Source organism: Flavipsychrobacter stenotrophus, assembly GCF_002954265.1.
GTDB lineage: Bacteria > Bacteroidota > Bacteroidia > Chitinophagales > Chitinophagaceae > Flavipsychrobacter > Flavipsychrobacter stenotrophus.
On record NZ_PPSL01000005.1, the window covers coordinates 1 to 408012 of the forward strand.

At 42.7% G+C, this 408012-nt stretch carries 345 protein-coding genes, 11 tRNA genes, 1 rRNA gene, 2 pseudogenes and 1 CRISPR repeat array; of the genes and pseudogenes, 169 read left to right on the forward strand and 190 right to left on the reverse strand.

Features of this window, described 5'->3' with window-relative positions; genetic code table 11:
• Nucleotides 1-452 precede the first annotated feature (452 nt).
• The 6 genes from CJD36_RS16635 to CJD36_RS23045 all read left to right on the forward strand — a co-directional run bounded on the left by CJD36_RS16635 (nucleotide 453) and on the right by CJD36_RS23045 (nucleotide 5708).
• Nucleotides 453-2354 (forward strand): GDSL-type esterase/lipase family protein, encoded by a 1902-nt coding sequence (locus tag CJD36_RS16635; RefSeq protein ID WP_105040338.1) that lies wholly within the window; start codon nucleotides 453-455, stop codon nucleotides 2352-2354.
• A gap of 56 nt (nucleotides 2355-2410) precedes the next feature.
• Complete coding sequence (locus tag CJD36_RS16640; RefSeq protein ID WP_240609374.1) at nucleotides 2411-3871, forward strand: MBOAT family O-acyltransferase; 1461 nt, start codon at nucleotides 2411-2413, stop codon at nucleotides 3869-3871.
• 13 nt (nucleotides 3872-3884) lie between these two features.
• On the forward strand, nucleotides 3885-4169 hold the full coding sequence (locus CJD36_RS16645; protein ID WP_105040339.1) for a hypothetical protein: 285 nt from the start codon (nucleotides 3885-3887) through the stop codon (nucleotides 4167-4169).
• A 78-nt stretch (nucleotides 4170-4247) separates the two neighbouring features.
• Nucleotides 4248-4994 carry a hypothetical protein gene (locus CJD36_RS16650; RefSeq protein ID WP_105040340.1) on the forward strand — a complete coding sequence of 249 codons (747 nt, stop codon included), beginning with the start codon at nucleotides 4248-4250 and terminating at the stop codon, nucleotides 4992-4994.
• Nucleotides 4995-5049: 55 nt separating this feature from the next.
• Entirely contained in the window at nucleotides 5050-5463 is a 414-nt protein-coding gene (locus tag CJD36_RS16655; protein WP_105040341.1) for a DUF6157 family protein, read from the forward strand.
• Between the two features lie 11 nt (nucleotides 5464-5474).
• Nucleotides 5475-5708 carry a hypothetical protein gene (locus CJD36_RS23045; RefSeq protein ID WP_133162680.1) on the forward strand — a complete coding sequence of 78 codons (234 nt, stop codon included), beginning with the start codon at nucleotides 5475-5477 and terminating at the stop codon, nucleotides 5706-5708.
• A gap of 66 nt (nucleotides 5709-5774) precedes the next feature.
• On the opposite strand, the gene CJD36_RS16660 is transcribed toward CJD36_RS23045, so the two are convergent.
• A complete protein-coding gene (locus CJD36_RS16660) occupies nucleotides 5775-8360 on the reverse strand; it encodes a calcium-translocating P-type ATPase, PMCA-type (protein ID WP_105040342.1) in 2586 nt (861 codons plus the stop codon).
• Between the two features lie 213 nt (nucleotides 8361-8573).
• Entirely contained in the window at nucleotides 8574-9776 is a 1203-nt protein-coding gene (locus tag CJD36_RS16665) for an NAD(P)-dependent oxidoreductase (RefSeq protein WP_105040343.1), read from the reverse strand.
• A gap of 91 nt (nucleotides 9777-9867) precedes the next feature.
• Between CJD36_RS16665 and CJD36_RS16670 the strand changes: the two genes are divergently transcribed.
• The 3 genes from CJD36_RS16670 to CJD36_RS16680 all read left to right on the forward strand — a co-directional run bounded on the left by CJD36_RS16670 (nucleotide 9868) and on the right by CJD36_RS16680 (nucleotide 11343).
• Complete coding sequence (locus CJD36_RS16670; protein ID WP_105040344.1) at nucleotides 9868-10425, forward strand: iron-sulfur cluster co-chaperone HscB C-terminal domain-containing protein; 558 nt, start codon at nucleotides 9868-9870, stop codon at nucleotides 10423-10425.
• 18 nt (nucleotides 10426-10443) lie between these two features.
• Nucleotides 10444-10527, forward strand: a tRNA-Leu gene (locus CJD36_RS16675).
• Nucleotides 10528-10863: 336 nt separating this feature from the next.
• Nucleotides 10864-11343: a hypothetical protein gene (locus tag CJD36_RS16680; RefSeq protein WP_105040345.1), complete on the forward strand. Its 480-nt coding sequence runs from the start codon at nucleotides 10864-10866 to the stop codon at nucleotides 11341-11343.
• A 498-nt stretch (nucleotides 11344-11841) separates the two neighbouring features.
• On the opposite strand, the gene CJD36_RS16685 is transcribed toward CJD36_RS16680, so the two are convergent.
• The 4 genes from CJD36_RS16685 to CJD36_RS16700 all read right to left on the reverse strand — a co-directional run bounded on the left by CJD36_RS16685 (nucleotide 11842) and on the right by CJD36_RS16700 (nucleotide 15199).
• Nucleotides 11842-12417 carry a hypothetical protein gene (locus CJD36_RS16685; RefSeq protein WP_105040346.1) on the reverse strand — a complete coding sequence of 192 codons (576 nt, stop codon included), beginning with the start codon at nucleotides 12415-12417 and terminating at the stop codon, nucleotides 11842-11844.
• Nucleotides 12407-13393 carry an ImmA/IrrE family metallo-endopeptidase gene (locus tag CJD36_RS16690; protein ID WP_161499350.1) on the reverse strand — a complete coding sequence of 329 codons (987 nt, stop codon included), beginning with the start codon at nucleotides 13391-13393 and terminating at the stop codon, nucleotides 12407-12409. The genes CJD36_RS16685 and CJD36_RS16690 overlap by 11 nt, the downstream gene beginning before the upstream one ends.
• 210 nt (nucleotides 13394-13603) lie before the next feature.
• Entirely contained in the window at nucleotides 13604-14425 is an 822-nt protein-coding gene (locus CJD36_RS16695; protein WP_105040348.1) for an AbiJ-NTD4 domain-containing protein, read from the reverse strand.
• An 84-nt stretch (nucleotides 14426-14509) separates the two neighbouring features.
• The gene (locus CJD36_RS16700) at nucleotides 14510-15199 is read right to left on the reverse strand and encodes a DUF559 domain-containing protein (RefSeq protein WP_105040349.1); all 690 of its coding nucleotides are present in this window, start codon (nucleotides 15197-15199) and stop codon (nucleotides 14510-14512) included.
• Between the two features lie 89 nt (nucleotides 15200-15288).
• Here CJD36_RS16700 and CJD36_RS16705 point away from each other — a divergent pair, with 89 nt between their 5' ends.
• Nucleotides 15289-15621 carry a hypothetical protein gene (locus tag CJD36_RS16705; RefSeq protein WP_105040350.1) on the forward strand — a complete coding sequence of 111 codons (333 nt, stop codon included), beginning with the start codon at nucleotides 15289-15291 and terminating at the stop codon, nucleotides 15619-15621.
• Here CJD36_RS16705 and CJD36_RS16710 read toward each other — a convergent pair.
• From CJD36_RS16710 to CJD36_RS16720, 3 genes are all read right to left on the reverse strand, one after another.
• Nucleotides 15618-15989: a hypothetical protein gene (locus CJD36_RS16710; protein WP_105040351.1), complete on the reverse strand. Its 372-nt coding sequence runs from the start codon at nucleotides 15987-15989 to the stop codon at nucleotides 15618-15620. The two genes, CJD36_RS16705 and CJD36_RS16710, sit on opposite strands and share 4 nt — an antisense overlap.
• A gap of 248 nt (nucleotides 15990-16237) precedes the next feature.
• On the reverse strand, nucleotides 16238-16603 hold the full coding sequence (locus CJD36_RS16715; protein WP_105040352.1) for a hypothetical protein: 366 nt from the start codon (nucleotides 16601-16603) through the stop codon (nucleotides 16238-16240).
• A gap of 70 nt (nucleotides 16604-16673) precedes the next feature.
• Complete coding sequence (locus CJD36_RS16720) at nucleotides 16674-17219, reverse strand: GIY-YIG nuclease family protein (protein ID WP_105040353.1); 546 nt, start codon at nucleotides 17217-17219, stop codon at nucleotides 16674-16676.
• Between the two features lie 510 nt (nucleotides 17220-17729).
• On the opposite strand from CJD36_RS16720, the gene CJD36_RS16725 reads away from it, so the two are divergent.
• From CJD36_RS16725 to CJD36_RS16745, 4 genes are all read left to right on the forward strand, one after another.
• On the forward strand, nucleotides 17730-18155 hold the full coding sequence (locus CJD36_RS16725; protein WP_133162681.1) for a hypothetical protein: 426 nt from the start codon (nucleotides 17730-17732) through the stop codon (nucleotides 18153-18155).
• Between the two features lie 203 nt (nucleotides 18156-18358).
• A complete protein-coding gene (locus CJD36_RS16730) occupies nucleotides 18359-19897 on the forward strand; it encodes an SIR2 family protein (RefSeq protein ID WP_161499351.1) in 1539 nt (512 codons plus the stop codon).
• Nucleotides 19898-20238: 341 nt separating this feature from the next.
• Nucleotides 20239-21018, forward strand: a complete 780-nt coding sequence (locus CJD36_RS16740) for a hypothetical protein (RefSeq protein ID WP_105040357.1) — start codon at nucleotides 20239-20241, stop codon at nucleotides 21016-21018.
• Between the two features lie 68 nt (nucleotides 21019-21086).
• Nucleotides 21087-21857 carry a hypothetical protein gene (locus CJD36_RS16745; protein ID WP_105040358.1) on the forward strand — a complete coding sequence of 257 codons (771 nt, stop codon included), beginning with the start codon at nucleotides 21087-21089 and terminating at the stop codon, nucleotides 21855-21857.
• Nucleotides 21858-21963: 106 nt separating this feature from the next.
• Here CJD36_RS16745 and CJD36_RS16750 read toward each other — a convergent pair whose 3' ends face one another.
• Nucleotides 21964-23586 carry an ATP-dependent nuclease gene (locus CJD36_RS16750; RefSeq protein ID WP_105040359.1) on the reverse strand — a complete coding sequence of 541 codons (1623 nt, stop codon included), beginning with the start codon at nucleotides 23584-23586 and terminating at the stop codon, nucleotides 21964-21966.
• A gap of 81 nt (nucleotides 23587-23667) precedes the next feature.
• The gene (locus CJD36_RS16755) at nucleotides 23668-25173 is read right to left on the reverse strand and encodes a BT4734/BF3469 family protein (RefSeq protein ID WP_105040360.1); all 1506 of its coding nucleotides are present in this window, start codon (nucleotides 25171-25173) and stop codon (nucleotides 23668-23670) included.
• A gap of 283 nt (nucleotides 25174-25456) precedes the next feature.
• Between CJD36_RS16755 and CJD36_RS16760 the strand changes: the two genes are divergently transcribed.
• On the forward strand, nucleotides 25457-27190 hold the full coding sequence (locus CJD36_RS16760; RefSeq protein WP_105040361.1) for a DNA translocase FtsK: 1734 nt from the start codon (nucleotides 25457-25459) through the stop codon (nucleotides 27188-27190).
• A 218-nt stretch (nucleotides 27191-27408) separates the two neighbouring features.
• On the opposite strand, the gene CJD36_RS16765 is transcribed toward CJD36_RS16760, so the two are convergent.
• Nucleotides 27409-28476, reverse strand: a complete 1068-nt coding sequence (locus CJD36_RS16765) for a hypothetical protein (RefSeq protein ID WP_105040362.1) — start codon at nucleotides 28474-28476, stop codon at nucleotides 27409-27411.
• Between the two features lie 146 nt (nucleotides 28477-28622).
• Between CJD36_RS16765 and CJD36_RS16770 the strand changes: the two genes are divergently transcribed.
• The gene (locus CJD36_RS16770; protein WP_105040363.1) at nucleotides 28623-29306 is read left to right on the forward strand and encodes a hypothetical protein; all 684 of its coding nucleotides are present in this window, start codon (nucleotides 28623-28625) and stop codon (nucleotides 29304-29306) included.
• Nucleotides 29307-29489: 183 nt separating this feature from the next.
• On the opposite strand, the gene CJD36_RS16775 is transcribed toward CJD36_RS16770, so the two are convergent.
• Nucleotides 29490-29744 (reverse strand): helix-turn-helix domain-containing protein, encoded by a 255-nt coding sequence (locus CJD36_RS16775; protein ID WP_105040364.1) that lies wholly within the window; start codon nucleotides 29742-29744, stop codon nucleotides 29490-29492.
• A gap of 87 nt (nucleotides 29745-29831) precedes the next feature.
• Between CJD36_RS16775 and CJD36_RS16780 the strand changes: the two genes are divergently transcribed.
• The gene (locus CJD36_RS16780) at nucleotides 29832-30671 is read left to right on the forward strand and encodes a hypothetical protein (RefSeq protein ID WP_105040365.1); all 840 of its coding nucleotides are present in this window, start codon (nucleotides 29832-29834) and stop codon (nucleotides 30669-30671) included.
• Nucleotides 30672-30706: 35 nt separating this feature from the next.
• Entirely contained in the window at nucleotides 30707-30991 is a 285-nt protein-coding gene (locus CJD36_RS16785; RefSeq protein ID WP_105040366.1) for a hypothetical protein, read from the forward strand.
• 197 nt (nucleotides 30992-31188) lie between these two features.
• On the opposite strand, the gene CJD36_RS16790 is transcribed toward CJD36_RS16785, so the two are convergent.
• On the reverse strand, nucleotides 31189-31425 hold the full coding sequence (locus CJD36_RS16790) for a hypothetical protein (protein ID WP_105040367.1): 237 nt from the start codon (nucleotides 31423-31425) through the stop codon (nucleotides 31189-31191).
• A 134-nt stretch (nucleotides 31426-31559) separates the two neighbouring features.
• Here CJD36_RS16790 and CJD36_RS16795 point away from each other — a divergent pair, with 134 nt between their 5' ends.
• Nucleotides 31560-31895, forward strand: a complete 336-nt coding sequence (locus CJD36_RS16795) for a DUF6876 family protein (RefSeq protein ID WP_105040368.1) — start codon at nucleotides 31560-31562, stop codon at nucleotides 31893-31895.
• Nucleotides 31896-31917: 22 nt separating this feature from the next.
• The gene (locus CJD36_RS16800) at nucleotides 31918-32157 is read left to right on the forward strand and encodes a hypothetical protein (protein ID WP_105040369.1); all 240 of its coding nucleotides are present in this window, start codon (nucleotides 31918-31920) and stop codon (nucleotides 32155-32157) included.
• A gap of 423 nt (nucleotides 32158-32580) precedes the next feature.
• Here the strand turns inward: CJD36_RS16800 and CJD36_RS16805 are convergent, their stop codons facing one another.
• From CJD36_RS16805 to CJD36_RS16820, 4 genes are all read right to left on the reverse strand, one after another.
• A complete protein-coding gene (locus tag CJD36_RS16805) occupies nucleotides 32581-33057 on the reverse strand; it encodes a hypothetical protein (protein WP_105040370.1) in 477 nt (158 codons plus the stop codon).
• A gap of 123 nt (nucleotides 33058-33180) precedes the next feature.
• Complete coding sequence (locus tag CJD36_RS16810; protein WP_105040371.1) at nucleotides 33181-34119, reverse strand: DNA cytosine methyltransferase; 939 nt, start codon at nucleotides 34117-34119, stop codon at nucleotides 33181-33183.
• Nucleotides 34120-34182: 63 nt separating this feature from the next.
• The gene (locus CJD36_RS16815) at nucleotides 34183-35073 is read right to left on the reverse strand and encodes a hypothetical protein (protein ID WP_105040372.1); all 891 of its coding nucleotides are present in this window, start codon (nucleotides 35071-35073) and stop codon (nucleotides 34183-34185) included.
• Nucleotides 35074-35213: 140 nt separating this feature from the next.
• Nucleotides 35214-35675 carry a hypothetical protein gene (locus tag CJD36_RS16820; protein WP_133162682.1) on the reverse strand — a complete coding sequence of 154 codons (462 nt, stop codon included), beginning with the start codon at nucleotides 35673-35675 and terminating at the stop codon, nucleotides 35214-35216.
• A gap of 189 nt (nucleotides 35676-35864) precedes the next feature.
• On the opposite strand from CJD36_RS16820, the gene CJD36_RS16825 reads away from it, so the two are divergent.
• From CJD36_RS16825 to CJD36_RS24000, 5 genes are all read left to right on the forward strand, one after another.
• The gene (locus tag CJD36_RS16825) at nucleotides 35865-36656 is read left to right on the forward strand and encodes a hypothetical protein (protein WP_105040374.1); all 792 of its coding nucleotides are present in this window, start codon (nucleotides 35865-35867) and stop codon (nucleotides 36654-36656) included.
• Between the two features lie 113 nt (nucleotides 36657-36769).
• Nucleotides 36770-38014, forward strand: a complete 1245-nt coding sequence (locus CJD36_RS16830; RefSeq protein ID WP_105040375.1) for a tyrosine-type recombinase/integrase — start codon at nucleotides 36770-36772, stop codon at nucleotides 38012-38014.
• A gap of 91 nt (nucleotides 38015-38105) precedes the next feature.
• On the forward strand, nucleotides 38106-38378 hold the full coding sequence (locus tag CJD36_RS16835; RefSeq protein WP_133162683.1) for a hypothetical protein: 273 nt from the start codon (nucleotides 38106-38108) through the stop codon (nucleotides 38376-38378).
• Between the two features lie 69 nt (nucleotides 38379-38447).
• Nucleotides 38448-38969 carry a DUF4238 domain-containing protein gene (locus CJD36_RS16840; protein ID WP_105040377.1) on the forward strand — a complete coding sequence of 174 codons (522 nt, stop codon included), beginning with the start codon at nucleotides 38448-38450 and terminating at the stop codon, nucleotides 38967-38969.
• Entirely contained in the window at nucleotides 38912-39304 is a 393-nt protein-coding gene (locus CJD36_RS24000) for a DUF4238 domain-containing protein (RefSeq protein ID WP_117601804.1), read from the forward strand. Before CJD36_RS16840 ends, CJD36_RS24000 begins: the two co-directional genes overlap by 58 nt.
• An 8-nt stretch (nucleotides 39305-39312) precedes the next feature.
• Here CJD36_RS24000 and CJD36_RS16850 read toward each other — a convergent pair whose 3' ends face one another.
• The gene (locus tag CJD36_RS16850; RefSeq protein WP_105040379.1) at nucleotides 39313-39567 is read right to left on the reverse strand and encodes a hypothetical protein; all 255 of its coding nucleotides are present in this window, start codon (nucleotides 39565-39567) and stop codon (nucleotides 39313-39315) included.
• Nucleotides 39568-40250: 683 nt separating this feature from the next.
• Between CJD36_RS16850 and CJD36_RS16855 the strand changes: the two genes are divergently transcribed.
• The 3 genes from CJD36_RS16855 (at nucleotide 40251) to CJD36_RS16865 (ending at nucleotide 42328) form a co-directional block, all read left to right on the forward strand.
• Nucleotides 40251-41135, forward strand: coding sequence for a DUF3883 domain-containing protein (locus CJD36_RS16855; RefSeq protein ID WP_161499352.1), 885 nt, complete (start codon nucleotides 40251-40253; stop codon nucleotides 41133-41135).
• A 109-nt stretch (nucleotides 41136-41244) separates the two neighbouring features.
• Nucleotides 41245-42093: a hypothetical protein gene (locus CJD36_RS16860; RefSeq protein ID WP_105040381.1), complete on the forward strand. Its 849-nt coding sequence runs from the start codon at nucleotides 41245-41247 to the stop codon at nucleotides 42091-42093.
• 13 nt (nucleotides 42094-42106) lie between these two features.
• Nucleotides 42107-42328, forward strand: coding sequence for a hypothetical protein (locus CJD36_RS16865; protein WP_105040382.1), 222 nt, complete (start codon nucleotides 42107-42109; stop codon nucleotides 42326-42328).
• A 124-nt stretch (nucleotides 42329-42452) separates the two neighbouring features.
• Here CJD36_RS16865 and CJD36_RS16870 read toward each other — a convergent pair whose 3' ends face one another.
• Nucleotides 42453-43694: a tyrosine-type recombinase/integrase gene (locus CJD36_RS16870; RefSeq protein ID WP_105040383.1), complete on the reverse strand. Its 1242-nt coding sequence runs from the start codon at nucleotides 43692-43694 to the stop codon at nucleotides 42453-42455.
• Between the two features lie 166 nt (nucleotides 43695-43860).
• Between CJD36_RS16870 and CJD36_RS16875 the strand changes: the two genes are divergently transcribed.
• Entirely contained in the window at nucleotides 43861-45375 is a 1515-nt protein-coding gene (locus tag CJD36_RS16875) for a hypothetical protein (RefSeq protein ID WP_105040384.1), read from the forward strand.
• 711 nt (nucleotides 45376-46086) lie between these two features.
• Nucleotides 46087-47438: a CRISPR direct-repeat array (repeat unit 47 nt; unit sequence GTTGTGATTTGCTTTCAACATTTAGTACTTTCAAGGTCTTAGACATC).
• 53 nt (nucleotides 47439-47491) lie between these two features.
• On the opposite strand, the pseudogene CJD36_RS24005 reads toward CJD36_RS16875, so the two are convergent.
• From CJD36_RS24005 to CJD36_RS16890, 3 genes and pseudogenes are all read right to left on the reverse strand, one after another.
• A pseudogene (locus tag CJD36_RS24005) lies at nucleotides 47492-48346 on the reverse strand (DUF3987 domain-containing protein); the annotation flags it as partial.
• 40 nt (nucleotides 48347-48386) lie between these two features.
• Nucleotides 48387-48668, reverse strand: coding sequence for a helix-turn-helix domain-containing protein (locus CJD36_RS24010; protein WP_105040385.1), 282 nt, complete (start codon nucleotides 48666-48668; stop codon nucleotides 48387-48389).
• Nucleotides 48669-48701: 33 nt separating this feature from the next.
• The gene (locus CJD36_RS16890; RefSeq protein WP_105040386.1) at nucleotides 48702-49760 is read right to left on the reverse strand and encodes a tyrosine-type recombinase/integrase; all 1059 of its coding nucleotides are present in this window, start codon (nucleotides 49758-49760) and stop codon (nucleotides 48702-48704) included.
• A 394-nt stretch (nucleotides 49761-50154) separates the two neighbouring features.
• Here CJD36_RS16890 and CJD36_RS16895 point away from each other — a divergent pair, with 394 nt between their 5' ends.
• Both CJD36_RS16895 and CJD36_RS16900 read left to right on the forward strand, forming a co-directional pair.
• Nucleotides 50155-50409 (forward strand): hypothetical protein, encoded by a 255-nt coding sequence (locus CJD36_RS16895; protein WP_105040387.1) that lies wholly within the window; start codon nucleotides 50155-50157, stop codon nucleotides 50407-50409.
• A 931-nt stretch (nucleotides 50410-51340) separates the two neighbouring features.
• Nucleotides 51341-51853, forward strand: a complete 513-nt coding sequence (locus CJD36_RS16900; protein ID WP_105040388.1) for a hypothetical protein — start codon at nucleotides 51341-51343, stop codon at nucleotides 51851-51853.
• A gap of 711 nt (nucleotides 51854-52564) precedes the next feature.
• Here the strand turns inward: CJD36_RS16900 and CJD36_RS16910 are convergent.
• The gene (locus tag CJD36_RS16910) at nucleotides 52565-53854 is read right to left on the reverse strand and encodes a hypothetical protein (RefSeq protein WP_105040390.1); all 1290 of its coding nucleotides are present in this window, start codon (nucleotides 53852-53854) and stop codon (nucleotides 52565-52567) included.
• 174 nt (nucleotides 53855-54028) lie between these two features.
• Between CJD36_RS16910 and CJD36_RS16915 the strand changes: the two genes are divergently transcribed.
• Nucleotides 54029-55273: a LamG-like jellyroll fold domain-containing protein gene (locus CJD36_RS16915; RefSeq protein WP_105040391.1), complete on the forward strand. Its 1245-nt coding sequence runs from the start codon at nucleotides 54029-54031 to the stop codon at nucleotides 55271-55273.
• Between the two features lie 80 nt (nucleotides 55274-55353).
• Here the strand turns inward: CJD36_RS16915 and CJD36_RS16920 are convergent, their stop codons facing one another.
• The 6 genes from CJD36_RS16920 to CJD36_RS16945 all read right to left on the reverse strand — a co-directional run bounded on the left by CJD36_RS16920 (nucleotide 55354) and on the right by CJD36_RS16945 (nucleotide 64319).
• Entirely contained in the window at nucleotides 55354-55836 is a 483-nt protein-coding gene (locus CJD36_RS16920; protein ID WP_105040392.1) for a GNAT family N-acetyltransferase, read from the reverse strand.
• A gap of 56 nt (nucleotides 55837-55892) precedes the next feature.
• Complete coding sequence (locus tag CJD36_RS16925; protein ID WP_105040393.1) at nucleotides 55893-56843, reverse strand: YihY/virulence factor BrkB family protein; 951 nt, start codon at nucleotides 56841-56843, stop codon at nucleotides 55893-55895.
• A 119-nt stretch (nucleotides 56844-56962) separates the two neighbouring features.
• Nucleotides 56963-57634, reverse strand: coding sequence for a YceI family protein (locus CJD36_RS16930; RefSeq protein ID WP_105040394.1), 672 nt, complete (start codon nucleotides 57632-57634; stop codon nucleotides 56963-56965).
• Nucleotides 57635-57719: 85 nt separating this feature from the next.
• Entirely contained in the window at nucleotides 57720-58079 is a 360-nt protein-coding gene (locus CJD36_RS16935; RefSeq protein ID WP_105040395.1) for a hypothetical protein, read from the reverse strand.
• Between the two features lie 5 nt (nucleotides 58080-58084).
• Complete coding sequence (locus CJD36_RS16940) at nucleotides 58085-60007, reverse strand: cytochrome-c peroxidase (protein WP_105040396.1); 1923 nt, start codon at nucleotides 60005-60007, stop codon at nucleotides 58085-58087.
• 181 nt (nucleotides 60008-60188) lie between these two features.
• Nucleotides 60189-64319: a choice-of-anchor D domain-containing protein gene (locus CJD36_RS16945; RefSeq protein WP_161499353.1), complete on the reverse strand. Its 4131-nt coding sequence runs from the start codon at nucleotides 64317-64319 to the stop codon at nucleotides 60189-60191.
• A gap of 214 nt (nucleotides 64320-64533) precedes the next feature.
• Here CJD36_RS16945 and CJD36_RS16950 point away from each other — a divergent pair, with 214 nt between their 5' ends.
• The 3 genes from CJD36_RS16950 (at nucleotide 64534) to CJD36_RS16960 (ending at nucleotide 67243) form a co-directional block, all read left to right on the forward strand.
• A complete protein-coding gene (locus CJD36_RS16950; protein ID WP_105040398.1) occupies nucleotides 64534-65538 on the forward strand; it encodes a ligand-gated ion channel in 1005 nt (334 codons plus the stop codon).
• A 42-nt stretch (nucleotides 65539-65580) separates the two neighbouring features.
• On the forward strand, nucleotides 65581-66129 hold the full coding sequence (locus CJD36_RS16955; RefSeq protein WP_133162685.1) for a tetratricopeptide repeat protein: 549 nt from the start codon (nucleotides 65581-65583) through the stop codon (nucleotides 66127-66129).
• An 82-nt stretch (nucleotides 66130-66211) separates the two neighbouring features.
• Complete coding sequence (locus CJD36_RS16960) at nucleotides 66212-67243, forward strand: LLM class flavin-dependent oxidoreductase (RefSeq protein WP_105040400.1); 1032 nt, start codon at nucleotides 66212-66214, stop codon at nucleotides 67241-67243.
• A 78-nt stretch (nucleotides 67244-67321) separates the two neighbouring features.
• On the opposite strand, the gene CJD36_RS16965 is transcribed toward CJD36_RS16960, so the two are convergent.
• Both CJD36_RS16965 and CJD36_RS16970 read right to left on the reverse strand, forming a co-directional pair.
• Nucleotides 67322-67852: a glycine zipper family protein gene (locus CJD36_RS16965; protein ID WP_105040401.1), complete on the reverse strand. Its 531-nt coding sequence runs from the start codon at nucleotides 67850-67852 to the stop codon at nucleotides 67322-67324.
• Between the two features lie 118 nt (nucleotides 67853-67970).
• Nucleotides 67971-70109, reverse strand: coding sequence for a catalase (locus CJD36_RS16970; RefSeq protein ID WP_105040670.1), 2139 nt, complete (start codon nucleotides 70107-70109; stop codon nucleotides 67971-67973).
• A 207-nt stretch (nucleotides 70110-70316) separates the two neighbouring features.
• On the opposite strand from CJD36_RS16970, the gene CJD36_RS16975 reads away from it, so the two are divergent.
• From CJD36_RS16975 to CJD36_RS16985, 3 genes are read left to right on the forward strand one after another with little or no spacing between them, the layout of a single operon-like run.
• Nucleotides 70317-70535, forward strand: a complete 219-nt coding sequence (locus CJD36_RS16975; protein ID WP_105040402.1) for a DUF2158 domain-containing protein — start codon at nucleotides 70317-70319, stop codon at nucleotides 70533-70535.
• Nucleotides 70532-71284 (forward strand): LOG family protein, encoded by a 753-nt coding sequence (locus tag CJD36_RS16980; protein ID WP_105040403.1) that lies wholly within the window; start codon nucleotides 70532-70534, stop codon nucleotides 71282-71284. Before CJD36_RS16975 ends, CJD36_RS16980 begins: the two co-directional genes overlap by 4 nt.
• 5 nt (nucleotides 71285-71289) lie before the next feature.
• Nucleotides 71290-71814, forward strand: coding sequence for a hypothetical protein (locus CJD36_RS16985; RefSeq protein WP_105040404.1), 525 nt, complete (start codon nucleotides 71290-71292; stop codon nucleotides 71812-71814).
• A 9-nt stretch (nucleotides 71815-71823) separates the two neighbouring features.
• Here the strand turns inward: CJD36_RS16985 and CJD36_RS16990 are convergent, their stop codons facing one another.
• From CJD36_RS16990 to CJD36_RS17025, 9 genes are all read right to left on the reverse strand, one after another.
• Nucleotides 71824-73116 (reverse strand): acetyl-CoA hydrolase/transferase family protein, encoded by a 1293-nt coding sequence (locus tag CJD36_RS16990; protein WP_105040405.1) that lies wholly within the window; start codon nucleotides 73114-73116, stop codon nucleotides 71824-71826.
• A 41-nt stretch (nucleotides 73117-73157) separates the two neighbouring features.
• On the reverse strand, nucleotides 73158-74570 hold the full coding sequence (locus CJD36_RS16995; protein ID WP_105040406.1) for an MBL fold metallo-hydrolase RNA specificity domain-containing protein: 1413 nt from the start codon (nucleotides 74568-74570) through the stop codon (nucleotides 73158-73160).
• A 137-nt stretch (nucleotides 74571-74707) separates the two neighbouring features.
• Nucleotides 74708-77431 (reverse strand): glycoside hydrolase family 3 N-terminal domain-containing protein, encoded by a 2724-nt coding sequence (locus CJD36_RS17000; RefSeq protein ID WP_240609375.1) that lies wholly within the window; start codon nucleotides 77429-77431, stop codon nucleotides 74708-74710.
• A gap of 38 nt (nucleotides 77432-77469) precedes the next feature.
• Nucleotides 77470-78927, reverse strand: coding sequence for an alpha-L-fucosidase (locus CJD36_RS17005; RefSeq protein ID WP_105040407.1), 1458 nt, complete (start codon nucleotides 78925-78927; stop codon nucleotides 77470-77472).
• Nucleotides 78928-79127: 200 nt separating this feature from the next.
• Nucleotides 79128-81701 carry a T9SS type A sorting domain-containing protein gene (locus tag CJD36_RS17010; RefSeq protein ID WP_105040408.1) on the reverse strand — a complete coding sequence of 858 codons (2574 nt, stop codon included), beginning with the start codon at nucleotides 81699-81701 and terminating at the stop codon, nucleotides 79128-79130.
• A gap of 318 nt (nucleotides 81702-82019) precedes the next feature.
• Nucleotides 82020-82193: a hypothetical protein gene (locus CJD36_RS23295; RefSeq protein WP_161499354.1), complete on the reverse strand. Its 174-nt coding sequence runs from the start codon at nucleotides 82191-82193 to the stop codon at nucleotides 82020-82022.
• Nucleotides 82194-82696: 503 nt separating this feature from the next.
• A tRNA-Lys gene (locus tag CJD36_RS17015) sits at nucleotides 82697-82769 on the reverse strand.
• 85 nt (nucleotides 82770-82854) lie between these two features.
• Nucleotides 82855-84165 carry a carbohydrate porin gene (locus CJD36_RS17020; protein ID WP_105040409.1) on the reverse strand — a complete coding sequence of 437 codons (1311 nt, stop codon included), beginning with the start codon at nucleotides 84163-84165 and terminating at the stop codon, nucleotides 82855-82857.
• A gap of 106 nt (nucleotides 84166-84271) precedes the next feature.
• Nucleotides 84272-84601 (reverse strand): hypothetical protein, encoded by a 330-nt coding sequence (locus tag CJD36_RS17025; protein ID WP_161499355.1) that lies wholly within the window; start codon nucleotides 84599-84601, stop codon nucleotides 84272-84274.
• Between the two features lie 191 nt (nucleotides 84602-84792).
• On the opposite strand from CJD36_RS17025, the gene CJD36_RS17030 reads away from it, so the two are divergent.
• The 4 genes from CJD36_RS17030 to CJD36_RS17045 all read left to right on the forward strand — a co-directional run bounded on the left by CJD36_RS17030 (nucleotide 84793) and on the right by CJD36_RS17045 (nucleotide 88785).
• Entirely contained in the window at nucleotides 84793-86160 is a 1368-nt protein-coding gene (locus CJD36_RS17030; protein ID WP_105040411.1) for a M20/M25/M40 family metallo-hydrolase, read from the forward strand.
• Nucleotides 86161-86175: 15 nt separating this feature from the next.
• The gene (locus CJD36_RS17035) at nucleotides 86176-86958 is read left to right on the forward strand and encodes a tetratricopeptide repeat protein (protein ID WP_105040412.1); all 783 of its coding nucleotides are present in this window, start codon (nucleotides 86176-86178) and stop codon (nucleotides 86956-86958) included.
• A gap of 122 nt (nucleotides 86959-87080) precedes the next feature.
• The gene (locus CJD36_RS17040; RefSeq protein ID WP_205685633.1) at nucleotides 87081-88115 is read left to right on the forward strand and encodes a TolB family protein; all 1035 of its coding nucleotides are present in this window, start codon (nucleotides 87081-87083) and stop codon (nucleotides 88113-88115) included.
• Between the two features lie 190 nt (nucleotides 88116-88305).
• Nucleotides 88306-88785, forward strand: a complete 480-nt coding sequence (locus tag CJD36_RS17045) for a cytidine deaminase (protein ID WP_105040413.1) — start codon at nucleotides 88306-88308, stop codon at nucleotides 88783-88785.
• Between the two features lie 29 nt (nucleotides 88786-88814).
• Here CJD36_RS17045 and CJD36_RS17050 read toward each other — a convergent pair whose 3' ends face one another.
• The 7 genes from CJD36_RS17050 to CJD36_RS17085 all read right to left on the reverse strand — a co-directional run bounded on the left by CJD36_RS17050 (nucleotide 88815) and on the right by CJD36_RS17085 (nucleotide 94348).
• The gene (locus CJD36_RS17050; RefSeq protein WP_105040414.1) at nucleotides 88815-89021 is read right to left on the reverse strand and encodes a hypothetical protein; all 207 of its coding nucleotides are present in this window, start codon (nucleotides 89019-89021) and stop codon (nucleotides 88815-88817) included.
• 102 nt (nucleotides 89022-89123) lie between these two features.
• Nucleotides 89124-90407, reverse strand: coding sequence for a T9SS type A sorting domain-containing protein (locus CJD36_RS17055; RefSeq protein ID WP_105040415.1), 1284 nt, complete (start codon nucleotides 90405-90407; stop codon nucleotides 89124-89126).
• 269 nt (nucleotides 90408-90676) lie between these two features.
• Complete coding sequence (gene trxB, locus CJD36_RS17060; protein WP_105040416.1) at nucleotides 90677-91615, reverse strand: thioredoxin-disulfide reductase; 939 nt, start codon at nucleotides 91613-91615, stop codon at nucleotides 90677-90679.
• Nucleotides 91616-91859: 244 nt separating this feature from the next.
• Complete coding sequence (locus CJD36_RS17065; RefSeq protein ID WP_105040417.1) at nucleotides 91860-92783, reverse strand: DUF4249 family protein; 924 nt, start codon at nucleotides 92781-92783, stop codon at nucleotides 91860-91862.
• A gap of 23 nt (nucleotides 92784-92806) precedes the next feature.
• Complete coding sequence (locus CJD36_RS17070; protein ID WP_105040418.1) at nucleotides 92807-93151, reverse strand: HesB/IscA family protein; 345 nt, start codon at nucleotides 93149-93151, stop codon at nucleotides 92807-92809.
• Nucleotides 93152-93424: 273 nt separating this feature from the next.
• The gene (locus tag CJD36_RS17080; RefSeq protein ID WP_105040420.1) at nucleotides 93425-94024 is read right to left on the reverse strand and encodes a hypothetical protein; all 600 of its coding nucleotides are present in this window, start codon (nucleotides 94022-94024) and stop codon (nucleotides 93425-93427) included.
• Between the two features lie 117 nt (nucleotides 94025-94141).
• Nucleotides 94142-94348: a hypothetical protein gene (locus CJD36_RS17085; protein ID WP_105040421.1), complete on the reverse strand. Its 207-nt coding sequence runs from the start codon at nucleotides 94346-94348 to the stop codon at nucleotides 94142-94144.
• 462 nt (nucleotides 94349-94810) lie between these two features.
• On the opposite strand from CJD36_RS17085, the gene CJD36_RS17090 reads away from it, so the two are divergent.
• From CJD36_RS17090 to CJD36_RS17110, 5 genes are all read left to right on the forward strand, one after another.
• Entirely contained in the window at nucleotides 94811-96862 is a 2052-nt protein-coding gene (locus tag CJD36_RS17090) for a M13 family metallopeptidase (protein WP_105040422.1), read from the forward strand.
• 573 nt (nucleotides 96863-97435) lie between these two features.
• Nucleotides 97436-99787 carry a TonB-dependent receptor gene (locus CJD36_RS17095; RefSeq protein ID WP_105040423.1) on the forward strand — a complete coding sequence of 784 codons (2352 nt, stop codon included), beginning with the start codon at nucleotides 97436-97438 and terminating at the stop codon, nucleotides 99785-99787.
• Nucleotides 99788-99804: 17 nt separating this feature from the next.
• A complete protein-coding gene (locus CJD36_RS17100; RefSeq protein ID WP_105040424.1) occupies nucleotides 99805-102891 on the forward strand; it encodes a tetratricopeptide repeat protein in 3087 nt (1028 codons plus the stop codon).
• Between the two features lie 46 nt (nucleotides 102892-102937).
• On the forward strand, nucleotides 102938-104584 hold the full coding sequence (locus CJD36_RS17105; protein ID WP_105040425.1) for a TonB-dependent receptor: 1647 nt from the start codon (nucleotides 102938-102940) through the stop codon (nucleotides 104582-104584).
• A 40-nt stretch (nucleotides 104585-104624) separates the two neighbouring features.
• Nucleotides 104625-105521, forward strand: a complete 897-nt coding sequence (locus CJD36_RS17110) for a hypothetical protein (protein ID WP_105040426.1) — start codon at nucleotides 104625-104627, stop codon at nucleotides 105519-105521.
• A 112-nt stretch (nucleotides 105522-105633) separates the two neighbouring features.
• Here the strand turns inward: CJD36_RS17110 and CJD36_RS17115 are convergent, their stop codons facing one another.
• On the reverse strand, nucleotides 105634-106242 hold the full coding sequence (locus tag CJD36_RS17115; protein WP_105040427.1) for a GNAT family N-acetyltransferase: 609 nt from the start codon (nucleotides 106240-106242) through the stop codon (nucleotides 105634-105636).
• A gap of 36 nt (nucleotides 106243-106278) precedes the next feature.
• Between CJD36_RS17115 and CJD36_RS17120 the strand changes: the two genes are divergently transcribed.
• Nucleotides 106279-106902, forward strand: coding sequence for a hypothetical protein (locus CJD36_RS17120; protein ID WP_105040428.1), 624 nt, complete (start codon nucleotides 106279-106281; stop codon nucleotides 106900-106902).
• 68 nt (nucleotides 106903-106970) lie between these two features.
• On the opposite strand, the gene CJD36_RS17125 is transcribed toward CJD36_RS17120, so the two are convergent.
• A complete protein-coding gene (locus CJD36_RS17125) occupies nucleotides 106971-107273 on the reverse strand; it encodes a nuclear transport factor 2 family protein (protein ID WP_205685634.1) in 303 nt (100 codons plus the stop codon).
• Between the two features lie 190 nt (nucleotides 107274-107463).
• Between CJD36_RS17125 and CJD36_RS17130 the strand changes: the two genes are divergently transcribed.
• The 5 genes from CJD36_RS17130 to CJD36_RS17150 all read left to right on the forward strand — a co-directional run bounded on the left by CJD36_RS17130 (nucleotide 107464) and on the right by CJD36_RS17150 (nucleotide 111113).
• On the forward strand, nucleotides 107464-108282 hold the full coding sequence (locus tag CJD36_RS17130; RefSeq protein WP_105040429.1) for a methyltransferase domain-containing protein: 819 nt from the start codon (nucleotides 107464-107466) through the stop codon (nucleotides 108280-108282).
• Nucleotides 108283-108331: 49 nt separating this feature from the next.
• Nucleotides 108332-109039, forward strand: a complete 708-nt coding sequence (locus CJD36_RS17135; protein ID WP_105040430.1) for a hypothetical protein — start codon at nucleotides 108332-108334, stop codon at nucleotides 109037-109039.
• 112 nt (nucleotides 109040-109151) lie between these two features.
• Nucleotides 109152-109703, forward strand: coding sequence for a carboxymuconolactone decarboxylase family protein (locus CJD36_RS17140; RefSeq protein ID WP_105040431.1), 552 nt, complete (start codon nucleotides 109152-109154; stop codon nucleotides 109701-109703).
• A gap of 104 nt (nucleotides 109704-109807) precedes the next feature.
• The gene (locus tag CJD36_RS17145) at nucleotides 109808-110224 is read left to right on the forward strand and encodes a nuclear transport factor 2 family protein (RefSeq protein ID WP_105040432.1); all 417 of its coding nucleotides are present in this window, start codon (nucleotides 109808-109810) and stop codon (nucleotides 110222-110224) included.
• A gap of 4 nt (nucleotides 110225-110228) precedes the next feature.
• Entirely contained in the window at nucleotides 110229-111113 is an 885-nt protein-coding gene (locus tag CJD36_RS17150) for a helix-turn-helix domain-containing protein (protein ID WP_105040433.1), read from the forward strand.
• A gap of 10 nt (nucleotides 111114-111123) precedes the next feature.
• Here CJD36_RS17150 and CJD36_RS17155 read toward each other — a convergent pair whose 3' ends face one another.
• The 10 genes from CJD36_RS17155 to CJD36_RS17200 all read right to left on the reverse strand — a co-directional run bounded on the left by CJD36_RS17155 (nucleotide 111124) and on the right by CJD36_RS17200 (nucleotide 119166).
• The gene (locus CJD36_RS17155) at nucleotides 111124-111789 is read right to left on the reverse strand and encodes a hypothetical protein (protein ID WP_105040434.1); all 666 of its coding nucleotides are present in this window, start codon (nucleotides 111787-111789) and stop codon (nucleotides 111124-111126) included.
• 319 nt (nucleotides 111790-112108) lie between these two features.
• Nucleotides 112109-112564 carry a DUF6843 domain-containing protein gene (locus tag CJD36_RS17160; protein WP_105040435.1) on the reverse strand — a complete coding sequence of 152 codons (456 nt, stop codon included), beginning with the start codon at nucleotides 112562-112564 and terminating at the stop codon, nucleotides 112109-112111.
• A 642-nt stretch (nucleotides 112565-113206) separates the two neighbouring features.
• Nucleotides 113207-113599, reverse strand: coding sequence for a hypothetical protein (locus CJD36_RS17165; RefSeq protein WP_105040436.1), 393 nt, complete (start codon nucleotides 113597-113599; stop codon nucleotides 113207-113209).
• Nucleotides 113600-114077: 478 nt separating this feature from the next.
• The gene (tuf, locus tag CJD36_RS17170) at nucleotides 114078-115265 is read right to left on the reverse strand and encodes an elongation factor Tu (protein WP_105040437.1); all 1188 of its coding nucleotides are present in this window, start codon (nucleotides 115263-115265) and stop codon (nucleotides 114078-114080) included.
• A gap of 135 nt (nucleotides 115266-115400) precedes the next feature.
• Nucleotides 115401-115472, reverse strand: a tRNA-Thr gene (locus CJD36_RS17175).
• 128 nt (nucleotides 115473-115600) lie between these two features.
• A tRNA-Gly gene (locus CJD36_RS17180) sits at nucleotides 115601-115673 on the reverse strand.
• 76 nt (nucleotides 115674-115749) lie between these two features.
• Nucleotides 115750-115832, reverse strand: a tRNA-Tyr gene (locus tag CJD36_RS17185).
• A 94-nt stretch (nucleotides 115833-115926) separates the two neighbouring features.
• A tRNA-Thr gene (locus CJD36_RS17190) sits at nucleotides 115927-115999 on the reverse strand.
• A gap of 323 nt (nucleotides 116000-116322) precedes the next feature.
• Complete coding sequence (gene hutU / locus CJD36_RS17195) at nucleotides 116323-117978, reverse strand: urocanate hydratase (RefSeq protein ID WP_105040438.1); 1656 nt, start codon at nucleotides 117976-117978, stop codon at nucleotides 116323-116325.
• A 129-nt stretch (nucleotides 117979-118107) separates the two neighbouring features.
• Complete coding sequence (locus CJD36_RS17200) at nucleotides 118108-119166, reverse strand: hypothetical protein (protein ID WP_105040439.1); 1059 nt, start codon at nucleotides 119164-119166, stop codon at nucleotides 118108-118110.
• Nucleotides 119167-119673: 507 nt separating this feature from the next.
• Here CJD36_RS17200 and CJD36_RS17205 point away from each other — a divergent pair.
• The 5 genes from CJD36_RS17205 (at nucleotide 119674) to CJD36_RS17225 (ending at nucleotide 126155) form a co-directional block, all read left to right on the forward strand.
• Nucleotides 119674-121224 carry a hypothetical protein gene (locus tag CJD36_RS17205; RefSeq protein WP_105040440.1) on the forward strand — a complete coding sequence of 517 codons (1551 nt, stop codon included), beginning with the start codon at nucleotides 119674-119676 and terminating at the stop codon, nucleotides 121222-121224.
• A gap of 233 nt (nucleotides 121225-121457) precedes the next feature.
• Nucleotides 121458-122222: an isoprenyl transferase gene (locus CJD36_RS17210; RefSeq protein ID WP_105040441.1), complete on the forward strand. Its 765-nt coding sequence runs from the start codon at nucleotides 121458-121460 to the stop codon at nucleotides 122220-122222.
• Entirely contained in the window at nucleotides 122215-124887 is a 2673-nt protein-coding gene (locus CJD36_RS17215) for a BamA/OMP85 family outer membrane protein (protein WP_105040442.1), read from the forward strand. The genes CJD36_RS17210 and CJD36_RS17215 overlap by 8 nt, the downstream gene beginning before the upstream one ends.
• 60 nt (nucleotides 124888-124947) lie before the next feature.
• Nucleotides 124948-125469 (forward strand): OmpH family outer membrane protein, encoded by a 522-nt coding sequence (locus CJD36_RS17220; RefSeq protein ID WP_105040443.1) that lies wholly within the window; start codon nucleotides 124948-124950, stop codon nucleotides 125467-125469.
• Nucleotides 125470-125591: 122 nt separating this feature from the next.
• Entirely contained in the window at nucleotides 125592-126155 is a 564-nt protein-coding gene (locus CJD36_RS17225; protein ID WP_105040444.1) for an OmpH family outer membrane protein, read from the forward strand.
• A gap of 137 nt (nucleotides 126156-126292) precedes the next feature.
• Here the strand turns inward: CJD36_RS17225 and CJD36_RS17230 are convergent, their stop codons facing one another.
• The 3 genes from CJD36_RS17230 to CJD36_RS17240 all read right to left on the reverse strand — a co-directional run bounded on the left by CJD36_RS17230 (nucleotide 126293) and on the right by CJD36_RS17240 (nucleotide 128052).
• Nucleotides 126293-126673, reverse strand: a complete 381-nt coding sequence (locus tag CJD36_RS17230) for a LytR/AlgR family response regulator transcription factor (RefSeq protein ID WP_133162686.1) — start codon at nucleotides 126671-126673, stop codon at nucleotides 126293-126295.
• A 105-nt stretch (nucleotides 126674-126778) separates the two neighbouring features.
• A complete protein-coding gene (locus CJD36_RS17235) occupies nucleotides 126779-127051 on the reverse strand; it encodes a LytR/AlgR family response regulator transcription factor (protein ID WP_105040446.1) in 273 nt (90 codons plus the stop codon).
• Nucleotides 127048-128052 carry a sensor histidine kinase gene (locus CJD36_RS17240; RefSeq protein WP_105040447.1) on the reverse strand — a complete coding sequence of 335 codons (1005 nt, stop codon included), beginning with the start codon at nucleotides 128050-128052 and terminating at the stop codon, nucleotides 127048-127050. The genes CJD36_RS17235 and CJD36_RS17240 overlap by 4 nt, the downstream gene beginning before the upstream one ends.
• 219 nt (nucleotides 128053-128271) lie before the next feature.
• Here CJD36_RS17240 and CJD36_RS17245 point away from each other — a divergent pair, with 219 nt between their 5' ends.
• The 4 genes from CJD36_RS17245 (at nucleotide 128272) to CJD36_RS17260 (ending at nucleotide 132571) form a co-directional block, all read left to right on the forward strand.
• Nucleotides 128272-128766, forward strand: a complete 495-nt coding sequence (locus CJD36_RS17245; RefSeq protein WP_105040448.1) for a gliding motility lipoprotein GldH — start codon at nucleotides 128272-128274, stop codon at nucleotides 128764-128766.
• A 94-nt stretch (nucleotides 128767-128860) separates the two neighbouring features.
• A complete protein-coding gene (locus tag CJD36_RS17250) occupies nucleotides 128861-129835 on the forward strand; it encodes a sensor histidine kinase (protein ID WP_105040449.1) in 975 nt (324 codons plus the stop codon).
• A 141-nt stretch (nucleotides 129836-129976) separates the two neighbouring features.
• A complete protein-coding gene (gene gpmI / locus CJD36_RS17255; protein WP_105040450.1) occupies nucleotides 129977-131500 on the forward strand; it encodes a 2,3-bisphosphoglycerate-independent phosphoglycerate mutase in 1524 nt (507 codons plus the stop codon).
• A gap of 132 nt (nucleotides 131501-131632) precedes the next feature.
• Nucleotides 131633-132571, forward strand: a complete 939-nt coding sequence (locus CJD36_RS17260) for an IS1595 family transposase (protein WP_105040451.1) — start codon at nucleotides 131633-131635, stop codon at nucleotides 132569-132571.
• A 306-nt stretch (nucleotides 132572-132877) separates the two neighbouring features.
• Here CJD36_RS17260 and CJD36_RS17265 read toward each other — a convergent pair whose 3' ends face one another.
• Complete coding sequence (locus CJD36_RS17265; protein ID WP_161499356.1) at nucleotides 132878-133726, reverse strand: S1 family peptidase; 849 nt, start codon at nucleotides 133724-133726, stop codon at nucleotides 132878-132880.
• Between the two features lie 54 nt (nucleotides 133727-133780).
• On the opposite strand from CJD36_RS17265, the gene CJD36_RS23300 reads away from it, so the two are divergent.
• From CJD36_RS23300 to CJD36_RS17280, 4 genes are all read left to right on the forward strand, one after another.
• Nucleotides 133781-133945: a hypothetical protein gene (locus CJD36_RS23300; protein ID WP_161499357.1), complete on the forward strand. Its 165-nt coding sequence runs from the start codon at nucleotides 133781-133783 to the stop codon at nucleotides 133943-133945.
• 458 nt (nucleotides 133946-134403) lie between these two features.
• Nucleotides 134404-135405, forward strand: coding sequence for a UDP-N-acetylmuramate dehydrogenase (murB, locus tag CJD36_RS17270; RefSeq protein WP_105040453.1), 1002 nt, complete (start codon nucleotides 134404-134406; stop codon nucleotides 135403-135405).
• Nucleotides 135406-135534: 129 nt separating this feature from the next.
• A complete protein-coding gene (locus tag CJD36_RS17275; RefSeq protein WP_105040454.1) occupies nucleotides 135535-136167 on the forward strand; it encodes a hypothetical protein in 633 nt (210 codons plus the stop codon).
• A 69-nt stretch (nucleotides 136168-136236) separates the two neighbouring features.
• Nucleotides 136237-138630, forward strand: a complete 2394-nt coding sequence (locus tag CJD36_RS17280) for an NHL domain-containing protein (RefSeq protein ID WP_161499358.1) — start codon at nucleotides 136237-136239, stop codon at nucleotides 138628-138630.
• A 116-nt stretch (nucleotides 138631-138746) separates the two neighbouring features.
• Here CJD36_RS17280 and CJD36_RS17285 read toward each other — a convergent pair whose 3' ends face one another.
• The gene (locus tag CJD36_RS17285; RefSeq protein ID WP_105040456.1) at nucleotides 138747-139889 is read right to left on the reverse strand and encodes an acyl-CoA dehydrogenase family protein; all 1143 of its coding nucleotides are present in this window, start codon (nucleotides 139887-139889) and stop codon (nucleotides 138747-138749) included.
• A gap of 241 nt (nucleotides 139890-140130) precedes the next feature.
• Here CJD36_RS17285 and CJD36_RS17290 point away from each other — a divergent pair, with 241 nt between their 5' ends.
• Nucleotides 140131-140688, forward strand: coding sequence for a fatty acid desaturase CarF family protein (locus CJD36_RS17290; RefSeq protein ID WP_105040457.1), 558 nt, complete (start codon nucleotides 140131-140133; stop codon nucleotides 140686-140688).
• A 96-nt stretch (nucleotides 140689-140784) separates the two neighbouring features.
• Here the strand turns inward: CJD36_RS17290 and xseB are convergent, their stop codons facing one another.
• Together xseB and xseA are read right to left on the reverse strand one after the other, a co-directional pair.
• Complete coding sequence (gene xseB, locus CJD36_RS17295; protein WP_105040458.1) at nucleotides 140785-140964, reverse strand: exodeoxyribonuclease VII small subunit; 180 nt, start codon at nucleotides 140962-140964, stop codon at nucleotides 140785-140787.
• The gene (xseA, locus tag CJD36_RS17300) at nucleotides 140945-142099 is read right to left on the reverse strand and encodes an exodeoxyribonuclease VII large subunit (protein WP_105040459.1); all 1155 of its coding nucleotides are present in this window, start codon (nucleotides 142097-142099) and stop codon (nucleotides 140945-140947) included. The genes xseB and xseA overlap by 20 nt, the downstream gene beginning before the upstream one ends.
• Nucleotides 142100-142534: 435 nt before the next feature.
• Between xseA and dxs the strand changes: the two genes are divergently transcribed.
• From dxs to bla, 3 genes are all read left to right on the forward strand, one after another.
• Complete coding sequence (gene dxs / locus CJD36_RS17305) at nucleotides 142535-144454, forward strand: 1-deoxy-D-xylulose-5-phosphate synthase (protein ID WP_105040460.1); 1920 nt, start codon at nucleotides 142535-142537, stop codon at nucleotides 144452-144454.
• Nucleotides 144455-144719: 265 nt separating this feature from the next.
• Nucleotides 144720-145499: an alpha/beta fold hydrolase gene (locus CJD36_RS17310; protein WP_105040673.1), complete on the forward strand. Its 780-nt coding sequence runs from the start codon at nucleotides 144720-144722 to the stop codon at nucleotides 145497-145499.
• Nucleotides 145499-146389 (forward strand): class A beta-lactamase, subclass A2, encoded by an 891-nt coding sequence (gene bla / locus CJD36_RS17315; protein ID WP_105040461.1) that lies wholly within the window; start codon nucleotides 145499-145501, stop codon nucleotides 146387-146389. Before CJD36_RS17310 ends, bla begins: the two co-directional genes overlap by 1 nt.
• 202 nt (nucleotides 146390-146591) lie before the next feature.
• On the opposite strand, the gene gcvP is transcribed toward bla, so the two are convergent.
• Nucleotides 146592-149471, reverse strand: a complete 2880-nt coding sequence (gene gcvP / locus CJD36_RS17320) for an aminomethyl-transferring glycine dehydrogenase (protein ID WP_105040462.1) — start codon at nucleotides 149469-149471, stop codon at nucleotides 146592-146594.
• Nucleotides 149472-149820: 349 nt separating this feature from the next.
• On the opposite strand from gcvP, the gene CJD36_RS17325 reads away from it, so the two are divergent.
• Entirely contained in the window at nucleotides 149821-150066 is a 246-nt protein-coding gene (locus CJD36_RS17325; RefSeq protein WP_133162687.1) for a hypothetical protein, read from the forward strand.
• 6 nt (nucleotides 150067-150072) lie between these two features.
• Nucleotides 150073-150360, forward strand: a complete 288-nt coding sequence (locus tag CJD36_RS24015) for a type II toxin-antitoxin system RelE/ParE family toxin (protein ID WP_105040464.1) — start codon at nucleotides 150073-150075, stop codon at nucleotides 150358-150360.
• A gap of 300 nt (nucleotides 150361-150660) precedes the next feature.
• Here CJD36_RS24015 and CJD36_RS17335 read toward each other — a convergent pair whose 3' ends face one another.
• Nucleotides 150661-151269, reverse strand: coding sequence for a terminase gpP N-terminus-related DNA-binding protein (locus tag CJD36_RS17335; RefSeq protein ID WP_105040465.1), 609 nt, complete (start codon nucleotides 151267-151269; stop codon nucleotides 150661-150663).
• Nucleotides 151270-151759: 490 nt separating this feature from the next.
• Here CJD36_RS17335 and CJD36_RS17340 point away from each other — a divergent pair, with 490 nt between their 5' ends.
• The 3 genes from CJD36_RS17340 to CJD36_RS17350 all read left to right on the forward strand — a co-directional run bounded on the left by CJD36_RS17340 (nucleotide 151760) and on the right by CJD36_RS17350 (nucleotide 153461).
• The gene (locus CJD36_RS17340; RefSeq protein WP_105040466.1) at nucleotides 151760-152221 is read left to right on the forward strand and encodes a helix-turn-helix transcriptional regulator; all 462 of its coding nucleotides are present in this window, start codon (nucleotides 151760-151762) and stop codon (nucleotides 152219-152221) included.
• 2 nt (nucleotides 152222-152223) lie between these two features.
• Entirely contained in the window at nucleotides 152224-152868 is a 645-nt protein-coding gene (locus CJD36_RS17345) for a nucleotidyl transferase AbiEii/AbiGii toxin family protein (RefSeq protein WP_105040467.1), read from the forward strand.
• Nucleotides 152869-152990: 122 nt separating this feature from the next.
• Nucleotides 152991-153461, forward strand: a complete 471-nt coding sequence (locus CJD36_RS17350) for a sporulation protein (protein WP_105040468.1) — start codon at nucleotides 152991-152993, stop codon at nucleotides 153459-153461.
• Nucleotides 153462-154091: 630 nt separating this feature from the next.
• Here the strand turns inward: CJD36_RS17350 and CJD36_RS17355 are convergent.
• On the reverse strand, nucleotides 154092-154841 hold the full coding sequence (locus CJD36_RS17355) for a hypothetical protein (protein ID WP_133162688.1): 750 nt from the start codon (nucleotides 154839-154841) through the stop codon (nucleotides 154092-154094).
• A gap of 140 nt (nucleotides 154842-154981) precedes the next feature.
• Between CJD36_RS17355 and CJD36_RS17360 the strand changes: the two genes are divergently transcribed.
• Entirely contained in the window at nucleotides 154982-156412 is a 1431-nt protein-coding gene (locus tag CJD36_RS17360; protein ID WP_105040470.1) for an ArnT family glycosyltransferase, read from the forward strand.
• 49 nt (nucleotides 156413-156461) lie between these two features.
• Nucleotides 156462-157061: a hypothetical protein gene (locus CJD36_RS17365; protein ID WP_133162689.1), complete on the forward strand. Its 600-nt coding sequence runs from the start codon at nucleotides 156462-156464 to the stop codon at nucleotides 157059-157061.
• Between the two features lie 85 nt (nucleotides 157062-157146).
• Here CJD36_RS17365 and CJD36_RS17370 read toward each other — a convergent pair whose 3' ends face one another.
• A complete protein-coding gene (locus CJD36_RS17370) occupies nucleotides 157147-158670 on the reverse strand; it encodes a sigma 54-interacting transcriptional regulator (protein WP_105040472.1) in 1524 nt (507 codons plus the stop codon).
• 249 nt (nucleotides 158671-158919) lie between these two features.
• Here CJD36_RS17370 and CJD36_RS17375 point away from each other — a divergent pair, with 249 nt between their 5' ends.
• The 4 genes from CJD36_RS17375 (at nucleotide 158920) to CJD36_RS17390 (ending at nucleotide 163440) form a co-directional block, all read left to right on the forward strand.
• Nucleotides 158920-159327 (forward strand): hypothetical protein, encoded by a 408-nt coding sequence (locus CJD36_RS17375; protein ID WP_105040473.1) that lies wholly within the window; start codon nucleotides 158920-158922, stop codon nucleotides 159325-159327.
• A gap of 97 nt (nucleotides 159328-159424) precedes the next feature.
• Nucleotides 159425-159832, forward strand: a complete 408-nt coding sequence (locus tag CJD36_RS17380) for a hypothetical protein (RefSeq protein ID WP_105040474.1) — start codon at nucleotides 159425-159427, stop codon at nucleotides 159830-159832.
• Nucleotides 159833-159934: 102 nt separating this feature from the next.
• The gene (gene map, locus CJD36_RS17385) at nucleotides 159935-160699 is read left to right on the forward strand and encodes a type I methionyl aminopeptidase (RefSeq protein WP_105040475.1); all 765 of its coding nucleotides are present in this window, start codon (nucleotides 159935-159937) and stop codon (nucleotides 160697-160699) included.
• A gap of 140 nt (nucleotides 160700-160839) precedes the next feature.
• The gene (locus CJD36_RS17390) at nucleotides 160840-163440 is read left to right on the forward strand and encodes a DUF5686 and carboxypeptidase-like regulatory domain-containing protein (RefSeq protein WP_105040476.1); all 2601 of its coding nucleotides are present in this window, start codon (nucleotides 160840-160842) and stop codon (nucleotides 163438-163440) included.
• Nucleotides 163441-163663: 223 nt separating this feature from the next.
• Here CJD36_RS17390 and CJD36_RS17395 read toward each other — a convergent pair whose 3' ends face one another.
• Complete coding sequence (locus tag CJD36_RS17395) at nucleotides 163664-165112, reverse strand: TlpA family protein disulfide reductase (protein WP_161499359.1); 1449 nt, start codon at nucleotides 165110-165112, stop codon at nucleotides 163664-163666.
• A gap of 146 nt (nucleotides 165113-165258) precedes the next feature.
• On the opposite strand from CJD36_RS17395, the gene CJD36_RS17400 reads away from it, so the two are divergent.
• From CJD36_RS17400 to CJD36_RS17410, 3 genes are all read left to right on the forward strand, one after another.
• Complete coding sequence (locus CJD36_RS17400; RefSeq protein WP_133162690.1) at nucleotides 165259-165504, forward strand: hypothetical protein; 246 nt, start codon at nucleotides 165259-165261, stop codon at nucleotides 165502-165504.
• A 309-nt stretch (nucleotides 165505-165813) separates the two neighbouring features.
• Nucleotides 165814-166041, forward strand: coding sequence for a hypothetical protein (locus CJD36_RS23050; RefSeq protein WP_133162691.1), 228 nt, complete (start codon nucleotides 165814-165816; stop codon nucleotides 166039-166041).
• Nucleotides 166042-166205: 164 nt separating this feature from the next.
• A complete protein-coding gene (locus tag CJD36_RS17410; RefSeq protein ID WP_133162692.1) occupies nucleotides 166206-166439 on the forward strand; it encodes a hypothetical protein in 234 nt (77 codons plus the stop codon).
• 797 nt (nucleotides 166440-167236) lie between these two features.
• On the opposite strand, the gene CJD36_RS17420 is transcribed toward CJD36_RS17410, so the two are convergent.
• Nucleotides 167237-170497, reverse strand: coding sequence for a M1 family metallopeptidase (locus CJD36_RS17420; protein ID WP_105040482.1), 3261 nt, complete (start codon nucleotides 170495-170497; stop codon nucleotides 167237-167239).
• 109 nt (nucleotides 170498-170606) lie between these two features.
• Here CJD36_RS17420 and CJD36_RS17425 point away from each other — a divergent pair, with 109 nt between their 5' ends.
• Complete coding sequence (locus tag CJD36_RS17425; protein ID WP_105040483.1) at nucleotides 170607-170939, forward strand: YbjQ family protein; 333 nt, start codon at nucleotides 170607-170609, stop codon at nucleotides 170937-170939.
• A gap of 78 nt (nucleotides 170940-171017) precedes the next feature.
• Here CJD36_RS17425 and CJD36_RS17430 read toward each other — a convergent pair whose 3' ends face one another.
• Entirely contained in the window at nucleotides 171018-171500 is a 483-nt protein-coding gene (locus tag CJD36_RS17430) for a helix-hairpin-helix domain-containing protein (protein ID WP_105040484.1), read from the reverse strand.
• A 197-nt stretch (nucleotides 171501-171697) separates the two neighbouring features.
• Here CJD36_RS17430 and CJD36_RS17435 point away from each other — a divergent pair, with 197 nt between their 5' ends.
• From CJD36_RS17435 to CJD36_RS17450, 4 genes are all read left to right on the forward strand, one after another.
• Complete coding sequence (locus CJD36_RS17435; RefSeq protein WP_105040485.1) at nucleotides 171698-173011, forward strand: dihydrolipoamide acetyltransferase family protein; 1314 nt, start codon at nucleotides 171698-171700, stop codon at nucleotides 173009-173011.
• 757 nt (nucleotides 173012-173768) lie between these two features.
• Nucleotides 173769-175250: a chromosomal replication initiator protein DnaA gene (dnaA, locus tag CJD36_RS17440; RefSeq protein ID WP_105040486.1), complete on the forward strand. Its 1482-nt coding sequence runs from the start codon at nucleotides 173769-173771 to the stop codon at nucleotides 175248-175250.
• 147 nt (nucleotides 175251-175397) lie between these two features.
• Nucleotides 175398-175487: transfer RNA gene (locus CJD36_RS17445), tRNA-Ser, on the forward strand.
• A 50-nt stretch (nucleotides 175488-175537) separates the two neighbouring features.
• A tRNA-Pro gene (locus CJD36_RS17450) sits at nucleotides 175538-175611 on the forward strand.
• Nucleotides 175612-175669: 58 nt separating this feature from the next.
• On the opposite strand, the gene CJD36_RS17455 is transcribed toward CJD36_RS17450, so the two are convergent.
• The gene (locus CJD36_RS17455) at nucleotides 175670-176101 is read right to left on the reverse strand and encodes a MarR family transcriptional regulator (RefSeq protein WP_105040487.1); all 432 of its coding nucleotides are present in this window, start codon (nucleotides 176099-176101) and stop codon (nucleotides 175670-175672) included.
• A gap of 83 nt (nucleotides 176102-176184) precedes the next feature.
• On the opposite strand from CJD36_RS17455, the gene CJD36_RS17460 reads away from it, so the two are divergent.
• Together CJD36_RS17460 and CJD36_RS17465 are read left to right on the forward strand one after the other, a co-directional pair.
• Nucleotides 176185-176598 carry a GlcG/HbpS family heme-binding protein gene (locus CJD36_RS17460; RefSeq protein WP_105040488.1) on the forward strand — a complete coding sequence of 138 codons (414 nt, stop codon included), beginning with the start codon at nucleotides 176185-176187 and terminating at the stop codon, nucleotides 176596-176598.
• Between the two features lie 293 nt (nucleotides 176599-176891).
• Nucleotides 176892-177251: a nuclear transport factor 2 family protein gene (locus tag CJD36_RS17465; protein ID WP_105040489.1), complete on the forward strand. Its 360-nt coding sequence runs from the start codon at nucleotides 176892-176894 to the stop codon at nucleotides 177249-177251.
• Nucleotides 177252-177346: 95 nt separating this feature from the next.
• Here the strand turns inward: CJD36_RS17465 and CJD36_RS17470 are convergent, their stop codons facing one another.
• Nucleotides 177347-177931: a Crp/Fnr family transcriptional regulator gene (locus CJD36_RS17470; protein ID WP_105040490.1), complete on the reverse strand. Its 585-nt coding sequence runs from the start codon at nucleotides 177929-177931 to the stop codon at nucleotides 177347-177349.
• A gap of 273 nt (nucleotides 177932-178204) precedes the next feature.
• Here CJD36_RS17470 and CJD36_RS17475 point away from each other — a divergent pair, with 273 nt between their 5' ends.
• The 6 genes from CJD36_RS17475 (at nucleotide 178205) to CJD36_RS17500 (ending at nucleotide 184085) form a co-directional block, all read left to right on the forward strand.
• The gene (locus CJD36_RS17475) at nucleotides 178205-178774 is read left to right on the forward strand and encodes a Crp/Fnr family transcriptional regulator (RefSeq protein WP_105040491.1); all 570 of its coding nucleotides are present in this window, start codon (nucleotides 178205-178207) and stop codon (nucleotides 178772-178774) included.
• On the forward strand, nucleotides 178774-179172 hold the full coding sequence (locus CJD36_RS24020; protein ID WP_105040492.1) for a DUF5655 domain-containing protein: 399 nt from the start codon (nucleotides 178774-178776) through the stop codon (nucleotides 179170-179172). The genes CJD36_RS17475 and CJD36_RS24020 overlap by 1 nt, the downstream gene beginning before the upstream one ends.
• An 86-nt stretch (nucleotides 179173-179258) precedes the next feature.
• Nucleotides 179259-179648, forward strand: a complete 390-nt coding sequence (locus tag CJD36_RS17485) for a VOC family protein (RefSeq protein ID WP_105040493.1) — start codon at nucleotides 179259-179261, stop codon at nucleotides 179646-179648.
• Between the two features lie 282 nt (nucleotides 179649-179930).
• Nucleotides 179931-180962, forward strand: coding sequence for a thioredoxin domain-containing protein (locus CJD36_RS17490; RefSeq protein ID WP_117601805.1), 1032 nt, complete (start codon nucleotides 179931-179933; stop codon nucleotides 180960-180962).
• 228 nt (nucleotides 180963-181190) lie between these two features.
• On the forward strand, nucleotides 181191-183545 hold the full coding sequence (locus CJD36_RS17495) for an NHL domain-containing protein (protein WP_105040495.1): 2355 nt from the start codon (nucleotides 181191-181193) through the stop codon (nucleotides 183543-183545).
• 240 nt (nucleotides 183546-183785) lie between these two features.
• On the forward strand, nucleotides 183786-184085 hold the full coding sequence (locus CJD36_RS17500) for a hypothetical protein (RefSeq protein WP_105040496.1): 300 nt from the start codon (nucleotides 183786-183788) through the stop codon (nucleotides 184083-184085).
• Nucleotides 184086-184088: 3 nt separating this feature from the next.
• On the opposite strand, the gene CJD36_RS17505 is transcribed toward CJD36_RS17500, so the two are convergent.
• The 3 genes from CJD36_RS17505 to CJD36_RS17515 form a co-directional block, all read right to left on the reverse strand.
• Complete coding sequence (locus CJD36_RS17505) at nucleotides 184089-184874, reverse strand: carboxypeptidase-like regulatory domain-containing protein (RefSeq protein WP_105040497.1); 786 nt, start codon at nucleotides 184872-184874, stop codon at nucleotides 184089-184091.
• A gap of 12 nt (nucleotides 184875-184886) precedes the next feature.
• Nucleotides 184887-186425 (reverse strand): ArnT family glycosyltransferase, encoded by a 1539-nt coding sequence (locus CJD36_RS17510; protein ID WP_105040498.1) that lies wholly within the window; start codon nucleotides 186423-186425, stop codon nucleotides 184887-184889.
• A 121-nt stretch (nucleotides 186426-186546) separates the two neighbouring features.
• Nucleotides 186547-188238, reverse strand: coding sequence for an SBBP repeat-containing protein (locus tag CJD36_RS17515; protein ID WP_105040499.1), 1692 nt, complete (start codon nucleotides 188236-188238; stop codon nucleotides 186547-186549).
• A gap of 170 nt (nucleotides 188239-188408) precedes the next feature.
• Here CJD36_RS17515 and CJD36_RS17520 point away from each other — a divergent pair, with 170 nt between their 5' ends.
• Nucleotides 188409-190316, forward strand: coding sequence for an AAA domain-containing protein (locus CJD36_RS17520; RefSeq protein ID WP_105040500.1), 1908 nt, complete (start codon nucleotides 188409-188411; stop codon nucleotides 190314-190316).
• 21 nt (nucleotides 190317-190337) lie between these two features.
• Here the strand turns inward: CJD36_RS17520 and CJD36_RS23305 are convergent, their stop codons facing one another.
• Nucleotides 190338-190484, reverse strand: coding sequence for a hypothetical protein (locus tag CJD36_RS23305; protein ID WP_161499360.1), 147 nt, complete (start codon nucleotides 190482-190484; stop codon nucleotides 190338-190340).
• Nucleotides 190485-190512: 28 nt separating this feature from the next.
• Here CJD36_RS23305 and CJD36_RS17525 point away from each other — a divergent pair, with 28 nt between their 5' ends.
• The 5 genes from CJD36_RS17525 (at nucleotide 190513) to CJD36_RS17545 (ending at nucleotide 194634) form a co-directional block, all read left to right on the forward strand.
• A complete protein-coding gene (locus CJD36_RS17525; protein ID WP_105040501.1) occupies nucleotides 190513-190875 on the forward strand; it encodes a methionine-R-sulfoxide reductase in 363 nt (120 codons plus the stop codon).
• A 51-nt stretch (nucleotides 190876-190926) separates the two neighbouring features.
• Nucleotides 190927-191511, forward strand: a complete 585-nt coding sequence (locus CJD36_RS17530) for a Crp/Fnr family transcriptional regulator (protein ID WP_105040502.1) — start codon at nucleotides 190927-190929, stop codon at nucleotides 191509-191511.
• Nucleotides 191512-191704: 193 nt separating this feature from the next.
• Nucleotides 191705-192577, forward strand: a complete 873-nt coding sequence (locus tag CJD36_RS17535) for a pirin family protein (RefSeq protein WP_105040674.1) — start codon at nucleotides 191705-191707, stop codon at nucleotides 192575-192577.
• Between the two features lie 62 nt (nucleotides 192578-192639).
• Complete coding sequence (locus tag CJD36_RS17540; protein ID WP_105040503.1) at nucleotides 192640-193173, forward strand: YceI family protein; 534 nt, start codon at nucleotides 192640-192642, stop codon at nucleotides 193171-193173.
• Nucleotides 193174-193551: 378 nt separating this feature from the next.
• On the forward strand, nucleotides 193552-194634 hold the full coding sequence (locus CJD36_RS17545; RefSeq protein ID WP_240609376.1) for an ABC transporter permease: 1083 nt from the start codon (nucleotides 193552-193554) through the stop codon (nucleotides 194632-194634).
• Nucleotides 194635-194717: 83 nt separating this feature from the next.
• On the opposite strand, the gene moaA is transcribed toward CJD36_RS17545, so the two are convergent.
• The gene (gene moaA / locus CJD36_RS17550; RefSeq protein ID WP_205685635.1) at nucleotides 194718-195731 is read right to left on the reverse strand and encodes a GTP 3',8-cyclase MoaA; all 1014 of its coding nucleotides are present in this window, start codon (nucleotides 195729-195731) and stop codon (nucleotides 194718-194720) included.
• Between the two features lie 132 nt (nucleotides 195732-195863).
• Here moaA and CJD36_RS17555 point away from each other — a divergent pair, with 132 nt between their 5' ends.
• Entirely contained in the window at nucleotides 195864-196487 is a 624-nt protein-coding gene (locus CJD36_RS17555; RefSeq protein ID WP_161499361.1) for a hypothetical protein, read from the forward strand.
• A gap of 107 nt (nucleotides 196488-196594) precedes the next feature.
• Entirely contained in the window at nucleotides 196595-197914 is a 1320-nt protein-coding gene (locus tag CJD36_RS17560; RefSeq protein ID WP_105040507.1) for a (Fe-S)-binding protein, read from the forward strand.
• A gap of 214 nt (nucleotides 197915-198128) precedes the next feature.
• Here the strand turns inward: CJD36_RS17560 and CJD36_RS17565 are convergent, their stop codons facing one another.
• Nucleotides 198129-198959: a DUF695 domain-containing protein gene (locus CJD36_RS17565; protein ID WP_161499362.1), complete on the reverse strand. Its 831-nt coding sequence runs from the start codon at nucleotides 198957-198959 to the stop codon at nucleotides 198129-198131.
• 187 nt (nucleotides 198960-199146) lie between these two features.
• Between CJD36_RS17565 and CJD36_RS17570 the strand changes: the two genes are divergently transcribed.
• The 3 genes from CJD36_RS17570 (at nucleotide 199147) to CJD36_RS17585 (ending at nucleotide 203656) form a co-directional block, all read left to right on the forward strand.
• Complete coding sequence (locus tag CJD36_RS17570) at nucleotides 199147-199452, forward strand: hypothetical protein (protein WP_105040509.1); 306 nt, start codon at nucleotides 199147-199149, stop codon at nucleotides 199450-199452.
• Nucleotides 199453-199554: 102 nt separating this feature from the next.
• The gene (locus CJD36_RS17575) at nucleotides 199555-200097 is read left to right on the forward strand and encodes a hypothetical protein (protein ID WP_133162693.1); all 543 of its coding nucleotides are present in this window, start codon (nucleotides 199555-199557) and stop codon (nucleotides 200095-200097) included.
• 1174 nt (nucleotides 200098-201271) lie between these two features.
• The gene (locus CJD36_RS17585; RefSeq protein WP_105040512.1) at nucleotides 201272-203656 is read left to right on the forward strand and encodes a WG repeat-containing protein; all 2385 of its coding nucleotides are present in this window, start codon (nucleotides 201272-201274) and stop codon (nucleotides 203654-203656) included.
• A gap of 365 nt (nucleotides 203657-204021) precedes the next feature.
• Here CJD36_RS17585 and CJD36_RS17590 read toward each other — a convergent pair whose 3' ends face one another.
• The 13 genes from CJD36_RS17590 to CJD36_RS17650 form a co-directional block, all read right to left on the reverse strand.
• Entirely contained in the window at nucleotides 204022-205662 is a 1641-nt protein-coding gene (locus tag CJD36_RS17590) for a tetratricopeptide repeat protein (RefSeq protein WP_105040513.1), read from the reverse strand.
• A gap of 32 nt (nucleotides 205663-205694) precedes the next feature.
• Nucleotides 205695-206621 (reverse strand): PstS family phosphate ABC transporter substrate-binding protein, encoded by a 927-nt coding sequence (locus CJD36_RS17595; RefSeq protein ID WP_105040514.1) that lies wholly within the window; start codon nucleotides 206619-206621, stop codon nucleotides 205695-205697.
• Nucleotides 206622-206782: 161 nt separating this feature from the next.
• Nucleotides 206783-207016, reverse strand: a complete 234-nt coding sequence (locus tag CJD36_RS17600) for a hypothetical protein (protein ID WP_105040515.1) — start codon at nucleotides 207014-207016, stop codon at nucleotides 206783-206785.
• A gap of 270 nt (nucleotides 207017-207286) precedes the next feature.
• The gene (locus tag CJD36_RS17605; RefSeq protein WP_105040516.1) at nucleotides 207287-207745 is read right to left on the reverse strand and encodes an SRPBCC domain-containing protein; all 459 of its coding nucleotides are present in this window, start codon (nucleotides 207743-207745) and stop codon (nucleotides 207287-207289) included.
• Between the two features lie 53 nt (nucleotides 207746-207798).
• Nucleotides 207799-208638: an MBL fold metallo-hydrolase gene (locus tag CJD36_RS17610; protein WP_105040517.1), complete on the reverse strand. Its 840-nt coding sequence runs from the start codon at nucleotides 208636-208638 to the stop codon at nucleotides 207799-207801.
• Between the two features lie 120 nt (nucleotides 208639-208758).
• Nucleotides 208759-209100, reverse strand: coding sequence for a nuclear transport factor 2 family protein (locus CJD36_RS17615; protein ID WP_105040518.1), 342 nt, complete (start codon nucleotides 209098-209100; stop codon nucleotides 208759-208761).
• A 45-nt stretch (nucleotides 209101-209145) separates the two neighbouring features.
• Nucleotides 209146-209433 (reverse strand): GNAT family N-acetyltransferase, encoded by a 288-nt coding sequence (locus tag CJD36_RS17620; RefSeq protein ID WP_105040519.1) that lies wholly within the window; start codon nucleotides 209431-209433, stop codon nucleotides 209146-209148.
• A gap of 7 nt (nucleotides 209434-209440) precedes the next feature.
• Nucleotides 209441-210040, reverse strand: a complete 600-nt coding sequence (locus CJD36_RS17625) for an NADPH-dependent F420 reductase (protein WP_105040520.1) — start codon at nucleotides 210038-210040, stop codon at nucleotides 209441-209443.
• Nucleotides 210041-210133: 93 nt separating this feature from the next.
• Nucleotides 210134-211054: a 1-aminocyclopropane-1-carboxylate deaminase/D-cysteine desulfhydrase gene (locus CJD36_RS17630; protein ID WP_105040521.1), complete on the reverse strand. Its 921-nt coding sequence runs from the start codon at nucleotides 211052-211054 to the stop codon at nucleotides 210134-210136.
• Entirely contained in the window at nucleotides 211017-211904 is an 888-nt protein-coding gene (gene era / locus CJD36_RS17635) for a GTPase Era (protein WP_105040522.1), read from the reverse strand. The genes CJD36_RS17630 and era overlap by 38 nt, the downstream gene beginning before the upstream one ends.
• 125 nt (nucleotides 211905-212029) lie before the next feature.
• On the reverse strand, nucleotides 212030-212701 hold the full coding sequence (locus tag CJD36_RS17640) for a hypothetical protein (RefSeq protein ID WP_105040523.1): 672 nt from the start codon (nucleotides 212699-212701) through the stop codon (nucleotides 212030-212032).
• 143 nt (nucleotides 212702-212844) lie between these two features.
• The gene (locus tag CJD36_RS17645) at nucleotides 212845-213441 is read right to left on the reverse strand and encodes a phosphatase PAP2 family protein (RefSeq protein ID WP_105040524.1); all 597 of its coding nucleotides are present in this window, start codon (nucleotides 213439-213441) and stop codon (nucleotides 212845-212847) included.
• Nucleotides 213441-214169, reverse strand: coding sequence for a class I SAM-dependent methyltransferase (locus CJD36_RS17650; RefSeq protein ID WP_105040525.1), 729 nt, complete (start codon nucleotides 214167-214169; stop codon nucleotides 213441-213443). Before CJD36_RS17650 ends, CJD36_RS17645 begins: the two co-directional genes overlap by 1 nt.
• Nucleotides 214170-214361: 192 nt before the next feature.
• Between CJD36_RS17650 and CJD36_RS17655 the strand changes: the two genes are divergently transcribed.
• Both CJD36_RS17655 and CJD36_RS17660 read left to right on the forward strand, forming a co-directional pair.
• Nucleotides 214362-215012, forward strand: a complete 651-nt coding sequence (locus CJD36_RS17655) for a tetratricopeptide repeat protein (RefSeq protein WP_105040526.1) — start codon at nucleotides 214362-214364, stop codon at nucleotides 215010-215012.
• A gap of 138 nt (nucleotides 215013-215150) precedes the next feature.
• Nucleotides 215151-215235, forward strand: a tRNA-Leu gene (locus CJD36_RS17660).
• A 745-nt stretch (nucleotides 215236-215980) separates the two neighbouring features.
• Here the strand turns inward: CJD36_RS17660 and CJD36_RS24025 are convergent.
• The 5 genes and pseudogenes from CJD36_RS24025 to CJD36_RS17685 all read right to left on the reverse strand — a co-directional run.
• A pseudogene (locus CJD36_RS24025) lies at nucleotides 215981-216808 on the reverse strand (recombinase family protein); the annotation flags it as partial.
• Entirely contained in the window at nucleotides 216805-217017 is a 213-nt protein-coding gene (locus CJD36_RS17670; protein ID WP_105040527.1) for a hypothetical protein, read from the reverse strand. The pseudogene CJD36_RS24025 and the gene CJD36_RS17670, both read right to left, overlap by 4 nt.
• 90 nt (nucleotides 217018-217107) lie before the next feature.
• Nucleotides 217108-217365, reverse strand: a complete 258-nt coding sequence (locus tag CJD36_RS17675) for a hypothetical protein (RefSeq protein ID WP_105040528.1) — start codon at nucleotides 217363-217365, stop codon at nucleotides 217108-217110.
• Between the two features lie 88 nt (nucleotides 217366-217453).
• Nucleotides 217454-218308, reverse strand: a complete 855-nt coding sequence (locus tag CJD36_RS17680) for a hypothetical protein (RefSeq protein ID WP_105040529.1) — start codon at nucleotides 218306-218308, stop codon at nucleotides 217454-217456.
• A gap of 14 nt (nucleotides 218309-218322) precedes the next feature.
• Nucleotides 218323-218604: a hypothetical protein gene (locus CJD36_RS17685; RefSeq protein ID WP_105040530.1), complete on the reverse strand. Its 282-nt coding sequence runs from the start codon at nucleotides 218602-218604 to the stop codon at nucleotides 218323-218325.
• A 481-nt stretch (nucleotides 218605-219085) separates the two neighbouring features.
• Here CJD36_RS17685 and CJD36_RS23055 point away from each other — a divergent pair, with 481 nt between their 5' ends.
• Nucleotides 219086-219265 (forward strand): hypothetical protein, encoded by a 180-nt coding sequence (locus CJD36_RS23055; protein WP_133162694.1) that lies wholly within the window; start codon nucleotides 219086-219088, stop codon nucleotides 219263-219265.
• A gap of 66 nt (nucleotides 219266-219331) precedes the next feature.
• Here the strand turns inward: CJD36_RS23055 and CJD36_RS17690 are convergent, their stop codons facing one another.
• Both CJD36_RS17690 and CJD36_RS17695 read right to left on the reverse strand, forming a co-directional pair.
• A complete protein-coding gene (locus tag CJD36_RS17690) occupies nucleotides 219332-220126 on the reverse strand; it encodes a hypothetical protein (RefSeq protein ID WP_133162695.1) in 795 nt (264 codons plus the stop codon).
• A 338-nt stretch (nucleotides 220127-220464) separates the two neighbouring features.
• Nucleotides 220465-220809, reverse strand: coding sequence for a helix-turn-helix transcriptional regulator (locus CJD36_RS17695; protein ID WP_105040532.1), 345 nt, complete (start codon nucleotides 220807-220809; stop codon nucleotides 220465-220467).
• 304 nt (nucleotides 220810-221113) lie between these two features.
• Here CJD36_RS17695 and CJD36_RS17700 point away from each other — a divergent pair, with 304 nt between their 5' ends.
• The 6 genes from CJD36_RS17700 to CJD36_RS17725 all read left to right on the forward strand — a co-directional run bounded on the left by CJD36_RS17700 (nucleotide 221114) and on the right by CJD36_RS17725 (nucleotide 240950).
• Nucleotides 221114-230461 (forward strand): PKD domain-containing protein, encoded by a 9348-nt coding sequence (locus CJD36_RS17700; protein ID WP_133162696.1) that lies wholly within the window; start codon nucleotides 221114-221116, stop codon nucleotides 230459-230461.
• Between the two features lie 72 nt (nucleotides 230462-230533).
• Entirely contained in the window at nucleotides 230534-232438 is a 1905-nt protein-coding gene (locus CJD36_RS17705) for a T9SS type A sorting domain-containing protein (RefSeq protein ID WP_105040534.1), read from the forward strand.
• Nucleotides 232439-232441: 3 nt separating this feature from the next.
• Nucleotides 232442-234358, forward strand: a complete 1917-nt coding sequence (locus CJD36_RS17710) for a T9SS type A sorting domain-containing protein (protein ID WP_133162697.1) — start codon at nucleotides 232442-232444, stop codon at nucleotides 234356-234358.
• A 3-nt stretch (nucleotides 234359-234361) separates the two neighbouring features.
• Entirely contained in the window at nucleotides 234362-235321 is a 960-nt protein-coding gene (locus tag CJD36_RS17715; protein ID WP_105040536.1) for a response regulator transcription factor, read from the forward strand.
• A gap of 372 nt (nucleotides 235322-235693) precedes the next feature.
• On the forward strand, nucleotides 235694-240151 hold the full coding sequence (locus CJD36_RS17720; RefSeq protein WP_105040537.1) for a DUF7619 domain-containing protein: 4458 nt from the start codon (nucleotides 235694-235696) through the stop codon (nucleotides 240149-240151).
• Between the two features lie 553 nt (nucleotides 240152-240704).
• Entirely contained in the window at nucleotides 240705-240950 is a 246-nt protein-coding gene (locus CJD36_RS17725) for a hypothetical protein (protein WP_105040538.1), read from the forward strand.
• Nucleotides 240951-241347: 397 nt separating this feature from the next.
• On the opposite strand, the gene CJD36_RS17730 is transcribed toward CJD36_RS17725, so the two are convergent.
• From CJD36_RS17730 to CJD36_RS17775, 10 genes are all read right to left on the reverse strand, one after another.
• Nucleotides 241348-242157 (reverse strand): T9SS type A sorting domain-containing protein, encoded by an 810-nt coding sequence (locus tag CJD36_RS17730; RefSeq protein WP_105040539.1) that lies wholly within the window; start codon nucleotides 242155-242157, stop codon nucleotides 241348-241350.
• Nucleotides 242158-242734: 577 nt separating this feature from the next.
• A complete protein-coding gene (locus tag CJD36_RS17735; protein ID WP_105040540.1) occupies nucleotides 242735-244549 on the reverse strand; it encodes a PAS domain-containing sensor histidine kinase in 1815 nt (604 codons plus the stop codon).
• Between the two features lie 964 nt (nucleotides 244550-245513).
• The gene (locus CJD36_RS17740; RefSeq protein ID WP_105040541.1) at nucleotides 245514-247151 is read right to left on the reverse strand and encodes a sensor histidine kinase; all 1638 of its coding nucleotides are present in this window, start codon (nucleotides 247149-247151) and stop codon (nucleotides 245514-245516) included.
• A gap of 14 nt (nucleotides 247152-247165) precedes the next feature.
• Nucleotides 247166-249427, reverse strand: a complete 2262-nt coding sequence (locus tag CJD36_RS17745; protein WP_105040542.1) for a TonB-dependent receptor plug domain-containing protein — start codon at nucleotides 249425-249427, stop codon at nucleotides 247166-247168.
• A 13-nt stretch (nucleotides 249428-249440) separates the two neighbouring features.
• The gene (locus CJD36_RS17750; protein WP_133162698.1) at nucleotides 249441-249965 is read right to left on the reverse strand and encodes a YfiR family protein; all 525 of its coding nucleotides are present in this window, start codon (nucleotides 249963-249965) and stop codon (nucleotides 249441-249443) included.
• 103 nt (nucleotides 249966-250068) lie between these two features.
• A complete protein-coding gene (locus tag CJD36_RS23310) occupies nucleotides 250069-250215 on the reverse strand; it encodes a hypothetical protein (protein ID WP_161499363.1) in 147 nt (48 codons plus the stop codon).
• Nucleotides 250216-250783: 568 nt separating this feature from the next.
• Nucleotides 250784-251422 (reverse strand): competence protein CoiA family protein, encoded by a 639-nt coding sequence (locus CJD36_RS17755; protein ID WP_105040544.1) that lies wholly within the window; start codon nucleotides 251420-251422, stop codon nucleotides 250784-250786.
• A gap of 25 nt (nucleotides 251423-251447) precedes the next feature.
• Complete coding sequence (locus tag CJD36_RS17760; protein WP_161499364.1) at nucleotides 251448-252137, reverse strand: DUF559 domain-containing protein; 690 nt, start codon at nucleotides 252135-252137, stop codon at nucleotides 251448-251450.
• Between the two features lie 303 nt (nucleotides 252138-252440).
• A complete protein-coding gene (locus CJD36_RS17765; protein ID WP_105040546.1) occupies nucleotides 252441-252722 on the reverse strand; it encodes a hypothetical protein in 282 nt (93 codons plus the stop codon).
• A gap of 2328 nt (nucleotides 252723-255050) precedes the next feature.
• Nucleotides 255051-255542: a DinB family protein gene (locus CJD36_RS17775; RefSeq protein WP_105040548.1), complete on the reverse strand. Its 492-nt coding sequence runs from the start codon at nucleotides 255540-255542 to the stop codon at nucleotides 255051-255053.
• Nucleotides 255543-255735: 193 nt separating this feature from the next.
• Between CJD36_RS17775 and CJD36_RS17780 the strand changes: the two genes are divergently transcribed.
• A complete protein-coding gene (locus tag CJD36_RS17780) occupies nucleotides 255736-256386 on the forward strand; it encodes a hypothetical protein (RefSeq protein WP_105040549.1) in 651 nt (216 codons plus the stop codon).
• A 415-nt stretch (nucleotides 256387-256801) separates the two neighbouring features.
• Here the strand turns inward: CJD36_RS17780 and CJD36_RS17785 are convergent, their stop codons facing one another.
• Nucleotides 256802-259141, reverse strand: coding sequence for a zinc-dependent metalloprotease (locus CJD36_RS17785; RefSeq protein WP_105040550.1), 2340 nt, complete (start codon nucleotides 259139-259141; stop codon nucleotides 256802-256804).
• A 167-nt stretch (nucleotides 259142-259308) separates the two neighbouring features.
• On the opposite strand from CJD36_RS17785, the gene tsaE reads away from it, so the two are divergent.
• The 3 genes from tsaE (at nucleotide 259309) to CJD36_RS17800 (ending at nucleotide 260944) form a co-directional block, all read left to right on the forward strand.
• Nucleotides 259309-259776: a tRNA (adenosine(37)-N6)-threonylcarbamoyltransferase complex ATPase subunit type 1 TsaE gene (tsaE, locus tag CJD36_RS17790; RefSeq protein WP_105040551.1), complete on the forward strand. Its 468-nt coding sequence runs from the start codon at nucleotides 259309-259311 to the stop codon at nucleotides 259774-259776.
• A 182-nt stretch (nucleotides 259777-259958) separates the two neighbouring features.
• Nucleotides 259959-260663, forward strand: coding sequence for a lipoprotein signal peptidase (locus tag CJD36_RS17795; RefSeq protein WP_105040552.1), 705 nt, complete (start codon nucleotides 259959-259961; stop codon nucleotides 260661-260663).
• Nucleotides 260660-260944, forward strand: a complete 285-nt coding sequence (locus tag CJD36_RS17800; RefSeq protein WP_105040553.1) for a cell division protein ZapA — start codon at nucleotides 260660-260662, stop codon at nucleotides 260942-260944. Before CJD36_RS17795 ends, CJD36_RS17800 begins: the two co-directional genes overlap by 4 nt.
• 204 nt (nucleotides 260945-261148) lie before the next feature.
• Here the strand turns inward: CJD36_RS17800 and CJD36_RS17805 are convergent, their stop codons facing one another.
• A complete protein-coding gene (locus CJD36_RS17805) occupies nucleotides 261149-261721 on the reverse strand; it encodes an L-threonylcarbamoyladenylate synthase (protein WP_105040554.1) in 573 nt (190 codons plus the stop codon).
• Nucleotides 261697-262707: a glycosyltransferase family 9 protein gene (locus CJD36_RS17810; protein WP_105040555.1), complete on the reverse strand. Its 1011-nt coding sequence runs from the start codon at nucleotides 262705-262707 to the stop codon at nucleotides 261697-261699. The genes CJD36_RS17805 and CJD36_RS17810 overlap by 25 nt, the downstream gene beginning before the upstream one ends.
• A gap of 120 nt (nucleotides 262708-262827) precedes the next feature.
• On the opposite strand from CJD36_RS17810, the gene CJD36_RS17815 reads away from it, so the two are divergent.
• From CJD36_RS17815 to CJD36_RS17825, 3 genes are read left to right on the forward strand one after another with little or no spacing between them, the layout of a single operon-like run.
• Nucleotides 262828-263373, forward strand: coding sequence for a DUF1573 domain-containing protein (locus CJD36_RS17815; protein WP_205685636.1), 546 nt, complete (start codon nucleotides 262828-262830; stop codon nucleotides 263371-263373).
• 32 nt (nucleotides 263374-263405) lie between these two features.
• Nucleotides 263406-263888: a DUF1573 domain-containing protein gene (locus tag CJD36_RS17820; protein WP_105040556.1), complete on the forward strand. Its 483-nt coding sequence runs from the start codon at nucleotides 263406-263408 to the stop codon at nucleotides 263886-263888.
• Between the two features lie 54 nt (nucleotides 263889-263942).
• Nucleotides 263943-264410, forward strand: coding sequence for a DUF1573 domain-containing protein (locus CJD36_RS17825; protein ID WP_105040557.1), 468 nt, complete (start codon nucleotides 263943-263945; stop codon nucleotides 264408-264410).
• A gap of 138 nt (nucleotides 264411-264548) precedes the next feature.
• On the opposite strand, the gene CJD36_RS17830 is transcribed toward CJD36_RS17825, so the two are convergent.
• Nucleotides 264549-265154, reverse strand: coding sequence for a ribonuclease HII (locus tag CJD36_RS17830; RefSeq protein WP_105040558.1), 606 nt, complete (start codon nucleotides 265152-265154; stop codon nucleotides 264549-264551).
• A 224-nt stretch (nucleotides 265155-265378) separates the two neighbouring features.
• On the opposite strand from CJD36_RS17830, the gene CJD36_RS17835 reads away from it, so the two are divergent.
• Nucleotides 265379-266497 (forward strand): AI-2E family transporter, encoded by a 1119-nt coding sequence (locus CJD36_RS17835; protein WP_105040559.1) that lies wholly within the window; start codon nucleotides 265379-265381, stop codon nucleotides 266495-266497.
• 53 nt (nucleotides 266498-266550) lie between these two features.
• Here the strand turns inward: CJD36_RS17835 and CJD36_RS17840 are convergent, their stop codons facing one another.
• The 8 genes from CJD36_RS17840 to CJD36_RS17875 form a co-directional block, all read right to left on the reverse strand.
• Nucleotides 266551-267513 carry a transglutaminase family protein gene (locus tag CJD36_RS17840; protein ID WP_105040560.1) on the reverse strand — a complete coding sequence of 321 codons (963 nt, stop codon included), beginning with the start codon at nucleotides 267511-267513 and terminating at the stop codon, nucleotides 266551-266553.
• 176 nt (nucleotides 267514-267689) lie between these two features.
• Nucleotides 267690-270050, reverse strand: a complete 2361-nt coding sequence (gene topA, locus CJD36_RS17845) for a type I DNA topoisomerase (protein WP_105040676.1) — start codon at nucleotides 270048-270050, stop codon at nucleotides 267690-267692.
• 124 nt (nucleotides 270051-270174) lie between these two features.
• Nucleotides 270175-271608, reverse strand: coding sequence for a T9SS type A sorting domain-containing protein (locus tag CJD36_RS17850; protein ID WP_105040561.1), 1434 nt, complete (start codon nucleotides 271606-271608; stop codon nucleotides 270175-270177).
• A gap of 537 nt (nucleotides 271609-272145) precedes the next feature.
• Nucleotides 272146-274080: a T9SS type A sorting domain-containing protein gene (locus CJD36_RS17855; RefSeq protein ID WP_105040562.1), complete on the reverse strand. Its 1935-nt coding sequence runs from the start codon at nucleotides 274078-274080 to the stop codon at nucleotides 272146-272148.
• Nucleotides 274081-274192: 112 nt separating this feature from the next.
• Nucleotides 274193-276133: a M1 family aminopeptidase gene (locus CJD36_RS17860; RefSeq protein WP_105040563.1), complete on the reverse strand. Its 1941-nt coding sequence runs from the start codon at nucleotides 276131-276133 to the stop codon at nucleotides 274193-274195.
• Between the two features lie 90 nt (nucleotides 276134-276223).
• Nucleotides 276224-276463, reverse strand: coding sequence for a HigA family addiction module antitoxin (locus CJD36_RS17865; RefSeq protein WP_105040564.1), 240 nt, complete (start codon nucleotides 276461-276463; stop codon nucleotides 276224-276226).
• A gap of 15 nt (nucleotides 276464-276478) precedes the next feature.
• Complete coding sequence (gene miaA / locus CJD36_RS17870; RefSeq protein ID WP_240609377.1) at nucleotides 276479-277378, reverse strand: tRNA (adenosine(37)-N6)-dimethylallyltransferase MiaA; 900 nt, start codon at nucleotides 277376-277378, stop codon at nucleotides 276479-276481.
• A gap of 100 nt (nucleotides 277379-277478) precedes the next feature.
• Nucleotides 277479-278054 carry an IS1096 element passenger TnpR family protein gene (locus tag CJD36_RS17875; protein WP_105040565.1) on the reverse strand — a complete coding sequence of 192 codons (576 nt, stop codon included), beginning with the start codon at nucleotides 278052-278054 and terminating at the stop codon, nucleotides 277479-277481.
• 206 nt (nucleotides 278055-278260) lie between these two features.
• Here CJD36_RS17875 and rpmI point away from each other — a divergent pair, with 206 nt between their 5' ends.
• The 3 genes from rpmI (at nucleotide 278261) to CJD36_RS17890 (ending at nucleotide 279473) form a co-directional block, all read left to right on the forward strand.
• Nucleotides 278261-278458, forward strand: coding sequence for a 50S ribosomal protein L35 (gene rpmI / locus CJD36_RS17880; protein WP_105040566.1), 198 nt, complete (start codon nucleotides 278261-278263; stop codon nucleotides 278456-278458).
• A gap of 75 nt (nucleotides 278459-278533) precedes the next feature.
• Nucleotides 278534-278878: a 50S ribosomal protein L20 gene (gene rplT, locus CJD36_RS17885; RefSeq protein WP_105040567.1), complete on the forward strand. Its 345-nt coding sequence runs from the start codon at nucleotides 278534-278536 to the stop codon at nucleotides 278876-278878.
• A 235-nt stretch (nucleotides 278879-279113) separates the two neighbouring features.
• Nucleotides 279114-279473 carry a hypothetical protein gene (locus tag CJD36_RS17890; RefSeq protein WP_133162699.1) on the forward strand — a complete coding sequence of 120 codons (360 nt, stop codon included), beginning with the start codon at nucleotides 279114-279116 and terminating at the stop codon, nucleotides 279471-279473.
• A gap of 73 nt (nucleotides 279474-279546) precedes the next feature.
• Here CJD36_RS17890 and CJD36_RS17895 read toward each other — a convergent pair whose 3' ends face one another.
• The 3 genes from CJD36_RS17895 to CJD36_RS17905 form a co-directional block, all read right to left on the reverse strand.
• On the reverse strand, nucleotides 279547-281193 hold the full coding sequence (locus CJD36_RS17895) for a CTP synthase (protein WP_105040569.1): 1647 nt from the start codon (nucleotides 281191-281193) through the stop codon (nucleotides 279547-279549).
• A 112-nt stretch (nucleotides 281194-281305) separates the two neighbouring features.
• Entirely contained in the window at nucleotides 281306-281719 is a 414-nt protein-coding gene (locus CJD36_RS17900) for a RidA family protein (RefSeq protein ID WP_105040570.1), read from the reverse strand.
• Nucleotides 281720-281825: 106 nt separating this feature from the next.
• Complete coding sequence (locus CJD36_RS17905; RefSeq protein ID WP_105040571.1) at nucleotides 281826-282209, reverse strand: VOC family protein; 384 nt, start codon at nucleotides 282207-282209, stop codon at nucleotides 281826-281828.
• A 124-nt stretch (nucleotides 282210-282333) separates the two neighbouring features.
• Here CJD36_RS17905 and CJD36_RS17910 point away from each other — a divergent pair, with 124 nt between their 5' ends.
• Nucleotides 282334-282525, forward strand: coding sequence for a hypothetical protein (locus CJD36_RS17910; protein ID WP_105040572.1), 192 nt, complete (start codon nucleotides 282334-282336; stop codon nucleotides 282523-282525).
• 155 nt (nucleotides 282526-282680) lie between these two features.
• Here the strand turns inward: CJD36_RS17910 and CJD36_RS17915 are convergent, their stop codons facing one another.
• The 3 genes from CJD36_RS17915 to CJD36_RS17925 form a co-directional block, all read right to left on the reverse strand.
• Nucleotides 282681-283118 carry a response regulator gene (locus tag CJD36_RS17915; protein WP_105040573.1) on the reverse strand — a complete coding sequence of 146 codons (438 nt, stop codon included), beginning with the start codon at nucleotides 283116-283118 and terminating at the stop codon, nucleotides 282681-282683.
• Nucleotides 283119-283189: 71 nt separating this feature from the next.
• Nucleotides 283190-283561, reverse strand: a complete 372-nt coding sequence (locus CJD36_RS17920; protein ID WP_105040574.1) for a hypothetical protein — start codon at nucleotides 283559-283561, stop codon at nucleotides 283190-283192.
• 168 nt (nucleotides 283562-283729) lie between these two features.
• Nucleotides 283730-285772 carry a hypothetical protein gene (locus CJD36_RS17925; RefSeq protein WP_105040575.1) on the reverse strand — a complete coding sequence of 681 codons (2043 nt, stop codon included), beginning with the start codon at nucleotides 285770-285772 and terminating at the stop codon, nucleotides 283730-283732.
• A 102-nt stretch (nucleotides 285773-285874) separates the two neighbouring features.
• Between CJD36_RS17925 and CJD36_RS17930 the strand changes: the two genes are divergently transcribed.
• Complete coding sequence (locus CJD36_RS17930) at nucleotides 285875-286495, forward strand: hypothetical protein (protein WP_105040576.1); 621 nt, start codon at nucleotides 285875-285877, stop codon at nucleotides 286493-286495.
• A 134-nt stretch (nucleotides 286496-286629) separates the two neighbouring features.
• Nucleotides 286630-289032, forward strand: a complete 2403-nt coding sequence (locus CJD36_RS17935; protein ID WP_161499365.1) for a TonB-dependent receptor — start codon at nucleotides 286630-286632, stop codon at nucleotides 289030-289032.
• 9 nt (nucleotides 289033-289041) lie between these two features.
• Here the strand turns inward: CJD36_RS17935 and CJD36_RS17940 are convergent, their stop codons facing one another.
• From CJD36_RS17940 to CJD36_RS17960, 5 genes are all read right to left on the reverse strand, one after another.
• Entirely contained in the window at nucleotides 289042-289308 is a 267-nt protein-coding gene (locus CJD36_RS17940; RefSeq protein ID WP_105040578.1) for a hypothetical protein, read from the reverse strand.
• 207 nt (nucleotides 289309-289515) lie between these two features.
• Nucleotides 289516-289989: a hypothetical protein gene (locus CJD36_RS17945; protein WP_133162700.1), complete on the reverse strand. Its 474-nt coding sequence runs from the start codon at nucleotides 289987-289989 to the stop codon at nucleotides 289516-289518.
• Between the two features lie 37 nt (nucleotides 289990-290026).
• Nucleotides 290027-291667: an adenine deaminase gene (gene ade, locus CJD36_RS17950; protein WP_105040580.1), complete on the reverse strand. Its 1641-nt coding sequence runs from the start codon at nucleotides 291665-291667 to the stop codon at nucleotides 290027-290029.
• A 51-nt stretch (nucleotides 291668-291718) separates the two neighbouring features.
• On the reverse strand, nucleotides 291719-292237 hold the full coding sequence (locus tag CJD36_RS17955; RefSeq protein ID WP_133162701.1) for a hypothetical protein: 519 nt from the start codon (nucleotides 292235-292237) through the stop codon (nucleotides 291719-291721).
• A gap of 151 nt (nucleotides 292238-292388) precedes the next feature.
• Nucleotides 292389-293906 (reverse strand): WG repeat-containing protein, encoded by a 1518-nt coding sequence (locus tag CJD36_RS17960; protein WP_161499366.1) that lies wholly within the window; start codon nucleotides 293904-293906, stop codon nucleotides 292389-292391.
• Nucleotides 293907-294047: 141 nt separating this feature from the next.
• Here CJD36_RS17960 and ispF point away from each other — a divergent pair, with 141 nt between their 5' ends.
• A complete protein-coding gene (gene ispF / locus CJD36_RS17965) occupies nucleotides 294048-294527 on the forward strand; it encodes a 2-C-methyl-D-erythritol 2,4-cyclodiphosphate synthase (RefSeq protein ID WP_105040583.1) in 480 nt (159 codons plus the stop codon).
• A gap of 24 nt (nucleotides 294528-294551) precedes the next feature.
• Complete coding sequence (locus CJD36_RS17970; protein WP_205685637.1) at nucleotides 294552-295262, forward strand: SAM-dependent methyltransferase; 711 nt, start codon at nucleotides 294552-294554, stop codon at nucleotides 295260-295262.
• A gap of 90 nt (nucleotides 295263-295352) precedes the next feature.
• On the opposite strand, the gene CJD36_RS17975 is transcribed toward CJD36_RS17970, so the two are convergent.
• Both CJD36_RS17975 and CJD36_RS17980 read right to left on the reverse strand, forming a co-directional pair.
• Nucleotides 295353-297539 (reverse strand): carboxy terminal-processing peptidase, encoded by a 2187-nt coding sequence (locus CJD36_RS17975; RefSeq protein WP_161499367.1) that lies wholly within the window; start codon nucleotides 297537-297539, stop codon nucleotides 295353-295355.
• A 160-nt stretch (nucleotides 297540-297699) separates the two neighbouring features.
• Nucleotides 297700-298338 carry a LysE family translocator gene (locus CJD36_RS17980; protein ID WP_105040585.1) on the reverse strand — a complete coding sequence of 213 codons (639 nt, stop codon included), beginning with the start codon at nucleotides 298336-298338 and terminating at the stop codon, nucleotides 297700-297702.
• 137 nt (nucleotides 298339-298475) lie between these two features.
• Between CJD36_RS17980 and CJD36_RS17985 the strand changes: the two genes are divergently transcribed.
• The gene (locus tag CJD36_RS17985; protein ID WP_262497524.1) at nucleotides 298476-299477 is read left to right on the forward strand and encodes a phosphoribosylaminoimidazolesuccinocarboxamide synthase; all 1002 of its coding nucleotides are present in this window, start codon (nucleotides 298476-298478) and stop codon (nucleotides 299475-299477) included.
• A gap of 84 nt (nucleotides 299478-299561) precedes the next feature.
• Here the strand turns inward: CJD36_RS17985 and CJD36_RS23725 are convergent, their stop codons facing one another.
• The 18 genes from CJD36_RS23725 to CJD36_RS18075 all read right to left on the reverse strand — a co-directional run bounded on the left by CJD36_RS23725 (nucleotide 299562) and on the right by CJD36_RS18075 (nucleotide 321844).
• Nucleotides 299562-299786: a hypothetical protein gene (locus CJD36_RS23725; protein ID WP_240609378.1), complete on the reverse strand. Its 225-nt coding sequence runs from the start codon at nucleotides 299784-299786 to the stop codon at nucleotides 299562-299564.
• A complete protein-coding gene (locus tag CJD36_RS17990; protein WP_240609379.1) occupies nucleotides 299740-300744 on the reverse strand; it encodes an AI-2E family transporter in 1005 nt (334 codons plus the stop codon). Before CJD36_RS17990 ends, CJD36_RS23725 begins: the two co-directional genes overlap by 47 nt.
• Nucleotides 300745-300935: 191 nt before the next feature.
• The gene (locus tag CJD36_RS17995; protein ID WP_105040587.1) at nucleotides 300936-301346 is read right to left on the reverse strand and encodes a response regulator; all 411 of its coding nucleotides are present in this window, start codon (nucleotides 301344-301346) and stop codon (nucleotides 300936-300938) included.
• Between the two features lie 72 nt (nucleotides 301347-301418).
• Nucleotides 301419-304049: a PAS domain S-box protein gene (locus tag CJD36_RS18000; RefSeq protein ID WP_105040588.1), complete on the reverse strand. Its 2631-nt coding sequence runs from the start codon at nucleotides 304047-304049 to the stop codon at nucleotides 301419-301421.
• 137 nt (nucleotides 304050-304186) lie between these two features.
• Complete coding sequence (locus CJD36_RS18005; protein WP_105040589.1) at nucleotides 304187-307513, reverse strand: PAS domain S-box protein; 3327 nt, start codon at nucleotides 307511-307513, stop codon at nucleotides 304187-304189.
• A gap of 140 nt (nucleotides 307514-307653) precedes the next feature.
• A complete protein-coding gene (locus tag CJD36_RS18010; protein ID WP_105040590.1) occupies nucleotides 307654-309420 on the reverse strand; it encodes an ABC transporter ATP-binding protein in 1767 nt (588 codons plus the stop codon).
• A 180-nt stretch (nucleotides 309421-309600) separates the two neighbouring features.
• On the reverse strand, nucleotides 309601-310686 hold the full coding sequence (gene prfB, locus CJD36_RS18015) for a peptide chain release factor 2 (protein WP_105040591.1): 1086 nt from the start codon (nucleotides 310684-310686) through the stop codon (nucleotides 309601-309603).
• A 194-nt stretch (nucleotides 310687-310880) separates the two neighbouring features.
• The gene (locus tag CJD36_RS18020) at nucleotides 310881-311435 is read right to left on the reverse strand and encodes a DUF6580 family putative transport protein (protein WP_105040592.1); all 555 of its coding nucleotides are present in this window, start codon (nucleotides 311433-311435) and stop codon (nucleotides 310881-310883) included.
• 207 nt (nucleotides 311436-311642) lie between these two features.
• Nucleotides 311643-312611, reverse strand: a complete 969-nt coding sequence (locus CJD36_RS18025) for a WD40/YVTN/BNR-like repeat-containing protein (RefSeq protein ID WP_105040593.1) — start codon at nucleotides 312609-312611, stop codon at nucleotides 311643-311645.
• Nucleotides 312612-312698: 87 nt separating this feature from the next.
• Nucleotides 312699-313787: a S1 family peptidase gene (locus CJD36_RS18030; protein ID WP_105040594.1), complete on the reverse strand. Its 1089-nt coding sequence runs from the start codon at nucleotides 313785-313787 to the stop codon at nucleotides 312699-312701.
• 6 nt (nucleotides 313788-313793) lie between these two features.
• Complete coding sequence (locus CJD36_RS18035; protein WP_105040595.1) at nucleotides 313794-314375, reverse strand: RNA polymerase sigma factor; 582 nt, start codon at nucleotides 314373-314375, stop codon at nucleotides 313794-313796.
• Nucleotides 314376-314606: 231 nt separating this feature from the next.
• Complete coding sequence (locus tag CJD36_RS18040; protein ID WP_105040596.1) at nucleotides 314607-315953, reverse strand: DUF58 domain-containing protein; 1347 nt, start codon at nucleotides 315951-315953, stop codon at nucleotides 314607-314609.
• Nucleotides 315954-316258: 305 nt separating this feature from the next.
• Nucleotides 316259-317242 (reverse strand): AAA family ATPase, encoded by a 984-nt coding sequence (locus CJD36_RS18050; RefSeq protein WP_105040598.1) that lies wholly within the window; start codon nucleotides 317240-317242, stop codon nucleotides 316259-316261.
• A gap of 12 nt (nucleotides 317243-317254) precedes the next feature.
• Nucleotides 317255-318658, reverse strand: coding sequence for a DUF4350 domain-containing protein (locus tag CJD36_RS18055; protein ID WP_105040599.1), 1404 nt, complete (start codon nucleotides 318656-318658; stop codon nucleotides 317255-317257).
• Entirely contained in the window at nucleotides 318655-319305 is a 651-nt protein-coding gene (locus CJD36_RS18060; protein ID WP_161499368.1) for a DUF4129 domain-containing protein, read from the reverse strand. Before CJD36_RS18060 ends, CJD36_RS18055 begins: the two co-directional genes overlap by 4 nt.
• Before the next feature lie 25 nt (nucleotides 319306-319330).
• Nucleotides 319331-320281 (reverse strand): stage II sporulation protein M, encoded by a 951-nt coding sequence (locus tag CJD36_RS18065; RefSeq protein ID WP_105040601.1) that lies wholly within the window; start codon nucleotides 320279-320281, stop codon nucleotides 319331-319333.
• Between the two features lie 119 nt (nucleotides 320282-320400).
• Complete coding sequence (locus CJD36_RS18070) at nucleotides 320401-321309, reverse strand: DUF72 domain-containing protein (protein ID WP_105040602.1); 909 nt, start codon at nucleotides 321307-321309, stop codon at nucleotides 320401-320403.
• 25 nt (nucleotides 321310-321334) lie between these two features.
• Entirely contained in the window at nucleotides 321335-321844 is a 510-nt protein-coding gene (locus CJD36_RS18075) for a hypothetical protein (RefSeq protein ID WP_105040603.1), read from the reverse strand.
• A 63-nt stretch (nucleotides 321845-321907) separates the two neighbouring features.
• Between CJD36_RS18075 and CJD36_RS18080 the strand changes: the two genes are divergently transcribed.
• Nucleotides 321908-322927: a threonine aldolase family protein gene (locus CJD36_RS18080; RefSeq protein ID WP_105040604.1), complete on the forward strand. Its 1020-nt coding sequence runs from the start codon at nucleotides 321908-321910 to the stop codon at nucleotides 322925-322927.
• Between the two features lie 248 nt (nucleotides 322928-323175).
• Here CJD36_RS18080 and CJD36_RS18085 read toward each other — a convergent pair whose 3' ends face one another.
• Together CJD36_RS18085 and CJD36_RS18090 are read right to left on the reverse strand one after the other, a co-directional pair.
• Complete coding sequence (locus tag CJD36_RS18085) at nucleotides 323176-324477, reverse strand: T9SS type A sorting domain-containing protein (protein WP_105040605.1); 1302 nt, start codon at nucleotides 324475-324477, stop codon at nucleotides 323176-323178.
• A 400-nt stretch (nucleotides 324478-324877) separates the two neighbouring features.
• Nucleotides 324878-326626: a nucleotidyltransferase family protein gene (locus CJD36_RS18090; RefSeq protein WP_161499369.1), complete on the reverse strand. Its 1749-nt coding sequence runs from the start codon at nucleotides 326624-326626 to the stop codon at nucleotides 324878-324880.
• Between the two features lie 691 nt (nucleotides 326627-327317).
• Between CJD36_RS18090 and CJD36_RS18095 the strand changes: the two genes are divergently transcribed.
• Nucleotides 327318-329687, forward strand: coding sequence for an efflux RND transporter permease subunit (locus tag CJD36_RS18095; RefSeq protein WP_105040607.1), 2370 nt, complete (start codon nucleotides 327318-327320; stop codon nucleotides 329685-329687).
• 186 nt (nucleotides 329688-329873) lie between these two features.
• Here the strand turns inward: CJD36_RS18095 and CJD36_RS18100 are convergent, their stop codons facing one another.
• The 4 genes from CJD36_RS18100 to CJD36_RS18115 form a co-directional block, all read right to left on the reverse strand.
• Nucleotides 329874-330398, reverse strand: a complete 525-nt coding sequence (locus CJD36_RS18100; protein WP_105040608.1) for an STM3941 family protein — start codon at nucleotides 330396-330398, stop codon at nucleotides 329874-329876.
• A gap of 14 nt (nucleotides 330399-330412) precedes the next feature.
• Nucleotides 330413-331309 carry a UbiA-like polyprenyltransferase gene (locus CJD36_RS18105; protein ID WP_105040609.1) on the reverse strand — a complete coding sequence of 299 codons (897 nt, stop codon included), beginning with the start codon at nucleotides 331307-331309 and terminating at the stop codon, nucleotides 330413-330415.
• A 3-nt stretch (nucleotides 331310-331312) separates the two neighbouring features.
• Nucleotides 331313-331840: a DUF1573 domain-containing protein gene (locus tag CJD36_RS18110; RefSeq protein ID WP_105040610.1), complete on the reverse strand. Its 528-nt coding sequence runs from the start codon at nucleotides 331838-331840 to the stop codon at nucleotides 331313-331315.
• An 88-nt stretch (nucleotides 331841-331928) separates the two neighbouring features.
• On the reverse strand, nucleotides 331929-332351 hold the full coding sequence (locus tag CJD36_RS18115; protein WP_105040611.1) for a copper resistance protein NlpE N-terminal domain-containing protein: 423 nt from the start codon (nucleotides 332349-332351) through the stop codon (nucleotides 331929-331931).
• Between the two features lie 215 nt (nucleotides 332352-332566).
• On the opposite strand from CJD36_RS18115, the gene trhO reads away from it, so the two are divergent.
• Both trhO and CJD36_RS18125 read left to right on the forward strand, forming a co-directional pair.
• Nucleotides 332567-333649, forward strand: a complete 1083-nt coding sequence (gene trhO, locus CJD36_RS18120; protein ID WP_105040612.1) for an oxygen-dependent tRNA uridine(34) hydroxylase TrhO — start codon at nucleotides 332567-332569, stop codon at nucleotides 333647-333649.
• Nucleotides 333650-333844: 195 nt separating this feature from the next.
• A complete protein-coding gene (locus tag CJD36_RS18125) occupies nucleotides 333845-337315 on the forward strand; it encodes a TraB/GumN family protein (RefSeq protein ID WP_105040613.1) in 3471 nt (1156 codons plus the stop codon).
• Nucleotides 337316-337621: 306 nt separating this feature from the next.
• On the opposite strand, the gene CJD36_RS18130 is transcribed toward CJD36_RS18125, so the two are convergent.
• On the reverse strand, nucleotides 337622-337819 hold the full coding sequence (locus tag CJD36_RS18130; RefSeq protein ID WP_105040614.1) for a hypothetical protein: 198 nt from the start codon (nucleotides 337817-337819) through the stop codon (nucleotides 337622-337624).
• Between the two features lie 336 nt (nucleotides 337820-338155).
• Between CJD36_RS18130 and CJD36_RS18135 the strand changes: the two genes are divergently transcribed.
• Nucleotides 338156-339070: a TIGR01777 family oxidoreductase gene (locus CJD36_RS18135; protein WP_105040615.1), complete on the forward strand. Its 915-nt coding sequence runs from the start codon at nucleotides 338156-338158 to the stop codon at nucleotides 339068-339070.
• A gap of 48 nt (nucleotides 339071-339118) precedes the next feature.
• Here CJD36_RS18135 and CJD36_RS18140 read toward each other — a convergent pair whose 3' ends face one another.
• The 3 genes from CJD36_RS18140 to CJD36_RS18150 form a co-directional block, all read right to left on the reverse strand.
• Nucleotides 339119-340189 carry a sensor histidine kinase gene (locus CJD36_RS18140; RefSeq protein WP_105040616.1) on the reverse strand — a complete coding sequence of 357 codons (1071 nt, stop codon included), beginning with the start codon at nucleotides 340187-340189 and terminating at the stop codon, nucleotides 339119-339121.
• Nucleotides 340190-340198: 9 nt separating this feature from the next.
• Nucleotides 340199-340885 carry a response regulator transcription factor gene (locus CJD36_RS18145; RefSeq protein WP_105040617.1) on the reverse strand — a complete coding sequence of 229 codons (687 nt, stop codon included), beginning with the start codon at nucleotides 340883-340885 and terminating at the stop codon, nucleotides 340199-340201.
• 135 nt (nucleotides 340886-341020) lie between these two features.
• Entirely contained in the window at nucleotides 341021-341956 is a 936-nt protein-coding gene (locus tag CJD36_RS18150; RefSeq protein ID WP_105040618.1) for a hypothetical protein, read from the reverse strand.
• Nucleotides 341957-342019: 63 nt separating this feature from the next.
• On the opposite strand from CJD36_RS18150, the gene CJD36_RS18155 reads away from it, so the two are divergent.
• The 5 genes from CJD36_RS18155 (at nucleotide 342020) to rpiB (ending at nucleotide 347832) form a co-directional block, all read left to right on the forward strand.
• Nucleotides 342020-342745 (forward strand): ribonuclease H-like domain-containing protein, encoded by a 726-nt coding sequence (locus tag CJD36_RS18155; RefSeq protein WP_105040619.1) that lies wholly within the window; start codon nucleotides 342020-342022, stop codon nucleotides 342743-342745.
• A gap of 3 nt (nucleotides 342746-342748) precedes the next feature.
• Complete coding sequence (gene holA / locus CJD36_RS18160) at nucleotides 342749-343744, forward strand: DNA polymerase III subunit delta (protein ID WP_105040620.1); 996 nt, start codon at nucleotides 342749-342751, stop codon at nucleotides 343742-343744.
• A 1667-nt stretch (nucleotides 343745-345411) separates the two neighbouring features.
• Nucleotides 345412-346194, forward strand: a complete 783-nt coding sequence (locus tag CJD36_RS18165) for an RDD family protein (protein WP_105040621.1) — start codon at nucleotides 345412-345414, stop codon at nucleotides 346192-346194.
• A 338-nt stretch (nucleotides 346195-346532) separates the two neighbouring features.
• Nucleotides 346533-347384 (forward strand): twin-arginine translocase subunit TatC, encoded by an 852-nt coding sequence (tatC, locus tag CJD36_RS18170; RefSeq protein WP_105040622.1) that lies wholly within the window; start codon nucleotides 346533-346535, stop codon nucleotides 347382-347384.
• 1 nt (nucleotide 347385) lies between these two features.
• Complete coding sequence (rpiB, locus tag CJD36_RS18175) at nucleotides 347386-347832, forward strand: ribose 5-phosphate isomerase B (protein ID WP_105040623.1); 447 nt, start codon at nucleotides 347386-347388, stop codon at nucleotides 347830-347832.
• 12 nt (nucleotides 347833-347844) lie between these two features.
• On the opposite strand, the gene CJD36_RS18180 is transcribed toward rpiB, so the two are convergent.
• The gene (locus tag CJD36_RS18180; protein ID WP_133162703.1) at nucleotides 347845-349896 is read right to left on the reverse strand and encodes an NHL domain-containing protein; all 2052 of its coding nucleotides are present in this window, start codon (nucleotides 349894-349896) and stop codon (nucleotides 347845-347847) included.
• 356 nt (nucleotides 349897-350252) lie between these two features.
• Nucleotides 350253-351086, reverse strand: coding sequence for a hypothetical protein (locus tag CJD36_RS18185; RefSeq protein ID WP_105040625.1), 834 nt, complete (start codon nucleotides 351084-351086; stop codon nucleotides 350253-350255).
• A gap of 370 nt (nucleotides 351087-351456) precedes the next feature.
• On the opposite strand from CJD36_RS18185, the gene CJD36_RS18190 reads away from it, so the two are divergent.
• The 5 genes from CJD36_RS18190 (at nucleotide 351457) to CJD36_RS18210 (ending at nucleotide 359338) form a co-directional block, all read left to right on the forward strand.
• Entirely contained in the window at nucleotides 351457-352821 is a 1365-nt protein-coding gene (locus CJD36_RS18190) for a TolC family protein (protein ID WP_105040626.1), read from the forward strand.
• 125 nt (nucleotides 352822-352946) lie between these two features.
• Nucleotides 352947-354128 carry an efflux RND transporter periplasmic adaptor subunit gene (locus CJD36_RS18195; RefSeq protein WP_161499370.1) on the forward strand — a complete coding sequence of 394 codons (1182 nt, stop codon included), beginning with the start codon at nucleotides 352947-352949 and terminating at the stop codon, nucleotides 354126-354128.
• Nucleotides 354129-354294: 166 nt separating this feature from the next.
• Nucleotides 354295-357480 (forward strand): efflux RND transporter permease subunit, encoded by a 3186-nt coding sequence (locus tag CJD36_RS18200; RefSeq protein WP_105040628.1) that lies wholly within the window; start codon nucleotides 354295-354297, stop codon nucleotides 357478-357480.
• A gap of 159 nt (nucleotides 357481-357639) precedes the next feature.
• A complete protein-coding gene (locus tag CJD36_RS18205) occupies nucleotides 357640-358662 on the forward strand; it encodes a DUF3667 domain-containing protein (RefSeq protein ID WP_105040629.1) in 1023 nt (340 codons plus the stop codon).
• A 70-nt stretch (nucleotides 358663-358732) separates the two neighbouring features.
• Nucleotides 358733-359338 carry a DNA-3-methyladenine glycosylase gene (locus CJD36_RS18210; protein ID WP_105040630.1) on the forward strand — a complete coding sequence of 202 codons (606 nt, stop codon included), beginning with the start codon at nucleotides 358733-358735 and terminating at the stop codon, nucleotides 359336-359338.
• Nucleotides 359339-359492: 154 nt separating this feature from the next.
• Here the strand turns inward: CJD36_RS18210 and pcaF are convergent, their stop codons facing one another.
• On the reverse strand, nucleotides 359493-360698 hold the full coding sequence (pcaF, locus tag CJD36_RS18215; protein WP_105040631.1) for a 3-oxoadipyl-CoA thiolase: 1206 nt from the start codon (nucleotides 360696-360698) through the stop codon (nucleotides 359493-359495).
• Between the two features lie 214 nt (nucleotides 360699-360912).
• Between pcaF and CJD36_RS18220 the strand changes: the two genes are divergently transcribed.
• Complete coding sequence (locus CJD36_RS18220; RefSeq protein WP_105040632.1) at nucleotides 360913-361902, forward strand: PAS domain-containing protein; 990 nt, start codon at nucleotides 360913-360915, stop codon at nucleotides 361900-361902.
• A gap of 52 nt (nucleotides 361903-361954) precedes the next feature.
• Here CJD36_RS18220 and porT read toward each other — a convergent pair whose 3' ends face one another.
• Entirely contained in the window at nucleotides 361955-362656 is a 702-nt protein-coding gene (porT, locus tag CJD36_RS18225) for a type IX secretion/gliding motility protein PorT/SprT (RefSeq protein WP_105040633.1), read from the reverse strand.
• A gap of 322 nt (nucleotides 362657-362978) precedes the next feature.
• Between porT and CJD36_RS18230 the strand changes: the two genes are divergently transcribed.
• Nucleotides 362979-364061 carry an acyltransferase family protein gene (locus CJD36_RS18230; RefSeq protein ID WP_105040634.1) on the forward strand — a complete coding sequence of 361 codons (1083 nt, stop codon included), beginning with the start codon at nucleotides 362979-362981 and terminating at the stop codon, nucleotides 364059-364061.
• Between the two features lie 87 nt (nucleotides 364062-364148).
• Here CJD36_RS18230 and CJD36_RS18235 read toward each other — a convergent pair whose 3' ends face one another.
• From CJD36_RS18235 to CJD36_RS18255, 4 genes are all read right to left on the reverse strand, one after another.
• Complete coding sequence (locus CJD36_RS18235) at nucleotides 364149-367883, reverse strand: DEAD/DEAH box helicase (RefSeq protein WP_105040635.1); 3735 nt, start codon at nucleotides 367881-367883, stop codon at nucleotides 364149-364151.
• 275 nt (nucleotides 367884-368158) lie between these two features.
• Nucleotides 368159-369199, reverse strand: coding sequence for a PorP/SprF family type IX secretion system membrane protein (locus CJD36_RS18245; protein ID WP_105040637.1), 1041 nt, complete (start codon nucleotides 369197-369199; stop codon nucleotides 368159-368161).
• Between the two features lie 93 nt (nucleotides 369200-369292).
• Entirely contained in the window at nucleotides 369293-369943 is a 651-nt protein-coding gene (upp, locus tag CJD36_RS18250; RefSeq protein WP_105040638.1) for a uracil phosphoribosyltransferase, read from the reverse strand.
• A gap of 135 nt (nucleotides 369944-370078) precedes the next feature.
• A complete protein-coding gene (locus tag CJD36_RS18255) occupies nucleotides 370079-371167 on the reverse strand; it encodes an NAD(P)-dependent alcohol dehydrogenase (protein ID WP_105040639.1) in 1089 nt (362 codons plus the stop codon).
• Nucleotides 371168-371409: 242 nt separating this feature from the next.
• Here CJD36_RS18255 and CJD36_RS18260 point away from each other — a divergent pair, with 242 nt between their 5' ends.
• Nucleotides 371410-372387 carry a pirin family protein gene (locus tag CJD36_RS18260; protein ID WP_105040640.1) on the forward strand — a complete coding sequence of 326 codons (978 nt, stop codon included), beginning with the start codon at nucleotides 371410-371412 and terminating at the stop codon, nucleotides 372385-372387.
• On the opposite strand, the gene CJD36_RS18265 is transcribed toward CJD36_RS18260, so the two are convergent.
• A complete protein-coding gene (locus CJD36_RS18265; RefSeq protein WP_105040641.1) occupies nucleotides 372388-373056 on the reverse strand; it encodes a response regulator in 669 nt (222 codons plus the stop codon). It abuts the gene before it with no gap.
• A gap of 12 nt (nucleotides 373057-373068) precedes the next feature.
• Nucleotides 373069-375024 (reverse strand): ATP-binding protein, encoded by a 1956-nt coding sequence (locus tag CJD36_RS18270; RefSeq protein ID WP_105040642.1) that lies wholly within the window; start codon nucleotides 375022-375024, stop codon nucleotides 373069-373071.
• 143 nt (nucleotides 375025-375167) lie between these two features.
• Here CJD36_RS18270 and CJD36_RS18275 point away from each other — a divergent pair, with 143 nt between their 5' ends.
• Complete coding sequence (locus CJD36_RS18275) at nucleotides 375168-376796, forward strand: T9SS type A sorting domain-containing protein (protein ID WP_105040643.1); 1629 nt, start codon at nucleotides 375168-375170, stop codon at nucleotides 376794-376796.
• A 158-nt stretch (nucleotides 376797-376954) separates the two neighbouring features.
• Complete coding sequence (locus CJD36_RS18280) at nucleotides 376955-378055, forward strand: transglutaminase domain-containing protein (protein ID WP_161499371.1); 1101 nt, start codon at nucleotides 376955-376957, stop codon at nucleotides 378053-378055.
• A gap of 8 nt (nucleotides 378056-378063) precedes the next feature.
• Here CJD36_RS18280 and CJD36_RS18285 read toward each other — a convergent pair whose 3' ends face one another.
• From CJD36_RS18285 to CJD36_RS18330, 10 genes are all read right to left on the reverse strand, one after another.
• A complete protein-coding gene (locus tag CJD36_RS18285; RefSeq protein ID WP_105040645.1) occupies nucleotides 378064-378576 on the reverse strand; it encodes a hypothetical protein in 513 nt (170 codons plus the stop codon).
• Between the two features lie 427 nt (nucleotides 378577-379003).
• Entirely contained in the window at nucleotides 379004-379282 is a 279-nt protein-coding gene (locus CJD36_RS18290) for a GIY-YIG nuclease family protein (protein WP_105040646.1), read from the reverse strand.
• Nucleotides 379283-379319: 37 nt separating this feature from the next.
• Nucleotides 379320-379394: transfer RNA gene (locus tag CJD36_RS18295), tRNA-Val, on the reverse strand.
• Nucleotides 379395-379432: 38 nt separating this feature from the next.
• Nucleotides 379433-379507 (reverse strand) — tRNA-Val (locus CJD36_RS18300).
• A 270-nt stretch (nucleotides 379508-379777) separates the two neighbouring features.
• Nucleotides 379778-381766: a 30S ribosomal protein S1 gene (gene rpsA / locus CJD36_RS18305; protein WP_105040679.1), complete on the reverse strand. Its 1989-nt coding sequence runs from the start codon at nucleotides 381764-381766 to the stop codon at nucleotides 379778-379780.
• A 122-nt stretch (nucleotides 381767-381888) separates the two neighbouring features.
• Nucleotides 381889-382944, reverse strand: coding sequence for a hypothetical protein (locus CJD36_RS18310; RefSeq protein ID WP_105040647.1), 1056 nt, complete (start codon nucleotides 382942-382944; stop codon nucleotides 381889-381891).
• An 89-nt stretch (nucleotides 382945-383033) separates the two neighbouring features.
• The gene (locus CJD36_RS18315) at nucleotides 383034-383891 is read right to left on the reverse strand and encodes an ATP-binding protein (RefSeq protein WP_105040648.1); all 858 of its coding nucleotides are present in this window, start codon (nucleotides 383889-383891) and stop codon (nucleotides 383034-383036) included.
• Nucleotides 383892-383993: 102 nt separating this feature from the next.
• Nucleotides 383994-384488 (reverse strand): isoprenylcysteine carboxyl methyltransferase family protein, encoded by a 495-nt coding sequence (locus tag CJD36_RS18320; protein WP_105040649.1) that lies wholly within the window; start codon nucleotides 384486-384488, stop codon nucleotides 383994-383996.
• Between the two features lie 3 nt (nucleotides 384489-384491).
• Nucleotides 384492-385556, reverse strand: coding sequence for a type III polyketide synthase (locus CJD36_RS18325; protein ID WP_105040650.1), 1065 nt, complete (start codon nucleotides 385554-385556; stop codon nucleotides 384492-384494).
• A gap of 127 nt (nucleotides 385557-385683) precedes the next feature.
• A complete protein-coding gene (locus tag CJD36_RS18330) occupies nucleotides 385684-386598 on the reverse strand; it encodes an energy transducer TonB (RefSeq protein WP_161499372.1) in 915 nt (304 codons plus the stop codon).
• A 92-nt stretch (nucleotides 386599-386690) separates the two neighbouring features.
• Here CJD36_RS18330 and CJD36_RS18335 point away from each other — a divergent pair, with 92 nt between their 5' ends.
• The 5 genes from CJD36_RS18335 (at nucleotide 386691) to CJD36_RS18355 (ending at nucleotide 390709) form a co-directional block, all read left to right on the forward strand.
• Complete coding sequence (locus CJD36_RS18335; protein WP_105040652.1) at nucleotides 386691-387914, forward strand: ABC transporter permease; 1224 nt, start codon at nucleotides 386691-386693, stop codon at nucleotides 387912-387914.
• Nucleotides 387915-388037: 123 nt separating this feature from the next.
• Nucleotides 388038-388976 carry a GNAT family N-acetyltransferase gene (locus tag CJD36_RS18340; protein ID WP_105040653.1) on the forward strand — a complete coding sequence of 313 codons (939 nt, stop codon included), beginning with the start codon at nucleotides 388038-388040 and terminating at the stop codon, nucleotides 388974-388976.
• A 100-nt stretch (nucleotides 388977-389076) separates the two neighbouring features.
• On the forward strand, nucleotides 389077-389505 hold the full coding sequence (gene ybeY / locus CJD36_RS18345) for an rRNA maturation RNase YbeY (protein ID WP_105040654.1): 429 nt from the start codon (nucleotides 389077-389079) through the stop codon (nucleotides 389503-389505).
• A gap of 12 nt (nucleotides 389506-389517) precedes the next feature.
• On the forward strand, nucleotides 389518-390240 hold the full coding sequence (locus CJD36_RS18350) for an RluA family pseudouridine synthase (protein WP_105040655.1): 723 nt from the start codon (nucleotides 389518-389520) through the stop codon (nucleotides 390238-390240).
• 136 nt (nucleotides 390241-390376) lie between these two features.
• Nucleotides 390377-390709, forward strand: coding sequence for a dihydroneopterin aldolase (locus CJD36_RS18355; RefSeq protein ID WP_105040656.1), 333 nt, complete (start codon nucleotides 390377-390379; stop codon nucleotides 390707-390709).
• Nucleotides 390710-390729: 20 nt separating this feature from the next.
• Here the strand turns inward: CJD36_RS18355 and CJD36_RS18360 are convergent, their stop codons facing one another.
• Nucleotides 390730-391290, reverse strand: a complete 561-nt coding sequence (locus tag CJD36_RS18360; RefSeq protein ID WP_105040657.1) for a hypothetical protein — start codon at nucleotides 391288-391290, stop codon at nucleotides 390730-390732.
• Between the two features lie 123 nt (nucleotides 391291-391413).
• Nucleotides 391414-392484 carry an NADPH dehydrogenase NamA gene (namA, locus tag CJD36_RS18365; RefSeq protein ID WP_105040680.1) on the reverse strand — a complete coding sequence of 357 codons (1071 nt, stop codon included), beginning with the start codon at nucleotides 392482-392484 and terminating at the stop codon, nucleotides 391414-391416.
• 225 nt (nucleotides 392485-392709) lie between these two features.
• Here namA and CJD36_RS18370 point away from each other — a divergent pair, with 225 nt between their 5' ends.
• A complete protein-coding gene (locus CJD36_RS18370) occupies nucleotides 392710-393300 on the forward strand; it encodes a nitroreductase family protein (protein WP_105040658.1) in 591 nt (196 codons plus the stop codon).
• 74 nt (nucleotides 393301-393374) lie between these two features.
• Here the strand turns inward: CJD36_RS18370 and CJD36_RS18375 are convergent, their stop codons facing one another.
• Nucleotides 393375-394148, reverse strand: a complete 774-nt coding sequence (locus tag CJD36_RS18375; RefSeq protein WP_105040659.1) for a hypothetical protein — start codon at nucleotides 394146-394148, stop codon at nucleotides 393375-393377.
• Between the two features lie 179 nt (nucleotides 394149-394327).
• Between CJD36_RS18375 and CJD36_RS18380 the strand changes: the two genes are divergently transcribed.
• The 7 genes from CJD36_RS18380 to CJD36_RS18410 all read left to right on the forward strand — a co-directional run bounded on the left by CJD36_RS18380 (nucleotide 394328) and on the right by CJD36_RS18410 (nucleotide 405565).
• A complete protein-coding gene (locus tag CJD36_RS18380; RefSeq protein ID WP_105040660.1) occupies nucleotides 394328-395311 on the forward strand; it encodes an NAD-dependent epimerase/dehydratase family protein in 984 nt (327 codons plus the stop codon).
• A gap of 189 nt (nucleotides 395312-395500) precedes the next feature.
• A complete protein-coding gene (rho, locus tag CJD36_RS18385; RefSeq protein WP_105040661.1) occupies nucleotides 395501-397432 on the forward strand; it encodes a transcription termination factor Rho in 1932 nt (643 codons plus the stop codon).
• Between the two features lie 171 nt (nucleotides 397433-397603).
• Nucleotides 397604-402151 carry a T9SS type B sorting domain-containing protein gene (locus CJD36_RS18390; RefSeq protein ID WP_105040662.1) on the forward strand — a complete coding sequence of 1516 codons (4548 nt, stop codon included), beginning with the start codon at nucleotides 397604-397606 and terminating at the stop codon, nucleotides 402149-402151.
• 209 nt (nucleotides 402152-402360) lie between these two features.
• Complete coding sequence (locus tag CJD36_RS18395) at nucleotides 402361-402693, forward strand: PadR family transcriptional regulator (protein ID WP_105040663.1); 333 nt, start codon at nucleotides 402361-402363, stop codon at nucleotides 402691-402693.
• Between the two features lie 13 nt (nucleotides 402694-402706).
• Nucleotides 402707-403375, forward strand: coding sequence for a PspC domain-containing protein (locus tag CJD36_RS18400; protein WP_105040664.1), 669 nt, complete (start codon nucleotides 402707-402709; stop codon nucleotides 403373-403375).
• 118 nt (nucleotides 403376-403493) lie between these two features.
• Entirely contained in the window at nucleotides 403494-404393 is a 900-nt protein-coding gene (locus CJD36_RS23505; RefSeq protein WP_205685639.1) for an energy transducer TonB, read from the forward strand.
• Nucleotides 404394-404473: 80 nt separating this feature from the next.
• Nucleotides 404474-405565 (forward strand): alkaline phosphatase family protein, encoded by a 1092-nt coding sequence (locus CJD36_RS18410; RefSeq protein WP_105040665.1) that lies wholly within the window; start codon nucleotides 404474-404476, stop codon nucleotides 405563-405565.
• Nucleotides 405566-405580: 15 nt separating this feature from the next.
• On the opposite strand, the gene CJD36_RS18415 is transcribed toward CJD36_RS18410, so the two are convergent.
• Nucleotides 405581-406792 carry a DUF922 domain-containing protein gene (locus CJD36_RS18415; protein WP_161499373.1) on the reverse strand — a complete coding sequence of 404 codons (1212 nt, stop codon included), beginning with the start codon at nucleotides 406790-406792 and terminating at the stop codon, nucleotides 405581-405583.
• Between the two features lie 204 nt (nucleotides 406793-406996).
• Between CJD36_RS18415 and CJD36_RS18420 the strand changes: the two genes are divergently transcribed.
• Entirely contained in the window at nucleotides 406997-407389 is a 393-nt protein-coding gene (locus tag CJD36_RS18420) for a DoxX family protein (protein ID WP_105040667.1), read from the forward strand.
• 188 nt (nucleotides 407390-407577) lie between these two features.
• On the forward strand, nucleotides 407578-407718 hold the full coding sequence (locus tag CJD36_RS23315; RefSeq protein ID WP_161499374.1) for a hypothetical protein: 141 nt from the start codon (nucleotides 407578-407580) through the stop codon (nucleotides 407716-407718).
• 205 nt (nucleotides 407719-407923) lie between these two features.
• Here CJD36_RS23315 and rrf read toward each other — a convergent pair.
• Nucleotides 407924-408012, reverse strand: a 5S ribosomal RNA gene (gene rrf, locus CJD36_RS18430); the annotation flags it as partial.

Genomic DNA, 408012 nt, shown 5'->3' on the forward strand with positions numbered 1-408012 from the left:
CATTGCGAACAGGCTTAATGCCCAATGACAAACCTCAGTCTTGTTCTTTACCCCTTTTCTTCTGCAATGATTCAATACCTAAATTATCTCTATTTACTTGCTATTGCAAACATAGGATGACCCAACTCTTTTACTTTTTGTCATTGATGATGATTGCTGGCCTACCCGAATAACCCCTCGCAACGATCCGCTTCTTTTACTTCCTGTCATTGGATGATGATTGCTGGGCAACCGGAATAACTCCTCCCAATGACGGCTTAGGGAGTATAAACGAATATGTCCGCGCGGATGTCACGGGTTCAAGAGCCTCACCCTGACATTCGGGAGAGAACTGCAAGATGCCGGCAAATCTATGAAGAGGCAAAAGAAATAGTAAATAGATGTAGTTTTTTTTGCGGTGGATTTTAATTATCCTAAGTTTGGTGTCGGAATAAGTTTCCACAACATTTTTTATGAATTATAATAAGAATGTAGTCGTATTCACGCTGGTGTTTACGATCATTCTCCTGGGGTACTCTGTACTGATCTCTATCTACCCTGCGTATTCTTTCGGCCTGGATAACTTAAGCATTGTAGCGGATGTAGTTAGGGTAAAAAGTGTTGATTCTAGTGCCATACAACAGAAACAGGATTCGGTAAACAAGATAGCTACAACGGCTGTTGCTGATGCTCCAACAGGGCCTAAAGACATTAAAAAGTACCTGCTGTCTAAGACCATTACCTCTTTTTCTACCGACAATACCGTTGCTGCCCTACCGCAAACCATGCGCAAGCTATATGCCCTGAAACAAAGTAAAAAAGGCAAGGTGCGCATAGCGTGGTTTGGGGATAGCTTTATAGAAGGCGACCAGCTCACCAAGACCTTCCGCAAGCAGATGCAGCAGTTTTTTGGTGGATATGGCGTGGGGTTTGTGCCGGTTACATCGGTAACTGTTGATGGATTCAGAACCACCGTATCACAAAAGTGGACAGGTGACTGGATAGAAGAGAATTTTAAGAATAAAGAACTGACCAGGCCACTATTCTTGTCCGGCCGCCTTTACTACACGGGCAATGGCTCAGTGACCATCAAAGATCATACGCTAGATAAGGATAGTACACAAAGGCTTGAAAAAAGCCTTATTTGCGGTGCAGGCAGTGCGGCTATAACAGTGAACGGACAAGGCAGGCAATTTGCAGCACCTAAACGACTAAACAGGCTAATGCTGGATAGCTCTACTAACCATAGCATAACTCTTGGTGTACAAAATAATCAATTGCCCGTGTATGGTATATCACTGGAGCCGCAGAATGGTGTGGTGGTAGATAACTTTTCATTCAGGGGTATATCGGGAGAAGAACTTGGTAAGCTGGACACCAGCTTTATAAGGGCAGTACAGGAACAAAATCCTTATGACCTTGTGGTACTTGAGTATGGCGTGAATGTTTTGTACAGGCCCGATAATACCGACTTTGCCTGGCACAAAAGGAACATGATGAAGGTGCTGCAGAAGTTGCGCGCGGCATTCCCGAATACAGAGTTTCTTATAGTGAGTACCTCAGACAGAGGGTTCAGGTATGGTGAGGAGGCAAGATCGGCAGTGGGTATTGATAACCTGGTGAGAACACAGGCAGAGATGGCTTTTGATAATGGGATGGCCTTCTACAATATGTTTGCCAGTATGGGTGGAGCAGGCACCATTGTAAGGTGGGCTGACAGCGTTCCTACCTTGGCGGGGCATGACTATGTGCATCCTAATGGCAGAGGCGCAGAGATATTAGGCAACCTGTTCTTTACATCGTTCATGAACGATTATGAGAAAGCTAATAACCCGGCGGCACCTAAGGCGCAGCCTCAACCGGCCACAACACCAACCGTGGCACCTGTGGCGCAACCGACGGTTGGGACAGTTGCAGAAAAGGCAATAGCTAAACCAGCATTGAACCATTACACCAAAACCAACTATGGCAGTATAATTGACAAGCGTACCGGCATAGAGTGGATGGTAGCTGAGGATAAAGACTATACGTGGGATGAAGCACGCCAGTGGGCAGCGAACCTTACCAGCGGGGGTGGCCACTGGGCACTACCGACGATTAATCAGATCATCACCCTATACGATACTACATCGACGGCAGGACAAGGATTTGTATACACCGATGGCAAAAACTATCCGGCTAAAATAAACAGCGTCTTTAGTAAAATAGGCCACGGCTCGTGGGTATGGTCGGCACAGGAAGTAGACTCGGTGAAGGCATACACAGTAAACCTGAACCTGAACAGGAGAATAAAATCATTAAAGAATAAGGCGAGTTACCCGATAAGGGTATTTGCAGTAAAGAAGACCGACCCATTAAAGACCGACCCTCAATAATAACCATGTTTGAACTTGGAAAGGCACATATGCCAACATTAGACACACAGGCTTTTTTGCATCAATTCTTATATGATGCCAAGAACCCATTGCTGTTCAATAATGGCTTCTTTGTCTATTTCTTTGCTGTATTCATCAGCCTTTACTTTATGTTCAGGAACTATAATACTGCCCGCAGTTTTATAGTAAGTATATTTTCATTGTACTTCTTTTACAAGGCCAGTGGCTGGTTTGTGGGGCTTGTGCTGCTATCGGCAGTGATAGACTACGCGCTTTCCAACCTTATCTATACCCGACAAAAGATAAGTAGCAAGAAGGCGCTGCTTGCGCTCAGTATTATCGGCAACCTGGGCATGTTGTTCTACTTTAAGTATACCAACTTCTTCCTGGCGTTCAGTAATCAGTTCTTTGCTACAGGTATCAGTCCGCTAAATATATTGCTACCTGTAGGTATCTCTTTTTATACGTTTGAGAATATCAGTTATACTATTGATGTGTATAGAGGAGAGTTTGCGCCGGAGAAGAAATTTATCAATTACCTGTTGTTCCTGTCTTTCTTCCCTAAGCTGATGATGGGGCCAATAGTAAGGGCTAAGGATTTTATACCACAACTGCACAAGCCGTATGAGATCACCCAGTTTGATTTTGCCAAAGGGTTCTATCTAATAGTTTCAGGGTTGTTTAAGAAGTTGGTAATATCTGACTACCTGACGCTGAACCTGGTCAACTACATTTTTGATGACCCTGCGAGACATACGGGATTAGAGTGCCTTGTAGCCCTCTTTGCCTATGCCATAGTGATCTACTGCGACTTTAGTGGTTACAGCGATGTGGCCATAGGTATAGCGCGGTGGCTGGGCATTACAATACCTCCTAACTTCCTGTCTCCCTACCAGAGTAAGTCGATTACAGAGTTCTGGCGGAGGTGGCATATATCATTATCGAGCTGGCTGAAGGATTACCTGTACATCTTCTGGCTGGGGGGTAACCGCAAGGGCAAGTTCCGTACCTATATTCACCTGTTCATTACCATGCTGCTGGGCGGCTTCTGGCATGGGGCCAACTGGACATTTATTGTATGGGGAGCCATGCATGGCACTGCACTGGTCATACACAAGATATGGATGGAAATAGCGGACGGCTTTATCAAACGGTTTGATACGAACTTCATTTACAACTTCTTTGCCCAACTGCTTACCTTCCTGTTCGTATGCTTTTGCTGGATCTTCTTTAAGGCTATTAATTTTAATATAGCCAAGGACATGATCCACCAGATCGTCTATAATTTTGACATTAATGTATGGAGGGAGTTCTTTGAGAACTACCACAATGTCATTTACTTGATGCTGCTGGGTTATGTGATCCACATGATACCCGACAACTTACCTGAGCGGATCATTCCGAGATTACAGAAAGCGCCGCTTGTGGCGTATATTGCAGTGTTTGTGGTATTTCTGTTTGTGTATGCGCAGTTCAAATCGAGCACACCGGTGATGCCTATTTATCTGCAGTTTTAAAACGCATTGTGCAATGGACAAGCTAATACGCTTCTGTTTTGATAATTGGTTGAGGCCGATATTGTTTTGTGCCATTGCGTTTCTATTGTACCTGAGAACGATATATCTGGGTTACAATACTGTTGCTACATTTTGCTTTATTCTTTTTGCTATAGGGTTTGCAGGTGCTTTCGGATCGGCTATCTACCAGTTTTTTAATGGCAGGTGGAAGGAAGGATTACTCACATTGCTGATACTAGTGGGTACTATTATAGGCGGGGTAATGGGGGTGTTGATATTTTTTATTGATAAGAGATAAGAACCTGTCCTGATGTTTTCACCGATTCAATAATTTTATACTTACGACTATTAAAACATAAGTACTCCGAGATACGCTATGAAAAGGTTTTTCAATTACTTCTTTTACACCTGGAAGCGGCCGGCTAATTTCTTTGCGATTTCATTTATTTTTTATGTAGTCGGAGCTTTTTTTGAATCGCATGTTATTCAAAACATAGCAGGCACCACGTTTCTCGCAGGGTGCCTGGAGCTGGTTATATCAATTATCCATTACTTTTCCAAAGGGGATCGGAGATATGCAGTTTACAATATAGCAGTGGCGGGCGCAGGGTTTATTGCTTTTATCATTTTTTCTGTTTTTCTGTTTTTCTTCGATTTCATGGTGCCTACCGATTCCTTTGCTGATAAGCTGACCATACCCACAAATATCAAAATAGAAGATCCGGTTTCTATAGAATATGGTGACGGCCACCCGGACAGCATTACTACGAGAAAGATAACAAAAACAGATCTTCAACTCTACAATGCATTTCAACCTGGACTTTTTGAATACGATGTATGGATAAGTAATATTGGTGACGGCACGGTCTATCTAAAAGCGTACGAAGTAACAGAGAATACGCCGTTGTCTGAATACAAACTGTTTAACCAAACTGTGATAGACGTGCACAACATGGCCGATACTTTTGTGAGATTCGGCACGAGCAGCACATTCACTATTTATGAAGGTGACTGGGGGAAACCCTATGCGGCAAGATTTGAGGTGTGGTTTATACCCGCAAACGGTGGGAACGAGCGAAAATTGATAGAAAAGAATTACAAGATAGAAGGATGGGAGCGATGATATGCAGTCATATTCGCTATAATAATTTGCAGTTTTTTTACTAAAATTGTAAAGCATGAAAACACATACTACCAACTGCATTAATACCTTTATTGCGATAGCCGATGACTGCCCTATTGACTTTGGTGAGGTGCCGCCGGTAAAGGGAGATAAAAAATCGGCGGCCAATATACAGTATGATATGATCAGTAAGCATCCGTATGAGTTTACTTCTGATGATGTACTGTTCGGGGTATATGCAGAGAAGAATGATCTGCATGAAGATGAGCTAAAGACAGCCAGAGCAGCCTTTTTCTCTAAAGGCCAGCCATGTATGCGCGCATCGGCTCTTACAAAAAGATATGGATGGGGCGTACATAGTAATGAAGAAGGTAATATAGCATTAGTAGGAAGCGAGACACCGGAGTATAAGCGACTGAAAAACGACACCACACTGGGAGTAGTTAAGGCAATGAAATCGGCGAGGTAAACTACCGGGCCATGAAAAAAAATCCTTTTATTTGGTTTATTGTCTCGTTGCTCATATCGTGCATAGTTACAGTAGGGTTTTGGATCCTAGCGTTTCAGCTTGTTTGTTACATTGACCCTCCTTATCATGATGGACATATGGGCATGCCTATAGGCCAAGCTATATACAGCATGGCAATAACAGCTGTAGCATCGGTAGTTGTTCTTGTGGTAGTTTTCAAGAAAATGAAAAAGAAATACAGCTAAACAGTTCCCTATAAAGATACCGTAAGTAAGACAGTGAGCACAGGGCATTTCAGTATGTTATGCGAGTTACTTTCTGTGTGTTTTAGCCCAGAGTTTCTTTAGCATTTTTTCGAACTCCACTGCGAAGAAAATAATGGTAGATATGGCAATGCAAACCAACAGTTCCTTTATTGTCAGTGGTTGTGTGCGGAATATCTTGTTGGCGAATGGCAGGTAGATGATGCCTAACTGGAGGATGAATGTGAGCAATATAGCACCTATTATTGGGAGGTTGGTAAAGAACCCTTTCCGGAAAATATATTCTTTGTCACTCCTTATGGCGAATACATGCCCCAACTGTGATAGCAGAATAACAGTGAATACCTCTGTTTGCCAGTGACCCGATTTTAGATGAATAGAATAGGCCTGCGTAGCTAGAACGACCGCTGCCATGAGAATACCAACCCATATGATGTGATAGCCTATACCATCTGAAAACATACTCTCGCTTGTTGGGCGTGGCGGGCGTTGCATAATATTCTTTTCCGCCTTTTCACCGGCCAGCGCCAGGCCGGGCAATCCATCTGTGACGAGATTTATCCAAAGAATATGAATGGGTAGTAAAGGCATGGGCAAACCTATCAAAGGGGCCGTAAAAATGATCAGTATCTCGGCGCTGTTACAAGCCATAATGTACTTGACAAACTTCCTGATGTTATCATAAATGCGGCGACCTTCTTTTATGGCATTGACTATGGTGGCAAAATTATCATCGAGCAATATCATTGAAGCCGCCTCCTTGCTTACATCTGTGCCTGTAATGCCCATTGCTATGCCTATGTTGGCCGACTTGAGTGACGGGGCATCATTTGATCCATCGCCCGTCATTGCCACAAAGTGATTCTCTCGCTGCAATGCCTTTACAATAGTGAGCTTCTGCTCGGGCGATACCCTGCCGTAAACCCTTATGTGCTCCACTTTTGCATCCAACTCTTCTTCACTCATAGCTGCAAGTTCCTTACCGGTCACGGCAAGATCATCAGTGGCAAGTATTCCGAGCTCCCGTGCAATGGCAGAGGCTGTTTCAATATGATCACCGGTGATCATAACCGGCTTTATGCCGGCCTCCAGACATTCCTTTATTGCTTGCTTTGCTTCGGGGCGGGGCGGGTCTACCATGCCTACGAAACCTGAGAACACCATTTGCTGTTCTACATCGTCCCATTTATCGGAGGATGGAACTTCTGTGAGTTTTCTCCAGGCATAGGCTAACACACGGATACCTTTCCCTGCCATTTCAGCAGCCTGGTCGTTGAGCTTTTTTTGTTCTGCTTCAGGAAGGTCTAGAATGGACGTAACAGCACCAGCACCACCCTTGGTGATGGCGATAAAGCCATCTTCAAACTTATGAATGGTTGTCATCCGTTTGCGGTCGGCATCGAAGGGAAACTCCCGCTCGCGAGGGTATTCCTTTTGTATCTCTTCCAGTTTTCCGCCGGGGTGTTTTTCATCTATATAGCTGGTCATGGCAATCTCGGTAGGATCACCGAGCCACTCCCCTTTTTCATTTTTTACTACATCCTGATTAAGCGCCATGGACCACTCCAGAAACGATACATCGGCAGCAGGAGATGCTGGCAAACCCTCTGCTGGCTTTACCTCTACCACGTTCATTTTATTCTGGGTCAATGTTCCTGTTTTATCTGAACAAATAAAAGTTACTGACCCAAGGGTTTCTACCGCATGTAGGTTTCTTACCACTACCTGCTTCTTCACCAATCTCTTGGCACCCACTGCAAGCGCAATAGTAACAAGCGCAGGCAGCGCCTCGGGAATGGCAGCTACCGCAAGTGAAATAGCGATCAGCAAGATATTCAAAGGAGCTTCCCCTCTTAACAACCCTACACCAAAAAGAACTATACACAGCGCTATGATGATGTATGATAGCTTCCTGCTGAAGTCGGTCATTTTGAGCTGTAGCGGTGTACTCACATTTTCCTCTTGCAGTAGCACCGCTATCTTACCCACCTCGGTATTCATACCCGTTTCCACCACCACGCCGGTACCCCTTCCGTTAGTGATCTTTGTGCCCTTGTAGGCAATGTTCAGTCGCTCTGCTACAGGAATTCCTTCATCGGCAATAGGCTCTGTGGTTTTATCTACCGGAACAGACTCGCCAGTTAGCGACGACTCCTCTATACGCAGCGAGTGGAGCTCTATTAGCCGAATGTCGGCAGGCACTATCTGACCCGTCTCGAGCAAGACCAGATCACCGGGCACCAAATCCTGAGACGGAATTCTTTTGGTTTGTCCATCGCGGGTAACATTTACCTCTGATACCGCTAATCTCTTAAGGGCTTCCATTGTTTGCTGCGCCCTGTACTCCTCTACGAAACCGATGATGGCATTGAGCAATACGATGACCAGAATAATTACGGTATCAACAAGATCGCCGGCAATGCCTGAAATAATAGCTGCCGCAACGAGTACGACAATCATGAAATTTTTGAACTGCTCGAAGAATATCTTCCAGGCGGACTTTTTCTTTTTCCCTTTTAACTTGTTGGGGCCATTTTTAGTAAGCGCAGCCGCAGCATTAGCAGAAGTAAGTCCGGCATCTGACGACGACAATTTTGAAAAAACGGATGCAATGTCTAATGTGTGCCAGTTCATTGAGTTATGTTGTGCAACACATGAAATATACCTGTAGCGTCAATGATATCTAAGCCCGTTTGGACGCGAACTAGAGATGACATTAAGATCAGTGGTGTGTTGGTGTTGAATTGCCGCAAAATCGTGCCACTGACAAGGCTTTATAAATTATAACGGGGCAAACAGCTTACCGCTATTTACCCCGTTATCGATTTAGATCATTCCTTGAATTAATTAATAAGCGTAGTCGCTCAGGTACTCGTACTTTTTGGTGAGCTTACCATTTTCGCAGATGGTAGCACGACGAAGGATATCACTATCTCCCTTTAGTATCTCTGGAAGGATGTACTTTTCGAAGTGGGTACCGAAGTATTGCGATGCATCGCAAGGCAATTCATTAGGCAGGTTATCTACAGCCATTACATCAATAATATCATTGTTGTTGAGGAATGGTACGGTCTGTGAAAAATCAGTACGATCGATACCATAAACAGGATCGGCAATGGTAGAAGAACCGACGTTGATAGGTACAGAACCATCCACATCGCAGGTGATATCTGAAATCACTTTTATGCGCCAGTCGTTGCGTTTGATCTCTTCTTTCTCAAACAGGCGGGCAATGCGCTGTTCCCAATAGATACCATTCATGAGAATATCTGTCTGGTTGATGTAAGAAGAGAACAGGCACTTGTAAGCCTCAGGGTACGCGTGGAAATCATCGCGCAGGAAGATGTCGTTATCCTTACGGGCATATAGACCGGCACCCTTAAGGTGCGTAAATACAGGATACTCATACTGATGGGTGAGGAAGTCCAATGGTTCTACTGACTCAATATCGAGCTGAGTGAATACTTCCAACACACCTGCCGCCACCTTGCCGGAGCCCGTTACAACTATCTTCATATTCGGCAGCTTTATGTGTTCATAAGCTGCTATCAATTCTTTAAAGCTTCTTACTTCATGGGCAGCAGGCAATTGGTACAAGCCAGTCTTCTTACCATAGGTAAGTAAGCCATTGTGCGCACCTACTATGCCTGCATAAAAACCAAAGCCCAGTATACGCTGGTTATCGGCATGAGTGAGGCATTCGTAATCGATCATGCGGATGTTCTTTTCTATAAGCGCATGCATGAGTTTTTTGTTGTGTGGCTGCTTCTTCTTAGTATGGCTGAAGAAGAAGTAAGTCTTACCTGGGAGCAGGCTATCTACCGGCACTTCTTTAATTCCAAGTAGTATATCGCAGTCATTGAGGTTGTCATTCAGTTCTATTCCTTCGGCAGCATATTCGGCATCGGCAAAGCAACGGCGGGGAGATGGTTCTACAACAATTTGCACATCGGGGTAGTGAGCCAGTATATACGCGCATTGCTTGGGGGTAAAGGCAACGCGATCATCGGGTAAAGTCTTTCTTTCTCTTATTAGTCCTATACGGAGCATCTTTAGTAATTTTGGGCGCAAAGATAACGAATCCCTTACCCACAACCTTGACAAAGGTCATAAACATGCAGACAGGGGCAATAAAATAACAATGGATAACTACTTCGAATTATATCAATTACCCGTTAGTTTTCACCCGGATGCAGCCAAAGTAAAAGCGAGGTTCTATGAGCTGAGCAGGCAGTATCACCCGGACAGGTTTACACAGGCCGGCAATACCCAAATGCTGGAAGCACTGACCATGGCGGCACTGAATAATAAGGCCTACAAAACGCTATCTAACGCCGATGCTACAATGGCTTATGTGCTGAAAATGCACGACGTGCTGAAGGATGAGGAGAAATATAACCTGCCACCGGCCTTCCTGATGGAGATGATGGATATAAATGAGGCGGTGACAGAGTATGAGGAACTGCCCACGAACACTACCCTGCGCGAACAGCTGGAAAGCACGCTGGCAGAGCAGTTTGCCGACTGGAAGGCAGCTGCAGACAAGCTGACAACAACCTACAATAATGATACTCCTAACCAGGCCGAACTCTTGCAAATAAAAGATATGTATTTTCGGAAGAAATATTTATTGCGGATTCAGGAAAGAATTAATAAATTTGCATCCCGCAACGACGCAGATAGTACGATAGGTACTTAGCCCACTGCATCAAAGATTGCCCAGATGGCGGAATTGGTAGACGCGCTAGACTCAAAATCTGGTTATCGCAAGGTAGTGCAGGTTCGATTCCTGTTCTGGGCACACAGTCTAACTGACTGAAATACAAAGAGTTGCATTCAATTGCAGCTCTTTTTTTATGCCTATATTTTTTAGTGTTCAAACGTCTTGCACTATAATTTGCACTATGACGCTTTGAAAGCCGCTACAGTAGCGATTCTTAATGTTTACCGATAATATGTTTAATGCCTGGCACAACAATGATTTGCGAACATGCGCGTCTACCAATTCCGCCATTCTGCTTAAGAATTCATTTTCTTTATCGTTATAACAAATATATTAGAAAGCATTCAACCTTTCTGTTTATTTTACCGCCTATTATAGAGAAACCACATTGTAGAAAACATAAAAATTAGAATTATGATTGTTCGAGTTGACCCAGCAGGACTATATCCGATTGGAGGCACTATAGGTAAAGGAACGTGGAAGGACTATATTCATGGCAAGTGTACTCCGATAGCTATAGCGTTCGAGTATTATATGGAACACCTTAGGGTTAAACACTCACCTACTTCCGTGAGCAGGTTGGATTGCGTATTTGCGTTTGATAATGATGCAATTTCAACCGGTTATTCACTTGGTAACCCTACAAAGAGTGTATATGTTCTCGATGCTACCGGTCACACCTTAATAAGCCGACACAACTATGAAGTTATATCTTACTTGAGTACATCGTTTGCCGGTAATTACTTTGGGGCAATTTTAGAGGAAGAGCCATTGCTAATAAACTACTGGAACGGTACAGCCTCAACAGAATATATTACTTCGATGGGCAAGAAGCTCGATTACTCTAATGAGATATTAATCGACTCGGATGTGACGGTTGTAGAAATTAAGTAACAATTTCCTTTGTGTCTTGAATTATGAAACGAATCTATTTTGTCATCGGTGAAGGCGGGGGTAGTAATCCACTTTGGTGAGATGTTTAACGGGCATTCGACAAGCCGGAAGACCAAATATTCGGTTGACTACCGGATTGGACGTTCCATTGTGGGCATGGATGCTTTCAATGCAGGAGATGAATCCACCAATGAGTCCTAACGCTGTCCTTGCCAATATTACCTCACCAAGAGAAGCTGCGTTTGAATATTATTTGATACCTCTTTGAATGAATGCGATGTACGGATACCAGTCTACCTAAGATTACATTGACTTATTGGGTCTTCACTGTACTATTATGGGAGTTGTTGTTTTAAGCCGCGGTGCAATGATCCCAGCACTGACATTGCCGGTACCGCAATTAGATATTGTTCATTCACATACAATACCCGCTAACGGGAATGCTCACAGAGTCCGAACCGCTTGCGGATGGATGTAGTAACTATATCAATATTGACATCAGTTCACCATCAATTTAATCCTCAGACATTCTTGATGGACCTCGCTGATATAAGGCGCCAACGGTCTGTTATTAGAAATGTGTTCTTGGAGAATCTGACTTAAGTCACTCTCATTTAAATGTTGATTAAACAGTAGCCATCCATATAAATGTGGTGTAGTTTGTACTCTACTGTTTCCTAAAATTTTCTTTGCAAATTTTCTTGCTTTTTGATCATCTGTAAGAAAAACCTGGTTGGTTCTTTTTGCAAATGCTATTGAAGAAAGCTCCCCCAATCCTAATTTTTTTCTATTCTGCATCAACTCGACTTCTTGTAAATCTGCTATACTTAAGTTAAAACTACTAACAGTTTGCTTAGTTAGAAGTGACTGCAGCTTATTAATAAGTACTTGCTCTTTTTCGTCAATACCTCTCCTCCTTTTAAATAAGCACTCATATTCGACAAACTTAGTTATCGAAAAAAAACACTTACTATTTAAAGTTGCCGCTAATAGAAGTGCTGAAGATATTACATTCCATAGTGAGCAACTATCTATGATATTTATTTTCTCAAATTCCCTTACGTCAATTTCCATAGTCCAGTTTTAAAGAAAACATTTCAAGAATTAATGGCAATTCAAATTCATTTGTAAGTAGCATCTCTGCAAATCTTCTTTCTGATATGTATCCTTTTGTATAACCTTCAAAGCACTTATTTATATAAAAAGAAGACAATCCTCTTTCCATTAATTTTCTTTTTGCTTCTTTAAGTTTACCATCTGATAAAGCTAATTCCGGGTCTTCTTTTTGGTTTGAAGGGATTCTTATTTTTGAATAAGCTGTGTACTGAGTTTGATTAATAAATTTCGCTTCTTTTAGAGAAATCAAGAGTGGAAGAATATTAGTTTTAAATTGGAGTGCAAGCGTAGTAACAATTTCTTCCGTCCAAATAGAAACATTCAAATTCTTAATTGCTTCCTTGGGAATTAAAAAATTCGATGCAAAAGTATTTGCCCTGATTTCAATTAGATTATTATCCTTGCCGTCATTTAAAAAAGATATGTTGATTTCATTATCAGAGTCAAATACTGAATGCCCTATTTCATGAGCAATTGTGAAGTTCTGGCGAAAAACATCTTCATTATAATTTACAAGTACACATTTTCCCGCTGTAGGATGGTTGATAAATAATCCTGAAATATCCGAATTAGAAAGCCGTCTTCTGAATATGTGGATTCCAAGATTTCTCAGATCATAGTAAAGGTCTTTTATTATCGTATTTGGCCTATATCCTAAGTGCGTTCTAAGTGCATTAGCACCTTGTTCTCCGTGTGCCTTGAAAAAAGTGCCGCTTGTGGTGAAATTGAACCTGTTAGGTTTAAAGCTAAGCTCGTCCCATAAAAATTGCTCGCTTTCACAGAGAAAAAGAAACTCTTGTATTGTCCACCTATCTTCTTTGGAGAAAGACTCTCCATGTTTGCGATATAAAATATCAATTTGTTCTGATGCTGAAAGCTTTTGATTACTGATGAAGAAAACATAATCCTGCTTGTAATAATCTGAAAATATCAATATTTCATCTCCTGATGGTTCACTTTCACCTTTCTAATAATTTTCAATCCTTGACATGGATATCCCAGTGCCTTTTTCAACCTCATTTAGAGACAACTGCAGCTGTTCTCTACATCGATTTAGTTTTGCTCCGAGGGACTTAAGATCAAGAGACATATTATAATATTAAACTAAAATTCGGAAAAATAAAATACATACCAAGAGATATACTTAGAATGGCAAATCATCTTTAGTCGATGTCACAGTCAAATCCTTATTCTTTCTTATTAGATACATTGCTATTGACGTAGAGAGGCCTACCATTAATTCAGCTTCTTCAAAACTGGGCTCACCGTTTTCTTTTAGATGTCTTCCTTTTTCAGAAGAAAAGCCCCATATTTTTTCAATAATAATATCTATAGTTACAGGCACTATGTTTCTATTTTGTTTAATCAACGCCCCCAAGGTTTCATTCCTATTACCAACTATTTCTCGTGCTACTACTTCAAGACATGCAACACCATGTTGTATGGCACCTGTTATGTCGGGTATTGGTCTGCGGGACAAATCATTTATCGCTTCCTGAATTTCATTTTTCGCCGTATTCAATCCCGCGGTAACCATTATATCTTCTGCTTTTCGCAAATCAGCTTCAAAAAATTCTTCGCCGCGATATGTAATTTGACCGTCTTCCAATTTCCACCCAATTCCATTTACTTTGAAATATTCATTTATCTCGTCTGTAAATCGGCTTTGATGGCGTCGTTCAATTTGATGATATAATGCTTCAATAATATCATAAATTTTAAACCAATCGCAATTATCAATTAAATCTTGTATTTCATATCGTACATTATCATCACCCCAATTATTTTGTGTATCCGGTGCAACTCTTAATGTTTGGCAGATATAAAGTCGCACGGCTTTAGGAGTGTAACCATAAGCGTAGAGACTTTGAATAAGAAAACTTCGTAGCCCAGTAGGGGCATCCTCTCTCAAAATAATTTCTTTTTGTACAGAATTATATCCGTGTCTTTTCGAAAAGCTTTCCATAATGATTTTTTTCAATTTAAATTTGATCTAAACCTATTTTCTTGACTCAAGAAACCTATTAAGATTTGATAAAAGCCCCATTATTTAATTTTTTGCTTCAACCATTTTCCTGATGTCGCCAACCACTTTATCAATCGACTCTCTAACGTCTTTACCTGTGAAACGCATTACTACGAAACCCAGTTCCTGTAGCTTCCTATCTATTCCCCGATCTCTCTTAGCTTGTTCCTCGGTTCGCTCATGATAGCTATGTCCATCGGTATAAACGCATATCGGCCTTCTTCCATTGGGAAGATAGAAGTCAGGCTGGGTAAGCAGATCGGCATATTTTAAACGTAAATCTTTCTCTTCCGAATTATTGATGTGAGCTTTCTTGCCGAACCTATTTAATGGAAACTGTACTTCGAAATAAATATTACTTTCCAATAGTTTAGGGTATAATTTCCGTTCGAGTGGACTTTGTAATACCGTCAGGCAGGTCACACAGTTTTTCGATTGTTTAAAGTTACAACTGGAACATATTTCATCGGCTGTATTAGCCTTCTCGATGTGTGCCGCAGTAGCGGCTTCGATTCCCAACTTCTGATACCAGCTTATCGAATCGATAATTACAGATAGCTCTGTGCGAAATTTTATAAGGTCGTCCAATCCGCACTCGAAACACCTATCCCAGTTCTGGCCCTTTTCTCGAACTACAACTTGGAATCGTACAGCATCACCACGATACTGGTTTTCGTTAACCACCTTTATTATCTCTATAGGGACTTTACTCATAATCTTCTCATTATTGAACTTGCGATACGTCTATTGGACTCAAATATAATACACAGAGTTAATATTTATTCCGAAGTTTTGCATTTGCTTTGCGGGAATGCATACACTACGATACTCCGCGTCTGTTATCTTCGGTTATAACCGAAAAGAATATGACCACTCACAAGATACCTACGAAGCAAGGACAGATTTGTAAGATAGTAAACCGACTTCCAGATGAAAACCTGGCAGAGACCTACCTTATCCTTGAAGACTTGGCTTCTTATTCGGACGATGCGACCATCTATGTCGTGAGTATTACCGACCTTCAAAGAAATATATCTAATCCTACTGCCGCACCACGTAAAGCTGTTATGAAATCTAAACTGACCGTTGTTGCCGAAGACTTGACGAGCTATGTTGAATCCTGGAACAGGTCTTAGTTGGTAGTTGTACCTAAGAACAAAATATTATACACAGTATATCCTTGTGAATTCTCACTCCCACTTATTTGAACTCCCTTTAACTTCTTGACTTGTAGAGGACGTAAATTCTTATCCTTGTAGTTAACAACAATGTCGAAGTCCAAGTCCAATACATCCCGAGATGATGTATTTACAACCTCCTTATCAAAGTCATTAGACCCGTTGTTATCCAGTGCTATCCTACCATAGTAAGATATATTTCCATCCTTCATGACTTGGTATATCAGTTGTTTGATACTGGCAAACTTCTTACCCCCATTGAGTGCTTCGATATTCACCCATTCATAATTACTGGTATCAAACGTTTCAATTATAGTTCTTCCCATATAGTCCCTTTACGGTAAATATAAACACACAATCCTATATATTCCAAGACTACAACATAAATAATCGAACCAACCATGTTCACTCCACGGATGTCAGTATTGACATGGAACCGCCTTGCTCTGTGCTCTTACATGATTTGCATTCCGACTGAATTTCGAGTACCAGAAGCTCCGTTGTGTGAGTTCTGACACCAGTGCTGCTTGTTACTGTTCGACCATAAAGCCGTAAGCGAACAACGCACAACACTCTAATTTAAACTGGAAAGATCGTGATGCTCAAAATACAATATCAGATTGCCCGTTTTGTCGCTCACGATGTCTTGCACCCGAAGGAACCTTGTACCGTGCGTCACATAGAACGGCTTGTTTTTAGTGAGAAAATCAGCAATTGGTGAAATTGAACGTGTGTCAGACTCTTTCAAATACGTCCATGCTCCAATATAGAGATCGTACGCCGAGGAATGTCTATACATTAGTTTACCTATTACTTGCATCCCTCTTTCATTAATTACATCGATCTTCAAATAGTCGAGTACAGAGCGAGGCTGGTATGGTCTTGGGCTTTTCAGATATTCTGCATATTCTTCGGCAGTGACAAATTCCGTCTTATACATGACCTTTTTTTACCAAACTTACGAATTTGTAGTTTTCCTTTACAATTTCTAATATAAAGATCTTCACAAATTATATCTTATAGAACAATGCGACTACATTAGTGTCTCCTGTAACAGCTAACGGTAGATTTGTAACGATGCCTCCCCTGCTGTTAGCGAGATTCTTTTTGCCTATTGACATAATGCATGCCTTTTCTGCTGCCTTTAGGTTTATCGTACTATCCACCGTGGCGGTCGAGAACATTAAGCTGTCAAGCATGAAATCAATGTGCGGTCGAAGTAATTCCCGGTCTCGTATAAATGTAACCAGGCTATCTGGCAACATTGGTTGGTAAACCTTTCCAGTTAAGTAACCCCCTAACACCTTTTTATCTTTATGAGATACGAAATCGGAAAGTGAGTCTTTGTGATAGATAGTATAAGCCCCACTCAAAATTGCTGAAATGTGTTGCCCTAACCTATGCCGCATGTTTTCGGCGATTCCAACATAATAAGGGACGAAGCCATCATTTATTTGAAAGCCCCATAAGTACACGCCTCGATGCCTACAAACTGATTTCCCTATTTGATCGTAAGGAGCCAAATCAGACCAATTTAACACCAGTTGTGTACTCATGTTTAAATTATTTATGCGCTTTACATGGAAATAAAAGTATGGATTATTATATAGAGCTTCTATAGCTCGAAATGGGAAAATTCATATAGAAATTCCAATATGTTTTTCAGATGCTCTCGTTAACCTCCATAATTAGACTTTATAGTGCCGCACTCCTCCTATAACCGGAGTCAATATTGAACCCGAAGAATAGCATAGAATGGCACAAAGTAAGAGTTGTTAGTAAAAAGACATGCTGCATCAACCCAGCTGAGCATGGCCTGGAGTGATCCAGGCATCGGACCTGTCGGCTTGAGGGTTAATCATCATTTTCGACGTCAACAATGAGTGAAAATTTCTTTTTCAAATATTTTTATTTAGATGTCTTGCTAAAAGTCTACCTTGTAATTTTATAGTTGTTGAGTGTCAACGGATTAGAATTATTTAATAAAAATTATGAATCATTATCTACATTTTGATTAATTATGAAGCAATTATGAATAATTATTTGTATATTATATACTCTTACTTTTGTCAAAAAAAACGATGAACGAACAGTATATTAGTCAAGAAATCATTCGAGTATTGGGTCGCTACAATAGGACTAAACATTTTCCCGGCTTTGCAAATGCACATCAGCTTTCTACATGGTACGGAAATCAATTGCGTCTTCAGGAATGCAAGTGCCATTATTGTGAGACATCAATTATAGACATAAAAAGATTGATTCAAAATGGATTATTAGCGACTCGTGCTGTCGGAGGTGGTGGTGCAAGAGGACCAGTACTTGAAATAGATAAGAAGAGTAATCATTTGGGTTACAATGAAGACAACTGTGTCCTGGCTTGCTATTACTGTAACAATGATAAAAGCTACATCTTTGGTACTGATGACTACAAACGTTTTTATGGTCCAGCGAGAAATGCACATTTCAGAGAATTGATCGGGCAACTATAGTGATATAGCGAGTTCTTTTATCTGCATTCGATAATGTATTACGGTAGCTGATCTTCAAATACACAGTATGTAAAATTTGCGCTGTTTATGTCAATATTGACAATTTCCGAGTTGGTAAATCGAAATACACTTCAAAGTAAGAAACTGTCATATTTGAGCTTAACTTTACTATGATAAATAATAACTATTTACATAAAGACCCTATGAACAAAATTGACATTATAGAGAAAATTGTTTCTGGTATTTCTGAATTCAAAATCATTCCTTTTTTTGGTGCAGGGATGAGTAAACCGTGTGGGGCACTTGACTGGCGAGGATTAGTTGAAACATTAAAATCGGAATTGTCAAATTGCGAAAATATTGATGATAATTTACTAATTGCGGAGCAGTATCAAATACAGTTTGGGAGAGATAAATTGATAGAGAAATTAAGAGATTTGTGTGCGTTGAAAATACGCACTTCAGATACGTATCAAAACCACCTTAAGATTCTGGCGATGAATCCCCCAATAATTTATACAACTAACTATGATAATGCTTTAGAAGAAGCTGCCGACTTAATATCAAAAAAATACCTAAAAATCGTTGGATTGAACGACATTGTCGCATCTCCTCATGGTTCAAATCAAATCATTAAATTTCACGGCGATTTTCAGGATGACCAAAGTATTGTTTTTACACGAAGTGATTATGACGAACGTTTAAAAATTGAAAGACATCCATTAGATGTACTCTTCCGTAGCCATATTTTGGGAAAAAGTGTTTTGTTCTTAGGATATGGTTTTGGTGATGAAAACATTCAGTACATTTTTGAAAAACATAGTGAATTTTACGGAACAGACAATCTACCGCCTTCCTACATTATCTCCTTTAGCCACAACAAAGTAAAGGAAGAAGAGTTAAAAAAGAAGAATGTGACAACTCTCGTATTATCATCGCCAGATGAACTAACATCATTAATAACTGAAATCAATTCTAAAGTTTTTGATAAAGGCAATGATTTTGATTTGACGTTTCTCAATCAAGATATTCACCGTGAAGTACTTTTGAATTTCGAGCTCGATAACTTGAAAAATTACATTAGCTCTACCAATCATACAGGCAAAGAAAAACATGACAAAATACGTCGAACATTAGAAATGAAGATTTTGCCTAACGATGTAGAGCCCAATGTTGCAAAATTATTTATGGAATTCTTATCTGCTGATTATGAAACAGAAATAGTTGACGCCCTTGTCTTGGCATTTGAACATGTATCATTTAGAAATTTCGAAAATATTATTTCTATTTCTTTCAAACTAATAGAATTGACAGAAAACCCACGATATGTTTTTAGTATGTCTAACCCATTTTCATGGTTACTTGCGTTGATGAAAATAGAGATGAAATTATGTAAGGTTTTAGATGATGCAGCGGAGATAAGCAAATGGTATTGTTGTATTATTCTGGGTTACCTTGAAGGCCAAATTGCAGAAAAGAAAAGACTTGAATTTAATCAAGTTGATAGCCTTTTTATTGCTTTACAGACACATAATTATAACCAACTTGATTTAGAAGACCGAGGCTTTACGAAAGAACAAATAGACGAGACAATTCAATTTTATATTGGACAGCACGGACAGATTTTACGCAACAGGCAACAGATGGGTTCAGTGTCAAACGGCCCCAATATGTTCAGACGAAATTTAAAGAACATACAGAATCAATTAACTAATGGACTACCTAAAAATGTGATCGATTAGAATGCCTTTGATAACAAATTTTCCTTCAGTTAGATCCCTCATAATATATAAATAAGCACATGGTATATTTAGTGAACTCGCTCTACATATATTTAATTGGGGTGGTAATTGCATATTTTCTTTTGAAACTGCGATTGAATAAAAATCCCGAAAAATTTAAAGACGCACCATTTGGTGCAAATATCGAGCAAGTCAGTTCTGCGGGGGCACTCATGAGTTGGTTTATTATCTTTATTATCATTGGAATGCGGGTACGTATTTTTTTACTGAAAAATTTCAGATAATAGAAATTGAATTATGCAAGGTTTAAGATTGTAGTTTTATGTCATAATGAGTCCTACATGTTTGAAAATGATAAAGCAGACCTTCAGCAAAAAATATCACAAGTAAAAGAGCATAAGAAAAAGCTTGAAGTTATAATTAGACCATTTCTTTCAGATAACCTTGGAAAGAAGCAAGTTACAGAGCTTTGCCATGTTGGTAAGTTCATAATGTCCTTAAGCGAGAATGCGCATATTGTAAAACATGCTGATAGCCCTGATTTTGTTATTTCCCACAACGGCGAATTGATAGGATTAGAGCACGAACAAGTATTGATTGCAGATAAAGTAGAGAAGTATCGATCACTTAGGAAGCTGTTTGATGACGCTGCTAATGACTTTGAAGTGCAGTATCCTGAATACAAGCTATTGGCTAATTGCCGGTTGGTTGATGAAAACTACTCTTTCGCCAAAAAAGATAGTATTCAATTGAGAAGGTCAATTTGTGAATATATCTATGGGTTAGTAACAGAACAACCAATAGACAAGCCTTCATTTATTGAAGAGGTGAGAATAATGAAACACTCTCAAGTTGCATTTTGTTATAATGGCGGCGCTCACTACGTAAGTGAATTAGATAGCCCAACTTTAAATCGCGCAATCGCGAAGAAAGACGCTTTAATAGAATCATATAAAATGAATTCGGACCTTAAAGAACAATGGCTTTTAATTGTCACGGGCGGAGCTTCAAAAGATTCATTTGAGGTTAACGAAAACAAACTTGAAAATAATATAAGATCGAAATTTCATCGCGTTTATCTTCTTGATGACTTTAGTGCAAAAATTCTACGGATTGTTTAGTTCAAATTATTCAAGTTGGACGTGGCTATTACTACCATAATAATTAAGACGTAAATACATTTGATAAATTGAAAAGCTTAAAAGTAACTTTTGATAAAAATGTTTATGAGTTTGTTGTTGCCCCTGAAAAACAAGCGCTCATTTCCGACAATAAGAGAAATGTCTTTAGGAAAATAAATCAGCTTATCCATTCAGGCATGATTGAGCCGTTTATTTCTGAAACTATCCTAACTTATGAAGTTCTAACTAAAAAAATAAGACAGGAAATCCTGTCAAATAACAACCCTATAATCGCGACAAGCAATGGGCCTTTCATAACAATTGGATCAAATCCTCAAATACACCCGGGCAATTCGATTCAGGATGATGTATTTTTACCCATGGCGATCGACTCAGGTTTTAAAATTTTGCCTGATAGACGATTTGGGAAGCTTACTAATCCTGCCATAAAACCAGAATGGTATTATTTGCCGGATGAAGACTTTTTTGCTGGTACGGAAAGATTTTCCAAAGTAATTAATGAGATAGATAAATTGGATGTGGGTTATAAAGCATTTCAAATCGAATTAGGACTTTTAGAAAATTCTAATTTAAAACCGCACGAAGCAATTCAACAATATAAAGGAAGTCCAAAAAAATTAAGCGCTTTAATTAGTGAAAGAAGCGACGGAGATTCGCTGGCACTCCACATTTCAAATCAGTTAGATTTTTTCTGCACATACGACAAAGGAATAAGCGCGAAAAAATCCGTTTTCAATGAAAAAATTATAGTTCAGCTCAAGGACAAATTTTCCTTTTTAAAAGGCACACCGGAAGAATTGATAGATTTGTTTGGATAGATTTGCTTAGCTTAAGATTGAGTCTATCTTGACAATTTTTAAATCGCTTTTCTGAGCAGCAATAGCAGTTCCTTGTTTATTTTGTCGTTACGATAAGAGGGTATGATTATTTAATACTCTTATTCAGTTTTGTATTAATAGACTTCAATACCTTGATAACTTCTGCTGCCGACTGCTTAAATTCAGCTAATGCATCCTCTCGATTACTTAGTGCCCACAACATGACTTCTTTAACAAGTACTCCTTTTGCATCCTGTTTTTTTAATCCATGGGGCATTTTGAGTACGGCTTGAACTTTTTCTTGAAATCGTTCTGGGTAATATTCTTCAAAATTATCCTTTACAAAGGTGGAGAAGTGTTCTGTCGGCCAAGTTTTAAAGGCGCTCTGCAATTTGCTAATACACTCCTTGCCAGCACTATCTCCATCAGCAATCACCCAAGCCTTTTTATAGTACATTGGACTGGTGTGAATGAATACAAATAGTCTATTGAAATCATGAACTCTGACTTCAAGATCTTGTACCCCTTTTGCAGCTATTGTTTTTATTTTTCCGTAAAGTTCTGGTACAAAATTGGGAATCAGGAAATCACGAATAACATATTCTGCGGATGATTCTTCTAATATTAAGTAGGACTGGTGCAACTCAAAATCAAAAAAATCGTAGCCCAATTTACTAAGAATATCCAATCTGGTTTCCGGCTTATTATCGACCTCTTTTACTGTGGTAGTTGGTACATTTTCATTGATTCCATCAATCTTCGTTTCTGCTTTCCAATCGAAAAAGAAAATTTTGCTCTTTGGAGCTGCGCCTAAATATTTTAAAACGATGCTGGAATGTGTGGAAATGACAAACTGATTACTGCTTGCCTTTTCAATAATTAAATCAAGCAATTTTTTTAGTGCCTTTGGGTGTATATCGTTCTCTAATTCTTCAACTAAAAAAAGCTTGTTGTTTTCCGTAAGTAGAATAACAATGAAGCCTACTATATTAGCTACCCCATCGCCCATTGAACGAATTGGAATCATTGACGAATTGACAGAATACATTCCAGGCTCATTTCCATTCGCGCTCTCTGTTGGAATCACACCGACTCTGAAACCAAGAATATCTTCGCATAGCTTGTTGTACCTATCACTATTTCTACTTGAAATAATTTTGATGATTTTTGCAGACAAATTTCTTAGAGTGTCAGAGACTTTAAATGTCTGATCTCTACCGGTATTAGTATCATAGTACTCTGTTTTTCTTTTTGAAAGAAACGGATAAATAAAATTGTTTAAATTTTCATTATCTGAAAATCGGGGAAAATCAGAAATATTCTCCTTAAAATCAGACTCCTTCTGAAACTCCACACGATCGCCCTTAACTCTTTTGACTTTATCTTGGGAATTGTAAAATAGATTTTCCTCAACTCCATTAACGCTATATATACCCCACATTATTGTAAAACTGGTACCAGTTCTATTCAACTTATCGCTTTTTGAATAAAGTACTGTCTTTTCAATTTCCGACACATCAACAATACTAATGTAAGTTTTCGCATAAGTGGCAGATGTTCTAATATCATACTTATCGAAGGATCGATTTTGAAGATTATATAACGCCTTTATAACTGTTGATTTCCCAGAGTTATTAGCCCCTGTTATAAGGTTTATGTTCTCCGACAGTTCAAGAAGGGTATTTTCGTGACTTTTTACATTTATCAATTCAAGCGATTTTATTTTCATAGCCAATTCTTATTTCAGCTAAATGTACATAACAACATCTTGAAATACTAACTGTTGCAGTGCATATCAATATTGACAATTCTAATCTGCCTCGTTTGATGCTAAGCAATAGTGTATACTGTCAACTTTGTCAAGAATTTGAGTATCCAAAACTCTACCGTTAGCTATTTCTACATCGTCATCAATGTCGCATTCAAATTCAATGTCGTTGGAACCAACTATAGGAATGTAAGTTATCTCCATCGTTTTATTTTTGTATTTAACAATCGCATCAAGATCTATTTGTTCTTCTTTCCAGTATTTCTTTATCGTCCTTATGCCAATTTTCTTACAGCCTTTCCTTGCAGCAACAATCTCTATCAAATCATGAACCTCTTGCTGTGTAGGTTTCTTAGAAAGTGCAAAGCGTAAACAATCGGAGAAAGGATTAATAATATTATGCTTTGCACTTTTCGATTTAAATATTTCTAATAGTTCCTTAGCAATAGTTATAGCCTCTATAGTCTTATTCCTTTTATACAAACTTGCCATTTCAATTGCCAATGATCTTCTTTGAGAAGGTGAAATTGTCTTTTCTTTGCAATGAAAGATTTTAGTTCTTGTAACAGGATAGATTTCGCCAGTATTTTTAATGCCATTATAAATGAAATTGAAATGTCCTTGTAGGTCTCTGAAAGTTGCTTCTGTTACAGTTTTATTTTTATTCAACCATTTTATGTAGTTAAAGATATATGCCGGATCAACATCTGGATTCATATAATAGAGATTGTGAATTATTTGAGCAAAAACTGCGTGTTTCTTTCCATCGGGTATCTTATAAGCAGGTGGCAAAAAAACATGACAGTAGTCAACAGGTCTCATGTCGAATATCCTATTCTTCACTTCAACTTCTGTTTTGAACTTTAGTTTTTTTATCACTTCTGTGATAGGAATACGTTCATACTGAGAAAGTGCATTCTGTAAACAATCGGAAGAAGAAGTAATAATATTATGCTTTGCACTTTTTTCAAGATTCTTTTCTTTTGTAAGAATATACTGTTCCGGTATTTCTATTATGGCAGAAGGATTATAATAACAATCAGGATCGTATGATATGTACCAGGCATTGGACTTACTTTTCGTTTGAGGATCTAAATTTAAATCAGTGAAAATATATTCGCAGATATATCGCCTTATACTATCGAAATTGTCAGCAGTAATCTCATTTTCAACTTTTGTAAAGAAAGACAAACCTTGTCCTGAGCAAGACAAACATATCATTGATATGAAATCCCTATACTTCTCTATGATTTTGCTTTTCAAATTCAATGCATCGCCCTCTTTATCTATGTCGAAGTACATGTAACCGCTGAACTCTTTTATACTGGCATCATCACGATAGGTTACAGTGCAGCATGGTGTGATATTTGGCAGAAATCTCTTTAGCTTGACTTTGTTTGCTGTATATTTAGGATGTGTTGCATCAAGTGCTCTTATGGCCTTTATTGCTGGTGTGTCATTGACCTTGATAAGTTTTACAAGTCTTTCAATACTTATCTTCCTGTTTGGATTGCAGTCTCTAATCCCTTTTTCAAAATAACTGTACATTATAAAATAAAAAAACCGGACGAAGGCTGGAAGACACTTGTCCGGTTTGGTTTTGAAACCAATATCGTTAAAATAGACTGACACCTTCCAGAGCAATCAGCTATCATACTTTACATACTGTTGTTTCAAACAATTGTAAACTATAAAGCGATATTACAGGCAACCTTCAACTCCGAGAAGTGATTTGAGATAAATACTTTCGTTCCCCAATAAGCGATACATAGTACGTATTGACATTTACCATTCAGTTATATTTGTGAATAAATATTAAACTATAAAAAGCATGTTTAGTTGGTTAAAGAGAAAACCAAAGCAAGTCGACGAATTAAAAAAGGACAAACAACCTAATTTGAATTCATCCGAGAAATCAAATGATCTATCGGTTTATATCGAAGATGGCAAAGCAATAGCTGAACGGATAACCGAAACCATAAATGCACCAACAATTATTGGGAGTGATATTTCGGGCATAATGAATGATACATTACAGCATATAGATGTCCAAATACAACTGGCAGTAAGCACCATAATTCAGACCACTGTGTTAGAAGATTATGTCTACCCTGCTGTAACTCTTCTTAATGAGCAGCCTGAAACAGTTAGAGATATTGATCTGGCGGCACTTGAAGAAAATAAATCGAATCTCGTTACAGCTTTAAACAGTTTTGGTGTAAACATTCAGAGTATCGCGGCTACGGTAGGACCAACAGAAACGTTATTTGAAATTGTCCCAGCAGTTGGAGTAAGAATTGCTAAGATTGTTAACTTAAAAGAAGACATTTCTCTAACATTAAATGCTCCTGGTATCAGCATCATAGCTCCCATCCCAGGCAAGGGAACAATTGGTATTAGCATACCAAACAAAGTAAGACAAACGGTTTACATCCGCTCATTGATAGAAACAGAATTGTCAAGTTCAGACAATATGGAGCTACCCATTTCTTTGGGTAAGAGGTCTGACAATACTGATTATATAGCTGATCTTACTGCATTGCCTCATCTGTTGGTTGCAGGTGCAACAGGACAAGGTAAGTCGGTCGGAATAAACGCAATTATTGTATCTCTGCTTTACAGGAAGCATCCGTCAGAGCTAAAGTTTGTAATGATAGATACGAAACAAGTAGAACTTGTCGCTTATGAACCCATTGCCAACTACTTCCTTGCCAAGTTGCCAACAGGCAAATCTGCGATAGTAACTGACGCAACAAAAGCTATCGATACGCTTGGTGCACTTTGCCTTGAAATGGATAACCGGTATGAGTTACTCAAAGATGCGAGTGTGCGTAATATCAAGGATTATCATAGGAAGGCCGAGAACGATAGTCGTGATTATAGACACAAGGACCTACCTTACATTGTCCTTATCATAGAAGAGTTTGCAGATTTAATGATTAGGTCAGGTAGAGAGGTTGAAATGCCGTTGACAAGATTAGCACAAACTGGACGTGTTGTAGGTATTCATTTAATTATTTCTACACAACATCCGTCATCAGATGTTATAACAGCCAATTTAAAGGCTAATTTCCTGGGTCGTATATCTTTCAAGGTGACTTCTAAAATCAATTCACGAACAATTCTTGATGTTAACGGTGCTGAAACACTTCTGGGAAATGGCGATATGCTGATTGCAATAAATAATGAGGTACAACGTATTCAATGTGCTTATATAAGCAATGCAGAAGTGGACAAGGTGGTCGAATCCATTGCAAATCAACAAGGGTATCCTACCGCATATTTGCTTCCCGAAACTGACACTTCAGGTTGGAACGATGCAACCATTAATTTACGTTATCGAGATAAGATGTTCAATGACTGTGCACGTCTGGTTGTACAAATGCAATCAGGTTCTACTTCCAATATACAACGACGCTTTAACCTTGGCTATAACAAAGCGGGACGAATTATGGACCAACTTGAAGCAGCTGGCATCGTTGGACCAGCCTACGGTAGCAACCCTCGTGAAGTATACTATAAAACCGAACTTGAAATAGAAAGCTTTCTACAGTCATTGAAATGAAATCAATATGCTATATCAAAGAAGAAAGTTTGATAAAGCAATATCAATATTGACATCACGGAATGACTATTAGGTATCAAAGTGAAACTCTATCATTAAGGTGGCGAACATTTATATTAAGAATGAATCGGCAAGCTTAGCAAGTCTCAGAATATGTATTGATACAGTCAGCGCAGTTCGTTAGACCAATTGAAATTGTGGAAAGGAATGCTGAAATGTTAGTTAGGCCAATATCCTAAAATGGAAGCCATAACAAGTTCTGTAAGACCATATTCTCTACGGTTCTGCCAATCACATATAAGGGATATATCCTCAAAAGGCTCATTAAAATCGATGGTCAATTGAATAAGAGCTGCGATTTGATTGTACAATATCACCTTCGCTAATAGCACATCTTTTCTCTTTGTAATAAAAACCAAGTGAGCGTCCTTCGGAAAGTTTATATCGCTTGATTCAAACGGCTTTGCCCCTTCAAAATCATAATTCGCAAATCCAGACGTACTATTATTGACAATCCAATTTCTCAGAGGGTCAAATCGGTCGTTCATTACAAAGTCTCGTCCCATCTTTAATGCAAGAAAATTAAAGGCAATCTTCGCAAAAATTCTTAAATGGGATAGGTCTATGAAACTTTTCTGTTGAAAGCTTAATTCTCCTGTGTTTGAATGCACTGGATTATCAGAAGGTATTGTTTGCCCAATTTTTTTGATAATTTCAGAATTCAAAACGAAGTTGCTATGGGTATTTAACGCAAGAAAAGCATTGAAATTCTCTTCAACTTTGTCTTGAATGGCAAAGATGATAGTATCTGCATCGAGTTCATTTGTTTTAATGATTTTTATTCTTAGTCCTTCGGGTATGCTGCATAGGATGCGATATTTTTCCGCTTCTAATAAAAAATCACCATAAACTTGAGGCGTAAATGAAAAGCTGCATGAACCACTTCTAAGATTTATCCGAGCCTGAGGAATTTCTACTGTCAATTTTTGCTGAATATATCCTAATAACACATCCGAGTTATGTTCAACTCTCTTAATAACATAAATCCTTGACTTAGTAGCTTTGCTATTGGAAAGGCTTCCCTTTTTGCCTGGTCCGTAAAATTGGCGAATTGTCCCAATGAATGAGTCCCTTATAAACTCTTGCTCTAACTTAGATATTTCATTATTGAATCTGTCACTAACATACCCTATAGACAAAGCAACTCTACCTCCTAACGCTTGTGGAAACACATGTTCTTCACTGTTATACACCAAGTCAACAACACCTTTTAAATATATGCACATAGGATAAAGGTAAAGTATAAACGTAAAGCATTACTGTAATGTGATTAACTATAGGAGAAAGCTAAAGTCATGCTAAGACCCATTAACTTGTTTTCCGTTGTCGTAGTTACCTGTTACCCTTGCTACATAAAAACAAACGAAATTTTATGGAAGCAAACGAACAAGTACTCGCGTTCATCAAGAACAACCCAAACACAAACAAGGTAGCCATCAGTGACGCAACTGGAATCAAAGGGTTACCTCTCTTCAACATTTTAAAGAAGTTGCAAACCGAGCAGCAGATAACCTCTCAGGGTGAAGGACCAGATATGACCTTCTCTGCTGTTGTCGAAGAAACACCTGCGGGTGACAATGAAACTCCTGTGGTAATCGAACCAATAGTTCCTATCGTAACTCCTTCTACAGAAGAAACTGCCGACAAGCAGAATGTTACTGAAGACAAGGCTCCACTTGAAGAAAAGAAGGAAGAACCGGTAGCCAAGGTAACGTCAACAAGAAACAAGGACAAGTATATCTTCAATGCCGAAGAGTATGGCAAGGGTCCTTTAGTAAGAACCGTTGTTGCACAATACATGATTGACCACCCATCAACAACATTCAAGCAACTCAAGGAAAAATTTCCTGATACCCTCATGAAGCGCTTCGGGGTGTTTGAAGAAATGGCAAAGGCTAAGGAACTGAGTGGAACAAGAGATCGGTATTTCTTCAAAAGTGAACATTTGATAAAGACAGCCGATAAGAAGACGCTCTCGGTATGCTCGCAGTGGACAGCGGGTCTAATCGGTCCGTTTCTGGATGTCGCTCGCAAGCTTGGCTACGACATTTCGTAAGTACAATCCTCATTTGTAAATTGAATGGACATCAGAAATGGTGTCCATTTTTATTTTGCGCTGAAGTCAAAAAACGTCTTGCTATTCTTGACCAAATCATTTGCCTTAAGCGTTTATATCTACTTGCTGCTTAGAGTCAAAAAACAAACTCAGAATTGCGCCAGATGAACATTGGTAAACTTGTTACTTCTGCACGCTTTCTTTTTTAAAATCAAAGAAATCTTTCGGCTCAACTCCCAACGTTGATGCAAACAGAAATACGAAACTAATACTTGCTCCTATTTCACCTCTTTCAATCCTTCCTATTTGTGATAATGCCAAGTCAGTTGAATATGCAAGTGATTCCTGTGTGACACCCTTTTCAAGACGTAGTTCCCTCAGCCTTTTACCAAAAGCTTTCAGTCCTTCTTCGTCCTTATAATTCGGCTTACGTCCCACATGTCAAAGTGATACATAACAGCCCGAATAAATTAACGCACATTTGCTCTATTTGTGATTTTATCGGCTATCTTGCTTAAAAAAATCATGAAGACTAAATCAATTAAGCTATCACTGGCGATTATGGGAATGGCAATTTTATCGTCCCAAGCAGTAAGTGCTCAGAGTGTGGAAGAGCAAATGAACAGGATGTATGGCACAACTGTTACCGCACGAACAAACAATAGCTCAACTCCAAAAGCTACCGGACCAAAAAATGCGCCAGGCAATATGATTTCTGAAAAGCAGATTTATTGGTTTTACCTCAAAAACCAGCATAGGGATATTGCTACCAAGAAATTTGTAAAGTTCAGTACTAATGATACCAATGAAGTAGTATCAGATTACCTCAAGAACATTTACCGCATAGATTTAGCTACCTATAACGAATTTGAAAGGAGAAGGATCCTTGCTAAAACTAAAGACGAGATAAACGCAGGAATTGCTACGCTTAACTATCTAACTGAATATACAAAGTCTGTACTTGTTGAAAGCATTGGAGAATACAGCTTTACTAACCATACCCTCAAGTTTGAATTACGTAACAATAGGTCATTCCTTCACAAATTCAACGGCCTTGATTTTATCGCTGTCAACATTCCTGCTGTAATATCCCACATGTATGTTAACCTCAATGAAGCAGATGCAGAAAAAGTGGTAACAAGACTTAGAGGTCAAGACATCGGAAGGAATGTTGCAGGAGTAAAATACATTAAGATATTGCCTATTGCCATAGAAGGTAAAAAGACCAAATATCTACTGGCAACCGAATCAAAAACAGCCTTCTATTACATGGAGTGGGAAGACGGAAGCTGGAATTATGGCGATAAGATCGGCGAGAGCGAATGGAGTTCGGAAGACGAATTCCCACACCCAGAAATGCAGTAAACAAAATCAATTTAGAAACTATTAAAACTAACAAAATGAAAAAACTATTAATTGTAGTGGCAGTATTATTGGCGTCTTGTCATTCAGGAGCGTCAAGTGATAAGATAGAAAAGTCTTTAAAAGTAGGATTTAAGGAAAGGACAGGTTTTGAAGCTGAAGAGGTACATCTTGTAAAGACATCAGAATATAAATTTGAAGGTTACGTTGTTTACAACTTGTATGGAAACCATCTTCGAAAGAACGTCTATGTTCAAGTCGACATGGATCATCCCGACCAATTTATGTGGAATTATAATGGTGACCTATTTCACGGCAACTAAAATTCCATCTATCTGAATAAATAAGTAAGGACATCAAAGCGATGTCCTTTTCTTTTCATCAATTTCTTATCAGTGGTTTTTAGATTATAGAGATATAAACCCTCTCCCAAGAAACTCAGCATGAACCAATGTATCGTGCACATACAATTGCCCTTTACAGCCTAAAAGAAAATATAGCATAAATCTCTGCCAGCTTATCACAACATTGGCCGGCTTATTGTTTCATCTGCAAATAATTCCATCAATTGGATCAAAGTATCAACATCTTCAATGACTGTGTCAAAATCGGTACTCAATCCTGCATTCTGAAAGCGTAGATAATCGAAGAACACTTTCCTCAGGCTTCTGCTTATCCTCAATGAATCATGGTCTTTATTGAAACTGTTCAGCTTCTCCATCAACTTGTCAGACAGTACCATTTCTTGATTGGGCATTGAATAAACATTTGTCTGAAATTATGCGCGCAATGCAACATGGGCGCCATGTTTGCTTAAGTTTAGCACCCATCATAACAGCGGGGAAAGGAAACGCTGCTATACTGCATCATAATTCAGAACACGGATAAATTATGAATGCAAACGATTCACTCAGGGAGCATACCTGCTCAGACGAATACTACAAATACAACTTCGGCCTTGTAATAACTTCTGGCTCTAAGGCACTCGCGGACAAGTTCAGTTGTTATTGGTTCTTAGACATCATTGCTTCTTATCAAGGACAGTTGAAGAATGACGAGTTCCAAGTATGGACATTGAAAAGGACTGGTGCAAAAGCAATTGTTACGTGCACCGATGGCAATGACAATGTCCTCAAGAAGCAGCGCATACCTTGGACAGACTTCGAAGCAGATGAAGCGACAGTATGGGTTGAATTCGGAACAGCTCTTTTACCGAGCGAACATTGATTAACTCTAAAACAGAAAGACAATGTCAACGAAAGATTATAACGACTATCAGGCAGTGGCAGCACTTGGGCTACTGCCAGACAACGAGAATCCACTCTTTTTATTCAACTCAACATCAAAAGAATTGTTGCTTGATATTGTCAATGGTAGATTAGATCCTGTTCAAATGGCAAGACTTGAACTAATGAACAGAGGACTTGATACTGAAACTGGAAACTGGATTGGCTGGCCTAAAAAATCAATGGAAGATGTGTTCAAGTGAAAACGATAAATCGAAGATGCATCCCTTGATGCAGATTGCCTTGATTCTTGTAGCGATATACTACTTCTTCAAACTGATGGAAATGGCATACCATTGGTATAAGAATGCAAGCAAACTACAGAAGAGAATTGTCTGGTTGACGATTGTAGTTCTATTCATCATGTCGCGCTTTTAGAAAGTGGTCGGGGGATTGGATGACTATAGCAATATCTCTCACTCGTGGGCTGCAATGATAAATATATATTGACAACAAGACCACAACAGCCATTCATAGCGATTAGGTCTTCAACATCACAACGAAACCAATTCAGAGTATAAACGGCAAGCAATCACTAATAAGGTCGAAATTTGAAAAGTATGTGAACGGCCATAAATAGAAAATCCTGCCAATTACAGCAGGACATCTATTCAACGGAACACACCTCATTTTGCTCTTACGCAATTCTCTTTTAGAAAATCCCTTTCAACAATGAATGTTGCAATGAATTGACGACCGTTTTCTATTAGACGGATGCTGCGTTTATAATTGCCTTCCTTTAAAAGTTGATTTACCAAAGAAGATTTCAGATAAGACGTATCCTTTTCATTTGGTAAAATAATCCTGAAATAGTCTGCATTGTTAGCAGTTGCTGGAAAAGGATATGTTACTCCAACAACTTGCCTCAGAAATTCAACTTCAAACATTGATGTGTAAGCTGGTTCTAATTTCTTAGATGCTGATTTCAGTTCATGTACACCATGATCTGACTTAGCCTCAAATCTTAGTGGCTTCTTTGAATCTAAAGAGTATGGGTCAAACCGTCTTTCTTGTTCTTCAAATTCTGTATCCCTGATTAGTTTATTAATGAGGTCTTTTATGACTTCGTCTTTGATATGCTGAGGTGTGTATTCCTGTTCCATTACCTTTTAATTTTAAATAGTCCACAATAGGAAACATAAAAAGTGCAAAGCATAAACAATCGGAAAGAGATATAATTATATTACGGTTTGCACTTTTTCAATTATCAATATTGACATTAATTGCTAACAGTTATACAAAGCAGATTTCATTAGAATCTCATAATGTATATGTTTCATAATGGCTTCAGCAAATTGCGGCATCACCATATTGCCGAGTGCATCTCTTGTACGTGCACTACCCCAAGTAGAGAAGTCATAATTTGTCATGTCCGTCAATATAAGACGTTCTTGAATTGTTAGCTTTTGCCAACGATCGTTCTTATATATTTCTTCACTGTCACCGCCAGTCATGGTACCGAATACTTTCGTAATACCATCTTGCGGCCGCTGCTTAAATTGTCCGGATCGGTAAAATTCGGCACCAACTGTAGCAAAAGCTGATTGCTTAGAGAAATCAACCGGTTGAAGTAGAGGAAAAGAAGGCTTTACTTTTAGATCTTTTCTAACACCAATAATTGTCACTCGGTCTCTGGATTGAAAAGCACCAAAGTTTTCAGCATTTAACACTCTGATGTCCCAATCATAGCCTGTCATTTTATTCATTTTGCTATACACCATGTCTCGGAATGGACGCATCTCGTCACTCATAAATCTTGGGACTTGCTCGATAAAAACAGTTTTTGGTTGCGCTTCTTCGACAATTCGAAGCATTTCAAACATGAGCATGTTAAGAGGATGAAATACGCTTCGATTGCTGCTAAGTGAAGTCATACCAAAACATGGTGGTCCACCAACAAGACAATCAATGTCCCCTTTGTTTATAGTAATGCCGATATTTCTCAACTCTCTTTGAATGTCAGCAAATACAAGGTCGCACACATCTGCTGTGTAGAATGTTTCCATGTCTGCGGCTGTCATATTCTTATGGTTTGCTTCAAATAATTCACGAACATCTTTTTCAATGTCTGTAGAGAATGGCGTGTAGAAATCGGCGCGTTGTGCGCCGATCTCTATACCACGTAAGTTTGAAAATAGTCCGATTGCTATTGGCTTTTTGTTCATAATATGTTTTTTGATTTTGGTTGTTTTAAAAATGATTGAGAATAAACGATTTTTTGGCAGTTATTAAGCGGCTTTTCTAATTACCAATTCGATGTTATATAGATTACCTGCAGCATCCAACCTATGAAATTCTGCACCGCCTTCAAATGCTTCTTTCCTGGAAGTATATGCCACTTCGATTTCTTTACCGAACAACTGACAAAGAGCAGCTGATCCCTCTATGATTACATCTACAGTTTTACCGCTGGCGTATCTAATTTGTATAGACTCCATTGCCTCACATTCAACCATATTACGCTCGCCGGCATAATTATTCTTCGGAGCTTTGCTGGCGGTTGGAGCTGGAGGGACATCGTTGCCGGGAGTTTCGCAAGGAAGTGATGGTGGGTTATTCTCCTCCTTGATGGCTTTTAGCGCTTCTGTATAAGACATTTCATCTTTGTCGATCATACCAAGAAACTCTGGATGATACTTATAGATTTTCTGGTAACCATTCACCATGCCATAACTGTAACCTATGAGCTTTCCGATCTTTGCATCAGTACTATCACCAGGAACATCACAAGCCCAAGTTATGCCAGTTTCATTTTTTGTCAAGTAATCACGGTAATCGATAATCAAATTAGCCAGCGCTTTTTTAGTCAACCTTTTTCTGACGTTCATCAATGAAACAACCTGTGGTATCTCATCGTCCAAAAGATTTTCAATTGTAGTTACTTCAATCTCCTTGATCTTAGCAGCTTTGGCTACCTGAACGAACTCCCAATTGCAGAGTACAACTCCAGTTGCGGTTATTACAACACCTTTGAGGTGTTCTGTCAGTCCGAATCTTCCTAACTGGTCGATTTCAAATTCAGACGGCTTGTCGATTCCGTACCTCTTAAGCATTGCGGCTTGTTTCAATTGATTAACTGGCATCATCTTTACGTTGATCGTGTAGTTTGTCTTTTTCATTTTTTTTGGTTTTAAATTGTTTATGGATTTGGTTAATTGATGACTTTTTTAAGTTTTAGAAATGGCTACGCCTAATCGGTTCGCATTCTCTTTTTGGAACCGTGAGTTTTATTGAATAAATCGCTTATGATAATTACTTACTAAGCAGCAATCGGAGTATAATATGATTGCAGTGCAGGGAAGATGTTGGACAACGTGGTCACTAAATGAGTATTGTTAGCAACAGATAATCTCTTAAGGATTTCCTTAGCTTTTTGCGCAGCTTCTGTAATTGTTATTGAAACAACTGCTTTAATTGTAGTCAATATTCTCTTAGCAGCATTTTGTTTTGACTGTATTGGCAGCGCAACAAAATTTTCAGACACCTTATAGTATATAACTACCATGAACTGACCAACAACAGGCTTTCCAATCGCTCTTACCTTTGATTTGAACCATGTATTTTTATTACACAATACACAAGCTTCAACAACATCAATATTGACAATGTCCAGTCCCTGCTCGATAGCAAGTACTTCTTGGGTAGACTTGATTCTGTTGGCAATCTTCTCATTGAAGAAACCCTTAATAATTTTGATCGTGGTCATTTTCTCGTTCATCATTTTTGTTTTTTTTCAAAGTTATTTTCAGTTGTTCCCTACTTGCTTATTTTAACCTCCCGGTGCTTTTCACCTTCAGAAAAGATTGGTAATTGCTTTCGGCGAAGATAATTTCAGTTGTTGCCCACTTGCTTAGTTTAACCTCCTGCGCCTTTCCAGGCATTTAACTTACTTTGTGAACAAATAGCCACTATGGAAAACACCCGGGAGTATATAATGCTTAAAAATTTAGATAGCTATAAATGGGATGAACAGTTTAGATGTTTAAAGTGCGGTAACAAGACTTATATAAAAGGAGATGAGCCCTTTTCAAGAAGATGCAGTAACAGCAAATGCAAAAGGGACGTAAGCTTGAAAAAATATACGGCTTTTGAAGGTGTGCGTTTTCCAATAGAGAAAGCTATTGGTATATTAGAGTACATTATTGACCACTCCTATTTTGATCCAGACGAGAAGATGATTCCATTCGGCGAAAGACGGCGGTTTGGTTACGAGCTTGTATCTATGTACGACCTTATTAAAATAAGTAAACAAAATAACTGGACACCAGGAAGAATAGACGAGGAACTGCAAGCAGTCTTGAATCAAAATAGACCTTCAATTGGTAAGCTGGCTAAAGAATTCGAAGTAGAAGAAAACACCGTCCTCAAATTCCTTGAAAAAGTCAGCAATAGAATACCAAATAGAATAATGAATCAAACGATAGATCCACTTTACAAGTTGATTGAGTGCGTGAATTATAAAGAAATCACTGAATTAGATTTGTTACTACGTATTGTAATGGTTCCTTTGGTTGGAGAATGGAAGTTTGGATTGAGAGAGATTGATGGTAAATGGTATACCGTTGATGGTGACAGTAAGTCTGCAGAACCATGGTCTGTATTTGAAGCGAAATATTCAGAACGCGAAAAAGACTATTTTTCAATCGGTGAGGAAATCAAATATGGTAGTGACGAATGGTATGAGCTATTTAAAGAGAACTAAAGCTTATAATGGAGTGAGAATATCAATATTGATATTCTGTCTTAGCAACTCTAACATAGCTTTAGCGCGGTAATACAGACGTTGGATTCCCTTATGGTGCATCTTCGATAGGTATGAAAGCGAAGAGCTACAGCATCAATATTCATTTCGATAAACGCTATCCGAAAGCAGGCACAGACCTTTGTCCAATACAGTTAGCAGTAAACATATCTGGATTGCAGTTTAAGGTGGGTCTAAAGCTCTATGCTAATAAAGCGGACTACGACAAGGCATGTAATAGTAAAGGTGGCAGTGAAGAAATAAAAGAACTCAGGAGACAAATAACTGAGTACACGACCAAGGCGGAAACTATATTGGATAGATTACCGAAACCAACAAGGGAAGTTTTTCAAAGATTGTTCAAAAGTGAAACTGATTTATTTGCATCGCAGAAGAATGAGATTACTTTCTTGTTTGAAGAATACATTGCCCATGTAAAAAGCGAGGACAGGATAAAGACGGCACAGAATTTGGCGGGGTCTCTGAAGTCGTTCAAAAAGTATAAAAGCAAAATCTATTTTGAAGACATCAACGAACAGTGGCTTAAAGGTTACAAAGCTTTCATGACTAAAGCGGGCAACTCTGCCACTACTGCTCAAATATATTTACGCAACCTTAGAACGATATTCAACATCGCTATCAAGCAGGGATACATTTCAGAGAAGCACTACCCGTTCAAAACATTTACAATTGGAACATCTGCAAAGAGCAAGTCAGTATTGTATGCAGAGGATTTAAAGAAGCTATGGGACTATGAAGGAACAACGTTAAGGGAGCGCCGGTCGTTAGATTATTTTTGGATGTGCTTTTTTTCTAACGGCTTTAATTATAAAGATTGTTGTTACCTAAAGTTCAAAAACATCAAAGGCGATACGCTGTCATTCGTTAGAGAGAAGACCAAGAACACCAACACTGTAGCCGACAAGCAAATCAACGTCTATATCAACGACAAAATGAGGAGCATCATTGATACATGGGGCAACCAACCTGGTAATCCTGAAGACTATATCTTCCCTATACTCAATGGTAAGACAACGGCAGCAGACAAAGAAGTAAGACGAAATAAAATGCAGAAGCAGATAAATGCAAACCTGAAAGCGATAGGTAAAAAATTGGGTATCCAAGAAAAAGTAATCCTCAATGTAGCGCGCCATTCTTTTGCCACGACACTTAAGGTAAATGGCACACCAATAGCATTTATCTCTGAGGCGATGGGCCACTCAAATGTCACCACAACAAATTTCTATTTAAAGAGCCTACCTACTGAGAAGGCAAGAGAAATGTCTGATTCGCTTTTAAGTTTCAACGACCCTAAGTAGCAATTAATAATATAGAGGATAGCAAGCCTTTAGCATGGTGTAATAGCCGTGCTATTTTCATTTGATGCATCTTCGGATAAAGGAAAAGAAAATGATACAACAAATCAATACAGTAGATGACGTAAAGATATTCTTCAATGAGCTATTGGCTGAAGGTGTAAACTTTCATCCAGACGATCCGATGGAGACATATCAGCATAGAGATACTGGCAAATCGTTTTATAACGACCAGGAGACGTTCGTTCGCAACAATTTACTGGCTCAAGCCTTTGATGTTTGTGAAACTGAAGACGCAGACATCTATGAATTATGTATTGACATTTTTATGAAGGACTTTTATATCGCGTTTCAGCTCGAATTGTAAAAATTTTGCCTCAAAATGTTTGGTTAAGTTACATTTGACTGAATACTGTCTCTTCCAAAAATTAAAAACATGAAGCAACACTTTGTGCCTAAAACCTACCTAAAACATTTTTCTAAGAAAGGTAATGGATTGGGGCTGCATGTACTTTACAATCACCAACACGATAACAAGATTCGAAAAAAGGATTTCGGAGACTCAATGTTTACGGGAGATAACTTCTATGATAGTTCCGAATATTTGAATCCTAAAGAGTTAGAGTTAATTTTCGGGAAGGTGTATGAGCCTAAATACAATGGCATTATAGATGCTATATGTAAAGAAGAAGATATTACTGACAGACAAACAAAAGCCGATATTTTGGAGTGGGTTTTCTTTCTGAAAGCCAGAAGCGTTTCATGGCGAGACAAAGCGAGATTAGAGTTGAAAGCGAGTGGCGTCGAATTGGACTTTGATTGTGAAGCCGTAAGAGAAGAACACTTAAGTGTTTTTACCGACAGCAGTAGACTTAAAAAAAAATCAGTCATTACGTTGAAATGTATACATCTAAAAGATGGACAATCCTTAAGAGTCCTAAGGATTTGTTTTGGTTAACCTCTGACAACCCTGGGTTCAGTATTAATTTAGATGGCTACGATAATAGGGTCGAAGAAGTAATACCCAATCCCTATTGTACAGATCTCGGACATGACACAATCCTATACTTCCCTTTAACTAAAAATTACTGTTTAGAGATCGGTCCCTTTTTAAAAGAGGATGACGTAAACTTAAACAGCTTTAATATTCCTGTCACATTTATGTCTGCCCCCGAATTAGAGTTTAGATTTATTAATCTCTGGACGTATTTAGCTCAACAAAAATTTGTTGTATCGTGCGATGCTGAAGGCCTGAAGTTGTTTGCGAAATTGATGACCAATCCATCAAAATAATACGACCATCATTTTTTGTTTAAAAACGACGAGTATTTCTTCAGTGCAGTTCTATATTTTATTAAAGTATTTTCTGGTCTTCCTGGAATGACTTTAGAGTTGATCTTTTCTAAGGCACTTTCTAAACCCGGTTTAAGAAGGTTATCAATAGAAGCACCCAATGCCTTTTCAAGAGATTTCAAATACGAAGCATAACTTCCTATGCTTTTTCCATGTACTCTATTATGAGGCAACCATTCTTTAAACGATTCTTCGTGGTTCATACCTTTTATTTGAGAATAAATGTATAGACTATGTACAGGAAATCCTAATCAGCGGGAGGTTAGTTTATTTATTCTGATAGGGCGTATAGATGCTCGTCTGTTTCAGGTTGGCTTTTTCATTTCGTATAACTTGGTTATATTCGTCAGAGCTCGTTAAACATACAAAATAAATTTACAATACTTCTTAATCAGGAAGAGCAAAAAAGAGCATTTACTGCAACATTCAATGCAATGTCAATATTGACACCAACTGACAAAAGTCGAAAGCCTTGCCCACCTTGCTTAGCGTCCTCCCTTTAAAGTAGGTAGGGTACCTGATTATAAATCAAGTGCCCCAGCTTGGATGCTATATTTATAAGTGTTTTCTTTATGTCTCAAACTTAACCTATGGACATAAATATACTTAGGCAAATCATCGGAGCCTACAAAAATGATTTCGCTCGGATCAGTAATGAAGAAATTTATAAGTGGCAAGCCGCACACACATATAAAAAAAATGGGACATTAACAGCCGTGATTTTTCTAACATGCTTCACGATGCTTTAGATGGAACCCTAAACCTGATGTCCTCAACTAACTACTACCCTCGAAGAATGATAAACACATACGCAGGACTTGAGCCGATTCTTGTGAGGGATGCTTTCATCCGGTTGTTCGATGAGGACAGAGATTTAATATCTCGAATGAAAATATTTCAACAGGATATTAGGGTTATACATGATTTACACATCACTGATGATCGCGTGCCATACCAAGACGATCGTGCGGTGATGGTTTATTTGGCTTTGGAATACCCCGAGCGATACTACTTTTACAAATTCACAATGTTCAAGGATTTTGTAGAGCAGGTAGCATACCCATACCGTCCCAAGCCTGGTAGCTCTGAAAATATACTTCACTTTTTGAATGTATGTAACATAGTCCTTGGCGAAATCGAAAACGATGATGAATTGATAAACATGCATCTCAATCGCCTGGGCTCTACTGAATATCCAGATAATCATTTGCATATCTTGGCGCAGGATGTTATCTATGCCGCAGTACAACATCTTTTGGTACCCAACAGGGGCGTGACATTACCAGTAAATGTTACTGTTAATGCTGGGGAGTATGTCGCCACCAATATCGAACCATCCTTACAGGGGGCGTTTATAAATCATATACAGAATGCGGAGAGAAACAAACGTATCGGTGACTTGGGTGAACTGTTTGTTATGGAATGGGAAGAGAAAAGACTTCGTGGTGTCGGTGTAATGAATCCTCGAGTAACACACGACTCGAAAAATATCGGGGATGGTTTAGGTTATGATATTTCGTCTTATTCTGACGATAGGCTTGTTCGATACATTGAGGTGAAGACAACAACAGGTAATATAACTCAACCCTTTTTCATTACAGCAAGTGAGTTAAAAAAGAGTCAAGAAGATACGAGGCGGTTCTATCTTTATCGTGTATACAACTACAACCCCGAAACAAAGGCAGGTGAAGTCTGGATTATACAGGGAGAGCTCACCCAATATTGTGTTAGCCCAAGCGTATATGAGGTTAAACTTAAGCAGGTTGTATAATTACCCAGTAGGCATTCTACCCATTATGTATATTTGCTTGATCCAATTCATATGTTATTATAAAATCCCTTAAGCTGTATCTTTGTAGCAAATTAAAATCGATATTGTAATGAGACAACCGACGGACCTGTGCTTATTGTGTAAAATACGACCAGCAACTAAAACAAATTCCCATATTTTATCAAGGTTTATTTCCACGGCCTTTTTAGAAGGGGCTGGAGCACGGAAGGGTTTTTCATTAGACAGTGATACTATATTAAAACAAGAAGGGGATCAAGTAGTTTTAGGCAGGACTAAAACGATACAAGACTCACCTAAGGAAAATTATATACTCTGTCCGGAGTGCGAAACATACCTGGGCGTTGTGGAGAGCTTATCAAGAGATACGTTTATTACATGGAGGGACAAGGTTGCTTTAAATGAATTCTCCCTAATTACCGTTATTCCTGGAGAACTTAAAGTGTTAGAGTGCACAAGTTCAAATCCCCGCATTATAAGGTTATTTGCTTACTCACTATTTTGGAGAGCCAGCATTTCATCCTTAGATTTATTTGCCGAATATTCTTTGCCTTGTGATATAGAAGAAGAACTTCGGAGTACTTTACATAAATATGAAGGTGATAGGCTTGGGTTCTTAGCTAAGATCGCCGCTGATCCTAACTTTTCAGATTATCCTTACGGAGTAGTAACTTCCGAAGTTTTCAATAATGGGGATGCGAACTTTCTCATGGCAATCCCTCACAATGCGTTGGGTTTTAGCACACTCCTTATAGATCGGTTTGCCTTTATGTTATACCAAAGTCTCCAGGTAAACGATGCGGCGATGCAAGGTCCATTTAATAACAGGACATTGGGTGATTGTAAAATGATGGTCGTGCCGGAAACGGTTTGGAAAATGCTCTTTAATGAGGCACCTGCAAGAGTTCTGCTTGATATTTCTAAGAATAATATAAAATAACATCACATCAACTATGACTATTTACGCAGACTTGGATTATGAAACACCTCCCGCTTCACGCGCTTTTGGTACATTCACTGTTATTGGTCTAAAGGAAGACGATCCCATTGATGGGTTGGACGTAACCCACCGTGTGGTTATAGGTAGTTTTTATCAGAGTTTGGAAGCTTTAAGGCGAGAGCTGGATTTATCTTATGGAATGCCTATTCCTCCCATTGCGGTGGAAGAAGTGTGAGTAAACACCCCCAATGCGGTCTGTTAGATATTATTCAGTTGAAATTTGTTTATCAAGTTACACTGAAACAAGGTCTTGCGTAACTCAAAGTAAAATCGAAATGTCAATATTGACATAGGGAATACTATTCGAAGGTCAGCAATGACTCAGAAATCCTCTTGTACTGGGCATCCGGCAGGGTCTTCATATAGTGGGCTGTAACGGCACTACTACTATGTCCAAGAGCATCACTTATAAAAGAAGTCGGTGTTCCATCAATTTTTAACCTGGTTGCGAATGAATGCCTCGCAAGGTTCAAAGTCAAATTCATTTGAAGACCGATTGCTTTTCCTATCGGCCTCATATCTCTATTAAGATTGCGCGCAAGTATATCTTTAGCCTTCTTGCGTTCTATGTCGCTGTTGGTGCCTCTAAACGCAGGAAAGATATAATCCTTCGTTGTTAGACTACCCCATTTCTCAATGATACGCTTTGCTTCAGGATGTAGATAGACCATGATTTCTTTTGTTTCAGAATTGGTCTTTGAAGTCTTTGATCTCACAAATGTTATCATATCTCCTTTGATCTGAGTGCCCTTTATGCTCAACGCATCTTTTATATTCATTCCATTACAGAGATATAGAAATATGAAGTAGTCTCTCGACCTGGTTTCACCATAAGATTTTGGTTCATATTCCATTAGTGCCTTCAATTGTTCAGGATAAAGAACATCTTTTGACTTCGATGACGTACCGATTGAATAGTCTTTAAAAGGATACAGACCTTGTGAGATATAACCTTCCTTTATTGCTCTATTGTAGATGTGCCTTAGGCTTCTCATATGAATTTGAGCAGTTGCGTTTGAATTGCCTTTATTGATCCACCACGCACGAAATGCTTTAAGATACTCAACTGTTATATCTTCTAAATAGAAGTTCTTTTTGAAGCGTTTAAACACTGATAAGGCCTGTTCATAGAAGCTTATGCTGCCTGCCCTATCTTCTTCAGTCAATTCGTCAATTTTCTGCTGAAACAATATCCCTAAATCAGTCTTACCTGAAACCTTTAATGCAGTTTCCGACTTGAATAAATTGGTGAACATCTTCTTATCAGTATTAGGAAATTGATTAAGAATTTCCTTTGCCTTTTTAAGATAACCATCAATACTATCTTTTAATAATTTGGCTTCTTTGGGAATAGTTCCTTTGCCTGTCATTGCTTTATTAAAGAGATCAGGTGTTGCGTACAGCTTTAATCCAATCCTGAATTGAGAACCTTTTAAAACAATTGAAATCTTGACCGGCAGCAGGTCACTATCTGCCATCGGAGTTCTTGCGTCAAGAAAAGGATAGACGCTACCTGTCTTTGTATTTTTTGAATTTGCCATTGCGATAATTGTATATCGCAAGTGTAGCAGACTATGGCGAAAATAGTAGTCTGGTTCTCAATTTTTGCAGAACTCCAGCAATTTAATCATAGTAACGATCTATATTTTCAGGATTTATCGCATATCGATTAAGCAACCAAACATCTATATTTGACAAAAATAAAACATGGAACTTTTTACTGGGAAAATATCAGGCAAACAACTTGAAGACTTCTTTACTAACGCTATAGAACATCAAAAGCAAAATATCAATAATGCAATTCAGGAATTTGAAATGCCTCAACTGTTTAATAATTGGCGTATTTTGATTCGATCAATAGACGAAATAATCAATATCCCCTATGAATTAAAAAGTGCTGAAGAAACAGGCCATTTTTTAGAACTTGATTTTGATCTTCTGGAAACTGATAACATTAATAGGTTAAATTCCGAATTAGGAATAATTAGAGAACGATTTGGTATTCAAGTAGCAGAGCGATTAGAAAAATTGTGTATGATGAGCTTCTTAATTCATGAGGAATATCAACATAATGGTTTTTACAAGTTTCTCGGCAATGTTAACCTATCAAATGCTATAAATGCAATTCTTTTTTTTCAATCGAGACGATTGTATTACGTGGCAATTCAATCGCTTATTCCAAAAATATCGCAGGGAAAAAAAAGAATACAATACAGTGAACTTTTAAATCATTTTCAACCAATTATTGACAGTAATATGGTAGGAATAACATCCTCCTACCAATATTTACTTCAAAACGAATCGTTAACTGATTTCGAAATGACTTCTGACGGACTGATGGCAGGAGGGAATTTCGCATACACACACTTAGAAGGCTTTTTTACTGAACCAGAACGACTCTCATTATTGGACCAATTAGAACTTAGACCTGATATTGTTGTAATAAAAAAGCAACTTCCAAAATCTGATAAATTGATTTTTTCCTTTAGTGAGGTGGCTAATACAATGTTATTATTTGAAGGAGCATTCGACAAGTATCAGATTGATCAAAGAAAAGAGTTTATCGAATTAAACTCTTTTTTCCTCGAAGTCGGAGTGTATATTATCGATGATTTCGATATTGTTATTCCAAGAGATGATTTTAATATCATTGCAACAAAGTATCCCAAATTTGAGCTATCTGTTAACTCTTCAGATTATTTTGCAGTCTTAAATAGCTTTGCACCTTTTCAAGAAGCTGCTGATAATTACCATTCAACTATTGTATTTCTTGCAAGATTTGCCTACAGAACTCTATCATTATGTTTATTAAAAAACAAAACATTTCAGATCAATTCAGGGTTTATTTTCGAACATAAAATATCTGAAATTCTTACAAAAAATGGATTTAATGTCCTGCCTATCAAAAGAATAAAGCGAAAGGAATTTGATTTGATAACCACCAAAAACGGGAAAGTTTATAATTTTCAATGCAAGAATAATTTTTTAGATATTACAAAAGTGGGAATGAATTATAAAAAGATTGGACGGCTTATTAAACTCCTCTGCACATCCTATGAAAAAGCATTGGTAAAGGAGGCTGGAAGAGAAACGCTAATCAAAGAAGCAACAGGAATAAATGACATAGAACATTTCGTCGTTTCAAGATTCCCTGTTATTACTCGAAATCAGAAAATAATTAATTTCAATGATCTGGAAAATAGATTGATAATCGGACTATAATAATCTGGCGCCAAAAAATTGCATTGTATTTTGCATTGAACTACTGTATCACTTAAGGCTCAAAAACATACATTTTATACTGTTGCTCAATACAATAGTTGCTTTTAAAGGTCAATAGGATGACTTCCAAGCGCGACTCAAAATCTGGTTATCGCAAGGTAGTGCAGGTTCGATTCCTGTTCTGGGCACCTAAATCACAAGTAAGAACCTCATACCTGACAAGGGTTTGAGGTTTTTCTTTTTGTATTTGGGACGGATATGGGACGCCTTTCAAGCAAATAAAAGAAAACAACTTAAGGGTTGATGATAATACGGAGGAAAAATTTGGGTTTCCTTTTGGAAACGGAAACCCAAATAAAATAAATTTCTTTTCAGGGGACTTTTACCTTTGGAGAGTGACCGTCTCAAAAGAAACCGGCATAAAAAGCAGTATTGTGCACATACTACAAATCTTGAATAGCCGGAAAGAAAATACAACATAACTCTCTTTTCCAATGACCTCTATTGCAAATAAGAGCAACGAGCAGAAGGCAGGAATATATCATTGATTTCACCTTAAGAACTGTCCTAATTAGGTATTCTTCGAACTAGAAATCTACCTATTAGAACCCAGCATTTAGGATTTCTTAAAGCTAATATCCAATGAAAACCAATGTGGAGTTATTTTTATTTTAGCAGGATAGATTAAAGAAGAAACACTTTTAATCTCTTTCACTGATTTGCTTTCAACATTTAGTACTTTCAAGGTCTTAGACATCCATCAACAATAAGAACCCCGTTAGGATTGGTTGTGATTTGCTTTCAACATTTAGTACTTTCAAGGTCTTAGACATCTAGTGGTGATCACTTATGTAGGTCTTACCTCTTGTGATTTGCTTTCAACATTTAGTACTTTCAAGGTCTTAGACATCTCAACCGTGAAGACGTAGACAACGATAACTGTTGTGATTTGCTTTCAACATTTAGTACTTTCAAGGTCTTAGACATCTAATTAAAAATTGATGCATTAGCGAACTATGTTGTGATTTGCTTTCAACATTTAGTACTTTCAAGGTCTTAGACATCATAGATATTGCCAGGCACTAATAAACATTGGTTGTGATTTGCTTTCAACATTTAGTACTTTCAAGGTCTTAGACATCCCTGAACGCCAGCACCCCTATCGAAAAGCTGTTGTGATTTGCTTTCAACATTTAGTACTTTCAAGGTCTTAGACATCCTTAACGACGCTATAGAGGCAACAGAATCTGTTGTGATTTGCTTTCAACATTTAGTACTTTCAAGGTCTTAGACATCGAAGATAAGAACGCTCTGGCCCATGTAGCGTTGTGATTTGCTTTCAACATTTAGTACTTTCAAGGTCTTAGACATCCCTGAACGCCAGCACCCCTATCGAAAAGCTGTTGTGATTTGCTTTCAACATTTAGTACTTTCAAGGTCTTAGACATCTTTGTGCTCAATCTGGCACTTAATGCAGCCGGTTGTGATTTGCTTTCAACATTTAGTACTTTCAAGGTCTTAGACATCGCATACCCTATGTTTATAAGGTCGCAATCTGTTGTGATTTGCTTTCAACATTTAGTACTTTCAAGGTCTTAGACATCAGATAATGACTACCTCAAAGCGCCGGCACGTTGTGATTTGCTTTCAACATTTAGTACTTTCAAGGTCTTAGACATCATAGAACTGCTGCCCAGTCATTGCCACATGTTGTGATTTGCTTTCAACATTTAGTACTTTCAAGGTCTTAGACATCTTTTTCGACTAAGCCCGGCACAACTCCGGGGTTGTGATTTGCTTTCAACATTTAGTACTTTCAAGGTCTTAGACATCTCATGATCGCTTTATTTTATCTGTGAACCTGTTGTGATTTGCTTTCAACATTTAGTACTTTCAAGGTCTTAGACATCATGGTTCGGCTATTACATCAGCACACCAGTGTTGTGATTTGCTTTCAACATTTAGTACTTTCAAGGTCTTAGACATCCTTAATGAGCAGGTAGCGAACGGTAAACTGTTGTGATTTGCTTTCAACATTTAGTACTTTCAAGGTCTTAGACATCCTTAATGTAGATTCATCGTCAAGATTTGATAACTCTTCGTATAGCCAAACAAGTAGTTCTCCTCGCAATGTCATCATTTCTTGATGCTTGCTTCTATTGGGGTCAAAGACGTCTTTGAAAGTCCTATCAGACTGGATTCTGAAGAACAGAAACTGGCTAAATAGTCCATTTTCGATATCGGGAATTAATTTCTTGAGTTGATTTTCCGTGCTACTAAGTAAAATTGTTAAGCAGGGTCTTTGGATTACAATTGTTCCACTCGTTTTTCTGCTCATGCTAAGGGTTTCATGCTCGAATGCAACTCTAAGGAGGTCGGAAAAGTTTCCATGTTCTGATTTATTCGCGGCTGATACAGTATCAGTCTCAGTTTCAACTATTATTCCTCTGGAGTGATTTTCTAACAGTATTTTGTAAAAATTGCTCTTGGTATTGTTTGCGGGTATGATCAACATTGCCTCAGTCTTGTCAACGTCGTTTATTTCTTGTTTGACTCTGTTTCTTTCAGTCATTTCCCTTTGAATTGGCATTATCAATTCCTTGCACGCTGTTAGGCCTCCCTTTCCGGAGCCGAATGGCCCTATAATGTATCCATAAAGGTTTGCTTCGTACCTCTTACCTGCGTATTTGGTATAGTAGCCGGGCAAAACTCCGCTGATTAGGACAATCGAACTGAATAGAGCCATTGCTTTTTCCTGCTCCGTCTCATGTTCATCAGGAATGGGTTTAAGAATGTCGGGCAATATCTTGTATATCACCGTCGGAAATTTTGAGCCTTCTTCCATCAGTAAGTCCTCTACTGCGAAATCGTTCATCGATTTCATTTTACCTATATTTACTTGATCTTTATTCGACTTTACTTTGTTTCTTGTTGTCATTTCAATTGATTCTGTTGTTAAGAATATTACCATAGTGGTCGTATAGCAGCCACTATGGCAGTCGTTTGGTTGATTACCTATGTTTTAAAGTGATTAGCGCTTTCTCGAGTATTTTGTCTCTAGTTGGCACCTGATTTTGCATAGCCCATCGAGTCACCTGATGGCGTTCGAAGAAAAGGGTCTTCCCCTGAATCTTGCTGTGAGGGATGATACGTTGATGTGTCCATTTGTAGATGCAGCTTTTGCTGACACCTAGGTAACATGCTACTTCATCGACTGACAGTAGTCGCTTTGAAGTCCTCATCTGAAAGAGCATCTCTTGAATTGTTGCTGTTAAGTTTTCAATTTTTGTCATGTTGCTTTGTTTTTTTGGTTTTGAAAGAAAATTTTAAAATGTGAATGATGGCAGTTTTTGAATTGCCTGTTGTTTTAATGAATCGCTGATTCTGACATAGCGCTGACTCGTTGAAATATTAGTGTGACCTAACAGCTTGCTGGCGATAGAAATGTCAATACCCTGTGCAATCATTTCTGTTCCATAGGAATGACGAGCACAGTGGAATGTTATGTGTTTTTCTATTCCTGCATCACGTGTCCAGTTCCTGATAATTTTCAAAGCACCGGTATGTGAAGGGAGTTTGAAAATCAAACTTTCTGAGTTGCCTTTTTCTCCTAACAAACACAGAGCATCATTATTTAGAGGTATCGTGACCCGGCTCTGCGTTTTGGATTGTATTATGCTGACAGATTTTGATTGAATGTTTTTCCAAAGCAATTGCTTAATGTCTACCCACCTGAGGCCAGTGGTTAAGGCAAATAAGAACGCTCGTCGTACATTGTCATTTCCGCAAAATGTGTCATATAGTCTTCTTATCTCTTCAGTTGTCAAAACCTCCTTTACGATGTATGAATACTGTTTCACACGAATCCTCCTAGTTGGATTATTCCTAAATAACAGTTCTTCTGTTGCTGCATCAATAATTTGCTTTAGCTTACTGAAATAATTATGAGCACTTTCTCCTTTAAGTTCGTTTTCGAGTGATTTGGCAAACCTTTGCATTGCAATCTCTGTCATTTCAAATGCTGGTATTTTATCCTTGCCAAAGAATGTCTTGAGTCTATTTAACACACCCCAGTATTTTCTCTTGTCTTTTACAGCATGTTGGTTGATGAAGTTGACTGCGTATGCAATGAAGTCTTCGGTAATACGGTAATCTTCCTGGAGCATGTACTCCCCATTCAGCATCCTTTTAGTTTCCTCATTGGCAATCTTCCTTGCGATTATCATTTTCTCCTTCTTTTCTTCTCGCTCCTCAAATGTTGACGGATTGGTTTTGAATTGAAGTTTCAATGATGTTTTTATTCTGACGCCGTCAATTGTGCGAATCAGGATTAAGCTTGTTTTGCCTGTCGCCTTGCTCTTTTCTTCATAAATTTTCGCTGTCATTTTATGTCATTTTATTTTTTAATGTATTTTTACCCTTCCTGTATTTGTACGTCCGTCGATTTTTAACCAGTTTGCTGATAACTTCTGTTTTCGTCCTTGTTGATTTCCATTTTTGAATACTTTGGTCTCGTGTTATCCAAGTGCATAATGCTCTCCCTATAGTAAACTTCGCTGTAGTAACGCAGTTTGCATAAAAAAGAGCTACTTATTAAATAAATTTCTAAAGCTAAGTTCCAAATAATTTTATAAAATATTACCTTTCAATTACTTAAATATATTATACATAGTTATTTGATTGGTCGAAAGAAAAATCGGGAGTTTTAAAAAGGCATCAATTCATTTCAGCCTTCCCCAAAAACCGATACGTTCATTTTACTTTTTGTATATTTGACATATGAAACAAGAGCTAACTCCTGAAGCTATTTTTGAAATTATTTCAAAACAGGACTTTGATCAATCTACTGGGATTGAGAAAACTCAGTACTATGAATTGATTAATACTTATAGAGGTATGAAACTCAGTCAACTTCGTACAATGAGAGATTTGGAGACTGAGAATGAGAAACTTAAACAGAAAAACAAGGAATTGTCAAGAGTGGAAACCGCAATCGAAGACCTAAAAAAAAATTCCAACTCTAAGAAGAAATGATACTTCATGGTTTAAAATAGCACTTATAGATTTCCTTAAAAATGACTGCAAAGTTAGTTTAAGGTTGGCCTGTAGAATTGTTGGTTTCAGCACTTCATCTTATTACTACGAACGGGGCACAAGGTCTGGGGAGGTTATTGATAAATTAGATGAGTTGATTCAATTGCATCCAAATTGGGGAATTGATAGCTGCTATGAAGAAATTCGGAAGCAGGGACTAAAATGGAACAGGAAAAAAGTTCTAAATAATTACAGATACTTTAGATTAAATGTGAACAATCGAAATGATAGGTGAAAATGCCGGACGTTTTTCGGACGTTTTTCAGAAGTGAAAGGAAAAATGAACATGGTATGAGTGGGTTGAAAACCATGTAAATATTGACTTCTATCATTTTTTATAGTTAGATTATCTCGGTTAATATTCCTGTTCTGGGCACATTCCGCTGATTATCAGCATATTACATGGGAGATTGACTAAGTGATTAGACCTTCTTCAAACAACTAAAGTACCAAGTATTTGCAAGCAACTTGCAAGCTTGGTACTTTCTTTTTTATGGCAATGTTACCTCTATCAACCATTGACAGGTTGTAAGTCATTTCGTTTTCAGGGGACTTTAAGATTTTTGAGAGGTAGTCCGTCTCAAAAGAAATCTGTTAGTCAGTCGCTTCTTTGCCATACATTTTAAGCGTCCGACTGACAGCATGTAAATATAACAAATATTTCAATTACCCTAAACAACTCAGGGCATTCCACCCGGCAATGAGTGCAAGTGCTTAGTACAAAGCACACCCACTATATCAGCAAACTGGCATACCCCTTCGGCGATAGGCCTGTTTGCTGGTTTAAATATTGGGAAGAGGGTATGGGTTAAGCCATGGTAAAGTTCTTACATTAGTTTTCACTTATCTTTGTTACCTAAAAACTATAGCTATGAATAGATATATTCTGCTGGCCACGGGCCTTATGATTACTGTATTTTCCATATGCTCTTGCTCAAAAAAGAACGACGCCCCCACTTCTCTAACAGGCGATACTATTTATTCCAGTGAATATCTTAACCTTCAACTCGGGAGTGTTTATTATTCTCTGAAAGACTATAAAACATCAAAACATCCAGGCATTAGCATGTACTGTCAGGACCATGCATTGTTCACCCCTGCGACCTTTCAAATTTCCGAATCGGATGGGGAAAAGGTTTCTGGTGTTGATATGGTTTCTATCAGGTTTTTTGAGATGCCCTCGACGGTTTATAGAGTGGATTCAACTTCTAATTTGTGTATAATAACTGGCTCCCTCGGGTACGCACATCCCACCGGTATTGTTAACCTTACTCACAACGACAGTAGCTATATCGAAGGTAGCATAGATGGTATCATTACCAAACAAAGCCATTTTGATTCTGTGATAACATTTAGAGCTACTTTTAAATTATATAAGTATTAGGGATTTAGTAAACACAAATCATAAAAAGAAATAAAAGGTGGAAGGCAATTGATTTTGAAAAAAGATGGTGATTTCTATGTTATGAGTTTCCTTACCACTCATGAATATTCAATCAAATAAATTAACTATTTAATTGTGAACGTGCACGTTTTGTTGTTCTCGTCCAAGTTGTTCTTGCGAAATAGTTTTACCCATTTTTGCCTACTAATGGCATAGCCATTTGTGTTATTGCAATATTCATCTAAAGAATCTGCATTAATAGCAAAGGCCTTTTCATAATTAAATAATTTTGTAGTCATTGTAATGCTTTCACCTGGTAGAATTATTTGGGGGAAAAGATGCTGATCGTGTGTTCCAGAACAATAATATCTCACCGCAAAATCAATTTCACAAGGATCACAGTCATACGATTCACCAACAAAATATTTGTTACTAGAATTATTAACAAATGTAACGTTTAGATCACCCACTGGATGAAATACACAAGATGATGCCCAAATACTAAAAAAAGTAATCAAAACACTATTTACAAAAAATTTGCTAACGCTTTTTGGGCGGCTCAAATGCAATATCATAGTACTACTTTAATAACATCACGTCCCCTCTCTGTCAAATACGCATGATTACTTACCAACAGATTATCATGCCGTTTCCCAAGCTCATGCACCCTGCTTTACCCTCATGCCTACTGTAGATTTCTAATCGGCGTCCCTACTTCCCCTCCTCCTTCTTCTCGGGCAATGGGCCTTTCTGTACTTTGCCTTCTGTCCATTTGCCTTTGGCTTTTTCTTCGTAGTTGCCCATGCGGGTCTTACTTTTCAGAAGGGTATCTTTGGTTAGCTTAAAGTACATTTCACAGCGGCTGCAATAGAGGAGCACATAGGTGCCTGTCTCTTCTATGGTAGTCAACGTATATCGCGGATAGCCGCCATACACATTGTATTCAAACCAAAAGCCGTCGTTGAACCGGATAAAGTAGCCGTCTCTTTCGTCAGACTGGTAGGCAAATACGTTTATGTCTGCCGCCATTACTTCCATCAGGCTCAGGCCATCTTCGCAGCTTATCCAGTTGCCGTTGTATATCTTGTTGTTAATGTCGTTGCGGCTATTGCCCCAGTAAGATTCATCTTCTGTAAGCCTTACATATACCGTTCGGGTAGGATCAAAAAGTACCACTTCATCGGGCGATTCCTGCACCAGCTGATACTTAAACCTTACCACGCGGTCTTTTATCCTTACCTCCTCCCAATCGTTACCACCCGCAGGACGGTAGATAGAATGATAGTTCTCGTCGGTAGGCTTCAGATAAAAGGCGAACGCCATGTTCTTATGTATGTCTTTACCCGTCTTTACTACCTTTTCAGACACATTGTGTTTTACCCAGTGGCCGGTATAATTCTCTATAAATCCTTTAGGGCTGTTGGCGGCATTGTAGTAAACACCTGCGGCAGATACCTGCATGTAATACCCACCTCTGTTGTTAGACAGCAACAAGTAATCCTCTTTCTTCTCCGCTACAGAATAGGTATTCAGCAGTATGCCATCGTCATAAGTATACTCCAGCCACTTGTTATCTTTACCCGTAGTAAAAAAGCCACGGCACTCCTTCTTCTCATAAAAAAACACCTGCTGTTTGGCTTTTATATAGTGTTCTGCAGGCTTGCCATTGCAGTCTTCGCTCCAGTAGCCATCATGCACCTTTTGGGTTATATTGTCTTTGCTCTCCCCGCTAAAATATTGCGTTGCTGTAAGGCGCACATACTGCTTTCTTTCTTCGTCATACAGTGTTACCTCATTTCCTTGCTCGCTCACCATTTTATAGTGGTAGCGCGGCCGGTTCTTTAGGGCATACATCTCTTCCCACTTACCATCTCCCTTAGTGATCAGGTAGTCGTAAAGGCCATTTTTCTGATCATAATAAAAGATAAACGCACGCTTTCCTTTGGCGGAGGCGGCCAGTGAGATCATGCATAGTAACAGGCAGGCGAGTATATTCTTCATTGCAAGTGGTTTGGAAGTGTGTAAGATAATGAAAAGACGCAATTTAAGATATATGTAATTGTATGTGCGCCAAAATATGCGTTTGTTGATGCTCCGATCTAAAACATATATTTGCAAAAAATTCTGACATAAAAACAATCAGACAGACTTAAAAAATTACAAACCATTACTATAATGAAAAAACTGATCACTACTACCCTATCTGTACTAGCTATTGCTATGAGCGCCCGCGCACAAGTTGCGGCTTACGTACCAACCAACGGTTTAAAAGCCTGGTATCCATTCAATGCTACTACCAACGACCAGAGCGGCATGGGTAACCACCTAGCAGGATCTGTAAACTATGTGTCCGACAGATTCAGCGTTGCCGGCACCGCAATAAGTGAGTTTACACCATCAGCACCACTTAGCTGTAGGGCACCTAATTTCATCTTCGGTTATGACTCGGCCTTTACCACGGCTGTATGGGTCAATTTTTATGGCGCAAGTGGAACGGGTGGACTGGTCATGAAGCATGGCATCACTACAGCACTGGCATCTGACTTTGTGTGGCAGATGGCCGGCACAGCGGGCGGCAATCCAACTTTTGCAGCCAGCGTTACAACTCCGTGGATATTTGATACCTATTCATCTGCTTTACCAATGAATAGCTGGCAACATTTAGTTGCAGTATATAACATTGGAGCGATGAAGCTTTATCTAAACGGCGTATTGGTTGCAACACAAACCCTGGCGGCATCGCCTTCGGCCACCAGTAACCAGCAACCTTTCTGGATAGGTTATGACCAGTGGAATAATACTGTGATGGATAGCACAACTCTTGACGACATTGGGGTGTGGAATCGTGCATTGGCAGATTGCGAAATAGCAAAATTGTACTTCTCGACTACAACCCTTATCACAAGCGCGTCGGCAAACGACACAGTGCTTGCCGGCGGAACTGCACATTACAGCATAGCCGACACCGGTGGATCTGCTACGTACCAATGGCAGCAAGATGCAGGCACAGGCTTTGCCAACCTCACTAACAGCGGACCGTACAGCGGGGTGACAACAAAAAATCTGTCCATAAGCCCTGTAACACCGGCTATGCATAACTACCAATACAGGTGTTTAAGAAATGGCGCTCCTTGCTCCGATACATCTGCCGCTGCAAGGCTTGTTGTGAACACAGTGGGGATCAGCAACATTGACGGGAAAAATAGGGTTGAAATATATCCAAACCCTGCGCAAAATCAAATCACTGTAAGCACTGCTACGCCAATTACTTCTTTGATAATATTTGATATTGTAGGTCAAACAGTACTTGAGCAACATGACCTATCAAAAACTATAGACATTGATATTTCAAGATTTACTACCGGAGTGTATTTCATAAAAGTGGATGGCATCTATGCCGGGAAATTTCTGAAAGAGTAGTACAAGAGTAAATGAGTATGTAAAGATTAACAAAAGCGGTGCAACAGAGCGAAGAGCGGTTGCACCGCTCTTCTAATTGATCACGTATCTAACCTATAAATAAACTCCTCAATCTCCATTTGCCGGGCGTTGGCAAAACCATGGTCTGTGCCGATTTTTACAAATCCGCACTTTTCGAGCAACTTCTGTGAACCATAATTATCAAAGGCTACACGGCCATGTATGGGTCGGGCATTTTCGATTTTCAGAAACTCCTGAAGCGCGGTTGTTGCAATGCCCTGTCCCCAATATTTTTTATCGATCCAGTAGGTGATCTCTGTATCGCCAAACATTATGAACTTAGCAATGCTACCTACTATTTCATTATCAACTTTTATCGTCTGTGTATTATTGGTAGGATCAAGCAAGAACTTACTGTATTTTTCAATGTAGGCCTCTTTGGCATGTGAGTCTTTGGCAGTAAAGGCAGCCAGGTAATTCGCTTCATTATCCAACTGAAATTGAAATAGAGTATACAGGTCGTCTTTAACTGTTTTCGTTAGTTTCAGTGCTTTGTTTGTCATGGCCAATGTGCTTTTAAATAGTATGGAGATACCCCAATAAAAATACTACATTCTATTTAAACCGATTGGCTATAAACCGGTGTATCCGGCATTTTATCGTGCTGAACAGGAAGGTCATTTTTGGTGATGTGAAATCCGGAAGCATGTGGCAGAGGAATGATGCCGCCACTGTAATGTTCTGCCCACACCCTGGTGAATGCAGCACCATAATAGAGAATGAGTGCAGTATAGAATACAAAAAGCAAAATCAACACAAGCGAGCCCGAACCGCCATAGATCTCTTTAATATTGCCCGACAGTCCCCAGGAAAGAATGTACTTACCTACACTGAAGAGTACACCGGCAACAATTGCCCCAACTACGCTACTACGCAATTTAGGTCTGCCATCGGGTAAAAACCGCAGCAGCACAAAAAACCATGTACTCACCACTACCAATGCTACAACAGGATTAAGTAAACCATGAGCATACATACCCAACCTTGGAGACAGCTCTGAAAGATAAGGTCCAAAGTAGGCCTGCACCAGTTCTATAGCCATAACAGCAAGGAACAATACCCCGGTAAACAGAATGAACCCTATTGCCTTAAGCCGAGACAAAAGAATGGAGAGTATGTGCCGCTTTTTATTGACCCGTATACGCCATAGTTGATTAACAGAGTCTTTGATGACCATGAATAGTGTAGTGGCAACAAAAAGAAGGAAAATAAAAACAAGCACAGTTGCAAAGGGTTGGAGATGAAAACTACGTACTGCCTTGATCACCGAGAGGATCTGCTCACGACCATCGTTGCCCAACACGTTACCCACCTTGCCCAGTATCTGCCGGCCTACTGCGCGCCTGTCAAAGAACAAACCTAATGCCCTTACAATGATCATGAGCATGGGCGGCAATGCGAACGTGGTAAAGAAGGCTGTAGCACCCGCCATACGCAACGGATCATTGGCCGCCAGCAACTTGCCGGACTCTTTAAAGACAGAAAATAAATTCAATAGTTTTTCGCGCATGGTGTTCAGTCGAAGTACTGGTATTATCTCAACAATAAGAGGAGCCTTTATGTATCGATTAAGGCAAATATCCCGCAGCGGGAAAACCGGTGCGGGATACTACAGGGAAGCTTTATCGATTATTTCTTTGCTTCAAGATCTAACTTGATGTTCACTGTTTCAGAAATGAACTTATCACCCAACGTTTTGTCATTACCATAAGCCATTTGCCACTGACGGCGATCAATATTAAAATTGCCCTTGGCTTTGAGCGTGTTCTCGTCGAGATCTATTTTGGCAGGGAAGGTTACGTTCTTGGTATCCCCCTTTAAAGTAAGATTGCCGCTGACACTAAAATTGGCACCCGCAACTATCGACGTATCTTTTCCATCACCGGCGTAGGCCTCAACTTTTGTGATCACGAATTTTGCAGTGCCAAACTTTGCTGCATCAAAGAAATCACCGCTCAGCAGGTGTGGCCTCAGCTTAGACTGAAACATTGCTTCCTTTTGCTCCATTTCCATAGAGTTGATATTGATAACGAACTCACCACCTGAAACCCGATTACCGTCTACGGCTACAATGCCCGAAGACAGATGAAAATTACCGGGGTGATTTTTCCCTATACCATAACCAATAAATTTCACACGAGAACTGCCGGTATCTACAACAAAAGACTGGCCAGTGGCGGTAGAACCGGGCTTTTGCGCGTCTGTTATAGCTGCATTATCGCCCTTAGGCGCATTTGAACAGGCTGTGAATGAAAGCGTTGCCGCTAAAACAGCCGGCAATAAGAAGATGTGTTTGTGCATAACCAAGCGTTTTTAATGTAGTGCATATAAAAACCGTGCACATAACCGAAGAAGACTGAGATTTTGTTCAACCAAACAGCAAAAACTACTCATTCTTTTTCTTGTAGGTCAAAAAAGTCATGATCAAGCCCAGTTCTTCTGCTGTCACCGTAGTCTCAGGGATACTGCTTTCGTGTTTGGGATTCTTAACCCGTAGCTCATAACCGATCAATTGGTCCTGAGAAAAATCGGGAATGACAGATCGCTTACCTGCTGGCGTGTTGTGGCATCCCGAGCAGTTGATGTCATACAAGGCAAGCCCCTTATCGCATTGCTTAATGTACTCTTGTTTTACCGCATCGGGCATGTTAGCCGGAAACTCATACCTTACCTTACTTCTCTGCCCAGCATAAGCAATGCACGTGATCATTGCCATAAGGAATAAAATAATTTTCTTGCTCATCATAATTGCTAGTATATGCCCCCAACTTTCCTGCTGTTCAATGCTTTGACCCTGGATTTAGGCAATGATACCGGGGCGATCTCCGTTGGTATTTCTTCATTGAGTGAATTGATAAATGCGATAAGGTCTTTTTTCTCCACGGGAGTAAGCTTTAGCGAATCTGCAGAAAGGGTTTGATTAGCCACATTCAATCCATGCCCGTTACCACCGCCGCCATCATAAAAATCAATAACCTGTTCCATTGTCGTAAAGACACCATTGTGCATGTAAGGCATTGTATGGGCAGAATTCCTGACAGTACCGGTCCTGAATGCATTCATTGTTTCCTTGGCTGGATTCATTACATATCTACCTTTGTCCTTGCTCAAACTGAGATAGGATATGGTCTCAGGGACACCTATCACTTCAAATTCAGAACCAACATAAGGTGGTTTAACGCCATTGAATTGCGGCACGAAATGACAAGTAGCACACTGAGCTTTACCCATGAAGAGATTGAAACCCGATTGTATGGACTGAGATACATTTCGGGCTTTATTCATCGCTCCATCAAAAGGGGCAGACTGCCTGCTAAACTGACTATAATACCAGGTTATTGCTGACACAATATGATCGTAAGTGATCTCTTTTTCAGCCGGTGTGTACGTTAGCAATTTGCAGAAAATATGGCTGTATTGTTTGCAACTCAGCACCTTCCTCAACACTTCTTTTTCACTACATCCCATTTCGTCAGGATTACTAATAACAGCTTTTGTCTGGTCCTGCAGATTACTATGTTTTCCATCAAGCATTACGAGGTGATTGTAGCTGGAATTGAGCAACGTAGGAGAATTGCGTGCAAGGCGATCTACCCTATTGTAATGAAGCGAAGTAGCAAAGGCAGTATCGGTAAAAAACTGACCAGGTTTATGACAGGATGCGCAAGTACGCATGTTATTGCCAGAGAGTATAGGGTCGTGGAAAAGCAATTTGCCAACCTGCTCAATCTCCGCCAGCACACTGTCATTGGTCACCCGTATAAAAACCCCTTTTGAATTTTGTCCGGGGTACAAATTTTTGTCGAATACCGAAACCGCATTTTTGTTCAATGAATAGTCGACGAGACTATGACTTACTACATGATACCTGGCTATCAGCTGCTGGTTGATGATAAAGAGCGGGTTGACGTAATCCCTGATAAACTTGAAATGATCGAAGTGGTTGATATCATGGGGCTGAGTATTTACAAATTCATTCATCCGGCCATATAGGCTCAAGTAATCTGCCGTTATCGGTGTAGCAGGAAAGCTTGCATTGAATGCTGTATATATATTCCTGTTTGCCGACAGCATGATCCGCAATTCGGGGATGACAAGTGTCGGATCCGGACATTCAAAACCTGTGGTGTATATAGCGGCCAGATTCAGCAGCCACAACCTGTTACACAAATAAAAATGATGATAAGTCTGTAATTCCCCTGTTATAGAATTTGCTGAATAAACTGAAGTTGCTGACAGAGATGATTGTATCAATGAAAGCAAAGAATCCTTTACCGGCTTTTCTTCATCAAGATATAATGTCGCCAGCGTAAGCCCTGTACCCTCCCGTTTATACGGCTTCTCAAATTTCTCAAATACTTCAGTTTCCCACTCTACAGGCAATGGTCCGTTAATTCTTCTATACGCTTGCGGTTCAAGGTAGCGAAGCCATATATCCGCAGCCTTCATAGCATTCCTGGCATCTTCTATTTTGTTTCTTACTTCCCTTTTGCCATTTTCTGAGTTGATGTCTGATGCGCCAATGCCGGCAATTAATTGTTTTTGTGTAACCTGCACCTGAGCAATAGCAGAATTGTAGGCAGACAAATAATCTGCGCTCCCATTATCCTTAAATGAGATCAGCAAACTAGCCGCCAGAGCCAGGCATATGGTAACAAGATAACATTTTATCATGACGATCGATTCCGCCTAACGGCGTAGCAGAGCAAATGTATTTGTGGTACTTTGCTTTAACCTTAAGCCGGCATTAAGCCAGTGTTAAGTAATATCATACGTCACAAAAATAAAGACCCAATGAACTTTGTTCATTGGGTCTTCGCAATATTTTGAAACAGTTTGTTTCGCAGGAATTGAATTAGTGCATTACAACCATTTTAAGATTGGTTGTATTAACACCATCAGACACTCTGACAAAGTAAATGCCATTCTGGAGAGCAGATGTGTTAACTGTAACTATCTGCTCACCCGCACTTAGGCGATTATTGATAGCAGGCAGAACTTCTTTACCCTGCACATCCACAACAGTTATAGTTACCTCAGTTTCATCCTTAAGCGCTACTGCTATCGCTGCTTCATCTCTTGCAGGGTTAGGATAAACTCTAAGTGAAGTACCTCCATTTACAGACGTTATACCAGCAGGTGTTAAACCATTTCCTCCCAACGCAAAATCATAAGTTGCTTCATCAGCATCGGTATTGGCAATGCTGATTATAGCATTGCGCGTAGCCGTAGCCATTGGCTGGAATTGTACAACAATTGGTTGATTGCCATTGGCAGGAATGGTGACAGGGAATACAGGAGCACCATACAAAGTAAACTCACTTGCATTAATACCGGCAAAGGTAATAGCTGAAATAGAAAGTGGCCCCGCACCGGTATTCTGTATCACAAAATTTTGTGTTCTTGTAGTGCCTACCTGCACATTACCAAAGTCGGTATTGTTAGCCACACCCGGGGTTACGTCACCTGCAAAAATGGTAGTTGAGTTACCCTGTACATTGATCTCCGGCGTGCCGGTACCTGCACCCTGTATTGCAAACGAGTAGTTAGTTTCATCAGCATCATTGGTATTAATTCCTATTGCCGCGGATCTGATACCGGTAGCAGAAGGTGTAAACCTTACAGTCACTGTAAATGAATCGGCCATTGCTACAGCAATGGGGAAAGATGGCGCACCTACCACAGTAAAGTCGGTTGCTGACACCCCTGTGAAGTTAATGCCGGCTACTGAAAGTGTACCATAACCAAGGTTTTGTATTACAAATGTCCTTGTATTATTGCTACCCAGTGCTACAGCACCGAAGTCGGTATTATTGGCTGTTCCCGGTGTAAGATCACCATTGATGATATTGACACTATTACCTGTAACGTTTACTTCCGGCGAATCAATACCATTACCTGCTACTGCAAAATCATAATGACTCTCATCTATATCGCTGTTTACAATATTGATGGTTGCAGTTCTGCTACCACCCGCAAGCGGAGCAAAACGTATGTTGATACTCTGTGAGTCATTAGCGGCCAATGTGAGCGGGAATGTTGGCGCACCAATCAATGTGTATTCACTAGCATTAACACCTGTAATGTTGATACCTGATACCGATAAAGCCCCTGCACCTGTGTTCTTTATTACAAAGGTCTTGTTCTGTGTGCTACCTGTGTATACGCTACCAAAGTTGGTATTGTTAGATGCTGCGGTCACAATACTACCATCAGCAATGTTCACTCCATTACCTTTCACAGCCACTTCAGGTGCTGCATTAAAGGTAGCAGGGTTATAGTACGCCAGCAATTGGCCGCCTTCTACTACTTCTCCTGAAATTGCATAGTGTGCCTGGTCAACAGTAAGGAACATACCAGGACCCAGTATGCGTTCTGCATCTATTATACCGGATGCTTCTTCATCTATAGTCAGGAAGTTAGCACCACCTGTCTGGAAACGTGTTGTATCATGTGCACCAACCTGCACCAAAGCATCAGTAGCAATTGTATACTGCCACACCTTACCCACATGTGCATTAGATCCTACGTCTTCAACCAACAGTATATGTCCGTAGTTGTCTATGGTAAGATTATCCAGCATCTTCTGGCCTTCTGTACCATCAAGTACAGCTGTTATAGTACCACCCAGTGCAGGCTTTGTAGCATCTGTAAAACGTAATCTCCACAAGCGACTTGGACTTGTGAATGAGTTGGTTGTTGCAAAGTAAAAATCATTAGGGCTACTTGGATCCCATGCGCCATCTTCAGGACGAAGGAAGGTTGTAACACCTGCAGTATTACTCGCATTGTTCAATGCAGTACCTGTCATGTTGTGTACATCGCCCATATCCGTCAAAGTAAACGCAGTGTTTGGCGCAGGAACGCTGCTACTTGTTTCTGAGAGAAGACCAGACACTGTAACACCAAACAACTTACCATTGTTCAAACCTGCTTTATCAATGTCAGTTCCGGCATTAGTTTTGTTACCAACATAAACATATACTTGTCCGGGCGTTGCATCATCCATACCTATTACCACAGTTGTGTCACTAGCTATAGCGCTGGCTACAGAATTCTCCCATGAGAACTTGCCCAGATAAGGCAGTTCATAACTTTTACCTGCATCAGCACCAGTTGCAATATGACCAAACGCACGACCTTCATTGCCCGCTTCTTCGCCATTCATAAATATGCGCTGCTGAGTACCCTTACCCGTAGCCGCATTGTAGAAAGCGGTTACCGCTGGCAGGTCTCCGGAGCAGAACCTATTCAATGCCGCAGAGGTAGATGGGAATGAAGAATTATAGGCTACATAACTTGAGGTAGCGGTATTCCACAAATTGATGTTCTGAATGAGATCGGCACCACTTACAACAGCTAATGTAGACTTATTGATCACCCATTTAGAAACGAAAGAACCAATAGAACCGTGTGCACGCGCTACACCTGCTGTATTACCAAATTCATGGTTCATCAACAGGGTAAACGTACCATCATTATTATCGAACAAACCTGAACCATCAGGCGTACCGCACATCTTGTAACCACCTACCACATCGGTCGCAGTAAGTATGGATGTAAAGCGTGCATCGGCTACTGTAGGAACAAGGTAAGGTGTTTGTGAAGAACTTGGCCCTGTAACACCTACAGACAACAGAATTGTTGAAGGCTGAAAATTAACCAGCTTATTCGCACCCTGCAGACTATATTTAACTACATGACTAAGGTTGGTAGTCGCCGTAGCAATGCCATTTTCAGGCAATGAAACCTGCCCGTAGTCATTGTCGTTAGCAACAGCTATTGTACTGTCATTAATGATTGACAGGCCTTCTGCCTTTTCCAGCAATGGATTCCAGCCGTTAGCAAGAAGGTCTATAAATAAAGTCTTCTTTACCGGGATGATACCGTTAGCCGCAAGTCCTGCAGAATCTAGGAGCGCCTCAAGTGTAAGACCGCCATATAAACCTGACGTAACTGTTGATGCAGTGCTGATATTGATCTTGTATATTCTTTTGATATCAGTAGTGCCCCTCAACGCTGCTTCCATTACCAGGAAGGTAGTATCGTTGATAGCAGCCATATCGCCAATCTTCCAATCTCTGAGGCGGATCTGGTTAGCACCTGACGCACCGATGATACCATCATTTAGATAAGCAAACATTCTCGTGGCATTAGTTGCCGGATCTATTTCCAGTACCCTGTGCACTCGTGAATTTTCACCTACTGTCTTTGTTGGATAAAGTATCGGGCTTTGAATGATCGCATAGATCTTTCCATTGGGCGCTATAGAAATACCCTCAAAACCACGGTTGTTTTTTCTGTATTTATATACAGTATCTATTGCCACATCAATTGGCTGAGGACCTGCAAGAGCAGCATAAGGCGTAAACCTTTTCAACACAACACCATTAGGACTCATCTTCCAGATTGTAGGACCACCTTCCTCACATACCCAGAAGTTGCCATCCCTATCTACAACAATACCCTCCGCATCAATACCCCACACATCCTTTGCTGCGATCTTAGCAGCATAGTTGGTACAGTCCAACACAGTATCTGTTGACGCCTGCTCTGTTGCAGTACTACCAAACCCTGTAGGATTAAGCAAACCGGTTGCGGTTGTGCCGTCGGGGCGCTTCATAGTTATGGTCTGCAAGATCTGCACAGAGTCTCCATTCACACGTATCCTGTGTATCTTAGGTGCATAACCAGGGAACCCATAGATCTTATCATAGGTAGGTGTGCAGCCTGTTGGGTTGGCATTAGCCGCGTCTACATTTACGCCTCTGTCTGAACATACCCAAAACTCCCTTCCGTTTGTACCCGGTACTGCGAACATGCCTGAAAATCCGGCCTCCCTGAAATTAATTCCCTGGAAAGTACCAATGGCAGATGAGTTATAATTCTTGTAATCCTGCGACAGTGTGACCTGCGCCATACCTTGTATTTGAGGTAGCGTAACTGCCCCGATACAAAGCAACAATTTAGTAAGGTGTTTTTTCATGATCATGCTGATTTGAGGACGAAAGTAGAGTCAGCATGTTACCGAAATGTTACAGCAGAGTGATGGAATTATCAAGACAAAATGAAAGAAACTTCTAACCATTATTTTAAAATACGCACAACATTGATAATCAATTTCCAGGAAAGCGAAATCGCCAAAATGGGCAGCGGATTTAAAGGCATGATCTTTAAGATAAGATAAAGTATATTTGAAGATGTCACCTCACAACTACTACAAACACATGATCAATAGGGCACTCAGGCAATATTTTATTTCCATTAGTATATTGCTTACTCTGCTTACAACAACAGGCGCAAACGCCCAGCAAGCACCACCAGACACCGTAAAAAGTGGCATTTACATTACCAGTATACACGACATTAATTTTAAAGAGAAGGAATATAGTATTAGTCTGTGGCTATGGTTAAAATATAAAAACCGGAAATTCGACTTTCTACAAAACCTGGAAATACCACAGGCCAAAAGCGTCAACAAATCATTTTCCACCATTGACACTTCGGGTGAGGTTGTATACATTTTGATGAAGCTGCAGTGTGTTATGAAAGATAATTGGAAGATCAACAATTTCCCATTCGACCGGCAGAAATTGAGATTTGCAATTGAGAATTCACAATTCGACTCAAGATCGCTCGTGTTCGTTCCGGACACTTTTGGCAAACATTTCGATCCAAGATTCACACTTAACGGCTGGCGCATAGACAGTCTGAATATATCGGCTGGCACCAGGATCTATGAAACGGCCTTCGGCGATTCTTCAATAAAAATACCTCATACAGAATATAGTACGTACAAAATAAAGCTACAGGTAGACCGCGATGCAATGGGCCTGTTCTGGAAAATGTTCCTGGGTATGTATATCTCTTTCTTTATCGCCTTTATGTGCTTTTACATACATACCGATAGCATAGACTCCAGGTTCGGGCTGAGCGTGGGATCTCTATTCGCCGTTGTGGGTAATAAGTACATCATCGATTCTTCTTTACCCGAGTCTACATCCTTTACCCTGGTAGATACATTACATGGCATTACACTTGTAGCAATACTTATGATAATGGTGGCTACATCTTATACCTTAAGATTGGTGAAGCTGGATAAAATATACCAGGCTAAAAAATTCGACCGTATGTGCTCCATTATCATGCTGGCAGTTTATATCCTGTTTAATGGCTACTTTATCTTTGTAGCCAGCAGGGCATAGCTGCAATAAATAAGCACACTTATAGCTTAGATCTACACGGTTATGCACTCAAATTTATCGGGTGTTGCCGACAGGTTATCTTTATCCGAAACAATAATTATGAATGGATTTGGAATTGCCCTGTTTGTTGGATTGGTAATATTTCTGTTTCTAAAAAACAAAAAGAAACATGATCTGTCTCAGCAAAATGGTAATAGCGCAACGAATAGTGACACTACTATGGATGCTAGCGAAGAGGACCTGATGAGAATAATCAACAAAACCGGCCGCTATTTTATGACACGCAAATATGACGACGCTATAAAGCTCATTAACGGCAATATAGAAAGGTACGAAGGCGAACAAAAAGCGCAGCTGCTCAACCAGCGTGGTGGCCTGTTTTCAATAAAAGGGAATAATGAGCTGGCATACGATGATTTCAAACTGGCCTACGAACTTGACCCCAACGTCACTAACCTTAATAATTTTGTTGAGGTACTTATAAAGCTTAAGAAATTTGACGAAGCACGTCCCGTGGCTGAGCAAGGACTCAAAAACCCCAACGTCAGAGGTGCTGAAAGAAAGATGCTGGAGGATGCGCTCAACGGATAGTATTTTAAAATTAATGTGCTAAAGATGCGCCAATAAAATATACCATTGCACGCTGTGAATAGAAATGTCGCAACTTTGCACCATGGAATTAGGTATCAGCACATTCGGGGAAATACCCATTGAACATATATCAGGCGGAGCCGTCAACTCGCAGAAACGCATCGACGAATTACTGCAGGAAGCTAAACTTGCCGATGAAATTGGGATCGATGTATATGCCCTCGGTGAGCACCATAGGCCCGACTATGTAATATCGTCACCTGAAATGGTTCTCGCCGCGGCAGCAGCTATTACCAAACGAATAAAACTAACCAGTGCGGTTACGGTACTCAGCTCGGCCGACCCTGTACGGGTTTACCAGAATTTTGCAACGCTTGATCTCATATCCAAAGGCCGCGCAGAGATCATGGCAGGCAGGGGCTCTTTTATAGAGTCTTTTCCGTTGTTCGGTTACGACCTTGATGACTATGATGAATTATTCACTGAAAAATTGGAGCTCTTATTAAATATCAACGCCAATGAGGTCGTTTCATCAAAAGGAAATCATAGAGCATCTATTGGTGGCCGTGGTGTGTATCCCAGGCCCTACCAACAACAATTACCTATCTGGCTGGCTGTAGGCGGCACACCACAATCGGTAGTCCGTGCAGGAACTTTAAATATACCGCTTACCATTGCCATTCTCGGCGGGCAACCTGTACAATACGTGCAGCTTACAGATCTATACCGAAAAGCCGCAGCAAAGGCGGGGCATGATGCTGATCATCTGCAACTGGCCATCAACCAGCATATGTATATTGCCGATGACTCTCAGCAAGCCGCTGATGAATTCTGGCCGATTTATAGCGGCGTAATGAACAGGGTGGGTAAGGAACGCGGATGGTCGCCTATGAGCCGTGAGCAATTTGAATACCTGCGTATGCCGGGTGGACCACTGCTTGTTGGCACCGCACAAGAAGTAGCCGACAAGATAATTGCAGAACATAAATTGTTTAATAATACCCGCTTCCTTGCACAGACCATATCAGGCGATATAGCTCACGAAAAACTGTTGCACTCAATTGAGCTGTTTGGCACCAAGGTAGCGCCAATGGTGAGGGCAGCAATTAAATAGCTTAGTCGCAATACTCAAATAGAAAAAGGTTCGCCTCATCTACTGGAGCGAACCTTTTTTCTATTAAATATGATTGTGCTATTTGTTCTCTGCTTCCTTCTTGTCTTTTTGCTTCTTATCGATAATAGCACCTACACCTACACCCGCACCGGCACCAAGTATACCGCCAATTATTGCGCCTTCTCCTTTCTTTTTATCTACCATAGCACCGGTTATTGCACCCGCACCGGCACCAATTATAGCACCCTTCGTCTTGGCATTCCAACCTTTCTTTTGCTTAGTTGTAGTAGTTGTGGTTGTAGTCGCCGTTGAATTGCCACCACCAGAGGATGAACCCGCCGAAGAAGATCCGCTGTTACCCGATGAATGGTGAGCCTTGCGAGGAGCTGCTGCTGTAGTGCTGCCTCTCATCTCGACACTATTGGGATCCACTGACTGTGCCTGTTGTAATTGTATTGCCTGATTAATAGAGTCAGCCATTTGTTTCTTCGCCATTTCCATTTTCATCGAGTCAATTGTTGCCTGTTGACGAGCCTGCTCTTCTGCCTTATTGTTACTGCAAGATGCCATTGCTGACGCGATCATTGCTACTATTATTATCCTTTTCATATCTGTGTATTTATGTTCTCATATAACTTATAGTATAACCGTGCCACCAGACATATCAATAGTTAAAAGGCGGGGGTAACTGACATAGTTCCCCCGCCGTAATAAGACAATATCGACCTTATGCAGGAACTTTAGAAGATGGTTCACGCTCCCAGGACCTATGCATAGATACTGCATTAACAAAGTGGTGTATGTTCCCATCTATAATGATCCCGCCTTCTGCTTCATCTTGCCCAGTACCTACATAGGTGGCGTCAAGCAATAGTCCGCCATCTTTATCTGCTCCTATTGCTTTGCAATGCCTGTAAGCCTGGTTTATGAAATGAATAGCATCCGGCTCATTCACCAGAGCATTGATACTCTTTTGTCCGCCGGGAATGTATACGGCATCAAATAAAACCGATGATGTGTTGAATAGTGCTTTATTCACCATTATATCATTTCCTTTGTCTCCCTTTATTTGCCCCATACGCGGCGCTACTATCATTCCACTGGCACCATCTGCTGTCAGCTTAGTTACTATAGCTTTTATCGAAGCTTCGTTAACACCATCGGCAGCAAGAATAGCTACCTTACGAGATTTTATGCCTTTCACAGAATTGGCCATACTCAAGGCCGCAGAACTCTTAAGTGCCGGATCAACTTTAACAGGCTGATAATCAGCTACTTTGCCATCAGCCGGTATGCTATGATTGATGGGTTGATTCGGCTTCTTCGGCACCTGCATACCCAACTTGTCCGCAACACGCTGTGCGAGTGTTTTGTCTACCATAGAAAGAATACCCAGCATACGTTCCCGGATAGCTGGGATCGTTACATTACTCAACTCAAAACGCAAGGCATCGATGATATGGTTTTGCTCAGGCGCACTCTGACTATTAAAGAACAGTGTTGCCTGACTGAAATGATCAAAGAAACTCTTGCTTCGACCGCGTATTTTCTTAGCATCAATTCGCTCCATGTGGCTGGTAAAGCCACCGTCGGCAGCCTTGGCCTGGTATGGGCATCCGCCGCCAATCGTGTTAGGGTGGTAACTGGTGACATCTTTATTGATCTGCTGGCGCATGTGACCATCGCGCTGATTATTATGAACTGTATTCAGAGAACGGTTAATGGGTATCTCATGAAAGTTGGGGCTGCCCAGGCGCGACAGCTGCGTGTCGGTATAAGAGAACAACCTGCCTTGCAGCAATGGGTCATTAGTAAAATCTATGCCCGGCACCAGATGACCAGGATGGAATGCCACCTGCTCTGTTTCTGCAAAGAAGTTATCGGGGTTCCTGTTCAAGGTCATTTTTCCTATGCGCATTACCGGCACCAGTTCTTCAGGCACCAGCTTGGTTGGATCCAAGAGGTCGAAGTCAAATTTATGTTCATCTGCCTCAGGTATTATCTGCACACCAAATTCCCATTCAGGAAATGCACCTGCCTCAATGGCATCCCAAAGATCACGACGATGAAAATCAGCGTCCTTACCCGATATCTGTTGTGCTTCATCCCACGCCACGGAATGAACGCCCAATAATGGCTTCCAGTGAAACTTTACGAAAAACGATTCATTCTTATCATTGATAAATCGGAAAGTATGTACCCCAAATCCTTCCATCATACGGAAGCTGCGCGGCAATGCCCTATCACTCATTGCCCACATGATCATATGCGTTGCTTCCGGCATCAGCGATATAAAATCCCAGAAGGTATCATGTGCACTTGCTGCCTGTGGTATCTCATTATGCGGTTCAGGTTTTACCGCGTGAATCAGGTCGGGAAATTTCATGGCATCCTGTATAAAGAAGACCGGGATATTGTTACCTACGAGGTCATAATTACCTTCCTCTGTATAAAATTTAACAGCGAAACCTCTTACATCCCTCGCCAGATCGGTAGAACCACGTGACCCTGCCACTGTAGAAAAGCGAACGAAGACCGGTGTTTGCCTTGATGTATCATTCAGAAATTTGGCTTTGGTATACTTTCCCATTGGCTGGTACAGCTCAAATATGCCATGAGCTGCAGCTCCCCTTGCATGTACAATACGCTCAGGAATGCGCTCATGGTCAAAATGGGTAATTTTCTCACGTAAAATAAAATCCTCGAGTAATGTGGCCCCACGTTCACCGGCCTTCAATGAATTCTGATCGTCGTTGATCAACAAACCCTGGTCGGTGGTCATCAACTCATTCAACCCGCTTTCAGTATTTTGAACAAGGTCATTGATTTTTCCGCTCTGTTTTGGAGCAGGTACTTTTTTTGCCATGACATACAAGATTTTACCCATTCAGCAGCTGAACAGGGACTTAGCTCTATAATAAAGTCATGCCACTGCACAGCTTCCGATAGCAGTCATAAGGAGATTTACAGAATGATAATGTGCCCATGCAAAAGGTGACCAAATTCATTTATTCTCTTGACCGCAATTAGTTCACCACGCCGCAAAAAGATTGACTTTTAGCAAAAAAGAACCATGGAACTTTTATTTGCAACCGGCGACAGGGTCCGTCTAATTTCCGGAGGGCCTGAGATGACCATAAGAGGGCTGCACTTTGATGTACTCGCCAACGAGTACAGAGATGACATGTATGACTGTATCTGGTTCGACAAGAACAGTCATGGCAAAGAGGAAGTGCATTATTGCCCATTCTATGATCATGAGTTGGTAAAAACAAAGCCGGAATCTAAATGAACGCAAACGATCAGAATTTCACACCTGTAAGCTCTAAAGAAGAAACAACCTTTCTTGAGGGACCTCATTCCCGGTGGAGAGAGCTGAAATTTGTTTATGGTGTACTTAAGGAGTTCGTCTACGGCTTCCGCAAACTACATTTTCTCGGGCCTTGTGTTACTGTATTCGGATCAGCACGATTTAATGAGCATCACCCTTACTACGAACTTGCCAGAGAGCTGGGGCGCGAAGTAGTAAAGCTCGGTTTTACCGTGATCACCGGCGGAGGCCCCGGCATAATGGAAGCTGCCAACAGAGGTGCTAAAGAGGGCGGAGGAAGATCTATTGGCTGCAACATTATATTACCTGCCGAGCAAAAACATAATAACTACCTGGATAGCTGGGTGAGCATCAACTACTTTTTTATCAGGAAGGTATTACTCACCAAGTACTCTTATGCCTTTGTAGTGCTACCCGGAGGATACGGCACGATGGATGAATTCTTCGAAGCCATAACATTGATACAAACAGGTAAAACACTGCGCTTCCCGGTAATACTAATGGGAAAATCTTATCACAGCGAGCTATACGGTTACATTCAGAAAATGGTTCAGGAAAAAACGATCAGCCCTGAAGACGCACAACTGTTCCTGTTTACCGATTCTGTTGCAGACGCAATTGACCATATCAACCTCTATGCTATTGAGGGTTTCGGACTAAAGAAAAAGAAGAAAATAAAACCTTCATTCCTCCTTTGGGAATCAAAATAGAAATCATGAAAACAACTACATTATTTTTTTACGTCGTTCTTTTTTCGCTATGTTTTCTCGGCACAACCGGCCAGGCAAGAACCCTCCATAACAAACGGCTCAAATTCAGCATTACTATACCCGACCGCATGGCAAGGATAGATGACAGCACCGATGGCCTGTATCAGCAAATCTACTACGATACAACCATCGGACTTATATTCATCATATCCGCTCGTGAAAGCACGTTCAAGTCTGTAACAGATTATATAGACTGCAGCAGACAGGGCCTCGAGCAAGCAATGAAAACAAATTATGGCGACTCTCTTTTAACTATGAAAAGCTGTAACTGGTCACACTACTACCCCGACCAAACTACTGTGTTGAATTTCGAAGTATCCGTTCTCCCCTTTGGCTTCGACAGGTATGTAGTATACTTCATCCATCACCATCATAAAGACCTGCAACTGTCTTTCACCTATAAGAAAGAAAATGAGCAACTCAGCCTGGCTGCAATAGATAAAATAATGAGCACATTAAAACTGAGATAATACTCCTGCCTATAGATTTGTCAACATCCTGCCAAATCTTTGATGATAGGCCCTTTCAAGTGATTCTTTATGTGCCGGGTGTGCAATGCTAATCAACAGTCTTGCACGCTGCTCCAGGTTCTTCCCATATAAGTTCACAATGCCGTATTCAGTAGCCACATAGTGAATATGCCCTCGGGTAGTAACCACTCCTGCACCCTCATTAAGGTGAGGCACAATGCGTGATATTCCTTTACTGGTTACCGACGGAATGGCGATGATAGGCTTACCGCCCTCAGAAAGCGCTGCACCCCGCATAAAATCCATCTGCCCACCAATACCTGAATACTGGTAAGTACCTACCGAATCGGCACATACCTGACCGGTAAGATCTATCTCTATGGCACTGTTTATGGCTACTACTTTAGGGTTCTTGCGAATGATACTGACATCATTAACGTAGGCAACATCCATACAGTTAACATAAGGGTTGTTGTCTACAAAATCATACACCCTTTGTGTACCAAGCACAAAAGAACTGATGATCTTACCCCGCGCTACTTTCTTCAATGAATTGGTAATAGCACCTTTCTCTACAAGAGACACAACACCATCTGAAAACATTTCGGTATGCACTCCAAGATTTTTATGATCGCCAAGGTAGCCTAATATAGCATTGGGAATTGTACCTATTCCCATCTGCAAGGTCGACCCGTCTTCAATAATAGCAGCTACCTGCCGCCCTATCAGCTCTGCTACAGGATCTGCTTTACTCCTGTAGTTTACCTCAGGCAACGCAACATCTTCCCACACCATAGCATCAAACCGGGATATGTGAATGAATCCATCGCCTAGTACCCGCGGCATGCGCGGATTTACCTGGGCAATTATCTTCTTTGCATTTCTTGCTGCACTTATGGCCACATCAGCCGATGTACCTAACGTGCAATACCCATGCGCATCGGGCGGAGAAACCTGTAGCATAGCTACATCTATAGGCAGATAGCCTTCATTGAATAACTTAGGTATCTCACTCAGAAAAACCGGTATGTACCCACCATGATCGGAGTTCACCCACCCCCTGGTATTATCCGATACAAACAATGAGTTAAGGTAGAAGGTCTTCATTATTTCAGGGTGATTCCAGTCTATTGCACCGTAAGTAGTGATAGCTGTCAATTCAATATTACTTAACTCACCCGCTCTGGCAAGTAGCGCTTCTATAAGTTTGACTGGAGTAGCCGCACTGCCATGTATAAATACCCTGCTCCCGCTCTCTACTATCTTTACTGCGTCTTCTGCTCTTATATAACCGGTCCTCATTTATTCTATAGTATTTTAAATATCTACCGCTGCAAGGTAGGTTATTCAATTTCGCCTAAATCCACAGTTTCATGCTGCCTGGGAATGAACACATCCCTGAAACCTTTCTTCATCAATCGTTCACGAAATTTTTCTTGTGCTTCATAGTCCCCGTGAACAAGAAATAATTTGCTCACCAGTGATGGATCCTGGCAAGCAAGCCACTGGCACATGTCATCGTAGTCCCCATGAGCGCTCAGGCTCGTGATCTCTTCTATCCGTGCCTTTACGCTGAATTCTTTGCCAAATATTCTCACCACATCAGGCTTCAGTTTTAGCCTGCCGCCTAATGATAGCGGCTCACAATAACCTGTGAGCAATATCGTGTTTTTTGCACCACCTATATTATTGGCAATATGATGCTTTACCCTGCCCGCTTCTGCCATGCCTGATGCCGAGATAATGACACATGGCTCATCCGTGTCATTCAACGCTATGGAATCTTGTACCTTCTCAATGTACTTCAACCCCTTGAACGCGAATATATCTGTATCGTCTTTCAATATCTTCCGCACATGGGCATTATAGCTATCCGGATACCTTTTAACGGTCTCTGTAATTTTAATTGATAGCGGACTATCCACATAGTAGTTGAGTGGAGGCAGGCGCCCCTCCAGCTCCAGTTGATTGAGCATGAAAAGAATTTCCTGGGTGCGCGCCATGCTGAATGCCGGAACTATAAGTTTACCATGGTTCTTTAAACAGGTATCTACTATCACCTTTAGCAGTGCTTCGTTTGATACTTTCGACTCGTCATGTAGTCTGTCCCCGTAGGTGGACTCCATAATAATGTAGTCGGCCTGCGGGAAGACTTCCGGAGATTTTAATATCATATCTCTGTACCTGCCTATATCGCCACTAAAGGTTAAATGGATATCCTTTCCGTTCTCGTTGATCTTAAGGTTTACCGCTGCACTACCCAATATGTGTCCGCAGTCGGTAAACAGCAACTCTACACCATTCTCTATAATAAAATGTTCGTGGTAGGAGATCGTTTCCAAAAGAGGAAAGACCATGTTGGCGTCTTCTTCTGTGTAGAGCGCGTCAACCGCTGGCTTATGGTCGCGGATTCGCACCTTATTCACATACCTTATGTCTTCTTCCTGTATTCTTGCCGAATCGATCAGTAGTATTTTAATAAGGCTGGCGGTTGCCGGTGTGCAGTATATCTTTCCCTTATAGCCCTCCTTCACCAGCTTGGGCAAGAGGCCTATATGATCTATATGCGCATGAGAAATGATCACATGATCGATCTCAGCAGGAATAAACCCCCATTCACTATTCAGTTCGGTCGTCTGCTTACCCATCCCCTGGAATAAGCCACAATCAAGCAGTATCTTCTTCCCCGACTGCAGTTGAAACACATGCTTCGATCCGGTTACTGTACGGGCGGCGCCATGAAATGTTATTTTCATTGATAATAGTTGTGATTGTAGTCACAAAAGTAATCACGCCACCCCGCAAGCTCAGTTAACCACAACAGTTCGAAAGATGATCTTCGTCATGATACTTTAATTGCAAAGTGCTTATACATACCAGGACACGGATATTCCTACAATTTACCTTTCATAACTACTACACGTTCTACCAACCTTATGTCCTTACTTGAACTCCCTATCATTATCCTGAAAGTGCCCGGCTCTACTACCCGTTGCATTTTCGCATTAAGCATTTGTAACATTGCTGGCGTGATGGTAAAAGATAGTGCCTTTTGTTCCCTCGGTTCTAAATGAACACGCTGAAAGGCTTTCAACTCTTTCAATGGACGAACCACCGAAGAAAGTTCATCCCTCATGTAGAGTTGCACAACTTCCTCACCTGCAAATGAACCAACATTACTCACTACAAAATTTACCCTTACGGAATCACCTGCTTTGATCTTCTGGCTCGACACCGACACTAGCCTGTATTCAAATTGCGTATAGCTCAACCCATACCCAAATGGGAACAGTGGCTGCCCCGTACCGTCTGCATAATCATCACCCCTACCCGTTGGCTTATGATTATAGGTCAACGGCAACTGCCCTTCATTCATAGGAAACGTTATAGGCAATTTGCCCGATGGATTTACCTTACCCAGCAACACATCTGCAATAGCTTCACCACCCGACTCACCGGGATACCATACATCCACAACTGCATTCACTTTATCCAACCAACTACTCATGGTCACAGCGCTCCCGCCAAACAACACTACAACAATAGGCTTACCGGTCGCAGCCAACCGCTGTATCATTTCTTCCTGCCTGCCGGGCAAGTTTAAGTGGCTTCTGTCCTGAAATTCACCTTCATTTGTGCCAACTGTTACTACAACTACATCGCTCTCTTCCGCCAGCTGCACAGCCTCCGCAATGGCTCTTTTTGTCTCATCCACAACATCTATATTCCACACCAATTTAAATCTGGCGTTACCGGCTGGCTCCTTATATTCTACCCTAATTTTATATTCTTTACTTTCCTCAACATAGTACTCAGCAACCAATGTTCCGTAGGCTTGGTTAGTCCATGTATCTAATAACAGCCGGTCATCTATGTATAGCCGATAACCTTCATTACCTTCTATCCCAATTTTGTATGTACCCGTCTTGGGCCCTGTAAGATAACCTGTCCATCTGCACGAATAAAAATCATAATTGATCTTCGGGTCAGGCGAAAATAGGGTCCACTGAAAATCTATCTTTGGGTCATTACGAGACACTACAGGATTACCCTCAAGACTCGTATTGTTATAGTATTCCGCTTCCAATCCGGCTATTCTTTTACCACCTACTTTTGAAGACAAAAACTCTGGAGCAACCACATTGTACAGCTTATGTTCACGGCCACAACCGGGGGCAAACTGAACAGTTTTATCCGCACCCACAGTCTTCTTTAAAGCATCCAACAAATTCACCTTATCATTACCCGGACCGCTATACCCACCCAGCCTGGCCTCGATAGCATCGGGACCTATTACTGCTATTGTCTTTGCGACGGCCGCCAATGGCAATACTTTTCTTTCATCATTCTTTAACAGCACTATCGACTTCAGTGAAGCTTCTTTTGCCAATTGATGATGACCCCGCAAATAGGCCGTATCATTAACACTCACCTGCGGCACATAAGGATGCTCAAACAGCCCCAGTTCAAACTTCACACGCAGTACCCTGGCCACCGCACTATCCAACTTTGCCCTGTTTACTTTACTATTAATGAACGGTGCTTTAAATAGATCAGCATGCGCTATATCGGTCTGAAAGATGACATCCAATCCATTTTCTATAGCCTGCTTTCCGGCATCTTCATACCCCGATGCAGTAAAGTGCAATACATTAGCACCACCCACTGCACCCGCATCAGAAATTACAAAGCCTTTAAAGCCCCAGTCCTGCTTAAGCTTCTTATTCAGCAACCAGTCATTTGCGGTACAAGGACTACCATTAAGCGAGTTATAGGCTGTCATGATACTTCTCGCTCCGCCGTCCTTTATACAGGCCTTAAATGGCACAAAATAGCTTTCCTCCAGCTCGCGTTCAGTTGCCTCTACCGGGTAGCTATCCCTCCCTCCCGCTCCATGATTCACCACAAAATGTTTCGGGGTAGTTATGATACCCATTTGCTCAAATGCGCGTACATACGCCACACCCATTGCCGCACTTAACATAGGGTCTTCGCCATAGGTTTCCTCTACTCTGCCCCACCTTACATCTGTGGCCAGGTTCACCACCGGAGAGAGTATCTGTCTTATTCCCCTTTGCTTACATTCATATGCTATTGCATTGGCCACACGCCCCATCAATGCCTTATCCCAGGTAGCCGCCAGTGCTATCGACTGCGGGAACGACGTAGCCCCTGTCCTCACCAATCCATGCAGTGCTTCATCAAATATAATTACAGGTATACCTAACCGCGACTGTTCTACAAAGTACCGCTGAATACTATTTACCTTTTCTATCGTCTGGCGTGTATCCCTGCCGGGGTTATACGTCATCATCTGCCCGGCCGCATTGTTGCTTACCGTAGTAGTATTTACCTGGAAACCGAACAACCCGCTTTTAAACTGCTCGGGGTGTTCCCCAAGATCTCCCGGCACCATAAACAACTGCCTGAATTTCTCTTCAGGTGTCATTCGCCCCAGCAGATCTTTTACTCTCTGCTCTACAGGTAGCTTAGCATTCTTGTATGGAAGCTGTTTTTGCGCATATGCAGAGTAGGAACAAACGAAGCAAACCACCAACCCCGATAATAAGAATACCCTTTTCATAACTGTGCTTGCATAGTATTTTATGGGAGTCATAACTATATAAACTTTTACCTGCTGCCATCGTCAACATCCTATTCAGTGACTTTTATCACCCATACATGATCCGTTACCTTCTTAAGATCGGCAGGGATATGTATATTCATTCTCCCTTCCTTTGCGTTCCACTTTAATTGCCGTTGACTACCTAACATATGTAACCTGGTATTTTTAGAAAACGACATTTCAGAAAGTGTAACTATTTCTTTAGGAAACTCAAAAAAGAAAATGAATTTAGTCTTACCATCTTTAGACTGTGTATATCTTATACTGTCGCCTTCTTTAAACACCTTATACATTCTTGTCCCATAAATAGCCTCCCCATTTACCTTCATCCATGCCCCTATTTCCTTAAGTCGGACATAGGCGTCGGCATCCAGTTCGCCGTTAGGTCCGGGTCCAATGTTCAGCAGGTAATTACCACCCTTACTTACTATGTCCACCAATTTTTCTATCAGCTCATTGCTTGGCTTATACTTATCATTGGGCATATAGCTCCAGGAGGTAGCCATGGTCATACATGTCTCCCACGGATAAGGCAGCCCCTCATTGGGTATCTCCTGCTCCGGCGTAAGATAGTTTTGTTGTGGTCCCGGCACGGCTCTGTCTACTACCAGTAGCTTTGGCTGCTTCGCCCTCACCTCTTTCACCAGTCGCGGCATATCTATATCCTGGCTCTGCGGATTGCGCGCCCACCTGCTGCCATCTTCCTCTGCCAGTAATGTTTCCTTTACTTCATCATCTGTCTTGGGGCGCACCCAGCCACCATCCAGCCACAGTGTATCCAGCTTACCATAATCCGTTACCAGCTCATTGATCTGGTTATGCGTATAGTCTGTAAATTGCTTCCATTGCTCAGGATACTTCTTCACAGAATAATTGGCATTACGGTCGCTCACCGGAAATTTCTTCCACCAGAAATAATCACTGTTCCAGTCAGGCTTAGAGAAGTACGCTCCTATCCAGAAGTTCTGTTTTCTGAACGCCCCAAAAATCTCCTTGGTCACATTGGCACGGCTATTAGTAGAAAAGGGAGTCTTTTTATCGGTGATCTTATAATCTGTGTACTTGCTGTCAAACATGCAGAACCCATCATGGTGCTTGGTAGTGAATACTATGTACTTCATACCCGCCTCTTTAGCAGCCGCGGCCCATTTATCCGAATCGAACTGCACAGGATTAAAAGTAGTCTGCAGGTTATGATATGCTTTTACGTAACCATTGTAATCATCGGCAATATCCTTCTTTCTGCCACCCGTAGCCCATCCCAGATCTTCGGGACAAATGCTCCAACTTTCCACCACTCCCCACTGACTATAAGTCCCCCAGTGCATCAGCAATCCAAACTTTAGGTCCTTCCATTCCTCCAGTCTATGTTGTATCGCCGTATCCGGGTCGGGGAAATATTGATTGTGTTGCGCAGACAGATTGCCAGGCAACAAAAAAAAGCCAATAACTGCTACAAAAAAAACCTTTATTTGATTACTTCCCATTACAACAGATTTTAGAAATGCCCGAAGCGCTCCTATTAGAAATCTAAAGTAACAACTTATCTGAATCGGGGTACTATTCTACATTAAGATTGTAGTCCCAATTACCCTCTCGCATAAAATTTGTAGAACTAATTTGCATGCATCTGCATTAGTTGCAAGTTCTGTGAATCTCCATCGCCTAATTCGTCATGCATTTATATCTACTTAATGATTACTATCTTCACTATTTGTGCATTATTACCATTACTAATACTTACCTGGTAGTTCCCTGCCGGCAATGACAACGGCATCCAATGTTCCGTCTGCACTTCTTTTACAACTATGATTTCACCATTGTTATTGAAAACCGTCACGCTTACTCGCTCCTCTCCTACTCCCTTTATACCCTTAATGAACACTTTGTCAGAAGCAGGATTGGGAAACAACTTGTAATCAGCAGAACTATTATTTTGCACACTTTGCCCGGCAAGGTTGGCATGAGTAATCTCCACTACATTGAGACCCGATGGAATGGCAACCGTAGCCGTAATTACACCATTTGTATCTGTTGTGGCTGATGCCACCACTATCCCATTTATCTTAACATTGTAAAGAGTTGACCTCATCAGGTCACAACCAACTACCGACACTGTTCTATTACCGGGTACTGCATTCAATACGTGATAGTCGCACATGGTATCACCATCGGCATTAAAGTAATAAAGTGTATTATCCCAATCCACACCAATACTGTAATTATTTTTCTCAGAGATTCCGCCCGCGGCGGCAACATTAGAACTATCTCCTAGTTTTATAGTGTGCAGAAAAATAAGGCTGTCTGTAGTTGCAGTCGGGCGAACCTCTATTCTCCACTTCCCGGGCGTTTGAAATACAGTATCTGGAGATCCTGATGGTGGGTAATTATTCCCATTTACCCAATATTCATAACCGGCCCCACCTACTAAGGTAGTATTACTTGCTGTCGGCAGCAATGTGCGAATAGCAATGTTACCGCCACCAGCGGAGGCCGAGTAGTCCCGGCCACTGTAGGTAATAATGTGTCCGGGAACTGTTGTGCTCACCGCACTGCCACTCATAGCAGGCTGATTACTAAAATGAAGTAAGAATGAAGCATCTCTCTGATGAGTAGCGATGTTCCGTAAATGCACATGATCAAGTACTAGTATATGGTCGGGTTTATCATAAAAGATCCTTCGTACGAACCTGTCAAGTTTAGCAGTATCATAAGATAGTGCAGCTTCAGCAATCGTATAACTATAGTTATTTCCTGCAGCGAATCTAAGCCAGATACCTCTTTGATTGGCAGGCAGAAAAATATCATTAAAGGTGATCATTTGCGGAGAATAGACCTGCCCTCCGTCATTACTCACGGGCGTTGCGTCAAAGTTGTAATGTTCCGCAGAGTCAAACACACAAATGGAGTTATGCGCAATAGTTCGTGTGTAGTAGTTCATAAAATGGCTCGATCCGTAAAGATCATAGTCTCCTGCATCTATCAGCAAGGGTTTATACCTGTACAACGAAAATGTATTATTGTCGCGATGTTCATGCGATGCACGCTTGCTTTGCGAGTTAAAAAACCATAGCAATGTTGCACTACTGTCCCATGATGTCCGACTCACAGAAAGTCCTGATTTCACACCCAACCAATCAAGCGGGGGGGATGGCTTTGATACCACAGGAGCCGTAAAGTCTTTATACATAAGCTTTCTGAAGTAGGGCATCGTCCAGGTAAGCATCGCAGGTGTGGAATAATATTGAGCTAACCAATTACTGCGCGGATCGTTGTACACAGCAGAGTGCCGGTATATAACGTTGTCACCGGTAAGTGAGGTTCCTCCATCGCCCCAGTTGATGCAATTATTGTCCGGTTGCATAAAATACCAATATTGGTTGATAGAATTCTGCACCCAGAGCAGGTCTGTATAAAAATTCTTTGTAGTGCCGAACAGCATATTATCAAACAATTTGAACTGGTCAGTAAGACTCCACATGGAGTAGGCTGCAGTCCAGTTCCAACCTCCGTCAGTACCTCGATAATAGCCGTAGATAGGCAGCAATTTATCATTCCACTTATTATAAAGGGTATCAAACCACATCAATACAGTGTCGTTTTGCAACGTTGTCAATCCATCAGCATTAAACAGCGCAATAGCGTTCTGCATAGTGTGCACGCAATTAAGTGCATTGTGACTGGCCACATATGAGGTCCCTGCAGATGAGAGTATGTATTTGTTCATAAACTCCCTGTTGACAGAATATATCCGTTGCACAAATGCCTGGCGCTGAGCAGAAGGAATAGAATCGTAGCACCAGTCCAGTAGTACATCGCCGGCATCACTCATTTGCCGCAGCAAAGTCTCCTCCGTATACCATTCCATTGTTGCAAAATTTGCGGTATCGGCCAGCATCATAAAGTGGTCGATAACGTAAAGGCATCTTTTCTTCTGTAACGTATCTGGCGAAAGCCGGTAAAGGAACGCCATCATCAGCGTTTGATCAGCAGCCCACCTGTCGTTCCAGTCCCAGGTCCATAATGTGGTATCACTACCCACCTGATACAGCAAGGGATCAGTGATCCAGTATGCGGTATAATTATTCTTTACGGTGTTATATGTAAGTGCAACATCGCCTGTAGTGAGATTACTCCGCAACCAGGCGAAACGGGAAGAATCAACCTGTACCCTTGGACGGGCAGTATGGATTGAAGGAAAAGGCTGCGCTGTACTATTCAGTACCCCTAAAAAGAAACATAACAACAATAAGTTCCTCATAATTAACTTAAAGTTACATAATTAGCCATAAGTAGAAGTAGGTTCTTTCACATCACTATCCCCGATAGTACCGTAAAGTTTTGTTTCCGAAAATAACTAAAACCTGGTAGTGCAAACAAAAAGAGCAGCTCAATGAGCTGCTCTTTGGGTGCAAAGTTGTGTTACCGGAATGAAATATCTCTAACTGATAAGCTATTGCTGGAAAATATAGTTCTTTCGGTAAACTATTCTTTATCTAACCTTATGACCGCCATTACAAACGCGGCTCCGAATATCAAGGTAATAATGCCTGCAAAATATGGTATGAATTCTGTCATGTTATTTCCTTTTTAGAAGTTTTAAATAAATACCAAAACCAATTATGGATGGCACCCAGAGTCCTACAAATAAAGCGGCCTCTTTCTCCCCTTTAAACCAACTCAACTCAGAATACACCAGCGAGAGGAATGCTGACAACAAAATCAACATATCAACAACTTCAATTTTTTTCATTATTTTTTTTATTATTTAGCACTTGATCATCAGCCGGTCAATCGGCCGATCCGGGTGAAGTTAGTCTTTCTTATTTCTTAATTATCAATAAGTTAGAAATTAAAATAATTAAAATTATTTGGAGTAAATGAAGTATAAGCGTCACAAATAACGCTAACACCGGATCACTGTGTGTAGCATTGATACCCACGACTTTCCATACCGTCACAGAAAAAAATGTTGATGAAAAAAGCAGAATTTAACATGGCTAAAAAGTGGACAATATCGTTATGCAACCATGCAGTATTATGGAATTGGTTCGTAGCTATCAATTATTGATACTGAACACAAAGAAGATAAGTGGACATCATTACTAGAACTTGAAACAAGCATAGTTACCTCTTAAGGTGGCCACGCTATGAAATAAGAAAAATACGAGTGCTACTTGCTACGCAATTAGCAAAATAAGCTAACTCTGTGACAACAAAAAAGCCGCTCAATGAGCGGCTTTCAGTTAGAAGGTGTGGTCCCGCAGGGATTCGAACCCTGGACCCAATGATTAAGAGTCATTTGCTCTACCAGCTGAGCTACAGAACCTTCTTTTTCCCCTTTCGGGGGTGCAAAGATAGGATTCTTATCTAAATAAACAAACCCTTTTGAAAAATTTTTCTAAACGTATTTATTACAACTCAACATGCACTCTTAGCGATAGCACTTGAAGCGGCCCGCGATCTTTATTGTAACCCGGGTTCATGGCAAACTGGTAATCGCCGCTTATCCATACGCCCGCCGGAGTAGGCTTATAACTATAGTAAGCTTCCGCAATGAACTCATGCCCATAGTTCAACGTACCATCGCCCAACTGAAAACCCAGCCCACCCGCAGCCAGGTAATCGCTGTGGTCTTTTGAAAGTCCGTTAGCTACTAGCGCTATACCGCCGTTGTCATTCTTCCTGTGCCACATGTTGCCATTCAGGGCAAGGCCTACTGAGAGTATTCTGTCTGCTTCGGTAAATGCCCAGGTTTCGGTCTTGCCATCATTCCAACCCAGCCTTGCAAAGATGCCGGCATTGTCACCTATTGTCTGATCCACATTGATTCCGAAACCTGCCTTGGTAGCACCTATTTTTTCTGTATGTATAATATCGGGTGCTACAACGCCCCACGTATGCGCCATAGACGCTTTGTAACTACCCATATCGGCTGTATTTACATAGCCCAGCACCCTTACGTGCCCTTCCCGCTTATGAATGGTTATAGCTCTGCTCACCTCTCCATTCAATGCTCTTGATTGGCCATACTTCATATTCAGTTTGGCACCATTGGCTACTTCGGGCAGCGCACCTAGTCCTACTTTGTAAGACCATCTATCCCACTGAAGCACAGCCACACCACCAACTGTATATCCTCTTACATTTGCCGCATAATCCCATGCTGTATTATTCATCAGCGCCCAGTTAAGGAACTGTGTGCGTGGAGCATTAGCGTAGGGATTGTTATCAAAGAAATCTCCAAGTGAGAACTTACCTGCATACAATCTGAAGTAGCGCCCCGGCTCAGTTCCTTCCAGCTGATTTTGTCCATCTTCAACTTTCGTGCGGCTCTTGTCTAAAGCAATTGTCTGCTTAAAATACGCTCTTGCCAGGTATAACGTTGGTGACGGATTCCCTACACGGAATGTCTCCCCATTGGTCGATCCTGCCATGCCAAATGCACCTGTGAGTCCGCTACCACCCGCTATCTCAGGGTTCACATACACTTCTGCACCCTTCCATAGCCTTGCGCCGGCATACATGGTAGCAGTCACTGAGTTTTGCTTTTCTTCAGCTGTACTGATACTGTGCGGACCTGAATATTTAGCACTAAACTCAGGTTTATATTGGTAAATATAGGTAGCCTGAAAATGCAGGTTAAAGCGTTGTGCGCTACTGTCTTGGGCCAGCAGGCCAACGGACAGCAATAATGCTATCGTTAGGATAGAGTAAACCTTCATGATGATTTTACTTATTATGTGGCAAAAGTAGGCAAATAGCACCCACAATTGAGCAAGCCCAACCAAATAATTTAGGGATGACTAATTTTATCGAGATCTCAGGTTATTAGCTCTGCTTTGCGTTGGTGATGACCCATGCACGTACCAGTCCCGCCTGATTTGCGTTGAGTTCAGCCTTATGACTCATATCTGGCAGTATCTTCTTCCACTTCTTTATCGTAAACTTAGCCGGCTGGTACAACTGATGACACTTCTGACATGACCCAACAAACACTGCTTTACCCTCTGTCATTTGTGAAGGACTGTACTTTTTTGTAAGCTCTGCCACCTCATCTACAGTTGTAGCTGAGGTCTTGGTAGAAGTTGCTTTTTTAGCACATTGCGTAAATATGATCGTAGACAGACACATGCCTATAAGTACAAAGGTCTTTTTCATAAACATTGATTAGGCTGCAAATATGCAAAGTTTATCGATCAATACGAACTGCCACCCAGCCTGCAACAGCCTTCCCGGCCACAATTACCATTGTTTTAGGGTATCAGTTATTACTAACCTCATTAATTCTACTTTGGCTCCCCTTTTTTATCACCCCAGTAATTCTCCTGTTCATTTATTATTTTTAGCCCATGAAGACCAGACTACTCACAGCTATTACTCTTTTGGGCACGCAGCTATCTTTTGCACAAGACTCGCTGATGTTTCAAAAAATATCAGATGAGGTAATGCTGCACGGCACTTGTTACGATAACCTGCGGGTGCTCTGCAAAGGCATTGGCAACCGTATCAGTGGTTCGGCCAACGCCGCAAAAGCTGTAGAGTGGGGCAAAAAGCACATGAAGGCCACAGGTGCCGATACCGTATGGTTGCAACCCGCCGATGTCCCCTACTGGTCACGGGGAAAGGAGAGCCTGATGATAAAAGCGGGTAATGGTGAATATAAAAAAATGACCATACTCTCACTCGGCAATAGTGAGGGTACCGGAGGAAAGGTTTTGGAAGCGCCGATAGTTATGGTCCGCGACTTCGACGAGTTTAAAGCACTACCCGAAAGTGCAGTAAAAGGTAAGATCATATTCTTTAATTATAGGTTCAGGCAAGATTTTGTTTTTACTTTCAAAGCCTATGGCGATGCTGTTAAATACCGCTGGGCAAGCCCTTCTATAGCGGCAGAAAAGGGCGCTGCGGGTGTTATCATCCGGTCTATGTCTACAGGGGCCGATGACTTCCCACACACAGGCAGTATGCACTACACAGATTCCAGTAAGAAGATACCTGAAATGGCCCTGGGCAACCGCTCAGCGGATTCACTGGAGCAGTATTGCAAACGCGGCACTGTAAAAGCCAAAATGCAATCTGAGTGCCACATGACCGACAAATTGGTTCGCTCATACAATGTTATAGGTGAGATCAAAGGCAGTCAGTACCCCGATAAGATCATCACCATTGGTGGCCACCTCGACTCATGGGACGTAGGCGAAGGCGCACAGGACGATGGCGCAGGATGTGCACAATCTATTGAGGTGCTCCGCACGATGAAGGCTTTGGGTATCCGACCAAAATATACCGTTCGTGCCGTACTGTTCATGAATGAAGAAAACGGACTTAAAGGTGGCCAGGCCTATGCCGACTCTGCCATTGCACGTAAAGAGCATCATGCCCTGGCTATCGAAACCGATGCCGGCGGCTTCTCTCCCCGCGGCATTGGCATGGAGATGAGCGAAGAGCAAAAGAACAAGGTAAGAGCCTATAAAGATCTGTTCCTGCCCTACGGAGTGTACGATTTTAGCCTCGATGAAGGTGGTGCTGACATCAGCCCATTACAAAACAAAATGAAAGTACCCGTTGCCGGCTTGTTACCCGATTCTCAACGCTACTTCGATGTTCACCATACCAACAACGATATTTTTGAGAACGTAAACCACCGCGAACTGAAACTGGGCGCGGCTGTGTTGACTCAATTCATTTACCTCGTTAGCGAGCATGAAATATTTTGATAACAATAATACTCAATGAACGTACTCAGATTTCTTATCGCATTCTTCATAATTCCGAACCTTTGTTTTGGGCAGTCAGCCAAGGAACTAAACGAACAATCAAAGGTATTGCTTGCCAAAAATGATATTACTAGCGCCTTACCTCTTCTAAAACAAGCCGCCGATGCAGGTAGTGCAGAAACTCAATACAATTATGGACTTTGTTTTCAGCAGGGCATTGGTGTTACCCATAATGACACAACCGCCAACCATTGGTATCTAAAAGCTGCCACGCAGGGCAATGTAGACGCACAGTTTAAAATCTCTTATAGTTATGTCACCGGACGAGGCTGCGCCAAAGATGATAAACGAGCTTTCTATTGGTCTGTAAAGTGTGCCCAGCAAAATGACCCGACCTGCATGTTTAATACTATAAGTTGCTACAAAGATGGTCTGGGCACAACCAGGAATACCGACAGTATGATGGTCTGGGCAATACGCCTCGCTTCCCTTCCCGATGTTGAAGACCTACAACAAAGCGGCAATATAACCTCTGCGAGGCTTAACCTGGCCACCATGTATCTTAATGGATCTGAAGTAAAAAAAGACCTGCATAAAAGTTACCTGTGGCTGCTCATTTATAATGAGAGTAAGAGAGATTTTTCCTTTGTTGATCAACAAAAAGCAATTGATATGATTAAGTCTGTAGAGAAGGATCTGACCGAAAAAGACAAAAAAAATGCCACTACAGCTGCCGAAAAACAAATTGGACACCCGTTAAAAAATCTCTCCCATTTATATACAACCGATTTGGATTAGCATGTTTTAAATATATTTTTGAGAAAAATATCATCTAACGTCTACATCTGATAGTTAATATTGCATAACAAAATTGAATTATAAAATTTAGTCTAAGTTCAAATATCTTTCTGGTTACCACATTGTTATGTAGCAACCTCTATGCCCAGGAAAAAAAGAGCCTTGCCTACCCCGATGAAAAGCACTTCAAGAACATGCGCCAACTGACTACCGGTGGCGATAATGCCGAAGCCTACTTCGGTTTCGACAATGAGCATATTACTTTTCAGCGCACCAACCCTGCAGAGGGCCTGTCTTGCGACCAGATCTTTTATGGCACAATAACCAAGAAACCTTCTGAGACATTTAAGTATAAGAAAGTAAGTACCGGAAAAGGCCGTACCACCTGCGCCTACCTTATGCCCGACAAGAAACACTTCCTCTATGCTTCTACTCACCTAGCTGCCGATACCTGCCCGCCCACACCCGACCGCAGTGTGATCAAAAAGTACGTTTGGCCGATCTATAACAGCTACGACATCTTTGTGGCTGACCTTAATGGCAAGATCACCAAACGGCTTACCAATACCCCGGGTTATGACGCCGAGGGTACTGTATCACCTAAGGGCGACAAGATAGTGTTTACCAGCATGCGTAATGGCGACCTGGACATATATACCATGAACATTGATGGCACCAATGTACAGCAAATCACCAATACCACCGGCTACGATGGTGGCGCGTGCTTCTCTCCCGATGGCAAAAAAATAGTATGGCGTGCTTCTCGGCCTACAACCCCTGAAGAGGTAAAGGAATACAAAGATCTGCTGCTGCAAGGACTGGTTATGCCCACTAAAATGGAAGTATTTGTAGCTAATGCTGATGGCACCGACGTTCACCAGGTAACCAAACTGGGCAAGGCCAACTGGGCACCTTCATTCACCCCCGATAGTAAGCACATTGTCTTCGCTTCTGATTATGAATATGAGCGTGGTTTTCCGTTCAACCTGTACCTCATAGGTATTGACGGCACAGGCCTGGAGCGGATCTCTCACGATGGTAGCTTCGATGCATTTCCTATGTTCTCACCCGACGGCAAGAAATTCATTTTCAGCTCTAACCGCAATAACAATGGCGGCCACGACACAAACGTTTTCGTCTGCGACTGGGTAAACTAATGGTATTCACAGGGCATAAACAACTAATTAAAGAACAACAAATTAACGGAATTTTATACATTATTTTTAAGTGATTTCGTTCATTATATAGCATAATGTACTATTATTGCACAAAGGGATAGCAGGCGCAAGCTTAGCTATCCTTTTTTTACCACTATACTTTTTTGATTTTTATTTGATTTCATACAGCATGGAAAATTTCTCATTCCCTTTTCAACAAACTTCAGGCATCACATTGCCTGCTCACATACAGCAGCTTATAGAAGCGGCAAATAAGGCCACTCATTTCGCTTACGCACCTTATTCACAGTTCAGGGTGGGTGCAGCGGCACTACTTGCAGATGGTTCTATAAAAACAGGTTCTAATCACGAGAACGCCTCTTACCCTGCCGGTATCTGCGCCGAGCGTGGACTACTTTCGGGCATCAACCCTCTCGATAAACAACAGCAGATATTGGCTATGGCAGTATGCTACACCAGTAATACCGACAACACTACTCCACTATCGCCGTGCGGCATTTGCAGACAGACTATCCTTGAAATGCAGCTGGCACAAGATGCTCCAATAGCCATGTACATGTGCAGCCCCGATGGCCAGGTAATTTATGTGGAAGATGCAGCACACCTGCTACCATTCTATTTCAGCAGTAAAAACCTGAAGAATAAGTAACTCATAAACTAAAAAGAAGAAAAATAGTATTACTCCTCTTTCCTCAACTTCCTAAGCACAGCCATAATAACCACTACCAGCACTATGTAGGTGACTATATAGGCAATGGTGAGCATCAGCCATTCTGTCCCGGGGCGGGTAATGTGCAGCTTCGTATCGTCATAATACTTCTTATAGGCGTAGATCGATCCAAACACAAGCCCCCAGGTGGCCCACCTGAAATAATTATTTTTCATGGCGTAAAGTAAATGAAGATATACGAGACTTTAGTCAGAAAGCTAGGTGCACCAATTAAGATGCTCCTGGCTTTTTATCTATCGCTTGTATTGTTTTCAATACTAGTTCTTCTCAATTTTTACTCTACTCGCTACGTTACCAAATTGATCTTTTACAACCAGGATATATATGCCTGTTGACAGATCTTCGGTATTCACCGTCAGTACACCATTTACGCCGGCATCATTGCGCAATACTTCGCGGCCGGTAAGATCATAGATATACGCTACGTCACCGGCATTTAGTCCAGATACCAGTGCGGTATTGTGTACCGGGTTCGGCATTACTTTGATGCTGTTACTGCTGCTGCCAACTGCGCTTATACCAACATTACCAGTACCCGTTCCGGAGCCAAGCGTATCCAGAATGCCAGTCTTAAACGCATATTGATAAGAAAATGTTTGACTATTAGCGGGGTGCAATGTGGTGTTTCTGGCAAGGGTAACGCTATCACCTGCGCTATCTACTGTAGCCAGATGGCCAATGTTAAAAACAAGGCCAATACCCGCATCGGCCGTATCTCTTCCCGAATAATGATAAGTAGTAGTACCATTGTAGATACTTCTAAGGGTTGATGAGGGCGTTAAACCAAAATCAAGGATGAAACATTTAGCACGGGCATCATTTGTACCCAATGCCATGTATGAATTTGTATTGGTCAGCCCTGTTGCCGACACCACAACAAGGTTTGAAGTACCCGTTACCTGGTGCTCAACAAAATTATCTGTGACAAAACTACTAGTCAGCATTTGTTCATTATCCGGATCTATTGTCCTCATATAATAAATGCTATCCTTCGGATAAATTGACAAATTAGTCAACGTTACATTTACCTTGAAATAAAGTGTATTGGTATCTATTGAAGTAACTTGTGTGATCTGCACACTATCGAACATACCCTGCCATGTACCAACTACACTTGTGCCAATAGTGTTATAACCGATATTTACGCCGGGAATGGAAGTAGCTGCCCCAAGATTGGGAGTATATGCCGTTGCACTATTACTGCCAATCTGAATGGCCCATCCTTCCTGAGGTGTACCAGGCATATAATAATCTCCAAAATAGTTAGTCCAGTTTGTCAACATTGGATCTGCTACAAAACCCAGTGCCAACGGATAGGTGGCGCTTGTTGGGGCGCAACCAGGGTTAACTCCGAAATAGGTCTGATTTGCGTGGTAGCCGGCAGGGGCACTTTCAGACGAACCGAAGGCACCGGATGGATTAACGCCTACCTCAAGGTGGCTGCCTTTTAAAAATACATTACAATTGATCAGCTGCGCTTTTACCGAAAACGCCGAAAACATAATCATAGCGCCTAGCGCTGGTGTAAAAAAATGCTTCATAGAATGGTTTTGAATATTATGTTTAGCTAATATAAACTAAAAAACAACTAAAAGCTACTGAAAACAGAACTTATTTGGTACTATTTACAATATTCATTTCACCATAGATTTATGCAGGACATAATTATTAATATTCGACCTTCCGCCAATGCAAATGTGCCCTACCCCTCCCACTTTGTAATAGTACTTTTACTTCACTGATAACTCACCCGACTAAAATGGCCACCCAACCGGGCAGCCATTTTCTATATTCAAATACTTTTTGTCAATCAATGCTCCAGCGCACCAAGGTAGCGTTCTGCATCCAGTGCGGCCATGCAACCACTACCGGCTGCACTAACTGCCTGACGGTATATCTTGTCCTGCACATCGCCGCAGGCATATACACCTTCTATGTTAGTTTTGGTGCTGTCTGGCTGAGTGATCAGGTAACCCTGCTCATCCATATCCAGCATACCTACGAAAAGGTCAGAATTTGGCTTGTGACCAATAGCTACGAAGAAAGCCTTCAGCGGCACAACAGTTTCCTCATTGGTTACGTTGTTACGCACCTTCATGGCTTCTACCTTATGCTCGCCCAGTACCTCTACAGGGTCGGTATTCCAGTATACTTGTATATTGGCTGTCTTCAATACCCTGTCCTGCATCACCTTGCTGGCGCGCATTTCACCACGACGAACCAGCATATGTACCTTGCTGCATATCTTAGATAAGTACAATGCCTCTTCACATGCAGTATCACCTGCGCCTACTATAGCTACTTCCTGATTCTTAAAGAAGAAACCATCGCATACCGCACAGGCAGATACACCATGACCATTCAAGCGCTCTTCAGACTCCATGCCCAGCCACTTGGCCGATGCACCGGTAGCAATGATTACCGCGTCTGCCTCTATCCACTTTTCTTCGTCTATTTCTACCTTAAAAGGCCTTTGTGAAAAATCGACCTTGGTAACCATACCCCAGCGAATATCTGCGCCCATGCGCTGTGCCTGCTGTTCAAAATCTACCATCATCTGCGGACCCATTACGCCATTAGGATAACCGGGGTAATTTTCTACATCGGTAGTAATGGTCAACTGACCACCCGGCTGAATGCCCTGGTACAATACAGGATTGAGGCCCGCACGTGCCGCATAAATGGCAGCAGTATAGCCTGCCGGTCCTGATCCTATGATAAAACAATGGACTTTTTCTATATCACTCATATTCTATGATTTCTAATTTTCTTTTTTATCGAGGGTTAAAGATGCAAAACTATTTGTAATGCAGCAAATCAGTGTCGCGTGGAGGACAAAAAATGGTTGGGTATTTTTATGTGAGCAAAATAAACATCCGACACCTTCAGCATCGTTCCAATTTTTATCTGATCTGCTATAGACATATGACGCCCCCCGGCATCACAACGTAAAACTCCAACCCATCTACTATTTACCATCTACCATCTACCATCTACGGATGCGCCACCCTATCGTAATACAACGCCCCGTAACCTGCCCACGAACCCAGCGCGCCATTGGTCATATTGGTCTTCACATTTATTGGCGACGAGAATGGATTACCGCCGGAACGGATAGCAAACTCATAAGTGTTCCAGAAGTCGTAAATACCCTTATCTACCTCACACCACTTCAACGTTACAGAATCACCGGGGAAGAAGTAATAGACCGAATCCGAATTGCTGCTACCACTATTATCATCGGGTGTGCCGGCAAACAAGTCTATGTTTTTTACCGGCTGACCATTTACCAGCTCATCTGTAAATATCCCACCGGGGTTAAACTGTTCATTGTTACGTTTGGTAAAGTACTTAACGTAGTTACCAGGGGTATCGGGGTCGGTATAGTTAGCAAACATTTCCAGCGCAGTAGCCGGCGTTGTGGGCCTTTTAAAAACCGGCTCGCCAAACCATACCGTATCAGGGCCCTTAGGGTAGGGGATCTTAGTTATTGACGAATACCTTTGACCATCCTTATCAATCGTCAGCGTGTATGTTTTACCCAGTTCACCCACCAGCACATTGCCCAGGTTAGTAGTGTCTATGAAATAAACGTAAAACCTGTTCCCTCCCGATGTATCTATCGAATACTCCTTCAGCGTTATGGTCTTAATACCATCAGACACCTTCACTACAGCCCCATGCACAAAGCTATTGGCCACCGTACTCAGATCTACCTGCGAAAAGAAACCAAACGTAGTATTGAGAATCACATACGGTGGCTGACCATTCTCTATAACACCCTGCACCACTATTTGCGGCGGCACAGATTCCAGGTTTATATTCACATCCTTCTCGCAACTGGCGAAAAACAGAAGGAATACAACTGAGAACAATCCGGTAAAATTCAGATAAGCTTTCCTGCGCAGGAGTGGCATAAGAAAAAAGTGAAAAAGGGAAATTAAACGGCAAATGAACTACCACAACCACATGTGCTGCTGGCATTAGGATTCTTAAACACAAATCCTCGTGCGTTCAACCCGTCAGAATAATCTACCTCCATACCTATGAGATAAATACCATGAGATTTTTTCATGATCACCTCCAGGCCATCTATAATATAGATATCATCATCAGCCTCAATCTTATCGAAACCCAGCACATAACTCATACCCGAGCAACCACCACCCTTCACGCCTACACGCAGGTACTGATCCTGCTCAAAACCCGGCTCACTCATCAGTCGCTTTACTTCTTTCAGTGTATTAGGAGTCAATGATATTGGTGCCGCTATTGTTGTTTCCATTAGTATTACTATTTATGCAAATTTACCAACCTTCCCCGCCCTATCCAAATCATTGCCTCACAGTATTGTCAATATCAATAGGGGAATAGCAGAGATGAGTTCGATCTTAAAAAAGTGGCAGTTTTTCACAAAAGTGGCAGTTTTGTGTGATGTATTTTTTGTAAAGCCAATATTGATAAGCATTTCAGCGGATTTAACGAATTGCCACAAACTGCCACTTTCTGCCACTTTCTGCCACTCGTTGCCACTTTTCACTGCCACTTTTTTAGCGATCTACAGCAGTACCTCTTTTTGTTGGGCCATCTGGTCGGCATATTTTGCAACGGTATCGTGGATATCATCGAGGTCTTCCTGTACTTCAAGTTCAGCAATCAGTGCTTCCCAATCTGCGCGGGATTCCTGTTCGGCTTCGAATTGATTTGTAATAACCTTTGTGGGATCGGGGCGGAGTGTGTAGAGATAGCTGCTCATGCTATTGAGCATATGCTGCAGCAAATCGGGCTTTGTCTTCCTCAAATAGTTAGAAAACAGAGTAAATATTTCTGTAGTGTCTGCAACGCTATGTCTGAGTTTTATCTGTTTGATGGTCATGCTCAACTTACGCATGATCTCGGCCTCGTCTTTTGTTGGGTAAGGTCTATCGCGGCGCTCTTTGATAGTTGCGTTAAGTGCATTGAGCTGGTTATAGTAGTGCTCAGTAATTAGCGCCGGGGCATTAGCGGCAGTGTTACGGGCACTCTTCCAGTCTCCTTCACGGATCCAGTCGAAGAGGGTACGTGGTGCAATGCCAACGATTGCAGCGATCTGCGGACGAGTGAGTTTGGACTGGAAGAAGAGGCGACGTGCTTGTTCTTTTAATTGAGTAGTGGTCATGATGAGGGGATTTAATTGAGTGATATAATTGTGTTTATTGTTTATTGGGTTGATCTTTGCGATCCCTTCGCGAAGCAATCTTACAGGAGGTCGGTGTTGTAGGACGCGTGTTCCGGTTTATGTGCCCAACGTCTCTTTACTTTTCTTTGCTTCGCCAAAAGAAAAGTAATAAAAGAAAGGCGATCGGAAAAATCGCGCTACCGCACACAGGCCAACGCGAGCTGCTCCCGCATGAAGGGCGGGACAGGCTGTTTTCCGAAAGCTAAACTTCTGCTCAGTTGCTGAAATTTTACTGGTGGGTTTGTTTTTGTAGTGTTTTTTCATAGCAGGGTGATAGTTTTTAGCACAAAGGTGGAAAGAGGATGGCAGTTGAGCAAATTGGGAATCTATGGTGGTACGAAAAGCGTACCATGATGGTACGGAAAGTGTACCACCATAAAAAAAAGTTATGTGGATAAGTGTGATTAGATGTTTCGTTTTGACAGGGGTATGTATTGTGTTTTTAGAGTTTTGAAAAAATGATTGGGCAAGAGTGATTTGATGGTGTTTTGGGAGGTTAACTGAACGATAAATCTATAGAGTAAAAGAAAAACTGGATGCAAAAAAAATAAGCCGGGAAGTTTTTTGCGGGTCATCTACAAAACCTCCAACGTAAATTGTTTACTAAACCCTGACATTTGCATAACCATAGAGAATATTTATTCCTCCCTAAAATCCCCTTGATGAGGTTAGCTATACATATTAATAAATAGATTAGTTTTATCGCCTTAAGCGATCAAACTAATTATGATTAAAAAACTGCCGGGCATTTTAGCCCTTGCTGCATTAACTGTAGCATGTAATCAACCTGCAAAAGAAGCCGCCAAAGAAGATATTTTGGGCGCACACAGGGATACAACTGTAAGACCTAACGACGATTTCTTTGCCTATGCAAATGGCGGCTGGATCAAACAAAACCCTATACCCGGCGATGAGACTACCTGGGGTGTAGGTGAGTTGGTGCAAAAAGAACTATATGCCAAGCTGAAACATATCAATGAAGAAGCAGACCAGAAAGCAGAAAAAAGCGGTTCTGGTCAGCAGATCGGTGATTTCTGGCATAGTGCTATGGATTCCGCTGCAATAGAGAAGAACGGCATTGAGCCACTCCGTGCGGAACTGGACAAAATAGCTGCGCTCAAAACACCCGCTGATGTGATGAACCAGACTGCACATATGCATGTATATGGCATTGGTGTATTTTTTGGCGAGGGTGTAGGACAGGACCCTAAGAACAGTAACGTACAGGCGTACCAGATGAGCCAGGGCGGATTGGGATTACCAAGCCGCGATTATTATTTTAATACCGACGAGCGCACCATGAAGATACGCAATGCCTACCCCGGCTATATTGCCAATATCTTTAAGAATATGGGTGTAGACAGCGCTCAGGCAAAAGCAAAAGCAGCCGCAATACTTGCTCTCGAAACCAAAATGGCAGCAGCATCGCGCAAGCTGGAAGACCTTCGCGACCCATACAAGAACTATAACAAGTACGCCATAAGCGACCTAAAGAAGATAGCACCAAATACCGACTGGCCGGGCGTACTGAAACAGATAGGTGTTAAGAGTGTAGACAGCGTTATAGTTGGTCAGCCGGAGTTTTATACCGCACTGGATAAGCTGGTAAAGACAACTGACATACAGACACTGAAGGATTACATGACCTTTCATTTGATCAAGGACAATACCAGTTTCCTGAGCAAGCCATATTTCGATGCATCTTTCAACTTTTACGGTAAGATCATTCGTGGCGCGCAGGAGCCAAAACCACGCTGGCGCAGGGCGTTGGACGCTGAACAAGGCGTAATAGGTGAATCACTGGGTAAGCTGTTTGTGAAAGAATACTTCAGCGAAAAGGCGAAAGCCCGCTATGAGCAGATGATAGAAAACGTGCGTATAGCTTATAAGGCCCGCATTGAAAAACTGGACTGGATGAGCGACAGCACCAAGAAAAAAGCTATTCATAAGTTGATGGCCATAAAGAAAAAGGTGGGCTACCCTGATGCAGACAAATGGAAAGACCTGTCATCTATGAAAATAGACAGAGGTGCATATGTAACTAATATGATGCGCGCTAATGAATGGTGGAATAACTACTCACTGAACAAGCTGGGCAAGCCGGTAAACCGCGAAGAGTGGGATATGACCCCGCAGACCTACAATGCTTACTACAACCCGTCTAATAACGAAATAGTATTACCTGCGGCCATGATGACCGTACCAGGTTTTAAAGACGAGGAACTAGATGACGCTTTGGTATATGGCTACACAGCTGCCAGCACCGTAGGACATGAAATAACACATGGCTTTGACGATGAAGGCCGCCAGTATGACGAAGATGGCAACCTGCACAACTGGTGGGGACCCAGCGATTCGGCACAGTTTGTAACCAGGGCCAATGTATTGGCTATGCAGTTTAATATGATGAGGCCATTTGCACCTAAGGATACAGCGAGCCACATAAATGGCAAGGCAACACTGGGTGAAAACCTGGCTGACCTTGGCGGTATATTAATAGGTCTGGATGCGTTCAAACAAACTGAAGCCTATAAGAAAGGTGAGAAGATCAATGGTATGACACCAACGCAGCGCTTCTTCCTTGGTTATTCTCTCGGATGGCTATTGGCTGAGCGTGATGAAACCATAGCTACCCAGTTGTTGACCGACGTGCACTCACCGGCTAAGTACCGCGTGAATGGTCCGTTTCCTAACGTACCTGACTTTTACGAAGCGTTTGGCATAAAAGCCGGCGACAAGATGTTTATTGCTGATAGCGCGAGAGTGCATTTGTGGTAAGAACACATGAGTACAATAAATAACAAAACCGCCTATCCGGCGGTTTTGTTATTTAAGTGAATGTCAGAACAAGGATTTCTAAAGGATTAGGGGAATTTCTTAATGCCGGATGCAAAATAAACACACCCGGAGGCTGTTGCTCAGGAGACACAACAGCGGCAGATGGGCGTCGTTACAGAGTGACCAAAACCGAATACGGTCAGATAGGACCGACCGCAAGCATTTTAGAGCGTTCAGCTAGAAAGTTCTCCAGGCACCTCTGTAATGGAAGTGGTGGCGATGAAAGCGGAATTTGGTTTTATAACGGCGCATGTCGTGCCTGTAGCAACTGCTCAGAAACACAAGCAACAAAAGACATGAAATTATCCTGAATAGATTATTTCTCATAAGTATGCAAAGTTAATAAAACAGTTTATTTTTCAAAGCATACTGTTAAAGTCTCTATTATTAACTTTTTCTACACATTTCAAAGGCAATAGTCAGTATGAGTGCCCCCATTTTTAATTCTTTTAACCATTATCTTTGTCGCGCTTGTCAAAAAGTCAAAGCAGATCTTCTTAACATATATTCTTAATGAAACACAATTACCGTACGCATAAAAGAGTCAGCCTTATCGCTGTGATCCTATTCCTCTTTTCAGCAGCAGCTATAGCCCAGAACGGAACGATCAAGGGGTTTGTTTATGACAAGAAAACAGGTGAACCTTTAACTTATACCAACATCATAGTAATGCACTCTACCAATGGCGTGCAAACGGATAATAATGGTTATTTCTCTATATCACTGGCGCCGGGCACTTACTCATTGCTGACAACTACGCTGGGCTATGATTCCAGCATCATCAACGTTGTTGTGGGTAAAGATGATATCATCACCAAGAAAATCATGCTTTCTCAATTGCAGAAGGAACTGAAAACCGTGGAGATCAAAGGCGCCAAAAAAGATAAGGCGGTAAGGATCAATACAGGCGTAACCAAGATCACTCCGCAGGAGATGAAAAAACTACCAAGTGCGGGCGGAGAACCCGATCTGGCGCAGTACCTGCAGGTAATACCGGGTGTGGTATTTACCGGTGATCAGGGTGGACAACTTTATATTCGTGGTGGCTCGCCATCACAAACAGGTATTTATCTTGATGGGGTAACTATTTACAATCCATTCCACTCCATAGGCCTTTATTCAGTATTTGAGACAGAAGCCATACGTAGCGCAGATGTTTATACCGCAGGCTTCAACGCCCAATATGGCAATCGTACCTCAGCAATAGTTGACGTACACTATAAGGATGGCAATAAAAATAACCTTGCCGGCGTTGTATCTGTATCACCAATCATGGCACGTGTAATGCTGGAAGGACCGTTGTTAAAGTCAAAAAAAGAGGATAACGGAGCGGGCATCACCTTCCTATTGACAGCGAAGAGCAGCTACCTGGACCAGACATCTAAATCTATTTATGCCGGTCTTGGCGACGTATTCAAAAATGGCCTTCCTTACAGCTTTACCGACCTTTATGGTAAGGTTACTTTCAATGGTGACAATGGCAGTAAAATGAACCTGTTCGCTTTCAACTTTGATGACAAAGCCAGCCTGCTGAATGACGTTACCCACAAAAGTGATGGTGACTACCACTGGAAGGCATTGGGTGCGGGTACAACTTTCATAGTATCTCCGGGTAACACCGCAGCATTGATAGACGGTAAATTTGCATTCTCTAACTACAACATCAGCCTGGGACAGGTAGATGTGCCGACAGATACAATACCGAGCACCAGCCAGATCAGCGGATTTGAGTCTGCAATCAACTTTACTTACTTCCTGCCTAATTACAGCCAGATAAAGTATGGTGTAGAAGTAAGCGGTGTGCATACATCACTCAACTACTACAGTGCTGCCGGTATCAGCACCACGCTCGATCGCCAGAGCACCAACGCTTCCATCTACTTTATGTACAGGCAGATATTCAAGGGTAAATTCATCTTCGAACCAAGCTTCAGAGTTCAATACTATTCTGAGTTGAACAAACTATCTCCTCAGCCAAGATTAGGTGTTAAGTACAATATCTCTGACAATGTTCGTTTGAAAGGTGCAACAGGCCTTTATGCGCAGAACATCATCAGCACCAAGACCGACCGCGATATAGTGAATCTATTTACTGGCTTCCTTTTGAGCCCGGATGAGCAGATAAAGAATGCTGACGGACAAGATGTAAAATCAAACCTACAAACTGCTTTTCATGCAGTTACGGGTATAGAGGTAGACGTAGACCGCGTAGAATTTAACTTAGAGCCATGGGTAAAAGTGTTTGGCCAGATAGATGAAATGAACAGGGATAAGCAGAAAGCCGGTGATGCAAATTTTGTTGCCGCAAATGGCCGTGCTTATGGTGTTGACCTGTCTGCGAAATATAGCTACCAGAGGTTCTACATTTGGGGTGCAGTTGGTTACCAGAAGGTAACTTACACCAGCATTGGCCCTGATGGCGAGAAGCAGACCTACCCTACTCCATTTGATACCCGCATGAATGCCAATGGATTGGTATCATATTCTGCAGGTAAGAAAAAAGATTGGGAACTCTCTGCCCGTTTCAACATACACTCGCCATTCCCATTCACACAGACACAAGGCTTTTATGAGCAGGTGAACTTTGCAGGTGGTGGCTTGGCAAGCAACCCATTGAGCCAGAATGGTGGCCTGGGCGTGTTGTATGCTAATGAGATCAATGGCGGCCGCCTTTCATGGTACCACCGCTTAGACTTGTCTGTAAAGAAGCATTTCATATTTAAGAATAAGAGCGGACTGGATGCAACAATTGCTGTGACCAACGCATATGACAGAAGCAACATCTTCTATGTAAACCGTATTACCAACGGCAGAACATACCAGTTGCCACTGTTCCCTAGTGCCAATGTTACCTGGAATTTCTAATAACCAATGAGAACTGAATGATAATACGTAAGCGAAACCGGCCATATTTCTATTTGTTATTTGCCTTGCTAGGCCCGGCATTCAGCATTACGGCCCATGGCCAGGTATTATCACCGGATCAACCCAACAACAGGGCATTACTACTGGCAGAAGAGCAGTATAAGCAGGGACATTATACCCTGTCTAAACAGAGTGCAACTAATTACCTGGCAAACCGGGACGAGAAAGTATCGACTGAAAAAACAGCCGACGCCGACAGGGCTAATTTTATCATTGTTATCAGCAACCTGAAAACAAATGTTCCTTACTGCCTGTATAATGCCGACAGACTGATTGCCACTACACAAAACGTAGCCTATAAGCAGCGTACTATGTTTGCCCTGGCACAGTACTTTTTTCTGCATAACCAGCTAACGCAGGCCATTTACTTTTATGAAAATGCCGGGCTCGACAACCTGACCAACAGCGAGATCGCAGACCTTAAGTTTGAACTGGCTTACTGTTATTTCAACAATAAACAGTTTGACAAGTCTACCCTATTATTTGCCGCTATTAAGGAAATAAAGGATGGCAAATACTACATGGCAGGCAACTATTACTATGGCCTGCTGGCATACAATAACAATAAGTACGCTGAAGCATTACAGAGCTTTGAAAAAGTAAGAGACGACAAAGAATACCGCTCAATAGTACCGTACTATATTGCCGAGATCTATTACTTCATGGGCAATAAGGCCAAGGCAATAGAAGAAGGTAAAGCAATAATAAAGGCGCGTGACAAGAGCTATTACGATAACGAAGTGCATCTGCTGATAGCGCAGTGCATGTTTGAAGATAAGCAATACAGCGATGCTAAGCCTTACTTTGAATATTACTACGAGCACACCAACCAGATAAAGAAAGAAGACCTCTACAAAATTGCCTACTGCTACTACAGACTGAATGAGTGGCAGAATGCTGAGGATAAATTCAAGCTGCTGAGCAACGCCAATGATTCAATGGGCCAGTCGTCTATGTATCTGCTTGGCGACTGCTACATGAAGACCGGCGACAGGCAGAGCGCACGTAATGCATTCGGGATATGCGCCGACATGCCTTACAATCCCGGTCAGCAGGAAGCATCTATGATACTGTATGCCCGCATCAGCTATGAAGCGGGATATAATGATGAGGCGCTGCGTCAGCTTTATACCTTACTCAAGACCTTCCCATCGAGCCAGTATAAAGATGAAGCGAATACACTGCTATCCAGCCTGCTGATCAAGACCAATAATTTTGAAGAAGCGCTGAAATACCTGGACAAGGTAAACAACAAGGAAAAGAACTACTGGATGGTGTTCCAGAAGGCCACCTATTTGTTTGCAGTGCAGCAGTTCCGCAGTGGCGATATGGCAAAGGCCTACAGCTATTTCAATTCTTCTCTGCTCCACCCTATAGATCCGTTGTTTGAATGCGCGGCCTACTTCTGGAAAGGAGAATTGGCCTACCGCATGCACAAGTATGGTGATGCAATTAGTGCAAGCAAACAGTTTATAGACCGCAAGACAGACAAGGTAGACCTTACAAGGGTAAGTCCGCAGGCGACAATACAGCATGCTTACCTGAACATGGGTTTTGCCGCAATGGAAGGACAGAATTTCAGCGATGCGCAAACGTATTTTAATCATGCACAGCAGGCCAAAGGTGAAGATGATTATTCAGGTGTAATGGCCCGCCTGCGTGAGGCTGACGCCGTATTTATGCAGCAGAATTATGTGAAGGCAATAACCCTGTATGATAAGATAAGCACGACAGACACTGCGAATGCCGACTACGCCAAATACCAGAGGAGCATAATACTGGGATTGCAAGGCAAGAACAATGAGAAGATCAATGTGCTGCAAACGCTGACCAACCGCGCTACGCCATCTGTATATAATGTAACCGCATTGTACGAAATGGCTGTTACCTATATAGAACTGGACAAGTATCCGCAGGCGCTGAGTACACTGAAACGTATCACAGATTCATCGAACGATAAGAGTGCGGCACCTAAGGCTTGGCTGAAGGTGGGCTATATTTACCAGCAGACCAATGACAATAACAAAGCCATTGATGCTTACAAGCGTATTGTTACAGAATTCCCGGCATCGGAAGAGCGCATAGCGGCACTAAGTGCATTGAAGAGCCTGTATATACAGGGCAATCAACCGGCTGCGTTCTCACAATTGCTGAAAGACAATAACCTGCCATCGGCAGAAAGTGCATCAATAGATTCCACCTATTATGCTGCTGCGGAAACACAGTTTGCCGCCGGCAAGTGGGATAATGCCATGCGTGCATTTACTAATTACCTGCAGCAATATCCTAACGGTGTATTTGCCATTAAAGCACATTACTACAGGGGTGAAAGCAACTTCCAGCTACGCAATTTTAAGGAAGCACTGGATGATTTTGATTCTGTGTTAGTGCATCCATGGAATGACTTCTCTGAGAATAGTGCGCGCCACGCAGCTGCTATGGCCTATGACAAGAAAGACTACACCGCTGCCTACGGCTACTACCTGAAAATGCGTAATAATAGTGGCACTAACCAACAGCTGCTACAAACCGCATATAACGGACTTGTAAAGAGTGGCTACAATTCGGAAAAATATGGCGAAACCAGTGCCTTTGCAGATTCACTACTGACAATGAAAGGACTGCCGGCTGATATGATCAACGAGACATTGTTGTATAAAGCAAAAGCACTGCAGCATTTTGAAAAAACAGACTCGGCACTTTATACGTATCAACAACTGAGCCTGAACACCAGCGGCGATATTGCAGCTGAATCGCGCTTCCATATCTCTGAGATATACCTGGCGCAAGACAGCCTGAAAGATGCAGAAGAAGCCGCCAATGAGACCATTAAGATGTCGGCAGGCAACGACTACTGGATAGTAAAGTCCTACATACTGCTGGGAGATATATTCATTAAGCAGAAAGACTATTTCAATGCAAAGGCTACATTATCAAGTGTTGTAAAGCACACGAAGAATGCGGAACTGAAAGCTGAAGCAACGAAGAGACTGGCAGAAGTAAAAGTACTGGAGAAACAAAAAAGTAAACTGAAAGACGATTAGATAGTACATAGTCGACTTACTTAGAGAACAAAAACAACAACCAACCATGAGGGTAAGACCTTTTATAATACTAGCAGTATCTCTTGCCACGGCTCACAATGCCATGGGGCAACAGCATGCGGATACAGTACTGAAAGGCTCCACCATTGAGGTGATACAATCTTACAAACCACAGGTAAGAAAAGCACCTAAGCCTGAATGGGTGCCGCAGATACCACCTGCCGATACATCGAGACCTATACTGAATTATGATGTACCACAGCAAACACTTTATTATACTTACAAATCGGGCGCGTTAAGGCCACTAGCGTTAGGTAAGGATTCTTTAATGATACCCTATCCTAACTATATTAAAGCGGGTGGAGGTAATCTATCCACCCTTTACTTTGATGCCGGGATCGGCAGCCTGAAGGGCAAGAACTATGAAACAAGTATTCATCTGCACCACCTGTCGCAGAAGGGAAATATTGATAAGCAACAATCAGCAATAAGCGGACTGGAAGCAACAGGTGTGCTGCATGCAGGTTCTTACGAGTGGAAAGGACGACTGGATGTGGAAAGGAACCAATATTTTTTCTATGGTATGGATGAGCACCTGCCTGTATACCCTTCTACCGCAGACCTGAAGCAGACCTTTACTACCGTAAGAGTGGCTGCTGATATGGTGAATAAGGCACAGTTTGGCGAGCGTAAGATCATCTACTACCCCACTGTTGACGCATCCCTATACAATGGCCGTTTCAATGCATCTGAAACCCACTTTGGTTTTAGCGTACCATTATACTTCCGGTTAGACAGTGCTCTGACACTGGTTACCGTTGCATCGGCATCGCTCAATCACCTGAAGATGAGTGACAGTGCTACGGGTAATAATCTGGCTACAATAATGCCCGGCATACAGCTGGAAGGAAAAGTATCGGGCAGAGCTTTGATAGGATTTGCTTTGGGCAAGGGCGGAAAATTTAATGTACTGCCTGAAATCGTTGCCAACTATAAGATCCCTTCTACTGTACTTACCCTGAGTGGCGGATGGATGGCAGGTGTAAGACAAAACACTTACGAACAACTGACAACTGAAAATCCATACCTCTATACCACTTACCGTAAGCTATTTAGCGGTAATGGACTGAGGCAGAACAGAAGAGATGAGCTTTTCGCTTCATTAGCAGGCAGCCAGGGCAACCATTTCACCTACTTAGTTAAGGCAAGCTGGTTAAATTATACTAACCTGGCTACTTACCTGGATACCGGAGTTAACCCAAAGTTCTTTAACGTAATATATAATGATGTAAGCGCTATATCGCTACATGCGGCTGCCAGATATACGCAGGCTACCAAGTGGTCGGCTGGAGTATCGGCAGATTTTTATAAGTATTACCAGGGCACTCAAGCCTATGTGTGGCAGCAACCTACGCTGAATATAAGGGGAGATTTCTCTATTAACCCGATCAAAGATCTTACCGTTTCTGCCTATGTGGCGGTTTTAGGGGGCATGTATACCATCAATTACCTGGGAAAACCGGTAATGATGACTCCGGTAACAGACATAGGTGGCTATGCGGAATACAGGTTGGGCGGACGGCTAAATGTATTTTTACAGGCCAGCAACCTGCTAAACAGCAAATATGAGCGTTGGAATTACTACCAGTCATATGGCTTGAATGTATATGGTGGATTACGTTTAAAGTTTTAGGTTGAAATAATTAATTTCGGGTGTACTTTTACGGGCAGAAATGGAAATAGATAAATACATAGGGCAATTTATATTAAAGAATAACTTTTGCTACATACACGGGCTGGGCAACCTTGAATTAGTGAAGCGCCCTGCAGTGCATGATGGCAAGGCTTTGCAGGCACCTACCTATGAAGTAGTAGTAACAGCAGGTGGATCTATTGATGACAGCTTCGCTAACTTTATTGCTACCAATGAGCAGATAAGCATATCTAAAGCCGCCAATGGACTGCGCGAATACAGCATGCAGGCAAGGAAAGATATGGCTGCAGGCAAAGAAGTGCCTATTCCTGGTATAGGAAAGTTTACTGAAGAGAACGGACGCGTTAAGTTTACAACTGATGCTAACTTCAGGTTCACACCGGCGGGCATGCCCACCCTTAAGAACAGCAAGCAACTGGAAGACCAGAAAATAACTCCTGCGCACAAACCATCTTACCCACCACCTGCCAGCGCCAATTCGGTTAACTGGACAATGGTGATAATAGTGGCAGTACTATTAGTAATACTGGGTGCGGGTGGATATGGATTGTATTACTACAAGAACCAGCAGGCTGCAAGCCAGCCGGCACCGCATATGGCAGATACAATAGTGCAGGCACCAGCGCCGCCGATAGTAGACACTATGCGTAAAGACACTGTGGCAACGGCTCCTGTTGTAGACACTAATGCTATTAATGCTTACCGAATGGTGATAGGCGAATACCCTAATAAAGCCAAAGCTGAAGCCCGCTTGCGCAGGTTGAAGATAGATGGCAGCAAGGTAGAGATCATCACCAGCGACTCTGTAACCTTTAAGGTATTGGCAACAGTCAATTGCCGTGTGGTAGATACCCTGCACTATAAAGATTCACTCCAAAAGTTCTATGGCTATAAGAATGTGATGATAGTTAATTAAGAAACCTCACCCCGGCCCTGCTTCGACAAGCTCAGCATGACAAAAGGAGAGGGCGGTAATATAAATTATGAATAAAGGCTCCGCATGGAGCCTTTATTCGTTTAGTGCCACCCTATTTTTTGTCGGTGTAGTATCTTACCATCGGCCTGCTTTTAGAGGTACGGTCTACAATTTCAAATCCTACTCTTTCAAATGATTTGTACAGTCCGATCCAGGCAAAAGAATCGGGCAATGATTCCTGTGTAGGAATAGTGGGATAGGCTTCAATGATCTTAATATTTTGCGCCCGGGCATAGCTGATCAAACCTTTGAGTAGAGCGACAGACACACCCATGCGTCTGAAATTCTTGTCTATAAAGAAACAGGTAACAGACCATACAGCTTCGTCGTCAATGGGTTTGTGTACTCTGGATCGAGCCATCTTAGGGAAATCTTCGCGAGGCGCAAAGGCACACCATGCTATTGCCTGGCCGTCATAGAAACCCATAAGGCCGGTAGGGGCTTCATTCCACACCAGGTCTTTCATAGCCTGCTTGTTACCGCCATCTACCTTGCCTTCAGCAAACTCAGCCTTGTTGAGTCTGTAGTACATGCACCAACAATTACCACAGGCACCGCGCTCACCAAAAAGTTGGGTAAACTGTAGCCAGTTGGCCCGTGTTAGTGGCTCAAAGGTCATTTCGGTGAGGATGTCGTCGTTCTCTTCTATGATATGCTTCATCTATATTTGCTTTATCTTAGACCAATAATCAAAGCTATGAAACTGGAACAACAAGGAGACACTTACATTTTTACTCCCGAAGTAAGGAACAGATCGCGCGTAAAGGGAATGCTCCTGTTTCAGAGTGCCTACTTTATCGTTCCCGGCATTGTGGCTATAGGTGCGGCCTTTTTTATGCTGACCGTCAGTATCATCATCACACTTGTTTTTATTGCCGCAGGGGCAGTGCTAATTCTTGCAGGCACCCGGTATGCCAAAAAAGCTTCGTTTGCAGAAGAAATAACTATTGCTGTTGATACGTTGACCATTGCAGCCGGTGGCAAAGCATTGCAATATGAGTTAGGTTCCATTGAACAAATATTCTACACTGGCTATTCCGCAAAAACAGATCACCCTTTAAAAACCGGAGGTTTTGACTACATGGGTTTTGAAACCAGGGAACGGGAAATAGCCCGAATACATGATGAGGGCCACATAAAATTTTACTATGGCAGTAAAACGATCTGGTTTGGCAAAGAGCTGGCATCATGGGACGCACAAAAGATAAGCGATGCACTGAACAAAGTAACAGATGGTCGCCTGTACATACAAAACCTACCCGATGAGATACCTGAAGACGTGTATATGCACGGCGTAAAACCAGGCCAGCCAATGCCCTAGACCAGCTCCCTATTGGCTGCAATAATGTGCTACTACCTTCACTACGTTACCCTCTTCATTGAGTTCCATCAACTCGGCGGCAAACAGGTTGTTGACGCTCTTATAGTAAACGACAATAGAGTTAACCGATGAAAGTATCCGGTACAATTCGAAATGCAGCTCGGGTATGCATTTAACGCCCGCTCGAAATAGGCTCTGAGTAAGGGTTTGGAGTTAATAACGCCGGTTGGATCATTATTTATCTTGATGACGAACGGTGATGTGAAATGAATGTCATCGGCATAGTGGCTCATCACCTTGTCCAGGTCATGGCTGTTCCAGTCATTTACCCATTCGGTGCCAATATGCAGTGCAGTGTTTTCTGTGATCATAAAGAGTGGTTTTATTCTGCAAAGCTGATAAAGAAATACACAATAAAACAGATACACTTTTTGTATTTTTAGCCACAACAGTGGCTACATTTTGTATTTGGCATATAAGTACATAGGATTTACCTTTGCTGCTGCCAGGAATGATGGTGGATACTCCGCCATTCTAATTGATTATTTGAATTGAGTACATATGATGCAACCGGAACAGTTCTTTGAACTGATGCTTAAAGAATTGGAAGTGCACACCGAGATGCAGCCTTACTATAAATTCCTGGGTAAAAAATCTTCATGGCATTTCCGCAGGAATTACTTCCTCGAAAGATTGCGTTACATACAAAAGCAGGTAGCAGATAATAAAGACCTGCGCATATGGGACTGTGGCAGCGGATATGGTACTACCTGTCTGTTCCTGGCTATGAATGGCATCAAAACACATGGCACTACTCTTGAGTTTTACTACGATACTGTACAGAAAAGAAAAGAGTACTGGAGCCAATTCGGCGATTCATCTTTATTTACCTGCACTTACGAAAATCTATTCGATACACCACCCGCAGCCAATAGCTGCGACCTGATAATAGTGCAAGACACGCTACATCATCTGGAGCCTATAAATGATGCACTAAAGATATTTCAAAACTGCCTGAGCGCTAAAGGACGTGTGCTATCTATAGAAGAGAACGGTAGCAACATAATACAGCGCGCTAAGTTGTATAAATACAGGGGCAATAAGCGCATCATCACCATATGGGATGAGAAGCTTAAGAAAGACATTCTGATAGGTAACGAGAACATCCGCAGCCTGGAAAACTGGAGACACCTTTTTGAAGAAAACGGATTCAATATTCCTAATAGCAGCGTGCAGTATGTGCGTTATTATCTACCGGTACATTACCGCTTCTCAGATCCGCAATCATTGCTGGAGAAAGAGAGGAAGATACAGACGGAACAAGGCTTGAGAAGAGAGTATTTTTTCTTCGGACTAAACTTTATTGCAGAGAAACAATAATTAATCGACTATCTGAATAATCAATTTTTAACTATACACTAAACGATCTATGAGCAGAATATTTTCATTTATACTTAGCGTTCTTTTACTTGCTGCCGGCCATTCAATTGCGGCTACAGATACTGCCACTAAAAAGAAGGGAATGGTGCTGGTAATGCTTCACGCAGAGAAGAACAGACTTGAAGCAGCACGCAAAGTGAATAACACAGAATTATTTGCTACCATAGCGGCAGACGCAGAGCAAGTACGCATCCGCACGATTATGGATTTTACGGAGAATCTTGAATCGTACCCTGTATACTACATAATGGATAGCAACTACGAAAAGATCTACCACAAGCAGTTTGATGGCATTGTGTTGAATGCTGATGGCAGCATAGCAACTGATGTAAAAATTGATACCGCGAAACCCAATTATATTCTTGCCTACTATGGCACCGGCGATTTTCAGACCTACTTCAACTCTCCACTTACCGAAAGCGATAAAGAAAAGTATCAGCAGGAAGGTGGCCGTACGCATGGCATGGGACTAACTATATATAACAGTAAGTTTCACCAGCTGACACACTTTTATAAGATGGCCTATGCCAACCCAACAGTACTAACACTTGAAGAGGCGAAGAAGTTGCCGCACAACCGGACAAAAAGATATTTCTTTAAGTCTAAACAGCTTGAAATGGAGTACTATCCATTTGCTGACGAACTGGATAAAAGTTTCAAAAAGAAGACCAGAAGAGAAACTACCACGCCTTACTAAGACTATCACGGGAAAATTATCCATTACAATGCGGTGATCGTCCATTTTACAGCCTTTTATGTTGTTGCACCTTTGCACTGTCAATAACGACAAAACATAAAACAAAGAAAAAATGGCACGTTTAACAGCTATCAATCCTGAACAGGCTTCAGGCAAAACAAAGGAACTTTTTAATGCAGTGCAAAGTAAACTGGGTGTTGTTCCTAACATGATGAGGACAATGGGTAATGCACCGGCATTCCTTGAAGGCTACCTTAATCTTAGCGGTGCACTGGGCACCGGCAAGCTAGGTTTAAAAAACAGTAATCTTATAGCAATGGCAGTAGCAGAAAGTAACGCTTGTAACTACTGTCTGTCGGCCCATACTTACCTGGGCCTTAACCTTGCTAAGATAGATGAGGCAACACTTACAGACGCGCGTGACGGCATAGCTAAAGATGCAAAGACACAGGCAATACTGCAGTTTGCTAAGTTGGTAGTAGCCAAGCATGGTCAACTAAATGATGCAGATGTAGCTGCAGTAAAATTAGCAGGTGTGACCGATGGTGAAATTGCCGAGATCATAGGCCACGTTGCGCTGAATATCATGACCAACTATTTCAATAACACTGCCGGTACTGTCATCGACTTCCCGGTTGTTGCAGCTCATGTAGCAACAGTCTAATATTTCTACTATAAACATATACATTTGATTGGCCCAAAGGCCGATCTTAGTGATAATCAAACAAGGCCATGCTATAGTATGGCTTTGTTTAAAACTGTTCAACAATGGAAAACAAAAGATATCCGCTACCTCCATTTACCATGGAGACTGCACTGCAAAAGGTACAGGCTGCAGAAGATGCATGGAATAGCAAAGACCCCGAGAAAGTATCTCTTGCCTATACAGTGGATACTGAATGGAGGAACCGAACGGATTTTATAAATGGACGAGAGGAAGTAAAGAAGTTCCTGACAGGTAAGTGGGAAAGAGAACTTGACTACAAATTGAAGAAGGAGCTTTGGGGATTCCGAGAAAACCGTATGGCAGTGAGATTTGAGTATGAGTGGCACGATGCGAATGGCCAATGGTATCGTAGTTATGGCAATGAAATGTGGGAATTTGATGAGAACGGGTACATGCAGAAACGCTTTGCAAGCATTAACGACATAGCTATTAGCCAAGCTGACCGCAAACTAAAATAAAAACATGAATACCACTACTCCACCGGCCAATGCTACGCTCATCAATCCGCAGAATGGGAATTTGGCATTTAAGCTGTTTTCATTCGACGACAATAGTCACTTCGACCATTTGCAGCGCAACAACTACTATTCGCTGATATGGATAACTGAGGGGGAAGGAATGGTAAAGGCTGATTTTTCGGAACATAAATTTGTGCCGGGTATGATGTTTGCGTTTTCGCCTTACCAACCTTTCATGATAGCAACGACAGCTATTAAAGGTACCGTCATACACTTTCATCCCGACTTCTTTTGCATACATAAACATCAGGCTGAAGTAGCCTGCAACGGAGTGCTGTTCAACAATATCTATGAACCGCCTTACATCTCTGTTGACATGAAAGCCGCTGCAACATTGACCATGATTGCCGAACAAATGAAAGAAGAAATACAAAATGCAGCCCTCGGTCAGTATGAACTATTAGTCTCTTACCTGAAGATATTCCTGATCACAGCTTCACGCATAAAAGTGGTGCAACAGCCACAAACGCTTGTAGAGCCCGATAATGTAAAAGAACCGTTTATTCTCAAAACGCTTATTGACAGTATCGAACAAAATTTCAAATCAAAACACTCTGCAAGTGATTATGCAGAGAGTCTCAACGTATCACCTAAGACCCTTGCCAAGATCACAAAGGCGCACTTCAACAAAACCATTACTGGTCTTATAGCTGAGCGTATAATCATAGAAGCAAAACGAGAGCTATACCTGACTAACAAAACGGTAAAAGAAATAGCATGGGAACTCGGCTACCAGGATGAATACTATTTCAGCCGCTTCTTTAAAACCAATGCAGATATCTCTCCACAGATCTATAGGGAAACTGTAGGATTTGGAAGAGGAGCCTAATCTTTACACCTTACTGTTTCTTCAGACGCTTTAATCCTATTTCCTTCCTGGCTTTATTGGTAGCCTCAAGGTCTTCAGGCTGTTTGATGGCAGCAGTTTTAGTAGTGGTGCTGTAGTATTTAGTAACGTGGTATAACTCGGGCAGTTTACGATAGTTCTGTAACCCATCATATATAACTGCGTACTCAAATCTGGGAAAATGCTTGTCTTGTACCTCCTGCTTTAACAACGCCAGGAGACCATCGGTTATCATATCGGGCGTATGGTCGAGAATAATGGAAACATGTCCTGGCATTATGCTATGCGGAACACCATACTTATAGAGTATCGAAGATAATCTGCTGAAATTCTCAGAATCAATATGCACTTGAAGCTTCCACAAGGAATCTTTGACAGCCTGTGTAATACCCACCTTATTTGCCCTTGCCTGTTGCATTCTAACCGATTGGTCTTGCTTACTCATACTCCTCAAGACCTTTAGCTTCTGCCCGTCTGTTTCGCCGTACATGAGCATCCAGCGATACTTCTGATCATTAGCAACCATTATGTCTATTTCCATTTTCAGACTATCCTGTTGTGCTTTGCTAAATGGCTGTAGCACTTTATACTGTGCGGTAGAGATGAGGGAGGAAGACAAAAGTGTAAGCAATAAAAGGAGCAGTTTACCTGTGTTCATTGTGCAGGAATTAAAGTGAAAACCTAAAATAGTACAATTCAGCAAAAGAATATACAGACCTGGTACAAACAAAAAAGCCTGTCTAAGAATAGACCGGCCCTTATAAACCCTATCACCATGAAAACCTCTTTATATTAAAGCCTTGCGGCAAAAGAAATATATTTATTGTTGGTAATCTTTATTGCGTTTTGATTACAGTGTAAAAGTACAACATGTACCTACGTGTAATGAAATAAATGAGATGAACGACCAAATAATAGGGGTGAAAATAAATTGAGTTTATTATAGTTTTAAGTCTGGAGCTAGCTGCTGAATATACTTAGTTGCACCGATCTAAATCTACCTGATCAAAATTAAAGGACCGATACTTCTCCCTATTTTTTAAGGTATCAACAAAAAACTCTTCTACGTCTTTGTAATCAACATTCCCAACCCCAAAACCACCGAGTCCTCTATTAAAGATAAAAATGCCATTCTGCGGGAGACTATCCACTTTTGAATAATCCTTGAGGAAGGTGATTGTGTCTGCACTACTACCCAAGGTAGGATTATCGCTGTAACAAAACTTAAAGTAATCTTCTTCCGCATCACTAGAAACAATACCGTAAAGCGCGGTAAATTGAGTTTTTAGTATTCCACATGCCGGTATCCTCAAAATTCTCCTTCCATCTTTTGTGTATTCAGTCTTAACACCCTTTTGCTGGTTATATATGATGGCTATGCGCCCGATGTAGCCCTCAGGAACAATAAGTATAAATAACCGGCTTACGCGCATACGCTACTGATGGATACGATTGATACAAGTATTATGAATCTAAACTTAAATACTCAGCTGTAGCACCATTGTGTAGGTACAAAAAAAAAGCTAGTCTAAGAATAGACCAGCCCCTATAAACCTATCACTATGAAAAACTTTATATTGAATGCTTAGCGCACAATAAAATCGTTTTTGTGTATTCTTTAGTTTCCTATCGATTACAATGTAAAAGTACGAAAGAGTTTCATAAAAAAGTCTTAAAATGACACGAAATATTTAAAAAATGGGGTGAATTATTTTCGTGTAAAATAATAGGCACATCCAGATTAATTACCGGTAAATAAAAAAGCCGATCTAAGAATAGATCAGCCCCTATAAACCCTATCACCATGAAAACCTCTTTATGCTAAATGCCCTGCGGCACAAGTAAATCATTTTTATTTTGTAACCTTTCGTTCCCTGCTGATTACAATGTAAAAGTACAACGCCATTTATCTTCTTACAAATAAATGAGATTAACGCCAAGAAAATAGGGGTGAATTAAAAGAGCTTTCGCCACAATTTTGTGGGACACATTTTGAAGTTATTGAAGAGTGCGGCCCAAGCAATAGAATACGTATTGTGGAAAGAATACTATTGCATATTCAGCCCGCCATGCCTTTAGTTGACCAGGTATGTTCCAAATACCAGGAGAGGAATAAGAAAAGGTAATGCAAAGGAGAACCAAAAGCCGGCATTAAACAGATTAACTCTGAACTGATGGTGGTTATCTTTATTAAACAGCCGATCAAGAAAGTTCCCCAAATAATAAAAAACGTTTGCGACCCCAATCATTGTAAGATAACCAATTCCCTGAAGAAAAGTAGCAATCCCATTTATTTCAAAATCCGGTTCGTAAGGTGCAATGAAGTAGGTGGCAATTAAACAGTAGCATAAGAAGGCAAAGATGCCTGCAACTACTAATCCAATATTGTATTTTATTCTTTTCGCAGCCCACCAGGCTTTCGCCGTTGGTTCTGTTGGCTCTTCAAGTATTTCGATAGTGGAAGTCATAACTGCAGGCGCATTTAAGAAAGGGGATTAAAGATATAAAATTGTTCATGGTTTAAAGATCATAACGTTCATTCATCGAAACTCTTTTAGGTAAAATTGGGCTCGGATCTACCAATCGGAATCGGGCCTACGTTCACGTTCAAAACAGTAATCAATCGATCAAAAAACTCTGTGATCGCCTATGTGGTCTTTTAATACCAATTAATAATAAAAATGAACCGCACCAATCGTTGCGACCCTACGGGGCGCTGTATGAGGGATGTGATTGATGTACCTACAAACCTTTTGCACCTAACGGCGCAATAACGTGAAACTGCATTACCTAGACAAATAGTTGGTGACAACAAGTAAAGTGCCTAATCCAAACAGTTAATTGATATTACTTTACCGGACCACTAAAAGCATCAGTAACAAAAAAAGCCGTCCCGATAAAATCGGGACGGCTAGTGTATTTATAATGCAGCAAGCTGCAAGTATATTACTTAACTATTTCAGTTACCTGACCAGCGCCTACTGTACGACCACCTTCACGGATAGCGAACTTAAGACCCTTTTCCATAGCTATTGGAGCGATCAATTTAACCAAAAGGTTAACGTTATCACCAGGCATAACCATTTCAACACCTGCAGGAAGTTCGCACTCACCTGTTACGTCAGTAGTACGGAAGTAGAACTGAGGACGGTATTTGTTGAAGAATGGAGTGTGACGACCACCTTCTTCCTTCGAAAGAACGTAAACTTCACCCTTGAAATCAGTGTGCGGAGTAATGCTCTTAGGTGCGCAGATAACCATACCACGACGGATATCTTTCTTTTCAATACCACGAAGCAACAAACCTGCGTTATCACCAGCTTCACCACGATCAAGCAATTTCTTGAACATTTCAACACCAGTACAAGTAGAAGACAATGGATCTTCATTGAAACCAACGATCTCAACGTTCTCACCTACCTTGATAACACCGCGCTCGATACGACCAGTTGCAACAGTACCACGACCAGTGATAGTGAATACATCTTCAACTGACATAAGGAATGGCATATCAACCGGACGTGGAGGCAATGGAATGTAGCTATCAACAGCATCCATAAGATCTTCTACAGCCTTAACCCACTTAGCATCACCTGCAAGTGCACCTGTAGCAGAACCCTGTATTACAGGAGTGTTATCGCCATCATATTCATATTTGCTCAACAACTCGCGGATTTCCATCTCAACAAGTTCCAAGATTTCCGGATCATCAACAAGGTCAACTTTGTTCATGAATACAACGATACGTGGAACACCTACCTGGCGAGCCAAAAGGATGTGTTCTTTAGTCTGTGGCATAGGACCATCTGTAGCAGCTACTACAAGGATAGCACCATCCATCTGGGCAGCACCTGTGATCATGTTCTTTACATAATCGGCGTGACCCGGGCAATCAACGTGCGCATAGTGACGAGCGTTAGTTGCATACTCAACGTGAGCGGTATTGATAGTGATACCACGCTCCTTTTCTTCAGGTGCAGCATCAATTTCGTCATAACCTTTCATCTGCGCCAGACCCTTGCCAGCGAGTATAGTTGTTATAGCCGCAGTCAATGTAGTTTTACCATGATCGACGTGGCCGATGGTACCAATGTTTACGTGGGGTTTGTCCCGCTTAAAGGTCTCTTTTGCCATTTTATTTCTGTTTTAAAATTGTTTATTTTTTGTTATTGATTAATGCCCAAAGGCATCGGTTACTTTTTCTTAGAACGGAGCGTTACCAACCATCCTTTACTTTCATCTTCACATAAGCATTTTCACAAATTCAAGAGCTGTTGAGCAGGATTGAACTGCCGACCTCTTCCTTACCAAGGAAGTGCTCTACCGCTGAGCTACAACAGCTACTATTATCATTTTAGTAACTACTGCTACCTCATTTCAAATATCTTCTGCAAAGAACTAAATACTACAAAGAACTTCCTTACATTAAATTAACTAATCAGCACGTGTGCCAATTAGCTAACCATAAGAGCGGGAGACGAGATTCGAACCCGCGACCTACAGCTTGGAAGGCTGTCGCTCTACCAGCTGAGCTACTCCCGCAATATAATATCTGGTGTCTTATTCAATAACAGAAAGCAGCTTGCATAAACTACAACTGCTATTGAAAATTAAAAAGTGGGCAGAGTAGGGTTCGAACCTACGTACTCGTGAGAGAACAGATTTACAGTCTGTCGCCTTTAACCGCTCGGCCATCTACCCGTGTAAAAAAGTAAAAATTAAAAACTTAAAAGTAAAAAACAGAATACCGAAATAAACAGCTTTGCGTTTTACTTTTTCGTTTCAACTTAAAACGAGCCACTTGCCGGAATCGAACCAGCGACCTACTGATTACAAATCAGTTGCTCTACCATCTGAGCTAAAGTGGCTATTGATCAAAGAACTAATTATTGAGCGCTTTCGTTTTCAATAAATTGGATTGCAAAAGTAAAGAAGATTTTTAATTCAGCAAATTATTTTTGCCTCTTCTGTAAAATATTTTTTTACTCTTCGATTACCGCCCTGTGCCGCAACCGCCGTCTCCTCTAAAACGGAGTGCAAATATAGGCTTTACTTTCTTCTAAAAAAGTCTATTTCATAAAATATAGCCTATTTAAAAACATAATTTTTTTTCACCTGCAAAAGGACAAAATAAAAGGGCAAAAACAGTGATTGTTTTTGCCCTCCTTAACCTGAAAATATACCTATGACCTTAGATCATCAACCCAAATTTATTAGCTGTATCAATAGCTATGTCATAACCCGCGTCGGCATGGCGAATAACCCCCATTGCCGGATCGTTGTGCAACACGCGGCGCAGGCGCTCTTCAGCATCAGCAGTACCATCGGCAACTATAACCATTCCTGCATGCAGTGAATAGCCCATACCTACCCCACCACCGTGATGGAATGATACCCAGCTGGCTCCGCCTGCTGTGTTGATGAGCGCATTGAGTATCGGCCAGTCAGCAACAGCATCACTGCCATCCTTCATAGCTTCTGTTTCGCGGTTAGGCGATGCTACAGAACCCGTATCCAGGTGGTCTCGGCCAATTACTATTGGTGCTTTTACACGGCCATCTTTTACCATTTCATTGAACAGCAAACCTGCCTTTTCTCTATCACCCATACCCAGCCAGCAAATACGTGCAGGCAGACCCTGGAAAGCAATACGCTCACGAGCCATCTTCAACCAGCGGTGGAGGCCTACATTGTCGGGGAACAGCTCCATTAACGCCTTATCTGTTGCGTAGATATCTTCAGGATCGCCACTCAGTGCTACCCAGCGGAAAGGTCCCTTTCCTTCGCAGAACAACGGACGAATATATGCAGGCACAAAACCCGGAAAATCAAATGCATTGTCTATGTGGCGCTTATCATGTGCCTGTCCGCGCAGGTTATTACCGTAGTCGAAGGTAATAGCACCGCGACGTTGCAATTCCAGCATTTCCTTTACGTGGCGCGCCATTGTGTCTAACGAGCGGCTCATGTATTCTTCCTTATTCTTTTCACGCAGCACATTAGCTTCCAGCACACTCATACCTTCCGGAAAGTAACCGATCAGCTCATCATGTGCCGATGTCTGGTCTGTCAATGTATCAGGTGTAATGTTACGGTCTATCAGGCGCTGCAATAGGTCTACCACGTTACAGCATACACCTATTGATACTGCTTCACCCTTAGCCTTCGCTTCAAGTGCCCAGTCAATACTCTCGTCTATGTTATGTGTGTATTTATCCAGGTAGCGGGTTTCAATACGCTTCTGTATGCGCCATTCTTCCATTTCAGCAGCAAGGCATACACCTTCGTTCATGGTAATAGCCAATGGCTGAGCGCCACCCATACCACCAAGGCCGGCAGTAACGTTCAACGTACCCTTTAGTGTACCACCGTAATGTATATTAGCCAGAGACAGGTAAGTCTCGTAAGTGCCCTGTACAATACCCTGAGAGCCTATATATATCCAGCTACCTGCGGTCATCTGGCCATACATCATCAATCCTTTGGCTTCCAATTCACGGAAATGCTCCCATGTAGCCCAGCGGCCTACTAGGTTAGAATTGGCTATCAATACACGTGGCGCATTTTTGTGTGAACGCAGCACGCCAACCGGCTTACCACTCTGCACCATTAGTGTTTCATCTTCTTCCAGGTTCTTCAGGCATTCCAGTATTTTGTCAAAAGCTTCCCAATTGCGGGCAGCCTTGCCAATACCACCATATACTACCAGATCTTCCGGGCGTTCCGCCACTTCAGGGTCCAGGTTATTCTGTATCATGCGGTAAGCTGCTTCGCTCACCCAGTTCTTACAAGTCAGTTGATTGCCATGTGCGGCACGTATCACTCGTTTCGTTGTTGTATCAGACATATAAAGTATTGCAGCTTTTTTACGGCAGGGCAAAAATATAAATAATCGGCGACCTTGCCGACGCGCCGTTATTGATTCTTTTTAAATGACCATTGAGAAGTAGATATAATTGACTGTGAATCAGATGGCTTAGTTCAGCTTAAATAGGTTTGCCACCTCATTATCGGGTGTTTCCTTAAGTTTTACCAGCACTTTACGGTTATCGGTAATTACTATCTTAGATTTTGCAGTGAACATCTTGCCGTTTTTGATTCCGATAGCGATCAGTGCAGCTTTAGCACCCACCGGTATGCCTCTGAATGCAAATTCTTGCGTTGAAGTCTCATAATAGCTTTGCAATACAGAGTTTATGTCTTTAAAAACAAGATAAGCACTTATAAATTTCACTGAATCGGCCTTATCTATAGCTACAATAGCTGCAGTCACGTTATCATTGCCCCTAAACCTATCACAGTTGATCCATCCCAGGTTTTCTATTCCCATCTGATCATACAGTTTAGATGTTAAGGCTCCTTTCTTCGTATATTCTTTCCTTTCAGTTTCGTTCACCGCTATTTCCGCTGTCTCTCCCTCATAGTCTGCATCACTCCTAACTCGCTCAACCGGAACCGAGGCTGTTCCGATTTCAGTAAAACCCCGCTCCCCACCCTTCCAATTCATCTGCCCCAAGCTATCCCTTTGCCCGTAAAAAAGCGACATACCTTCAGTGGTGTTCTTTGGAAATTGCACCGCAAGCGTTTTCCCGGCTTTTAGTCTCAACTGCTCTCCCCCACTGGTCATATTAATATAGTATGCCCCGCCCGACACCAGCAATTTGCCGTCAGACACTGTTGCAGCCCTGTCCCTGGCCAGTTCTTCGGTAGTGGTCAGTTCTTTCAGCTCTATATCTATGTGGTTGCCCAGTGGTTTACCACTTACAGTTTCCAGGTCGGGTGCATTTACATTGATGACAGTTCCTTTTGCGCCGGTTATTTTTGTCGGGGTAACGATTGATGCCTTAAACCGCTGCATGGGCGTCTCGTACTGCTTCAATACACTATCGAGTACAAATAGTTCGTGCCGGCTATCTGGCACGTTGACTATTGTGGTGGTAGAATCGAAAGTTGTAGTGGTTGTGGTAGTAGTTGTGGTATTGTTACAACCAAAGCAAGTTGCTGCGGCAAGAAATATGAGGAGTGTGTATTTCATTTGGGGATGTGTTATGTTATGTACTTAGTGAATAAAGTTATAGAAAAACGCTCCATTACAGTCCTTGAAAATTATTACGGTAGTGAGTGCACAGAATGCTTCGCACTCAATATAAACCCTAAGATTTTATAAGGAATATAAAATTGCTTGTTGATTGCCAAACTAATTTGATGCAAATACAGATCCCGCAATTGTTATATTTTATTGAACCTCAAAAAATGAGATCATATTTTTATAAGCCTGCGGAACGTTGTCTTTCATATGCTGAAGAAAATTTACAACGTTGCAATGCCCCCCTTTTAAAGTCTGCGGAATTTGACAAGTGAAGGCATGGCGACAAATTGAATGTCTGGCTCTTTTTAAAAAAGTATGATTATCTTGGCAAGTGTCGGGTCCTGGTTTTTAAGGAGTAAAGCCAAAATGCGTTTTTAAAATTCTTAGAATTTTACATTTTGTATCCCTATAAAATTGCCGCCAGACATTTATACTCACCTAACTACCTAAATTATGGATAAAAACAACCATAAGCTTAACCTGTCATCAGAAGGCCCCATTGAAAGAAAATCGAAAGTTCAAAAGGGCAGTGGCTATCTCATCTCTCAGAAAAAATGGCTCCTACAGGCAATTGTCTTATCAGTCGTGGGTTTCATAATATTAAAATACTGCTTTCCAGTACCCGACATTAATGACGATGGCATAAATTACATATCATGGGCATATAATGACACAAAAATGGCGTACAGGCCACTAGCCTACGTGAATTTTCTCAAGATGATACATAGTTTCACAACCTCGATCGATGCGATAGTCATTGTACAATTTATCATACATGTAATAAGCCAGTTGTTTGTTCTTTTCAGCGTCGACTATATTTTTGTCATCAATCCACGGGTAAAGCAATTATTAATAGTCTTTACATCTTTAAACCCTTTGCTGCTGATCCAATGCAACAACATAGCAAGCGATTCTTTGTTCTGTTCATTGACGATCCTGCTGATCACATTACTTATCTGGTTTGCCAGAAAGCCCGACTGGAGATTATTCATAGCTGTTGTTAGTGTGCTCTATTTTTGTATTGCGCTTCGTCTTACTGCGATGTTCTTCCCTTTTTTGTTTTTGGTTACCCTGATACTTTGCAGAGCAAAATTGCATGCCAAACTTTTATATGCGGGGGCTGTAATAGCAGTGGTGGCAATGTTTGTCCAGAATCAGAAAGATACCGCATGGCGGGAAACAGGAGTATCTGTATTTTCGGGGTTTTCCGGCTGGCAAATTGCCAATAACGCCCTTTACTGTTATAAGAAGATACACGTTGACAACAAAGATCTGCCATCACTAGAGACCAGAAGAATTGATTCGGCCGTAAAGTACCTGATAGATTCTGTGCCAACCCCGGATGAAGTAGGAGTTGCTTATTTATGGCATCAGAAGTCTCCGTTTAGGATGTACACAATCTACAACGCCTCGGCTAGCAGGCAGAAGTACTTTTTATCTTGGATGATGGTCTCAGAAGATCTTAACGAATACGGATGGTACATCATAAGGAACAACCCATATCCCTACATACGCTATTACATTTATCCTAACTTAAAACGCTTTTTTTACCCTGAGCCGTCTCCGCTTGACAATTATAACGCCGCCAAAGTGAAGCTCCCTGCGGAAGTTTGGCTATGGTTTAACTGGCCTGCTGCCGAACTGCGTTGCCGTTTCCCCGAACTACAAAGGAAGATAATATCGGTCTATCCACCCCTATGCGTATTGCTCAATATTTCTACAATTGTAGTTATTATATTTTTTTTAGTGACTGCTATTCCGACGCGAAAGAAACTACCCCATGCTATTTGGATACTCTTTTGGACATGGTCAGCCTTCTATTTTGGATTCATGGCCTTCAGTGTTTTTGCTTCGGCAATATATCTCAGGTTCCTGGAAGTGATATTTGCGCTAAGCCCGGTATTCTCGATTATACTACTGAGTTGGGCCTTAAAGATAAAGGCCATGCATAGCGCCATAAAACTGCAAAGCAGTCGTGACGAGGAATTTAAGGGCGGAGATTAGTTTATTTTGATAATCGTCGGCAAACCGTATTGATAAATATTTACTCAAACCTAATTTGTATACTCAGATCAGCCACAACGACAAATTAAACATAAATAACATTTACAAAATAAAAATTCAAATAAGTAAAAGCACTCATTTGCAGTTAAAAGCGCGTTAAACTAGATGCATATAGTTTGATACTATAAGCTACCGCCTATTTTTGTACCTTTGCACACTTTTCGTAACGTATAATGACTGATCTACTAACAATGGTTGACCGCAGCAAGCTGCCTAAGCATATTGCTATCATAATGGATGGCAATGGCCGGTGGGCCCGCGAGCGCGGTGAAGACAGGGTATATGGCCACTATGAGGGCGTGGTAAGTGTGCGTGAAATAGTTGACGCCTGCGGTGAATTGGGGATTGACTACCTCACCCTCTATGCGTTTTCGGCCGAGAACTGGAACCGCCCCAAGGCTGAAGTGGATGCATTGATGGAGTTACTGGTGAATACTATCCGCAAGGAAGTAGATGACCTGAAGAAGAATAATGTGCGCCTGCATGTTATCGGTGATTTTGCCAGCCTGCCTGAAGTTTGCCAAAAGGAAATGACGGAAGCCATGGAAATAACCTCCATGAATACCGGCCTTAATCTGGTACTGGCACTCAGTTACAGCGCGAGGCAGGAGATACTTTTTGCCACAAGAAAGATAGCCGAGATGGCCCAGTCGGGCACATTAAAGCCTGAAGATATAAATGAAGACTTGTTTCAGAGATGCCTGAATACTGCAGGATTCCCTGACCCTGAACTAATGATAAGAACAAGCGGAGAGAACAGGATAAGCAATTTCCTGCTCTACCAGCTGGCTTATGCCGAGTTGTATTTCACACCCGTGCACTGGCCTGCTTTCCGAAAACAAAACCTGTACGAGGCGTTGCTCGACTACCAGCGCAGAGAACGCCGCTTTGGCAAAACCAGTGAACAAATTCAAACAGATTTCACCCCGCATGCATAAGAATTTCCTACGAACCGGATTAATGATACTTGGCGTATTGTGTATGAACAGATCTCATGCGCAGTTGGGTAACAAGGGTGGCGGCCTCAATAAAATGATGCAGGCGCAGGGACAGGCGCAGCCCGATGGGAATATTCCTAAACAAAAAGAATATGAGCTGGGCGGTGTTACTGTATCCGGCTCCAAATATCTGGATGCCGACCTTATCCTTGCTGTCACTAACCTGGCGGTGGGTATGAAGATAAAGCTGCCTAACGATGAAGCTATTTCTAAAGCTGTACGTGCATTATGGAAGCAGGAGCTGTTCTCAGATATCAAGATCACTGTCACCAAGTATATCGATGACAAGGTATTCCTCAATATTCAGATCGAAGAGCGCCCGCGTCTTAGCCGTTTTACATTCAGGAACATCAAAGTATCTGAAGCAAAAGAACTGAAAACAAGATTGTCTCTGGTAACTAATAAAGTAGTTACAGAAGCTACTAAAAAGGAAGCTGTTGTCCGCATTAAAAAATACTTTGTAGACAAGGGATTTGGTCGTGTGAAGGTAGCCGTAGCTGAAAAGAACGATACTGCCGGGGTGAATAAGTGTGTACTTACATTCACCGTAGACAAAGGCAGCAAAACGCATATCAACGAAATAAACATAGTAGGAGAAGAAGAAGCATCTGAAGCACGTTTGAAAAAGACCCTTAAGGGGACTAAAGAAATGTCAAGACTTACACTCCATCCTGCAAAAGAAGAGAGTGCCTACCCTGTTGGCGAACGTTCTTTTAAGAAATATGCCAATAACTGGGGATTCCTTTCATTGTCTAAAACATTAGATGCCCTCGATCCTTATTTCAGGTTCAAATTATTCTCTGGTTCTAAGTTCAACCAGGGCAAATTCGAATCAGATAAACAATCAATGGTCGCGTACCTCAATACCCTCGGGTTCAGAGATGCGGCTATAGTATCTGATACCGTTTACCCGGTAAAGAATGGCAACTTGAATGTAGATATCCGCATAAAGGAAGGTAACAAGTACTATTTTGGCGATGTAGAGTGGAAAGGAAATACCAAGTACTCTTCAGAGGTATTGTCTAAAGTGCTCGGTATTAAAAAAGGCGACATCTATAATCAGGCATTACTGGAGACCCGCATAGGCCGCCAGCTAAACCCTGAAGGTGGTGAAGATGTGAGTAGCCTGTATATGGATGATGGTTATCTGTTCTTCAACATAGAACCAATTGAAGCATCTATAGTTCACGATACTATCAACTACGAAATGCGTATCTCAGAAGGCTCACAGGCCACCATCAGGGATATCTCTATATTTGGCAACGATCGTACTAACGACCACGTTGTGCGCCGTGAATTACGTACCTTACCCGGCAACAAATTTAGCCGTACCGATCTTATCCGCTCTAATCGCGAAATTGCTCAGTTGGGCTTCTTCGACCAGGAAAAGATTGGCATTCAGCCTAAACCGCATCCTGAAGATGGAACTGTGGATATAGAATATACAGTTGTAGAAAAATCAAGCGATCAGTTGCAGTTATCTGCCGGTTTCGGTGGTGGTGTTAACTTCTATGGCAACGTAGGTATCACTTTCAACAACTTCTCTATCCGCAATATCTTCAAGCCTAAAAACTGGGATCCATTGCCTGTAGGCGACGGACAGAAGTTTGCAATAAGTTATGCATCTAACGGTCAATACTATAATTCATTGAGCACCAGCTTCACAGAACCATGGCTGGGTGGTAAGAAACCAAATGCATTTACAGCCAACATCGTATACAGTAAGTACTCATCGGCTGCTGCAGGCACCAACCCGGGTAGCGCCTTCCTGCGCATGTTTGGTGGTGGTATATCTATGGGTAAGCGCCTTACCTGGCCCGATAACTTCTTTGTATTCAACTACGGTCTGTATTACAACAACTACCGCCTGAAGAACTACGCTTTGGTAGACAACTTCAACAACGGTTTCAGTAATGACCTTCACTTCAAGTTTGTACTGTCAAGAAACAATATAGATCAGCCACTCTACCCCCGTAGCGGCGCTAACGTATCATTTACGTTCCAGATCACTCCGCCATTCAGCGCATTCAGCGGCAATGACTATTCAGGCGAAACCCCTGCCAACAAGTACAAATGGATCGAGTACCACAAGTATAAGTTTACAGCCGATTTCTACCAGAAGGTTGCAGGTAACCTGGTATTGAGGTTAGCTTCTAAATATGGCTTCCTCGGTTACTACAATAAAGACATTGGTTTCTCTCCGTTTGAGCGCTTCCAGTTGGGTGGTGATGGTCTGTCAGGCTACTCTTACTTCGTAGGTAAAGATATCGTTGCACAGCGTGGTTATGAAGTATATGCCAATTCTGCAACCATATACAATAAATACACAGCTGAATTACGTTATCCATTCTCCCTTGCACCTACAGCTACTATTTACGGTATCATGTTCGTAGATGCAGCCAATGCATGGAATACATTTAAAGACTATAATCCGTTCAAGCTGAACAGAGACGTAGGTGTGGGTATACGTTTATACCTTCCTATGTTTGGTCTGTTGGGTCTTGACTATGGTATAGGTTTAGACAGGTATGATCCTAACAATGGTATTAAGAGCGTGAAGGATATTGCTAAGTTTAACTTTATGTTGGGCTTCGAACCGGAGTAATCGATTGAATTGGTATAGTAATTGATTTATTAGGTTTACTAACTTAAAAATTGCGTTATTATGAAGAAAGTACTGTTTAGTGTTTTAATATTGGTAATGACTGCTGGAGCAGCCAATGCCCAGGCTACCAAGTATTGCATCATTGATTCCCGCTATATACTCGAGAAACTGGATGACTATAAAGACGCCCAGACCAAACTCGACAATATTTCCAAGACATGGCAGGAAGAAATTGATGCCAAGATGCTGGAAGTAGATAAGATGTATAAAAGCTATCAGGCCGAACGCCCTATGCTGAGCGACGAGATGAGAAAGAAACGCGAAGATGAAATAGTTGCCAAAGAAAAAGCTGCTAAAGACCTGCAGAAGCAACGTTTCGGCTACGAAGGCGACCTTTTCAAAAAACGCCAGGAATATGTAAAGCCTATACAGGACCGCGTATTTAACGCGGTGCAGAAAATGGCCTCGCAGCGTGCATTCGACCTCGTATTGGATAAAGCAGGTGGTGTAACATTATTTTATGCAGATCCTAAGCTAGATCGTAGTGATGATGTACTTAAGATAATGGGCCTCAATAAATAATGCCCATTGTAGGGTAAAATTAACAAGTTAGTTAGCGGGATTTATTTTGTTATCTTAACGATTGGCATTTACTTTGCAGTCCTAACTCAAATAATCAAAATCAAATAAACAAAAAAATAGTAATGAAAAAATTCCTGATGATCTTCGCCTTCGGTATTATGGCAGGCACAGTTAGCTTTGCTCAGAAAGCGAAACCAGTAACTACTTCAGCAACAACTACAGAATCAAGCGAGCCGCACACAGGCCTTAAGCTGGGTTGGATCGTTTCTCAGGAGCTTCTCGCTTCCATGCCTGAAAAGATCAAGGCCGATTCTGATATCAGCAAGTATGCACGTGCTTTTCAGGATCAGATAGAGTCTATGATGAAAGAATACCAGACGAAGGGTACTATCTTCCAGAGAGACGAAAAGACAATGAGCGAGCCTATTAAGGAAGTTAAGATGAAGGAAATACAAGACCTTCAGAACAGAATAGAAAGCATTCAGCAGAGCGCTAAAGAAAAGGTATCTCAGAAGCAGCAGGATCTTTATCAGCCGATCATTGATAAGGCTGAAAAAGCAATAAGCGCAGTAGCTAAAGAAAGAAACTACGATTACATATTTGATAAAGCAGGTGGTGGACTTTTGTTTGGCCGCGAATCTGATAACATCCTTCCTTTGGTAAAGGCTAAGATGGGCATCAAGTAAAAGTCAAAACTTAAAAATAAAAACTAAAAAGAGCAGCTGGTATATCCGGCTGCTCTTTTTAGTTTTGGCGCGTGTCGATATAACCTTGCAGTAGCTAGATTTGGGACTTCCACTTACGACTTATGACTTACGACTCCCTACTTATTCAGCCATTTCTTAAAGTCTCCTACCCTAGCCCTGCTCACAAAAATGTCATTGTCTTCGCAATGTTTCAATGATATTTTAAGTCGGCCATTAAAGTGGTTATGTATCTTATCTATCGACGACAAAGGCGCAATATACGTGCGGTTGATACGGAAGAAGTTGGCCGGATCCAATGTCTTTTGCAGTTCATCTAATGGATCATCTATCAGGTGCTTCTTGCCATCGATCGTGTACAGCCACACTACCTTATCATCAGCCATAACATACGCCACATCGGCCACAGAAATAATGATCAGCCTGTCACCCAGCTTTACCAGGAACCGCGATTTATAGCTCTCCTTGCCGGTTGTCATTTGCCGTAACAGATCCGCCAACTGCGTGGTTGTGCCTGTTGAGGAAGCACTATTACGAAACTTAGCAAAGGCCGCTTTTAACTCATCAACATCTATAGGTTTCAGCAGGTAATCAATACTGTTGAGTTAAAATGCCTTCAGTGTATACGCATCGTATGCAGTAGTGAAGATAACCGGCGCAGGCGTACTTACCTGCCTGAAAACATCTAATGCCAGCCCATCTGACAGGTGAATATCAGAGAGTATTATATCAGGGACATTGTTGATGCGCAACCACTCAATGGCATCTTTCACACTTTCCAATACGGCCAGCACTTTTGCTCCGGGCTCGGCTATGGCCAACTGTTGTTGCAACCTTGTAGCCGCTGCGGCCTCGTCTTCCAGTATCAGCACATTCATATCAAAGGCAATTTTACAGTAAACATCTTGTTTGTTTCTTCTACCACTACCGGCCTATCACTTACCAGGGCATAGCGTTGCTTAATATTAATGAGTCCTATATTGGTAGACTCCTCTATCTGAGCCCTGCGTTGCAGCGTGTTCTCCATGATCAGGTAGTCATCGTTACTCCTTATTGATACAGTGAGTGGGTTATCAGTAGATATTTCATTGTGCTTTATGGCGTTCTCGGCAAGCATCAGTAAAGACTGGGTGATGATCTGCCTTTGCATTACCGCGTCTGTCACTGCAATATCTATTCGCAGCTTACCTTCAAACCGTTGCTCATTAAGGAACAGGAACGACTGCACTACCTTCAGCTCTGTACCTACGTCTATAGTATTCTCCGTACTGTTCTGCAAAGAATAACGGAACACTTTAGACATCTGCTCCACAAACTTCACCGCCAACTCCGGCTGGGTAGAGATCATCACGGTAAGCGTGTTCAACGAGTTAAACAGAAAATGAGGATTTACCTGACTTTTTAATGCCTCGTATTGACTACGGATCATCTCCTGCTTCATTCTTTCATTATCCTCCTTACTCTTCAGCAGGCTTTGTAAAAATTGTTGTCCGGTGGCCATCAACCCTATGATAAGAGTAAATAACACACTATAAGAGGTAGCCGCAACATATTCGGCTGTGTTAGGCGCATGAAAGTGAAACACGATCACCATAGCATTAAGTGCTATGATCATCATCAATGCACCTTGAACAGCCAATATCAACATGGCAAACAGCAACGTACCAAGAGGGCGTTTTGTATCTGCAAATAGCTTCCTGAGAAGTTTACCAACAGGTATACCTATTAACCACCCCATAAGCGTTAAGGTCAAAACAAAAAATACACTTTGTTTCCAGTCGGCACCTTCTGCATAATTGCGATAGTTGCCGGAAATGTTTACCCCCAAAACAAGTAGAATAGAAACCAGTATAAAGACAAGCGTGTTTTTCCTTTTCATAATATTGTTTTAATAACAGTACAAAACTCGCTGCTACAAGCTACAAAGAAAACGGATATCGGGCGAACGGTTGTTTGTGTAGGGCGAGTTGCACATACCCGCAAACACTATATGCATACGCAAATACATTATATATAACAAAATATTGCAGCTACACCTGCGGCATAATAAACAGACTGCAATAGGTTGTACTTTTGACATCTGAATTTAATCATAAACATGCCACGTAATATAGTATTGCTCCTTTTGTTGTGTTGTGTAATGGGCGGCTGCCTGCCATCGCCGTATTACCAGAAACAGGAATCAATTCCACAGAACCAATGGGCCTATAATTTCAATCCTACCTTCAAATTCGACATTACCGACAGTAGCGCTCACTACCGTCCTTACTTTATCATACAGCATACACAGGCCTATCCTTACAGCAACTTGTGGATGTGGATGTACATTAAAACACCGGGGGCACTCACAATTAAAAAAGAGCGTGTGAACATAGTGCTGGCAGATGCTACCGGCAAATGGAAAGGCCGTGGCATGGGCGCCATTTATGAAGAACGCGTAATGCTGGACCTTGGCGATTCAGTAAAGTTCGACCGCAATGGTACTTACGAGATCATGCTGGAGCAGAACATGCGTATCAACCCATTGCCTGAAGTACTCCATGTAGGTTTCAGACTGGAAATGGTAGGATCAGGTTATTTCAAAAAGATATAATTGGCCAACATCAATAATTGGTTATAATTTAAAAGTTGCATTACACCTCCCTCTACTTTGGAGAGGGTTTGGGGTGAGGCTTAAACACTGGCTTATGCGTTTTTTTTCATCCATCTATGTACTGTTGCTGGCCTACATTGTTACCGCAGTAGTATTCTGGGAAATGAGCCTGCAGAAGCTGAGTGGCCGCATATACGCGCAGCAATTAATAACATTGCAAACCAGTATAGACAGTACCGCACACCCTGCTGAATACAACAAAGAGTTGCAGGAACGGCGGGAAGATCTTACTCGTAGAACCAAACAATACATTGCAGAGGGATCCACATTCATCATCGTCATATTGATTGGTGCCGTAGTCGTCTATTCCTCTTTTAAGAGACGCATAGCCTTGTCTAAGCAGCAGAATAATTTTATGCTGTCCGTTACCCATGAGTTGAAGACACCTATTGCAGCCATAAAACTGAACCTGCAAACAATAGAGAAACACAAACTAAGCGAAGAAAAGAAAGATCAGCTACTTGGCCGCAGCATAAAGGAAGCTAACAGGCTTAACGACCTATGTAACAACATTCTCTTTGCATCGCAGCTGGATGGTGGTATATACAAACACTCCCGTGAAAAGTTCGACTTCTCAGAACTAGCCGAGGATTCAGTTATGGAGTATTCCGGCCGCTATCCTGAGCGATTTGAGGACAACATAGGTAGCGGATGCTATGTAACCGGAGATAAGGTAATGCTGCAGATGGCCATAAACAACCTGCTGGAAAACGCAGTAAAATACACCCCTGCCGGCTCACCGATACGTGTAGAACTGCACAAACGGAATAATGAAATAGTACTGCAGGTAATAGATGAAGGTGCCGGAATACCCGACAGCGAGAAGAAGAAAATATTTGACAAGTTCTACCGTGTAGGCAGCGAAGAAACCCGCAATGCCAAAGGAACGGGACTAGGACTCTACCTCGTATGTAAAGTAGTGACACAAAATAAGGGCGATATCATTATTAAAGACAATCAGCCTACCGGCGCTATTTTTGAGATCACCCTTCCGTTAGATAAAGCCTGACAAACGGACTCGGCTGTCCTACGGCTGGATTGCATACCACGTGTTTTGCGCTCCTAAACAAGTAAAATGACAATGATCATTTTAGGGCACTAGCCGCACCCACCTACAGGCAGGTTATTACTTTTGGCTTATCTTTACAGTATGTCTAAAAAAGTAATGCTCATTATTATGGATGGCTGGGGCCATGGTAAGGTTCCTGCATCAGATGCGATAGCTAATGCTAATGTACCATTTGTAAAATCCCTTTATAGTAAGTACCCCAACACCGAACTCATTACTTGTGGTGAAGCTGTGGGGCTGCCAGACGGACAGATGGGCAACAGTGAAGTAGGCCACCTGAACATAGGTGCCGGCCGCATTGTATATCAGGAGCTACAGCGTATAAATGTAGCCATACGCGAAGGCGAACTGGATCGCAGCCCTGTACTTACCGCAGCTTTCAATGCTGCCAAAGAAGTGGGTAAAACACTTCACTTCATAGGCCTGGTAAGTGATGGCGGAGTTCACTCACACATCACTCACATAAAAGCTTTGTGCACACTCGCACAAAAACACAATATACCCAATGTAGCAGTACATGCTTTTACCGATGGCAGAGATACTGACCCTAAAAGCGGCTTGGGCTTCATTACCGACCTGCATGCCCACATGCAAACTACCGGTGCAAAGCTGGCAACCGTTACCGGCCGCTATTACGCAATGGACCGCGACAAACGTTGGGACAGGGTAAAGCTGGCTTACGATGGCATGGTCCATGCTATCGGCGACCATACACAAGATCCATTGGCTGCTATTCAGGCATCATACAATACAGATATCAGCGATGAATTCATCAAACCAATTATTGCATGCGACACAGCAGGCAATCCTATTGCTACCATAAAGGATGGCGATATAGTTGTTTGCTTCAACTTCCGTACAGATCGTTGCCGCGAGATAACGATGGCACTCACCCAGGAGTCTTACCACGAGCAGAATATGCACCCACTCAACCTCCATTATGTAACAATGACGGAGTACGACAAAAGTTATAAAAACGTGGGAGTTATTTTCGAGAACAAAGACCTCGTAAAAACATTGGGCGAAGTACTGGAAGACAACCACAAATCACAGATACGCATCGCCGAAACAGAGAAATATCCGCACGTTACTTTCTTCTTCTCAGGCGGCCGCGAAAATCCATTTAATGGCGAACGCCGCATTATGGCGCAATCTCCCAGAGATGTGGCTACTTACGACCTGAAACCGGAAATGAGCGCGCACGAGCTCACAGAAAAGATACTGCCTGAGATCAACGCGAAGAGTGCTGACTTCATAGTACTGAACTATGCCAATGCCGACATGGTAGGCCATACCGGTGTATGGAGCGCCGTAACCAAAGCTGTAGAAACAGTAGACAGTTGCGTAGCACAATTAGTGCCTGCTGCACTGGCCAACGGCTATGCGGTATTCCTCACTGCCGACCATGGCAATGCAGACTACCTCATTAACGAAGACGGCACACCAAATACTGCTCACACGCTCAATCCGGTGCCATTCTTTATTATCAGCAATGATTTTACAGGACCTATAAAACCAGGCAAACTGGGCGATCTGGCACCAACCATACTCACCTACATGGGCCTGCCAATACCCAAAGAAATGACAGGAGATGTATTGATATAATAAGACAGCAGTCTGTTGCACCCAACCGTCAGTAGAGACGCAAGATTTTGGTAACTATCGCTAACTTGGGACAAATAAATTTTGTAATGTGAAAATATCGCTTTATCTTTGTCCCATCAAAGCGATAATATTATGTTTGCACAATTCAAAACACTACCACAATTATTTGACTTCTTTAAGGATGAAGCTACTTGTATGGCTTACTGGGAGCAGGTTAGGTGGAATGGCAATCCTACATGCCCACACTGTCAGGCCGAAAATCCATATAAGACTAACAGGGGTTACAAATGCCGCAATGTAGAGTGTCAAAAGAAATTCAGCCTTATTACTGGATCTATATTTGAGAATACCAAAATGCCATTACGTACATGGTTTGGTGCTATGTACCTATGTGCTAACCATAAGAAAGGAATTAGTTCATTGCAACTTAGCAGGGACTTAGGAATACACCAGAAAAGCGCATGGTTCTTATTGCACCGCATACGTGAAACGTTTAAGGAAATAGACCCTGAAACGTTGGGCGGCTCTGGTGTTATGGTTGAAACAGATACTACCATTGTGGGTGGCAAGGTGAAAAATATGTCAAATAAGAAGCGTAAAGCGATCTTAGAGGATAAGAGCAAGCGCAACGATAATAAGACCAACGTTTCAGCATATATAGAGCGTGGAGGTAAGATAAGGTTCGATGTTGTTGATGCAAGCGAGAATGAGCCAGATTTACTTCGTAAGCACGTAGATACTGAATCAGTGTTAATGACCGATACCGCTAACACTTATGTAAAGGTTGGTAAGGAGTTTGCACATCATGGCAGTGTTGACCATAGCAAGAGTGAATATTGCAGAGATAGCGTTTACCATACTAACACAATAGAGGGCGCATTTAGCCACTTTGACCGCATGGTGATAGGTGTGTACCACAACATCAGCCGTAAGCACATGCAAGCCTATTGCAACGAAAGCGCATACAGGTATAACACACGTAAAGCAGAGCAAACAAACAGGTTTGAAAATACAGTAGCTAAGGCTGCGGGTGTGAGGCTGAAATATGTAGCATTAACTGGTAAGGCTTAATTGCCTTACCTTTGTTTTTAAGAATGGAGTGAAAAGACGGGAATCAATTCACGAACCCAATGTAACTTTTGTCTGGCGACATAGCAAAGATAACTATGTTTTTAACCGATAAAAGTTTTTTTATGTTTAAAAGTTTAATTTTAATTTTGGTCTTTAGTTCTAATGTTTATGGGCAGATAACTAAAGGCGACATAGATAAAGTAAATAGGAATATAGATAAAATGTCCAAGCATCTTGTAACTAATAATCTACCTCAACACAATTGGGTAAGAAAAGTAAAAATATGTTCTTCGGTTAAATTACCTATTATTTTAGTGCATCAATTACGTGATTCAGTGAAATACACCCACTGATACCATTTGATGTAGTCTTGAATAATTCGGTGAACCCTGCAAATGTAATATTCGGGTCAACTCCCATTATTTTTAATCCTGCTGCCCCTTTAAATTTACTTGTTAATTCATCCGCAATACCTGCGATAGGGTTAATAATAAAGTCTGCAATACCAATAACTTCATCTTTATCGGGGGTATCCCCTATTTTTATAATTGCCCCTCCTGAATTTCCTGGGTTCATTGTAACATCTAAAAGAGATTCGTGTCGGGGCATGGTCACTACTTTACCATCACTTATTGCAATTGCATTATTCTCGTTTATGTACTTTGTAGAGATTATGCCTTTTGATACAAATTGCTGTTGTATTGCTAACGGATATCCACATGTATAAATATCGTCACCCTCATTTGCTAGGTCGTAAACACCCATCTTTAAAAATGGGTATTTCTTATTTTTAGGGTTTATTATTGCTAATAAGCAAAAATCATAAGCAACGGCAGAAATGTTTAATTTGCTATCAAAAAAAGTAGTTGGGATAGCTACTTCTTCACTATCGCCTTTTGGATAAACGATGTATATTTTTTTAAATGACCGCCTATCTCCAATTTGCACTATTGATGGTTCAATAACATGCCAACATGTGAGCAAAGCCCCGCTTTCATTGACAAAAAATGCAGTCCCTATCGAGCCACTACCTTCTATTACAACTCTAACCGTGCAAGATTTTATTCTTTTTACCCTTTCTTGCCCCAACGATTGTGCATCAGTTTCTTTTGTGCAAGTAAAAATAATAGCGAAAATCATTAAATATTTGAGCATACGCCAAACGTACATAAAAGAGACAACAAAAAATAACTTTCGTAACTTTACTCTATGGCAAAAGAAAAGAAAGAACCAAAGCCAACCCCGAAACAGTATGCCGAGAAGGTGTGCTTAAACGTGGATTTTGAGCAGGCCATGAAGTTGCTTGCAGTTCACGCAAACACAATGGGGACAAAGAAGATAACCTACAATAATAGAAATAGCCCGCCAATATAGTGGGCTATTTTATTTACATTTATGTTGCTAAACTAAAATGTAATATGGAAGAAATTAAAGAATGCTTTATAGCATCTGCAACAACGATACCCGAACTAAACAAAATTATCAACGAATCGATCAATGATGGATATAGACTCAGGGGCGAAGTATCATCAACATATATGCCCAATGTCGGGCTTATTATTATACAAATGATGGTTAGATAAGTGCAATTTCAATTATTGCTTTACTTTAATTGGCAACCCTGTTATTGGGTGCATAACATTTATTTTCTTCTTTTTCATAAACACTTTGATTTTAAAAGTACAAAGTTATGGAAAGTACTTTACATTTTATTCATTATATATTTTTATACTCCCAAGTTAGCGATAGTTACCAAGATTTTGCGTCTCCAAATAACACGAGCCATCTAGATGAATTCTGCACCGTTTGCACAAAACTGACGAAACAAGCACATGCTCATACAACACAACATTCCATTAAAACCTTTCAACACCTTCGGCATCGCTGCCGAAGGTGTTGACTATATTGTTGTTGATGACATAGCCATGCTGGCCGAGATCGGCAATATCCCCCGCGACAAATTCATACTCGGCGGTGGCAGTAACATACTCCTCACTCACGACCCTGAGGGGCTGGTACTGCGCAATAAACTCAAAGGCATAGATCAGATAAAAGAAGATGACACCCATGTATGGCTACATGCTGCATCGGGCGAAGTATGGCATGACCTGGTGATGTACACAGTAGACAAAGGCTGGGGAGGAATTGAGAACCTCTCACTTATACCGGGCACCGTAGGCGCATCACCTATGCAAAATATCGGCGCATACGGAGTAGAAGCAAAGGACACTATTGAAAGCGTCACTTTCTGGCACTGGGAAGAAGAAAGACTACTGACGTATAGTAACGCAGAATGCCACTTCGGTTACCGCGACAGCATCTTTAAACACGAGTGTAAGAACAAAGTATTCATTACATCAGTAGTTTACAAACTGAGCAAGCACCCTATCTTTAATACAAGTTACGGAGCCATAGAGCAGGAACTGCAGCAAATGGGCGCAAAACCCGATGTGCAAACGATCTCACAGGCAGTCATCAACATACGCCGCAGCAAATTACCAGATCCTGCAGTGATTGGCAATGCAGGCAGCTTCTTTAAAAATCCTACTATCCCGTCTGCTCAATTTGAAGCATTAAAATTGGAACATCCGGCTATCCCATCCTATCCCGTCAGCAACACTACAGTTAAAGTACCTGCCGGCTGGCTCATAGAGCAATGCGGCTGGAAGGGCTACCGCAATGGAGACATAGGCGTACATGCCAAACAGGCACTGGTACTGGTCAACTATGGCAATGCACAAGGCGATGCCATCTGGCAACTTTCGGGCGACGTTGTAGATTCAGTAAAACGTAAGTTTGGTATAGAACTGGAGCGGGAAGTGCAGGTGTGGTGAGTATATTAAATAATACTAATTACATCAATAACAGCTTCCGTGCCACAGCCCTGAAAGGGCGACATAACTGTACATGCAAATTTTCCTATAGTCCTAAATTTGTCGTACGTAACGTCCTAACACAATATCATGGTACATAAGGTAGTTTATACTCATGATATGAAGTCTATCTTCTCCACAATTGTCCTCGCTTTTTTATTACCTTCTCTGCTTTTTGCACAAACAAAAAGCAGTCTCCGCAGGCAAGCAAAGAAAATAGCAACGGATATAGAAATGAGCCTGTCTCCCGCCGGTGGCTGTGATACACTTATGGACTTAAACGGTGATGGTTTTAAAGACATAGTTGTAGAATTTTATAGCGGCTGCGGCACCGGCGAAAAGAACGGAACGATAATGGTGATGTACGACACCATGAAAAGACGGTTCGATATTAGCCATCAAGTCAATATCCCCAATGCTCATTTCGATTTTAAAAAGCATACTGTAACAAAGTACTATGTGGCTAATGGTGGAGGTTATGCAATGCTATATAAATGGAAAGGCATAAAGCTAATGCCACTTGAAAAGATAGAAGTTGACGTAGACAGGGAACCGACCCTTAAGTTTAGAATGACAAAGAAAAACATGATCACTGGTAAAACTGTTCATTGGGTATCTGATGCAGTCAGCCTGCCATCTGTCTATCATTATTACAGGTATAGGCATCTGATTCGTAGGTGCAGTGAAAGTGATGATGTAATTGGCAATCCGCCTATTTACTGATCAAACAAAATGCCCCCTCATACAATAAAAGTTAAGATTAGCTGTTATAACTATTCCAAACTTATTAGTATGAAAAGATGGTTCAGTACCTGCCTGGTCATTATTTTATTACTCGGTACAACCTCCCTGTTTGCCCAAAATTACATTGCTACTCTCGCTGGTAATGGCTTGCAATCCTATTCGGGCGATGGCGGGCCGGCAACTAATGCACAACTGAGCGGCGCTTTAGCCGTCAGGGGCGATGCGGTAGGGAATATCTATATCGTAGATGGGTCGAACTACCGGCTTAGGAAAGTGGACGCATCCACAGGAATAATTACCACCATAGCGGGCAACGGGGTGCAGGGTTCCTCCGGCGACGGCGGACCTGCTGTGAATGCTGCAATTACGGGAGGCGCTATTTGCATAGACCACTCCGGAAATATCTATATCACCGACAGTAACCGAATCAGAAAGATTGATGCAACCACAGGCCTTATCAATACTTTTGCAGGAACAGGAATATCCGGCTATAGTGGAGATGGAGGTGCGGCCATTTCGGCCGCGTTCAATAATCTCTGCGGTTTGTTTGCAGACACTGCCGGCAATATATATATCTGCGATGGCGGCAATAATGCAGTTCGTAAAATAGACCATCTCTCAAATATCATAACAACTGTTGCAGGTAATTCTATAGCCAGTTTCTCAGGCGACGGAGGCCCTGCTATATCGGCTGCACTTAATGGCCCCGTAGCAGTATGTCTCGACAACGCAGGCAACATGTATATCGCCGACAACAGCAATCGCAGGGTACGCAAGGTGCCTGCAGCTACAGTTAAGATATCCACCTTTGCAGGAACAGGAGGCTATGGCGTAGGAGCCGGAGATGGCGGCCCCGCTGTCAATGCTGTAATACCCAGCGTATTCGATATATGGGCCGATGGTGCTGGCGCTGTTTTCATTGCAGACTATGTACATACTATCCGGAAAATACAAGGTGGAATCATCAACACAATTGCAGGCAATGCCGGGCAGGGTTACAATGGCGATAGTATTGCCGCTGTCAGCGCGCAATTGCATTATCCCGGTTCTGTATACGCCGATGTGGCCGGCAACATTTTCATAGGCGATAATTGGAATCACCGTATCAGAAAGATAAGCACCTGGGGCACCATCTCAACCTTTGCAGGTGGAGCGCCCATGTCGTTTGCTGGCGATGGTGGGCCATGTGCCGATGCCGAGCTTAATCTGCCAATGAATATCGCAGTAAGCCCGGCCAACGACATCTATGTTTCCGACTACAGCAACAATAGGATAAGGAAAATTAATGCTGCCGGCACTATTACTACAATTGCAGGCGGTGGTTCAGCTGTTTCCGGCTTCGGTGGCGATGGTGGAGCGGCAACTAATGCTACTCTATACCACCCAAGAGGCATAAGTTTAGATGCCGCAGGTAATATCTATTTCGCTGATAGCCGCAATTTCCGCGTAAGAAAAATAGATGCAGCAACAGGCACTATCAGCACCGTGGCAGGCAATGGAAGTTCTATGATATCAGGTGATGGCCTTCCCGCAACTGATGCAGCTATCTGGATGCCTTCAGCAGTATGTGTGGATGAAACGGGCAATTTGTATATAGCAGCAGGGAACACAGTAAGAGCTATATCTGCGGCCACTAGTATAATTTCTACAATTGCGGGTACTGGCGGCATAGGATATTCCGGAGATGGCGGACCTCCTGCATTGGCCACATTCGGAGAGATAGCCGGTATGTGCAGAGATGGCAATGGAGATTTGTACATCTGCGATTCAAGGTTCAATGTGGTAAGAAAAATTTCCTTCGCTACCGGAACAATAAACACCGTTGCTGGTAATGGATATGTATTGACCACAATAGAAATGGGCAACTATTTTTATTCCGGAGGTTACTCAGGCGACGGCGGACCTGCAACCGATGCTAAATTGAATGTGCCGTGGGGTATTTTTGTAGACCCTGCCGAAACATTGTATATAGCTGATGGTAGCAACAATATGATCAGAACAGTTACTGCCGATGGAATTATTCATGCATTTGCCGGCAATACTATTCCGGGTTTCAACGGCGATGGCGGGCTGGCAACTAATGCCCGGCTGAACTGGCCTACAGCTATGTGTATGAAGCAAGGCTCGCTGTTGATAGCAGATTGCGGAAATAACAGAATAAGAAAGATAACCAATCCCACAGCAGTGAACAATGTAGAAACAACAATACATTTTTCAATTGTCCCAAACCCGTCAACAGGTCTGATAACAATAACTACTGATCACAATACCAAATTCAACACCATTGACATCTACAATATTGTCGGACAAAAAATATTTCATTCAGAAGAAATTACTTCTCCTTTAAAGATGGACATCAGCAATGAACCGACAGGAATATATATAGTCTCCGCGAGTTATGGTGGCTCTTCTACTACACAGAAGTTTGTAATTGCGCGATAGATATACCAATGCCTTCATTCCTATAAACAACAAAGCCAACCCCAAAGGTTGGCATTGTCTATTACATTAAATCATTCATTTCCACATTAGCTCATTTTCACACTTTCATATTAATACTATCCCTTCAGTATAGTCCTGCTGATAACTATCTTCTGTACTTCGCTGGTACCTTCGTAGATCTGTGTGATCTTAGCATCACGCATCAGGCGCTCTACGTGGAACTCCTTAACATAACCATATCCGCCGTGTACCTGTATAGCTTCGTTGGTAACAGTCTGGGCTATAGTAGAAGCATACAACTTAGCCATAGCTGAAGACAAGGTATAATCCATATGCTCATCTTTGTGCCATGCAGCCTTAAAGCAAAGCAGGCGTGCTGCTTCTATCTCAGTAGCCATATCAGCCAGCTTGAACGCTATAGCCTGGTGGTTAGATATTTCTGTACCGAAAGCCTTACGCTCCTTAGAATACTTCAATGCCAATTCATAAGCACCACTAGCTATACCAAGTGCCTGTGCAGCAATACCTATACGGCCGCCGGACAATACCTTCATAGCAAATGTGAAACCAAAACCATCAGCACCAATACGGTTTTCCTTTGGCACTTTCACGTCCTGGAACATGATGCTGTGTGTATCACTACCGCGGATACCCAGCTTATTTTCTTTAGCACCAACAACCACCCCGGGAGCGTTCTTATCGATGATCAATGCATTGATACCCTTGTGGCCTTTCTCTACATCTGTCTGTGCTATAACAAGGTAAGTAGATGCTGAATTACCATTGGTGATCCAGTTCTTGATACCATTTACCAGGTAATGGTCGCCCATATCTATTGCAGTAGTGCGCTGTGAAGTGGCATCAGAACCGGCTTCAGGCTCACTCAAAAGAAATGCACCTATTTTCTCGCCCTTAGCAAGCGGAACGAGGTATTTTTGTTTTTGCTCTTCGTTACAGAAGGTTTCCATACCCCAGCATACCAGTGAGTTATTTACACTCATACATACCGATACCGATGCATCTACCTTAGAAATTTCTTCCATAGCCAGTACATAAGATATAGTATCCATGCCGCTGCCACCATACTTAGGATCTACCATCATACCCATAAAGCCAAGCTCACCAAGCTTCTTTATCTGCTCTGCAGGGAATTTCTGATGCTCATCGCGCTCAATTACGCCCGGCAACAATTCATTTTTTGCAAAATCGCGCGCAGCCATCTGCACCGCTATCTGTTCCTCTGTAAGTTGAAAATTCATATTTATCGGATAATATCGGGCGCAAAATAAGCCGTTTTTTTGAATTTAATAGTTAGAAGAGCGTAAATAACTCATTGATTCTAGCTATATGTTACTCAGTAGTAAAAAAAAAGAACAAAAATGCCACATATGCAATTATCACATTTCTATGTAAACACAAAAGGCAATCGCCGCCACTATTTGACCTACATCAAAAATCAACATCGCATGCCCCTATACTTTTGGTGCAAACAATGTTATTATGGTATCAATAGTTGTTAAGATCATCATTGCCATTTTTGCTGCCGACCTCCTTACAGGTATTGTTCACTGGTGGGAAGACGCATATGGCAACCCCAACTGGAAGTTCCTGGGCCAATCCGTTATAGTCCCCAACCTGCAACACCACAAGACACCACGGGCATTTATAAAGGGTACCTACTGGACCCGCATCAACACATCACTCGGGTTAGGCGTAATATTGATTGCGCTGTGCTGGGTATTTGGCATACTCAATTTTTATTCTGTATTTGCGATACTATTGGCCGCACATGGCAATGAGTTTCACAGATTCTCACACCAAACAGTAAAAGAAAATGGCAAACTGGTCACTGGACTACAAAGCCTCGGCATCCTCCAGTCCCGCCGCCACCACGGCATGCATCACCAATCACCATTTGTACACAACTACTGTGTGGTCACCAACTACCTCAACCCCTTCCTCGAACTCATCCACTTCTGGACCATCCTCGAATTCATCCTCAAACACCTCTTCAACATCAAAGTCCTCCGCAGCTCGGAACTAAGAAATGGCCTATGAACAACATGAAATAAAGAACAGTTCGTAGAGACGCAAGATTTTGCGTCTCCACCCGAGGTGGGCTGTGGAAGCACCCGGACACTTGCCAACACCCTCCTACCCCACCTCCTCAATATCCCGCTCTATCCCTCTCAATTTCTCCTCACAATATTTGATCAGCTCTTTCGCCCGCTTCACTTTTTCAGCAAGCGTATCCAGCTGAATGTCCTTATCCTCTATCTGTGCCACCAGCTCTTCCAGCTCGGCAAAGGCAGTGTTATATGTTGGTGTTTCCATTATCTTGTTTTTGGGTTACAGTACTTAAAATAGTGTCTTGTTTCATTATGGTCTCTATCTCTGCACCAACGGCAATATCCTTTGCATCCACCACTATCTTGCCATTGCTCCTGATGATCGCAAACCCTCGGTTCATTATTGTCTCGGGGCTGGAGCTTGCGATGATCCGCTTATAAGTATCCAGGCTCCTGCGCGCCCTGTCTATCAACCTTTCCGATGTAACCAGTATTCGATCATGTAGCTGCATCACAGCATTTTCAAAGTCACCGTTATAATCTATTACAAACGTAGCCACTTCGGTGGGCGTCTTATGCTGCCGGGCCATCAGGTCGGTTATACTCGTATTCCGGTCGTGGCCAATGCCCGTAAGTATAGGCACCGGAAACAACGCCACTGCCTTCGCCAACTCAAAATCATTGAACGACTTAAAGTCGGTGTCAGATCCTCCCCCGCGCACTATCACCACAATATCAAACTGCTCCTTAAGCTTATAAATACTGTGTAGCCGCTCCACTATCAGTGCCGAGGCTGCATCTCCCTGTATCTGCGTAGAAAAGTCGGTCACCGAAAAATGATACCCATATTTATTATTCTCTATCACCTTCCTGAAATCGCGGTAGCCATCGGTATTAGCTGAGGCAATGAGGGCTATCCGTTCAAACACCATGGGCATCTCCAGCGTATTATTCTGAGTATAGTACCTGCTGCTACCCTCCGGGTTCACCGCGATACCCTCTTTAACCAACCGCTCCAATATCTGTTTCCGTTCATTTTCCAGCTTGCCCACCTCATAAGCAAAATCTATCTCCATCACCTCCAGCCGCATCCCAAACCGCTTATGGAAAACTACCTTCACCAGGCAGGTGATCTCCAGCCCACTGGCAAACTGCTGACGGGTAGCCGCCTCAAAGTTCTCCATCTGGTTATAGCTATTCGACCAGAATACCCCTCCCATTTCTGTAGTAATGAGGTTTCTATCTTTTTCAATGAATTTGAGAAAACACCACCGCTTATCCGGCTGCTTCTTTACATCTGTTATCTCCGCCTTTATCCAGAAAGCCTGCCCCACAAACCGGTTACGGATCGTAGCATCTATTTCATTGACAAGCTCAGATAGTTTTTTAGGTGTGGGCATATCGTAAAGTTAATGTCATTGTCTGAATCAGAATAATCAGAATTTAAGAATAGACAGAATTGCCAAATCGAGCTCCAATTCTATGTAATGATGCCGAAGGTATCACATGTCTATAGCCAATACCCTATTCCAATCACCACGATGCCGAAGGTATCGAACGTTTATATAAGCAATGTTCTTCATCGGGATGCCCGGAAGGGGCAAATAATGTTAGCCCGCGGTTTTAACCGTGGGTAGCAAGCAATAACATACATCTCACCCCCCAACCTTAATTAACGTTAAAACGAAACCAAACACATAAAATAACCGTTTATAAACGGCGTTTAATAGTTTGAATAACAACCTCATGTGGTCAAAATCAATGACTAATTAGTGACAATGGGGCCAATCATTTGATAATTTTAATTATTTTTGTACATTAATCAACTTACGTGAATGGAAGAGATTGCGGCAGGGCCACTTCTTAGTCTCATCGATACCCCCGAAGACCTAAGGAAGCTCAATAAAATGCAACTGCAACAGGTGTGCAACGAATTACGCCAGTTTATCATAGACTGCGTAAGCGTACACGGTGGTCACTTCGGTGCCAGTCTGGGCGTGGTAGAGCTTTCGGTAGCATTACATTACATATACAATACCCCCGACGATCAACTGGTTTGGGACGTAGGTCATCAGGCCTATGGACATAAGATACTTACCGGTCGCAGAAAGGTATTCCATACCAACCGTAAATATGGTGGTCTGAGTGGCTTCCCTAAGCGCAGCGAGAGCATCTATGATACTTTTGGTGTAGGACACTCCTCCACCTCTATATCCGCAGCATTGGGTATGGCTATCGCCAGCAAGTACAAGGGCGAGAACGATCGACGCCACATTGCCGTAATAGGCGATGGTGCTATGACCGCAGGTCTGCCTTTTGAAGCACTTAACCATGCCGGCGTAAGCGGTGCCAACCTCCTGGTGATACTCAACGACAATAACATGTCGATAGACCCAAACGTAGGCGCGCTCAAAGAATACCTTACCGATATTACCACCAGCCACTCTTACAACAAATTCAGAGATGATGTGTGGAAGATGCTGGGTATGCTGCCAACCAAAGACTTCCAGAAACTGGCATCTAAGGTAGAAGCCGGACTGAAGGGTGTGTTATCAAAGAGCAGTAACCTGTTCGAGGCACTGGGCTTCCGTTATTTCGGACCGGTTGATGGACATAATATCATCAAGCTCACCGAAACATTAAAGAGCCTGAAAGACATTCCGGGACCAAAGATCCTGCACATAAAGACAGTGAAGGGTAAAGGCTATGATCTGGCTGAAAAAGACCAGACTCTATGGCATGCACCCGGCACGTTCGACAAGATCACCGGTAAGATCAATAAGAAAATAATAACTGTACCCGAGCCACCTAAGTATCAGGATGTATTCGGTCACACCATATTGGAACTGGCGCAAAAGAACCCGGCTATAATGGGTATCACCCCGGCTATGCCATCAGGCTGTTCATTGAAGATCATGATGGATGCCATGCCTGATCGTGCTATAGACGTGGGTATTGCAGAGCAACATGCGGTAACCCTCAGTGCAGGGCTTGCCACGCAGGGCATACGCGTATTCTGCAACATTTACAGCAGCTTCATGCAGCGCGCTTACGACATGGTGATACATGATGTTGCCATCCAAAAACTACCCGTTGTCTTCTGTCTCGACAGAGCAGGATTGGTGGGTGATGATGGCCCGACACACCATGGTGCTTATGACATTGCCTTTATGCGTTGTATACCCAACCTGGTAGTGTCTGCACCAATGAATGAGGCTGAATTGCGTAACCTCATGTACACTGCTCAGCTCGATGAAACTAAGGTTCCCTTTGTTATCCGCTATCCACGCGGACAAGGTGTAATGCCTGAATGGCGGACACCTATGCAGAAGATAGAGATAGGTACAGGACGAAAAATATGCGACGGACAGGAAATAGCCATACTCACCATAGGTCACCCGGGCAACTTCGCCGTTGCAGCATGCAAGGAACTGGCTATGGAAGACATCTACCCTGCTCATTACGACCTGCGCTTTGTAAAGCCGCTCGACGAAGCAATGATGCATGAAATAGCTCAGCGCTACAACAAGATCATAACCGTAGAAGACGGCACCGTAGTTGGCGGTATGGGCAGTGCTGTACTTGAGTTCCTGTCACAACACGACTATGCTCCTGAAGTGAAAATGCTGGGCATCCCCGATAGCCTTGTAGAGCATGGCAAACCCGAAGAGCTGCACCGCGAATGCGGCTACGACGCACGAGGAATAGCCGAGGCAGTTAGAGAATTGACAGGTGTAAAGGAAATGGCTCTTTAGAGCCAAGTAACACACAAGAATGATATTGTAACCCTTGCCTCTGGCAGGGGTTATTTTTTTATACTGCTCAGGCATTCATTTCATATTTTTTGTACATCAACCACTCTCCGCCTTTTGAAGGAGGAGTACCCTGAGTTCCGGCTTTTTCTGCCGAAACTCAGGGGGAGGTGGTTATTGCGGCAGGGGATATTTTTTTGTATGAATCCTATAAAAAATTTTCATGAGACCTGACCTTAACTGTAACTTTATCACAAATAGTCATACCATGAAATTGGCATTCATTGCACCGCTCTATTTGGTGCTTATATTTTGCTTTGCGCCGTCCGTTAAAGCCCAGACCACCCAGCCTACGTATCAGGTAAAAGAAGACAGCATGCTTCTATGGGACAAAACCCGCAACCGTAGTATACCGGTAGAAATATACCTGCCCAATACCACTCAGATAAAACACCCGCAACTGGTCATCATCAGTCATGGGTATAACAACAACAGGGAGGGTACTTATAAGTACTACTCTTCTATAGCTAATTGTCTTGCGGCACACGGCTATTTTGTAGCCAGCATACAACATGAGCTCGAAACAGATTCATTAGTACCCTCTATCGGCAAGCCTTACGTGGTACGTATGAGCAATTGGGTGCGTGGCACAGAGAATATCCTGTTTGTTATCAACGACCTTAAGAAGACCCATAAGCAGCTCGACTACAAACATGTCACGCTCATAGGCCATTCCAACGGTGGGGATATGAGTATGCTCTTCGCTCATAAATACCCCGACATGATCGATAAGGTCATATCTCTCGACAACCGCCGCATGCCTATGCCCGTCGTAAAACACCCGCACATCTACTCCCTCCGATCCTCCGATCAACCCGCAGATGAAGGCGTGATCCCCTCTCCTGAACTACAAAAACACATGGGCATAACAATAGTTAAACTACCCAACACCATACACAACGATATGGCCGACAATGCCACCGAAGCCCAACGCAAAGAGATCAATAACTACCTACTCACCTTTCTAAACGACGAAACAAATAACTAATGAAAACCCTTATTGTTACGCTCTTACTGCTTGTCGGCACGCAAGCCACGTCTGTAGCACAACACACTACCCTCCGCCAACAGTTGGCCACCATAGGCAATGTACATTCCGGCAGTATTGGCATCTCTGTAAGAGCTATCGAAGATCAGGATACACTTACCGTCAACAATAGCCACCACTATCCGATGCAAAGCACGTTCAAATTCCCGCTGGCTTTGTACGTGCTTCATAAAGTAGATAAGGGACAACTGGCGCTTGACCAGAAGATACACATCAGCAAGGAAGAATTGTACCGCAATACCTGGAGCCCGCTAAGGGAAAAATATCCCGACGGCAACATTGATATAACCATAGCTGAACTGCTTGACTACACCGTTTCAAAGAGCGACAATAACACCTGCGACATACTGTTTAAACTTGTGAAAGGAACCTACCCGACAAACAAATACATACACAAACTGGGGGTAAAAGACATTGACATTGTAGCTACCGAACTGCAGATGGGCAAAGGCTGGGGCGTGCAATATACCAACTGGACCACACCTTCCGCAATGACCGATCTGCTCTATCAGCTCTACACCGGCAAATGCCTTTCACCCGGCAGTACTCAATTCCTTATGAAGCTCATGACCGAATCTGCCAATAGCGACAAACGGATAAAAGGTTTATTACCCGCAGGCACCATAGTCGCCCATAAAACCGGCACTTCCAATACCAGCACCGGTGGCATTACCGCTGCTGTAAACGACCTTGGCATCATCACCCTGCCCAACGGCAAGCACCTGGCCATAGCAGTTTATGTGTCTGATACAAAAGAAAAAAGTACTGAGGCGGAGCATGTGATAGCAGAGATAGCAAAGGCGGTGTATGATGAGTATGCAGGTAAGTAAATAGGTAAATAATGAATTACAATCCTCGAAAATAAATGTCATGGTGAGGCTCTCGAACCACGACATTTATTTTTCATCAGCGGCAGGTCCTAAAACGAATACGTCCGCTTGCCCATTGTCATGGTTCGAGAGCCTCACCACGACAATGGGAGACAGAGAAGCCCCGCGATGCGGGGCTTCTTATACTTTAGTCGGTTATTGATTATGCTTCCATGTATGATTCTGTAGGCTCGCAAGTACATACCAGGTTACGATCGCCGTAGGTGTCGTTGACACGGGCTACGCTAGGCCAGAACTTGTTGTTCTTTACATATGGTAAAGGATATGCTGCCTGCTGACGGCCATAAGAATGGTTCCACTCATCGGCAGTAACTACGGCCTGTGTATGTGGTGCATTCTTCAGCGGATTGTCAGCGCGATCCATCTTACCTTCTTCTATAGCGCGGATCTCAGCACGAATACCCAGCAGAGCATCGCAGAAACGATCCAGTTCAGCCTTGTCTTCGCTCTCTGTAGGCTCTATCATTATAGTTCCTGCCACAGGGAAGCTCATAGTAGGTGCGTGAAAACCATAGTCTATCAAACGCTTGGCCACATCAGATGCTTCTATTTCCGCGCTCTTCTTGAACGGACGCAGATCTACAATGAACTCATGCGCACATGTACCACCGCTGCCGGTATACAATATGTCGAAATCGTGCTGCAGACGGGCGCGCATGTAGTTGGCATTCAGTATAGCATACTCAGTAGCTTTGCGTACACCAACCGGTCCCAGCATACGGATGTATGCATAAGAGATCAGCAGGATGCTTGCAGAACCATAAGGTGCCGCAGATACCGCGTGCTGTGGTTTGTCGCTACCTTCAGCCCACTCAGCATGGCCAGGCAGGAATGGCGCCAGGTGCTTACGTACGCAGATAGGGCCCATGCCCGGTCCGCCACCACCATGTGGTATAGCAAACGTCTTGTGCAGGTTCAGGTGACAAACGTCAGCGCCTATCAAACCCGGAGCAGTTAAGCCTACCTGGGCATTCATATTGGCACCGTCCATGTATACCTGTCCGCCATAGCTGTGTACTATAGCCGTAATATCTTTTACAGTTTCTTCATAAACACCGTAAGTACTTGGGTAAGTGATCATGATACCTGCAAGGTTAGCCGCGTGTTGCGCTGCTTTCAGCTTCAGGTCTTCTACATCAATATATCCATTCTCCAGTGCCTTTACTACTACTACCTTGTAGCCCACCATTACCGCACTAGCAGGGTTGGTACCGTGTGCAGAGATAGGAATAAGGATCACATCGCGATGGCTGTCACCACGGCTCTCGTGGTAACCACGAATAGTCAATAGACCGGCATACTCACCCTGTGCGCCACTGTTTGGCTGTAGACTGCACGCATCAAATGCGGTGATCTCGCAGAGGTAAGCCGACAGCTCATTGGCCATCTGCTCATAACCCAATGTCTGATCTTTTGGCTGGAACGGGTGCATCTTGCTCCAATTGGCCTGGCTCAATGGCATCATCTCAGAGGCTGCATTCAGCTTCATCGTGCAAGATCCCAATGATATCATGCTGGTATTCAGACTAAGGTCTTTATTCTCCAGCATCTTTATGTAACGCATCATCTGCGTTTCGCTATGATGCGCGTTAAATACGTGTTGCGTCAAAAACTCGCTGGTACGGGTCAATGATGTAGGAATGTGTTCCAGAATCATTTCTTCATCCAGGCTCAATGAAACCGTAGCATCTATATCAATGAAGATACTCATGATAGCCATCAGGTCTTCAGCAGTAGTGGTTTCATCTAGCGAAATGCCTACCTGGTTAGCAGCATGATAACGGAAATTGATACCATGTGCTTCTGCCTTAGTGCGGATAACATCGGCATCGTTTACCATTACAGTAATGGTATCGAAGAAGTTCTTGCTGTGTAACTTAAAGCCTGCCTCAACCAATGAATCGCCCAAAGCCTGTGTCAAAGCAGCTACTCTTTTAGCAATTCTTGTGAGACCATCAGGACCATGGTAAACCGCATACATTGCAGCCATGTTGGCCAGCAATGCCTGTGCCGTACAGATATTTGAAGTCGCTTTTTCTCTCTTAATGTGCTGTTCACGTGTCTGCAATGCCATACGCAATGCACGGTTGCCCTGAGCGTCTATGCTGATACCGATGATACGGCCGGGGATCTGGCGCTTGAAATCATCCTTTGTTGCAAAGAACGCTGCGTGCGGACCACCAAAGCCCATTGGTACACCAAAACGCTGAGCAGTACCCAATGCCACATCAGCACCCAGTTCACCAGGTGAAGTGAGCAAAGTAAGCGCCAGCAGATCAGTAGCCATAGCCACGTAACCGCCCGCTTCATGCATAGCATTAATAAAACCACGATGATCTTCAACACTACCCTTAGCATCAGGATACTGAATCAATGCACCAAAGTAAGTAACATCAATATCAGCAATTCTGTAGTCGCCAAATACCACTTCTATACCCAGCGGAGTAGCACGGGTTACCACTACATCCTTGGTCTGTGCAAATACATCATGATCTACAAAGAACTTAGGACGGGTAATATTATTATCGTCTTTATTCAGCGTGTGGAAGAACATGGCCATTGCTTCAGCAGCAGCAGTTGCTTCATCAAGCAAAGACGCATTGGTCAGTGGCAAGCCTGTAAGATCACATACCATGGTCTGATAGTTCAGCAAGCTCTCCAGCCTACCCTGTGCAATTTCGGCCTGATACGGAGTATACTGTGTGTACCATCCCGGGCTTTCAAATATGTTACGCAATATCACACTTGGCGTGTGCGTATCGTAGTAACCCTGACCTATGTAATTTTTGTAAACCTTATTCTTAAGTGATATTTCCTTTACCATTGCCAGGTAAGCAGCCTCACTTATAGACGCCGGCAGGTTCAGCTGGTGATCCATACGGATGGCAGCCGGCACAGTGCGCCCAATCAATTCTTCCATGCTACCAATACCAATAGTATTGAGCATCTCCTTAGTATCATTCTCATTCGGGCCTATATGGCGACCGGTGAATTCTGCACTCTGAACAGAAAATAAATTCATATCTCTAAAGTTAAATTGACTACTTATTGTAAAAAGTTGCCCAAAGTTAATCGGATACCTCGGATTTGCAAAAAAGACACCCTATGATATAAATCAATAGGCAAGTGGGGGAAATGCATATAATATCCTGATCTTCCGGTCTCTGCTTGTCAATCCTGGCCCGCCAATAATGATAATTGGTTATTATGTCATTATATCATCAAGCGGTACAACGTTGAAACAACCTACAGGAACATCATTTAAAAGCCACTCCTAAAACCATCGACACCAAATCCCATATTGTAATTTTTATCTAACTTTGTTAAGAGGCGATAGCAGTGTTATTGCCAAGCTTAAAAGAAGTGCGCATATGATGAACCTACAATATATTGCTGACAAATCTGGCCATACTACTGCAGTGCAACTGCAGATACCTATTGAAGATTGGGCACGATTGAAACAGAAATATAAGGAATTTGAGGAGGAAGAAAATGCCATATCTGTTGACATCCCTGATTGGCAAATAAATCTGGGCAGGCAGGAATTAGAAAACATAGCAAAAGGCAATACCGAATTATTGGATTGGAACGAGGCTAAGAAACAATTTAAGTTCTAGTTTTTTATGGCCCTTTCTATCATCACTACTACTAATGCAAGAAGAGATATTCAACAAGCAATAGATTGGGAAAACACCCGACAAAATGGCCTTGGTGAAAGATTTCTTGGTCTTCTGACATTAAAGTTACAAACACTTGCGGGTACCCCGTTCATAGGCAGCGTACGCTATGACAATGTACGATGCACGACCACAGATGTTTTTCAATACCTCATACACTACGTTGTCGATTTAGACCGATCTCAAATTACCGTGCTAAGAGTACTACACATCCGGCAAAAACCATTGTGGTAATGATATTTCATTTTCCTAAAATTCTTTTTAGCTCTTCTCTTCAAAAAGGTTACCCCAAGACCGAGTTTACCCCCTACCTCCAGCAGGCTTGATGACGAACTACAGGAGAGAATAGGTAACATTTGAGGCAACCGGAATAAGCCTTTGAGATTAACGTACCTGGAGTGCATTTCCGCCAATAGTGGTTTTTTGCGTTTCCGACAGTTATTTTTGGTACGTTTCCTGTAGACGGCTTTATCAGAAAGGGTTTCGGCGGATTTCGAAAACCACCAGTTTCCGCAGTTTTCCGCAGTTTTTCCGCTAATTTCCGCCAAACTCTTCGTCTTTCTGCTCCTGCATTCCCTTTTTATATTTTTCGACTACGGCCTGCATTTCGTCCACATCGTCCTGTATACTCAGTTCATATCGGTACTGCTCCCATTCTTTGTTGCTGTCTTCCTCTTCGCTGTTTTGGCGGGTATATTCCTGCGTAAGTGAACGATTGAACGATCTGAGGTAGTCGGTCATACAGTCCATTATCTCTTCCATATGCTGAGGCCTGTTCTGACTGAGGTAGTTGCTGAAATGGGTGAATATCTCCATGGTTTCGCCAATACCCAGGCGCAGTCTCATTTGTTTGATACTGAGCGTAAGCTTGCGGATTATTTCGGATTCTTCCTTTGTAGGAAACGGTCGCTCGGGCCTATCCCGAATAGAGTCGTTGATGGCATTTAACTGGGCATAGTAACGCTCGGTAATGAGCATTGGGGCATTGGCAGCTGCACTGCGTGCGCACTTCCAGTCGCCTTCGCGTATCCAGTCGAAAAGGGTGCGTGGCTTCACGTCAAGGATAGCAGCGATCTGCGGTTTTGTGAGTTTGGACTGGAAGTAGAGGCGACGGGCCTGTTCTTTGAGTTCGGGATTGTGCATGGTGATAAAAGATTAGGTCTCACGCCTACCCAAAAGAAAGGGAGGTGTAATGAGACAGGGGTTATACATTAGCACAAAGGTGGAAAGAGGATTGAAATTGTGCAAATTGAAAAGTCATGGTGGTACGAAAAGTGTACCATGATGGTACGGAAAGTGTACCACCATAAAAAAAAGTTATGTGGATAAGTGTGGTTATATGGTTTGTTTTGTGGGCGGTATACATGGCATTTAGTGAGTTTTGAAAAAATGGTTGGGCGGGAGTGATTTCGGGGCATTTTGAGGGTGGTTTTCGTCGTCTGAACGCCCGCACGGGCGGGACAGGCACTGATTTATAAGATTAAAGGATTTTCATGATATGTGGATTTGTATCGTTGTATCGTCCTAAAATAAGTTGACAGTTTTCCCACCTCATTATGAAAAGCAACATTATCTGATTTTATAATTTTATAAACATTTTTGTTTACACATAAATGTTTATTTTTGTAGTGTGATGAATGAACTAAACACATTAAAGGGCATACACCCGGGATTTGTACTGGAGCAAAAGCTAAAGGAGCGAAAGCTTTCCAAGGGCCGCTTTGCCTTGTCTATCAATGAGTTTCCACAAACGATAGGCGCAATTACAAAGGGCAAACGAAATATGAATACGCCACTTGCCATGAGAATAGAGCAAGCGCTGGGACTGGAAGAGGGGTATTTTATGACCTTGCAGGTTTATTATGAGATAAAGGAGGAAAAAAGGAAAGAAAATACAAAATCCCATCCCGACCTCACTAAGCTGAGACCTGTACTGTTCTGGGATACTGACATGAACAAAATTGACTGGATACGCCAGGAAAAGGCTGCCATAAAAAGGGTTTTTGAGCGGGGAGAAAAGGAAGAAAAAGACGAGATCAAACGTTTTTACGGCGAAGAGAAAGTAACCGGTATTTTAAACAATCTACAACCTTAACTATGACGGGCAAAATTTACTGGAATACGGTAACACCATTACTGAAAGATGTTCTGCTACAATTGATGAGCGCCGACGAATTTGATACATTCAGACTTGTTGGAGGTACATCTCTTAGTTTGCAATTAGGGCACCGTATGTCAGTAGACATTGATCTGTTTACCGATGCACTTTATGGATCGGTGAATTTTGGCCTATTGGCGGCTTATCTCCAAAATGCATTCCCCTATTTCAGTGGGTTTGGTATTGGCCCCACCGCAATGGGTGTTTCATGCGCAGTAGGTATTAACAGGCAGGATAGTGTTAAACTTGACATCTATTATATAGACCCTTTCATAAGGAAGGCTTTGGCGCCGGACGGAATAAGAATGGCAACAATTGAAGAGATAGCAGCAATGAAGATGGACGTGATGCAACGAAAAGGGCGGATGAAAGACTTTTGGGACATACACGAGATATTGGATATAATGCCTATCAGCAAAATGATAGCATTACACGAGGAGCGCTACCCATATGATCATGACGCGGCATTAATTACAACTAATCTTACCAATTTTTCGGAAGCAGACAATGATTTTCAACCCATCTGCCTTAGAGGTAAACATTGGGAAATAATAAAAACCGACATCATAAAAGCGGTTAGCTAGTAGGCCTAAGGCTCTCTGCACACACTTACTACCCCAAACGGCACACTTATAAAGAACATTTTATCAGCATCACCCCATCCAGTAGTTTGCACGCATATCATAACACTTAAAACAAACGAACCATGGGATTTCTACAGACCATTAAAAACAAATTGGGTATCGGCGGCGTATCAGTAGCATTGTCGGTACCGGGGCAGGTATCGCGCGAGGCGGGTACCGTGCAGGGCAGAATAACACTCACCACCAAAAGTGACCAGGACATAGTAGACTTCACCGTGAAGATGTATGAAGAATTTACTACCGGCCGTGGCGAAGAAAAGAAAACCAAAGAGTATGTACTTGGTGAGATAAAGATACCGGGTGGCTTCACCATTAAGACGGGAGAGACAAAGGTGATCAACTTCACGCTGCCATTTAAAACCCTCAACTCCAACAACGATGACCTGAAGCAGATGGGCGGTGCTATGGGCGCAATAGGCAAAATGGGCTCATTTGCCAACAACGAAAAATCGGAATACTTTATCCAGGCCACAGCCGACGTGAAAAGCGCAGCCCTTGATCCGGACGATAAAAAAGATATTAAACTAGTTTGACAAACCCCTTTTCACCTATGTAAAGTCCTGCCTCCATGTGTGTACAATGAGGCAGGCTTTTTTATGGGTGGGATGAATGTGATGGCTAATGGTATTATCGTTATTGAGCCTGATTGCCAATAACAGACTGTGCAAAACGAATACGTCCCGATGGTCGTCGGTCAGAGACCGACAACAGGCGTTCTTGCAGCTAGAAAACGAATACGTCCTGATGTGAGACTGCTTCGTTCCTCGCAGTGACTGCCCAGGGGTGTCTCAAAACGAATACGTCCCGCTACTAGATTGCTTCGTTCCTCGCAAAGACCAGTTGAGGTTTGTGTTATTCTGGTTGCAAAGCGAATAGGTCCAGATGTGAGATTGCTACGTGCCTCGCAAAGACCTACCGCATTATTTGTCTCATCAGATGATAATTGAGGGAAGACCCAATAAAAACGCTCAAAGTGCCGAATAAAAAAAGAGTGCTTAAAAAAGCACTCTTGTGGAAATCTAAATATTGGGTACTTCCGGGCCTTAAATTTCCATCGAACACACACACTATCTGGAAGTACAAATTAATATAGTCAAAAACCATGCCCTATCTCCGGTTTGTCAGTATAACGGCATGTTAAAACAATTCTTTATTAGAGCCTACTAGCGGAATCTGTACCTGATACCAAAGGTTTGAGGGAAGAAAAGCATATTGTACTTGGTAGTACCATGTGCGTCTGCCAGGCCATTTTCTTTGCTTGCAGTCATATTTACATAACGGGCAGCCAATTCTACATTCACGCCCCACTTACGCAGGAAGTAGTAAGTATACCCCATTTGCACACCTACGCTGTAACCAATACCCATACCGTAGTTATAACCATTTACGTAGCGGTAAGAAGAATCGGGACGGTTGTTGTATTTGCCAAAGCTCTGAGAACCATCGCTTACAGTGGTTACGAGACCTGCACTGACGCCAAAGTAAAGATTGGCACGGTTCAGCACCTTGTATTTAGAATAGTAAGGGATAACGTAGTTAAGCTGGAAAGTTTCGGTGATAGCCGGCTTGCCTAACTGGAATTTCACTTCTGTAGGAGACAACTGCGTGCCATAAGTATAGGGATTAGACCATGTACCATAAGACTCCCATGTGCGCCAGCCCAGATCGAACGCCAGATGCCAATGCGGGGTAACCACATACTGCAGCTTTATAGAAAAATCGGGCACCACATTGGTACGCGATCCCTGGTAAAACTTTTCAGGGCCATTAGGACGCGTGATAGTGCTTGCACCATAGTTAAACCCTATGTCCCAAGTTCTGTCAACGCCATAATCATTCCATACATTGGTTTGTGCGAAAGCACCACCAGTAAGACCCAAAAACAATGCAGCGGTTAGAAAAAATCCCTTCATGTTATGAAGTAAGTTTATTTTAAACTTCAAATCTAAGTAATTAAGTGAAGAAGTCAAAATATAGAAGCCCTCCGCGTTAAAAACAGTTAACAATTGTTCCTTACACGTTTTACATACCCATTGAATATATTTGTCGCCGAATGACATTGAAACCTTCCGATCTTTTAGGGAAGTATAAATATGAGACGCTGACAGCCCTGATGCTGTTGTTGTTTCTGCTATACAAACTGCCATTTATGGCACTGCCCTATTATTATGATGAGGCATGGCCTTATGCGGTAGCTATCCGCACCGTTCATGCCAATGGATTGAGCTTGTTGCCTACCGCATTGGACCCGGAACTATCTCGGGGACACCCCGTTATGTTCCACTTTTTGGGTGCATCGTGGATGAGGGTATTCGGCACCAGCTTATGGTCGGGGCACAGTTTCGCCATGGTCATTTCGGTGTTGACGGCAGTCTTTACCTATAAATTTGGCCAACGGTTCTTTTCCGACCGCATTGGAGCAGTGGCAGTCCTACTCCTAATTTCACAGGCATTGTTTATCAGCCATTCTGCGTTCCTTTTGCCGGAGATGCCCATGGCACTTTGGACCATCCTCTGTTTTTGGTTCTTTTTCAGGAGGAAAAAGGTGGCCTTTGTGATTTGCGCGGCGGCAATGCTGTTGACCAAAGAATCGGGTGCGGTACTTATCTGTAGTCTGGCGCTTAGCGAACTGGTCGATTTTTTTATGGGCAAGGAGCGGAAATTCATAGACCTGGTAAAACGGGAGCTGTTAATCGGCTACCCTGTAGCTATCGCTTTTATCTACTTCCTGGCACAGAAGATCATCTATGGCTGGTTTCTTTTTCCTTTTTACATGAACAACCTGAAGTCGGGATTGGCTTCATTTCTTGAAGACCTGGCCAGCGGAACGGCATTTATATTTGTTTATGAAGGCAGGAACGGCCTGATGTTTTTTGTTCTGGTGGGCATCATTATGTTGTGGCTTTCTAAGAAGGTAAATATACCACCACACCAAAAGAAGATCTGCTGGTATCTATTCTCGTTTGTGTTGCTGTACATAGTGTTCAGTACCTATAATTACTACATGCCCAGATACCTTACCGCAGTATTCCCTGCGTTTATAATTGTCTGCGCGTTTATTGTAGATAGCGCATTTGGCAAATGGAGATGGGTTTACCCGGTTATCATTACCGGCCTGGCGGTTACCAATATCTACTATTATGTAACAGCCACCGACCATGGCGATTGCGACTATTCACCATCGCTGCATGTGGCTATGAAAATGATAGATCACTGCGAACAAAGCGGCATGCACGATGCGCACATTTACACCACCTGTGTGCTGCGCTACGACTTTAATGAACCCTATGCCGGATTTATAAAAGGAAAGAAATTTACCCATATAGACTGGCAGTTTGGCCCCGGAACGCAATACTGTATCTTCTCCAGCGACGAGAATGACCCTACGGAAATAGATAAGATAAAACGAGAAAACAAGCTGACACTGGAGACAAAATTTACCGAAAAAGATAGGTGGATAGAGTTGTATAGGGTGGAGAAATAACAACCGGTCAAAGCAAAATAAATACATAAACAATAAAGAAGTCATAGCTATGAAAAAGACAATTATCGTTTGCCTGCTGATGTGTCCGTTATTATGCCCTGCACAGGACTATGCAAAAAAAATAAGGGAGCGTGCCGCAAAAGACACAACAAATAATGTGGCCGGCTGGTGGCACAGTAATGACGTTATAAATGACCCTGTGATAGGCACTTATCAGCGGAAAGACAGCGCATTGTATGCCGAGGCAAACCGTGCATACTACAATTCTAACCCTAAATATTATGACTATGAGGAGATGCGTAACAGAGACCGAAAGGACTTTGTGGAAGCATATATAAGGAAGCACTACAGTAACATAGCATTCGATAATTATCAAAAAGAGATCAAAGGGGGTCTTACTAAAAAGTATGGTGCGGCAATAGCAAAAAGACTAATGGCACAAGAGGTATGGATAGGGATGACAGACAAAATGATGCTGGATGGGCTGGGGCGGCCATCAACTATAAAAAGGACTGTAACAGCCAGTGGCAATACGGAAGATTGGTATTACCTGCCCGACAACCCCAACTGCACGGGCAGCGGCTGTCCGGTACTTAATTACAGCATAAGGGTCAAAAATCATAAAGTTGTGATGCTGAGTGAATTTTAGCCTAAACTAAAACAGGTTAGTCACCGGTGCTTTATAGCAGTAGCAACTAACCTGTAATATTTTCACTTTAAATGATCAATATCTATTAACTAAAGTCGTCCTCTTCATCGTCGTCATTCTGGCTCATGTTCAGCATGCTGGCCATCATATCGCCAAATGAATAACCACCGCGCTCTACACCTTTCTTGCTGATCAGTGAATATTCTGACAAACCATGCAATAAGAACTCCATCAACAGCACTGCACGGGTTTCATCCACATCGGGGTAAAACTGCTTTACTACACTGTAAAGCCCATCGACCTGATATAATGAAGCAGTGTGATCGGCATCAGAATCGTCCTGCAACAACATAGCGTCGTTACCCTTGCCAAACCAATCAATAATTGGCTGATAAGGACTGGTCTTTGCCTTAGCCTTCTGCGCATCGCGACCGGCCTTTTTAAATGATTGCGGATCGGGAAAATATTTGGTGAATGCGGTGCGCATAGCCTGTCCCATAAGGCGGTAAGCTACGTTGAGCGGGCCTTCCTGCTCTCCTTCATATACCAGCTCTATCTTACCGGTAATAGATGGGATGATACCTGTAAAGTCTGATATGCGAACAGTAGTGCGGGCATTGCCATGACGCAGTCCGCGTCTTTCGGCAGTGCTCACCAGGTTCTCGAAAGCAGATATTGTGAGACGGGCAGATACACCACTCTTCTGATCTACAAATTCGCTCTTGCGAGCCTCCATGGCTATCTGCTCTATAAGCATTCGGCACAGGTCGGGCACTTCAACAGCATCTTCCTGTGCAGGTAGTATATTAGCTTCCTGCTCGGTGATGGCTTGCGAAAGGGCTACCGTTTTAGGATAGTGAGTTATTATCTGGCTTTCAATACGATCTTTTAGCGGCGTAACAATACTACCACGGTTGGTGTAATCTTCAGGATTGGCGGTGAATACAAACAGTATATCCAATGGCATCCTCAATTTGAAACCACGTATCTGTATATCACCTTCCTGCAAAATATTGAAAAGCGATACCTGTATGCGAGCCTGCAGATCGGGCAATTCATTAATTACAAATATGCCCCTGTTGGAGCGCGGAATGATACCATAATGCAAGGCACGTTCATCTGCAAAACTGAGGCGCATATTGGCAGCCTTAATAGGATCTATATCACCTACCAGGTCGGCAACAGACACATCGGGCGTGGCCAGTTTTTCGCCATAACGCTCGGTGCGGTGCAGCCAGGCAATAGGTGTTTCATCGCCTTTTTCTTCCAGCAGTTGTCTTGCGTATAGAGAAATAGGCGCATAAGGATCGTCATTGATCTCGCTACCTGCTATAAAAGGAATCCATTCGTCCATCAGGTGCACCATTTCACGTGCCATTCGAGTCTTGGCCTGCCCTCTCAAACCAAGGAACAGTATATTGTGACGCGACAACAATGCACGCTCCACATCGGGCACTACCGAATCTTCATAACCCAATATGCTCTGAAAAGGACTCTTTTTGTCCTTTATGTTCTGCATAAGGTTGGTACGGATCTCTTCCTTTATACTTTTTGGCTTGTAACCCGACTGTTTTAATTGTCCAAACGTCACTATTTCTTTATGGTTCATTGTCTGATCTATCGCTTTAATAGGCTAAAGTTATAGCGCACAGGAATAGGAGCAAATAAGTTTTATTTATGAAGGTATTTGTTGCAAACTCAAAATTTAAAAGTCAAAACATAAAAGTGCTTTCTTTTATCTTGCCCACTGTATGAGCCTCTTAAATTAACTTTAAGCTACTTTAACTGCTTACTTTATTTTATCGACGTTCCTTATTATATTTGACTTCGAAACCATACATACAAAATTCCCGGAATTATGAGCATACGCATTATTGTATTATTACTTGCATTGACAATTGGAATAAATACAGCAAGCCAGGCGGCATTTGTTGTCGACAAAGCTAAAACAGAGCATAATCAGGCGCCAATAACAGCTACGAATGAGGAAAGTGTACTGCCTGCAGATGCAACAGTTACAGCAGCGCCTGCAACTATGGCCAGTGCTGCACCTACATTCGGCAAGGCAAGAATCTCCAAATTTGCATATGTAATGCTCTCTATATTTCTCCTTGGCTTCGTAGCCGTTGGCCTTAATGACTACTGGAGAGGAAGCAGCTGGATAGTATGTCTGGTATTATGTCTGCTTTATGTGCCGGGACTTATTTATGCACTTGTGTCCATGCCAAAATACTATCATAATAAGAATAAGTCGTTTAGATATTAATTGAGTGATGCCTGACTTTAGGTTAGTACGAGTATAGTTTCTTCCTTGATATTTTGTTATATTTGGTTAATAATTTCACTCGCAAAATTTCTCATTTATGAAGACACGTATTACCGTATTATTACTTGCTTTAACTATGGGGCTTACTACTGTAAGCCAGGCAGCATTCTTAATTAAAAAGGAAGCAAAAACAGAGCAGGCGGCAACCAACGGCACAACCGGCACAGCTTTGGCAGATGAAAGCAATGCTACCACTGCTACGCCTGAGCCAAAGGCACATGCCAGGAAGCACTCCTCTTTGCACAAGAGACTAGCTGCAGGCAAGGCCGAGATCTCAAAGGGTGTTTATATTCTGCTGGCGATCATTGGGCTCGGCTTTTTAGGTATCGGACTGAACGAAAGTTTCGAAGGAATTAACTGGATAATTGGTTTGATCTTGTGCTTATTGTTCTGGTTGCCGGGTCTTATTTATGCCCTGATAATGATGAAGAACTACTATAAGTGATCTTAAATTATGCTTTCAGCCGCTCCCGAAGAAACCTTCAGGAGCGGTTTTTTATTTGTTGCAATGCCGTGTTACCTATCTTTGACGACTAAATAACTATAAATGTCTATTACCAACGATGCCGAATTTGCAGGAATGCAAGCCATAAGTAATGCAGTAGCCCTAACCCTGAAAAAAATGAGGGAATATGCGCAACCCGGCATGAGCACAAAAGAACTTGACGAGTTTGGTGGTACCATACTTACGGCAATGGGCGCGAGGTCTGCGCCGTTACTTACTTACGGTTTCCCCGGCTGGACATGTATCAGTACCAATAATGAGGTAGCCCATGGTATACCATCAGACAAGAAAATACTGAAAGAGGGCGATCTTGTAAACATTGATGTATCGGCAGAACTGAATGGCTACTGGTCGGACAATGGCGGTTCTTTTGTATTAGGGGCAGATAATAACAACCATGCACATCTGGTCAATAGCTCTAAAGACATACTATTTAAAGCAATCAGCAATATAAAAGGTGGTATCCGCATTTCTGAGATAGGCCACCTTATAGAACATGAAGCAAAAAAAGCGGGACTGACAGTGATCCGTAACCTTGTAGGACATGGCGTAGGCAGAAGCCTGCACGAAGCACCCAATGAAATTCCGTGCTATTACGATCGGTTCAACCGGACGAGATTTAAGAAGAACTCGGTGGTGGCCATAGAAACATTCATATCGACCGGGGCGAAGTATGCCAAAGAACAAGGTGATGGCTGGACATATATAACCGGCGATGGTAGTTTTGTTGCGCAGCATGAGCATACAATTATGGTCACCGACGGTGCGCCGGTGATATTTACAGCGGCTAATGAAATATGGAATTAGTAAAAGGTGGTAATCGCGGCACGCCATTTGCATTTATAAGCGGTAATACCCAAATGTGGAAAATGATTTCCTGTGAAGGGGGTATGATTTTTTTAAAATTTAAAGCAAATCGGTACATTGCCGCACTGTAGGCCTTGAGTATGAGCATCAAAACGTCTTTATTATTTATTTTCCTCTTTATTTTTTGTTTACCCACCCGGGCACAGACAACAGATACTACGCGTCGTGTCGATACCACTCATACACAGATCCTCACAGATTCTACCCATAAAGACACAATCAAGGCAGTTATTGCTCAACCTTTTGTGATAAACGGCAAGGTTGAAGATATGAACACCAGCGAGGGAATACCCTTTGCCGTGGTCTATTTTCCTCATGCCATGATCGGTACTACCGCCGATATGGATGGTAAGTTTTCGGTACTGGCGGATTCCATACCCAATGATTCGCTTCGTATTTCGGCTATGGGCTATAAGACAGTGAATAAATGGGTGGTGAACAATGGTAAACATGAATACAACTTTATAATAGAACTGGAGCGCGCCAATAACCAACTGAAAGAAGCTGTCATCACCGCAAGTGGCGAAGACCCGGGTGTGATATTAATGCGCAAGATAATAGCACATAAACCCAATAATGACCCTGATAGAATTGACAACTACAGTTATGAAGCCTACAACCGTCTGGAAGCAGACCTGCAAAGGCTAAACAAATCTCAGTTTCAGAAGATACCCCTGCTGAAAAACTATAGCTTTATTTTTGACAACCTGGATACGGTTTCTGAGTCAAAACCTTATCTGCCACTGTACATGACAGAAACGCTGTCTGACTACTTCTTTACCCGCAAGCCCAAGAAGCAGCGAGAGTTTATAAAGGCAAGTATGGTGAAGGGAGTAAATAATGAGAACATTGTTAAGTACCTGGGCACCTTGTACCAAAACGTGAACGTATACAAAAACTATATCCCCGTTTTCGACAAGAAGTTCATTAGTCCTATCAGTAACGATGGTATCTTTTACTACCGCTATAAGATAAAAGATACACAGACCGTTTATGGCCACCGGATAATACTGGTACAGTTTGCACCTAAGCGGGCAGGTGAAAGCTGCTTTGAGGGCGATTTCTGGGTGGCAGATACCACTTTCGCTATTCAGCGCATAAGCATGGATGTATCTAAACTGGCCAACATTAACTGGGTAGACAGGATAAGCCTGTACCAGGAATTTGCACCAATGGGCGATGATGATACCTGGTTTTGCATCAAGGATAAATTCATAGCCAACTTTACTATTTACGGAGCACAGAAGTTGCCGGGTTTTATAGGGAGGAAAACAACTACCTATCACAAGATAAAGCTCAATGATCCTAAGACGCAGGCTGTGCTTAACGATCCGCAGTATAAGGACGACATTATAAAAGCAGACTCTGCTAAGCACATGAGTGATGACTGGTGGATAAATAACCGCCCCGACTCACTCTCAAAAAACGAGAAGGCAATATATAAGATGGTCGACACCATCAATAATATGCCCATTACTACAGTGTATAAAAATACCATCACCTTCCTGGCTAGTGGCGTAAAAGATATTGGGTGGCTACAACTGGGACCCTATTACTATCTGTACAGCAATAACCCGGTAGAAGGTAATAGATTCCGTATATCATTGGGTACATCAAGAAAACTGAAGGACGCGCATTTTACCGGCTTCCTTGCCTATGGCGATAGAGACAAAGAATTTAAGTATGGCGCATCGGGGTTGTGGGTATTGAACCGGGCACCTCGCATGACCATCTATGGCTACTATGCGCACGACATTAATCAGCGTACTAACTACTACGACCAGGTGGGTAGTGATAACATCTTCAGCACCCTGTTCCGCAAATCGGGCATACCCTGGAAACTGGCGTTCTCTGATGATAAACGTATAGAATTTTATAAAGAATACCACAGCGGATTCAGCCACAAACTGATCTTGCAGCACACCAATTTTACCCCGTTCGCTCCACTACCCTCTACCGACATATTTGTAGATAAAGACAACAACCCAAGTAAAAATGTGATCAGCAGTGAGATAGGGTTGGAGCTACGCTATGCCTATAAAGAGAAATATATAGAGGGCTTGTACAAACGTGCCAGGCTGGCTAACAAATGGCCGATACTGAAGTTTGAAATAACCGCCGGTATGAAGGGTGTACTGAACAGTGCCTACGAGTATAAGAAAATGCGGTTCTCGGTTTCAGAGAGCATTAATATACCACCACTTGGGCACCTGTATTACAACCTGTTTGCAGGCAAATATTTTGGAAAACTGCCTTATTCTCTGTTGGAGATCCACCCTGGTAATGAGTACTATTACTACAACAAGTATGCCTTCCAGATGATGAACAATTATGAATTCCTGAGTGATGAATATTGCGGATTCAATATTGAACATAATATAGGTGGTGGGGTGTTTAATCGTATACCATTACTAAAGAAACTGAAATGGCGCCAGTTCTGGACGGCAAAGGGAGTGGTGGGTACATTGAGTAAAGCTAACCAGGAATTGAACCTGCGCCCTACTGACTTCCCGTTCCGCACTTTGAAAGGGCAGCCTTACCTGGAGTTGGGAACGGGCATATCTAACATCTTCCAGGTATTCAGGATAGATTTTGTGTGGCGTGTAAATCCGAAGCCAATATCAGAAGAGGCAAAATCTAAGTACTTCGGCATATTCGGCAGCGCGAATTTTGAATTTTAATTTAAGTCAAAAGCAAGTAACGCAAAGTGACATTGGGTATATCAACCAAAATGTGATAAGTCTTTTGGTGCTTGCTAATATCGTTATGTCGCCCCTTCAGTGCTAGTGGTCACGTGGTTATCGACCCGAGGGGTTGCCCCCCCGCTATTTATGCCGCTCTTTCAGAGCTTCTTCCAGTACAGAACGATCACACCAATCAATAGTGGAATCAGTTTATTTACCCCTACTTAAACAACTTCTCAATTTCCATTACCAGTTCGGTTGTTTGCATAGGAGATGGGGTGCGCTGGAGAGCGAAGTTGCCATCTTCGTCTATCAGATAGTACGCAGGTAAAGACTGTACGCCATAATCCTGCACTTCTTTAGCATTCCAACCGCTGAAGAGATTGGTATACAGGCCATCAATCCTGTACCGCTCAATAACTCCCCACTCACCGGCAGTGTCTGTACCTATGGAGGCATAAACGAATTCCAGCGGCTTCTTCCTTATGAGATCTTTCACCATCCGCTCATTGATCATCTCACCCACACACTGGCGGCACCAGCCGGCCCAAAAGCCCAGGTATACCACCTTTCCTTTGAGGTCAGATAGCTTCATTATCTTCCCATCGGCAGTATGGATCTCCATATCGGGAGCGGGTTGGCCAGGAGCCAGCCTGCGGGCAAGGCCCACCTGCTTATCCAGCAAAGGCATATAGGTGCTAGCCGGCCAGCGTTGCTTAAATGTGGTCAATTGAGCTTCTGTACGAGCCAGGCGCTGCGTCTTTGCGCGGCCATATATGTTTTGTGCCAGAAAGTACTCCAGGCTTTTATCGGGCAGTACTTTGTAAGCCAGTTTGTATACACTATCTTCAAATTGCATGTACTTCGTAGTGTCTTTCCCCAATACGGTATACCCATCGGCTTTTAGCCCTATCTCTAATACGCCTGTTAGATAAAGGAGGTAAGAAGGCACCTGCAGGAAGGAATCATTAAATACCACAGGCATTGACTTGACCACCTCGTAGTTCTCAGGCGGAATAGTATCTGTATAGCGGCGCAGTTTTACCATTTGCCGCGCCAACGGATATTGCTGTGTAAAGAAGTAATTGTAGTAGAGGTGAAAGGTGCGCCAGTAGCCGGTAAATGAAGGGGGTAATGCAGGTGTCCATTTTTCGGCCATAGCCTGTTCAAGGTTATTTTCATTTTCAATTGCTTTCAGAAATTCCTTGGGCTCTTTTTGCAGTTGATTTTTTACATTGTTGGGATACTGATTGATGCGCCCCCTTTTTAAAACATGGGCGGCAAGGAAATTCTGAATATTGGCACCTCTGCCTGCGTAATTCACCGAACTATCAAAGCGTTTTGCATTTACCGTCATTACAAGGCTATCGCCGGTAGATACAATAATATCGGCCAGCCTGTCGGCATAGGCTATCTGAACTATTGTGTACACGTTGACCGGTACCGGAAATGACAATTTGAAACTACCTTTCTTATCTAAATGTGTACTGAACTTTTTAGGGTAATAGGCCAGGTTATTATCGTTGTAGCTTACTTCTATACTATCGGCAGTGGGATTAATGATCTTACCGCTCAACTTCACATTGGCAGGAGCCGCATGTATGTATGGAGTAATGCCAGGGACCGTGATCAACACCAGTAAGATAGAAAAGAGACGACGTGCGAGCATAAAAAAAATTATCAACATTAAGTTCCCGCAGTAGTTAGCCCGATAAGGAATTTAATGAAATGAACTATTTTAAAAATATTTTGAATTTATGGGTTACCTTTTTCTCCTTTTAGTATTAACCTTCATAACAATCTAAAAAAGAAATTATGAAATTAGTAAAATTAAGCGTTTTCGCTCTTACAATGGGTCTTTTCCTTGCTTCTTGCGGTGGTGCTAAGACTGAAACTACAACTACAGATTCTACAACTATGGCTACTACAGCTCCAGTTGAAGCAGCTCCTGCAGTTGATACAACTAAGCACATGGATACTATGACTGCTCAGCCTGCTAAGCCAGCTGAAGCTACTAAGACTACAACAACTACTACAACTACAGAAACTAAGAAGAAGTAATTCTTTACCTGTATTTAGATATCAGAGCCATCCTGCATTGCAGGGTGGCTTTTTTGTTATTCAGGGGGTGAGTAAATGACTTGTTCTATTGTTATTGAGATGACTTACACGGACGTCCGATACCTTCGGCATCGATTCAAAATAATTAACTCAGGTGCTACATACATCTCATGCCTTCAGCATTAATTCTCAGAACACGACAATTTTAAAATATGTATGTTAGTAGTATCATCAATTATAATGATTCATAATTGGGTTACCTTTTTAAATGAAACGTATAAATAAATGAACCATTTAAAACGCACAATTATGAAATTGATCAGACTAAGTTTTTTCGTTCTTGCCATGGGCTTTTTAGTTGCTTCCTGCGGCAATGGTAATGGAGATGCACCAAAAACAGATACATTGGCGCCTGTCCCTTCAACACCGCCTGCTACACCACCACCTGCACCAGACAGTACTGTAAAGCCAATGGACACAACAGCAAAACCTGCCGACATGACCAAAACTACCGGGACTACAGCAACAAAGAAATAGATAATTTTGACATACAAACAAAATCCACCTCTAATTGAGGTGGATTTTCAATATAAAATGGCTGGCAAATAAGCCAAAACAAATATTTTTAAAAATATTTAAAAAAGTTGGGTTACCTTTTTCCAGTTACGGTATAAACATGCATAACGTTTAAAAACAAAAACATGAAATTAGTAAAATTGAGCGTATTCGCTCTTACAATGGGTCTTTTCCTTGCATCTTGCGGTGGTGCTAAAACTGAAACTACAACTACAGATTCTACTATGGCTACTACAGCTCCAGTTGAAGCTGCACCAGCTCCAGTTGCTGATACTGCAAAGCCTGCTATGGATACAACTAAGGCAGCTACAACAACTGAAACTAAGACTGAAACTAAAACTGAAACTAAGAAGAAGTAATTCTTTCTTATCAAGTTATAAAAAAACCATTTCGTTCATTCGGAATGGTTTTTTTGTTTTTGGGAAGGGCACTGGTATGTGGAACCATTAATACAACAGAATGTTCGCTTCATTTAATAATACACCTCAAATACGGGAATATTTGCCAAAACAACATGGTTATAGGTGACCGAAGCAATAACAAAACACGTACAATATTAAAACTAGGCTCTTGACCTACAAAAACATTAAACTACCTATAATATTATATTTTTTTTGCATTACTCTATCTTCTTGTTTAATGCACCCGGCAGGAGATTTACAAGTAACGTTCGTTAACAACTCTGCAAGTAGATATTTTGTAGACGAGTCAGAGGGCTGCGACTCTTGTAATATATACTCTGATGCTAAAAACTATTGCCAAAATAACTACCCTGATCACTGCTTCCCTAAAGTGATAATGCCGGGACAGAGTGTCGTCTTAGAGACAAAATTTAAATTTGTCATGAAAGCAATCGCAATAAATGCGGATTCCTTAGATAAATTTTGCGGAAACACAAATGAAGGAATAACCAACAAATGTACTTGGGTCAAAATATTTCACAATGATCACTTAGCTACAACAAATAAAACGTGTACATTCATAATAAAATAATTGACATGTTCGATTTAATTCACTTATCCGGTAGGGAGTAGCTGAAAGATATCCCCCTCTCTCTTGATGAGACTGGCAAATAATTTATTAAACGACAAAGTCATAAAAGGAAAAGCCACTCTGATGAAGGAAGTGGCTTTTACAGAAAAGAACTGTTATTGGCTTAAAACGCCCTGTTGATACCTATCACATACCTGTAAGCAAGGTATTGAGGATTGCTGTATGGCGTACGATTCACAAAAACTGGGAAGTCTATACGCAACGTAAGTGGCTTAGCTTTTTCAAACACTCCCCAGTTCTTAACCGTAAAGGCAAAACCAAGCCCGGCGTCCATGCGCACATCGCTCCACATATTGGTGGGTACAATGTTGTAAACATTGGAGGTAGAGAAATAACTCAGCTGCATGATACCGGCATCGGCGAATGCATAGGCATTTACGTGTAGCCAGTTGCGGAACAAACGCGGGCGATAAGGGAAGTAGTTCTCAAAACCTATCTCCAGGTTTACCGCTGCTCCGCTCCTACCCTTATAACTTTCCAACACTGCTCCATTACGTTCATCGGGTGCATTATAACCGGCATAACCGCGTAGGTTCAATCCGCCGCCCTGCTGGAAATGATTCATATCGTACTTTGATATGCCACCCCATTCATCGGGCACAAAACCTTTACTACGGGTGTATTTATTCTCCATAAGATCTTCGGGGCTGCCACCGGCAAGATACAGCAGGCTCTCGCTTGGGAACCTGTTACCCATACCATAACGGCCAAACACGCGGGTACGCACCTCAAATTTCTTTACAAAGTTGGTGTTTATCGACTCCAGCTGTGCATAAGAATAGTTAGAAGGTGTGTTGTTGCCATTGAGCATTGGTGCTCTCAGGCTAAGTGTATACCGGCCCGCACCGTGCATATAGTTGTAGTTATGTGTCCAGGCAAGGTTAATGGATGTATTAGGACGGGTCCATGTGCTGGTAAAATCGCGCGGAGTAATGCGGTAATCACCGGCCTGTGCATCATGCATCCACATACTTTGCGCATAACCCTGTATAAGATTCTTATCGCTCTGCATCCAGTTAAAGCCACCTCTCTGATACCAGATACCATCTATAAAGCGGCTGTTGATCTGCATAGCCAGCTTAGGATAATTGCGGCTAACCGGTGAAGCATAGTTGAAGGAATAATGTACCGGAGCATATATCTTATAAGGGCCATCGCCTCTGTAAGACAAGTAAGCGTCTTCCTGTAGTAAGTGTGTATTGAGCCACACGCTTGCATCAAGCTTATACAAAGTGAACATATAATCGCCCTCTACGTGAGCACCAGCTTTGATACCATCTATTGGATTCCACCATACATCGGGACGGACATATAAACGATACCTGCGCCTGTCATACTGCTGATTAAGGCCACCATCTAATGTAGCTCTTACCGCACCTTTGCAGCCAAACAGTCCTTTGCGGCGATAGTTGTCTACCTCATCTCTGTCGGTAAGGCGGAAGGAAGTATCTATCTGTACACTCTTTACACCACCCGGCACTGCTACCCTTGCGGTATACGATGCATTCATCTTACCCCAGCCATACCATTTTGGTAAAACTGTAGCATTGGTCTGCTTGGTAAACCAGGTATTAGGCACATAGAAATTGTACTTAGCGCCATCTTTTGCAGTGACTGTGAAATCAATAGGCATCTGCATCTCACCCTTTCTCCTGAACCTGATAGCCACACTATCTGTACCACCTATCTTACTGATGCGGCCTACATGATAATCCAATGCCTTTGTGGTTTCGAACCACTCGTCAAAGAACCATGACAGATCTACATGTGTGTATTGGATCATTGAGGCGCGGAAATCTTCGAAATACGGATGCGCGAATTTCCACTGGTCAAAGTAGTGCTTCAACGCATTCTGAAACAAAGTATCGCCCAGTACATACTGCAGGTTATAGAGCATGTTGGCTGTCTTATAATATACAGTACCGTAGCCGCCACCATGATTCAGTGCATTATGAAAGTCATCGGAATGTGTATTCAGTGGCACTTCATTCTGATTAAGGGCGGCCATGGTGTAAGGATTAGATATATTCTTATCTAACACGATACCCGGGTCAGTAAATAATTTTCTGTAGCCCTTGGTAGGCTTAGAGCCAAGAATGGTATCACCATCTATGCGCCTTAAACCCCAGGCCGTGAGGAACTGTGTAAAACCCTCATCCATAGCGGCTCTGTAGGTTTCATTGCTACCTACCTGTCCGTAAAACCAGTTGTGCCCTATCTCATGCACCAGTAGTCCGCGATAGCCCGGCTCTGCACCGCCATCAAGCGTTAGCATCGGGTACTCCATACCATCGGCAGCATCAGCGGCTACGATCTTGGGATAGCGATACATACCTATATCTTCAGAAAAAGTCTTAATTATCTTAGTGATGTAGTCGGGAGCATTCTGCCACTTAGCTGCATGTGGCTCCTGCACTATTGCCACACACTCTATTCCTTTCCAATATGCAGTACCGATGCGATAAGAAGGATCTCCGGTGAAGGCGAAGTCATGCACATTATTAGCCACAAAGTGCCATTTCTTGCGTTCCCCTTTTACATAAGGAGTAATAGTAGATGGTGCTTCGTCCCACTTCTTGTCTTTAAAATTCTTTATGTCCAGTTTCTCGCGCAGGTCGGCAGGTAATACTTCGCTCCTGTTCTGCAATTCGCCCGATGCTTCTACTACATAGTTAGACGGAAAATCTAACGTAACATCATACACGCCATAATCGCCATAAAACTCTTTGTTGAGATGCTGATAAGTATCCCAGCCATGCATACGATCATATACCGACACCTTCGGAAACCACTGGCAGCCATTGTAGTGCTTAAAACCCCATGCATCGTACATCTTCATACGACGGCGGGTCTGGCCTTTATCATAATAGGTATTGAAACCCATTTTGATAGTGATCTTACCACCGGGTTTTAGTGTGGTAGCCAGGTATACCTTCATTATGGTATTGTCCAGTTCTGTCTTTGCGGCAGTACCATTTACCTGCACATTGTCAATAACAATACCAAGACCTGCTGCCTCTTTCTCTCCATAACCGGGATCTGTATTATTCAGTTTTTCTAGCCCGCCCAGGTAAGAACCTTTAATAAAGGCATTCTGGTATAGGTGAAAATAAACGTACTGTAAAGTATCCGGTGAATTGTTCCAATAAGTAAGCTCTTCTTGTCCCTCTACCCTGTCATCTTCCTCGTGTATAGTGGCATTGATATTGTATGCCACGTCCTGCTGCCAGTAGGCCTTATCGGGCATACGGTTTTGCCAGTAATGCTCATTAGCCGAATTTCTATACACATTATCCCGCCATTGTGCAGAAACAGATAATGCAGACAGGATACAGGCAAAAGAAAGTAAAGTAAACAACCTCATAAATAAAATTTGGGTTAAAAATAGATTATTATCAGTTAACGAGGTATCACCCTTATGACGCTATGTTATTATACGCAGCATAGCAGTATATTTGAACAAATAATATTTTATGATCGACACGCAACTCATCACCACATCTACGTCGCTTGAAGGATACCGTATTGTTAGCCACCATGGTGTAGTAAGGGGCATTACCGTGCGCTCACGCAGCATCTTTGGTAATTTTGCGGGTGGACTGCAAGCGATTGTTGGCGGCAAGCTATCGATATACGTAAAGCTGTGTGAAGATACCCGTGAAGAGGCTTTTACGCTAATGGTAGAACATGCTGAAGCAGCAGGAGCCAATGCTATCATTAATATGCGCTATGATGCCAATGAAGTAATGACCGGGATCACAGAGGTGTTGGCTTACGGCACAGCTGTAAGGGTGGAGAAGGTGTAAAACTGTAACACATGTTTTGTTCAGATTTGACAACTTTTTGAAAAGTTGTCAAATCTTATGAATGAAACCTAGTTCTATTCACTCATTCTTATACCCAAGCGTCTCAAACCAGGGCTTCACAGGCCTTGTAGCCGGGTAACCATTTTGCACCCTGTAAACTTTTCGTTCTGCAGTAAAGTCCCACCAGTTTTTGGTTTTGTCTTTATTGTTTGCATAGTCGACTACCAGCCTGCACTGGTCTTCCACACATGGGTCTATCCAATAGCCGCAGTGGGTTTCCAACTCATGAATAAGTGTCGGACCATCTTTGATTGCCAGTTCTTCCAATGAATAATAGCCAATAGAAATAAGGTCTTCAGCAAATTTGATACCTATTGAGGGTATAGATTGGAAGGTGATCAGTGCATTGATCTCTCTGGCCCTGACGGGTGCTACATTGAGTATAGATCCTATATCATCAGTTGATAATGAAGACAGGTCAGCTATCTTGAATTTAGCTGCCCTCAGTTGCGCCTTTTCCTCTACGGTGAGATCTACTTTATAAGTCCTTTTAGTTACCATATCTATTCGCTGCTACAAATATCCTCAAGTTTGTATACTCACGAAAATATAACCTTACAAATTAGCTGAACACCCTATTTTGCAGGCGATACCGCAAAAATAGCCAGCTTACAACCCAGTTAAAAAAAATCGCATTTTTCTTTTGGCCTTCAAATGATTATTTTTGCAGCGTTTTATATCAAATAACAAAAAAAATTATGGCAATCGTTGACCTGGTAATGCCTAAGATGGGCGAAAGTATAATGGAAGCTACAGTGCTTAAATGGCACAAAAAAGTAGGTGACGTTATTAAAATGGACGAAACCCTGCTGGATATAGCTACTGATAAGGTAGATAGTGAAGTTCCTTCGACAGCTGCCGGTACCATCACAGAATTACTGTATAAAGAAAACGACGTAGTGCCTGTTGGTGCTGTTATAGCTCGTATAGACGCGGGCGGCGCTGCTGCTGCTCCGGCTCCCGCGGCACCACAAGCTGCCGCAGCTCCTGCACCAGCTGCAGTAACTGTTCAGAATGCAGCCCCTGCTGCTCCTGTAGCTGCTCCTGCTGCCGGTGGATCACGCTTCTACTCTCCGCTTGTATTGAATATAGCAGGCAAGGAAGGTATTGGCATGGCCGAATTAGAAAACATACCGGGCACCGGCAATGAAGGCCGCGTGACCAAGAAAGATATACTGGACTATGTAGCTAACCGCGGCAATATGCCAGTGCCGGTAGCTGCTCCTGCTGCTGCACCATCTGCTCCTGCCGCACCGGTTGCCGCTGCTCCTGCATCTGCACCATCTGCATCTGTTCCTTCAGGTAATGTAGAGATCATAGAAATGGACCGCATGCGTAAGCTCATAGCTGATCATATGGTGCGTAGCAAGGCTACTTCTCCGCATGTTACCAGCTTTACAGAAGCCGATGTTACCAATCTGGTAAAATGGCGCGATAAAGTAAAGGGACCATTTGAAAAGAAGTATGGCGAAAAGATCACTTTCACTCCTATATTCATAGAAGCAGTTGCAAGTTGCATCCGCAAGTTCCCTATGATCAATGTAAGCGTAGACGGCGACCGTATCATAGTGAAGAAAGACGTGAACATAGGTATGGCTACCGCATTACCTAGCGGCAACCTTATAGTACCTGTTATAAAGAATGCAGACACCAAGAATCTTATAGGCCTGTCTAAGGACGTAAATTCACTGGCTAATGCAGCACGTAACAACAAGCTGAAAGTAGATGATACACAGGGCGGCACATTTACCCTCACTAACGTGGGTACATTCGGCAGCCTGATGGGTACTCCTATCATCAATCAGCCACAGGTTGCAATCCTTGCAGTTGGCTCTATCAAGAAGAGACCAATGGTATTGGAAACAGCGGAAGGCGATGTAATAGCTATACGCCACATGATGTACCTGTCACTCAGTTATGACCACCGCGTAGTTGATGGTTCATTGGGTGCCAGCTTCCTTACAGCAGTTGCTAATGCACTTGAAGCATTCGACCCGAAGAGAGATATCTAAGGTTATTGAACAATAAAAAAAATAAAACCCGCACCAGTTGCGGGTTTTATTTTTTCAGGCACTATCTGCCCACAATTTCTCCAATATCCCATTGTTATTTCGTACATTTAATTGCCTTAATTACAGCCACGCACAATGATCGTAATATGAGCAAAGCGGCACGATATTTCTATCAACAGCATTGACACAAATTGATGTGGAAAACGTGGATGATAAGGTAGTAGTTACGAAGATTTTTTTTAACAACGGATGTGTATACGAGTTATTTTTGAAAACAAAAAGAAAGATATTTTTACAGTAGAGAGTAAAGTAACAAAAAACAGATAAAATATAGAACATAAAACGCTGAAACGATTGCCTGTAAGCACTTTCAGAGGAATAAAAAGAAAAAGAAGATTAAAAAAAAGCATGGATTTTTTAAAATAAAAAGCATATAGTTGTTAACAATTTGACACAGGTATTAGCAGTCACAAAAACCTACAATCACGCCAATGCCCACACTGTAGTTCTAACTAAACTAACAATAGCTGTTCAATTTTTTTTTTCAACAAAATGTTAGCAATTTCGTTCTCCCGAAAAAGAAACGGATACTAACTTGAAAGGTGACGGGAATACGTACAAAGAGTAAACAATAAAACACAAACAGAAGGGCCGTAAAAAGTGGCTGAAAACAATTGATCATTTTCAGATAGTTTTCTTGTCGCTGATACTGCCGGGTAACAAATTCAATTAACTTTGTTGAGCGTTGTTAACAAATATGAATAAAGACATTTACAATACTGATATTAATTCTCAAAATGATATTGAGCAACTCTGGGAAAAGTGTCTCGCTATCATTAAGGATAATGTCAACTGGCGCACATACCAGACATGGTTCGAGCCGATCAAGGCCGTTAGTCTGAATGACAATATCGTTACCCTACAGGTGCCGAGCCAGTTTTTTTATGAGTGGCTTGAAGAACATTATGTAGAACTATTGGGTAAGACCATAAAGCGCGTATTGGGTAAAGCCGCACGCCTTGAATACCGCATAATGATGGAAGGCAGTAGCAGCACACAGCGCAACCCTGCTTCTATTAATATGCCGGGCAGCACACACACCCGCCCCCCCAAAGAAAACAATTTCATAGACATGCCACTGAAGTGGGATGATCCGCATAATATCAAAACGCCTTATGCCATACCTGGTCTTAAGCGTATGCAGATCGATCCGCAGCTGAACGGTAACTATGTGTTCGATAATTATGTAGAAGGTGATTGCAACCGTGTAGCCCGCTCAGCAGGTTTGCACATTGCGCAGAAGCCCGGCGCTACCTCTTTCAATCCATTGGTTGTATTTGGCGGTGTTGGTTGGGGTAAGACCCACCTGGTACAGGCCATAGGCAATGAAGTACGCAGGCTGCACCCCAACAAGGCTGTGCTCTATGTAAGTGCCGAAAAATTCATCAACCAGTTTATAGATCACGCCAAGAATAATGAGATCAATGATTTCATACACTTCTATCAGCTGATAGATGTATTGATCATGGATGATATTCATCTGTTCGTTCCTGCTGTTAAAACACAGGATGTTTTCTTTGCTATCTTCAATCACCTGCACCAGAGTGGCAAGCAGATCATCCTTACCAGCGATACCGCACCACGCGATATGGAAGGTATGCAGGAACGTTTGTTAAGCCGTTTCCGCTGGGGTTTGAATGCCGATATACAGGCACCGGACTTTGAAACACGCCAGGCAATACTGCGCGTGAAGATGCGCCACGAAGGACTGGAGATACCGGATGATGTAGTAAAATACATGGCCTACAACATACAGAGCAATGTACGTGAGCTGGAAGGCGCATTGATAGCATTGTTTGCACAGGCTACCCTTAATAAGAAGGAAATAGACATGGATCTGGCTAAGCGTGTCATGAAGAACTTCGTGAAGACAGCAGCCCGTGAAATGACCATAGAGAACATACAGAAACTGGTATGCGATTACTACCATGTGCCGTATGAGAAGTTGCTGACAAAGACGCGTAAGCGTGAAGTGGTACTGGCCCGCCAGATAACCATGTACTTTGCCAAGAAGTTTACCAAGCAGTCTTTAAAGACCATTGGCGACCATTTTGGCGGCTTCGACCACACCACTGTTATTCACTCTTGCCAAACAGTTGAAAACCTGATGGAAACGGATACAGAATACAAAGAAAACCTGATGGAACTGTTGCAGAAAGTGCAGCTGGCCAGCATATAAACAACAACAGGCTTTAGTGCCGAGATATTAAAAAATAAAAAAGAAGTAGAATTTTGAAATTTCTTTTTGTTTTGTTCACAGAACTCTTATCTTTGCACTCCCTTAACGAAAGCGGAAAGGGAATTATCCGGTAAAATTAAATACTGAGGTGAGGTGGGAGAGAGGCCGAATCCACTAGTTTGCTAAACTGGCGTGCGTCGTTAAGATGTACCGAGGGTTCGAATCCCTCCTTCACCGCTGAATAAATTAATAATCGGCCGCTAACAGAAATGTTAGCAAACATTGTCCGGGAAGTAGCGCAGGCCGGTAGCGCACCTGGTTTGGGACCAGGGGGTCGCAGGTTCGAATCCTGTCTTCCCGACTCTTATAAAAAGCCTCACAGCAATGTGAGGCTTTTTTGTTGTTGGTTACTTGCCACCCTATTTACTTTTGAAATATCCATCGAGAGTAATCAAAGCAGATTTGAATTCTTTAAACCTGGCAGATCCCATTATCTTAATAAGTGTATTTTCCAGATCTCCGTTTGCTTTCTTAAAATCAATCAGGAATTCCATTCCTTTCCGTGTCAACGAAAGTGTTTCTGACTTTTTATTGTTTTCTGTTGGGTTAACAGCTAAATAGCCGTTCTCAATTAATTCATGATTCAATTTCGAAATCGCTTGTCTGGTAATGCCCAACTGCTTTGCCAGAATATTATGATTATTCTCCTTTGCCTCAATTCTCAATAAGATACTTACATGAGTCGTTCGGATATCAGCATACCCAATATCTTTCCATTTTTGATTCGACGAATTGGTCAACTGCCTTGACAAGTGATGTATTAACCCTGAAATATTTTTCTCATCAGTCATTTGGATGTATCGTATTATTTTATGAATTTTGTCAATAGTATTGACATGTTGTAAATACTATTGACACAAAAATACATAATAATATGAGAATCGAGAATCTAATTACAGCCGGGATGACAGCTTTAAAAGCGGCAAAAGAACAACATATCGAAGTTTGTATTACCGTCATCGATTCGGGTGCACATGTTGTATACCAAATCAGGATGGATGACGCCAACTTTATGACCAACGAGATATCATATTTAAAGGCTAAAACAGCATTTCTCTTCAAATGTCCTTCTCACATGCTTAGAACAATTACGGAGAAAGTGCCCATTCTGGCACATGCAATTCAACAAGTACCTGGAGACGCATGTATGTTAGAAGGGGGCCTCCCGATAAAAGCAGGAGACAGATATATAGGCGGTATTGGGGTTTCTGGAGGAAACTTTGATCAAGACTTGCTGATCGCCACAACATTTCTTCAATCTCTGGAAAAGACGATCCAGGAAAACTGATTTGATAATAGAGGATACTTCATGTACTGTCCAGGAATTACCATTCGTTGGGAATCTAGCCAATGAATTTTCTTGATTCAGTTATGTTGTAATGAAGTAACGATCTTCAATGTTGTTATACTATCGACCAATGTCCGAGGCGAAAACGTTGGCGAAATTCCGGTTCTTTACTAACGGCTATTCCCTTTTATTGACAAACATCAACAGTTTGGGGAAAAGGCATAACTAGCTTTGCGGCTTATTACTAATGAACGCAAGCAGATATTTATTTCTACACGATAAAAACAACGAAAATGAGCACCGTATTATTTGAAGAATTACAAGAAATACATGTAACTGGCTGGAATGAGCGAGACAGGGAAAAGCGCGATACCCTGCTGAGAAAAATATATGCAGAAGATATCAAAATGTATGATGCCGGTTTTATTGTGGATGGCATAAATGCAGTTTCTGATTTTATAGGTAAGCTTATAACGGAAGACCCCAAATACCATTTTTCTGCCGCTAAGAAAATAGAACCTCTTCAAAATAGCGCAAGGTTATTTGGTCACATACAAACAAGTGGCGGATTGCTGAATAGTACGGACTTTTTTATACTCGAAGAAGGCAAAGTAAAACATTTGTACGCATTTATAGAACCAGCTGTAAACTAAAGTATAGCTGTATTTTGCCTTGTATAACCCAGAGGAGGTGAGCTCTTTTTTCTCACCTCCTCTCATACGTTCTAAGCCTCTGAGATTTGAAAAAATCACTTCTTTATAATTTTACCGCCTCTAATACGGCTCAGCGTTTCCTTTGTCACTCCAAGATATGAAGCAATGATATGCTGTGGAAAGCGTTGCGCAAATAAGGGATTTGATTGGATGAAATCATCATATCGCTCATCGGCAGTGTGGCTGATTGCCATTTTCAATCTTCGTTGGTTAGCGAAATGTTGGTTATCATCAAGCAGTATACGCATTTCTGTAAATGCGGCTATTGCATTTACTTCGTAGTAGTAAAACTTAGATAAAAGCAGTGCTTCTGTGTCTTCCCATGCATCAATATTGTAAATGGTGGGCACTTCTTTATGAAAGCTCTCCCTATCGCCGGTCCACCAGTTTTCAAGGCCAAGGTTTAGTATTTGTTCCCCTCCTTTATCATCAACCGAATATTGCCTGACGGCTCCTTTAATAATAAAGAAAAGGGACTTGCAAATTTCGCCTTCATGCAAGAGAAATTGTCTTTTTTTGTATCGTTTTAGAATAAATGCTCTTTCAATTAAAGCAATATCATCAGCTGTTAACGGCGTTTGCGACCGTTCACGTATATACTCAATAAGTACTTCATGCATAAAATCTAAAGTCTGGGGGAATAAAGGTAGGCGTATATGGAGGAAATTTTGAGCAAGACGTAGAAAATAACCCGTGTTGATTCAGGCGTTTTACTTTGATCGTTTCTTTACCTGTTGACAATTTACAACAACACAATTTCAGGTTGGCATACCTATCATATGTTGCAAGTTGGCATTGCAATTAACCGACTTACATAAGCTTATAGAATTCACCATTTTTCTCAGAATACAAAAAGAAATAGCTTTGGGAACAACATGTAATTTCAAAAACGGATGTTTGAAAAATTAGAACAATACTTTAGGGATAGAACCATTATTGACGAGCCAACACTCAGACACATTTGCTCTTATTTTACGCTCATCAAGACAAAAAGAAATGAAATTTTACTAAAGCAAGGAGATATTTGCAAGTACTATTATTTCGTAAACGAAGGTTGCCTGCGGCTATTTACGACAACTGATGATGGCATCGAAACCACAAGATATTTCGCCTTCGAGGGTGCATTCGGCACAGCCTTACCAAGCCTAATAGAGCAAACCCCTGCGTTTGAATTCGTGCAGACAATTGAAAAGTCAAAAATTCTAAAAGTGTCGAGAGACAACTTTTTCAATCTCGTTGATACTGTCCCACAATTTGCAAAAGTTTACAGACAAATTTTAGAACGAGGCTTTATTACCGCTCAAAAGCGAATATATGGGTTTCAAGGTTTTGATGCCCTCGCGAAAGTAAAGTGGGTGATGCAATACCAACCCGACTTTTTAGTTAGGGTCTCTAACAAGATGGCAGCATCTTATCCGGGCATAACACCGTCAACATTAAGCAGATTAAAATCTCAGTTGTAATGTGGACTTGCCCTAAGTGCGAAAGAGAATTAGGAACGGCTAACCAGTGGCATGACTGTGTAAAAGTGAATATAGGGGATCTTTTCTCCGGTAAAAATGTAGAATTGGAGTTTGTATTCGATAAACTGCTTTCAACAATTATTGATTGGGATAGTGTTGCGGTAAGTGCAACGAAAAATTGTATAGTATTTGTTCACCACAAGACGTTTTTAATTGTGCGACCAATGAAAACACAGTTAGACTTAAAATTCTATAGTGCAACAGAGCAAATAGAAGCACCGATCATAAAGAGTGTAATTTGGAACGCTAAATTTGAAAATCATGTTCGAATCTCCAACCTAGAACAGTTGGATCCAAATCTGTATAGCCTGATCAAGACCTCGTATAAATTATCGTAGCTTCTAAAAACGTTGACCTAGAACAATACTTTTAAAAATTGATATCGTGATTTTTGTATCTCACAAAAGAAGAAAAGAGAACCGATATGGGTATTTCACTACACACAGTTGGCATAACTGTAAAAGACCTGGGAAAGGCACTTCAGTTTTATCGCATTTTGGGACTTCCTATCCCTGAAGGACAAGATAACGAACACCACGTTGAGTATACTTCCGACAATGGTTACAGCATCGGCTTTATTCCCGAAAGTACTATGCTACAAACAAATCCACATTGGCAGGCACCAACCGGCGACAACAGGATAAGTCTGCAGTTTGGATGTGATACGCCTGCGCAGGTAAACGAAACCTACGACAAGCTGGTTGCTTCAGGTTTCAAGTCATTTAAAGAACCCTGGGATGCCTTTTGGGGGCAGCGATTTGCTCAGGTTATTGATCCCGATGGTAATAACGTCGCGTTTTTTGCTGATCTATAACCATACCAGCTAACTCCACACAAAATAAGGGCAGATGGGTATGTACGATATACTTCCATCCGCCTTTTTAATATTTTTCCCCTGAGAAAAGACGGCATGTTGGCTTGAAATAGTCTCAGTTATTGCGAGTACTCGCAAATAGTTCCCCATAATTCCCACTAAAGCCTCACAGCAATGTGAGGCTTTAGTGTTGTTGACCCGATCTCGGTATATTTGTCATTACAACTAACCAACTTTTTCATAACCAATAACATCTATTCTCAAAATAGTCATCCCTATTAAATGAACCGCTTCTTTATATCTCTGTTAGTTTGTTGCTTAATAGCACCCTTATGCAGGGCACAGCATAGTAAAGAGTGTGAGCAGCTGCTGAGCAGAAAACTAAATATAGAGAGCATAGACGCGATCACGGAAGACCTGTTGCAACTAAAGAATTGCGGACTTGACAGCTTCGATGTAGCAATGTTGTGCAAACCATCTATGCTGGGCCCACTGCTTAGTGACCTGGAACATATACCCACCTATGGCGACTTCTTTAAAAAAGTAGAGCCCATGCTGATCATGCCGGAATATGTCTCTATGAAACAGAATGTCTTTGCACTGGCAGCCGTTCTCGACAAAGACGCAACCGCTGAGAACTGGGACAAAGACACCCGCCCATTACTGGAACTGGGCTATACTGCTGAGGACCTGGCCACAGCGAAAGAATTCATGCTGAACAAACATTATGAACATCCCACCTATCGCTCTGTGTTCTTTGAATACACATCTGTACGAAAAGCAATAGAGGAGAAGTTAGCACAACAGAAAAGAGATTCAGTTGCTACTGCGCTTGATGCAATAAAAACCACTTTTGCGCCTTATTGCGATATTAGCCAGCTAAAAAGTACTGACTACAATACTGTGGCCTTCACAAACTATGAAGCGGGCATGCAATGCGCAAAAAAGATGCACAGGCCTGTGTTGATCTTCTTCAATGCCTTCAACAGTGTCAACAGCAGAAAAATGGTAAAGGCTGTACTGGCCGATGCTGCTGTAAAATCAATGCTCGAGCAAAATTACGTGCTTATCGACTTGCTGTGCGATGACCGGGAACCATTACCCAAAAGCAAGGAACATTTCTCAAAAGCCCTTAACATGCAGATCGCCACAATAGGCCTTGCCAATGCCGAACTGGAATTAGCAACTTATAAGAGCGAATACGTACCCTTCTTTGTGGTGCTCAACAGCGTTGGAAAGAAAGTAGCTACCATAGGATATACCAACCTGCCAAAAGAGATGATGACTGTCCTAATGAAAGGAATTGGCAAATAACAATTATATTCGGTGACGTATCTAATCACTTCCTGGTCTGACAACCAACTTTATTATCCTCATAAAAATAAAGACTTATCCGCCTCATGAGGCTTGTTTATTTCTGTGTTTACATAAGCGCTGCAAAACCAAATCCCTTACATAACCAACTGTTTTAGCAAATAAAGCAGTCTTTAACGGAGACAGCATCTGTCACATCCGAAATTATTTTGAAAACCATTTTTTAGCATGGCCTATAGTAAAACAATAAGGCAGAAGGCGATCCGATTGCTTCTGTTATCGCTTACAGCTATGTATGCTGTTCAATCAAGGGCACAAATAATCACCACTATGGCCGGCCACTATGGCGCCAACAATGTAGTAGACAGCATACCTGCTACAGTGGCCCGGATAGTTGCGCCACAAAGTGTGGTAAAAGATGCCGCAGGCAACTTGTATATAGCAGATGCCGGCAATTACAGGGTACGCAAAATAGACCTTGCAGGCACAATATCCACATTTGCAGGCAGTGGCACTATGGGATACGGAGGAGACGGAGGACCTGCTACTGCTGCAAGTCTTTCTATTGTAACAGGTATGTGTATTGATGCCGCAGGCAATATATACCTTGCCGATGCCGGCAACAACCGCGTGCGTAAGATCACCCCGGCAGCTCTTATAACTACGGTGGCAGGCAATGGCACCGCGGGTTATGCAGGAGATGGTGCGTCGGCTGTTTTAGCCAACTTAACCTCGCCATCTGATGTAGCTATTGACATTTCAGGCAATCTATATATTGCCGACAGAGATAATCACTGCATCCGCAAGGTAAATGCCGGGGGTATAATTTCGACTGTAGCAGGGCTTGGGTCTCCGGGTTTTACAGGCGATGGATCGGCTGCCACTCTGGGACGACTTAATCTGCCAACCGGCATTGCGGTTGATGCTGCCGGAAACTTATATATCGCCGACCAGATGAATGGAAGGATCCGCCAGGTAAATACTTCTGGCGATTTCTCAACAATAGCTGGTACCGGAGTAACCGGCTATAATGGCGATGGTGTTGCGGCAACGGTAGCCGATCTGCACCAGCCTGCAAAAGTAAGCGTAGATGGTAGCGGAAATGTCTACATATCAGACTTTGCCAATAACAGAATACGCATAGTAGATCCATCGGCCACTATCAACACCCTGGCCGGCAATGGTACTGCGGGTTTTAGCGGCGATGGTGCAGCTGCAACAGGGGCAATGATCAACCATCCTGCCGGTTTATATCCCGATGGTAGCGGACGCCTGTATTTTGCTGATGCTGACAATAACAGGATAAGGATGATAGATGGCACAGGCATCATCAATACAATAGCCGGTGTTGACAGATATCTGGGCGATGGCGGCCCGGCAACCAGTGCCGACCTGCTAACCCCATCTTATATGTGCATAGACAAGGCGGGTAACCTATACTTCAGCGAACCAAACGGATATAGAGTGCGCAAGCTCACCTCTGCAGGCATCATAAGCACCTATGCAGGTAATGGCATCAATGCCTATACCGGCGACGGCGGCCCAGCCACCGCTGCATCTCTTTATCAACCCGAGGCCGTAACCATAGATACATCAGGCAACCTGTTTATCAGCATGTTTGACGGGGTAATACGCAAAGTAACCCCTTCAGGAACCATATCCACCTTTGCGGGAAATGGCGCGCTTGGGTTTTGCGGTGATGGCAGCCCGGCTATCAGCGCATGTATAGGTACACAAGGTATGGTAATGGACACTACCGGCATTATGTACTTATCTGAGGGTGGTTTTGCCCGCATACGCACTATCAATACAGCCGGGATAATAAATACAATAGGCGGCATAGGCAGTCCGGGCTATTCGGGAGATGGCGGAGCGGCAACCGATGCAAAGTTGGCATACCCCTTGGGTATACAGGTAGATGATTCAGGCAATGTTTATGTTGCGGACCAAAATAACAGCGCCATAAGAAAGATCACTCCTTCGGGCAACATATCAACGATAGCGGGCACAGGTGTTGCCAGTTTCAGCGGAGATAATGGCCCCGCCGTTATAGCAGAATTACATTACCCATCGTCTTTTACATTGGCAAAGCACAATAGTATCCTTATATCTGACGGTTGGAATAACCGTATACGCGTAGTTACCACCGATGGAATGATCAACACTATAGCAGGCACAGGCGCCTACGGCTACTCGGGCGATGGCGGAAATCCTTTAAGTGCGGAACTCTGGCTTCCGGCAGGCATCACAACGGATACCGCAGGCAATATCTATTTCATTGACGCAGGCACGTATGTGATCAGGAAAATAAGTGGATGGACACCACCAGTTCCTGTGGGTATAAAAGAAACCCAGGATGATCACAACGCAATAATATCTCCTAATCCTGCATCCGCTTATATTAATATTGACACGAAGCAAATAACAACAAGCATAACGGTTACCGACATTGTAGGGCGGATATTAATAAACAAGAAAGCATACAACGACAGACATATAACACTCAATATAGAGCACCTGGCACAAGGAACTTACTTTATCAGAATTAACGAAAATGAGATAGTAAGGTTTGTGAAACAATAAACGACTCTCAGCAATGAGTGACGATTGTCTCCTTAGTTGCTGTGAGTAAAAAATATTGTTTATTAATAAACAGCAATACCCCATAGTAATATGGGGTATCGCTGTTTTCAAAAGGGTTATTATGGCGGCTGGCGGCTACATATATTGCAGCCAACATACACCCTGTCCGGCAGAAATATAAGTACACGTTAACAGACCAACATATAATTCAGCGCTAACTTTATACTACAATACCACCCAATGTCCGACGACAATAAATCCCAGCACATACTCAACACATCGTCCAATCTCTTTGGGTTTTGCTTCGTGGTGTTTATATCGCTCAGGGCCCTAAAAATAAGTGAGCGTTCTATCATAGATGAATGTACCGCTCTGTCTATGTTCCTTTTTATCTCCAGTTGTCTGCTTTCATTCCTGTCTATCAGGAGCAAGACCAACAGATCAGCATTTTATGAAAGGATCGCCGACTATGTATTTCTTACCGGACTACTTACACTGTTTATAACAACAGTGTTTGTGGTGTTTAATGTGATACAGTAAAGGCTACCATTGTGGTCGGATGATGTAAGAATGTTTGTATTTGTCTATTAGTGGCGTCCGGTAATAGATGAGTACCCCCATTGTATGCAACTTCTCACTACTTGTATCCATAACAATTCTTACATTTTCAACACTATTACTTAACACAACTACCGACCTACTGGTCGTTTTATAACCAACATAACTTACAATAACCTCATACTGCCCGCTATCCAACCCTTTCACAGAATAATTCCCATCAAAGTCTGTAATAGTGCCACCCTTCAATACTCCATTCTGTTTTATCTGCACTGCTGCATTCACCATCGGCTCTTTCTTATTATCCGTAACCACTCCCCTTATCTCAGTCATCACGGAATCTATTTTAACGTTACCTTCAGACATTAACAAAGAATCAACTGCCACTATCGGCGGCCTACTTTGTGCGCGTAATTCAGGGGTGTGTACAAACAATAACGTCAGGCCCATCGCTACAGCAATTCTATACAACCGGCTGTGCGGCTGATGTGGAATGTGAATTTGCCTGCCTACTTGTGTAGATAAAAAACGACCACATACATGCCCCCTGTTGCTGGCAAAAAATCCGTACAATTCACTATCGCTCCAGCTCGTAAAGTCAATCACGGTTTTCCTGCAGCTATCGCAATGCCTGCCCTGCCCGTTAGAGGTCATGTCGTCCCAGCTCTGGCTGCATGGCTTCGGAATATCTATCTGAAAAGAAGTTTGTTTCTTCATGGCAACGCGCTTACCTGTATAGACGTGAATTAGGATGCTAATCTTGGGATGCATGCCAACTAATTACTACCTCGCGCTGTACACTCTAACTGCCGTTCCACCCGGCACCTTAATATCTATGACCGTTTTCTTATCATCAAAACCTAACGGATGGCCCCTGAAGGTGGTGATCATATAATCGCTGTTCTCTTCTGTGGTGAGTAAGAGCCGCTTCCTGTCCTGCACCGGCATCATCATAATATTATTCTCCACGCACGACCCGAAGTCCATATTACTCACCTTTATTACCTCCGACTGATCTCTTTTTATCAATGAATCCAACGCCTGCTTCACTCCCGTACCCCAATAATCAAATTCAAAGTTTTTTCTCAGATGATCATCTTTGTGTGACACCAGTTCATTAAAGTAAAGGTTCTGCAATGGATGATTGACGACCATAAAATAGCAGATCATTAATACCTGTACCGAGCACAGCCCTATCACCAAAAATTTCAATTTCCCATTCACGATCTTACCAACACCGTACACTGCCAGCAACACCAGCGGAGGATAGATAAAGTAGAGATGCCGCCACTCATCATACACCACCGAATGGCGTACGATGACCACCAACAGTGGCGCCGAGAAACACAACAAGTAAATAAAGAAATTACGTTCAGTAGAATTATTTAGCAGCACAACAGGCTTCTTAATAAAACCAATCACCAGCAGCACTATCCCAACTACCCCGCCGAGTAACCACAACAACGGTATAGTTATACCCATCCACTCGGGCAGGTAGTACCAGGGCAATTTATCAGACGGTATATACACTCCATTCAGCAGATCATTACCACAAAACCCTTTACCCGCCAGCTTACTTATACACCCTGCAAAATGCTGTAGCGGCTCATGCCAGAAATACGGGCAGCACATATACAACATCACACTCCACCCAATGGCAAACAACGCAAGGTTACCGATGGCCTTCAAAATCCGCTCTCTTTTGTAAATAGCAGTAACCAGATCTACCAACATGAACAATACCACAAACGCCATAGGCAGCAGCGCCATTATGCGTATGCCGGTGGTATAGCCCCACACCATACCCAATAACAAGTACATCCATGGTCGCTTACTTTCAAATGCCTGTTGCCCCACCATCAGCGATATAACCAGCATACTGAGGAGTGGGATATCCTTCGTATTGAAAAAGGAGTGCGCATAGATCCTAGGCATAAATACCAGCACCACAAATCCCAACGATGCCAGGAAATGATTCTTCAGCAACCTATATATAAGCACATACCCGCAAAACATGGCCAGTAGAAAGAACGAGTGCGTTACCAAATGCCGCATCAGGTATATATTACGACTATCCGTGATCCCCATCCCCTTCTCTATCATCATCAACGGCAACTCAAATCCTGCACCATATTCCTTGTCATAAAAGTGTAACAGCGTAGTATCTCCCTTAAAAGCATAGTTGTAGTTCACCTCACCAATCAGGTGCTGCGCGGGCTCATCCCACGCCATACCATAATCCTGGTAAGTAAGCATACCTATCACCATCGCTATGGCTAATAGTATGATACCCGGATAGTAAGTAAGGATGAATTTTCTCATTGAACGGTAGTGCTGCAAATATATCCTATTTACACTGCTTCCAAATTTGTGTCATTTGAATGCAAATACGACGAGCACAACCTCCACCCCGCCACTGTTGAACTTTTACATGTCATACTTGCTAGTCAACTACAAACATCGTTCTGTCTATAGACACAGAAGAAAAAGCATTAACAATATAAATGCCCTTGGCAAAACCAGACACGTCGATCGTCGCTTCATTTTGGCTTGAATCAACACTACGATCATATACCTTTCGCCCCAATTGGTCAGTGACCAATAATCTATCATAACGTGAAGATAGTTTCAGTACGATAGTTACTTGATTGCTGGCAGGATTGGGGTATACATTCAGCCGTTCGTCGGCACCTACGGTCTCGTCAATACCCGTGGCAAATGCCTGCCCTAATTTTGCAAGAAATACGTCTTCTACGCCTCCTACACTTGTGAGTCTGTCACCTCCAAAAACAAGCGAGTCTGCCCCATAATCACCTGCAATATAAACATTGGAAAAATTATCAACGGCAAGGGAATAACCGCATGAATTAGACCAGGGAGAACCTTGTGGAACCTTTCCCCAAATTGCATTGCCTGATGTATCAAATTTACCGATAAAACTACTCTTACTGGTAGTAATAAGCCTTGAAGGTCCAAGCACTATAGTATCACTAATAAAACATCCGGTTATATATATGTCAAACGAATCAATTGCAATTGAATACAGAAAATCCTCGTAGAGCCCCCCTATTCCTTTCGCCCATCTTACTGTTCCGGTCGGACTGAACTTTGCCAGGAACATATCAAAAGCATACCCATGGCCATACACTATCCGTGAATCGCAGAACATATAAGGACTGTTGAACGTACCTCCTACATACACATTACCTGCTTTGTCTGTTGCTAATCCGTAACAATTATCATTTTGAGCTTCGCCCATTTTATTAGCCCATAATACAGCTCCCGCATTGCTATATTTAGCAATAAATCCATCTGTATTGCCTGAGCAAGTAAAAGGCCAGGTGCCCGAAACGACCATGCTGGTGCTACTGAACGAACCTGCGACATACACATCGTCAAATTGATCTACAGCCAAAACTGCGGGTTTCTCTTCACCAATCCCGGTTATATCATTGACCCATTGGGCTGTCCCCGACTCATCATATTTTACAATGAACCCGTCCCCTGTTGCCGGAAACGAGTTCCTTAACCAAAATGTTCCAAAACGAATAGAATCACTGTAATACCCGGCCATAAAAACATTGTTATGAGAATCAGTCGCCAGAGCAGTTGCATAATCCCACTCATCTACGGATACTACATTCCGGCTGCCTATTCCTTTGGCCCATAAGTTAGCCCCGTTCTCGTCAAACTTCGCTATGAAAATATCACTGCTCCCATTCAATGAAACATTTGAAATAATAGAAGTACCAAAAGCCATTGTAGGACTGTAAAAAGAGCCTGCTATGTAAACATTTCCCAGTTGATCTGTGGCCACTGCGGTAGCGTCGTCATCATAAAGACCACCAAATGATTTTGCCCAGATAACATTCCCGCCAGGGCTGTATTTAACCAGAAAGATATCCCAGTACCTGGTACTTGCGTTGTAGAGCGTGGTTCCCCCGAAGGTGATAGAAGATGTATCAAAATGACCTGCGACATAGACATTACCCGAAGGGTCTGTAGCCACTGAATTGGCCCTGTCATACCCGTTACTACCTCCTGCCTTACCCCACTGCCAATTCTGAGCCATCAGCGCTGACGAAGTAACAAAGACTAAAAAAAGACTGGCAAATATTATAAACGCTCTTTTCATAATGCGGCTATTAATTAACACAATATACCAATATTTTCATTATTTGTATCTGCAACTACTTTGCTTAATGATGCAGTCGACCAAACTTATACCCTTGGTATAGTCCGCATTCACACATTCCCTACTTACAAATTGCCGAATTGCCTCATTAGTCTACCTTTGCCACCGCAATGGACTATTTCAAAAACCTGCTCAACCTGCTCAAATTAGAAAGGGAAGAAGACAGGAACGCATATAAACAACTTACCGAACGCTCTTCTGTAGCCGAACGCCGTGCCAACGGTCTAAGCTGGTACCCTATAGCCATCCGCGGCACAGAACTTGGGAGGGGCGACTACCTGACCGTAGAGGTAGAACGCACCACCCATAATGATGTCAGCCACCAACTGCGCTTCGGCGCGTCTGCTGTACTGTTCTCTAATCACGAACCAAAAGAACACCGAATAGAAGGCACCATTACCTACCAGGGTGGCAACAAGCTGAAAATAAGCCTGCGAACAGATGAACTCCCCGATTGGGCCGACGACGGCAAACTGGGGATTGACCTCTTGTTTGATGACAACAGCTATGAGGAAATGAACAATGCCCTCAAACTGGCAACTACTTTAGCCGAAAAGAAAGACGAAGGCCGGCTCATCAACATCCTTACCGGGCAAGCTAAACCAACTTTCGACGATACCCTTACTCCCGTAATCAATACCCGCCTCAATACCATACAACAGGTAGCGGTCAATAAGATCATACAAGCTAATGAACTGGCTATCGTTCATGGCCCGCCGGGAACAGGTAAGACAACCACTCTTGTACAAGCTATTAAAGAACTCATTGCCCACGATCATAAGCAAATACTCGTTGTGGCACCTAGCAATGCTGCAGTAGACCTGCTGAGCGAAAAGCTTGCTGAAGAAGGGCTTAACGTGCTGCGCGTAGGTAATCCTGCACGTGTATCTGAGCGGTTGATGGCACTCACACTCGATAGTAAGATGGGCGAGCACAGCGCCAATAAAGAGATCAAAAAACTTAAGCAACGCGCGTCGGAGTTCAAGAACATGGCGCATAAATACAAGCGCAGCTTTGGCAAGGCCGAGCGCGAACAACGCAAAGCCTTGTTTGATGAAGCCCGAAAGATCATGAAAGATGTGGGTAATACAGAGCAATATATTATTGATGATATAGTAGCTAAAGCGCAGGTGATCACTGCCACACTGGTCGGCGCCAATCACTATACGGTAAGAGATATACGGTATCATACCGTGGTCATAGATGAAGCGGGACAGGCACTGGAACCTGCCTGCTGGATTCCCATACTTAAAGCAAAGAAAGTGGTACTGGCGGGAGATCATTGTCAGTTACCACCAACCATAAAAAGTAATGAAGCTGCCAAGCAAGGACTGGCCAATACCCTGCTTGAAAAATGTGTAGCACTGCATCCCGAAAGTGTGATACTGTTGCAGGAGCAATATCGCATGAACGAAAGCATCATGGGCTACTCATCTAAAGTGTTTTATGATAATAAGCTCATAGCACATGGCTCTGTAGCCACCCATCTGCTGCACGATGCTGATGCGCCACTAGCCTTTGTAGATACTGCCGGTTGTGGCTTTGATGAAAAGACCGAAGGCACCAGCACCAGTAACCCGGAAGAAGCCACCTTGCTCTTCAAGCATCTGGAAAAACTGATTACAGAACTACAACCACACTTTACCCCTGATACCTTCCCAACCATTGGTATCATATCGCCCTATAGGCAGCAAATACTGGCATTGCAGGATCTGTATCAACATGCCACATTTCTGCAACCCTATCGCAGCAAGATAACCATCAACACCATCGATAGTTTCCAGGGGCAGGAACGTGATATTATGTACATCAGCATGGTGCGCAGTAATACTGACAATATCATCGGCTTCCTGTCAGATATACGCCGTATGAATGTAGCCATGACCCGTGCCCGCAAAAAACTCGTCATCATTGGCGACAGCGGCACCCTTTCCCGACTACCGTTCTACTCCGACTTTATCTCCTATGCCGAATCCCTTAACGCCTACCAGAGCGCCTGGGAATTTATGGATGTGTAACCGGATGTTCGGCGTCAGTCTTCAAACTACGTCGCAGCGGTTAGCAATCTTCAGATTGCCGTTGTTGGTCTTGTGACCAATAGCCACACCAGATCTTTGAAACACATTAGCCCCATCTATACCATCATTGGCAAATTGCCCAATTGTCGAATTGTCAAATTCTCCCATACCCCGTAACTTTATACAAAACAAGTCCATGAAACTGAACGACCTCACACCGGAAGAAGCAAGAGTAATACTGCGTAAAGGCACCGAACGCGCTTTCACCGGGGAATATACCGACAACAAGCAAAGCGGCACGTATGTATGCCGCCGCTGCGATACCCCTCTATACCGCTCCGAAAGCAAATTCGATTCACACTGCGGCTGGCCTTCATTCGATGATGAAATAAAGGGGGCTGTTATCCGTGTACCCGATGCCGACGGACACCGTGTGGAAATCATCTGCGCCAACTGCAATGGTCATCTGGGCCACGTATTCACTGGCGAACGATTTACAGCTAAGAATACGCGCCATTGCGTAAATTCCATTTCAATGAAGTTCATACCTGACGCTTAAATTGTAACCTTAAATTAGCTATTTTTGGTTGCCTAATCCGCCACCAAAACCATGTACGATGCGCTGAGAAAATATGTAAGTGACTATGCCGGGGCTCCGGTATCAGACGGCGAATTTGAACTCATCAAAGAAGCATTCACACCTAAGAAAATAAGGAAAAAACAATATTTTCTACAGGCTGGTGATGTGTGCAAATACATAGGCTTTATCGTCAAAGGCGCCATGCGCCAATACTCTGTCGATGATAAGGGTATGGAGCATATCATCTTCTTTGCTATCGAAAACTGGTGGGTATCCGACAGGGAAAGCTTTACCATGCTCACCCCTTCCCGCTTCAATATAGATGCTGTAGAAGATTGTGAACTACTCATTTCTACATCAGAGAAAATGCAGCAGCTGGTTAGCAACGTACCGTCATTTACCAAAATGCTCTCCCTGCTCGATCAGCGCCACTCCTTCGCCACCCAGAAACGCATCCATGCCTCCATCAGCATGACCGCCGAAGACCGCTTTCTCGATCTGCTGCAGAACAAACCAGCATTCCTGCAACGCTTCCCGCAAAACATGATCGCCTCCTACCTCGGCATCTCCCCCGAAACCCTCTCCCGCATCCGCAAAAAAGCACTACTCAAGTAGTCCACAATTACTCGTCCCAGTTTGTAACGCAGATGCACCGGCAGGACGTTTGTAACGCCCGACACTCACTTCCAAAAACTCTTGACAAATGTCAAGTCTCTTTCTTGTCATTTGTCATTGGAAACGCCCTCCCGTTTGTCGCACCTTTGTGTTGTCAAAAGCAATGAGCTACGACAAACAAAACACGAAGAAAATGGAAAAGAAAATACTGATCAGCAGCGGGGGAATGAATGCAAGAGTAAGACATCTGCTAGTCAACAGGCTTATCCCCAATCATCATACACACGCAGTAGGACCATTTGTATTTCTCGATCACCTGTACCCTACCGAGCAAAAACCCGGAACACCTAAACCACCAACCGGCGAGGCTGCCCATCCACACCGGGGCATTGCTACCTTCAGCTATATATTCAGCGGTGCACTCCAACATTTTGATAGCCGCGGCCACCACGGCATAGTTAGCGCCGGAGGTGCACAATGGATGAAAGCCGGCAATGGAGTGATACACGATGAAAATCCTGCAGCTGATTTTGTACAGCAAGGCGGCATATTGCACGGGCTCCAATTCTGGATCAACCTGCCGGCAAAGAACAAAGCTGAAATGCCCGACTACCTTGCCGTTCAGCCTTCTGACCTGCCCGTTACCGAGCTCCCCGAAGATGCCGGCTCAATAAAGGTATTAATAGGCACTTGCGGCGTCAATGCATCGCCCGTTACTACGTTCCTTAACGAGTTCATGTACCATATCACCCTCAACCCTAAGGCCTCATTTACCTACACTACTAAAGACACGTTGGAGTATGCTGCCTTTGTACCATCTGAAGAAGTAAAGATAAATGGCACGGTATTTAGCAAAAGTGAGTTGGTAACCTTCGCACAAGATAATGGAGAGATAACATTCACCAACAACGGTATTACCCCCTCCAGTGTAATATTGTTTGGTGGTAGTCACTACGCCGAACCTATTGTAGCAGAAGGACCATTCGTTATGAACAGCCAGAAAGAAATTGCTGAAGCATATGGCGACTTCTTCGATGGCAAATATGGCGAGATAAAGTATCAATAAGAGTAATTTTCAAAACAACAATTCATAAACAAACAATTCAAAACTTTTAAAAAACAAACAAAATGAGCACAACAAATTGGGCAATCGACGCATCGCATTCAGAAATGCAATTTAAGGTAAAACACCTGGTGATCACTACCGTTACCGGCAACTTTAAGGAGTTCTCAGGTACAGTGGTAGCAGGCGATACATTCGAAAATGCACAGATCAACTTCGAAGCGAATGTTGATTCTATCAACACCAACAGCGAACAGCGCGATGGCCACCTGAAGAGCGGAGATTTCTTCGAAACAGAGAAATACCCTAAGCTGACTTTCACCTCTACCGGCTTCACAAAGAAGAGCGAAGAAGAGTATGAAATGCATGGCGATCTTACTATCAAAGACGTTACCAAACCGGTTACCCTGGCCGTAGAATACAATGGCATAGCTAAAGACCCATGGGGCAATGTAAAAGCAGGATTTGAAGTAAACGGCAAGCTCAACCGTAAAGACTTCGGCCTTAACTGGAACGCCCTTACAGAAGCCGGTGGTGCATTGGTGAGCGAAGAAGTAAAGCTTCACGCCAACATTCAGCTGGTACAGCAACAAGCTTAAATAAACGGGTGGCCACATACCATAGCCACCCGCCTTTTACATCCTTTTAACCACCCCCGGCAGCAGCATTGTATGTTTCTGCGGGTGGCTTTTCTGTCATCTATCATCAGGATATTTATTGCTGCGCGGGGGACTTCATGCCGAGTATAGCAATGCCTGATTCATTATTCCTGTAAACCTGCATGCCGGTAGGTCGACATATCATTTTCAATACCATTAAACAAAAGCAGGGATTATCTAACTAACGTGTAACCCTATTTAGGGGTGGGGCCATATACAGCCAGTACCCCGTTACTTTACATTATTATTACTTACTAATAGCTTGCGTGGCGTACCTTTGCGCCACACCACTCTATACAAATGGCAACATACAGTAATATGCGCGCAATGCGGGCATTGATAAAGGCTAGTCTGCAGGCAATGTTCAAAAGTCCTTCGGCTATTATCTTCACTATTGCCTTTCCGCTTACACTTATCATCGTTTTTGGCTTCCTGGGCAATAGTAATGGGTTCAGCGTAAAGGTAGCTTCTGCACCCGGTAGCGATACCACAAGTCCGCTGTACAATATGCTTCGCCATGTATCTGTTCTGAAGTGGGTAGACACCCACGATTCGGGCGGGGTGAACAAGCTCCTGCAACAAGGTGATATTGTAGCCACAATAGAAATTAAGAAGAACCCCGAAGGCGTAAAACCTGAATACATCCTGTCTTATAAAGAATCTTCAAGTGAACTTAACAAGGCCAAACAAATGGAGGCCATGCTCGCCACCATCATACAACAGGCCGACCCTGAGCTGCGTAGGCGCATGGACGATATTGTGCAGGTAAAAACAGAAGTAGCACAGATAAGAGAATACAAACAAATAGACTTCATACTCCCCGGACAGCTTAGTTTTTCGCTCCTGGCATCAGGTGTATTCGGCACCGCATTCGTGTTCTTCAATCTCCGCCAAACGCTTGTATTGAAGCGCTTCTTCGCCACTCCAGTTCGTCGTGAGGTCATTGTGATCAGTGAGGGTTTAGCAAGAGTTGTATTCCAGATCATGGGGTCTATTATCATCATTAGCATAGGGCATTTATTCTTTGGATTTACATTGGCTCATGGCATATTTACATTCATCAATATGCTGGTTATGTGTGCATTGGGGTTGCTGGTATTTATGGGCTTTGGATTTATAGTAAGCGCCGTTGCCAAGAGCGAATCTACCATACCACCATTCTCTAATCTGGTTACTCTGCCTCAATTCTTACTGGCCGGCACCTTCTTTTCTATTGATAATTTCCCAGTTTGGTTACGCCCATTTTGTAAAGCCCTGCCGCTGACATACATGAACGAAGCCCTCCGTAAGATATCCTTCGATGGTGCCAACCTATGGGATGTGCGTATGGATATACTGGTGCTTACGCTCTGGGGTATTGGTGTATATCTGGTGGCCGGTAAGTTGTTTAAGTGGGAGTAGTCGTTTTAATGACTGAATTGCACAATGGCTAAACGGCTCAATTGACCTCTTTTAAGTTTTCACTTTTGACTTTTAACTTGAAACTATCCCCCTATCATAGCCATACTCTGGTGTGCACCGTCCGCGTAAGTAGTGCGTTCTGCTTCATGGCCGTCTATGGCCTTTGTGGCAAGTGCAGCAACAATAGCCGACGACACTGCTTCATCATTGGCTCCTGATCGTAAAATGTCCTTCAAGTTGGTGCCGCCGTTGTCATACAGGCAGGTTTTTAAAACACCTTGCGGCGTAAGCCTTATACGGTTGCACGTGCCGCAGAACGACCGTGTGTAAGCGGCTATAATACCAACATCCCCCTTATGCCCGGGTATCTTATAATTGTAGGAGGTAGAATACTGTGGGTCAGGTATTTTGGCTATTTTGGGATGACTGTTTTTTATGGTTTGCAGTATCTGCATATGATCCCAGAGTAATGTCTGGTAGTGCTGCCCGCCGCCATTAAATGGCATCTCTTCTATAAAGCGTACACTTACTGGTAGTTCCTTTGTCAGGGCCACCAGAGCAGGTATGTCCTGTGTGTTCTTCCCATCCATCACTACGGCATTGATCTTTACTTCTATGCGATGGCTTATTAAGGCATGCATGGTCTCTATAACCTTATCAAACTCATCTCGGTGCGTAATGGCAAGAAATCTATCCCTGTCCAATGTATCCAAACTAAGATTTACTGACCTGATGCCCATTTGCTTCAGCTCGGGCACAAGCGGTGCGGTGACTACACCATTGGTGGTTATGGTCAGATTGTCCAGTCCCTTTATTTGAGAAAGCTCAGAAAGGAAGGGCATGATACCTTTTCTTACAAAAGGCTCTCCACCCGTAATACGGATCTTATTCACCCCCATGCCTATGGTCAGCCTACATAAACGCAGCATTTCCTCCCACGACAATAGTTCGGTACGTGCCAGCCAATTATTACCCTGTTCAGGCATGCAGTAAAAGCAGCGCAGGTTGCACCTGTCTGTTACCGCAAGTCTTAAATAATTGATCGTTCTACCGTGGTTGTCTTTCAGCACGGGGCAAAGGTAATTCGGCAATTCCACAATTTGGCAATTCGGCAATTGCCAATGCTCCGGCCGATTCATGTGTCTTTCTTTACTGGTTAATGTAATCAACTGGTAATTGTATTTGGTCAAAGTAGAAATAGCGACTATTTTTATATTATGCATGGGCTTTTGAAATACTGTTGGTTGTTGCTGCTGGTATCTCTACAGGTGGCCGGCCAATGCCCGTCCTACAAGTATCAGCCGGAATTTATAGTCAGCTATGGCCAACTGACCAGTAGCGACCTGATCGGGGGCTGGAAGATCTCTGCCCCTGATGGGAAAAGATCGACCACTGAAACATCCACAACCGGTGCCAATTTCTTTACTACCAGGTACTTTCTGTATAGCTGCCTGTCTGTAGGGTTTGCCGGTGGCTATATAGACCAGAAGGGAAACAATAACCAGCGCTATTGCGCCGAATATGTAACTACCAGTACTTATGAACACAAGGCAGTGACCATTGCCGTAGAGCTCAACTATATTTATCGCATCAGAAAATACGTTGATATTTATACATTTATTGGTGCCGGGCCAGCTTTTAAAACTGCGGTAACAACTAATGTTGCCTCCCCCATAAGCGTAGATGGTCCGGCTAAAACAACCAAGAGTGAAGATATTGTCTTTCATTATACACCTTTAGGGGTAAGGGTGGGTGGTAGAATTGGTGGCTTTGCAGAACTGGGTTTTGGTTATAAGGGGCTGCTGAGCGGTGGCTTATCACTGCGGTTGGGCAGGCGTTGGTGCAGCCGCTGATAAGGCGCCTTTGCACTTAGTGAACGTCGTCTATACCTATTATTATACATTCAATTATTTTTTTCGGCTGAAACAAATTATTTTCGGGGTCAAATTCACCTTACAGGATGCATTTAATTCAACAAATATTATTCATATTACTGGTCGGTACGGCCATATTTTTGTTCGTAAAGAAGGCAAGAGAAATAGCCCGTAACGTCAATCTTGGTCGCGATGAAGATATCTCTGACAACAAAGACCAGCGTTGGAAAAACATGGTGCTGCTGGCACTTGGACAGAAGAAAATGTTCAAGCGTCCTATACCCGCTTTCCTGCACCTGGCTGTATATGCCGGTTTTATCATCATTAATATAGAGATACTGGAAATCATACTGGATGGTATATTAGGCACACACAGATTGTTCCTGCCGTTCCTGGGTAGTTTGTATTCTTTTCTCATAGGCTTTTTCGAGGTTTTGGCGGCATTGGTACTGATAGGTTGTGTAGTGTTCTTTGCCCGCAGAAACATACTGCACATTCGCCGCCTGAGCATGAAGGAACTGAACGGCTGGCCTAAAAGCGATGCCAATGCTATCCTTATTACAGAGGTAGTATTGATGAGTCTTTTGCTGTGTATGAACAGCGCTGACCTTGTTTTGCAGGGCCGCCCTGAGATGGCTGAACACTACCATGCTACTTCTTCTTTCCTTGTTTCTTCTCATCTTACAGGTTTGTTCACAGGCATGTCAAGCGGGTCATTAATGGCGTTTGAGCGTATCTGCTGGTGGTTACACATCATAGGCATTTTCGCTTTCCTGAACTACCTGCCTTACTCCAAGCACCTGCACATTGTACTTGCTTTTCCTAATGCGTACTATTCTAAATTGATGCCTAACGGCGAGATGAAGAATATGAAGGAGATACAGAATGAGGTACTCTACATGATGGAGCCTGATAAGGCACCTGCAGCTATTGAAGCCGCTGCACCCATGACATTTGGCGCCAAAGATGTTAAGGACCTTAGCTGGAAAAACCTCCTGGATGCATACTCCTGCACAGAGTGTGGCAGATGCACTGATAGCTGCCCGGCCAACATGACCGGTAAGAAACTATCTCCCCGTAAGATAATGATGGATACCCGCGACCGTGCGGAAGAAGTAGGCAAGAACATAAATGTGAATGGTGAGTTTAAGGATGATGGTAAAACATTATTGAATGACTACATTTCTATTGAAGAGCTTAGGGCCTGTACTACCTGCCAGGCTTGTGTTGACGCTTGCCCGGTAATGATCGATCCTTTGTCAATTATCATGCAGCTGCGCCGTAACCTGGTTATGGAAGAGAGCAATGCACCGCAGGAATGGAACATGATGTTTGGTAACATTGAGAACAACATGGCTCCATGGAAATTCAGCCCGGACGATAGGGATGCATGGATCAATGGCTAATGGTATCAAAGGCTCAATTGCGCAATGACTCAATGGCTCAATGAGATGCGGAATTGTATCTCTACACAAGCTGTTTTAATATTTATAACAAACACGTAATGATGCCGAAGGCATCACATGTCTATAGCAAAGTCAGATTATATAAGGGGTCGATGCCGAAGGTATCGCATCTTTATATAAGCAACTGTTCATTAGCAACAGCATAATTTTCTCGTTATTTCACCGGTGCGCTCCAGCCGTTGTATATGCCATTGTGTTTTTTGACCTCGTTTCTCAGTTCAGCGGTTACTACGTTTATAGAGTCTACTTTTATAGGTCCAACCTTAGAAAACAATAAACAAAGCGGTGCTGCTGACATTTTTATGGAGGGTGTTTTATTAATAGAGTAGCCCTTGCCGGTAACGAATGTGGTGAAGGCATTTCTTGCAGTATCGGTATTAAAGCATGCAGCAAATGATATGGTGCGAGGCTTTTTCAGGCTATCACCTTCCTGAAGCATGCCCGTAATGATGCGGTTATTGTCCATCCAGTTCTGGGTCTCATCATTGGGGTAAAGAAAGGTGCGGTACGATAGCCACTGCGGGTCGGGGCGAATGATAATAGAGTACTTATAGTCTTTAAAACTGCGGTTGTACATACGCATAATGGCATTGCGGATGCCGGTTGTATCTCTTACATAATAGTAGTTATTGCGCTGACAATTGTACATAACAGTGCCGACAAGTACCTTGGGCGTAAGGCCTGTAAGAAAGTTGCCTGTAGCGTCCAATATTGATTCCAATGCATCTATTTCTATTGCTGCGGGCATGCCTTTCTGATCGCACTTGTGTGCCCGCGGACCGGTTATCACCACATAAGGGTAGCGTTTGTCGGGCGCCGCAAGTATGAGGTTCATATCCAGCAGTACGGTAGCCGGTTGGTCGCCGATCTTTGACAGGTAGGTATCCCACATTTCTGTCTGGGCCAAAGCAGTGTTGGGGATGGCTATTTGTATGGCAAACAGCAATAGAACAGGCAGCGCGGCAATTAGTTTTTTGATAGACATTGGGTTGCAAACATAAATAAGAATGGGTCGGCACATATGCAATTCAATGTTAAAGTTGAAAGCAGCCATACATAATTGATTGACGGCCAGCCCGCTGTTTTTTTAAATAGCATAAAATTTACTTTTTCGATCGCTGTAAATTAATTCGTACAATTTTATAACTTTATACCACAAAAAATAAAACAATATGAGAAAATTAGTTTGTATGTTGGTTGCTCTGTTCGTAATGAGCCAGGTTACGTTTGCGCAGGACAAAAAAGCGACAAAGAAAGATGCACCAAAAACTGAGTTGAAGGCTGCTGATGCAAAAGCAACTAAGTTGAAGAAAGATGGCACGCCTGATATGCGCCACAAGGAGAACAAAGAAGCTGCTGCAAAGGCTGCACCGGCAGGTCCGTTGAAAAAGGATGGCACACCGGATATGCGTCATAAAGCAAACAAGGATGCTGCTAAGAAAGATGCCGCTAAAAAAGATGCACCTAAGCAGAAGTAATTGTTCTTGACAACCTGACTGAGAAATTTATACCCAGAAAATTCTACAGTTTATAGTTTCGATAATTCACTTTTGTTTTTAGTTGCCAGTTAATTCAAGTTTATGCGTTCAATCACCAGAGTTTCAGTTTTACTATTATCATTGTCGTTCTTTGCCTCCTGCGGAGGGAATAATGATAAATGGGCAGTGTACACATCAGGGGAAGGAGGTTTTTCAGTAAATATGCCTGAGAAGACGGAGAAGACGGAGAAGGTAGAAGTGACCCCTTTTGGTAAGCAAAAAGTGCATTTCATTAGCTGGAAGCCGTCTACGTTTGCCATAGATAAATTCAAACTGTTCGAGGTTAGCTATACCGATTGCCCGCCACGTTTCAGCTCAGATTCTGTAATGGTAGATTTTATGCTGGATAGTTCTATAAGGATGCGTTTGAAAGATTTTACTGAAAAAGATTTTCAGGCAGAAACGATCATGCTGAATGGCTACCCCGGCAAATCATTCATATTGGACAATGGCGGCAATACCGTAATAGTAAAGCAGTGCATAACCAATGGCAGAAGGTATGACATGGTTGTTATTGCTAAAAACGGACAAGGAACCAACCCCGAAATTGGTGAGTTCTTTAATTCGTTCAAAGCGCTTAATTAGTAGATAGTGCATAGTAGATAGTACATAGTTCTGCTTAGTCATTAAACAAATAAGGCCCTGTGATAGTTTTATCATGGGGCTTTTTTGTGGTTGCGGGCAACCGAATAAGTATTCCCGACAGGCATTTTGGGGTTTGTTTCCGCCAATGGTGGTTTTTTGCATTTCCGGCAGTTATTTTTGGTGCGTTTCCTGTAGACAGCTTTATCAGCTAGGGTTTCGGCAGATTTCGAAAACCACCAGTTTCCGCAGTTTTCCGCAGTTTTTCCGCCAATTTCCGCCAAACTCTTCGTCTAGTTTCAATGCCTCGTACCGAAATAGTTGCACATGCGGTGTATCACGGGCGTTACAAACGCCCAGCCGTTGGATCCTCGTTACAAACGAGGACCAGTGTTGTGCCCGGCCGCTTAGGAGCAACCGAATAAGTATTCCCGACAGACATTTTGGGGTTTGTTTCCGCCAATGGTGTTTTTTTGCGTTTCCGGCAGTTATTTTTGGTGCGTTTCCTACAGAAGGTTTTACCAGAAAGGGTTTCGTTGGATTTAGAAAACCACCAGTTTCCGCAGTTTTCCGCAGTTTTTCCGCTAGTTTCCGCCAAACTCTTCGTCTTGTTTCAATGCCTCGTATCGAAATAGGTTTACATGCAGTTTATCACGGGCGTTACAAACGCCCAACCGTTGGATCCTCGTTACAAACGAGGACCAATGTTGGGCCCGGCCGCTTAGGAGACGCAATTATGCGTCTCTACCAGAGTTGCTGGTGGAGACAGTATTTTGATAAGGGTTCATAATGTCAAAGATCTTGCCGTCCTTCGCCTCGATCCTTCGATAAACTCAGGGTAAACCTGGGATAAGGATGGCAGGTTATAAATCGGGTGTAAATTAATACGGCGAAATGAATTTATAAAATAAAGATATTCACAAAATTACCGAAAAAATAAGCTGGAAGACTCTGTGGGTAAGGGTTTGAGCTACATTTTTTTCTGTGGATATGTTTTTTGAGGGTTGTGTTCGGTAATCCGAAGATAGCGCTCAACATGGGTGTCTGAACCATGATTCGCCTGATGAAAGGATGGAAGGATGATCAGTTTTCTGCCAAAAACAAAGAACACAACCGCATATCTCGTCTTATAGTCAGGACCTGGATTTAATTATCTTTATTCATTAACCATCACCTTATGAGGTTTCATTTATATTTTTTTCTGTTGTGCCTGCTACTCCCGCATTATTGTGGTGCGCAAAAAAAGGCAATTAACAGATACCCGGTAACCGCTGATGGTAAGCTGAAGTATGAGTATATGGGTAAGCTGAGTAGCGGGCGAAAGCTGGTCATCAACTTTTCGCAGAAGTATGGATTTGTGGACAGTGCATTGAGGGATGTGGTTGAGTGTATTTATGATTCTGCTACTGACTTCAAGCGAGGAAAAGCTTTAGTGAAAAAGGACGGAAAGTATGGAATAATTGATACTCTTGGTAAGGAATTGATACCCTCCGTGTATGACTCCATAGATGGTGAATATTCTCCCGGAGGTCGTCGCTCGTATGATGTTGCCGGCCGTATAGATAATTATGCATGGGTGAAAACGGGCGGCATTGTAGGCGTTTATACAATCGATGTTCATCATTTTGAACCTGTAACTGGTTATGGTGCCTATTTTTATGATCGGCCTGTTGCGAACAAGTATATGCGCATATATTCAAAGGAAATTGATGTAGGTAGCGGGCTTGCTTTTAGAGACGGTAAAGTGGCATTAGCTCCTAGAAAAGGGCAGAGTGTAGGGGAATATGTAATTAATGGAAGAATAATAATCTCAAGAGAAGGTAAACACGGATTTCTAGACTCAGCTCTGAATATTGCGATTCCTATAAAATATGATATGGTTGATAATTTTCATGAAAAGCTAGCGGCAGTTAAATTATATGGGAAGTGGGGATATATTGATGCTAGTGGGAAATTGGTGATCAACGTATGTTATGACACTGTTGAAAATTTCGAAAATGGCTTTGCAGTTGTAAAGCGTGATGGGAAATATGGCGTGATCAACAAGGGAGGGTTGGAGAAAATACCTTGTGTTTATGATCGTTTTCTTAGTAAGAAAAGTTATAGCCGAATTGAGAACATGCATCAGCGTGGAGTGTTTTCCGTTGAAAGCAACAAAAAATGGGCATTGGTAGACACCAATAATCGTTTGCTAACACCCTTTACATACAATGACATTTCTGCAAGTCATTGGGGGTTTGAAGTTGAAGCTAATAAAAAGGTTGGAATGATTAGCTACGATCTCAAATCGAGCATACCAGTGGTCTATGCGCGCATAATACCTCATTTCCTCGAAAATTGTATAGCAGTAGATAATGGTGAGAGATGGGGACTAATAGACACTTTTTATAAAGTGGTTTTGCCGGATACATTCGTTAGTCTGGATGCAGCGTTGACGGTATGGAAGGAAATGCGGGCTTCGCCCGAAAGAAAATCAAATTTTGTTACAGAACCAGGAAAGTATTTATTTGTTGATCATTTTTTTCAGGGTAGGGCATCCGTAGAAAATAGCGCTCATCAATGGGGTTATATCAACAAGAAGGGAAAAGAGGTAATACCCTGTATCTATCAAATGGCCGGAGATTATAGAAACAGGAAAGCCAAAGTGCAGATTGGTAAACTGTATGGCTATATTAACAAGAAGGGCAAGTACATCTATGCTCCTGACACACTGGATGTTGACAATGACAAAGGCATTTGGGTGACATCAAAAGCAGAACGGTATGGTATTGCAAACAGGGCAGGAAAGCTCATAGTGCCCATTGATTACAATGAACCGTATGCGCTCACACACAATCGTTTGTTTGTCAGAAAGGATAAAAGTTACGGTATCATTGATAGGAAAGGAAAAGAGGTATTGCCGTTTGTGTATAGCAAGGGATTCAGCTATTTCAGCGAGGTAGTGTGCATGAAAAAGGGTAATCAATGGCTGATCATGAATAAACGTGGACACATAAAAGTGCGGTTAGATACAACGCTGGATATATGCAGCTATTTCCGAGAAGGGCTTGCTGTTGTGAAAGATACAAGCGACAGATATGGTTACATAAACAAAAAGGGTCGTATAGTTCTGCCCTGCATATACAATGAGGCCAAAGACTTTAATGATGGCGGCGCCGTAGTAAATACAACTGTTGGTAAGTATGAAATGGTGACATATAAACCATATGATGACGATGAGAATGAACTGGAGGAAATAACAGAAAGACGACGTATTTATGGTGATAGTGTTGGTGTGATTGACAAACAGGGTAAACTAATTATACCTTGTATGTACAAGGCTATCATGTACTATTCCAAAACAGAGCTGATGCAGGTACGAATACACCGCTATGATGAATGGGGGAGCATAAATACACAAAATGAATTGGTCGCACCCTATAGTATAAGTTCGAGCTGGAGTGTATATCACGAGGAGAAACATAAGTGGACACGGAAGATTGAGAATGGGGAGTGGGTGTACAGGAATAAGAGAGGTAGGGTGAAGCTAAGGGTTGGATACGTAAAGGATCCCAAAGCGTAGAGGTATGTATTGGAGTAGTTGTTGGGGTTACAAAACGAATACGTCCCGATGCGAGACTACTCCACCAACAATTTGGGGATAGGTGTGTTCCTGCCAATGACAGAGTTCAGATAGCGCCCCAAAACGAATACGTCCTTGCGTGAGATTGCTTCGTGCCTCGCAATGACCCACCCCTTTTACATTTTGTCATTGGATGATGATTGCGGGGCAACCCGAATAACTACTCGCAATGAATCGGTTGGTGTTTGTGTTGTTAGGGTTTCTAACGAACATTAGTGGTTATGGATATATGCTAAAAATGCTAAAGCCGCTCGATGAGCGGCTTTAGCGGGGATCATTTCTTCTTTGTTGTTTTAGCCGGAGGCTTAGTTGTTACTTTTTTTTACCGGCGCTTTGGGGGCTGTGGTGGTGGTTTTCTTAGGTGCTCCGCCGCCTTTTTCCAGTTCTTCTATCTGCTTGATCAGACCATCGTTGGCATCAACTGCACGCAGTTTATCCATGTAGATCTTGGTCTTTTCTTTGTTCTTTGCATTGTAGTTGTAGAACAGCAGATACTGGTAGGCTCTTACCACATCGCCCTTCTTTTCTGGCTTAGCGATATCGGCACCTAACTTATCCAGCCATTTTTCGAACGATGGCGCAGCAAGGCCGCTTGTAACATCAGAGTCGATAGCAGACTGTACACGTGCATGCCAGTAAGTAGATGATGCCTGATCGGCATACCTATCTTCAAACTTTACAGCCATGTCGTTAGCCTTCTTCCAGTCTTTACAGTAGTAGTACATTACTGTACCCCAGAAGTAGTCTAATGCCTGTGTGCCAGGGTTGCTCTTTATAAGGTTGTTGTACCAGTCGCCGGCGTTGCAGTATTCTTTTTTGAACCTGTAAGCCTCAGCTATCTGGCGGTATATGTCGGTCTTGTTCTGAGAAGTATCAGAAGCAATACCCTTGTTGTAATAGAAGCTTGCAGAGTCAACGTTATTGAGTTTCAGCCATAGCTTACCATACTCTACATATGCAGCAGGCAAGATGTTCTTTGGCTTCTGTATCTGGAAGTATTTACGCAGGTTCTTTACAGCCTCCATAGAGTCGCCGCACTCAGCCTGTGAAAAGCCAAGGATACCTGTCAACTCTACTTTCTTTTCTTCAGGTGGATTCTGCTTCATCAGGTCATCGGCCAGCTTAGCCGCTTCGCAATATGCTTTAGCCTGGTACAGGATACCTGCAAAAGTGATCTGGTCGGTAACCGTGTTGTCAGAAAGAGATATGTACTTTCTGATGTTGGTCAGAGACTGATCATAGTTGCCGGTGCGCTGATACGCCAGTGCCAGCTGCTGGTAAGGCATTGGGTTGGTAGCGTCCGCGTCTTTTGCCTTGTTGTAAAATTCGAGCGCGCTCTTATAGTTGCGGGCATCATACCAAAGGTCGCCTATGCGGGTAAGCACCAGAGAATTGGTTGGGTTCTTTTCGGTAACAGACTCGTAGTTGTTCATGGCTTCGCCACCACCACCGGTCATCTTGCGGTAAGCATCGCCAAGGCCCAGGTGCACTTCCACATCATTAGGATTAGCAGCCAGTGCCTTCTTGTACCACTCAATAGCCTGTGCTATATCACCACCTTCGGAGTAGGTCATAGCATTCGCAGCATACAACCATGGCATGTATTCTTTTTTCTTGCCCTTAGCTGCAAGGTCTCTTGCTATCTGCATACCCTTAGCGGCATCTTTCTGCGCAAAGGCTACACGTGCCGTTCCTGATATGTTGGCAGCATCATCGGGGTATTTTTCAAACTGGTACTTAGCCTTACCCACATTACCCGCGTCGAGGTAAGAGAGGCCCAGGTAATAATTGGCCAGTGCATCTTTAACGGAAAGTGGTGTAAGCACCTTCTGTGCGCTGACGTAGTTTTTATAATCATACAGCTTCTTACCCCCTTCTGTGGTTTGCTGTGCGCTTGCAGAGAAAGCTATTGCTAAAGCTGCAGTGATCGTGATCAATTTTCTCATGTTATTACTACTGTATTGTTTACTGTTTTATGTTATTTACTTTGTTTTTCTTCCGAGTGGTTGATCTCCACATCCCTTATAGACACTTCCATGCGTAAAGGATAGAGATGAGCGTAGGCAAATATAAGCTGTCCGCGGCCACCCATTAAGAAGTTTGCAAAACCTGTGCCAAGTCCGGGATAACTTTCGCGGCTCACATAGTACAGCCTGCGAACGAAAGGATATTCCTTAAGACCAATGTAGGCAAGATAAGGTTTTAAATACTGCCTGAGGGTATCGTTGAACACCGAAACCACACGAACATTCTTTATGAAAGTACCTGTATTGCCGGGGTCGGAAGAGTCACAGACATCTGCAAGTCCTGCAAAACCAACTGCATCGGGGTTTTTCATAACGTAGTCGATCACTGCTTTATTACCCTTTGTAGCATAAACATTGGTACCCAGTTTCTGGCCTTGAAGTAATGAGTCAGTTATATACCTCACCAGGCTCGATGACTGATCATCAAACACTACGGTGTACTTCTTTTTGATGTAGTCGCCCATAAGAATGTGCTTTATCTGCGGCACATCCATAATGCTATCGGGGTTGTCGTTATTGACTATCAATGCCACAGCATCCTTTGCAAGCGCTACTGATGTAGGATAGAACGATTTTTCTTCGGCTATCTTCTTTTCGTCAGCAGTGAGCTCGCGGGTAACAAGAATAAGGCGGGCTTTATTATTGAAGTAGTCTTTAAAGCACTCGGCTTCGGGCTTGTAGTGTATGGTTACCTTGGCATTGGGGAAGCTGCTGTCAAACACTTTCGACTGCTCTTCGATAACAGCCCTGTAGGTCTCATCGGCAGAGATATCTATAGCCCCGGTAGATAAAGTATCGGGGTGCTTAGGAGTATCATCGCAAGACAAGCCTAGTATGGTAAAAGAAACGAGCAGAATAGCAATTGTCCAACAACGCATAAATCACAATTTTACTAATAATTCAAAAAAATACTCTTGTCGTATTATAGTTTGTAACAATTATTTAACAGCGCTAGCGGCCGCCAAGATACAGCAGGGATAGCAAAAAAGAAACCATGCCATGTATTGGGGTAAGAACTGTCAAGGGGGTAGCACAAGTGCTACATGCCGTTTTTGTACCGGCCAATGCCCAGGTATATGCGGAACCCGCCGTAGACGATGAGCAGGCCAGCCATGCCATAAACCAGGCCTGTAGACAGTTCTATAGTGCCGAAATGCCTGCTGTATATTACAAATCCTGCCAGTCCCAGGTATACTGTGCCCATTACAAAGTCTAGAATGGCTCTGAAATTGGTTCCTGTATTATTGGCTTTACGATTGTCTTCTGCGCTCATGTTGTTTTATTCTGTTGCAAATGTACTATTAGAGATGCAGAAATTCCCTGATTCCATAATTATGAATGGCTCAATGGCTTAATGGCTCAATTGCTCAATGAAGGTAATGAGAAATTAATGCGGCAATGTGTAGGAATGTGATGGAATGCAACAATTGGGTAATGTGGAACTATTGAAGTGAATACGAGTTGTGATATAAATTGAAAGTCTAAAGTAAGATAGCTTTCTAGGATATACTTTAGACTTTCTACTATTACCCTAGTGATCGTGTTATTCTGATTCTACAAGGGCTTTGATCTGTACGAGGATGGGGTTCCAGCCTTCGCCATTGTTATAGGCGTCGTTGTAGCGTTTTTCGCTGTCGGCAACGGTGGCGAAATCGCCTTGTGTAACGTCGAGGCGTGTTAGATTGTTTTCTTCAGTAAGCGTGTAGGTAACGGTGAGGTAATTAGAAGGGATATCTTCCAGCGTTGGGTTGTTGGGGTCGAAGGTAGTATATACCAGTTTTTTGCCGGGTTCAATGGCTACGATATGTCCGACCACGGCTACAAATAGTTTCCCGTCATAAATGCCCTCCCAGGTGAGTCTGCTGCCCACTTTATAGTCGGAAGTAGCCTCGCAGCCAAACATGTACTTTTTTGTTTGTTGCGGGTTGGTAAGGGCATCCCACACTTTGGTGGCGGCTGCATTGATGGTAATGGTGCTGTTTACAAATAGTGGCGTGCTCATGGCTGGTTGGTTTTATGAGTCAAATATAGTGGTAGCGGCGTAAATGCAGATAATTAAAACAGGGAGATCTGCACAGGTTTGGGTGGCGCAGGCTTGTGGATAGCCGGCTTGCGGAAAGGATGAAGTGTGTCGGTGATATGGTATACAGCAGACTCTTCGTAACGGGATGCCACCACCACATTGGTGTTACGGGCATGTGTTCTGAACATGTTGAGCGCCAGATCGGGGTCGTTATTGTCTTTAGACAGGTGTGAGAGCAGCAGGTGGCTGAGGTAACCCGGCCTGTGGGCAAGGAACAACTCCAGGGCTTGCACATTAGATAAGTGGCCGTGACCACCGCTGATACGTTTTTTAAGGTGGTAGGGATATCTGCCGTTTTCGAGCATATCGGCATCGTAATTGGCCTCAAGAAAGACTGCATGACATTCTGTAAAGTTGTCTATGACATTGCTGCATACGGCACCAATATCTGTGAATACGCCGATCTTAACGCCATTGCCCGAGATAACGAAGCTATGCGGGTCGATGGCATCGTGAAACTTGGGGAATGCCATTACAGATAGTCCGCCTATGGCAATGGGGGCGTAAGCAGAAAATGGGAATACGCGGGAGGGATCTACCCGCAATTTGCCCATCCTGAATGTCTCAGGGGTAATATATACGGGGATCTTATGCTTTGAAGCTATGCTTTCTACTCCACGGATATGGTCGCCATGCTCATGAGAAATGAATAGTGCTTTTACTTTATCCATGCTCAGGTCCAGCCTTTTCATGCGCTTTTCGGTTTCGCGGCAAGACAGTCCGGCATCTACCAGCACGGCCTCAGTGTCATTAGCTATGTAATAACAGTTGCCATTGCTGCCCGAATTGAGCGATGTGATATAAAGCGACATAACTGCAAAAATAGGCTGATTTGCCGCGACAGGCAAAAAGGATTCTGCAAGGAAGCCTCACCCCGCGCCTCTCCAAAAGAGAGGAAGGTGTTAATCAACGTATTTAGATGCAGTTAATTATCAGGCGATCTCCATTTTTTCAACCAGCCCTTGCCGAAAAGTATAGATATGATCTAAAACACCATCGAATATGGTCATTCCTTTCAAGTCCTTTACAACCTGGTGCACATTTACTGATACCCGGCCATTATTAAGCGTGGTGATGGTCACCGGAGTAACAATGGGGTTGATCTCGCTCCACTGGCGGAGCCAGTATTCACGCACGGCATCTTTACCGTGTATTATGCCGCCTTCCCAGCCGTTGGGCCATTGTACGCCATTGTGAAAATGGGCCAGTATAGCATCTGCCTGGCGGGAGTTAAATAAGGAGTAGATAGTATTGATGATGTCGTTTTCCGGCATATGCGCAATGTTTATCAGTTAGTGCACATAATTGCGGATATATCACTAAGGATTAACCAAAACGTCCCTGATATCCGGCACCTTTTCGAATACAGCCTTAGCGTAGGGACAAAGCGGTATGATCTTAAAGTTATTTTCGCGGGCGAATTTGACTACTGCGTTGAGCAATTGTTTACCGAGCCCGCGACCTTCAAAGGCTTCGGCTACTTCGGTATGATCTATGATGAATTGTTTTTCACCGGAATAGACGTAGTGCATAGCTGCTATTTCATGGCCATCTGCTTCTATAAAGAATCTGCCTTTTTTACCGTTGTCTGCTTGTTGTATGTCCATGATGTTATTATTTAGGAAGATCTACAAAGTTATGTGATGGCAGCGGACCGCCAAAGTGCTGTAAGCGGCCGCCAGTGTCTAGGCTACCCAGCGTGATAGGAAGGAAGCCAATTGTTTTTACCAGTTCTTTTACTGTTTTATTGGCCTCATGATCATTACCCGAAATGAAGATAACCCGTTTGCCCCCTGCAACATCGGGTGATTGCGCGAGTAAGGCGGCATCGAGTGTGTTGAAGGCTTTAACCACTCTTGCACCGGGTACAAGATCTGTAAATACTTCTGTGGACAATCTTCCACCCAGGTCTTTAGGTTTGAAGTCGAGGAACACAATTGCATTGGTGGGGTCAATGACGATACGGCCCTCCCAATCGGGTAGTCCGGCAAGCGCATCTTTCAGATTGTCGAAAGGAACAGAAACGAAGACTACATCTGCTTTGGCTGCTTCCTCTACAGTGACAGCCCTGGTATTTCCTCCCAGTTGATCAACTATTTCTTTGAGAGAGTCGGGGCCGCGACGATTGCTGATGATGACTTCATAACCTGCCTTTGCTACGTGTCCGGCGAAGGCAGTGCCTATGTGTCCGGTACCTATAATTCCTATTTTCATGAGGGCGTGATTTGTGTGGTAAAGTTAGGGTGGAACAGGTATTGGTTTTCATTATAAAACACAGATTCGAATTTCACGCATTTCCGATAACAGTTAGTAAAACAACTTATCCTGTACACTCTCATTGCCTTGCAGGCCGCCGGTATGGATGCATAAGATCTTGTCTGTGGGTTGAAAATGGTTTTCGTTGGTTAGCTGACGAAGGCCGTACATCATTTTTGACGTATAGATGATATCGAGGGGAATGTTGTTTGTGTTGTAAAAATCATTCATAAACGAGAGTAATTCATCGTTCCACTTACCGAAACCTCCGAAGTGCCATTCGTCAAAAAGTTGCCAGTTGGTGTTATGTGTCGGATCGAGGTGCGGCTCTATGTGGGAAGTAAGATAGTTGCCTTGCTTCATGGGCACGAAGCCCATTATATGCTGTGCCGGACTTGTTTTATTTCGGATACCTGTGAGTGTGGTTCCCGAGCCTACTGAAAGGGCAATATGCGTATAATCGTGCTTGATGAATTTGCTTATAAGCCCAGCCCCTTTGCGGCCCCATTCATTATCGCCACCTTCGGGTATTATGTATAATTCATCAAACTGCGCAGCTAGTTGTTGCTCCCATTCAGGTTCACCCTGCTTCTCGTAATCTTCTTTGGTAACAAAGATGAGTTGCATGCCTTCGTCGACACAATGTTGCAGTGTAGGTGTAAGTACAGGATACTTGCCCCGCACTACCCCAATGCAGGCCAGGCCGGCTTTACGGGCTGTGTAAGCAGTAGCAATGAGGTGATTGGAGAAGCCTCCACCAAAGGTGAGTAATGTTTTAAAGCCATGGTCTTGCGCATACATGATATTGAGCCGAAGCTTGTACCATTTATTACCACTGACAATGGGATGTACAAGGTCTAAGCGCAGCATATGAAGCGCTGCAACTTTGTGACCATACCAATCGGGGGAAAGCGGCTGAATGACTACCCTATCCTCATGCGTTATATCCATATTCGCGCAGGTGGTTTTCATTGTCGCGCCAGTGCGGGCGTACTTTTACAAACAGCTCCAGGTGCACCTTGCGGCCTATGAACTCGGTTATAGACATACGCGAATTGATACCCAGTTGCTTGATCATAGAACCACCTTTACCCAGCAATATCATCTTCTGCGTTTCGCGACTTACCACTATATCTGCCTTGATGACAGTGAGTGTGGTCTTCTCTTCAAACGCCTGAATGTTTACCGCTGCATGGTATGGTATTTCGTCTTCATAGAGGGTATAGATCTGCTCGCGTATCAGTTCGCTTACAAAAAAGCGCTCATTACGATCGGAGATATTATCACCGGTATAGTATGGAGGCCCTTCGGGTAATTTTTCAAGTATAAGGGGTAATATCTTTTCGGTATTGTGCTTTGTTTTAGCAGAAATCGGTTGTATGTCCCACTTAGGGTAAGCAGCTGCATATTGTGCCAACAGATCGACCAAAGGAACATCGCCGCTGTAACGGTCTGTTTTATTGAGTAATAATATAGCAGGAGATTTTAGCTTTATCAATGCCATGAGATCGTTCAACTCTTCCATTGGCTTGGTAATATCATGCACAATGATGGCTATATCCGCATCCTCTAAAGCACTCTTTACCTGTGCCATCATTTTCTCATGGAGCTTGTACTTAGCCTCAATAATACCCGGGGTATCGGAAAAGACGATCTGGTAATTGTCTTCGGTAAGTATGCCTAAAATACGGTGACGGGTGGTCTGCACTTTTGATGAAGTGATCACCAGCCTTTCACCTAATAACAGATTAAGCAGGGTTGATTTACCCGCATTAGGGGCGCCGAATATATTGACAAATCCTGATTGAAATTTTCCTTCCATGAGAGCACAAAGGTAGTTTATTGAATTCGACAATTTGGCAATGAAAATGACGAATTGAAAAATGTGAAAACCTGCAGGTATGCAGGTATGGGAATTATGTGCTGTTCAAAATAATGAGATTTACTCTATGGTTTGGCGGTATAGTCAGCGCCATTATATACCGCAATTGCCTTCTGCAGCTTGAACTTATTGTTTTCCTTGGAGAATCCAATGGCTATCCAACCGACGAGACCAATACCGGTTAAAGATCCGCTAATGGCATTGACAGCCACATCGTTCTTTTTACTATTAATAGCCAAACCAATCAGACCTGCTGCCATAGCCCCTGCATATGTACACCTGAGGGCATGTTGTGAACGTGCACATTTGTTGTACTTCACCAGCCATTCGTTGGCTGGATGTTCAGCGGGAATTATTTGCTTGAGGTCTTTATAGTTGATAAGCATAATTGCAGGAGATGCAGGTGTACTCATGTACATAATGTTACTTGTTTCCTTATCTATACGATGAGAACCGCCCCCAATGCCATTTACAGGCGTAATAACTGTATTTCTCAGTACAAACTGATACACATCTATACGACCGGAATATACCTTTTTTGCAAAGTCATTGGTTGGCTTTACAACGTGAACATATTCAGTTTTACCATCGCTGTAGCCCGTTACCAGGCTTCTTGGATACCGTTGGTTATCGGCAATAATGACTGTATCTGCTGTTTTAACTTCACCCGCTTCTATTTTGCCCGTATTGATTGTTGTGATATATGGTTTGCCAGATTGTGTTAGCGGTTTACCCATAACAAGGGGCGGGGTCTTACATGATGCGAGTGCGCAAATTGCAATTAAGAGGAGTAGTGAATATTTCATAGAAAGAATTAAGGGTACAATAATAGGCAATTTATGAGGTAGATACATCGCTTAAATACCAAGTAGTCAGTGATTTATTGGCCTTCCAGCGGCTTGGATCGAAGGTCAAAATACCTGTTAAACAATTTACCGGTTAAAGTGCCCGCACAGATACCAATACAAGCCCCTACTGTGACATCGAGCGGATAGTGGACGCCAACGTAGACCTGGGCATAACAAACAACAGCAGCCCATAATATAACGACGGGCCATACCCACTTATAGTACCGGCCTAACGTTATGCCTGTAAAAACGCTGATGGAAAAATGATTAGCGGCATGAGAGGAAGGGAAACTATAGCCCGATCCGCAGGGAACAATGATATGTATGATATCTGAAAGGGCGGGATTATTGCAAGGGCGGAGTCTATGAAAAATTGGCTTCAGGAGTGCTGCGCTTACCTGATCTGATATAATGAAAGAAATAAAGAATAGCAAGCACCACATGGCACCTTTCCTACCATACTTATACGGCATAAACACGGCAAAGAAAAAGTACACTGGGACCCAGAACCATTGGTTTCTCAGGAAGGGCATTACCATGTCGAGCAAGGGGGTGCGCCATTGAATGTTCACATAGTACCAGGCTATGTGATCCCAATAAAGAATGGTATCCTGAAGGCTATTGGGCATTAATCCTTTTTAAATATCATGATCATTCGTGTAGATTCCTCTGCATCATATGGGCCCAACTTATAGTCACCGAAAGTTTCGAGCATAGTCATACCCGCGTCTGCAAACATCAATCTGAAATCCTCCAATGAAAATGTGGCTACTTTCTCTGTGTACTGACGAGGGAATCCTTCCTGATCGACAAATTCAATGTCTTTTAGAATGTGCTTGTTCTCAATGCGCTTCTTTATGTGGAAGTTGATACCGCCACGCTCAATATTGGCTTCGGTAACCATGCCTTTGAGCACTTTACGGTAATTGAGGTAATCTATCACTAATATTCCACCTTTTTTAAGTGCGCCGGCAAAAGCGCGGGCAGCCATGCGGTTATCTCTGTCGTATTTGAAATAGCCGAAGCTGGTAAAAAAGTTGAAGGCGAAATCGAAATAGTTGATATAGAACGGGAAGCGCATATCCTGTACATAAAAGTGCAGGTTGTCGGCCTCATGTGCTTTTGCATGCTCTATACTGGACGGCGATATATCTATGCCCGTAACATCGTAGCCCATTTCGGCCAGGTGAATAGCAAAGCGACCTTCGCCGCAGGCTATATCGAGCATGGAACTACCGGCAGCAGGCTTGATATGGTTGATCAGTTCTACCGTAAAATCATGCGCTTCACATTCGTCCCGGTTTTGGTACAATATCTTGTAAAAGGGGGAACCAAACCAATTTTCGAACCAATCCATTCTATAATAATTATGATTTTACGACAGTGGTGGTAAACAGGCGTACCTACCCCTACTTTCCACAACAAAGAGCAAACTTAGTACAAACCATGTGTTTTAATAGTATTCTACTATGCTAATTTTTTGTCATTACTGACTGTGGTCTATTTCTTACTATCAAAATTGCGGTATATTTGCCGCCCAATTGATATTATGAATTTCAGACACTTTATAGTTAGTTACCGTCTTCCCATTGCAGTGGCACTGCTGGCACTGGGTTTTCTAGTGGGTTTTAAAGTAACCTGGTGGATAGCCTGGATCCCTTTTCTTGTTGCTATTATAATGGTTGTGGCGCATTTTATGATAGGCCCAATGACCTTATTGCAGGGTTTTATGGAGAGTGGAGATATGGAAGGGGCTCAGAAACTGCTGAAGCAGGTAAAGTACCCACAACTGCTTTATAAGCCTGTACGTAGCAGCTACTATATGCTGCAGAGCAATTTTGCCACCATGGGCGATGACCTGGACCTTGCAGAATCTCAGCTTCGTAAGGGGTTGGAGACCGGCATGCCAGAAAAGGAATATGAAGGCACAGCATACCTGCAGCTTGGCGCAATAGCCATGAGAAAGGGGAATACCAAGGAAGCGTTTGAAAATCTGAAGAAATCAGTAGCTATTGGCCTGCCAGATAAGGACAATGAAGCGACAGCCTATATGCAGTTATCGAGCATATGCATACAGCGCCGCGATTTCCGTAATGCCAAAATATACTTCAACAAGGCTAAAGCCTGTAAGTCTAAGAACGCACAGGTAGTGGAGCAGATGAAGGAACTGGCGACGTATATTGCGAGGATACCGGGATAATTTGGTAATTCGGCAATTTGACAATTCGACAATTGTTGTTGAATTTTTCAATTAGTTGAAATTTAAGTTAGTTTTTCTTTTTTGAGATAGGGTGCGTATATTTGCGCTCCCGAAAGGGATTACCTCAGTAATAAAGATGCGGCGATGGCGAAACTGGTAGACGCACTACTTTGAGGTGGTAGCGCCTTTAACGGGCATGGGAGTTCGAATCTCCTTTGCCGCACCGAGGGAGACAAACAGGAATCAACCCCTGTTTGTCTCTTTTCATTTCTGCCTGAAACGCTTGACAGGCTTGCAATAACACAGAATACGGAATTTACTTTCTCAGTTCGAAATGCCTTATTTTTCTTGTTATAGACAATTCCGAGAGGAAATACCAGTTTTTGAAGCCTTTCTTTATGCCCAATATCGCTGGAAGCCCATTCTGTAGCGAGGTTCAGCGATAAGTTTACTGCTCCCTGCAAGGTCGCTATCGGGTTCGAAATGCCAGTAGCCAAACCGGACATCTGTTTTTCTATTTCCTGAAGTTCCTTGGTGTACCGCACAAAGAATTTGTCATAGGTTGCCTTGCCCATTTCCTTCGTAACAAAGTACCCTTCTTCTATATTCTCTATTTTAGCTTTAACCTCGGAATGCTGCTTTTTGTAACTGGCCTCAAGTTCGTAGCTTTCCTTGTTGATCTCGTTCCATTTACTTTCCAGCTTCTTTAATAAAGGCTCTTTTAGGTTTGCCTTGACGTTATAACCCTCAAGCATTTTTATGAACATGGCGTGCATTTCTTTTGCGCTCTTGTTGCATTTGCAGCCTATTGTCCGGCATTTGTAGTACCAAAGGTTCTTTGCCTTCACTATGTACCCTGTAAAGGGCGTATTGCACTCACTGCAACGGACAAATACTTTCAGCGGGATGTCGTCCTGCTGCTTTTTATGGGATACACCATATCCGGGGTTGCTTTGGTGGATTTCATTGACGGCTAAGAACAACTGCTGTGAAATCAGTTTTTCGTGTGTACCCTCGACAATCTTCCCCTCAAGCATCGCATGGCTGAGCAAACCGCAATAAAATGGATTTTTAAAGATTTTAGTCAGGTGTTGTTTGGCTAATGGTATGCCCATGCTCCTGAGCTTTTCGAGTATCTGCTCATTTTTCATCCCCTCGCTCTTCCATACGAACGCCTTGCGTATTTTCTTGCCAGTGCCGTTTACGACTATGCTCCTTACCCCGTTCATCTTAACTACGTCATATCCTATCGGCGGTTTGGCGATCCATATACCTCGGCTGAATTTTTCTTTCATCCCTGTCAATGCCCTTTGCTTACGCAGCTCATTGTCATACTGTGAAAAGATAAAGTGGATGTTCTGCTGGAATATGCCGCTCGGGTGGGAAGTGTCAGTCGGCTGTGCAACGGCATACACTTCTACCCCGTATTTATTGCGGAGGTCTTCAGCCAGCTTTATCGCACCGCCACCCGTACGGCTAAAACGGTCAAGCATGAATACAAGGATGTGAGATACCTTGCCGTTGTTCTTCTTTATAAATTCCAGCATCCGCTGGAACTCTTTACGACCGTCTGTCTTGGCACTCTCATAAGTACCACCGAAATACCCCGCTATTGTTATCCCTGAACGGTGGGCGTACTCTTCTATTGCCTTTTTCTGGCATTCCAGTGATAGGTTTTTGTCATACTGCTCCTTGCCCGACACCCTCGTATAAACTACTGCTGCCTTTATGTCCTTATGAAGCGGTTGGGTATGCCCGGTTTTAGCGAAACGGGAAAAGGTTGATAATGTGCTCATGCTGCTATTTTTGGCTTTTTATGCTGTATTTCATTGCTATATATATTACAATGCAATTTCTGTGCCGCATTTTCGAGTAGGATAGCCGCCAGTAAATCAAGGCTGTCAGCTATCTCCCCGGCTTCCTCGTCCGTATAGTGTTCACAGCCTTTAAAACCCCTCAGCCATTGCCCGGCACTGTTGTCGTCATTTCTTGTTTCATTTGCCATACATCTCCAGTTTTCACGCTTTTGAAATGGAGCATAAAGAAGATAAAATCCCCTTTATGCCCTTATACTACCAACAATGTTGACCCCCGATCAATTACGATCATCATCATCTTCTTCCTCGGCCTCCTCATCATCATCGTCCTCCAGATGGTCATCGATAATGTCGTCTATTTCATGGATGACTTCCCTCTGGTCTTTGTCATATTCTACCTCGACGGTCAGCATGTCGTTTTCTTCATCTGTAGCTACGATGACATGGGGGATCTCATTCTCGATGAGCAGGTCTGCTACTGCGATCAATGCATCCATCGGCACTTCCAATTGCTTTGTTGTTATCGTCTTTTTCATATTGATCTTTTGAATTTTTAGTTTCAGTTATTTCATTGCCCGTTTGTAGGGATCATGGTGGTGCCCGTGTTTTTTTGATATCCATAGTCTATTTTGTAAAGTCCAGGTTAGAGAATTTTATGAATGGAACTATATCGGCAAGCTGGAACCGCAGGCAGATAAGTTTTACTTTGTTTTCTGTCCTCAGCTTAAATCTCACTTCCCTGTCAGCGTTCTTGGCTGCTCGTGCGATATTTTTTTGCCATTCAACCACTTCATTTTTCATGGGATAGTTGGCAGGGATGCTTTTAAAATTTCGTGAAGCGACCATAGCGTTTATCGCTTCCCGTAGCGTGATAAGCGTTTTACGCTCAACTATTGTCCTGTCAAGCCGCAGCAGGTTTTCTATAATACAACGGAAGCGGATACTTACCCACTTAACTTTCTCGATGTCTGAGCTGTACCAGTATTTGTTAGGGTACTGGAACATATGGGATGCCATATCATTGGTATTTGTGTAATCACCGATGTCATCAATGAAATCCGACCGTACCCACCTATACTGCTCTTCTTTTACTGGCTTTGTTTTACGTCCATATAATGCGGGCGCACCATATCCATGATTGCTTTCAGAACGGCGGCCCCTATCCGACTGGCCATCACCCTTTTTAACGTCAAACGTCATTTTATCATTGGGCTGTTCCTCGTAAAGTGGCAGAGGGCGTACAATGTCTGTTTTATCTGTTGGGAAGCCTAACGGTACCGTGTCCTTGATATTGTTGTACTCCTCAGCCGTTCGCTCGTTACTGTCAAGTGGAGTAATGCCGTTACATGAACCAGTTGACTGCGCAGCACGGCTGTAAAATGCCGCTTGCTTACACCTGTCTGAACAGTATTTTCTTGTGCTTCTACAGCCAACGAACGGACTATGGCAGTACGTGCAGTTTTTAGATTGGTTATCCATGTCGTTTGCTTTAATTAGTCATCGTTGCCTTCAATATCAATGTCCAGCCCGGCACTCTGCCCATCTGAACTATACCTGTAGAAACTGTAGTCCGAGGTAAGTATTTTGATGTTTTCCATAGCATCTTTATGATGGGATGATTTTTTGTCTGTATGTGTCCTGATGAGCAGTGTCTGTTCATCATCGTCTATACCTTCTACCGTGAATGCGATTTCGTTGTCGAAGAGGATGCTGAGTACGTCCATCAGGATGTCAAGGTGTACAGTGTGGGACTTGGTTGCTGTATTATGTACCATACAATTATCGTTTTGTTGGTACAAAGATGGGTGCCGTAAAAGCGGTTGGATGCCCCTATTGGGGTACCTATTTTATACTAGCTGAACGTTAACCAAGAAAAAAAAATGTTGCTACCGTTTAACGTAATTATCGTTAAACGACAATTACGTTAAACGGTAATTATACCGCCAGAGGGTACTGCATATGCAGCCCAATTGAAAATATTGTCAACCGTATTCAGGATCAGGTATTGTCTAAACGGGAATTGCGGGGGAGTTACGGGAAATATGGACAGTCAACAATTTCCAGAGAAAGAAAGTGAAAGATAATTAAGGGCGATTGACGGGGAAATTAAGAGGGGATATTTGGCGGTATGCCTCACACAGCTGTAGTTACACCTCCTTGCTTACTTAACCGTAAAACGGCTATATTTTGAATTGTTACAGTAATTTTCAACTACTCTTGTAGGAGGAAATAGTTTCTTATCAAATCAACATAGGAGTGATAGAGGTAACCGATATACGTAAGGGTGGATGCTACAATGCCTTCTCTTCGCCTGTTCTTCTATTGCTTACAGACGTACCAACCAGCTTTGGTGGTCTTGGATGCTGTTCTTTAAAAAAATATGCGTTAAGGCTTGTTGATACTGCTGGAGGTATTTACAGCAACCGTTTAACGTAACAAAAGGAAGCACTGTAAAAATGCGTTCCTTATTGTTACGTTAAACGATAATCCAGTGTCAGAAGGTTAGTCTTTGTATTTTTTCCTTTCGTTAAACGGTAATTCTTTTATAGCTCTTTGGATTTCTTCATCTATCATTTTTACACCACTTTCCAATCCTAAGTCTATGAAATACGGGCGAATGAATTTCAAGTCCTCTATCAGCTTGCCGTCCGTCTTATAATTAGGCATTTGCAGGTATTTTTTATAAATGTCGGAGTTCTGTATCGTAGTGAATTTTGTGCCGGTCAACAGGTGGACAAACCTCGCTATACAGCTCGACGAATTACTATCCCGCCCTTCTATGCCTAAAGATGCTTTTAAGAAATAGTAAATGGCTAACAGCTGCCTTGCCTTTGTAATATCCTTATCGGTTTCATCTGTTACCGCTATGCTGTCGTTTAACGTAATAGGTTCATCCGCTTCTTTTTTATCCGACAGGTAGAGGAAATATAGTGCATTGGATAACGAGCGTTTCGTGTCTTCAAGGAACAGCCCAATTTCTTCATCGGATAAAGATTGCTCCTGCGCACTCTTCATAGCGTTCAGCGTTTCCAGCGGGATAATGTCTTTAGCCCCGAGTACCCGCCTGAAGTCGAAATATTTGTATAGCTGTGCATTTGCATACGGTTGGAGGTCGCTTCTGTATTTCTTCAGCAATTCAGTTTCAGCATCGGCATATTTCCCCCAATCACCTGCATCCTTAGATTGTACATAGTTAATAATGTAATCGATGGCACGTAACAAATGCTCGGTTATCTCTATTTTCTGTGCATGGTTGTAACTACGGATCATTTGGTCATAGTCCGCATCGAACTTCATAAGTAACCGGTTGAATATCTGTAAGCGTGATAGGGGTTCCGTTTGGTTGCTCTCTTTCATCGAACAAATTTAATCAAACAGAAATTGTAAATACAAAACAACATCTTTCAGGACGATGGATCATTAATAAAACAAGACAGCGTCAATCAAAATATTATAAATTTAATTGCGGGGGAATTAGGGGGAATATGCCCGGATATTGCCTTTCAGTGAAAAAAGTGAAATAAAATTAAGGGCGATTAACCGGGAAATTAAAAGAGAATTGCCTAACACCGCTACAGCTATACAGAAGGTACGATAGAGTATAAGCCGACAAACACCGACGATGAATATTGTTGTTATTTCTTGTCTTTTTGCAGAATAGTGATTGTTTCGTCCTTCTCCTTCAACAGACGTTCGTAAAGTTCGATTATCTTGTCCACAGGATTATTCTGGTAAAAGATGCTGTCCGTTATACTTCCTGAATTAAAGATGCTTTGCACCTTTGAATTATCAAGATCCTTTATCATTTCTACAGGGAAGTCAATAATGGCTGCTATGCGGGATAGCAGGTTATCATCTACCTCCTCCGCATTCTCAATTAAACTATAATTCTGCTGGGTCATCTTCAGTCTTTTCGCCACATCCAGTTGCTTGATGCCACGGAAGCTGCGCAGCCTGCTTATGTTACGACCTATATGCATAAATGGTGGCTATTTTTTAATTGCGTTGTAAAATACGAATTTCTTGTAAAACACAAGCAGTTTCCTTGTAACATACAAGTGCGATCCCTTTGATTATACTGGCGCATTAGCTTTTTTTGTCCATAAATAATAATTAAAGAAATATTTTTTAAGGTAATAATCCAACACCCTTAAAAAATCGTCATGGGGGTCTTTTTCACGTATAAACTATCAATTATTGTTTTGTACATTGGCATCCATAATAAAATCTGATAATGCAATTTATTGTTTCATAAAAAGATCATTCACTTCCAAACGTGTATGTATGCAAAAGTTATTCTGTAAGTTTTTCGTATCGCTTCTATTGACCTTTGCAGCGTTCTCTGCAAACGCACTTACCGCCAGCTTCACCGCCGACCATACGTCCGGTTGTACACCATTGCCTGTGCATTTTACGAATACCTCAACAGGTGCTACAAGCTATATCTGGAAGTTCGGCAACGGTTCGCCCAATTCCACCAGCACCAATACGCTTGCATTATACTATACCGGGACTTATACCGTAACATTGGTTGCCTATTACGGCACAGCAAGCGACAGTATGTCGATGGTAATTACCGTCCCGCCCAAACCAATCGTAAGTTTCCATAGCATAAGCACGACCGTATGCGCCTCAGACACCGTGTTTTTTGTCAACACAACTACAGAGTTCGGGCCGACAACCTATCTGTGGGATTTTGGGAACGGAGATACCAGTACCAATCCCAACCCACGGTATGTGTACTCGCAGCCCGGCTACCATACGGTGACACTGATCGCATCCGATACCCTCGGTTGTGATACCTCAATTACACGCACGGCATATATTTTCAGTGATACGGCTATCAACGCAGGCTTCAATGTTACCCGCACCTATTTCTGCAAGGCTCCTGCTGTAGAGGTATTCACATCTACATCTACGGGCGGCACCCATCCTTACACCTTTCTGTGGCATTTCGGGAACGGTGACAGTTCCTTTGCCACTTCACCGACGTACACCTATACCGTTGCAGGAAGTGACACCGCTACACTGACAATTACTGATGCCCACGGGTGTACCAAAAGTTTCTCAAGGATAATTACCATAAGCGTACCGTATGCCTCATTTACGGCTGATACCGGATTATGCGCCAATTTTTCTGACACGTTCACCAACACAAGCTTTACGACCGTACCTACCAACACCTACAGGTGGTTGTTCGGTGACGGCATAATAAGCACCCTGACCAGCCCTGTGCATACATACACAGCTTCAGGCACATATACCGTAAGCCTGACGACAAACAACGGGCAGACATGCAGGGATACAGTCAAACAAATAGTTACGGTATGGCCTGTACCGTCGTCCGGCATCACCGCTACGCCTGCCAGCCCATGCCCGCCATCAACTACGATCAATTATACAAGCACGGGCACGTCAGGCGATACCGTCAACTGGTATTTTGGTGACGGCGCAATGGGAACGGGCACCTCCATATCCAATACCTACACGTCCGCCGAGCTGGACACAGTAGCGATGGTAGGTGGGGCGAATATCAACACGCTGAAGATAGATACAACCACAATGATTGTCATAAACCCATACGGGTGCAGGGACACCGTCACGCACGTTGATACCATACGGGATCTGATACTTGTTTTCGGCCTTCCCGGCTACGGGGGATGCGTCCCGCTTACACGCAGCTTTTCCATAAGCGCGATAACAACGGTTCCATTCGCCGTTGGCCCTTATCCGTTCGCCATAGTTTCCTACACTTGGAATTTCGGGGATGGCAGTGCCACCTCGACGGGTGCCACGCCTTCGCATACTTACACTGCCGCTGGCAGCTACGCCCTTTCATGTACGGTAACAACGGCAAACGGCTGTACGGCAACTGAGACCACGGGCGTTTCAGTCGGCACTCCTTCCACGGTATCGCTGACCGCCTCGCCCAGCCATGTATGCGTGGGTTCAGATGTTGGCCTGACTGCCATCAGGACTTCCGGGTTCTCGACCAGCTATTTCTGGAACTTCGGCGACGGCCAGTTATACCAGAACGCCCCTTACAGCGGCGGGAGCGACGGTGAGCCGCATAGCTACACTACTCCGGGAACATATCACGTAACGGTTACCATTGCAAACGGTGGCTGCTCGGGCAATACTGCGTCCGCCACAGTCATCGTCGATTCTCCGGCTGCGATCATCGGATTGCGCTACGATTGCGCTGGCGGCAATACCGTCACGCTGTACAATAATTCGATAGGCGCTGATTCCGTCCTGTGGACACTGAGCGATGCTACTACCTCTACTGCCGATACGCTGGTACATACATTTGCGGCATCTTCGAATACAGCAACACTATGGGTACGTAATATCGCCAGCGGTTGCAGCAATACCATTAGCGTACCTATCGATATTTACCAGATCACGCCGTCATTTACAGCGGATGATACAGCTATCTGCAGGGATATGGTGGTACACTTTACGCCTTATATCTCTGGCGGTGTACCCGACAGCGTCTATACATGGCTGGTGAATGGTGCCAATACAGCTACATCCACGCCCGTTGCCCCGTTGTTTACAGATACCTTTCACAGTACAGGTATCTATACGGTTAGTATCGTTACCCATGATATCGTTCACGGGTGCTGGGATACTGCAAGCCGGAGTATTACCGTGGCGAAGCCCGTCGCAAATTTCACCGTGTCGCCCATATCAGGTTGCAGCCCGCTGCCTGTTACCTTCACGAATACAAGTACAGACGTTGCGGGGATTACTTTCACCAATTTCCAGTGGCAATTCGGTGATGGCAGTACGCCAGTGTCCGGCTCATCCCCTACCGTCGTCCATACCTATTCCATTCCCAATACGATAACATCGGCAATATTTACCGACACGCTTATCGTCACCGACAATATCGGGTGCAAGGATACGCTGGTATTGCCCGATGTGGATACTGTGATGCGTGTCCGTGCCAATTTCAGCAGCCCTTCTTCAGTCTGCCTGGGCAGCACGATAACCTTTACTAACACTTCGACATCTCCTTTCGGCGATGGCCGTTCCTACTACTGGACATTCGGTGATGCGACGAACAGCACCGTTACATCCCTGTCGCACCTGTATGGTACGGTAGGCAATTATACGGTAGCCTTATATACGACCGATACCGTCAGGGGCTGCATTGACAGCTTTAAAAAGATAATAACGGTCAGCCATCCTACCGCTGCATTCACGATGAGCGATTCTACTGCGCTCTGCGCCCCGCTGACCGTTTATTTTACCAATACCAGCACGGGTATTCCTGCAACTGGTTCCAATTCCGAATGGACTTTCGGAAATGGCAATACGTCCATTATCCGGTCGCCTAATGCAACATATACGTCACCGGGCATACATACTGTGCAATTGATAGTGACCAATGCACAGGGCTGCAAGGACACTGCCTACGGGCATGTAACCTTGTTCGGCTATTCGGGGGATTTTTCATACGATACAATGGGCTGTATGCCATTTACTGCACACTTTGCCACGATAGCAGGTACAGGGGCTGACAGTGTTACGTGGATATTCGGGGACGACAGCATCGTCAACACGTCATCATCCACGATTTCCCATATTTATACCCATGGAGGCATCTACACTCCTACAGTAATATTAGGCAATGCAACTGGCTGCAACGTAGCCAGCTCCGGCTCGGTGGCGATACGTGTAGATTCGGTTGCTGCCCACATCGCCACATCGCCCAATCCGGTTTGCCCGAATACGAACATTACATTTACGGGTACAGGCAACAGCTATTTTTCAACGGTAACGGGTTGGCACTGGCAGTTTGCAGGTTCAGACACAAGTAACCTCAACCCCGCTATCTATTCGTATTCCCTGAGTGGAACCTACGTTGCCAGCGTCATAGCCACGGATGGATGGGGCTGCACAACAACGGCTACAGACACGATCCTGATCTATCCTGTTCCGGGGCCGATCATCGGGATTGACAGCCTTTGCGTGGGAAGCTCTTTCCCGTTCTCTGATACGACAACAGGCGGCGTATGGATAAGTGATGACCAAGCGATTGCGGGCGTTGGAGGTTCTGGTATAGTCACCGGGGTATCTGCTGGTACAACAACCATCTCTTATATAGTTACGAACGTGTTTGGCTGCTCTGCTATCCTTACTTTCCCTATAACGATCCTTGCGCTTCCTGATTCTGGTGTTATAAGTGGTATAGATAGCGTGTGCATTGGCAGCACAACTCCTCTGGCAGAGTCTGTTCCAGGAGGTGTATGGTCTAGCAGCGACACCACAATAGCCAGCATCGATGCTTTTGGTACTGTCAGCGGAATCACACTGGGTGTCGTCACTATCTCCTATACGGTTCACGACAGTTTCTGCTCCAACGTGGCCATCTTTACATTTAAAGTAGTAACGCTTCCGGCTGTTCCTCCTATCACCGGTTTTGATACGCTCTGCGTCATCGGCTCGGACCAGCTTTTCAATGCATTTCCGGGCGGCGTCTGGTCGAGCCTTGATCCCAGCATTGCTTTCGTTGACGCTGTTACGGGTGTAGTATCAGGTGTTTCGATTGGCTTTGCCACCATAGCCTATGACGTGACTAACGCCTGCGGCACTACGCAGGTAACCAAACTAATAAATGTTATCCCGCTTGATCCTCCCATATTCGGACCTCATTCGGTATGTTCGGGTTCTACGATCCCGCTGAATACAACAGTAGGAGGTGGAACATGGACAAGCGACGATCCGACAATAGCGGATGTTGATGTTGTAACGGGAGTAGTGACCGGCATTTCGACAGGCACTACCATGATACGGTACACGGGTGTTAGTGCCTGCGGGCCGTATTCAGTGGAGCATCAGGTGAGCGTTAATACAGCACCGTACATCACGACGAATTCTATGGTTGCCTGCCAGACATTGAGCAGCACAAAGGCAGGGCCGCAGATTATTTCAGGCTCCGGGGATTGCATAAAAGTGTGCGACAGTACCATTGTCCGCTACTATGGAAACGGCGTGAGCGGCAGTGTCTATACCTGGGCCATAGCCGGAGGGACGATTGTACAGAATTATGGTGATAGTATTGACGTGTTCTGGCCCGCTGCCGGAACTATGGGTAGCATTACGGTAACCGATACGTTCAGCCACTGTATTGGTACCGCAAGCGCATGCATACTCGTAATACAAAGGCCGCACGCGTATTTCACGGCCAGCGCAATAAATGTATGCGCCGGGAACACCGTGTACTTTACCAACCTCTCCACCGCCGACCCGCTTTCCCCTATAGTGTCGTACCACTGGGATTTTGGAGACGGTACCGGGTCGGTGTCGATAAACCCAAGCCACGTATACAGTACGGCGGGCATCAACGCGCAGGTGACGCTAGTGGTAAGGAATGCCTGCAATTGTTCCGATACGTTCAGGCTTGTACTGATCCTGCACAAGGATCCGGGGGTGCAGATAACCTGCCCTGCAGCAGTATGTGACAGCGAGTTCGCTACCTACAGCATTCCCGCCTCCGGTTGTGCCCCTGCATGGAATGTAACAAGCGGTTCTATAATCTCGGGTAACGGGACGCCATCGATAGTAGTGCAATGGGATGCTTCCGGCGGCGGGTTCGGCACGGTAAATGTGACCGACCCGTGCGCAGCATGCATTGATACGTCCACAATAAAGATACCTATAATCGCGGACGCCCCAATTTCGGGACCGAGCGTGGTCTGTACAGATAAGGAATATGAATACACGCTGCCGCTCTGGCCGGGTACCCAATACCAGTGGGGCGTATTGGGCTTCCCGAGTGTCAAGGTCATGTACAGCAATGATTACCGGCTAGTAGTGAACTTTCCTGCGCCGGGAACCTACACGCTACATGCATGGTACCAGAACGAAATAAAAATGTGCGGCGGCAACGTATTCAGGACGATCACGGTGCAGCAAACAGATTCTATATTAGGCAATACGACAGTCTGCCCGAATAGCCCGGAAACATACAGCCTTATCGGCGGAGCTACTGCCACATGGACAGTTTCAGACATGGCAGGAACTGTCATTGCAACTGCGACAGGTACCTCATTTACCAATACCTTCACTGCATCAGGCACATACCTGCTTACGGCTACCGGCGCATTCTGCTCCGATCCGCTGACCATCAATGTGCTCAACTCGCCACCTGCCGTAGATAGCGTCCATGGGCAGGATACTGTCTGCCTTAACTATGCGTACACGTATACTGCGTATTCCGACGTGCCGGGAACCATTTATGAATGGCAGGCAATAGGCGGTTTTGTGATCCCATCTACGGGCAGCCCAGTGGTAACTGCGGTATGGTCTGGCGGCAGTCCGATGATGCTGATAGTAAGCAGGGTGAGCACGATCCCGCCTTATTGCAGCGGCCCGTCTGACACGATAAATATCATGCAGGAAGTTATCAATCCGTACATTATTGGCGACACTGTCGTATGCGCCAACTCATCAATAAAATACTATACCGATTTTACGCGCGGAGAATGGTACGAGTGGACAGTTTACCCGACAACGGCAGGAAGTGTTATCCTGGGCGAACACACGCCTATAGCGCATATCCTGTGGAACAACGTTCCGGGAATAACGCCTGCAACGGCAGACGTAGTACTGACCGTGCATAAATGCGACAGTGTATTTACGGACACTGCCCATATAGTCATCACCCCGACACCTCCGGTAACGCTGACGATCACTCCGAATCCCACATGCCCCGGAAGCGCAGTGGCATTCACGTCCACGGTGGGCGGCCTTAGCTACGCATGGAATTTTGGTGATGGTACACCGATTCTAATAACGATGACCAACACAGCAACGCATGTGTATCCACCCAACCTTACGACAGGCATAATCTCTTATCCTGCACAGGTTACCGTTCTTCCAGACTATACTTTTCATTGCCCCATTTCCGGCGTTGCGGGAGGTTACGAGGACGTACTTCCCGGTCCAGTGGCTTATGCATATTCCACTGGACCAATCTCGTGCGATACCACGGCATTTATCGGTACTGTTACGGATAATGTGGGGACTATCTCCTACCAATGGTATAAAAACGGCACGGCAGTTACCGGCGCAACGGGACCAACATTCCACGGGAACACACCGGGAATGTTCAGCTTTACCGCAACTTGTGCCAACGGCTGTTTCGATACGTCAAATTATGTGCATGCAGACTCCTGCAATAGTGATACGATTACATGTGTGGGAGTGCAGCCGATTGTTTTAAATGCGACGATTACTGCGGGCTGTAATTCCCTGCATCTTGCCGGCACTACAACAGGCCTCTCGCCGAGATGGGGTTTGGTGTCAGGCGGTGTACTTGATACAGCGGTTATAGCGCCGGGCCTTGACGCAGACGTAGTATGCATGGTGCCGGGGATATATGATTTTGTATTCAGCGCCGTTAATCCATACGATACGTGCGACTCTCCCAATGTCAGCAGGGGTATCAACAGGCGGGTCATTGTGCCGCTTGTAGCAGACTATCTCTTTTCGTTGCATTGTGGCACCGGCGGGTACGATACGGTGTTGCTACAGGATCATTCTTCTTTCCTGCCGGGTTATCTGATCACTGGTATTGATTGGATAAATATGACCACAGGAACAATGATTGGAACTGGATGGCCCAACCTGAGTGTTGCTCTGTTAGCGCCGGGAACATACCAGATCGTGGAGTACGTATACTACATTGACGGGTCGGATCCTCTTGCCACTGTCCAAAACTGCTCGGTCATACACACCATCGTCCTGCCTTCTGCGCCTACAGCATCCTTCACATCTGCGGTGTCGCCGATATGCTCACAGGTGCCAATTACATTCACTCCTACTACATCAGGCGGTATAGTTCAGTATAATTGGGATTTCGGGGATGGATCAGGTAGTTTACTAACGAATCCTCAACGGGCTTATACATGGAATATAACAGATCCCGATCCTCTCCCTGAATCGGTGACTTTGACAGTTACAGATACGATTGGTTGTACAGCCACTGCGGTTGATACGGTTGAAGTTCGAAGAAATCGTTTAAGTGGCGATTTGGGAGGTAATGTTGTAGCATGTTCAGATAATGCGCCGGTGGTTTTAGGGTACACCTCTGTACCGGGGTTTGCTACGCCAACATCATACTTATGGTCAACAGGTGCTACGTCTGACACCATTGCTGTCGATACTTCTGGTGCATATTGGCTAACGGTGTATGGAGCATACCAGTGCCAGTTCACCACATTTCCGGCAACACAGGTGGGCATTTTAAAAGTACCATCTTTGGGCATTGTTGGAGCGCAGTCTTATTGCGAAGGAGATACCGTCAGGCTTTCCGGATATGTGGGAAACAGCGTTATTTACGAATGGTACAGGGACGGCAGCCCGGACGGAACATTGTCATCGGTAGCTGACGGCGGGCTTCCGGCAGGAACCTACGTTTACCAGTTGGTGCGCACCCTTATGATTGGGGGAGTTCCTTATTGCACAGATACGCTTGCAGATACGATCCAAATTTACAAGTTGCCGAAACAGCCGAAAATTTCCGGTCCTATTGCCATCGATTGTGCCACATACCAGATAGAGCTTGATGCTTCGGCTGGTGTGTCCGGCACATTCAACTGGAGCGATGGTACTGCGGGGGCAATAAATACGAATATATATACCGGTGGACCGTACGAGGTATGGTTTACCGATATTAATGGTTGCCAGAGCAGTAATACCGTATCAGTGCCGCCGCCGCCATCCTGGTTTTTCCAGTATTTCCCTTCGGGATGTTATACAGTATGCGTAGAATCTTTGCCGCAAATATTATATGGCCCTCCTAACCAGATATTCGATTCATGGGAGTGGCAGGAAGCAGGCAACCCTAGTCCGCTAAGTTCAGGGAGTATGAGCCCGGTTGCGCCGTATGGTGTCACCCACAACGGTTCCTATAATTGGTGGCTCTCTAACGGGCTTTGTAAAGAGGCGTCCGACTATATGGATCTTTCTATAGATAAGTGCAGCAATTGTGGCAATGGCACAGTAAGTGGAGTGCTTACCTGCACTGCTGGCAATCCTGCCAGCTACACAATAGACATAACCGTAGCCGGTCTTCCCACAGGTACAACCTTTACATCGGGTACCGACATTGGTCCCATTGGTTTCTTTTCAGGAGTGCTTACGGGCACTAGCCCTTATTTGCTCTCGCTGACGTTTACCACTTTGTACCTTCCTCCCCCAAGTGACATGATACTGAAAATGGTATTCACGCTTCCAATCGGAAGCAAGTGCTATCTCGAAGATTCTGTATCCATTCCATTTTGTCCATGGGTAGCTGAACGTTCCGGAGATACAAGTACTACAAAGACTGATGGCGGTGTGCGCATGGCCAACGAGATCACCAGCGCCATGCTCGTGTACCCCAATCCTGCTTCGGGCGCAGTAACGGTGTCTTTTGATTACGGTACTGATGTTTACGAACATCGTAGTCTCGCCGTGTATGACATCATGGGCAGAAAAATCGGACAGGAAATTCCTTCGCAATTGCATGATACCTGGAATGTGAATACTGCCGATTGGTCGCCGGGAATATATATCATCCGTATGGAAGCGGATGGGAGGATGCTGCACACGCAACGAGTTGTAGTGTCCCACTAAAATAATACTCATCTAAGTCACGCACTAGGAGGAGTACTTTTTAATTTATACTTTTAATATATAAAACACTGCATGAGATTTTCTTTTAAATACATTTTTGCACTTTTTGCACTGATTTTTTCGTGCTTCAGTTCGAGCCATGCACAGCAGTTCCAATGGGTAAAAGGCGGAGGTACAAACCAAACTTCGTCTTATCTTAATAACAACCCAGAGGGTGTTTATTATATGTGTACCGATTCAAATAGCAATGTGTACACTCTTAGCATTGTCGGTAATACGGCGATCCATGCAGATACATTTTATAGGTCAGGGGCGTATGGTGTAGATTTGAATCTTTTGGTTAGTAGCTACGATTGTTCCGGACAGATGCGTTGGGCTAAACTCATTGGTTCATCAGCTGGGCTCAGTTACCCGCTTGGCATTGTTGTAGATAACTTTGGTCATGTATATATGTCGTGTGCATCTCCAAACGGGACGTTGCATATAGGCAATGACACAAGCATAACAGGGTCTCTAAATAAGGTACTTAACCTTATTATGTTCGATACTCTTGGACACTTCAATTGGATATATCAGGTAGGTAATAATACACCCGCAAACCGTGCAGCTACCTATACCTCCACTGCATCTCTCGCATTAGATAATACGAACAATGTACACCTGATACCCTACATAGGCGTGGGATCATTACTGACCCCCACCCTTATAAGCCATTTTGGGAACTACGATCTGAAATTTAATTCTTCCGGAGTGCTACTTTCCGCAAAACGATTGCAACAGGACTCTTCACTTGTCGTTACAAATGCGACCATCGACCATCGTAGTAATATCATCTATGGTCACGGATATAGAAGCTATGCATTTCCTGATAGTTCTGCATATAATTTCTTAGCGGCATTTGATACAAACGGGAATAGAATTTGGGTAGATACCCTCGGAAATTTCTATGCATCTACAAATAATATAACAGGTATTGCAGCAGATAATAGCGGGCATCTATATGTAACTGCGAACGGGTTCGGCTATATGCTATATAAGGGAGATACAATATACCCTAATTATGGTTCTTATATTTCTTTCTTAATGAAGACAGATACAGCAGGAAACAGACAATGGTGGAAACAGTGCAACGGAAATGGTGCTATTGGTTCTCCAACAATTTTACCCGGCAATAAGGTGGCCACAACAGGACATTTTTATGTAAAGGAAAAATGCGGCACAGATAGCATAACCAATTCATCAGCCGGTGCAGACCCATTTATTTACATGGTTGATACCTCTGGCTCGTTGCTTATGTTGAAAGGTATTCACGGTGACGGGTATTCTGATAATGGCATATCGATGGCTTGTGATAGGCAAGGGAATCTGTATATTGGCGGTATGGTAGCCGACTCAATCCCAGATGCAGTAATCCCCGCATACCACTCCGTTGGAGGTAATACAGATTTCTTCGTTTTGAAATACGGCCTCCCCTGTAATTGTACAAGTACGCCCACTGCATCTTTTACCTATTCTGGAAGCAATCCTGTTACGTTTACTTATTCAGGCACCACAACTGGTTTAGACAGTGTGGCATGGCATTTCGGCGATGGCTATACTGGTACTGGTCTATCTATCTCTCATGGCTATACCATCTCCGACACGTTCCATGTGTGCGAATACACCTACTCGCAATGCGGAGTAGATTCGAGTTGCACCGATATTGTGGTCATTGGTGTTGGTATAAATGAGCCTGGGTATGAGTTTGGTAACATCTCCATATATCCTAATCCTGTTACGGATGAGCTAGTAATAAATGGCTTGAAAAACCAAACTATTTATAGAGTATTGTCGGTTACAGGTGAGGCAATACTAAGCGGTGCATTCAATAAGGGAGATAATTCAATATCTCTGAACAAACTATCTTCTGGTCTATATATTTTAGAGGTGACAGGTTCTGAAGGGCAAAAGACTAACTTCAGATTGATAAAAAATTAGTGTGTGAGGTTTCCTTTCAAATATATTTTTGCAATTATAGTACTGACTTCGTCGTGTGTAAGGTCGGTCTGTGCCCAACAGTTTCAATGGGTAAAAGGAGGGGGGACGAGTTCAAGTTCATCTTATTTAACTAACCGCCCCGAAGGAGCCTATTACATGTGTACAGATGCCAATAACAATGTTTATACATTGAGTGTTGTTGGCAATAATCCAATTTATGCTGACACATTTTACAGAGCAGGCGGCTACGGGACGGATTTGAATCTTTTAGTTAGCAGCTATAATTGTTCAGGAGAAATGCGTTGGGCTAAACTAATTGGTTCTTCCGCTGGATTCAGCTATCCACTCGGTATTGTGGTTGACAGCTTCGGACATCTTTATGCAGCATGTTCTTCTCCCAATGGTACTTTGTATGTTGGTAATGACACAAGCATAACTGGGTCGCTAAATAAAGTTCTTAACCTAATCATGTTTGATACCGTTGGGCATTTTAACTGGATATACCAGGTCGGGAATAACACGCCTGCAAACAGGGCAGCGACCTACGCAGCTATAGGGGCTTTAACCATCGATAATACGAATTGCGTGCATCTAATACCCTATATAGGAGTTGGTGCATTATTGATGCCAAGCGTGACCAGCCATTTTGGGAACTACGATATGAAATTTAATTCATCCGGTACGCTCCTGTCCGCAAAAAGGCTGCAGATGGATTCGACAATTGTAGCAATCGGCGCAATAATTGACCGGCAGAATAACACTCTTTATGCATATGGATACAGAAGTTTTGCATTCCCTGACAGTTCTTACTATTGCTTCATCGCGGCGTTCGATACATCAGGAAATAGAAAGTGGGTGGATACTTTCGAGAACTCAGCCTATATTGGAGCAGAGGTGATCACGGGTATAGCACCTGACGGTGCAGGTCATCTGTATATATGCGGTTCTGGCAATAATTATGTGGTTTATGGAAGCGATACCATAAATCCTCCGATGGGTTCGCCTTATACCGGATATATGTCATTCATAATGAAGGCAGATACCGGTGGACATTTTGAATGGGCCCGCAGCTGCAATGGTAACAGTGTAAATGACTTCGACGGGGTCATAATGATGCCTGGAAATAAAGTCGCTGCAATCGGCTCATTTGATGTGAAACTAACCTGTGGGATCGATAGCGCGTATAATACAACACCGGGTTCTGATGCATTTCTTTTTATAGTAGACACTGCTGGGAATCCCTTAAAACTGAAACAACTTCATGGAGACGGGTATGAGGATTATGGCAGATCAATTGCAGCCGATAGGCTGGGCAATCTGTATCTTGGTGGTATGGTGGCGGATACAATTCCTAGCACTGTAATCCCTGCATATCATTCTATCGGGGGCAACACAGATTTCTTCGTCTTGAAATACGGACTTCCATGCAACTGTACAAGTGCACCCGTCGCATCGTTCACAACTTCGGGATCAAACTTTACATATACGGGTACTACGGTGGGTTTGGATAGTGTAGTATGGCACTTTGGCGATGGGGCTACAGGAACTGGTCTATCTGTCTCTCATGCCTATGCCATCTCCGATACATTCCACGCATGCGAATACACTTATGCTTATTGCGGAGTTGATTCCACTTGCATCGATATTGTCGTAATTGGTGTCGGTATTAACGGGCCCCATTTGTCCGTGTCTAGCATAACCATATATCCTAATCCTGCGACTGAAGAGTTAAATATTGCTGGTGTAACAGCCCCTACAGATTACCGTTTAATTTCTATAGCTGGCAGTGTTGTGAGTAATGGTGTTCTTAAAAAAGGTAAGAACTCTATAAATATGAAGGATTACCCATCCGGCGTTTATGTAATAGAATTAAAGGGCGAAGATGGTGCAAAAACTACAATGAGAGTTGTTAAGGAGTAACATATGACGAAAAGCACAAAAATTTTATCTTACATAACCGAGAGAAATGAGCCGACAACAACTGTTGAGATATTCGAGGAGCTATTTAATGGGAGTATAAGCGCAATTGAGGAAAGGGGTATAAGAAGAAAATACATCACTTCGATTTCAGTAAAGATGCACCAGTTGTGTAATGAGGGAGTATTAAGAAGTTATTCAGCGAAGAAAAGGGGATTGTATTATTGCCTTCCAGAGTGGTTTTCAGGGGACAAATTGAAGGCACAATATCAATACAAGCTGGAGAACAAACTTTCTGCCAGGATTTCAATAGCATTAATTGATGACCAGATATTGTTTCGCAAAGCGCTAAAAGGGCTTATCCATTCTTTCGGAAATACTGATGTGATCATGGAAGCTGATAATGGGAGCTTATTGCTGGATCAAATAAATAATAATTCGGAAATACCGCATATCTGTATTATAAGTTCCCAAGCGATAATGCTCAATAACAACGAAACACTTAAAGCTATTAAGAAGCAGTATCCCGGGATAAAAGTGTTGATGCTTATTTCCTATAACGAGGTCTTTACTTTTAGGAAAATGGTGTTTGATGGAGCGAATAGTGTACTCACAAAAAATTGCCAACCCGAAGAATTACAAAAAGCGATATACTCGTTGCGTAAGAAAAAATATTATTATGAATCAGCTCCGATTGATCATAGGGAGGTATTCAATCGATCAAACTCACCCCATTCTATCACTAACAGACAGCAAACATTCTTATCATTAAATCTAGCTGGATTGTCTGGGGTCGAAATAGCTACCAAATTGGGGTTGTCGGAAAGAACAGTCGATGGCTATAGGGAAATTTTGTATAAAAATTTCAATGTTGACAACAGACTAAGGTTATTAGTTTTCGTTATAAAAAATGGGTTAGTAGATCTTAATAATGTAACAGCAGGCTCAAAAAGCACTTCAAGGTAAATTACCATATAAATAGGTAGACGTAAGCTCATTGAAGGGGGTTGAAAAATAGTTTGTTTATTAAAAGGTGAAAACACTCACCAGCAAAAACTTCAACCCTGCCTTATTGTTTTTTTATAGCATACACCATTTTTTGGAAGTGCTAAGAATAGGCCGTTTAATGCTGACGTAGGCACACTATAGGAAGTTATAGCCAAACCAGATAGCTGGCAACGCGCACAAAAGCACAAGCAGGACATTGTCATGCGCCACAACTGTTTTAGAGCTAACTATAAACACTTGAAAACTAAAATAATTTATTTTATCTTCGTAAGGTCCAGAAACGCTGTTAACGTGATGGGCGCATCAATTTGACCCGATATAAGACAGCACATGAGAAAAATAGCCTTTCTGATCTTTTTTTTATTCCCGTTCATATGCGTAGCGCAGTTCGGTATTACCAGTACGGTAGCGGGAAATGGTTCAGTTGGATGGGCTGGGGATCACGGGCCTGCAACGGCTGCCCAATTGGGCGACCCGTACGGAATTTGCATTGACCGCTGGGGGAATATATATATCGCGGATGCCTACAAGCAGACGGTCAGGAAAGTGAATACATTAGGTATCATTACCACTATTGCTGGCACAGGCACATTAGGGTCGAGCGGAGATGGCGGGCCTGCAACCGCCGCCAGATTATACAACCCGCATGGAGTAACAGTGGACAGTTCAGGGAACGTTTATATTGCGGACAATTTCAATCACAAGGTCAGGAAGATCAACACTTCGGGCATTATCTCAACTTTTGCAGGAAATGGCTCTCCTGGCTCAGGTGGTGACGGGTTAGCTGCCCCCTCAGCTGCATTGGGCGGGTTAGTTCTTGCAACTGCAATAGACCATTCGGGAAATATTTACGTTGGTTGCCAAAACAGGATAAGAAAAGTAAACGCTTCTGGTATCATCTCGACAGTGGCAGGGACCGGCACGGCGGGGTACAGCGGCGATGGAGGACCTGCAACGGCAGCACAGGTAGATTTCGTTTCAGATCTAACCTTTGACAAATTCGGCAACCTTTATTTTTGCGATTACAATAATGACAGGGTAAGAAAGATAGATGCTTCGGGCGCAATTACAACAGTTACCAGCGCCATACTGTCGCCTTATGGCATTGCCATTGACACCTCCGGTAACATTTATGTTGCATGCGAATCTCAGTTTATTAAAAAAATGGATGCATTCGGCACAATAACTACCATTGCCGGAAACGGTGATTTTACATTTAATGGGGATGGGGGATTCGCGATAGCATCTGCAATGTATCCCACAAACGTGAAAATCGATAACCATGGAGACCTGTTGATTGGAGATGTCAGTAATAGCAGGGTCAGAAAAGTCACACAGTTGCCCCCGATTGGCTCGACAATGTTTATGAGCTATGTAGCTGATATCTGTGGTGGACTGCAATTCAGCGTATTTACAGATACCCCATCTACAGGGAGGCGTGTCACCATTTATATAAATGGCCTTCAGTATACAGACACCTTTTCTGTTTCGGGGGTAAATGGCATAGCCACATTGTCCGTACCGCTGGCGTTTTCAGGCAACTATTCTATAAAGGAAATATTATTCAATGGTTCTTCCGCCGTTGATTCTGTCACTTTCGCGCACCAGCATTTGAGCTGCGAGAATATCAGCATGCGGTTTTACTTCGATGCAAATAACAATTGCGTCAAAGACGGTTCTGAATATTTCGCTTACCTACCTGTCACGGCAGAGGTTGATTCCAATGGTATAGCTATTGATACGATCTCAGGCACCAGCGGACTTAACTACAATGCATTTGGCAATCCGGGGGACATTTATACATTCCGAAAGATCGACGGGGCGGGTGGCCTGAACATATCATGCCCCGCATCAGGTACTATAACGGATACCTTTGGAACTACGCTGAACCACAATATGTCTATCGGCTATTCGTGCGGTCCGTCCACATCCTATGACCTTAGTGAAATATCAAGTTCTATTGCTGGCAGGCACATGCAGTCCATTGATATTCTGGCGGGCAATTCCTTTTGTTCACCTCAAACAGGCAACCTGACGCTTCATTTCAGTCCACAATATATTTTCCAAAGTGCTTCGCCCGTACCTACGACTGTAACAGGAAATGTTGTTACCTGGAATACTGGTGTACTGACGTCAAACATCCCTTCCATCATACACGTACACGCAACGTTGACAGTACCGGGAGCATGGTTAACTCCCGGCGATACGGTACATTCCCAAAATATCATTGTTCCCGTGATCGGCGATGTCGATACAGCTAACAACGTGTCTGTAAAAGTGGATACAGTAACCGGATCATGGGACCCGAACGAAATCTCCGTCAATCCTGACAGATATATCGCAGCCGGGGCTACATTACAATACAAAATACACTTTGAAAACACTGGAAATGATACTGCATTCAATATTTATGTCATGGATACTTTATCAGATAATGTTGACCCCCATTCAGTAAGGGTGGTAGCTGCTTCTGCTTTCATGAACACAACAAAATACTACGACAACACGATCCATCATACCATACTCAAGTTCGAGTTTCCTAATATTAATTTATTGGACAGCAGCTATCACGACCTGTGTACCGGCTTGGTCGTATTCAAGGTTAATGCAAGGGCCGCATTGCCGGACAGCGCCACTATTTTTAATCATGCAGGCATTTTTTTTGACTACAACCCGGTAGTAATGACGAATACCGTTGAAAATATTATTGCTTCAATTCATGGTAATGGCAGCATATGCATTGGTACAGTTGACACATTCGATTGCGCAATTACTGGCGGCACTTGGGCAATGCAAAATGGCCACGCAACTATTTCTTCTGGCGGGATTGTTACAGGTATAAGTAACGGAATAGATACTGTGCTGTACAGCTTTCCTTCGTCGAACGGGATCACGACAATATCAAAAGTAGTTTCAATTAGCTCGCATGGACTGACCACGATAATAGGTGTTGACAGCTTGTGCGAAGGAATTTCTTACCTGTTCAGTTCCTCTCAGCCAGGAGGTAGCTGGACTATTTCCAATAGCCATGCATTTGTTACTTCGGGGGGATTGGTCAACGGCCTTTCAGCCGGGGGCGATACACTAATCTATATCTTCAGCAATGCTTGTGGGGCGGATACTAGCTTTAAAAGGATTCTTATAAAACCCGTGCCGAATTCGGGCAGTATCACTGGCCCAAATAGCGTATGCATTGGCTCGGCGATATCGCTAGCTGACACTTCCGTAGGTGGCACATGGTATTGTACTAACAATAATGCCAATGTTACAGGAATTGGAATAGTAGCAGGTCTCAGTTTAGGCACAGATACCGTTGTTTACCGGGTGTCCAATTTTTGCGGGGTAGATTCAACAATAAAAATCATCACGGTCATTACAACACCGGTAACGTCTATAACGGGAATTGACAGTTTTTGCCAAGCAGCTTCTTATTTATTTACATCGTCACCCGCTGGGGGGATTTGGTCTACGTCAAACGGTCATGCTTTCGTTAGCACAGGTGGATTAGTCAGCGGTTTTTCGGCTGGTACCGATACCGTTATCTATATTCTTGCTAATTCCTGTGGAGCAGATTCTAGCTTCAAAAATATCATCATAAAACCATTGCCTCACGCGGGCAGTATCACTGGCCCCGATAGTGTATGCGTTGGGTCGGTGATATCACTGACTGGTACCGCGCCATATGGAACATGGTACAGCCTTAACAGCCATGCTACGGTTACAGCATCCGGCATGGTATCTGGTAATTCAACTGGCACTGACACTATTATTTACCGGGTTGCTAATTTTTGCGGGGTCGATTCAGCCACAAAGCAAATTGTTGTCCATACTACTCTCCCCGCAGGTAGCATTACTGGTCCAGATAGTGTGTGCGTTGGTGGCGCTATCACACTCGTCGACGGTGCGCCTTCGGGAATATGGCTTACAAGTAATAGCCACGCTACAGTGTCGGCTGGCATTGTAACGGGATTAACGGTGGGGGTAGATTCTATTTATTTCGTTGCTTCAAACACTTGTGGAACGAACATAGCGAGTCATGTAGTGCAAATAAACCAAGTACCCTTTCCAGGCTTGATTACTGGAGCTGATAGCCTTTGTGTGGGTGCATCTGTAACGCTTTCGGCAAGTGTGTCAGGCGGTATATGGAATATCACGAATGCCTGCGCCTCAATTACTTCAGGTATTGTTTCAGGCAATGTGCTGGGAATTGACACCGTACAATATTCTCTTGCGAATTCATGCGGCACAGGGTATGCTAACTTCCAGGTTTTTATACTTTCTGTTCCTCTACCTCCTGATGTTTCTGGTAACGCATATGCCTGCGTTGGCAGTGCCGCAGATACACTAGTCGCCATACCTACAGGCGGCACGTGGGGGAGCAGCAATTCGAACGCAGTTGTTGTCGGGGGTATTGTTAGTGGAGCAACCCCAGGTATAGATACCATCATCTATACCATCACTAACATTTGCGGCACTGCCACGGACAGTTTTATAGTTACGATACCGTCGGTGGAAACCTGCGACTCACTGGCTAATGTTCCGGGGATAGAAGTAATAGATGGGATCAGTATCTACCCGAATCCTTCAATAAATGAGATAACCATTAAAACCAGCATCAATACTTTTGACCAGGTAATCCTCATTGACATACAGGGAAAAGAAGTTATAAAAAAGCCTATCGTTTTTCCTGAAATGCAGATGAACATAAATGAATTGCCCGGCGGCGTTTACTATTTGAAATTTATTGGAAAAAACAGTATTGCAATAAGAAAAGTTGAGTTGCTGTAGGTGTAGGTTTTAGCATGCATTGTGTGGAAATCCGCCTTTCAAGTGTGTTGTGATTTGCTTTCAAAATTTCGTACTTTCAAGGTGATAAATACCGCTGTTCTCCTAAATCGTATGATCCTAACAACCCTAGATGTCAAAAGTTTTTTGAAAAGAATAAAAGTAAAATGAAACTGTGTAGCAGTTGGTAGTTGGGCAATCAACCTTAATCTTTAAAAATATTCAATAGATTATCTAACAGTCCTTGCCATTATAAATTATACGTTCGAGTGGTCGATTCCTGCTATTAATAGGCGGAGGTAAAAAAGAGATGTGTCCTTCAATTTCCAGTATGTCGAGATACCATTTTAGTTCAGATTCACTTATACGAAAGATTATCATCAGTGAATCTATGCCTATTGGAAGTGGTTTTAATTGGCGGCTGGAAATCTCCTTTATTCTAGTAAGTATTTCTGACTTCATTACTCTAAGTTAATAACGGTACAGCATATTGTTGGAAACACTTTTTTTATTGCCTTGCAACGAGTACTTTTATGAAACATTCATAGTTCGTTCCATGGAAAACACAGATAAAAAAATACTGACTTTCCTGTATCGGAACTCAGCAGATGCGCATACGCCGGTAACTTATAGCTGTGAATTCTTGGCAGACTATCTCGAAATCAAAATTGAAGAGTTAGAAGGTGAAAGTGAAAAATTAATCAAGTTGGGCTATATATCTAAGGCTGAAATAGTGAATAAAAGGGTGCAAATAACAATCTCTCAGTTCGGACGAGAAACTATCCAGAAAGCGTTGATGTAATAACGCCTTATATTAATCCTTATTGTCTGTTCTGTTTGCATCTAAGAGCCTTTGTTGAAAGCACTTTATGCGTTAGCAATAGCTGTACAAGCATCTATCTGGTTAAATGTTTTGCTAACATATACCTGAGTTCCTGTATTTTAAATGGCTTCGCAAGAACATCGTTAGCTAGTGATTTCTTTGCTGATATGTGAATGTTAGGGAATTATCACAGGTTGTCTGTATTTTTTTGATTACTCTTCAGATACCTACATAATGTGTAAGCCATCTACTCCATTTAACTGTTTATCTATTATAAAAACATCAGGTGGCGTAAAGTCATTTTTTAGGATGCGTTAAAAAAGCAACAATTGCATTAAAGAATCATTCTTGTTTTGCTTAGCGGAATAAGTCTGTCTTACCCCCTTGCTACTTTGCAGCGTGTTATCGTGCCATTGTCATATAGTTCAAGGATGTAAAAGCCGGTTGGTTGGTCACTAAGGTCGATTGACCAATAACTTCCTGTAATTTTATTAATTTCTTTTACTGAACTACCGTTAATATTAATAAGCCTTATGCTACCGTTCTGTAGTGCTTTGCCAAAATCGATATTGATATTATTGGTAGCCGGGTTAGGGTATACCTGTAGACCGTGCAACGATATTTCATTTACGTTATTGGGTACTGCAAAGTCATAAGCTACGGTAATGAACACCGGGTTGGCATCTCCCCAGGAAAGCGGATTGGAACTATTGATATCGCGCAGGCGGAATTTAATGCCGAAGTTGGTGTCATTGAGTGCCATAGGCCCCCAGATGCCGCCCCACAGAGTTGCAGTATCACCCCATTTGATATTGGCTGCGGACAGTATGGGCAAATGATGAGCACCGTCGGTGCCATAGGGGATGCCGTTTTTAAGTAAAAAGATGCTTGAATCAACCAGGTTGTGTATGATAACATCTATGTCAACCTTTATGCCTTTTACATGTGCGCCGGTAGGAACGTTCATATTGAAATTCTTTACTACCAGCTCTTTGCTATAGCCATTGCCGAAACAATACCAATGGCCGGTGGCCGTGGTGTCGAACGCTATGCCGCTGCTGCCAGACTCATTGTAGGTAATGGTGCCCACCCCGGTAGTGAAATATGTCTGGGCAGACAAATGGGAGGAGACAAGAAAGAGACTGCACATCAATGTGAGCAGAAGGGTCCTGGGTATCAATTGCATAAGTGGTAATGTTTTGTCCGATAAGAGTAAATAATGACTTATGCTATTTAAGACCAACTTCTTTAAATAATGGTTGGGGCATAGCGTTATTTATTGCGTAACCTTTATGCGCTAAACGCCACGTCATCGGCCTTAATACGCTGCTCACCTGCGCAAAGTGTAGGCACAGGTATGCTACGAGGAATCTGAAGAGACCTCTCAGTCTTATTTTTTTAGTGTACTGATGTGTATTAGCACTTTAAGGCCGCACACTCTTGCTTCTTCAGCAATCTCAGTAGTTTTTGCGATTCTTTTATAAATTTTTTATGGTTGCAATGTAATAACGGCCGTGAAGATGTATTTTCATGCAGGAATAGGCCTTATTAAGACAGAGATGCGTCTAACTTAAAATAAACCAAAGGTTTGTACGATCTTAAATATCACTTGCTAGTCTGGCACTATGGACTATTAGCAATGATTTACCAATAATGGCAGTCAAATTATACCTATTTCTAAAGTCAAAATCCGTATCAAATTCTATGGTGACGTTTGATGGTTATCACTAATTACATCAAGAGTAGAATCTTTCCCCATACCCTTAAAACGTGACTATAAATTCAGAACCCTCGTCGGGCTTGCTTTTTACAAGAATATTGCCGCCTAGTGCTTCAATCTGAGTCTTAGTAATAAAAAGCCCCACTCCCTTACTATCGTACCCTTCGTGGAAGACCTGGTTAAGCTTAAAGACCTGGTCCTTGTGCTTAACCATATCTATTCCAAGACCATTATCCCTTACTGACAATGAGATCTTCCCTTTGGACATACACGTAGTGATTGTAATTGCCGGTTGCCCTTCTTTTTTACTGTACTTAAGGGCATTGCTGATAAGATTATATAAGATGCTTTCCAGATATATTCTTGGGTATTGGATTGTAGGTACAGCTAAATCTAAAAATATCTTTGCATTTTTTTCATAAATAGTTCCTTGTAACTGAAGCGAAATTCCGTTTACAATTTCCCCTATCACGCAATCGTCTTTAGTAATTTCTGTATTGAGTTTTATTTGTGATAACTCAAGCAAAAAATCCAATTCTGATATCAGCTTGTCGCTGCATTCACTTATCCATTTTAATGCTTCACCCTCTTTAAATACCTCGCTTTCTTCCGAAAGGAACTTTATATTGCTTACCGGCCCTCTCAGGTTATGTGCTACGATGTGGTTGAGATTTTCCAATTGCTTTATCTTATTTCCCAGACTTTCGGAGGTAGTTTCTAATTCCATATTTTTTCGAAGCAACTGATTACTTAGTTCCTTATGTGAGGTAATGTCTACAACATCACAAATGAAATACTTAGGAATGTCTGCATTGTCAAATACAAGTGTTACTGTCAGCAGTGTTGCGACTATTTTTCTGCTCCTGGTGACATACCTTTTCTCAATCGAGTAAGCCGGTATCTCTTTGTTTAAGAGTTGTCCGATCAGTGCCAAGTCAATATCAATGTCATCAGGGTATGTAATGTCCCTGTAATGAAGATTTAGTAATTCATCTTTACTGTATTCGGTCATGCGACAGAGTACATCATTTACTTCGAGCCATTGACCGCCAGGTGACAGTAATGCTTTACCTGTCCCTGAATAATTGAAGGAGTTAGAAAAGGTTTCTTTATTTACCCGTAACTCATCTTCCTCCAGCTTTCTTTTATGAATATCTGTATGAACTCCAATAAACCTGGTAGGCGTACCATCTTCTTGACGGGCTATTACAATACCCCTGCTAAGTATCCATTTATAAGAACCGTTTTTGCACTTGTATCTTACTTCAACTGTATAATTAGGCGTTTCACTAGCAAGGTATTTTTTTATACTTTTTTCAGCGGCTGTAATATCTTCAGGAAATATTTTATCTGCCCAGTCTTGGATAGTGGTTATCTCGGATGAGCTATACCCGAACATTTCCTGCCACTTCTCTGAAAAAATAATGGTGCCTGCTACTATGTCTATATCCCATACACCATCTCCTGATGCATCGAGGGCCAACTTCCATTTATCCTCAATTTGCTGGAAACCCTCCACGGCTTTAGTTCTTTCAACAACAAGGAAGACTATATTAGCTGTTGGATAAGGAAGAACCCGTATCCCATATTCCAATAGGCCTATACCATCAAAAAAAGTTATCTCGGTATAACCACTGAGTCCTTTTGTAAATGCAGTTGAAACACTGCTGGAACAATGATTAACAATGTACCTACTACTAATAAAAGTTTCGTCGTTATCTTTGAGGATATTGTCAGTCTTTTCTTTAAAACTATTTCTGTTCCATTCCTCAATAACATGGTGTTCAGGTGAAACAGAAATCACACGTTCTCCAATCTGGAGTAATATTTGCACTGTTGGGTCAACCACACTTTTCATAAGCAATTTTACAATTGAAATAGATAACAATTCTGCTCATGATGTAGGAAGAATAAGTTACCAAAAATTTATTACTGGGGGTAAGTATTAAAGACACCGATAGAGTAAATGTCTTGTTGTCTTTAAAAGTTTAATATCTGCCTGCATCCATCTATATAATTAATAATCATCAAAATACATAGCAAAGTAAACTAAAAATTACTATTTAATCTTAGAAATAATCACTATTTTGTATTGACATATATAAAACGCTGTGTGGTATAATATAAGTATCCTTTTTTGTACTATGCTGATCTAAATTTGAAATGCCAAGCCTCTGAATATAAACGCCGATACAACGTAGAGACCATATCATAACAATTAAGCAATAATCCAGCTTATTTGAAGTATCGTAGAAGCATAAGATCTTGAAGAGCATATCATAAGAGGCAGTAATGGCAGTGCCTTTTAAACATGAAAAGTAAGAGATGATTAAAATAGGTCTGAAATACGACAATATAGTAAATATTGCTTAATTAATACACTATAAAAAGAGACTACGATCGAATTAGAGATAAAATATCAACACATTGTAGACAAATTAAATAAGGGTTTGTCCTTCGGACTTTTCGGTGATGGAGCGAAGTGCTATTTTGAGGATGGCGAAAGAGTTAGCTATAGCGATTTGTGGCTGGCACTCAGAACTATAAAAGATATAAAATCGGGTGACAATTCGAAATTATTGTCCGAACTTTGCCCTCATTCATATGAAGGTATATTTCCATATAAATTCCAAAAACATAAATGGAAAAGGAAGAATAGCAAATAATTCGTTGCCAGCGTATACTTTATCTGGCGCAGTTGCGTGCAAATGAGTCTCAATGTTTCTTATAGAATACTAATTTTAAACTCTGGGACTAGCAACTTTATTAATACTTGAGAGGTTTTGACAATAAATACACACAGAATGTTTGCTCATGGTCTATTACTGCTTTGTCATTGTAAACTCAATTATAAACTTAGTTCCCTTGTTAATTTCGCTTACAACTGTAATTTTTCCACCTAGAGATTCGACCTGTGTTTTAACCATATACAAACCCATCCCCTTGCCGTCAACATGATTATGGAAGCGTTTGTACAAGCCAAATACCTCGCCACCTCTTTTTGCCAAGTCTATTCCTAATCCATTATCCTGAAAAATAATCTGTAACCTGTCTTCCAGTTTAACGCTTACAATTCTTATTACTGGTTGTTTCTCAAGCTGCTTGTATTTTATACTATTAGATATAAGATTAAAAAATATGCTGTTAAAATAACTTTTTAAACTCTGTATCTCATTTATGGCAGAAAAATCGCAAGTTACCTTTACATTTTCCCTCTTAATAATACTATCAATACTAAGTATAACATCTTCCAAAAGTGACGAAAAGTGAACATTTTCTTTTTGCTCGGTAATCTCCTGTCTGAATTGCAAAATATAATTTAAATCCATTATCACTCCATCAAGTTTTTCCACTGAAGTAGCAAGACCATCGAACAATTCTTTATTATTATCGGTAGTAAAATCAGTGAACCCGATTACTTGGGCAATGCCCCTTATGTTTGCTACTGGAGCTCTTAGATTATGTGAAATAATATAAGAAAACTGCTCCAGGTCCCTATTTCGTTGGATTAGATAGGAGGCGGTTTGAGTTAATTCATCTTCGCTTGCTTTCAGATTATCTCTCATGGTCAATAAAGCGGTACCTAGTGTGTCCTGTTTGCTAAGGGGCTGATAACTTAATTTGAATTGTCTTTTACCAACCTCTTTTGCAAATGTTGCCATTTCCTCCAGTTTCTCGGATAACCGGTTAACAGATAATATCATTTCTCCTATTTCATCCTTTTGTACATTATCATCAATTTTACGGGTTATTCCTTTACCAAGGTCGCTAATGATTATTCTGATTTTATCTATCGGTTCGATAATTATCAGCATAAAATAGCGTGATAATATAACAGACAGAATGGCCAAAAAAGTGACAAGGACCGAAATGAACAGTCTCAACCTTGTTGAATATGCTTCCCACAGGATATAATCTCTAAGCTTTGCGTCCCGTTCGTAGGACAAGATGCGTGTTAGCCTTTCCATTAGCTGGGCAGTGTACGGAATGATATTATCATCTATAAGTTGTTCGGCATTCATTTTTTTTACCGGATCATCATAATCGGTAAAAGTTCGTAACGAATTCATAAGGTGTTGCTCAATGCCGATTAATTGTTCAAATTCGGCAAAAACGACCTTTAAGCTATCTGCCATTTTACGATCGTTCAACTGGGTGTATAATATGTTAAGTTTAATCTTCAGGTTAGGGTATTCCACCGTATGAAGATCATTTAGCGCGCGTTTGTCTTCCTGGTCGGCTCGCAGGAAAACCCAGTTGGTTGTATACATTTTTGAACGTATTAATACCTCCTTAAAATCCCCTAATGCTGTTTGTGTCGGGTCTATTACTGTGGAAATGTAATCCGATAATTTTTTACTCTTGTCTAATGTAACAATCGTAATTATTCCATTCGCAACAAATACGACAATTAATATTAAAAAACTGCCTGCGATTTTTCCACGGATGCTTAAATTCATAGTCAAGTAAGCTATTAAAAAGAAACATTCAAGCCGGCCATTATTCTTATTGGGTCTTCCCGCTGTCCGTAAAAAAGTTCAGTGTTATTTTTGCGGAGGTTCATATTGTATCCAACGCTCCTGTAGTGCTGATTAAGTGCATTCGTAACATTAGCAAACATAGAGACGTGTTTTCCAAATGTATAATGTACAGAAACATTTAGTAGCACATAACCAGGCAAAGTTTGTAATCTTACCAATTTACCCGTAGTATCCTGCGTACCAGGTAGATTTTGTGTTCCCATCAGCAAAAGCCGACCTGAAAAAGTAAATTTATTAGCCTTTACGTCTGTTCCAATGCGGACCATAAAGGGAGAAATGAACGCAGCTTGTCTATCATAACCCGCTCCATCCGGATCTTCGACCCTTGCATTTACATAGCTTAAAGAAGCATAAGAATTGAAAAACGCATTACCTACCGTATGTTTTAAATTGAATAATATACTCCCCCCAACCGTATACTGCTTTTCATCGTTGATAAAAACTTCAATATAGTCAACAGGTATACCATTAAACATATTGTTGTATAAATGAGATGATAGGTTATCATTTTCTGGTGCATATAGACCTGTAAGAATTGTGTAGTACCCATCCAGTGTTATAGTGAAGTTGTCACTAACATATCGATGAATACTCAACTCAAAGTTCTGTGACCTGACTGGCTCCAAATTCGGGTTCGGTAAATGAAGGAAAGATGCATGGTAAGTTTTCCCTGAATCCTGTGTGTCAAATGCTCCATACGATGCATAAGCGTCTGATGGGGCAGGTGAACGAAAAGCACTTCCATATAGCGCTTTAATAGTAGTTTGTTCATTAGCATTATACACTAAACAAAGTCGAGGATTAAATGTATGCCCATAGCGTGAGTTGTAATCGTATCTCGCACCAAGTGTGAAATTGATTTTCCGTAACCATGCATACTGGACTTGTACATAAGATCCGATATTATTGTAATCAACTGAATAAAACTTAGCAGGCAAACCGTTGGGCTTATAAAAACTTTCGGTCCCTGCATAGCTGCTTTGCAACCTGCTGTTAGCAGGTTCATCCAAGTCAGCACTTTGCGGAATCACATGATATTTTTCAAAACTGGCTCCCCCAGTAGTCGTGAATTTATCAAAAATTTTATAGTCTAACTGTTCCTCTAGCCTGAAAGTAGAAGACTTTGAATATTTATACACAGGCTCCAGCAAGCTGAACAGATTACGGAAATTTGATTGCGGGTTAAGATAATATCGGTTTGCAGTAAATGAGGTAGTAGAAACCAACCGATTTAATGTTTTTTTATATCCTATAGATCCTGTTGTTAAATCCTGCCCCATAAAGGCACTTTTATTATAGATTGCATTGTTAGTATTGTTCGAATACGATGTTGGGATTTTCGTATTGTTAGTAAAAAATGAAAATGTAAATGCGTTCAAATGAAGCATCGCATATACGTTGTAAGCTGACGTGGGTGCCTCGTAACGTGGGGTGATCGATTTTAGTGGGGTGATGGGCCCGTAAATAGTATTTAATGTTCCGATTTGATAGGGAGTAAGACTATAAGCGGGATCATCTTTATATACTTTACTATAGTCCGGCTGTCCATCATAACAATACTGCCCGGAAATAACAAAGCTCGAATTCTTTTTAATTTTTTTTGCCAAATAGAGTGTGCTATTGGTATATCTATATATGCCTGCTGCTGCTGTTGCTTCAATAACAATATTTTTACTAGTAGGTATTTTTCTGGTAATGACATTAATAATACCCGACACAGCATCTGCACCGTACAACGCTGATGCTGGCCCATAGACGATCTCCACCTGCTCTGCAAGATTTATGGGGTAGTTTTCCATAATTGGCAATGCTTCGTTCGTAGGAGAGGATATTTTTATACCGTCAAGCAATATGATGAAATTTTGTTGCCCTTGTGTGCCGCGTATAGTTACGCTATTTCGTGAATCAGGGTATATTTTGTCATCCAGTTTAGTATCAGGGAGATCGATTATCACATCAAGCAAAGATTGATATCCTCGCATTTTTATTTGATCTCTTGTGACAACAATTACCGTAGCCGGGGCAATACGTGCGTCTTGTAAAGTTTTACTAACAGTGCTAACGTTTACATTGAGCAACTCCTTCAGGCTTAGATTATCGATGTTTGCTGTATCGTTTTGACTATACCCGTTATTATTTAAGGTCAGCAGTATAACACAGCAAATAAATATACCGGATTGTATTTTTCGAATCATATTAAATTACGGTTTACTTTACAATTGTCCCTAGGTTTAAAAGTTCGGTTGCGATTTTCAACTCTCTTTGTTCAATATTGGTTTTATTAAATTCTAGTTTCAAATGGCCATTAGCCGTAATGAAATTTATGCAAGACCCTTTTCTGGCAAGGCCAGTGTTCTCTGACACTATTAGAACGGGATTTCCTATGGTGATATTTGCTATTCGTTTAACTTCCGAACTTTCATCCTCAGTAACAATTAGGATATGACAATAGTCCAATTCAGAGTATGAAGTATAGTGTTTCACCACAATACTTTGAAGGCCCACGTTTTTTTTTGATGTGTATAACCTAAGCTCTTCATACAATGGCGACTCCCCTACAATCCCGATAATGAAATCGCCATTTTTTCTATTGGGGGGCCAGTCAACATATTTCGTGAAACGATAAATGATATTCGCTTTTACCCCATAGTCCTCCATCGGGGTTGCCTTGACTAAACCAGTCAATAACATTACTAATACGAGATATAAAAATATTTGAGCGTATCTTTTCAATAATATGAATTAGTTTATTAAAAATGTTATTCAAAGTTTATTTTTGTGCACTCATTAACAAATATACAATAAATTAGTAAGTAAATGACTTAAAATGAAGATATTAAACTATAAACTGAGAAAGTAGTATGATTTCGTTGCCGTCCTTGGTATTGCTGCTCACCACCTTCCTGCAAAGAGATAAATAAACCTTAGTGAGATTAGGCAAGCATTGCCGTTTTCCTTCTGCATCCTTTACTTGCCTATTCATAAGGTGTAGAAGAATACATTATACATACCGCCTGTATACATTATTTAGAGACGGATACTATACTAATGCTAAAATCAAAAACATCCGCAACAAAAAACCTTGATGTCTTCTGATCAAAATTATTAGTTGTGCTAAAAATGATATTTTTCCCATGTTTGGATTTTAAAGAAAAAACAATTCTAAAGCTACATCAATTATTTATTTAAATATTATTTACTAATTGATTACACAAGTTTTATTTGTATAATTTATAAAATTATATTTCTGAAAATATTTTTTAATTTAGCCCAAAGCTGTTAATCTCCTATATCATAATGGGGTTTTCGCTGTTGGCGTTCTTGAAAAGGGAGCAACTTTTAACCTAATCAATCCGATAGTCCATGTAAAAAGTTAGTTATGAAATACTGGAATTATTTTCGCCGCTACTTTGATTTTAATAAGATTGAAAAATGGGATCTAGGGTTGATTTTAAAAATTACAAGCTTGCTAATTACATGCAGTTTATATTCATTATTCCTACTTTTGAGTAGTCATTCAACCTTTGAGAAAATAATTTGCAGCCTACCTTCTATCTTCTTCTTGACCATGACTGAAATAGTTTATAGATGATTGCGAGCAAAGCAATTGGAACTAAATAACGGCTAATCTTCATTGAAAGTAATCCATCACCTTTGGATGTTTCTGTCCAAAATATAATCTCTTTTCTATTCACATTGATTAGAACAATCCGCTTTAACTCATCTTGAGGAATATCATAATCAAGACCTTCCAAATGGATTTCAACGCTTTTAAGTTTATTAGCAATATAAAATTCCTTTTCTATTTTCTTTTTAGGATTTGTTAAAGCGATTTCAAAAAAAACCTTTTCGCCATTTGCAATGACGGTCACATCCGGAATTACTTTCAAGAATGGTTCTTCACTGATTGCACCTGTATAATTCAAACCTACTCCAGGTAGCTCTATTTGATTATTTTCAACAATGATTTGTTTGGCTCGCAGATGGAGAATCGTTTCTAGTCCACCTTTGCAGTCAGTTTCAACAGAATGCCTAAAGTGCTTTTCATTTCTTTCTCCTTGTATCGCATCCACGACTTTACCGCATTCTGCGCAGATACAATTACATTCTCTGCCATTTCTCGCTGTGTCAATGAATATGGGTTTATTTGTTGGAACATAAATCGCATACTTTAATGGAGAACTCCGCATTGATATTTCTTTTGAAAATTGCTAGCTAATTTTTCATTTCAACTAACTTCATGACTTGATTAACAACCATCGAAAGTGATTCATTTATTTCTTTACCGGTGAATCGTAACACAACAAAGCCAAGCTCTTGTAACTTCCTATCGATACTTCTGTCTCTCTTTGCTTGCTCTTCTGTTCTTTCATGGTATGTATGTCCGTCAGTATATACACAGATTGGATTTTTGTTTGGAAGAAAGAAATCTACCTGAGTTAGGAGATCTCTATACTTTAGTCTCAAATCATTTTGCGTATCGTCTATCAAGGAAGCTTTTTTACCTACTTTATTCATGGGATACTGAACTTCAAAATAAACCTTGGCGTCTAAAAGCTTAGCATATAGTTTCCGTTCAAGCGGGCTTTGCAATTCTTCGAGACATGTAACACAACTACGAGATTTCTTGTGAGTGCAGGAAATACAAATCTCATCATTCAAATTTGTTTTTTCAATCCTTTTAGCTAGCTCGACACTAATATTCAAATTTTCGCTTAGAGATAAAGATTCAATAACTACTGAAATTTCGTTCCTGAAATTGGTTAGCTCTTGTAAATTCGATGTATAACACCTGTTCCATCCTTTGAGATCGTCTATAATGACAAGTTGAAAATTAGTTTGTGCCTTTTTGTATAGTGTATCCTCTTCGGTGTACTTTATGATGTTTATCGGTATCCTTCCCATTAATTGATGTTTATGGACTAATGTATAAAAGAAACAGCACATAAAATGCATGCCTAGTTAAATCCGATATAGAACGAGGGTGTTTATTTGTGTCAATATTGACATGGGAGTCAAAAGTAATAGGCAATTCCATTTATAAGCCGTCATCAGTTACGTTTCGGAGCCTGTTCTTCGACTTTTATTATGGTTGGAGTAAAACGTAAGGCAACTAATAATTCGCCCCGAATTTTAAAGTTGACAAAAAGAAAATTTGAATGACAAGGAGGATTTTTTCGATCTTTATTACTAAAAAATGTCGAGCAGTTAAGTAAGGATTTCCTTCCACTCTATATCTGGTTGTGACTTCATTTTAATAGAAATTGTGGAGAGTATTTCATAAAAATCGTCCTCATCCTTAAATTCAAAACCTGTTTGATGCAGGAATTGAAATAGCTCTGATAGTTTAACTCGCCAGGAACTAGAAAGTGAGTTTTCCCAGCCGGGCAATAAACAAAGTATCTCAACGACCAGACGCGCAACGCCAACAAAGTTTCCAGTTTGATAGGCTCTTGTAAAACTCTTGTAATTATCGTCTGCTTTGGTCATTTAGGATGAAAATGGATACTGCAATTGAAATAGCAAATATACTATAGCGTATAAATATCATGCCTTAGACAAAAGGACTAAACCAAGTAACAATGATCCAGTAGAACAATCTAAATTTGATTAATGACCTCTATTTGTAATCCCAACCATTCTGACTTATAGAAATGCAATAATTGGTAATATACTACTTGCAAATTCCAGAAAATATCCTTCTGAACCACCTTCTTCATAAGGTTGAAATATCAAAGATTTTCCCGATGTTGCCATTGATACAGATCCATATGTTTGAATCAAACAAACCTTAGATATTTCATCGTGTAATTCTTTGTCGATGAATCGCCATGTCCAATCAGTACTTGGTCTGCATTTTCAATAAAGTGAAAAATCGATTTATTTAGTTTCTGAATTTCAACAAAACAGCATTCATCGCAACCCATCTGTATAGATCCTCCAATGCTCATATCATCAAAGCACCTGCAATGCAGCCTGAGCACCTTTTATATGTTTCAATAAATCATCACTCACATCTATGACTGCGAAATCTGTTCCTGAATATCTGCTGTCTCCCGCTCTGACATGGGAAAATTCCCTACATTACCCAACTCGCAACGGTTTTGTTCTAAGTTGATCAATATTCATTTGAGACTATTAATTGTATTTCGGTTCCCTGATTACAGTAATAAGTGCTTGCAAAATGATCCCTATTCATATTTTCACGTCAAATGGCAGGAGAATATTTATCTGTAAAATACACTCTATTGAATAAGTACTTGGAATATGCTGTTTTATCAATATGAGCATAAACAAAATACAGTGTAGATTGAAATGCAATTTAGTTATAGAACAAAGTTAAACAGATAGGGACGACGTAGTAATTCTCTAAAAGAGCTCGCCTTGTGACCCTGTTATAACTTGGTTTGCAAAAAGGCGGCAATCGCTTTTAAATCTTCTATAAATTGGTTCGAACTTTGACAACTCAGGCGCACACAATAAGAGAGCGAAAGAAACAGAGCGTAGAGCGATGTGGCTTTCGCTCTTTTTGTTTTGATGCCTATTGCCGACCAAACATGTAATCTTACATCAGACCTGTCTTTCCCTGGTCGGTTCAAAATAGCGTCAATAGACTGTGCTCAACCTACATTTTTGTAATTTGGAGGATAAAGGTGAGCAGGGGAAATTTTTCATACATAGTGGTTTTACAGGCAACATGTTTACATGGGTATTCGGGAATCGGGAGATTCCCTACCGATCGAACGAAGTCAATAGACTTCGCTCAGAGTACATTTTTTTTGTAATTTGGAAGAATAAGGCGAAGAGGGGCTTTATTAAAACAGAAAAAAGGAGGAGGAAAATGAGAATTATTATCTTGTTAATATTTTGCTTGTTACAATACGATTGCCTCTCTCAACTAAGAAAGGCTTTTGATACCAGTTTAAAGATGGACTACATTAACGAAAAAAAAGTGCATCTCTTCGATCGCCATTACGGATTGAAATATTATCTTCCATACGAAGTTCATGTTGTCCTCGATAGTATAGTTGGGTCACTTTTGGACAACAATAGTTCATATAAAAAAGAACGATATATTGTAGAATATTCAACATACGGAGATACAGTGGCATTGTATGGTTATAAGTTTAGAGCTATCAGTAAGAAATTTGCTAAATCTGATAGAGTGAGCCTTGTATATCGTAAGTCTAATAGGTACTTGGAGATAACAAATGTAAAAATGCCTCTATTTTTCAAATCAGATCAGATAAATACATCGTTAACATTTGCGTTTACGCACTACTTTTTTTATATAAAGTTTGTAAGAAATAATAACGGGACGGCTAATATTTTAGAATTTGGGCAATAAGTAAAGGTAATGTATCAGATGTGTAGATTTTGTCTTTTAGTGAGCTGGGACTGAGCTCTGCGTGCATTTTTTGTAATTTGGAAGAATGCGTCTAGCAGGGACAACCCTAATGAATTGCCCTCACAATAAGGAGTCGATATTGCTTAAGGATAGTGAGCTAATACAATTATGTCGCCCCTTCAGGGCCTTGTGTTTTATTGTTTTGGGCCCGAGGGGATAAAAACCCTCGCTATTTATATCGCCCCTGAATACCGGCAGGCAGGCTTTAAGGGCTATCACAAAATTGTTACGTAAATTCAAATTCGCCTATACAGACATGCGATACCTTCGGCATCGTTACCATTTACTATTTGGCTTCGCCACAGACATCTGATGCCTTCGGCATCATGACATACTGTTAGCACCTTACCTTAATCGCACTGCATTATCAGGGCTGGTCATCAATCGACAATCAAGATATCTGTTGGCAATTAATCCGTCTTTTCTTTCAGAAAAGCAACCTGGCCGCGGTGATATTCCAGATGACCGAAACGGCTGAGGAGGACATTGAGGCGATTGCGGTGTGGCTCTTTGGCGAAGTCTTCAGCAGATACTGAGGTATGTTTTTGCAGCCACTCGTCGGTTGTTAGTGCATTGAATTTGCTGGCTACGGCTTCGTTTACCTCCGACCAAAATTGCCTAAGTTGCTGTGGTGTGTGGTTGTCCGTTTTGCTGTCGGCATTCTTGACGTATGGTTCCAGTAATTCGGGGTGGAGTGATTCTCCAAGGCCCAATAATGGGAGCATAGCATCGTGCACTGCAGTAAGGTGGCCCATAAGATAGGCGCCACGGTTGCGGCCGGGAGCTGCTTCCTGTAGTAGCTGTTCGTCGGTAAGGGAATTGAATATAGCATCAGAGCGTTTAACACTGCTATACCAATTGTCCAATACTACCTTTATCATTAAGTTTTGCTGATCGTTCATAACGGTGAGTGGTTTTGTTTTGAATAAATGAAATTACCACATTGAACCTCACAGTTGGTGTAAATAGAATTATAGGGATATAGCAACAATTAATATAGTATATCTATACGTGGAATATTGAAGTTATTTATGGAAAAAAATCCGGCATGATTCTCGCTGTTAACATTGAAAACCGCATTATCTTTCATTCACGATGAAAAAACTACTGTTATTGTTGCTGCTATTGCCTTCATTTTCATTCGGACAAACTCTGTCGATCGGACTTAACGGTGGTGCTGCGTTGTATGCAGGTATGGAATCGGATAGGAGTTATTATGAACGTACATTAAAAACAGAAGTATACTCGAGCCTGAGTATGGGACTGAGGCTAAAGAAATACGAATTGGTATTGCGGGTGGCAGGCAATCCGATAGAGGGGGAATACCATAATTTTTACCTCAACAACATGGTCTTTGCCCAGAATCCGATACAGGTATTGCTGCAAGGCAATTACCATAAACAACTTTGTGATTTTGACCTGTATGGAGGTGTATCGGGCGGTATCATTACGTATAAGAACCCCGATGTATTCTCTCTTGCGGAGCTCTACCCTACGGCTGAATTCGCGTCATCATCGGGCAACGGATCGATAGCAGGCATACAAGTGGGCTGCAACTATGCGATATCGCGGAGAATGGATATCAATATTGAGGCGGAGGGGCAATATGTGGCCATACATGCAGAGAACAATTATCTGGCTTATACATCGTCAATGCCCGCGTTCCAATATCATTATTCGTTTTTTAGTTTTCCGGTGAGCGTGGGGGTTAAGTATAAGTTTGGGAAGGATGCGAGGAAAAAGTAAGGGCGTATGTAGATTGCCAAAAAAGGGATTATGCCCAATGCACAATGGCATTGATTTGAAGAGATCGGTTGTGTTGATAGAAGAATTGTTTCGCGCCTACGTACTGTCAGGCAAGCTTCCAGAGCTTTGTCATTAAATTAAGAGAAATTCGCCTAATTAGACGTCCGATACCTTCGGCATCGTTTCAAAATCACAACAATGTTTGCTATAGACATCTGATACTTTCGGCATCATTACTTACAGTCTGGTCCTCAACTTTATGGCATTTGCCTTATAGTGCCATAACATTCAATTAATAGTCTTACAGCCACAAACTCGTAAGGTGTAGAAAACTCATTCTGAATTACAGTACACAACATAAAAAAACCGCCCCAAATTGCTTTGGGGCGGTGCAGTATTAATTTAAGCGTTGTTGTTATTGTACGATGAATGATTTAACGGTCATGTCGCCATTGTCAGGGTTAGCCAACTGAATGTGGTAAACACCCTTAGCCCATGAAGCAACCGATACTTCAGACTGGCCATTTACAGAACCGCTCCAGATAGTCTGGCCGATAGCATTGTAGATAACCGCATTTACGTCACTGTTAAGACCTGTAGTAATGTGCAATACATCGGTAGTTGGTACAGGGTATACTTTGCACAATTCAGCAAGTGCATTTGGCTGAGTAACGCCTGAAACCGCGCCACTATGTGTAACCTGGAAACCCTTGAGGTTAACGTTGAAGAATACATTACCACTACCCTTCACTTTGAAACGACAAACAGTCGCCGCAGTACTTGTTGCCGGATTTGGCACAGTTACTGACGCAGTACCTGTATTAGGGAAAGTACCAACCGTGTAAGGCCATGTAACGCCATTATCTGTAGACATGTAGATGATCACATTTGACGCACTAACCGGTGCTACATCTGTACCTACGACATTCCATGTAATAGTTTGTGTGCTACCACCTACATAAGAAATACCTGTAGTACCCTGGCTTGTAACCTTAAAGCCAGCCTTAGTTGTAGTCTGGATAGCATCGAGGTGAATACTATCATCGGGGAAAAGGAAGCAACCATTTCCTGAAAGTATGTTACGAACTGTAAGTCTGAAAGTAAGAAAACGTGCAGTATCCGGAACTTTTTCTCCCTGTGCATTTTCTGTACCTGCATCGCTGAGTACACCAGTGAGTACTTTGCTCATTTTAGGGAAAACACGGGTTTCTATTTTTAGAGGAAACCAAGAGCGGAACAAAGGTCCCCTTGCGAATGTGTTTACCAACCTTGAAGCGGTAGTGGTTGCAGTGTTCAGATTATACTGTTCCCAGCAATACATAGTTGCAGTATCTGCTACTGAATCAACGGCTGTAGGAGAAATCAATTCAAAAGGAGTTTTGTAGGGGATCTTGTAAGTAGCCGTGAAAGGCGCCAGGCTTACCAGTTTGTTACCGGTAGCTACCGGTGTAGCACAAACGTTTTCAGAACCAACCAACTTAGCTGTGATCTCTAACAAGCTAGAGGCATGAAAATATGCTTCGCTGTGCGGCGCAAGGTCGTCAGGACTGCAGATACCTGCATATGCCATGATAGTAGTACCACTGCCCGGCTCATAAGAGTGGGTAGAAGAGCGGTTACCTGAACAGCTACCGTCATTGTTATTACCGAAGGTGTGGTTTGAACCGAATTCGTGACCCATTTCATGCGCTACATAGTCAATGTCATATGAGTCACCTACCGGGTTTGGCAAACCAGTTACGCTTCTTGCCTTCTGACCACCAGTACAAACAATACCCAGACCAGATATACCACCACCACCGGTAGTGAATACGTGGCCGCAGTCGTAGTTAGCAGAACCTATACGGTTATCGCAGGTGGTCTGGTTGATACCCAGGCAAGTAGCACCATTAGTGTTAATTGCAGTTGTGCCAAATGGGTCGGCACCATTGATGCTGCCTGTGTTAGTTGGCCATATCAAAGTATCTTCATTGGCAGTATAGTTCATGTGCACAGAGAATTCACGCTCATACACACCATTTACACGATTCATTGTAGTGGTCATTACACTAAGGCACTGAGCCATAGTAGGGGAAGCTATACCTGTAGCCGCCTGGCAATAGAAGTGATTTGCAGACAACGCCAAATCGTATGTTTTACGAGTCCAGCCATTACCTGTACGAGCTGCCAGCTTTGGCAAACCTGTAGCGTAAGTAGCCATTGCTTCGCCGGCAGGGCCATTTTCGTCCCCCTCTTTAAATTCGCACCTCATGCGCTGCTCAGTAGAACGTACTTCATCTCTTTTATAGTGCACCATGTAAAAACCATCGTGGTACATATCATAAGGATCAACGAAAGAGGTATTCTCGCCATCAAACACCATTGCATGGAAGCCATACACGGTAAAGTCGAGCTTAGCGGTAACTCTTTGGTCGCCCACTAAAACACCTGTAAACGTCTTTATTTCTGAGTACTTATCCGCCAGCTTCCCTGTCATCATCGGGTCCTGCCAAACTTTGAAATTTCTGATAGTACCATCGGGCATCGGCAATTCTATTACCATACCTTCGTTAGCATCTGTACCTAACGAGAACATCTGCAATTTCAGCAGCTCTTCATTAAAGGTATAAACGAGGTAATGTTCAGGATGAAATGCCTGAATTTTCTGAGAAGGCGCACTGGTAACAGGAACTTTGTTCCAGATACTGCCGGCAAAACTTTCCCCCGCCCAACATAAAACAGCTAAAAAAGCCGAATAGGCAAATAATTTTTTCATTTTTTGTTGATTAAACAATTAAACTTTGGTTAAAAATTAAGTCTGAATTAAATTATTGTGATGTGAAGGGCTTTGCAATTTACTGAAGTTTGGGAAAAATAAAAATTTCTGTTACATATAAGTTTCTACTTATGGAGCTGAACAGATAAATTGTATCTTGCAATTGCATGGAAAAAACGTTACTTGAGTGTAGGTATACACTGAAAGAGCTAGAACAAATTCTACAAAAATTTTGGAATGTTGCTGAAAAGTACCCGGTGATCGCATTTTCGGGAGATATGGGTGCGGGAAAAACAACTTTCATTCATAAACTCTGCGATATGCTGGAGGTGGAGGACACTGTGAGTAGCCCCACGTTTTCATTGATCAATGAGTATCATTATAACAAGGCAGGTAAGGACACCACTATCTACCACATGGATTGGTACCGGTTGAAAAGTGAGGAAGAGGCAATATCTGCGGGCATAGAAGATTGTATGCAGCAGGCAATACGACAAAACATGTATTGCTTCATAGAATGGCCTGAAAAGGCGATGAGCCTGCTACCCCGATCTACCTTGTGGGTGAAAATAGAAACACTAAGCGAGACAGAGCGGGTTATGAGCATTGGACAATTTGACAATTCGGCAATTTGACAATGCTGACTGTTTTTCGGGCGATGATGTGTGACGGGCGATTAGATGCCTTAAGAGCATTATGCTATACTTGAAGCCAACCGAAGGGATGAGGATTATTTAACTATTTGTGTAATAAAGGTGGCAAAAAGGCTACAGCAGTTTATGCTATATTTGCGACCGAAAACTAACAGTACCATATTTTGAAGTATCGTAACGCGATTATATTAGTGATGCTGATCATTATAGCAGATCAGTTGTCGAAGATCTATATTAAGATTCATTTCTGTAATGGCGATGATGTGAAGATATTTGGCAGCTGGTTCAGGCTGCACTTCATAGAAAATGAAGGCATGGCATACGGTTTAAAGATCAGTGAGTCGGTAATAGGGAAACTGTTATTGTCATCGTTCAGGCTTATAGCGGTGATCTTTGGTTTTTACCTGCTGAAAAGATTGATAGTAAAGGGGTATAAAAAGGGCGTGATCATTTGCGGATCGCTTATACTGGCAGGCGCATTGGGCAACCTGATAGACAGCTTGTTTTACGGGCAGATATTTACCGACAGTCCCTACTCCTGTTTTTCGGGGTACTATGAGAACATCAGCAGTATGCTGGCCAATCATAATAAAGAGTATGTAGCGCACTTTACGCAGTACGGCCATGGATATGGCAAATTTCTGCAGGGCAAGGTGGTGGATATGCTGTACTTCCCGATGGTGGATATGAATATGCCTAAGTGGGTGCCTTTTCTTGGCGGTAAGAATTTTGTATTTTTCGAACCGGTTTTCAATATAGCCGATGCGGCAATATCTGTAGGCGTGGTTACACTGGTACTTTTCCAGAAGAGCCTGCTTACCAAAACTGAACCTGCACCAACTGTTACTACCTTAAGCGAAGAAGTATGAGCCAGGAAGATCTAATGCCCATAAATGTGTGGCTTGCAGGCCGCAATTACAGGTTGCGTATTAAGGCCGAGGAAGAATCAGCGGTGCGCAAAGCAATAAAGATAGCCGACGAAAAGATAGCTGAGATGCGCGCGCGTTATGCGGGTAAGGATGAAATAGATTTCATGGCCATGACATTGTTATCCTATGCCGCTGATACAGCTGTTGAATCATTTGGCAATCCACTGGTGCAAAGTGAGCTGAATAAGCTGAGCGAAAAGATAGATAAGGTGCTTAAATAATGGATTAATTTAGAAATGGATTAATGGCTCAATTCAATGTGGAAATGTGCGAATGTGGAAATATGGAAATGGTGTCAAAAAATGATAAGTCAATTCGACAATGATGAATGTGGCAATGCTATGGTATATGAAAAAATATGACAGAATTGAAAGGAAACAATGTTGTTGCATTAACCATCTAGTCAATATCTCCGGCAGACAATATTAATCCCTCAACACCGTAATATTCCCATCGTCGTCCATAGATATCAGGCGCGATGGAGGTGTTATTGAAGAATCGGTTTGTCGGTGGGTGACGGTGTAATCTACACCTGCAACTATTGACGGGTTTATCATTGAAAATATTGCAGGGGTGGGTTCTCCACTTATGTTAGCCGAAGTAGAAACAATGGGCCTACGAAGCCTTTTGATCAGCGCCTTGCAGAATGGATCGGTAGTGACGCGAATGGCAATAGAACCGTCTTTATTGACCACATTGGCAGGAAATCCTAAAGCATTTTTATAAATGACTGTCGTAGGCCTTTCGAAGGCCTCAACCATAGCTATGATATCGGGTGGTGGTGCAGCAACATAATGTAAAATGTCACGGGCATCTGCCAATAAAATGATCATACTTTTTTCCTTAGGCCGCTGCTTAACGGCAAACACCTTGTCTACAGCTGCTTCATTCAGCGCATCGCAACCAAGTCCCCACACAGTATCTGTAGGATAGAGTATAACGCCATCGTTCTGTAGTGCCTGCATGCAGGCCTTTATGTCGTTTTCGAAATCCACCATAGTAATTGTTCGTCTTTAATATCAAGAGCACACTTGAAGTGACCTTCAGGGCAACGTTTGCGTCCATGCAGGCCACATGGCCGGCAGTATAGCGGGTAGTCTATTTCTACTATCCTTCCCTTTGAATGCGTAGGGCCGAAGCCGAAAGAAGAAATGGTAGAGCAGAACACACCTGTTACCGGCGCATCCATAGCCACTGCGAAATGCAGCGGTGCTGAATCATTAGTGTAGTTCATGTCAGCCCCCTGCATCAATGCGCAGGATTCAAGATAGTTCATCTTTCCTGACAGATTGATGGCCTTCTTGTTGCCAGACATATCGATTATTGATTGAGATAGTTCTTTATCATCGGGGCCGCCTACGAGGTAAACATTGTATTGAGCAGGCAATAGGTCAAGCAATTCCGCCCAACGTTCAGCGGGGTAACGCTTGGTAAACCAAACCGATGACGGAGCTATACAAATATATGGCCCATCCTGGTAGGGTTTTGCTGCCGCATAGTCGCCCGGAGTTGGGTAGAGCTTAGGCTGCGCCGCAGTTTTATCGGTAATATCTTCTATGAGCAACTGGTATCGCTCTACCTCCATAATGTACTCTTTAGCATGAGGTTCGGCGATATTGTGAGGTGCTTTTTTTGTAAACGAGAAAGCAAACGGATTTTTGTCGAACCCTGCAGTGTATTGAGCACCTGAGAAGAACATCATGAACCCGGATGTAGGGAAACGATGCGGATTGATGATATGCGTATACTGCTCTTTACGCACACGCATGGCCATCTTCAGAAGATTGCGTTTCTTTTGTTTCCGCTTATCCCATATCAGCAGGTTAGTAATAAACGGGTGATCGCGCAGCAGGCCTTCATTACCTTTTCTCAGCAAGAAATCGATTTGCGCATCGGGGTAAAACTGATGTATCTTTTCAAGAATAGCCGTGGCTAAAACTACATCTCCGGTAAAAGCGGTTTGTATAACCAAAAATTTATACATCACTTGCGAAATTACGAATGAAAGCGGTTTCTGAAGGTTTTAACAATAAAAAAAAGCAATTTTGAAAATTTGGTCCTAAATTTGTTTTATACCATGTATTCAATAATTAAACAATAGAAAATGAAAAAGATAATTTTATTATTCGCCCTTGCGGTGATGGTTGGCAATGTAGCGGAGGCAAAGGATAAGAAAAATAAGAAAAAATCTGCGGAGCCTACAACTCAGTCTGCTACTCCATTGCAGATGAATGATGGTACTGCATTATCTACCGCCGCACCCGAAAAAACCGCACCTGCTTCAACATTGAAAGCAAGTGACATGGCTTTTGCAGATGTGAATCATGACTTTGGTACAGTACAGGAAGGTCCTGATGCTACAACTAAGTTTACGTTTGTAAACAAGGGTACAGAAGCTATTGTGATACAAAAAGCGCAGGCGTCATGCGGATGTACTGTTCCTACTTATTCTAAAGAGCCTATAGCACCAGGTGCTGAAGGCGTTATTGACGTAGCGTTCCATACTTTGGGCAAGCCAGCAGGCGGATTCCAGAAGACAGTAACAGTAACTACCAATGCAGGTGTGCAGATACTTACCATAAAGGGTAGTGTTGAGAAGGCACCGACTACATCGGTACCTGAGAATAATTCAATGATCAAAACGAACTAAACAATACATTCCAAACCACTCAAACAAAAAAAATGAAGAAAGTTTTCATTACCCTTTGCTGCCTTTCATTAAGTGCATTTGCAGCAAACGCACAAGACAAAAAAGTTACTCCTGCACCGGCACCAGCTGCTGCACCTGCAAACGATCCTGACGCAGGTATATTCAAATTTAAGGATAAGGACAATACTCACGATTACGGAGAAGTTCCGGAAGGCCCTACTGCAGAATATGACTTCGAATTTAAGAATACAGGTAAGAAGCCAATCATAATTACTGAAGCACATGGTTCATGCGGTTGCACTGTACCAAAATGGCCACATGAGCCTATTTTGCCAGGCAAGAAAGGAACAATACATGTTACTTACAACACTGATCACCGCCCGGGCCCAATAAGCAAGGAAGTGACCATTTCATCTGATGCTATGGAAAAGTCAACTGTACTTCACATAAGGGGAACAGTAAAGCCAAAGCCAGTTGAAGCAGCACCAGCTACACCTGCACCAGCTACACACTAGTACCCGAATCAGTAGGCAGAAACAAATGAATATACCAAACACACCGATAGAAATATGAAGAGATTATCCATCTTATTGCTCTGCTTTATTATGTGCGCAGGCCTTACGGTAAATGCACAACACAGAAGAGGGGGCAAAAAAACAGGCACTAAAAAAGGAGCCGGCAAGGCTGCTCAGAGCGAAAAGAAAGCTAGTGGTGCACAGTTTAAATTTAAAGATGGAGACACCTTCAATTTCGGGAAAGTAAAATCGGGTCCGGATGCTGTTCATGAGTTTTCATTCGTGAATACCGGAGACCAGCCGCTTATCATCCAGGATGTAAAAGCAGGATGCTCTTGTATAGGTGTGGAGTGGCCTAAACGCCCGGTTTCGCCTGGCGGGAAGGGAACCATAAAGGTGAAGTACCATACCAGCAAAACGGGACCATTTAACAAAGAAGTATACGTTTACTCCAATGCTGTGTTGCAGCCGGGACAAAAGATGTACACGATCGATGTAAAGGGAAGTGTTATAGTAGAATAATTTTTTTAGAATTGATATGGAGAGCTTCGCTATAATGGCGAGGCTCTTTTTTTGCCTGAATCTGTAGTTGGACTAAGTTCACTAACTAGTCTCCTTTTAGGGAAATAGTGGATAAATGTATGAACGCATTTCCCAGGCTTATTGTGCAGATAAAGCCAGCGTCATCTCTTTGCAGATACCAAATGTTTTGCGGTGGTAAGGAGAAAGACCATGAGTACGGATGCTTTCGCGATGAGCAGCAGTGCCATAGCCTTTATTATCGTTCCAACCGTAATGAGGGTGTTGCTCATGTAACTGCTGCATGTATTCGTCTCTGTTCGTTTTGGCCAGAATGCTTGCAGCGGCTATTGCCGCATATTTTGCATCACCACCAACTACACATTCATGAACGATACCGAAATAAGGCGTGAACATATGGCCATCTATGAGTAAAAGTTCGGGGCGGCAGTTAAGTTGATCTATGGCCAGGTGCATAGCCTTGAATGATGCTTTGAGGATATTGATGCGGTCGATCTCCTGGTGATCGAGCATAGCAACAGCCCAGGCAATTGCTTCTTTTTCTATAATGGGACGTAAGGTATTCCTGTCTGCTTCAGACACCTGTTTGCTATCATTAAGAAGCGGATGGTAAAATTTCTTTGGCAAGATAACCGCAGCGGCAAAAACAGGGCCTGCAAGGCATCCCCTGCCTGCTTCATCGCATCCCGCTTCTACCAGCTTTTTACTAAAATATTTTTCCAGCATCGGTAGCAAATTTAAAGCAATTATATGAGGCGGAATTGTCCCGATCAGGATTTATGGAATAACGAAAACCTCATACATGATGTTCTGTGCCTATAAGAGAACCGGAGCGAAGGCTGTGGTCCGGAGACATAACGGCGGCAGGCGCTAGTGGCAGCATCCCGTTTATTTTATCGGTTTACGGTGATGTGGCACGGAATTTCTAAATTTGACAGATAACTAGTTATATGGGTACCCTGAAAATGCCGTTTTATGCAAGGCTTGCATTTATATTGATCTCTTTTGTACTTATTATTCTATTGCTTGAGCAAGGCAGCGGCATTTTTATACCATTGGTATTTGCCTTGCTCATATCTATACTGCTCTACCCGCTCAACAGATTTCTGGAGCAGAAATGGAGAATGGGGCGAGGGATGGCTGCGATGCTTAGTCTGTTGCTATTTGTAACCATACTTACCACTTTTATCTACTTCCTATCCATACAGCTAGCCAGCTTCGCCGATAATTTCCCGGTAATGAAAACGAGGTTCCAGGCAATATTTAACGACCTGCACCATTGGCTATCTTTTAAGATGCACATCAACAGGGCAACTCAGAACGACTACATCAATAAATCGGCAGCGAGCATATTGGAGAACGCGGCACACTCTGTGAGCAACGTCTTTCTTTCCATCAGCAGCATTTTGCTGCTGGCTGTGTTTGTGTTCATCTTTACTTTCTTCATGCTTTTCCATCGCAGGCTATTGATGAACTTTGCAATTAAACTATTCAGTGATGAGCATAAGAGCAAGGTAACTGAAGTAATATTTGAAACGAAGACCATGATCAATAGCTATGTAGCAGGGCTACTCCTGGAGATGGTGATCATGAGTGTAGCTAATTCGGCTCTATTACTGATAATGGGTGTAGAATATGCGGTATTGCTTGGCGTAATGGCTGCAGTATTGAACATTATTCCATACATTGGTATTTATTCGGCAACTGCATTTATAACATTGGTCACCTTTGCAAACAGCGGCCTGAACCTGGCCCTGGAAGCCGGTGTGGGCATGCTGGTGCTGCACATCATAGATTCGAATGTGCTGATGCCCCGTATAGTGGGTGCAAGGGTAAAAATGAATCCGTTTGTAACTATACTGGCCGTAATAATAGGAGAGTATGTATGGGGTATACCCGGCATGTTCCTTTTTATTCCCATAGTGGGCATGATAAAATTGATCTGCGAACGCGTAGAGGGACTTGAAGCATGGGCAATATTGATAGGTGTAGACGAAGGCGTAAAACGACCAAAAAAGAAAGTAAAATTACCGGAACCTGAGGAAGTGCAGAAAGCTATTGAAGAATAAATGCTCAATGGAGTTGATGTGAAAATAAATAACACGCCTACTCTTCTATATAATCAATCTTCCTTTTCCTTCTCATCAAACAGGTCGTCGTTGATGAGTTGCATAAGTTGCTGTATGTCCTGTGCCTTATCATCTTCCTTTTTATACCGGTAGCAAAGACATAGCTCTTCAAGCATTTTCCAGATGATCTTTTTGTTCATGATCGGATTCATGTACAATTCCCTGTCTGTTGCATTGATCTTGCGCAGATAGGTATCTACATCGCCCTGTGAATATATTGCACCACCAATAGGATCTACGAAAAACTGCACCTTGTGGTGCGGGAATACGTCATCATCATCGGCCGCGAAAAGATCGGGGTGCATGTATATATAGGCAAAGATGAATTGACGCGGAATATCAACAGCAAAAATGGGAATATCAAGGATCTCGCATAATGCCAGATACAAGATACCGATAGTGTAACTATTGCCCTGGCGGCTTTCAATTACTTTATTTATGAAGAAATGGTTCGGGTCGCGCTCAGACAGCTCATGACCCTGCAGCTTATAAAAGCTGTAAAGGATACTGTTGAATACATTCACCTGTTCCAACGGCGCCAGATAGTTGTTGAGCTCCAGCCATACGTTCTTCCGTATCTTATCGAACTGGGCAAGAATAGCGGCCACGTTAAGCTGCGGATATTGATAACGTGCCACAAGAATGGCCCCTCTCAACAACTCTGGTTGCTCAGCCCTACTCCACTCAGAGAAATCCTGCTGCAGATCCTGAAATTGCACTTCATGGATAAGCTGTTCGATACGCTGCTGGATCGTTTCATCCACGGTTACTTCCCAAAGCTGCTCCAGTGATGGAATGATCTCGGGACCGTAGTTCATGAGTTTAGACACAACAGTAGCATATACCTCGTTATCGGGGTCATCAATAAGTGCTAACAGCGCTTTTACTTCTTTGTTTACTTGTATTGCCACGTAGTCTTTTTCCCTCTGTGTTTTGTTAGTGTTATGTTGTAGCATGTGGAGACGCAAAATCTTGCGTCTCTACGAACTAATGTGTTTCCGTTGCCCCTCGCCTACCTACTATTGCAATAGTCTGCAAATGTTATAAAAAGAATTTCATTTACAGAAAATCCCTTTTGCACATGGTGTGCAAAAGGGATCAGTTGATTGTATAGTTATTTTACAAGTGCCGTTTACTTAGCTTTCTTACGGGCAGCTACTTTTTTGGGAGGGTTGGCCTTTACATCTTCTATAATTGCCTTTACCTCTTCAATTGTAAAAGTAGCAGCCTGCTCTGCACGTTCCTTTGGTATCTTGAAATTGCGTAGCCCCTGCTTGATGTATGGACCATATGGGCCTTTCAGTATGCGGATCTTTTCTTTTTCAAAAACCTTTATCTCGCTTTCGGCCTTGGCTTTACGTTTCTCTTCGATCAATGGAACAACTTCCCTTGAATCGACAGTGTAAGGATCCATTTCCTTTTTCAAAGAATAGAACTGGCCTGCATGCTGCGCATATGGACCAAAACGGCCAATATTTACAGTTATATCATCGTTCTCAAACTGCCCGAGGTTACGCGGAAGTCTGAATAACTCCATTGCTTCCTCCAGGGTAATGGTCTCAATGCTCTGATTAGTCCTTAATTTGGCAAATTTTGGCTTTTCTTCCGTTTCAGGAGCGCCAGCAGGCGCCGAGATGCCGATCTGCACCATTGGGCCAAAACGGCCCAGTCTTGCAAATACAGGTTTTCCACTCTGCGGGTCTACACCCAATTCACGCTCACCCTTCGCACGACCTGCAGTTTCTATAGTATGCTCCACGTTTTCATGGAACGGATGATAGAATTCATCGATCATCGTATTCCACTTCTGCTTGCCCTGAGCGATACCATCAAATTCAGCTTCGATCTTAGCCGTGAAATCGTAATCCATTACGCGCTCAAAATGCTCCTTGAGGAAATCACAAACGACCATTCCGAGGTCTGTAGGGAAGAGCTTACTTTTTTCAGCACCTACATTCTCATTATCTGTCTTCTCAGTTATCGTGTCGCTTTGCAACATCAATATCTGGTAATTGCGCTTTGTACCATCCTTATCTCTCTTCTCTACATAGCCCCTGTTTTGTATAGTGCTGATAGTAGGTGCATAAGTAGACGGGCGACCGATACCCAGCTCTTCCAACTTCTTTACCAGAGAAGCTTCCGTATATCTTGGCAACGGACGAGTGAACCGCTCAGTAGCTACCAGACGCTGCATATCCAACACCTGACCAGCCTGCAATGGTGGCAATAATCCTTCTGTTTCTTCCTCACCATCTTCTTCATCCTTGCTTTCTGTATACACTTTAAGGAAGCCATCGAAACGGATAACCTCACCTGTAGCGGTCAAGGGATCGGCATGCGTAGAGATACCTATCTTGGCAATGGTGCGCTCCAACACAGCGTCAGCCATCTGGCTGGCCATGGTGCGCTTCCAGATCAATTCATATAACCTGTGTGTATCAGCATCTCCCACGGTGGTAGTCATCATGTCTGTAGGACGGATGGCTTCGTGCGCTTCCTGTGCTGATTCATTTTTATTCTTGAACACACGCTGCTGAAAATACTTTTCTCCGTACTGAGCATTGATAGCCAGGCGAGCTGCATCTATTGCGGTTTCTGATAAATTTACCGAATCAGTACGCATATAGGTGATATGTCCATTTTCATATAGCTTCTGTGCGAGCAACATGGTCTTGGATACCGAATAACCCAGCTTGCGACTGGCTTCCTGCTGCAATGTGGATGTGGTAAACGGAGCTGAAGGTGACTTCTTACCCGGCTTTACCTGAACATCCTTAACAGTATAAGTAGCACCCTTACATTTTTCGAGATATGCACGGGCATCGCCCGCTACCTTTAATTTATCAGGGCCGTCGGCTTTAAAATTTACCTTCTTATTATTAATATCCGGCGCATTGAAAACAGCCTCAACTTTAAAGCTGCTCTGCGTCTGGAATTTAGTTATTTCTCTTTCACGCTCAACAATGATACGCACAGCCACCGACTGTACCCTACCCGCTGACAAATTATTACGCATACTCATCTTGCGCCACAGTACCGGAGACAATTCGAACCCCACGATACGATCCAGTATACGGCGCGCCTGCTGAGCATTGACCAGGTCCATATTAACGGTACGCGGATTGCCTACAGCTTTAAGGATAGCCGGCTTAGTAATTTCATGAAAAACAATACGCTTGGTTGTAGCGGGATCAAGGTTCAATACTTCGCACAAATGCCATGAAATGGCTTCACCCTCACGGTCCTCATCCGTTGCCAGCCAAACCTCGCCGGATTTCTTTGCTAATGACTTCAGTTCTTTTACAACCTTCTCTTTATCCTCAGAAACAATGTAGGTGGGTTTATATCCGTTCTTAATATCAATACCCATGTTATCCTTCCCCAGATCGCGGATGTGCCCATAGCACGACTTCACTTCAAAGTCGCTACCCAAAATCTTCTCTATCGTCTTTGCCTTAGCAGGAGACTCAACTATCAAAAGGTTTTTTGCCATTATTAATATATCATTTTGCAGCTCCTGAACAGGGACATGCTTTTGCAATAATAGAATATTGTTTCCAAAAAGAAAAAAGGGCAACGAAAATCGTTGCCCTTTTCAGTAAAAAATTCAGCAAATATTAGTGAGCAATAGCAACACGACCTGTTGTGCGCTCGCCATTAGCGATAACAGTGTAGAAATATACACCGGCAGCAAGGTTAGAAGTGTTGAAAGTAGCAGCACCGTTAGTTGTGTTAGCAACGTTCTGTGTAGCAACTACCTGACCAACTGTGTTAGTTAGCTCAACTGTAACTGCAGAAGGAGTAGACAGTGTGAAACCGATCTTAACTTCTGTAGAAGCAGGGTTAGGCATTGCAGTAGTATTGCTTACAGTCTTAGCAACTTCAGTTACGTTAACCATCTTAGTGCAACTAGCGCAAACTACGTGGAAAGCAGTAACATTATGCTGCAATACTGACGCGTTAGAACCTGAAGTCCAAGCATACATTGGAACGTAAACATCACCCCAACCGTTTTCGTAGTTAGGCAAAGTCTTGAACTGGCCTGAGTTAAGATCAGTAGAATCGTATGGAGCAAACAATGTATTACCTGCAGTGTTTTCTACGAAATCGTAAAGAGGACGATAGTGGTTGTATTCTCCGTTCAAGGTATCACCTGGAACGAAAGAAGCATCACCGCTCTTGAAAGAGATAGAATAACCTACCTGGTTCATAGAGTTTACGTTAAATGCTGCAGGCAATTTGAAAGTTACAGCGAAAAGACCATTGGTAGTAGTATCACCCCACTTGAAGTCAGCTGTAGAAGACGGAGAGCCTATAGTTTTCTTGAAAGTATATGCAGTTGTACCAGCAGCAGTGTTCTTTACACTATCATACTGAACCATACCGAAAGAAAGTCTTGCACTTGAAGACAAGCCATAGCCAGTTAACAAACTAGCAGCACCAGCACCGCTAAACCAACCGAAATCGATATCATCGCTTGCAGTAGCTACAGAACCCTGTGTGTAAGTGATAGTCAATGTATCAACAACAGCGGTCTTAGCTGGATTGAATTGGTACAAACCGAACAACATCATTGAATCGATCTGGAATGCTTCAGTAGTCAACTGCATCTCACCAGTGAAAAACTGAACGTCGTTAAAACCTTTAGCCTGAGGCATAAATAAACTACCAACAGATACCATGGTGTTGTATGCCAAACCTGAAGTGTAGTTCAGCTGACCCAATGTATCGTTCCAGATAGTTACAGCAGTAAGACCTGTTGTGTTACCACTAAGATCCAGTGCAGTCTGTGCATCAAGAAGGTCTGCATAATTGTACCAACGCTGAGTGCTTACAGTTGTTGTTTTGTTAGCAGTACCTGCAGCCGCGCCTGCTGCGCTGTGCTGTGCAGCTATTGCCTTTACACCAGTTTTGTATTTACCATCTAAAACGCCATGAGCAACTTTCTCATTCATTTTAGCTGACTGGAACATAATACTACTGCGATTTTCCTGTGCGGTTGCAGCAAGGCCGATAGAGCCGATGGTTAAGAGTAAAAATACTTTTTTCATTTGTTTCTTTTTTAAAAGGAGATAATAAATGTACAAATGTACGGATGTAAAGATAAGGAGATTTTTATAAAAACAAATTTAGTTTGGTGCAATTGGGGTAGAAAACGTTAAAAAATCGTGACCACAATGATAAGTTATCATTAAATGAATCTCAACGGTTTGCAAATCAGACAAATGTGTAGGGAAAGCAATTCAATTCTATTGAAATATAGATCAATGGTGGCAATACAAGGGTGCAGGCTAAGATAATTTGTTTTTCAGCACGTAGCAGTAATCTAAAGATATATACCTAGTTACACGTATTCTCAATAATTTATTATGGATATATATATACAAATAATCCGCAAAAAACATTTACTCTATTGCTCTTATAGACTATAACTTACCAAAGTTTTAACAGAGGTGCTTCACTTTAATAAAGTCTTCTGAGCAAGTTTCATTCCCTAAAGCTAAAAAAGGCGGCTCCTCTATGGAACCGCCTTTTTTATTTGCTTACAGGAAACGAAGTTAATTAGCCTGAAAACGATACTAATAGAATTAATGAGCTACAACGATGCGACCGGTAGCACGACCACCATCTGCATTAACGCTGTAGAAGTAAACACCCGCAGGTAAATTTGCTGTACTGAAAGTAGTAGAACCACTTGTAGTAGCCGCTACATTCTGAGTAGCAACAACCTGTCCTACAGTGTTAGTAATGCTAACAACTGCAGCAGCAGGAACCGCCTGAGTGAATGACACTGTAAAATCTGAAGTAGCCGGATTAGGCGTTGCCTTTGTAAGAATAGCAACCTTGTTGATATCGTTGACACCAACTGTGCCTATGTTACTAAAGTACATACGCACCATTGGTACGCTAGTTAAACCAGTAGCTACGTTGGCTAAGCCGAAAGAAGCATTACCACCGTCATTCAGCGAAGAATCTGACTGTCCGAAATAGCTGGCGAAACCTGTAGCATTAGGAGATGCTGATGAAAGCACCAACAGATCGGTAGTAACACCATTGATCTGCGCAACTGCTGCATAAGTAGTACCCGGCTGCAGAATGAACTGAGCTACACCACCTGATGCAACAGGATCGATAGCGAAGTAAGCCCAAACAGTAGAAGTAGTTGAAGAAATATCAGAAGCAAGAATTGGCTTACTCACCGACGTTGCTACAAAATTCCAGTTGGTACCAGCCTGCTGTACAGAGTACAACTGAACAGATACTGAAGCTGACCCGGTAGTAGGCACACTAGTTGATGCAAACGCTACACCAAAGCCTGAAACTGTATCGCCAACAGCAGTGGAAGGCACATCGAAACGCGCACCCTGCAGATATGACTGAGCAGGACTAACCCTGTGCAGGTAATAACTACCACTAACTTTACCAGAATTTACCATCCATGTGGTATCAGAGACAGTGAAGAAAGAGCTATCCACATTATTGGTAAGGTCTGCATCGCCGGTAATATTGGCACCCATTGGTACAGAATAGTTACCCATAGCAGTTGGCTTGAAGCCAGGGAACTGAACTATAGAATCTTCAGCACCAACAGCAAGACCCGCATAAGGCATTGTCTGCGTGTAAACAGCAGTAGCACTATTGTAGATCTGTGCACCAACAATCGGGCTTTCAACATTAGCACCCTGATTAGACAACAATATAACAGGGTAGATAGAATCTACGAACTGCAACGGAGTTGTGAACATTGAAGAATTATAGGCTGTAGCCTGTGGGTTGTACAGGAATGAGGCATGTGCATCAACATCGTGAGGATCAACTTCAGACAGTGTCATATCATCAACAGACCAGGAATAAGAACCTGCAGGATAACCGTAATGTACAAAACGGATATACACTGTAGCTGAGCTTGCGGCCGCTGAAGTGATGTTAATATGTAATGTTTTAGGATTAACGGTGCTTACATTAGTAGCCAGGCTATTATTGAAGCTCACAGGGAATCTTGTGTAAGTAGTAAAAGTTGGGGAAGTACTCACCCAAATAACGCAAGAGTCATTATACTTGCGATACAGTTCCTGGAAGTTAAGACGTACTGTAGTATGAGCAGCGCAATTGATAGCATCTGTCTGCATCCAGCCGGCAGGTGCACATGTACCACATGCCGCACCTAATGAATCAGAATCAAAAATCATCCATCCATTAGCCGCGGTAGTTGATGCCAGAGCCGCCAGATGAAAACTTGATGTTGATGCTACCGTGGTATGGTGCCATGTACCAGGACCTGAAATAACACCTGTAGTCCAACCTGATGGAAGACCTCCGTTAAAATCCTGAGTGTAGAATGCCGGTGCTGTAGTTTTCGCAGCCGCATGTCTTGCCGGCGTTGAAGTTACTATCGGACCAGAAAGATCAACCATCTTTTTTGTGATAGGCAATACCGGGCTACCGGTATGACGTGCCACAAACTGCGCATTGGCCGCACCGCCTATTGCGCAAATTGATGCGAGGAGTAATAATTTCTTCATTTTGTTTATTTTAGTATGCTGTAAAAATATAAAAACTAACTAATAATTAATGAACCGGCAATGTACAAGTCTGATCAACTGAGAAAATAAGACTTGAAAAACAAAGCTCAGTTTACCAATGAACCAGTTTCAGGTTAGACTCTTCGCTACCACCTGTTATCCTTAAGACGTAATTACCTGACGGCAATTTGGCACCGGGGATCTGTGTAGTTCCCTGAGCACTCTTACCTTCCCACAGTATTCTGCCGGTAATATCTGATAATGAAAGTGCGAGCCCTTCATTGGTATCCTGTAGCTCCCAATGATTTTGAGTAGGATTGGGGTATACTTTAAACTCTTTCTGATCCAACATCCCGACACTCAACTTTGTATCATGAGTGATGGCACCATTTATTTTAAGAATGGTCCAAACATTTTGGTTAAGATATGCATTGGTCATAGTAGGCGCCCAGTCGAACATATAGATCTGAGTATCGAGAGAATTGTAAACTTTTATAAAAGTATCTACCGACAAGCTATGCAGTTGTATCTCAACAGGAGTACTGAAATGATTGGTGTATGACGGACATGACCGGGTCTGGATCAACTTAACATATACAGTAGACCCGGATTGATTCCAGGATACTTTATAAATAGGATATCCCCTGCCATAGATCCATTGATTGAAGAAAGTATCTAGCGGCACACCATAAGCGGCCTCTGCCAGCGCTTTAAAATTAGCGGTAGTAGCATGACCCAGAGCATAGTTCTGCTGATAGGTTTTCAGTACGCTGAAGAAAACACTGTCCGAAGGAGCTATGTATTGAAGCATTCTTATAACCGCCTGTGCCTTGTTATATACTGTCTGCTGATGAAATAAGCTATCGCTGTTGCTGGTATCTGTAACCAGTACCCTACCGCACGCATCGCCCAAAGCAGAATACAGAAGCCCCTGCCTGTGTGCCTTTGCTGCAGCGGGCGACCAAAAGTGATCAAGGAATACAGCTTCAGAAAACGTAGCAAAGCCTTCGCTCAACCACACGTCGCGCCAGTCCTGGTAGGTAACATTATCTCCCCACCACTGGTGGCACAACTCATGTGCAATAATGTAAGTATTAGGAACACCAATAGTGGTCATAGTCTGGTGCTCCATGCCGCCCGGCAGTGAGGTATAACATACTCCATACTTCTCTCTCCAGAAAGGATAACGACCGTAGAGCGATGAGAAGTAATCTATGAATAGACCTATACTATCAAAATTGGCTTTGTACGCGGGATTGAACGTTGGCGTATCAATAAAGAAGTTCTGAATAAGTACAGAATCTGTTGACGCTGAAAAATGCCAGTAAGATCGGTACTCTCTGTATTTAGCAACAGCTACAGAAATAAGGTAATAGTCTATGGGGTAATGAGTTTGCCAGTGGAATGTCCATGAGCCTGGCGTTGATACGGAATCAATTGAGAGCAGAACTCCGTTGCTGCCATCTCTTACATGAGCAGGCACGGTAACGAACATATCTACTGAATCAATTTTGTCTTGTATAGATTGTTTGCATGGCCACCAGTTTTTAGCAACATATGGATCGCTGATGGTGAATACCATATGCGTGCCGCCTGAGCTTACAGAATGGGTAATACCATTAAAGAAACCGCCTGTGCCACCCGGAGGCAAACCATGGTAATAAACCTGTGTATTAAACGCTGTACCCGCGATAAGTGCTGTTGGCAACGTCATTGTTCTTACCCAGCCAACCGCAGTAACAGGCAACATAGCACCATTTACAAATGCAGAATCTATGGTAAAAGAAGAGTCCAGCTCAAAGGTGTAGACCGACATTGATGACGCCGTAACTACTGCATTGGTAATCACATTGCCACTTACATACACCGAGGTATCAGTAAGATTAATGTTGAATCTTAAATGCTTTACATCGTAGTAATCTTCAGCAGGACTGGCTACAGTAGTTTTTGCCGCCCTTTTGTTATTGCCATGAGCGCAATACCCTGCACCCGCATAAGTTGATGAGGCAAATAATAGTATAACGACAGAGGTAAGGAGTAAACGTAAATTCATAAATGAAATTTATTTCGCATAGCAAATTAATACTAATTGTGGAGAAATGGACTAACGTAACGAAAATGATGACCTGCAACCGAATAAGCCCTATACTTTCCGCAGATCATAATCGGCCTGCAGATCAAGCCAGAATTGCACGGAAATATTCAGTTCTTTTTCGAGCCTTTGGGCAATGTCAGCGGTAACAGATTCTTTACGGTTGAGCAGATCTAAAAAATCAGATGGGAACATCCCTATTCGAACAGCGAATGCAATAGGATCTTCACCTCTTGCATCCAGCTCATAGACAAGTATCTCGCCGGGATGAAGTATTTCGTTGGTGTTCATTGTCGGTTGCTATAATTACAATTCAATCAGTTCAAGTATCTTGTCAACAACATACTTATCATCCGCCATCAACCATGTTATTTCAGGGTCGCGCTTAAACCAGGTGAGCTGTCGCTTGGCATAGTTACGTGAGTTCTGTTTGATCTTATCTACTGCATATGCCAGCGTACTCTTACCATCAAAATAATCAAATAGCTCAACGTACCCAACGGTTTGTAGATTCTTTAAATGACGGGATGTATATAGGCTTTGCGCTTCCACTTCCAATCCATTCTCCATCATGATGTCTACGCGTTGGTTAATGCGGTCGTACAGCTGTTGCCGTGGCAATTCCAACCCTACTTTGATGATCTTGAAGGGCCTTTGCTTTTTAGTGTTCGTGCGATAAGCTGCGATGCTTGCTCCAGTTGACCGAATGAATACCAAAGCCCTGATAAGGCGTGCAGGGTTGGCTATCTCCATCTGCTCATAATAAACAGGATCTTCTTTACTTAGCGCATCCTGCAACCAGGTAATTCCCTCTTTGGCATACCGGTCATTTACCTCTTTAGTTATGGCTTCATCTACAGCCGGCATAGGGTCTATGCCTTCACACAATGCCTTTATGTATAAGCCTGTACCGCCGCACACCACAGCAGTATCACAAGCTTCAAAAATGGAGGATAGATACCCCAGGGCCAGCTGCTCGTAGTCAGCTACAGTCAAAGCATCAATAGCAGAAAAATCATCAACAAAATAGTGTTTTATGCCTTGCTGTTCCTCAATAGTTGGCTTGGCAGTGCCAATAGACATTTCTTTATAGCACTGCCTGCTGTCGGCCGATACGATGCTGGTGCCCAGGCGTTTGGCGACATCAACAGCTATTGCTGTTTTACCCACTGCCGTAGGACCTTGTATGACTATGAGTTGCTTCAATATGAAAAAACGGTTCGCTTAAAATGTTTACTATAATTTCTAAAAAACAAGAAGGCGACCTACGACCGCCTTCTTGTTATATGAGTTGAACATCTATTGCTTAAAAATCCTGGCTGTTATCTTCTACGTGACTTTCTTCAGCACCACCATCATCACTGCCGCCTTCGCCCTCATTACCATAACCTTCGGCCATGTCTTCAGCTCCCAGGTCGTACTTTTCTTCTATCTCCATGAGCTTACTTGGATTCACACCCTTTATGCCATATTGAGCTGGCGCTACACCTTCTTTACGTAACACAAACGGATACACTCTTCTGTAAGTCTCGTCTTTGCTTACGTTCAGGAGTTCTACAAGGAAAGTCCATTTTTTACCTGCGGGATCATACACGTAAACAAACTTCTGAGATGGAGTGGCTACCAGTGCCTGCACCGGGGTGCGGGTCATAGACAAAGCCGGTGCATCTTTCTTATTCACCAACACTTCTGAATTGAACTCTCTGCCATAAGCCCACTTATCATTACTCTCGTAAAATGATGCCGGGTGCTTACCGTCGAACTCATAAGCCTGCACTATACCCTTATGGAACTCTAAAAAGGTTTGTGTACCCTGTATCTCTATGTCGCGGTAGGTAAGGTCGTCGTCTTCCCAATATATTCTGAATCGAAGTATGGCCATTGTTTGTATTTACGATGTAAAAATAATAAATGATTAGTCCCGATTGTAGATTAATATTGCAGAAATTTCTGAACACATAATAAGTGAATAATCAGGTATGCAAAGGGCTTGAATTGATTTACTAAAATAAATATGTGAAATGTGTTCAAAAAAATAAATATTGAAAACAAAAATTACTTACCTTTGCAGTCCCAAATTTGATTTCCATGCCTAAGATGAAAACGCACTCACGTGCGAAAAAGACATTCAGAGTTACCGGTACTGGCAAGATCCGTAGGTACAAAGCTTTTAAGAGTCACTTGTTGACCAAGAAATCTAAAAGCCGCAAGCGTCACCTTCGTATCCATGGCCTGGTTCATAAGAGCAACATGCCATTGGTTAAGCGTATGCTTGTAATGGGTTAATACCCTCAAGTATATTGTGCAGCAGGTAACTGTGAAAAAGTAAATTATTTTAATAAAAGACATTAATTTTTAGATATGCCACGTTCTGTAAATGCAGTAGCATCTCGCCAGAGAAGGAAAAAGATATTAAAGCAAGCAAAAGGTTTTTACGGTAAGCGTAAGAACGTATATACCGTTGCCAAAAACGTATTAGAGAAGGGTCTTGGATACAAGTTTGTAGGCCGTAAACTGAAGAAGCGCGAATACCGCAGCCTTTGGATCGTGCGTATCAACGCTGCTATTCGTCCGGAAGGAATGAGCTACTCAGTATTTATGGGTAAGCTTGCTGCTAAGGGTATAGACCTGAACCGTAAGGTATTGGCAGACCTGGCAATGAACGAGCCTGAGACTTTCAAAGCTCTTGCTGCTTCAGTAAAGTAATCAATTACTTACTCAATCATATTGTAGCCCGCATCGAAAGATGTGGGCTATTTTTGCGTGTGCTAATCTGAATGATTGTCTGAACCAGGATTTATAGGATTAAAGGAAAAACAAGATGCCCGATGGTGTAATATCTACAACTTATTTATTATTCCAATTATTATTTGACGGCATGGTTATTAAGGCATAAAGTATAAGTCCTGATAAAAGAGGCAAATATCAAAACAGAATAACCATGAAAACAATTCAAATCAGCTTTTTTGCCCTGACGATGGGATTATTTGTAACGTCGTGCGGTAGCAGTACCACTGAGTCTACAATGAGTGACTCTAGCTCGTCAATGAGCACGGCACCTGCAATGCCGCCAACATCAGAAACATCTACCACAGTAACCACCACACCTGATACAGTAAGGTCTAGCACCGGCACTTCGCCGGACGAGGCTCCGATGGATGGGTCTGCAAATGGCGCCACCAATACCATGGAAGGTGGTAGCACCACAACAACATCTACTACAACAACACATGAAGCACCCAAAGTGCAGAGCACCAAGGTAAAAACCAAGACGGTTATAAAGACAGAAACAAAGAAATAAACACGTTCTTCCTATAACAGCAACAGCCCACATTGTGAAATGCGGGCTGTTGCTGTTATTATTTGATAAAAACCTAAGCTATAGCTGCTCCTGATATTTTTACAGAGGCTGCATTTCTCTGCTCCTGTGCTTCTTTGGCTGCTTTTACAAAGCCTACAAACAAAGGATGAGGATTTTCTACAGTGCTCTTATATTCCGGGTGAAACTGTACGCCAATATAGAATGGATGATCTTTCATCTCCACTACTTCCACCAGGTCGGTCAAAGGATTCTTGCCAACAGGAATGAAACCGGCTTCTTCAAAAGCTGCCAGGTATTCGTTGTTAAACTCGTAGCGATGACGATGGCGCTCTGTAATATTTGCAGTGCCATATATCTCTGCAGTTGTAGAGTCTGGTCTTAATTCACATGCGTAGCTACCCAGTCTCATTGTTCCGCCCATCATGGTTATCGTCTTCTGAGATTCCATCATGCTAATTACCCCGTCCTTGGTATCTGGATCCATTTCTGTAGAGTGCGCCTTGGGCATACCCAGCACATTACGGGCAAATTCCACGCATGCCATTTGCATACCCAGGCATATACCAAAGAAAGGCACCTTGTTGACACGCGCATAGCGTATTGCTTCTATCTTCCCTTCTATACCTCTGCTACCAAAACCCGGTGCCACAAGTACTGCATCGAGATTCTGCAATTTTTCTTTTGCATTTTCTTTTGTAAGGTATTCAGAATGTATGTTACGCACCTCTACCTTACATTCATTCATAGCACCTGCATGTATCAGGGCCTCTAGTATAGATTTGTAAGCATCCTGCAACTCTACGTACTTACCAATGAGCCCAATGACTACGTGACTCTTTGGGTAGCGTAGCTTGTTCAGGAATTCTTTCCATTTGCTCATGTCTGGTTCTTTGCCCATTGGCATACCCAGTTTGTTCAGGCAGGTAACGTCCAGTTTTTCCCGCATCATCTCCAACGGCACACTATAGATACTATCTGCATCCATAGCTTCTATTACAGCATCGGGGGTAACGTTACAAAACAGGGCTATCTTCCTCTTCAGATCGTTATATAATGGTTGCTCAGTACGGCATACCAATACGTCAGGACTTAACCCCTGCTCGCTGAGTAGCTTTACAGAGTGCTGGGTTGGTTTTGTTTTTAGTTCTTTTGCGGCCTTCAGGTACGGTATGAGTGTAAGGTGTATGACCAGGCAATCTGTGCCCATTTCCCATTTCAACTGACGAACCGCTTCAATGTATGGCAGTGATTCGATATCGCCCACCGTTCCACCCAACTCGGTAATGACAATGTCAAACTGTTTGTCTTCGCCCAACAGCAACATACGGCGCTTGATTTCGTCGGTGATGTGCGGGATCACCTGTACAGTTTTACCCAGATAAGCACCTTCGCGCTCTTTGTTGATCACATGCTGGTAAATGCGGCCGGTGGTCACATTATTGGCCTGTGATGTGAACGTATTGAGATAACGCTCGTAGTGGCCCAGATCAAGATCGGTCTCGGCCCCATCCTCTGTCACATAGCACTCGCCATGCTCATAAGGGTTAAGGGTTCCCGGGTCAACATTGATATACGGGTCAAATTTCTGAATGGTGCAAGTAAAGCCACGAGCCTGTAGCAACTTAGCCAATGAGGCTGCAATAATACCTTTTCCGAGAGAGGAAGTAACACCGCCGGTAACAAAAATATACTTAGTCATAACGCTCTTGTTTTACAAGACCGTGCAACTCTGGTGAAAAACAGGGGGAGAAGCAAAAGCGGTCACACAAAGTTACAAAGAAGAGCGCAATAGTCAGAAATATTTTCCTTTACTATTCAATAGTTGCGATACACTTTAACTCTATAGCTATTGCTGTAGGCAGTGAATCAATACCTACTGTAGTGCGACAGGGTTGATTATCTTTGAAGTACTCAGCGTAAATTTTATTATACGTATGGAAATCCCGCTTCATGTCTACAAGGAATACGGTAACATCTACCAGTTTATCCCATCCGCTGCCACTCTCTTCCAGTATAACCCGCACGTTGTCGAACACGCTGCGGCACTGTGCAGCAAAATCAAATTCGTGATGGTTGCCGTGTTTATCGGCCATCAACCCAGGTATTTCATCGGTACCTGCCTTGCGCGGACCAACACCAGAAAGAAATAAAAGATTACCTACACGCTTTGCATGAGGATATAAACCAACCGGTTTAGGTGCTTTATCTGTAGAGAACTGTGACATATGTTTATCTAAAAAGGTAAAATTAAAGCAATTGTGGAAAACTCACCACTATACATTCCACAGGCGGGCAAAGAGTAAAAATTTCATCAGTGAAAACCCTGATTTTTTAATTAACAGAATGGAGAGAAATATAGTTCCCTTCGGTGTCTTCTATTACCGCTATATATCCCATAGTATCGCCCATAAAACTTTTCCCGAGCACAACTTTTCCTCCGGCAGGCTCTATCCTGTCAAGCACTACACTTAAGTCATTACCTGCGTTAAGATACACGCGTGACCCTTGCTTCGAGGGCACATACATTTCGCCGCAAACTATTGCCCCGCCTATACCTCCGTTATCTCGATGATGTAATAGTATGCCCATTTTGACAGGCCCCATATCCATAACAGGCATCTCATAATCATAGATGGCATTATAAAAAACCCTTGCTCTGTCAAAATCGGCAACCGGTATTTCGAACCACGAAACCGCATTATGTAACATCTCCATTTTGCGCTGAAATTTGTTAAAGACGATAAAAATAAAGAAGAAAAACGGGCTTTAACATTTTTTTTAAAATCGCGTGGCACAGAGTTTGCGTATGTACTACCAAACAGTTTAAAACACACATTTTATGAAAAGGAATAGAGCAGTTACATACTTCCGTAAAGCACAGGCGTTGAAGATATGGGAAAACCCAATGGAAGCCGATTTGAAAACACTTTTGAGCGCAACTCTGGCTATCAGCCGCAACCATGTTGTAAAGAAGCACATCACCAGCACACTACAGGAATTGAATACAAATTTGTACAGGTTATCTGCTTAATGAGTAGATAATCTGTATTCCAAAATACACAGTTCCCGCCGCAACAATATTGTCAGATATTGTGATCCGACATACGCAATTGCGCAAAGAACCATTCTGGAACATAGCTTCATCGTCTATTCAAATGGCGTCCCTCCCGGCAATTGGAAAAGAAATCAATATACAGAGCCTGTACCTGACGATTGGCTATTCTGCAGACAAGAATTGTAAAAGGACCTAGCTGTGTCCAGACACTCCTTATAGGTAACAGGCTTCACAACATAAGATGAAGCACCTGTCTTGATGCATTCATTCATTTCGATAGTATTGATGGATGTTGAGAATATAATAACTGGTATATGCCTGTATCTATCGTTTGCCTTCAACATTTTTAATGTTTGTGTACCATTCATCCTTGGCATATTCAGGTCGAGTACAATGAGTGTAGGTAAGTCGCTTTCTGCATTTATTGCATCAAGATAAGAGAGAATATTTTCCCCATTTTCCACAAAATGAATGAGCTCGGACAGTTGTATTTCCCGAAACGTGTCCTCCATGATCATCCTGTCTTCAGGATCATCATCAGCTAACAATATTTTTACAGTTTCGGACATACCTGTAAATTACACTTAAATATCCGCACTACCCCTGCAATTATTAAAATTTAAGCATTTGCATGCATTACTCAGGAAAGAGAATCGGTAAAGAATAATTGATTGTTTGAAGATGGATGTGAATTGTATTCACCAATAGTGTCCTCAATAACATTAGCAGCCAGGTAAGTAGACAACTCTTTATAGACGATCTCTCCGGCCGCATTGCGGGAAATTACCAGTATATCGAACAAAAAGCCCTTGTATTCTTCAAGCACCACATCCTGAGCATCCTGAGACATAACCATGTAATACAGTATGAATCTTTGCTTGCTTGCCTGGTCGAAAGGGATGATCAAAACGTCTTCAATCTGCGACTTATCTCCATCGAATTTAGTGCCCACAAGAGCCCGATATACGCTGCTTAAATACTTTGCCTGTTCTAATGAATATGGTGGGGTCATTTATAAGTATATTTTCTGCCTGTAAGTTACACAAGGTTATTTAGCTATATAACCATGCCAACTCAATAACACAAATTTAGCAAAGAGATAACATCCACTTAACTTTTTTATTAAATTTAATTATGTTATGAAAAATAATTTTTCTCATAATCTATAACTCTCTAATTTCTACTGAGCCAGCCAATATTTACGTAGTAACCACTCGGCCACAACTATGATGAGAATAATAAAAAAGTACCATTTACGGTCAATAAAAGGCACAATTTCAGTATTTACCCTGATAAGTGGTTTTATAGATTGGTTATGCGTAATGCTATCGTAGAGCACCCCAATGGCAGAAGAGGGAATAAATACCCCGTTATATTTTTTAGACAATCCGTATAGCAAAGGATAGTCTGCCCCTTGTTCCATTGATTCTACCGGTGTGGTCTCAACTGCAAATGAGCCATTTGATACAAGCTCTTTTCCATTATAAGTAGCGTGCGCACGGTAAGTATATGTACCACCGGCCCATACCCCAATATTGAGTGCATAATTATTGCCCGACCGCTCAAAAGTGTAGTCTCGCTTACGACCTGCGCTGTCTATGATAGTTACTGCGGCATCAGGCGAATTAACGTGCTCATTATTGGCATTTAGCAGTCGCGCAGAAAGTGCAATTGGCTCCTGATCTCTCCACACATATTTAGGTAAAGATGCGGCAAATTGCTTTTCATTATTGCCCGCAGAAAGAAAAGCTACCGTCTGGCGGATACACTCATCAATAACTACGTGGCTATTGAAGTTTTTAAACTCATACAATCTCCATCTCCACAATCCTTCTCCCGCAAGAATAGCAACCGGAACAGCTCCCTGTTGCATCATCCAGATGGGCGTGGTTCCATCTCCTGCACCCGACCGCTGAGTGAACAGCGCATTTGTACCGGGGGCATTCATCACATTGCCAATAGCAAGGGTAAGTGGTGGCATTTTGTCTGTTACAGACTGCACCTGCTGGGGCAACGTAAATGTATTGAACGATGTATTGTAAGTAGCCAGCACATCGTGTGAAGGGCCTGAAGTGATGGCAGTGAACGTAAGATCCTTCAGCGCATTTACAGCGGCCAGACTAGTCTGCCCGCCTAATATCAACCACATAGGCTTTTTGGCAGCGATCAACTGCCTGGAAATATCATTGCGCAATGACGGTAAGCCATGCAGGATAATGACATTGTAACCCGACAATGACGCCGGGAAATTATCTGCTGTACAAACAGTGATATTATAGCTTTCAATACCTGCAAGCGCTTCCTTTATTGCATTAACATCGGGGTGCGGAGATGCTGATGCGATCAGAATGTTTTTCTTCTCGTCAACAACCTCTATAAATATATCCCGATGATTATTAGCTGTATTCTTTTCTCCCTCAACCTCAGGCGCGGAAATAACATAATGGTGCAGGCCCGGTTTGTCTGCTTTAATGGTGTAGGCAACCGACCTGTCGAACTTATCTGTATTGACTACCAAAGGTGCCGTAGACAATGTAGCATTACCTTCTTTCAACGATATAGTGTTATTATACCCCTTGCACAATTGTGCAACAATGTCTGCTCTGATCTCAAAGGAAGTGTTGAGGGTAACTACTTTATTGGCGTATACCTGCGCTACACGCATATCTTTTTGTGCAGCACTGTCGCCTATGGCAACCGAGTAGAGCGATGCATGTATTGGTATTTGCTGAAATAATGGATTTGCCCCCTGATTAAAACGCCCGTCGCTGGCGAGTATAACAGCGCCAAGATTTTGTAATCCATAATATTCCTGAGCACCGGTGATAGCCGCAGCGATATCTGTGGCGGTTTGCTTGTATTGAAAAGGACTATCTGCCTGTACGCTTCCACCAAAACCCCATTTCACTACCTTGTATTTGTCTGACAATTTCTGCAGTAACTGCTCTGTATTTTTACGATAGTTAGCTGAATCTGCACCTAATGCTACACCAACAGAAGTAGAGTTATCCTGCAAGAGCAGAACCACGGGTTTTTCGATAGTATTCTGCGTAATAGTAATAGCGGGAACCAGGATCAACAAGATGGTAAAAAACACCACTAACCCACGCAGCAGAGAAGTAAGCCACGGGTAAGGAACAGCACGCCTTTTATCCGATAGATATACCCAGTAAGCCGCACCAACAGACAATAAAGCGGCTATAAGCCAATAGAACCATTGCATCGGCAGCAAACTAACGAAAAAATCAAAAAAAGCGGTACAAATACAAATAAAATAAGAACTTTGATAGTGATATTAACAAACTGTGTTTTTATATTTTATACCATGAGTGCCAGGCTGATCCTATTCTTTGCTTTCTTCTTATCCTCTTTTGCCCTATCTGCCCAACGTACCCGCGTAACGCAAGTACCTAAGTCACCAACTTCTGTGGCCAATGGGGTGAACAGCTCGGGCGATAAAAAGATCGTGACCACATCGCGCAAGGCAAATGGCTACATGGTATACAAAGGAGATACAATAAAAGGATTGATCATGATGGGATTGGATGGCGTGTACCTGGACCATATTCAAAATAACGGCAGCGGTAAATTTTACGACGTAAAGTTTAAAGACCGCGGACTGAAGACCATAATGATGTACAATGCCGACAATAAACCACTATGCCTGACCAGAGTAAAAGAAAGTGATAAAAAACTGATGCGCCTGCTGCATGAAGGCAAACTGACGGTGTATGACGACAGAATAGGCTATGTATATACCCCAGACGATATAGATCCATTTCTGGTGGTTGTTTCTTACAATGGCGAAGTGGAAACCCTTGGCTCCTTCTCCAAAGGAGAAACCCGTAAAGACCTGATTGCCTACATAAATGACGTCTACGGATTGAAGATCGACTACAAAACAAAGTGGTCGGAGTTGATGCTGACCATGGATGGGCTGGATTAATGCCTGCTAAAAATCCCTTCGTTACACATCACCCCGACAACATTACATAGCTACAAAATAGTGGGATAATTTGATAATTGTCAAATACTTACATTGTAAAAATGAGGTATCTTGGCAGCTCAATGTTTAGCTCTATGGGAAAAAATATTACGTTTATTGTATTGTTGTTCCTTTCTATTACCGCGTCAGCTCAGCGTAGCCAAACTTTAAAAGGAAGAGTTGTTGAAAAAGAATCAAAATCTCCGCTCAGTGGAGTAACTATTATCATAACTGACCTCAGCCCCGTTAAAGGCACAGCTACCGACAGCAACGGTTATTTCTCAATAACAGAAGTGCCTGTGGGCAAACACAATATTGCGGCGTCATATACCGGATATACGGGCTTCAATGCCGCTGACGTAGAAGTATCATCGGCCAAAGAAGTAGTGATGGCTATAGAGATGGAAGAAGCCAGTGTAAAGATGAGCGAAGTGACCATTGCCACCCGACGTGATCATATCAACGATATGGCATTGGTAAGCACCAAAACATTTGATGTGCGGGAAACTGAACGTTACGCAGGTAGCAGAAGCGACCCGGCACGCATGGCTTCTAACTTCGCCGGGGTGCAGGGCGGCAATGACAGCCGTAACGACATAGTAATACGCGGCAATTCGCCACAAGGTGTGCTTTGGCGCCTGGAGGGTGTGGATATCCCAAATCCTAATCACTTTGCTATACCTGGCACATCCGGCGGACCGGTAAGTATGCTCAACAGCAAGACACTGGCCAACAGCGACTTTTTTACCGGTGCTTTCCCCGGTGAATATGGCAATGCAATAGCCGGCGTGTTTGATCTGAAACTAAGAAACGGAAATAATAACAGGTATGAATTTACCGGACAGCTTGGCTTTCTGGGCACAGAACTGGCTGCAGAAGGACCTCTATCGCGCAAATCAGGCTCATCATTTCTATTTACCTACCGCTACTCTACCCTGCAGTTGTTTGAAGGACTGAATATAAAAATAGGCACATCGTCAGTACCCAAATACCAGGACGCAACATTCAAGCTCAACTTTCCAATGGGTAAGGGTAATCTATCGTTTTTCGGTATTGGTGGACTGAGCAGTATAGACCTGATAGTAAGTACGCTCACCAAACCAGAGCCTGAGCTGTATGGTGAATCGGACAGGGACCAATATTTCAAATCGAACATGGGCATACTGGGTGCAGAATACAAGTACACGATCAACACCCGCACCTACACACAAATTACCGTAGCCCAAACGGAGGCCGATGTATTTACGCACCATGAAAAGGTATTCAGAGATTATGCCACATTCAGGTTAGACTCTATGAAGAGTGTGCTGGGCTATACCTTTAAAAATAGCTCTACGTTAACGCACTGGTTTATGAACAAAAAGCTCTCCGCCAAACAAACACTGAAGTTTGGCCTAGTTAATAACTACTATCACATGAACCTTACAGACAGCAGCAGGCAATACCCTACAAGCAGGCAGGATTGGCAGCATAGATCAGACTTCATTGGCGGTACCGACCTGGTGCAGGCATATGTGCAGTATAAGTTCAAACCAAGTGAACACATTACCATCAACGGGGGCCTGCATGGCCAGTACCTTACACATAATGGTTCAAAATCATTGGAGCCAAGAATTGGAATGAAGTGGACGGTTAGTGAAACCAACATCATTACCGCGGGTTATGGATTACACAGCCAGATGCAGCCACTGTACCAATACTTTGCACACCTGCCGCAGAATCCGGCATCGGTAATGCACAACTATGATATAGACTTTACCCGCAGCCACCACTTTGTTGTTGCCTATGAAAGGCCGCTGAGCAAGGTGATGAAACTACGCCTGGAGGGCTACTACCAATACTTGTTCAATGTCCCTATAGAAGTTCGCACAGGTTCATCTTATTCGGCTCTCAACCAGGGCTCATCTTTCTCACGCGATTATCCAGGAGTATTGCAAAACAAGGGTGTGGGCTATAACTATGGCATCGAGGGGACGATAGAAAAGAGAATGGCACGCGGCTACTACTTTATGCTCACAGGATCTGTGTTTGACTCTAAGGCAAAAGGAAATGATGACATATTCCGCAATACCGACTTCAACACTAAGTATGCAGTAAACCTGCTGGCAGGCTATGAGCACAAGCTAGGCAAATACAGCACATTTATAGCAGGCGGAAAGATCACCATGATAGGTGGTAAGCTATATTCTTTGGTTGATACTGCGGCATCAAATGCCTATGGTGATGTGGTGATCTATGATAGCACCCGTAACTCAAAGCTGCTACCAGCCTACTTCCGTGCCGACCTGAAGATTGGCGCTAAGTTCAATTCAAAAAGAGTAACGCATGAAATAGCACTGGATCTGGTGAATGTATTCAACACCAAAAATGTACTCTCACAAACTTATAGCCCAGACCTTGCCGCACAAGGACAGGAGCCGTACTACAAACAATACCAGCTGGGTTTCCTGCCAATATTTTATTACAGGATAGATTTTGGAACGGGGAAGAAAAAGTGAGTTAACGAGCTATTGCCAACTGATGTAAACCTTTACAAAATAGGATTCGGGATTGTGCGGGATATATTTAAGACCGCCACGTCTCCCGGGATGCTGGTCAATATCTATAAGTAATTGATTTTTGAAGCCATAGGATATGATAATTTCAATTCCCTTACGTCTATAAACAGTACCAACCTCAAACGCAGAGTTATTTACACCGCTGGATGGAATACTATGCTCATCGCCATCTATGCCGTTCAGAATATACTTATACTCTTCAAACGCCTCTTGCAAATTTTTGCACCCTATCTCAGCAGAAGCAAAATTATATTCTTTACTAACCCATAGTTTACTGTGTTCTGCATACCCCCTTATGCGTTTGGCAGATGAATTTATTCCTTTCCTTTTAATACTATCAATAGAAAGTTGAATGATACGTACACTATCTCTAGCTGTATAATTTCCGGCAATCTTACCTGCCAGCCCACAATAACCTAGCCATTAAATATGGTCTACCTCTATTGTATCCTTTATAATGGGGATAGAACCAAGAATATGAGTGCTGGAATAGGTAGTGCAATAAATTTTCCATAGCCCATAATCGCCATCAACAAATTCTTTTACTGTTTCTGTTAACTTATCATAGGCGGACATATTCACAGGTATAAAAGTTGTAACGCCGTATGCTAAAGATTCATTAAAAAACAATATTATTGGTCCACGATATACTGGGCTATTTGTTTTAGAAAGCTCATACTTATACTCACCTAAGTTAAGGTTGCAGATGAATAAAGATGAATCGGAAGACATAGACAACAAAAGTTCGTTGTTCTTGTAAAGCCTAAGTAAACAAGGTTCTTTAAAAAAACAATTGTTATCCCCTTCTCTGAAATGTAAAATGGTTTTGAATTTATCTTCAGCATAACAATTATAGCCCAGTATGAAGTATAATATCAAAAAACAATAGTTTTTCATAGCAACCACTTTTGGGTTTTCACTTTTAATTTTTTTCTTAAATTTCCACACTCGTAAACTCAAACTTACCACCATCAAATAATCCCTTATCACTAAGCTTCAATGCGGGTATAACCAGCAAGGCCATAAAAGATAAAGTCATAAATGGTGCGTGCATTTTAGTGCCCAGTTCTTTTGCCTTTTTATCTACATGTGTATAGGCTGCGGCAACAGTATAGGCGTCGTCTAAAGACATAAGTCCGGCTACAGGCAATGGCATTACAGACACGTCACCGGGAGCAGACACCACGGAGATACCGCCCTGGCTGGCTATCAGCGCGTTTACTGCTTCACAAAGTGAAGCATCATCAACACCAACTGCTATTATGTTATGGCAGTCATGACCCACAGTAGACGCTATTGCACCATATGTAAGTCCGAAGTTTTTAATGAAGGCTACAGACACTTTTGCGTGCGGCTCGTAGCGGTTAACTAGTGCCAGTTTCAGTACATCATTGTCTGTGTCGCTTACAATATTTCCATCAACTACTTTAGCAGGGAATTGCAGTTCATTGGTTACCAGCTGGCCTTCTACTGCTTCTATAACCCTTATAGTTGGCGCAGCAGATGAAGCCTTTACCACAAACTCATCAACCGTTTTAGGCATTGCCTTAAAATTATTGATAGGCTCTGCCCTCATGTAGGGCAACAAAGATTTGCCATTCTCCGCAACTAGTTCACCGGAGATGTATGTCTTTAAGATATTGAAATCTTGGGGATTGTCTATCACTATAAAATCGGCAGGCTCATTTACCCGTAGCAGACCTACCGGCAGATTGTAATGCCATACAGGATTAGCACATGCTGCCAGCAGCACATCATACAGATCATACCCATGCGCTAGCGAACGCTTCACTACATCATTGATATGATGCAATACCAGTTCATCAGGATGCTTATCATCACTACAGAACATTACCCTGGCCGGATGTAATTTCAATAGCTTATGCAATGCCTCATAATTCTTAGCAGCACTACCCTCGCGTATCAATATATGCATCTCTGCAAATACCTTATCCAGTGCTTCACCCAAAGTAAAACACTCATGATCGGTAGTTATACCTGCACGTGCATATTCCATAGCCACCTCACCACGCAATCCCGGCGCATGGCCATCTACAGGCTTGCCTACCTTTTGTGCTGCCTTTATTTTGGCCATTACCCCAGGGTCTTTGTACAACACACCGGGGTAGTTCATCATTTCAGACAAGTACCAGATATCATCGCTCTGCAGCAGTTTGGCTACATCATGTTCATCAAGTGTAGCACCTGCTGTTTCAAAGCCTGTAGCAGGCACACAAGATGGGGCACCGAAGAAGAATTTAAAGGGAGATAGCTTGCTGTTGTCTATCATGTACTGCACCCCCTCCATACCGCACACATTGGCTATTTCATGCGGATCAGATACTGTTGCCACCGTACCATGCAACACAGCAACCTGTGCAAACGACACCGGCACCAGCATAGAGCTTTCAATGTGTATATGCGCATCTACAAAACCCGGCAGGATATATTGCTCGGGTGCAGACTCAACTTCCTTAATGGAATAGATAATACCACCCTGCACATCTATCTGTGCAGGATAAGTACGACGTTGAAAAAGATCTATGAGTTGGCCGGAAATGGAGAATGAATGCATGGAACAAAGATACTTACAAATATTATTGTCCAAACCTGTATCAATACACCCCTATAGTTTGTTGATCTTTCCTGCAAAATCACTCACCTCACTATATTCCGAGCAGCCACTGCCGGAATGAAAATGGATGTATAAGGTGTCATTCTTGATCCGGATAAAACTAGGATCTGGCTCCCTGCTATCGTACATATAGGTGCTGTCCGCGCTTGATTTGCTTGTATAATTAAATGTTACACTCCTGAGGTTGGCGGTAGTTGTATCGTAGTAATTACCCATTTCGATATAATACCTTTTGCCTGTTATTGTAAAGGTCGTATCATCGGGATAAGTAATTGTATAGTTGGTGAAATCGGTGCGTGTTACTGTATATACAGGGAAGAACGCACTAAAAGCGTCGCTTGCCGTTCCTGTGGCAACAAAATTACGTGCAGCCGCAGCTGCCAGGGCAGGTTGCCCACCCACTGAATTAGACATCTTGGTACAGCCTGTTAAGATTGAAATGCCAAGCCAGAAAGCCGTCATAGATATTTTGGTTGCGCCCATAGATTGTTTCTCTTTATCAACTGTCAATTAAACGCATATGTTATACTAATATTGTTTTTTATTGAATAAAGTTGAAATTTGTACTGATCAAAGCTTAGCTTGGGAAAAGATGACAGGTGCCATAAAGGCTCTAATGTGGAAGACTAGGCACAAATTTTGACCAATGAGAAAGCCACAACTAATTCAAGACTATCTCATCACCAGATCTTTTTATGTAGAACCATCGGATACCTTTCTTAACCTGCGCTACACCATAATCGAAATTTGTTGCCTCGTCATAGATACAAGGAATTATCTGTTTTCCAAACGTATCAATATAGCCGAATTTCCCATTTAAAACAACAACGGCAGCCCCATACTGAAACCTGTTTACTTTTTCAAATTGTGGTAGTATAACCAACTCACCTGATAAATTGATGTAGCCCCATTTACCATTCAGACAAACTGCTGCAAGATCACTATAAAACTCCTCTGCATTGTCAAATTTGCAAGGAGCAATTGCTTTGCCATTAGAATCAATATAACCCCATAGTCCATTATTCTTTACTCGAATCGGTTCAGGGGAAAACATTGGATTACGAACATCATCATAGTAATCGGAAATGCGCTTATTAGATTTATTTATCAAAAATTCCTTATCACTTTGTTTTACCTCGGCTCTATTATTGAAAAAATCATATGCTTGGTCATATTTACATGGTATGACTTCAACACCGGTTGTATCTATAAAGCCATACTTGCCATCTCTCTTAACAACAATCATGTCTTTACCAAGCGAGCTAAATAATTCGTCATAAATACAAGGAGCAATGACCTTGCCTCGGTTGTTAACGTAACCTATTTTTCCGTCCATCTTTATTTCGGCTACGTCATGGACTGAGAATGAAATTGGCTGATCAAATTGACAAGGAACAACCTCGATACCATTTTTATCTATAAACCCCCATTTACCGTTTAGCATAACCCTAGCCAATCCACTATAAAACCAATCTGCCGCGTTATACTTAAAGGGAATAACTTCCATTCCGGTTTTATCAATGTATCCATACTTCCCATTTTTCTTCACACTACATAGCCCATCTGTAAAACCATAGACCACATCATCAAACTGATATGGAATTACCAATTCATTCTTCTTATTAATGAACCCAAACAAATCATTCTCTTTTACAAAAGCCATAGAGTCACTAAATGATCCTATGTCATCGTACTTTATAGGGACAACCTCGTTTCCTAGTGTATCTATACAACCTCGTTTTCCGTTTTTTGTTACATATTCAATTCCCTCTTCATCAAAAATCAACCCATTGCTGTACTGAAAAGGGATAACAATTTCATTCTTTCTATTAACAGCGCCCCATTTCCCATTCTTTTGAACTATAAAAAAATTATACTTAAATCCGTATGCGAATTCATATATACAAGGTATAATCTGAGTTCCCTTTCTATCAATAAAACAATACTTATCGCCAATTTTCACGTCCTGGTAATCGCCGTAAAATGTCTCAACATAGTCAAACCGACATTTTATTATTTGATTACCTAAAGTATCAATATATCCCCATTTGTCACCTTTCATTACTTCTGTAAGGCCATCGTTGAACGTAACATACGTCATACGCGAGTTTCCGACTTTTTGCCCATAAGATGCCAGTGCAGAAATGATGACTAGTAGAATAGCAATTACGTATTTCATGAAATTCATAGGTTCTCTATTCAAATTACCGCTTTTTATCCGAATTATAATGCCCACTTCAGCTCAATGAGGACCATTTCTATATTAAATCCCTCATTCCCACCCGAATAAATTAATTTTGACACTCATTACAACACTTCTATGTATAGAATAGGACAAGGAATAGATTTTCATCAAATGGTTGAGGGCCGTGAATTCTGGCTGGGCGGCGTATTGATACCACATACCAAGGGTGCATTGGGTCACTCTGATGCTGACGTACTGCTGCACGCAATCTGCGATGCAATGCTGGGCGCTTTAAGCCTGGGAGACATAGGCAAGCACTTCCCCGATACCGACCAATCTTTTAAGAATATAGACAGTAAGATATTGCTGGAGCGGTGCTTCACACTTATAGCAGAGCGTGGTTATTGTGTAGTCAATGTAGATAGTACAATACTGCTACAGGCACCTAAGATCATGAAGTATGCCGATGATATGCGCGAAACTATAGCTAAGATACTCCACATTACTACCGACGATATTTCTATAAAGGCAACGACTACTGAGCAGATGAGCTTCATAGGCCGTGAAGAAGGAATAGTTGCCACAGCTAATTTGCTGTTGCGCAAAGTTGGATAGTGCTAAAAAAATAAAAACAACAACATGTCAAAAAAGAATCAGGCAGTATATCTGATACCATTGCCTATAGTAGAAGGAGCACTACATACCTTATCTCCTGAGGTAATTACGCATACTGCGCATATAACGCATTACTTCGCCGAAGACCTGCGCGTAGCGAGAAGATTCATCAAATCGCTGCACCCTAAGATGGTGATAGAAACGTTAGAGTTTTCGGAGATCACCAAGCACGAAGGTGCAGACAAGACATTATTCCGCAAGTGGCTGAAAGAAGGCCATAACATAGGCATTATGAGCGATGCAGGTTGCCCCGGCATTGCAGACCCGGGTGCCGACCTTGTTAATATCGCTCACCTGCAACATGCTAAGGTGATGCCACTTACAGGACCGAGCTCCATACTACTCGCACTAATGGCTTCGGGACTTAACGGACAGAGTTTTGCCTTTAATGGTTACCTGCCGGTAAAAGACCCTATGCGCAGCAAACGCATTACCTACCTTGAGGCCCACTCGGCTAAAGAGAAGCAGACTCAGTTGTTTATAGAAACACCTTACCGCAACAACTCACTGCTGGCGGACATGTTGAAGAATTGCCAGTCGCACACCAAGATCTGTATAGCACAAAACATCACCGGCGACAATGCGTTCATCAAAACAAAGAGCGTGGCCGACTGGCGTCAGGACATACCTGTGCTGGAGAAATTCCCTGCTATATTTCTGATGCTCGGTTATTAATTTGTCAGAGCAGCACTGCTCACAAACTGACCTATAAAGAGAAAGGCAAGCCACGCGGCTTGCCTTTCTCTTTATAAAAAACCAATAGTATTAGTTCATTCTCTGTTTGTTTACTGACATCTTCATTGTAGACTTTGCAAGGTCTGACAGTATGTTAACGGTCTCACCAATGTATACGTCCTTACTTACGTTCTTCAACCAATCTTTATTCTTGTTGATAGAAACAGTATCTATATTTATCCTTTCTTTATCTGCAGCAAGATTACTCATCTCCAGATTAGTAGCTTTCTTCTGTATTTCTTCCAGCTTCTTAGAGATAGCAGTTGCTTCTTCCTGCTCTTTGCGGTAGGTCTTTTCATTCAGAGAAACCGTGTTATTATCCATCTTCTTCTTGCGCGATGCAGCTGTCTGCTCTATCAGGTTAAATGTAGGATTGTTAGCCACCCTGCTCTTGCTTACTGCAGCTAGCTGACCCACGTTCACAACAGCATTCGAAGACTTGATGGCAGCAGCAGGTATCTCATCATAAGGCAATGCGGCCTTGTTCTTACGCTCGCCCATATCTTCGTCATCCAAAAACGCATATGCATCTGGCAAAGCTATATCCGGCACAACACCCTTAAGCTGAGTAGAACCACCATTCACCCTGTAAAACTTCTCCATGGTCAGCTTCAATGAACCAATGGAAGGTTCAGTATTTGAAGTATCATTAGCCAGTTGCATTCTGGTCATCGGGTTCAGCATTTCATCCAATGGCAATAGCTTCTGCACGGTACCCTTACCATACGTAGGCGCACCTACTATTACCGCACGGTTGTAATCCTGCATTGCAGCTGCAAGGATCTCAGAAGCAGATGCACTGTTCTGGTTGACCATTATTGCAAATGGACCAGAGTAAATAGCAGTATCGGTAATAGAAGAGCGCAGCGTAGTAACAGATGAGTTACTATTCTTAACTTGTACTATCGGACCACGACCTACAAATATGCCTGCCATTTCCACCACATCACCAAGCGATCCACCACCGTTGTTACGGAGATCCAATATCATTCCCGTTACACCTTCAGCTTTCAGTTTCTTTACTTCCTCAAGTACATCGGTAGCACATCTGCGGCCACTTGTGTGGTTAAAGTCGGCATAAAACTCCGGCAGGTATATGTAACCTACCCTACCTTCTTTAGTATTGATAATAGCCGACTTCGCAAATGTTTCTTCTATGTTAATTACGTCCCTTAGTATTGGTATAACCTTTATAGTATTATCGGGTCTTTTCACAGTCAGGCGCACTTCAGTGCCCTTCGGGCCACGTATCAATTTGATCACATCATTGATATCATACCCCTGCACATCTACCGGAGTCTTATCACCCTGTGCTACTTTAATAATTTCATCTTCAGCCTTCAACTCTCCCTGCTTCCACGATGGGCTACCTGTTATGATATCTGTTATCATGATCTTCCCGTTATCCGGGTTCTCTCTAAGCTTTGCGCCTATACCAAAGAAGCTACCGCTCATCGACACATCAAAATTTGTCTTGTCTGCAGGCGGAAAATACGAAGTATGTGGATCTTCTGTTTCAGCAATGGCGTTTACAAAAGCTGTGAAACGATCATCATCCTTCATTTTGTGCATTTGCTTGTACAAGCGCTGATACAACTTCTTTGTATCCTCACGTGCCTGTGCTTCCAACTCTGCATCAGTTTTCTTCTTGTAGTCGGCAGAGTCTTTTACTTTTTTGTCCTGTGCATCCTTAAGGTCCACATATTTCTCCAATACTCTGTATTTCAGTACTTCTCTCCACCTTTCAGTTATTCCCGCCTCACCGTTAGCATATGGTTCCTTCTTTGCGTCCATCTGCAGGCGGTCATCCGATGTAAATGTGAATGGCTTCGCAAGGATATCCTGGTAGTACTTTTCAGAGCTCGCTATGCGCCTCTGGTAGATCGCATCAAATGAATCGAAGAACTCAATAGAGCCTGCTTTTATTTGATCATCGATCTTAAATTCAAATGCCCCCAGCTTCTGCGCGTCCTGTCGGGTAAAGTACATTTTACTGTAGTCAAAATAATCCATCATGCGGTTGTAAACACGCGATGAAAAAGTATCGTCGATAGGACGGGGAGAAAAATGTTCATGTTGCAATGCAGCCATTACCGTCTCTATCACCAGCTTTCTTTTATCGTCTAATGACCTTGAATTTCTCCCGCTGTACTTAAACGAAAAGAAAGCAGCAAGAACACCCAATATCAACAGCGGTATCAGAATTTTATTCTTCATGAATTTCAACATAGTCTTTACTTAATGAATTATAAACAAATGTAGATTAAATGCTGTTAAAAAAAGCCTAAGCAAAGCAAAACCAAGGGTTAAAACAAAGGGGATATATTTGCCTTTGTTTACTTCTTTTGCCCCTTACCAGCAGTAACATAGAAACAATTTACGTGCCATGGCTCATTAAAGTTTTCACAAGTAATAATGCACCAAGGCAGGCTATGATCAATGAAGAACCGCGCTGCACATAGATGAGCCGTCGTGGAGTGAGCAGCACCCTTATCTTCTCCGCCAGGAATACTTTAAGGAAATCTATAGAAAGTATCAATACAAGGCAGGTACCGAAGAGTATGAGCCTGTACCCTCCTGTCTTATTGGCAGTAGCTGATACTGCTGCCAGCCAGCTGATGATAACTCCCGGATTGATGGTATTTATGATAAAACCGCTAGCCCATATTCTTACATAGTGCGCGCCGCTTATAGTTGCGGCTTCTTTCGCAGGCCGCTTAGGCTTCATTTTCCTGAGTGTACCGGCAGTGCCTACAATGATAAGGATCGCAGAGCCTATATAGGCTATCATATCGCCATGCTTGCCCAATACTATCAACCATGATGCTGCTACATTAGCAATGGTAACATACAAAAAATCGCTGAAGGACACGCCAAGTACAAACGCCAGGCCGGCTTTGTAGCTGTTGTCCATACTATATTTGATGACCGCAAAGAGTGTTGGCCCCACCGATATTGCCATGAACAAGCCTACCAGCACACCCTTTATCACCGCATCTAAAACTTCTAACTGCATTTCGGAAAGCAATATACGGGTATTATGATAATGAAGCCCATAGCAAATGCCATTTAAATCTTATAAAAACACTACGATCATAAAATGTTACGAACAGCTACATTATAGATAATGAAATATTATTTGTATTCATTACAGTGTTCACTAATTTATCTTTTCTCCTATCAATCAATACTCTTATCTTTGCCATCCAAAAAAAACAGTTAAACACAGGTGATATGAATTTACCCGGCCAGACTAATTTTTATAAAGGGAAAGTACGCGATGTGTATACCATTGCGGATAAGTACATGGTTATGATCGTAAGCGATCGTATTTCTGCATTCGATGTGGTGCTGCCTCGCCCAATACCATACAAGGGGCAAGTACTTAACCAGATAGCAGCACAGTTTCTTGATGCCACAAGAGACATTGTACCTAACTGGAAGATATCAATGCCTTTGCCCAATACCACTATTGGCTACAAATGCGAGCCATACCCCGTGGAAATGGTGGTACGTGGCAACCTTACAGGCCATGCATGGCGCACCTACAAGAGCGGACAGAGTGAATTGTGCGGTGTGACAATGCCCGATGGCATGAAGGAAAATGACTTCTTCGAAAAGCCAATTCTTACGCCTACTACCAAAGCGCATGTAGGTCATGATGAAGACATTTCAAGAGAAGAGATCATAAGCAGCGGATTGATATCTGAAAAAGAATACGAGCAATTGGAGCGTTACACTCTAGCCTTATTCGAGCGTGGTCGCGAAATAGCTAAGGGACGCGGTTTGATACTGGTAGATACCAAGTACGAATTCGGAAAGATAGGTGATACTATCTACCTGATAGATGAGATCCACACACCAGACAGCTCACGTTACTTCTACATGGAAGGTTATGAAGACCGCCAGAGAAACGGCGAACAGCAGAAGCAACTGTCTAAAGAGTTTGTAAGAGAGTGGTTGATGGATAATGGGTTCCAGGGTAAGGAAGGCCAACAGATACCAGAAATTACCGACGAAATTGCAGGCCAGATATCGGAACGCTACATAGAGCTATATGAAGTAGTTACCGGTAAAACTTTCCAGAAGCAGGATATGAACTTTAACGAAGTTGAAAGCAAGATCATTGCTGCACTAGAGGAAGTAAATAAATAGAGAATAGCATAAAGTACATAAAAGCAAAAAGGGTATTGACCGCATGGTTAATACCCTTTCTGCTTTTACACTATTGTAGTATTGCTATACCTGTTTGTCAGTAATAACAGCAACCTCAGGTGCGCCTTGCGCCCCTGCTATTTCTGCAGCCTTTTGCCTGCCAAGTATCCGTTCCCATTTAGCCTGCCATTTTACTCCGGCGTGTTTGTCAGGAATATCTGTGCCCAGCAATGCGCCCCATGGCTTAAGCCCGTCTACCCTGTCAAATATGATCTTGAGAATGGCTATGAAGGGAATAGAAAGGAACATACCTGAAAGCCCCCACAGTGCGCCCCCCCATAAGCACTATGATGATCGATACCAGGGCATTGATCTTTACTTTAGATGACACTATCTTCGGTACCAGTATGTTGTTGTCAATAAACTGTATTACCAGGTAAGCTCCCAGTATAGCCAGCTGTGTGGTGTAGCCATCTTTAGTAATGGTGGCCATCAGCAGGGGTAATGCTATAGCTACAAGTCCGCCCAAGTAGGGTATCATATTCAGTATTCCTCCAATCACCCCAAGCAATATAGCAGAGCGTACACCCAATATCATCAGCGCAGCACTATTCATTGCCGACACTATTACCATTTCTATCAGTAGGCCTATTATGTAACTTTGTATAGCGGTTTTTACCTCACCCAATATCTCAGCCACCCGAAGTGAGTACTTTTCAGAAAATACGTTGAATAAAAAATCAAGTATCAATGGCTTGTAAAACAAAAGCAGGAACATGTAGATAGGCATCAATACCAGAATACAGGCTACTCCAAGCATGCCCCCCAGGGTAGCCGAAAAGCTAACACCTCCATTCTGCACAGCACTCTTTACCATTGCCAATTGCTTCTCTATGGCTATCCCAAACTGATCATCCACCCAATGTTGTAGTTGCCCTGCAAACATCAGCGACTTAGCTTTCAGAGCGGGAATTGATTTACTGAAGGCCACTATTTCATGAGAAAGAAAATAGATTATTGCGGCAACGAACAATATGCCTGTCGCCAATGAGATCGCAATGGCAATTCCTCTTGGCAACTTCTTTTGCAATCTGTTTACTAGCGGATTGAGCAATATGGCAAACAGGCAGGACATGGCCAGCGGCACCAATACATCGGTAAGGATGAACAAAATAAAAAAGAAGGTAACTAACCCCAGCAATATTACCGGCGTCTTTATATAAAAGGGATAAACTTTTATAGTGGGCTGCTGTTCTGTGTTGTCCATATGCAGTGGCATAGGTTAAAACATCATGCCTGAGCAGTTCATACATACACCTGCCCTTGCAAGATTTACAAAAGCATTGGTAACCATACAGCATTACCCAAAATGTAGCACTAAATACCCACTAATAAAAACAACAAGAGGCGTGCAGCATCTATAGCAGCACACCTCTTGCATATAAGTTATAGGAGCAATTATTTCTTCTTCTGGGCAAATGTTATCAACGCAATGGTTTCTTTGGTCAATGGTTTAATAAGATAATAAACCACATTCTTATTTTCCTTAGCCTTTTCCATATCCCTCTTGTCTACAGAAGAAGAAAGGATATAGATCTTCAAACGGTTCTTTACATTTTCAGCCAGCTTCTCAAATAGTTCCAGAAATTCCCACCCATTCATAACAGGCATATTAATGTCTAGAAAAAGTGTGGCATTATGAGCGTGGTCGGTTCTTGCATATTCACTTGCCACATAATCAAATCCCTCTTTAGGGTCTGTAAAGGTCACTACATCTGCGCCCTTATCCATTTTTTCGATACACACACGGCATATCTTATTATTTAGCGCATCGTCATCAATAACTATAAAGCGATTTGGTTGTGTCATAGACTTAAAATTATAAAATTATAGTTCAGGTAGATATTAAGAGTTACAATGGTAGTATTTAATTGCCAGAAATTATAATGCAAATTCTATTCTGAATTCAGTACCATGATTAACTCTACTCTTCACGCTTATCTTTCCGCCAAGCGTTTCGGCTTGTGTCTTCACCATAAAAAGCCCCATACCTTTCCCTTCCGCCACATGAGAATTGAATCTTTTATACAGCCCAAAAAGCATCGCGCCATTCTTTTCCATATCTATACCCAATCCATTATCACTAAAAGTAAGCACTAATCCACCCTTTATTTTTGCACTCGATATCTCTATGACAGGCACTATGCCTGGCCTTTTGTATTTTATGCTGTTAGAAATGAGGTTATAGAATATGCTATGCAGATAACTTTTCAGGGTTATCATCTCATCCACAGCCGAGAAATCGCATTTTACCTGAAACATATCATTCTCCCCTACCCCAGAAATAGTAAACTTAATATCATTCACCAGGGTTGAGAAGTGTACTTTCTCTTTATTCTCATTTAGGCCGTGTTTCAGCTGCAATATGCGGTTGAGGTCTGTAATAACTATATCCAGCTTTTTAGCCGAGTCAAACAAACCCGTCATAAACACCTCTTTTTCTTCCTCCTCTTCTATATACCCTTCTTTCAGTGCATCAGATATGCCCATTATATTGGCTACCGGAGCGCGGAGGTTGTGTGATATAATGTAGGCAAATTGCTCAAGGTCTTTATTTCTTTGTATCAGCTCAGAGGTTATCTTTTTCTCCTGTAGTTCAGATGTCTTGCGCCCTGTAATGTCTCTTAGAGACATGATAACACCAAGTATATCCTTATCATCACTCCGTACGGGGTGAAAATTGGCATAATACCATTTGTCATCGCCACTCTCATCGGGGTAGCTTACCTCATAATTGATGTTGGCCCCGTTCAGTGCATCGCGTAGCGACTTCCTTACCACCGCGAGCGTGGTGTCTGAAAAATAATTAAGCGCCTGCGCACCTTCAACAAGGTCTTTGTCAAGATGCTTAGTTGAAAACCTCAAGGCCGGCTTATTAAATGACACAATCTTCAGATCAGAATCCAGCAGCACATAGGCTGTATGCGCGTTTTCAAAGATACTCCGTAGATTAGCCTCAGATTTTTGCAGCTGTAGCCTGGCATTGCGCCTTTCAGTAATATCCTGGGCGGTACCAACTAGTTTCTTAGGAGCATTAGTGATCGGGTCAAATATCAGTTCGCCCAGCTCACTCACCAACCTCTCTACTCCATTCCTTAGTATGATTCGAAATTCTGCATTATACGCGCCCCCATTGGCTATTGCGTTGGCAACTGCCTCATCCAGCAGTTTATGGTCGTCGGGGTGTACTATACTTAAAAACAAGTCCGCCGTAATTGTCTCTTTGGGATAATCAACACCAAATATTCTGTAGGATTCCTCGCTCCACTTTATCAAACCACCATTGTTCAGATCAGTCTCCCAGCTACCTATATGGGCAATACGCTGCGAGTTGAGCAGCCGTGCTTCACTTTCTTTCAGGCGGGTTATGCTGTTCAATCTGTCTGAAATATCTTCAGATAAGATCAGCTTGCAGGGTTTTCCATCCACAATAATTTCGGTAGAGGTAATTGCCGCCAGTAATATACTGCCATCTTTCCTGGTTATTTTCCAGATTCCTTTCTGTTTTGGTTGTGTAGTCGCAGTTTCGGCAAATAATACATATTCCGAATTGTGCATCGGCTCATGTGCTGTAGCCGGAATCATATCTCCCTTACCGTAACCGTGTAGCTGTTGGGCCGCTACGTTAACGTCCATAATTACCCTGCTTTCCACATCTATTACCGTTAGTGGGCAGGGGTTATTCTCGAATAAATTAAAGTACTTCTCTTCATGCTCAACCGATCTTTTTTCAGCATTGACCTGATCCGACATGTCGCGGAGAAAACCATTGATCTTTCTTACAATAAAGTCGCTATCCCTGGTTATGAATATCTCTGCATGTATATAGCTAACTGTCCCTGCTTCATTCAGAACCCTGAAGGCGTATTTTTTCTTATCGTGATTCTTAATAGCCTCATCTATTACATTCTTGGCAAACTCCAGATCTTCGGGATGAACGCGCAGGAAAAAATGCTCCCACGACGCCGCCACCTCACCGGGCTCATACCCGAGTATACGGTAATTTTCGTCAGACCACCATGTTGTATTCTGGTCCACATCTATTTTCCAGCTGCCAAAGCGCGCTATACGCTCCGCCTCATTCATAAAGGCTTCACGTGGCAATATGTCATTGAGGAATTGTTCGCGGGTTTCGCTAAGCTTGTATTTTTCAATTGCGCGAAGTATGGCTCCGGGCAATTTTTCCAACCGCTCCTTCAGCACATAATTAAAAGTGCCTGCCTTCATCAGGCTCACTGCATATTCTTCACTTATGGGGTTGGTAATGATGATATAAGGTATGTTCTTACCCTGCGCTTTTATTGTCTTGATGACTCCCGATACGCCTTCCTGCTCCTTAAAGTTGCCCGATAAAATAACGTCATGATTGTCGGCTTCCAATGCTTCAAGAAAACCGCTGTGGGCCTGTACGTGAGAAACGTTATATCCTATTTCCGATGCTTCAAATACGGTTCTTAGTCTGCTCGCATGAATTTCGTCTTCCTCTAACAACAGTAACCGTAACTTACTCATAATTAGAAACTTATGTTAGAATATGTGTCCAAAAAATGTCCTCAGGTAGCAAATATAATTAATTAGCATTAACAATTCACTTTCTTATTTACAAAATTCAACATACTCAAAACAATAAAATTCATCTATTTAGCCTATTATATGGAAAATAACTTATACTCATCTATGATCTCTCGCATAGACTGTCTGGCCATTACTATCATTCTTTTGATCATACTAATAGTATCGGGCGTTATCTCCTTTTTATGAAGATTGGCTTCTATTGTATCTAATAAATGAAACAGGGCATCCGCACCAATGATACCAACCGAGTTCTTTAAATTATGCACTATAGACTCAATATTGTCGGTCTTATTTACCGCCATTTCATTTTCAAGCGCATCCAGCAATGGTGGTGTTTTGCTAAGGTATATCTCCAGTATTTCTTTTATGGCACTCAGGTCTCCGCCTACAGCGTTGCGCAGGTAGTTGATGTTAGTTATCTTTTTCTCTACGATATGCTCCTTTTTAGGCAGCAGATCCCATATTTTCTGGTTCAGCTCTGCGGGGTTAAAGGGCTTGGAGATGTAGTCGTTCATACCCACCTTCACACAGTTCTCTCGTTCTCCCTGCATCACCGATGCTGTCATGGCCATGATCGGCGTGTTACATTTTAGTTCCTTTCTTATTTTAGACGCCGTCTGCACACCGTTCATCTCGGGCATCTGTATGTCCATTAGTATCAGGTCGTAGTTATTCTGGGCCACCATATCTACTGCTTTTGCCCCTCTGTCGGCAATAGACATTTTAGCGCCCCATTTTTCTATGGTATATTTCGCCACGCGCTGGTTCATTACATTGTCTTCTACCAATAGTATATGATAGCCTTCCAGCGAATGTAATACCACCTCTTTAGGCTTAGCATTTTCAAGAAACTCAGCCGACTTAGCTAGTTTAAAATTGAAAGTGAACGTAAAGGTGGTCCCCTTTCCTTCTCTGCTTATCACCTTTATCTCACCACCTTGCTGCTCTATCAGCTGCTTGGCAATAGTAAGGCCCAGTCCTGTACCCCCATACTTCCTGGTAGTATCACTTTCGGCCTGTGTAAAGCTCTCAAATATGGCCTGCACTTTATTCTCAGGAATACCTATACCGGTATCCGCTACAATAAACTCCAGATTCATACCATCCGGCCTGTTTTCTTTTATGCGTACCTGTATGCTTATGCTACCCTTTTCGGTAAACTTAAGTGCATTGTCTGCCAGGTTAAGCAATACCTGATTAAGCCTTACAGGGTCTGCTACAAGCAGATCAGGCACCTGGCTATCTATCTGCGATATCAGCTGTATGCCTTTTTTATCAGCACCTGCTTTCAATGCGAATATCACACCATTCACCAGGTTCTTCAATGCGAAATCGGTTTCTTCAAATATCAGTTTGCCCGATTGTATCTTAGTAACATCAAGAATGTCATTGATAATACGGATCATATTTACAGAAGACTCCTTGATACCGTCTACAAACTCTTGTTGCTCGGGTGTAAGCTGGGTTGTATTCAACAGGTTCACCATACCCACCACACCATTCATGGGTGTGCGTATCTCATGGCTCATCTTACCGAGGAAGGTCTGCTGCATGTCTTTAGCTTCAGTAGCCAGCCTGGCCGCTTCCTGCATAGCCTCCTGTGTCTTCAGTCTTTCGGTAATGTCATACAGGGCAAACCGATACCCTATTATGTTATTGTTTTTCGTGATCAGCGTTGCCACCTGTTCTATCCACAGGCGCTCACCGGTACGTATAATTATGGGAAACAAAAAGGTTGTTTCCTCTATCTTATCCAGTAATTGTTTATTATAAAATGCTATCGCTTTCTTCCGCCACTCTCCATCATATATCGAGGCAAATAGTTTACCCAGCAGATCGCGGTTGCTGTAACCTATGGTCTTTTTCAACCTGCTGCTCACAAATGTAAATCGTCCCTGCGTATCTGCCGTAAACAGCATCTGGGCCGATTCTTCAATCAGGTTGCGATACATAGCCTCACTTTCTTCCAGTGCCTCATTGGCCTTCTTCAGCTTGGTAATGTCAAACAGTATAGCCTTCGTACTCGCCAATGAACCTCCCTCATTATACACTGCGGTAAAATTAGCAGCTACTACTATCTCCGTTCCGTCCTTACTTTTTAGCGTAAGGTGTATATCTTTTAATGAACCATTTTTCTCAAACAGTAATTGACTATCGGCATATGCCCTTGCCGACTCTTCCGCCAGTATGCCTTTTATAGCCATCCTGCCCACTACTTCGTCTCTGGTATACCCCAGCCAGCTAAGTTCTGTTTCGTTGATCTCTGTAAAGTATCCTTTTGTATCTGTTACATGATACCCGAATGGTGCACCCCTGAATTGATCAGTATTTTTAAGGTTGATTTCAAGCGGTTGTGCGCCATTTATTTTTGCTGGGAGTATCTCCTGCAACGTTCCATAAAGACCAACCAGCTGCTGCTCTTTATCCAGTCGCTTCCTGATGATCGCTTTTACCGTCTTCTCAGTTCCTCTCCTGGTCACAACTCTAAACTCCAGTATCTCGGTATTTGTTTGCCTCGATGGTTTGGTAACCGCACGGTCTACTTTTATCGTATCTACGCGGTCCTTTCCTTTTTTTGTCACCTTTCTGAAATCATCCTGCTCCTCTGTACCACCTGCACCCGATATTCTGTCAAACGCGGCTTTGACTTTCTCTTTATCTGTTGGTGCTACAAAATTAAGCAAGGTACGGTCTACAGTATACCTGTCCTCTTCGCTTATTTCCAGCAGGGTATACAAGCCATTGCTCCATGTAGTATCATGCGTATGTATGTTCAGTTCCCAACTGCCTGTCTTAGATAAGGCTTCCGCCTGGGCCAACTGCTCGCTTAGCAGTACCCTTGTAGTAAAGTCTATTTCATCTGCATCTGGTTGTTGCGTTATCGCAATACCACCGGCCTCATTACCCTTCGTTGCCCTTCTCAATTCCAGCAGTGTCATTACAGACTGCGCCAGTGTACGGAATGCCGACCGCTGTACCTCATTTAATTTATGCGGGTTAGGCGACATAATGGAGAGCGTGCCTAATCTGTAGCCTTCCTTATTGATCAACGGTACACCGGCATAATAGCTGATCCTCTTTACACCGGTAACCAATGGATTTTTAGCAAATCGGGTGTCACCGAGCGGATTGGTCACTTCAAATAGTTCATCATCCAGTATCGTGTATCGGCAAAAAGACTGATCGCGGGAAAGTTCTTCCATGTCAAGACCTATCCGCGATTTGATCCACTGGACATTGTCATCTATAAAGCTAATAAGGGCAATTGGTGTATTGCACACCCGTGCCGTCAATTGAGTAATGTTATCAAAATCCTGCTCGGGTAACATATCTAATATATCATAAGACCTTAAAGCCGCTATTCTACCTTCCTCATGCCTCGATAAGGGTAATTCATCCATATGCACTACCTATTGATAAAATAATTTATAGCAATATTAGTAAACCGAATTGAGAATAAGTCCATATATAACATACCTCAGTGTTAATGTCAGAAACATATAGACATTTTCAACTTCTTGTTATTTTTAATAGCTTTTTATTAAGGAATAACCGTTTGTTCTACAGCAGTATACAGGTTGTGGTAAGATCCCTGAAGTGAAATAAGTTCCTCATGACTACCCCTCTCAGTGATCACACCATGATCCATCACTATTATCTCATCGGCCATGCGGATAGTGGAAAGGCGGTGAGCTATAACTATTGACGTACGTCCTTTAATCAAAGTATCGATGGCATGTTGTATCAATTGCTCACTCTCACTGTCTACAGAAGAGGTAGCCTCATCCAGAATGAGTATAGAAGGATTGTACAGTAATGCACGGGCAAATGACAATAGCTGCCGCTGGCCCTGCGAAAGCGTATTGCCCCGCTCCATAATATCGAAATGATAGCCACCGGGCAGGCGCATAATGAAATCATGTATGCCCAGTATCTTTGCCACTTCCTCTACTTTACTTACTGGTATATCGGTATTGCGGAGCGTAATATTATCATAAATAGTTCCGGAGAACAGGAACACATCCTGCAATACTATGCCCACATGCTGGCGAAGAGTGTAAATGTCATATTCATGAAGGTTAATACCGTCTATGAATATCTCTCCACTACTTATCTCATATTGTCGGTTAAGAATGCTTATCAATGATGACTTGCCCGCACCGGTATGACCTACCACGGCCATTGTCTTGCCTGCATCCAGCTTGAAGGAAACGCCCTTCAACACCGGCACACCCTCTTTATAACTAAACCGCACATCCTTAAATTCTACTGCTCCCTTTATGGTTGCAGGCTGCAAAGTACCGTTGTGCTGCATGTTCTCCTGGCTGTCCAATACCCCAAATACACGCTCACCGGCTATTACCCCCATCTGCAGTACGTTAAATTTATCGGCCAGCATACGTAGAGGACGAAACAACAGGTTGATGTACATCACAAATGCTATAATAACCCCCATAGATGCGCCATGATGCAGATATCTTACCGCACCATACCATACCAATAAGCCAAGCGACAACGCAAGAATAATTTCCACCACGGGAAAAAAAACAGAATAAGCAAAAATGCCCTTGATGTTAGCATTACGATGCTCCTTATTGATCTCTTTAAATTTGTTCATCTCGCGCTGCTCAGCTGCAAATACCTGCACTATATACATACCGGTAAGATGCTCCTGCACAAATGCATTGAGCGCCGCCACCGCATTGCGCACCCGCTGAAACGATTTATTCACACTCTCCTTAAAGATGTATGTAGCCACTATAAGGATCGGGAACACCGCCAAACATACCAACGTAAGTCGCCAGTCTGTAAACAGCATTACGGTGATGATAGACAGAATCGTCATAACATCCGCAGCTATAGATATGATCCCTTCAGAGAACACGTCATTCACCGATTCCAGGTCATTCACTGTGCGCGTGGTAAGCATCCCGATCGCATTCTTATCGTAGTAAGCTATGTTCTGAAAAAGTATCTTCTTAAATACAGCTTTACGAATATCATTCACCACCGTTTGCCCCAGCCAATTGATACGATACATAAACCAGAACCGTACAAAACTCTCCACCATCAATATAACCAGCTGTAACGCGCTAATTCTGATCAACATATCCAGCATATGCCCCTTTATGTAATGATCTACCGAAAACTGAATTAGATACGGCCGTAACGGAGATACCATAGCCAGACTAATAGACAAGAACAAAGAAAACTGCAATGTTTTCTTATACGGCGCCGTATAAGAAAACAACCTCCGCAATAAATGCAGATCAATCAGCTTCTTCTTGGGTTCTTTAGTCTTACTCATTTGTTATTTAGTCCTTTTCATCACATCTGCTCCCGAATGTCATAGTGAGCCTGATTTTACACTAGCCTGCCGAAGTGCCGAACCACGACATTCGCACGGGACGTATTCGTTTTGTACGCACCAGGAACACCCAACACTACACACTTTTAACTTCTCACTTTTGATTTTTAACTTAATTTCTTACTCCTCATTAGCCTGCATCAAATAGGCCTTAATAAAATCATCTATCTCACCATCCATCACCGGCCCCACATTACCCACTTCATAGTCTGTGCGGTGGTCTTTTATCATTTTATACGGGTGAAACACATACGAACGTATCTGTGACCCCCACTCTATTTTCTTCTTATTGGCATTGTTGGCATTCAGCACTTCCTGGCGCTTGCGTAGTTCTTCTTCATACAAGCGGCTCTTCAGCATGGTCATGGCCTTTTCACGATTCTCACCCTGCGTACGGGCTATCTGGCACTCTACTATAATTCCACTCGGAATGTGCTTCAATCTTACCGCCGTTTCCACCTTGTTCACATTCTGTCCGCCCGACCCACCAGATCTGAAGAACGCCCACTCCACATCCGCCGGACTCACCTGTATATCTATCGTATCATCTATCACCGGGTAAACATACACTGATGCAAACGAAGTATGCCTGCGTGCATTACTATCAAACGGAGAAATACGTACCAACCGGTGTACACCACTTTCTGCTTTCAATAGTCCATAGGCAAACTCGCCGTCAAACTCCAGCGTAGCTTGTTTGATACCGGCACCATCTCCATATTGCGTATCCACTTCCAGCACCTTCCAGCCTTGCTTCTCGCCATACATGCGGTACATACGCAGCAGCATCTCAGCCCAGTCCTGGCTTTCTGTACCACCTGCACCACTATTGATGACCACCATACAGGTCATCTCATCCTCCGGCTTGTCCAGCGTACTCTTAAACTCTAGTTCGTCTATTGCCTTCAGTGTGCTGGCATAGGTTTCTTTAACTTCCTCCTCGGTCGCTTCGCCTTCTTTCCAGAAGTCAAACAGCACCGCGCAGTCGTCTATCCTGGCATTTACGCTATCGTAAAGCCCTATCCAGTAATTATTGATCTTTACTTCCTTAAGTATTCCTGTGGCGCGTACATTATCGTCCCAGAACCCAGGCGATAACGTTAACTGCTTGTCGCTTTCCTGCTTGGCCAGCCTTTCTTCTATGCGCAAAAAACGGTGCAAATGCGCTATTCGCGCCTGCATGTCTTTCAATTGTTCCTGTGTCATTGCTATTGCAAATGTAAGTGAATACCTATTATGTTACTATTAGCCTTTAATGCTTCCCTCACTTGTTTTCATCCATTCACCGCCTCTATAATATTAATAGTATATCGGCGATCTGTGCAATCTGCCTGATCTGTGATTCAGACATAAAAAAACGGGCGGCAAGGCCACCCGTCAAGTATTTTCTATTCAACTATTTATAATTCCGCTTTCTTCAGCTTATCGGCAAACAAACGCTGAGCAAGGAAGAAACCACCAAACAATAAAATACCACCTACCATATCGCCGGCAATGGTATTACGGAAGAATGGTATCGCATCTACATACGTCTTTGTTAACCCGCCAAGGCTATAACCATTATATCCCGACATAAAATAACCAAAGTTAGAAACCAGGAAGAACATGCCTGATGCGCCAAATACATACGCCAAAACGCTTACCGGCTTAGGCTGCTTCATGGCAAAACCCAGCATAGTAGCCAACGCAAGTGCTGCATAGTTAAAGAACTGACCAGGATAAAAACCTGGAGTATTAGTAAATAACTGGAAATAAGTATCGGCTATGAACTGGCCTGCCAATGGCACCATCAGCGCCAATGTCTTCCTGTCCTTAATGATAGCGCCGCTAAAAAGGCCCAGAGCTGCCATCGGTACAAAGTTATAGAAATGCATATTTGCATTTACTATACGCAATATAGTAGCACTTACTACCAGCGTTATTGCTATTAAACTGTTTATATCGGTACGTTTCATTATTGTGATTGTAAGAACAAAAATACACAACTATAGCTAAATAAAAAGCAGCACGGCTATTATTAATGGATATAGTGCAATATGCCGACAACTTCTGCGTCTCTCCCCCTCATTTTTCTATTCAGCGCATCACCACGCTCCAACCCCAGCTTTTGACCTTCTACTTTAGCCTTTCTAATCTCTTAACTATCTATTATCTATTATCTACTACTTCGTCGTCAACCTATAGACCACTCCTCCATCACCTGCCACCAGCAGATCGTTATTCGGACAAACGGCAATGCTGCGCAACGCCAGTGTTGTAAACCGGTCATATTCCGACCAATGATGGCCACTATCTTCAGTATATACCACAGTCCCGTCGTCGCACGATGCCCAGCCCTTATTCTTGTCTTTAAATACAATGCTTAGCATCCTGTAGCGGGGTAAAGTAATATCATTGCCATTGCGGCGCTTGTCCCAATGTGCACCACCGTCATCACTATGATATACGCTACCCGCATAACCACAAAGCCACATATCATTCCCTTTTATATCAAGACAGGTAAATTTATCATCTGCAGGATCTTGGTAACTCCAGTTATTACCCCTGTCTGTAGTTTTCAAAACAGCGCCATACCCAATTACATACCCTGTATCTCGCCCGGCCATATATATATTGGCCGTTCCAAATGCAAGCTCCAGCTTATCTATGATAGTATAATTCCTGTCTACCCTTGTTATTGACCCAGAAGAGTTGAGATGCGTGCTAACGAATATTCCTGTATCAGGGGTAGGGAATGAAGCCCCTACGTAATATTCCCAGTCACCAATACGGTTAAATTGAAAGGTCTGCCCGGAATCAGTAGAATGAAGCACGTCCCCATCAATACCACACAGGTAAATTACCCCTTCAGCCGAAAAACTGAACCCATACATTCCTTTGGCTGCATCAGGATAAGAATTTGCCGCCCAGCTATATCCTCCATCTGTAGATCTGAGTACGGTAGAATTCAAGAACAGCTCCCCGCCTGCTATCAGGCAAATATCATTGGAAATGAACTTTATATTATTCAACCGGCTGGTTGTGTTACTCGTCACCTGCTGAACCTTCTGCCAATGCAGCAGATCTTTCTTGCAGGAGCAGAAAGAAAATAGCAACAGTGCTACAATTACAGAGTTCAGGTACTTCAACATAAAATGTAAATTTCGTTAATTACGAGAAGTTGCCAAAAATAAAAAAGCAGCCCGTTAGAGGCTGCTTTCTAAAAAATATTATTGAGTTCATTTTTTATAAACTTTCACCGAGAATGTGTAATTTTCCATCTTGCTTATCTGCTCTTCGCGGCTCATACGGCTTAATTTATTATTTTTAGGCAGGCGCAGCTTGTTCCCGGTAGGCATTTTCTCTATCAGATCTAGTAATTCGTCAGTACTCACTGCATAAGTATTAGATTCCTTTGGAGTGCTGATTGCTGTAAGAATACCCAACACATTACCCTTAGCATCTATAACCGGTGAACCGCTCTGTCCATGACCTGCAGGCAATTCCATAGTATATTGCTTGCTGTTACCGTGGTAGCCGTTTCTTGCGCTTATATAACCTTCACTGTATACAATATCTTCTTTAGGATAGCCAACAGTATATATCTGCGCGCCCAGTGCTGCTTTCCTGGCAGCCAATGTATAAGGCACTTCATTCTTGGCAAACTGGAAGTTCTTTCTTTCTACTTTCAAGATGGCCAGGTCCGACTCAGCACTGTAATTAACTACAAATGCTTTATAATAGATACCATCATTGCTCTGTATGTATACCGAATCTCCCTCACCATTACCATCGTTGATAACGTGGTAAGCAGTAACAAAATAACCATCATTGGTCAATGCGAAACCTGTTCCCGTCCTGCGTACATCAGATGTAGGCACTATTGGTGACTTCTTATTGATCACAGAATCCTGAACAATTTTCTTCAGTCTATTCTGGTCGTTGGCTATCGCCTTTACTGTATTACTGATGTTAGTGTAGTTATCGTCACTCTTTTTAGAAGAGTTCATTATTGAGTAACTGATAAAAGACGTCATCAGAGCCACTGTTGCAGCCACTGCTGATGTGCGCCAGAAATGCGCCGGTAATTGAATGGTACGTCTTGTCTTAGTAGCAGCAGTTTCCTTGTGTATGTCACTCAGCATTGCACGGAACCTCTTTTGGCTGCCATTGCTCTGCAGGGAACTGATTAGATTAAGATTGTCATTAAACTCACTGGCAAATACTTCATCTGTTTCCCTTCTGCTCTTTAGCTCCACCAGCTCCTGTGAGGACAATTTCCCCGCCAGGTAGGCTTCTGCTAATTCCCAATTATTATTAGTGTTCATAAGTTATTATTTAGCCTGCACGCTGTAAAACAATTTTCGCAGCCGCGTAAGGCACTTATATTTTTGAGTTTTCGCATTCTCCGGATTGGTGTATCCAAAATCTGCTGCTATTTCCTGCATGCTCTTATCTTTATGATAATACGCCTTCAGTAGCGACCTGCAAGGCTCCCCTATCTGGTCAAGCGCGGTATCTAACTGGTTAAAATGTACCTCGCGCTCATGGTGCACATTTATGTCTTCCTCATACGCTATCCCCACTTCAGCCCCGTCATCTTCAGTATTGTCATACAGTCTGCCAGGGCCTTTCTGCTGCTGTTGTAATCTCTTGTACCAAAGGTGTTTACTTATGGAAAATAAATAAGTACCAATAGCACAGGTCAGCGCAAAATCTTCGTTTTGTACTTTGCTGAACAATACAACCATCGCTTCCTGAAAGAGGTCGGCAGCATCATCGGTAGAACCACCGTTTTTTATTAACCAGCTATTGATAATGGGAAATTGCTGCTTATAAATCTGCTCGGTAGCCACCCTCTCGCCTTTGGCCAGTGCTCTCAGTAACTGTTGATCGTTATTTGTGGCGCTATACACAGATTAATACTTATTTAAGGAAAAAGTAACCCAAGGTCACCTAAAAGATTTGTAAATGATTTGTTAACCAACCAATTTCAGTCGATAATCACGATAAAGATAAACCATTGCTTAAATAAATTCACTCAGGCTTCTTCAAAATTTTGTTACTTTTTTCTGCAGTCCATACAGCAATAAAAGGTGAGTTAAATTCAAATATATCACACCCATAGGCCACGACTTACGACTAAGTTATACCATTTGCCTTGCCTTCATCTCCAGATACTTATTAATAACATCCACATTCAAATTCTGCGGTGTGGTGAGAATAGACAAAATACCGTGCTGCCTTAAAACTTTTACTATCTGGCGTTTTTCGTAGGCAAACTGGTCAGCTATAGTTTTTATATAAATACCTTCTATATCATCAGGGGTAGATTCATGTATTTCCTCAAGCAGTGTATTCTGGAAGAAGATCACACATATAAGATGATTCTGTGCTATTTTCTTCAGAAATGGCAGCTGTCGTTCCAATGAAGAATAGGTCTCAAAATTGGTAAAGAACAATACCAGGCTGCGCTGTGTAATACGCTTATGTATGGTCACCCATACTGCCTCATAATCGCTTTCTTTAAAATCTGTTTGTTGCTTATAGAGGGTTTCTAATATATGGTGCAGTTGATTATTCCTCCTGTCTGCCGCTACAATATCATTTACCTTGTTCGAAAACGTAATGATGCCTGCCTTATCCTGCTTCATCAATGCAACGTTCAGCATGGCCAGACAAGCGTTTATAGAATAGTCCAGCAATGTCATCCCTTCAAAAGGCATCTTCATGTTGCGCCCCTTATCTATCAGGCAGTAGATCTGTTGCTGGCGGGCATCGGTAAATGTATTCACCATCAGGCTATTGCTGCGCGCAGTCGCCTTCCAGTTTATAGTACGCACATCATCACCCGGCACATAGTCCTTTATCTTTTCAAACTCCAGGCTATGCCCCAGCCTGCGCACCTTCTTCAGTCCGGCTACCGTTTGTGTATTGGTAGCCATAAATTGCAACTGGTATTTCTTCAGTTGTTGGAACGCAGGATATACCTTCACCATCTCAGGTTCAGCCAGTATTATGCGTCTCTGTAACAGCCCCAGCGGACTGGACACATAACAGATAAGATCACCAAAATGATACTCCCCTCTGCTTAGTGGCTTCAGGTTGTAGTTAGCCACAGCTTTCGATTGCAGCGAAATAGCAATATCCAGATGAAAATCCCTTACCTGGAATTGCACCGGCAACTCATCAATAAGAAAGCCATGCACTCTAAAAGGATATTCATTCTCCATCTGAATGACCACCTCATTATCATCCCCTATGCTGAACCTCGAAGCCATCTCACGGTGCCCCGTTAAGCCGCCCTTCATAAAAAACAACAACACATAGTCAACAATAGTAAAGAAGAAGACAAGCATAGTAACAGTAAATACCAGCCTGAACAGAAACGTAAAAAAGAAAGACACAAAGAACAATACCACACAACTACTCAGCATCAGGTACCACCTGTTGCTGATCTGCAGATCACCTATATATTTCCTTATCACTCCCATTTATATTATACCCTCACTATTTATCCTCGCTACTATTAATTCACCATCAATTCAATTCGCCTCTCCGATGTCATCACACACCCACGCGATAGCGTGGACATTAACGCTCCCTCTCCTATGGTTGCCCCGCTGCCCGCCCGCTGTCGGTCTCTGACCGACGGCCATCGGGTCGGTTCTCTTTAAGTAGGTATCCACATCTCCCTCTCCTTTGGAGAGGGTCGGGGTGAGGCTTAAGCCGCATTCCATCACATTCCTTCCACATCAAACAATTGAGCCATTCAGCCATTACGCAATTGAGCCATTGATTAACGCGGTATCTCCAATCTCCCTATTACCTCTTTCAGCACATCATCTGTAGTAGCCCCTTCCATTTCCCTTTCCGGTGTCAGGCTTATACGGTGGCGCAAAACAGGATTCACAGCCTGTAATATATCTTCAGGTATCACGAAGTTTCTACCCTTCAGTACCGCAAATGCCTTGGCTATCTGCATCATAGCGATCGACGCTCGTGGCGATGCACCAAGGTATATGCTTCTATCATTACGCGTCTCATATACTATACGCGCTATAAAAGCCACCAGCTTAGATTCTATATGTACACTGCGTATCACCTGCCTTGCATTCAGCAACATGTCAGGCGTAATAACAGGCTCCAGGCTGCTGAGTAGGTCCGCCATTATGCTTTCATCATGGCGCTCCAGTATCTGTATCTCTTCCTCAAGTGTGGGATAGCCTACTACTATCTTCATCATAAACCTGTCCAGCTGTGCTTCAGGCAGGCGGTAAGTACCTTCATGCTCTATCGGATTCTGCGTAGCTATCACCATAAACGGACTCTGCATCTTATGCGTCTGTCCATCTATCGTCACCTGCCTTTCTTCCATCACCTCAAACAGGGCCGCCTGTGTTTTTGCAGGGGCACGGTTTATCTCATCTATCAGTACAATATTGCTGAACACCGGCCCTGCCCTGAACTGGAAAGAACCCGCCTGCTGATTCAACACACTCGTTCCCAACACGTCACTTGGCATAAGGTCGGGCGTAAATTGTATACGCGCAAAGCGGGTATTGATCAGCTTTGCCAGCATTTTAGCAGTAAGCGTTTTAGCCACACCCGGCACACCTTCTATAAGTATATGGCCATCGGCTAGCAGTCCGGCTAGCAATTGCTCCACCATATCATTTTGCCCTACTATCACCTTGTGTATACGCTCCTGCACCAGTTCTATCATCTCAGATAGCGGACCGGCATCATGCTGTGGTATAGTGTTCGATTCTAAGTCTTCCATTATCTATAGAGTTTACTTTTCGTTTGTATAAAATTGTTGAATGGCCCTGTATAGCTGATAAAGATAGGCATCATCAATTATTGCTGTGCCCAACCTTACTTCATGCACCATATTTATCAGTTCATTTACCATATCTATCGGCTTCCCGGTTTTCATAGCCAGCTGTTGCACAAATTCTTCATTCAACCTGCTGGTATTCAGGTAGCAGTTCATGCGCACCCACTCCAGGTATTGCTGCACCATCTTCTCTGCCAGGTTGCTGTTATTGCCGGTGTTGTAATATAGACGGCCTACTGTCTCTACAAATGATACCGAATCATTCCGCAATGGCGCTACTATGGGTACTATGCGCTGTCTGCGTTTCATCTGAAATAGTATATACACCACGGCTACAAAAAATGCCAGTAACAATGCCCAGCGTGTCGATTCATAGTTCCATAATGCATTCGACGATGTCTCGATTCCTGAATGTTCAAAAAAATCGTCCCAGTATATCTTGTTCACGTCTTTAGGAAATGTCCCCCAGATAGATGCCAGGTAATTAATGTTGTTATCCTGTAGCAGGAAATAATTGCTCATTACCAACGGTGCTGCATGTAATGTTATATGCCCTCTGCCAACTGCTATTTTTAAGCAATTGGGCTTACCATTTGCATAGCTCAAAGTATCAGAAAGTGTATAAGACAGCTCTTCGTCATTTTCATAATTCGCTGCCTCTGCCACCTCCTCACTTATTTGCTCGTTCAACGAGTCAGTTGCCATCGCAGCACCCTCTCCGTCTTTACTGTACAAGCTAGAGGTAGTATCAGTTGTAGCAACTGTATCTGCCTTTCGCGCCTCAATGGCATGCTTTATATTAGCTCCATGAGAGTAAACACCACTCATGTCTTCAAAATATCCGGTAATTGACCGCCCATTATATCCATACCTGCTCACCATATTCCCGGGCAGAGACAATACTCTTCTATTCTCCGCAAATTGCTTCGTCTCCACATGGATACTTCGCTCAAATCCACCTTCCTTTACCTGATTGAAACTCTTTAATATTTTTCTGTCAAAATCGCTGCTGAAAATAATTATCTCATTCCCTTCTCTGGCAAACGCCTGTAGCTGTGTCCATTCCTTTTCCGATACATTAAAACTTAGCCCCGTCAATATCATCAGGCTGGTACCGTTCGAATTGTACATCATGCCTTGCTCCATGGTGCTGAATTGCATGGTACTACTCAGGTCCTTCACATCGGCATTAGGGAAAAACAACTTTAGTGAATTATGTGACAGGTAAGTACCATAGGGCTTCTTACTGTCCTTTTTCAGTGTGATCTTCCACTTCTCTTTTTCCAACTGATCTTTACAGCTGCTCAGGGAAAGCAGAGCAATGCAGAGGAACGATATGTACAATGTATACTTCCTCATCTGCCCAATTGCTTTTTTACATTATTGAACAGATCTACGTACTGGTTATAGCTCGTGGCACTAAGCGGGTAATTACCGTAGTGCACATACTCATACTGTCTTGATATTTGCTTGAATGACTGCTTGTAGGCTGTGTGCTGCAGTTCTTTATAGTATTCAAAATTGGTCTTGTCTTCCCTGTACTTGATCAGTTCACTTTCCTGCAGCATCTGCAACAACCACATGTAGCTATAGCGCACAGCCAGTTTCAGATCATTGCTACTTACTGCTTTTTGCAGCAACACCTCCCAATCCGATATACCCATTTGTTCATCACCTTCCGTTTCTCCAGTGGGCAACGCCTTTTTCTTCCTGCTGAAGAGTATATTTTCATTACTCAGCAGTAGCTTGTACACCACGTATACCACCACTCCCGCCAGTAAAATCCATATCAACCGCCACACATTTTTATCGCCCAGAAACTCGGCAATACTTTTTAGTATTTTCTCAAATGCACCCGGCTTACTCTCCTTTACCACTTCTGTCTTCTCCAGATCATTCTTATAACCAAAGTCCTTATCCCTGGTCATCTCCTCCCATTGTTCTTGCACTACGGGCGTCGCAGATTCACTTGCCATGGTCTGCAGCGATGCAAAGACAATGAACAAACATAACAGCGATATAAAAAATGAATTAAACCGTTTGGGCATTCCTCTTGCTCACTTTTATAGGGTAAATAACATAGTACCAGGTTATGAAGCTGGCAGACAATATCAATATAGCCAGGCTCAGCCACACAGGCATATCTGTATGCCGGGTCACAAAGCCTTCAAAAAATGCCGCGACAATAAATATGGGTATCAGCGATATCATGATCTTGACACTATCCTTCGCTGCTGCCTTTAGCGACTGCATTCTGGTATACGTTTTAGGAAACAGCATTGCATTGCCCAGCATCAGCCCGCCGGCACCTGCTATGACTATAGATGATAACTCCAGCGTACCATGTACAAATATCACCAACACCGATCTGAAACCTAAATTATGATGGAAGAACATATACTCAAACACACCCACCATCAATCCATTTTTAAACAGCAAATAAACAGTGCCCAGCCCGGCGGTAATGCCAAAGAAGTAGGTAAGAAATGCCACTCTTATATTGTTAAAAGCTATGTATAAAAACATCACAAACTCATTCTCTCCCGCATATACATTAAACGGATGGCCGTTAGCAATGTTTTGCTCGGTCATATCTACATAGCTGTCACCCAGCACAGCCCTTACAAAAGTCTGATCAAGGTAGGCAGAGAACACACCAATAAGGATGAACGAAAGAAAGAATAAGAAAGCATAAAGCAGTATGCGATGATTGCGCCTCACCGCCAGCGGCAGTTCGGTGGTCCAGAAAGTAACGAACCGGTTACTCTTCTCTTTTTTATTCTTATAGATCGACAGGTATATATTGGCAGCCATGCTGTTGATATACCTTATCGTATTGCTTTTGGGGTAAAAAGTCTTGGCATACGAGAGATCATCTACCAGGTAGGTAAAATGCCTGGCTATCTCATCCGGATCATCCGTCGGCTCCTGGTAAGATCTCCACCTGTCAAGGTTGCGTTTTATAAATTGTCCCTCTCTCATAGGTTTATAAAGAAAAAATAAAGCTACAATATTTTGCCTTCGCAAAACAAATAAATTCGTCGGACCTTACCTAAATACCCACTTCACAATAAAAGAAGCTAAACTTTCCTTGAAAGCCGTCAAAACAAGGTCGCCGCCCCCTCGTCATATATTCTTGGCAGCGGAATCTTAGTGCCGGCGTGTTTGTTGAGTTCTTGTATAAAATACCTGATCAGTTCCGGCGAATGGAGTTCTTCATGCTGGTGCATAAAGAAGTAGCAGGTTTCAAGGCCTTGATCCATCCATTGTTTTATACGTTGTACCCATGCATCTATACGTGTGTAATCTGTAGGGTGCAGACCATTGCCCACAAAGCGAATGAAGCACTCCGGAGTGCTGAGATGCATGTGAACGCAATCGCGTCGGCCGGAGGCATCGGTAATGATGAGTCCTTTCTTCTGCTTTACCATAAAACTGTATAGCTCCTTATCATAGCCGCCATCGTGGTCGTACCAATCTTCATGTCGTAATTCCAGAAACACGTCTATATCCTGTGGCAGGTCGGCAATAAAGTCTTCTATTGCATCGCGGTGGCTGAGGCCCATCTGCGGGTGTGGCATCAGAAATACAGGCCCGAGATGGCGGCCAAAGGCTTCGACAACATTGAGGAATGCATCTACCTCGTGCCTGGCATCTTTTAGCCTGCGGAAGTGGGTAATGGATTGTGTGAATTTCGGACAGAACAGGAAGTTTTCAGGCACTGTTCTTACCCATTTTTCTACCTGCTCACGCGAATGCACATTGTAATAAAATCCATTAAATTCAATACTATTGAACTGGGTGGCATATTGCGCCAGAAAATCTTTTTCTTTGGTTCCTTTAGGGTACAGCTTACCTACCCATTCTTTAATACCCCACTTGGGACAGCCTATGTAAAATTTTGTGTTGCCTTTGCCTTTCTTAAGTATGTTCCTGTTTGTCTCCGGGTCGGGAGGCAGGGTAAAGTCTATATGATCAAGTTCGTTATCCGGCACTTTTCCAAAATCCATGAAGCCTCTTTTTTGTGTTGCTTAATCAGTCATCTATCCCCAGATCCATGCCATAAAGTATTCTGGGCATCATGCCAGAGAATATGCGTTTGTTGTTGGCGGGGTCGAAGAACTCTACGAATACCGTTTCGCCGCCTATCCCTGTGCTTTGCACATCAACTATGATCTCTTTAAGGAATTTGTTTTTGCCCCTCTCTACTACTGCACGGCCGGCAGTAAGGAGGAACGGCCCAATCAGATCTTGCATAAACGGCTCCATGCCGTCGCGGTATTCTGTATGAGTACCAGGCATGAGCCCATAATTGTAGTCTCCGGCTGTATCCAGCTTGCAGACACTTATATGCGTACTATCTCCGGTCTGGCGCAATAATGCCAGTGCTTTGTTGATATCCCTTATGGCGAACGATACTCTATACCCCTCAAAAAAAACATGCACCTGTGGCCTTGTCCAAAGGTTGCGTATTTTGGTAATGTGCTGCGCATAAAGCGAAGTAGACAGCACCATTGCCAGTAAAAAGAATACGTACTTTTTCATTGTGTTATTTCTACCCTGTAAAGTACAGAAAACCCTTAATTTTAGCGTCACAAAATAATCTTAATGAAAAGCTTTGCCAGTGATAATTATGCCGGTGTGCTCCCTGAAATGATGGAAGCCCTACACAATACCAATACAGGCCATGCACGCTCTTACGGGGCAGATGATATAACTAAGCGCACCACAGAACTAATGCGCAAGGTTTTTGCAGCCGACTTATCGGTATACTTTGTGTTCAATGGCACCGGGGCTAATGTGCTCAGCATCAGCAGTGCTACCCAATCTTATAACTCGATACTTTGCTCCGACACTTCCCATATCTATTGCGATGAATCATCAGCACCGGAGACTTTTACAGGGTGCAGATACTTCGCTATTCCGGCTAATGAACATGGTAAGCTAACACCTGACGCTATAAAGGAAAGACTGATTCGCAAGGGAGATGTACACTACGCGCAAACAGCAATGATCTCTATTACGCAGACTACAGAATATGGTACGCTGTACACACCCGAAGAAATAAAAGCGATCAGTGATCTGGCACATGAACATGGCCTGTACCTGCATATGGACGGTTCAAGGTTTTTTAATGCGGCAGCTGCGCTTGGTTGCGAGCTGAAGGATATAAGCAGCGCAGCGGGTGTGGATATATTATCTCTGGGTGGTACAAAGGCAGGCATGATGTATGGTGAGGCCGTTATTGTCTTCAATAAGGAACTGGAGAAGCACATAGCATTCAAGCATAAACAAGTGATGCAATTAGCGTCTAAAACACGCTTTATAGCGGCACAATTTGAGGCTATGCTCACTAATGAACTGTGGCGTAAAACAGCAGCACATGCCAATGGTATGGCGCAGTTGCTACATAGCGCATTATCAACATTCGCTGATGTGAAATTTACCCGCCCCGTACAGGCCAATGCATTGTTTGCAGAGATACCGCGCCACTGGTATGAACCACTACAGCAGCACTTCCCATTTTATGTATGGAAGGACAGTACACATGAGGTGCGAATGATGTGCTCATGGGATACGGAGGAAGAGGATATAGCGAGATTTAAGGAGGCGATAAGTAAGTTATAGTTGCCTGAACCTTGATGGCAATGATTGAATGATGGACTATGATGCCCGTTGGATATTTCTGACGGGCATTTTTTATTTTTCATAATAAAGACTCAAGCAGAACCAACCTGATGGTTGTTGGTCATAAGACCAACAACGCCAGAAGGGAAAAGTATGCGACACCAACAAGAATAAGCTTGGTGGCATTGCCTAAAATAGAAAAGCCCCGAATATCGGGGCTTTTCTATTGAATGATATATAACTATTGATTAGTGAGCTACTACTATCTGCTTAACGATCTGGCCGTTAGTACCGCTGATCTTTACAACATAGTTACCTGTAGCGAAATTCTGCGTAGGTATGCTAGCTGTGTAAGAAGCTGTAGAAGGAACTGACCACTGGCGAACCACACTACCGTTCATATCAAAGATAGAAACAGTGAATGCCTGAGCATCGTTCCAGTTAACCTTGAAGTTAACAACATTCTGAGCCGGGTTAGGGAAGATATTCACTTCACCGTTAGCAGTTACATTGTTTACAGCAGAAGTACCACCTGTGTAAGTTTCGTAGTAGTAGTTAGCAGCACGATCGCCGTTAGCATGCTCCCAGAAACCTGCAACGTTCCAAGACTCAGCAACTGTATTAGTCAGCTGGTTGAAAGAGTTGTAAGAGTAAGTATGCTCCTGGTTGTTCTTCCAGAAACCACCACCTGTAGTATCCCAAACCTGATCGATCTCCATCTGAGGCATCATGCTTACGAAACTGCTGTAGTTGTTAAGGGTAACATTTTCCCATGCAGCTGTAGTAGTGTTATAAGTCTGGTACAAAGATGTTGTACGGTCGTTACTTGCATCGTAAGTGTAGTTATACATGTAAGAAGGCACCCATGTAGCACCGTTCCAAACACTATAAGTAGTGCTGGCAAGCATGTTACCGGTAGTGTATGTATAGTCAAACTTATAAGCGTAAGAATAGGTCATTGTTACATTGCTGTAAGTCTGTCCGATCTCCTGAATGAGATTACCACCTACACTGTAGAAGTAAGTCTTCTGAGAAGAAGCGTCGAAAGACAATGTAGTGCTGTTCCATGTCTGGTGCTGATCAGAATACAAGCGGTTACCCAATGTATAGCTGTAAACATTCCTGGAAATATTTACCCAGTTAGTACCGCCCCATACCTGAGCTACAGAAGTATCAACATTGTTGCTACCATCGTAAAAATGCAAAGTTTTAGTTGCGTTCTCCCATGCAGTACCATTCCAGAAAGTACGTGTCTGGCTGATAATGTTGTTATTAGCATCAAACTGCTGATAAACAGTAGAATCACTTGTATAAGTAGTATCTCCCAACAATACTTTCCAAGAAGTAGCAGTATTGTATTTCAACGTGTGCATCAAATCACCACCTCTAGGGTTAGTGTATGCATAAGACGTACTGTCGTTAAGCAAGAAAATAGCACCATTGTTATACCAACCCGCCTTGGCAGCCAGCCTGGATGATGTCTGTGCCTGTACATTCTGTACAAGAAGAACAGGTATTGCAAGTGTGAAGAGTAGCTTCAATCTTTTCATAAATGGCAATTTAAATATTGTAATAGTTGTGTACAAAAGAAAAACTGTACAATGATAGTAATAATTTTCTGTAAAGTGCAACTTTTTTGAAAAATTTGTTCAATCTGTTATTCTTTGTTGGGAAATAAGGGGTTAGGGGCCTATTTGGTATTCACATGGGTTAATATTATTGTTTATAAAGAGGTATTTGTTGATGAGGTTTGTGCTCATTAAAATGATCCGATTTTTAGAATTCGTAGAATAAACAGATCGTAAAAAAGAGTCGCCCGACGGCTGGTGGTCGGGAGACACAACAGCGGCAGATGGGCACTATTCAGCAGAAAGGTTACTCGGTGCGGCGCCAAAGAAAAAAGCCTTCCGTATATCGGAAGGCTTTGGAAAATATAGAATTGTTACAAAACTATTTAAGGGTAAGGTGAGACGCGATCGGCTTCTCGTTCTTGCTGATAGAATTGTAAGTAGGAATAATGAACCTGGCACTGTAGTCGTTATCAGAGATAAACTTCAGCACATACTCTACCGCAAAGGCCGGATCGTTCTTCTTACCTACCAACAGATACTCAAGATAGAAAAGGCAAATACCAGAATCAAATGAGCCGCCATTGTCTTTACCTATCCACTTTTCAGCAAACAAGATGATATCGTTCTTATTGTCTACAACCCTTTCGTGGAGTTGTTTCAGAGAATACACTTTCAGGTATTTCAATCTTTCTACATCACCTTCTACATCTACTTCATTATTCAAAGTAGCACCTGCACGACGGGCTATCTCACTATCTACTTCTTTTATCAACTTACTCGCGGCAACATATTGCTTCAACGTAGCATCTGTCATCTGTGAGTTTTCATCCATTACAGCCGCCTTGATCGGTTCTGGTTCACGCTCATAAAATGGCACCTCTTCGCTGTTTATATTAGCCTGTGTGCCGTTTCCTACACCATTAATGTACGTGTTATTAGTAGCAACGTTCACTGTATTGGCTGCAACGTTTACTGTTTCGGCAGACAAAGCAGGTATTTCATCTTCTACTTGATGCACCTGCTCTATTACAGGCACATGGCTGACATGGTTAACTACTTCCTCAATTTTATTTTCCACAATCTGCGGCAAAACAGGCTGAGCTATTTCGTGCGGCTGTGTTGCCGTATTAATTACAGGCAATATCTCTTCTATTGCCGGTGCAACATACTGCTGAATAGGTTGTGTAGGTATTACTACCGGTGCTACATATTTTTCTACAACGGGCATTACCTGAGCAACAACGGGTGCAACAGGCACAGGCGGTGGCGCAGGTATTGGTTGTGGTGCAGGCGTAGGCAAAGTAAGATCAAAAGGCCCCTGCATGCCATTTACCGGTGCGGCTTGCTGCTGTGGTATGTATTCATTTACAGGTGCTGCTGCAACCGGCTGCGGTGCGGGCTGTGCAACCGGCTGTGGCTGCGCTACTACCTGAGGCGCGTATTGCGCTGCCGGCAATGGAATTTCATTGACTACAGGCTGCGGAACAGGTGCAGATTGGCGGACAGGAGCGGGTTGAGGTGCAATTGCCGCTACCTCTTCGTTCTGCTCATATGCTGCCTGTTCTACCCAATTGTATTTAGCATTCAGCTGACTGCGTATCTTCAGAAATTCCAGATCGGCCATTTCAAGCAGGGCACCAACCCTGTAGAAATCACGCTTCATTTCCTCCGGGAAAGTAGCATTATCATATCCAAGCTCCTTTTCTATACCAGCCCATGCATCCTGCAGCATAGAGCATACGTGGATCTCAAACTTTTTCGTTCCAGACCTGCGGTACTCTATCAGCTCCTGACGGGCAGGCTTTAAACCTGCTGTCAGCTGTATATGTTTGTATGAAAAGCTATCGAGCTTTATTTTCTTTTTGTCTTTTGAGCGCTCATTCATCACATCAAATTCCGACCCTACGATCTCAGATATTTTACTAACTGAGTCTTCGAAGTAAGTAATGACCCTGATGACAGGAATATATATATTCTCGCCTGAGCTACTATGCTGGTGATCCATCCGCGACTCTATCCGGTAATATGGTACATTGTTCTGGATAATGATCTCCTTAACCAACTCTTCCATTTTCATCATGAACGCACTATTGCTTTCGATTGATGATTGATATTTCTTTGACGGCATACTCATTATATTAAAGTACAATAATAAGTAGATTTTCGAGTAATAGGTAAAAAAAGGGGGCAGTTTAACAACCGATTAAGGAAATAGATTCTTAGTACGTCTGGAAACAACAGAAAGTTATCCACATTTAATTCACAGGAAGATGGCGAAAATTAGGTTCACATAAGTAATGGCTCTTCATAATTTTACGAATGAACATTATAATTAATTTTAGATAAATTGCATAATGTGGTCGTCTGAACTGCCTGCGGGTGATAATGGCTATCTGATCTCTCACCTGCCGGCCACAGTAACCACAAGAAAATGCCCACGACTTTTACGATAAATAACGAGGTATTATTTATACACCAATACGAAAACGCCCTGTGCGAATGCCGCCCTTCGACATGTTTAGACGATATTCGGGGGTGTGCTTGCGGAGCACCAAATAATGGATGTGTGGCTACAAGGGTCCCTGAATAGCATCTCGAAGTTGTCGTTATGACGATGCACCTTGATAGTTCTGCATAGCGTTCCTTTACACTGGGGTAAGAGGCGGCCGCTCTGTATGCTATATGCCTGTTATGAACGTGTGCTAACTGCGGCGCGCAAAAGAGCATTACAGCACCCATATATTACATAGCGCTAATAAGATAAGGCTATGGAACAATTTTAGTACTTTTACGCCTTTATTAACCTTAACTGTTCCGGCATGTGGCATAATATAGCCGCTTTTATTATAAAATTTCGTATTGCATTATTAGTAATCCTCCTATCTATCACCGGCATAATGGGCTATTATGCTATGCAGGTGAAGTTGAGTTACGAGTTTACCAGTGCGGTACCTACCGACAATCCTAAGTATATAGAGTACCAGAAATTCAGAGCTGAGTTTGGGGAGGATGGTAACCTGATGGCGATTGCGGTGAAGACAAAGGATTTCTTTGCTCCCGAATTCTTTAATGACTATGCATTGCTGGTTAAAAAAATAGCTAAGGTAAATGCCGTAGAAAATGTGTTGAGTGTGCCTGGTGCAATAGCCCTGGTAAAGGACACCGTTACCCAAAAGCTGAAAGCGATGCCTATAGCCGGCACACCACCCTTCAGTAACGTAGATAGTATCAAACAAACGTTTTTAAGCCTGCCATTTTACAAAGGACTTCTTTATAACCCTGATTCTAATGCCTACCTGATGACGGTGTGGATACAGAAGGATGTACTGAATTCTAAGGGCCGTGCCGATGTGATCAATGAAATTGTAAGACTGGGCAACGAGTTTGGCGTGAAGCATAATATAGAAATGCACTATTCAGGTTTGCCACTGATCCGCACTGAAATGGCTATGCGTGTACAGCACGAAATGCGCCTTTTCCTCATACTCTCCTTTGTACTTACCGCTGTTATCCTGGCCTTATTCTTCCGCTCGGTGGCGGCAGTAATAGCGTCTATGCTGGTAGTGGCCATAGGGGTTATATGGTCTGTAGGAACTATAGAATTACTGGGCTATAAAATAACATTGCTTACTGCACTCATTCCGCCGCTGGTAGTGGTGATCGGCATCCCCAACTGCGTATATCTGCTCAATAGGTATCACTTTGAATATGCCAAAAACCCTAACAAAATGCGCTCGCTATTGCGCATGGTTGACAGAATGGGCATAGTAACTTTCTTTACCAATCTTACGGCAGGTATTGGGTTCGGCGTATTCTTCTTCACTAAAAGCGTTTTACTAAAGGAATTCGGACTGGTAGCGGGAATCAACATCCTTGGCCTGTTCTTTATTTCGCTTGTATTCATACCGGCATTGTTCAGCTTCCTGCCGCCGCCTAATGTGCGCCACACCAGCTACCTGGAAAGCGGATGGATAAACAAACTGCTGGAAAAGATAACCAAATGGGTGTTCAGCCACAGAACGTGGATATATGCGTTTACAATAGTGGTCTGCGTATTTTCGGTATGGGGCGTAATGCGTCTGAAGAATGATGCACACATTGTAGATGATCTGCCAAAATCTGATAAAATTTACCTTGACCTGAAATTCCTGGAGAATAATTTTAAAGGTATAATGCCGCTGCAGATAGTGATAGATACCCGTAAGAAAAACGGAGTAGCATCGCTGGAAGTATTAGGCAAGATGGACAAGCTTTGCAAGTACCTGGAAACCTACCCGGAAATAGGTCGTCCATTAGCAATAACTGAGGGCATTAAATTTGCCAACCAAGCCTATTTTGGTGGCGACCCCATTTATTATGAAGTACCCGAAGATCCTATACAGGCGGCATTTGTACTCCCCTACCTGCGTACCAAGGGCGGAGATAATAATAGCATGTTCTCTAAGCTGTTGCACTCTTTTGTAGACAGCACCAAGAGCAAGGCTCGTATCAGTGTGAATATGGCCGATATAGGCTCTCACCGACTGCCCATAATGCTGGGTAAGATAAAGCCTGAAGTAGATAAGATATTTGATTCAACCAAGTATAAAGTAACCTTTACCGGAACTAGTGTAACCTTCCTTGAAGGAAGTAAGTTCATAGTAAACAGTCTCCGTGATAGTTTGATACTGGCGTTCCTGTTCATCTTTGGTTGCATGGTAGCAGTATTCCGCTCGTGGAGAATACTCGTGATATCAATTATCGTCAACATCGTTCCGTTATTAATAACAGCAGGCCTGATGGGCTGGATGGGCATCCGTATAAAACCATCTACTGTACTTGTATTTAGTGTGGCATTAGGTATTACTATTGATGTTACTATTCGCTTCCTGGTAAACTTTAAGCAGGAACTGGCGCAGCATGATGACAGTATTGCAGACACAGTACACCGTACCATACGCGATACAGGACTAAGTATCATCTATACTTCATTGATATTGGTAGCCGGCTTTGGCGTGTTTGCATTGTCTCAGTTCGACGGGACCAAATCGTTAGGCTATCTTACTTCTATCACATTATTGCTCGCAATGGTAACCAACCTTACCTTGCTGCCTGCTTTACTGCTTTGGATGGATAAGGTGATAGAGAAGAAGAACAATGCAGTTTCCTTCCTGATGGGAGAAGATGAGGATGATGTGATCAAGATGTAATCAATTTGACAATTCGGCAATTTGGCAATGCGATAATATTCATGCCGTTGTATTTGCCTGATCAATAGTTTATGAAATACCCACTGATCTACAATGATTAGTGGGTATTTTGTTTCTACTATTTTCTTGCCGTATATCTGGTTCACGGAAAGGCTAACAATGGTTGGAAAGAAATTTAGGTGATAATTATACAACCCCTGATTCCAGCAGAGCCTTGCGCTGTGGTAAGTCTGCATGTATTGCCTGTTGTATGAGGTCCAGCAGCTTTTGGTTGTTTACGTTTACATTATCCATCCAGATATTCAGTTCCTGAAAACCCAGTTCTTTATTGAACTTTACAACAGACCTGTATAACCGCCCTTTACTGCGAGCGAGAGAATACACTTCATCAACCTTCAGGCAAACAAAGTGCTGCTTATTTATCCGGGCCGGATAGGCATCTTGAATGATGTCCCAATTGATAATTTTATCGCTGAGGTTGCGAACGAAAATGCCTGTTTCGTTGAGTATGATCTGAGGCCTGCGGTCGAGAATAAATGAAAGCCCTAGTGGGTATCCTAAACCAAAGAACCCAATACACAATAGAAACTTTAACCTTTCCCTTTCCTCACCCTTTACTAAGAAAAATATGGACGGAATAACAAACAGTGAAGACATCAAGATAAACTTAACTCCCTTCCATGCAGATTTGTAGATCTTTATTTCATTCATGGTAAACCAGACGCTTATAGCATTTTACCGATGTAAATGGAAAGTATAGTAATAGCCGAAAAAACAACACTGGCAATGCCGTTGGTATTGCCGAAAGCAATGTTGATCTTACTCAGGTCTGTGGGCTTTACCAGTAGGTGCTGGTAGGTAAGTGCACCTATATAGAAAGCGGCACCTATCCAGTATACAAAGTTGAAGTGGCCATAAACCCCGGCATACCACACAAAACACGCAGATACAACATGCAACAATGTAGAGACGATCAACGCATTGCGCACACCGAGTGCAGCCGGTATAGAGTGCAACTTCTGACTTCGGTCGAAAGACTCATCCTGCAAGGCATAAATGATGTCGAATCCCGATACCCAGGTAAAGACCATAAATGAGAAAAGGATAGGCAACAGATCGAACTTGCCTGTAACTGACAGGTAAGCCCCTATTGGCGAAAGAGAAAGACCAACACCTAATACCAGGTGACATAGTGCGGTAAAACGCTTGGTATAGCTATAGAACAGGATAACGAACAGTGCTACAAATGACAAGTAAAAACAGGCCTCGTTAATAAACCAGGTAGTAGCTACAAACAATACACAATTGAGAATGGTAAAGGCCAGCGCATGGTTAGGCTTTATAACACCCGCGGGTATCTCTCTGACAGCAGTACGGGGATTAAGCGCATCAAAGCGACGATCGAGATAGCGATTGAAGGCCATAGCGGCACTACGTGCAAAAACCATGCACAGCAACATTTTACCGAAGCCGGCCAATTTATTATACGGTTCTGTAACCGTAGTAATGGCCAGCACAAACCCTATTATTGCAAACGGCAAAGCGAAAACAGTATGACTGAATTTTATCAGGGATAGGTAGCTCTTTACTTTAGCTATTGGCGATATGCTCACTGTATTCATAAATTATCTTACTTCTGCCTCTACTGTAATAGATACGGCCTCTGGCAATGCATTGGAGTGTACTACAATGTTCTTTTCTTCGTGGCCTGCATGGCCTTCGCTATTGTACAATATCGTTATCTCCCCATCACTGCCGGGGGCAATTGATTCCAGCGGGAAGTTAGGCGTAGTACAACCGCAGGTAACGTCGGTCTTAGCGATCATCAACGGATTTTGTCCGGTATTCTTAAAACGGAAAACGTGGGTAACAATGCGGCCAACACTTACAGAGCCAAAGTTGAACTTAGTTTCATAGAATTGCATAGTGGTCTTTGGCATTTCTGCTACTATCTGGCTGCGGCTGCGTGTTTGTTCGGGATAAATTTCACCGCGGTACACTTCACCATCTCTTGAATAAAAGACACCTTCACCACCACTATGAAATTTCCTGAACATGGCATTCTTACTTACACCGGTCAGTTCAACAATGGTCAGCGTAAAAATTGACAATGTAAGTATGGTCAGTAAAACGTATTTATAATTAGTATCCATGAGGGATATCTTAAGTTTACAGCAAATATATGCCAAAACGCCTTAGCCGTGTAGCAAACACGTGCATAACTGGTTATCAATAACTAGCTTATAACATCTTTTTAAGGGTGCAGTCTATGTCGGCAGTCACTTTATGCCGGTCTTTATCAAGGGGTTGAAGGCTGCCATCGGCATTTAAGACATAGTGCATCGCCTTTTCTTCATTGTCGTAGTTAAGGATGATCATCAGTACTTTACGGCCTTCAAATATGTCTTTAGCTATGATCCATTCACCACTGATGCGGGAGGTAACATCTGTGCCCCCCTTGCTTACATACTTGTCGCGCAGAGAAAATTCTCCGGTGGTATCGGTCCCGTATTTCAGATCCAGGCTCGTTTCTATGATCTTACATTCTTCGCAGGGCAAATTACCTTTGTACGTTCCGGCAACCATTTGCTTCTGAACTTCCTGCGCCACAACGAAATAGGAAAACAAAAAACTTACAGTAATTAGAAGAATATGCTTGATCATTGTATTATCTGTTGATTACCAGTTTAGTAAGCCTCTTGCAAATATCATGGATTTCAGGGAATAAACAATGTGTGGAAAATTGCACCGATGCAGCTTGCTAAGTCATTCTGATGGCGTGCACTAAAAGATGACGAAAATCATACATAAGGGTTGAATGCATCGACCGAAATATGTTTAAATTTGCGTTTTTCTCACTTTTAAAAGGAAGGTACACAATGCCAGTGTTACACAACCGGGTTAATAATGAGGAACTGAAGCAGTTAATGCTTAGCGAAAAAGAACCCCGCACAACAGTTTCTTTCTACAAGTATTTCAACATTGCCGATCCTGTTGCGTTCCGCAACGAGAACTACATTAAGTTCAACGAATTGAAGGTTTTCGGCCGTATCTACATTGCCCATGAGGGTATTAACGGACAGGTAAGCGTCCCGGCCGGCAATTATGAGGCTTTTAAGGAGGCTCTATATGCAGCAGCTCCTGAGCTGAACGGCGTGCGCATGAATATTGCTGTTGATGATGACGGTAAGTCTTTCTGGGTACTGCGTATGAAGGTGCGCCCGAAGGTGGTTGCCGATGGTATTGACGACCCTGCTTTTGATCCGTCGAAAACAGGAAAATACCTGAAAGCAAAAGATTACAATGAACTGGCAGAAAAGCCGGATACCATCATTGTAGATATGCGCAATCACTATGAATATGAGGTAGGCCACTTTGAGCGGGCCATAGAGATACCTTCAGATACTTTCCGCGACCAGTTGCCTATGGCGGTAGATATGCTCAAAGACAAAAAGGACCAGAACATCATTATGTATTGCACCGGCGGTATACGCTGCGAAAAAGCCAGTGCCTACATGCTGCATAATGGATTCAAAAATGTGTTTCATGTGGAGGGCGGCATTATTGAATATGCCCGCAAAGCCAAAGAACAGCAGTTGCCTGTAAAATTCATCGGTAAGAACTTCGTGTTTGATGAGCGTCTTGGCGAGCGCATAACAGAAGACATCATAGCCGAGTGCCACATTTGTGGTAAGCCATGCGATACGCATACCAACTGCGCCAACGATGGCTGCCACCTGCTGTTTATACAATGCCCTGAATGCGCCGCTCAGTATGAAGGCTGTTGCAGCGAATCGTGCATGGAAGAGAAGAACATGTCTCCCGAAGAGCAGAAAGCACTGAGAGCGGGCCGTGAAAATGGCACCATGATCTTCAATAAATCTAAAGATCACCCGCTCAGAAAGCACAGGGAAGAATGGAAAGCCGAGCAACTAAAGAGACAGGCAGAACACGAACAATAACTTTTGAAATGATAGAATGCCCCGGTTTATGAAACCGGGGCATTTTTAATTCTTGACCGTCTGAACCTTGATAAGCGTGATGAAAGGATCGAAGGATAACTTTTATTCGACTCAAAGAGAATCAACATTGTTGCTACCTATTATGCCAACTGCCAATAAAATGCGACTTTTGACCCGCAATTATTAAGCATATCTATGAAATTACTTATAAACCTATTGGTTTTCTGCGGCCTTTTGTTGGGCACACATCTGCAATCACTGGCTCAGCAAAAAGAGAAAACACTGCTGTGGCGTATCTCAGGCAATGGGTTACAGCAGTCGTCTTACCTCTTCGGCACAGTTCACCTCAAAGCAAAGAAACTATTCAACTTCCCGGACTCTCTTTACGCCGCCATTGACAATACCGAAGTATTTGCATTGGAGGTAAATCCCGACAGTATGAATAACATGGTATCAGCATATGCCAATAAGCTCCTGAACAAAAAAGAGGATACCAAAGACACAAAGAAAAAAGAAAAGACGCTCAGGGAGATACTTACTCCCGCCGAACTAAGGACACTAAGGGAAAGCCTGCCTGCTGATAGCGATATAGACCCCGATGAACTAACAGTAAAGCAGGCATACCTGATGAAGGACAAGCTGCTTACACAAAAGCCAAGGAAAGACGACCTGCCAACTTTTATGGATGCATTCCTCTACTCGATTGCTAAAGACAAAGGCAAAGCAGTAGCCGGCGTGGAGCACATAGAAGATCAGCTGAACCTGCTGGAGACAATGGACTTCAGCGATGCGGATCCTAAAAAAATTGCTACCTACGTAAGCAATGGCTCATCGGTTCAGGACAAAATGATACAGGTGTATATTAGTAAAGACCTGGAAGAGCTGCAAAAGATATCAGACATCATACCCGAGAAGCAGGCAGACCTGTTGTTTACAGCCCGAAATAAGAATATGCTGAAGAGTATGGATAGTATTATGCGGCTGCACACTCTTTTCTGCGCTGTAGGTGCATTGCATCTGCCCGGCAAACAAGGACTTATCGCCTTGCTGCGCGCCAAAGGATATACCGTAACCCCTGTTATCTCAGAACACTTTATCAATGGTGCCGACTACACATTCAAAACGGGTGGCAGCAATTGGGTAGACATTACCAGTGCACAGGATGGCTACACCATTAAAATGCCCGGACAGCCCAACGAAGTAAACACCGGTAGCGGAACCGTAGTAATGAAACTCTACTACGACTTAGGCACCTCTATGTGCTATGTAACCAATCATACCAACATCCCCCAGTCCACATCAATATCAGAAGACGAACTGATGGATGCCGCAGCGGCCAAAATGACCACTGATGGCAAGAAAATAGGACACAAAGATATTACAGTGGGAGAGTTGAAGGGTCGGGAATACTCTTTTACAGGCAAATCTGAGATCAAGTACCGAGTGCAGATGCTGGCTAATAAAACAGACATGTATATGTTGATGGCCTATTCGCAAGCAGCTCTAAAAAATACAGACTCCTTCTTCAGATCTTTCCGGCTTATTCCTAAGATGAGTTCGGCCAACAGGTCTACTGCTTTCGACGACATTTTCCTTACCGTGTCGCTGCCAGACAATAAGCCTACCCGCGACGTTTCTTATTCACAAGACTCCACCGATAAGCAGACCATGTATACTATCGTAGACCCTACTATAGGTAACTATTATTTTATTGTTTGCAGCGAACCTAAGATCGGCTACAACTATAACAACGACACCGTTTTCTTATATAATATCAAAACTTATCTGGATAGTAAGAATATTACCGCAACGATCGAGAACAACAGATACCGGGGGTACAAAGTTTACGACTATGTGACCAGTGCTTTTTCGGGCATGAAGATAAAAGGCAAGTTGCTATTCTGTGGCAACAGGCAATACAGTATACTGGCCCAATCGCCCGACAATGAACAAGGTTTGGCCGCCGCAGATTCTTTCCTGCAAAGCATAAAGATAAAACCAGCTTACCCCGATGCTATACACAAAGAGGTTAGTGACAATGAACAATTCAGCTGTTTTGTGCCATCACCGTTGATTAGGAAAACGATAGAAAATGATAACGATGACACAACACAACCAGCTGCAACTACATACAAAAGTTATGACCAAATCACGCTCATGACTTACCTTATTTCAGCTCAACAAATAAGTCCCTATTACTGGAAGTCCAATGACACCTCTATGCTCAAAACACTGCTCTACCAGAGCAAGGTAAAGTCGGACTCAACACCGGTTTATTCTTATTCAAGCACGAATGGGTTGCCATATGGCGAGCTGATAACTTACAAGAAGTACTCAGAAAAGATACACCGGGTAAAAGTAATTGCTGATGGCCGCACTTTATATACATTGGACTGCACATACCCGATATCGCTCAAAGACAATAAGCGTATCGACTCTTTCTACTCAACATTCCGGGTGTTAAAAAAAGATAAACAGGCACTACAAACCTCTCCCGACCTGTTGCTTGCAGACCTGCATAGTAAGGACTCCCTTACGCGCACCCGTGCACTAACGGCACTAGGTGAAGTTACCTTCACCAAAGCCGACGCACAGGCGCTCATAAAGGCTGTAATAACTGAGTACCCGGCCGATACAAATAATCCACTCGCTACCGTCACCACATTCAGGTTATTCAATATTCTTAAAGAATTCGGATCAGATATACCCATGCAACAACTGGAGCAACTGTATAAACACCCTATGATCATTGACCGGGGACAACAGTTCCAGGTTTTAAATATGATGGCAATGCAGAAAGACAGTATCGCCGCATATGCAAAGGTCAAAGAATTGTTACTTAAATCACCACCAACAAAGGGAGGAGCATATGCTGTGACGGCTCGTTTCAACCAACATCCTCAGTTATCAAAAACGCTGTTTCCTGAATTGTTGCAGCAATGTGCTGATAGTGTAATGGGCTATATGGTATGCAACCTTGCTTGCAGGTTAATAGACAGCAACTACCTCCTTAAAAAAGACCTGGATCGTTATATACCGTCTATCATTAATAAAAGTAAGGAACTAAGGAACAATAAAAGCCACTGGACAAGCACCAACGTCATAGATCTGCTCTCTCGTCTCGGCACCAAAGAGGCCATGGACGAAATTAAGCAATACCAGTATGCGTTTGAAAATTACCTGAGGTATGCCGCTATAGACGTACTGGTAGACAGCCAGCAACGCCCCGATCCTGCGGCACTTGATAGTATTGCTTCAGACAAATATTACAGGCTGCGATTGTACAATCTGCTCAACGACAAAAATGTGGCTGGCTACTATCCCGCTAAATATCTTACACAGCAGTATTTCGCGGAGTCTTACATTAGTGAAGTTGATGATGATGACTACTATGGTAACATTAGCTATATAGGTATGAGAACAGAATTATACAAGGGCAAAAAACAAAAGTTCTACTTGTATAAGGCAGAATATACCGATGGCGATAGCACCACTTATTATATGGGAGTTGCGGGTCCATTCAGCAACGACCCCACGCAAGTGACAATCGATTATGATGAGAGTGCCTGCGGTTTTTCTGCTGATCCGCTCGACATGAAACAATTGGACAACCAACTGAAGGTCTACCTCATCAAAAAGAAGATCAACGACAGCAGGCAGGAGTAAAATTGATCCCCGTAATTGAACAACACAGCTAAACGGTAACGGTCCGCGAACCTTTATCATTAATTTGTCGTGAGTTCAACAAATTATAGATGTTATGCGATAGCCTTGAAGACAAAGTCTTTAACGCCATGTCATGATGCCGAAGGCATCAGATGTCTCTAGCAAAATCAGCTAATTATTTCGAAACGATGCCGAAGGTATCGGATGTCCGATTAAGCAAGTTTCTCTTGCCTCAATGACCTGAATACATGCGTATATTGGGCACGTTAAAAACAATAAAGTAAGGGAATTTAGGGGCCGGCTAGTTTAGATACTCCTGCTGAGTTCCAGTATGCGGGCAATCACTTGCGGGCGAGGACTCAGCAGATCTTTGTCTGCATCTTTGAATATCTGCTTTTCCAGGTTGAAGCCGGGAATAAGGTCTTCTGCACCTAACATGTCTATATGAGCAGGATATGTGTATTGGTGCTTGTCTGTAAGTTTCTGATGTAAAGTTTTATTCATTTATAATACGTTTTTTATAGCGTGTGTACAGAAAAAACGAAATATCGTTTGCTTTATTGTACGAATTCTGAAAATTTAGGAATGATGACCAAATAAAGTTTGCTAAGTTCATTAGGTATTTTTCTTTTATACAAGGCGCAAAATCTGCGAATAGTGAACTATTTAAGGACTTTTGCAACGTAGTAGAAACGACAAAGAACAATTAAATTGGTGGACTTTATTTGGTCATCATTTCTAAAGTTAAAATGGATATAATAGCCAACCCGAATAGCACTTATTGCATTTTCAATAGGTCGGGGCGAATTAGTTCGGTAATTTCACGGTATAAATTATAACATGAAAACATTTGGTATAGTAGGCGGAACAGGGTTTGTAGGCAAATATGTTACAACGCTGCTGGTGGAAAAAGGATTTAATGTTATCATTTTCACCCGCGATACCAATAAAAAACAAGGCAGCGCGCAAGTAAGCTATGCAAAATGGGATGCCGGGAAGGGCATTTGCGACATGGATGCCATAAAGAAGGTGGATGGCGTAGTACATCTTGCTGGCGCAGGCATTGCAGACAAAAGATGGACAGAAGAGCGTAAACGCGAAATACTGGATAGCAGGGTAAAAAGTACCGACCTGCTGGTGCAGAGCCTAAATACCCACGGACAGCAATGCAAAGTATTTGTAGCTGCATCAGCCATTGGCATTTATGGAGCCGACGATAGTCGCCATACCCCGTTTACCGAAGACAGTCGCCCCTCCGATGATTTTTTAGGAACTACCTGCCGAATATGGGAAGATGCTTCTCAGAAAGCTGCCTCAATAATGCGGACAGTGATCATTCGCATAGGAATTGTTTTAGGTAAAGAAGGGGGCGCCTTCCCGCAGTTTGCACAACCCATGACTTTCGGCGTCGTGCCTATCTTAGGTGGCGGTAATCAGGTAGTAAGCTGGATTGAAGTAGAAGATCTGGCAAGATTGATCATATTCGGGCTGGAACATGATCATATGTCGGGCGTTTACAATGGCGTGGCGCCAAAACCGGAAACCCACAAAGACCTGATGAAAACCATAGCCAAAATAAAGGGAGGGCTAAAAATACCGGTACCCGTTCCATCTTTTGTGATAAAGGCCATGCTGGGCGAGTTTAGTATTGAAATACTAAAAAGCACCACGGTAAGCGCACAAAAAACACTGATCTCCGGCTTTAAATTCAACTACTCTGAACTGGACGGTGCTGTGAGGAGGATATTGGCGTAAGTAGCACCACGTTAACTATTGTAGATAATAATTGCGAATCAACATCTCCTAAATAAACCGCTGCGGCGCATCGCTCTTGTCCAGCGTAAAGCCGAATGATGAACCAACCCCCGGCTTGCTGCGTACGTTTACGGTCTGGCCATGTGCTTCGACAATATGCTTTACTATTGCTAGTCCCAGGCCTGTACCACCTATAGCCCTTGCCCTACTCCGGTCAGCCCGGTAAAAGCGCTCAAAAATGCGGGGAAGATGCTCTTCGGCAATGCCGGGCCCATTATCAGATATCTCTACGTAGATCGACTTATCATCAACCACATAACAGCCCGATGTAATGGTACCATTATCATTACCATACTTTATGGCATTTTCAATAAGGTTCACCAGTACCTGCTTTATCTTGGGCATATCTGCATGCACCCATATAGGGCGCTCTGTGCCTTTTTTAAACAGCAGTTCTATATTACGTTCTTTAGCTTTCAGCGAGAATTCTTCGTACACATCGCTTATAAGATCCTGTATCACGAACGACTCCTGTATAATAGGTATCTTACCCGATTCCAGCTTCGATATTTCATCCAGATCATCGACAAGCCTTACCAATCTGTCAATACTCTTTGAGGCATTGGAGAGGAACTTGCGATTCACATTCTCATCTTCAAGAGCGCCACCCAATAAAGTGTCTACATAACCCTGAACCGAGAAAATAGGTGTACGCAATTCATGCGCAAGATTCATCAAAAACTCTTTCCTGAATTTTTCATTATTCTGCAATACCTCTATCTCTTCTTTTCTTTGCTTTGCCCATTTCTCCACATCTTCACTCACCTCTTCTATCGACTTCTGCGGGAGAATATGTTTGTAAAATATCTCTTCCTTCTTGGTAGCCTTAGTCTGGTAAATGAACTTATAGATGAGCTTTATCTTGCGGTATATAAACCGCTGCAAAGTATAGTAATAAAGGCTGTAGATGATAATAAAGGTCACGCAAAACACTGTGAGCGGGGTATACCACTTAGGGTGTACCAGCAAGCTCAGCAGTGCATTGATAAAGGATATGATCAGTGCCGTAAAAAACGATAAGGAACGGGGCGTGATGTTTTTAGTATCCAGTGCAGACATGATACTAAACTACTCTAATTCAAACTTATAACCAACTCCCTTTACAGTTGTTATCAGATCTATACCTGCTTTCTGCCTTATTTTACGAATGTGTACATCTATCGTGCGGTCGCCAACTATTACATCAGTACCCCACACACGCTGTAGTATTTCATTTCTAAGGAATACACGCCCCGGCTTAGATGCCAGTAAAGAAAGCAATTCAAATTCCTTCTTAGCCAGTAGTATTTCTTCGCCCTTATAGTAAACAGAAAATTTGGTCTTATTTATCTCCAGGTCACCGAAGGTAACTTTCTGTTCCTGGTTCTCATCTTTGCGGAATCTACGCAATGTGGCTGCTATGCGCGTAGCTAATACTTCGGGCTTTATAGGCTTGGCAATAAAATCATCTGCGCCTATTTTCAGCCCTTCTATTTCATATTTTTCATCGCTCAATGCTGTAAGGAAAATGATGGCAGTGTCCTCAAATTCAGGCAACATTCTCAATTCCTTTACCGCTTCCAGTCCATCCTTATTAGGCATCATTATGTCCATAAGAATAAGATCCGGCTTAAACTCTTTTGCCTTACGGATAGCTTCTACACCATCATTGGCAGTATTAATTAAATACCCCTTATTTCTTAAATTGTAACTAATGAACTCTACAATATCCGGTTCATCATCAACTATCAATATCTTCCCTGGAAATACGTCCATAATTATCACTTAGATACAGGGGCAATATTAGCACTCCCCCCCAGAACAAAAAAGAATACTGCATTATAAAATTGTTAAGGAAAAACCCCGGTCAATTTTACAATGCAGTATCCGCTTATTAAACTAAGCTACAGATTACTTAAGCGTTACGTTGCCGCTTCCTACTTTATAACCTTCGCTGTATATTTCTATCATGTAGTTGCCACGGGCGAAGTCGCCTTCCTGATTCCAATCAACAACTACATCTTTAACAGGCTGTTCCTTGATCAATGAAATTTCTTTCATGATAGAGAAACTGATCTGGTCACCTTTGCTGGTAGTCATTTTGCCAGAGCCATTGGTAGTAGTGCTCAGTATAGTGCCATCAGGACCAACTATGCGCAGGAACAGTTGCTTAGTGCCGCTTTCTGCTATCCTGTTCTCGTCAATGTCAAATTTCACGCGCAATACATCTACTTTCTTAGCCTTTGAAGTTTCCTTCTCCTTGCCATTTTTCTTCTTGTGTATCGGCTCCATGCGAATGTTGGATGCATGTAGTACAGAACCTATCTTCTTGATAGCAATATTCTGTGTTACTGTGGAATCACGCTCCTTGGTCAACACAACATTCTTGTTGGTCAAAACGCCATTCTCTTTTTCCAGTTCGGCAATACGTGCTTCGTACTGAGCTGTCTTGTCGTTCAACTGGTTGATCATAGCACGAGCTTTCTTCAACTCAGATGCATTAGCCTTACTGTTGCCCAGCAAAGATTTGATCTTCTGCTGCATAGCCAGCATTTCTTCCTTATCTTTCTGCATGTTGCTGTCCAGCTTAGCATTTTGTGATACTAATTGGTCTATCTTAGCTGATGCAGCATCGAAATCTGATTGTAAAGAAGCTCTGTCTGTTCTTACTGAATCCAACTGGCCCTGCATACGTTTGCTGTTAAGGTCGTTTTCTTCAGACATTTTATTCTTGCTTACAAACAGGAAAATGCATGCTACAAGCAAAACAGCTATAATTACCCAATAAATAATGGGCTTATTTTTGTTGCTTTCTTCCGGTGCGCCGGCTTGATTAAATTGACTCATAATTCTACTTTTGGTTTTAAAGTGGATCTAATTAATTTGGTACAAATATATACATAGTTTGCAATGGAGCAACTGACAGGGATTTTGTTCATCGATATAGAAACTGTGCCAATTGAGCAGAATTATATCCATTTAACAGAAAGTTTGCAGAAAGAATGGATCAGAAAAACGAAGATCCTAAAAAACGTTTCCGACGAAAACCCAGATCCGGCGGCACTCTTCAGCGACAGAGCGGGTGTTTTCTCCGAATTTGCCAAGGTGGTGTGCATAGGCATTGGCAGCCTTTATGAGGATGGCGGAATGTGGAAAATGCGCCTTAAAGCGTTGGTAAATGATGATGAGAAGATTTTGTTAAATGACCTTTGTAACGTCATAACACGGTTTTCAGCAGCCCATAAAGACTTCCGTTTCTGCGGTCATAACATAAAGGAATTTGACATTCCCTTTCTGTGCAGGCGCATGATCATCAATGCAATGAGTATACCGAATTGCATGCAGGTACAGGGCAAAAAGCCATGGGAAGTAAATCATATTGATACCATGGACATGTGGCGTTTTGGTGATTATAAGAACTTTACTTCCCTCTCTTTACTGGCAGCTGTTTTGGGCATACCCTCCCCAAAAAGTGACCTCGACGGCAGCATGGTGGGCACAACTTACTGGAACGAAAAAGACCTGGCCCGTATAGGCCGATACTGCCTGCAAGACGTTTATACATCAGCTAAAGTATATTTGCGGCTGGCAGGTATCCATAACATCGACCCACAGCCTATCTTTGTGAACGAATAAAGTATGAACGCAGAATACAACAGGATCATCCAATCCCTCAAAATGAGGCAGTACGCTCCCTTCTATCTTATAGACGGGGAAGAGCCTTATTATATCGACTTACTTACAGAACATTTCGAGAACGATATCCTACTCCCCCACGAGAAGGATTTCAATCTCATAACTCTTTATGGAAAGGATGTCGCCTGGGCCGATGTGGTCAACGCCTGCCGCAGATTTCCCATGTTCGCTGAAAAGCAGGTGGTCATCCTTAAGGATGCGGCTTCTCTGAAGGATTTCGCATCATTGATGGGCTATTTCGAAAAGCCATCACCCACCACTGTCCTCCTCATAGAGTACCGCTTTAAGAAAGCAGACGGCAAGACCAAAGCAGTAAAATACGCCAAAGACAAAGGGCTATACTTTAACTCTGAAAAGATAAAAGACGCCTCAATGCCCGCCTGGATACGGGACTATGGCAAAGAAGTAGGATTTACAATCGGCGAACGCGAGTCCGAGATTCTGGCTACTTACCTGGGTAACGATCTGCAAAAGGTGGTGAACGAAATAAGTAAGGTGCGCATCAACGTACCCGATGAAAAGGAGCTGACTGCCGCCATGATACAGAAGTACATTGGCATCAGCAGGGAGTACAACATCTTTGAATTCCCCGATGTGCTTACAGGCAAGGATATGGATAAGCTGTACCGCATGCTCAACTACTTCCTGAACAGCCCCAAGGCAGCACCAATGCCCCTGTTGATCGGTTCTTTCTACAGCCACTTTAGCAAGTTATATATGGCAACCTTTCTTGTGGGCAAACCTGAGAAAGACATTATTGCAGCACTGGGCTACTACAAGTTAAAAGAGACCATGGCCGCTGTGCAGATCTGGCCCCGAGCACGTGTAGAACGCGCCCTTATGCTGCTCGGCAAGTACAGCACCATGGCGGTTGGCATCAAAAGCAACAATGATGATAAAGAGTTGCTGAAGGAATTGATAGGACAGTTGCTGAATTAGTAGATAGCTCTACAAGATGTGCCTGACCTTGGTCATGGCGAGGCACGAAGCCATCTCACAGCGACTGTAGTATTCTGCCGAGACACCAAGATGTGGCACACGCCAAAGGTGTGCCACATCTCCTTCCTCGTCCGCGTTTGTAACGCGGATGCACCGGCAAGGCGTTTGTAACGCCCGAAAACACACCTCAAAAACATATCCACAAAAAATCACCCCACCCTCCTCGTCCGCGTTTGTAACGCGGATGCACCGGCAGGGCGTTTGTAACGCCCGAAAACACACCTCAAAAACATATCCACAAAAAATCACCCCACCTTCCTCGTCCGCGTTTGTAACGCGGATGCACCGGCAGGGCGTTTGTAACGCCCGAAAACACACCTCAAAAACATATCCACAAAAAATCACTCCCCCCGAATGTCATTATAAGTGGACAATTGCTGGCGCCAAGCTCTTTGCAGATGACATTGGTTTCAGGCAACCCGCCCAGGTTAGTCTTTGCGAGGAACGAAGCAATCTCGCATCTGGATGTATTCGTTTTGTATTAAATATTCTACGTATTGAAAAGAATACATTTACAGAACTTGTCAATGGCAGCCGCGCCGAACCACGACATTCGGCATCGGGCCGGTTCTCTTTGAGACAATTTGCACCCTCGTCCGCGTTTGTAACGCGGATGCACCGGCAGGGCGTTTGTAACGTCGGAAAACACACCTCAAAAAACATATCCACAGAAAATCACCCCACTCAAACCCTTTACCACAGCACCATACAGCCTACGCAGACGTACACTTTTGTGAATATCTTTATTTTAAAAATCCATTTTCCCATATTAATTTGCACTCGAATCAGGTGAAACCCTGTATACGCTCTTTGACTTTATGAACCCAATCACCCCAACCCGCAGGGGCTGAAGATCTTCAGCCCTGCATCTGGCATCCTCGTTTTCCTGAAATCCTTACCATCCTGCCTGTCCCAACCGGAGGTCGGGAGTTCAAACAAGTGTGTAAACCTATTTAGGAACGAGACACAAACAAAAACTAGCAGAAAAAGTGGCAGGAAGTGGCAGAGAGTGGCAGAGAGTGGCAATTTGTTGAAATCCCTTATAGCCCATACCCACAAGGCATTTCAGACAAAAACCAAACTACAAAACTGCCACTTTTACGAAAAACTGCCACTTTTCAAAAACGCCCAATACACCACCCCGGCGGGTCAATGCGAGGTGTTATTCGGGTAGCCCCGCAATCATAATCCAGTGACAGGTTGTAAAAGAGGTGGGTCATTGCGAGGAACGAAGCAATCTCACGTATGGACGTATTCGTTTTGTATACATGAAACCGCAAAACCACCCGCACTGGAAAAACCATTAGAAAAAGCAGAATAAAGTGCAAGTTTTTCGCCGATGTCGGTCTTCTGAGCAACAGCCATCGGTCCGGTTCTCTTTGTGACACGCAGTCAAACTCACATAATCGGGCACGATCGGGCATTCCAAATTCACATAAATATTTAATAGTGAACCACTTACCACTTTTCTATGCCCGATTATATTTTCATCTCCATCGGGCATACCCCCAATGACAACCCATACAAACAACAACACAAAATCTTCACCGCACTCAATAACAAATGAATTTGTAATTTAGTCCCTTAGTAAAAAGTCACTGTAACCCATGCCCATTATTACTATATCCACACCATTTAATATAGACCTCGAATTCAAGGTCGCCACTTTCGGCAAGCGCGTGCTGGCATGGCTGGTAGATATACTCGTCATCTTTACCTACTACTACCTTACCATAGAATTCATCGTCCCGCTATTCCCCGATAACGACAAACTGAAATTCGTTCTCGAAATGGCATTATTCTCTTTACCCGTACTCTCCTACCAGTTGGTATTCGAAATTCTGTTCAATGGCCAGACCATCGGCAAGCGGGTAGCAGGCATTAAGATCATCGACTCACAGGGTAAAGAACCTACCTGGGGGCAATATATCATACGTTTCGTACTCGGGCTGGGCAATTATTTCATATATATCATGCCCTTCCTCATCATGCAGGATCCCCGGCTCATATTTTCACTAATGTTCTTTTACATCCCCGATGTGATCACATTTATGGTCACTCCCCGCTCACAACGCGTAGGAGATCTTGCCGCAGGCACGGTAGTAATAGATGCGGGCTACAAGCCAAATATCAATGAAACGATATATAAAGAGATAGAAGTAACCAATTACACGCCACTCTTTCCACAGGTTATGCGCCTTACAGATAGAGATATAAACGGCATCCGCAATTTGCTAGATGTAAAGCGCGAACGCAAAGAAAACGACGATTATATGCTGAAAGTTGTCGCTAAGATCAAATCCGTCCTCAGCATAGACACCCACATCGGCGGCTACGATTTCTTAGAACAATTACTATACGATTACAACTACCTGGCAGGCAAAGGCTAGTTGCATCTAAACATTAAAATAAACCTGAGGTATAGTAGACGAGATTTGTATCGCACACGCTCCTCCTTTTGAAGGAGGAGTACCCAACCATTTCGGCTTTTTCAGGCGAAATGACGGGGGGAGGTGGTTATCTGCATATCAGATGTATTTTAAAAACCAAGGTTATGAGTCCAGTAATTAAGTAATAACTAACCCTTTGCAGAGGGTTGCTGTGCTACTATACCAATTAATATACCCACACTAAAGCACTTTGGGGTTTTGACTTTTCACTTTTAACTTATAATAACCATTCACTAACAATCGCATTTCCCTACCTTTGCGGTCCGTAATAAATAATTGTGAGCGTATTTAAAAAAACAGCAGAACCCGTTAATCCCAATGCCGAAATGGGCTTTTTAGACCATATCGAAGCATTACGTTGGCATATTGTGCGTTCGGCTGTCGTTATTGTCATCGCAGCTATTGCCGTATTTATCAAGATCGAATGGATATTCGATCGGGTAATTCTCGGGCCCGCCCACAACGATTTTGTCAGCTACAAGTGGTTCTGCGCACTCGGCAGATTTTTCCATTACGATTCTTTTTGCCTCAGCGATATTAAGATGGAGTTCCAGAATACGGCCGTTACCGGCCAGTTCATGATGGGAATGTCCTCTTCAATGATGATCGGCTTTATTATCGCCTTCCCTTATGTACTTTGGGAACTATGGCGCTTTATAAAGCCTGCCCTTAAAGACACCGAAGTAAGAGCTGCAAAGGGAATCGTATTCTGGTGCTCATTATTATTTTTCTCCGGTGTTATGTTCGCCTACTTCATCATTGCGCCATATACCATCAACTTCTTCGGCAACTACCAGTTAAGCCCTAAGTTCAAAAACGTAATTACTATAGATAACTATTACGATACCATTAGTAACCTTACCCTGGCTCTGGGCCTGGTGTTCGAACTGCCAATGGTGGTGTATTTCCTCTCCCGCATTGGCATTCTTACGCCAACATTTATGCGCGAGAAAAGGAAATATGCCGTACTCATATTATTCCTGTTGGCAGAGATCATTACCCCTCCCGATCTCTTTAGCTGCCTGCTGGTATTCTTCCCGCTATATGCCTTGTTCGAAATATCCGTGTTCATCAGTGCGCGCGCTATGACAGCAAGACTCAATAAAAAAGCAACCGAAAACAACGACTAATATGCAAACTACTTTCGATCGTTCATTGCCCCTGGCTATAGGCTGCGACCACGCAGGTTTTGAATACAAGGAAGCTATCAAAAAAATGCTCACCGAAGCTGGTTGGCAGGTAGAAGACAAGGGTACCTACAGTGCGGATAGCACCGACTACCCTGACTACGCTCACCCGGTAGCCAACATGATCGAAGAAGGTAAAGCTACAGGTGGCATACTTATCTGCGGTAGCGGTAATGGCATCTGCATGACTGCCAACAAACACCAGGGTATCCGTGCGGCACTTTGCTGGCTCGAAGAACTGGCATCATTGGCCCGTCAGCACAACAACGCTAACATCATTTGCTTACCGGCCCGCTATGTAAGCCTGGACCTGGCAGAAAAGATGGTCAATACTTTCCTTTCTACCGCCTTCGAAGGTGGCAGGCATGAAAAAAGAGTAGAGAAGATCTGATTGATCAGTAAATTATTTCGCTAAAAGGAATTGCGCCGTTCGGTTACCGGATGGCGTAATTAATTGAAGCACATAAGTACCCATCGGCAACCCGGCAGGCAGGGTTAAAGACTCATTGATAACGCCTGTAGAAGTAGAAAAGGTTTGTGTTCCTACTCTACGGCCCACAACATCGTATACAAGCACCTGCACATCGCCCGGCGTTTTACTGTAAGAAACAATATGCAACACACCGGTAGATGGATTAGGGTAAATACTTAGCGCCCCACTCATATCTGCAACAGGCACCGGAAATTTGTAACGGGTATCTATCCTTCGTATACGATTGTTACCATAGTCAGCAAAATAAACCCTGCCTGAGTCATCAATTGACAACCCCATAGGCCGCCACATGTAAGCCGCCGTGGCTGGGCCGCCATCACCAGAAAACCCGGTAGAGTCGCTACCTGCAATTGTTGTAAATATACCGTCCGCACTCACTTTTCTTATATTGCTTCTAATGTCCGTAAAGTATATGTTTCCTACAGTATCTACCACTATCTTATTATTTACATTAGCCGTAAAATATGCTGCGGTTGCAGGCCCGCCAACACCCGGCACACCCACAATACCAGGACCTGCTATTGTAGAAATCGTACCGTCCGGAGCTACTTTCCTTATATCATGTGTTTCCAGAATATACAAATTGCCTGTCAGGTCGCAGGCTACACCCCAGGGTGCTACATGAGCGTTTATCGCCAGTCCGCCGTCGCCATTATCACCAGTTGTTACTCCATTACCCGCTACTGTTGTAATGATGCCGTTATTATCCACTTTCCTCACCCTGCCTTTATCAGCTATGAATAGATTCCCATCCTTATCTAATTTCAGCGACCTGAATGTTCCCGCTAACCGCGCATCGGTTGCAGGCCCACCGTCTCCAGAGAAACCCATTGAATCCGAACCGGCATACTTAGATACTAAACCATTGGCAGCCACCTTCCATACCTTTCCAAATCCCATCATAAAGAGATCTCCGGTTTTACTGGCACACACGTCCCATGTGGATATGCCTGAGCTATAAGTGCTTATGACTCCGTCTTTATTCACTTTGCGTACCCTGGGGCCTCTACCTGCCATCTCGCTGATGAACATATTTCCAACCCCATCAAAAGTTACCGACGATGGGTTTTCAAGAACAGCATTCTCTGCCCTGCTGCCGTTACACAGAGTATTCAATGAAGGGTTAACAACGTTGTAGATCCTGCCCGACTCTATCTTATGAACAGAATAGTTATCACAAATATAAATGACGCCATTGTGATCTGCCGCTATTCCTATTGCGCCTATGGCTACAGCCGTTGCAATAGCGCCATTAGAGCAAATATTCGTATCTCCTCCGGCAACTACAGTTACCGTGCCAGCGCCATTAATACTGAGTATCCTCTTGCTGGTGCTTACCAGGATATCATTGTTATCCCCCATATCTACACCATGTACATACTCACCTGTTGCAGCGTGTATTGAGTCACAGGTTACAACTCCCAAAATATCCCGCTTGAATAAACCAAGGCCATTAACTGCAAATAGATTACCCATGGCATCAACACAAACATCTTCCGAATACACAGACATGACCGTACTGATCATTCCTGCACCATTTACTTTCCTTATCCTGCTGTTGCGGGTATCGGCAATAAATATATTGTCATCCTTATCTATCGCTATGCCCCTGGGGCCGTTGAGCGTTGCAGTAATTGCCGGTATATTATCACCATTGTACCCAAACGTATCAGTACCGGCAAACCGCGACACGATACCTGCAGGCGACACCTTAAACACACAGTCAAGGCCAGCATCAGAAATGTACATGTTATTCTTGCTATCAAAAGCTACATCAGCAGGATATGCGAATGGCGTGGCCGTAGCTTGCCCACCCAGATCGGGCAACTCAAAAACTGACAATCCATTACCGACTACAGTACTAATGCGGCCTGCGGCATCTATCTTTCTTATCCGCGCATGGTCTACATCTGAGATATACAGATCTCCATTGTGCCAGGTAACGCTGAAAGGACTTAACAAAGCACTATCCAGGGGACCGCCATCACCCCCCCCCCGCCAGCCACGGTAGTGATGATCTGTGCGTGAGCAACGATGGAAACACAAATAAAGGCTAAAAGGGCAAATGTAGATTTTCTATTCATAGTAGCAGTAATTGACGGTTAATATCTGGTTCACAGACCTACCTGTGTATATAGACGTATAAATATGCCAATAACTTGGGCTGCACCAATAGAATTTGAGAAACCCTCGCTACAACTACGAGTTATACACCCGGCGACTGCACGTTTTAGAGATGGTATGGGTAACCTTATGTTCACCACGGATGTCCCAGTTGAGGATTAGGTAGTATTATCTTTTGAGAAATGAAAGAAGAATTACATAGGCACATCGATCCTGATCTGCTTGGAGTAGATCTTGCCTTTTTCGTCTTTACCATCAATCTTCCACATAACGGAGCGGAGGGTAACAACGAGAGGTTTCTGATTAGCAGCACGTACATTCTTGCCAAGTACGGTCATCCATTCGTCGATCTTCTTCTTGCTCAAGTGACGCTGGCGGCCGGCTTTGGCTACTGCATTGCGAATATCATTGGCATCTGCATCTTCAAACTTCAGATCATTTTCGCCCAGGCCTTTTACGGGATAAGCACCATTACCGCCATTGACCTGTTGCCAAGGCGTGGTTACACTCAGGTCTTCTAAAGGTAGATTACCGTTTTTGCCTTTAAGCAAAACTACTGACTGGTAGCGCTGAGAAACTTTAGCAACGTTACCGGTTGTGCGCATAACATTGCCATTTATGTTGCCACTTGTCCAGGTATAAACTGCGCCATTGGCATTCATTAGGTTGGGCTTACCGGCCTGTTTAGCATCAAGGCCAGGCAGCATAATTGTTACTTCTTTAAACTCTGCCTTTAAACCCGGTCCGGATGGGATAGGTGCTGCGGCTGGCGGAGTGGCTATTGCAACTGCGGCTTTCTGCGGCGTATCTGCCTTTGGTTCTTCTTTAGCGGTATCAGGAGGTATATTAGAAGGTATCACCGGAGTGAGGTCGGTGACTAGGTCCTGAAGCCTTTGAGGATCGGACTCAGTTACAATTGTAGATGAGTCGCCCAGCTTAATGGGACCATGATTTTTAGTGGGCACATCTTTGCACGAAAAAATAAAAATACAACCGAACAACAGAAGATGTTTACTGCAGATATTCATTCACCCAATTTTACTTGCGAAAGTAAAAGATATAAGTGAATAATACAGTATTGTATGGGCTTAGGCGCGAAAATATTCAACAATAATAAAGGCAAACATCACGGTTGACGAAATTTCCCCGCAATAGTTTAAAGCGCATTTCTGCTCAAAGCACAAAATCTACAAATTATTGTTAAGATAAATACAAAGCAAATATGCATAACTTTATATAGTGTTGTAACAGTGGCAGATAAATATTAAAATGGGCGAACCTCAGTACGCATCAATAAAATCAATAAAAGTACCTACACGGATATAGATGGTATAGGTAACTTTGCACCTTGTTTTTATGCAGATAGTATAGAAACAGTAATTAACCGGATACTCACTCATGTTATACCGAACAACACTTTTTCTTTTACTGACATTCCTGCTCTGCAACAGTACCCGGGCGCAGTTGAAAGGCTCTAATGATACCCGCCACCTACCCGGCAGTACTGATACAACCACATATAGCTACTCACTGGAGCAGTGCATTAGCTATGCACTGAAGAACCAACCAGCGGTAAACCAGAGTCGTCTTGATGAGGAGATAGCACACGCTAACAGATCGATAGCACTGTCGGGCTGGCTGCCACAGGTAATCGGCGGGGCCAACCTGCAGCACTGGCTACAATTACCAACATCGTTCCTTCCTATTAATGGTGTGTCCACCCCGGTACATACAGGGGTAGCCAATACATCTAATCCGAATATCGCCGCCACGTGGAATTTGTTCAGTAATGACGTACTCCTTGCAGCAAAAGCCGCCAATACCAACATAGACCTGGCCAGAGCAACTACAAGGGAAACGAGAATACAACTGGTTACAGATGTGAGCAAGGCATTTTATGATATCCTATTATCGGTGGAGCGCATTAATGTATATAAGGAAGATACAGCCAGGCTCAGGAAGAACCAGCAGGACGCCTACCACAGGTACGTAAGCGGCATATCTGATAAGGTAGATTATAAGCAGGCAACCATTTCACTGAACAACTCCATGTCTCAACTGAAGACAGCCAGCGAAGAAGTAAAAGGAAAGTATGCCGCACTGAAACGACTAATGGGCAGCCCCGCAGAGCAAAAGATAACCGTAAACTTTGACACAGCGGTGATGATGCAGGGCATATATACCGACACAGATGCTGTCTTACACATAGAACGACGGGTGGAATACCAGCAACTGCAACTAGTAAGGAAGATACAGCATCTGAATACATCGTATTACAAAACCAATTTCATCCCTACCCTATCGGCATTTTACAACTATAACTACCAGTTTCAGAGTAAGCAATTTTCTGACCTCTACAATCAGGCATATCCTAACTCATACGTAGGCCTGCAGTTGAGTGTACCATTATTTACCGGTTTTAAACGACTGAACAACATTCATAAATCGAAATTACAGGAAGAGCGTATAGACTGGGATGAGGTAAATCTGAAACTGGCGGTATACACAGAATACCAGACATCGCTGGCGGCCTACAAGAGTAACTTATACAACCTTAAAGCGCAGTCGGAAAACGTGGCAATGGCGCGGGAAGTGTACAACATAGTGAAGCTGCAATACTCAGAAGGTATAAAGGCTTACCTGGATGTGATAGTGGCAGAATCGGACCTGCAGGAATCGGAGATCAATTACCTCAATGCACTATTCCAGGTGTTGGGAAGTAAGGTGAACCTGGAGAAGGCAATGGGAGAGATTAATCCTTGAATTTGACAATTCGGAAATGATGTTGACGTTGAGATCCGATCAGTACAGAAATGAATGCGGCAATGTCATGGAATGCGACAATGTGGTGGTGTCTAGATAATAATAAGGGCAATTATGATTGCGAAATGATAAAAGAAATTAAGAAGATGAACAGGTCAGTTTTACATACAACAATATTTATAGCGGGAATGGCAGCCTTGGCAGCTTGTGGAGAGAAGAAGGCAGATGTACCTAATCCTGCTAACATACCGGTGCCGGTTAATATCTACGAAGTACATGCAGAAAAGGCGGTGTACTATGATATGTATCCGGGTACTGTAGTAGCGCTTAACCAGGTGGACCTCCGCTCGCAAACCGAAGGATATGTAACGGGTATCTTCTTTAAAGATGGTGACCATGTAACCAAAGGACAGAAACTGTACCAAATAGATGTGAGCAAATACCAGGCAACAGTAAGCCAGAGTAATTCGGCACTGATGGTTGCCAAATCGAACCTGGACCAGGCGCAGAAAGACGCCGACCGTTATACCTACCTTAATGAACACGATGCTGTAGCAAAGCAAACACTGGATCATGCAATGACCGCATTGCAGAATGCAAAGAACCAATATGCGGCAGCCAAACAAGATGTAGTAAAGACGCAGACAGACTTGAACTACTCTATTATCAAAGCACCATTTGATGGCACAATAGGCATATCGCAGGTTAGGCAGGGAGCATCAGTATCGGCAGGATCTACTATTCTCAATACTATATCGACTAACGATCCTATGGCCGTGGATATACTGATCAATGAGAAGCAGATACCCCACTTTGTGAGCATGCAAAAACAAACTGTAAATAATGCAGATTCACTATTTACTTTATTGATGCCCGATAACAGTTTATACGGTGGTACAGGGCAGATAAGCCTAATAGACCGTGGTGTAAATGCACAAACAGGCAGCATAACTGTCCGTATTGCTTTCCCTAATAAGGGTGGCTTACTAAGAGCCGGCATGAGCAGCAAAGTAAGAGTGCGCAACCAGGACACCGCAATGCAGGTGATCATACCTAATAAGGCAGTAGTAGAACAGATGGGTGAGTACTTTGTATACGTAGCAAAAGACACGGTGATCAGGTCGGCAACAGACACTACAGTCAAAAAAGCAGAAGCACCAAGTCCACATGCAGTGCAACGCAAAGTGACACTGGGTGTTGCAATAGCCGACAGGATAATAGTAAAAAGCGGACTGAACGAAGGCGACCGCGTAATAGTAGATGGCGTGCAGAAACTACATGACGGGTCGCTGATAAAGCAACCCTAGTATTATCTTACGATAATACTTACGCGACCCCGCCCTCATTTGCTTAGAAGGTTTATAAAATACAAAACGAATACGTCCAGATGCGAGATTGCTTCGTTCCTCGCAATGACGTGCATAAGGAGGTTAAGGCTTAATATAGAATTACTCTTTGAATTGAATATAGATTATGATAGCTGATGTATTTATAAAAAGGCCGGTAACCGCAATAGTCATCTCTCTGGTGCTGCTGATGGTGGGTACAATATGTATCCTGAACCTGCCGGTGGGACAGTACCCCGAAATAACGCCGGCTACAGTGCAGGTAACGGGTCAGTTTACCGGAGCAGATGCACTGACGGTGGAGCAGACAATGGCCACACCAGTAGAGGCGCAGATAAACGGCACGCCGGGGATGAACTACCTGCAAAGCAATAGCACCAGCAATGGTGCCATGACTGTGAATGTGATCTTTGGGATAGGTACTAATATAGATGTGGCAACACTGGATGTACAGAACCGTGTGAGCATTGCTACGCCACAGCTACCCGATGTAGTAAAGCGCCTGGGACTTACGGTAAGAAAAAGAAACCCAAGCATACTGATGCTGGTGGCATTGTACTCTCCAAAGGGATCTCATAACGTAACCTTCGTAGACAACTACACCAACATATTTGTACGCGATGCATTGCTGCGGGTAAAGGGCGTAGGAGATATATTCAGCCGTACCGATGACTTTAGTATGCGTGTATGGCTGAAGCCTGATAAGCTGGCAGAATACGGGCTATCGGCAAGTGATGTGACCAGTGCACTAAGCGAACAGAATGTGCAGGTAGCAGCAGGATCGGTAGGCGTACCGCCACAGCAAAGCACGCAGGTATTTGAGTACAGCCTGATGGTGAATGGCCGACTGAATAAGGTTGCAGATTTTGAAAACATCATCATTAAAACAGTGCCCGGTACCGGCCAGCTGCTCTATCTTAAAGATGTAGCACGTGTGGAGCTAGGCAAATTCGCCTACGCAAGTAATTCATTTGTAGATGGTAAACGTGCATCTTACCTTCTGGTCTACCAGGCACCGGGCAGCAATGCACTGGAAACTGCTGAAGGTGTATACGCCAAGCTGGCAGAAATGAAGAAGACATTTCCCGGCGATATAGATTATAGTGTACCGTTTGAATCTGTGACAGTAGTTAAAGTATCTATGCACGAGGTGGTGCTCACCTTACTTGAAGCACTGGGACTGGTAGCGATAGTGGTATTCCTCTTCCTGCAAAACTGGAGAGCAACGTTGATACCAATACTGGCTATACCTGTGTCTATTATAGGTACGTTCATATTCTTTATACCGCTGGGCTTTACTATCAACACCCTTACCATGTTCGGATTCATACTGGCCATTGGTATAGTGGTGGATGATGCGATAGTAGTAGTGGAGGCTGTGCAGCACTATATGGACCACAAAGACATGTCGGCACGGGAAGCTACCACCCAGGCCATGAAAGATATATCTGGCCCGGTAATAGCCATTGCATTGATACTTGCAGCGGTGTTTGTGCCTGTAGGATTTATACCGGGTATAGTAGGAAGATTGTACCAGCAGTTTGCTGTAACAATTGCTATCTCTGTGATACTATCGGCATTTGTAGCCCTATCACTTACACCGGCATTATGTATACTGTTGCTCAAGAAATCGACAGTTAATAAAGAAGCCCGCGGACTCAACGGACTGTTCTATAAATTCAACAATTGGTTTGAACGATTCTCTGATAGGTATACCAGCGGTGTAAAGCATTCTATAAAGGCATCTAAACTGGTCATCATCATACTGGTGTGCATATGCGCGGGCACTGTGTTACTGTTTAAAGCAAAACCAACAGGCTTCATCCCTACAGAAGATGAGGGACGTATATTTATCACTTACGAATTGCCTGAAGCATCATCAACAGCACGATCGCTGGAAGTAATGCAGAAAGTGATGAAAGCAGTTGGCGAAACACCAGGTGTGGGCCACTACGCGGCATTGGGCGGACTGAATGTGGTGACGTTCTCCACTAAGTCTAACAGCGGCAGTATCTTCTGCCAGTTGAAACCATGGGATGAGCGTACAAAGGCTGATGAGCAAGTACCTAACATCATAGATGTATTGAAACAACGCATTGCTGCCGCAGGTGTGAAGCAAGCCAATGTGGTAGTTATATCACCACCACCCATACCGGGCCTTGGGCAAACAGCGGGATTTGCCATGCAGATACAACAAAGAGAAACACCGGATGATGTGAGAGCATTTGAAAAGGTGGTGAAGAACTTTGTTGCAGAAGTGCAGAAAGATCCGGCCATAGGCAATGCATTCAGCTTCTATGGGGCGCATACGCCAAGTTATAGCCTTACTGTAGACCGGGAGAAGTGTAAGAAAATGGGTGTGTCTATATCAGAAGTATTCAGTGCTATTCAAACATACATGGGTAGTTTCTATGTCAATGACATTAGCCTGTACAGCCGCAACTTCCACGTGATGGTGCAGGCAGATACCAACTACAGGGTGAACATTACTGACCTTGACAAGTACTACGTGAAGAACCAGGCCGGACAGATGTTGCCTATGAGTACATTAGTTACTTATGCGCCAATAGAAACAGCACCGTTGATATCGCACTTTAATATCTTCAGATCGGCAGAGGTAGATGGTACGCCAAAGAAGGGATATAGCAGCGGACAGGCATTGGATGCGCTGAAAAAAGTAGCAGCTAAAACATTACCTAATGGTTATGGCTATGAGTTCTCGGGGCTGAGTTATGAAGAGGAGAAGGCGGGCAATTCGTCGATCTATATCTTTATGCTTTCGATAGTGTTTGTATTCCTGTTCCTTGCCGCATTGTATGAGAGTTGGTCGGTACCGTTCTCTGTGTTATTTGCGGTACCCGTTGGTGCATTCGGAGCTATTCTAACTCTGACATTTGTGCCAAGTCTTACAGATAATGTTTATGCACAAATAGGGTTGATAACGTTGATAGGCCTGTCGGCAAAGAACGCGATCTTGATAGTAGAGTTTGCTAAGGAGCGTGTAGACTCGGGTGAGGAGTTGATACGATCTACGCTTGAGGCCGTGAGGCTTCGTCTGAGACCGATCATCATGACGTCACTGGCATTTATACTGGGTGTTATGCCATTGGTACTTGCTGAGGGAGCAGGTGCAGTAGCAAGACGTACGATAGGCTTTACTGTATTTGGCGGTATGCTCGCAGCTACATCGCTGGCCATCTTTATAGTACCGGTATTGTTTGTGGTGATATGCAGGATATCTTACGGCAAGAAAGCCCTGGAAAGAAAAGAAAAAGGTGAAGGGACTGGAGTAGATGAAGTGATAGTGAATTAGTCAGGTATCGTAACTTTCTTTATAAAGGCACCTGTAGGTGCCTTTATATTTTGGACCAATTATAGCTTACATAAATGCTAAGGGCTATATAGACCACCTTTTTCCGGAAGTTAATAAACAGATGCACTGAAAGTAAAAGGCTTTTACTATTTTTAAGCCATGTCGGGTCATCACCATGCACGAAAAGAAAACATATGCCTCAATTGCGGGGCTACACTATACGGACACTTTTGTCATGTATGTGGCCAGGAGAACAATGAGCCAAGGGAAAATGCGTGGCACATCGTCCGTCACTTTTTTGAGGATATAACCCACTTCGACGGCAAGTTCTTCGACTCGCTGAAGTATGTAATAACCAGGCCGGGCTTTCTTGCCAAAGAATATACCAAGGGGCGCAGGGTATCTTACCTGAACCCTATCCGTATGTACCTGTTGTATTCAGCCATCTTTTTCCTCATTACCTTCAGCTTACTTATGAAGCACGAGCATACTACACCTGAGGTAGCACGCTTTCGCGATAGTATAGAACAGCATAATGAAGGTAAGATGCTTGGCTACAACAAAGCGACAGTGCCCGGCACTGATCAAACGGCCGATTATCTCAGTTTTGGCAGAGTATACCCGCGAGATGGGGCCCGTGTATTCGATTCTATTCAGCGTACACTACCCGATACCTCAGCACGAAAGGTACATGGCATGGAGGATTTCTTTTACAGGAATGTAGCCAAACTATCTACTGCTTATCACAGAGATCCTAACAGGTTTATGGAGCAGCTCAATGAGCAGTTCACACATTCGCTATCCAAGATATTTTTTATCTCACTGCCATTATTCACGCTACTACTCTGGCTCATGTACCTGCGGCGAAAGGAACAGTTCTTTGTTGCCCATGCCGTATTTACGATACATTTCTATTGCATGGTGTTTGTATTCGGTCTGCTGTTGCAGTTGATAAACCAGATCGAAGTTGAAAGCGACGCCATGGTAACCGTACTGCAGGGATTCGGGCTGTCGGTTTTCCTTGGTATGTATGTCTATCTGTATGTGGCCATGTATCGCTTTTACAACCAGGGCTGGTTCAAGACGGCAGTAAAGTGGCTGATACAGTCGATATTTTTCACTGCAGTTTTAGTAGTGGTTACCGTGCTCATGTATATTAAGGCGATGTCCAACCTGGGGTAATAGTGCTATTTGTGCAATTGGCATAACTTTATTGGACACAAAACGATTGAACTATTGAGTCAGCATTCTTATGATCCTTCCACCATCCTTTTACACCCGTACAGATGTAGTTAAAATAGCTAAAGAGCTGTTGGGAAAAGTTATCGTGACCAATATTGGTGGCATAGTAACATCGGGGATGATAGTGGAAACCGAAGCCTATGCAGGTGTACATGACAAGGCATCTCACTCCTATGGCGGAAGGAATACTGAAAGAACGAAGGTGATGTTTATGAATGGTGGTGTTGCTTATGTTTATCTGTGCTATGGCATTCATCACCTGTTCAATGTGATCACTAATGTGGAGGGTACGCCAAGTGGAGTATTGATACGCGCAGTTGAACCACTTGAGGGCGTTGAGTATATGCTGGTGCGCAGAAAGAAGGAAAAATTGACACCTGCACTCACCGCAGGGCCCGGCGCATTGAGTGCCGCATTGGGCATTAATACAGCCCTTACCGGCACATCTTTATCGGGCACAGATATCTTTATTGAGGACAGAGGAATAAAATTGCCCAAAACTGATATTGTGATTGGCACGCGTGTGGGTGTAGCCTATGCTGCTGAAGATGCCATGCTACCCTACCGGTTTTCAATAAAGGGCAATAAGTATGTGAGCAAGGGGAAGGGATTGTAAGGTACTTTATCGGGCCTTACAAAAGCCCTGCCGTTGCATCCGCGATACAATCGCGGACGAGCGTTAAAATATAAATGCCGGACACAAGCCCGGCATTTATTCACCATCTGTATCATTAATTCATTAAGCTATTCAGCCATTGAGCCATTTATTGTTACACTCTTTCAATGATCACCGCATAACCCTGCCCAAGTCCTATGCACATGGTGCACAACGCATAGCGCTTGTTCTGCTTGTGCAGTTCTATCGCGGCTGAATTGATGATACGGGTACCGGACATTCCGAGTGGATGACCGATAGCTATGGCACCACCATTTACATTTACGCGCGCATCATCATCTGCTATGCCCAGGTTGCGGAGCACTGCAAGGCCCTGTGCTGCAAAGGCCTCATTGAGTTCTATGATGTCTATATCGTTTATAGTCAGCCCCGCTCTTTTTAGGGCCAGTTGTGTAGCGCTTACAGGGCCTATACCCATTATGCGTGGCTCTACACCGGTAACACCGCTGCTTACTATTCTGGCTTTGGGTGTTATGCCATATTGCCTTATAGCCTGCTCAGACACTACATACAATGCCGCAGCACCATCATTAAGTCCTGAGGCATTACCGGCAGTAACAGAACCATCTTTTTTGAAGGACGGCTTCAGTTTACCAAGGACCTCAATTGTTGTGGTAGGCTTAATGAATTCATCCACACTGATAACTGTTGGTGCGCCTTTCTTTTGTGCTATTTCTACAGCAACTATTTCTTCTGCCAGTCGGCCCGAGGCCTGTGCTGCAGCAGCCTTCATTTGTGAGCGATATGCAAATGCATCCTGATCAGCACGGCTGATGTTGTACATTTCGGCAAGGTTCTCTGCGGTCATTCCCATGGCGTCTGTACCATACATCTGGTGCATTTTAAGGTTGACGAATCTCCAGCCAAAGCTGCTGTCATACATCTGCGCGTCCTGACCAAAAGCCTGGGTAGTTTTACCAATTACCCATGGGCCACGCGTCATATGCTCCATACCCGCGGCTATGAATACCTCGCCATCTCCGGCTTTTATTGCTCTTGACGCATTGATAACAGCCGACATGCCTGAAGCACATAAGCGGTTAACCGTTTCGCCGGGAACTGTATATGGCAAGCCAGCCAGCAGTAAAGCCATACGGGCCACATTGCGGTTGTCTTCTCCTGCCTGGTTGGCGCAACCCATGATAACGTCATCGATTGCCGATGCCGGAATGTTGGGATTACGTTCCACAAGTTTCTGCAAAACCCATGCACCAAGATCATCTGATCTCATGCCTGATAGCGCTCCCCTGAAATTGCCAATCGGCGTACGTAACCCGTCTGCTATAAATGCTTCTTTCATTATGTTATATCGGTTTGGAAAACAGGCTGTAAAGGTATTATTTTTCCCATAGCCAAATTGAGTTCATTGTTCGGCAAAAACATTAAACATCACTTTCACATCATGTCTTTTTTTATTATTTACTGTTGCATACTGATTATTATCATTTATTTAGCTATTAAGTACCTTACCTTTGCCAGCAGTTTTTTGTAGAATTAGATTCAGTGCACACACAATGGTAGATCATTACAGGAAGGGAGATTATAGTTTTTCGCATTTTGCGGAGAATATTGAGGATTATGCAATTATATTATTGAATGCAGATGGCATTGTAGAAGATTGGAATAAGGGTGCGGAAAATATTAAAGGCTATAACGCAACTGAGATTATAGGCGAAAATTTCAATGTATTCTACACAGCTGAAGACCGTAAAAATAAAGTTCCCGAATACCTGCTTGATCTGGCTAAAAAGAATGGCAAAGTCAAAACTGAAGGGTGGAGAGTAAGAAAAGACAGCACTAAATTCTGGGGAAGTATATCTATTACTGTTACAAAAAATGACCATGAGCAGGTAGATGGGTTTATAAAGATCACCAGAGACCTTTCTGAACGAAAGAAATCGGAAGATCTGCTGAAACAAAAAAATGCTATGCTGCTTGAGGCTGAGCGAGCTGCAAGAATGTGCTCATGGACCTGGGACCTGGAAAGTGACATTTTTGGCTGGTCGGAATCGGCATTTGATATTTTTAACATCAATCTAGACTACAGGCTCAATTACGAGAAGTTCATAAGAGTTATATATAGTGAAGACAGAGCATTTGTCAAACAGACAGTTGGAGACATCTTACGCACTAAGCAGTTTAAAGAGTTTTCTTTCAGAATACTTGCAGCCAATAAAAAAGTGAAGGATGTGACTTGTATTGCCAAGATCACCTTTGACGAAGAAGGCGTACCGTTAAGAGCAATAGGCACACTGCAGGATGTGACAGAGAAGCACAATTACATAAGACATATAGAAGCTAAGAACAGAAAGCTTGAAGAAATAGCCCAGATGCAGTCTCATAGCGTACGCAGCCATATAGCCAATATACTGGGTGTATGCGAGATCTTTGATTTCGATAATGTCAATGAAAATGAAAAGACGGAACTGGTGAAAGAACTGGGAGAAGCAACAAAAAAGCTGGATAATATTACCCGGGATATTGTGATGAAAACCTACGAATAAGGCTATCACCATGCCGCATTGCATACCTCTTCTATAACAGCTACCTAATATTTTAACCTTCCAGATGAATGGAAATAACTATCATGCGGGTAAGCAATGTTTGTATGGCATTGGTAAGAGGTAAGCTATGATCCTGAAATAACTGATTGCGCATCCCCTGGCTAATCTTGATCTCGGGAGAAAAGATAAAAGTATCATTAAAAAACTCAAAGCCAACCCCTACTTCGTATCCATAATCGACCGGGCTTACCTTTAGGAACTCATCTGTTCTTCTTGACCTTGCATTTGCGGCCAGATCATAGTCGAATTTACCACCAATAAGCGCATAGAACCTAAAATTATTGATACGGTCGCTCTTAAATTTCAACTGCAAAGGTAAGTGCATGTATATAGCCTCTATACCCTTGCTGAGTGCGCTATCTTTAGGAATACCGTATTTGTAATCCAACCTTTTTTCTGCAAACGCTAGTGACGGCACAAAACGCAGATCAACAAAATTTGTGAGCTTCAGATTAGCTAACAGGCCAAGGTTAAAACCAGGCTGCCACTTAGGCTGTATACTTTTAAACGTATCGGTAGCGGCAAATGCCTCCGTATAGTTGATCTGGTAAACAGAGTAATTAAGGCCAAAAGTGATGCCGAAGTAGTATTTTTTATCATCATGATCGGGCATACTCATAGCCACCCTCTGGGCCGAAGCCGCAAAAGAAAGCAGTAGTGCAAAAAGTGCTAATAATTTCTTGCCGAAGCTCATGAACCAGTGATTATTTCAAATTAAACGCAAAATACAAACTTAGCGTATGCTAATGCCCTTTAAAAATCAGCACTTTCGGTGAAATAACAAACTTTTACAAAAAATAATACTTAAAGTAGATTTTTTTACTAGCTTTGTTATTCAGAAGTGAATAATATTAGCCAAATAGCTATTGATGATAATTTCCTGACACCCTGAAAACTCAGGATTTAGCCCCCGCTCTTCGGGGGCTTTCTTTTTATTATTGTTATAAAAAGTAGCCCATACTGTCAATCTTAGGCGAGCGCAGTATATTTAATGAAAAATTGTAAAATACCCGTAAATGAAATATGTTAAAGGATTAGATACACTCAGAGCACTCGCTATTTTTTTTGTTATTATGGAGCACTGGGGGCACGGCTATCCAGCTAACAGTATTCCCAATTATCTACTCACTATCTTTCTTGAAAATGGCGCATTTGGAGTAAACCTCTTTTTTGTACTGAGTGGATTTCTTATTACGTCAATATTGCTCAACGAAAAGACAAAGCTTGTAGCCGGGAAACAACTAACTGTCATAAAGAATTTTTTTGTTCGAAGGTCGCTTCGCATATTTCCAATATATTATCTTGTTATTCTTGTATGCTATTTGTTGGGCTATACTTTCGTTCGGGACAATATATTTTATTACGCGACGTACACATCAAATCTACTACCTTATAGAACCGGGAAAGCAAATGTTTTATCGCATACATGGTCACTGTCAGTGGAAGAGCAATTTTACCTCATATGGCCGTGGTTGATCATATTCATTAATTGGAAGTACATCAAATATGTTTTTATAGGTTCAATAGCTTTAGGAATAGTAAGCCGGTTTGTGGTTGTATATGTGTGGCACCACCACTATCCGGTACTTGTATTCAACTGCCTGGACGCGTTTGGTATCGGTGGGGCGTATGCTTATATAAGACTGAAAGAAAACTGGCGTAAAACTTTTGAAAAAAACTTCCTTATAGTTTTCCCACTACTGCTATATGTTGTAATAAAAACTGCTTCATTTAATGGCAATCCACTTAGTGTTACTTATAAATCTGTATTGGATAGTGTGATAGCGCTGGCACTGATCATGTTCACTCTGAAAAATAAATCTGAGTGGATACGCAAATACATAATGGAAAACAAAGTCTTTAATTTTATTGGCAGGATAAGCTACGGCCTCTACTTATACCATTTTACCTTTGGATACGCTGCAGACACGTGGGTGGCTGACTACATGATGAAGCACCCCGACACATCACCATTTATCAACAACGACTATTTCGTTTTCTGTGCGAAACTCGTCATTCTCGTTTCATGCTCATGGCTATCGTTTATAATTATTGAGAAACCTATTCTTACGCTAAAGAAGAAATTCGAATATACATAGTTATTTAAGCTCTTCCCTACATAAAAGCCACTGCCCGTTAGATAGCTAACGGGCAGTGGCTTTATAAATGTATAATGAACACCGCCATCAACTAAATAAGAATGCAATATCGTCTTTGGTTAATCGCTTCATAAATGCGTTATCATCAGACACCAGCTCATTTGCAAGGTTGCGTTTCTGCTCCTGCAGTTGCAGCATCTTTTCCTCCAATGTGTCTTTACAGATCAACCTGTATGCAAAGATATTTTTGGTCTGGCCGATACGGTGAGTACGGTCAATGGCCTGTTGTTCTACTGCGGGGTTCCACCACGGATCTACTATGTATACGTAATCTGCTGCTGTAAGGTTCAAACCAATACCACCGGCCTTCAGTGAAATAAGGAATACCCTGCACTCGTGATTGTTCTGGAATTCATTGATAGCATTCTCACGTTCTGTTGCCGAGCTACTACCGTCGAAGTACACATATGGAATATTTTCCTTTTCCATATTCTCCTTGATCAGGCCCAGCATACCCAGGAACTGGGAGAAAATGAGCACCTTATGATCGCCTACGTTCTCAGTGATCTCGCGAGATAGCTCATCCAGCTTAATAGAATGATTGGCAAATTTTTCTTCGTCGTTCATGATAGCTGGTGAATCGCATATCTGCCTGAGTTTGGTAAGTCCCTGCAAAATGTGCATCTGCGACTTTTCCATACCCTTCTCTTCAATGATGCCCAGTATCTGCGAGCGATAAGTATTGCGGTAGGCGTCATAGATCTTGCGCTGTTCCGGCCCCATCTCACAGTATAGGATCATCTCTGTCTTTTCAGGAAGATCTTTGGCCACCTGCTCTTTAGTGCGGCGCAGGAGGAACGGATAGGTCAACTTACGTAGCTGGCCCTTTACTTCTTCCTCACGGAATTTATCAATTGGTGTAGCAAACTCACTCATAAAGAACTCTCTGCTACCCAGCATACCGGGGTTAAGGAAGTTCATCTGTGCATAAAGGTCGAATGTATTGTTCTGCAAAGGTGTACCACTCAATGCCAACCTATTCTTACAGTTAAGTAACAGGGCAGCCTTGGCTACCTGCGACTGTGGATTTTTGATAGACTGCGACTCATCAAGTACGACGTAGTCAAACTCTATCTCCTTGAACATCTTAATGTCGCTGCGCATCGTACCATAGGTAGTGATGATGACGTCAAAATTTTCGAATGCAGCAATTGACGCCGCACGCTTAGGACCATGGTGTATGGTCTTGGTGAGCGTAGGTGTAAATTTATCTATTTCCTTTTCCCAGTTAAACATAAGCGTAGTAGGACATACTACCAGATATTTAGGATGGTCGTGCGTGTTCTTATAATGCTGGAAGAATGTAAGGGTCTGTACTGTTTTACCAAGACCCATGTCATCGGCAAGGATACCACCCCAGCCGGCTTCATTGAGGAACTTCAGCCACTGGAAACCAGCTAACTGATAAGGACGCAGCACAGCCTGCAAGTGTTCAGGTGGCTTCAATTCACTGTAATCGTTCTCCAATATATTTTCCAGCCTTACCTTCTTTATTTCCAGCTCTTCGAGCAAAGAATTTTCATCGATCTCAGAAAGCAGATCATCTAATACACTGAAGTGATATTTTTTCAATCTCACCTTATTGCCCTTAGTCTCACCAACCTTCAGCAACAGTGTATATTTCTTCAACCAGTCTTCCGGCAGTAACCCTATTGAGCCATCGCCAAGACGAACGAAGTTTTGCTTCTGACCCAATGCACGTTTTACATCAATGATAGATACAGACTGATCGCCAAACTTCAGTTCAACAGAAGCATCGAACCAATCTATACCACTGCTTACCTGCACCGTAGTTTCAGGCTTGTGTGTGTTTACCCTCAGGTTCTTCAACCTGTCGAAACCACGCACATCAATATCCCACTCTTTGGCCTGCTCTGTAAAGCGCATGAACCAGTTGTTAGACAAAACTGCGGTACCCGGCAGGTAATAATAATTTTCTTTTTTATTGAACTGAATATCTGAGTGCAGTGTCTTGAGGCGCTCCAGCATTTCCAGCTCCAACTCTTCATTGCGCTTTACTATTCTTACTATTCCCTTTATTGGTTGTATAACATCACCAAAGAAATCGGGGGCTATCTCTACATTATCATAAGCAAACATAGGCTGCATGATAAAAATATTATCACGCTCCTGAAGATATAATCTTGTATCTGGCTTTACTTTTTCTACGTGTTCTATCAACTCTTCTGAGAAGTGTACATGGACCATTTTGTTCCACACCATTACCTTCTCATTAAGGAAATCATTCCAGTCACCTGCATTTACTGTTATAGCGCCATCGGGCTGAAAAAGCTCCGTAAGCTCTATTTCTTTTAATGTACCCAGGCTGTATATCTTGTTATCATGGATAACAAGCGCAGAGTTCAACTGTTTTACCTCTTTATAAGCAACCGCGTTATTATCAACAATCCATTCAAGATTGATGCTGTATTTCTTACCCTTTTTCTTTATTTCAAGCTGGGGATGTACCAAAGTGTCGGAGAACGAAACCTGCTCCAGGCCTGCCGAAGAAATAGGTTTACCGGCTTTCTTGAGGTATACCAATGGATATGCAGAATAACGATTCAGTAATTTCTGGTACTTAGGTAACAGGTATTCCCATAGTTGCTCGCGTACATCTTGTGGTGGTATGTTATTGAGCAGGTTATCATGCTCTGGCAGGAAATCGCCAAACGGCATGTTTTTACGCGCGTACTTTATGAGTTCTTCACTCATAAACTTGCGCACCACCGGTAGCATTTCTCTTTCATTTTCCCTGTAGCGAAGCGGGTTGATATACTGCTGCAACTCCAGCTTATCTATCTTACCGGTCATCTCCTTTTCTTCCTCATCGGTGGTGCCTGAAATGAGTAGTATATCTACATAAGGGAACTTAGTATGCGAAGTATCCAGCAGCAATCCAAGGCGCTTCTGCTCTACGGCAATGGTTGGTATCTCTACCACCTCCACCTTTACCGGCTGTGCTACTACCGCTACTTTCTTTATGCTCGAATCAAGAACCCTTAAAAATGGCTTGCCATTTTCATAGACCCATGAGAATTTGCCCTTGAGATCATCGTTAAGTGAATAACCGTATTGCTCCAGCAGTTTATTTTTCTGCACATCCCAGTTTTGCATAGCCTGGAAAAACTGCGGACCATTCTTCTTTAAAACCTGAAGGAAGACAGTTGCTTTATGCACACAGAGCGGAAATTTCTTTTCATCACATCCGCAAGAGGTATCAAAATAGCGCTCTTCGTTCTGCTTGATCTTTACATGGAAAATAGCATTACCATCTTCTACTTCCGCTTCAATCTTTTCGTTCTTACCCGATGTTAGATTGGCCTTATTATCAGCAGCCCAGTTTTCAGCGGTATCAATATCATGAGGAGAAGTGAATATCTGTAATACCTGGCGGCTCACCTGCCTCATACGCACTATAGTGTGCTTCTGATCATAGTTCACGTCGGTGTTTTCAAAGAAACCACTTTGTATAATATCATTAAGCTGAAACAGCGCCGCTACTTCGTGGCGGCATATCTCACCCAGATTGTATGGGCACTGGCAACGCACAGATAATTCCTGGTGCTGCAGGTACTTATTGATGGTAACTGTATAGTAGTTCTGGTAAAGATCGTTGCGCACACGAAAGCGCACTTGCTCTATGAGGTGATCCACATCGAGCATTTGTACGCCGGAGGTGTAAAAGATCTTTTTACCTCTACGAATTACTTCTTCAGTACCATGATTGTAAACAAACTTGAGAATTGCAGGTAGAGACATTCAATGATATGCCGGATTGAGAAATGGCAATCTGCAAAAGTACCGAAAAAAGTACCTTCGACCCAAGAAAAATATTAATAAACGCTGTGTTAAATATATTGCTCCACTTATCCGTAACGCTTATCAGACATATGTCTCAGCCAATGCCTCAGCAAAGTATCTCGTATATCCCTTTGTGTACAAGATCAAAATTGCACAATTGCCCATAAAAACAAAGAACCGGTTCCTTTTGTGGAAACCGGCTCTTGAATATTGTCAATGTATTTTGATAACGATTAGTACAGTTTAGGGCAAGACCAGTTGTATGCCGGAGCGCGCTCGTGACGGTTGATCACGCCGAAGTAAAGCAATGATATTTCGTAAGCACCCAATCCCTTTGTAGCAGGAGTGAAAGTAGATACGTTAACGTCGTAGCTTAACCCAATACGCATTTTAGACCATTCTATAGCTATGTAAGGAGCCAATGCATCGTTGTAACGGTACCAGCCACCTAGGTAAAGAACAGTATTACGCTGATAGTCCAGATCGTGACCCGGATTCATAACGAATCCTACCGCCGCACCTAACAGAACTTCTGTAGCTGAAGCCTGACTTTGGTACAACGCACTTGCATACAAAACAGTATTCTCATTCAGATCGAACGAACCACCCAGGTAAGCTGTAGTACGGGCGTGGATCTGGTGATTATCATTCAGGAACGTCTCCACTGGCTGCGTCATGTGGTAATAAGACAAACCAGCATAGGCAGATGCATGTTCAGAAACCTTACCGGTATACATCAGACCACCATTGAAATCGGGATAAGAAAGATCGGCGTTAGTGAAAGTTTCGTGTGTTGTATATGGCGTACCACCCGTAGATGCACTAAACTGATCTTCGAAAGTCAGTTTTGAGAAATCGAGATGCTTCTGAACAAGATACCCCTGCAAACCAAAAGACAAGTGCTGCAATTTATCGCGGCCAAAACCTTTGTGGTAGGCCAAAGAAAGAGCAGCAGTAGTATTTTGCAAACCACCTGTACCCGACTTATCGTACAATACCAACATACCGATACCCAATGCATCGCCTTCCGGTAATTTACCCTTAAGCATAGCCATATCATAAGATACTGTACCTGTTATATATGGAGTCGACGATACCGAAGACCATTGGTTACGATAATTGGCTGCAAAGCGAAAGTCATCGGGTACCAACCCTGTTTGCGCAGGGTTCAGAGTGAGTGGGGAAGTAAAGTATTGCGTAAAATGCACATCCTGCGCCAAAGCACTGCCAGCAAGCATTAACGAAGCACCTAACCCGAGTAGTGATTTTTTCATTTTTGTTAATTTTAATCTAAAGCCAAAATACAGAAGCAAATTAATCCAATTATTCTATCTAAACAAGACATAGACAAAATTCTTTTGGTTGGGTTACGCCTGCCTTTTCTTGCCAAACGATAAATCTCCCGCGTCGCCAAGACCCGGAACGATATATCCTTTTGGTGTTAATTCATCGTCAATTACTGCGGCCCATATATGTGCATTGGGAAATTTAGCGGCAACAGCCTCAACACCAACTGTGCATGCTATTGCTGTAACTATATGAATTTCAGATGGTTGATCGAACTCCAATAATGCTTGTATTGCTAATATAAGCGAAGCGCCGGTTGCCAGCATCGGATCTGCAATGATCAATGGACGCCCTTTAAGTGCAGGGCTGGTAATATACTCCTGCTCTATGCTGAAAGCATCCTCTTTATTGTGTTTGCGATAGGCACCAATAAAACCACAATCTGCCTTATCAAAGAAATTCATCATACCTTGATATAATGGCAATCCCGCACGCAGTATTGTAGCAATTACAGGCTGCGTTTCCAATACCGAACAAGTGGTCTGGGCCATTGGCGTTTGCACCGTTATTTGCTTGTACTTCATTAGTTTACTGATCTCATAGGCTGTCACCTCACCTATGCGCTCCAGGTTGCGGCGAAAGCGCGCCCTGTCGGTTTGCACATCCACATTACGCATATCGCTCACCCATTCTGAGACAAGGGAATTAGAAACGCTCAGATTAGTTATCATACTTATTCTAAATTTCCCGAAAAGTACCGCAAAAAAGTGAAATGTTGATGAGTTTGCTGAAAGTTGACCTGTTTTACCCACAAAAAACAAGCCCGACATCTCTGCCGGACTTGTTGATATGTAGATCGAATTGTATTACTTCAGCGATTGCATGTCTATTATATAACGGAATCTAACCTCTTCATCTTTTATTTTATCGAACGCGTCGTTAATGTCTTCCATGTCGATCAGCTCAACATGGGGAAGAACATTGTTGGCAGCACAGAAATTAAGCACTTCCTGCGTTTCTGCGACACCCCCTATTAGCGACCCACCAATTGACCTGTTCTTCATAGCGACTTCATTGTTATCGGTCTCCTCCTTATATGGGCCTAACAATCCAACTGTTACAAGGCTGCCGTGCACATTGAGTAGCTTCACATATGGATTTACATCAAAAGCATAAGGTATTGTAATTAAAATGAAGTCAAATGTAAGTTCACGTTCCTTCATAGCATCATCGTCGCCTGAGATCAGTACATCATCGGCACCCAAGGCACGTGCCGCTTCGCGTTTTTCTTCCTTTGTAGTAATAGCAGTTACCGAGGCGCCCATTGCCTTTGCAAGCATTACTGCCATATGGCCTAGTCCGCCTATACCTGCTATACCCACCTTGGTGCCCAACTTTACTCCTGCTTTTTTGAGCGGTGAATAAGTAGTTATACCTGCACAGAGTATAGGTGCCGCTGCTTTAATATCAAGCGACGGAGGTATGGATAATACAAAATGTTCCTTGGCAACCAGGTGAGTAGAATAACCTCCGAATGTATTGAATCCTTCCGCCGGCTTCAAATAACCGTTGTAGGTCATAGTAGCACCATGTGGTCCCTGGCAATACTGTTCCTCACCGCTTGTGCAAGGCTTACAATGGTGACAGCTGTCTACCATGCAACCAACCCCAACTATGTCGCCTGTTTTATGATTGGTGACTTCGGGGCCTATTTCAATTATCCTTCCAATGACCTCATGGCCCGGCACACATGGATAAATTGTGTTCTTCCAGTCATTATTCACCTGGTGAATGTCGGAATGGCATACGCCGCAATAAAGCACTTCAATAAGTACCTCATCCCGTTGAGGCTTGGTTCGCTCAATATCCATTGGCTGGAGGGTCTTACCTCCAATAAGAGAGCCTGTTGCTCCGTATCCCTTTGCTATAAAACTGTTGCCGGTAGTTGCATCCATGATTTAAACGTGGTTTGTATTTATGTTGTAAATACAGTGCCAGATTCGCCTGGTGTGCAAATTGCTGCTTTGTGCCACAAATAGTGGGGAGCAGGCAACAATTTTGTACAATGACCTCCACAAGATATTATTCCATGCAGAGGCGAATGAAATAATAAAAACATATACTTGTATTGGTTTTATCACTTTTGCAATAAAAATACATGTACGTACATTTGTTTTAGTATTAAAGACGTAATCTCATGGAAAGGAAAGACTTTATAAAGAAAGGCATACTGGGCACTATCGTTTCGTTTGTAGCCGGTTCATTTGGCAACAAAGTAAATGCTGCCTATAAACTGGTAAACAGCCGCTACCGTGGAGTGGAAGGAGTACTCTCCCCTACCAATACCCATATGGTGGGCAATGGATTTAAGGTGATGAACTTCTTTCCTAACGGTAAAGGTTTTGAAGAGCGCATGAGTCCCTTCTTTCTACTCGACTTTAATGCTGAAGTTAATTTTCCGCCATCAGACATTTCGCAGGGTGTGGGCGTGCATCCACATAGAGGCATTGAGACGATCACTTTCGCATATAAGGGCGGCGTAGAACACCATGATAGCAAGGGCAACCATGGCATAATAGGCAAAGGCAATATACAGTGGATGACCGCTGGCGGTGGTGTGCTACACAAAGAATATCACGAGAAGAACTTCAATAAAAATGGCGGTGCATTCGAGATGGTACAGCTTTGGATAAACCTGCCGAAAGCGCACAAGATGACACCGGCTAAATACCAGAGTATTGCCCATAACAGCAAGCCTAAACACACCCTACCCAACAATATGGGAGTGATACATGTGGTAGCAGGTGAATACAGCGGCGTAAAAGGGATTGCCAGCACTTTCTCCCCTATTCACATGTATGACATGCACCTGAATGATAATGCAGATTTTACATTTACGCTACCAGGAAACTACAACACGGGTATATTGGTAGTAGATGGGTCAATAATAATAAACAACACGGCAGCGCCAGAGAATCATTATGTGCAGCTGAAAAACGAAAATGGTGACATACATATAAAAGCGAATGCCAAAACTACATTGCTCCTGCTAAGTGGCGAGCCATTGAACGAACCATTTGTAGGGTATGGCCCATTTGTAATGAATACCGAAGCAGAGATACACCAGGCTATAGAAGATTATAATCAGGGAAAATTTGGTTTTTTGAAGGATTAGTTAGTCGATCAATCCGAGTTGTATTGCCACCTTTACCAGGGCAGCGGCATTCTTTACGCCCAGCTTCATCATCAGGCTTAGTCTGTGATTATCTACAGTGCGCTTGCTTACAAATAGTTTATCAGCTATTTCCTGGCTGGTGAGGTCGGCAGCTATATACTGCATTACTTCTTTCTCCCTGCGCGAAAGAATCGGATCGGCAGATATTTGCTTCTTTGCCTGAAGTGTATCTCGTATCAACTTGTCTTTAAGCAATGGTTCAATGTAGTGTTCGCCTGCGTAAACTGTTCTTATTGCATCCAGCAATATCTCCTTTCGCGTAGTCTTTAATATGTAGCCGTTTGCCCCTTTGCGTAGCATCGTCTTTATGTAATAGACATTGTCCTGATTGGTAAGCGCCAATATCTTTATAGACGGATATTGGATCAAAATCTGGTCGATAACCTCATCGCCCGTTTGTCCGGGCATCTGTATGTCCAGCAACAGCACATCAGGCTGTATGTATGTAAGCCCATGTAATAATTCCCTTCCATTAGCATAGCTGCCTGCTATCTCAATACCTGTGGCTGGTGTAAGTATATGATGCAAACCATCTATTACCAGCGGATGGTCATCGGCTATGGCAATTTTTATAACTCTACCTATATTCTCGCTAGTTTTCTCTGTCATTGTTTCTTGTTATTATTCATTTCCCTGCGGGAGGTCAAATTCTATAAACACCGAAGTTCCCTTGCCATATTCTGACTGTATAATGATCCTCCCGTCGAGACTACTTACCCTTGTTTGCAAATTATACAAGCCAATGCCTGTTGTTACGTTGTCCTTATCAAAGCCCACGCCGTTATCCTCAACTGTTACCGACAGCACATTATCATTCAGCATTAGTTGTACCAATACCTCTGTGGCTTTTGCATGCTGCAAAATATTCTTTACCAGCTCCTGCACTATCCTGTATACGTTCAACTTAAAATTCTCTGAAAGGCTATCGAAAGCCCCGTAACTCTGGAAGTCCATTCTCAGCCCACCACCTTCCTGTATATTATCACAATACACTCTTAATGCCTCGGGCAAGCTTTGTTTTAACAATACTTCGGGCATAAGATTATGTGCAGTTTTTCTTATTTCATCGCCCATCTGCCCAAGTATGTCTATAGCTATACGATAATCGGGCGTTCCGCCTCCCTGCCCACCGTCATCCCCCATAGCGCTAAACCGCATCATTGCAGCACTTAGCATTCCACCTATGCCATCATGCAATTCACGGGCTATACGGGTGCGCTCATTATCTTCGCTATGTACAGCGGCCTTCAGCACCTCTATTTTATGCTCCTGCTCCAGCAGCCTTATTTGCTCAGACTGCAATTGTCGCCGCTGCATCGATATCCGGTAGAAACCTACCGACAGTAACAGTATAACCAAAACACCACTACAGGCAATTGCCATCCATATACGCTGATTGTTTATTTTGTTTTGCTGTAGTGCTATTTGCTTATCTTTTTCAGCCGTTTTAAAGTTGATATCGAGTTGGTTAATTTCTTTTGCCTTTTCAGCATTCATCAGGGTGTCCTTCAACGCAATGAGCGTGTCCATACAATCCAATGCCTTCTTGTATTCTTTGGTATCCTTATACAATTTAGCAAGAGTGAAGTAGCCCAGCTCCTGTTGATCTTTCCGGCTGGCCAGTGCATCCTCATTTAGCGTGGATAACAATAGTGCTTCAGCTTCAGGATATTTTTTCAGATTCCGGTATGCCTCTGCCAGGCTAAACTTGGCTGCTACAGCTATGTAAGCAAATTTATCTTTCGCTAATTCTATAGCCTTTATGCAATATGCTGCTGCTTTTTCATACTCCCCCTTCTGCACAAAAACATCGCCAAGGTTGGTGAGTGCAAGTGCCTGGAAGCGTGGTTTTTTATTGTTCTTTTTTACGTCCATGCTATCGGCAATATTTAACACCTGCATGTAGTAATAAACAGCACTGTCGGGCTTTTGCTGCAAGTAGTAGTTACCCTTGTTTATGAGTATACCTGCCAGCAGCGTATTGCCTATTTCCCGCGGCATGCGTATCTGCCTTGCCAGTTCCTCACCTTTATTCAGGTAATATAGCTTTTTATCGTTCTGTCCCATCCGCCCGTTGAGGCTGGCTATATTGCCATATATGGTAATAGCAGCCCTCCGGGCATTGCTATCCATATGATGTATCTCACCCAAGGCTTTGAAGTACGCAGCCGATGCCTCTGGGTAGTTGCCCTGCATTAATGCGATTACCCCAAACAGATTATGCGTAAAAGCCAGCTGACTTTCGTCACCTGCAAGTTGTGCATAGGGCAATGCGCGTGTAGCATAATCTGTAGCCTGCTCATACTTACCAATATCGCTGTATTTAGACCCTATAGCTACCAACGACTGCACCGCACCCAGGTAGTACTTTTTATCAATGCTCAGTTTTGCAGCTTCTTCAAGTCTCTTAATACTGCTATCGGGATTTTGCTGTTGTTGAGCAGCCCGAAGCAATGCTACTACCGCTGTGGTATCTGATTTTGTGACCGTACTGTTTTGCGCCAATACCGGTGAGCAAAGGCACAAAAAGAGAAGCACAAACGGCACATATTGCCTTGCAGTTAATAATACAGACATGATTCTACAGTTCAGCTGTAATATTACCTAAACAACAGCATTTTCATTAGGTATTTATACCTATTTACAGATAGGGTATTATTGCGCAATGCCACCGCAATACAGGTTCATAATTTTACAGTACACTTAAAATATACTGAATCATGAAAAAGACAACCTTATTGATAGCGGCGATTATCGCGCTTTCTTTTATTTCCTCCGATCTGTTTGCCCGCGACTGGAAATGGGGCGCGGCAAGCCAGTCGGAAGGCAGCTTTCTGAATGCAGGTCTGATAGTTGCAGACCACAAAGGCAACACTTATGCTACCGGTATTCTTGTACCCATTACTGTGCCGTGGGATATGATCCATTGCGATTTTGGGCCTTATAGTATATCGGGGGGCGGCATGGTAGTAACCAGCACAGACTCGATCGGCAATTTCAGGTGGGTGCTAAAATCAAGGCAGGGGCAGATACACGCCCTGGCAATTGATAGCGCAAGCAACATCTATATCTTCGGCCATTGCTCCGGCAATATTGTGATCGGTAATGACTCTATGGTGAGCAACCTTATTTCATCGAATGCCTTTTGCGCCAAGATAACATCTGCCGGCACAGTACGTTGGATCAAAAGAATCGCAGATACTGCATTTGCATTTTACGGTGGTGTAGACAAAGCAGGAAATGTATATGTAGGCGGGCAATACCGCTCACCAGCTGTTACCATAGGGAGCACTACCCTTACTAACAGTGGCCTGTATGGCACCTACGATATGTTCCTGGCCAAGCTGGATTCTAACGGTAACAACATCTGGGCAAAGAATATTGACGGAGACTCTACTGATAACATACTGGGCATGGCAGTTAGCGATTCAGGTAATATCTATATTGGCGGAGACTATAAGTCGCCCACCCTGCAATTAGATGCAGCAACCCTGGCATTACCTGCCGGTGAAACGCGGAGCCACCTCTTTATAGCCAAGTACAACACATCAGGCAACTCGGTATGGGCGAGAGACATACCAACACGTAGTGTAAAGTTCCTCAACTCAATGACCCTGGATAATTACGAGAATGTATACCTGACGGGAGGATATACGGGCAATATTATTTTTAATAATGATTCGCTGCCCGACAACAACTCGGCAATAGTGCATATGTACGTGGCCAGTTATAATATGAACGGTGCTACACGCTGGGCTACCAGTGTAGTGAACGATAAATATGTGCAGGCATGGGCAGTAACAACCGACTTGTCGGGTAATGTATGGGTAGGTGGTGCGTCTACATACCCGGCATGGGGCCACCCAATGTATATCTTCAGGTTCGACACTGCAGGTAATTTTACAGACAGTACGTTTATTAATGATGGTGGTAATGACAATAGTGGTCTGGCAGTAGACAACAATAACAACCTGTATATCTGCGCCGATTTTTTATCTTCTCCCTTCTATATAGCTCACGATACGCTTACTCTTGCACCCAATGCATATGGCGCTATGTTTATAGGCAGGTATAATTATGAGGCGTCGCAGGTATCGGTGGTTAATGTTGAATATCATACCGACAATACCAGGATATTCCCCAATCCGGCGGGTAGTGAACTGACAATAGAAACAAACACTGAAGTATACAGCGCATATACCATTACTAATGCAATTGGGCAAATGCTCGTAAGGCGGCAACTCAGTAATGCACACACCAATGTAGACGTAAGTGCATTGCCCCTGGGAGTATATTACCTCTCCCTCACGGGCAAAAGCAGCCGTGTACAGATATTCTCTAAGATGTAACCTATAACCATACATGGTTCAAAAAGTGCCCGCATTGATACTGTCGGGCACTTTTTTTCCTTATTACATTTTGGGTACCTGCTTAAAGCCCCAATCAGATGTTCTTCTTATTTTTACAATTAATGAAATGCATACGCGCTACATTACTATTAATTTTTATGCTGCATACTTCTTTTGCCCAACCGGTATTGCCAGACAGGGCTGCGGATAGCATTGCTTTAGCCATACCGGCAGCTTCTACTAAAACTATAACGGGCATAGCTAAATATATCAATGTTCACTTCGCTACAGATGAAGAAAAAGTGCGTGCCGCCTTTATATGGGTAGCCTCCACATTCAGCTACGATGTGCCTAATATGGTTAAGCAGGACATCAAACAAACACCCCAGAGTAAGATAAGCAAGGCACTAGCCACGCACAGTAGCGTTTGCGAACACTATGCACTGGTATTTAATGAGGTGTGCAACACCATGGGCATAACATCTTATGTTGTTACAGGCTGCACCCGCAAGAACGGATCAGCCAGCGTTCTTCCCCATGCCTGGTGCTGTGCAAAAGTGGATGGCAAGTGGCAGCTATATGACCCTACATGGGCATCGGGTTATGTACAAGACGGCAAGTTTGTACGGAAGATCAATGACGCATTTTATAAAGTAGATCCTTATAAAATGATAGCTACCCACATGCCTTTCGACCCGATGTGGGAGCTGCTGAAATACCCAATAACTAACCAGGATCTTTTAGACAGTATGGTTACTGAAGGTACATACAAAGTAATTTTCAACTTTGAAGATTCCATAGCAACCTGGCAACACCAGACCGAAGAGCAAAGACTATTGGCGCTTGCATGCAGAATGGAAAGTAGCGGGCTGACATCGTCTATGATCACCGACGAATACAATCGAACGAAGATGAATCTTGCGTACATCAACTCCCAGAAATACAACGCATCGGTAAATGAATTTAACAAGGCTGTGCAATTCCTCAATACGTTTATTACATACCGCAATCATCAGTTCATTCCTGCTAAACCCGACAATGCCATACTGGCTATGCTGGACTCTACAGAAAAGCAATTAACGCTGGCACTCGCAAAAATAGCTGATGTAAGAATGGAAGGCAATATTGACGCTAAAGTATTAGGCGACTATGAAAAACTGAGAACAGACTTTATAGCAAAGCTGGATGCTCAAAAGTCATTTCTTACACATTACATGGCACGTGATATTGCCAACAGGAAGTTGATGTTTGAGGAATAGTAAAAGAGTTATCTATACAGAATAAAAATATCCTCCTCGGCTGCAAGCTGGTAGATCACATCCTGAGCAGGCACATTGACAAGGGAATCATTAATGTAATAAGAGAACCCATTGATACATTTTACCCCGTCCATCACTTTATCATTAGCCATTTTTTCAGTTTTCGGATGCCTTGTAATATTACGGATCTTGAATTGTTTACCAGAAGGATAGAAGGTTATTATCCAGTCGCGCTCATCGAATACAGCACTCAGGTAAGGAGCGCCTATGCGAATAAGGCTTTGCTTAAATGTATCAGTACCTCCTGTATTCAGCACTAGAGAATCGAGAGTTGTAAAGTTTGTTCCGGACTTGTATGCGGAGAGTGTAAGCGCTGTGTACGCCATCTTTACAGAGGTGTCTCCTGTACCCAGCATAAGGTATACGTCTGGCCTGTTAATGCAATTTACCTTTTGCGTTTGGTTGCAACTGGTCAAAAGGACCAATGATAGAACAATTAAATATCCGGTAGTTTTGATCATAGGAATTGTTTGAGCGGGGTGGATGCAAATACTAAAGCTTACCCTATATTTTTATTGCCTTGAAAATGATGTTGTGAACAGAGATAATGAGGATAATGGCAATAATCAAAAATGAAGGGTGTTCCTTCATGATATCAAAATAACGAGATGCCAATGTGAGCAGCAAGAAACAAATAAGTACAGAAGACGTATAGATGATTTTGCTGCGTTGAGACATAGAGGCACTTTAGACTAAAGATAATATTAAACGTCCAGATCTCAGGCAGAATAAACTGGGCATTTCAGTAGACACCTTGACCAAACATTTACAACAATTCAAAGAAAATTCCATAAAATGAAAAAAGCCTTACACAATGTGTAAGGCTTTAGTGGAAGCACAACTTGCCCCGACCTTCTCGGGGCGGGTTCGAACCGCGGACCCTCCCGACTAATGGTCGGGATGCTCTGAACCAGCTGAGCTATGCTTAAATATTAATGATTCGATCATTTTCCTGCTCTTCCACGCTTTGATTTCCATTTCACGACGGTATGCATCAGTTTTGGAAGCATACTTTTCGGTGTATTTCAATAGCCATGGCACACCGCTCTTAGTAGCTGTACTTCGTCCCCCGTTATGTCGCATTAGTCTATCGTCCATATTTCCTGTGTGGCCGATGTAATACTTATCTGTCTTAAACGAATACAAAATGTAAACTGTAAATTCCATAAATGAAAAAAGCCTTACACAATGTGTAAGGCTTTAGTGGAAGCACACGGGTTCGAACCGCGGACCCTCTGCTTGTAAGGCAGATGCTCTGAACCAGCTGAGCTATGCTTCCGAAAATTAAAAAGAACTAAACCCATAAAGGGTAATGAGTGGAAGCACACGGGTTCGAACCGCGGACCCTCTGCTTGTAAGGCAGATGCTCTGAACCAGCTGAGCTATGCTTCCGTTTTATTGTTTTGGTCTTTAGAACCGCTGACGCTCCCGACTGTAGTCGGGATGCTCTGAACCAGCTGAGCTATGCTTCCATTTTCTTAAGAACTACCCCTTATTGTTTCTAAGGGAGTGCAAAGATAAGTGGTGATTTCAATAACACAAAATCTTTTTGAACTATTTTTTATTACTATATTTTACCATTGTGCATATACAAATCAAAAAAGCCACCTGTTTTGCAACAGGTGGCTTTCTCTATTAGTTAACTGATCTAAATGCTATTGCTTATTCAGCAGCTGCATCATCTTCAGCTTTCTTCAACTTGTCTTTGATAGCACCAAGAGCACCAAGATCGCCAAGTGTTGGTTTTTCAACCTTGCTCTGCAAATTCTTTACTGCTTTCTTAGTCTTCTCGTTTTCGCTCGCGTTTTCTTTACGTACAGCATCTTTCTCTTCGTTCTTAGATTGCTCCCAAACCTTAGAGTGTGATACAAGGATACGCTTGTCGTTACGATCGAATTCGATGATCATGAAAGGCAAAGTTTCTTCTGCCTCCACATTGCTACCATCTTCCTTGCGCAGGTGACGTGCAGGAGCGTAAGCCTCAAGGCCATACTGCAACTGAACTGTAGCACCCTTTTCGTCCTTACGGGTTACGCTACCTTCGTGTACAGATCCGATAGGGAATACTGTTTCGAAGGTATTCCAAGGATCTTCTTCAAGCTGCTTGTGGCCAAGGCTAAGCTTGCGGTTTTCCTTATCTATACCCAGGATGATAACGTCTATGTTCTCACCTGTCTTAACGAACTCACTTGGGTGATTGTAACGCTTGATCCAGCTAAGGTCGCTGATGTGTATCATACCACCTATACCTGTTTCCAGCTCTACGAACACGCCATAAGGAGTGATGTTCTTAACAACACCCGGGTGACGGCTGTCGATAGGGAACTTGTTCTCGATAGTCTCCCATGGATCAGCAGACAACTGCTTGATAGAAAGACTCATCTTGCGCTCATCCTTGTCAAGTGTTACAACTACTGCTTCATGCTCTTCGCCCAACTTGAAGAACTCCTTCGCGTTGATAGGCTGTGAAGACCATGTGATCTCAGATACGTGTACCAAACCTTCTACACCTGGCATGATCTCAAGGAACGCGCCATAGTCTTCAATGTTTACTACCTTACCCTTAACGTGAGCATTTTCTACAATGTTCTCAGGCAAGTTATCCCAAGGATGAGGAGTCAATTGTTTCAGACCAAGGCTGATACGCTTCTTCTCATCATCGAAATCAAGAACTACCACATTCAGCTTCTGGCTGTTATGCAGCACTTCGCTCGGGTGCGTTACGCGGCCCCAGCTGATATCTGTGATATACAACAGACCATCTACACCACCAAGGTCGATGAACGCACCGAAATCGGTAACATTCTTCACAGTACCTTCCAGTACCTGACCCTTTTCTAGCTGGCCGATGATCACGCTGCGCTGCTGCTCAATATCGCTCTCAATGAGTGCTTTATGAGAAACCACCGCGTTGCGGATTGTTTCATTGATTTTAACAACCTTGAAGTCCATTGTCTTACCAACATACTGATCGTAATCAGTAACCGGCTTAACGTCGATCTGTGAACCTGGCAAGAATGTTTCCAAACCATGAACATCTACGATCAAACCACCCTTAGTCTTAGAGGTAATAGTACCTGTAACCACTTCGCCTGTCTTGTAGAAGTCAACGATCTGCTGCCATGAACGTGCTGCGCGAGCCAGCTTACGGCTCAAATGCAGGTGACCTTCACGGTCTTCTTTTTCTACCACCATTACTTCTACGATATCACCTATCTTAACGCCAGGTGTGTCGCGGAATTCATTAAGTGATATAAGGCCATCTGATTTAAAGCCAATGTTAATGATAACATCAGTTTTTGTCAGGCCTTCTACTGTACCATTCATCAGTTCGTTCTCTGTGATGGCTTTAAACGTGCTGTCATAAACCATTTCAAACTTTTCACGGTCGTTCTTGGCATATGATGCTACATTGCGCTTGTCTACGCTCCAGTCGAAATCATCATGAGAAGTTGTTGATGCTTCTTCATAATAACGGCGAGGCGCGCGTACATGTGCTTGTTCTGCTGCAGGAGCTTCTTCTGTAGCTACTTCTACTTCAGTTGTTGCTTCTACTGCTGGTGTTTCTGCTGTTACCGGAGCTTCTTGAGCTGCAGTATCAGTTGTTTGTACGGACTCAACGCTTTCTGGCGTAGTTCCGGCGGTTTCCAAATTAATGTTTTGCTCTTCCAAAATAAATTTTCCCTTTTGTTTTTTTAAAGGACGGCAAAGATAAGGAAATTTATCAAATAATATGAAAATTGGGTAATGTGAAAATCAGGAACACTTGAAGGTTAATTTTCGAAAAAAGTTTTTACGTCTGAAAGATAATCTGTCAATTCATTAGGCAATGCCGTTAAGTCAGATTCTCGCAGCAATTTGTCGACGTTAAAATTGCTTTTTAATTTCTTTATATCTTTTCCGGGATAGAGTCTAACCATATCTTTCTCTGCGGTTTGTTTCATCTCGACTGCTTTTTTAGGCTTAAATTCATCTTTTTGCTTATCTACAGTATAATTTGTAATACCCTTATAATTTGGAATATCCTTAGTGCATAATTTCATTGCAACAATAAGATTTGCATCAACTGTCGCCCTGAATTTTTCTACTAAAACTGAGTAGTTTTCAAATTTTTTTAGAAGTTCATTATCGAAGAATGTATCCATTAACACGGCAAAATTTTCAATTTCATTTACCGGTAGAAATTTCACTTTGTATTTTTTGAATTGCTTAAACTTATTTGATTTTATATGTTCAATAATATCAATTTGATTTTGCATAAATCCATCTCTATCCAACTCTCTGTAGATAATCGGGGAATATCCGTTCTTTTCTTTCATTTTATGCAAGAGTACTTTTTCTACGTCATCAATAGTGCAGCCATATGAAGAAAAAACCGTTACATCTTTGATTTCGAATTTTTCTAATAATTCTCTCCACAATTCAATTCCTTTCTCATCTTCACATATGAATATTTTATCGGGATATAAGGTGTCCAATTTCTTTTCTGTAGCATCCAAAATAGTAAGAGTCTTATCGTGCTCCGTTTTTTGAAATATTAGCTCATCTTTAAGAAAAGATAGCTGTTGCTCGGAAATATGTCTTGCCCCTATAATTTTATTGAATTGCGTGCCTAATAGCTTAGAAATATTTTGAAGGTTGATCCCCCAAATATCTCGTTCCAATTCTGCACGCTGCACAGTGTTATCGCTGCTCTCTAACTTTGCAAATAGTCCCTCATAATAATCCCCTAATGAATATACTTTTGAGAGATAACGGTTCTTGTTATTTTTCTTATCGATTTCGTAGCTTACTCTATATATTCTATTTCTATCGTCATTTTCATTCATCGCAAACGCAGGTGAATGGGTTGTAAGAAAAATCTGAGCTACTTTACTGAATTCATCTTTATATGTCTTATAAATCTCAAACTGTCGTTTTAATTCAAATGCGATTTCCGGTTCTTAATAACCCCATATGTACAAGTGCTTCTTATCCTTTTTAGCAATGTACCATAACAGGAAAGAAAAAAATGCATTTGAATACCGTCGCCTCTGCTATTCAATGCCACAGATTGCGTTTCGAGGTTCTTACTCTTTCTCTTTGTGATTTTTATCTTTTCACTTGTATCAAAAGAAAGAGATTCCAGTAAGGTTGTAAAATTTACTGTTGGCTCGACCTCAATCCCCATAACATCTAGGACATATTGATTAAGTTCCTTCAGTTCATCTTTTATTCCTATCGAAACAGCATTCAAAGCATCTTTTAATGAAGAGTTTTTTCCTCTACCGTCACTTGAATCTGCGACAGATTGAATTTTTCGCTGAACTGCTTCGCGAAAATTAAGATCTCTTATAGCGGGTATGTATATGTACTGGATTTTTTCACTTACAATAGCATTTGCCCGCTTGATTCCGGTAGTGCTAATTTCTTTCCCAAGTAAATCACTAAAATTAAAGTCTGAGCCGCCGTTTGTATAAAAAACTCTTTCAGCTATAAACCCGTCGTTGATACCACCTTTATCATAAAAATTGCCTTTGGAAAAGAACAACTTAATTGATATATTTCTTTCACCTCTTTCATTATTGTCTCTATACCATTTGTTGAAGTCTCTCTCACTATTATATTTAACATTAAAGTCTGTTTCGCTGTTAAAAAAAAGATTTAAAGCCTTTAATATGTTGGACTTCCCGCTGTCATTTCCCCCAGAAAATATATTTAAGTCTGAGCAATCTATAGTTTCATTTGTACCAAAAGACCTGAATTTAGTTATAATGACCCTATTAATGTATTTCATAAATGCATTGGTTTTTTTAGGACTTTTACTATATGCATGTAAAGAAATACAAAAACAAGTTATTTGTATAATTTATAGAGAATTATTATCAAATTTATCTCCTCACCCCTTCAACGCCCTATTCTCCACCCTTATCCTTACAAACAGCATAGCTGCATTCAGCAGGGAGAAGATCATAGCCGTAAAAGACAAGTGAAATACCAATGGGATTACGGCTATCTCGGCTACGACAATTATATAGTTGGGATGCTTTACATATTTATATGGCCCTTTGCTCACCAGCTGCACATTGGGTATGCGCAGTATTTTGGTATTCCAGTATTTGCCCAGTGAGGCTATGACCCATATTTTCAGACAGATGAGCCCAAGGAAAACAAAAAGAAAAGTAGGATTGAACAAGTAAGTGACCGGAGACAAATAGTACTCTGCGATCATAGATATAAGGAATGCGGTATGTAGCGCCACTATCAGCGGGTAATGCTCTTTACCATATTCCACCGCCCCCTGTGCGCGCGCCCATTTTTCATTGCTGCGCGCAACCACCAGCTCCAGCAGTCGCTGAAAAACTACAAATGATATGAATAGTAAGAAAGACATAGACTAGCTGTTGCTCATATTTAATAATACCATCTCGCTGCTAAAACCCGGCCCCAGGGACACCATAAGGCCCGGCCCGTCTTCAAATCCATCTTTAAAGAACTTGTCCATTACATATAACACGGTTGCGCTCGACATATTGCCATTCTCATTCATCACCTGCCGGGTATTAGCCAGGAAGTCTCCCTCCACAGGTAGCGTTTCGGCATAGGCCGTAAGTATCTTCTTCCCACCCGGGTGGAAAATAAAGTTCTTAATGTCGCCGATCATCACTTCGTGTTTCGATAAGAAATGCACCACATCGCGGTAAATATTATCTCTGATGATCGTAGGGATGTCTTCTGAAAACAACACCTTAAAACCTTCATCCATAAATTCCCAACCCATCACTTCCAGCGAATCGTAGTACAGTTTGCTCTGCGATGCCACGAAAGATATGTTCTTTTTAGCGGGAGGTTCATGGCCATCTCCTTTTACAATGCACGCTACTACTCCATCGGCAAACAGGCTGGATGCCACAAAATTGCTCTTGCTGAAATCGTTTCGTAAAAAGGTGAGCGAGCATAGCTCTACACACACCAACAGCACGACCGCCGCTGGATTGGCTTTGGCTATCAAATTGGCTCTGGCATAGCCTGACACACCACCACCACATCCCAGTCCGAAAACAGGTATACGGTTGGCATATTGGTTCAACCGCATTTTATTAATGATCAGGGCATCAAGGCTGGGCGTAGCCAGGCCGGTAGTAGAAACGAAGATGATATCGGTAATATCTTCCCCTTTTAGCCGCGCATCTGCCAGACAATGTTCTATTGCTATCACCGAGTATTCCAGCGATGTGCGTACATATTCGTAGTTATTTTCCTTAAAATCTTTCAAGGTAGCATAGTAATCAAGCGGCCTACAGAAATTGCGCGTCTTGATCTCGGTATTATCAAATATGCTAATTAGGCGGCCTACCGCCGGAAATGATGGTTCAAACAGCTGACGGGCATATTTCTTTACTTCATCCTGGTCTATCTTTGAAGGAAAATCTATCGTTGCAATGGCGGCTAATGAAGGCATATTGTTGAAAGGTAAGAAGTAAAATTTATTTGTTTTGTTATATATAAGCAAGAACGCAATAAAAATCGTTCCGCCACCATCATATACGGCAAATCAAATAAAAAAGATGTTGGAAAACAGCAAACAACTATTGCAACTTAAACATCAATGGCTGGGTATACAAGACCTTTACAACTTTGCCATTTTGCATGCCGGGTTTGAATTTGGGCAGCAGCGTAATCACCCTCATCGCTTCCTCGTCTATCTCAGGGCACACTGTATTCACGGGCTTTATGCCTGCAAGGCTGCCATCTTCCATCACTACAAATGAAATTAACGATCTGCCATGCTTATTTGCACTTCTCGCAGATTCAGGGTAGATCACATTTTGAGATAAAAATCTCATAATACTGGAGGGAGGGACCGGCAGCTCTTCAACGATCGAATCACCAGATGGCTTTATTACAGTGTCGCACGGAATAACGGTCCCTTTTTCGTCCATACATTGGGTGGTCGTCATTTTGCCGTCAGACATGAACATCTTTTTTATACTACCACTGGGGTAATATTCAAAACTCATGTTCTTCTTTTCCCCGTCCAATCTACCCTTATAAGTAGCATAAATCACACGCCCTGTTTCTATTTCAATCGATTTTGAAGAGTCTAATTCCCCTTCATTATAATAGTTCTCCTCTACTTTTTTAGTATCTCCGGGCAAGTACATCAGCCACTTGCCTTCACTTACTCCATTTTCATACACACCCTCTTTTATTTTCTGCCCATCTGCGCTGTAATACACAAATTTTCCGTTACGCTGATTTTCATACACCTTTCTGCTCGTCCACTTTATGGTCGACACATGCCCTGTCATCAGTAGTTTGCCGCCAACAGTAAGTGCTGTGACATTATACCCTTTTGAGTCTTTTGTAAATGAGCGCAGGTAAGCAGCTTCGTTTTGCTCGCATGACAACCACTTATTATTGTAATAAAGTGTGTTCCCCTCTCCACCCAAGGCTGAAAAAGAAACCAGCATGCAAACCGCGACCAGGAAAGAATAGTTCATAAACAGCAATAATAGGAAGTAAAAATAACCAAAATTCAAGCGCAACCTCGTACTCATTGCCTAACGACAAAATCACTTACTTTTACGCCACTTTGAATTTATCATTTTTCATAGCGCGCCGGTATCTTGTTCGGCAAACGGGCACCTTCTCCTTTATTATAAGGCTGGCGGTGGTGGCTACTGCACTTAGTGTGGCGGTAATGATACTTTCACTGGCTGTCTCTACCGGCTTTGGAGATGCGGTAAGGGATAAGCTATATAGCTTTTCGGGCAATGTTCATGTCACCTACTTCGACCCCTTAAAATCAAATGCACTCACCACTCCACCAATTTACTACGACAAAAAGCTGGTTGCTGAGATAAAAAAAATACCCCACGTAGCCACTGTAACCCCATTTGCTCAGCGGCCGGTGATATTGCAGAGCCATGGTAAAATGGAAGGCATACGGCTGAAGGGGGTGGATAAAAACTATCACTTTTCTAAAAGTGTGCGCCTTTCCGGCCAGGGCATAGACTACTCCGACACGCTTTATTCCCGCCAGATAATGATATCTGAGCGCACCGCCAACCTGCTCGACGTAAAGGCAGCAGATACCATAATGCTGGAATTTTTTGAAGCAGGCTCTACTCCCCGGCTGCGAAAAGTAAGGATAAGTGGCATGTTCCACAGTGGTATGGAAGATGTGGACAAATACTATGGTGTGTGCGACATAAGGCTGCTGCAGCATATGAACAACTGGACTGCCGATAGTATCAATGCCTACCAGATAGATCTGGATAATGCGGCCTATGCAGACACCGTATCCAGCTTTATCCACTACAACCTGGTCAATGCACCCGTGGATGCGTTTACTACCGAAGAATCTAATGCAGGCCTGTTCGACTGGCTGAAATTTCAGTCATTGAACAGTATCATACTCCTTATTATAATGGGGCTTGTAGCGTTCATCAACGTTTCGGGAGTAATACTGGTGCTGATGATAGACAGGGCTGCCATGGTGGGCTTATTAAAAACGTTGGGTATGCCATTCGGTAGTATAGGCCGTGTTTTTATTAACGTGGGCACAATTATCAGTGCCATTGGCATACTTGCCGGCAACATTTTAGCGTTAGCTGTTTGCTGGCTGCAAAAGACCTACAGCATATTTAAGCTTGATGAGGCAACATACTTTATGAAGTATGTGCCCGTAAAAGTAATTTGGTGGCATGTGGCACTGACAGATATTGTTACCCTCATAGTATTTGTGATATATCTTTGGCTACCGGCTTTGTATATCCGCAGGATACAACCGGCAAAAGTGCTGCAGTTTAAGTAGTAGATAGTAGTTAGTAATTAATACATAGTAAATAGTTCCGATTTAGAGAGCAGGGCGTATTGAACTTACTTCGGAACAGGGATTTGTTTTTAGTTTTAAATTTTTAGTTTTCAGTTTTCAGTTTTGAACAAGGCATTATATAAGACCATTTGTGAGCAACACCCCGAAATACCAGTATTCTCGCAGTACTGGTGGTTGGATGTGTCATGCACAGAATGGGATGCCGCGATCGTAACAAAAGGCAGCCATACACAGGGAGTATGGGCTTACCCCATAGAAAACAAACCCGGTGTAAGCCTTATCCGTAATCCGCAACTCACACCTTACCTTGGCCCCAAAGTATTCTTCCCAAAAGACATAAAGGCAGCTAATATTGACGGATATGAATACGAAACTATTGCCGAATTACTGAAACAGGTAAAAGATGCGCAGGTATGGGGCCTGGCTATACAACCAGAACTAAAGCAGGCAGGCCTGTTTAAGAATAGTGGTCTGCAACAAAGTGTACAGCAAACATTCCTTATAGATGTCACTGCCGACGAAGCAACACTGCGTGCCAATATGAAGGAGAATCTGCGGAAGAATATTCGCCAGGCGGAAGGGGAAATGACCATTACCAATTCACCGGAGCACTTGAAAGACCTTTATGGCTATTACCAGCATATGCTCACCAGGAAAAGTAAATCTGCTCACTTCAGCCTGGCATATATGCAGCGCCTGTTGGATGCCTGTATTGAGCATGACGCAGGTGCACTATGGGTTGCCAAAACAGACGATAAGATACATGGCATAGTATGGCAGGTGTGGGATAGCGAGTGCAGCTATGCACTGAGCCTGGGGCAAAACCCGGAATCGGACAACTACAAAGCAATGTCGCTCCTACTCTGGCATGGCATAAAGGAAGCCAAACGAAGAGGGCAAAAGACTTTCGATATGGAAGGCAGCATGGACCCCGGCGTAGAACGCTTTTATCGCAGTTTCGGCGGCAAAAGAGCACTATACCTGATATTATCTAAAAACACATCCCGCATCTGGAAACTGAAACAGATGTTAAGAGGATAGGTAATAATAAAACCAAAGTCAAGATCCTCAAAGTGGGTATGTATTGGTCATAACTACCTATTAACTCAAAAATCACGACCTTTGCCGAAATTTTTAATAAATGCCGGCAACTTTCCAGGACAATGAAGTAACATCAGGATTAAAGGATAAGCGTAAGCTTTCTGCCTACCTTGACACGCTCGTAGATACCCACCTGGAAGGCATTAAGAAAGTAAAGCTCAATTACATCTGCTGCAACGATGAATACCTGCTGACCATTAACAAGCAGTTCCTTAACCACGACACGCTTACAGATATCATCACTTTCGATCTAAGTGAAACTGATGCAGAACTGGTTGGTGAGATATACATAAGTGTAGACCGAGTAAAGGAAAATGCAGCCAAATTTGGAGTAAGTTATCTCAATGAACTGCACAGGGTAATATTTCATGGTGCGCTCCATTTGTGCGGTTATACCGACAAAACAGCAGCCGACAAACAAGAAATGCGCAGGCAGGAAGACATTTGCCTCGCCGCATATTTATCATAAAGAAACTGAATAATGAAACTAGAAATACTCTACGAAGACGACGACCTCATAATTGTAAATAAACCATCAGGACTATTGGTGATTCCAGATCGTTTTGATGCTACACTACCTAGTCTCAACAAAATGCTGGAAGCCAAATATGATCAACGCATATGGGTAGCGCATCGGTTAGATAAAGACACAAGTGGCGTTATTTGTTTTGCTAAAAACGAAGCCGCACACAAGTACCTCTCTACCATATTTATGGAACGAGAGGTAAGTAAATTTTATGCAGGCCTGGTTACCGGCATAGTAGTGCCCGAAGAAGGACGTATAGAGAACCTCATTGCCGAGCACCCCGCGGTGTATGGTAAAATGATAGTATCGAGAAAAGAAGGCAAAATGTCTGTTACCGATTATCGCGTTTCTGAACAATGGCCGTTATATGCCCTCATGCAGTTTCAGATCCATACCGGCCGTACCCACCAGATAAGAGTACACATGCAGTACCTCGGTCACCCGCTGGTATGCGATGAATTGTATGGCGATGGCAAACCATTTTATGTATCTACCATCAAGCGTCGTTACAACATGGCCAAGCATGAGGAAGAAGAAAGACCTTTGCTGAACCGCGTAGCGCTGCACGCCTACAGGCTTGAATTTGAAACCGTGGCCGGCAAACTGATTACAGCCGATGCACCATTACCAAAAGATATGGCAGCAACAGTAAATCAATTGAATAAGTGGTGTAAGTGAGTCGTAGGTGGTAAGTCATAAGTCGTAAGTTTCCGAAGGAAACAATTGTGACTTACCACTTGCAACTAATTAAACCTGCACCATTACAAAGCAATTATCAGACGGACTTATTACTTACGACTTACAAATCACGACTATGTTAACCGTTTCCCTCGATTCTATAAAACTTCTTGCCCCACACGGACTCTATCCGCAGGAGCACATATTGGGCAATTCATTTGAGGTGGATGTAGACGTGAACCTGCCTGATGCCCAGCCATGGCCCTTTGCCGACTATACCTTGATACAACAGACCGTAACTAAGATATTCAATAAAGAAGGGCAGTTGCTGGAATCATTTGTATACAATATTCACAGTGCTTTAAAGGAACTTTTCCCCGTGTCTATTACAGTAAGAGTTGCCGTAAGAAAACTGAATCCTCCTATGCCGGGCGTTGTTGGCTATGCGCAGGTGTGTTATGAAAAATAGACCCAACAACTGGATTTGATCTATTCCGTGGCATAAATCTCCTCTAGGAGTTGTACTACTTGTTGCGTGGTCATTTTCCAGGTATTTATGGTAAGGGTTTTAAATGCAGGTTCATTGCAAGCACACTTCGACGCCGCGCATAATTGAACTATATTCACAGAATCGCTGTAAGCACGCCATATGGTGTAGCCATGGGTGTTATCTGTCTTTATTAATTCTGTTTTCTGGTGCAGGCTTTCCTTCATGTATTTTGTCTCCCATTCACAATAAGCATTCGAGAATGTAGCCCCACTCATCCCCTCCTTATAAAATTCCAGTTTTCGCGCTGAGCCTATCGCTACACCCAACCGCAGGGAATCGGCCCTTCTGAAATATTGCTGTCTGCTCGGATGGTTGTACGCACCTTCCCTCCACTTACCCTTCATTGTCACACTACCGTAGGGAAAGACCATGTAGGTGGTCTTATCCGACTTTTTATCGTAGTTGACACTGGTCATTGTAATAGTAGACTTCTTGCGTGCTGTACCACACGAGATAAGAGCAATAAACAATACCAAAAAAATACGCGGAAAAGAATTCATAGCCTAAAAATTTCGACCAAAGTACTACAGTCAACAATAGAAAAAGGGTATGTGTTTCGCCGGCAATTAAATTTTGATCTATGTCAAAACGAGGATTATATCAACCATTGTCAAATTGTCAAATTACTTCTTCCTCTTCGCTCTTTCATACTGCGGTGGCCATGGCATATCCTCATACTCCAACTCACGTGCTGCACGAAGTGGGAAGTAAGGATCGCGCAATAGTTCACGCGCCATAAAAATAAGGTCGGCCTGTTCATTTTGTAAGATTTCCTCGGCCTGTTCCGGAGTGGTAATAATACCCACGGCACCTGTCATTATACCTGCTTTGCGCACTGCCTCTGCAAAAGGCACCTGGTAGTTGGGCTTAGCGGCTATTTTAGCATAAGACACTACCCCACCCGATGAACAATCCATTACATCAACACCTTGTTCTTTTAAGATCAGCGCCAGCTTCACAGAGTCGTCAACAGTCCACCCGCCATCAACCCAGTCGCTTGCTGATATGCGGAGAAATAACGGCAATGTATCCGGCCATTCCGACTTAACTGCATCTATTACTTCCATTAAAAATCTGCACCTGTTTTCAAAAGAACCACCATATTCATCAGTACGATCATTAGACAATGGCGACATAAACTCATTGACAAGATAACCATGTGCACCATGTATCTCTATTACTTTAAATCCCGCTTTCAGTGCCCGCTTAGCTGCATCTTTAAACGCAGTTACTATTCGCTGTATGCCTTCGATGGTTAACGCCACCGGATGAGAATAGTCATCAGCAAAAGGAACAGCACTTGGCGCCACCGTCTGCCAGCCGCCATCTGCTTCCGCGATCAGTTTATTCCCCATCCATGGCGATGTCATACTCGATTTTCTGCCTGCATGTGCCAGTTGTATGCCCGGCACAGCGCCTTGTTGCTCTATGAACTGAGTGATGCGTTTAAACCCATCTATATGTTCATCTTTCCAAAGACCCAGATCCTGCGGAGATATTCGTCCCTCATGTGTCACAGCAGTTGCTTCCGTAAACACCAACCCTGCGCCACCTACAGCCCGGCTACCCAGGTGCACCAGGTGCCAGTCGTTAGTAAAGCCATCTACAGCAGAATACTGGCACATAGGTGACACCACAATACGGTTCTTTAATGTGATACTTCTTATTACGAGCGGAGAAAATAACTTGGTCATGGTAAAAATAGTATGCGGCTTTCTTTCGCACATTGAAGGTAAGCAATTACCATCTTTCCTATTTTTCAAATTAACAACCTTGCATATCTTATCCCATATCAATTGTCGAATTGCCAAATTATCGAATTGCCAAATTAGCTCATTCCATAACATTCCTTCCACATTCTATCATATTACCCATTGAGTCATTGAGCAATTAAGCCATTGAGCCATTACCTTTGCTCCATGACAAACAACAAATTTGCAGCAGTTGCAGATGTAATAAGGAACAGGCGTTCCGTTGGTGGCGCCAAGATGAACGGACAGAAAATTGCTGATGAAACGGTGATGGAATTATTGGAATTAGCTCATTGGGCACCTACCCATGGCCGCACAGAACCATGGCAGTTCTTTGTGTATACAGGCGAGGCTTTATTACAATTCGGGCTGGATCACGGTAATCTTTACTGGAATAATACACCAGAAGAAACCCGCATGCAGTCTATTAAAGAGAAGTTGGAGAACAATATTAAAAAAGTGTCTCACATGGTAGTATCTGTAATGAAGAGAGGCACTAATGAAAAGATACCGCATATAGAAGAAGTTGCCGCAGCATCGGCCGCTATACAGAATATCCTTTTAGGTGCTTCGGCACAAGGCATTGCGTCGTTCTGGAGCACCGGTGGTATGACTTTGAAGCCCGCCATGAAAGAACATCTTGGCCTGGGTAGTGAAGACGTAGTGCTGGGACTTATCTTCCTCGGCTATACCGACGAACCGACAAAACCCGGCGTCCGCAATAGCACTCCGGCAGATAAGGTTAAATGGATGAACTAAGACCGATTTCCCTCAGATTTGACAACTTTTCAAAAGGTTGTCAAATCTTCCACCACAATAGCATTAGTATACCGCTAATCCTTATCATCTTCCTCACCTTCCTCTTTGTCTTTATCTTTCGGTGTCTTGCCATCTTCCTCCGTTGGCGGAGCTTTTTTAGCATTAGGATTACCGCTCGATGTAGGCCTTTCAGCCGGTGCCGGCTTTTGTACTACCGGAGTTCTGGCTTGTGGTTTGGGAGCTGGCTCTGGCTCTCTGGCGGCGGGTGCTGGCTGCGTTTCCTGGTCCGAGTCTGCTTTTTTCTTATATAGTTGCGTGGGGCGCTGATAGGCGGGCTTTGGAGCCATCGGTGGCGGTGCTATATCAATTCCGTTCTTTGCTGCAAATGCCCTTCTTTCCCTGTTCAATCTGGTTAACAGTTCCCGCTCAGGAATACCCTCCTGTGTCAACCTGTCTTTGCAGGCACTTACCTCTGCCTCACTCGACCCGGAGCTTAAACTCTCAAAAGGAACAAATCCTTTTTTTACATAGATCTTTTCAAATTCAAACAAAGCTGAGGCTGCTGCACATAAACTATCGCCTCCTTCCACTCCGCTTGGCTTCTTGTATGATTTTGCCTGCTTGTCTGCATATTCTTCAAGATACTTACGGAATGGCACCAGTGACTTGTACCGCTTGTCTCCATCCGATTGGTCCTGAAATTCATGTTTCCACATCACTGCCAGGAGATACAATGTGTCTGTAGACCCGGTTATGCGGTCATTCAATTCTTCTGCAGTTTGTGCAAAAGACAAGTGCGGAAACATAAAGAGGAGTACTAACCCCAATGCATATAATGATCTCCTCATAACCCTTATTATAAAACAAAGCTAAGTATTCATAGGTCAATTAGGCAAAAGAGAGGCTACAATTTAAAAACATGCGTTTACTGTCACCAGGTTTACCCGATCATATATCATATCTATACCCGTAAATACAAATACAATCTTTCTTAACCCACGGTTTTAGTTACTTTTGGCATCTTATTATGATACTAGTCACCGGGGCAAGCGGTTTTCTTGGAAAACACTTAGTGCGCAGATTATCAGCGCAGGGTGAGCCCGTACGTGCGCTTTATCATAATAATCCCCCCTCTGAAACTGACAAAGCACTGCCCAATATACAATGGCAAAAAGCCGATCTACTCGATGTATTTGATGTAGAAGAAGTAATGCAGGGTGTTACGCACATATATCATTGCGCGGCTATTGTTTCTTTTCAGCCATCCGGCCATCAACAAATGCTGCATTTCAATCCCGAGAGTACTGCTAACATCGTCAATCAGGCTATTGAACAGGGCATAACTAAAATGGTGTATGTAAGTTCGGTAGCGGCTTTGGGCCGGTCGGGCGCCATTCAGAAAGAAATAACCGAGGATGAAGAATGGGGTGAGAGTGGCTACAATTCTGCATACGGCATCAGTAAGTACATGGCCGAAACAGAAGTATGGCGGGGCATAGGCGAGGGACTTAATGCAGTAATAGTCAACCCTGGTATTATTCTGGGTGAAGGTGATTTTAACGAAGGATCTGCCGAATTGATGAAGGTAGCTTTCAGCGAATTCCCTTTCTATACAAAAGGAGTAAATGGCTGGGTGGATGTGCAGGACGTGGCAACACTGTTATGCGAACTCATGCGCTCTGAACATGAAGCTGAACGGTACATAATTAGCGCAGGCAATTATTCTTACTACAAGATATTTACACTCATGGCCGGGGCACTTGGCAAAAAGCCACCGCATATTCATGCTAATTCATTTATTACCAGTTTAATATGGCGCTGGGGTAAGTTGCAAAGCATGTTTGGCAAACGTCCGCTTATTACTAAAGAAACCGCATCCAATGCGCACTCTACCTCTCTTTACAACAATAAAAAGCTGCTCTCCGCGCTCCCTTCATTTACTTACACATCTATAGAAGAAACCATACAAAGGATGGCCAAATCTTTCTTAAATGTGCATAACATAAAATAAATATTTTTTCGTTTTTATAAAAAACAGTCGTAAACTTGCAAAACGGAAACAGCAATTTGTTCCATCCTTTTGTCCGGTTAGAGAAATTTCCCTTTTGATAACTGCTCCAGAAAAACTTCATTGATAAGACAATCTATTTGTGTCATTATTGTTATTAGTTAATATATCTCAATCAGAAAAAATCAAGGCATGCCTTACGACATCTTGCAATTAAATGATATGCTCATACCCGAGCTGTTAGACGTAGCCGACAATCTTAAAATTGATAATGCCCGCGGTTACGACAAACCAGCTCTCATCTATAAAATACTCGATCAGCAGGCCCTTAATGATAAGTCAGGTGAAGACCAGGCAAAGAAAAAAAGAGCACCAAAAGCTAAGACAGCGCCTGTAGCCAAAACGGCTGCTCCTGTTCAGAAAGCCGCTCCTATAGCTGCTCCTGCTCCGGAAATTAAGGAAGAAGTTGTTGCAGACACATCCGCAGATCTGTCAACAGAAAAGAAAAAAAGAGGACGTAAACCAAAAGAGCAGAACGAAGAAACACCTGCTACTCCGGTACTCACTCAAGAAACTCATACTCCTGCCGCTCAGCCCGCAGTTGCACCAACTCCCTCACCTGCACCCGCACAACCTATACAGGCAGCACAAGGTCAGGGTCAGCCAATGCAGCGCCGCGAACCTCGCCAGCACGAGCCAAGAAGAGAATTCAGACAAAACAGCAATAACCCCAACAATCCTAATCAGCCAAGGCAGTTCAACCAGCCTGCTCCTGCTCAACCAAGAACAGAAGCAACTGCAGCTACATCTGCACCAACTCCCGCTCCTGCTCAGCCACTACCTGCAGCAGAAAGCAATGAGCCGGTAGTAGAAAGCACAGGTATTACAATGCCTACCGCCGATACATCTGATGTTCAGGCAGCTGAAATTGAAAAGCCTGTTCAACCGCAGAACCAGCAGTTCAACCGCCCTCGTCGTGAAGAAAGGCAGACAAATTTCAATCTCGATTTCGATGGTATCGTAGCCAGTGAAGGTGTATTGGAAATGATGCCTGATGGCTATGGTTTCCTACGCAGCAGTGATTACAACTACCTCAGCTCACCCGATGATATTTATGTATCTCCATCTCAGATCAAGTTGTTTGGTTTGAAGACCGGTGACACAGTTAAAGGAACAGTAAGACCACCAAAAGAAGGTGAAAAATATTTCGCTCTTCTTAAGGTAGAAACCATAAATGGTAAGTTACCCGACGAGATCCGCGATCGCGTTCCTTTCGATTACCTGACTCCATTGTTCCCTTACGAAAAGCTGAACTTAACAACAACAGCAAGCAACTATAGCACACGTATCATGGACCTCTTTACCCCTATAGGTAAGGGCCAGCGGGGACTGATAGTAGCACAGCCAAAAACAGGTAAGACCATGTTGCTGAAGGAAGTGGCCAATGCTATTGCAGCCAACCACCCGGAAGTTTACCTGATGATAGTACTGGTAGATGAGCGTCCTGAGGAAGTTACAGATATGCAGCGTAGCGTACGTGCAGAGGTTATCGCATCGACATTCGATGAACCTGCTGATAAGCACGTAAAGGTGTCTACAATTGCTTTGCAGAAAGCTAAGCGACTGGTAGAAGTAGGCCACGATGTGGTTATCCTGCTCGACTCTATTACCCGACTGGCTCGTGCACACAACACTGTAGCGCCATCAAGCGGTAAGGTATTAAGTGGAGGTGTGGAAGCAAACGCTATGCAAAAGCCAAAACAATTCTTTGGTGCGGCACGTAAAATAGAGAATGGTGGTTCACTCACCATCCTGGCAACGGCCCTTATTGAAACAGGCTCTAAGATGGATGAAGTGATCTTTGAAGAATTCAAGGGTACCGGTAACATGGAGTTGCAGTTGGATCGTAAACTATCTAACAAACGTATCTTCCCGGCTATCGACATTACTTCATCTTCTACACGTAGAGATGATCTGTTGATGGACAAGGACGTGCAGAACAAGATGTGGCTGCTCCGCAATCATATCTCCGACATGAATGTTGACGAGGCAATGAACTTCCTCCTCAAACAAATGAAGGGCACCCGCAGCAACGAAGAATTCTTGGCGATAATGAACAAATAAGACAACATCATTTACCATTTATACAACAGGCAATTACGAAAGTAGTTGCCTGTTTTTTTAATAAAAACTATGCATTAATTGTAGGCGCTTGTTTTTCCCACCACCACTTCCCTCCGGCTCCCATTAATCACTAAAAAAAACTATATTTGCTTTTCATAGTTATCATCTGAAATGTCATCTTTTTTACGCTCATATATAAGAGTGGTCGGCTTGCTGTCTGTTCTTTTCCTATCATCTGTATCATCATATGCATCGCATATTTTCGGTATGGATCTTTACTATACCAATATAGGTGGTAATGTTTATACCATTACACTTGCTGTCTACGGAGACTGCTCAGGAGGTTCATTTTTCAACCTATCCACCTCGTCTCCCACAATTGAAATTTACAATGGCAATACCTTTCTCAATAATCTTTCGTTAACGGTACAGCCTCCCAGCAATGGTATCGAAGTTTCACCGGTATGTCCGGCGCAGGCAGGCAATACCACATGTACCAACATTACCAGCACCCTACCCGGCATAAAAAAGTTTATCTACTCCGGTAATGTTACCCTACCATCAACCTCTACGGTCTGGCGCTTCCTGTTCAATGGCAATATGGGTGGCACTTCCTCAGCAGGCAGAAGTAATAGTATTACTAATGTCAACATACCTGGCGGTGGTTCTACCATACAACTGATAGACACGCTGAATAATACCATCGGAGGTAATTCCAGTGCTCAATATAATACCATCCCTACTCCGTACTTCTGTGTCAATACACCTGCCAATTATAATCCTGCAGCAGTAGATCCGAATGGCGACGTACTTTCTTTCGATCTTGTTCCGGCTATTGATGCCGGCACTGGTGTAAGCGTAAACTACGTGTGGCCTTATAATGCAGCAGCTCCGCTGGGTGTTAGCGCAGGTACTTTTTCATTCAGTAGCAGCAACGGACAATTATCATTTACACCCAACATTGCGCAGCGTGCCGATGTAGTATATAATGTACGTGAACTGGTAGGCGGCGTGCTTAAAGGTACCAGTCAAAGAGAGATGACCATAGTGGTACTCAGCCCTTGTTCCAACAATCCACCTACAGGCAGTATGAGTGCGGCAAGCGGAGGCACAATTGTTGGTGCTACTCAACTAAATATCTGCAACAATGCAGGGCTGTTCACTTTCCATGTCAACCCTACCGATGCAGATCTGGACACCATAACTATGACCAGTAGCGGCTTGCCGGCAGGAGCCACTTTTTCTGTCATCAACAACAGCACCATAGCACCGTTAGGTACATTCCAGTGGAACGCCAGCACAGCAACACCGGGCACCTATACGTTTTATATCACTTACCAGGATAGAGGCTGCCCTTTATCCAGCCGACAGTCCATAGCCTATACGATCAATATTCTCCCTGCCCCTACCGAAACAGTCACGCTCATTTCTGCTGCCACTTGCACTCGCAAGGCCGTATTTACGGTAACGCCGGGCACCACATCATCTCCATATATTATCAGCATACTACAGGGAGCAACTACAGTACATAATTTCACGGGCGTTACAGGCACCATTACGGACAGTCTCCTTCCAGGTACTTATACTATCCGCACCTACAACAGCGTTTCTTGCTATAAAGACACCACTGTAACGTTTGCATCACCGCCCTTACCTTCAGGCACATTTGTTATCAATCCACCGTTGTGCCCCGGTGCACTTAATGGCTTTATCTCAGTAACAGGTATACTTGGCGTCAGTCCATATCAATATGCGCTTGGCACCGGCAGTTATGGCACTACTGGTACTTTTACTGGGTTAGGCAGTGCTATTTACACGGTCCATATTAAGGACGTTAATGGCTGTATCAAAGACACTTCAGTATTACTCCCTTCTCCTGCCCCTATATTAGAGACGTTGAATATCCGCCGCTCCACTTGCAATGGTTATGCAAATGGCAGGGTAATTGTAAATGCATATAACAGTGTAGGGCCTTATACCTACGCTATTGGCGCAGGCCCTTATAGTACCAATGATACGTTCACCAATCTTACTGCCGGCACTTACACGTTCCACGTAATGAACGGAAATGGATGTATTGATGATACAACTATTACTTTCGTCGATTCTCAATACCTGCATGCCTCGGTAAGTGTGCCACCTATATTATGTAACGGAGGAACTACATCGGTTACTATTACAGGCATTGGTGGATTCGGCACACCTTATTCTTATGCTTATAATGCAGGTGGTTTTGGCCCGTTCAATTCATTTACACTCGGTGCCGGTAGCTATACGCTACATGTTACAGATCCGCAAACGTGCTTCTTCGATACCATAATTTCACTTGTACAACCATCACCTGTTGTTATTACCACAGGTACTGTCGGTGTTGGTTGTTATGGCGGCAATACCGGCATCATTACTGTAACTGCCAGCGGCGGCACTCCATCCTATACTTACGCGGTTGATGCAGGAACATATGGCACTTCCTCTACAATTGGTGGACTGACAGCAGGGCCGCATACAGTAAATGTAAAAGACGCCAATAACTGTGTTTATTCTTCTACCGACACAATTATACAACCCACTGCTGTCTCTGCCGACTCTGTTATTATGCAGATACCGCTTTGTAATGGTGGCAATAACGGCATTGCCACTATCTATGCCTCAGGCGGTACACCTGGATATACTTATGCTATCAATACAAGTACCTATGGCGCGTCAAATACTTTTACAGGGTTAACAGCCGGCACTTATACGCTGCATATAAAAGACGATAACGGCTGTATAAAAGATACTATCGTTACCCTGGCCAATCCTCCGGGAATGACGCCGGGCGCAACTGTGGTACAATCACTCTGTCAAAACCTATCCAACGGTCAGGTTACACTTTCCGTATCTGGCGGCACACCGGCCTACACTTATGCAGTCGGTGCCGGTACTTATTCCTCATCGCCTGTATTCGCAGCACTGGCAGCAGGTACTTATGTATTTCACATTAAAGATGCCAACGGTTGTATTAAAGACACATCAGTAACAGTAACCAACACTACACATATCACAGGTACATTCCTGTTCACGCCTCCGCTTTGTAATGGCGATGCCAATGGCGCTATTACGGTAAATGGAGGATCCGGTATATCTCCATATACCTATGCTTTTGGCACAGGCAGCTATGGTGCAACTAATGTATTGTCATCTATCACAGCAGGATCGTACATCTTCCATATCCGTGACGTGAACGGATGCATCGGCGATACTACCGTTTCACTTACCCAGCCAAGTATCGTATACCCGTCCGTAACCATTACACCACCTTCATGTTTTGGCTATAGCGATGGGGTTATAAATGTAAGTGCGTCTGGCGGAACACCCGCTTATACATTTTCCCTCAACAATAATGCATTTGTTGGCATCACTACCTATATCGGTCGCACAGCGGGTGTAGATACCATCAGGGTCAAAGATGCCAATGGTTGTATTCATGATACCGTGTTTACGATCGGTCAACCTACCCCGCTAGTGATCACCGGCATTGTTATCTCCAATGTGTCGTGCAATGGTGGCGCTAATGGCATGATCACTGTTGCAGCAACAGGTGGCACTCCGGCATATCAATATGCAGCCAATGCAGGTACTTACCAGGTAAGTAACACCCTCACAGGCCTAACATCCGGAGCTCAGGTGATACACGTAAAAGACACTCACGGCTGCATTACTGATTCTTCTGCCACCATCACGCAGCCGGTCAACCTGGCTATTTCCGGTGCTGTTGTAACTAATCCTACCTGCGAAGGGTATACCGATGGTGTTATAATTATTGGCGTTGGCGGTGGTACTGCACCATATCGCTATTCTAAAGACAATTTAGTGTTTACCAATAGTTCTTCATTTACAGGATTAACAGAAGGTACATACACTATCTTCATTACCGATACCAACAACTGCACTGCCGATACTACTATTACGCTTATCGGCTTCCCTCATATTTTCATTGATAGTTTCACAGCTACTGCCGCTACATGTACAGGCAAGAATGATGGCGGATTAATAGTATACGCAAGCGGCGGTAATCCACCGCTTACCTATTCCCTTAGCGGCAATGCGCCCACTACACCACCCAATATTTTCACCTCGCTTTTCGCGGGCAATCATACCATCACTATTACTGATAGCCGAAACTGCACAAAGGACTCTCTGATAGTTATCGGCCAGCCCGACACATTTAAGGTATTGACCAACATCACCCCCAATGACTGTGTAGGCGCAGATGATCGCGGTGGTATCGTTGCCGCTATTCAAGGTGGTACAGGGCCGTTTACTTTCTTGTGGAGTGTAGACTCTAATACTAATTCATACGTAACCGGGCTACCTAACGGAGTCTATACTGTGAAGGTAAAAGACCATAACAACTGTGAAGATTCAGCTACTGCAACTATACTCTATGACGACTGTTGTACTCCCTATCTCCCCAATGCGTTTTCTCCTAATGGCGATGGCAAAAATGATGTCTACCGAATGGTTTATAAAGGCGATATCCGCATCATTGAATTCTCCATTTACAACCGCTATGGCGAACGTGTATTTACTACAGAATATGATGAGCGCGGCTGGGACGGCACACTCAAAGGTGAGCCATGCGATATAGGTTCATACTTCTATTACATACGCCTGCTTTGCGGCAACCGCCACAATAAAATACTCGAATTCAAAGGTGATGTTACCCTCGTAAAGTAATATCTTCTTAATAGCAATTCAGTCCACATAAGGCACACCTTGGAGGTGTGCCTTATGTTTTACCCCCATTTTCACACATTCACATTCTCCCCATTTTCACACTTAATTGAGCCATTCAGCCATTTCGCAATTCAGCCACTAAATTTTAACAGTACTATGCATTGCATAATACTATCCTTTACCTACCTTTGTTTTGAAATCGAAGAGGAATGGCTATTGAAAACACAGAATCACAAATGCGCAAGGGCTTGTTGGAGCTATGCATCTTTGGCATCATTAAGAAGCACAAGGAAGCATATCCCAGCGATATTCTGGAGCAATTGAAAGAAGCAAAACTGGTAGTGCTGGAGGGAACTTTATACCCACTACTCACCCGCTTAAAGAATGCGGGCATGCTCACCTACAGGTGGGAAGAATCAACATCAGGGCCGCCACGCAAGTATTATGCTCTTACCGATGAAGGTCTGGAATTTTATAAACAACTCCGTACCACGTGGGATGAATTAAGTAAAGCAGTAAACGATTTAACAGACACCATATAAAACACACACACTTATGCAACGCATTATCCAGATCAACATTGCAGGTCGCGTCATACCTATTGAAGATGACGCATACAATATGCTTAAAGACTACCTCAGTGCCCTCGAACGCCAGTTCGTAGGTGCAGATGGTAAAGAAATAATTGAAGACATTGAAAACCGCATTGCCGAATTATTTATGATCAGGCAGCAGAGTGGCTCCGCGGCTATCGACAGATCAGACGTACAGATGGTCATAGCAAAGCTTGGTGCCCCAACAGACATTAACGATGGCCATACACAATCATATTCTTCCGGCAGGCAGTCGGCAGGCTATTCCGGCCAAAGCACCTACAGCAGGCAAAATTATTATGTGCCTCGCAAAGACCGCCTCTTCCGCGATCCTTACAATAAAATGATAGGTGGTGTATGTAGCGGCCTGGCCCATTATTTCGATGTCGACACAGTGATCATCAGGCTTATCATGGCCGTATTGTTCCTGATGTTTGGCGTTGGTTTCCTGGCGTATATTATAGCATGGGCCATCATTCCACAGGCACGCTCGCTTGAAGAACTTAACTACGGTACACCAATGTCCTTTCACGATATCACCCAGAATGTTGGTGAAGAATTGGAAGATCTGAAGAAACGTGGTGAACAAATGAGCCGTGAACTAAAAGACTTTTTCAGTAAGAAAAAATAGTTGCCCGCAACTGGCAAAATAAAGATAAAGCACTTCATATGGGGTGCTTTATCTTTTGTGGCACGTTAGTAAGAATGATTAATTTTGTCAAAATATACAATCTACCAAACGCACTATAATGCTCCAAAGAATACTCCTCTTCCTTTGCCTGTTGATACCCTCATTTTGCTTTGCACAAAACGACACCACGCAGTATTTCGACAGCAAATGGCTGATCAGCGACAAACAGCACGCTATGTACTATCGTGTCTTTACTAAGGCAAATGATTTGTACAAGGTAGAAGACTTTAAGATCGACGGAAAGCTTATTGTTAGCGGGTTTGCAGACACTGTTGACATAGACATTTCTTACAATCGCCAGGGAAAACACACCTACCTCGCCTCTACCGGGCAAAAAATAAAAGAAGGAAACTATAGAGATGGACTGCACGACGGGCAATGGTCATACTATCGCCTGCCAGCCGAAAGCCTGGATAGAACGGAAAGTTATATAAATGGTGCAATAGCGCATGCTACCGGGTACGACAGCGCAGGAAAAATAACCAGTGAAACAAGCTATAAGGATGGGAAAAAAGATTCCATCATCACATATAAATACCACCCAAATGGCAAATTAAGATCTGTATCCACCAGTGTTGATCAGAAAACCATAAAAAATAGTTACTACTCAATAACGGGAGAAGACACGACGTGCGAGACTAAGAAGAGTGGCGTGGTTTACCAGTTTGTAGAGCAAATGCCTTCTCCGCCATACGACATGATCCAGTATCTCAGCAATAACATCACTTACCCCGAAAAGGCTCATAAAAAAGGTATACAAGGTCGGGTTGCCATCTCATTTATTGTAAATAATGATGGGAGCATCACAGACGTTACAGTGGTACAACCTGTAAGCCCCGATATCGACGCAGAAGCTGTTAGAGTAATATCAACCATGCCCAAATGGAGGCCAGGTCGACAAAATGGCAAACCTGTAAGTGTCATCTACACACAACCAATCAACTTCAAGTTAAATTAAACCCATTGCATAAACCACAAATAATAACTTCCATTTAATCCTCAGAATATACTTTTGAATAATCCTCATCCGGTATCTGTATGAAAAAGCTATTCTTATACTTCGTCTTGTTCTGTGGAATGCTCGGGACGGTAAAGGCACAAACTAACACAATTGAAAATGTGATCATTGTAACCACCGATGGTTTCCGCTGGCAGGAAGTGTACAAGGGTATGGACTCTGCAATTGCATCTGACGCACGTTTCAATCAACAGGATAGTACAGGCATCTTCAAAAAATATTGGGTACCCACCCCACAGGAACGTCGCAAAAAACTGATGCCATTTTTGTGGACAACATTGGCTGAAGAAGGACAATTGTATGGCAACCGTGATTTACAGTCAAATGTCAATAATGCCAACCCTTACTGGTTCTCCTATCCGGGCTATAGCGAAATATTTACAGGCTTTGTAGACACAGCCATAAATACAAATGCTTACCCGCCCAATCCCAACACCAATCTTTTGGAATTTTTGAACAAACAGAAAGCCTTTAAAGGCAGGGTAGCTGCCTTTGGCGCATGGAATGCGTTTGATAGGATCCTTAATGAAAAAAGAGCGGGTTTTCCTGTGATCTGTGGCAAAGACAGTTGCGGCGGCAGCCACACCGACGTTGAGCAACAGCTCATTAATAAAATGAAACACGATGAGTATAGCCCGTTTGGTGATGAAGAACAATTAGATGTGTTCACCCATTATGCTGCACTTGACTATCTGAAAAAACAAACTCCAAAAGCCCTGTATATCTCTTATGGAGAAACCGATGAATGGGCTCACCATGGTCACTACAAAGACTATCTTGATGCTGCAAACAGAGTGGATAAATGGATAAGCGAGATCTGGAATTATATACAAACAAACCCTCATTACAAAGACAAAACACTATTGTTGGTGACTGTAGACCACGGTCGTGGCCTAAACGAACAATGGACAAGCCACAATAACAAAATACCTAACTCCAATGAAATATGGTTTGCCGTAATGGGACCAAATATGACACCAGCAGGTGAAATGAGCAATACACCGCAACTATATCAAAAGCAATTAGCACAAACGATCGCACAAATACTTGGATTTACCTTTACAGCCGAACATCCGGTTGCTGTGGGTTTTAAGGAGTTATTAGTGAGATAATTATCCTGGTTAGCACTATTGGTACCCCAGTTTCCTCAATGCTTCAGCTATTTCTTTTTCACTTCTATATTTTGCTTTGGTGGGCTTGCCAGCTGTCACTCCTTCAAATCCTCCTTCTATTTTAGTCGCCACCTCATCAAGTTTCTTCATTTTTGCAGGAACAACTTTAGCCACATCATCGTATACCCTGTTTACATACAATGTACCCGTTGCCTGTTTATCTTTCTTTGTTACTGTAGTCATTACGATCAGCTCTTTCACATTATCTGAGTCTGCATTGGCCCAAAACACACCTACAATTTTTTCCTGTACACCGTCAGTGCTAAATGTATCAATCAATATACGTTTATAAGTATCCTTTGCTGTAGGTACAAACAAATAGCCCAGTGTACGAACGCATTCCTTGGGTTGCACACCTTCCTCATCTGTAAAGTATTTTTGTGTATAAAATGCTGTTACAGCCGGTGTCTTTGTCCATTCGCTTGTTTCAAAGATCTTCGTTTTCATCTCATCCTGAAACCCACAGTACAAAGGCCTTGCTCTTACAACAAACTGTAGATTAGGCTCACCGGGTATTCGTTTTACTATCTGCCATATTGCTTTTACGCTCTGCACATTGGTTTCAGGGCTTGCATAATATTCATCAGTATTATTCTCAAGACATTTGTTGATCCTCATATCCCATAGATGCTGCTTGGCTACATCATCCGTCCCATTAGGATTTACTTCGGCATCATAGGTCTCTTGTGTCTTGTGATATTTCGCCATCAGGTCGTCATACACCTTATCAATTTCCGCTCCGTATTTATCACCACTATAATCTCTTGATGAAAGTTCAGCCTGTAGCTTATTGGCATAAGTCAGTGCAATATCATAATGGTCCTGCTCGTGGATGAGTACATAATCAGAATGCATCTCTTTGGTAGACTCCCTTACAAATGCCCTGCTTTGGAACGCGCACTTAACATGAAAGCTAAATTTGACTCTACCATTGTCCTGCGTCTCTCCACTATCAGCTTTAAAATAAATACTCGGGCATACATAAGCACGCGCTTCAAGATTCCGCTCAGCAAGCTTTTCAGCATGGTCTTTATCCTCTTTGTTCTGGAAGTCATTCCAGGTCAATGTACGATAGTTAATAATTTTACCCTCGGGAGCGATCCACTCCTCTTGCGCATAAGTAACAGTGGTAAACAAAAAACATAGTAATAGTAGCAATAAGCGCATAGATCCTGAAATTTTCATTAAATGTAATCTTTCATTGCAAAAAAGAAAAGCGCCCTTGATCAGAAAGATTAAGGGATATTAACAAGAAATTCGTTGGCAACGCATTTCCAGGTAAAAGTCTGCAAATGGAATGCCAGCTTCACTCTGCCGAAAATACAAATTTCCATGGAACGGACTTTGTACACAATATACAAACAAGCACACATGACTAACGAAAACAAAAAGAATATTGCCAGAGTAATACTTGGCGCAGGGTTAATCTTTGCAGGCATCAGCCACCTAACTACTGCACGGGAAGAATTTAAGGCCCAGGTCCCCGAATGGGTTCCGATACCCGTAGATGATACTGTTGTATACTCAGGAATAACTGAAATAGCACTAGGTAGCGCAATAGTATTAGCTAGCAAAAAAAACAGAGCGACAGTAGGCAAAATTGCTGCAACATTTTTCATCGCAGTATTCCCGGGAAACATTGCCCAATTTGCGCACAAACGTAATGGTTTCGGCCTCGATACAGACAGAAAAAGAATGATAAGATTATTCTTTCAACCAGTACTCATCTACTGGGCATTGAAGAGTACCAGCACGGATGAATAATAGCTCCAAACCTTTTGCCACCTAACGGCGCAATAACATGAAATGCGGAAGGTTGCTTATATAAACATCCGATACCTTCAGCATCGTGCACCTATAATCATCTACTTTACTATAGACATCTGATACCTTCGGCATCATTACATGTAATGCAAAACCATATATTACTAAACAATAAAATACAACACAACATGAGCAGAAGCTTAGCTATGGCCAAAAACGGCAGCTCGCTTGGGCTTGTGCGTGGGCGCGTTTTTTTAGCCTGGGACTTTCTTTGGTACTTTCTTTTTCCTATTGAAAAGAAAGTACGCACGGGTAGGATACAGAAGTAGGAAAAAAGCGGCGGATCGCTAATCAAATAAAAAGATGAGAGCAAAAAAGATGGAGAAGGGTATAAAGCAAATAACCCTTAGCAAGTTAATGCTAAGGGTTATTTAATAAACCTACCTAACGGCAGGCAGGTATGGTAACTACGTACATTGCCGGAATGGCTATAAACGAAGAATGCCCCGTCTTTCGACAGGGCATTCTAAATAAATATGGCAACTACCTACTCTCCCACATTGTTGTGTAGTACCATCGGCCATGGGGGGCTTAACTGCTCTGTTCGGAATGGGAAGAGGTGA

What these genes read in the sequence shown, in the direction of transcription:
- CJD36_RS17655 (WP_105040526.1), top strand. Translation starts at nt 214,362, where the DNA reads ATGAATTTCAGACACTTTATAGTTAGTTACCGTCTTCCCATTGCAGTG.
- CJD36_RS16800 (WP_105040369.1), top strand. Translation starts at nt 31,918, where the DNA reads ATGTCAACGAAAGATTATAACGACTATCAGGCAGTGGCAGCACTTGGG.
- CJD36_RS17995 (WP_105040587.1), bottom strand. Translation starts at nt 301,346, where the DNA reads ATGACACAACCAAATCGCTTTATAGTTATTGATGACGATGCGCTAAAT.
- CJD36_RS17290 (WP_105040457.1), top strand. Translation starts at nt 140,131, where the DNA reads ATGGTATCAATAGTTGTTAAGATCATCATTGCCATTTTTGCTGCCGAC.
- CJD36_RS18380 (WP_105040660.1), top strand. Translation starts at nt 394,328, where the DNA reads ATGATACTAGTCACCGGGGCAAGCGGTTTTCTTGGAAAACACTTAGTG.
- CJD36_RS16830 (WP_105040375.1), top strand. Translation starts at nt 36,770, where the DNA reads ATGAAAGCGAAGAGCTACAGCATCAATATTCATTTCGATAAACGCTAT.
- CJD36_RS18190 (WP_105040626.1), top strand. Translation starts at nt 351,457, where the DNA reads ATGTTATACCGAACAACACTTTTTCTTTTACTGACATTCCTGCTCTGC.
- CJD36_RS17510 (WP_105040498.1), bottom strand. Translation starts at nt 186,425, where the DNA reads ATGAGAAAATTCATCCTTACTTACTATCCGGGTATCATACTATTAGCC.
- CJD36_RS17085 (WP_105040421.1), bottom strand. Translation starts at nt 94,348, where the DNA reads ATGAAAAAACACTACAAAAACAAACCCACCAGTAAAATTTCAGCAACT.
- CJD36_RS17260 (WP_105040451.1), top strand. Translation starts at nt 131,633, where the DNA reads ATGTTTGCACAATTCAAAACACTACCACAATTATTTGACTTCTTTAAG.
- CJD36_RS16770 (WP_105040363.1), top strand. Translation starts at nt 28,623, where the DNA reads ATGGAAGCAAACGAACAAGTACTCGCGTTCATCAAGAACAACCCAAAC.
- CJD36_RS17680 (WP_105040529.1), bottom strand. Translation starts at nt 218,308, where the DNA reads ATGGATAACCAATCTAAAAACTGCACGTACTGCCATAGTCCGTTCGTT.
- CJD36_RS17365 (WP_133162689.1), top strand. Translation starts at nt 156,462, where the DNA reads ATGAAAAAGACAATTATCGTTTGCCTGCTGATGTGTCCGTTATTATGC.
- namA (WP_105040680.1), bottom strand. Translation starts at nt 392,484, where the DNA reads ATGACCAAGTTATTTTCTCCGCTCGTAATAAGAAGTATCACATTAAAG.
- CJD36_RS18135 (WP_105040615.1), top strand. Translation starts at nt 338,156, where the DNA reads ATGAAAACATTTGGTATAGTAGGCGGAACAGGGTTTGTAGGCAAATAT.
- CJD36_RS18355 (WP_105040656.1), top strand. Translation starts at nt 390,377, where the DNA reads ATGTTAACCGTTTCCCTCGATTCTATAAAACTTCTTGCCCCACACGGA.
- CJD36_RS17115 (WP_105040427.1), bottom strand. Translation starts at nt 106,242, where the DNA reads ATGAAGCATATCATAGAAGAGAACGACGACATCCTCACCGAAATGACC.
- CJD36_RS17745 (WP_105040542.1), bottom strand. Translation starts at nt 249,427, where the DNA reads ATGATTCGAAAAATACAATCCGGTATATTTATTTGCTGTGTTATACTG.
- CJD36_RS18410 (WP_105040665.1), top strand. Translation starts at nt 404,474, where the DNA reads ATGAAAAAGCTATTCTTATACTTCGTCTTGTTCTGTGGAATGCTCGGG.
- CJD36_RS17855 (WP_105040562.1), bottom strand. Translation starts at nt 274,080, where the DNA reads ATGAAGAAATTATTACTCCTCGCATCAATTTGCGCAATAGGCGGTGCG.
- CJD36_RS16935 (WP_105040395.1), bottom strand. Translation starts at nt 58,079, where the DNA reads ATGATGAGCAAGAAAATTATTTTATTCCTTATGGCAATGATCACGTGC.
- CJD36_RS16840 (WP_105040377.1), top strand. Translation starts at nt 38,448, where the DNA reads ATGAAGCAACACTTTGTGCCTAAAACCTACCTAAAACATTTTTCTAAG.
- map (WP_105040475.1), top strand. Translation starts at nt 159,935, where the DNA reads ATGTCTATTACCAACGATGCCGAATTTGCAGGAATGCAAGCCATAAGT.
- CJD36_RS24000 (WP_117601804.1), top strand. Translation starts at nt 38,912, where the DNA reads ATGTATACATCTAAAAGATGGACAATCCTTAAGAGTCCTAAGGATTTG.
- CJD36_RS17980 (WP_105040585.1), bottom strand. Translation starts at nt 298,338, where the DNA reads ATGCAGTTAGAAGTTTTAGATGCGGTGATAAAGGGTGTGCTGGTAGGC.
- CJD36_RS18290 (WP_105040646.1), bottom strand. Translation starts at nt 379,282, where the DNA reads ATGGAATTTACAGTTTACATTTTGTATTCGTTTAAGACAGATAAGTAT.
- CJD36_RS17705 (WP_105040534.1), top strand. Translation starts at nt 230,534, where the DNA reads ATGAGATTTTCTTTTAAATACATTTTTGCACTTTTTGCACTGATTTTT.
- pcaF (WP_105040631.1), bottom strand. Translation starts at nt 360,698, where the DNA reads ATGAAAGAAGCATTTATAGCAGACGGGTTACGTACGCCGATTGGCAAT.
- CJD36_RS17215 (WP_105040442.1), top strand. Translation starts at nt 122,215, where the DNA reads ATGCATAAGAATTTCCTACGAACCGGATTAATGATACTTGGCGTATTG.
- CJD36_RS18085 (WP_105040605.1), bottom strand. Translation starts at nt 324,477, where the DNA reads ATGAAAAGATTGAAGCTACTCTTCACACTTGCAATACCTGTTCTTCTT.
- CJD36_RS18090 (WP_161499369.1), bottom strand. Translation starts at nt 326,626, where the DNA reads ATGCCGTCAAAGAAATATCAATCATCAATCGAAAGCAATAGTGCGTTC.
- CJD36_RS17530 (WP_105040502.1), top strand. Translation starts at nt 190,927, where the DNA reads ATGTACGATGCGCTGAGAAAATATGTAAGTGACTATGCCGGGGCTCCG.
- CJD36_RS17765 (WP_105040546.1), bottom strand. Translation starts at nt 252,722, where the DNA reads ATGACCAAAGCAGACGATAATTACAAGAGTTTTACAAGAGCCTATCAA.
- CJD36_RS18315 (WP_105040648.1), bottom strand. Translation starts at nt 383,891, where the DNA reads ATGAAATACATTAATAGGGTCATTATAACTAAATTCAGGTCTTTTGGT.
- CJD36_RS17725 (WP_105040538.1), top strand. Translation starts at nt 240,705, where the DNA reads ATGGAAAACACAGATAAAAAAATACTGACTTTCCTGTATCGGAACTCA.
- CJD36_RS18285 (WP_105040645.1), bottom strand. Translation starts at nt 378,576, where the DNA reads ATGATCAAAACTACCGGATATTTAATTGTTCTATCATTGGTCCTTTTG.
- CJD36_RS16660 (WP_105040342.1), bottom strand. Translation starts at nt 8,360, where the DNA reads ATGAACTGGCACACATTAGACATTGCATCCGTTTTTTCAAAATTGTCG.
- bla (WP_105040461.1), top strand. Translation starts at nt 145,499, where the DNA reads ATGAAAACCCTTATTGTTACGCTCTTACTGCTTGTCGGCACGCAAGCC.
- ybeY (WP_105040654.1), top strand. Translation starts at nt 389,077, where the DNA reads ATGCCGGCAACTTTCCAGGACAATGAAGTAACATCAGGATTAAAGGAT.
- CJD36_RS17410 (WP_133162692.1), top strand. Translation starts at nt 166,206, where the DNA reads ATGAAATTAGTAAAATTGAGCGTATTCGCTCTTACAATGGGTCTTTTC.
- CJD36_RS17035 (WP_105040412.1), top strand. Translation starts at nt 86,176, where the DNA reads ATGAACGTACTCAGATTTCTTATCGCATTCTTCATAATTCCGAACCTT.
- CJD36_RS17020 (WP_105040409.1), bottom strand. Translation starts at nt 84,165, where the DNA reads ATGAAGGTTTACTCTATCCTAACGATAGCATTATTGCTGTCCGTTGGC.
- CJD36_RS16995 (WP_105040406.1), bottom strand. Translation starts at nt 74,570, where the DNA reads ATGAAAATAACATTTCATGGCGCCGCCCGTACAGTAACCGGATCGAAG.
- CJD36_RS17265 (WP_161499356.1), bottom strand. Translation starts at nt 133,726, where the DNA reads ATGCTCAAATATTTAATGATTTTCGCTATTATTTTTACTTGCACAAAA.
- trxB (WP_105040416.1), bottom strand. Translation starts at nt 91,615, where the DNA reads ATGAGTGATATAGAAAAAGTCCATTGTTTTATCATAGGATCAGGACCG.
- CJD36_RS17700 (WP_133162696.1), top strand. Translation starts at nt 221,114, where the DNA reads ATGCAAAAGTTATTCTGTAAGTTTTTCGTATCGCTTCTATTGACCTTT.
- CJD36_RS17810 (WP_105040555.1), bottom strand. Translation starts at nt 262,707, where the DNA reads ATGTATAAATTTTTGGTTATACAAACCGCTTTTACCGGAGATGTAGTT.
- CJD36_RS16985 (WP_105040404.1), top strand. Translation starts at nt 71,290, where the DNA reads ATGAAAACAACTACATTATTTTTTTACGTCGTTCTTTTTTCGCTATGT.
- CJD36_RS16915 (WP_105040391.1), top strand. Translation starts at nt 54,029, where the DNA reads ATGAAAAAACTGATCACTACTACCCTATCTGTACTAGCTATTGCTATG.
- CJD36_RS17250 (WP_105040449.1), top strand. Translation starts at nt 128,861, where the DNA reads ATGCGTTTTTTTTCATCCATCTATGTACTGTTGCTGGCCTACATTGTT.
- CJD36_RS17905 (WP_105040571.1), bottom strand. Translation starts at nt 282,209, where the DNA reads ATGGAGATGTTACATAATGCGGTTTCGTGGTTCGAAATACCGGTTGCC.
- CJD36_RS17720 (WP_105040537.1), top strand. Translation starts at nt 235,694, where the DNA reads ATGAGAAAAATAGCCTTTCTGATCTTTTTTTTATTCCCGTTCATATGC.
- CJD36_RS18075 (WP_105040603.1), bottom strand. Translation starts at nt 321,844, where the DNA reads ATGAAAAAGTACGTATTCTTTTTACTGGCAATGGTGCTGTCTACTTCG.
- CJD36_RS17500 (WP_105040496.1), top strand. Translation starts at nt 183,786, where the DNA reads ATGTCCGACGACAATAAATCCCAGCACATACTCAACACATCGTCCAAT.
- CJD36_RS17110 (WP_105040426.1), top strand. Translation starts at nt 104,625, where the DNA reads ATGGAAATAGATAAATACATAGGGCAATTTATATTAAAGAATAACTTT.
- CJD36_RS17785 (WP_105040550.1), bottom strand. Translation starts at nt 259,141, where the DNA reads ATGAAAAAATTATTTGCCTATTCGGCTTTTTTAGCTGTTTTATGTTGG.
- CJD36_RS17615 (WP_105040518.1), bottom strand. Translation starts at nt 209,100, where the DNA reads ATGCCGGAAAACGACATCATCAATACTATCTACTCCTTATTTAACTCC.
- CJD36_RS18210 (WP_105040630.1), top strand. Translation starts at nt 358,733, where the DNA reads ATGATCCTTCCACCATCCTTTTACACCCGTACAGATGTAGTTAAAATA.
- rpmI (WP_105040566.1), top strand. Translation starts at nt 278,261, where the DNA reads ATGCCTAAGATGAAAACGCACTCACGTGCGAAAAAGACATTCAGAGTT.
- CJD36_RS17975 (WP_161499367.1), bottom strand. Translation starts at nt 297,539, where the DNA reads ATGAAGAATAAAATTCTGATACCGCTGTTGATATTGGGTGTTCTTGCT.
- CJD36_RS18390 (WP_105040662.1), top strand. Translation starts at nt 397,604, where the DNA reads ATGTCATCTTTTTTACGCTCATATATAAGAGTGGTCGGCTTGCTGTCT.
- CJD36_RS17165 (WP_105040436.1), bottom strand. Translation starts at nt 113,599, where the DNA reads ATGACTTCCACTATCGAAATACTTGAAGAGCCAACAGAACCAACGGCG.
- CJD36_RS17515 (WP_105040499.1), bottom strand. Translation starts at nt 188,238, where the DNA reads ATGAAAAGAGCGTTTATAATATTTGCCAGTCTTTTTTTAGTCTTTGTT.
- CJD36_RS17370 (WP_105040472.1), bottom strand. Translation starts at nt 158,670, where the DNA reads ATGAACCATAAAGAAATAGTGACGTTTGGACAATTAAAACAGTCGGGT.
- CJD36_RS18265 (WP_105040641.1), bottom strand. Translation starts at nt 373,056, where the DNA reads ATGACAGAGAAAACTAGCGAGAATATAGGTAGAGTTATAAAAATTGCC.
- CJD36_RS17945 (WP_133162700.1), bottom strand. Translation starts at nt 289,989, where the DNA reads ATGAAAAACTATTGTTTTTTGATATTATACTTCATACTGGGCTATAAT.
- CJD36_RS16870 (WP_105040383.1), bottom strand. Translation starts at nt 43,694, where the DNA reads ATGGCAAATTCAAAAAATACAAAGACAGGTAGCGTCTATCCTTTTCTT.
- CJD36_RS17630 (WP_105040521.1), bottom strand. Translation starts at nt 211,054, where the DNA reads ATGAAAACCACCTGCGCGAATATGGATATAACGCATGAGGATAGGGTA.
- CJD36_RS16740 (WP_105040357.1), top strand. Translation starts at nt 20,239, where the DNA reads ATGTTTGAAAATGATAAAGCAGACCTTCAGCAAAAAATATCACAAGTA.
- xseB (WP_105040458.1), bottom strand. Translation starts at nt 140,964, where the DNA reads ATGGAAACACCAACATATAACACTGCCTTTGCCGAGCTGGAAGAGCTG.
- CJD36_RS17050 (WP_105040414.1), bottom strand. Translation starts at nt 89,021, where the DNA reads ATGAAAAATAATTATTTCAGGTGGGCCACCTGGGGGCTTGTGTTTGGA.
- CJD36_RS23310 (WP_161499363.1), bottom strand. Translation starts at nt 250,215, where the DNA reads ATGAATAGGCAAGTAAAGGATGCAGAAGGAAAACGGCAATGCTTGCCT.
- topA (WP_105040676.1), bottom strand. Translation starts at nt 270,050, where the DNA reads ATGGCAAAAAACCTTTTGATAGTTGAGTCTCCTGCTAAGGCAAAGACG.
- CJD36_RS16795 (WP_105040368.1), top strand. Translation starts at nt 31,560, where the DNA reads ATGAATGCAAACGATTCACTCAGGGAGCATACCTGCTCAGACGAATAC.
- xseA (WP_105040459.1), bottom strand. Translation starts at nt 142,099, where the DNA reads ATGCCCACACCTAAAAAACTATCTGAGCTTGTCAATGAAATAGATGCT.
- CJD36_RS18395 (WP_105040663.1), top strand. Translation starts at nt 402,361, where the DNA reads ATGGCTATTGAAAACACAGAATCACAAATGCGCAAGGGCTTGTTGGAG.
- CJD36_RS17310 (WP_105040673.1), top strand. Translation starts at nt 144,720, where the DNA reads ATGAAATTGGCATTCATTGCACCGCTCTATTTGGTGCTTATATTTTGC.
- CJD36_RS16780 (WP_105040365.1), top strand. Translation starts at nt 29,832, where the DNA reads ATGAAGACTAAATCAATTAAGCTATCACTGGCGATTATGGGAATGGCA.
- CJD36_RS17145 (WP_105040432.1), top strand. Translation starts at nt 109,808, where the DNA reads ATGGAAAACAAAAGATATCCGCTACCTCCATTTACCATGGAGACTGCA.
- CJD36_RS17670 (WP_105040527.1), bottom strand. Translation starts at nt 217,017, where the DNA reads ATGGCAAATGAAACAAGAAATGACGACAACAGTGCCGGGCAATGGCTG.
- CJD36_RS17545 (WP_240609376.1), top strand. Translation starts at nt 193,552, where the DNA reads ATGCGCGCAATGCGGGCATTGATAAAGGCTAGTCTGCAGGCAATGTTC.
- CJD36_RS18260 (WP_105040640.1), top strand. Translation starts at nt 371,410, where the DNA reads ATGGAAAGGAAAGACTTTATAAAGAAAGGCATACTGGGCACTATCGTT.
- CJD36_RS23295 (WP_161499354.1), bottom strand. Translation starts at nt 82,193, where the DNA reads ATGAAAAAAATTGAAGTTGTTGATATGTTGATTTTGTTGTCAGCATTC.
- CJD36_RS16925 (WP_105040393.1), bottom strand. Translation starts at nt 56,843, where the DNA reads ATGCGCGAAAAACTATTGAATTTATTTTCTGTCTTTAAAGAGTCCGGC.
- CJD36_RS17080 (WP_105040420.1), bottom strand. Translation starts at nt 94,024, where the DNA reads ATGACCACTACTCAATTAAAAGAACAAGCACGTCGCCTCTTCTTCCAG.
- CJD36_RS16700 (WP_105040349.1), bottom strand. Translation starts at nt 15,199, where the DNA reads ATGAGTAAAGTCCCTATAGAGATAATAAAGGTGGTTAACGAAAACCAG.
- CJD36_RS23050 (WP_133162691.1), top strand. Translation starts at nt 165,814, where the DNA reads ATGAAATTGATCAGACTAAGTTTTTTCGTTCTTGCCATGGGCTTTTTA.
- CJD36_RS17225 (WP_105040444.1), top strand. Translation starts at nt 125,592, where the DNA reads ATGAAAAAATTCCTGATGATCTTCGCCTTCGGTATTATGGCAGGCACA.
- CJD36_RS18145 (WP_105040617.1), bottom strand. Translation starts at nt 340,885, where the DNA reads ATGGACGTATTTCCAGGGAAGATATTGATAGTTGATGATGAACCGGAT.
- CJD36_RS18140 (WP_105040616.1), bottom strand. Translation starts at nt 340,189, where the DNA reads ATGTCTGCACTGGATACTAAAAACATCACGCCCCGTTCCTTATCGTTT.
- CJD36_RS16810 (WP_105040371.1), bottom strand. Translation starts at nt 34,119, where the DNA reads ATGAACAAAAAGCCAATAGCAATCGGACTATTTTCAAACTTACGTGGT.
- rpiB (WP_105040623.1), top strand. Translation starts at nt 347,386, where the DNA reads ATGCAAACTACTTTCGATCGTTCATTGCCCCTGGCTATAGGCTGCGAC.
- CJD36_RS16715 (WP_105040352.1), bottom strand. Translation starts at nt 16,603, where the DNA reads ATGTATAAGACGGAATTTGTCACTGCCGAAGAATATGCAGAATATCTG.
- CJD36_RS17395 (WP_161499359.1), bottom strand. Translation starts at nt 165,112, where the DNA reads ATGCTCGCACGTCGTCTCTTTTCTATCTTACTGGTGTTGATCACGGTC.
- CJD36_RS17140 (WP_105040431.1), top strand. Translation starts at nt 109,152, where the DNA reads ATGGCACGTTTAACAGCTATCAATCCTGAACAGGCTTCAGGCAAAACA.
- CJD36_RS17335 (WP_105040465.1), bottom strand. Translation starts at nt 151,269, where the DNA reads ATGCACAATCCCGAACTCAAAGAACAGGCCCGTCGCCTCTACTTCCAG.
- CJD36_RS17915 (WP_105040573.1), bottom strand. Translation starts at nt 283,118, where the DNA reads ATGTCCGAAACTGTAAAAATATTGTTAGCTGATGATGATCCTGAAGAC.
- era (WP_105040522.1), bottom strand. Translation starts at nt 211,904, where the DNA reads ATGGAAGGAAAATTTCAATCAGGATTTGTCAATATATTCGGCGCCCCT.
- CJD36_RS17150 (WP_105040433.1), top strand. Translation starts at nt 110,229, where the DNA reads ATGAATACCACTACTCCACCGGCCAATGCTACGCTCATCAATCCGCAG.
- CJD36_RS17685 (WP_105040530.1), bottom strand. Translation starts at nt 218,604, where the DNA reads ATGGTACATAATACAGCAACCAAGTCCCACACTGTACACCTTGACATC.
- CJD36_RS17400 (WP_133162690.1), top strand. Translation starts at nt 165,259, where the DNA reads ATGAAATTAGTAAAATTAAGCGTTTTCGCTCTTACAATGGGTCTTTTC.
- CJD36_RS17585 (WP_105040512.1), top strand. Translation starts at nt 201,272, where the DNA reads ATGAGGTTTCATTTATATTTTTTTCTGTTGTGCCTGCTACTCCCGCAT.
- CJD36_RS17910 (WP_105040572.1), top strand. Translation starts at nt 282,334, where the DNA reads ATGAAAAGGAATAGAGCAGTTACATACTTCCGTAAAGCACAGGCGTTG.
- CJD36_RS17890 (WP_133162699.1), top strand. Translation starts at nt 279,114, where the DNA reads ATGAAAACAATTCAAATCAGCTTTTTTGCCCTGACGATGGGATTATTT.
- ispF (WP_105040583.1), top strand. Translation starts at nt 294,048, where the DNA reads ATGTATAGAATAGGACAAGGAATAGATTTTCATCAAATGGTTGAGGGC.
- CJD36_RS17070 (WP_105040418.1), bottom strand. Translation starts at nt 93,151, where the DNA reads ATGGAAACAACAATAGCGGCACCAATATCATTGACTCCTAATACACTG.
- CJD36_RS17565 (WP_161499362.1), bottom strand. Translation starts at nt 198,959, where the DNA reads ATGTCTATCAAAAAACTAATTGCCGCGCTGCCTGTTCTATTGCTGTTT.
- CJD36_RS16920 (WP_105040392.1), bottom strand. Translation starts at nt 55,836, where the DNA reads ATGACAAACAAAGCACTGAAACTAACGAAAACAGTTAAAGACGACCTG.
- CJD36_RS16645 (WP_105040339.1), top strand. Translation starts at nt 3,885, where the DNA reads ATGGACAAGCTAATACGCTTCTGTTTTGATAATTGGTTGAGGCCGATA.
- CJD36_RS16835 (WP_133162683.1), top strand. Translation starts at nt 38,106, where the DNA reads ATGATACAACAAATCAATACAGTAGATGACGTAAAGATATTCTTCAAT.
- CJD36_RS17760 (WP_161499364.1), bottom strand. Translation starts at nt 252,137, where the DNA reads ATGGGAAGGATACCGATAAACATCATAAAGTACACCGAAGAGGATACA.
- CJD36_RS16730 (WP_161499351.1), top strand. Translation starts at nt 18,359, where the DNA reads ATGAACAAAATTGACATTATAGAGAAAATTGTTTCTGGTATTTCTGAA.
- CJD36_RS17105 (WP_105040425.1), top strand. Translation starts at nt 102,938, where the DNA reads ATGAGGGTAAGACCTTTTATAATACTAGCAGTATCTCTTGCCACGGCT.
- CJD36_RS17460 (WP_105040488.1), top strand. Translation starts at nt 176,185, where the DNA reads ATGAGAATCGAGAATCTAATTACAGCCGGGATGACAGCTTTAAAAGCG.
- CJD36_RS18080 (WP_105040604.1), top strand. Translation starts at nt 321,908, where the DNA reads ATGAAAAGCTTTGCCAGTGATAATTATGCCGGTGTGCTCCCTGAAATG.
- gcvP (WP_105040462.1), bottom strand. Translation starts at nt 149,471, where the DNA reads ATGAATTTATTTTCTGTTCAGAGTGCAGAATTCACCGGTCGCCATATA.
- CJD36_RS17850 (WP_105040561.1), bottom strand. Translation starts at nt 271,608, where the DNA reads ATGAAAAAAGTATTTTTACTCTTAACCATCGGCTCTATCGGCCTTGCT.
- CJD36_RS16945 (WP_161499353.1), bottom strand. Translation starts at nt 64,319, where the DNA reads ATGAAAAAACACCTTACTAAATTGTTGCTTTGTATCGGGGCAGTTACG.
- ade (WP_105040580.1), bottom strand. Translation starts at nt 291,667, where the DNA reads ATGCATTCATTCTCCATTTCCGGCCAACTCATAGATCTTTTTCAACGT.
- CJD36_RS16960 (WP_105040400.1), top strand. Translation starts at nt 66,212, where the DNA reads ATGGAATTAGGTATCAGCACATTCGGGGAAATACCCATTGAACATATA.
- CJD36_RS17610 (WP_105040517.1), bottom strand. Translation starts at nt 208,638, where the DNA reads ATGTCGCTTTATATCACATCGCTCAATTCGGGCAGCAATGGCAACTGT.
- CJD36_RS17595 (WP_105040514.1), bottom strand. Translation starts at nt 206,621, where the DNA reads ATGCGTTGTTGGACAATTGCTATTCTGCTCGTTTCTTTTACCATACTA.
- CJD36_RS18055 (WP_105040599.1), bottom strand. Translation starts at nt 318,658, where the DNA reads ATGAGGAAGTATACATTGTACATATCGTTCCTCTGCATTGCTCTGCTT.
- CJD36_RS17030 (WP_105040411.1), top strand. Translation starts at nt 84,793, where the DNA reads ATGAAGACCAGACTACTCACAGCTATTACTCTTTTGGGCACGCAGCTA.
- CJD36_RS17055 (WP_105040415.1), bottom strand. Translation starts at nt 90,407, where the DNA reads ATGAAGCATTTTTTTACACCAGCGCTAGGCGCTATGATTATGTTTTCG.
- CJD36_RS18350 (WP_105040655.1), top strand. Translation starts at nt 389,518, where the DNA reads ATGAAACTAGAAATACTCTACGAAGACGACGACCTCATAATTGTAAAT.
- CJD36_RS17275 (WP_105040454.1), top strand. Translation starts at nt 135,535, where the DNA reads ATGGTACATAAGGTAGTTTATACTCATGATATGAAGTCTATCTTCTCC.
- CJD36_RS17240 (WP_105040447.1), bottom strand. Translation starts at nt 128,052, where the DNA reads ATGAAAAGGAAAAACACGCTTGTCTTTATACTGGTTTCTATTCTACTT.
- CJD36_RS18010 (WP_105040590.1), bottom strand. Translation starts at nt 309,420, where the DNA reads ATGAGTAAGACTAAAGAACCCAAGAAGAAGCTGATTGATCTGCATTTA.
- CJD36_RS16710 (WP_105040351.1), bottom strand. Translation starts at nt 15,989, where the DNA reads ATGGGAAGAACTATAATTGAAACGTTTGATACCAGTAATTATGAATGG.
- CJD36_RS17425 (WP_105040483.1), top strand. Translation starts at nt 170,607, where the DNA reads ATGATCGACACGCAACTCATCACCACATCTACGTCGCTTGAAGGATAC.
- CJD36_RS17235 (WP_105040446.1), bottom strand. Translation starts at nt 127,051, where the DNA reads ATGAATGTGCTGATACTGGAAGACGAGGCCGCAGCGGCTACAAGGTTG.
- CJD36_RS17375 (WP_105040473.1), top strand. Translation starts at nt 158,920, where the DNA reads ATGAGCATACGCATTATTGTATTATTACTTGCATTGACAATTGGAATA.
- CJD36_RS18195 (WP_161499370.1), top strand. Translation starts at nt 352,947, where the DNA reads ATGATAAAAGAAATTAAGAAGATGAACAGGTCAGTTTTACATACAACA.
- CJD36_RS17875 (WP_105040565.1), bottom strand. Translation starts at nt 278,054, where the DNA reads ATGGCCATACTTCGATTCAGAATATATTGGGAAGACGACGACCTTACC.
- CJD36_RS16910 (WP_105040390.1), bottom strand. Translation starts at nt 53,854, where the DNA reads ATGAAGAATATACTCGCCTGCCTGTTACTATGCATGATCTCACTGGCC.
- CJD36_RS17100 (WP_105040424.1), top strand. Translation starts at nt 99,805, where the DNA reads ATGATAATACGTAAGCGAAACCGGCCATATTTCTATTTGTTATTTGCC.
- CJD36_RS17155 (WP_105040434.1), bottom strand. Translation starts at nt 111,789, where the DNA reads ATGAACACAGGTAAACTGCTCCTTTTATTGCTTACACTTTTGTCTTCC.
- CJD36_RS17420 (WP_105040482.1), bottom strand. Translation starts at nt 170,497, where the DNA reads ATGAGGTTGTTTACTTTACTTTCTTTTGCCTGTATCCTGTCTGCATTA.
- CJD36_RS17560 (WP_105040507.1), top strand. Translation starts at nt 196,595, where the DNA reads ATGCATTTAATTCAACAAATATTATTCATATTACTGGTCGGTACGGCC.
- CJD36_RS17755 (WP_105040544.1), bottom strand. Translation starts at nt 251,422, where the DNA reads ATGCGGAGTTCTCCATTAAAGTATGCGATTTATGTTCCAACAAATAAA.
- CJD36_RS18000 (WP_105040588.1), bottom strand. Translation starts at nt 304,049, where the DNA reads ATGAGTAAGTTACGGTTACTGTTGTTAGAGGAAGACGAAATTCATGCG.
- CJD36_RS17735 (WP_105040540.1), bottom strand. Translation starts at nt 244,549, where the DNA reads ATGAAAAGTGTGGTTGACCCAACAGTGCAAATATTACTCCAGATTGGA.
- CJD36_RS17805 (WP_105040554.1), bottom strand. Translation starts at nt 261,721, where the DNA reads ATGGTGGATTTCGAAAACGACATAAAGGCCTGCATGCAGGCACTACAG.
- CJD36_RS17495 (WP_105040495.1), top strand. Translation starts at nt 181,191, where the DNA reads ATGGCCTATAGTAAAACAATAAGGCAGAAGGCGATCCGATTGCTTCTG.
- CJD36_RS17120 (WP_105040428.1), top strand. Translation starts at nt 106,279, where the DNA reads ATGAAACTGGAACAACAAGGAGACACTTACATTTTTACTCCCGAAGTA.
- CJD36_RS17090 (WP_105040422.1), top strand. Translation starts at nt 94,811, where the DNA reads ATGATTAAAAAACTGCCGGGCATTTTAGCCCTTGCTGCATTAACTGTA.
- CJD36_RS23315 (WP_161499374.1), top strand. Translation starts at nt 407,578, where the DNA reads ATGAGCAGAAGCTTAGCTATGGCCAAAAACGGCAGCTCGCTTGGGCTT.
- CJD36_RS17390 (WP_105040476.1), top strand. Translation starts at nt 160,840, where the DNA reads ATGAGCATCAAAACGTCTTTATTATTTATTTTCCTCTTTATTTTTTGT.
- CJD36_RS17860 (WP_105040563.1), bottom strand. Translation starts at nt 276,133, where the DNA reads ATGAATTTACGTTTACTCCTTACCTCTGTCGTTATACTATTATTTGCC.
- CJD36_RS17820 (WP_105040556.1), top strand. Translation starts at nt 263,406, where the DNA reads ATGAAGAAAGTTTTCATTACCCTTTGCTGCCTTTCATTAAGTGCATTT.
- CJD36_RS16855 (WP_161499352.1), top strand. Translation starts at nt 40,251, where the DNA reads ATGAAAATATTTCAACAGGATATTAGGGTTATACATGATTTACACATC.
- CJD36_RS16635 (WP_105040338.1), top strand. Translation starts at nt 453, where the DNA reads ATGAATTATAATAAGAATGTAGTCGTATTCACGCTGGTGTTTACGATC.
- CJD36_RS18420 (WP_105040667.1), top strand. Translation starts at nt 406,997, where the DNA reads ATGACTAACGAAAACAAAAAGAATATTGCCAGAGTAATACTTGGCGCA.
- trhO (WP_105040612.1), top strand. Translation starts at nt 332,567, where the DNA reads ATGCCAGTGTTACACAACCGGGTTAATAATGAGGAACTGAAGCAGTTA.
- CJD36_RS18235 (WP_105040635.1), bottom strand. Translation starts at nt 367,883, where the DNA reads ATGTCTCTACCTGCAATTCTCAAGTTTGTTTACAATCATGGTACTGAA.
- CJD36_RS17135 (WP_105040430.1), top strand. Translation starts at nt 108,332, where the DNA reads ATGAGCAGAATATTTTCATTTATACTTAGCGTTCTTTTACTTGCTGCC.
- CJD36_RS18005 (WP_105040589.1), bottom strand. Translation starts at nt 307,513, where the DNA reads ATGGATGAATTACCCTTATCGAGGCATGAGGAAGGTAGAATAGCGGCT.
- CJD36_RS18330 (WP_161499372.1), bottom strand. Translation starts at nt 386,598, where the DNA reads ATGAACTATTCTTTCCTGGTCGCGGTTTGCATGCTGGTTTCTTTTTCA.
- CJD36_RS17740 (WP_105040541.1), bottom strand. Translation starts at nt 247,151, where the DNA reads ATGAATTTAAGCATCCGTGGAAAAATCGCAGGCAGTTTTTTAATATTA.
- CJD36_RS16680 (WP_105040345.1), top strand. Translation starts at nt 10,864, where the DNA reads ATGATTGTTCGAGTTGACCCAGCAGGACTATATCCGATTGGAGGCACT.
- CJD36_RS18220 (WP_105040632.1), top strand. Translation starts at nt 360,913, where the DNA reads ATGGTAGATCATTACAGGAAGGGAGATTATAGTTTTTCGCATTTTGCG.
- CJD36_RS18270 (WP_105040642.1), bottom strand. Translation starts at nt 375,024, where the DNA reads ATGTCTGTATTATTAACTGCAAGGCAATATGTGCCGTTTGTGCTTCTC.
- CJD36_RS17220 (WP_105040443.1), top strand. Translation starts at nt 124,948, where the DNA reads ATGAAGAAAGTACTGTTTAGTGTTTTAATATTGGTAATGACTGCTGGA.
- CJD36_RS17605 (WP_105040516.1), bottom strand. Translation starts at nt 207,745, where the DNA reads ATGAGCACGCCACTATTTGTAAACAGCACCATTACCATCAATGCAGCC.
- prfB (WP_105040591.1), bottom strand. Translation starts at nt 310,686, where the DNA reads ATGACACAGGAACAATTGAAAGACATGCAGGCGCGAATAGCGCATTTG.
- CJD36_RS17925 (WP_105040575.1), bottom strand. Translation starts at nt 285,772, where the DNA reads ATGCAATGGTTCTATTGGCTTATAGCCGCTTTATTGTCTGTTGGTGCG.
- CJD36_RS16940 (WP_105040396.1), bottom strand. Translation starts at nt 60,007, where the DNA reads ATGATAAAATGTTATCTTGTTACCATATGCCTGGCTCTGGCGGCTAGT.
- hutU (WP_105040438.1), bottom strand. Translation starts at nt 117,978, where the DNA reads ATGTCTGATACAACAACGAAACGAGTGATACGTGCCGCACATGGCAAT.
- CJD36_RS17650 (WP_105040525.1), bottom strand. Translation starts at nt 214,169, where the DNA reads ATGGATTGGTTCGAAAATTGGTTTGGTTCCCCCTTTTACAAGATATTG.
- CJD36_RS17865 (WP_105040564.1), bottom strand. Translation starts at nt 276,463, where the DNA reads ATGAACACCAACGAAATACTTCATCCCGGCGAGATACTTGTCTATGAG.
- CJD36_RS18230 (WP_105040634.1), top strand. Translation starts at nt 362,979, where the DNA reads ATGAAATATGTTAAAGGATTAGATACACTCAGAGCACTCGCTATTTTT.
- CJD36_RS18310 (WP_105040647.1), bottom strand. Translation starts at nt 382,944, where the DNA reads ATGAATGAAAATGACGATAGAAATAGAATATATAGAGTAAGCTACGAA.
- CJD36_RS16790 (WP_105040367.1), bottom strand. Translation starts at nt 31,425, where the DNA reads ATGCCCAATCAAGAAATGGTACTGTCTGACAAGTTGATGGAGAAGCTG.
- CJD36_RS24010 (WP_105040385.1), bottom strand. Translation starts at nt 48,668, where the DNA reads ATGACAAAAATTGAAAACTTAACAGCAACAATTCAAGAGATGCTCTTT.
- CJD36_RS16970 (WP_105040670.1), bottom strand. Translation starts at nt 70,109, where the DNA reads ATGGCAAAAAAAGTACCTGCTCCAAAACAGAGCGGAAAAATCAATGAC.
- CJD36_RS16895 (WP_105040387.1), top strand. Translation starts at nt 50,155, where the DNA reads ATGAAACAAGAGCTAACTCCTGAAGCTATTTTTGAAATTATTTCAAAA.
- CJD36_RS16930 (WP_105040394.1), bottom strand. Translation starts at nt 57,634, where the DNA reads ATGCACAAACACATCTTCTTATTGCCGGCTGTTTTAGCGGCAACGCTT.
- CJD36_RS18020 (WP_105040592.1), bottom strand. Translation starts at nt 311,435, where the DNA reads ATGAAACGTACCGATATAAACAGTTTAATAGCAATAACGCTGGTAGTA.
- CJD36_RS23045 (WP_133162680.1), top strand. Translation starts at nt 5,475, where the DNA reads ATGAAAAAAAATCCTTTTATTTGGTTTATTGTCTCGTTGCTCATATCG.
- CJD36_RS17620 (WP_105040519.1), bottom strand. Translation starts at nt 209,433, where the DNA reads ATGGACATACAACAAGCAGACAACGGTAAAAAAGGCAGATTCTTTATA.
- CJD36_RS17800 (WP_105040553.1), top strand. Translation starts at nt 260,660, where the DNA reads ATGAGCCAGGAAGATCTAATGCCCATAAATGTGTGGCTTGCAGGCCGC.
- CJD36_RS17715 (WP_105040536.1), top strand. Translation starts at nt 234,362, where the DNA reads ATGACGAAAAGCACAAAAATTTTATCTTACATAACCGAGAGAAATGAG.
- CJD36_RS17780 (WP_105040549.1), top strand. Translation starts at nt 255,736, where the DNA reads ATGAAAAAACTACTGTTATTGTTGCTGCTATTGCCTTCATTTTCATTC.
- CJD36_RS16805 (WP_105040370.1), bottom strand. Translation starts at nt 33,057, where the DNA reads ATGGAACAGGAATACACACCTCAGCATATCAAAGACGAAGTCATAAAA.
- CJD36_RS17590 (WP_105040513.1), bottom strand. Translation starts at nt 205,662, where the DNA reads ATGAGAAAATTGATCACGATCACTGCAGCTTTAGCAATAGCTTTCTCT.
- CJD36_RS18165 (WP_105040621.1), top strand. Translation starts at nt 345,412, where the DNA reads ATGCCCATTATTACTATATCCACACCATTTAATATAGACCTCGAATTC.
- CJD36_RS17025 (WP_161499355.1), bottom strand. Translation starts at nt 84,601, where the DNA reads ATGAAAAAGACCTTTGTACTTATAGGCATGTGTCTGTCTACGATCATA.
- CJD36_RS16655 (WP_105040341.1), top strand. Translation starts at nt 5,050, where the DNA reads ATGAAAACACATACTACCAACTGCATTAATACCTTTATTGCGATAGCC.
- CJD36_RS16665 (WP_105040343.1), bottom strand. Translation starts at nt 9,776, where the DNA reads ATGCTCCGTATAGGACTAATAAGAGAAAGAAAGACTTTACCCGATGAT.
- CJD36_RS17815 (WP_205685636.1), top strand. Translation starts at nt 262,828, where the DNA reads ATGAAAAAGATAATTTTATTATTCGCCCTTGCGGTGATGGTTGGCAAT.
- CJD36_RS17380 (WP_105040474.1), top strand. Translation starts at nt 159,425, where the DNA reads ATGAAGACACGTATTACCGTATTATTACTTGCTTTAACTATGGGGCTT.
- CJD36_RS17520 (WP_105040500.1), top strand. Translation starts at nt 188,409, where the DNA reads ATGGACTATTTCAAAAACCTGCTCAACCTGCTCAAATTAGAAAGGGAA.
- CJD36_RS18415 (WP_161499373.1), bottom strand. Translation starts at nt 406,792, where the DNA reads ATGCGCTTATTGCTACTATTACTATGTTTTTTGTTTACCACTGTTACT.
- porT (WP_105040633.1), bottom strand. Translation starts at nt 362,656, where the DNA reads ATGAGCTTCGGCAAGAAATTATTAGCACTTTTTGCACTACTGCTTTCT.
- CJD36_RS16825 (WP_105040374.1), top strand. Translation starts at nt 35,865, where the DNA reads ATGGAAAACACCCGGGAGTATATAATGCTTAAAAATTTAGATAGCTAT.
- CJD36_RS17645 (WP_105040524.1), bottom strand. Translation starts at nt 213,441, where the DNA reads ATGCCCAATAGCCTTCAGGATACCATTCTTTATTGGGATCACATAGCC.
- gpmI (WP_105040450.1), top strand. Translation starts at nt 129,977, where the DNA reads ATGTCTAAAAAAGTAATGCTCATTATTATGGATGGCTGGGGCCATGGT.
- CJD36_RS18320 (WP_105040649.1), bottom strand. Translation starts at nt 384,488, where the DNA reads ATGTCTTTCTTACTATTCATATCATTTGTAGTTTTTCAGCGACTGCTG.
- CJD36_RS17455 (WP_105040487.1), bottom strand. Translation starts at nt 176,101, where the DNA reads ATGACTGATGAGAAAAATATTTCAGGGTTAATACATCACTTGTCAAGG.
- CJD36_RS17345 (WP_105040467.1), top strand. Translation starts at nt 152,224, where the DNA reads ATGACGGGCAAAATTTACTGGAATACGGTAACACCATTACTGAAAGAT.
- CJD36_RS16755 (WP_105040360.1), bottom strand. Translation starts at nt 25,173, where the DNA reads ATGTACAGTTATTTTGAAAAAGGGATTAGAGACTGCAATCCAAACAGG.
- CJD36_RS18200 (WP_105040628.1), top strand. Translation starts at nt 354,295, where the DNA reads ATGATAGCTGATGTATTTATAAAAAGGCCGGTAACCGCAATAGTCATC.
- CJD36_RS23725 (WP_240609378.1), bottom strand. Translation starts at nt 299,786, where the DNA reads ATGTTCCTTTCTATTCCCTTCATAGCCATTCTCAAGATCATATTTGAC.
- CJD36_RS16890 (WP_105040386.1), bottom strand. Translation starts at nt 49,760, where the DNA reads ATGACAGCGAAAATTTATGAAGAAAAGAGCAAGGCGACAGGCAAAACA.
- CJD36_RS17280 (WP_161499358.1), top strand. Translation starts at nt 136,237, where the DNA reads ATGAAAAGATGGTTCAGTACCTGCCTGGTCATTATTTTATTACTCGGT.
- murB (WP_105040453.1), top strand. Translation starts at nt 134,404, where the DNA reads ATGCTCATACAACACAACATTCCATTAAAACCTTTCAACACCTTCGGC.
- CJD36_RS17575 (WP_133162693.1), top strand. Translation starts at nt 199,555, where the DNA reads ATGCGTTCAATCACCAGAGTTTCAGTTTTACTATTATCATTGTCGTTC.
- CJD36_RS17640 (WP_105040523.1), bottom strand. Translation starts at nt 212,701, where the DNA reads ATGGGTAAACCGCTAACACAATCTGGCAAACCATATATCACAACAATC.
- CJD36_RS17475 (WP_105040491.1), top strand. Translation starts at nt 178,205, where the DNA reads ATGTTTGAAAAATTAGAACAATACTTTAGGGATAGAACCATTATTGAC.
- CJD36_RS17095 (WP_105040423.1), top strand. Translation starts at nt 97,436, where the DNA reads ATGAAACACAATTACCGTACGCATAAAAGAGTCAGCCTTATCGCTGTG.
- CJD36_RS18255 (WP_105040639.1), bottom strand. Translation starts at nt 371,167, where the DNA reads ATGGATGCAACTACCGGCAACAGTTTTATAGCAAAGGGATACGGAGCA.
- CJD36_RS16965 (WP_105040401.1), bottom strand. Translation starts at nt 67,852, where the DNA reads ATGAAAAGGATAATAATAGTAGCAATGATCGCGTCAGCAATGGCATCT.
- CJD36_RS17935 (WP_161499365.1), top strand. Translation starts at nt 286,630, where the DNA reads ATGGGAAAAAATATTACGTTTATTGTATTGTTGTTCCTTTCTATTACC.
- CJD36_RS16975 (WP_105040402.1), top strand. Translation starts at nt 70,317, where the DNA reads ATGGAACTTTTATTTGCAACCGGCGACAGGGTCCGTCTAATTTCCGGA.
- CJD36_RS17625 (WP_105040520.1), bottom strand. Translation starts at nt 210,040, where the DNA reads ATGAAAATAGGAATTATAGGTACCGGACACATAGGCACTGCCTTCGCC.
- CJD36_RS23300 (WP_161499357.1), top strand. Translation starts at nt 133,781, where the DNA reads ATGGCAAAAGAAAAGAAAGAACCAAAGCCAACCCCGAAACAGTATGCC.
- CJD36_RS17895 (WP_105040569.1), bottom strand. Translation starts at nt 281,193, where the DNA reads ATGACTAAGTATATTTTTGTTACCGGCGGTGTTACTTCCTCTCTCGGA.
- CJD36_RS17285 (WP_105040456.1), bottom strand. Translation starts at nt 139,889, where the DNA reads ATGAATTTTCAACTTACAGAGGAACAGATAGCGGTGCAGATGGCTGCG.
- tuf (WP_105040437.1), bottom strand. Translation starts at nt 115,265, where the DNA reads ATGGCAAAAGAGACCTTTAAGCGGGACAAACCCCACGTAAACATTGGT.
- CJD36_RS18185 (WP_105040625.1), bottom strand. Translation starts at nt 351,086, where the DNA reads ATGAATATCTGCAGTAAACATCTTCTGTTGTTCGGTTGTATTTTTATT.
- CJD36_RS18100 (WP_105040608.1), bottom strand. Translation starts at nt 330,398, where the DNA reads ATGAATGAAATAAAGATCTACAAATCTGCATGGAAGGGAGTTAAGTTT.
- CJD36_RS18025 (WP_105040593.1), bottom strand. Translation starts at nt 312,611, where the DNA reads ATGTTGAAGTACCTGAACTCTGTAATTGTAGCACTGTTGCTATTTTCT.
- CJD36_RS17010 (WP_105040408.1), bottom strand. Translation starts at nt 81,701, where the DNA reads ATGAGGAACTTATTGTTGTTATGTTTCTTTTTAGGGGTACTGAATAGT.
- CJD36_RS16865 (WP_105040382.1), top strand. Translation starts at nt 42,107, where the DNA reads ATGACTATTTACGCAGACTTGGATTATGAAACACCTCCCGCTTCACGC.
- CJD36_RS18280 (WP_161499371.1), top strand. Translation starts at nt 376,955, where the DNA reads ATGCTGCATACTTCTTTTGCCCAACCGGTATTGCCAGACAGGGCTGCG.
- tsaE (WP_105040551.1), top strand. Translation starts at nt 259,309, where the DNA reads ATGGAAAAAACGTTACTTGAGTGTAGGTATACACTGAAAGAGCTAGAA.
- CJD36_RS17470 (WP_105040490.1), bottom strand. Translation starts at nt 177,931, where the DNA reads ATGCATGAAGTACTTATTGAGTATATACGTGAACGGTCGCAAACGCCG.
- CJD36_RS17125 (WP_205685634.1), bottom strand. Translation starts at nt 107,273, where the DNA reads ATGATCACAGAAAACACTGCACTGCATATTGGCACCGAATGGGTAAAT.
- CJD36_RS17690 (WP_133162695.1), bottom strand. Translation starts at nt 220,126, where the DNA reads ATGAAGTTCGATGCGGACTATGACCAAATGATCCGTAGTTACAACCAT.
- CJD36_RS17200 (WP_105040439.1), bottom strand. Translation starts at nt 119,166, where the DNA reads ATGAAATACACACTCCTCATATTTCTTGCCGCAGCAACTTGCTTTGGT.
- CJD36_RS17005 (WP_105040407.1), bottom strand. Translation starts at nt 78,927, where the DNA reads ATGGGAAGTAATCAAATAAAGGTTTTTTTTGTAGCAGTTATTGGCTTT.
- CJD36_RS18155 (WP_105040619.1), top strand. Translation starts at nt 342,020, where the DNA reads ATGGAGCAACTGACAGGGATTTTGTTCATCGATATAGAAACTGTGCCA.
- CJD36_RS17205 (WP_105040440.1), top strand. Translation starts at nt 119,674, where the DNA reads ATGGATAAAAACAACCATAAGCTTAACCTGTCATCAGAAGGCCCCATT.
- CJD36_RS18110 (WP_105040610.1), bottom strand. Translation starts at nt 331,840, where the DNA reads ATGGATACTAATTATAAATACGTTTTACTGACCATACTTACATTGTCA.
- CJD36_RS16860 (WP_105040381.1), top strand. Translation starts at nt 41,245, where the DNA reads ATGAGACAACCGACGGACCTGTGCTTATTGTGTAAAATACGACCAGCA.
- rho (WP_105040661.1), top strand. Translation starts at nt 395,501, where the DNA reads ATGCCTTACGACATCTTGCAATTAAATGATATGCTCATACCCGAGCTG.
- CJD36_RS16695 (WP_105040348.1), bottom strand. Translation starts at nt 14,425, where the DNA reads ATGGAAAGCTTTTCGAAAAGACACGGATATAATTCTGTACAAAAAGAA.
- CJD36_RS17490 (WP_117601805.1), top strand. Translation starts at nt 179,931, where the DNA reads ATGAACCGCTTCTTTATATCTCTGTTAGTTTGTTGCTTAATAGCACCC.
- CJD36_RS17525 (WP_105040501.1), top strand. Translation starts at nt 190,513, where the DNA reads ATGAAACTGAACGACCTCACACCGGAAGAAGCAAGAGTAATACTGCGT.
- CJD36_RS17695 (WP_105040532.1), bottom strand. Translation starts at nt 220,809, where the DNA reads ATGCATATAGGTCGTAACATAAGCAGGCTGCGCAGCTTCCGTGGCATC.
- CJD36_RS16685 (WP_105040346.1), bottom strand. Translation starts at nt 12,417, where the DNA reads ATGGAAATTGACGTAAGGGAATTTGAGAAAATAAATATCATAGATAGT.
- CJD36_RS23305 (WP_161499360.1), bottom strand. Translation starts at nt 190,484, where the DNA reads ATGGGAGAATTTGACAATTCGACAATTGGGCAATTTGCCAATGATGGT.
- CJD36_RS17825 (WP_105040557.1), top strand. Translation starts at nt 263,943, where the DNA reads ATGAAGAGATTATCCATCTTATTGCTCTGCTTTATTATGTGCGCAGGC.
- CJD36_RS18125 (WP_105040613.1), top strand. Translation starts at nt 333,845, where the DNA reads ATGAAATTACTTATAAACCTATTGGTTTTCTGCGGCCTTTTGTTGGGC.
- CJD36_RS18360 (WP_105040657.1), bottom strand. Translation starts at nt 391,290, where the DNA reads ATGAATTCTTTTCCGCGTATTTTTTTGGTATTGTTTATTGCTCTTATC.
- CJD36_RS18400 (WP_105040664.1), top strand. Translation starts at nt 402,707, where the DNA reads ATGCAACGCATTATCCAGATCAACATTGCAGGTCGCGTCATACCTATT.
- CJD36_RS16785 (WP_105040366.1), top strand. Translation starts at nt 30,707, where the DNA reads ATGAAAAAACTATTAATTGTAGTGGCAGTATTATTGGCGTCTTGTCAT.
- CJD36_RS18030 (WP_105040594.1), bottom strand. Translation starts at nt 313,787, where the DNA reads ATGAACACTAATAATAATTGGGAATTAGCAGAAGCCTACCTGGCGGGG.
- CJD36_RS17570 (WP_105040509.1), top strand. Translation starts at nt 199,147, where the DNA reads ATGAGAAAATTAGTTTGTATGTTGGTTGCTCTGTTCGTAATGAGCCAG.
- CJD36_RS16900 (WP_105040388.1), top strand. Translation starts at nt 51,341, where the DNA reads ATGAATAGATATATTCTGCTGGCCACGGGCCTTATGATTACTGTATTT.
- CJD36_RS17835 (WP_105040559.1), top strand. Translation starts at nt 265,379, where the DNA reads ATGGGTACCCTGAAAATGCCGTTTTATGCAAGGCTTGCATTTATATTG.
- CJD36_RS16990 (WP_105040405.1), bottom strand. Translation starts at nt 73,116, where the DNA reads ATGAGGACCGGTTATATAAGAGCAGAAGACGCAGTAAAGATAGTAGAG.
- CJD36_RS17130 (WP_105040429.1), top strand. Translation starts at nt 107,464, where the DNA reads ATGATGCAACCGGAACAGTTCTTTGAACTGATGCTTAAAGAATTGGAA.
- CJD36_RS16875 (WP_105040384.1), top strand. Translation starts at nt 43,861, where the DNA reads ATGGAACTTTTTACTGGGAAAATATCAGGCAAACAACTTGAAGACTTC.
- CJD36_RS18095 (WP_105040607.1), top strand. Translation starts at nt 327,318, where the DNA reads ATGTGGCATAATATAGCCGCTTTTATTATAAAATTTCGTATTGCATTA.
- CJD36_RS18375 (WP_105040659.1), bottom strand. Translation starts at nt 394,148, where the DNA reads ATGAGGAGATCATTATATGCATTGGGGTTAGTACTCCTCTTTATGTTT.
- CJD36_RS17000 (WP_240609375.1), bottom strand. Translation starts at nt 77,431, where the DNA reads ATGACTCCCATAAAATACTATGCAAGCACAGTTATGAAAAGGGTATTC.
- CJD36_RS17485 (WP_105040493.1), top strand. Translation starts at nt 179,259, where the DNA reads ATGGGTATTTCACTACACACAGTTGGCATAACTGTAAAAGACCTGGGA.
- CJD36_RS17430 (WP_105040484.1), bottom strand. Translation starts at nt 171,500, where the DNA reads ATGGTAACTAAAAGGACTTATAAAGTAGATCTCACCGTAGAGGAAAAG.
- CJD36_RS17775 (WP_105040548.1), bottom strand. Translation starts at nt 255,542, where the DNA reads ATGAACGATCAGCAAAACTTAATGATAAAGGTAGTATTGGACAATTGG.
- CJD36_RS18150 (WP_105040618.1), bottom strand. Translation starts at nt 341,956, where the DNA reads ATGAGTCAATTTAATCAAGCCGGCGCACCGGAAGAAAGCAACAAAAAT.
- CJD36_RS16765 (WP_105040362.1), bottom strand. Translation starts at nt 28,476, where the DNA reads ATGTGCATATATTTAAAAGGTGTTGTTGACTTGGTGTATAACAGTGAA.
- CJD36_RS16820 (WP_133162682.1), bottom strand. Translation starts at nt 35,675, where the DNA reads ATGATGAACGAGAAAATGACCACGATCAAAATTATTAAGGGTTTCTTC.
- CJD36_RS16750 (WP_105040359.1), bottom strand. Translation starts at nt 23,586, where the DNA reads ATGAAAATAAAATCGCTTGAATTGATAAATGTAAAAAGTCACGAAAAT.
- CJD36_RS18105 (WP_105040609.1), bottom strand. Translation starts at nt 331,309, where the DNA reads ATGAATACAGTGAGCATATCGCCAATAGCTAAAGTAAAGAGCTACCTA.
- CJD36_RS16670 (WP_105040344.1), top strand. Translation starts at nt 9,868, where the DNA reads ATGGATAACTACTTCGAATTATATCAATTACCCGTTAGTTTTCACCCG.
- CJD36_RS17435 (WP_105040485.1), top strand. Translation starts at nt 171,698, where the DNA reads ATGGCAATCGTTGACCTGGTAATGCCTAAGATGGGCGAAAGTATAATG.
- CJD36_RS18115 (WP_105040611.1), bottom strand. Translation starts at nt 332,351, where the DNA reads ATGATCAAGCATATTCTTCTAATTACTGTAAGTTTTTTGTTTTCCTAT.
- CJD36_RS18370 (WP_105040658.1), top strand. Translation starts at nt 392,710, where the DNA reads ATGACAAACAACAAATTTGCAGCAGTTGCAGATGTAATAAGGAACAGG.
- CJD36_RS17990 (WP_240609379.1), bottom strand. Translation starts at nt 300,744, where the DNA reads ATGGACAACACAGAACAGCAGCCCACTATAAAAGTTTATCCCTTTTAT.
- CJD36_RS18070 (WP_105040602.1), bottom strand. Translation starts at nt 321,309, where the DNA reads ATGGATTTTGGAAAAGTGCCGGATAACGAACTTGATCATATAGACTTT.
- CJD36_RS17730 (WP_105040539.1), bottom strand. Translation starts at nt 242,157, where the DNA reads ATGCAATTGATACCCAGGACCCTTCTGCTCACATTGATGTGCAGTCTC.
- CJD36_RS18275 (WP_105040643.1), top strand. Translation starts at nt 375,168, where the DNA reads ATGAAAAAGACAACCTTATTGATAGCGGCGATTATCGCGCTTTCTTTT.
- CJD36_RS16955 (WP_133162685.1), top strand. Translation starts at nt 65,581, where the DNA reads ATGCACTCAAATTTATCGGGTGTTGCCGACAGGTTATCTTTATCCGAA.
- dxs (WP_105040460.1), top strand. Translation starts at nt 142,535, where the DNA reads ATGGAAGAGATTGCGGCAGGGCCACTTCTTAGTCTCATCGATACCCCC.
- CJD36_RS17900 (WP_105040570.1), bottom strand. Translation starts at nt 281,719, where the DNA reads ATGTCACAGTTCTCTACAGATAAAGCACCTAAACCGGTTGGTTTATAT.
- CJD36_RS17675 (WP_105040528.1), bottom strand. Translation starts at nt 217,365, where the DNA reads ATGAAAAAGACGATAACAACAAAGCAATTGGAAGTGCCGATGGATGCA.
- CJD36_RS17340 (WP_105040466.1), top strand. Translation starts at nt 151,760, where the DNA reads ATGAATGAACTAAACACATTAAAGGGCATACACCCGGGATTTGTACTG.
- CJD36_RS18040 (WP_105040596.1), bottom strand. Translation starts at nt 315,953, where the DNA reads ATGGGAGTGATAAGGAAATATATAGGTGATCTGCAGATCAGCAACAGG.
- CJD36_RS16720 (WP_105040353.1), bottom strand. Translation starts at nt 17,219, where the DNA reads ATGAGTACACAACTGGTGTTAAATTGGTCTGATTTGGCTCCTTACGAT.
- rplT (WP_105040567.1), top strand. Translation starts at nt 278,534, where the DNA reads ATGCCACGTTCTGTAAATGCAGTAGCATCTCGCCAGAGAAGGAAAAAG.
- CJD36_RS16760 (WP_105040361.1), top strand. Translation starts at nt 25,457, where the DNA reads ATGTTTAGTTGGTTAAAGAGAAAACCAAAGCAAGTCGACGAATTAAAA.
- CJD36_RS17325 (WP_133162687.1), top strand. Translation starts at nt 149,821, where the DNA reads ATGATGAACCTACAATATATTGCTGACAAATCTGGCCATACTACTGCA.
- CJD36_RS16850 (WP_105040379.1), bottom strand. Translation starts at nt 39,567, where the DNA reads ATGAACCACGAAGAATCGTTTAAAGAATGGTTGCCTCATAATAGAGTA.
- CJD36_RS17960 (WP_161499366.1), bottom strand. Translation starts at nt 293,906, where the DNA reads ATGAAATACGTAATTGCTATTCTACTAGTCATCATTTCTGCACTGGCA.
- CJD36_RS17505 (WP_105040497.1), bottom strand. Translation starts at nt 184,874, where the DNA reads ATGCATCCCAAGATTAGCATCCTAATTCACGTCTATACAGGTAAGCGC.
- CJD36_RS17930 (WP_105040576.1), top strand. Translation starts at nt 285,875, where the DNA reads ATGAGTGCCAGGCTGATCCTATTCTTTGCTTTCTTCTTATCCTCTTTT.
- CJD36_RS17540 (WP_105040503.1), top strand. Translation starts at nt 192,640, where the DNA reads ATGAGCACAACAAATTGGGCAATCGACGCATCGCATTCAGAAATGCAA.
- CJD36_RS16980 (WP_105040403.1), top strand. Translation starts at nt 70,532, where the DNA reads ATGAACGCAAACGATCAGAATTTCACACCTGTAAGCTCTAAAGAAGAA.
- CJD36_RS17465 (WP_105040489.1), top strand. Translation starts at nt 176,892, where the DNA reads ATGAGCACCGTATTATTTGAAGAATTACAAGAAATACATGTAACTGGC.
- CJD36_RS17535 (WP_105040674.1), top strand. Translation starts at nt 191,705, where the DNA reads ATGGAAAAGAAAATACTGATCAGCAGCGGGGGAATGAATGCAAGAGTA.
- CJD36_RS17210 (WP_105040441.1), top strand. Translation starts at nt 121,458, where the DNA reads ATGACTGATCTACTAACAATGGTTGACCGCAGCAAGCTGCCTAAGCAT.
- CJD36_RS23505 (WP_205685639.1), top strand. Translation starts at nt 403,494, where the DNA reads ATGCTCCAAAGAATACTCCTCTTCCTTTGCCTGTTGATACCCTCATTT.
- CJD36_RS17830 (WP_105040558.1), bottom strand. Translation starts at nt 265,154, where the DNA reads ATGCTGGAAAAATATTTTAGTAAAAAGCTGGTAGAAGCGGGATGCGAT.
- CJD36_RS17350 (WP_105040468.1), top strand. Translation starts at nt 152,991, where the DNA reads ATGGGATTTCTACAGACCATTAAAAACAAATTGGGTATCGGCGGCGTA.
- CJD36_RS17920 (WP_105040574.1), bottom strand. Translation starts at nt 283,561, where the DNA reads ATGACCCCACCATATTCATTAGAACAGGCAAAGTATTTAAGCAGCGTA.
- CJD36_RS18325 (WP_105040650.1), bottom strand. Translation starts at nt 385,556, where the DNA reads ATGCCTTCATTAGCCGCCATTGCAACGATAGATTTTCCTTCAAAGATA.
- holA (WP_105040620.1), top strand. Translation starts at nt 342,749, where the DNA reads ATGAACGCAGAATACAACAGGATCATCCAATCCCTCAAAATGAGGCAG.
- CJD36_RS17245 (WP_105040448.1), top strand. Translation starts at nt 128,272, where the DNA reads ATGCCACGTAATATAGTATTGCTCCTTTTGTTGTGTTGTGTAATGGGC.
- CJD36_RS16650 (WP_105040340.1), top strand. Translation starts at nt 4,248, where the DNA reads ATGAAAAGGTTTTTCAATTACTTCTTTTACACCTGGAAGCGGCCGGCT.
- CJD36_RS17065 (WP_105040417.1), bottom strand. Translation starts at nt 92,783, where the DNA reads ATGCCACTCCTGCGCAGGAAAGCTTATCTGAATTTTACCGGATTGTTC.
- CJD36_RS16815 (WP_105040372.1), bottom strand. Translation starts at nt 35,073, where the DNA reads ATGAAAAAGACAAACTACACGATCAACGTAAAGATGATGCCAGTTAAT.
- CJD36_RS17045 (WP_105040413.1), top strand. Translation starts at nt 88,306, where the DNA reads ATGGAAAATTTCTCATTCCCTTTTCAACAAACTTCAGGCATCACATTG.
- CJD36_RS18065 (WP_105040601.1), bottom strand. Translation starts at nt 320,281, where the DNA reads ATGAGAGAGGGACAATTTATAAAACGCAACCTTGACAGGTGGAGATCT.
- CJD36_RS24020 (WP_105040492.1), top strand. Translation starts at nt 178,774, where the DNA reads ATGTGGACTTGCCCTAAGTGCGAAAGAGAATTAGGAACGGCTAACCAG.
- CJD36_RS16950 (WP_105040398.1), top strand. Translation starts at nt 64,534, where the DNA reads ATGTCACCTCACAACTACTACAAACACATGATCAATAGGGCACTCAGG.
- CJD36_RS17600 (WP_105040515.1), bottom strand. Translation starts at nt 207,016, where the DNA reads ATGAGCGCAGAAGACAATCGTAAAGCCAATAATACAGGAACCAATTTC.
- dnaA (WP_105040486.1), top strand. Translation starts at nt 173,769, where the DNA reads ATGAATAAAGACATTTACAATACTGATATTAATTCTCAAAATGATATT.
- CJD36_RS18050 (WP_105040598.1), bottom strand. Translation starts at nt 317,242, where the DNA reads ATGGAAGACTTAGAATCGAACACTATACCACAGCATGATGCCGGTCCG.
- CJD36_RS17355 (WP_133162688.1), bottom strand. Translation starts at nt 154,841, where the DNA reads ATGAAGGGATTTTTTCTAACCGCTGCATTGTTTTTGGGTCTTACTGGT.
- CJD36_RS24015 (WP_105040464.1), top strand. Translation starts at nt 150,073, where the DNA reads ATGGCCCTTTCTATCATCACTACTACTAATGCAAGAAGAGATATTCAA.
- CJD36_RS17360 (WP_105040470.1), top strand. Translation starts at nt 154,982, where the DNA reads ATGACATTGAAACCTTCCGATCTTTTAGGGAAGTATAAATATGAGACG.
- CJD36_RS17840 (WP_105040560.1), bottom strand. Translation starts at nt 267,513, where the DNA reads ATGCTACAACATAACACTAACAAAACACAGAGGGAAAAAGACTACGTG.
- CJD36_RS18205 (WP_105040629.1), top strand. Translation starts at nt 357,640, where the DNA reads ATGTCGGGTCATCACCATGCACGAAAAGAAAACATATGCCTCAATTGC.
- CJD36_RS17970 (WP_205685637.1), top strand. Translation starts at nt 294,552, where the DNA reads ATGTCAAAAAAGAATCAGGCAGTATATCTGATACCATTGCCTATAGTA.
- CJD36_RS18130 (WP_105040614.1), bottom strand. Translation starts at nt 337,819, where the DNA reads ATGAATAAAACTTTACATCAGAAACTTACAGACAAGCACCAATACACA.
- CJD36_RS17160 (WP_105040435.1), bottom strand. Translation starts at nt 112,564, where the DNA reads ATGCGCGTAAGCCGGTTATTTATACTTATTGTTCCTGAGGGCTACATC.
- CJD36_RS18245 (WP_105040637.1), bottom strand. Translation starts at nt 369,199, where the DNA reads ATGAAAAAATCACTACTCGGGTTAGGTGCTTCGTTAATGCTTGCTGGC.
- upp (WP_105040638.1), bottom strand. Translation starts at nt 369,943, where the DNA reads ATGATAACTAATCTGAGCGTTTCTAATTCCCTTGTCTCAGAATGGGTG.